Origin of the sequence: Marinobacter nauticus ATCC 49840, from assembly GCF_000284615.1 — a bacterium.
In the GTDB taxonomy this organism is placed as follows: domain Bacteria; phylum Pseudomonadota; class Gammaproteobacteria; order Pseudomonadales; family Oleiphilaceae; genus Marinobacter; species Marinobacter nauticus.
The window spans coordinates 1381014-1842386 of sequence record NC_017067.1; the positions used below are offsets into that span (position 1 = coordinate 1381014).

Below are 461373 nucleotides of genomic sequence, written 5' to 3' on the forward strand. Positions count from 1 at the left end.
GATCTTACCGGTCAGGTTATCCAGAAGGTCACCGCGTTGGTGAAAGAGGTGGAAGACAACCTTCTTGGTCTGGTGGTGATGGCCAGCCACGTTGATCAACTGACCGGCACAGTGCATCAGATTGAAGAAAAAGAAGAATCGGCCGAAAAAGGGGTAGGGCCCCAGATCAAGGCCGATGAGCGGGAAGATGTAGTTTCGGGACAGGACGATGTGGACGATCTGCTGTCCAGTCTCGGATTCTGATAATAAAGAGGGTGACGCATGGCGTTAGATGCTGATGAAGAGATCCTGCAGGACTTCCTGGTAGAAGCCGGCGAGATACTCGAAAAGTTGTCGGAGCAGCTGGTGGATCTGGAGCAGCATCCCGATGACAGCGATCTGCTGAACGCCATTTTCCGTGGCTTCCATACCGTGAAAGGGGGCGCAGGCTTCCTTCAGCTGGAGGCATTGGTTAATTGCTGCCACTCTGCGGAGAACGTGTTTGATATTCTCCGGAATCACAAGCGCAAGGTAACACCGGACCTGATGGACGTGGTGCTGGAGGCGCTGGACAACGTTAATGCCATGTTCGAAGAAGTCCGCAACCGGGAAGAACCGACGCCCGCGCCGGACGAACTGATTGAAGCTCTGGATGCACTCGCCAAACCCGAGTCCGAGGATGCACCGGCGGTGGAAGCACCAACCCCGGCACAGGAGCCGTCGTCTGCGGATGTCGGGCAGCAAGGGGATCAGGGCGATATCACTGACGAAGAGTTCGAGCAGCTGCTGGACGCGTTGGCGGATGAAAAATCCGATGGCCAGAAACCGGTCGGCAACGAGCAGGTGAGCACCCCGGCAGAATCCGCCGGCGGCTCAGACAGTGATGAGATTACCGACGATGAATTTGAGGCCCTGCTGGATCAACTCCACGGCAAGGGCCAGTTTGCCGGCGCACCTGCGGAAGATGAAGCGCCCAAGGCAGATATCGACACCAGCGGTGGCTCGGAGAAATCATCCGGTGACGCCGATCTGATTTCCGACGACGAATTCGAGAACCTGCTGGACGAACTGCATGGCAAGGGTGCAGGCCCAAGCGCGGGGGCTGCCGCAGGTGAGCCCAAGCCTGCGCCGGCTCCATCAAGCAAGGCCGAACCAGCCCAGGAACCAAAGAAAGCGGAAGCCAAAGCCGAGAGCAAGGCCGCTGCCAAGCCGGCCCCTGCGCCTGCACCTGCCCGTGAGGCCGCACCAGCGGGCGAAACCACGGTTCGGGTTGATACCAAGCGCCTGGACGACATCATGAACATGGTGGGCGAACTGGTGCTGGTGCGTAACCGCCTGCAGCGTCTGGGTTCCGAAAGCGAAGACGAACACATGCACAAGGCAGTGGCCAATCTCGATGTGGTGACCACGGATCTGCAGGCTGCCGTCATGCAAACACGGATGCAGCCGATCAAGAAAGTTTTCGGCCGTTTCCCCAGAGTGGTGCGCGACCTGGCCCGCAGTCTGAAGAAAGAAGTGAATCTGGTCATGCACGGTGAGGAAACCGACCTGGATAAAAACCTGGTTGAAGCTCTGGCCGATCCCCTAGTGCACCTGGTGAGAAATTCCGTGGATCATGGTGTCGAGGCACCGGACGTACGGGAAAAGGCCGGCAAACCTCGCGCTGGAACCGTGACTCTGTCGGCGGAGCAGGAAGGCGACCATATTCTGCTGTCCATTGTCGACGACGGCGCCGGTATGAATCCTGATGTCTTGCGCCGCAAGGCGGTCGAGAAGGGCCTGTACGATCAGGATGCGGCAGACCGCCTTACCGATAACGAATGCTTCAATCTGATTTTTGCGGCCGGTTTCTCCACCAAGGACCAGATTTCCGATGTATCTGGTCGGGGTGTCGGCATGGACGTGGTGAAAACCAAGATCGGCCAGCTCAATGGGCAGATCAATATCATGTCCGAACAGGGCAAGGGCACCAGCATTATCATCAAGGTGCCGCTGACTCTGGCCATTATGCCAACGTTGATGATCATGCTCGGTGACCAGTCTTTCGCGCTGCCGCTGGTGAATGTGGTGGAGATTTTCCACCTGGATCTGACCAAGACCAACATTGTCGACGGCAAAGAGTGTATTGTCGTGCGGGACAAAGTGTTCCCACTGTTCCACATCAAGCGCTGGCTGGTGCACGGTGCGGCAGGTCAGGCCGAGCCGGAGAATGCGCACGTGGTGATTGTGGCCATGGGCACCAAACAGGTCGGCTTTGTCGTTGATCAGCTGATTGGCCAGGAAGAGGTGGTGATCAAACCTCTGGGCCGGGCCCTGCAGGGGACGCCAGGAATGGCCGGCGCCACCATCACCGGTGATGGCCGTATCGCCCTGATTATTGATGTGCCGAGCCTCCTGCAGCACTACGGCTGAACAGGAATTTCCGGGATTGTGTAGGAGAAATGGATGACAGTTTCTGTCCTGGTCGTGGATGATTCGGGCTTTTTTCGCAAACGGCTGACGGAAATCCTGACGGCCTCGGGCCAGATTAAAGTGGTAGGCGCCGCCACCAACGGGCGGGAAGGTGTCGAGCTGGCAGAAAAACTGCGCCCCGATGTGATCACCATGGATTACGAGATGCCGGTGATGGACGGCATCTCTGCCGTGCGCGAGATCATGCGCAAACATCCCACCCCGGTTTTGATGTTCTCGTCCCTGACCTATGAAGGTGCCCGCGTTACCCTGGATGCCCTGGAAGCCGGGGCAGTGGATTTCCTGCCCAAGAACTTCGAGGAAATTGCCAGGGACACCAGTCAACTTCAGAAAATCCTTATCCAGCGTATTCTGGATGTGGCCGGTAGCCGCCCGGGTGCCCGATCGGCGCCTGTGGCCCCGAGGCCGGCGGCACCGGCTGCGGAACCTCGCCGTGAACCTGTCGAGCGCGCCGGTTCGCGCCTGCACCGCCCGGTAACGACGGAACCCCGTAAAGACCCTGCGACCTCCGAGCCGGTTCGTAAACCCACCAGAAAAACGGCCGCCAGGCACTACAGTGTGGTAGCCATCGGCACTTCCACCGGTGGCCCCGTTGCGCTGCAAAAGGTGCTCACGGCGTTACCGGCTTCGTTTCCCGCGCCCATCGTATTGGTTCAGCACATGCCCGCCAGCTTCACTCCGGCCTTTGCCGAGCGGCTCAACAAGTTGTGTCGCATTGAGGTGCGCCAGGCCGAGGACGGCGACGTGCTTCGTCCGGGACTGGCCCTGCTGGCGCCCGGTGGCAAGCAGATGATGATTGAAAGTCGCGGCGGGCAGGCAAAAGTGCGGATTCTTCCGGGCGATGACCGCTTGAATTACAAACCCTGTGTGGATGTTACCTTCGGTTCTCTGGCCAGGAGCTTCCCAGGCAAAACCCTGGGTCTGATCCTTACTGGTATGGGTTCCGACGGAAAGGAAGGCTGCAGGATGATGAAGCAGTCCGGTTCCGTGATCTGGTCCCAGGATGAGAAATCCTCCGTCATCTATGGCATGCCGATGGCTGTGGCCAAAGCCGGACTGAGCGACGAGATTCTGGCGCTGGAGGATATTGGCGCGCGGCTGGTTGAAGGTGTGAGCTGATGGATATTCTGAGCCTGCTCGGAATCATCCTGGCGTTCGTGGCCATCCTGGGTGGCAATCTGCTGGAAGGAGGCGCTGTCAGTTCGCTGTTCAACGGCCCGGCCGGGTTGATCGTGGTGGGCGGAACTCTGGCGGCGACCATCCTGCAAACCTCCTGGCCGATGCTCAAGCGTGCCTTCGGTCAGGTTCGCTGGGTGTTTATTCCGCCCTACATCTCGCTGGAAGATGGCATTGGCAAGGTCATCGACTGGAGCGTCAAAGCCCGCAAACAGGGCCTGCTGGGCCTGGAAGGGCTTGCGGAGAGAGAGCCCGAGCCGTTTGCCCGGAAAGGGCTGCAGTTGCTGGTTGATGGTGCCGAGCCCGAGTCCATTCGCAGTATCATGGAAGTCGACCTGGAAACCCGGGAGCAGCGCGATCTGGAGTCGGCCAGAGTCTATGAGGCCATGGGTGGGTATTCCCCCACTATCGGTATTATTGGCGCGGTGATGGGCCTGATTCAGGTCATGACCAATCTGGAAGATCCCCAATCACTGGGTGGCGGCATCGCCACGGCCTTTGTGGCGACCATCTACGGCGTTGCCCTGGCCAACCTGTTGTTCTTTCCGGTGGCCAATAAATTGCGGGGCATCATCAAGGAACGCACCCGTTATGAGGACATGATGATCGATGGCATTATCGCCATTGCCGAGGGCGAAAACCCGAAATCCATCGAATTGAGACTGCGGGGCTTCCTGCAGTAATTCCGGGCCAGGGCTTCCTATGCGCCGTCGCAGACCACCCCAGGATGATCTCCACAACAAGGAACGCTGGCTGATTTCCTACGCGGATTTCATCACGCTTCTGTTTGCCTTTTTCGTGGTGATGTACTCGGTATCGTCCGTGAATGAGGGCAAGTACAAGGTGCTGTCGGAAACCTTCACCGGTGTCTTTAACGCCCCCCAGCGCTCATTGCAACCGGTCACCGTAGGCGGCCAGCCGGTCCGGGCGCCGCAACAACAGCATGAAGATGTTATTCCGCCGCCGGTTACCGAGGCGCCCCGTAATCCGGAACTGGATGCCGAGGGTCGCACCGAGGCTTTGCGAACCATGGCCAACCAGCTTGCCATGGAATTCGACGAACTGATCAATCAGGGGGTAGTGAGTCTGGAAACCAGCAGCGAGTGGATTGAACTCAATCTGCCGAACAGCATGCTCTTTGGCAGTGGTGATGCTGAGCCCCATTACGACTCTTTTGAAGTCATTGAAAAGATCGCCAGTGTACTGCGCAACCGCGACAATGCGGTCAAGGTGGAAGGCTTTACCGATAACCAACCCATTCGTACCAGCCGCTTTCCGTCCAACTGGGAACTTTCGACCGCCCGTGCAGCGGCTGTCGCCCGGATGTTGATGATGGAGGGCATCGAGCCAGAGCGCCTGGCAGCGGTGGGTTATGGTCAATACCAGCCTGTGGCCCGCAACGATACCGAGGAGGGCCGGCGGCGTAACCGCCGGGTGGTTCTGCTGATCTCCCGGGATGCAAGCATCCGGGGGGCGGTGCGCTGATCACCTGCCGGTGGCAGATGCGTATGGCTGAGCTGGCACACTTCCTGTATTACCTGTTGTTCATCGTCCGAATCGGCAAGGGGTTGCCGCAAAACCATCGATTCGGCTTTCAAGTTACCCGTATCCTTGCCGATAAGTTGAACAGAGGCCGGCGCATGACGCCAGGCTGAGCCGTTACCGGAGAACAAAACGTGCGTATCTGGGCTGTAGCCAATCAAAAAGGTGGAGTGGGGAAGACAACCTCTGTGGTCGCCCTGGGCGGACTGCTGGCCCAGCGCGGCAAGCGTGTGCTGGTGGTTGATCTGGATCCGCACGGATCGCTGACCAGCTGGTTTGGTTATGACCCGGATACCATCGCCCACAGCGTATTTGACCTGTTTCAGCATCAGGGCAAGGTTCCTGAAGGCCTGCCGGCGCAACTGATCACCGATACCGGTTGCCCCGGGCTGTCGCTGCTGCCTGCCAGTACTGCACTGGCCACCCTGGAGCGTCGGATGATTGGCGTTGAGGGTATGGGGCTGATTGTCTCCCGTGCCCTGGCCCAGTTGTGGGATGATTTTGACTACGTGATTCTCGACAACACGCCGTCACTGGGTGTGCTCATGGTGAATGCACTGGCCGCTGCCCAGTACCTGGTGATTCCGGTACAGACCGAGTTTCTGGCCATCAAGGGCCTGGAACGAATGCTGCACACCCTGCAAATGATCATGCGCTCCCAGAAGAACGAATTACCGTACATGATCGTTCCCACACTCTATGATCGCCGGACGCAGGCTTCGGTCAAGAGCCTTAATCTGTTACGCAAGACCTATCAGGATACCCTCTGGCGTTTCGCCGTACCGGTTGATACCAAATTCCGGGATGCCAGCCAGGCCGGGGTTATTCCCTCGCAACTGGATGCGGAAACCCACGGTGTCCGGGCCTATGATCATCTGTTGGACGACCTCCTGAAGCGAACCGGTTCGGTGAAGGAGCGTCAGCATGGCTGACAGAAAAATGACGCAACTGGCAGCGCCGGAAGCGGCCATTGCCAGTTATCTGGATGAATTGCTGCACACCGCCACCAGCACTGCGTTGCAGGAAGAACAGATACAGCCTGAGCCGGAGCCGTTAGTGGCGCAACCGGAGCCGGAGCCGCCGAAACCGGTAAAAACCGAAGCAAAGCCTGTCACCAGAGCCCGTCCTCGCCCAATCGTTCAGGCACCTGTGGTGGAACAGAAAGCGCCGGAGCCGGTTCAGACGGAGGCGCCGGTCACGGCCCCGGGCAACGATGGCGAGGTGCCACCGGCGCGCCCGGACTGGTCGGAAGAGCCGTTCGAGTGCCTGATTTTTACGGTGGCCGGGCTGCAGTTGGCGGTGCCGCTGGTTCTGTTGGGCGCCATCCATCGTATTGAAGAAGAGATCCGGCCAATTCCTGGCAGTCCCCGGTGGTACATGGGGATACGGCCTGATCGGGACCACAACCTGCGGGTTGTGGACACCGCCGAGTGGATTATGGCTGGCCGGGTACCGGCTGGTGCCCGGGACAATTATCGGTTTGTGATCCGGCTGGATGACAGTGAGTGGGGGCTGGCCTGTGACGATGTGGCCCAGTCTTTCACGCTGCGGCCGGATGAAGTGCGCTGGCGCACAGCGCGCAGCAAGCGCCCCTGGCTGGCGGGCACCGTGGTTGACCACATGTGTGCGTTGATCGATGTGCGTACCATGGCGCATCTGCTGGTGCGGGCAGAGCGTGAACACCATCTGGATCTGAGTTAAACAGGTCCGTTACTCAATGAAACCGTGTGAGGCTGGCACGGTTTGTGCCCTTAACTATAGTATTGGGCACTGATGATGAATTTTTGACGATCAGGTTGCCCGCCGGGCAGCCGAGAAGGAGAGAGTGCTATGGCATCCCCGAGCGGACAGCAAAATCAGGCCCAGGACGATCAGGTACTGCAGTACGTGACTTTCCGCCTGGATGACGAAACCTATGGCATCAACGTGATGCAGATCCAGGAAGTGCTGCGTTACACGGAAATCGCGCCGGTTCCCGGAGCCCCGGATTATGTGCTGGGGATCATCAACCTGCGGGGTAACGTGGTTACGGTCATCGATACCCGTCGCCGGTTCGGGTTGGCGGACGCGGAAGTGACCGATGCCACCCGGATTGTGGTCATGGAGTCGTCCAGCCAGGTGATGGGCATTCTGGTGGATTCTGTGGCAGAAGTGGTCTATCTCAAGGCCAGTGAAATTGAAACTGCACCGAACGTGGGGAACGAGGAAAGTGCCAAGTTCATCCAGGGCGTGTGCAACAAGAACGGCGAGCTGATCATTCTCGTCGAATTCGACAAGATGCTGTCAGACCACGAGTGGGCTGAAATCGCGTCGCTGTAACCGGCTTTTCACAGCGCAGTGATGGACGTCTCCCGGGGTCACCAACAACGGAGACGTCCATTATGAGTTTCACCATTCCCTCCTGGCTCCCCTGGGGCCTGACCGCTGCAGCCATCACTCTGGTTCTGGTTCAGGGTGTTATCCATGGCCGGCGTATCCGGGCCTTACAGGCTTCTGTCAAGCAGCGTTGCGATACCCTTGGCCGTGAACTGCATGCCACTACCAGTGGCAGCCTCGGCGTGGGGCAGCGCCTGGTAGCCTGTGAGCGGCAGATTCATGAGCTCAAGAACACTCTGGAAGAAATGCGGCAGAATGATCCGTTGCGAATTTCCTACGACGAAGCCGCGCGACTGGTTGATCTTGGCGCGGATATCGACGATCTTATGAATACTTGCGGAATTTCCCGTCCGGAGGCCGAACTGGTATCTGCCCTGAAGCGGCGACAGGCGGCCTGATCCGGCGTTTTATCGGATGCTGCTGAATGAAGAAGCTCTATCAGAGGGCCGTTGAGGCCCTCGCTGTTGTTTCCCGCCCTGATTTTGTTTCTGGTGCCGATCTCGTCCCCTCCATCACCGGCCACTCAATACCCAGAGAAGAAACGGTTCGCCACCTGCTGAGCCTGATGCCAGAGATCGAGCCTGACCAGGTCGTCATGCACGTTGGGGGCGGCTCAGGTTATGTGACCGCCGTGCTGGCGGATCTGGCTCACCGGGTGGTTTATGTTGACCGCAACCCGGCACTGGTGGAAAAAGCCCGCGAGCGCTTTTTCAAGCACGGCGTCCATAATGTGGATGTTGTTCAGGCCTCGGCAGATACCGGGCTGGAACTGGACGCGCCCTGTGACCTGATTCTGTGTACGACCTTCATCCAGGATCCCAAGGCGCTTCTGCCGAACCTGCGCGAGGGCGGGAACCTGGTGTGCCTGGAGGGTCGGGCGGGGCCGGTGCCCAGTGTCGCCATGTTCCAGCGCAGGGGCGACAAGCTGGAGCGGGTCAGAACCCTGGGCTGGGTGGATTTCAACCGTAACTCTGAACAGATTCTGATTGATCTTGGCGTGGTCTCCGAAGCGGCACTGGCGGATGCCCGCACCGAGGCGGCGACCAAAAACGAACGGGTACTGGATGTCCTGCGTCGCCGGTTGAATCTGGAAGAGATTGATCTCTACCGGTCTCTTGCCCAGCAGCGGGGCATGACGTTTACCGATGGTGATGACGTACTCAGTCATCTGAATACGGACCTGTTCCGGCGTTTTTCCCGAACCTTTCTGGATCTCTCCCGCGTGATCCCGGTGTCGGAAGAGGACAGCACGTTGACCGTGGTCACCGACGACCCGGATGCACGTACCGATCAGATGGAACGGCTGACACCCAAGCATCGAATTGTCTGTCTGCTGGTGACACCGACGGACTTCCGGCGGATCTGGTCGGCGCTGGATCTGACTGTCAAAGGCAGCCGCTTTGTGGCGGAGCATGGCGTGTCGGTGGGCAGCACCGAAAAACCGGATACATCGGGCAAGGATCTGCTCGGCAAGGACAGCAACAAACACATCAGCCCGTATCTGGTGTCTGTGTATGAGGCTATTCTGCTGGATGCCGTCAGCGAGAAGGCCAGCGATATTCATATCGAACAGTATGAGAACCGGGTGCGTATTCGCTTGCGGGTGGATGGCGATCTGCACGATTTACCGCAATACCAGTTGTCTGCCCGGGAAATTCGTGGCGTTATCAACGTCATCAAGCTCCGGGCGGAGTTGAATATCGCTGAGCACCGGTTGCCTCAGGGTGGGCGTTCCAGGCTGCAGCTCGGAGACACCTCCTACGATTTGCGGATCCAGACCCAGCCCTCACTGCACGGTGAGAATGCGATTATCCGCCTGTTGCCGCAAACCGGTCGGGCAATGACCATCGCTGAGTTGGGGATGTCATCGGCCATTGGTTCCCGTTATCAGCGCCTGCTGGATAACCCGGCTGGACTGGTGCTGGTGGTCGGGCCGACCGGATCTGGTAAATCCACCACACTCTACGCGGGCCTGCAGACCCTGGCTGATGATGGCCGCCGTAAGGTGATTACCGTGGAGGATCCCATTGAGTACTCCATTGACAACATCCAGCAAACCCGCGTACGTTCTGAAATCGGATTCAGTTTTGCCGATGCCATGCGGGCGTTTGTTCGGGAAGACCCGGATGTCATCCTTGTCGGTGAAATCCGGGATCAGGAGACCGCACTGGAAGCCATTCGCGCCTCTCAGACCGGTCACGTGGTGCTCTCCACGCTGCACTGTAATGACGCCGTGGATTCCCTGCAGAGACTTTACGACCTGGGCGTTCATCCCAACTCCATCGCCGGCGAATTGCTGGCAGTGATTGCGCAACGGTTGGCGAAGCGAATCTGCAAGCATTGCCGCAAGCCGGCCAGGCCCGATCCTGCCATTATGGCGGAGGTTTTCCCGGACGGTGCGCCAGCGGATTTCCGGTGTTTTGAAGGAGAGGGTTGCGACAAGTGTAACGGCCGGGGTACCCAGGGCCGGGTTGCGATTGTGGAGTACATGGAGGTGGACTCGGATATCCGTAATGCCATCTCCAGTCAGCCTCCCATTGGTGAGCTGCGTTGGCGAGCGCTGGATGCCGGCCTCGTGACCATGCGGGATAGTGCCCTGGATCATGTCATCGAGGGCATCATTCCGCTGTCTGAGTTGCCCCGCATTCTGCCCAGGGAGCGCATGGCTCCGGAAGTTCGTGGTGGCCGCAGGAGTATCGGATGAAAAATACCAGATCCAAGAACAAGGCAGCCCAGCGCGAGCCGGCAGAAGTAACCTATCGCGAGGAACTGGACAAACTGATGTCCATGGATCCGGGCCCGATGCCTCCTGGCTGGCTGATGTCGCCCCGGGGCGTCGAGAAGTTTCTGTTGGGCGATGAAAAACTGGGTATAGAGCGTAAGTTTGTCGCCGACCGGGCTATGGTGGTCCGGATCATCATTTCCCTGTGTACGTCCCGGGGATGCTTGCTGGTGGGGGAGCCGGGTACGGCCAAATCCTGGCTGTCGGAGCTGCTCGCTGCGGCCATATCGGGTAATTCCACGCTGACCTTGCAGGGCGGCGCCATCAGCCAGGTCAGCCAGTTGCTCTACAGCTGGAACGAAGCTCTGCTTCGCACCGAGGGCCCCAGCCGAAAGGCGCTGGTGCCAACCCCGCTGTTGCGGGGCATGATGGAGGGGCAGCTGGTCCGGTTTGAAGAAATCGCCCGCTGCCCGCAGGCGCTGCAGGATGCCATGCTGTCTGTGCTGTCCGACAGGGTCGTGGTGATCCCGGAATTGCCGGGGAAAGATGGCGTTATTCTGGCGCGGGAAGGCTTTAACCTGGTGGCCACCTCAAACAGTGTTGATGAGGGCGTACACAGCATGAGTGCGGCCCTGAAACGACGGATGGACTTTGAGGAAATCCGGCCGATACGGCACCTGAACGATGAGATCGATGTGGTTCTGCGGGAAGTGGCCAGAGCCAACCGGCGTGCCGGAATCGATGTGGCGCTGGAGCAGTCGGTGGTGGAAGTGCTGGTGACCATCTTCCACGAATTGCGTAACGGGCAGACTCTGGACGGGCGAAGCACCGACCGGCTGGCAGGGGCGGCCCTGTCCACCGCCGAGGCCGTATCCGTGGCCCACGCCGCCAGCCTGAATGCGTGGTATTACGGTGGCGGCGCCATGACCGTTGAACACATGATGCACCACGTTATAGGCTCGGCCCTGAAGGATCAGCCGGAGGACCGCCGACGCCTGAAGCATTACTTCGATACCACTGTGGCGCCACGCAAAGGGGAGCATTGGCAACAGGCCTGGGCGTTACGTTCCCTGATCCACTGACGGGTTATCTTCTTCTGGCCGGGCATCTCCGGGTGTCCGGCCCCGGATGTGGAAAGCAAACGCCAGAATCTCCGCGATCACCCGGTACAACTCTTCCGGAATCTCTTCATTCAGCGACAGACGCGCCAGAATGCCGGCAAGCTCGGCATTCTCGTACAGCGGAACATTGTTGTCGCGGGCAATCCGGATGATTTCCTCGGCCAGTTCCCACGTGCCGGTTGCCGAGATAACCGGTGCCCGTTCACCGTCGTACTTGAGGGCGACAGCGGCCGGGATATTGTTCTGTGCGTTTTCGGTCATGCCTTGGTATCCACCAATCGGTGCTCCAGCCGGGTTTGCATCTGCTGAGGGCTGCCCCTGCGACAATCGAGGTCAGCAACTTCCAGCCCGAGGTCGTTCAGGCTCTGGCGCAGCAGCGGCAGCTCGCGATGCACGGTTCTCAGCGTGGCCTGATTTTCAGCCCAGACCATAGCGCTCACGGACGGCGGCCGGAAGGTGACATCGAAATGCAGCGGGCCCGCATCGTCCAGATCCATAGACAGAGACAGTCGCCACTCACTGGCACTGGTCCGTTCCGGTCGTTTGTTGCCGTCTTTCTCCTGTGAGTACTGTTCCAGTCGCAATTGTGCCGTTCGGGGTTCCTGTTGCGGCGTTAACCATGGCAGTTCAATCAGCAGAGTGTTCACGGGCACGCCAGGTTCGCCGCCGGCCCTGGCATTCAAGGTCTGGCTGTGCAACTGGTTTACCGTAATCCGGTTCAACATGCCTGCAAGCAGTCGCAGGGTCTGCCCGACCGTGGCAGGTTCCCCGGTGTTCTGAGAGGCCGCGGGCGTTGGTGCCCTGGGAAACTGTAATGGGGCCTGTAGCAAATCCTGGCTGGCCAGGGGGGTCAGCCGGTTGAATTGCTCCGGCCCCTGGTTCTGGCTGGTGAGCAAAGCCGACACCACCTTTGCGAGTACCAGTTTAAGATCCGGTTGGCTGGCGGCGGAAGGGCCGGCCTGTAGCAATCGAGCCTCGGAAAACAGGCCGCTTTCAGACAACCACTGCCGTACCTGAGTGGCCATGGATTCGGTCTTGCCGGCGCCAGGCGCCAGGGCGTCAGCCTTGGGTAACTGGTTGATCAGCTGTTGCAGGGCCTGCTGTGCGGGCGCTGGCAGAGGCTGTGCGCTGGTAGTAGATGGCAACTGCCCGGTTGGGGGCGGCAGTTTCAGGCCCTGGCTCAGGGCACTGAACAGTTGTGGCAGGCCAGCCTGCAGGCTCTGTTGCCAGGGCAGTCGCTGGGCCAGGGCCCGGGCAACAGCACTGTCCTGGCCCGGCGCCAGCTTGCCTATCAGCTGCAATTCGTTACCGGCCCGCATGACCTTGATCAGATCGCCCACGGACAGATCCGGTGGCTGGTTGCCGGCAGCGACTTTCAGGGATTGTCCGCGCAGTTCCAGCAACAGCTCATGGCCGCCGCCTTTCTGCCTCAGGATCTCGGCCACTTTGGCCAACGCTGTTTCCCGATCAGCCAGCTGTAACTGGGCCAGTTGTTGTCTGGCCGAAAGCGCAGCCCCGGGCGCCGTGCTGTTGCCGGGAGTAACCGTGGCCGGACTCCGGGTGGTCTGGTCCGGCGCGGGCTGTTTCGGGGGTAAGGGTGGTGGTCCGCCGTTCAGTTTCATTGGTGTCGATTTGATGTCGGGCAAGAGTAATATGCTGGCGCTTTCGTTATAATACGCCGCGCTGGCAGTGAATGCCCTGATTTCATGTTGGCACCTGTGTGTCCTTCATTACATGCACCTGATGCCTGCTGCGCATCCATCGCTCTGAAACGGAGCCCTGATGTCCGAGCCGTTACTACAGGCGATAGATCTTGAGTGTGAACGGGACGAGCGCCTGTTGTTCCAGAATCTGTCCTTTTCCATACTGCCCGGTACGGTTACCCGTGTCGAGGGCCCCAACGGAACCGGTAAGACAACATTGTTGCGAATCCTTGCTGGCCTGAACGACGCCTGGTCGGGTCAATTGCTGTGGTGCGGCGAGCCCAGGGCCCGGCAACGTGAGTCTTTTCTTCGTAACACCCTTTACATTGGCCATCGGCCCGGCATCAAACCATTGCTTACACCGGTCGAGAACCTGAAAGCGCTGATGGCCGGTCGTCGGGAGGTGAGCGAAGAGGTGCTGGTTCAGGCACTGGCAGGTACCGGGCTGGCAGGATTTGAAAACGTACCATGCCGGAACCTGTCTGCCGGGCAGCAACGCCGTGTGGCATTGGCCAGGTTACTCATTGCCGATGAGCCACTCTGGCTGCTGGACGAAGTCTTTACCGCGATTGATGCAGACGGTGTCCGAGCGATTGAGTCGCTGCTACAGCAACGTGCCGCGGAAGGGGGGGCGGTGCTGGTGACGACCCACCATGAACTCCAGTTGCCAGGTATGAACCGCATCACCCTGGGTGCCGGAGGTGTGCATGAATGCTGATCGGCGGCCGGCACTGAAGCCGGTGTCTGAATCGGTTGGCCCGATAGCCGCCATGGCGGCAGTTTTTGCCCGGGATGTCCGGGTGGCTTTCCGGCAGCGGCAGGATCTGCTGAACCCGTTACTGTTTTTCATCATGGTAGTAACCCTTTTTCCCCTGGGAGTCAGCCCGGAAGTGGCATTTCTGAAACAGTCCGGAGCCGGTATCCTTTGGGTAGCGGCTTTGCTGTCGGTGTTGCTGTCGCTGGACCATCTGTTTCGTCACGATTTTGACGATGGGACCCTGGAGCAGCTGGTACTGCAGCCTCAGCCTCTGTTCCTGCTGGTGCTGGCCAAAACAGCCGCACACTGGGTGTTGACAGGTCTGCCACTGGTGCTGTTAGCGCCGGTTTTAGGCGTTATGGTGCACCTGGACGGGAACTCTATTGCAATTCTGTGTCTAACGCTCCTGATTGGCACCCCGGTACTGAGCATGATCGGAGCTATTGGCGCCGCTTTGACCCTGGGATTGCGCTCGGCAGGCGTGCTCTTGTCACTGCTGATCATTCCGCTGTACATTCCCGTGCTGATTTTTGGTACTGGCACGGTAGCGGCGGCAGCTGAAGGCGCGCCGGTTGGCGGATACCTGGCTCTGATGGGCGCGTTTCTGGTTCTGGCGGTAACACTGTCGCCTTTCGCCTCGGCAGCGGCCCTGAGAATCAGTCTTTCGAACAGCTGATCGGTTCTTTGGGGCCGGCAACCAACCAAACGATAACAGTGAAGATGGTGACCAACTGATGTGGCAATTCTTTCACAAACTGGGTTCTCCCAAATGGTTCTTCGGGATTGCAACCCGGTTTATGCCGTGGTTGCTGGCGATCGGTATCATTCTGCTCCTTGCCGGCCTGGTCTGGGGCCTGGCGTTTGCTCCCAAGGACTATCTGCAGGGCAACAGCTATCGCATCATTTTTATCCACGTTCCCACTGCCTTTCTCGCCCAATCCATTTACATCATGATGGCGTCCGCCGCCGTCGTTACGTTGGTCTGGCGCATGAAACTGGCGGATGTCTTCGTGAAAGCCGTGGCGCCGGTTGGCCTGGTGTTTACCTTCCTATCGTTATTCACCGGCGCTGTCTGGGGTAAGCCTACCTGGGGGACTTGGTGGGTGTGGGATGCCCGGCTGACTTCCATGCTTATTCTGCTGTTCCTCTATGGCGGTGCTATCGCCCTCGATCGGGCCATCAATGATGAAAAATCTGCTGCCAGGGCGGTAGCGGTGCTGGTGCTGGTGGGGGTGGTAAATATCCCGATTATCAAATACTCCGTGGAGTGGTGGAATACACTGCACCAGCCGGCCACGTTCAAACTCACCGAAAAGCCCTCTATGCCCGTTGAGATGTGGGTTCCGCTGCTGCTTTCGGTGCTCGGGTTATACCTGTTGTTTGGCTGGCTGGCGTGTCTGCGCATGAAAACCGAAATTGTCGTGCGGGAGCAAAAAACCCGCTGGGTGAGAGAGCTGGTGATGGCGGGGAGAGGCTGACCGATGGCGTTTGATTCTTTTTCAGCATTTATCGCAATGGAAGGCCATGGTCCCTATGTCTGGGCCTGTTATGCCGTTTTCGCCGTTCTTCTGGTGGGCCTGATGATCTGGTCGTCCCGGCATCATCAGGCGGTTATGGCCAGCTGCAAACGCCGATACCAGCAGCAGGAAAGCAGCACCAGTGCCCGGCCCAAACAGGCCGCTACGTTCGCCCGTGTCGAAGTTTCCCAGGAATAAACAGCAGGTAATCCATGCATCCGATCCGAAAAAAACGACTGACCATTGTGCTCTTTCTGGTGGCCGGTATTGCCATTGCGGTAGGCCTGACCACCTATGCACTCCGACAGAATATCAACCTGTTTTACGATCCTACGGAAATTGCAGCGGGTAACGCGCCGGTTGATGTCCGGATCCGGGCCGGTGGCATGGTTGAAGAGGGCAGTGTGGCAAGGGATACCGACAGCCTGAAGGTGAACTTCCGGGTGACCGACTATGCCGCGTCGGTGCCGGTACAGTACGAGGGCATACTGCCTGATCTGTTCGCCGAAGGGCAGGGCGTGGTCGCCATGGGGCGGCTGAATGAACAGGGCGTGTTCGTGGCCGATCAGGTTCTGGCCAAGCACGATGAGAACTATATGCCACCGGAAGTGGCCGAGGCGCTGGAGCGCTCTTCCAAGGGGCAGCACAAGTCTGCTGATGTGGAAAAAGCCGCGGAAACCACGGCGTACTGAGCGCTCAATTCATTTCTGACGTTGGAGAAACCCGATGTATCCGGAACTCGGACAGCTTGCACTGATTCTCTCGTTGCTGCTGGCAGTACTTCTCTCCGTGGTGCCGCTTGCGGGCGCTCTGACCGGGCGTGACAGCCTGCAGGCATTTGCCCGGCCACTGGCGTCCGGCATGTTTGTGTTCACCGCCCTGGCGTTTGCGATCCTGACCCACGCCTTTCTGGTGGATGACTTCTCGGTGGCCTATGTGGCCAATAACAGCAACAGCATGTTGCCCTGGTACTACAAGTTCAGCGCGGTCTGGGGCGGCCATGAGGGCTCTTTGCTCTTGTGGATACTGATGCTCATAGGCTGGACGCTGGCCGTTGCCATCTTCAGCCGTAAACTGCCTTCGGTGATGGTCTCACAGGTGTTGTCGGTTCTGGGCATGGTCTCCGTTGGCTTCCTTCTGTTTATCATTCTGACCTCCAACCCGTTTGACCGTCTGCTGCCGAACGTACCGGCAGATGGGCAGGATCTGAATCCGCTGTTGCAGGACATCGGCCTGATCATGCACCCGCCCATGCTCTATATGGGTTATGTTGGTTTTTCGGTGGCCTTTGCGTTTGCCATTGCGGCATTGATCAACGGCCGACTGGATGCGGCCTGGGCTCGCTGGTCGCGCCCCTGGACCACGGTTGCCTGGTCCTTCCTGACGGTGGGCATCGCCCTGGGCAGCTGGTGGGCCTATTACGAGCTTGGCTGGGGCGGCTGGTGGTTCTGGGACCCGGTTGAAAATGCCTCCCTATTGCCCTGGCTCTCGGGTACCGCCTTGATGCACTCGCTGGCAGTCACGGAAAAGCGCGGGGTCTTCAAAAGCTGGACCGTGTTGCTGGCTATTGTCACTTTCGCACTGAGCCTGCTGGGTACCTTCCTGGTTCGTTCCGGTGTGCTCACCTCCGTTCACGCCTTCGCGTCGGATCCGGAGCGAGGCAGTTTCCTGCTGGCGCTGCTGGGCATTACCATTCTGGCCAGCCTGACACTCTATGCCTTCCGGGCGCCGGTAGTGCATGTCCGCTCCCGTTATGGCTCTCTGTCCCGGGAAATCTTCCTGCTCCTGAACAATGTCTTGCTGGTATCTGCCACGATGCTTGTGGCCATCGGCACACTTTACCCGCTGGTGCTGGATTATCTGGACCTTGGCAAGCTGTCTATTGGTGAGCCGTTCTTCAATACCACCTTCAGTCCCCTGGCGGTGGCAACCGGCCTGCTGCTGGGCGCGGGGATTTTCTCGCGCTGGAAGAAGACGGACGGCGGCTGGCTGGCCCGCAAGCTGCTGTGGCCGCTGGCCGTCAGTCTGATTGGCAGCGCGGGGGTGATGATCGGCTACGGAGGGTTTGCACCCTGGGCCTTCCTGGGTGTGTTTGCGGCCATGTGGGTAGCGGTGGCCACCGCCTGGGACCTTTGGGATAAATCCGCCTCCCGCAAAGGGCGCTGGCATGGCCTGAAGCGCCAGTCCCGCAGTTACTGGGGCATGGTTCTCGGGCATTTGGGGCTTGCCATGGTGATGGCCGGTGCGACGGTGGTTTCCAACTACGGGATTGAGCGTGATGTGCGCATGCAGCCGGGTGACCGCGCTTTGGTGGGGGATTATGAGATTGTATTCACCGACATTGGTGAGCGTCGTGGCCCCAACTTTACCGCCCAGTACGGCAGCTTCAATGTTTACCTGGATGGGGAGCTCGTGACTGACCTGCATCCGGAAAAGCGGCAGTATCCGGTTGGCATGAGTGTGATGACCGAAGCGGACATTGATGCCGGCCTGTTCCGGGATGTATTTGTAGCCATTGGTGAGCGTATCAGTGACGACGCCTGGGCTATCCGGCTGCAGTACAAACCGTTAGTGAGATGGCTGTGGCTTGGATCCCTGGTGATGGCCATTGGCGGATTCCTGGCGATTGCCGACAAGCGTTACCGTATTCGTGTGCGCGATGAGGAAGCCGTGAAAAGCGGCGAGCCGGCAGCGCCAGGTAAAGTGGCGGAGGCGTCCTCATGAAGCGGGTATTGCTGTTCCTGCCGCTGGTGATTGCCGTCGGCGTGGGGATATTCCTGTTTGCCGGCCTGGGCAAGGACCCCACCAAACTGGAATCCGTGCTGATCGGCAAGCCCGTTCCCGAATTCAGCCTGGAGTCTCTGGACAATCCGGAGGTTCAGTTGGATCCCTCAGTTTTTCAGGGCGAAGTATCCTTGTTGAATGTATGGGCCGAGTGGTGCCCCTCATGCTGGGATGAGCATGAATACCTGATGTATCTGGCCCGGGAACAGGGAGTTCGAATTGTGGGCTTGAACTACAAGGATCAGCGGGAAAGTGCCTTCCGGTTCCTGAACCGGCTGGGCAATCCCTACGAGACCATTATCTTCGATCCGAAGGGAACGCTGGGTTTTGACCTGGGCGTGTATGGCGCGCCGGAAACCTTTGTTATCGACGCTGAGGGAGTGGTGCGCTATCGCCACGTAGGTGTTGTGAACCAGAAAGTCTGGGATGAAGTGCTCTTGCCGGTTATCGCTCAGGCTCGGGGGAACAGCTGATGCGTTTGTTGCCTGCTTTCTTTGCCGTATTGATGATGCTCTCGGGGCCGGCAATTGCCGAGGTGTCTGAAGTCTATGACTTCGATACCCGGGCTGAAGAACAGCGTTATCAGCAATTGATCTCAGAATTGCGCTGTCCCAAGTGTCAGAACCAGAACATCGCCGATTCCAATGCGCCGATCTCCAAGGATATGCGAGACGAGGTCTACCGCATGATGCAGGATGGGGCCTCCAATGAACAGATCGTGGGTGCTCTGGTCGACCGTTTCGGCGAGTTCGTTCAGTACAAACCGCCGGTGGATAACCGCACCATTCTACTCTGGGCCTTTCCGGCGATTGCCACCATTGGCGGTTTTCTGATTGTGGCCGGTGTGGTGTGGCGTGCCCGCAGGCGTGAAGACGAACCGCCCCTGAGTGCGGAAGACCGGGCCCGGGCAGAGCAGATTCTGGCCAGTCAAAGTGACAAGGCTGACCGCCGATAACTCCCATTCATTTCGAGACGTGACGATATTTCCATGACCGATACCTTCTGGATTGCCGGGACCGTACTCATTCTGGTGGCCCTGGCCTTTGTGCTTTATCCAGTCTTTTTTCATAAACCCCGGGCCCGCCTTGAGGCGGATCTGCGAAATCAGAACCTGCTGGCCTATCGCACCCGGCTCAAAGAGCTGGAGGACGAGCACGAGGCCGGCATACTGGATGACGAGAGCTACAAGCAGCTAAAGGAAGAGCTGGCGGGCGCCATGCTCGATGATGTACCGGAAGAACCCGTTACCCAGCGGCGTGTGCCCGGGCGGCGTAGCGCCATGGTTGTCGCCTTGCTGGCGATCCTGGTGTTACCGGTGGGCACCTATTTCGGGTATCAGGAATGGGGTTCCATGGATCAGGTGGAGCAGTTCCTTGCGATGCAGGAAATGAATGCCACGCAAGGCGACCAGACGGCCCGCATGGCGGCATTGGCCGACCAACTGCGCAAGCGACTTGAAGAAAGCCCGGACAATGCCGATGGGTGGGCGATGTTGGGGCAGACCTACATGCGTCTTGAGCGCTATGAGCAAGCGGCCGAGGCCTATCGCCGTCTTGCCGATGTGGTATCCGAGGACCGAAACGCCAGCGCGGTGGCCTTGGGGCTGGCTGCACAGGCTAACTATTTTGCCAGCGAAGGCGAGATGACCCCGGCGGTTACCGATGCTATTGCGGCTGCCCGGGCCCTGAACCCGGATGAGGTCAATGCACTTGGGCTTATGGGCATCAATGCCTTCGGTCAGCAAAACTACCGGGAAGCCATTGAATACTGGCAGCGTATTACCGAGGTAGCGCCGGACCATCCACAGCTCGGGGCCATCCGTGGCGGTATCGAGGAGGCCTACCGACGCCTGGGCGAGACCCCGCCTGAGGGAGTTGCCTCCGAGCCTCAGCAGGCTGCTGGACCGGGCGTGTCCTTACGGGTATCGCTGGACGAAGGTTTGCGCCAGCAAGTGGCTGACAATACCGTGCTGTTCATCTTTGCGCGGCCAGCGGCTGCGGCGGGCGGTGCGCCGGTTGCTGTTGCCAGGATGACAGCCGGCGATTTGCCCGCCGAGATCCGGCTGGATGATCGTTATGCCATGTCCCCTGAATCTGCGATTTCTGCACAGCAAGATGTGGTGGTGGTCGCCCGTTTGAGCCGCTCAGGCAGTGTTAATCCGCAGCCGGGAGACTGGGAAGGCCGGGTTGAGGCAGAGGTGCTGCCCCCGGCGGAAGCGGAACCACCTGTCGAGTTGGTGATTAACCAGGAACTGACCAACTGAAATTGAAAAGCCCGTCACTTCGACGGGCTTTTTTCTGGGCCGGAATCAGCGCGAGAGAGACGCGGGATACAGCGGCGGTAGGTCTGGCGATGACGCTTCGTTGTCCCGGGCGGTGTTCCGGCGCAGGCTATCCAGTGCCTGTTGCAGTTGTTGCCTCGCATTCTCTTCGTGGGTATGGTGCTGGCCCGAATACAGTCCGGCCTGAAAGCGGTCAAAGGCGGTTTTCAGTGCGCGGTCTTCTGTCAGTTTGAACAGATCCGAAACGGAATCAAATGAGAGCCTTGGGAAGCGCAGTCGGGCCCAGCGCAGCAGCAGCGTAGACGTTTCCCCGGAGCCTCGTTTGACCGCAGCCTGAAGTGCTTCAAACGCTTCACGTTCGTTGTCGATGCCGCCATCGACGGGTTCTTTGGAGCCCGGTGCTGAGGTTTGACGAGCCCGCCACCAGAGCGCCAGGGTCAGCAACCAAAGGGCCGCAAACACAACCGTAGCCCAAAGCCAGAGGCGGTATCCGTATGGTTCTGAGCCCTCGGTTGTCTCCGGGGTTACCGGTGAACCTGTGGGCCCCGCTGAATCGTCCGTTATCTGTGCGGGCGGCGCGGAGGTGGCGTTATCGCCGGTAATCCGGAAACGGCGCTCCGGCAACACGGCGTGCTCCAACTGGTCGGTGTCGGTGTTCCACCAGGGTACACGAAGCGCGGGCAGGGTGGTTTCGCCCGCCTGGACGGGCACCAGGGCGGTCACCTGCTGCAGTGTGGCGCGAAGCCCCTCCGGAGTGGTTTCGGTATTGCGCAGGGGCTGTTCCGGGTAGCTGCGGATGGCGTCCGGTAGCTCCCGGGATATAGGCGGCAGGGCTTCTGCGGGCAATCCTAGCGCCTGCAGAGTTACTTTCCGGCTGAGATTGCTGCCGATGGCGAGTTCCTGGGTAGAGGGCAGGCCTTCGTCGCTCAGGGTCAGACTTCGTGCTGGTAACCAGGGCTGATTGTCCGGATACCCGGCAGGTACGGGTTTGACCGGAACGTCATAGAGTTGCTGCCGGTCACGCAGGAAGCGCAGCTGGCCAGAGGCATCCCTGGCCTGGCCCTCGAACCGGATGGGCTCCAGGCTGAGAGTGCCGGGTGTTTGGGGAAAGATCGCGTAACGCCGCTCAACCACCCGATACCGGATTCCGTCGCGATAGCGGGTAAACTCACGCTGTTTGCCCAGTGACTCGATGATAGCGTCCGGGTGCTCAGGCTCCGACAGCTCTCCCCGGATCAGGTTGCCGGAGAAGAACAACTGTATGGTCAGTACCAGCTGTTCCTGAACGTACACTTCCGCCTTGTCTGCGGACAGCTCGATAAAGCTGTCACGGGTGGCCGCCGGTTGATCCGGCGGGGTGCCGGAAATAACCTCGATGTCGACCGGGTCGGAAACGGAATCTTTGAACGTCAGTTCGGGAATTGTCAGTGTGCCGGTGCTGGTCGGGGCGAGCTGATAGGTCCAGGTTATTTCGCCCACCATTTCGTTGTTGACGGTTTGCACGCTGTAGCGCTGGTTGCGGGCCAGAATTTCGAAATCCGGCTCCACCTTTTCGATATCTGGCGAAGGCAACTGTGACAGATCGAAGCTGAACAGATTGCTCAGATTAATGTCGATTTTCATGGAGCCCTTGACGGTCAGGGTCAGTACCTCACCTTCGTAGAGCTGGGTTCGATCCGGTTCCACCACCAGTCTGTCGGCAGCCTGACTGGCGGCTGACAGGAACAAAAAAAGAAGTGTCGCGGCAAGGGAGATAACGCGCGTTACCATGGTGTGTCGCCCTCATCGGGTGTTGTCTGTCGTTGTTGGTACTGTTGCAGGAACTTGCGTTGCAGTAACCCGCCGGGGTTATCCGGTATGCGCCGCAGCCACTGCTCCTGGCCCTGGCTCAGGGGTTGTTCTGATATTTCGGCGGGCGCACTGGCACCACTCTGCCCCTCTCCGGAAGGCCCGTCCGGGCCTGCCTGGGCATTCCGCTGCTCCTGTGTGCCATCTTCCGGTTGTGGCTCTCCGGCGGCATCCTGTGAATTCTCGCCGTTTTCGGAGGGCTGCAGTTGCTCGCCAGGCCGGGGATCCTGATTTTCGCCATTGTTGTTTGCAGAATCCTGCCCGGCGCTGTCCTGGCTGTCATTTTCCTGGCCTCCGGAGCCATTCTGCTGTCCGGAATTCTGATCGTTGCTTTCCTGGTTGTTGTCACTTTCTCCCTCGCCCTGAGACTTCTGTTTCTGGTTCAGGAGTTGCTCAACCAGTTGCTGGTTAAAGCGCGCATCTTCGAAATCCGGCTGCTGCTTCAGTGCCTGTTGATAGGCGTCAATGGCCTCTTTCAGTTGGCCGGCCCGGGCCAGGGCGTTGCCCCGGTTGTAGTCGCCGGCGGCCCCCGGTTGATTGGCAAAGGCTTCCGCGGCGGCACTGTACTGGCCATCGCGATAGAGCGCTGAACCGCGCCAGCCCGGCTGTTCCAGAACGGTGGCGGCCCTGGCCGGATCCTGCTGGATAAGATCTGGCCCACGCTGGTCTTCTCGCAGCCACAGGCTGCCCCAGTCCAGAGCCTGAACCGGGCGCGGAGCGCCTGCCAGCGGAATCAGCGCGAAAGCCAGAATGGCAAAGGCTCCCCGACGCCAGCCCAGAATGAGTAACGGCAGCACCAGCCACAGCAGCCAGTAGCCGTCGTCCTGCCAGCGATTAACGGTCATGCCGTCCTGTTCGTTCTGCCATTCGTCGGTCTGTGATGGCTCCAGGGCCAGGGCGCGAATATCCTGGTCATCCAGGGTCAGTTCGTGGCTGGTTCCGCCGTTGATGCTCGCCAGTTGGGCCAGGGAGTCTGGTTCGGCCTGGCTGATGACAATCCTGCCGTTGTCCCGAATGAATCCGCGCTTTGCCAGGGGGATGGGGCCGCCTTCGCGGGTGCCCACCACCAAAGTATTCAGGGGATAGGGAGTCTCTGCCAGTTGCTGACGGATTGCACTGTATTGCTGTTCCGGTACCGCCTCGGAGATCAGCAGTATGCGACCCTGGCCCGGTGCGCCCTGGTCCAGCAGGTCGACCGCCTGCCGCACGGCCAGATCGGCGCGGTTGCCCTGGGCAGGCATGATGGTGGGGTCCAGCACGCTAAGCATGGCCTCAATGGTGCGGGTGTCGCCGGTAAGTGGCGTTACCGTGTGGGCGTCGCCGGAGTAGACCACCAGCGCCGTCAAACCGCCTTTTCGCTGCTCGAGAATGTCGCGGACCTTGCGTTTGGCCAAGGTCAGCCTGTCCGGTTCTACGTCGGTGGCCAGCATCGAAAGTGACAGATCCAGAAGAATGACCAGGCTGTCGTGGGTTTGTTTCAGGGGAGTCGGTGCCTGTCGCCAGCTTGGCCCGGCGAGGGCAATTGCGAGCAGAACCAGAGCTAGACTCAGGGGCAACAGGGGCGATCGGGTGGTGCCAGTAGTTTCGTTGGCCCGGGAACGAATCAGGGGCTGTAACAGGTGAGCGGGGATGTATCGGGCCCATCCGGTCTCACCCTGACGAAGTTGATGTCGGGCCAGAAACAGGGCTGGAACCGCCAGTAACAGAATTAACCACAAGGGGCGCAGAAAATGGAAGTCAGCCATGGCCAGCCTCCGTAGCGGTGTTTTGCTGATAACGGTTGGATGCCAGTCGCAGGGCAATTAACAGAAGCCAAAGCCCGGCGGCCATGCCGGCGGGCCAGGCGTAGAGTTCTGTCACCGGCCGGTAGAACTGGCCATCCTGTTCTATCGGTTCGAGCTGATTGATGCTGTCGTAGATCATTTCCAGCTCTGGCAGGCTTCGGGCCCGGAAATACCGGCCACCGGTCTGTTCTGCCATGCGCGTGAGCAGTTCCTCATCAAGGTCCCTTGAGGGATTGACCCGCCTTGAACCCAGCAGCCCGCGCTGGATCATGGTATCGGCGCCGATGCCGATGGTGTAAAGCCGCACACCGGCAGCCTGGGCAATTTCCGTGGCCTTGTCCGGGCTGACCTGGCCGGCGGTATTTGCCCCGTCTGTCAGCAGGATCACCACTCGCTGTTCCTGGGGGCGTTCGCGCAGACGTTTCACCGATAACCCGATGGCATCCCCGATGGCGGTAGCCCGGCCCGCCATGCCCAGGCCTGCCTCGAACAGCAGGGTCCGTACCGTTTCCCGGTCGAAGGTCAGTGGCGCCTGAACGTAAGGTTCGGTGCCGAACAGAATGAGCCCCAGCCGATCGCCCTCACGCTGGTCTATGAAATCATCCAGCACCCGTTTCACCGCCTGCAAGCGGTTGATGCTGCGGCCCTGAAGCACCATGTCCTGTTCGTCCATGCTGGGAGAAATGTCGACCACTAACATCAGATCGCGGCCGGTTACGGGCATCTGGATTTCTTCGCCAACATGCTGAGGGCGGGCCAGGGCGACCACCAGGCATAGCCAGGCCAGCAATAGCAGAAGCTGGCGCCAGAGCGGCGTTGATCTTCCCCGGGAGCTCACGCCCGGCATTCCGGACAACCAGTGCCCGACGGGAATGACCGGAGCATCCACCGGTTCGCTCTGGCGCTTGCGGTAACCAAACAGCAGCGGAAGCAATGCCAGTAACAGCACCCACGGGTAAGCCAGACTGATCATGACTGGGCCTCCAGCCAGGTTCTGGCGAACGCCAGCGCCTGTTCAGTCTGTGCGCCGGGACGTGGTTGCCAGGTGCTTGTGACCATGGCCTCAACGACGGGGCGGGAGGCGATGCGGTCTTTCGGCGCGGTTGCCAGGAGGAAGTCGATCCACTGCTGCCCGGTCATGGCCTCTGGATGCTTTTCCGGATGGCTCTGCCGTGCCGCTCGTTTGAGAAGGGCATTGAGCGCCGCGAACCATTCCGGCGCAGGCCGGGCCTTGCTTTCAAGCTGTTGCAGTTCGGACCAGGCCCTGCGTTTCCAGCGAAGCTTTCGGCGCTGACGGCGCCACAGCCACGCAAATGCCAACACAGCGGCAATCGTCAATATTGCCAGCAGCCACCAGCCAGGGGCCGGGGGCCACCAACCACCGGTAGCTGGTAACTGGATATCACGAAGCTGTGCCAGGGGATCCTGAGGGTTCATCCGATGCGACCTCCCGGGCCCAGCATCAGGCGCAGGGCCGTAGCCGGATCCTCTCCGGTCGACAGCGTTGCAGAAGCCACGCCGGATGCCCGAAAACAGTCGGCCAGACGTTGCTCATGGGCGTCGATTTTGCCTTGCCAGGCCTGCTGGAAGCGAGGATTCGAGGCATCGAACCAGATCGGGCCGTCCGGGCCAGCAACGGCAAACCGGCCGGATGAAGGCAGAGCCTTTTCCAGCGGGTCCTGAATGCGGATGGCGCTGACCGAGTTGTGCCGGCTCATGGCCCCCAGAAGGGTGGTGGTCTGCTCGGTGATGTTCATGAAGTCACTGATGATAAAAACGCGGGAACCGGTGTGTGTGACCCGGCGAGCTTCTGCCAGCGCTGTGTCCAGCCCATGGCTGGAGTCCGTTGCGGGGGCTGGTGGTGTTTTGCCCTGGTGCTGGTGATTGGCCAGGTGATCCAGTAGGCGCAAGACGGACTTACGGCGCCGGGCGGGCCGGAGTACGGCCAGGTCCCGGTCATTGAACACCAGGCCCCCCACCTGGTCACCCGCCCAGAGTGCCAGCCAGGCCAGCAGAGCCGCAACCTGAGCACCTCGGACCTGTTTGTAGGCGCCGGCACTGGCAAAGAACAGCGTCGGCCCGAGATCGACAATCAACAGTACAGGTCGTTCCCGCTCTTCCTCGTACAGCTTGGTGTGTGGTGCCTGGCGCCGGGCCGTTACCCGCCAGTCTATGCTGCGAATGTCATCACCGGGTTGGTACTGGCGCACTTCGGAAAACGTCATTCCGCGCCCTTTCTGCCGTGATTGGCGTAGCCCGGCCTGGCGTGACCGGACCGGTTTTACCGATGGCAGCTTCAGAGCTCGTGCATCTGCCTGCAGGCGCACCAGCTCCGGCAGAGTAATGAGAGTGGCTGGGCTGAAATCTGCCATGACGCTGTGATGGTCTCCTGTCAGCAAAACCTCAGGCGGCAACCGGCACCCGGTCGATCAGCCTCTGCAACACGGAATCGGCGGTCATGCCTTCGGCCTCGGCTTCAAAGGTCAACAGAATCCGGTGGCGCAGCACATCGTAAGCCATGGTCTGGACATCGTCCGGTGTCACGTAATCCCGTCCATCGAGCCAGGCCAGTGCCCGGGCGCATCGGTCCAGTGCGATAGTGCCGCGGGGGCTGGCGCCGAAGGCGGTCCATCGAGCCAGTTCAGGGTCCAGGGTCGCGGCATCGCGGGTGGCCAGAATCAACGCCAGCAGGTACTGCTCCACAGGTTCCGCCATGTAGATATCCGAAACCGCCTGCCGGGCGGCCATCACCTGTTCCTGGGTTAGACGAATGTCTACGTTCGGGATTCCCTGACGGTAGTCGCTGCGCGCAAGGTGCAGAATCTCACGCTCGGCATCGGCAGAGGGATAGTCGATCACCACATGCATGAGGAAGCGATCAAGCTGGGCTTCCGGCAGCGGGTAGGTGCCTTCCTGTTCAATCGGGTTCTGGGTCGCCATCACCATGAACAGTTTGGGCAGGGGAAAGGTTCTCATGCCAACACTGATCTGGCGTTCGCCCATGGCTTCGAGCAGGGCCGACTGGACTTTCGCCGGTGCCCGGTTGATTTCATCGGCCAGCACCAGGTTGTGGAAAATGGGGCCGCGCTGGAATTCAAAGGTACCGGTCTCGGCGCGGTAGATTTCGCTGCCGGTGACATCAGAGGGCAGCAGATCCGGAGTGAACTGGATCCGGTGGAAGTCGCCCTCCAGATGGTCGGCCAGTGCTTTCACCGCGGTGGTTTTGGCCAGCCCCGGCGCGCCCTCAACCAGAAGATGGCCATCGGCCAGAAGGGCAATCAGTAGCCGGTCGACCAGTTTGTCCTGGCCAATAATACGCTTGGCCAGTTGTGCTCTGAGATCACCGAACGTTTGCTGTAACGACATGAAATAACTGCTCTTGATGTATGAATGCCTGCGTAAGTGATTGCCGCAGTTTTGGCGTCTGGCCGGCAAAAATCAAGGGTTTGACTATGCTTATGTGACGATACCCTGATTACGTTTCTTTCACACAAACCAGAGGTCGGATATGAATGCGCTGACAATCGCCAGCAAGGATCAGTTTTTCGAACAGTTGGCCGATGCGTTCTCAGAAAAGATTGCAAAAACCGAGGCAAAGAAGATCGCGGATTTTGCCAGACAGCATTACGCTCATATTCCTCTGGAGGAGTTGGCCAGTCGCCGCTTCTCGGATACCTACGGTGCCGTCCTGGCGGCGTGGCAGTTCCTGCAAAAACGCAGTGCCGATGAAACCCCGGTTTCGGTGTTCAACCCGGACCTGGAAAGTGACGGCTGGCAGTCTACCCACAGCGTTGTTTTCATTCTCCACCCCAATATTCCGTTCCTGATTGATTCCCTGCGCATGGCCATCAATCAGCGGGAAATCGGCACCCACTCCATTCAGCATTCCATCCTGCGAGTGGAGCGGGATGACAATGGTAAGCTGAAGAAACTGCACACCACCAAAAAGGCATCGAAGGACGCAAGCTACGAAGCGTTCATCGTGCTTGAAATCGACCGCCACAGTGCCCCGGAAGACCTGCGCGACCTGGAGCAGACTCTGCAGAAAGTGCTGCACGAGGTACGCATCGCGGTGGGTGATTTCCCGATCGTGAAAGAGAAAGTCAGCGAGATCGTCAAGGAGCTGGATGCCACCACGGCGGGAATCAGTGAAGAAGGCAAGGACGAAGCCCGGGCTTTTCTGACCTGGCTGGTGGATGACCACTTCACGTTTCTGGGGTACGACGAATACGACTTTGCCAAGGACAAGCAGGGCATGGTGGTGCGCCGGGTGGAAAACTCGGAGCTGGGTATTCTTAGAGTCAACAACGAACGCCCTGATCGGGTCCGGCTGAATGAGCTGCCGCAGCGTACCCGCCATGAAATGACCCGTTCCGATGACATCTTCATCTTCGCCAAATCGGCGCAGCGGTCCCGGGTGCACCGGCCGGCCTATCCCGATTACATCGCGGTCAAGAAATTCAACAGCAAGGGCGAAGTGGTGGGTGAGCGCCGCTTCCTCGGTCTATACACCGCTCGGGTCTACAACGAGCGTCCCGATGAAATTCCGCTGTTGCGGCGCAAGTTCCAGAGCGTGATGAAGCGATCCGGCTTCCTGACCGACGATTACGCTGGTAAGGAGCTGGAGCAGATCCTGACGCTGTATCCGCGGGACGAGCTGTTCCAGATTGAAACCGACGAACTGCTGCGCGTTGCCAAGAACATTCTGTACATCCAGGAGCGTCGCCGGATTGAGCTGTTCATGCGGGAGGATGTATACGGCCAGTTTGTAACCTGTCTTGCCTTCTTCCCCAGGGATATCTATAACACCGAGTTGCGCCTGAAGGTGGAACAGGTACTGCTGGATCGCCTAGAGGCCGAGGATATTGAGTTTGTCACTCATTTTTCCGAATCGGTGCTGGCCCGGGTACAGTTCACCATCCGGGTGCCACAGGTCGAAAATCGCCAGTTGCCGCTGGCGGAGATCCGCGACAAGGTTATTGAGCTCGCCCAGTCCTGGCGCGACGGCCTTTACGAGGCGCTTAGCGAAGCTTATGGCGAAGAGCAGGGCAATGAGCTGTATCGCGTCTGGGCAGGCGGTTTCCCGGCCAGCTACACTGACATGTTTTCACCTCGCCGGGCGGCCATCGACCTGGAGCACATCACTGCCTCTGCCCGCGACGATGATCTGGCCATGAGCTTCTACCGGGCCCTGGAAGAAGACGAGAACACGCTGCATTTCAAACTGTTTTATCCGGACGAGCCGCTGCCACTGTCGGATGTGATGCCGATTTTCGACAATCTCGGTTTCCGGGTGATTGGCGAGCACCCGTTTGAGGTGATTGATCGAACGGGTAAAACGGTTTGGATTCATGACTTTACCCTGCAATCCCACACCGGCAATATGGTGGATATTCACCGTATTCGCCCGATTTTCGAAGAATTGTTCCGCCGGGTCTGGCACGGTGAAGCCGAAAACGACGCCTTTAACCGCCTGTTGTTGTCCTCCTACATGAGCTGGCGTGAGATCGCGTTGCTGCGTACTTACGCCCGCTACATGCGCCAGATCCGGTTCTCTAACAGTCAGACGTTCATTTCCAACACGTTGGTCAACCACGTCAACCTGACACGGATCCTGCTGGAATACTTTGAGATCCGATTCAACCCTGAGCGTTTCAAGAGTAAGGGTAAAAGCGAGGCGGCCCAGCAGAAACTGGAAATCGAATTCAACGCCGGCCTGGATGAGGTGGAAAACCTCAGTGAGGATCGGGTGCTACGGCTGTATCTGGAGCTGATGCAGGCGACGTTGCGCACCAACTACTACCAGCCGGATGGTGAGGGCCGGCCCAAGCCCTACATCAGTGTGAAATTTGACCCGTCGCAGATTCCGGACATGCCGCTGCCATTGCCCATGTTCGAGATCTTTGTGTATTCCCCTCGAGTGGAGGGGGTTCACCTGCGTGGTGGCAAAGTGGCCCGTGGTGGTTTGCGCTGGTCGGATCGGTTCGAGGACTATCGCACAGAAATCCTGGGCCTGGTAAAAGCGCAGCAAGTGAAGAACGCGGTCATTGTGCCGGTGGGCGCGAAGGGTGGCTTTGTGGCCAAGCGTCTGCCCGATCCGTCCGACCGGGAGGCATTCCAGGCAGAGGGTATTGCGGCCTACAAAACATTCATCCGGGGCTTGCTGGATATTACAGATAACCTGGTGGATTCCGGCATCCAGCCGCCGGAGCGGGTCATCCGCCATGACGAAGACGATCACTACCTCGTGGTGGCGGCTGACAAAGGCACCGCCACTTTCTCCGACATCGCTAATGGCCTGGCCGCGGAATACGGCTTCTGGATGGGAGATGCCTTCGCCTCCGGTGGTAGTAACGGTTATGACCATAAGAAAATGGGCATTACCGCCCGGGGCGCCTGGGTCTCCGTGGAACGGCATTTTCGTGAGATGGGCATCAACCCGGCCGTGGATGAATTTACCGCCATCGGCATCGGTGACATGGGGGGCGATGTGTTTGGTAATGGCCTGCTGTGCTCGGAAAAAACCCGGCTGGTGGCCGCCTTCAACCACATCCACATCTTCATTGACCCGACCCCGGACGCCGAACGCAGCTACAAGGAGCGTAAGCGCCTGTTTGAACTGCCGCGTTCCGCCTGGACCGATTACGACAGCAAGTTGATTTCGAAGGGCGGCGGCGTTTTCAGCCGCAATGCCAAGTCCATTCCGGTTAGCCCGGAAATGAAAAAGCTGCTGGGCATCAAGGCGGACCGCGTTCCGCCCAATATGCTGATCAGTCACATCCTCAAGGCCGAAGTGGACCTGCTCTGGATTGGTGGTATTGGCACTTACGTGAAGGGCAGCGGTGAAAGCCACTCCGACGTGGGCGACAAGGCCAACGATGGCCTGCGGATCAATGGTGCCGAGCTGCGCTGCAAGGTTGTAGGCGAGGGCGGTAACCTCGGCTTCACCCAGATGGGGCGGATTGAATACGCCCTGAAGGGTGGTCGCCTGAATACCGACTTCATCGACAACTCGGGCGGCGTGGACTGCTCTGACCATGAAGTGAACATGAAGATCCTGCTCAACCGGGCGGTAGCCATGGGCGATCTGACTGGTAAGCAGCGCAACATCATGCTGGAGGAAATGACTGATGATGTTGCCTCGCTGGTGTTGAAGAACAACTACCGTCAGACCCAGGCCATCAGTATCGCCAGCGAGGATGCCGCCACCCGGCTGGAAGAGTATCGTCGGCTGATGAATACCTTCGAGAGCGAAGGCAAGCTCAACCGGGCACTGGAGTTCCTGCCGGATGACGAAACCCTGTCAGAGCGCAAGCTGGCCAAGAAAGGGCTGACGCGGCCGGAACTGTCGGTGCTGATTTCCTACGTCAAAGGGGATCTGAAGCAGGTGCTGATCGACAGTAATCTGCCGGACAATCCTCTGCTGGCGGGTGAGATGTACAAGGTCTTCCCGCGGGATCTGACAAAGCGTTTCTCGAAAGAGCTGGGTGAGCACCAGCTGCGACGGGAGATCATCGCAACCCAGATCGCCAACGACATGGTTAACCACATGGGCATTACCTTTGTGGAGCGCCTGAACCAGTCTACCGGGGCGGACGCAGCATCCATTGCCCTGGCCTGGATTATTGCCCGGGATGTGTTCCGCATCGACAGCTGGTGGGACAAGATTGAAGCGCTGGATTTCCACGTTTCCGCGGATCTGCAGATGGAGTTGATGCAGGATCTGATGCGTCTGATGCGTCGGGCTGTGCGCTGGTTGCTTCGTAATCGCCGGGCAGAACTCAATATCCAGAGTCACATGGAGCGGTTTGCCGACAGCGTCTGGGCCATTACCTCGGGACTGCCGGAATACCTTGGCGACCAGGCTCGTGCCAATTGGGAAAAACGCAATGATCAGCTGATGGCTGCGGGTTTGCCGAAGGAACTGGCGTCGGTGCTGGCAGGAACCGGCTATCTGTATTCCTCTCTTGGTATTATCGAGGCACAGGAAGCCACAGGCATGCCGCTGAAAACGGTGGCCAACCTGTACTACGATCTGGGTGACCGTCTCGACCTGACCTGGTTCGCTAATGCCATCGCAGCGTTGACGCCAAGTTCCCATTGGCAGGCCCTGGCGCGGGAAAGCTTCCGGGAGGATCTGGACTGGCAGCAACGGGCTCTGACCACCGGTGTGCTGAAAACCGCTGAAAGCCCGGAGAAAGTCACCGATAGTGTGAACGCCTGGGAGCAGCGCAACCAGCACATGATTGATCGTTGGAACGCGATGCTGGCGGAACTCAAAGGCGTAAGGGAACCAGAATACGCCATGTTCTCGGTCGCACTGCGGGAGCTGCTGGACCTGGCGCAAAGCACCATGCATCAGAGCCCGGAAGACGTAACGACCAACTGACTATTGCGTTATGTCGTTGATTCCCGTTCAATCCCGCAGCGGGAATCAATGGCAGGAGCAACAAGATAATGGCACCACTGAAACATCTACTGGACAAGAACCGGGCCTGGGCCAATGGCATCAAGTCGGTGGACCCGAAGTTCTTTGACCGGCTCTCGAACCAGCAGGCACCGGAGTACCTGTGGATCGGCTGTGCCGACAGTCGGGTACCTGCGAACCAGATTGTGGACTTGCTCCCCGGTGAGCTTTTCGTGCACAGAAACGTGGCCAACGTGGTTGTGCATACAGATTTCAACTGCCTGTCGGTGCTCCAGTTCGCCATTGAAGTGTTGAAAGTTAAACACGTATTGGTAGTGGGGCATTACGGTTGTGGTGGCGTGCGCGCGGCATTGCTGAACGAAGGCTTTGGCCTGATTTCAAATTGGCTGCGCCATGTTCAGGACGTGCGTGACCGTCACCAGTCCGTACTGGACGCCATTCCCAATGTGCAGGACCGGGTAGACCGCCTGTGTGAGCTGAACGTGGTAGAGCAGGTAGGGCATGTATGCCAGAACAACATCGTTCAGGAAGCCTGGCGTCGCGGCCAGCCATTGACCGTGCACGGTTTCGTTTACGACGTGGCCGACGGGCTGTTGAGGGATATGGGGCTGTCGATCGCCAGTGAGGCAGACCGGGAAACGATTCGTCAGTCCAGTCTGGATGAGCTGATCGAACGACCGGTTCGCTCCGGTCGCCAAAAAATATAATACGAAGAATGTCAAAAACTGTCAAAAAATCGTGATGCTCGTCACTTCCTGACCCGTGGCGTCATCACAGTAGTGACCTTCTGCGTCTGTTACAGTAGCAACTGTAAGCAGTAAGGGAGGTAAACCATGAAAGAACTGATGCAGAAAGCCCTGCAGGCACTGGGAACCCGCAGAAACGAAAGTTCTGCCATGGATAGCGCAAGGGCTGAGGCCAAGCGCACCGAAGCACGCACCCCGGAAGATTGGGGAATGTCACCTGAAGACGCCCTGCGTGTGGGTACGGTTGCACGTTACAAATAATATCTGGCTCTTCCCGGGCGGCCCCAGAGGCCGACCCCGATAGCGACAGCCCCGACTGATGCCACAGGGCAGACTCGGGGCTTTTTTCCGGTTAGCATACGCGGCTCATGATTCTGGCAATGGTCCGCTACCCATGTCTGCACTGCCCAATACCCACGAAGTTCTGCTCCGCAATGCGCATCTGTTGAATGGACGCCCAGCGCTGTTAGGCGTCTCGGATGCATCGCTTTTGCCCCGATGCCCGGTTCCCGGTATCGCGATGACCGAGCACGCCGGTCTTTGGCAAATCCTGTTCCATGACACTGACTGGGCTGGCTGTTTTGGTTACGAGCCAGATCGGCAGCAGCAGGGCTCTTGCGATACCGTGGTGGTATTTTTGCCTAAAGCCCGGGCTGAGTGTGAGCTCCGCCTGGCTTTGGCTCGTTACCTCGGCAAACCAGGTGCGGCACTGGTGGTTATTGGCGAGAAGAAGGAAGGCATTGCCGGTGCCATAAAGCAGTTTTCCGTCGTCGCCGGGGAGGTTGTAAAGGTCGACAGCGCCCGCCATTGCCAGGTCTGGTGCGGCAGAAATACCCAACCCCTGACCGAATTCCGGTTGACTGACTGGCTCAGCTGGACGGAGCTTTCCTGCGCTGGCGTGGCGCTCTCTGTTGCCGGCTTGCCAGGCGTTTTCAGTCTGGGTCGACTGGACGATGGCACCCGGATGTTGTTGGAAACCCTGGCTGAGTCACCCCTGGGTGTCGATCGGGTGCTCGATTTCGCTTGCGGTGCAGGTGTTATCGGGTCCTGGCTGCATGGTTTTCATCAGTTGGCGGGGAAGAAGCCAATTCGAGTAGATGGGACCGATGTTCAGGCGCAGGCCGTGTTCTGTGCCCGGGAAAGTTACCGTAAGGCAGGGGTAAACGGTGAGATTTTTGCCGCTGATGGCCTGGCTGCCGTTCAAGGCAACTGGCCGGCCGTGATCAGCAACCCGCCTTTCCACACCGGTGTAAAAACCGATACATCCATGACCGAGCAGTTCCTGGCCCAGGTGGCCGCTCATCTCGCGCACGGCGGCGAGCTGAGGCTGGTGGCCAACAGTTTTCTGCCGTATGAAGCCCTGATTCGACAACACATCGGCCCGGTTGAGAAACTTGCGCAGGATCGGCGGTTTACCGTTTACCGGGCATTTCGGAAAAAGTCGGGCTGAAAAACAGACAGAAAAAAGCCCCTGGGGTAAGGGGCAAAAGATCTTGTCCGGAAAAATGCGGCCGGCCAGCCGGGTCAGGGCTGGGGCATGACCGGAAAGGGTGTTCGGCGTGAACACCCCTAACTTAGGTTTAATTTCTAGAATAAACAGCCTAAAAGTGTTTATTTTCCCGAAAGCTGCCAACGGAAGCCCAAAATGACAACTGCCAGACTCCAGACACCTGCCGGTGAACTCCGCCTGATCCGGCCAGGCGGAACGGCTGGGCTGCGCGCCTGGGACGCTGCCGACGAGTTGTTGTTCTCGGCTGCGGAGCCTTATCTGGCAGACGGTTTGCGCGTGCTGGTGGTGGACGACCAGTTTGGTGCTCTGACCCTCGGGCTTGCCTGCTATCAGCCGCAGACAGTTGCCGACAGCGCGACGCTCGCACACTCCGTGTTGACGAACGCTTCGCTCAATCCGGGGTTACCCGACTGCCCGACGGTTTTGAACTGGCGTCGGCCACCCTCAGGGCCCTTTGATCTGGTGCTGCTCCGTATTCCCCGTCAGGCCGGTTATCTGGCCTGGTTGTTGCGGTGGCTCAACAGCGTGCTGGCGGAAGACGGACAAATACTGGCGGGCGGTATGATCAAGCATCTGCCCGATCGTAGTGTTGATGTGTTCGCCAGTGCGGTGGTCACCGAACAGGTGTTGCCTGCCCGTAAAAAGGCGCGGGTAGTGGTGTGTCGTGGTGGCTCGGCCACATTGACGGAATGGCAGGAGCAATGGCGTGGCTACCCGGTGGCAGGATTGCCCGGGCCGGTCGAGGCGCTGCCCGCAGTATTTGCCAGAGATAAGCTGGATATTGGCACGCGGGAGTTGTTACCGCTGATTCCTCAGGCGGTTAGTCGAGTGCCCCCGGCCGGGCGGATTCTGGATCTGGCGTGTGGGAATGGCGTGCTCGGGTTGTCTGCGCTTGCCGGCAGGCCGGGCGCCGAAGTGCATTTCAGTGACGTATCCAGCCAGGCCATTGCCAGTGTTGAGCATAACCTGAACCGGTATGAGGGCGGCGATTGCGTGCACTTATGGCATCAGGACGGCATCGCAGATGATTTGCCTGACTATCAGCTTATTCTGCTGAACCCACCCTTCCATGAGGGTGGCGTGGTAGGTGATCACATCGCACTGAGACTGTTCAGGGATGCCGCCCGGCATCTGGCGCCGGGCGGCCGCGTATTGATGGTGGGCAATCGCCACCTGGGGTATCACCGTTCCCTGAAACAATACTTCAGCAGCGTTGAACAGAGAGCTGCAAGCCCGAAATTCGTGGTGTTCGAAGCCCGGAATGGCGCGGTGTGAGTCTCAGGCCGTCGCCGGGCGATCGTAGCCGAGGCGCGCGAGGGTATCCACGATGGTCTGGGTTTGACTATCAATCTCGATGTTGACCTTTTGCCCCTTAGTGGCCTTCCCAAACGTGGTGGCACGCAGGGTCTCCGGGATAAGGTGGACGTTGAAGCGGTTACCTTCCACCTCGCCAATGGTCAGGCTGGCGCCATTGATGGCAATGTAGCCTTTGGGGAAGATGTACTTCGCCCAGGTTTCCGGTAGTTCGAACCATAGGGTCACGTTGTTTTCCGGCCGCAGAATATCGACGATGGTTGCGGTAGTGTGGATATGGCCACTGAGCAGATGGCCGCCGATTTCATCGCCGATTCGGGCGGCGCGCTCGAAGTTGATTTCGTCGCCGGGTTTCAGGTCGCCGAGGGTGGTCAAGCGCAGGGTTTCCTGCATGGCGTCGAAGTACAGCCGGTGGCCTTCCTGGCGGGTAACCGTCAGACAGGTGCCGTTGATGGCAACCGAGGCACCGATGGTTACGCCCTGAACCCGGTCTTCCGGGAGCTCGATCACGAAGGTGCTCAGGCCCGGCGCCGCGATCACGTTTTCGACCCGTGCAATGCCCTGAACGATACCGGTAAACATACATGCTCTCCTGAAAGCCGTTGATTGGCGCAAGCATACCGGCGCCTGCCAGTGTTGCCAAGAAGTCTGCAAGCCGTTTATGACGGCAAAGCCGACATTCAAGAATTGTTCGTAAAGGTCGATACTTGCATAAAGAACCTGAAGAACAGTGACCTCAATGGCGGAAAATACAGCAGTAGACAAGACAGATCCGGCCAACGCATCCGGAGCGGTGCTTCGCCCCGGCCGGGCCGCTGATCCGGTGCCGGCGACACCGGAATCCGCCCTCAATGCGGCGCAAAGAACCGCTGCCCTGCAGGCTGATGATGACCAGGGCCAGAATACTGAATCCGGCAGCGAGCGGCCCGAGGCGCAGGAATCGCAGGATCGGACTGCCGAGACCGGGTCGGAGAACCCGGATATCGAGCAGGCGTTGGCGGAGTCGCGACAGCGCAAGCTGCGTCTTATGCTAAGGCAGTGTGACCGGGTTCTGCTGATGGACTTCAACTTGCTGGCTATGTCGGACTGGCCGGATAACTATCAGATGGCAGCTGCGCGGCGTAGCCGAGACCTGTGGATCTTCAGTGCCCTTTTGGCTGCGACGTTTTTCCTCAGTGGTTTGACCGGTTTTGTGCCGGCCTGGGTAGCCGGTGGAGGTTTTGGCGCTTTCGTGATTATTCTGTTGCTGGGAGTGCCGTTTATCCGTCGGATTTACACTTCCAGCCCCTCCTATATGGATTTAATCATTCGCCGACAGCGCATGCTTCGGGATGCCCGCAAACATGCGGCCCACCTGGAGGGAAAGGACGGGCTGATATGGCAGTGTGCGCGTATGGCAGAGTACAACCCGACACTGCGTCATACCCGCTTCAGTGAATTGCTCAGACTGTCTGAGCAACGGGTGTTGCCGCGTTATCTTACCCGGCGGGAACATGTTCGGCTGTATCTTATCTATCTGCTGGAAGCCGAGAAAGCCTATGGCAAAGTCCAGCAAGCGTTTTTCGACGGCAATCAGGACGCGATAGACCGGGGTTGGCAGGCAGTGGCGGCGGTTCCTGAAGACCGAGCTTGACATGACAGACCTTCAAACGTATGTTTCAAACAGACGTTTGCTAGAGGCTCTGACAACAAAATGGCGCAGTCTGATACCGTTGACCGCATTCTTGACGCTGCCGAAGAGCTGTTTGCCGAGCGTGGGTTCTCGGAAACATCGCTTCGTATGATTACCAGCAAGGCTAAGGTAAATCTGGCCGCTGTCAATTATCACTTTGGGTCAAAGAATGCCCTGATCCACGCCGTGTTCGCCCGGTTCCTGACGCCGTTTTCGGCCACCCTGGATACCGCCTTTGATGAACTCGAAGAGCGTTGTGATGGCCAGCCGCCCACGCTGAACCAGACCCTGTGGGCGCTTACGGAAAGTGCCGTGCGCATGCCTCAGCGTAATGAGAAAGGCATATCCATCTTCATGCGCTTGCTCGGTCTTGCCTATACCCAGTCTCAGGGCCACCTGCGTAAATTTCTCGAACAGGAATACAGTGAGCCCTTTGGTCGTTTCATGCGCTTGCTCAAAGAGGCCACGCCTGAGTTGTCCTCGGTTGATCGCTATTGGCGCATCCAGTTCATGCTGGGAGCGACGGCCTTCACCATGTCCAGCAGTGATGCCCTGATTGATATTCTCGAAAACAAGCTGGGCGTTGAAACCACGGTTCAGGAAATTGCCGCACGCCTGGTGCCGTTCCTGGCCGCAGGCATGAAGGCGCCAGACAAAATGCTGGTGCCGCCTACCGCTTCAGGCGTTTCGGTTGCCTGAACTCCCCCGCCTCGGGTAGTCTTCCCTCTGGTTCGCAGCCGGAGGGAAGTCGCTACCAATGCCCGATAACAAGCCCCCCGGGGTTACCCTGTCCATTGATATCGCCAATCAGTTCCTGACACTGGCTACTCAATCGGGTGATATCATTGCCCGCTACCCGGTATCCACTGGCCTGAATGGCCCCGGCCAGGCCGACGGCAGTGGCTGTACCCCTGTTGGCAAGCATTATGTCCGCGCCCGAATCGGGGCAGGGCAGCCATTAAATACGGTGTATCGCGGGCGCCGTCCCACTGGCGAGATCTACAGCCAGAGTCTGGCATCAGCGAATCCGGGGCGCGACTGGATTCTTACCCGTATACTCTGGCTTTGTGGCTGTGAATGGGGGCGAAACCGTGGGCCGGGGGTAGACACCTTTCGTCGTTTTATCTATATCCACGGCACGCCGGACAGTGAACCTATGGGGGTTGCCAGATCCCATGGCTGCATCCGGATGCGCAATGCCGATATTGTTGAGCTTTTTGACCGGGTTCCAGCGGGGACCCCGGTCAGTATCTATTAACCCGCATAATTCAGAGGGACAGGATGATTGGCGAAGTTTTGGGTGTACTGAATGGCTGGATAGAGCAGTTCGGGTTGCTGTCTGAGGGTTGGCGGGCCGGTGTGCTCGTCTTCCTGCTCGTGCTGGGTACGGCGGCGGTTGCCTACATTGCCAGTCATGTGATTTCTGCGCTGGAGCGCAAATTCGCCAGCACTCATAACCTGTGGGACGATGCTATTCTGCACGCGGTCCGTCGGCCTGTCGTGGCTTTCGTATGGCTCCAGGGGGTGTATTGGGCTGCCGAAGTGGCACACCATTTTTCCGAGGCTGAGGTCTTCAAGGCCAACGGAACGTTGCTTCAGATCGGTTTTGTCTGGGTGGTGGTCTGGTTTTTTATCCGGCTGATCAAACAGTTCGAGAACATCCTCACCTCTCCGATCAAGATGCGCAAGCCGATGGATTACACCACGGTCAATGCCATCAGCAAGCTGTCGCGAGCGGTCGTGATTATTACCGCCGCGCTGACCGCCCTGCAAACCCTGGGCTTCAGTATTTCAGGCGTGCTGGCATTTGGTGGTGTCGGGGGCATCGCGGTTGGTTTTGCCGCGAAAGATCTCCTGGCGAACTTTTTCGGTGGGTTCATTATCCATTTGGACCGTCCGTTCAAGGTGGGGGATTGGGTTCGATCCCCGGATCGGAGCATTGAGGGTACGGTTGAGCATATCGGATGGCGACTGACCACCATTCGCACCTTCGACAAGCGCCCGCTTTATGTCCCCAATGCGGCGTTTACCACTATTGCAGTGGAAAACCCATCACGTATGACCAATCGCCGGATCTACGAGACCATCGGCATTCGCTATGCCGATGTGCATTCCATGAAAACCATCGTGGACGAAATCCGGGAGATGCTGAAGAATCATGAAGAGATTGATGCCAACGAGACCTTGATCGTTAATTTTCTGGCATTCAATTCATCGTCACTGGATATCATGGTGTACACCTTTACCAAAACCACCCAGTGGGTGCGTTTCCATGAGGTGAAGGAAGATGTGTTACTGAAAATCAGTGACATCATCGAAAACCATGGTGCCGAGGTGGCCTTCCCGACGCGCACGCTGCATCTGCCGGATGGGGTGCGGGTAGACGGGCGTGATTCCTCAAAACGTGAGGACTCAAACGACAAGTCCTCGGACAAGGATGCTGATTCCGGAAAATCCGGAAAAAATATCGATCATGATGGCGGTTACGGTGAAGCCGATTCAGATTCCGGAGACGGGGAATGACAGTAACGAATGACAATGTACCGGTAGGAATTATCGGTGGTACGGGGCTGACCAGCCTGAGCAATATTCAGATCACCGGAGAAGAGATAGTGACAACTGCGTGGGGTGAGCCCTCCTCCACGCTGGTGCGGGGGCAACTGGGTGATCAGCCTGTTATCTTTCTGGCGCGTCATGGTAACCCGCACCGTATTCCGCCCCATCAGGTCAATTACCGGGCCAACATTCAGGCGTTGCATGATGCCGGCGCTCGGGTGCTGGTGGGTGTAAACGCGGTTGGTGGCATACATGCCAATATGGGGCCGGCCCACATCGTGATCCCGGATCAACTGATCGACTACACCTGGGGCCGGGCCAGCACTTTCTTCGAAGGCGAGCTGGAGGAAGTTACACACATTGATTTTACCTGGCCCTACGATCAGGAAGCGCGTCAGGTGTTGATTGATGCTGCTCGCGCGGCGTCTCTGTCATTTTCCGGGTTTGGTGTCTATGGCGCGACGCAGGGGCCCAGGCTGGAGACGGCGGCGGAAATCCGCAGGATGGAGCGGGATGGCTGTGACATCGTTGGTATGACCGGCATGCCCGAGGCAGTGCTGGCGGCAGAGCTGGGCTTGCGGTACGTCAGCCTCGGGCTGGTGGTGAACTGGGCTGCGGGTAAAACCGACCACATTATTACCATGGCCGAGATTGAAGAAGCGATTGCCCAGGGCATGTCCGGCGTTCGGCAGATTCTGGAGCGTTCAATGGCAAGTCTGGGGCAGCTTGCGCTTACCCCTCAATCTTCTTGAAGAAAACCAGGACGCCGACGGTGGGGGAGTCGATGAAGTGGATTTCCTCACTGCGCATCCGCCGCGTTTCACGAATCCAGGTCACCAGTTCTACTGGTGCCGGACGAAGTTGGTAAGCGGTACCGGTGCCTTTTGATGCTGAACCACCGGTTTCGCTATCAAGTGTATTGCCAGAGTCCTGATCGGAAAACTCCGCAACCGCTTCGGTCTGAGGCGGTGTTTCAGGCTCTGCCGGCACGGCCTCGGGATCGTCGCTGACGGCCCAGTGGTTAAGCTGCACATTAACGTGCAGGTAGCGTTGGCGGTCAATGGTGATCTGGCCTTCCACCGCTCGTTGGCCAGACTCGGCCAGCCAGTCACCGATTGCGACACGCAGAGGTTCGCCCTCGTAGTCGGGCGGAAAAGCTTCATACCAGCCGGCACTCGCCAGTACCCGGTAGTTACCGCTTCGCTCGAGCCGGTTGGCCGCCTCGCCCAGGTGCAGTTGGTTGCGGGGTACCAGGTTGAGTTCGGTTACCCGCTCCCCGGATTCCTGCTCCACCCAAAGGGTTTTGCCGGCCTCTTCGACAGGTTCCACCGACTTGTTCGCCATCTGCTCTTCAATGCCGGCCGGGTCCACCAGACGCTGTAAAATCACCAGCTCTGCCCGGTAGTAGTCGTTCGGGACATTGCCTGAAGCGCCCTGGGCCCAAAGGATAGCCGGTGTGAATGCAACTGAGGCGAACAGCGCCGCACTGGCCAGGGTTTGCCGGGAGCATAAAATGTGAGCTTGCAAGGGCGTTACTCCACCTGAATCCTTTTTTATCACGATGCCTTTGCCGGGGCCTTGTCGGGCGCCAGTTCTTCGAGCATCGCTGCGATGGCGTCGAGTTTACCATCGGTTGAGTCATCATTCAGCCGGAAGCGAAAGCTGTTGGCGCCTTCGAGCCGGTATCGATCTGGAGCGGATTGCACTTTTTTAACCAGTTCGAGAGGGTCGACCGGTGTCGTTGCCCCGAACTCAAGCCGCACCCATTCCTTGCCGGCATCCACTTTCACGATGCCCAGAGTCTCTGCCTGCAAACGTAGCTGTGCCTGGCGCATGAGGTTCTTGGCCGGGGCTGGTAATAATCCGAAGCGGTCAATCATCTCAACCTGAAGTTCTTTTAATGCCTCACGATCCTTCACGCTGGCAATACGCTTGTACAGCATCAGGCGGTTGTGGACATCTGGCAGGTAGTCGTCGGGAATCAGGGCCGGAATGCGCAGGTTCATTTCGGTGCCATGGCTGAGAGGCAGCTCGGCGTTGGGCGTGCGGCCGTCGCGAATCGCTTTTACGGCTTCGTCCAGCAGCTGCATGTAGAGGGTAAAGCCGATGCTTTCGATCTGACCGCTCTGTTCTTCACCCAGCAGCTCGCCAGCGCCCCGGATTTCCAGGTCGTGGGTGGCCAGCATGAAGCCTGCGCCCAGGTCCTGGGATTCGGAAATCGCATCCAGTCGCTTCCTGGCATCGGCGGAAATGGCCTTTGGCGGTGGTGTCAGCAGATAGGCGTACGCCTGGTGATGAGACCTGCCCACGCGACCCCGAAGCTGGTGCAGCTGCGCCAGGCCAAATTTGTCTGCCCGTTCAATAATAATGGTGTTGGCGCTGGGGATGTCGATGCCGGTTTCCACAATAGTGGTGCACACCAGTACGTTGAAACGCTTGTGGTAGAAATCCGACATGATCTGTTCCAGCTGGCGCTCGCGCATCTGGCCGTGTGCCACACCCACCCGCGCCTCGGGGATCAGTTTGCGCAGATCTTCCGCGGTTTTCTCGATGGTGGCGACATCGTTGTGCAGGAAATAGACCTGACCGCCCCGCAGGATTTCCCGCAGAATCGCTTCTTTCACCATGGCGTCGTCGTGCTGGCGCACAAAGGTTTTCACCGACAGTCGGCGGGCTGGTGGGGTGGCGATAATGGACAGGTCGCGCAGGTGGCCCATGGCCATGTTCAGGGTTCTGGGAATCGGTGTGGCGGTGAGGGTCAGCATATCCACCTCGGCCCGCAGGGATTTCAGTTTTTCCTTCTGCTGAACGCCAAACCGGTGTTCTTCGTCGATAATCACCAGCCCCAGATTCTTGAAGTTGATATCGCCTTGCAGAAGCTTGTGGGTGCCAATGACGATATCTGCCTTGCCTTCCTCTATGGCGGTGATGGCCTTGCTGGTCTGGCTGCCGCTGCGGAACCGACTCAGAAGCTCTACAGTTACCGGCGTATCCGAGAACCGGTCACGGAACGACTCGTAATGTTGCTGGGCCAGAAGAGTAGTGGGTACTAGCACGGCCACCTGTTTGCCAGACCATGTGGCCAGAAAAGCTGCGCGCATGGCGACTTCGGTTTTACCGAAGCCGACATCGCCGCATACCAGCCGGTCCATCGGGCGTTCGCTCGTCATATCCTCGAACACCGATTCGATGGCCACCTGTTGGTCCGGCGTCTCCTCAAACGGGAAGCCGGCAGCAAAGGCCCGATAGGCCTCTTTCGGGTCCTCAAACTGGAAGCCTTTCCGGGCTTCCCGGCGGGCGTAAACATCCAGCAGTTCTGCGGCGGTGTCGCGGATTTTTTCCAGCGCTTTTTGCTTGGCGTTGCTCCAGCGTTCTGTTCCGAGCTTGTGGAGCGGTGCGTGTTCCTCATCGGTGCCGGCGTAACGGGAAATCAGGTGCAGGCTGGACACCGGTACATAGAGTTTGGAGCCGCCGGCGTATTCCAGGGTCAGGAATTCGTCGGATTGGCCGCCGGCGGTGAGTGTCTCCAGCCCCTTGTAGCGCCCTACGCCATGGTCGATATGCACGACCGGTGCGCCAATTCTCAGTTCAGACAGGTCCCGGTAGCCGGCATCGTCGGTTTCGGTTGGTTTCTGGCGCCGGCGACGCTGCAGCACCCGCTCGCCAAACAACGCCGTTTCGGTAATCAGTGCCAGATTCTGGCCGGGCAACACCATGCCCTGTTCCAGTGGGGCAATGGTGATGGCCAGAGTGGTGCTCTCGTTTTCGAGGAATTCCGACCAGCTCTGCACGGTTGCCAGCTTGAGCTTGTGATCGGCCAGGTTGTCAATCAGCGCCTCCCGGCGCCCGGACGATTCAGCACAGATCAGGATGCGCCCGTGGAACTCCTGAATGAACCGTTTGAGACGCCCTGCCGGATCAGCGGCGCGCCCGTCCATGGCGACATCCGGGAGAGATTCGGTACCGCAGTTGCTGGCGCCCGCGCCGTCTTCGGCCTGACTGCTGCAGGTAATGCGGGGGTAGTGTTTGAGTTGCCCGAACACTTCATCCGGCTGCAGAAACAGCTCGGAGGGGGGCAGAATAGGGCGCAGGCGATCGTGACGGCGGTCTTCGTAACGGGCCCGGGTTTCCGCATCAAAGGCATTGACGGCATCATTGAGACCGTTGGCGGTGAATACCAGGGTGCTGCCCGGCAGATAATCAAACAGCGTGGCGGTTTCATCGAAAAACAGTGGAAGATAGTACTCAATGCCAGGCGGTGTGATGCCGTGGGTAACATCCTGGTAAACCGGCGCGTCTTTGTCGGCATTGGGGAAATATTCAAACCAGCGATTGCGAAAGCCTGAGCGGGCTTCCTTGTGCCAGGGAAATTCGTTGGCTGGCAGAAGTTCGATGCGTTCGGTTTTATCGATGGATCTCTGGGTTTCCGGGTCAAAGGTCCGGAGGGTTTCGATTTCGTCATCGAACAGATCAATGCGGTAGGGCAGGTTAGAGCCCATGGGGTAAATGTCGAGGATGGCCCCCCGTACCGCATACTCGCCGTGTTCATACACGTTGTCGGTATGATGATAACCGGCTGCCTCCAGTTGCATTCGCCAGCTGTCGATATCCAGGGTCTGGCCCACTTCCAGCAGCAGGGTATTACCCTGCAGATAGCTCGGGGGGGCAAGCCGGTGCATCAGGGTGCGTGCCGGTACTACCAGAATGCCGTGGCGTGTGCCGGGTAACCGGTGCAGGGAGCGAATCCGCCTCGAGGTAATGTCCTGGTGTGGCGAAAACAGATCGTAGGGCAGTGTTTCCCAGTCGGGGAGCGACAAAAGCTCAATGCCATCGGAGGAAACGGTGGCGCCGTCTTCATCCGTGGGCAGCCCCAGGAAAAACCGGATGGATTGCTCCAGCTGGATGGCTTCGCTGGTACTTTGGGTGATGACCAGTGTCAGACCTTTGTGGGCGCGGGCGCTCTCGCAGATGGCCAGGGCGTCGGCACAGCCATTCAGTTGCCCCCATTTTCTGTGGTCGGCGGCCTTTTCAGGGGCAGCGGGGGCGATAAGCGGGGCGTGGGCCTGGCCTTTGGTCATGGGGCAAGCGTTCTCCTGAATAAATGCATCATTTGCCGGGGCGGCGCTATTCTATCGCCCGGTTGTGACAGTGTCATGGTCGGGGCAGACAAACGGCTATTTGCCGTATCGCCTTTTAAGTTGGATAATGTGCGCCCCAAATTATTTCCAGTGCTATACGAGGTTCCAACCGTGAGTCACGAACAGATCAACCAGCACCTGTCCAACTGGACTGACCGGGAGTCTACCGCAGAAGCGATGATCCCGTTGATCGGCCGCCTGTACCGTAAAAACAACGTTGTTACGTCCGTATACGGCCGTGCGATCATCAACCAGTCTGTTATCGATATCATCCGCGCCCATCGTTTTGTGCGTCAGGTTGAGGACAGCGAGCTGTCTGTTCACGATACGCTGCCCATTCTCGAGGCGATGGACAAGCTGGAGCTTGGCCGCGCTCACGTGGATATTGGCAAGCTGGCGGTCAAATTCAAGGCAGAGGGCGGTGACCTCACCGAGTTCCTGAAAAAGGAAATCGGCCCGGTGGTTGGCAAGTACGCCGAAGAGGCGGCCAAGGATGCCAAGGAAGAAACGAAGGATGTGGTGCTTTACGGCTTTGGCCGGATCGGCCGACTGCTGGCGCGTATCCTGGTTGAAAAAGCCGGTGGCGGCAACAACCTGCGCCTGCGTGCGATCGTTGTTCGCCAGGGTGGTGCTGACAACGATCTGGAAAAGCGTGCCAGCCTGCTGCGTCGTGACTCCGTGCATGGTCCTTTCGATGGCACCATCACGGTCGATGCCGAGAACTCTGCGCTGATCGCCAACGGCAACTTTATCAAGGTGATCTACTCCGATGGCCCGGACAAGGTGGACTACACCGAGTACGGCATCAACAACGCCATCGTGGTCGACAATACCGGTAAGTGGCGCGATGAAGCGGGTCTGGGCCTGCATCTGAAGTCCAAGGGTGTCAGTCGAGTGATTCTGACTGCGCCGGGCAAGGGCGATATCAAGAACATCGTTTATGGCATCAACAACGACTGGATCACCGACGAAGACAAGATCCTGTCTGCTGCTTCCTGTACCACCAACGCCATCACTCCGGTACTGAAGGCCATCAATGACGAGTACGGTATTGAGGATGGTCACGTTGAAACCGTTCACTCCTACACCAACGACCAGAACCTGATCGACAACTACCACAAGGGCAGTCGTCGTGGCCGCAGCGCCCCGTTGAACATGGTTATTACCGAAACCGGCGCGGCCAAAGCTGTTGCCAAAGCACTGCCGGAGCTGAAAGGCAAGCTGAGCGGTAATGCGATCCGGGTGCCGACACCGAATGTGTCCATGGCGATCCTGAATCTGAACCTGAAAAGCGATGTGGATGCCGAGCAGGTAAACGAATATCTGCGCGATATGGCGCTTCACTCCGAGCTGCAGAAGCAGATCGACTTCGTGAACTCTCCGGAAGTGGTTTCCACCGATTTCGTGGGCTCCCGCCATGCCGGTATCGTCGATGCCCAGGCTACCATCGCCAATGGCAAGCGTTTGATCCTGTACGTGTGGTACGACAACGAATTCGGCTACAGCGCCCAGGTTGTGCGTTGTGTGAACCAGATGGCCGGCGTAACTTATCCGATCTTCCCGAAGCGCGCCCGCGACTAAAGTCGTAGGCCGGTCTCGGCAGTTGATTGACAGAAAGCCCCGGTAGCGCCAGCTGCCGGGGTTTTTTGTTACTTTGGCCGTACAAAACCATTTTTGTTACCGGTGGAAATAGGTTTCCTTAATCTCTATAATTGGCGCGATTTTGGGTATGTCTGGCACCCCGTTTCTCATCTTTTCCTGCGTCAAATGGCAAACAGCAGCAACTGCTATGGCATTTGAACCTCAAGGTGCAGCCGTTCGGCGCAATCCGGACAGGAAACCAGGGCCGCAGGGGCCGGGCGTTACAAATCCACAGAATAGTTTCTGATGATTGGATGAGGCTAATGATCAAGATCAAAAAAGGCCTGGATCTTCCCATCAGCGGCGCTCCCGAACAGACCATTACTGACGGCAAGCCGGTTCGCCACGTGGCGCTCATCGGTTTTGACTATCACGGCATGAAGCCGACGATGGCTGTGAAAGAGGGAGACCGTGTCAAGCGCGGTACGCTGCTGTTCACGGACAAGAAGACCGAAGGCGTTCGTTATACTTCCCCCGCTGCAGGCGTGGTGAAAGAAATCAATCGCGGTGAGCGTCGCGTTTTCCAGTCTGTCGTGATCGAAATTGATGGCGACGATGCGGAAACCTATGCCCGCTACAGCGATTCCGACCTCGCCGGCCTGGAACGCCAGCAGGTGGTTGATAACCTGGTAGAGTCTGGCCTGTGGACAGCTTTCCGTACGCGCCCCTACAGCAAGGTTCCTGAAATCGATTCTGCGCCGAATTCGATTTTTGTATCCGTTATGGACACCAATCCGCTGGCGGCAGATCCCACCGTTATCATTGGCGAAAATAGCAAGGCTTTTGAAAAGGGCCTGACTATTATCTCTCGCCTGACCAACGGCAAAGTGTTTGTGACTGGCAAGCCCGGCTCTAACGTTGCCGTGCCCAAGGCTGACAATATTGAAGTGCATCAGTTTGATGGCGTGCATCCGGCAGGCAATGTCGGTACCCATATCCATCACCTGGATCCGGTGTCGGCCAGCAAGACTGTCTGGTCTATCAACTACCAGGATGTGATCGATATCGCCAAGCTGTTTGAAACCGGTGAAGTGCCGGTCGAGCGCATTGTTGCTATTGGTGGCCCCAAAGCTGTGAAGCCGCGCCTGGTCCGTACCCGTCTGGGTGCCAGCCTGCCGGAACTTCTGGACGGGGAGGTTGCCACAGACTGTGAAGTCCGTGCCATCTCCGGTTCCGTGTTCGGTGGCCGTCGTGGTGATGGCCCCTGTGCCTACCTGGGGCGGTTCGCCAACCAGATTACTGTTCTGGAAGAACACAGCAAACGCGAGTTCATGGGCTGGTTGTCGCCGGGTCCCAACAAGTTCTCCGTGCTGAACATCTACCTGTCCAAGCTCAATCCCGGCAAGCTGTTCAACTTCACGACCACGACCAACGGTAGTGAGCGTGCGATGGTGCCGGTGGGTGCCTATGAACAGGTGATGCCTCTGGATATTCTGCCAACGCAGCTGCTGCGCTCTCTGATTGTGGGCGACACTGAAATGGCACAGAAACTGGGTGCCCTGGAGCTGGACGAAGAAGATCTGGCGCTGTGCACCTTCGTGTGCCCCGGCAAATATGAATACGGTCCGATTCTCCGTGAGAACCTGACCCGAATCGAGATCGAGGGCTAATACGATGGCAATCCGACAGTTTCTCGATGGAATCGAGCACCACTTTGAAAAAGGCGGCAAGTACGAGCGCTGGTACGCACTGTACGAAGCCGTTGATACCATTTTCTATTCGCCTGCGAGCGTGACCAAAACCACCGCTCATGTGCGTGACGGCATAGACCTCAAGCGCATCATGATCACGGTGTGGCTGTGTACGTTCCCGGCCATGTTCTTCGGCATGTGGAACATTGGCTTCCAGGCCAACAACTTCCTGGCTTCCAACCCGGATGCGATGATTGCCGACGGTGGACTGCGTGAGGCATTCATTACCGCACTGGCGGTAACCGGAGCCGGCGCTGGCTTGTGGGATAACTTCGTGTATGGCATGGCTTATTTCGTGCCCATTTACGCGGTTACCTTTATTGTAGGTGGCTTCTGGGAAGTCCTGTTCGCGACCGTGCGCAAGCACGAAGTGAACGAAGGTTTCTTCGTCACTTCCGTTCTGTTCGCGCTGATCTGCCCGCCGACTATCCCGCTCTGGCAGGTGGCGCTGGGTATCACCTTCGGTGTGGTTATCGGTAAGGAAGTGTTCGGCGGTACCGGCAAGAACTTCCTGAACCCGGCACTGACCGGCCGTGCTTTCCTGTACTTCGCTTATCCGGCACAGATCTCTGGCGATACCGTCTGGACGGCGGTAGACGGCTTCAGTGGCGCTACGGCCCTGAGCTGGGCTGCCTCTGGTGGCCTCGAAGCACTGGAAGCCCAGATTGGCTGGATGAACGCTTTTGTGGGCACCATTCAGGGCTCCATGGGTGAAACTTCCACTATCGCCATTCTGATTGGTGGTCTGATCCTGCTGGCCATGAAGATCGCCTCCTACCGGATTGTCGGTGGTGTGCTGATCGGCATGATCGGTATGTCGCTGCTGCTGAATCTTATCGGTTCAGAAACCAATCCGATGTTCGGCGTACCGGCACACTGGCACCTGGTTATGGGCGGCTTTGCCTTCGGTATGATGTTCATGGCAACGGATCCGGTATCTGCCGCCATGACCAACACCGGTCGCTGGTGCTTCGGCATCCTGGTGGGCGTGATGACGGTGCTGATCCGTGTGATCAACCCGGCCTTCCCGGAAGGCATCATGCTGGCGATCCTGTTCGCTAACCTGTTTGCGCCGCTGATGGACCACTACGTGGTTCAGGCCAACATCAAACGGAGGCTTGCTCGTGGCTAAAGCAAAAGATACCGTCTCCAGAACCCTGATGGTGGCGTTGGTACTGAGTATTGTGTTCTCGGTTGTGGTTTCCACGGCTGCGGTCATGCTCCGTCCCGCGCAGATCCAGAACCAGAATCTGGACATCAAAACCAACATCCTTTCTGCCGCCGGCATGCTTGAGCCAGGCTCAACCGCGCAGGACATTGAAGAGACGTTTGCACGCTTCGATGTCCGCCTGGTCGACCTGGACAAGGGCGATTTTGTAGAGCCGTCTGTTGTGGGTGTTCAGGATCCCATGAAGTACGACATGTACAAGGCTGCTTCCGATCCGGAGATGTCGACCAACATCCCGTCGTCTGAAGACAAAGCTGGCATCAAGCGTCGTCCGAACGTTGCCAAGGTCTACACCCTGAGCGAGAACGGCGAGCTGGTTCGTGTGGTGCTTCCGATTCACGGCTACGGTCTGTGGTCCACCCTGTACGGCTTCGTTTCCCTTGAAGGTGACCTCAACACTATTGAGGGTTTGGGTTTCTACGCCCACGCGGAAACGCCGGGCCTGGGTGGTGAAGTTGATAACCCGCGCTGGAAACAGCAGTGGGTAGGCAAGGAACTCTACAGTGACGATCCGACCGAACCCCAGATCCGTCTGGTGAAAGGTGGGGTCAGCGCCGATGCCAAGGACAAGGAACACAAGATTGACGCGCTCTCTGGTGCCACACTGACCAGTCGTGGTGTCGAGCAGCTCGTGAACTACTGGATGGGTGAGCGCGGCTTCGCCCCGTTCCTGAAAAAACTTCGTGAAGGGGAGGTCTGATCATGGCAGGCTCAACAGCCAAACAGGTTCTCTTCGAACCAATCTTCAGTAACAACCCGATCGCCCTTCAGATCCTTGGTATCTGTTCGGCGCTGGCGGTAACCACCAGCATGAGCGTGAGTATCGTCATGTGTCTGGCGGTTACAGCCGTTACCGCGTTTTCCAACCTGGCGGTCTCTCTGGTAAGAACCCAGATTCCGGGAAGCATCCGGATCATCGTGCAGATGACCATCATTGCTTCCCTGGTCATCGTGGTAGACCAGATCCTCAAGGCCTATGCCTATGAAATCTCCAAACAGCTGTCGGTATTCGTTGGTCTGATCATCACCAACTGTATCGTTATGGGCCGCGCGGAAGGTTTCGCCATGACCAATCCGCCGCTGATGAGCTTCCTGGATGGTATCGGTAACGGTCTGGGTTATTCGGTTATTCTGCTGTTCGTGGCGTTCTTCCGTGAGCTGCTGGGTGCCGGTTCGCTGTTCGGTGTAAGCCTGATGCCTGTCGTTAACGAAGGCGGCTGGTACGTACCGAATGGCCTGCTGCTGCTGCCGCCGAGTGCGTTCTTCATCATCGGCCTGGCAATCTGGGGCCTGCGTACCTGGAAGCCGGAGCAAGTAGAAGAGCCTGACTACAAGCTGTCTCGCCATACCGTCAAGGAGGCCTTCTGATGGAACACTATCTGAGCCTCCTGCTTAAGGCGATCTTTGTTGAAAACATGGCATTGGCGTTCTTCCTGGGGATGTGTACCTTCCTCGCCATCTCCAAGAAGATCGAAGCGGCGACTGGTCTGGGTATCGCCGTTGTGGTGGTACTGACGGTCACCGTACCGGTGAATAACCTGCTTTATAACACCATCCTGCGTGAAGGTGCCCTGGACTGGGCCGGTCTGCCGAATGTGGACCTGAGCTTCCTGGGGCTGCTGACATACATCGGTGTTATCGCCGCGATCGTACAGATCATGGAAATGGTGCTGGATAAATACATTCCGGCCCTGTACGCGGCGCTGGGTGTGTTCCTGCCGCTGATTACGGTTAACTGCGCCATCCTTGGTGCGTCACTGTTCATGGTTGAGCGTGACTACACCTTTGGCGAGAGTCTGGTGTATGGCTTCGGCGCTGGCGTTGGCTGGGCTCTGGCCATCATTGCTCTGGCGGGTATCCGTGAAAAGCTCAAGTACAGCGATGTTCCGAACGGACTGCGTGGCCTTGGCATCACCTTCATTACCGTTGGTCTGATGTCACTGGGTTTCATGTCGTTCTCAGGCATCTCCCTGTAATTCACCCGGTGATTCGGTTTAACGAAAAGGCGAGACCATGAATACAGAAATTATTCTCGGCGTGGTCATGTTCACCGTTATCGTTCTGGCGCTGGTTGCGGTTATCCTCGCAGCCCGCTCCAAGCTGGTAAGCACCGGTGACGTGACCATTGAGATCAACGACGACCCCGAGCACACGCTCAAGACCGCCGCGGGCGGCAAGCTGCTGGGTACTCTGGCCAATAGCGGCATCTACCTGTCCTCTGCTTGTGGCGGTGGCGGTACCTGTGCCCAGTGCAAGTGCAAGGTTCTGGACGGCGGTGGCGCCATGCTGCCCACGGAAAAGACCCACTTCACCAACCGCGAAGAAAAAGAAGGCTGGCGTCTGTCCTGCCAGGTTCCTGTGAAGCAGGACATGAAGATCGAAGTGCCTGAAGAGTTCTTCGGTGTGAAGAAGTGGGAATGTGAGGTTATCTCCAACCACAACGTGGCCACCTTCATCAAGGAACTGGTACTGAAGCTGCCGGAAGGCGAGGAAGTTGACTTCCGCGCCGGCGGTTACGTGCAGCTGGAGTGTCCTCCGTATGAAATTCCGTTCAAGGATTTCAACATCGAGGAAGAGTTCCACGAAGACTGGGACAAGCACGATATCTGGCGCTACAAGGGCGTGAACAAGGAAGAAACCATCCGGGCCTACTCCATGGCGAACTACCCGGAAGAAAAAGGTCTTCTCAAGTTCAACATCCGTATTGCCACGCCACCTCCTGGTACCGACCATCCGCCGGGTATCATGTCCACTTACGTGTTCAACCTGAAGCCGGGCGACAAGGTTACCGTGATGGGACCGTTTGGTGAGTTCTTCGCCAAGGATACCGATGCAGAAATGGTATTCATCGGTGGTGGTGCCGGTATGGCGCCGATGCGTTCTCACATCTTCGACCAGCTCAAACGCCTGAACTCCAAGCGCAAGATCAGCTTCTGGTACGGTGCGCGTAGCGTACGCGAAATGTTCTACGTGGAAGACTTCGACGGTCTGGCTGCAGAGAACGACAACTTCGAGTGGCACGTGGCGCTTTCAGACCCCCTGCCAACCGATGACTGGAACGGCCCTACGGGCTTTATCCACAACGTGTTGTACGAAAACTATCTGAAGGACCATCCGGCTCCGGAAGACTGTGAGTTCTACATGTGTGGACCCCCAATCATGAACGCGTCTGTGATCAAGATGTTGAAAGATCTTGGTGTAGAGGACGAGAACATCATGCTGGATGACTTCGGAGGTTAATCAGACCGCATGACATCCCGCATGTTCCGACCCGCCAGGGTAGCCGTGGTCAGCGTCTTTATGGCGCTGGCTCTGGCCACCCTGGCGGGTTGTTCGTTTCAGGAAGAAGAAAAAGTCTGGGAGATCTCTGGCGGGATTTTCGGGACGACCTATCACATTAACGTCGTATTGCCAGAAGATGAGCAACGGCTTCAGACTCTGGCCAAGGGCATCGAGAGCACGCTGGATCAGGTGGACAATGCCATGTCGACCTGGAAGCCGGATTCCGAGCTGTCTCAGCTGAACAGTCTGCGGGACCAGTCTGAGTGGATTGAGCTTTCGCCGGCATTGTTCGAGGTTATCCGGCGGTCAGTCGAGATTGCTGAACTTACGGGTGGGGCGTTCGACGTGACCATTGGCCCGGTAGTGAATCTCTGGGGGTTTGGGCCCAAGGCGCGGCCTGAACAGATACCCTCCGACGATGAACTGAACACCGTACTTGGTGGCACCGGTTGGGAGCACCTGGAGTTCGATGAATTGGCCAGTGCCATTCGCAGCGAGAAGCCCCAGTACATTGATTTGTCGGGTATTGCCAAGGGCTATGGCGTGGATGCGGTGGCCCGTTACCTCGACAGTGAAGGTGTTGGCGCTTACCTTGTGGAAGTGGGCGGCGAAGTGCGTACCAATGGACGCAAGCCGGACGGTACCGCCTGGCGTCTGGCTATTGAGCAACCGATAGAGCAGGGCCGGGCAGTAAATAGTGTGGTGGCGCTGGATGCTCAGGCCATGGCCACGTCCGGCGATTATCGTAACTATTACGAATCGAACGGCCAGCGGTACTCCCATACAATAGACCCTGAGACGGGAAAGCCGATTGGTCATCGACTGGCATCGGTTACGGTTATTGCAGATGACTGTATGACGGCAGATGCTTTGGCAACCGGCTTTAATGTGATGGGTTTTGACAAGGCCATGGGCCTGGCAACCCGTGAAAACATTCCCGCATTTTTTATTGTGAGGGGAGACAACGGCTTTGAAACCCATCAGACACCGGCGTTCTCGTCTTACCTTGTCCAGTAAAGGAGGGCAGTAATGGGTACCTTTCTTTTGGTGTTGTTTATTGTGGTGCTGCTGATTGCCGGTATGTCGATCGGTGTGATTTTCGGTCGAAAGCCGATCAGCGGAACCTGCGGTGGTATTGGCGCTCTGGGAATCAGTACTTCCTGTGAGATTTGCGGTGGCAATACCCAGAAATGCGAAGAGAGCCGGAGCGGCTCGGATGAGCCAGTAAAAGCGGAAGACCTGGCATACGATGCCACCAAGGCCGAAAAATAACCGCTCCCGGCCAACAATACATTAATAACTATAGCTACGCTCTCAGAGTGTAGATAAGGAGTCAGTGCGCGCATGGCAGAGCATCATTACGACGTGGTGGTTATTGGCGCCGGTCCTTCGGGAGAAGGGGCGGCAATGAATGCGGCGAAGCACAACAGGCGCGTCGCCATCATTGAAGACAAGCCTACGGTTGGCGGTAACTGCACCCACTGGGGCACCATTCCGTCCAAGGCGCTGCGTCACTCGGTCAAGCAGATCATCACCTTCAACACCAACCAGATGTTCCGGGACATTGGTGAACCGCGCTGGTTCTCTTTTCCGCGGGTATTGCAGAACGCCCAGAAGGTGATTGGCAAACAGGTGAAGCTGCGCACTCAGTTCTATTCCCGTAACCGGGTAGACCTTATCAACGGCCGTGCCGCATTTGTCGACAAGCACCGGCTGGAAATCCGTGGCAACAAATCCGTGGAAACCATCCATTTCAAGCAGGCCATCATTGCCACCGGTTCCCGCCCGTACCTGCCGCCCGATGTCGACTTCCGTCATCATCGGATCTACAACTCAGACTCCATTCTGAATCTGTCCCACACCCCGCGTACCCTGATTATATACGGTGCCGGTGTCATTGGGTCGGAATACGCCTCCATCTTTGCTGGACTGGGTGTGAAGGTAGACCTGATCAACCCGGGCAGTCGCTTGCTGTCGTTCCTGGATGATGAAATTTCCGATGCCCTGAGTTACCACCTGCGTAACAACGGTGTATTGGTTCGCCACAATGAGCAGTATGAATCCGTGAAAGGTGACGATCACGGCGTTGTACTGTCACTGCAATCCGGCAAGAAGATTCGGGCCGATGCCTTCCTGTGGTGTAATGGCCGTAGCGGCAATACCGAGAATCTGGGGCTTGAGAACGTGGGCCTGACACCGAACAGCCGGGGCCAGCTGGCGGTAGACGAGCATTACCGCACGGAAGTCGAGCATATCTATGCTGCCGGCGATGTGATTGGCTGGCCAAGCCTGGCCAGTGCCGCTTACGACCAGGGGCGGGCGGCCTCGTCTGACATTACCCAGGACGAGTATTTCCGCTTTGTGGACGACGTGCCTACCGGCATTTATACCATTCCGGAAATCAGCTCTGTTGGTAAAACCGAGCGCGAACTGACCGAAGCCAAAGTGCCATACGATGTCGGCCAGGCGTTCTTCAAGGATCTGGCGAGGGCGCAGATTACCGGCGAAGCCGTGGGTATGCTGAAGATTCTGTTCCACCGGGAGACCCGGGAAATTCTGGGGATACACTGCTTTGGTGACCAGGCTGCCGAGATTGTTCACATCGGCCAGGCCATTATGAATCAGGAAGGGGAAGCCAATTCCCTGAACTACTTCATCAATACCACCTTCAACTATCCGACCATGGCGGAAGCCTATCGGGTAGCTGCCCTCAACGGCCTGAACCGTATCTTCTGATCAGACCGTTGCCCACCAGAGCCTTGCTTCAGGCGGGCTCTGGTGAGGTTTCCCGGATCGGCAGATTCAACACCGCCTTGGCCCGGTTGTCGAAAAACATACGGGTGCTGGTGGGGTAATCGGTGATGATGCTGTCGACCCCCATCTCTTCCAGAAGCAACATGTCGTGGATACGGTTAACCGTCCAGGTAGAGACATGCATGTTCCGCCGGTGTGCCGTCTCGACCATACCTTTGGTCAGAATTTTCCAGTTCACACAGAAATATTCACAGCCCAGCCTGGTGGCCAGGTTCAGCGGCTTGGGAAACTTGCGCTCGGCCACCAGACCGATGCGTATGTTTTTGTCGCGACGCCGGATTTCTCGCAGAAACCAGGGATCGGACGAAGTGATGGCGGCCGTCTGGTACAAATCCCGGCGCTGGATGATCTCGGTCAGGCGATTACACAGGATGTTCAGCCTGTGCCGTGCATCCTTTTTCACTTCCAGTTGAAGGTGCTCAATGTCATCAAACTGATCGAGCAGATTCTCCAGCGAGGGAATGCCGGTTTTCCGGGACCATGAGCTGGTATTGCGGCGCGCATCCATCTCGGCCAGTTCGGCGGCGGTATACTTGCCGACACTGCCTTTCTGGCCGGTGGTGCGGTCCACGGTCAGATCGTGCACCAGCACAGGGATGCCGTCTTTAGACAGCACCAGATCCAGCTCAAAATGCCGGATGCCATGCCGGTGGGCATGGATGAAGCCAGGCATGGTGTTTTCCGGAGCCTCTCCTTTGGCTCCACGGTGACCATAAACGATCATTCTGCTGTAGTTTCCCTGAGGCGTTGGTAGATGGCCTGGCGTTTCTTCCAGGTCTCGTGGCACAGGCGAATATCTTCCAGGTAGGCCGGTAATTCGCTCATCAAAAGCGCCTGCGGGCCGTCTACCAGAGCTTTCTCCGGTTTCGGGTGGAAGTCCACCAATACCATGTTTGCACCGGCAATGACGCCCTGTGCAGTTGCGTGCATTACATCCAGAATACCATCCGGTGACTGGTCCCGGCTGCCCACGGAGTGTGATGGGTCCACACACACTGGCATGCGGGTCAGGCGTTTTACCGCAGGCACATGGGCAAAATCCACCATATTGCGGTGGGGCAGGCCGGCCTCGGTTTTCATACCGCGTAAACAGAAAATGACGTTGGCGTTGCCCTCGCTGGCCAGATACTCGGCTGCGTTCAGGGATTCATTCAGGGTGATACCGAAACCACGCTTGAGGAGCACCGGGTAGGTGCTCTGCCGGCCAATGGCCTTGAGCAGTTCGAAGTTCTGGGTGTTGCGGGTGCCTACCTGCAGCATCACGCCGGTTGGCCGGCCGAGCTTTTCCAGGCAAGTGTCGATTTCCTCGATATGGCTTTCATGGGTGATTTCCATGGCAATCACCTTGATACCATGCTTGCCTGCTTTCTCGAACACCCAGGGTAGACAGCCCTTGCCGTGGCCCTGGAAGGAGTAAGGGTTGGTGCGCGGCTTGTAGGCCCCCATTCGGGTACATACCTCGCCGTTGTCTTCCAGCGCCTGCAGCATCATTTCCACATGCTCGGGCACGTCCACCGCGCAAAGGCCGGCGAAAATGTTCAGGTTGTTCTGGCTGAACTCCACGCCGTTATAAGTAAACCCACTCTGACGTTGGTCATCCTTGTGGCGCCCAAGAATCCGGTAATCCTCGGAAATCCGGATGGCGCGTTCCACCGCCGGCAGGGCTTCAATTTCTGCTTTTTCCAGGGATTTGGTGTCGCCCAGCAGGTAGATTTCGGTCAGTCGCTGGCTGGCACCCTGAATTTCGTGTACCCGGATACTGACGCCCGGAAGGTTTTCCAGGTATTCCATGGTCTGGCGATAGGCTTCACTATCGAGCGCGGTATTGGGGTGAAGAATGGCTAACATGGAATCTCCTTGAATCAGGATGCGGATTCTTCCGCCCGGTGCCGGGCCTGCATGAACTCGCGATGATTAAGATGCAGCAGGTCTGCCATTCGGCGAATAAGGTGTTCCTCGTATTTGTCGATACGGCCGTCGGCAAAGGCAACCCGCCAGATACTCTCCAACAGGGACTGCTTCTGTTGCTGATCCAGATGATCGTTAATCTGCCCGGTAAACTGATACAACGATGTGGCGTCTTCGGCGTGGGCGAGGGCATCGTGCAGGATTTCCTCAGCCTCTTCCCGGGTAATCTGATGAGCCTTCACCGCACAGTCGACAATGGTCTTCAGTTCCCGCTCGTCTTCCTGGTTATCGACCCGTGACAGTTGCACCATCAGGGCGGTGGCTGCCACGGCCAGTTGATGTGCATCCGGCTCGACCGGCTCTGACTCGGCAACGGAAAACAGTTTCTTCAGGCGTTCGATCATGGTCAGTTACTTCTTTTCAACAAATGTCAGGCCGCCTGGGCGAGCTGGCGGACCCGGTGCTCCAGTTCGATCTGGTCTGCCGCAAAACGGCGAATGCCATCAGCCAGCTTTTCGGTGGCCATGGCGTCTTCGTTGGATTCCCAGCGGAACTGCTTCTCGTTAATCTGGCCCGGCTTGTCGGGCGAGGAAGCCGTCTCCGGGTTGAGTTTCCTGGCCAGAGTGCCCTGATCATCCTTCAGCTCCTGCAGCAGTGCCGGACTGATGGTGAGCCGGTCGCACCCGGCCAGCATTTCGATTTCGCCGGTGTTGCGGAAGCTGGCACCCATTACCACTGTGTTGAAGCCATTGGCCTTGTAGTAATTGTAGATGCGTGAAACCGAGAGTACGCCAGGATCTTCCTCGGCCGGATAGCTGTCGCGCCCGGAGCTGGCGAGGTGCCAGTCGAGGATACGGCCCACGAACGGTGAGATCAGATGGGCGCCGGCCTGGGCACACGCCACTGCCTGCACAAAAGAGAAGAGCAGCGTCAGGTTGCAGCGGATGCCTTCTTTCTCAAGCTGCTCTGCTGCACGGATACCCTCCCAGGTGGAGGCAATCTTGATCAAAACACGGTTAGTGTCCACGCCCTGGCGGTCGTAAAAGTCCACCAGGCGGCGGGCACGTTCCAGAGTGGCGGAGGTGTCGAAGGACAAACGGGCATCTACCTCGGTGGAGACCACGCCCGGAATCAGCCCGAGAATTTCCTTGCCGGCCAGCACCGCCAACATGTCTGTTGCGACCGTAAGTTGTTCGGCATCTGCCCCGCCGTGGTTGGCAGCGTAGGCCACGGCCTTTTCCAGCATGGGCCGATACGCCTCAGAGGCCGCGGCCTTCAGCAACAGAGAAGGGTTGGTGGTGGCGTCTTCCGGGCGCCAATGCCGGATGGCATCGATATCGCCGGTGTCTGCCACAACCGTGGTCATGGTTTTAAGCTGTTCGAGTTTGCTGTTCATTCGTCCTGTCATCCCGATGGTTCGGTGTTATTCGGGCACTCATCCACAATGCCCTTTTAACTCCTACAATAACGGCAGCTTACGACAGTAACAAGACAACAAAAGGTATGGTGGCGCTCAGGTTTCCAAACTGGGTTCCGGTTCTCTGACTTTCGCCAGCGCCTGTTCGACCACTTCCAGCCCCGAGCCGGGTTTGTTGGCATTCTCACTCAGATGACGGCGGAACTGCCGTCCTCCCGGCTGCCCGAGGAACAGGCCCATGATATGGCGGGTAATGTGGGTGAGGTACACGCCCCGGTCCAGTTCCTGCTGAATGAACGGGAACATGGCCCGGAGCGCCTCATGGCGACTGGTAACGGCCGGTGGCTCGCCGAAAAGCTCAGCGTCGACCTCGGCCAGCAGCCAGGGATTGTGGTAGGCCTCTCGCCCCAGCATCACGCCATCGGTGTGGGCCAGGTGCTCGTGGCACTCCCCGAAGGTTTTTATGCCACCGTTGATGATGATTTCCAGGTGCGGATAGGCCTGTTTCAGACGATACACCCAGTCGTATTTGAGCGGTGGAATATCCCGGTTCTCCTTTGGGCTCAAGCCTTCAAGAACGGCGATGCGGGCATGCACAATGAACGTTTTGCAGCCGGCTGCCGCCACGGTTTCAATAAACTCGCACAGCTCCTCCCAGGATTCCCGGCCGTTAATGCCGATGCGGTGCTTTACCGTAACCGGAAGGTCGGTGGCCTCAATCATTGCGGACACGCCCTCTGCTACCTTGTCTGGATGGCCCATCAGGCAGGCACCGATCATGTTGTTCTGCACCCGGTCGCTGGGGCAGCCCACGTTCAGGTTAACTTCGCTGAATCCGAACTGTTGCGCCAGCCGCGCGCAATGGGCCAACTCGTTAGCGTCGCTGCCGCCGAGCTGAAGCGCCAGCGGATACTCTGAAACATCGTGGCGCAGAAAGCGCTCGGTATCGCCATGGATGAGCGCACCTGTGGTGACCATTTCCGTATAAAGCAGCGCCCGCTTGCTGAGGATGCGGGCCAGGTAACGAAAGTGCGGGGTGGTCCAGTCCATCATGGGGGCGACGCAGAAGCGACGGGACAGGGCCTTTGTGGTGGCTTGCTCAGAAGTCATCGTATTCCGGATACAGAAAAATTCGGAGTGGAGTCTAACACGAAATATGATCAGCCCTGCCTCCGTAGTATCCTAAGTCCGGTTCTCTATACCTGCATGGAGCAATCCAATTTATCGGAACGACTGGATGATGCCGCGCTCGCCAAGATCCCCAGCCAGCTTCTTTCGGGCCCTCTGGTTCTGTTTGGTTGCTGTGGTGGCGGGTGCCCTGACACTCTCTCAGGCAAACGCCACGCCATGGACGTTCTCGCTCCAGCAAGGTCGGATGGACCTGGCACTGCCTGACTATGAAATCGCCGGCTGGAAAGCGACGGGCATTCACGCAGATATCGTCAATTCCGTTGAAGCAAGTAACAAGCAGGTCGGCGTTACCTTCCGCCCGGGGTCCCGGCTGACGATAGCCCGCATTGCCCGGCAATCCGGAAGCACCCCCGCAGAGTTAATTGATGTCCAGCTGAATCTCGCGGATACCGAGGTAACCGTTGATCTTGGTGCCCCGGGTGCTATGCCGGAACGCACCCGCATCTCCGGAAATGTGCGCATCGACGTAGCGGAAGTCCGCCACCCGAGCCTGAAGCCCCAACGCTGGTGGTTTCAGGGCAAGGCGAGCGGAACGCTGGCAGATCTGGAACTTGAAGGGACGCTGAATGCCAGCTCCGGCCTGACAGCCAATCTCGTCTTGCGTAGCGGGTCGGAGAGCAACTTTACAGCCGACATCCGCACGACCATGGCTGCGCAGAAAGCCGGAGAGGCGCTTGCGGCCACGCTCCTGAACTGGCCGGAATTGCTCTCGCTGGACAATGGTGAACTGACACTTCAGGCAAATCTCAGGGTGGAGTCCAATGAACCACTGGCGGCGGATGCCTGGTTGGATTTTAAGGATGTGTCCGGGGTAATGGACCGTACGGCGCTCACCAACCTGAGTGGGCGCCTGTTGTTTGCCCTGGAAGCGGACATATTAACCGCCGCCCTGCGAGACATCCGGATAGGCGAAGTCGATTCCGGAATCGGCATCGGGCCGATTCAGCTCCTGGCGGATTACGAAGCCAACCTGGCTGCGCCGCTCAGGGGGCAGCTTGCCGTTCAGCAGGCGACAGCCGAGTTTCTGGGTGGCCGGCTTCGCGTAGCGCCGCGCACTGTGGACCTCTCGAATCGTCCCTGGCATGTTCCCATTGATGTCTACGATCTTTCGCTGGAGCGACTGCTGCAGGCGTATCCGGCAGAGGGCTTCTCAGGCACCGGCACCTTGACAGGCCGCATCCCGGTAGCGGTGACCGACGCTGGTGTGCGAGTAGACGAGGGCGCACTAAGGGCGGTATCGCCCGGTGGCAAACTCATCATGCCGGCCGAGCGACTGCAGGCCATGTTGGGCAGCAGCGATGCCATGGATCTGGTGGTGCAAGCTTTGCAAAACTTTCACTATTCGGTGCTGGAGAGCACGATAGACTACGATGAAGAGGGCAAGCTGGCACTCGGCCTGAGGCTGGAAGGTGAGAATCCGGATCTTCGTGGCGGGCAGCCGGTTGTGCTCAACATCAATCTCGAAGAGGATATCCCCGCCCTGTTAACCAGCCTTCAGCTGAGTGGCAGAGTGAACGAAGCCGTGACCGAAAGGGTTCGGGAGCGGTTACAACAATCCGGGCAGGAGGCAGTGCCATGACAAACCTATGGCGTTGGTGCCGGCCACTGGCGGCCAGAACATTCCTGGTTTTAATGTTGCCGCTGGCGCTATTCGCATGCACACCCACTGTGCAGATGGCGGCACCGAAAGAACCGATTACCGTCAACCTGAACGTAAAGATTCAGCATGAAATCTACGTGAAGGTGGACAAAGAAGTGGACGAGCTGTTCAGCGAACAGGGGCTGTTCTGAGCGACACCGGACAATGCCAAAGGCTGATCAAGGGGTTGAATATGAAACGACTGATACAACTGGGCGCCTTTGTACTGGCGCTGGCTATCGCGATACCGGCGCTGGCCATGGGGCTGGAAGAAGCGAAACAGAGACTGGACACTGCTAAACAGCAGGGCCTGGTGGGGGAAACCCCAACCGGCTACCTGGACGTAGTGCGCGCAGAAGGCGATGCCCAGGCCGTGGTGAAAGCCATTAACCAGGCCCGCCGGGACGAATATACCCGCATTGCTGAAAAACACGACATTCCGGTGACTCAGGTTGAGACGGTGGCCGGTCAGAAAGCTATTGAAAGAACGCCTGCAGGCCAGTTTGTATTGATCAACGGCAAATGGGTGAAGAAGTAAGTCTCAATCGGCCGCTGATGCCTGCTGCCGAATGGGAGCGGAACTCGTGCTGGCCGACCAGAGCGGATAGGGAATACCTGCCAGCCGGTTCATCACAAAAGCATGGATCAATAGCAACGCCACCCCCGCCATGAGCACGGGCAGCTGCGCCGGATTGGGCATCAGGCCCAGGGAAACGATCAGTGCCGTGGCACCGGCCGGAGGGTGAGCAACCCGCAACACCACCATCAGACAGCTGGTAAGCCCCAGCGACAATGCCGCCGCGCCCACCCGGGGCAGATCAACACCCGTCATGAATGCCGATGCTTGCCCCTGCAGTCCGAAAACATACAGAGCAAGTAAGCCCATGAGGGCGCCGATCAGGTGACCGCAGAGTGTGTTTCTGGGGGACGCCGGTTGCGCCATGGGTACATAGAATAGAATAAAGGCCGTGGCACCGAGGGAGGGGAAAATGAAGGCTTCCTGCGTGACCAGCGCCACAAAGGACACCAAAGCAATACTGAACCCGCCATTAACCAGGTTGAACACCGCCATCACCGTGGTACGGCTGTACTTGCTCGCCATGCGCTCCAGGTGCAGTGCCTGAACCAGGCCTTTGGCCAGTTGCCAGCGGAGTTGCTCGTTCCTGCGTCCCATACTGCCTGTTCATGCCCTTATTTGGTGCGTTCAAGGGGGCGGGATGATAGGCACTGACGAATATCAAGGCAAACAGGGATTTTCGATAAAGGTTAAGAGCTTGATGAATAACCTGTGCTTTTCTCAGAAAGGTAACGCTTAAGCCTACCGGGTTTCCTTTCTGCGAATAACACCGTATTTTCTGGGAAACCGTTGAACAAAGAGTGCGGCATGGGAAGCAACTGGCTGATAGGCATTGATCTGGGAGGCACCAAAACCGAAGTCATCCTGATGGACCGGCAAAGCCAGGAGCATTATCGCCAACGCGTACCGACCAGTGTTGGCAACTATCAAGCCACCCTGCAAACCATCCTCGCCCTGGTAACACTGGCCGAAGCCCACGCTGGTGCCGCCGGAATACCCGTGGGCATAGGCATACCCGGCAGCGTTTCGGGTAAAACCGGGTGCATTAAAAACGCGAACTCCACCTGGCTGAACGGCCAGCCCATGCAGCAACACCTGCAAGAATTACTGCAACGGCCCGTAACCCTGACCAACGATGCTAACTGCCTGGCGCTTTCCGAAGCCACAGACGGAGCAGGGCGCAACCACCAAACGGTATTCGCGGCCATACTGGGCACTGGCTGTGGCGCTGGCATCAGCGTGAACGGCCAGCTGCTTACCGGACCCAATGGTGTAGCCGGCGAATGGGGCCATAACCCGTTACCCTGTACACCGGAAGCCGATCTGCAACAGCGCTCCTGCTTTTGTGGCCGGTACGGCTGCAACGAAACCTTTCTTTCCGGAACCGGGTTGTCACTCACTCACAAACTCCGCACCGGACAGCAACTGCCCGCTCACACCATCGCTGGAAACGCACGAAATGGCGACCCGCGGGCCACCGACACCCTGAAGCAATACCTGGAGCACCTGGCCCGGGGCCTGGCCGCCGTTATCAACGTGCTGGACCCGGACATCATCGTGCTGGGTGGCGGCATGAGTAATGCGGAACAGATCTATCGGGAACTGCCGGGAAGGCTTTCGAGCTATGTGTTTGGGGGTGAGTGTGATACGTCGATTGTGAAAGCCGCCCATGGAGATTCCAGTGGGGTGAGGGGGGCGGCTTGGTTGACCTCTCCCTTCTAGTTTATCGTAACCGGAAGATCAAACCGGCGATATCAATGCTTGATGGGGTACGGTGGTTTACCTGGCTGCAGACAAACCTTCCAGTTAAAGCATAAGCTGTTTCACCAACTCCCCCGCCGGAACCTCCCTGCACCCACTCACATTCTGCCCACTCCACAACGGTGAAAAATCGCCGGAGCCCGCCGCTTCAGCCGCTGCCCTGAGCGGCGCGATGGCGTTGGTTGCCAGTGGAAATGCCGGTGCGAGATCTGATATTGGCCCGAGTTCTCGCATTATCCGGTTCACAATGCCCCGGGCGGGGCCGCCGGAAAACAGGTTTGTCAGGGCGGTGTGCCTGGCCTGCGGGCTTTTGAGTGCCTGCCGGTGCAGGGGGCGGGTGGTTGCCTCGGGACACAGCATAAACGCCGTGCCAATCTGCGCTGCCGCTGCGCCAAGCTTCAACGCGGCCTGTACTCCCTCTGCAGTTGCAATGCCACCGGCCGCGATAACGGGAATGTTCACGGCGTCCACAATCTGAGGCAACAGGGCGAAGGTGCCCATTTGTGTGGTCATGTCCCTCGTAAGAAAAATCCCTCGATGACCGCCCGCTTCCAACCCTTGGGCGATAATTGCGTCTGCGCCGTGTTGTTCCAGCCAGATGGCTTCCTCCACAGTCGTGGCGGTAGAGAATATCTTCGCCCCGGCTTGCCGGACTCTATCCAGCAATGCCCGTTCTGGTAGCCCGAAATGGAAGCTCACCACTGCCGGGCGGAAGTCTTCAACAATAGCTGCGGATTCTTCGTTGAAAGGCATGCGGCCGGGGCCGTTGCTGATGGTGGCTGGATCTATCTCGAATTCTTGGTAATAGGGCGCCAGTGCCTGCCTCCATCCGGCCTCCTGCGAGTCATTCGGGGCGGGCGGTGTATGGGCGAAAAAATTGAGGTTATAGGGGCCACCCTGGGTGGCTTCATTCAGTGCCTGAAGTTCTGTTTTCAGTGCATCGGGGCCGAGCATGGCGCAGGGCAGAGAGCCGAGGCCGCCGGCGTTGGTAACTGCGGCTGCCAGGCGGTAATCCTGAACGCCAGCCATGGGGGCCTGGATGATGGGTTTTTCTACGTGCAATATGTCCAACAGTGGATGCGGCCAAGATCGGGGCATAATGTGGGATCCTTAAAGGCGGTTTTCCGATGCTGAGTCAGCTTTTGCTGTGTTGATGTCGACGGAGGGACTCCAGTACTTCGGCTTTGATTCCTTCGCGTTCAAGTTGTTCGAGAACCTTGGCGAGTTGATCAGCGAGCACAGCATGTCGCTGGTTAAGGTAGTGGTAGAACGTAAAAGTCGTCACGGGCTTTCGGATCGGCTTTAGCCGATGCCAATGTTCGTTTGACAGCGGTGATATGCCCTCAACATCCGAGACGAAAGCCACGTCAACTCTCCCTAGCTCCAGTAGGGAGCGGACCTGATCGTAATCGTCTGCAAGAATAGGCTCCATGCCGAGCTCTCTGGCTTTGTCCTCGGCGATGATGGCCCCCCGGAGTACAGATACCCGAAGAGGTTGATTCTTGGGAGAGTGTGGCAGGTCGTGGGTTTCTGTCTCCCGGACAACGGCCAGAAGCTTGCCCTGGAGAAGAGGGAACTCAACCCTCACGAGGTTTGGGTAATTCGATGCGACGGCATCAACCCGGTAGAGGTCGCCATCCAGGCCGCCATTGTCGGCCAGCAGAAGAGCGCGTTTGGTGGGCACCTCCATCACGGAGACACCGACACCCAAACGTTGGTAGGCGATTTCCAGGATTTGCCTTGCGGCTGTTGCACTGGGCACCCCCTCAATGGCCGCCAGTCTGACTTCTGCCGGCAACCCGTTGGCCATCGTATGGGGCGCAACGAATGCCAGAGAGGCAAGCACTGCGATCAGTAATCGGCGTATTGCTTCCATAGTCTTTCCCCTCGGCTCCTTTCAAGGGTGTCCCTACATGTTAGTTCCGATCTGGACGTCTGGCTGTTTTTTTCGGTTACTGAACTTTGCGACCAGTGTATTCCGAGAAGTCCGGCTTCTGTGGCTGGTGCTGGTCGTCGGTCATGTAGGCAGAGGTCAGCACGAACTCTGCGGTGGCCCGGTTGCAGGCAACGGGGATGTTCCAGAGGGCGGCTATGCGCAGCAGGGCCTTGATGTCCGGGTCGTGGGGCTGGGGTTCAAGAGGGTCCCAGAAAAACACCAGCAGGTCGATTTCACCTTCAGCAATCTTGGCGCCGATCTGTTGGTCGCCCCCCAAAGGCCCGCTCAGCAGACAGTTGAGATCGGTTCGTCCGAGGCTTTCACTCAGTAGCCGGCCAGTGGTGCCGGTGGCGTACAAACGCAACGGGGCAAGGCGGGTGCGGTTCTCGTTCGCCCAGTCCACCAGTTCCTTCTTCTTGTTGTCGTGTGCCACCAGGGCAACGGATTTTACGGCCATGTTGCGTCCTTAATCTGTGAGGTTCCGTCAAAAGGGGCAGAGTGTTTCATAAACGCGTGGCCCGGGAAATAGGACGATGGCGGCATCACACCGGCACCGGCTACGTCAATAGCCAAACACGGGGCATTGGCCGGCATTGAAGGCATGGAGGATTATGCTGGCCGGGGGTACGCTGGCGGGATAACAAGGATTTGCGGAGCGTGTGGTATGGCGGGTGGTAATGTACAGAAGAAGTCTGCGAGCAAGGTATACATCACCGGTGGTGCCAGCGGAATTGGCCTTGAACTGGCGCGGTCTTATCTGCGTTCAGGGGCAGAGGTTACCCTGTTTGATATCCAGCCCATGGAATCCGCTGTGGAGGTGTTGGCAGCCCTAGCGGGGCCGGCATCCATTCGAACATTCGCCATGGATGTGACCAAACCGGGCGGAGTGAGAGAGGCCTTTGCCTCCGCGGCGGAGTCTTCACCGCCAGATCTGGTCATTCACTGCGCGGGAATCGCCATTGCGGCCGATTTCGAGGCCATAGACGACGATGCCTATGCTCGGGTAATTAACATCAATCTGGTCGGCACGCGCAATGTGGTGGCCGGTGTCCTGCCCCATTTGAAAGCAGGTTCGCAGCTGGTTCTGGTTGCATCCATGGCCGGATTGGTGGGGTGTTATGGCTACGCGGCTTATTGTGCTTCCAAATACGGAGTGGTGGGGTTAGCTGAGGTGTTGCGCATCGAGCTGGCAACGCGGGGCATTGATGTCTCTGTGGTGTGCCCTCCGGAAGTGGAAACGCCGATGGTAGAGGCGGAGCGCTTGAATCGCCCCAGGCAAACCGAAGCGCTGAAGTTGATGGCCGGCACCTTGCCTTTGAATGTTGCCGTGGCGCAGATCCGCAAAGGTATCGATCGCCGTCGGTTTATGATTATTCCGGGTTGGCGGGCCAGGGGGCTTTGGTTTACCAACAAGCTGCTCCCCGGGTACTGGACGCGAACGCTGGCTGATTATCTTGTCAGCAGGTCGTCGCAGTCGTAGGTTGTTGATGCGGGTGATCATTTTTTGGCCGTTTAATGTATGACCTTTGTCAAGCCCATGGTACCCTAGGCATCTTCTTTCTTTGCTGCCTGTTTGGCTTGTTGGTTGCGCTGCCTCCATGACGTTTTTCAGAGTTCTGACGGTTCTTTCACTCCTTTTCCATGTGCCGGTTTTATCCGCCGAGAGCCCCAGAAATGTTGGCTTTTATTATGGCCATGAGTCACCTATAGGGCCACTGTTTGTCTACGACTGGCTGGTGTTGCAACCGGATCAGGCCACAGATGCCCGGCTGTCTTTGCTTTCCCGGGGAGGCACTGCGCCCCTGGCGTACGTTGCGGTTGACGAGATTGCCAAATCTCACGCGCTTTTCCCGCAAGTAGATCCGGCCTGGATCGTTGGTCGCAACAAGGCCTGGGGGAGCGTGATTCTGGATATCCGCAAACCCGAAGTCCGGCGGTTTCTCGTGGACAAACGCGTTGTGCCGGCGTTGATGCGAGGCTTTGAAGGGGTTTTTCTCGACACGCTCGATAGTCACCTGATGGTGGAGGCCGGCAAGGTAGACGCATTGAGCTTCGCGCAAGCGCAGGCTGATCTGATCGCCGATATCCGTGATAGGTACCCTGAAGCTGTCATGATTATTAACCGCGGCTTTCATCTGCCAGTCCGGGCGCTTGATCAGGTGGATGCGCTGGCGTTCGAGTCCTACTTCGAGGGCTTTGATCCAGAGTCGGGTCGCTATCGCCCGGTTCCTGAGGAACATCGGGAATGGCTGGATGCTCGTATTGCCGAGTGGTCGGCTCGATATCCCGAAAAGCCCGTTATTGCCATTGATTACACAGCGACGCCACAGTTGGCTCAAGAAACGGCCGATCGTCTCCGCGATCGGGGCCTTTTGCCGGTGGTCAGCAACCAGGCGCTGGATCGATTAGGCCCGACGTCGCCAGAGACGATACGCCGACAAGTGCTGGTGTTGCATGACCTGCCGCCGCAGCAAGCGGATCAGAGTCAGGCCCACAGCCGTTTGGGCGTTGTTCTGGAATACCTCGGGTTTGTACCGGTATACCGCTCTGCTCTGGAACCTCCTTTATCCGAACCCGTGCTCGACCGGTATCACGGCGTGGTTGTCTGGTGGGAAGCGGGCACGGCTCATAGCCGCCTGTGCCAGTGGCTGGGAAATAGTGTTCAAGACCAGTTGCCATTGGTTTTAATGGGGTTAATGCCCGCAGCTCCTGCCTGTCAGCGACTCGTTTCTGGCCAGCGCATGCGGGTCCCGGAGGGGATGCTGCAGGTTTCTGCACTTCAGGAGACGGTTGGCAGGTTTGAAGGTAATCGTCTGCCGGCGCGGGTTCCTCTGGCAATGCCGTCCGCCCTGGATACTTATGAACCATGGATTCTGATTGAGGACAAGAACGCGCGATCCTACTCCCCGGTATTTATTCGCCCGGAGGGGGGCGTTGCGCTAAGCCCGTTTTTGTTTGAGCCAGGGCCAGACAATGCGGCGTATTGGCTGTTTGACCCGGTACGGTTTATGGCCGATGCATTGAAGCCGGAGATTCACCCTGGCGTGGATGCAACGACGGAAGCCGGTCGACGCATCGTCACGGCCCACATCGACGGCGATGGAGCGGTTTCCCGGGCTAACCTGCCTGGAACCCCGCAAGCCATCAAGGTGATCCTGGACAAGATCATCCGTCACTATCCCATTCCCCATACGGTTTCCGTCATCGAAGCGGAAGTCTCGGAGCGCGGGGTCTATCCGGCAGAGAGTCGGGAGGCGTTGGAGACTACGCGGCAGATCTTCCGGGAGCCGAATGTCGAGGTGGCTTCTCATACGTTCAGTCACCCGTTTTTCTGGCGCATGATGGAAGGTGGGGAAGCGCCGACGGCCGAACAGGCCGCCTACGGATATGCCATGGAAGTGCCGGGCTACGAACCGGATCTGAAAAGGGAAATCCCGGGTTCGGTGGCCTTTGTTAACGAGCTGACGCCTGACGATAAAGCGGTTCGTGTCTTTCTGTGGAGTGGTGATGCCCGGCCCGGTAAAACGGCGTTGCGAATGGTGAGGGAGTTGGGGCTGGTCAACGTCAACGGTGGTAATACCCGGCCGTTGAAATATGATTCTACCCTCGCGGCGGTCTGGCCGGATGCCCGCCTGGTGGGGGATGAGCTACAGGTTCATGCGCCCGTGCTGAACGAAAATGTCTACACCGATCTATGGACAGGCCCGTTCTATGGTTATCGTAACGCCCGGGAGAGCTTCGACCTGCTGGACGCCCCATACCGGTTGAAACCCAGCGGGATCTATTATCACTTTTACTCCGGCACCTACCCGGAATCGATCAAGGCGCTTCATGAGGTCTATCAGCATGCGCTGGACAAGCCAAATTCGCCGCTATACCTGAGCGAATACGCCACGCGGGTCCAGGCCCGCTATTACAGCGTTACGACCAGGGATGACGATGGCGTATACCGCTGGAAAGGGGTGTACACGCCAACGACCGTAACACTGCCCGATTCTCTGTATCCGGATATGAAAAAAAGCACCGGTGTTGCCGGCTTCATCAGGCATGGTCAGAGACATTACGTTCACCTCACAGGCCCCGGCGCAGCGCTGGCGGTGAGTGAGGTCGCCCCTCAGGGCGTATATCTGGAGTCTGCCAATGCCAGGTTGACCCGTTGGGAGCGCGAGCAGGTTTCCGGGGCGACATCGCGCGTTACTGTCTCGGCAAATGGCCATGTGCCTGTGGAGTTCCGTTTTGGTGGCGCTGAATCCTGTCGAGTGGTAAGTGAGCACCCGGCCACCCGCCTGAGCCCGGTGGCTTTCAGGTTGTCCGGTAAAGCGGTGTCGAACGTTGTGGTGGAGTGTAGCTGAGTGAGGCGAAGCTCTTCCCGTCCCAATCTGTTTGGGGTTCAGGCGTTGGCGGTGATGGGCTTGCTGGCCATTGCGTTGCTGTACGTAGTACACCCGAGGGAGGCGTTTTTTGACCAGATCGGCAGCCTTGAGAAGCCGGATGCGCTCTCCCTGGCTTACCTCACCGTGTTGCTGAATTCTGATTCTGATAATAAAGAGTTGCGCTATCGGCTTGCCCAGATGCAATCGGATGTTGGTGAATCCGAACAGGCCATGGCAACGTTGAGCCCCTTGCTCCATGAGCCGACAGTGTCGCCGAAAGCCGTGGAGCTGGCCTTGACGTTGGCCATTCAGAAACTGGCGGCTGCGACTGATGAGCCTACCCGCGCTGAGCGAAAGGCTGACCTGCTGGTTCTGGTTGAGCGGCTGCTTGGGGGCGCAGGGGCCCATCCCCGCGTACACAGGAGCGTCGAGACGGTGCTAGGCTGGCTCACGCCGGATGAGCAACTGAGTTTGCTGCCGACGTTGATTTCATCAGCGGAGGGGCAAGACCGGTTGTGGTTAGTGATGTCGCTAGGACATGCTCAGGTCGCAGCCGGGAACCCGGCAGGCGCTGCGGAAACCCTTGCCGGTATAGTCGACCAGTTACCCGCTGGGGAGCAGGACAAAGCGGCCAGGGAGCTGGTGCGACTATACCTTGCCTCCGGTCAACCCGTCCGCGCGCTGGATACCTTTCAGGCCCGGAATCTGATGTCTCCCGGAGCCGCGGGGCTGCAAGAGGCCATTCAGTTGGCCCGATTGGCGGGCAAAGACGGTCTGGAACGACAATGGCTAGAGTCGTTGGTGCGACAGTATACGGCCGATATCACCGAACTCCGTCGTTTGCGAGCCCTGCAGTTGGGGCAAGGAGATCTGGCCCAGGCGGCAATGACGGCTGAGCGCGTTGCCGGGATGCCGGCGGCCGTGGCTGAGGATCGAATCTGGGCCGCCAGGGTATTGGAGTGGCGAGGGCAGCCGGAGAAAGCCCTGGCCCGCTGGCAGTCGCTTTATCTTTCTGCCGGTCACCCCGAGGCAATGCAGCGCGCAACAGCGCTTGCTCAGGAACTGTTTCGTTGGCCTGAACTGGTGAAAATTCTCGAGACGGCGAGGGCAAGAGGTGAGCTTGGGGCCGATGGTTACCTTGTGCTTGGTGATGCCTATACCAGAGCGGTGGAGCTGGACAAGGCAGTTGCGGTGCTTGAGGAAGCACAGCGAAAGTATCCCTCCGTCGCCGGGTTCAAGGACCGCCTGTATCAGTTGTACGTCAACAACAATCGTTATCTAGACGCCATTGCCCTGTTCGAACGGCAGGATGTGCTCAGTGAGGGAGACCGATTGGTTCTGGCCAATCTGTATTGGCGAACCCGGCGCGTAGAGCGAGCGTTCGAAACCCTGTCGGTATCGTTCCAGAATCCGGAGTTCGCTGCAGAGGCAGAGCTGATGCGGCTGGACCTTCTGACCATGCTGGGGGATGTCGACAAGATCCGCGCTGAGTATTCGCAATTGATGGCTGGTTCCTGGCGGCAGCATGGACCTGGTGTGGCGGATCGGCTAATCGGCCTGGCCGCGCAGTTCGGGGATTATGAGCGTGTTGCGGAGCTCGCCAGGTACCGGTTTCAACGTACCGGGAATGCCCGTTACATCCCTATTCTTGCCGATGCACAGGCGAATACGGGGCAGTGGGAGGCGTTGGAGCGTACGCTGGCGCAGTGGCAGTCAGACCCGGCCCACCGTCAGGATGGCCTTTACTGGACATTCCGGGGGCGACTGTTTGAGCAGCGGGGCAAGGCTGATGACGCAGAGAAGGCCTATCGACAGGCGCTGCGTCTGAATCCTGGAAGCGAGGACATCCTCAGCGCGTGGGGCTGGCTGCTGGTGGCAGAACCTCAGCGCGAGAGCGATAAGCTGAATGCCATTCTGACAGAACTGTCATCGCAATCCGGGCAGAGACAGTATGCGTTGCTTGGGTATGGATACTCGGCACTTGGTCAGGATAAGCGGTCCAGGTACTGGTTACAGAAGTGGCGAACGGAGAATGCCGTTGAGCCCCGCGCCCTTGAGGAGCAGGCGGGTCTCGCCCAGAGTCTTGGCGATCAGGCGAGTGCTTTTCATCTCAGACGTCTTGCCGCTCGACAGGTTCCTCGACGCGTCGAGCCAAGAACCCCGTCACGGCAAAGAAGCCCTGATGAGCTTTCCTCCGGATACAGGGTGCAACCGGTGTTTGGTTCCGAGAACCGGGCTGCCCAGTTGGGCTGGCAGCAGGAGCGCATCAGCGACATGGCTGTGAATCATTGGTTCGGCGCTTGGGACTACAGTTCGGAACGCTATCGGCTGACCGGGCGAGCGGCCCGCGTTGATGCCAGCGACGACACGAGATTCAGGAAGGCTCCCGAACCGTCCAGGGAGGCCATGATCGAACTTCAGAATAACGCCACAGATTGGTTGTTTACGGCTGGACTCGGGCACGTGGGGCGTCTTGACGGCGATGAATTGCGTACAAAGTTTGAGGCCCGGTTCCAACCACTGGGCCGGTGGCAGATGGCAATGGGGTATCATTCGGGGGAGCGTTCGACCGATTCGGCAGAAGCCTGGTGGCTGGTTTCCAGGGATCGCGCTTCGTTTGAGGGCCTTTACCAGCCAGACAGTCGAACGACCGTTGGGGCGCGGTTAGAATCACTGTCATTTGATGTCGGTTCGCAAAGTAGCGTGGCGGAGGGGCAGCGACTTGAGGTATTCGGTAGTCATCTCTTGGCTCGCCGTTATCCGGATTGGAGTGTGCGCGCGGAATATGTGCTGCAGGATCTGAATCGACTAGAACGCCTGGAAGGCTCAGTGCAATCGCTGTTTGAACGACCGCTCCAGACCGGTGAATTGCTCACCGAACACTACGAGCGCCTGTCTGTCGGTATGCGGTGGCAAGAGCATTCACCTCACTCGTTGCTCGAGCAACAGGCTCAGCCAGGCTGGTTCCTGGATGTGAACACCGGCTATGTTCTTTCCACCGATACCGTCGAGTACGGGCTTGGCGGCGGTGTAAGCTGGTCGCTATTCGGGGATGACGAGATCGCGCTATCTGCCGGTTATGCGTCGGATAGTCTGAGTGGAGACAGCTCGCTGGACGCACGTGTTACCTATACCTTGTTTTTCAAAACTGCGGGAGAAAACCGATGATTCTTTTTCGACCTTTGCTGCTGGGGCTACTGTTTGTCGCCCTGAGCGGTTGTTCTACCCTGATCACGGAATCGGGTGACACGCCTGTCAGCCTGGCGGAGCAAGTGGCGGTTGTGCCTTTTGTTAATCTCTCGGAGACCCCTCAGGCTGGTGATCGGGCCGCCAGTATCGCGGTTGCCATTCTGCGAGCGGAGGGGGCTGGCCGGGTAGAGCTGTACTTGCCCGAAGACCAGAATCCACTGATGTATGAGAGTCAGGCTCGTCAGGCTGAAGCGATGGACATGGCGGATCGGGACGGGGCTGATCTTATCGTCACGGGAACGGTGGAAGAATGGCGTTATAAGGCGGGTTTCGACAGCGAACCCGCGGTTGGCGTGACAATGATTGTCAGACGCTCTGGCAGTAACACCATCGTCTGGTCCGGAACAGCAGCTCGCACGGGATGGGGGCGGGAGAGTCTCGGAACGGTTGGGCGTGAGGTGCTTCAGGATCTCATTGATGCCATGCCTTTGGTTCGCGGCGAAGACTGATACTGATGCAGGACACCCGGGCAACTACGACAGTGGCACAATCGGGGCCCGCCACCGAGGTGCATGGCTGGCTGAAATGGCTGGAAGTCGTTCTGGTCACAGGCCTGTTTCTCGCGGCAGGCTTCTGGCTGCGACCTGACGATCCGCTCCACGTTGGCAATACGTTTGCGTGGCCGGTTCTGGCGCCCTTGTTGATTGGCCTGCGCTACGGCTTTTTCCCGGCTCTGATGTCGAGTCTGTTGGTGCTGCTTGTGGCTGGGTGGCACTATGACAAGGCCGCTGCCACGGCTTATCCGTGGGGATGGGCCGCCGGCATGCTGGCGTGTGGGCTGCTGGCCGGGGAGTTCCGGGACTACTGGGAACGTCAGTTGCGCCGGGCCAACGCAGTTAACGAATACAGTCTCCAGCGCCTGGAAGAATTTACCCGCAACTTCTACCTGATGAAGGTGTCCCATGATCGTCTTGAGCAACAGTTAGCCGGGAGCTCCGGCAGCCTGCGGGAAGCGCTGAGACGACTGTATGGCGAACTGTCCCAGACCCGCTCCGAGGGTTTGAATGAAGAAAGCGCGGCCCTGATGTTGCGGGTTCTGGCTCGATACGGCCAGCTCCAGACGGCCGCCATACTGGCGGTGGAAGGAAACCGAAACATTCAACCGAAAGCGTTGGCCACGGTTGGCGACTATGAGGCGGTTTCGGAGTCCGATCCGCTGATTCGATATGCCATGCAGGAAAGAACTCTGGTGTCGGTGCAGACAGAGTTCCGCAAACACCTGAAAAAACTGGATACCGATTTGCCGGTTGTGATCCCCCTGATCAGTTCTACCGATGACCTGGTGGCGCTCTGTGTGGTGGAGTCCATTCCATTCTTCAGTTTCCAGAACCGGACGCTTCGTTTGATGGCGATTCTTGCCGGGCATATGGCGGATATGCTGTGCCAACGGGATCAGACGATGGCAGGTTCTCATGAGTGGCAGAGCCTGTGTTCCCAGGCGCGTCGCGCAGCCAGAGATGCAGAGGCCTTTGGCTTGCCTTCCGTGCTGCTTAAGCTACAAGTGAACGAGCAGGATCTGGCAACCCTCGCGGACAGGATGACCGGCTTGCTGCGGGGGCTTGATGTGATTGCCGTTAACCGAGCGAACGAGAGCCCCAGCGTGGTCCTGTTGATGCCACTGACCGATGAATTGGGGCTTGCCGGGTATCTGCATCGACTGGAACTGGATATCCGGGAAAATGCGGGCCGTTCACTGTGGGATTTTGCCAGTCAGCAGTCACTGGTGGTAAAGACGGAAGCCCAGGTCGCAGAGTGGCTGGCTCGTGAGGGTGGCGCGATTGACTAGCTACTGGTTGTTACCGTTTGGACTGGTCTCAGAACTGGGTGGTGCGGTTGCACTGTTTACCGGTGAGGATTCGGTTCGGGCAGTGGGTGGTTATGTCGTTGCCCATGCTTTGTCTTGCGTGGTGTTTACGCTTGCTCTGCTGGTCCTCATGCCTCAACGTTACCGAAAACAGCGCTGGCGGCCCGCAGTCTTTCTGTTTTCGCTGCAGTTTGCGATTCCCCTGGTGGGCAGTCTTGGCGTGTTTGTCGGTATTCTGCTCGCGCTGTATCTCCCGCGCTCGAACCGGGAACTCCCGTGGCAGCAGGTGCCCATCCCTGAGTTGCCTTTCCGGCCTACCGATATGGGCAGTCAGGTTGTCTATACCGAGGGTGGTTTGCGCCAGGTTCTGAGAGAGGCGAGTGATCCGGGTAAACGCCTGAAAGCTTTGTTGGCCAGCCGACAGATGGAAGGCCGGGAGGGAGTTGATATTCTCCGGGAGGCACTCAAGGATCCGGTTGATGATGTCCGGCTGCTGGCGTATTCCATGCTGGAGCAGAAGGAAAAGGCACTGGTGCAGGAGGCTGAGCGCCTGCAGAGCCAGGTGACGGAAGCCGCTGACCCGAAAGCGCTCGAGCGCATGAATCGCCGTCTGGCACAAACCTGGTGGGAAACCGCCTATCTTGGATTGGCTCAGGGCAGTCTCAGGCAGTACTACCTGGAAAAGTCGCGGGACCTCCTGGTGAAACTGGTTGCCACCTATGACGAGCCCTCGGACTGGCAGCTCCTGGGGCGGGTGGAACTGGCGTTGGGGCGGCCCGAAGAAGCACGTGATGCCTTCGAAGTCGCTATTGATAATGGCGCCCGTCAGGAACACATCCTGCCTTATCTTGCTGAAATCGCGTTTCTGGCCAAGGACTACCAGCGGGTCAGGTTCTATCTGGCCCGGTGCGCCCATGGTCACAATCATCCGGCGATCACTCCTCTTCTCGAAGCCTGGTTATGAGTTTGTTCAAACGAAAGCAGCCGTATATCGCGGACATCGCATTGCTGTTAGAAGGCACCTATCCGTTTATACGGGGAGGCGTGTCTTCCTGGGTACACCAGATGATCTCGGGACTTCCGGAATACCGGTTTGCCCTGGTTTTTCTGGGGGGCGATCCCAGCCATTACGGAAAGCAGCAATACACCCTGCCGGATAATGTCACCCATCTGGAGTGCCACTACCTGATGGACACCCAGGTTCGGGAAAAGCCGAGGCCGAGGGACGGAAACAAGCGGGCCTTCCAGAGTCAGCGGCGGCTGCACGAGAGTTTCAAGGCCAATGAGGCGGTGCCCGAGGAGGTGCTCACGCAGGTATTCAGAGACCTGGGTGAGCCCGGGGGGATTACCCGCAAGGATTTTTTGTACAGCCGGGAGAGCTGGCAGGTCATTGAAGACAGTTTCCGTGCCTACTGCACCGAACCCTCTTTTGTTGACTATTTCTGGACGATCCGAACGATGCACGCGCCGCTGTTTACGCTGGCAGAGATTGCGAAGAACATGCCCAGGGTAAAGATGGTGCACTCTATCTCAACCGGGTATGCCGGTCTGCTCGGTGCAATGGTGAGCGACCGATACCGTATACCTTACCTGATCAGTGAGCATGGCATTTACACCAAAGAACGAAAGATCGATCTATCCCAGGCACAATGGATTGACGATCCGGAGGACCAGGTGAGTGCGGCACTTAACGACCAGTTGGGCTATATCCGGCGTCTCTGGATACGCTTCTTCGAGGTGGTGGGAAGGCTGGCTTACCAGAAGGCCGACAGCATTGTCTCGCTGTATTCCGGTAACCAGGCTCGCCAGCACCAGGACGGGGCTTCGCCGGAAAAAACCTGCATTATCCCGAACGGGATCGATCCTGAGCGTTTCAGGGAACCACGGGAGCAGCGGTCGGAGGCCATTCCCAAGGTGCTTGGGCTGGTTGGCCGCGTCGTCCCGATCAAGGACATTAAAACCTTCATCCGGGCGATGAGAAGTGTCTCGGAGCAAGTGCCCGAGGCTGAAGGATGGATCGTCGGGCCGGAGGATGAAGACCCCGCCTATGTGGCTGAGTGTCGTAACCTTGTGACCAGCCTGGGATTGGAAGGCCGCGTTAAATTCCTGGGTTTTCAGAATGTCAGCGAGATTTTGCCCCAACTGGGTTTGATGGTGCTTACCTCGATCTCCGAGGCGTTGCCGTTGGTCATACTTGAGGCCAATGCCGCGGGGCTGCCGTGCCTTGCCACGGATGTCGGCGCCTGCCGTGAACTCATTGAGGGAATGAGTGATGAGGATCGGGCTTTGGGTGCCTCGGGCGCTGTCGTTCCGATCGCCGACCCTGAAGCGACAGCCAGGGAAGCGATTCATCTGCTGACGGATAGTGAGGCCTGGCGGGCAGCCCAGGCCGCGGGGTTGGAGCGGGTATCACGCTATTACACTTTGGACAGTATGTTCGATCAATACCGCCGCCTCTATGAGGCGTCGTTGAATCCGGCGAGTGGGGGAGAGCGTTAGTGGCGGGTATCGGTTTTGAGCTGAGGCGAATACTCCGGCGGGAAAGCTTTGTGAACCTCCTGGGCGCCTATGGTCTTGCGGGCATCATCAGCTCGGGGCCCTGGGTGCTGTCGGTGCTCGGGGTTATGATCATCGGGGTCCTGAGTTTTGCGCTCGAGGCAAATCAGGGATTCGTGGTCCAGTTTCTGGTGTCGGTCACCTATCTGATGGCGTTCTCGCTGATTCTCTCCGGGGTGTTTCAGCACGTTTTCACGCGCTGGGTCGCAGACAGGCTCTACGAGTCCAAGCGTAACCTGATACTGCCCAACCTCATGGGGGTTATCTGGGTTTCAACCGCCGCGTCTTTCATGCTCGGCGTTGTTGCTGCTATCTGGTTTATGCCGGGCACCAGTTATCTATACCGGCTCCTGATGCTGGCGAATTTTGTGGTGCTGTGTAACCTTTGGCCGGTTACCATTTTTCTCTCCAGCATGAAGTCCTATCGTCGTATTGTTGTTGTCTTCGCGCTTGGGTATCTGGTTGCTATCGTTGCCTCGGTGCAGTTGCGTGATTTCGGCATTGAAGGGTTTTTGCTGGGGTTGCTGCTGGGCCACAGCCTTTTGTTTTTCAGTTTCTTTTACACCATCATCCGCCAGTATCCGGGTACCACGCTCATCCGGTTTGACTTCACCAGGCGTGCCCAGATCTTTCCCACCCTGATCTTTACCGGGCTGCTCTTCAATGCTGCGGTATGGGCCGACAAGCTGATCTTCTGGTTTGTGCCGGAAACCTCAGAGCCGATTATCGGGCTTTTGAGAGCGTCGATTATCTATGACATTCCCATTTTTCTTGCCTACCTTTCGATCATCCCCGGTATGGCGGTTTTTCTGGTGCGAATGGAAACCGATTTTTCCGAAGCATACGACCGGTTTTATAACGCCGTTCGTGAGGGCGATACCCTGGAGCGAATCAACCGGTTTCGGGATGACATGGTTCTGGTCGCCAGAAACGGCATTTATGAGATCATCAAAGTGCAGGGAATGACGGTGATCATTCTGTTCCTGTGGGGGGAGGAAATTCTCTCTGCCCTGGGTATCTCCACACTGTACCTTCCACTGTTCCACATTTTCCTGATTGCGGTGGCCATGCAGTTGATTCTTCTTGCGATACAGAATGTACTGTTTTATCTCGATGCCCGGGGGATAAACCTGATTCTTTGCGCCCTGTTCCTCGGTACCAATATCGTATTCACACTGATCACCATTGAGTTGGGCGCCGCCTTTTACGGATACGGCTATGCGGCGGCTACCCTGGTCTCAGCTCTGGTTGGACTGGCGCTGCTGTCCCGCAAGTTCGATGAACTTGAGTACGAAACCTTCATGCTACAGGGGCGTTAACACCCTTGTGTAAGGGCATCATTCAGGTCCTGTATCAGATCGGCTGCATCCTCGAGCCCGACTGACAGACGCAGCATGCCATCGCCAATGCCCCGTTTGAGGCGCTCTTCCCGGCTCAGGCCGTGATGGCTGGTGGCGCTCGGTTGGCTCACCAGGCTTTCTACGCCGCCCAGGCTGGTGGCGAGCAGGAAGACTTTCAGGGAGTCCGCCACTTTTTCGGCTGCCTGCTGGCCACCGTCCACTTCAATACTGAGCATGCCGCCGAAGCCGGTCATCTGCTGTTTGGCCAGGTCGTAGCCTTCGAAGGAAGGCAGGCCCGGGTAGTGTACTTTGGTGATTCTCGGATGTTGTTCCATCGCTTGAGCGATTGCCATGGCGTTCTCGTTGTGTTGGCGCACTCGTAATGGCAGCGTGCGCAAGCTGCGGGAGAGCAGGGCGGCGGTTTCCGGGGCAATCAGCTGGCCCAGGTTCTTGCGCCAGGCGACCACGGGTTTTGCCAGGCTTGCAGAGGTCATCAGGGCACCGGCGGTCAGGTCGCTGTGGCCACCCAGGTATTTTGTGGCGCTGTGCAAGACGAGGTCTGCGCCCAGTTCCAGCGGTTTCTGGTTGATGGGGCTGGCGAACGTATTGTCCACCGCCACCAGCGCGCCGTGCTGGTGGGCCGTTTCAGCGATGGTACGAATGTCCAGGATCGCCATGTTCGGGTTGGCCGGGGTTTCGAAATAGACCAGCTTGCCCGGTTCGTTCAGTGTTTCCGCCAGTTGGTCCTGCTCTTCACGGAACAGGAAGGTCACTGGAATGCCCAGCGCCTGGCAGTGATTCTTCAGTAGTTCCTGTGTGCCCCCATACAGATCGCCTACACACACAATTCCATTACGGCCATGGGCCAGCAGGGTTGCCGAAATTGCCGCCATGCCGGAGGCAAACCCCAGTGCTGCTTCAGCATTTTCGAGCCCGGCCAGTCCCTGTTCCAGTTCCTGGATGCTCGGGTTGGTGCCCCAGCGAGTGTACAGGTTACCGTCGCTTCGCCCCTCAATCACATCCAGCAAGTCTGCCGTGTTTTCAAACCGGTAGGTGGTGGTGTTGTAAACCGGCGAGTAGGGGCTGCCGAAGGCATCCTTATGGCGGCGATTGTGTATGATGCGAGTCGCGGGGCCTTGGTTGTTCGGGGTGGTCATGGTGGTTCCTACGCATTTGGTGGCCGGAGAGTGAGCTGCATTGTAGACTGTTGCGTATCCTGACGATAACCGAGTTGCTCAACCGAAAGAAGGAAGACGCTTTGTCGATCAAATTGACCCAGTTCAGCCACGGTGCCGGATGTGGCTGCAAGATTGCTCCGGACGTTCTGGACCGCATCCTTCACACTGATGCTCCCGAATTTCACGATCCGCGACTGCTGGTGGGCAACAGCAGCCGAGACGATGCTGCGGTTGCCGATGTGGGTAACGGCCTTGGCATTATCAGCACCACCGATTTCTTTATGCCGGTGGTGGACGACCCGTTCGATTTCGGCCGTATTGCTGCCACCAATGCCATTAGCGATGTCTATGCCATGGGCGGAAAGCCCGTGATGGCTATTGCCATTCTGGGCTGGCCGGTCAATGAGCTGGAACCGGAAATTGCCGCCAAGGTAATCGATGGTGGGCGTGCCGTGTGTGCCGAGGCAGGTATCGCCCTGGCCGGTGGCCACAGCATCGATTCACCGGAGCCGATATTCGGGCTGGCGGTGACTGGCCAGGTGGCTGTTGACCGTATTATCCGAAACGATACCGCTCAAGCGGGCGATTTGCTGTATCTCACCAAGCCACTGGGCGTCGGCATTCTCACCAGTGCTTCCAAGAAAGGTAAGGTTACTCCTGAAGACCTGGCCGTGGCGGTGGAGAACATGGCGACCCTCAATAAGGTTGGCGAAGTGTTTGCTGAGGTGGATGGTGTCAATGCCATGACCGATGTAACCGGCTTTGGTCTTGCCGGGCACTTGCTGGAAATCTGCCGGGGCAGCGGCCTGAAGGCCACGGTTAGCCGCAAGGCTGTGCCTGTGCTGCCAAATCTGAAGCCCTATATTGATGCCGATTGCATCCCTGGTGGCACCCACCGCAACGCGGCGGCGTTCGGCAAGGCGATTTCCGGTATGACCGACGCCGACAAACTGTTGTTCTGTGATCCGCAAACCAGCGGTGGCTTGATGGTTAGCGTGGCCGAAAAGAGCCGGGAAGCCTTTGAGGCCCTCGCCCGAAAGCATGGTCTGGATCTGCAGCCTCTCGGGCGTCTTGAAGCCGCGGGGTCCGACGAAAGCCTGGTGTTTATCGAAGACTGATCCCGTCGCAATATAAAGCCGCACCGGAGGTTCTCCGCTGCGGCTTTTGTTTTTTCTGGAGAAAGCTATCAGCGGAACACCAGTGGCAGATAGTTAAATCCACCCGTGGGAAACATCGCCCGCTCAGGCTGTTCGCCATCAGCCTGCTCGATAGCTTCGATCTGCTTCAGCAACTCCTCCATGAAGATCCTGAGTTCCATTCGTGCAAGGGGGGCGCCGGGACAGACATGGATGCCGGCGCCATAGAGCAGGTTCCTGGCTGCGTTCTGACGTGGGCAGAACTGGTCCGGGTTACCGAAAACATCTTCGTCCCGGTTGGCGGATGCCCAAAGAAGGGTGATTTTTTCGCTGGCGGGAATGGTTCTGCCGCCTATCTCGACCTCTCGGGTGGTTACTCGGCGGTTGGAAATGAGTGGGGCGTCCATTCGCAGGATTTCGTCAATGGCTTCGGGGAGCTGCTCTGGCGCGGCCTTAAGGTTGTTCAGCAACTCGTGGTGGTGGGCCAGATAGTTGGTCAGTATCGAGATGCTCGCAGAAATGGTCGCGAGTTCGCCGACTGTCCAGTTGCGCAGGAGGCTGACCAGCTCTTCGTCGGTCATGGGTTGGCCATTGATTTGCTCACGCATTAACCGGGTGGTGACATCATCTGGCGCAGGCTTATTGGGCTGGCGCCGGGAATCCAGCAGGTCGCGGATGTACCCGTCAAACTCTTCAGCAACGTCGGCCATGGCGGCACGGTCGCGGGCGAGGGTTGCCCGGTGATTCTTCATCACCCACTCGGCCAGCGGTTGATGCAGGCTATCCGGCCAGCCCATAAACGCGCACTGAATGTGTAGTGCAAAGGGGCGGCTTAGAGCATTGACCACATCCAGCGGCTTGTTTTTGTCCAGGGTCTGTACCAGCGCCCGGGCCACATCCCGGCATACCGGTTCAAAGCGTGCCATGGGCTCGGGGGCAAAATAGGGTTCGATGGCCTTGCGGTAAGGGGTGTGTTCGGGCGGGTCCATGCCATTCGGTACGGACAGGTGCGCGGAGACGGCGTTACTGAAGGTGTGATGATCCTCCAGTGCCCGCATGACATCGGCATGGCGAAACAACGTCCACTGCTGGTAATCACTCCAGGCTACCGGGCATTCCTTGCGCATGGCATCGTAGGCGCGGATCTGGTCCGTCTGAACCTCGGCTGATCTGGGGTCCCAGTCTTCGTGGTGCTGCTCTGCCATACGGCCTCCTGATCTGTCGGTTAGCATTGATGAAATGCTACCACCGGAGGCCGTTCTGCCTTTGGAGAAATATCAAGTCCTGATATTTGTAAAGGAAAGTGCTTATGGGTTTCGGGTAACACCGATCACTTTCAGGTGGATGGGCTTGCGGCCTTTCATGGGCCATTCGATGCTGCTGCCAATGCTCAGCCCCAGCATGGCGGCACCGGCCGGTGCCAGTATCGAGACTTTGTGATCGGCGTCGCCTACTTCATGGGGGTACACCAACGCCACTTCGTGCTCCTCGCCGGTGTCTTCGTTCAGGAAGCGCACTCGTGAGTTCATGGTCACCACGCCCTCTGGCATGTCGGCCAGTGGCTTCATGTCGGCACGGCTGAGTTCGTCTTCCAGCCCATCGGCCACATCAGACTGGCCGGCGACCCGCTCAAGCAAGGTGCTGAGACGGTTATAATCTTCTTCTGCAACAGTGATAGGTGGCAATTCAGCCATAGCAATCTCCAGGTAAACAATCGATTGTTGGTTAGGCGCTGAATCCGGACGGGGAAGAGAGTGGATTCAGCGAAATCAGAGGCGGATGGCAGCCCTGCCGGTGTTCCCGAAGGAGGACCGCAGTGCCAGAGATATCGTGTAATTGCCTGAACGCAGAATGTTCACGGGAATTGCACTTCGCCTTTAGAGTTGAAGAAGCTCTGAATCTACCCCCGGGTGAGCAAAATGGCAACTGCGAACTTGCCGAAGATCTGTGCTAGTGTCTTGCACCTGTGAACGGGCTGGTGTCTGGTAGTCGGGAGGTGGTGATGCCAATGGTGGTTCAGGCTTTGATTCCTGTCTTCGTGCTGATCATGTTGGGCCATGGCTTGCGCCGCGTGGACTTTCCCGGAGGTGATTTCTGGCCCCGTGCGGAGCGCTTCACCTATTACGTACTGTTTCCTGCCATGCTGGTGTTCAAGCTTGGGCAGGCCCGGCTGCCTCCTTCCGCCTACGGTGATACGGCGATGCTGATTATCGCCATGCTGCTGGCGATGACGCTGGTGCTGGTGGCTGCGCAGTGGCTCTGGGGCTGGTCTGGTCCGGTGTTTTCTTCGGTATACCAGGGTGCGATTCGTTTCAATTCCTACGTGGGTCTGGCCGCGGGTGGCATGCTCCTGGGGGATGATGGGCTCTCGCTCACGGCTATCGCCGTGGCCATTATGGTGCCGTTGTTGAACCTGCTGTGTATTCTGATGTTCGCTCTGGTAGCAGGGCGAGAGCAAATCAATCTGGCGGCGGTGATTCGGGCGATTGTCACCAACCCGTTGATCGTCGGTTCGGTCATTGGCGTGCTCTGGAGCTATTTTCAGGTAGGGTTTCATCCCTTGCTGGCGGGCATACTGGAGCCGTTGAGTAATCTGGCGCTGCCGATGGGGCTGATGTGCGTGGGGGCTGGTTTGCAGCTCAGTGCCCTGCGTGGCGGTTCGGTTCCGTTTATTGTCTCCTCGGCTCTTAAACTGATGGCGTTTCCACTGATGACCGCGGGCCTGGCCTGGATGCTCGGGCTGGAGGGGCTGCTGGTGCAAGTGGCGGTGCTGTTGGCGGCCTTGCCTACTGCCACGTCGGCCTACATTCTGGCGCGCCAGCTTGGCGGGGATGCGCCGCTGATGGCAGGGATCATCAGCGGGCAAACCCTGTTGGCGATGGTCTCTATTCCGGTGCTACTGAGCCTGCTCTGGTAAGCACTTGAGAACCGCATCGGCCACAGATTGCTGAAACTCGATGTAGCCTGCCGGTGTCGATTCAATGTCGGTTGCCAGCGGGTCCCAGGTGCTGAAGGTGACGTTCAGTCCTTCGGTAATGGAACGCCACCACTGGCGGTTGAATTGCGGCTCGGTCAGCAGGCACGGGTGATTGGCAGCTTCGAGCTTGGCCTGAACATCGGCGATGTGTCGGGCGCCAGGGGAAAGTTCCGGGTTCAGGGTCAGAACGCCTTCCAGCGTCAGCCCATAGTGCTCGGCGTAGCGGGTAAAGGCATCGTGATAGGCGAACAGGCTGATGTCATCCAGGCCGGCAAAGCTCGCTCGAATACTCTGCTCTTTGTTGAGCAGTTCGGCTTGAAAACGCTCCAGGTTGGCATTCAGTTCCTCGGGGTTTACGCCCTCGAGTTCGCTCAGTACATTCCGGATGCCTTTCGCCATGTCCAGCGCCAGCATCGGGTCTACCCATATATGTGGGTCTTCGCCGCCGCCGTGATCGTGGTGATGGACATCGGGTTCGTCATGATGCCCGTGATCATCGTGCTCTTCATGCTCAGGCTCATGGTTGTGCTCATCATGATGCTCGTCGTGCTCAGATTCAGCGCCTTCGCTTTCCAGGAAAGCCACCGACCGGCCAGCGAATTCCTTGCCACCGAGCAGACGGTTGAGGAAGGTTTCCATATCCGGGCCGACCCAGAAGATGACATCCGCCTGTTCCAGGGCACGCCGCTGAGAGGGCTTCATGCTGTAGTTATGGGGGCTGGAGCCGGGTGGTACCAGCGTTGATACCTCCACGCTGTCACCCGCGACAGCTTTGACCAGAAGTTCGACAGGTTTAATGGACGCAACCACATTGGTTGCGGCGGCGGGTGTTGCTATAGCCAGGGCTGAGAGTGCAAGGGCCAGGCGGGTGACATTCTGTGGCATGGTGTATCGAATCCTGCGTGTACGTGAAACGTTATAATATAACAGTTTGTGTCGGGGATGCAAAAGCCGCCCATGCGAAACCTCAGGATGGCCGCTATAATGCGCCCTTTATAAATCGGCCACTTATTTTCAGGATGGTTTCATGACAGTACGCACCCGAATTGCCCCGTCGCCCACCGGCGATCCACACGTTGGTACCGCCTACGTGGCCCTGTTTAACCTTTGCTTTGCCCGTCAGCACGGCGGCCAGTTCATTTTGCGCATCGAAGACACCGATCAGGCCCGCAGTACCGCTGAATCCGAGCAGGATATTCTGACAGCGTTGCGGTGGCTGGGTCTGAATTGGGACGAGGGTCCCGACGTTGGCGGCCCCCACGGCCCGTATCGCCAGTCTGAGCGCAAGCACATGTACGGTCAGTATGCCGAGGACCTGGTCACCGCTGGTCATGCGTTCTATTGCTTCCGTACACCGGAAGAGCTGGATGCTATCCGCGAAGAGCGCAAGGCTCAGGGCCTGAATCCCGGCATCAAGGGCGATCTGGAGTTGCCGGAAGAAGAGGTAAAGCGCCGTCTGGATGCGGGTGATCCGTATGTTATCCGCATGAAAGTGCCCGACGAAGGCGTGTGTGAAATTCAGGATATGCTCCGGGGTACCATTGAGATCGATTGGGCTCAGGTGGACTGCCAGATCCTCTTGAAGTCTGATGGGATGCCGACCTATCACCTGGCCAATGTTGTTGATGACCATTTGATGGGCATTACCCACGTGCTGAGAGGTGAGGAATGGATCAATTCTGCGCCCAAGCACAAGCTGCTGTATCAGTACTTTGGCTGGGATATGCCAGAGTTGTGTCACCTGCCGCTGCTGCGTAACCCTGACAAGAGCAAGCTGTCTAAGCGCAAGAACCCGACCAGTATCAACTTTTACGAGCGTATGGGCTTCTTGCCAGAGGCTGTGACCAACTACCTGGGTCGTATGGGCTGGTCCATGCCGGACGAGCGTGAGAAATTCACTCTGGATGAGATGATCGAGAACTTTGATATCCAGCGCGTGTCCCTGGGTGGCCCCGTGTTTGACGTGGAAAAACTGCGTTGGCTCAACGGCCAGTGGATTCGTGAGGAGCTGAGCGACGAGCAGTTCATGGCGCGGATGCAACAGTGGTGGTTTAACCAGGACGACTTGAAAGCCCTGGTGCCCCATATCAAGGGTAGGGCAGAAGTGTTTTCCGATGTGGCGCCAATGGCCCAGTTCATGTTCAGCGGCATGCTGAATCTGAAACCGGAGGACTTTGCCCATAACAAGCTGGATGAGAGCCAGATCAAACGGGTGCTGCAGTTTGCCCTTTGGAAACTGGAAGCCCAGCGCCACTGGAGCAAGGACACCATCTTTGCCGACATCAAGGCGTTGGCGAAAGCCATGGACCTGAAGATGGGCGATTTCATGTTCTCGATCTTTGTGGCCATTGCCGGAACGCCCAATTCCTGGTCAGTGATGGACTCCATGGCGTTGCTGGGCCCGGACATGACTCGCTCCCGTTTGCGTCATGCCCTTGAGGTTATGGGTGGTTTTTCCAAGAAAGAAACCAAAAAAGTAGAGAAGGAATACGCCGCTCTGGGTGTTTGATGAGCGGTTTGTTGGTTAATTGAACGATGAGAACAGGGATGTTCAAAAAACTTTAAAAAAAGCGGAATCGGGTGTTGACGCCCCAAGGGCGGATCCTTAATATACGCATCCGTTGAGGGGCCATAGCTCAGCTGGGAGAGCGCAACACTGGCAGTGTTGAGGTCAGCGGTTCGATCCCGCTTGGCTCCACCAATTTCTAGTCCCCTTCGTCTAGTGGCCTAGGACTCCGCCCTTTCACGGCGGCAACAGGGGTTCGAACCCCCTAGGGGACGCCAATTAGGCTTGACGGTTTAGTCCACCGGATAGCCATCAAAAAAACCGCCTTCGGGCGGTTTTTTTGTGTCTCAACGAATGGTCGGCGGGATTCGCGCCGTTTAGGGCGCCAATCCCGGATGGCCGGTTCAGGCCCGTATGGCAATAGCGCCTTTGCCCACTCCCTCGTAGGCTTTTACCTGAATTTCCTCCCCGGAGAACTCCGCTTTCAGTTTGTCCGCAATGTGGGCGGCAATCAGCTCTACGGTTGTGTCCGTTTCCAGCATGTATACGCGGTGCTCAGGCAGTGTCAGGGCAAACTCACCCTGGTTGGCTTCATACTCGAAGGTGATATAGCCAATGCCATCCTCGCCCACGAATCGGCGAGCCACGTCTTCTTCTGTGCCTACATAGATATCCTGCCAGAGCTTCGCCCAGCGTTCTTCGAGGTCGTAGGCCCGGTGTCCGTTGCGGTCAATGCGGATCGGGGAGCGATGCCCATGGGCAATGCGCTGGCAGTTGCCCAGGTGCTTTTTCAGGCCGTGAACATAGTGGTAGTAGGCGCCTTCGATGACTTCTTCGCGCAGGTTGATGTCGACGGAGATGACATTGCCGGGCAGAACGGCTTTAAGCTCCTTTTCCAGCAGGGCGGCCACGGCAGACGGGACGACCCGGTCCGAGGACAGCCAGACAACGGCTTCGTCCGGCGAGCTATGCTCGATGTGACCGCCGCCAGAGAGTGCCCAGCGGAAAGTGTTGGGCGCGTCCTCGCTCCATTGCAGGCCTTGATATCCGCGGGGAATCACCAACCGGTGGTCCACGCGTTCGTCAATCACCCTTTTGATGGTGCGCTTGACGTTGCTGAAGTCAAATACCATGCCCTGTTCGTCCAGTTCTCCTCCCAGCACCACATCGGCAATCCAGCTTTCGCCAACCAGGCCTCGAGCGGGATCCAGATAGGCGAAATCAATCACAGTGAGGTTGTCGACAAAGAGATGGTTCATGGAGGGTCCGGCGTGGTCAGGTTGCATGATGGCGGAATTCTAGCAAAAATCGCTGCATTCAGCAGTTTCAGGGGGCGCATCATAAACGCGAATCATAGCATCAAGGATCCGCAGTTTCCGGCATTGGTGCTGGCAGCCGGCCAGGCGAGACGAATGGGGTGTTACAAGCAGGCTTTGAAGCTGCCAGGTGGCGGTTCATTGCTAGGGCACGCTATTGGTCAGGCGCGGCAGCTATCGGCGCAGACGTGGGTGGTTGCGGGCGCAGGCTTCCCTCTGGTGCGCTTTCGCTGCAATCGGCAACCGGCGCGCTGGGTGGTTAACGAGCGTTGGCGGGAGGGCTTGTCGACGTCGTTGATTGCCGGCCTGCAGGCACTTTCTCCCGCTGCTTTGGGTGTTTTTGTGCTGTTGGCAGACCAGCCCTTACTGGATACCGAAGGGCTCAGACGACTGTCCGCAAAGGCCCGGCGGACGCCAGAGGTGCCCTGGGCAGCCAGTTATGGCAAGCGGGTAGGCGTGCCAGCCTGGATTCCGAAATCGCTCTGGGGAGATCTGTTTTTGCTTAAGGGCGATGCGGGGGCGGGGGTGGTTCTGAACCGGGCCGGAGCCCGTCCGGTTGAAATAGCCGGGGTGCAACAGGACGTTGACACCCCTCAGGACTGGCAGCAGGTTCGTGGGCAGTTAGCCGAACAGGCCAGATAACCAGGCGATGCCTACACTGAAAATACCCAGACTGATGGCCAGGCCAACGGTATAGATACGCGAGTTGGCCGAGCGTTGCTGAGACACGTACAGATCGATGGTGCGCTGGGCAATGTCCTCGGCGGTCTCCCGGGATATCTCGTGGGCCTGCTGAATGGCTTCCGACTGCAGGGTTTGCCAGAACTCGGTGTCGATGGTTTGTACGCTGGTGATGTGATCCTTCAACTCAGCCATGTGCTCGGAGGTGAATCCTGCGTTTTTGGAGAGTTCTTTTTTCAGGGAGGAGAGTTCGCGGCCCAGATTCAGGTTCACTTCGGCCGCCACTTCGTCTCGCAGGTTGCGGGTGCGTTCATCCAGCATCTTGCTGAGTGAGTCAAGGCGCTCCTCGATGGTGGCTTCCTGCTTGCTGCGGGTTTCGTCCAGCGCACGCTTGAGGTGATCGAACTGCTCGTCGAAAAGAGAGCTGAGCAGTTCATGCAGCCGGTTGTTGATATGAGTCTTGACCGCCGAGCGGGCAATCTGCTCAATCAGGTCGCTGGTCAGAGGCACCACATTCGGGGCGCTGTGACCGTTCAGGCTGCTTTCAGCTTTTGGCGACAGTTGCACAGAGGCATCCTCCGGAAAGTCCATGGGTTCTTCATCTGACTCGCGCAGGTCATGGCCGTTCATTTCAGCAGGTGCTTCCGGCACGTTCCCCTGCTCGACGTCACTGGCCAGTTGCTCCAGCATCAGGTTGAGACCTTCGTTGTGAGGCGGCTTGGTAAGGATGTTGTACACACCAAAGTTGCGCGCCTCTTCCATAAAGGACGAGGATTTCTTGGAGGTACACATGATGATCGGAATACCGGCCGTTTCCGGGTTGTTCTTGATGGCCTTGGTGGCTTCCACGCCATTCATGCCGGGCATCAGGTGATCCATAAAGATTACGTCTGGCCGGTCGTGGCTCTTCAGGAAATCCAGCGCTTCTTCTGCTGATCCCGCCATGTTCACTTCCATGTCCCGACTCTCTAGCAGTTTGCTTAGCGCAAACCTGGCAACTTTGGAGTCGTCCACCAGCAGAGCATTTTTGATTGCCATGTCACTACCTCAACCTGTTACTGCAAACGCGTGGGTGCTGCGACCGGGTGATTACCAGCCTTCCAGTTGCGGGCACTGGGTTGCCCGATAACTCTTCTCCCGATAACAGACACCGGGTTCCGTGGTGCGGGCGGTAAACACTTCGCCGGCCGCGGTTGTCAGGCGAACCTGTCCATAGGGTTCACCATGGCGGAAAGTAGCCTCGATGGAGCTGCCGTTAGGGTTGCGCAGCAGGCCTTTGCCGTGGAACTTGCCTTCCATGTACTGGCCATCGTATTTCTTTCCGTCAGCAAAGACTTCAGAGCCCTTGCCATGAAATTCGCCGTTGGAGAATTCGCCCTCGTAGGAGCGTCCGTCCGGGTAGGTGAGGGCGCCCTGGCCGTGGAATTCATCATTCCGAAAGCCACCAACGTACAGCATGCCATCGGCGGTGGTCAGGGAACCATGGCCATTCATGCGGCCCTGCTCCCAGTTTCCGGTCAATATGTCGCCGTTGGCCAGGGTAAGCGTGCCCTTGCCGTGGAACTGATCGTTCTTGAACTGGCCGGTATAAGTCGTGCCGTCTGCGGAGCGCCAGCGCCCCTCACCGTGCCGTTCGCCTTGCTTCCAGTCGCCCTCGTAGCGGCTTCCATCGGCGTACCAGGCGGTACCGGAACCATCAAACTCGGCGTCCACGAAGTGGCCTTCATAACGCAGGCCGGTGCTATCTTCCCAGGTGCCATCACCAGTGGTGACGCCGCCGCGCCATTCACCATTCCTGTAGCTTACGGTGGTGAAGGCTTCCAGTTTGCCGACCAGCGTGAGTTCGTCGCCGGCTTCCAGTGCCACTGAATTGCTCCAGGATTGGTATCCTGGCTTTTCGATGGTGATGTCATAGCGGCCGGGGTCCAGCTCCAGGTCCAGGCGGGTGGCGCCATAGGATTTACCGTTGATCGTAACCTGATCGCCTACCACGTTGGAGCGTAACACCAGGGTGCCGGTTTTCGGAGGCTCGGGCGCCGGTTTTGTCTCCGGCACGTCGCGTTGGGAACGCATAGCCGAAACCGGTTCGGCCATGGCCAGCATTTCCGGGTTTTCGGGCATTGGTTCAACGGTGAACGGTTCGCTGTTTGCTGCTGTTTTGGTCTGTTCGCCGGTGGCCTGAAGCGCGTTGTCGACGGGCTTCGGCGTCTCCGGAGTGTCTGCCAATGGTGTCTCGCGGGTATCAGCAAACAGCGGCTCTTCAGCCTCAGGTGCCGGTGTTTCGGCTTCAATCCGGGTTGTGGGTGCTGTCGCGGCTGAGGTTTCCGGCGCGGTGGCATGCTCCACGGTTTGCGCCAGAGCCGGAGCTGTGGTGTCGGTGGTATCCAGATCCTTGCGAACCGATGCGAATCCGGCAGTAACCAGAAGCATGAGCGCAAGTGCATTGATAAACAGCAGCGGCCTGAAATCGACCATGACAAAACCTCTTGATCCAAGTGTTCCGGATGCTTTGTTATGGATTCATCTTAACCACTGTCTGCAACGTTATGTAACAGAAAGTGTCTGAACTTGATCAGAATGCCGGTCGTATCACATTTTGTCCGGAAGCCGATCATGGTTAAGTTGCTCCCAGGACTTCATGTAAACATCGGCTTCATATTGATAGGGAGACCGGAACGGGGTCAGAACAAAATCGAATATCAGGAAAAAGGAGCCGATCGACAGCCAGGCGATCGTCAGGGTGCTGATGGTCGTGGCCTGTTCCTCCGGATTGGAGTTGAGGAACTCCTGCAGCAGCGGGATCAGGTCACCGGCCATGACTACCGGGTTGAAGCTGGCCAGGACAAAGGGCAGCCAGAAGGCAATGAAAATGGGGAAGAAGCCGTAAGACCACAGCACACGTCGTAACAGGTAGATAGCAACTTCCCGCCAGAATCGCTGTCGAATCTCGGGAACTTTGCGGATTCGCTCGAGATACTGGCGCCGTTCGGCCCACCAGGCGGCAACTTCAGGGGCGTCGATGTGGGATTTGTCTGGGCTGCGGTCTGTCATGGATTGGCAGGCTACCTTGTTGAGTCCGTTCCGTGCATGATATCCGATACTACGTGTTACCCTGTAATTCTCCAATTGTTCTATACACAGGATTTTTTAATGGCTGCAGTGACTGACAACGCAATCCATCCGGCTTTTGAGAAACTTCGCAGTCACCGGATCGGCACCCTGAACCTTGAGGTTGAGGAGTATCGCCACAAAAAGACCGGTGCACGCCATCTACACCTGGCAGCGGACAACGACGAGAACGTATTCTTCGTTGCCTTGCGAACGTTCCCGATGGATTCGACCGGTGTCGCCCACATCCTGGAGCATACCGCCCTGTGCGGCAGTGAGCGTTATCCGGTGCGTGATCCGTTCTTCATGATGATTCGCCGCTCCCTGAACACTTTCATGAATGCGTTCACCAGCAGCGACTGGACCGCTTATCCCTTTGCCAGCATGAACCGAAAGGACTTCGACAATCTGCTGTCGGTATACCTGGATTCCGTGTTCTTCTCCAAGCTGGACCCGCTGGATTTTGCACAGGAAGGTCATCGCCTGGAATTTGACAAGCCGGATGACCCATCCAGCGACCTGGTCTACCGGGGTGTGGTCTACAACGAGATGAAAGGGGCGATGAGTGCACCTACCTCCCAGCTCTGGCAGAACCTGACCAGCCATCTGTTCCCGACCACCACTTATCACTACAACAGCGGCGGCGAGCCGGATCATATTGTCGATCTGAGTTATGACGACCTGGTGAAGTTCTATCGCCACCACTACCACCCGAGTAACGCGATTTTTGCGACCTACGGCAATATCCCGGCCCGGGAGCACCACGAGAAGTTTGAAGAGCTGGCGCTGAAACGGTTCGATCGGCTGGATATTGAACTGCCGGTGAAAGACGAGAAGCGCATGTTCGCGCCGGTCCGGGTAGAGCAGGGCTATGCGGTAAATGAAGGTGAGGGCACCGACAACAAGACCCACATTGTGATGGGGTGGTTGCTGGGCCACAGCTTCGACCTGCAGGAAAATCTTGAAGGCCAGTTATTGTCTGCCGTCTTGCTGGAAAACAGCGCATCGCCGTTGATGCGGGCGCTGGAAACCACAGACCTGGGCCATGCGCCGTCTCCCATGTGCGGGCTGGAGGATTCCAACCGGGAAATGACCTTCGTTTGCGGTATTGAGGGCAGCGAGCCGGAGCGCCGGGCGGATCTGGAACAGCTGATTGAGTCTACGCTGCAGAAGGTGGTAGATGACGGTGTCAGCCAGGAGCGCCTCGAGGCCATCCTGCATCAGCTGGAACTGCACCAGCGGGAGATTGCCGGAGACCAGTTCCCCTACGGCTTGCAACTGATCATGAGCGCGATTGCCCCCATGGTTCATGGTGGTGATCCGGTGGAGCTGCTGGATCTCGAGCCGGTATTGGCCTCATTGAGGGAAAAGATCAAGGATCCCGAGTATGTGCCCGGGCTGATCCGGCGCAAGTTGCTGGAGAACCCGCACCGGGTAACCCTGACCCTGCGCCCGGATGAAAAACTGGAAGGCCGTCGTCAGCAGGCCATCAAGGAAACCCTCGCCCGGCGCAAGGCGGAGCTGTCCGACGATGACATCAGCCATATTGTGCAGCGTGCCCAGGCACTGGAAGAGCGCCAGATGCGCAAGGATGACGATTCCATACTGCCCAAGGTTGGGCTGGAAGATGTACCGCTGCAGATGCCGGAGCCGGAGGGGCGGTACGATGCCGAAACCGGTGCGACCGTTTATTCCCGTGGCACTAATGGCCTGGTGTATCAGCAGGTGGTGCTACCGCTGCCGGCTCTGAGCAAAGACGAACTGTTGCTGTTGCCTTATTACACCACTCTGATTTCCGAAGTGGGGTGTGGAGAGCTGGATTACCTGCAAATGCAGGATCGTATTTCTGCGGAATCTGGCGGCATCGGCGCTTCTTTTACTGCCAAGGGGCAGATTGATGATGTTCAGGCCATGGCCGGCTATCTGATTTTCAGTGGCAAGGCGCTGAGCCGCAACAGCAAAGCGCTGACCCGCCTGCTGAAGGATGTCTACACCGGGGCCCGTTTTGACGAAAAAGAGCGTGTTCGTGAGATCATTGCCCAGATCCGGGCTCGCCGTGAGCAGGCGGTGACGGGCAGCGGGCATGCCCTGGCCATGGGCGCAGCGGCTCAGGGCGTCAGTTCCGGTGCCTGGTTGTCGTACCGTCTGGGTGGTCTGGCTGGAATTCGTGGTACCAAGGAGCTTGATCAGCAGCTCAAAGATGAAGCCGGCCTGGCCGATTTCTGTGGCAAGCTGGCCGCGCTGCACAACCGTATTCGCAGCCAGAACCGACAGTTCCTTCTGATTGGTGAGGACGACCAGTTGTCGCCCATGCTGGATGAATTGGGCACCTGCTGGAGCGGAGTGTCTGCAGAGGGTGAGGGCAACTGGTCCATGGAGCCGGTCAGCTACAACACCCGGGAGGCCTGGCTGACATCTACCCAGGTCAATTTCTGTGCCAAAGCCTATCCGACGGTTGCGGTGGATCATCCCGATGCGGCTGCGCTGACGGTACTGGGAGGCTTTCTCCGGAACGGTTATCTGCACCGGGCCATCCGTGAAAAAGGCGGGGCCTACGGTGGTGGCGCCGGCCAGGACAGCGTGAATGGTGTTTTCCGGTTCTTCTCCTATCGCGATCCCCGCCTTGCGGAAACCCTGGATGACTTCGATGCAGCGCTGAACTGGTTGTACAGCGAAGCGCATGAGCACCAGGCTCTGGAAGAGGCGATCCTGGGTGTGATCGGTCAACTCGACCGGCCCCGCTCGCCAGCCGGAGCGGCTCGCCATGCTTACCACAACAAGCTGTTCGGGCGCACGCCGGAGCAGCGAGCACGTTTCCGAGAGAGGGTTCTTGGTGTCACTCTGGACGAGCTTAAGCGCGTGGCCAAGACCTGGCTTGCGCCTGAAAAGGCCAATGTGGCCGTGGTGACAAGCCCCGACAACCGTGCGGTTGTGGAAGGGCTTGGCATGGACATTCAGGAACTTTGATCTGACTGGCAGAGGGCCATTGGCTCTCTGCCGGGTTTCCTGCCTCAGCGGTGCCGCTTCAGGCCCGTTGTCACCATGATTCTGGTCGAGATTTCCTCAACGGAATACGCCGTAGTATTCAGATAGGGAATCCGCTCCCGCTTGTACATTAATTCGATTTCTTCAATCTCATGCATGCATTGTTGCAGCGACGAGTAGCGGGAGTTTGGCCGGCGCTCGTTACGAATGGTGGCAAGGCGTTCCGGTTCGATGGTCAGGCCAAACAGTTTTTCCTTATGGGGCCGGAGCGCGGCGGGCATCTTCTGGTCGTCCAGATCTTCTTCGGTAATCGGATAGTTGGCGGCCTTGATGCCATACTGCAGGGCTAGGTACAGGCAAGTGGGCGTTTTACCGCTGCGGGATGCTCCGATCAGAATCAGGTCGGCCTCGTCGTAATGCCGGGTGCGGGCACCGTCGTCATTGTCCAGCGCAAAGTTGACTGCGTGGATCCGACGCTCGTAGCTGCCCGCGTTATTGATGGAGTGGGATTTGCCTACGGAGTAGGAGGACGACGAGTTGAGTTCCTGCTCCAGAGGGTTCAGGAAGGTTCCGAAGATATCTACCATAAAGCCGTCGGCCCGGCTGATGATTTCCCTGATGCCGCCATTAACGATGGTGTCGAATACCAGCGGCCGTTCCCCATCGATTTCCGACGCTTTGTTGATGCGGCTGACAAGATCCCGGGCCTTCTCCTCATCGTCGATATAGGGCACGGTAACCCGCTCAAACTCGATTTTTTCAAACTGCGCCAAAAGGGCATGGCCGAGCGCTTCTGCCGTAAGGCCAGTGCCATCAGAGATAAAAAACGCCGTTCTTTTCATGGTCGTATCCGGTCTGGTTTGAACTTGTTCCCGGGAGTCTTTGGTTGCCTCCCTAGGTAATTTCCGCAGCTTACAGTATCATACACGCCAGATTCGAGACTCCGCGCTACACAGACTCAAGGGAGACACGCTTTGGAAGATTACATTATCTGGTTTGACCACCTGGGAATGTCCGACGTAGACCGGGTTGGAGGCAAGAATGCTTCCCTCGGTGAAATGATCAGTAATCTCGCCAATGCTGGTGTTACCGTCCCTGGCGGTTTCGCTACCACTGCTCATGCTTACCGTGAATTCCTGGCCACCGACGGCCTGAAAGACCGCATTGACGAAGCCCTGGATGCCCTGGATGTCAACGACGTTAACGAACTGGCGCGGGTTGGCTCCCAGATTCGCCAGTGGGTAATCGACACCGCGTTTCCGGAAGTGCTGGATAACGCCTTGAAAGAAGCCTATGCCAAGCTTCAGGCCGGTAATGACCAGATGGCTGTCGCGGTGCGTTCTTCCGCCACCGCGGAGGACCTTCCTGATGCCTCTTTCGCCGGCCAGCAGGAAACCTTCCTGAACGTGGTGGGCCTGGAGCAGGTTCGTACCTCGGTGAAAGAGGTGTTTGCCTCGCTGTTCAATGACCGGGCGATCTCCTATCGCGTGCACCATGGTTTTGATCACAAGCTGGTAGCGTTGTCTGCCGGTATCCAGAAGATGGTTCGCAGTGAAACCGCTTCCAGCGGTGTTATGTTCACCCTGGATACCGAGTCCGGTTTCCGCGATGTCGTGTTTATTACCTCTTCATACGGCCTCGGTGAAACCGTGGTGCAGGGTGCCGTGAACCCTGACGAATTCTACGTACACAAGCCGACCCTGGAAGCCGGACGTCCGTCGGTATTGCGCCGTAACCTCGGCAGCAAGGCCATCAAGATGGTTTACCATTCCGAACCGGGTGAAGGTAAGTTTGTTGAAACCGTGAAGGTAGAGCAGGAAGACCGTAATCGTTTTTCCATCACCGATGCGGAAGTGGAAGAACTGGCCAAGCAGGCCATGATTATTGAAAAGCATTACCAGCGCCCGATGGACATTGAGTGGGCCAAAGATGGTGATGACGGCAAGATCTACATCGTTCAGGCCCGGCCGGAAACGGTCAAGAGTCGTGCAGCTGCCAATGTGATGGAACGTTACCTGCTGAAGGAAACCGGCAAAGTACTGGTGGAAGGTCGCAGTATCGGCCACAAGATCGGCAGTGGCCCGGTGAAGATCATCACCAGCATTAACGAAATGGACCGGGTACAGGCCGGCGACGTGCTCGTCACCGATATGACCGACCCGGACTGGGAGCCGGTGATGAAGCGGGCTTCGGCCATTGTTACCGACCGTGGCGGCCGTACCTGCCACGCCGCCATTATTGCCCGGGAGTTGGGTATTCCGGCGGTTGTGGGCTGTGGCGATGCCACCGAGGTGCTCAAGGACGGTCAGGACGTGACCGTCTCCTGCGCCGAAGGTGACACCGGTATGATCTACGAGGGTGCTCTGGACTTCGAGCTGCGTGAGAATACCGTGGACTCCATGCCCAACATTCCGTTCAAGATCATGATGAACGTGGGTAACCCGGACCGCGCCTTTGACTTCCAGGCGCTGCCCAATGAAGGTGTGGGTCTGGCTCGCCTTGAGTTCATCATTAACCGGATGATCGGCGTGCACCCGAAAGCGCTGTTGAACTTCGATGGCCTGCCCCGTGACATCAAACAGACCGTGGAAAAGCGCATTTCCGGCTATGCCTCACCGGTGGATTTCTACGTGGACAAGCTGGTGGAAGGTATTTCCACCCTGGCAGCGGCGTTCGCTCCCAAGAAAGTGATTGTGCGTTTGTCCGACTTCAAATCCAATGAGTACGCCAATCTGATTGGCGGCACTCTGTACGAGCCGGACGAAGAGAACCCGATGCTGGGCTTCCGTGGTGCGTCGCGCTATATCTCCGATACCTTCCGCGACTGTTTCGAGCTTGAGTGTCGGGCCCTGAAGAAGGTCCGCAATGAAATGGGCCTGACCAACGTTGAAGTGATGGTGCCGTTCGTACGGACTGTCGGCGAAGCCGAGCAGGTGGTGAATCTGCTGGCTGAAAACGGCCTGAAGCGCGGTGAGAACGGCCTGCGGGTCATCATGATGTGTGAACTGCCGGCCAATGCCATTTTGGCGGAGCAGTTCCTGGAGCACTTTGATGGCTTCTCCATCGGTTCCAACGATCTGACTCAGCTGACGCTCGGTCTTGACCGGGATTCAGGCATCATTGCGCATCTGTTCGATGAGCGTAACGATGCAGTGAAGGCGCTCTTGTCCAACGCGATTCAGGCCTGCAAGAAAACCGGTAAGTACATCGGTATCTGTGGTCAGGGCCCGTCAGATCATCCGGATCTGGCCAAGTGGCTGATGGATGAGGGCATTGATACTGTGTCTCTGAACCCGGATTCGGTACTCGATACCTGGTTCTTCCTGGCCGACGAGAAGATCGACTGATCACCAACACTTGGGAAAAGGAGAGCGACAACGTGAGCAAGATTATTACTCCGGATCTGTGTGACGAATTTCCGGAAGTGCAGGTGGTCGAACCTGGCTTCAATAATTACGGTGGCGTGCGCCAGTTCGGCGGCGAAATCGTGACCGTGAAGTGCTTTGAGGACAACTCAGTGGTGAAAGAGCAGGTTGGGCTGCCCGGTAACGGCCGCGTGATGGTGGTTGACGGTGGCGCGTCCAGGCGCAATGCACTGCTGGGGGATATGCTGGCCGAGAAAGCTGCGGAAAACGGCTGGGCTGGCCTGATCATCTATGGCTGCATCCGTGATGTAGATGAGATTGGACAGACTAATCTGGGCGTTCAGGCCCTGGGTACCGTACCGCGCAAGACTGAAAAGCGTGGTATCGGTGATCTGAATATCCCGGTGACATTCCACGGTGTGACGTTCAAGCCCGGGCAGTATGTGTATGCCGATAACAACGGCATCATCGTCTCCGAGAAGCCGCTGGTTTAAGCCGCGGCCTCGGCACAGACAAAAACGGCGGCCTTTGGGCCGCCGTTTTTTATTGGGTCACTTCTATGATGTTGATTCCGAGCAGATAACCATCACCATCCGGCTCGCAACGCACCACCTCACCGAGCGTCTCCAGGGGCGGGAACTGATCCCCAGCGGACTCCATTCGGGTTCTCAGCTCTTCGCCAATCCTGAACGGTCGTTCCACTGCTACTTGCATACCGGCGGCACTGAGATCCCGGCAGATACCGGTGTGGGTTTCACCATCGTTGCCGATAATCGTGATGGTGCTGTTCACCTGCATACGATGGAAGTCGCGCTTCTCAGAGTAATCTTTCATCACCTTTACGCCCAGTTGTCGGTTTTTCTTGTCGGTTTGAGCATGGGAATGATCAGGGCCAGCAGTACCCCGCCAAACACGAGGCCCGCGCCCAGAAGCATGAAATCAGATTCCTTGCTGGCCTCAAGACGCTCGTTTTCTGCTGTCAGTACTTCCAGATCATTCCGCAGTTTCTGGTTTTCTTCGCGCAATTCACGGTTACGACGCTCAAGATTGATGGAGTCAGCGGCAATATTCTTGATGCGTTGTAGTTCAGTTTGCAGGTCTTCCGCTCGATTGGAAAGATTATTCTCGGCATTCTGCAGAGAATTTCGCTCTTCGGTAACGGCAGCCAGTTGCTGACGAGCTTCAGTCAGCTCAGATTGGGTTTCGTCCAGTTGACGACTGACCCGACGAAGCTGATCAGCTGCGATCGGTTCGTTGCTCAGGTATTGGCTCGCAACCCAGCCTTCCGTCCCTTTCGGCGTGCGTACGCGGGTGTAATTGTCACCGGTTTCCAGCACCTCCAGTGGCGTCCCACTGGGGAGGGCATTTTCGATGATACGGTACTGCGTGCCGGCGCCCGAGCGCACAGGCAGGTAGAGTTGATCATCGACCCAGACGGTGCGCGCCTGCGCAACGGAAACGGAGCTGACAATAAGCACAAGGCTGAAAAGGAGACGGAGCGGTGTCACGGAGTACGTTCCCTGATAGTGATATTACTGATGTTTTAAACCCGCAATTCTGTCACAAGGTGGCCGCTATTCAAGCACCACAGCGTTACAATCCGCTCATGCTGGCGGCCGCTTTGTTCAGGGCAGCACTACCTTGTAGGGTTTGACGATTACTCTTTCATACACGCCGGCATCGACATAGGGATCGGCATCGGCCCAGGCCTGAGCTTTCTCCAGCGATTCGAACTCAGCGATGACCAGGCTGCCAATGAAGCCTGCTTCGCCCGGATCGGGCGAATCAATGGCCGGATGGGGGCCAGCTACCAGTAACCGGCCTTCGGCCTTGAGCTGTTCCAGTCGGGCCAGGTGGGCAGGCCGGGCTTCTTTGCGCAGGGGCAAGCTGTTGGCAATGTCTTCGCTGATGATGGCGTAATACATGGGTTCTCCGATCGGTGATCAGCTGAGGTTAGGGGCACTGCCTGAAGGCTGATACACTGGTGCCCGTTTCGTTATTCAGGATTGTTCGTGACTATACCCCAAGACTCCAGAACGTGCATTGATCTGCATTGCCATAGCACAGCATCCGATGGCGCGCTGTCTCCAGAGGCCCTGATTGCCAGAGCCGTTGAGCAGGGGGTTAGCCATCTGGCATTGACAGATCATGACACCATTGCAGGTCTCGAGGTGGCGAGAGGTGCGGCGTCAGGTTCCGGTTTGTCACTGATTAACGGCGTGGAGCTTTCCTGTGTCTGGCGCAGTCATACCATTCACGTGGTCGGGCTCGATTTTGACGAACGTGATCCTGCGTTTCTCGCCGCACTTGAGCGCCAGAACGAAAACCGCTGGCAGCGAGCTCGGATGATAGTCGACAGGCTCAGCCGCCTGAATGTGGACCAGCTTCTTGAGCGGGCGACGAAAGTGGCCGGAGGGGACGTGCCCGGGCGCCCGCATTTTGCCGAAGTTCTGGTGGAAGACGGTGTTGTACCCAAGGTGGCGCACGCGTTTAAACGGTATCTGGGAACTGGCAAGCCAGGAGATGTAAAGGCGTGTTGGCCGGAGTTGCCGGAGGTGGTGCAATGGATCGTGGCGGCCGGCGGGATTGCTGTGCTGGCGCATCCCAGGAAATATCGTCTCACAGCAACCCGTTTACGGGCATTAACTGCGGATTTCGGCCGTGCCGGAGGGCAGGGCATTGAGGTGTCAGTGTCGGGCCAGTCCAGTGGCGATCTGGGTTTTGTGGCCGAGTTGGCGCGGCGGGAAAAACTCTGGGCCTCTCAGGGCAGTGATTTTCACTTCCCGGGAGCTCCCTGGTGTGAGCTGGGGCGCATAATGAAAATGCCAGAGGGGCTGGAGCCCGTCTGGCATCATTTTCGGCAACCGATTGAAGCCTGAGGCTTCAATCCGGCGCGTGGAACAACAGGTAGAGGTCGGTCAGCGAGTCCGGGATGGCCTCTGCCATCTTGGCTGATAGCTTCTCGTCATTCCGGACTTTCTGGAAGTCCTCGTCCTCAAACAGGCCAGACAGTGTCAGCATCGGCACCATGAGGTCAGCGACTTCATCCTCATCCGCAGCTTGCAGCCAGGCCTCCTCATGCTCGAGGAAGGTATCGACGAAGCCCGCACACCAGTTTTCCAGAGCATTCATCGGGTCGCCGTCTTCTGGCTCCGGCAGCTCCAGTGGCTGGCCCATATCCAGGGCGTGGGCCATATCCCGTGCAAGCTCATTTACACAATGGGTAAACGTGTCGGGAATGCCGGTATCCGGCAACTGATCTGTGCCTGTGGCAAGGCGGAATAGGTCTTCCGCCTTCAGGCTGACCGGCCCGATCACGCTGGCACACACCACGCCATGGAACCCGAAAAAGTCCAGGGCATGATCTCCCCAGGGTTCTGCGAACAGAATGTCTTCCAGCGCTTCGATGTCCGAGTTGCTCAGCATGATCAGTTGCTCCCGGCCTGCTTGGCCTCTTCTGCCTTTTTGGCTTCTTCGGCCGCGCGTTGGCGCTTGCGGACCTCTCTTGGGTCATTATAGGCCCGGCCCGGAGTCACCGGGATAGCTTCCGATGCACTGGCTTCCTGAGTCTCTTCTTTCTGCTCCGCTGGCTTTTCGCTGGCCGGAGCTGGCTCGGCTTTTGCGGGCTCTGCAGGCTGCTCCGGTTTGTCAGCGGGTTTTTCGCTGCTGGATCCGGCCTGCTTCTCGGGCGCCGTATCTACTTCCGGCTCGGTTTTAGCGGCCTCGGCTTTCTGTTCCGGCGCCTTGTCGGCTTTATCCTCGGCAGCCTTCTGATCAGAAGCCGCGCCGGTTTCCGGCTCAGACGCCTTCGGTGAGTCAGCCTTGGCTTGCCGGGGTGCCTTGGCCTCTGCCTTGACCGGTTCTTTGTCTTCGGCTTTGGCAGGCTCGGCGCTGGCCTTTTCTGCAGGCTGCTCGGCTTCTGTTGCGGTGACCTGCTCGGTACGTTGAGGCTTGGCGGCCTGTTTCTGCTCGGCTTCTGCCGGCAAGCTCTCCTTGTCACCCTTGTCTTCGGCAGCACCGGATTTTTCAGCGCTATCCGCAGAGCGAGGCTTGCGCTGGCGGCCGGAGCTGCGGCCTCTGCGGCCGTCAGACTTCTCTTTGCGGCTGCTCTCATCCTTTGCTTCAGGCTTGTCTTCTGCTGAGGGAGCCTCTTTCTGCTCGGCCTGTTCGGTTTTGGTCTCCGGCTTCTCGGCCATTTCCTGTTGTTCAGGCTTGCGGCTCTCTGGCGCAGTTTTGGTTTCCGGCGTTGTTGCGGCCGCTTGCTCGGCTTTATCTACGTGCGGCTCACTGGCTTTAGCGTCCACAGCAGCAGTCTTGTCAGCCGCTTTTTCCGGCTGGGTATCTTTCTGGTGCTTCTCGCTGCGTTCCGCTTTGCGTGCTGCTGGCGTAGATGCCGGAGTCTCGGCGGGGGAGCCGTCCCGGTTACGTTGCCGGCGTGGTTTGCGTTGCTTGTCGTCACCGCCCTGCTTGTCGTTGGAAGATCCCTTCTGGGACTCCTGCTGTTCCCGGTTGTCCTGCGGGCCTTTCTGGTCACGCTGGGGGCGGTTCCGGTTCTGGCCGCGACCCTGTGAGTCCTTGCGGTTGTCCCGGCGGTTGTCATTTCCCTTGCTGTCGCCAGAGCGGTCGTCCCGGTTGGAACGGTTCTGGCCACCGCGTTCACCACGATTCTGATCGTCACCACGGCCACCACGATTGCGGCCCCGGTTGTCGTCGCCACGGTTCTGCTGGCTACCCTGGCGGCGATCGTTGCCGCTGCGGTTGCCGCCGGAGCGTTGGTCATCGCGGGCAACGCGGGATTTGCGGCGATCCTGGCGGGCCTGGTTCCGACGCTCTTCACTCCGGTTGCGGTTGGTGTCGCGGCTGGCTTCCTGCTCCGGTTCTTCGCCCCGGAAGAAGCACGCGATCTTCTTGCCCAGTTTGCGGAACAGGCCTTCTTCCTGCTCAGCAGCAGCCGTTGGCGCAGCGGCTGTCGGTGCTGGGGCTGGCGCAGAGGGGCGGATAGCTTTCACGGCGGCCTGTTCGCGCACCGGTTTCTCGGCACTTGCAACTTCTACGGCTGCCTCTTCCTCGCGCTCGCTGTACTGTTGAGCTACCTGATGGCTGGAGACATGCTCTGGAGAGGTTTCGTCCTGACGCAGGCGCAGAATCTCGAAGTGCGGCGTTTCCATGTTGGGCACAGGTGCGACCACAACCGCTACGCCTTGACGGGCTTCAATGTCGGCCAGCTGCTTGCGTTTTTCGTTCAGCAGGAAGGTGGCCACAGAAACCGGCACCATGGCTCGTACTTCTGCGGTCTTCTCCTTGGAGGATTCTTCGTAGATCAGGCGCATGATGCTCAGCGCCAGAGATTCGATACCCCGGATGGTGCCCTGGCCTTCACAGCGTGGGCAAACCTCGCTGCGGGTCTCGCCCAGTGAGGGACGCAGACGCTGGCGTGACATTTCCAGCAGGCCGAAACGCGAGATCTTGCCAACCTGAACGCGGGCCCTGTCGAGTTCCAGCGCTTCACGCATCTTCTGCTCGACTTCCCGCTGGTGTTTGGCTGGCGTCATGTCGATGAAGTCGATAACGATCAGGCCGCCCATATCCCGCAGGCGTAGTTGCCGCGCGATTTCTTCGGCCGCTTCAAGGTTGGTCTGCAGGGCCGTTTCTTCAATATCCTGACCCTTGGTGGCCCGGGATGAGTTGATGTCAATGGACACCAGGGCTTCGGTCGGGTCGATGACAATCGAGCCGCCGGAGGGCAGTTTCACTTCGCGCTGGAACGCCGTTTCGATCTGGCCTTCGATCTGGTAACGACTGAACAGAGGGATTTCGTCCTTGTACAGCTTGATCTTGTTCTCGAAGGTGGGCATGACCGCCCGAACGAAGCTCAACACGTCTTCGTAAACGTTATCGGCATCGATCAGGACTTCGCCGATATCCTGGCGGAGGTAATCGCGCACAGCGCGGATGATGACATTGCTTTCCTGGTGGATCAGGAAAGGCGCTTTGCGCTCGCCAGCTGCCTGGGTAATGGCTTCCCAGAACTGTACCAGGTAGTCGAGGTCCCACTGGAGCTCTTCGGTGGTGCGGCCAATACCGGCAGTACGCACAATAATGCCCATGGACTTCGGCACCTGGACACCGTTCATGGCCTCTTTCAACTGGGCTCGGTCATCGCCTTCAATCCGGCGTGAGATACCGCCTGCACGGGGATTATTCGGCATCAGCACCAGATAACGGCCAGCCAGGGAGATGAAGGTGGTCAGGGCGGCGCCTTTGTTGCCACGCTCTTCCTTGTCGACCTGAACGATTACTTCCTGACCTTCAGAGACAACATCCTTGATGTTGATTTTGCCCTCAATCTGCCCGGGCGATTTCTTGAAATACTCTTTGGAGATTTCCTTCAGGGGCAGGAAGCCGTGGCGCTCTGCGCCAAAGTCAACGAAAGCCGCTTCAAGGCTGGGTTCTACCCGGGTAATGCGGCCCTTGTAGATGTTGGCCTTTTTCTGTTCGCGGGTACTGGATTCGATATCAAGGTCGAACAGCCGTTGGCCGTCAACCAGCGCGACGCGCAACTCTTCGGGATGAGTTGCATTGATCAGCATTCTTTTCATGGAAAGAAAGGGTTCCTGTCGTTTGTTGGTGACAGAAAACCGGGGGGATTCGCATCAGCGAAGCAGGATGTGCGTGCCGCGGGCCCTTTACAGCAGGCAGGCCGGCGGCCAGACGGATCATACCCTTATGGGGTGCAATCCTGGGTGTCTGAGACCACCGCCGACATCCCGCCTGCCGGTGGGCAGGTCGAGGTCGAATAGGGTGAGAGTCTGTTGACGCATAATATCCGTTTCAGGTTCACACAAACCCCTGGGTCTCACGTCGTATTGGTTTGCTGGACGGCCCGGGTTTGCGTGGCAATGATTCTTCGCGATGTCGCCCGACGGTTTTCCAGTCGGTTTTCCTCTCCCGGAGCAGGTAACAGCCTTTCTCGGTCTGGCCTGTGATTCCGGGAGTCTGTTTCCCGCTGCATCCGTTAATGATTGGTTTTGCAGCGTTCAAACTCTTAATCAGTATCGGTATACTGCTGCCGCTCCGGCTTCTGACCAGAGTTCGTCAGGCCGTAGACAAACGGCAGAGCACGCCGGAATATAACAGGTACGGCGTGGGCAGGCAACTCCTCAGTTGCGTCCGTCCCGGTATGCTGGGGCGGCCATACGATGCCGCAATTCATCAACGCAAGGGTTTACATGTCGCGCTCCCCCGATTCCCGTAAGACAAAGGGTCGTCGCCCTGCCACGGACAAAGCCCGTGGTGTCGGAAAATCTGCTGTCAAAGCGGGGTCTGAGCGTGCTCCGGGGAAGGTGGCGACAGAGGTTCAGTGGATTACCGTTGATGAGGATATGGCAGGGCAGCGGGTGGATAATTTCCTGCTTGCACGATTGCGGGGGGTGCCCAAAAGCATTGTCTACCGCATTGTCAGAAAGGGTGAGGTGCGGGTAAACAAGGGGCGTGTAAAGCCTGATACCCGTCTTAATCCGGGGGATGTGGTCAGAATTCCGCCGCTGGTGCAGCAGGCCAGGGCGGAGCAGCCCAAGCCCGGCAGTCGGGTGCAGGGGGTTATGGAGGCTGCGGTCGTTTTCGAAAACGATGAAATGCTGGTGGTGAACAAGCCCTCCGGTATAGCGGTTCATGGCGGAAGCGGACTGAGTTTCGGTTTGATTGAAGTGTTGCGGTCGGCCCGGCCGGAAGCCAGGTTCCTGGAGTTGGTTCATCGTCTGGATCGCGATACGTCTGGTCTGGTAATGGTGGCTAAAAAGCGTTCTGCTTTGCGGTTTTTGCAGGATGAGCTGCGGCAGAAGCGGATTCGCAAGTATTACCACGCTCTGGTGGTCGGCAGTTGGCCGGAAAATGTTGATCGTGTTACTGAGCCACTGTTGCGTTTTGAGATGCCTAATGGCGAGCGTCGGGTTCGGGTCAGTGAGGAGGGCAAAAGTTCCCTGACTTTGTTTACCTGTTTGCAGCGATTTCAGGGGTATAGTCTTGTTGAGGCATCGCCGGTGACCGGCAGGACTCACCAGATTCGGGTACACAGTGCCTGGGCGGGTCATCCGATTGCGGGCGATGACAAGTATATGGATGATGCGAGCCTGAAAGCTTTCCGGGCCATTGGTGGGCAGCGCTTGATGTTGCACGCCAGGGCTCTTGAGTTTTCGCTTCCGGGTTCGGGCGAGCCCATGCGGCTGGAAGCAGTATACGACGGGCCCTTTTCCGGGGTGCTCGAAGAATTGACCAAGCGAAGCGGGAAGCGGTCTTAATGAAGGTAAAAGTCGTTATTTTTGACTGGGACGGAACGCTGATTGATTCAGTGGACCATATCGCTGACAGCCTGCACCAGGCAGCAACGGAGCTGGGGTATCCGGAGCTGGAGCGGGAGGCCTATCGCGATATTATTGGTCTGGGCATGATTGAGGCGCTGGAGAAGTTGTATCCTGGTCTGAGCCGTGAAGAGATGGTTCGTATTCGTGAAGGTTATGCCGGTTACTTCTTCAAGAAGGTGACCACGCCCCAGAATGTGTTCGACGGCATGGCAGATGTGGTTGCCGATCTCCGGGGGGCCGGGCGCGGGTGTTCGGTGGCGACGGGCAAGAGTCGGCGGGGCCTTGAATTGGCGTTGACCTCCAGTGGTCTGGGAGCCCGTTTTGATACCACCCGCTGTGCGGATGAAACCCGGTCCAAGCCGCATCCGTTGATGCTGGAGGAAATTCTGGCGTTCTACGGCTATGAACCGGAAGAGGCTGTGATGATTGGCGATACCCGTTACGATCTGGAGATGGCTCAGCGTATTGGTATGCCCTCCATCGGTGTGGAATGGGGGGTGCACAAACGGGATGTACTTGAGACCTATGATCCCCATGCAGTGGTGAATTCAGTGGCGGACCTCCGGAAGGTGTTGGGTCTGCGCTAACAGTAGGACGTTGCAAGTAAGGAATACGGATGAGCGAGTGGGATTCGGATAAGCAGTCGGAGTGGGGTGACAAGCCCGTTGAGCCAGAAGCCCGGGGCGCCCGAGGTGGCTTGTTTGGCGGCAGGAAGCCGTCGATGCCGCCGGAGACGGGGCGTGATTGGCGTCTGATCGAAAAGCTGGTGATGTCCTTGCAGGCGGAGCAGCGGCGCAGCCGTCGTTGGGGTATTTTCTTCAAGCTGCTCACGTTCGGATATCTGTTTGCGCTGCTGTTCATGATTCGTGCTCCCTTCGGAGAAGGCGTCGGGGCCACAGTGGGGAGCCATACCGCGCTGGTAGAGGTGAATGGCCCAATTGCTGCTGATGAGCTGGCCAGCGCAGATAACCTGGTCGGGGCATTGCGTGCCGCGTTTGAGGCCGAGAGCTCGAAGGCGGTTGTGCTGCGGATTAATAGCCCGGGTGGCAGTCCGGTGCAGTCCGGCTATGTCTATGATGAGATCAAGCGGTTGAGGGAGGAGTATCCCGACAAGAAGATCTACGCGGTGATTTCTGATATTGGCGCATCGGGCGCTTATTACATTGCCGCAGCAGCCGATGAGATATACGCCAACCGGGCCAGTCTGGTCGGATCGATTGGTGTAGTGGCCGGTGGTTTTGGCTTCACTGAGGCGATGGAAAAGATTGGCGTGGATCGTCGTCTTTATACCGCAGGCGACAACAAGGCTTTCCTGGACCCGTTCTCGCCGGAGCAGGAGGAAGAGGTTGCGTTCTGGCAAGGCGTGCTTGAAAACACCCATAAGCAGTTCATTGAAGCGGTCAGACAGGGGCGGGGCGATCGCCTTGCGGATGATCCCCGGCTGTTCAGTGGTCTGGTCTGGAGTGGTGAGCAGGCGGTAGAGCTGGGACTTGTAGATGGTCTGGGCAGTTCATCCTGGGTCGCGCGCCAGTTGGTGGGCGAAGAGGAGCTTGTCGATTACAGTCGCAGCCGCTCTCCTTTTCAGGAGTTTGTGGATCAGCTGGGGGTGGCCGTTGGTGAAGGTGTCGCAACCCGGTTGATGGAGTCACGACTGGAGCTCCGATAAGTTGCCTCGGGCATCAGTCCAGCAATGGATTGATGCCCAGTTCTCTCAGTATACGGGTGAGCGCAATCAGCGGCAGGCCGATCAGGCTGTTGGGGTCGTCGCCCTGAAGGCGGCTGAACAGGGCGATGCCAAGACCTTCCATCTTGAAGCTGCCCGCGCAGTCGTAAGGCTGCTCTTTCTGCAGGTAACCTTCAATTTCCTCTTCCTGTAAGTCCCTGAAATGCACCTCAAACGGTTCGCAGTGCGTTTGAAGGTTGCCGCTTCGGGTATCCAGAACGGCCAGGCCGGTGAGAAAGCGAACCCGGTTGCCACTGCTTCGCATCAATTGCTGTTTTGCTGTGTCGTAGTGGCCGGGTTTGCTCAGCAGGCTGCCATCCGGTAATGCCGCCACCTGGTCGGAGCCGATGATGATATGGTCCGGAAAGCGCGGGGCGAGAGCTTTTGCTTTGCTTTCTGCAAGCCGGACGGCCAGGGCTTCGGCTGCTTCTCCTGGAATGGGGGTTTCGTCAATGTCGGGGCTGGCAGTGTCGAACGCGAGGTCGAGCCGGGCCAGCAATTGCTTGCGGTAGGGTGAGGAAGAGGCCAGTAGCAGCTTGGGAGGAAGCATGGGGTTTCAGGTCCGGTCGGTTGGATATGGGAGTTCTTTGGGGCTCATATCGTAAAATACCCCTATTCCGGGCGAAAGGCCCGGCAGAAAGTCGATTAAGTCTTTGACAGAGGCTGGTCTCGCCCCTAAAATTGCGCGCCTATGTCCAAAGCGCCGATCGTCGAACTGCCCAGATCTGTCGACCCAAACAAGTTGGCAGAGCAGAACACAACGCTTGAAGGGGTAATTCCTTTCAAGGGGCTTTCTCGTTTTCGTGAAGCTGTGCCGGGACTGCCGGAAGATGGTGAGTGCAGCGTAAAGCTGTCTTTCTATCGGGATGGGGAGCGTCGCCGGATAGTGTCGGGCGAGTTGTCTGCGCCGGTCATTCTGGAATGCCAGCGCTGCATGGGTGACATGCAGGTGACTCTGGAATCCCGTTTTGATCTCGGTCTGGTCATCAGTGATGAGCAGGCGCAGCGGTTGCCGAAAGCGTTGGAACCATTTCTGGTAGAAGATTTCAACGCCGATCTCTGGGCAATGGTGGAAGACGAGTTGCTTCTGGTGCTGCCGCCATTTCCGCTCCACGAGCGGGAAGAGTGTCCGGCAAAAGAAGATCTTGAAGCGCTCGAAGTGCCCGAGGCTACCGAAGAGCCCGAGACAGAGCAAAGAAAAGAGAACCCGTTCAGTGTACTGGCGGGACTTAAGACGACAAAGCATTAACGTATTCGAAAATAGGTCAGGAGCATAACCATGGCTGTACAGCAAAATCGCAAAACTCGTTCAAAGCGTGGCATGCGCCGTTCACACGACGCACTGAGTGCTGCTGCTCTGTCTACCGACGCAACAACTGGTGAAGTTCATCGTCGCCATCACGTATCTCCAGACGGTTTCTACCGTGGCAAACAGGTAGTTGAGGCTCGCGACGAGTAATTCGTCGGGGATTTCTTCTGACCTGTGCCGCATGGACGAGTGGTGAACACGCCGGTCACCATTGCCATTGATGCTATGAGCGGTGATCGCGGTGCCGCGGTTGTCGTCCATGCTGCGCTGGAAGCAGTACGTGAAAACGAGGCCTTGAGTCTTGTTCTGGTGGGAATCCGGAGCGAGCTCGAGGCTTTGTTGCATGAGGGGCATGCTCGTATTCGAATTGTTGAGGCTGCCGACGTCGTTCGTATGAACGAGCGGCCTTCCCATGCCCTCCGCCACAAGAAAAACTCCTCTATGGCCATTGCGCTCAGTCTCGTGCGGGACGGAGAAGCGCAGGGCTGTGTCAGTGCCGGAAATACCGGTGCGCTGATGGCATTCGGTCGCTCGATCATTCGAATGTATCCCGGGATTGAACGTCCTGCCATCGCAAAGCTGATCCCCTCTCTGCGTGGCCGTTGTCATGTCCTGGATCTTGGGGCCAACGTCGATTCCACAGCGGAGAATCTTTACCAGTACGCCCTGATGGGGTCCCTGATGGCATCCGCTATCTGCCGCCAGTCTGAGCCACGGGTGGCGCTGCTGAATGTCGGTGAGGAAGAGATCAAGGGTAATGAACAGGTCCGGCTCGCATCACACATGTTGGCCCAGTGCGACACTATCAACTACATCGGTTATGTCGAGGGAAGTGACCTTTTTCGCGATGTCGCCGATGTTGTAGTGTGCGATGGTTTCGTGGGCAATATAGCCCTCAAGACCGGAGAGGGGGTTGCCGGCCTGCTGATCGAATTACTGGAACAGGCATTCACACGCTCCATGTACGGTCGTTTTGTAGGCTTGCTGGCCCGGCCGATTATCGGGCGACTTCTGCAATTGATGGACCCTTCCCGGCACAATGGCGCCAGTCTGCTCGGATTGCAGGGTGTGGTCATCAAGAGCCACGGCAATGCCAATGAGCGGGCGATGCTGGCGGCGATCCGGCAGGCAGTTCGTGAAGTTCAGCTGGAAGTGCCACGAAGGATCAACGAAAGACTCGATGATCTGATGTTATGATCCCTCCTCGTTATCGGGAGCGCGACTAAAGTCGTCCCGCATCCCGGCTCTTATTCGCGGATAATTGGCCCTGATTGTACTATTGGCTAATCTTCAGTAACCCTTCAATGACGATAAGATTCCGCTTATGAAATCAGCGTTTGTTTTTCCCGGACAAGGCTCCCAGTCACTCGGCATGTTATCTGCTGCCGCTGAAGCGTGGCCGATGATCACCGAAACGTTTGACGAGGCGTCCAACGTTCTCGGCTATGACCTGTGGCATCTTTGCCAGCATGGCCCCGCCGAAGAGCTCAATAAAACCATGGTTACTCAGCCTGCTCTGCTGACCGCAAGTGTTGCGCTGTGGCGGCAGTGGTGTGTATCTGACGGCCCCCGGCCGGATTTTGTTGCTGGCCACAGCCTGGGTGAATACAGCGCCCTGGTGGCGGCGGAAAGCCTGGATTTTATTGAAGCTGTAAAGCTGGTTCAGCTGCGCGGTGAACTGATGCAGGATGCCGTGCCTGAAGGGCAGGGGCGTATGGCGGCCATTCTGGGTCTTGAGGACTCGGATGTGGTGTCGGCCTGTGAGGAGTCTGCTGAGGGTGATGTGGTTGCCGCAGTGAACTTTAACGCGCCGGGCCAGGTGGTTATTGCCGGTAGCGCAGCGGCCGTTGAAAGGGCCATTGAAGCCTGCAAAGCAAAAGGCGCTCGTAAGGCCATGCCGTTGCCGGTTTCAGTTCCCTCCCACTGTGCACTCATGAAGGGAGCGGCGGAACAGTTGGCTGAAGCCCTTGAGGATATTCGGTTTAACGATGCTGTCATTCCCGTTGTCCAGAATGTCAATGCTGAGCCGGCAAGGGATGCAGAGGTGCTGAAAGCTAATCTGCTCAAGCAGCTATACTCACCGGTGCTGTGGACAAACTCGGTACAGCGGCTGTCTACCGAAGGGGTGGGTGTGGCTGTTGAGTGTGGCGCCGGCAAGGTGCTGGCCGGTTTGATCAAACGTATCGATCGTTCTCTGCCGGTCCACGGCATCGAGAGTCCTGATTCTCTGGCTGAAGCCCTCAAGGCCTTTGGTCAGTCCTGATTACACGGAGTGAATTATGTCTTTGGAAGGCAAAGTTGCATTGGTAACCGGCGCCAGTCGAGGCATTGGCAAAGCCATTGCTCATGAACTTGCCCGGCAGGGAGCCGAAGTAGTGGGTACCGCGACCAGTGCCGAGGGGGCCCAGGCCATTACCGATGGCCTGAAAGAAGCGGGTTTCAGTGGCTATGGCATTGTTATGAATGTGGCAGAGCCCGAGAGCATCGAGACTGGCCTCAAGCAGCTTGCCGAGCAATCGGGTGCGCCGCTGATTCTGGTCAATAATGCCGGCATCACCCGTGATAACCTTCTGATGCGCTTGAAAGACGATGACTGGGCTGAGGTTCTGGAAACCAACCTGTCCAGCGTCTATCGCACCAGCAAGGCGGTATTGCGTGGTATGGCGAAAGCCCGTTGGGGCAGAATCATCAATATCAGCTCAGTGGTTGCTGGTATGGGAAATCCCGGGCAGGGCAATTACTGTGCGGCGAAGGCCGGTGTTGAGGGTTTTACCCGTAGCCTGGCCAAGGAAATGTCTAACCGCGGTATCACGGCGAACTGCGTGGCACCGGGTTTTATTGACACAGACATGACCAAAAAACTGGACGATAAGCAGCGTGAGGCTATGCTGGAAATCATACCGGCTGGTCGCCTGGGGTCGCCGGAGGAGGTTGCCGCTGTGGTGGCTTTCCTGGCATCGGACGGCGCCGCTTACGTAACCGGAGAAACCATTCATGTGAATGGCGGCATGTACATGGGTTAAGTCCGTTCCGGGCTGGTGTGCAACCCCTTGTCGCACAACATGTTTGACAGAATCCCTGCTTGTTTGCAGGTGGGGTTTAAACTAAACTGGCAGCCATAGAGTTGCTTGGTTGACACATAAAGTGAGGACATTATGAGTACAGTTGAAGAGCGCGTTAAGAAGATTGTTTGTGAGCAGTTGGGCGTGAAAGAGTCCGAAGTTCAGAACACATCTTCTTTTGTAGAGGATCTTGGCGCTGACTCACTGGACACTGTTGAGCTGGTTATGGCCCTGGAAGAGGAATTCGAGACCGAGATTCCTGACGAAGAGGCCGAAAAGCTGGGCACCGTTCAGGACGCGATCGACTACATTGTCGCGCACACCTGATACCCTGCGAATCAGATAGCCAGGCAAAAGCCGTCCTTTGGGCTTATTGAAGGACGGCTTTTTTATTGGCCGGACATTGGCCAGCAGTGAACCATCAGACACGGAACAATCGGGTGATTGGGGATATGAGCAAGCGACGGGTTGTCATCACGGGAATGGGGATGCTTTCTCCGGTGGGGAATGATGTGACGTCTTCCTGGGAGGCCATTCGTGCCGGGCGCAGTGGCATCGGACTGATTGATCGCTTTGACGCATCCGAGTACACCACTCGCATTGGTGGTGCCGTCAAGGATCTTGATATCGAGCCCTGGTTGTCCAGCAAGGAAGCACGAAAGCTGGATGCCTTTATTCACTATGGTCTGATTGCAGCGCAGCAGGCGGTAGATGACAGCGGCCTTGAGCAATACAGCAAGCTCGACAAGGAGCGGGTAGGGATTGCCATAGGTTCAGGTATCGGTGGCCTGGAATACATCGAAAAGAACGTTCTTCAGATGGATAAGGCCGGCCCGCGCAAGGTTTCGCCGTTTTTTGTGCCGGCATCCGTCATCAATATGATTTCCGGAAATGCGGCGATCCGTTTCGGCTACAAGGGGCCGAATATTGCGATCGTGACCGCCTGTACCACCGGAACACACAATATCGGCTATGCCGCCAGAACTATCGCCTACGGCGATGCCGATGTCATGCTGGCCGGCGGCTCTGAAATGGCGACCACACGCAGCGGCGTGGCGGCGTTTTCCTCCGCCCGTGCCCTGTCGACCCGCAATGATGAGCCGGAAAAGGCCAGTCGCCCCTGGGATCGTGACCGTGACGGCTTTGTACTCAGTGATGGCGCCGGCGTTGTGGTTCTGGAAGAGCTGGAACACGCCAGGGCGCGAGGAGCAACCATTTACGGCGAAGTCATCGGCTTTGGCATGAGCGATGACGCCCATCACATCACGGCCCCCCCGGCCGATGGTGAGGGCGCGGCGCGCTCCATGCGAAATGCCATCCGCGATGCCGGCATCAGCCCGGATCTGGTCGGATACATCAATGCCCATGGAACCTCTACTCAGGTTGGCGATGTGGCTGAGGTGGCTGCAGTCAAATCGGTGTTTGGCCGCCATGCGGAAAGATTGGCCATGAGCAGCACCAAATCCATGACCGGACATCTGCTGGGCGCCGCGGGTGCCGTTGAGGCTATATTCTCGGTGTTGGCAGTCCGGGACGGGGTGTTGCCGCCCACCATCAACCTTGATCATCCGGATGAAGGTTGTGATCTGGACTTTGTGGCGCACAAATCCAGAGATGCCGATGTGAAGGTCGCGCTGTCGAATTCGTTCGGCTTTGGCGGCACCAACGGGACCCTGATCGTCAGCCGCTACGAGGGTTGAGCCCGGGTGTTGAAGCTCTACTGGGCAGACGACGACTGCCTGCTCCCTGGTGACCGGGGGCTGGCATATGGAGATGGCCTGTTCGAAACCATCAGGGTGAACGTGGATTCCGCGCCTTTGCTGGTCTATCACCTTGACCGGTTGGTGCGGGATGCCGGGCGCCTGGGTATTTCTCTGAGTCGGCCCGAACTTGAGTCTGCGGTTGCCGGCGCAATGCAGCGCTATGGGGCCATTCATGGCGGCAGCCACTGGGTGCTCAAGCTGGTGGTAACCCGTGGCAGCGGTGGCCGCGGGTATCGGCCGGCAGCTGATGTCAGCCCTCATCTGTATCTGTTCCATTCCGTTCTTCCTCCGCTGCCGCCCGAAACCGGGGTCATGGTGGACTTCTCCCGGGTACCGTTGACGGTCAATCCACTCCTGTCTGGCATCAAGAGCCTCAATCGGCTGGAGCAGGTTATGGCGGCCCGGGAAATGAAGGATCCAACATTTGAGTTGCTGATGACCAACGCGGCAGGGCATGTGGTTGAAGGTACCCGGACCAATTTATTTCTGCATGGCCCAGATGGTTGGAGAACGCCTCCGGCGGCCTCGTTGGCGGTTTCCGGTGTGATGCGCCGAAAAGTGATCGAATGCCTGCATGCCGCGGGTGAGCCTTTCCGGGAATGTGAGCTGCAGGTGGATGACCTGCTGGGCCGCGAATGCCAGGGTCTGTACCTGACCAACAGCGTGCTTGGAGTTGTTCCGGTTCGCAATCTGGCGGGCCTTGATTTGCCTGTGGGCAACCGGCTTGCGACAATTTGTGATCCTCATAAGCGACCGGATTGATGCGCGTGTTCAAAAAGCTACTCGTAGGTATTGTTGCTCTTGCTGTTCTGGCGGTTACTGGCAGTGGTCTCTGGCTTTGGCAGGGTTTGAAAACACTTGAGACCCCGGTTGTCCTTGACGAGCCGACTCTGTTTTCTGTCGAGCCCGGCACGGCGTTTGGTCGCGTTGCGCGGGAGCTGGCTGCGCAAGGATTTGTGGATGATCCGCTCTGGCTGCGGATTCACGGGCGCCTGAACCCGGAGCAGACCCTGATCAAGGCTGGGGACTACGAGTTCACCTCCGGTATGACCCCGGTCCACATGATCAACATGATGGTAGAAGGCAAGGTCAAGCTCTGGTCCGTGCAGTTTATCGAGGGCTGGACCTTTGCCGAGATGCGGGCAGCGCTGGCGCGCACCGACAGGCTCACCAGGCAGACCACCGATTGGACGGATGAGGAGATCATGACGGCTCTGGGAGCCGAAGGGCAGCATCCCGAGGGCTGGTTTTTCCCGGATACCTACCTGTTTCACGGTGGTGAAACCGATCTCGATATTCTCAGAAGAGCCTACAACATCATGACCGAGGTTCTTGAGGAGGAATGGCAGAACCGTGAGGAAGGGCTTCCGTACGACAACGCCTATGAGGCACTGATCATGGCGTCGATTGTGGAGCGTGAAACCGGAGTGGCCGGCGAGCGACAACAGGTGGCGGGTGTTTTCGTCCGGCGCCTGCAGAAGGGTATGCGCCTGCAGACGGACCCAACGGTTATTTACGGTATGGGTGACAAATATCGGGGCCGGATTGGTCGCAGCGATCTTCGTACATGGACGCCCTATAACACGTATCGAATTGATGGCCTGCCGCCAACGCCTATTGCGTTACCGGGACGAGAATCCATTCATGCCGCGTTGCATCCGGAAGACGGCGATGCCTTGTACTTTGTCGCCCGGGGGGATGGCAGCCACAAGTTTTCCCGTACGCTTGCCGAACACCAGAAAGCCGTGCGTGAGTTCCAGCTGAACCGCCGGGAAGATTACCGTTCATTCCCGGCCCCGGGTTCTGAAACCAGCAGTAACGGAGAGCAATGATTTTGGCCAGAGGGCGATTCATTACATTCGAGGGTACCGAAGGGGTTGGCAAGTCGACACAGCTGGATAACGCTGCGAAAACCCTGGAACGGCTTGGTATTGATTACATTGTGACCCGTGAGCCAGGTGGCACCCCTATGGCAGAAAGCATCCGTGAGCTGTTGCTGGCCCCCAGAGAGGAGTCAGTACACGAAACCACCGAGCTGCTGCTGATGTTTGCCGCCAGGGCTCAGCATCTCCATAACAGAATCCTCCCGGCACTTTCCGCCGGTAAGTGGGTTCTCTGTGACCGGTTTACCGATGCCACCTTCGCCTATCAGGGTGGTGGTCGTGGCGTTGCCCGAGAACGGATTGCGTTGCTTGAGGCTCTGGTTCAGGGTGAGGTGCGTCCGGACCACGTTATTCTGCTGGATGCGCCTGTGGAAACCGGTATGGCTCGTGCTCGAAAGCGCGGTGAGCTTGACCGGTTTGAGCAGGAGGCGCAGGCATTTTTTCAGCGGATACGGGAAACCTATCTGGAGCGCGCGACGGAAATGCCCGGGCGCTACCATGTGGTAAACGCCGCCTTACCCCTCGAGCAGGTATCCGAGAGTGTATCAGCCCTCCTGACCGCATTGGCTAAACTGCCGGTTTCAGACTGACAGCAGACAGATCGCTGGCGAATCCCGGTGTTTTCGTGCACTTTTTGTAATGTTCTGCTTTAATTGAGGAACATTCTCGATAACGGCTTTCAGTAGTAATGCTCAACGCGAAACTTTTGAAGCTACCCACGGCTGCCCAACAGCATCACCATGAACACCACCAGATCGTGGTCGGTGTGCGCGGGCAGGCGGAGCTGAGCATTGATGGATCCGGTGCCTGCCTCGACACCTGGAAAGCCTGTCTGGTACCTACAGAGGCGCGCCACGATTATTGTGGTGATCAGCAAAACCACGTGCTGGTCATCAATGTTGATCCCTTCTGCGCAGCACTGTCGACACCACTGCACTCGGACTATGACAAGCTGATGCGGCTGTTTGAGAAGCCGCGTACGGTACAGATGGATAACCGTATTCAGGGGTTGGTCCAGTTTGCCGCCGGTGAATTCGACCGTTCACCGGATAACCGGGCGCTGCATCAGCACCTCGCCGCCAGTATTCTTCATTGCATGGCTGAGCGCATCGTCGACCGGCCCCCCGTTTCCAGTAACAGAAACAGTCTCAACCCCGAGGACATCCGCCGCTATATCGTCGGCAATCTTCACCGCAAGATTACCGTTCAGGATCTGGCCGGTGTCGCATGCCTGAGTGTGAGCCGGTTTCACGAAATTTTTCGTCAGGTTACCGGGACCACGCCGCATCAGTTTCTGCTGCAGACCCGCCTCGATCAGGCCGTTGGGCTGCTTTCCTCGACCTCGCTTTCGGTTTCTGAAATCAGTTATCGCACGGGCTTTTCATCGCAAAGTGCGCTGACCAACGCGCTCAGAAAACACCGGGGTATTACACCCTCGAGGCTACAGCTAAATGAACATGTGGCCTGATTCAGGCACGGATTCGTAGGTTTTGACGTCAGTCCCGTAGGATTCTGCAAAATAATCGTAGGATTTTGTAAGCCTCGAATCCGTAGTAATACTAATTTATATCGCCCGAGGACCGAGGCTCCGGAGCTGAGCTGGCTGGTCGCAAAGATCTGGCGATCAGCTATATTCAATGAGGAATCCCGGCAAGTTGATTCTTGCTACAGGTCTGACGAATCCGAGACATACAAAAAAACGGCACACAGTGCCGATCTTTGATCTGGTGTTGTGCCAATCGAGCGGATCTTATCCGACTCATAAAACCGGAGGAGCCATATGGCTATTGGAGTTTGGATCAGTCTATTTGCGTATTTCGCCCTGATGATCGTAATTGGCCTCTGGGCCATGCGCACATCATCAGCCACTGCTGAGGATTACATGCTGGGGGGCCGTGCCCTCAGTCCTAAAGTTGCGGCTTTGTCAGCCGGCGCATCAGACATGAGTGGCTGGTTGTTGCTGGGTTTGCCCGGCGCCCTCTATGTTACCGGTCTGGCCTCGGCCTGGATTGGTATCGGCCTGTTTGTTGGTGCTTTCATCAACTGGGTTGTAGTTGCACCCCGGCTGCGGGAGCAGACCGTGCATTATGGCAATGCACTCACCATCCCGGCGTTTCTGGCCAACCGTTTCCCAACCAAGGCTCTGCCGCTGCGCACAGTATCCGCCATCGTTATCGTGCTGTTCTTCGCGGTTTATACCGCCTCTGGCCTGGTTGCCGGCGGCAAGCTGTTTGAAAGCGCCTTCGCTGGTATCTTTAACTTCGGTGGCATGAGCGACTACGCCGCCGGTATTGTGATCACCCTGGGTGTGGTGCTGGCGTATACCGTTGTTGGCGGCTTCCTCGCGGTGAGCATGACGGACTTCGTGCAGGGCTGCATCATGATGCTCGCTCTGGTCATCATGCCTGCAGTAGTGCTGTTCGGCGAAGGCGGTGGTGGTTTCGCCCAGGCTTCCGAGACCTTGAACAGTGTGGATCCAACGCTCCTGTCGTGGACGGAAGGGCTCACGGTGATTGGCTGGTTGTCGGCGGTTACCTGGGGGCTCGGCTATTTCGGCCAGCCGCACATCATCGTACGTTTCATGGCTATCCGTACCGTGGGTGAGGTAGGGACTGCCCGTAATATCGGTATGTCCTGGATGGGCATCTCCCTGATTGGCGCGATCGCGCTGGGTGTGTTTGGCCGTGCCTACGCTGTACGTAATGGCCTTGACGTTGCTGATCCGGAAACCATTTTCATTGTTCTGTCAGATCTGCTGTTCCACCCGCTGATTACCGGTTTCCTGTACGCCGCGCTGCTGGCGGCAGTCATGAGTACCATCTCCAGTCAGTTGCTGGTTTCCTCCGCCTCGCTGACCGAAGACTTCTACCGTCTGTTCCTGCGTAAGGAAGCCACGGATAAAGAGTGTGTCAATGTTGGCCGGGCCTGTGTTGTGGCGGTTGGCCTGGTGGCAGCGTTTATCGCGTCTGATCCGGATTCCCAGGTTCTGGGGCTGGTCAGTAACGCCTGGGCGGGCTTCGGTGCTGCCTTTGGTCCGCTGATCATTCTGGCTCTGACCTGGCCGCGTACCAACGGTGCAGGCGCACTGGCTGGCCTGATTGTGGGTGCAGCCACCGTGATGATCTGGATCTCTCTGGGCTGGAACGGTGAGTTCATGGGTGGCCCCGGTGTGTACGAAATTATCCCGGGCTTCATTGCAGCGTTTGTCGCTATCGTTGTGGTGACTCTGGCCACTTCTGATGCCGGTGAGTACCAGCACATCGAACGGTGATAATTCACCTGCACTGAATAAGGGGCTCCTTCGGGAGCCCTTTTTTTGTCCTTGAATAATGGGGCGTCGCTGGTCATGGGTTTGTGTGTCAGGACCAAAAAAAACGCCAGCCCGAAGGCTGGCGTTTTCAGATCAGAGGTAGGCTACCTCAGAAGATCTCAGGCTACGGAAGCCTCAGACGCCTTCTGGGTGTACTCTTCCATCTGGTCGAAGTTGAGATACTTGTAGATCTCTTTGGACATGCTGTTCAGGTCCTTGGCGTACTCCATGTACTCCGCCGGAGTCGGGAGTTTGCCCAGTACCGCGCCCACAGCTGCCAGTTCCGCGGAGGTCAGGTACACGTTGGCACCATCACCCAGACGGTTCGGGAAGTTACGGGTAGAGGTAGACAGAACCGTTGACTTCGGTGCTACACGTGCCTGGTTACCCATGCACAGGGAGCAGCCCGGCATCTCGGTGCGAACACCGGCGGTGCCGTAGGTGTTGAAGTAGCCTTCTTCCATCAGTTGCTGCTGATCCATCTTGGTGGGCGGAGACATCCACAGACGGGTGCTCAGGGCGCCCTTGTGTTGCTCCAGCAGCTTGCCAGCGGCACGGAAATGACCAATGTTGGTCATGCAGGAACCGATGAACACTTCGTCTACCTTGTCACCAGCCACTTCTGACAGGAACTTGGCATCGTCCGGATCGTTCGGGCAGCACACGATCGGCTCTTTGATGTCAGCCAGATCGATTTCGATCACGTGGGCGTATTCCGCGTCTTTATCAGCACGCATCAGCTTCGGATCTTTCAGCCACTCTTCCATTTGCTGGGCGCGACGCTCCAGGGTACGAGGATCGCCGTAACCTTCAGCAATCATCCAGCGCAGCATAACGATGTTGGAACGCAGGTACTCAGCCACGGAGTCTTCCGACAGGTTGATGGTACAACCGGCAGCGGAACGCTCGGCAGAGGCGTCAGACAGTTCGAATGCCTGCTCAACAGTCAGGTGCTCCAGACCTTCGATCTCCAGGATGCGGCCGGAGAATTCGTTGATCTTGCCTTTCTTCTCAACAGTCAGCATGCCTTGCTTGATGCCGTACAGCGGGATGGCGTGTACCAGGTCACGCAGGGTGATGCCAGGCTGCATTTCGCCTTTGAAGCGAACCAGAACGGATTCCGGCATATCCAGCGGCATAACGCCGGTAGCAGCGGCAAAGGCCACCAGGCCAGAACCGGCCGGGAAGGAGATGCCCATCGGGAAACGGGTGTGGGAGTCACCACCGGTACCTACGGTGTCCGGCAGCAGCATGCGGTTCAGCCAGGAGTGGATGATGCCGTCGCCCGGACGCAGGGAAACACCGCCACGGGTGCGGATGAAGTCCGGCAGGGTGTGCTGCATTTCAACGTCAACCGGCTTCGGATAAGCGGCGGTGTGACAGAAGGACTGCATCACCAGGTCTGCCTGGAAGCCCAGACACGCCAGGTCTTTCAGCTCGTCACGGGTCATTGGGCCAGTGGTGTCCTGGGAGCCTACGGTCGTCATGTGCGGCTCACAGTAGGTGTTCGGACGAACGCCTTTGCCTTCCGGCAGACCACAAGCCTTGCCAACCATCTTCTGGGCCAGGGTGAAACCCTTGTCGCCAGCTTCAGGATCTTTCGGCAGACGGAAAATGTCGGTAGCGCCCATGCCCAGAGCCTGGCGGGCCTTGTTGGTCAGACCACGGCCGATGATCAGCGGAATACGGCCGCCGGCCTGAACTTCGTCCAGGATCACATCAGATTTGAACTTGAACTCGGAGATGGTTTCGCCGGCTTCGTTCAGGATCTTGCCTTCGTACGGGCGGATTTCGATGACGTCGCCCATGTTCATGTTGTCAACCGGGGCCTCGAATACCAGGGCGCCAGCATCTTCCATGGTGTTGAAGAAGATCGGGGCAACCTTGTTACCGATACAGACACCGCCGGCACGCTTGTTCGGCACGCCCGGGATATCTTCACCGAAGAACCACAGAACAGAGTTGGTGGCAGACTTACGGGAAGAACCGGTACCCACTACGTCACCAACGAAGGCAACGGGCAGGCCTTTGGATTTGATTTCGTCGATCTGGCTCATCGGGCCAGTTACGCCGGGCTCTTCCGGCTTCAGGCCGTCACGTTCCATTTTATAGGCAGCGCGGGCGTGCAGCGGGATGTCCGGGCGGGACCAGGCATCCGGGGCCGGAGACAGGTCGTCGGTGTTGGTTTCGCCGGTCACCTTGAACACCACCATTTTGGTGCTCTCGGGAACCTTCTTCTTGTTGGTGAACCACTCGGCGTTGGCCCAGGACTCAACCACGGACTTGGCAACGGCGTTGCCTGCGTCCATCTTTTCCTTCACATCGTTGAAGGCGTCGAACATGAGCAGGGTTTTCTTCAGCTGCTCACCGGCCAGCTCGGCCAGGTCGCTGTCGTCCAGCAGCTCAACCAGGGTCTCGATATTGTAACCGCCCTGCATCATGCCCAGCAGCTTTACGGCGTATTCTTTGCTGACCAGCGGGGAAGTGGCCTCGCCCTTGGCGATGGCAGACAGGAATGCAGCCTTAACGTAGGCAGCTTCGTCTACGCCCGGCGGAATGCGGTTTTCCAGCAGGTAAACCAGGGTTTCTTCTTCACCGGCCGGCGGGTTCTTCAGCAGCTCAACCAGGGCGGCGGTCTGCTCGGCGTTCAGGGGCTTGGGAGGAATACCCAGGGCTTCACGTTCGGCAACGTGTTCACGATAGGCTTCTAACACGATATGGACCCTCATCAGTTGGAATGTTCCGCGCTGTGGGCGTGATGCCCGGCGGGAGTTTTTTGGCGAAAAGGCCGCAGGAGCCTCTGAATAACGCCTCAAATCACTGATGGGGTTTCAGGATTTATTCAGAGACTCCTTGATCTGGCGCTGCATTCTATAGGAAACCCCTTATAAAGTTAAGTTGGACAGAGGTCGGAGGAATCTGTTAAGTGCGCTATACTCCGGCCTCCCGAATTTTCAGCCTGAACCGCGATATGAACGACGCCCTGCAAGAAATTCACGATTTCCTACCGTGCCGTACCCCGCAAACCTGGATTGACAGCGCCCTGGCAAACCAGGACCTGCTGCTGATCGACCATGCGCACTGTGAAAAAAAGGCCGCGTCCACGGCGCTGAGTCTGATGTACCGTTACGTGGACAACACCGAGTTGCTCAACAAGATGTCGCGTCTGGCACGTGAGGAACTCAGGCACTTCGAGCAGGTACTGGCGATCATGAATAAGCGGGGGGTTACCTATGCCCATCTGTCACCGGCACGGTATGCCGCCGGCCTGCGGGAAGCGGTACGAACAGAGGATCCCGGGCGGCTGGTCGATGTCTTGATCGTCGGCGCCATTATTGAGGCCAGATCCTGTGAGCGTTTTGCCGCCCTGGCTCCCTCGCTGGATGAAAAGCTGGCTGAGTTCTACAACAGCCTGCTTAAATCCGAGGCACGTCATTACCAGGATTACCTGACGCTGGCCGAGCAGGCCAATGGTGGCCCGGTGGATGAACGCGTTGTGCAGTTCCTGGCCATCGAGCAAAAGCTGATTGAATCTCCGGATTCCGAGTTCCGCTTTCACAGCGGCCCGGTTCTGGCAGGTTGAAGCTCCTGGCAAAGTGACATCCAGCGGGCGATTCCGGCGCTGCGGTATTTCTGTTTGTGCAGAATGAAGTAGAACTGACGGTCGAATTTCCGATAGTCGGGGACGCTCAGGGGGACCAGGCTACCGCGTTTGAAAGCGTCGGCCAGGACTACTTTGGACAGGCATCCGATGCCCAGATCGGCCTCTACGGCCCGTTTGATGGCCTCGGTATGTTCGAGTTCCAGCAGGATGTTGAGGTCTGGCAACAGGCCGTGCATTCCCCGTTCAAAGCTCTGCCGCGTGCCAGATCCCGGTTCCCTCATAATCCAGACCGCCTGACGAAGGTCCTCGTCGGTCAGAGCCTGTTTTCGGGCCAGGGGGTGTGACGGAGAGCAGAATACCGTCAGTTCGTCTTCCCGCCAGGGAATTACCTCCAGCTCCGGGGACTGTAGCTCGCCTTCAATCAGACCGATATCCAGTTCGAAGTCCCGAACCCGGCGGGCTATGGAGCTGGTGTTGGCCACCTCCAGTGAAACCTTCGGGCGGGTAGGGGTATTCATGTATTTGGCCATCACGCCCACGGCCAGATAGTTCCCTATAGTCAGGGTAGCGCCGACTTTCAGGGCGCCGACTTCTGAATGTTTACTGAAGGCCTGTTCCAGTTCCGTGGCCTGCGCCAGCAGGGACTCTGCCTTGGGCCGGTAGAGTCGGCCGAGTTCGTTCAATTGCAGCCGCTTGCCCACGCGGTCGAAGAGCTGGATATCGAACTGACTCTCCAGTTCTTTCAGGGCGCTGCTGGCGGCGGACTGGGACATGGCCAAGGATTCGGCAGCCCGGGTGATGTTCTGGAAATGGGCGGCGGCCAGGAAAACTTCGAGCTGACGAAAGCTGTATTTCATAGGGCATCTTCCGGTGGAAGCTGTTTATCGGAAAAATCGAATAGCCTTATGAAAACAGCCCGTTTTGTCGATTTCAAGCAAAAGGTTAAACTATTCCCAATTCCTGATGGACTGACGTTAATAGGCGAGGGCTCCCATGAGCAACCTGATGAAAGAAACCGTAACCAGTGTGCACCACTGGAACGATACGCTGTTCAGCTTCAAGACCAGTCGGGATCCCGGCTTCCGCTTCAAGAACGGCCATTTTGTAATGATCGGTCTGGAGACAGATGGCAAACCGTTGATGCGCGCCTACAGTATTGCCAGTGCGAACTATGAAGAAGAGCTGGAGTTTTTCTCTATCAAAGTTCCTGATGGCCCGCTGACCTCGCGCCTGCAACAGATCAAAGTGGGTGACGAGATTCTGGTCAGCCGCAAGCCAACGGGTACGCTGGTATTGGACAATCTTCTGCCGGGCCGAAATCTCTGGCTGATCAGCACCGGCACCGGGCTGGCACCGTTCATGAGCATCATCAAGGATCCGGAAGTTTACGAAGCCTATGACAAGGTGATCCTGACCCACGGCGTACGTTACATCTCGGAGCTGGCGTACCAGCAAGAGATTGAAGAACTGCCAGAAAACGAGTTCTTTGGTGAAATGGTCAGTGGCAAACTGGTGTATTACCCCACCGTTACCCGCGAGCTCTTCCGAAATCAGGGCCGGCTGACCGATGCCATGGAAACCGGCAAGATCACCCGGGATCTGGGGCTGCCGGACTTCGACGTGGAACAGGACCGCTTCATGATATGTGGCAGCCCGAGCATGCTTAAGGACACCTGCGCCATTCTCGATAACATGGGCTTTCGCGAAGCCCGTGGTGGCGACATGGGCCACTATGTGATTGAGCGGGCTTTTGTGGAGCAGTAACTGCGACTAAAGTACTAGCGGAAAATCCTGTGGTTAACGCCACAGGATTTTTTTTGCGACAAAATTTGTGTGTATAGTTTGCGCTCTTTCATAGCAGGACATGCCCATGTTTACCCTCGACATTCAGCCTCGATTCAGTGATACAGACGCGCTTGGTCATATCAGCAATACCTCCCTGCCGGTTTGGTTCGAGCAGGGACGTACTCCGATATTTCGGATTTTCCACCCGTCGCTGGACGTAAAAACCTGGCCGCTGATCATTGCCCGGCTGGAGATCGACCTGTTGGCCCAGAGTTACTGGCACATGCCCGTTGAGATCAGAACCGGCGTGGGCAACATTGGTAACAGCTCGTTCCAGGTGGTTCAGGAGGCCTGGCAGAATGGCAAGCAGATCGCCCGTGGTGTCGCGACACTGATTCACTTCGATTACGAAAATGAAAAGTCTGTTCCCATCCCTGAGGCCATCAAGGCAGAATTGGCCGAACACAAGGTCAAGGATACCGCGTAACTTCGTCGTGGATGGAAGGCAGCGATCTCAAGGGTCTCTTGCCTGGTGATGGTGCTTGCACGGTCCTGGTCTATAACTGCCTGAATTGCCCAGCCTCGCCCATGGCAGCCTGGATATCTTCCTCGAGATAGGTCGGGTCGAACCTTGCAATTTCCTTGAGACGCTTCAGGTCTTGTAGCTGAACCCCAGAGCTGGGCGAGCTAACCAATCCCTCGTCCTTGAGCTCCTGAAACACCCTGTTTACGTGGACGGCACTAAGGCCAAGAGCGTCGGCAATCAGTGACTGCGTGAGGGGTAGGTGTAGTGGCTGGTTTGGCTGGGTAACGGTCCTGTCCACACGATAGACGGTTTCAACCAGGAAATGAGCAACCTTTTCCCGCGCGGACCGGCGTCCCAGGTTAACCAGGCGCTCAATCAGGATGGCCTGATCTCGTGATCCGATCGTGAAAAAAATGTTGCAAAGCAACAAGGATTCCGCGAAGACTTCTGTCAGACGAGACCGGGGAAAAGCACACAGGACTCCGTCTGTGAGCATCCTCAATCCGGATACACGGCTCCGGAACGCATAGTCCCTCAGGCCGATCACATTACCGGGCACGTAGATGTCCAGCACCTGACGGGTGCCGTCTTCCAGGTCTCTGAAAGAGTAAGCCCAGCCCCGCTTCAGCGAGTAGAAATCTCCAGGGGTATCTCCCTGGCACCAGACATTGCTGTTCTTGCCGTACTCTTTTGGGTTCTTCTCGAGGGATGCCAGCAGGTCTGCCTCCGAACGGGAGATAGGGGCGTAGCTCTCGAAGTGTTTGATGATGCAGCCGCTTTCCATGTGATTATCTTTCCTTACCGCCAGCCAGTGAACAACCTATTGATAGCAAAGGAAGGGGGGACGGGCAAGGTAGGTCAGTGGAAGGGCCGAATGCGCGAGTCGCGGACCAGGCCTTTCATTGAGTTCGAAGAATGGTCCTGGTTTAACCTATGTTAACGACGGTTACAGAACACGTTGTTACGTTGGCGGCACACATCGAGTGAATTTAAGGAAAAGATAATCAGATTCCCATTCAGAGATCAGAGCGCATCGGGTGCGCTGGTGCAGCGGCCTTGCTCTGCCTCCCTCATCACGATTGCCGGAGTAGCAGCGTTGATTGCCCTGGAGTGGACGCTGTTTTCGAACTTCGAAATACGATTTATTAATTATTGGCTCCCATACCATGCTCCCCTGACGAGTCTTCTGGCGCTGGCACTGATGTTTCTGGCTCTGAGGAGTTGGGTCAGGTTAATGCTTGGTGGGGAACGCATTTCTACCATTCTGGAAGAGAACCCGGCACCGCGTTCGCCGTCCAGACCGGAGCCCCTGGCGAGTCGACTTGGGTTTTCACTGCCTGTCCGGGTGCTTGTGGTGGATGACGATGCGGGAGTACGGATGGTGATGTGCAAGAAGCTCTCCAACCTGGGCGTTCAGGTGACCGGAGTCTGTGATGGTGTGGAGGCACTCCTGGCCGTTGCGGATGATCGCTGGGACCTGGTCTTGATGGACGGCGAAATGCCTTTTATGGATGGAATCGAAGCCATCAGAGCCATTCGCCATCAGAATCTCCTCCCGGTATACACACCAATAGTGACCATCTCTGCGAACCGCAGCCAGGACTATCGTCAGGCCTGTGTCGATGCCGGAACAACGGCCTGTCGGGCCAAGCCCCGCGATACCCGGGATCTGGAAGCGCTTATGGATGAGTTCTTGTGAAGCTTTTGGGTGGCAAGGGATTTGCGGTGATGCCAGTGAGTGGTGTATATCCGGTGAGGGCAGGTTCAAAGTAACGACTGACTGAAAAGGTCTGAGCCATTCGGTGGCGCATTTGCGGTGATCGTTCAGCCTGCTCTTTCACGCTGATTCACCGATAGGTGCTGGTTTTGTTGCTGAGAGAGAGTAACGTGCACAAGTGGATTGTGGTCGGTCTTATCGTAGCCATTCTCACCGTAGTGTTGGCGGATCAGTTGACTCGGAAGCCAGCCGTGCCAGCGCTTGCGCTCTCCGAGCGGCAACTGGAATGGGTTGGTGAGCAGATATTCCGCAATGAGTGTGCCGGGCGCTATGACTGCCTGGTGCACTGGAATCAGGGAGAGGCTTTTCCCTCGCTGGGCATCGGGCATTTTATCTGGTACCCCGAGGGCGTGAACGAGCGTTTTGTGGAGAGTTTCCCTGATCTGGTTGGCTTTATGAAAGCCCGCGCAGTAGCGATGCCTGACTGGTTGGCGGACGATCCGGTACCGGATGCCCCATGGCCGGACCAGGACGCGTTTATTGAAGCAGCAGGCAGTCAACGACTGGCGGAATTGCGTGCCTTTCTGGACCGAACCAAAGCCGTTCAGGTGGCCTTTATTTTCAAGCGAGCAGAGCAATCTCTGCACCGAGTTATCGAAGCCGTGCCGGACGATCAGCGGGACATGGTGGCCGCACACATTACTGAACTTTCAAAGAGACCTGGCGGCGTCTATGCCCTGATGGATTATGTGAATTTCAAAGGTGAGGGCTTATCGTCACAAGAGGTCTACAGGGGGCAAGGGTGGGGGCTGCGTCAGGTGCTGCTGGAAATGGAACCCGGCAAGGCCGATACGGCCTTGGAGCGCTTTCGCGAAGCGGCCGGACGGGTGCTTACCCGGCGGGCCGAGAATGCAGAGATGCCCATTGAGCGAGAGCGGTGGCTTCCAGGCTGGCTGAAACGCCTTGAAAGCTATCGGGAACCTACCGAAAGCGATGCGTTATAGCTTTACTTTTCAGTAACTTCTAGCGGTTTCCCTGTATAACCTATGTTGTAGTTGGGGCATGTTGCGATTGTTACGTTGAAACCTCATTTTCAGAGTAATGAGGTTTAATCACCATGTTACAACGAGCTGACTTTTACCGAAGCAGAGAGGAAAACGCAGGAAACATGTTTCCCCGGCATGAGCCGATCGTTCACAGCGCGGGGCAGCAGCGCGAGCAAGGGCCACTGGCCCAGCAACAGCTGGCACAATTCGAACGGGATGGGTTCTTGTGGCTCGAGAACTTCTTTACCCCGGAGATGGTCGAGGGTTTCTTCGATGAGCTGCGAGACATGGCTCAGGACAAGGCCTTCTGTGAGCGGGATGAAGTGATCATGGATGCAAACCGCGAGAAAATCCGGTCGGTGTTTGCAATGCATGAGACTTCCGAGGCGTTTCACCGGTTGACCCGTGATCCCGAATTGCTCGGTATCGCGCAGCAGTTGCTGGGCGGAGACGTCTACATCCACCAGTCCCGGATTAACAGCAAGGCGGGATTTTGCGGCAATGGTTTTGAATGGCACTCGGATTTTGAAACCTGGCACACAGAAGACGGGATGCCCGCCATGCGGGCCGTAAGCGCCTCGATCATGTTGACGGATAATAATGCTTTCAACGGCCCGTTGATGCTGATTCCTGGTTCGCACGAGTATTTTGTGCCCTGTGCCGGTGCCACACCCGAGAACAACTGGACACAGTCACTGCAGAAGCAGACAGCAGGGGTGCCGTCCCGTGATGCTGTAGGTCAGTTGGCAAATCGGCATGGTATTGAGGCGCCCACCGGTCCGGCAGGGTCTCTGCTACTGTTTGAGTGCAATACTCTGCATGCCTCTAACCGGAACATGTCGCCCTGGCCTCGAGCCAATCTGTTCTTTGTTTACAACAGCGTGGACAACCGCCTTGTGGAGCCATTCTGCGGAAGTAAACGGCGTCCTGAGTATCTGGCGGCTCGTGCCAATACCCGGCCATTAAAGCCCTGGCGGTAACGCTGCTAACTATGGGGATCATCTCTTGGCAAAAGGAGGTAAACGATGCCTTACGATCGCAAATCCGATCTGCCAGACGGGGTTCGAAACAATCTGCCTGCGCACGCCCAGGAGATTTATCGCAAAGCGTTCAATTCGGCTTGGGAAGAGTACCGCAACCCTGAAGACCGCCGTGGCGACGCCGATCGTGAAGAAACCGCCCATCGCGTCGCGTGGGCGGCGGTAAAACAGGAATACCACAAAGCCGACGGTAAGTGGGTGAAAGACCACTCTTGATTTCTGGCAGCAGTACCGCTGCCGTCCAGAACCTAGAAGTCAGCGAGTGGCTGGTGCCTCAGGGCAACGGGCTGGTTCTTGCTGGCTTCAAGCCACCAGACATTCTCGTCCCAGTCCCCCAGCACAATCCTGCGGGCAGGCCTGCCATTGGCTTCCAGTTCATGAATGGCGGGGCGATGGGTGTGGCCGTGAATCATCAGTTGAACGTTATGGGCTTCCAGTTCTTTCACCACTTCCTCGGGGGTCACATCCATGATGGTCTCAGCCTTGCCCTGATTCTTCGCCATGGAGATTTCCCGCAGTTGCCGTGCCATCAGCTGACGGTCTTTGAGTGGGCGGGCGAGCAGCATTTTCACGGTTTGCGGGTTACGCATGTTGGCCCGGAACTTCTGATATTCCACATCGGCCGTGCACAGGCTGTCACCGTGCATCAGTAGGGCCGGTGTGCCATACAGATCCACTACCGTTGGATCATCCAGCAGAGTGGCGCCGGCGCGCGCGCAGAAGTCTTCGCCAATGAGGAAGTCCCGGTTGCCGTGCATCAGGTAAATGTCGGTGCCTGTGTCCCGCACCTCCCGCAAGGCCGCCGCCACCTGTTCCTGCAGCGGTGTGCGCTCGTCATCTCCAATCCAGGCTTCAAAAAAGTCGCCGAGAATGTAAAGACGCTCAACGCCCAGAGCCTTGTCTTTGAGGAAGGACAGAAACGCGCCCGTAATATCCGGGCGCGATTCCTCCAGGTGCAGATCCGAGATAAACAGCGTGGTCACGCGTCCTCCAGAACCTCGGCTTTTTCGATCACTACGTCCTCAAACGGGACGTCCTGGTGGCCGGCGCGCATGGTGGTGCGAACGGCGCGGATCTTGTTGACGGTATCCATGCCCTCGGCCACCTTGCCGAATACGCAGTAGCCCCAGCCCTCTGCGTTCTTGGCGGTGTGGTCCAGAAAACCGTTGTTCTCAACGTTGATGAAGAACTGGGCGGTGGCGGAGTGGGGGTCCATGGTGCGGGCCATGGCAATGGTACCGACCATGTTGCTCAGGCCGTTGTCAGCCTCGTTCTGGATAGGTTCGCGGGTTTTGCGCGGCGTCATGCCAGGCTCAAAGCCGCCGCCCTGAATCATGAAGTTGCTGATAACGCGGTGAAAAATCAGGCCATCGTAGAAGCCGTCGCGAACGTACTGTTCGAAGTTTTTGGCGGTTTCCGGGGCTTTTTCGTAGTCCAGTTCCAGTTTGATATCACCGAAGTTTGTCTGCAGCAGAATCATCAGGGTTTCCTGTATTTTGGGATCGGAATGTTGAAAGTGGCTATTGTACTCAAGAGTTTCGTCCGGTGCATGAGTCCGGCATGGATTTGTGAGTATAATAGGCGGTTTAAACGGAGCATCCGGACAGCTCCCATGATTCATTCCCTGTTAACAGAGATTGTATGAGCGCCGAGTCGAAGAAAGCCCACAATTTTATCCAGAGCCTGATTGAAGACGCCATTGCCAAAGGGGAGCACACCGGCAAGGTGGTCACCCGCTTCCCCCCGGAGCCTAATGGCTATCTGCACATTGGCCATGCCAAATCCATCTGTTTGAACTTTGGCATTGCCGAAACCTTTAACGGTGAGTGCAACCTGCGCTTTGACGACACCAACCCGGAAAAGGAAAACCAGGAGTATATCGACGCTATCAAGCAGGACGTGGAGTGGCTGGGCTATGAGTGGGCCGGCGAGGTGTGTTACGCGTCGGATTACTTTGATCAGCTCTATGCCTTTGCCGAAGAGCTTATTCAGAACGATAAGGCTTATGTCTGTGCTCTTAACGCTGAACAGATGGCCGAGTACCGGGGTTCCCTGAAAGAGCCCGGCAAGAACAGTCCATACCGGGATCGCCCGGTAGAGGAAAGCCTGCAGCTGTTCCGGGACATGCGCGACGGCAAGTTCCAGAACGGTGAGCTGGTGTTGCGGGCCAAGATTGATATGGCATCCCCGAATATCAACCTGCGGGACCCGATTCTGTACCGGATTCGCTACGCGGATCATCACCAGACCGGCAGCAAGTGGTGCATCTATCCGATGTATGACTTTACCCATCCGATCTCCGATGCTCTGGAAGGGATTACCCATTCCCTGTGTACCCTGGAATTCGAGGATCACCGGCCGCTGTACGACTGGGTGCTGGACAATATCACCATCCCCTGTCATCCGCGCCAGATCGAATTTGCCCGGCTGAATCTGAACTACACCATTACCAGCAAGCGCAAACTGAAGCGGCTGGTGGATGAAAACGTGGTGGACGGCTGGAACGATCCCCGGATGCCGACGATTTCCGGCATGCGCCGTCGTGGTTACACACCGGAGTCCATTCGCAACTTCTGCGACATGATCGGCGTGAACAAGGCCGGTGGCACCGTGGATGTCGGTATGCTGGAGCACGCTATCCGAGAAGATCTGAATAACCGTGCGCCCCGCGCCATGTGCGTGATGCGTCCGCTCAAGATCACCCTGACCAACTATCCGGCTGACCAGACGGAAACCCTCACTCTGCCAGTGCATCCGCAGAATCCGGATATGGGCGAGCGGGAAGTGACCTGGAGTCAGACCCTGTTTATTGACCGGGAAGATTTCGAGGTAGAGCCGCCGCGTAAGTGGAAGCGGCTGGCCCCGGACCAGGCGGTGCGGCTGCGCGGTGGTTACGTGATGACCTGCAAAGAGGTTGTGCGTGACGGCAGCGGCGAGATTGTCGAGCTCAAGTGCGAATACGATCCGAATACCCTGGGCGTGAACCCGGAGGGCTACAAACCCAATGGCGTGATTCACTGGGTGTCGGCCAGCGACAGCGTGGAGACGGATATCAATCTTTACGACCGCCTGTTCAACCACGAATCTCCGGACAGCGACAAGGAAGGCGATTTTCTGGATCATCTGAACCCGGAATCTCTGGTCGTTCTCAAAGGTGCCCGCGTTGAGAAAAGTCTGGCTCAGCCCCGTACCGATCTGCCGTACCAGTTCGAGCGCGAGGGATACTTTTTCTGCGACCTGGAACTGACTGAAAAGTCTGGCAAGCCGGTGTTCAATCGTACCGTAACGCTGCGGGATTCCTGGGGTAAGGGAGGCAAGTAATGCGTATCTACAATACGCTGACACAGCAAAAGGAAGCGTTCAAAACCCTGGAGCCTGGCAAGGTTCGTATGTACGTGTGCGGCATGACTGTCTACGACTATTGCCATCTGGGGCATGCCCGGGTGCTGGTGGCGTTTGACGTGGTGACTCGGTATCTGCGGCATCGCGGGTACGACGTACACTACGTGCGCAACATTACCGATATCGACGACAAGATCCTGCGCCGGGCTGATGAAAATGGTGAGGTGTATACCGACCTGACCGACCGGATGATCCGGGCCATGCACGAGGACGAGGCGAAGCTCGGCGTGCTGTCACCCAACGATGAGCCTCGGGCGACTGCCTTTATCGACGACATCATTGCCATGATCCAGAAGCTGATCGCCGGTGGCCACGCCTACGCTGCCGATAATGGCGACGTGTACTTTGCCGTGGAGTCTTTCCCGGATTACGGCAAGCTGAGCAAGAAAAAGCTGGAAGATCTGGTAGCCGGTGCTCGAGTGGATGTGCAGGAGGCCAAGCGCAGCCCTGCAGACTTTGCGCTCTGGAAGGCCGCCAAGCCAGGCGAGGTGAGCTGGCAGTCGCCGTGGGGCGAAGGTCGCCCCGGATGGCATATTGAGTGTTCCGCCATGTCTACCAAGTGCCTGGGTGATACCTTCGATATTCACGGTGGTGGTCCGGATCTGCTGTTCCCCCATCATGAAAACGAAATCGCCCAGTCGGAATGTGCCACCGGCCACACCTTTGTGCACACCTGGATGCATGCCGGCGCCATTCGAGTGAATAAGGAAAAGATGTCCAAGTCGCTGGGCAACTTTTTTACCATTCGCGAGATTCTGGAAAAGTACCCGGCGGAAGTGGTTCGCTATTTCCTGGTGTCCAGCCACTACCGGAGCCAGGTGGACTATTCCGAGGATAACCTGGCGGAGGCCGGGCGAACCTTGACCAAGCTCTATCATGCCCTGCGGGGTATCGTGCCAGCGAAAGGAGCGGATGTAGCGGAAACGGACCACGACCGTCGTTTTGCTGAGGTAATGGATGATGATTTCAATACTGCTGGCGCCATTGCCGTGCTGCATGCAGTGGCGAATGACATCAATCATTACCGCCGGGAAGGTGATGAAGAAGCCGCCAAGCGTAGCGCGGCCGTTCTGGTGCGGCTGGGTGCTGTGCTCGGTCTGCTGCAGCAGAACCCGGAAGCCTTCTTCCAGGCGGATACCGGCAGTGAGCTGACCGCCGAGGACATCGAGGCCATGATTCAGGCCCGTGCCGATGCCCGCAAAGCCAAAGACTTTGCGGAGGCTGATCGCATTCGCGATGATCTGCTGGAGAAGGGCATTATCCTGGATGACAGCCGCGAAGGAACCACCTGGCGCCGGAGCCAGGACTGAGTTGATTCGCGCAATGTCGCATTGTACCGGTGGGAATGACCTTGTAGGGAATTTCACGTACAATGCGGCGCTCTAATCAGAACGTCCCCGCGCTATCAGCGCCATCAGGGGAGTCGGGAACTACAAACCCATTGAGGCAAGCAACGATGACAGAACGCGTTCAAGTTGGCGGCATCCAGATCGCCAAGAATCTGTACGATTTTGTAAATAACGAAGCGATTCCGGGTACCGGTATTGACGCTGACAAGTTCTGGGCCGAGTTCGACAAGATCGTGAACGAGCTCGCTCCGCGCAATCGCGAGCTGCTGCTCAAGCGTGACGAAATCCAGGAAAAAATGGATACCTGGAACCGCGAGCACAAGGGCCAGAAACTGGACATGGCCGAGTACAAGGCGTTTCTGAAAGACATCGGCTACCTGGTAGATGAGCCGGCGGATTTCAAAATCTCCACCTCCAATGTGGATCCGGAAATCGCCACCATGGCCGGCCCGCAGCTGGTTGTGCCGGTCATGAATGCCCGTTTCGCCCTGAACGCGGCTAACGCTCGCTGGGGTAGCCTGTACGATGCCCTGTACGGTACCGACGCTATTTCTGAGGAAAACGGTGCTGAGAAGGGCCGTGGCTACAACCCGGTTCGTGGCGCCAAGGTGATTGAGTGGGCCCGCAACCTGCTGGATGGCTCTGCGCCTCTGGCTTCCGGTAGCCATAAAGACGCCGCAAAATACTATATCGACGGCGGCAAGCTGGCGGTTAAACTTCAGAACGGTGACGTGACCGGTCTGAAAGACGAGTCCGGTTTTGTGGGTTACACCGGCGCTGCCGATGCCCCCACTGGCGTTTTGCTGGTGAAGAATGGCATGCATTTCGAAATCCAGATTGATGCCAGCCATCCGATCGGCAAGGATGACGGTGCCCACGTTAAAGACGTTCTGATGGAATCGGCCCTGACCACCATCATGGACTGCGAAGACTCAGTTGCCGCGGTAGATGCTGATGACAAGGTTGTCGCCTACAAGAATTGGCTTGGCCTGATGAAGGGCGATCTGGAAGAGTCCTTCGAGAAGGGCGGCCAGATGATGACTCGTCGCATGAATGGCGACCGCACCTACACTGGCGCCGATGGCAGCGAGCTGACCCTCAAGGGCCGCAGCCTGCTGTTCGTTCGTAACGTTGGTCACCTGATGACTAACCCGGCCATTCTGCTGAAGGATGGTAGCGAAATCCCCGAGGGTCTGATGGACGGCCTGGTAACATCCCTGATCGCCATCCACGACCTGAAGGGCGACGGCAAATTCCAGAACAGCACCAAGGGTTCTGTGTACATTGTTAAGCCCAAGCAGCACGGCCCGGAAGAAGTGGCGTTCACCAATGAATTCTTCGGTCGTGTTGAAGACGCTCTTGGTCTGCCGCGCTTCACCCTGAAAGTGGGCATCATGGACGAAGAGCGTCGCACCACCGTGAACCTGAAGGCCTGCATCCACGCTGCCAAAGAGCGCACCGTGTTTATCAATACCGGCTTCCTGGATCGCACCGGTGATGAGATTCATACATCCATGGAGTTGGGTCCCTTCATCCGTAAGGGGCCGATGAAGCAGGCTGCTTGGATCAACGCTTACGAGCAGTGGAACGTTGACATCGGCCTGGAAGCCGGTCTGTCTGGCGTTGCCCAGATTGGTAAGGGTATGTGGGCCATGCCGGATCTGATGGCAGGCATGCTGGAGGCCAAGATCGGTCATCCGAAGGCTGGTGCCAACACCGCCTGGGTTCCGTCTCCGACAGCCGCTACCTTGCATGCCACTCACTACCACCAGGTGAACGTGTTTGATGTGCAGAAAGAGCTGGCTAACCGTCAGCGCGCGTCTCTGGACGACATCCTGACTGTGCCGGTGATGGAGGATCCGTCGTCCTTGAGCGCCGAGGACATTCAGCAGGAACTGGACAACAACGCCCAGGGTATCCTTGGCTACGTTGTACGTTGGATCGACCAGGGTGTGGGCTGCTCCAAGGTGCCTGACATCAACGATGTGGGCCTGATGGAAGACCGTGCGACACTGCGTATTTCTTCGCAGCTGCTGACCAACTGGCTGTACCACGGCATCTGCTCTGAAGAGCAGATCATGGAAACCATGAAGCGCATGGCTGCGGTTGTTGATAAGCAGAACGCTGGTGATGCGGCGTATCGCAACATGGCTCCGAACTTTGACGACAGCATTGCCTTCCAGGCCGCTGTGGATCTGGTTCTGAAGGGGCGCGAACAGCCGGCCGGCTACACAGAGCCGCTGCTGCACGCATACCGTCAGAAGGCCAAGGCTAAATACGGGCAGTAAAACGCCCGTCCATAAAAAACCCCGCTTCGGCGGGGTTTTTTATTGGGGTTGCCCCCGCTGACGAAGAATTCGCGGGATGGCGCGTCAGGTGTCGGCGTGCAGCACGTTGGCAGCGTAAAGGGTGTTTTCCAGCAGGGTGGCAATGGTCATGGGGCCGACACCGCCCGGTACCGGGGTGATGTAAGCCGCACGCTCTGCTGCAGCGTCAAAATCGACATCGCCACAGAGTTTGCCATCATCCATCCGGTTAATGCCCACATCAATGACGGTGGCGCCCGGTTTGACCCACTCGCCCTTGATGATGCCCGGTTTGCCCACTGCCGCCACCAGGATGTCTGCTTCCCCGACAAATTTCTCGAGATTGTCGGTAAATCGATGGCATACCGTTGTCGTGGCTCCTTTTAGTAGCAGTTCCATGCTCATGGGGCGACCGACAATGTTGGAGGCCCCGACAATAACTGCGTGCTGGCCTTTGTAGGGGGTGCCAATGGAGTCCAGCAGGGTGATGACGCCTGCCGGTGTGCAGGGCCGCAGGGTAGGCTTGCGCTGCATCAGGCGGCCGATGTTGTAGGGGTGAAAGCCATCTACGTCCTTGTCGGGCCGTATCTTTACCAGAATCGGATCAGCATCCAGGTGCGAGGGCAGGGGAAGTTGAACCAGTATGCCGTCAACGGCGGGGTTCTCGTTCAGCTCGTCAACCAGCGCTTCCAGTGCCGCCTGGGAGGTATCTTCCGGCAAATCATAGGACAGCGACAGGATGCCTGCCTGCTCGCAGGCCTTGCGTTTGTTGCCAACGTATACCTGGGATGCCGGATCGTGACCGACCAGTACCACGGCCAGCCCGGGCGCTCTCAGGCCCTTCTGTTTTCTGGCTTCGACACCGGCGGCCACCTGTTGCCGGACCTGTGCAGCAATTTCTTTTCCGTTAATCAGTTTGGCGCTCATGTTTCCGTCTTGTCGGTTTGGGCGTAAGAAAGTGAAGGCCGGGCATTGTCTCATGCTTCAGGGTTAACGCCAATGTAGAGGGGGTGGTCGGGAACTCCAGCGGTTACAGGTGGTCACTTATAGGACTGTCTCGGCAAGGAATTTTCAATTCCGTGTTGACGGACGCGATCGGCGCCGGTAATATGCGCGCCAACTTTGCTGAGGCACTTGTTGTTCAGTTAACGGGGTATAGCGCAGTCTGGTAGCGCGCCTGCTTTGGGAGCAGGATGTCGGGAGTTCGAATCTCTCTACCCCGACCACTTTCTGGATATTCAGGTGGGCGAACGGTCAAGCGCCCGTAGCTCAGCTGGATAGAGCATCCGCCTTCTAAGCGGATGGTCGCAGGTTCGAGTCCTGCCGGGCGCGCCATCTCGTTAATCGCAGATTGGTACCGGGCTCGCCGAACCAGCAAAGTTGAAGTGAGCAGTAGTGTGCCGGCAGGCACCTCCCTGATGTGGTGGACGTAGCTCAGTTGGTAGAGCTCAGGATTGTGACTCCTGCGGTCGAGGGTTCGAACCCCTTCGTCCACCCCACTTTTCCCCTTGTTTGTTTCCGAGCACCCTGATTCCCTGTTATGGTTCAGAGCTGCGCCGGATATGCGAGAGTGGCGGAATTGGTAGACGCACTGGATTTAGGTTCCAGCGGGTAATACCGTGAGAGTTCGAGTCTCTCCTCTCGCACCACCCTTTCTTTTTTCTGATTTGTCCCCATTGTGTTCCCGTACCGCGTTGTCAGGCGCGTCTCAAACCCATATTCAGGGTGGCCGGGTGATTCTCTCGGCGGGGCAAACCGTGATAAACTACCGGCTTTTAATTTTGCGTCCCTTTGGGGTGAGCTGCTCCTGCCGGGATTTTGGTTTAATTTTCATTCACCTACAGAATCTGTAATTTGAGGAACTTCCATGCAAGTGTCTGTTGAAACGACCTCCAACATCGAGCGTCGCATGACGATTGGTGTGCCCGCCCAGGAAATCGACCAGGCGGTTCAGAAACGCCTGCAGGAAACTGCTCGCACCGTGCGCCTGAACGGTTTCCGCCCTGGCAAGGTTCCCATGAGCGTGGTCAAGCGTCGTTTTGGTGACAGCATCCGCCAGGAAGTGGTTGGCGAGGCTATGCGCGACAACTACATCAAGGCGCTGCAGGAGCAGGATATCAATCCGGCTGGCTGGCCCAAGTTGGAGCCGAAGACCATGGAAGAAGGCAAGGACCTCGAGTTCGTTGCGACTTTTGAGGTTCTGCCGGAAATTGAGCTGGGCGATCTGAGCAAGATCAATGTTGAGAAGCCGGTGTCTGAAGTTGCCGACAAGGATATCGACAACATGATCGATAATCTGCGTCGCCAGCAGGCCACCATGAAAGAGGTCAAGCGCAAGTCCAAGAACAAGGACATCGTGACTATCGACTTCAAGGGCTCCATTGACGGTGAAGAATTCGAAGGTGGCTCCGCTGAAGGTCATCGTCTGACCCTGGGTTCAGGTCAGATGATCCCTGGCTTTGAAAAGGGCATTGTGGGTGGTAAAGCCGGCGAAGAGCTGGAAATCGATGTCACTTTCCCTGAGGACTACCATAACGAAGACCTGGCGGGTAAAGATGCCAAGTTCGCTATCACTATCCACAAGGTAGAAGAGCCGCAGCTGCCGGAGCTGGATCAGGAATTCTTCAAGCGTTTCGGCATCGAAGCTGAAGACGAAGCCGCTTTCCGCGAGGAAGTGAAGAAGAACATGGAGCGCGAGCTCAAGCAGGCAGTATCCAACAAGGTCAAGAACGACGTTGTAGATGGTCTGCTGGAGACCACCGAGCTGGAAGTACCTGCGGCTCTGGTTGACCAGGAAATTGATCGCCTGCGTCAGGACGCCGTTCAGCGCTTTGGCGGGCAGGTGGATTTCCAGCAATTGCCGAAGGAAATCTTCGAAGAGCAGGCGAAGCGTCGTGTGAAGACCGGTCTGCTGTTCCAGGAAGTGGTCAAGAAAAATGACCTGAAGGCTGACGAAGCGAAAGTGGAAGAAAAGATCCAGGAGATCGCTTCTACGTATGAACAGCCGGACGAGGTTGTTGCACACTTCAACAGCAACCCGGATCAGAAGGCTCAGGTTGAGTCTTCTGTACTGGAAGATGCCGTGGTTGAATTTGTGCTTGGCGCGGCCAAGGTAAAAGAGAAGAAGATGAAGTACGAGGAAGCGGTGCAGGCCGGTCAGCCCCAGCGCTGATGGCCGCCGGGCTCTGGCCCGGTGCCGTGTTCTGGAAGCAGCCGGCGTGTCCGGCTGTTTTCATCTGGGCGATCTGCTGGCAGAGTATATGGGGTACCGGAATACAACGGGCTCCCGTTGAAGCAGGAGTCCAAACCATTGTCCATAAGGAGTTCAGGCGCACATGACGCAGAAACCGTTTGATGGCCCTACAATGATAACCAGCTCAGGCCTGGTGCCGATTGTTATTGAACAGACGGCACGCGGCGAACGTTCGTTCGACATTTATTCCCGTCTGCTCAAGGAGCGGGTGATCTTTCTGGTTGGCCCGGTTGAAGATCACATGGCAAACCTCGTGGTTGCCCAGTTGCTGTTCCTGGAATCCGAAAATCCGGACAAGGATATCCATCTTTATATCAACAGTCCGGGTGGCTCCGTTTCCGCCGGCATGTCCATTTACGACACCATGCAGTTCGTGAAGCCGGACGTAGCAACGCTTTGCATCGGTCAGGCAGCCAGCATGGGTGCTTTCCTGTTGTCGGGTGGCGCGAAGGGCAAGCGTGCCTGCCTGCCGCACTCCCGTGTAATGATTCATCAGCCGCTGGGCGGCTATCAGGGGCAGGCGACGGACATCGAGATCCATACCCGTGAGATCCTGAAAATCCGCAACACGCTCAACGAGCTGCTTGCGGAGCACACTGGTCAGGACATCGAGACCATCGCCCGGGATACCGACCGTGATAATTTCATGGATCCTGCCCAGGCCAAAGAGTACGGGTTGATCGATACAATACTTGATAAGCGCGTATCGAATAAATAATACTGAAAGTCATCGCATCACTACCGGCCGGCGTACACACTGATGACACCGGCCAACGAAGAACAGAGGTATTTCAATGGCAGATGAAAGAAACGGCAGAGGCGACGATAACGGCAAGTTGCTCTACTGCTCGTTTTGTGGAAAGAGCCAGCATGAAGTCCGTAAGCTCATTGCAGGGCCCTCGGTGTTCATCTGCGACGAGTGCGTTGATCTGTGCAATGACATTATCCGGGAAGAGATTCAGGAGAACGCCCCGGAGGAGGCCAGCGACCGCCTGCCCACGCCGGCAGAGATCCGTGAGACTCTGAATGAATATGTTATTGGCCAGGATCGCGCCAAGGTCGTTCTGTCTGTAGCGGTGTATAACCACTACAAGCGTCTTCGCTACGGCGAGGGCAAGAGTGATGTCGAGCTGGGCAAAAGCAACATTCTGCTGATCGGTCCCACCGGTAGCGGTAAGACCCTGTTGGCGGAAACCCTTGCGCGCATGCTGAATGTACCGTTTACCATCGCGGATGCGACCACGCTGACCGAAGCAGGCTATGTGGGTGAGGATGTTGAAAACATCATCCAGAAACTGCTGCAGAAGTGCGACTACGATGTCGAAAAGGCCCAGCGCGGTATTGTCTACATCGACGAGATCGACAAGATTTCCCGCAAGTCCGATAACCCGTCCATTACCAGGGATGTATCGGGTGAGGGTGTTCAGCAGGCTTTGCTGAAGCTGATCGAGGGTACTGTCGCTTCGGTTCCTCCTCAGGGTGGGCGTAAACACCCCCAGCAGGAATTCCTGCAGGTGGATACCGGTAACATCCTGTTTATCTGTGGCGGTGCCTTCGCCGGCCTCGACAAGGTTATCCAGGAACGCTCTGAGCGCAGTTCCATTGGCTTCTCGGCTACAGTCAAGAGCCAGGACGACAGCAAGAGCACTGGCGATATCATTCGCGAAGTCGAGACCGAGGATCTGGTGAAGTTTGGCCTGATTCCGGAATTCGTCGGCCGTCTGCCTGTGGTGGCCACGTTGACCGAACTGGATGAAGAAGCACTGGTGCAGATTCTGACCGAGCCCAAAAACGCCCTGACCAAGCAGTATCAGAAGCTGTTTGATATGGAAGGGGTGGAGCTGGACTTCCGGGAAGACGCCCTGCGCGCAGTGGCCAGAAAAGCCATGGAGCGCAAGACCGGTGCCCGTGGTCTGCGGTCGATAATGGAAGCGACCCTGCTGGATACCATGTATCAGATTCCCTCTGAGCATGATGTCTCCAAGGTGGTGATCGACGAGAGTGTGATCAAGGGGGATTCAGAGCCCTTCAAGATCTACGCCAGCAGCGATCACGCCAAGGCGGTGCCCGAAGACTGAGCGGGCACAGGGCGTAGAATACCGGGTGATATAAAAGGGGCGTTCAACGCCCCTTTTTCATCTCAGGCCCTTATCGTTTGCTCCCTGATATTTCCCATCGTAAAAAGATTGCAATTTTTGTCAGCGCCCCAATGTTGGGTGATATGCTGAAAGAAATACTGTCAGAGGATTCCCCATGACCCGTATACCTGATGAAACTGTGCACGAATACCCGCTGCTTCCTTTGCGTGATGTGGTGGTGTTCCCGCACATGGTGGTTCCGCTGTTTGTGGGCCGCGAAAAATCCATTCAGGCGCTGGAAGCGGCAATGGAGGGCAGCAAGGAAATCCTGCTGGTAGCCCAGAAAGATGCCTCCACCGACGAGCCGGGCCCGAAGGATGTATTTGCCATGGGCACCCTGGCGACGGTGCTGCAGATGCTTCGGCTGCCGGATGGCACCGTCAAGGTTCTGGTAGAGGGTAATTCCCGAGCCAGCATTTCTGACATCGAGGAAGGCGATTACCTGTCCGGCCAGGCCATTCTGATGGATGAGGAATCCTTGCCGGAGCGCGAGGAAGACGTCCTCACCAAGACCCTGATGGACGAATTCGAGAAGTACGTGAAGCTGTCCAAAAAGGTGCCATCTGAGGTTTCCAATGCTTTGACCGGTATCCACGAACTTGAGCGTCTGGTCGATACCATGGCCGCGCATCTGGAGATGCGGATTCCCGAGAAACAGGAGTTGCTGGAAGCTCTGGACGTTCGTAAGCGGGTTGATCTTTTGCTGGGCAAGCTGGACGGTGAGATTGATCTGATCGAAGTGGAGAAGCGCATCCGTGGCCGTGTGAAAAAGCAGATGGAGCGCAGTCAGCGCGAGTATTACCTGAACGAGCAGATGAAAGCGATCCAGAAGGAAATGGGCCAGCTCGGCGAGGGTAACAACGATTTCGAGGAACTCGAGCAGAAGCTTGAGGAAGCCGGTCTGCCGGAAGAGGCCCGGAAGAAAACCGAAACAGAGCTGAACAAGCTCAAGATGATGTCGCCAATGTCCGCGGAAGCTACCGTGGTGCGCGGCTACATTGACTGGATGCTGGCGGTCCCCTGGAAGAAGCGCAGTCGGGTTCGTCACGACCTTGAAAAGGCCCGCGAAATCCTGGACCGGGATCACTACGGCCTGGACGAGGTGAAGAAGCGTATTCTGGAGTATCTGGCGGTTCAGAGTCGGGTCAAGAAGGTGAAAGGGCCTGTGCTTTGCCTGGTAGGGCCTCCCGGGGTTGGCAAGACCTCACTTGGGCAGTCCATCGCCAAGGCCACCAATCGCAAATACACCCGCATGGCGCTGGGTGGTGTGCGTGACGAAGCCGAGATACGGGGACACCGCAAGACTTACATCGGCGCGCTGCCGGGCAAGTTGTTGCAGAAGCTTTCCAAGGTGGGTGTGAAGAACCCGCTTTTCCTGTTCGACGAAATCGACAAGATGGGCATGGACCATCGTGGCGATCCGGCCTCGGCTCTGCTTGAGGTGTTGGACCCGGAACAGAACCATACGTTCAATGACCACTACCTGGAGGTCGATTACGACCTCTCTGATGTGATGTTCGTGTGTACCTCCAACTCCATGGATATTCCACCGGCACTGCTGGACCGCATGGAGATCATCCGGATTCCCGGATACACCGAAGATGAGAAGGTCAATATTGCGTTGCGTTACCTTCTGCCCAAGCAGCTCAAGGCCAATGGTCTGCGCAAGGACGAACTGAAACTGCCGGAAGAGACCATTCGGGACCTGATCCGCTACTACACTCGGGAAGCCGGTGTACGGGGTCTTGAGCGCGAAATCGCCAAGATCTGCCGTAAGGTGGTGCGTGAGCACGTAGAGAGCAGCACCAAGGCCTCGGTGACCCTGACGCCGGATCTTCTGGAGGATTACTCAGGCGTCAAAAAGTTCAAATACGGACTGGCAGAAGAAACCAACCAGATCGGACAGGTGACCGGTCTGGCATGGACCCAGGTCGGGGGCGAGCTGTTGACCATCGAGTGCGCTTTGACGCCAGGTAAGGGTCGTGTCGTTAAAACCGGCTCGCTGGGTGACGTTATGCAGGAATCCATTCAGACGGCACTTACAGTGGTCCGGAGCAGGGCGGCCGGCCTGGGTGTGGCGGATGATTTCCACGAAAAACACGATCTTCACGTGCACGTACCAGAGGGGGCAACCCCGAAAGATGGCCCGAGTGCCGGTATTGGCATGTGTACAGCACTGGTTTCTGCACTGACCCGAATTCCCGTTCGGGCGGATGTGGCGATGACCGGTGAAATCACCTTGCGAGGTCGCGTTCTGGCGATCGGCGGCTTGAAGGAAAAGCTGCTGGCAGCCCATCGCGGCGGCATCAAGACTGTCATTATCCCGGATGAAAATGTCAGGGATCTCAAAGAGATACCGGCCAACATCAAAGAATCGCTGGAGATTCGTCCGGTCAAGTGGATTGATGAGGTTCTGGATATTGCGCTGGCTTACCAGCCGGATCCCCGGGCTGAAAATGCTGACAAGGAAACCGGCAAATCGGCCACTTCTGATGATTCCGGCGACGCTGCAGAGCGCATAAATACACATTAAACACCGGATGAGTTGTTGACACGCCTGAGAGCCCGTTGGTATAACTGTTTCGCCGTGAAGCAGCCAATACCAAGGGCTCCCGCGCAGTAAGTGCCTATTCCGAACACCGGTTTAATGCCGCAAGGAATAAAAAAACTGAAGAATGGAATTCTCCCATCGCTTATGCGATAGTCGAGAACGTCCGCGAAAAAACAAACCGACCTATAACATCTTCAACCTGAAATCGAAGGGGTTTAGTGTGAACAAGTCCGAACTGATCGATGCAATTGCAGAGTCCGCAGACATCTCCAAAGCCGCAGCTGGCCGTGCGCTGGATGCCATGACCAACTCAATCACCGGTGCACTGAAGAAAGGCGACCAGGTTACCCTGATCGGCTTTGGCACCTTCTCTGTGAAAGAGCGTGCTGCCCGTACTGGTCGCAACCCGCAGACTGGTGCAGAAATCAAGATTCCGGCCTCTAAAGTGCCTGGATTCAAGGCAGGCAAGGCCCTGAAAGACGCCGTTAAGTAACGGTTCTTTCTCTGGCAGTTCCCGGTTTCGGGAGCTGCCATCAGAATTCAAGGCGCATTCCGGTAAGGGTGCGCCTTTTTGCGTGTTAACGGTGGCTCACTCAGCTTTCGCCTCACCACTACCAACAGCAGAACCTTGAACAGGGATTCGAGAACAACATGCTTCAAGATATTCGGGATAACGCCCAGAGTACGATCGCCAAGGTTATCGTTGGCCTATTGATTATTTCCCTCTCGATCTGGGGAATGGATGCCATCATTGGCGGCTTCACTGGCGAGCCAGAAGTGGCAACGGTTAACGGCCAGGACATCACCGAGCGGGAGTTTCTGCGTACCGTACAGATGGAAAGTCAGCAGCGCCTGATGCAGATGGAGAATCCGGATCAATCCCTGTTGGACGAGGATCAGATTCGCCGCGACGTGCTGGATGCGTTGATCCGGGAGGCCGTGCTCACTCAGGACGCTCAGAGCCAGGGGCTAGAGCTGACCGATGCCGACATCGATTCCCTGATTACCCAGATGCCCCAGTTCCAGGTGGATGGCCAGTTCAATCGTGATCGGTTTGTAGCCACAGTGCGCAATTTGGGCATGGGCGTTGCCGAGTTCCGCGAAAGCATGCGCAAGAACTATGTGGTAAACCAGATTCGCGCGGCGATCGCCCAGACCGGTGTCGTGGCACCTGAGAATGCAGCCCATTTGCTGGCCATTCAGAACCAGACCCGTGACTTCCGCGTGCTGACTCTCGATGGCAGTAGTGTTCAGGACCAGGTGGATGTGACCGAGGCGGACGTACAGGCGTACTACGACGAGAACCGTGACCAGTTTCGTCAGCCAGAGCAGGTGGATGCTGCCTACATTACCTTGTCCCAGGGAGCGTTGGCGGAGTCCATCGAGGTCGCCGAAGATGAATTGCGGACCTATTACGAAGAGCGTGCTGAAGAATACGCACGGGAAGAGCGCCGTGCCGCTCACATTCTTGTAGAGGCCGGTGATGAAGGGCAGGCGACTCTCGCAACCATCCAGCAGCGCCTTGAAGAGGGTGAGTCGTTTGCCGTCCTGGCCGAGGAATACTCAGTCGATACCGTGTCTGCGCAGGAAGGTGGTGATCTCGGTTTTGCCGGCCGTGGTGTCTACGATGAAGCCTTTGAAGACGCTCTGTTTGGGCTGGAAGAAGGCGAAGTTTCTGGCCCGGTTGAGACCAGCTTTGGTCTTCATCTGATCAAGCTGGAAGAGGTGCGCCGCTCCGATGTGCCTGCCTTTGACGAGTTGCGTGAAGATCTGCGACTCGAATTGGCCAGAACCAAGGCCAGTGAGCGTTTTGCGGAAGTTCGCTCGCAACTGGCTGATGCGGCCTACGCCGCCGACGATCTTGCCGGCCCGGCCGAAGAGCTGGGTCTGGAAATTCGGGTGGTCGAGGGTGTCAGCAGGGATGGCGGTGCAGCACCCTTTGATCATGCGGGTCTGGTACGTCAACTGTTCTCTGAAGATGTACTTGAGGGTGGCTACAATACCGAGCTGATCGACGTGGGTGATAACGTGTCGGTCGTTGCCCGGGTGCGCGAGTATCACGAACCGCGCCAATTGGAGTTGGCCGATGTGGAGCCGGAGATTCGTCGGATTCTGGAGAGAACCGAAACCCGGGAAGCGCTGGCAGCCCGTGTTGATGAGCTCGTGGCGCAGCTTGAATCCGGTACCAGTGCTGACGAGCTTGGTGCCGGTGAATGGCAGCAGTTTGAAGATCAGGGGCGGAGTGTGTCTGGCCTGAGCCCGCGCGTGGTGCAGGAAGTGTTTTCTATGGCCCGCCCGGATGGTGACTCGCCAACCGTTGGCCGCTCCGTTACGGCCGATCAGGCTGCTGTCATTGTCCTGACCGGGGTCAACGAAGGTGAGGTTGATCAGGAAGGTGCGGAATACCAACAGCTGATGCGTTTCCTGGCGCAGCTGGAGGGGCAGCGTGAGTATACCGCCTACCAGCAGTACCTTCGCAACACAGCTGAGGTTGAGCGGAACTGATTTGCTATAGACCTCACAAAAAAGCCCCCTTTCGGGGGCTTTTTTGTGAGCGGTTCATTCTTTCGGATATCGGGTAGCTTTCAGGCTTTCCTTGATTTTCTTGAGATGGCCCAGAAAATCCGATCCACGTTTCAGCGTTACACCGGTTGCGAGGATGTCGATGACCGTCAAATGAATAATTCTGGAAGACATGGGCATGTACACTTCTGTGTCTTCCGGGGTTGTGACGCCAACCACCACCGTACAGAACTCCGCAAGTGGGGATTCCGGGTTTGTTATACCAATAACCGTTGCGCCGTTCTCTCGTGCCACTCTGGCGATATCAACGCTTTCCTTGGTTCGGCCGGTGTACGAGATCATCACGATCACATCTCCGACCTGCGCCCCTGCCGCCACCATTCTCTGCATGAGAGCGTCGTCGTATGAGGTTACGGGAATGTTGAATCGAAAAAACTTGTGCTGGGCATCGAGTGCGACCGACGCTGAGCCGCCCATTCCAAAAAAGTGGATCTGTTTTGCCTGGATAAGATAGTCGATGGCCGAAGCTAGCGCTTTGTGATCGAGTGACTGGCGAGACTTATCCAGGTTGGCAATGGTGCTGAGCATGATTTTGTCAGCGAATTCAGCCACGGTGTCGTCTGGCTCTATATTCTGGCCGACATAGGGTGTTCCTGTCGCAATGCTCTGTGCTAATCGGATCTTGAAGTCCGGGAAGCCCGTCGCTGAAAAACTCCGACAGAATCGGTTTACAGTAGGTTCGCTGACATTGGCCGCCCGGGCCAGGGCTGCAATGCTGTACCGCGTTGCAGCGCTGGGGTCCTTAAGAATCGCTTCTGCCACTTTGCGCTCGGACTTGTTCAGATTATCCAGGCGTTCCTGAATGTCTTCCAGCAGATTCTCTTCCCGGTGCGCGTGACTGGTTGTCATGAATGGATGCTCCGTTGATCTCTTGGGGGCCGAATCATCTAAGAACTCGGGAGTATACCGTTTTATTGGTGTGTTTGCGGTAGTCAACGTGTCATAACGTGGTTTTCTGAGGGGTGGGAGTCAGCAATTTGACTGTTTTTTTTCTAAAACTACTACTTCCTGTTAATGTGAATGAAGTGGAGCGGCAAATCATGGAGGGCGCGACTCATGGTAAAGAACGCGAATGCCCCGTGTGACCTGATGCTTTTTGGCGCCTTGGGTGACCTGGCTCAGCGTAAACTCTTCCCAGCGCTGTATCAGCTGGAGCGCGCGGGCTTGCTCGCGCAGGGCAGTCGCATTCTGGCGATTGCCCGCACGAAGGCAACAACAGCGGACGTCCGGGAGCAACTGTTTGAAAAGCTTCGCTATCATGTGAAAGACAGTGAGTTTGATGCTGGTGTGGCGAATGCATTTCTGCAGCGGGTGGATTACCTGTTGCTGGATTTTACCGATCCCGACGGCTATGGGGCCCTGCGGGAGTGGCGGGATGAACCCAACAACGAACTCATCGTCTATATGGCCACGCCGCCTTCGATGTATGGCGTGATTGCCCGCAATATGAAGGCGACCAGTTGTTGTAATGAGAAAACCCGGGTGGTGGTGGAAAAGCCTATTGGCCACGACCTTGAGTCTTCCCGGGTCATCAACGATGAGCTTGGAGAGGTCTACCACGAAAACCAGTTGTTCCGGATTGATCACTATCTGGGTAAGGAGACCGTGCAGAACCTGATTGCCCTGAGATTCGCCAACAACCTGTTTGCTTCCCAGTGGGATCAGAATCATATCTCTCACGTTGAAATCACCGTCGCGGAGAGCGTCGGTATAGAAGGGCGCTGGGGCTATTTTGATCAGGCCGGTCAGATTCGCGACATGATTCAGAATCACCTGCTGCAGTTGCTGTGCCTGATGGCGATGGATCCGCCTGCCGACCTGTCAGCGGATAGTATCCGGGACGAGAAGGTAAAGGTACTCAAGGCGCTGAAGCGGATTACCCCGGACATGATGGATCGGTACGTCGTGCGTGGTCAGTACACTGCAGGCACCAGCAATGGCAAGCCGGTTCCGGGTTATCTGGAGGAGGAAGATGCCAACAAGGGCAGTGCCACCGAAACCTTCGTGGCCCTGAAGGCTGAGATCGACAACTGGCGCTGGTCTGGCGTGCCATTTTACATCCGCACAGGCAAACGACTACCGGAGAAGCTTTCCCAGATCATCATCCATTTCAAGCCCGCGCCTCACTATATTTTTGACCCGGACCAGAAGCATTTGGCCAACAACAAACTGATTATCCGGTTGCAGCCAGATGAGGGAATGGCACTGAAAATCCTCACCAAGGATCAGGGTCTGGATAAGGGGATGCGATTGCGGCAGGGACCGTTGGAGCTGACCTTCTCCGAAACCTTTGAAGCGGAGCGCATTCCGGATGCCTATGAGCGTCTGCTGTGGGAGGTGATGAAAGGTAATCAATACCTTTTTGTTCGCAGGGATGAGGTGGAATACGCCTGGCGCTGGGTCGACGAGATTATCGCGAACTGGCGAGACAGTGGCGAACCGCCCAAGCGATATGCCGCCGGCACCTGGGGCCCGGTTGCCTCCATTGCCATGATCACGCGGGATGGGAGGAGCTGGTATGAGGATGCCTGACATTCGCTTGCCAGAGGGGGTCGGGTTCCACGCCGACGATAATGCCGGGGGCGTGGCCCGGGCCTTGGCCTCGATGGTCGCCGATGTGCTCGCCAGTCGTCTTGAGCAGGCGCCCAGGGCCAGCCTGGTGGTGTCCGGAGGCGCTACGCCTTTGCCCTTCTTCAAGGCGTTGTCCGAGGCCGATCTGGACTGGTCCAGAGTGGATATTGTGCTGGCGGACGAGCGCTGGGTGCCGGAGGGCGATCCTGCCAGTAACACAACCCTGGTCAAAAACAATCTGTTAGTGGGCAGGGCTGGGAAAGCCCGTTACCTGGCACTGAAGCAGCCGGGGGAAATCCCGGATAAAGGATTGGAGGCAGTTCGGCAGGCACTTTCGGTGCTGGTTCTGCCGTTGGATGTGGTGATACTGGGAATGGGCAATGACGGTCATACCGCTTCGCTGTTTCCGGATGCGCCTGAATTGCCTGAAGCCATGGATGAGTTCAATACTGGCCTGGTAGCGGCGATGACACCCGAATCCCAGCCTCAGCCCAGGGTGACTCTGACCCGGGCAGTACTGGCGCAAGCGCGCTTTATCGCGCTGCACCTGAAAGGGGAGGACAAGCTGGAGACGCTCAGAAGGGCGTGTTCGGCTCTGGATGATGTATTTGCCATGCCGGTGCGGGCCTTCCTGAAACCCGGCCTGGAAGTGTTCTGGAGCCCGTGACGCCGCGCTGCTTGTCTGGTCACCGCCGCTAACTGCTTTAGGAGATCATCATGAATCAATTGTCGGACTATCATCGCGAGCGGGTACAGGCCGTTCTGGCCGCCTCACCTCTGGTGCCTGTGATTGCGATCAAAGACCCGGACGATGCCATCCCGCTGTGCCGTGCGCTGGTAGATGGAGGTATCCGGGTACTTGAAATCACCTTGCGCACCGAGCATGGAGTGCGGGCCATTGAAAAGGTCAGGAAAGCCATTCCCGAAGCCTGGGTTGGTGCAGGAACGGTTACCAGTATTGCCCAGTATCGACAGGTGGAGTCTGCTGGTGCGCAGTTTGTGATTACCCCCGGGGTTACTGAGGCCATTCTGGAGTTCGGTGTTACCTCCGAGGCACCGCTGTTGCCTGGGATTTCGACGGTGTCCGAGCTGATGATGGGGTATGCGCTGGGCTATCGGGAGTTCAAGTTTTTCCCGGCGGAAGTGGCGGGGGGTATCCCTGCGCTTAAGGCCTTCAGCGGGCCATTTCCCGACGTCGTCTTTTGTCCGACGGGTGGCATTAGCCGGCAGACAGCCAGAGACTATCTGGCGTTGCCGAATGTCCGTGCTGTGGGTGGGTCCTGGCTCACGCCGGCAGAGGCCATTGCCGGTAAAGACTGGTCGGCAGTGTCGGATATTGCCAGGGGAAGCCTGGGCGACCTTTAAACCGGTAAACACAAAACCCACCGCCGTGGTGGGTTTTGTGTGTCTGGCCGAAGGCTGTGCCAGGCGCTGCTTGGCGGCTAGCGGATATCGCTGCCAACGCGCACGATTTTCATAGTGTTGGTGCCGCCCTGAGCGTTGACGTAATCCCCTTTGGTAATCACCACCAGATCGCCTTCGCCGACTACGCCGCGTCTGCGCAGTTGTTCCACGGCCTCAGCATTGGTCTGCTCATTGGCAATCCGGGCCGAATCGAAGGGTATGGTCTGTACGCCGCGGAAAAGAACCACCCGGTGCTGGGTGGAGTGATGGCGCGACAGAGCAAAGATCGGCAGGCTGGATTTGATGCGGGACATCAGTCTGGGAGTGGCGCCCGTTTCAGTCATGCAGATGATGGCACGCACACCCTGCAGGTGGTTGGCGGCGTACATGGCAGACAAAGCGATGGCTTCGTCGACCCGTTCCATGCTCTCGTGAATCCGGTGTTTGGACTGGTGCATGGAGGGATGCCGTTCGGCCCCCAGGCAGATGCGTACCATGGCCTCTACCGCTTCTTTCGGATAGTCACCTACTGCGGTTTCGGCCGACAGCATGACCGCGTCGGTGTAGTCCATTACGGCATTCGCGACGTCGGACACCTCGGCCCGGGTGGGCATCGGGTTGGTGATCATCGATTCCATCATCTGGGTTGCGGTGATGACCGCCCGGTTCAGAACCCGGGCGCGGGCAATGATGTGCTTCTGAACTGCTACCAGTTCGGCATCGCCAATCTCGACCGCCAGGTCGCCCCGGGCGACCATGACGGCGTCTGAGGCAAGGATGACTTCATCCAGGGCCTGGTCGTCGTGCGCCAGTTCCGCCCGCTCAATTTTGGCGACCAGGCCCGCCTCAGAGCCGGCCTCGCTCAGCAGTCTGCGTGCGACGTGCATATCTTCGGCTGTGCGCACGAATGAGACGGCGACATAATCCGCGCCAAGTTTGGCGGCGGTAACAATGTCCTGCTTGTCTTTCTCCGTCAGAGCTTCGGCAGACAGTCCTCCGCCTCGTTTGTTCAGGCCCTTGTTGTTGGATAATGGGCCGCCAATAAGTACCTTGGAGGTAATGCTGTGCTCGTCTACCGACATCACTTCCATTTCGATGCGGCCGTCGTCGAGCACCAGAATGTCGCCGGGGGTAACGTCTTCAATCAGTTGCTCGTAGTCGATGCCCACCCGCTCTGCTGTGCCGGCGTTCTTGTCCATGCTGGCGTCGAGAACGAAGGTTTGCCCGGCTTCCAGAAAGACCTTGTTATCGGTGAATCGCGCGATGCGCAGCTTGGGGCCCTGAAGGTCGGCGAGAAGGGCAACAAAGCGGCTCTGTGCTGCAGCGGCTTCACGAACCTGGCGGGCCCGGGCCATGTGCTCTTCGGCGCTGCCATGGGAAAAATTCAGGCGAGTCACGTCAACGCCAGCCTTGATGATGGCGGCAAGTGACTCCGGTGTGTCTGTGGCGGGGCCGAGCGTGGCGACAATTTTCGTGCGCCTGAGCATATGTGGGTGTCCTTATTCCGGGTTCGCCGGTATGGTCGAAGAGTCGACAGTGCCGGCGGTCAATGAAAACGGGTGCCAGTATATGAACTACTGATGACCCTTCTGTGACACGGTTTCACCTCGCTAGATGTTCGAGGGCTCCCGGTGCCTGCTTTCGTGATATGTAGTAAAGTTACCAAAATAATGGCGATAATTTTTTGCTGTGTCTATGTTTTGAAGCGTTTTTTACTATTCTTTGTTCTATGTTCGAGTGAATCCGTAGAGGAGGCTGCAGGATGCATCCAACCATAGTGAAGGTTACTCAGAGAATTGTGGCCCGAAGTCAAGCCACGCGGCAAGAGTACCTCTGTCGTATGGCGGCGCTGAAAAAGAACTCCCCCCAACGGGGCACGCTGTCCTGTGGCAACCTTGCCCACGGCTTTGCCGCCTGTAATCAGGCGGATAAGAACACGCTCAAGTTGATGAACAAGGCCAACGTGGCAATCGTAACGGCCTACAACGATATGCTTTCGGCCCATCAACCCTACAAACAGTTCCCCGATATCATCCGCGAGGCGGCCCATGGTATGGGGTCGGTGGCTCAGGTTGCCGGGGGCACACCCGCCATGTGTGATGGCGTGACCCAGGGGCAGCCTGGTATGGAGCTCAGCCTGTTCTCCCGGGACACGATCGCCATGAGCACGGCGGTTGCCCTCAGCCACAACATGTTTGATGCCACGCTGTTGTTGGGGATCTGCGACAAGATTGTTCCGGGGCTGCTCATCGGATCGCTGAGTTTTGGCTATCTGCCGACCATACTGGTACCCGCCGGCCCCATGCCGTCCGGATTGCCCAACAAAGAGAAGCAGCGCATCCGTCAGCTCTATGCTGAAGGCAGGATTGGCAAAGAGGAGTTGCTGGAAGCCGAGAGCAAGTCATACCACAGTCCCGGTACCTGTACCTTTTATGGCACCGCCAACAGCAACCAGCTGTTGGTTGAGGTGATGGGGCTGCACTTGCCGGGTGCCGCCTTTGTGAATCCAGGCACACCGCTGCGTGATGCGCTGACCAGGGCAGCGACGGAACAGGTTATCCGGTTATCGAAACCTAACGGTGGAGATCTGGGGCTGGGCGATATGGTAGACGAAAAGAGCATCGTCAATGCTCTGGTCGCCCTGCTGGTAACGGGCGGCTCAACCAACCACACCATTCACTGGATAGCCATCGCCCGCGCTGCCGGCATCATCATTGACTGGAATGACTATGCCGAGCTTTCTGCGGTTGTGCCCTCGTTGACCCGTATCTATCCCAATGGCCAGGAGGATGTGAATGCCTTCCACGAGGCGGGTGGTACGCCGTTCCTGATCCGCGAACTGCTTGCTGGCGGATACCTGCATAACGACGTGCACACAGTGATGGGCCCAGGCCTGGAGCAGTACGCCCGCATGCCGGAACTCGACGATGATAGGCCCGCCTGGAAGCCTGCAGCAGAGCAAAGTGCCATGCCGGAGGTACTCCGTGGTGTGGCCGAGCCTTTTGCGCCGGATGGTGGGCTCAGGGTGCTGGAGGGCAATCTGGGCAGGGGCGTGATCAAGGTCTCGGCAGTCTCGCCGGAGCACCATGCCATTGAGGCCCCGGCCGTGGTATTCAACGATCAGAACGAGCTCAAGGCGGCCTTCGAGGCCGGAGAGCTGAATAGGGATTGCGTGGTGGTTGTGCGATTTCAAGGTCCCCGTGCCAATGGTATGCCGGAGCTACACAAGCTCACCCCTTATCTGGGGGTGTTGCAGGACAGGGGCTACAAAGTGGGCCTGGTGACGGATGGCCGGATGTCTGGCGCTTCCGGGAAAGTGCCTGCCGCCATCCACGTATACCCAGAAGCGTTAGATGGCGGACCTTTGGCCCGAGTTGAAGACGGGGATACCGTTGTCCTGGACGCCCGCAACGGAACCCTCAGCATCAGGGTAGACGATGACGTGCTGGCCGCCCGCTGGCCTGCAACGACGGATTTGTCCGGCTATCATACGGGCTACGGGCGGGAGCTGTTTGGTTGGTTCCGTCGTTCGGCAAGCAACCCTGAACAAGGTGCCAGTTTTTTCTGGAACCACGAGGCATGACAGCAGAACACTATTCTCTGGTGGGGGACATTGGGGGAACCAATGCACGCTTTGCTCTGGTGAAGCAGGGCAGTATAGAACCAGAAGCTATTGAAGTTTTGCCCTGCCGTGATTACGAGAACCTGGATCAGGCGGTGGTCACCTATCTGGAACGTGTAGGTGTGGCGTCGGTCAGGCAGGCCTGTCTGGCCGTGGCCTCCCCCTTGCGCGGTACCCGGGTGACAATGACCAACAACCACTGGCGCTTTGACATTGAGGCGGTGCGACAGGTCTTTGGCTGGTCGGCCTTCAAGGTCATCAATGATTTTACCGCCATGGCGCTGGGCGTGCCCCATGTATCGGACGCTAATCTGGTGCACGTTTGTGGCGGCCCGGGAGACCCTGGCCGGCCGAAACTGGTGATGGGTCCGGGAACGGGCCTGGGCGTTTCCGGTCTGGTTCCGATTCGAAATGGCTGGGTGCCTTTGGTGACTGAAGGGGGCCATGTGGATTTTGCCCCCACCGATGACACGGAAATGGACGTGTTGCGCCTTCTCCGGGCCAGGTTTGGGCGGGTGTCGGTCGAGCGGATTCTGTGCGGCCAGGGTTTGCTGAACCTGTATCAGGCCCATGCCGAAATCCGTGGCGTGGCGGCCCCACTCGATGCTCCGGAGAAGATCACAGCCGCCGCTGTGGACGCTTCCGATGCCTTGGCCGGGGAAGTCCTTCAGCATTTCTGCGAAATGCTTGGGCGAACCGCAGGCAATTCGGCGCTGACGCTGGGGAGCCTGGGCGGCGTGTACCTGTGTGGCGGTATGCTGCCAGGGTTTCTCGACTTTTTTCTTGAGAGCCCGTTCCGTGAAGCCTTTGTAGCCAAGGGGCGGATGCGTCCGCTAATGGAATTTACACCGGTTTACGTGGTGACAGAGCCCTATACTGGTTTACTGGGAGCTGCCGAAGCGTTAGGAAATTCCGAGGTATGACCGATTCTTTGATAAACCTGTCCTTTGATGAGCTGGTTCGGCGTGTTCGTGCCTGTCAGATTTGTGCAGGCGATCTGCCCCACGAGCCGAGGCCGGTCATTCAGCTTAGTGAATCCTCCCGCATTCTCGTGGTCGGGCAGGCGCCGGGTCGACGGGTACACGAAACCGGTCTGCCGTTTAACGACCCCAGTGGCGACCGGCTGCGCCAATGGATGGGCATTACCCGCGACACCTTTTACGATGAACAGAAACTCGCCATTCTGCCCATGGGATTCTGTTATCCGGGCACCGGTAAATCCGGAGACCTTCCTCCTCGCCCCGAGTGCGCTCCGGCCTGGCGCCAGGCGTTGCTCGACCGCTTGCCGGAGATTCGCCTGACCTTGCTGATCGGTCAATATGCTCATGCCTGGCATATTCCCGGCGCAAGGCGTGCGGTTACCGAGAATGTGCGGCAGTGGCAACAATTCTGGCCTGATGTCATTCCGATGCCCCATCCCAGCCCCCGCAATAACCTCTGGTTGCGAAAGAATCCCTGGTTCGAAGCGGAAGTGGTGCCGGCCATTCAGGCCAGAGTTGCTAGCATTCTGGACTGACCTGGCCACTCCGGGCCATATACTCAGATAGCTCGCTGTATTGTTCCGGGTTAATGTACAGGCCCTGTTTGGTTCGCCGCCAGAGCAGGTCCTCTGGTGTGATCGCCCATTCGTGGGTCATCAGATAATCCACCTCGCGACGAGACAGGGTATCGGTAAACCAGTGGCCGAGATCGGCCATGTTCTGACAGCCTTCCAGAATGTTGTAGCTGCTGGTGCCATAGCTTCGCACAAACCGATGGATTACAGCATCGTCCAGCCAGGGGAAATCGGCTGCGAGTTCGGTGGCCAGTTGCTCCTGAGTGTTGAAGTCGCCGCCGGGCAACACGGCCGTTCGGGTCCAGGATCGGCCGGAGCCGGGAAAATAGCGACTGACCTGATCGGTCACAGCTTCGGCGAGCTTCCGGTAGGTAGTGATCTTGCCCCCGAATACCGAGATCAAAGGGGGCAGCGAGTCCTCATCATCAACCTCGAATGAGTAGTCGCGAGAGGCAGACTGTGCGGTGCCACCCTCGTCGTCCATCAGCGGCCGAACACCGGAGTAACTCCAGACTACATCGTTGGCGGACAGTTGCCGGCGGAAATACTGGTTGACGATCGACAGCAGATAGTCGGTTTCCTCTGGGGAAATCCGTGCCTGCGACGGATCGCCCACGTAATCGACATCGGTGGTGCCGATCAGGGAGAAGCGGTCCTCGTAGGGGATCACGAAAACAATGCGCTCGTCCTGATTCTGAAGAATATAGGCTTCGGTATCCTGATTGAGCCTGGGTACCACGATGTGGCTGCCCTTGACCATGCGGATCTGCTTGGGAGCTGGCATAGACAGGCTTTCACCGAACAGGCTGCTGACCCAGGGGCCGGTGGCGTTAACGACCACCTTGGCGCGGATGTTGTACTGCTTGTCCCGGTGGTGATCGTCCAGGGTGGCGTGCCATTGCCCGTTACGGCGCTCGGCGCGGCTACAGCGGGTGCGGGTCAATACGGTTGCGCCTTTTTCAGCGGCCTTGCGAGCAGACAGTACCACCAGCCGGGCATCATCAACCCAGCCATCCGAATACTCGAATCCACGGCTGATGTCTGGTTTCAGGGGCGAGTCCGGGCCAAAGGTAATAGACCGGGAGCCGGGCAGCAGTTCGCGCTTGGCCAGATGATCGTAGAGGAAAAGGCCGGTACGGATCATCCACGCTGGTCGCAGGTGGGGCTGATGGGGCAGGCGAAAACGCATCGGCCACATGATGTGGGGGGCGTTTCGTAGCAGGGCCTCCCGTTCACCGAGTGCTTCCCTGACCAGCCGGAATTCGTAATGCTCAAGATAGCGCAGACCGCCGTGGATAAGTTTGCTGCTGCTGGACGAAGTGGCAGAGGCAAGATCGTTCATCTCACACAGAACAACCCGAAGCCCCCGGCCTGCGGCGTCCATGGCAATTCCGGTGCCGTTTACGCCGCCCCCGACCACCAGAACATCGCATTGCGTGGGGGGAGTGTGAGAGTTGCCTGAAACCAGTCCTTTGTTATTTGCCACTGCCTGAGTGCTCCTGATAATCGCACATAACGCCTGTCATGGAACGATTATCAGGAAACTGCCTGGTCCGGTAAAGCGACCCTGTCACAGGCGGGTGGGCTTACCTGCCTCTTTGCGGCGTTGCTCCCACTCTTCGCGGGTTTGTGCGGCTTCATCACCGGGCAGGAAGTCGATGATCTCGAAGTAATCAGAGCTGAACTGGTCTGCCACCACGGTTTCACGAGGTTTGATCCGGACCACGTAGACGGTCTGGACATTCTGGTGGTCGAACTCGCGCCAGTACTGTTCATCTTTCAGGAAGCTGTAGCGATGCCCCTCAAGGGCCCGGATAACGGCGTCTGTGTTGGTGCTGCCGGCCCGTTCGACAGCATCCTTGTACTGGTAAACAATGCTGTAGGCCGAGGCCGCGGATGATGAAGGGCGCATTTCATAGCGGTCTGAGAAGGCCTCAACAAAGTCTTTACCGCGCTGGTAGTTGTTCTCGTAGGGCAGGTTCCAGACCCAGGGGGCGGCACCAACAACACCTTCCATGATGGTCGGGCCAACCTGTCTGACCATCCCCAGTGTCAGGTTGGGCACAACGATCTGCATTTTTTCCGTCAAACCCATTTCATAGGCCAGGTTCAGAGCCCGGACCATGTCATCGCCGAACAATACCATCATCAATACCTTGGCATCGCTCTCCTGGGCCTGTTCCAGCGCTGCGCGGAAATCATTGATCAGCGCCCGGGGGAAGGGGGTTTTTACACCCTGGTGCACGTCGGTGTTTTCGGTGTTGGAAAACTTTCGTACCGATTCTTCCACGGACCATCCCCAGGTGTAGTCTGAGGTGATGTAGAAAAACTTCTGGTCGGCGTGGTTACGATTGAGATACTGGCTCAGTGCCTTGGCCGTCATCCAGGCGTTGTAGGGCTCCCGGAACATATATCGATGCCCCTCGGCGCCGGTGGTGGCATTGGAGTACGTCAGGGTGCCGAAGTAGATTCGGTTACGATCCCTGGCGGCTTTGCCGGAAGCAATAGCGACGGCGCTGGAGACGCCACCGAAAACCATCTGCGCGCCCTCGCGGTCAATCAGTTCGGCGGTATTTCTGGCGCCCTGGTCTGGTTCTCCACGGGTATTGCGAATCACCAGTTCGAGGGGCTGGCCCATAACACCGCCTGCCTGGTTGATTTCATCTACCGCCAGATAGGCGCCAAGCCGTTGTTGAAGGCCCTGGTCCTTGTATCTTCCGGTCTGGGGGTAATTCAAACCTATCTTGAGGGTATCGGCGAGGACGGTCGTGCTGGATAATAGCAGGACAGTCGCAAAGATCAGCGCGTTCCTTGGTCTCATTTACGTTGGCCTCCGTAACGGCAGCACAGCTGGTATGGCTGCGTTGCAAACAGTTATTTTGATTGTTTATTGGGCAACTCAAGTGTCAGCCGATACTGTCCGGCCAACAATGGGACTAAAGTTGAAGTTCCGGTAACAATTTGTAGGACGAGCGTTCGATCACACAACCGTTGCTATAAGGCAGGGAAACATTGAGAAGAATGACCTATTCGCGCTCGACTGAAAGCCTGTCGGTGGTGCTCATGGCATTGCTCGCATTGCTGGTGGCGCTTCCGGCCAGTGCCGAGTGGCACCGATACTCCGACACGGCAATGACAACGCCCGTTGAGCTTGAGTTCTGGGCTGATGAAAGCGTGACCGCCGATGTGGTGGCCCGTGAGGTATTCGATGTATTTCACCATGTCGATACCCAAATGAGCCGGTACCGGGCAGATTCTGAATTATCAGCGCTGAACCAGGAGGCTGGAAAAGGCCCGGTTAACGTCAGTGATGGTCTGTTTAAGGTGCTTCAGAAAGCCCGTGAGGTGTCCGAGCTGAGTGAGGGGGCATTCGATGTCACCTTTGGCTCGGTGGGTTACCTCTATGACTTTCGGGCCGGCAAGCAGCCAACGGATGAACAGGTAGCGACCGGGCTCACGCGGGTAAACTTCCGCGATGTCGTACTGGATGTATCCGGGCAAACGGTGGCGTTTCGCCAGCCGGGAATGCTGGTGGACCTGGGCGGCATTGCTAAAGGTTACGCTGTCGATCTGGGTATTGAAGTGCTTGAAGCCCACGGCATACGCCACGCCCGGTTGAGTGCTGGCGGTGATATGCGTCTGCTGGGGGACAAGCGGGGGCGCCCGTGGTATGTGGGTATCCGGGATCCCCGGTCTGGCAATGACAACGCGGTGGTGTTGCCTTTGGCGGATGTTGCGGTATCCACATCCGGCGACTACGAGCGCTTTTTTGTTGATGACGCCGGTGAGCGCGTGCACCACATACTGTCACCGAGCACTGGCCGCTCGGTGAAGGGAGTACAGAGCGTTACGATTATTGGTGACGATGCATTGACCACCGATGGCTTGTCCACCGCGGTTTTTGTTCTGGGCCCGGAGAAAGGCCTCAAGATGGTGGAGCGCTTGCCGGCGATCGAAGTGGTTGTGATCGACGACAAACGCATGATGCATGTGTCAGAAGGGCTCGCTCCCCCAGAGCAGTAGTAGAGGCAACGTCCCTGCCGTCAGCCGTTGATGGTGCCGTTGACCACATTGGAGAACGCAATCAGGCTGTCCTGCATGGTGCTGTTGCCCAGGCCGTGGCCGGTAAAGCGAGCGCCAAAATCACCCTGTTCGCCATGCAGTGCCATGTAGTTCAAAAGCACCGTTTGAACCAACTGGTTGACGTTATTGGCGGCCGGGCTGGAGGCGGTTTCCACAGAGGCATCTGAGCGCATGAAGCCAATCTGGTTACGGATGGCTCCGGGGCGACCGGCAGGGTTGTATACAAGGAAAAACGACGCAGCAGTCTGCTGATTGTCGCCGGTCCACTCGCCCTTGCCCCGGCCTTCCAGAGAGTCGTCAATGCGGCCGTTGCTGGATACAGAACCGTCACTGAATACGTAGAGCATTAACGGGATCTGCTTCCTCGCCGCATATTCCAGGCAGGCGCCCATGCAACGCCCAGCCTGTTCATCACGCCGCTCGCCCGTGCCCCGCTCGCCGGTGTGATAGTCGTACCCGCCCATGGTGATGGTGCCAGCCCCGGCATAGCCTTCCAGGACCAGCTTCATGACCGAGGCGGTTTTCTGAAACTCCCGGTTACCACTGAATTCGCTACTGGAGAAAATGCCCGCCGGACCGACAATGTCAGGATCCGCCACCGGATCCAGGGATGCCGGATTGCCAAAACGGTCCGCCAGGTCCGCACTCTTGATATAGCCACAGCGAACGAGTTGTTTAACCACGTCATCGGTGGAGATGTTGGTATTCACCCGGCCCATTTTGGCATCGCTGATGCGATGGATTGATTCCATTACGGCAACGGCGTCTTTCTGATCCAGGATGCCGATCAGGTCACCCACGTCTACCAGGCCAGTCACGTCGGAAGGGCGATCAATTTTGGTAGGGCGTACCTTGGGGTCGATAAGGTTCATCGGTGCGAGGGAGTTGCCGCCAGACTCCGAGCTCTGTGAGCCGACCAGTGACAAAAGCGAGCCATCCGCTCCGGCCATGTGAATACCGTACATCGGGTTGTGGGGATTATTCCCGGTATCGTTTTCAGAGCGCGCGGCGATGATGGCCCCGTTGGTGTTGGCGCGGGTGCCAGCGCTGGTGCTTTGCATAATACCCCGAAGGAAGCCGCTGTCCGAATGAAACGCCAGCCCCAGATCCGTGTTCACGAACGCGGGATTATTCGGGAGCATGTCGCCTGGCAGGCCAAGCTTGTTGTAGCCGGCAGTGCTCAGGAAATCCATCTGCCCCCCGGACTTTCCCATCAAGACATTGGAGCCGGCGATATTGGCGCCACCAGCCAGGTCAAAGCAGATGAAGGGAATTTTGCCGGCGCCATTCAGCGCAATACCGCAGCTTTCTTTCAGGTTCTCCAGATCCGGGGAGAGCGCGGCTGCAGCTTCGCGGGGATTGGCGAACAGGCTGAAAATGGAGGCCCCGAAGACTGTGGCGGTGCCCGCCATCAACCCTTGAGAAATGAACTCTCGGCGGGTGCGGGGTTTGCCATGATCATCGTGTAGTAGTGGACTACCGTTGGCCAGGGGCTTGTTTCTGTTTTTACGAATAAACATGATTGGCGTCCTCTACTGAACCAGGGTAGTCGCGCTGCCCAGGACAGCGGCACACGTTGCCTTGACCACCGTCTCGGTGCGATCTGCGGAGCAACCGGCGTCGCAAACCGTCAGGTTGTCGATTAGCTGGCCCAGCTCCGTTTCGATGTCGGTGGTGCTTGGCTGGGAAGCCAGATTGGTGCCAACGAACCGGGAGATCAGCGGGTTGATAATCAGGCTCTTGCCTCCGTGCTCAAAGGCACTGTCGGCCGGAGCCGAGAAGTTGAATCCCGGGAACATGTCACTTCGGAGCTGGCTGCTGGATACCAGCGCATCACAGTACTGAATGGCCATCTGGGTTACCGCCATCTGGTGCGACGACAGGAAACCCTGAATGTTCTCCACCGTGGGCAGTTGTTGCTTCACGGTATTGTAGGTGGCACTTACATCCGGATGCGTGGTGGCAACGCCGGTCATTCGGGCCATGGAGGCATTGATTTCATCAAAGGTTTTCAGACCGATTTCCGGTGACGCCGGAAGGTCTGCCGGCTCGGGCTGCGGCAGGGGCGCGGGCTCGATCCGGGCAAACTGGTTGCTGCCAATCTGATCAAAGGTCAGGAAGAACTCGTCAATTCCGGGGCCGCCTTCAAGCGCAATAATGGTGCCCAGAGGGGACAGTGGCTGGCCGACGCCTGGCTGGTAGAGGTCTGCATCCAGCAGGACATCGAGGTTGGCCCAGGCTTGCCCGACAGTGGCTTCTTTGCCGTTGATACCCAAACGCATTCCCCTGAGCGGGATATTCGAGGGCTCGACGCTGTCATCCAGGCTGATGAAAAACGGACTGGTGAATCGGTAGGCGTAGCTGTCGAACTGGCTGACTTCAAATACGATAAAGCTCTGTGGCAGGTCAATCAGGTGGGAGACCCCGAACAGCAGATAGAACTTCTGGCCCACACCCACTTCAAAGTTGGCCTGAATCTGCTGGGGTGTTAATGCACGGTTGTGAATGGCCACCATACGGATGGCCCCCTGCCACGGGGAATTACCGTCGGTTTCATTACCCAGCACCAGGGCAAAGCTGTCGTCCCACTCGGTTAGCAGTCCGCCCTCATCGGGATCAAGGTCGCCCGAAAACTCACCGTTGACAAAGATCTGTCGACCGGTCGCCGGGCTGTAGTTAACCACCACATGCTGCAAAGTCGCTTGCAACAGCATATCGGCATCCTGAGTTGCAAAGGCGCTGTTCTCGTCGCTGGTGGTGGAGCGATGCAGTACTTCGTAACGCTGGAGCGACTGGCTCAGGGTTACATTGCGTGTGGTCGCGGAGCCGGAATAGGTGACGATGCGGGCGTCTTCCTGGGTGATATTCCCGGGAGCTACCCAGGCTTCGATGCTGTATTCACCGGAGGTGGTCAGTTGGGTGTGGAGTTTTCGGCTTGCCGAGGTGCTGCCCTGGGCCTTGCCGGCAGGCACCATGAATCCTTCGCTGTTTTCTCCTGCGGGGCCAAGGTCAATGCCCCAGCCGCCAACCCAGTCAACGTTGCCGCTGAGCGTTAGATTGAGCGGTGGCTCAATACCGCTGGTGTCAAATGCAGTTTGCCCTTCACCCGCTTTGAATTCGTACAGGGCAATGACATTGTCTTCATAGCGACCGCCGGAGTTGGCCAGCAGGCCGTCGGCACTGAGCTCAACCGCCTTGCTGACCACCAGAGCAGGGTCGACAGGCGTTGCGCTCAGATCCTCGACCATTTCCAGAATCTTCATTTCCATCAGGTTGGCTGAGGCTACGCAGTCGTTATCCCAGCAATTATGGAAGTCAAAGCGCAGCCGCTGTACCAGGCGAGAGTCGGCGGGCACCGTGGCATCAATGCGGCTTCGGGCTTGGTCGTAGGCGGTGTTTACATCGGCACTGGCAATGTAGGGTGTCTGACCACCATCGCTATGGCACTCGCTGCAGTACTGTTCGAGCACCGGATACACTGTGGTGGCGAACAGGCCGGGCTCGGCCGGCAGAGAAATGGTGGCCCCCGGATCTTTCAGGGCCGGTGCACGTAACTCGACGGTTTTGGCCGAACCTCCACCGCCTGCCCAGTTTGTGATGTAGGTTGTCAGGATGTCTGCGCAGGCAGAGTTGCTGGATAACCAGCAGTTATGGCCACCTGCCACTTTGGTTACCATCAGGGAGTCAGACGGATCCGAGAGATTTACAATCTTCTTTGCCTGGGAATAGGCGCTGTTGACGTCCTGCTCATTAACAAAGGTGGGCGACTGACCATCGGCCCCGTGGCAGGACCCGCATTTATCCTGGGTAACCAGATTGTCCCAAACGCTGCGTTTGAAATTGGACACATCCTCGGTTGCCGGAGCCGGACCACTGTAGACAATGCCGCCTGAGTTGCCGGAGGTGTTGGGAAGAGATTCTGTAGACTCTCCGCCACAGGCCGCCAGCAGCAGGGTGGCTCCCACAACAACGAGTACCGATTTCAGGGCTTGCGCCGGTGTGTGTGCTCGCAGTGTCATCATCTGTTACTCCCCCATGCAGTAAACAGCGGATTCAGCGAACACCTGCTTCAGGTTGTAGCCCTGGTTCGCGAAGCTGACAACCATACTGTTGACCTTGGCCCGGTCGTCACTGTCCGAGGGTGGGCGCAGGCAAACGTTCTCGAAGACTTTCTTCACCTGACACTGGGCGAAGGCCTGGGAGTGGGCGAATTCCCGACCCAGGCTTTTGGCGCCGTTGCCGGAGTCGGGCAAGGTCGGATCCCAACCAAGGCGTCGATTGGCACCCTGGCGCCAGTAATTGTCCCAGCGGTCGTCAGGTGTGACATAACCCTGCTCAAACGTCGCCGAATTGATGTGATATTTGCTCTGAACCCGGGTTCCGGTTACCGGATCTGTCGTGCCGACGGCGTTGTAGACCAACCGCCCCAATTCACCGTCGGGGTCGTTGTTCTGGTCATACCGGTAGTCGTAATAGGCAAAGGCCTGGGTCATCGGATCCATGCCGGTGTGGCAGCCTACGCAGTTATTGAGAAAAACCCGGCTGTCTCCGCCGGGGCTGCGAGAGACATCCTGCCGAATACGGTCGGTGGACAGGGTAACGTCAGCGACCTGCTCCAGGTCGTTGCACATGTGGTTGATCAGGGTAAACCGGAACATGGCGCGGTTGGTGCCCGCGCTGAAGAATGCTCGGGCAGAGGCACGGGAGGTGATCACGCCGGCCGTGGCCGAAGATGGCAGTCCGTTGTAGCTGGACTGGCTGACCCGAATCAGGTTATCGCGCAGGCTGATGCCCCGGGATTCCAGTTCTGAGTAATGGTTGTTGTTGCTCACAGAGTAGGGCGGTAAACCGAGAGACGGATCGCCAATGTAGAGCACGTCTTCAAAAAGGATCTTCCGAAAATCCTGGTCGTCACGAACCATGCCGACAACGGTGGCAATGTAATCGTTGAGAGGCACGAACTTGGACATGGCCTCGTTGGTCCAGGGCGCAGCAAAGTTCTTGAGCGTGACATCGTAAAAGGCGGGATCTTCCATGGCGATGAACGCAGCGCCTTCGGGATTGGAAGGTATCAGGTCGGCCATCGACTGCAGGACGCTCTCGGATGGTGGAACGCCCGCAATACGGTCGTGTATCTGTTTGGCCTGTTCCCTGGCGCCTGCCTCAGCCAGGCTGGACCCCATTCCTGAAAGAACGATGATACTGCAAGCCATGGTCATCAGGCTTGTCATCCTGTTCCGGGCGGTCATGTCCGTATCCCTCAATGATGGTTAGCATCCGCACATTAATGCTTTTTGACAATTGTTAAAAGTTTACGACTTGCTATATCTTAAAAATTGAGTCCCAGGCCACGTTATTACATTGCGTTACGTAAAAGCTTTGGAGTGACAGGTTCGAACCGACTTAATTTATGTCATGGAATGTCATCCACCACAGGGTTTGTCACATTGGAAGTCACGTCATCGGTTCTCTCTGCTCGCTATCACCGTGGTCGGTTGCTGGCCTGTATCGGTGCACTGTCGCTGACAGGATGCCTGTCTGGCGGTGACAGCCAGAAGGCTGATCCGGTTGTGGTCGAGGAGCCGGTTGCCTACATAGAACGGCAGCTTGTATTCAATGAAAACACCGGATCGCTGGTTGAGGATGACCTTGCGAACCCCGCAGAGTTCAGGCCAGGCGCCCGCCTTTTGCTTAAGTCCAGCGCCGCAGCACGTTCTTCGGCAAAGGATATATCCTCCGCTGCATTTTCTGGTGGCACTCCTGGACAGGGGGGCTACGACGTCAAAGATCTTCACGTGTCCCAGGATGGAAACCGGTTACTCTTTGCCCTGCGTGCCCCAGAGATAGAGGGTGCCGACGATGACGAACAGCCCACCTGGAATATCTGGGAATACGATCGAACCGCGGCATCGCTTCGCCGTATTATTGATTCGGACGTGACCGCCCGCGCGGGTCAGGATGTGGCGCCGGCTTATCTGCCTGACGGCCGGATTGTTTTCTCATCCACACGTCAGCGCGTATCCAAGGCGATTCTGCTGGATGAGGGCAAGCCTCAGTATTCCGGCCTGGACGAGGAACTGGACAGTCCGGCGTTTCTGCTTCATGTCATGGATGACGATGGCCGCAATATCGAGCAGATCACCTTTAACCAGAGCCATGACCTGGACCCCGTGGTTATGGGCGATGGCACCATCATTTTCAGTCGTTGGGATAATGCCGGTCAGACTCGAAACAATGGTGTGAACCTTTATCGCGTCAATCCTGACGGTACCGGGTTGAGCTACCTTTACGGCCGGCATTCCCATGAGTCCATTCCGGAAGCCGGCGACATCCAGTTCCTGCGGCCTCAGGCACTGGATTCAGGCAACCTGCTGGTTCAGTTGCGCCCCTTTGAAAGCGACGACTATGCGTCGGTGCTGGCAGAAATTGATGTTGAACGCTTTGTTGAGGCCAATCTTCGCGTCGATGGCACTGAGGCTGTGGGACAACGCTCATTGATTCCGGGCATTCGCCTGAATGGAGAGTTGTCTCTTGGCGGGCGCTACGGGTTTGCATCGCCGCTACTGGATGGCACCGGCCGTTACCTTGTCAGCTGGACTCCTTGCCGGTTGCGGGAAGTTGCGACCGATCGCATTGTAAATTGTACGGAAGACCGACTGGCTTCTGACCAATATCGTCCGGCCCCTCCGGTCTATGGGCTCTGGCTTCTGGATGCGGCTGAAAGCACCCGCCGTCCGATTGTGACTGCGGTAGAAGGCGTCCAGTTTGACGAGGCCTTGCTGATGCGAAGTCGCCCACTGGAACGTTTTATTCCAGAGGCCCAGTTCCCCGGCGAAGCTGGCGCGTTGGCGGATGACGGTTACGGAATTCTGCACATTCGCAGTGTTTACGATCTGGACGGCTCGGACACCACGTCAGCCGGCATCCCCGCCATGGCCAATCCGGTGCAAACGCCCCCGGAGCAGCGGCCAGCAAGATTCCTGCGCCTTGAGAAGCCCGTGGCGATACCCGATGACGACGTACGGGATTTCGACAACAGCGCTTACGGGCGAAGCCGTGGCCAGCTAATGCGTGAGATCCTCGGTTATGTGCCGGTTGAGCCGGATGGCTCGGTGAAAGTGGCGGTCCCTGCCAATGTTTCCTTTGCGATCAGCGTGCTGGACGGGCAGGGACGAAGACTCGGGCCAAGGCATGAGAACTGGCTGTCCGTGCGCCCTGGCGAGACTCGGGAGTGTTCAGGTTGCCATGATCCGGATAGCTCCGCTCCTCATGGCCGCACCGATGCCGGCCCCGCGCCCGCCTGGGCCGGGGCGCCAACCACTGGCCGGCCATTTCCGAACACCGATCCTGCACTGTTTGCCGACATGGGCGAAACCATGGCCGAGGTCTATGGCCGAATCAACGGCATTCGCCGACCGTTACCGGATCTTGTGTACGAAGATGAATGGACCGACCCGAATGTGGCGCCATTGGGCGCGAGTTTCGCGTACGCTTACGGTGACCTGGACACGGCTCCGCCCATTTCCGGTGTCTGTGCTGGGGAGTGGTCGCCGAACTGCCGTATTGTGATTAACTACGAACAGCATATCCATCCACTCTGGGGTAAGCTCCGGCAGGAAGTGGACCCTGTCACCATGGACGTCATTTCTGATTCCACCTGCACCGGCTGCCACACTACCGCCGATGCAGCAGGCGCTGCTCAGGTGCCCGCCGGGCAGCTGGATCTGGGCGATGGCCCGTCACCTGCAGAGCCGCTGCACTTCAATTCTTATCGCGAACTCCTCTATCCGGACAACGAGCAGGAGTTGATGAACGGCGCCCTCGTGGATGTGCTGGTGGATTCCGGGGAGGTGCTAAGGGATGAAGAGGGCAATCCGATTCTTGATGCTGATGGGAACGAGCAACCGATCATGGTCACCGTGCTGGTTCGGCCATCCATGTCTGTCAATGGCGCTCGGTTCAGTCGATTCTTTGATGTGTTCGCAGCCGGTGGCAGCCATGAAGGTTTTCTGAAGCCTTCCGAACTGAGGCTGATTTCAGAATGGCTGGATATTGGTGGCCAGTATTACAACAACCCCTTCGATGCCCCGGAAGACTGATCCAAGGACTCAAGCTCGCGCCATGCCCATCGCCATTCTCATGATTTTACTCTTGCTCCCTGCCCAGAGTTGGGCCGGTGGGTTATGGGGCTCGGAGGGCCAGGATGTGGCCCGGGTGCAGGTAACCGAAGCCTATCTGTCCTGGAGGACGGGCCCGGCATCCGGATACCCGGTGTTCCATACAAGTGAGAAAGGCGAGTGGCTGACCATCCTTCAGCGCAAGACCAGCTGGATCAAGGTGATGGACTCCCGAGGCAGGGAGGGCTGGGTGTCGGTGGCGGACCTGGCTCAAACCGTGGATGTCACCGGAGAGACCGTGAGCCTCCAGGTTCCTGACCTGGATTCGTTCGGGAAGCGACGGGCAGAAGCCGGTTTGATGATGGGCGAGTTTGACGGTGCTGCCGTGATGGCTGGCTATGGAGGTCTTTGGCTGACCCGGAATCTGTCTGCAGAGCTGTGGGGGGCTCAGATTCTTGGCAGTGCCTCCGAGATTCGGATGGTTAATGGCAATCTGGTGCATCAGCCATTTCCGGACTGGCGGATATCGCCTTTTTTCACCCTGGGGATTGGCCATATCTGGGTTGAGCCGAAAGCGTCTCTCGCCCAGCCGGAGGAACGTGATAACAGCATCGGCCATGCCGGCCTTGGAATCAGGGCCTACATCACTGATCGATATTTCATCCGTGCCGAGGTGAAGGACTACAAAGTCTTCACGACCCGGTCCACCAACGAAGAAGCGACAGAATGGAAAATCGGACTAAGCATCTTTTTCTGAAACCGCTGTGCCTTGCGGCAGGCCTTTGCACCGCAGCGGCAGGACAGGCGCAGGAAGACCGCCCGCTGATCGAGCCCGACGTGACGCCGGTGCCGGTTACCGAAGCCCTGATCGATACCGAGAACTTCGAGATCGGGGCATTTGTGGGTGTGCTGAACATTGAGGATTTTGAATCGTCCCTGTTGTACGGCGGCAAGCTGACATACCACCTGAGCGAATCGTTCTTTTTCGAAGCAGGTGTGGGCTTTGCGGAAGGCGGCGAGACCAGTTTCGAGAAGCTGGCCGGAGATGTGGAGGTGCTGACCGACAGTGAGCGGGACTATAGCTACTACAACATCAACCTGGGGTACAACGTGCTGCCGGGTGAGGCGTTCCTCACAGAGAATTACGCCTTCAACACCAACTTCTATCTGATTGCCGGGGCAGGGGCCACGGAGTTTGCCGGCGATACCCGTTTCACCCTGAATGCGGGTGCCGGCTATCAGGTTCTATTGACCGACAGCGTGTCGGTGCATTTTGGGGTACGGCAACACTTTTACGACATTGATGTGCTTGGGGAAGAGAAGACCTCCGTCAATACCGAGGTCAGTACCGGGTTGTCTGTGTTTTTCTGAAATTAAGGAGGAATGGCTGTGAGAGCATCCATAGCAAGACTGGCATTGGCGGGTGTACTGGCCTGTGCGAGCCCCTTGGCCGCGGCTGAGGCCATTAACGTACCGGCGCCAGACTTTACCCTGGAAAGCCGCTCCGGGGAGAACCTGCGGCTGGAGGATCATCGGGGCGAGGTCGTTATGCTCAACTTCTGGGCTTCCTGGTGTGGGCCCTGCCGTCAGGAAATGCCCCTGATGGACGAGCTATACAGCCAGTACAAGGATCTCGGTTTCACCATTCTGGCAGTGAACGTGGATGAGAATCGGGACGAAGCCCTCCGTTTCCTCGACAAGGTGCCGGTCAACTATCCGATTCTTTACGATCCGGAGAGCTCGGTTAGTGAACTGTATGAGGTTCAGGCCATGCCAACGACGGTGATGATTGACCGGAACGGCAATGCCCGATATCTGCACTACGGCTACCAGCCAGGTTACGAGGATGAATACGAGCAACAGATTCGCGAACTGGTGCGCGAGTAACTTCTGGACGGTGCCCGCTATGCGAATTTTGTCGATCCTGTCGTCCCTGTCTCTGGTTGCACTGCTGCTGATGGCGACCGGCTGCAGCTCGGTAAAACCCTGGGTGAAACCCTACGAGCGTGACAATCTGGCGGATCCGGTCATGAGTCTGAGCAGGCATGGCACGGCTGACGCCTACATGCATCACGTCTATCAGGCCAGAGAATCCGCTCGCGGCGCTGAAGGCGGTTCAGGGGGTGGCTGTGGCTGTAACTGACAGATTTCGGGTTGCTGCACTCAGTTTGATGGCCCTGATGGCGTTACTCACGGTTCAGTCCGCCACAGCGGCGACCTTACCCGTGGACAAAGTAGACGTGCTCTATCATCGTTACGATGGTGGCGGCATGGTGATTGATGGCCCATCGGTGCTGGTCCGCAAAGGCATTGGCCCCCAGGTCTCATTTTCCGGTCAGTATTACGTGGATTCTGTGTCTGCTGCCTCGGTGGATGTATTGGCGACAGCCAGTGCCTACGAGGAGGAGCGCACAGAATACACCGTGGGTGTGGATTACCTGTACGACAAGGCCATTCTGAGTCTGGGTTATACCAACAGTACGGAAAATGATTACGAAGCCAATACCCTCTATTTTTCGGTGAGCCAGGAATTCTTCGGTGGCATGTCCACGGTCACCATGGGTTATGCCAGTGGCTGGGACGAAGTGGGCAAGGTTGGCAACGAGACCTTCAGCGAGGAAGCCGATCGTCGTAACTACCAGCTGGGCCTTAGCCAGGTCGTTACCCGTAACAGTCTGGTAGGCCTGGACCTCGAAGTGGTCACAGACGAGGGTTATCTGCAAAACCCGTATCGTGTGAACCGCTACATTAATCCCGACAAACCAGCGGAGTTCCTGACTCAACCGGAACGGTATCCGGAAACCCGAACCAGTACCTCCGTGGCTGTGCGAGCGCTTTACTATCTGCCGTATCGCGCCTCAATACGCGGTGAATACCGCTATTTTTCAGATACCTGGGGTATTAACGCCCATACCATGGAACTGGGTTACGTGCACGGGTTGAACCAGCGCTGGACCCTTGAAGGTTCCGTCCGCTATTACACCCAGAACGAGGCGGATTTTTACAGCGATCTTTTCCCGTTCGCGAACTCCCAGACCCATCTTGCCCGGGACAAGGAGCTCAGCTCCCTTTCAGGAACAACCCTGGCATTCGGCGCGGTGTACGAGTGGAAGCAGACATCCCTTCCCGGCATAGACCGCCTGCAGTTCAGTCTTTTGGTGGACTGGCTGAATTTTGAATATGACAACTTTCGGGATGTCACCGCACCCGGAGTGTATCTCCCCGGCGAAGAACCCCTTTATTCCTTCGATGCCTATGTCACCCGGGCGTCGTTGATTCTTGAATACTGAGCATGCAGGAAGAACGATCATGGCCACTTGCTTGAACTCCCGATTTACGGCGCTTTTAGCGGCATTGACCCTTGCCCTGACAGCCCCTGCCTTCGCCCAGACCAATCCCGAGGAGGAGAAGGATGGCACAGCGGTCGCCGAGCAGGTCGAGGCCCTCAAGAAGAAGGTCATCCGGCTTAACCGGGACCTGTTTATCCTCGAGGAGGATCTGCTGTTCCCGGCCAACACCCAGGTTGCGGTGTTTCTCAGCGTGGATACAGGGAAGTTTCTGAAGCTGGATGCGGTCAAGCTGAAGGTTGACGACGAGATCGTTGCCTCCCACCTATATACCGAGCGTCAGGTGACTGCACTCGAACGCGGCGGCATGCAACGGCTATACGTGGGCAACCTGAAAACCGGAGCCCATCAGGTGACGGCGTTCGTTGAGGGAATCGGACCGGATCAGCGGCCCTACAAACAGGCTGCATCCCTGGAATTCGAGAAGGGCACTGGCACAGCTGCGCTGGAGATCCGTGTTGAGGATCGCTCTTCCGATTACCAGCCCTCAGTTTCCATCGTGGAGTGGGAGTAAACCGCGTCGTGGGATTGACAGTAATCAAGCCGTTTCGAACGCTTTCGGTATTGTTTACCGGCGCTTTGTTATGGCTGACTATGGTTGCTCCGGCCCAGGCCGATGAGCCCCGACCTGAGCGGGCGAAGGACCTTCGGTACGGTTGGGCTCTGTATGAGTATCATCAGGGCAATGTCTTTGAGGCTCTGACCCAGCTGGCGGTTGCCCGTGAGCAAGGCGGTATCGAAGGACATGGTGATCACCCGGCTTTGGTAGAGGGTGGGCTGATGTTGTCCTGGGGCATGACCCGTGAGGCCAGCAAATTGTTCACGGAACTGCTCGGTAGTGACGGCACGGGTAGCACACTTTCGCCGGATGTTCGCAATCAGGCCTGGTTCTATCTGGGCAAGGTGTTTTTCCTGGAAGGTAATCGTGAGCTGGCCGGTGAGAATCTCGAGCGCGTGGATGCCGAGGCACTCGCTGAGGCCAACCATGACCTCTATCGGGAGTGGGTTTATCTGCGAGCACGAGTGGCCATGATGTCTTCGAGGATCGAAGACGAATCGAAGCTGACGTCGCTGAAGGAACAACTGGAAGACACGGACATCTGGTCCCTTTACCTGCAATACAATTCAGCCGTCGCCGCTCTGGACGCGGGAGACGTCGCGACAGCCGAGGCTGAACTGCAGACACTCATCGCCATCATTCAACAATCTGCCGATTCCGCCAAACCAGAGGCCGAACGCGAAGGCCTGTTGGACAGGGCCCGACTGTCACTTGCCCGGCTTTACCTCAGGGATGACCGGTTCGACGCGGCGCTTGAGATCCTTGGCGACATGCCGCTGAATGGCGTATTCGCTGACCAGGCCCTTTTCGACTATGCCGTAGCGGCGGCCGGGCAGGGCAGGCCGGATCGGGCACTTGATGCGCTTGATACGCTGTCAAACAGGAATCTGTTTTTGCCCTGGCGACAGCAGGTTCCGTTTGCCCGGGCCTATGTTCTTGAGCAGATGAGCAGACCGCAGCGAGCACTGTCAGCCTTCAAACAGGCAGCGGACCTCTACCAGGCCCGTATAAAGGAGCTGGACAATATCCGCAATGAGCTCAGTGAACAGAGCCTGATGGCGCAGCTCGACTTTACTCGTGACAGCGACGGGATTCTCACGGATTCCTACGGCCGTTTGCGGGTCCAGCCTTCCGATTTCGGCATGGCCGAAGTGCTGGCTTCGGAGACTTTTCAGCAGGCGCTTGCAGAATTGAACGAGCTCTACCAAATGCAATCCTTTATCGCCGAGCGGCAGTCCCGGTTTGAATCCTTCCGGATCATGCTGGAAACCCGCGAACAACAGCGCCAGGTTCGGATTGCAGAAACCCGTCGGGCGCTCGAAAACCAGCAGGCGGACCAGTGGCAGACGTTGCATGAGGAATTCAGGGAAACGATCGCCACTGCGTTGGCTGAAGACGACGCTCAATTCTTCATGACCGCAGAACAGAAAGCACTGAGAGACAAGCTCAACGAGGTTGAAGAAACTCTGGCGGGCTTGCCTGACGACGCCACCACGGCCAGACAGCGTGAGACTTACCGGAGGATGCGTGCCTACTTCGACTGGTCGATTGCGGATGACTATGGCTTGAATCGCTGGGCGGCGCAAAAGCAGTTGCGGGAGCTGGATCGTGAAATGCAGCACTTCCAGGCCCAGCGGCAGAAGGTTGAAGCCCTGATGTCCGACGGCGACCGCCATGCCGAACTGGCTCGGCGCATTTCTGCCAGCGAGCGCGAACTCGCCACCCTTGGCCAAGAGGTGGCCGTTGCATTGAGCAGCGCCCGGCGAATCCTCCTGAGCCAGGTAGACAGCATGCTTGTTGACCAGCAGGAAGAGCTCAATGGGTATCTGGTGGCTTCCCGCCATGCCCAGGCCAGGTTGGCGGACCAACTGTTCCGCACATCGCAAAACCCGGGAGCCGGTGATGAGTAACGGGATCCCAGGAAAGATGGTGAAAGGCCTTGTCGTGGCAGGTACGCTGCTCATGGCCAGTGGCTGTCAGATGTTACAGTCGATGATCCCCGCCGGCGATGAGGAAATGCCCAGGGTCCGTGAGGGCACCCTGGCCGCGCTTCCGGCGACTGAGACCCGTCAGGTTCAGGGTGTCGAGACTGGCAGCGGCCCCTCGGATGATGTCTCCATTGAAATAGTGATGGAAAGCTACAAGGCGCTTTTGCCGCTGGTGGACGATCCCCGCAAGCAGGTTACCATCCGACACCGGCTGGCCGATCTGGAATTTCAGCGGGCGGAGCGGAAAATGGCCGATACCGCTGTCGATGAGCTCGCCGGTGCTATCGAGGCCTACCAGCGTCTTCTGTCCGAATACCCGGAGCGCGAGGGCAATGACAAGATCTATTATCAGCTTGCCAGGGCCTGGGAGCTTCGGGGAGCGACGCCCCAGCAACTCGATACTCTGGATACTCTGGTCCGGCGGTACCCCGATTCTGACTACTGGATAGAAGCTCAGTTTCGCCGCGGCGATCTGCTGTTTATCGATGGCCGATACCGGGAAGCCGAGCAGGCATTCGACGAGGTTACCCTCGCCAGCCAGGAGCGGATGGCCGATGCCTCGTTTCTGGTAAACGCGCATTACATGAAAGGCTGGAGTCTATTCAAGCAGGCGCAATACCAGGAAGCCCTGTTCAGCTATGTAGAAGTGCTTGATCTGGTGATGCCCGAGGGGCAACCGGTGGAAGATGTGGATCGGCGGAGCCAGACCTTGATCGAGGATCTGTTCCGGGTCGTAGGGCTGTCCTTGTCTTACCTTGATGGCGCGGAAACCTTGCAGGCGTTGTTTCGCCAGACTGGTGGGCGCCCCTATGAAATCCTGGTCTATGACCGCTACAGCGAGCTCTTGCTGGAGCGGGAGCAATACGGTGATGCGATCGACGTCTTTGAGGCCTACATAGAAGACCACCCGGCGAGTCCCTGGGCGCCACGCTACCACATCCGGATTATCGATACCCTGGAATTGGCCGGTTTCACCCGTACCGTCCCCGAAAGAAAGGCCGACTTTGTCAGCCTTTACGGTATTTACAGCGACTACTGGCAGTCAGCGGGCCCGGATGCGATGGGTTTCATTGAGCAACAGCTGGAGCGGCTCCTGCCTGAGCTGGCAGACCGCCAGTACCTGTTGGCAGGGGAGGCCTCCGATCAGCGGCAGGCCGATGATCACTACCGCAAAGCCGCCAGTTATTACGCCGAGTTTGCCGCCACCTTCCCGGATCATCCCCGCACCCCGGAGCGTCTGTTCCTTCTGGGTGAAACCTATCTGGAGCTGGAAGACTGGGCGGAAGCCATCGCCGCTTTCGAGCGTGTGGCCTATGACTATCCGCAGGACACCGTATCCGGGCGGGCAGCCGAAGCCGGCTACGCGTCGGTTCTGGCATTCCGTGAGTATTCAATAACCTGGAACAGTCTATCCGTATCAGAACAGGCGGCTTATCAGGAACTGCAGCAGTTGAATCGGCTGAGGTTTGCAAATGCGTTTCCCGAAGACCCCAGGGCCCCGGCGGTGTATTACATTGCACTACAGCGGGAGTTTGACCGGAAAAACTGGGAAGAGACCGTCAATATGGCGGCCCGGCTTGTGACCTGGCAGCCCACGCCTTCCGCTGAGTTAACGACAGAAGCCTTCCTGTTCTCTGGCCACAGCCTCTCTGAACTGGCTCGGTACGCTGAGGCGGAGCAGGCTTACCGTGATGCCCTGGCAACCATGGCCGAGGATGATGAGCGAAGAAGCGGGGTACGTGAAAACCTGGCCGCTGCGGTCTATCGGCAGGCCGAGCAGTTGGCCGATGCCGGTAATGTGGAAGCTGCCGTCAGCGAGTTCCTGCGAGTCGGTGCTGTGGTTCCGGAATCCGCACTAAGGGCAAACGCTGAATACGATGCCGCCTCACTTCTGATAACCGCCAAGCTCTGGGAACCGGCCATTGGTGTGCTGACCAGTTTCCGAAGGGCTTTCCCGGACCACGAATTGATTGATACGGTCCCGGCAAAACTGGCGTTGGCCTATCGTGAAACGGCGCAGTGGGAGCGAGCAGCCGACGAATTGCAACAAATGGTGGCTCTGGCGACAACGCCGGAAGAGCGAAGAGAAAACCTGTTGATTGCAGCAGAGCTGTACGATCAGGCCGGAAACCGTGACAAGGCCATTGATACCTGGCGGAATTACGCCAACAGCCATCCCGAGCCGGCCGATGTCTACATGGAAGCGGCCAATCGGCTGGCTGAGCTCTATCAGCAAGCTGATGACACCGTAAAAAGAGATTACTGGTTGCGCAAGCAAATGGAAACGGTGGACCGGAATCCGGACGCGGCGGACGACCGCATGCGCTACCTTGCCGCGTCAGCCTCGGCCATTCTCGCCCGCGAAGCGCTTGCCCGGTATGACAGCATTCGCCTGACGTTGCCACTGAATGAGAGCATGGCTGCAAAGACCGATGCGCTTGAACGGGCAGTTAATGCCTACAAGAAAACCGCCAGTTACGGCCTTTCGACGTTCGCAACCGAGGCCGGATACCAGATTGCCCATATCTATGGACGCCTCGGTGCCGATCTGATGGATTCGGAGCGGCCCACCGGGTTGAGTGAGCTTGAGCTGGCCCAGTACGAGCTTTTGTTGGAAGAGCAGGCCTATCCATTCGAAGACAACGCCATCGATATCCACGAGCAGAACATCCGGCGGGCCCGGGAGGGCATTTTCGATGAGTGGGTCAAGCGCAGCTACGAGGCCCTGGGAGTCCTGCTGCCAGGACGCTACCGGAAGGAAGAAGTGACCTCGGGGGTTGTCTATGAACTTGATTAAGTCCGGTGGTCTCTGTCTTTGGTTGTTAGTTGGGTTGTCTGGATGTGTCACGGCCCCGACGCCGCCAGAATCTGATCCTCGGGCCGAGCCGGCTGTCCTCGAGGCGTCATTCCGGGAAGCGGTCCGGGCCATGGAGCAGGACAACCTTGCCGAAGCCCGGACTCGTCTGGAGCAACTGACTACTGACTACCCGGACAAGGCCGGTCCCATGGCGAACCTTGGCATTATCGCTTTCCGGGAAGGGGATTCCGATAGCGCGAGACAATGGTTTGAGCGCGCGCTGGCAGTCAATCCTGAGCATGTCCAGGCGTTGAATCATCTGGGCGTGATTGCCCGGAATGCTGGAGAATTCGATGAGGCGGAACGGTATTACCGAGCTGCGTTGGCGGCGGATCCGGACTACGCGCCTGCAATCCTCAATCTGGCCTTCCTGCTCGATATCTATCTGGGTAACCCCGCCGATGCGGTTGAACTCTATGAGCGTTATCAATCGGCTGCCAGCGAACCGCACCCGAGACTGGAAGACTGGATATTTGATGCGAAAAACAGAATCTGATTTGGATAGGTTGATATGAAACATCTTGCGCCGATTATTCTGGCCGCTTCCGCTCTGATAGCTGCGGCGCCCATGCTTTACGCCCAGGACACCCCGGGTGTGGTAACCATCGAAGGTACCCGCATTCGTGGCGACCAGGAAGTGCCCACGGTCATGTATCTGGTGCCCTGGCAACCACCGGAAAATGAACAACTTCGGGCGCCAGACGAGCGGCTCATGGTTAATCAGGGGATTGCGCCGCTGGAACGATATGAATTCCAGAGGCTGGTGCAATACCACAACGAATTCCTGAAACAGACACAACCGGCAGATGAATCGTCGGAGTGAGACATTCCTCACATCTGCTCTGTGTTCTTGCGCAAAAATAAACAAACCCTCACACAGACTTGCGCGAACTTACCCTGTCCGGGCGAGCTCGCGAATAGACTGATCTGAAAACGGACCATGGAGTGCCCAGAAAATGATCGATACCGCCGTTCGCTTCTTCCAGGAAGGTGGCTTTTTTATGTTTCCGATCGCCGTTGTGCTGATCATCGGACTCATTGTTGCCATTGAACGTTACGTCTACCTTTCCGCCCAGAAACTGACCAACCGTCGGGATTTCAACCGCCTGCACCAGATGATTGCAAAGCGCGATCTGAGGGGCGCCCTGAATTACACTCAGGAGTCCGGTAGTGCCATGTCCACCATGATCGGTTTCGGCCTTCAGCGCCTGGCCCGCCGCCAGGGTCGCGAAGAGATCGAATACGCCATGGAAGAGGGGTTGCTGGATGTTATGCCTCGGCTGGAAAAGCGCACACAGTACCTGGCAACACTGGCGAACATCGCCACGCTGCTGGGCCTGCTTGGTACCATTATCGGTCTGATTGCCGCCTTTACCGCAGTAGCCGCAGCGGATCCGGCCCAGAAAGCGAGCCTGTTGTCCCAGAGTATCTCGGTTGCCATGAACACCACCGCCTTCGGCCTGATGTCCGCCATTCCGATGCTGCTGATCCATTCGCTGCTTCAGACCAAGACCAACGAGATTGTTGACAGCTTCGAGATGGCCGGCATCAAGGTGCTGAACCTTCTCAGCGATGGCTCAGGCAGCAAAGCCGCGGTTCAACCACAGGGTCAGAATGCCGCCGCGCCGGCACAGGTAGCGACTCCGGCCGGTAGCCCGGCCTGATAACCAGCCAGAAGGATGTCAGGCCATGAGACGGAAACATCGTCGCCTACAGAGTGAGGCCGATCTCGACATCACGCCCTTCATGAACCTCATGATTGTGCTGGTGCCGGTACTGCTGCTGAACATGGTGTTCGCCCACACCAGCGTTCTGGAACTCAACTTTCCGACCGGCGAGAGCCTGTCGGCAGAGCAGGCTGAAGAACTGCAGATCCAGGTTGTGATCTATGAAGATCGGCTGGTTGTTGCAGATAACCAGGGCGGCGTCATCAAGGACATACCCCGGCGTGAGGGCGAGTATGATTTTGCTCTGCTCAAGGATGTCATGAAAGAGATCAAGAGTCGGGTGCCGGACAAAAAGGATGTGATCATCATGCCGTCCCGGCAGACCTCTTATCAGTCTCTGGTTTCCGTGATGGATACGGTGCGCTCCTATGAAGCCGTAGTGGCTGGCAGTGTTGTCGAGGCCGAATTGTTCCCCGAAATCTCCCTCGGAGATGCACCTGCCCAGACCTCGGGCACCGCGGAGGTAAGTTCATGAAAGAATCCGCGAAAGCCCGTCGTCTGAAACGGCATTACCGGCGCAACAAAAGCCAGGGAAAAATGAACCTGGTGTCGCTGATGGATATTTTTACCATCCTCGTGTTCTTCCTGATGGTGAACTCTTCGTCTGACGTACAGGTACTCAACCAGAACAACACCATCAAATTGCCCGATTCGACTGCCCAACAACCCCCGGGTGATGTACTGGCACTAACCGTGACCGACCGGGATATCCTGGTGAACGGCCGGCTGGTGGTGAAACGCGACGCGTTCCAGACCTTCGAGGGGCAGGTTGAGCCATCGCTGAAGCAGGAGCTCGACTACCAGGCCAGTCGTTCGTCGGCGCCAGCACCGGAGGCAGGTCGCCCCATTACCATTCTTGCGGACCGGGAACTTCCTTACGAGCTGCTCAAGAAAATCATGTCCACCTGTGTGGACGCCGGTTATGCCAGCATTTCCCTGGCGGTTAATCAGCGCACGGAACAGGGGGCCTGAAGCTAATGGATTATCGCTACGGATTGCCCTGGAATCAGGAGAGGGGAGAGCGCAAGAGACTGTTTGCAGCCGCGGTTGTCGTGGTGCCCCTGTTTCTGATTTTCGCGGGCTATGTGAGTTGGGTTGAGTTGCCGGAACAGGATCGGCAGGAACAGGAAGCCTTGCCGCCTCAGTTGGCGAAGCTGATTGTTGAGAAAAAGGAGCCACCCAAGCCGATATTGCCAGAGCCCGAGCCGCCAAAGCCTGAGGAAAAGCCGGTGGAGCAGGCGAAGCCTGAGCCAAAACCCGAACCCGCTCCAGCGCCGGTTGTTCCAGAACCGGAAGTGGCTGAAAAACCGGAACCAGAGCCCAAACCGGAAGAAGTGGCCAAGGCTCGGGAAAAGGCGAAAAACACCGGGATTCTTGCCATGGGCAAGGAGCTGTCGAAGATCAGTTCGCTGGCAGAATCGGTCAAACTGGATAGTCCGGTTACCAATACGGCCGAGCCGATCGCCAGGAAGACCGGTGATACCCTGGCTTCCCGTGCTACCGAAAACACCCGCAGTAGTGGTGTGAATGAAACCGCTTTGAGCCGGGAAACCCGTGAGCTTGCCCTGGCAGAACGGGAGCGCGCGGAGGTGGCCGAGGCGGAACGTGTGGCTGCGGTAAAAGAGACGGTGCGCAGGGAGCAGCAGGAAACTGCCTCGAAATCGCGTAGCCGGGAGGAGTTGCGCCGTACCATGGATGCCAACAAGTCCGCCATTTACAGCATCTACAATCGCGAGCTGCGCCGAAAACCCTCGCTGCAGGGCAGTATCACGCCCGAACTGGTTATCGAGCCGAATGGTGCGGTGTCCAGTTGCTCGGTTGTGGAGTCAACACTCAACGAACCGGCACTTGAGAACAAGATCTGCAACCGGTTGCGGTTGGTAGACTTTGGAGCACGACCAGGAGTCGACAAGACCACCATTCGTTATCCGATCGAGCTGTTGTCGAGCTGACGGTTGGCTCCGGTTCAGGGGTGGTGAAGGATCGCTCCTGATCAGGCGCTTTCGACAGTGTGGGGCGCAAACAGCTTGTAGCGGTTTCGCCCCTCCCGCTTGGCACGATACATGGCGATGTCGGCGCCGTTGATCAGTTCCTGAACGGTGGTACCGTCTTCCGGATACAGGCTGATGCCAATGCTTGAACCCACGTTTATCTGGTTGCCGTTGATCTGATAGGGCCGTTTGTTTGCTTCAATCAGCCTGTCGGCCACGGCAAACACGTCGGATAGCCGTTCCATCTCCGGTAGCAGCACAATAAACTCGTCGCCTCCAAGTCGGGCGAGTGTGTCGTCTTCCCGCAGGCAGTCTTTTACCCTGGTAGTGAACTTAAGCAACAGGTCATCCCCCACCGCATGGCCCAGGGTGTCGTTCACTTCCTTGAAACGGTCCAGATCCATAAACATCACTGCAAGCAGCATTTCCTTGCGATGGGCATGGCGAATGGCGTGCTCCAGCCGGTCTTCCAGCAATCGTCGGTTCGGCACACCGGTGAGGGCATCGTAGTAGGCTAGCTGTCGGATCTGTTCCTCGTTCCTGCGATTTTGCGTGATATCCGTGAACAGGCCCGCGTAATGTGTGGTATTGCCGTCATCGTCGGTGATTGCGGTGATGGTCAGAAGTTCCAGATAAAGCTCACCGGTTTTTCGGCGATTCCAGATTTCTCCGCGCCAGTAGCCGTGGGTTTCCAGGGAATTCCACATGCGCCGGTAGAACTCGCTGTCGTGGCGCCCGGATGAGAGCAGATCCGGTGACCGACCGATGACCTCTTCGGCGGTATAACCGGTCAGTTGGGTGAATGCCGGGTTGACGAATTCAATGCAGACGTCTTTGTCGGTCACCATTATGCCTTCAAAAGACGATTCAATGACCCGCTCCGCCAGTTGCAGGGTTCGCCTCGATTTGGCCAGGGCCTGATCCCTTTGTTCGAGGGCTTCGCGAAGATCGTCCAGATACATTTGCTCAGCGCCGGTCAGCATGTCGTGATAACCGATCAGGCCGGTAACCTCTCCAAGCTGATTGACCACGGCAAGATGGCGGATGCGATGATCTATCAGCAGATCGCGGGCGTGAATCAGCGGGTCTTCTTCGTTTACGGTGAGCAGAGGCCGGGTCGCCAATTCATTGACCAGGGTGTTGCTGGTGTGGCGTGCAATAAACCGGACCATATCCCGCTCGGTCAGAATCCCCAAACCTTCTTCGTCGCAATCGACCACCACCGCATCGGCATGATGGCGATGCATGTAACTGGCCACTTCCGCCAGAGACTGGTCGCCCCGAACCACCAGTGGCGGGCGCGGTACGGCCGCCCTCACTTCCCGCAGTCGCAAGTAGGGTTCCAGGCCCTGGTTGAGGGCCAGGTCGGTCTGGGAAAGGATCCCGACCGGTTTGCCGCTACTGTTAGTCACCAGAAAATGGCGTTTTCCGGTATCGCGTAAACGAACCGCGGCTTCACCGGCATCGAGTGTCTCGGGTAAGGACAGCACAGGTGAGCTCATCACTGTACTTACCGGCTGTTGGAATGTTTCGGGATCTGTAAAGTCGATCGCCAGGGCGTCATGTTCTGTCCAGATACCAACAACCGTTCCGCCATCGGTAATCAAAATGGAACTGACCGAGGTTTCGGACATCCGGGCAGCCGCATCGGCAATGGTTGTGTCCAGCTCACACTGAAGCAGGACGCCCGTGTGCATAATGCGTGATATCGGAAGCGGCTGCCCCATGGGCACTCCTGTTATTCTTGGTCGGTCTGTTGCGAAGAATTCGGTAAAAGTGAACCCTCGCTCATTTATATTGAAGTCTATCAACCCCCGGCTTCCGATGCCTTAACTTTTACGTAGCTTCCAGGCGCGTCCTCAATCGCCTCAAGCGGGCCTTCCCCGGGCTGACGGGGCTGAACTTGCTCTCCCTCGAATGTCACCAGCCATTCACGCCAGTGTGGCCACCAGGATCCAGGGTGATGTTCTGCGCTATCAAACCAGTCATCCGGCGAGCCTGGCAATTGGTTATTGGTCCAGTACCCGTATTTTTCCTTGTAAGGGGGATTAATGACCCCGGCAATATGGCCGGAACCGGACAGAACGAATCGCACATCGCCGCCGTAAACCCCGGCGCCCCGATAAGTCGTTTTCCATTTAGCGATATGGTCCTGGCGGGCGGAAAGGAAGAAGGAAGGTACCCTGATGGCGGAAAGATCAATGCTTTCACCCGCAATCGTGAGGGCATCCGGCTGCACCAGTCGGTTATGCAGGTACATTTCCCGAAGGTAGTAGCTGTGCATTCTGGCGGGGAGGTTGGTGCCGTCGGTATTCCAGTACAGCAGGTCGAAGGCTTTGGGTTTCAGGCCTTTGAGGTAGTTGTTGGTCCAGTAGGACCAGAACAGATCGTTTTCCCGCAGCAGATTGAAGGTAAAGGCCATGGCCCGGCCATCCAGGTAGCCTTTGCGCTCCATGGTTCGTTCGATACCGCGGATTGAGTGATCGTTAATGAAGACGCCGATGCCGCCGGGGTCTGAAAAATCCAGCAGGGTTGTCAGATAGGTGGTGCTGACGATCGGGTTACGTTGTTTTTTTGCCAACCAGGCCATCGTGGTTCCGAGCAGGGTGCCGCCAATGCAGTAGCCGATGGCATTCATCTGTTGCTCGCCGGTCGCTTCAGTTACAGCATCAATGGCAGCCAGCGGGCCCAACGTCATGTAGTCGTCCCAGCCCCGGTTTTTCTGGGCTGGCCCGGGATTCCGCCAGGAAACCATAAACACCGTCTGGCCCTGGTCTACCAGCCAGCGAATGAAGGAATTGCGTTCGGTGAGGTCGAGAATATAGAACTTGTTGATCCAGGGGGGGACGATCAGAAGCGGGCGCCGGGCCACGGTTTCAGTTGTTGGCGAGTACTGGATCAATTGCATCAGTTCATTCTGGTACACCACTTTGCCGGGCGTTGTTGCCAGGTTGCCGCCCACCTCGAAGGCCGAACGGTCGGTCATGGCGACGTTGAACAGATTCGGGTTCTGCCGGATATCGTCTACCAGGTTGCGGGCCCCATCCACCAGATTCATGCCCTTTCGCTCCCAGGTTATCCTGAGGACTTCCGGATTGGTCAGCGGGTAGTTGGAAGGTGAAAGCGCGCTCGTCAACTGGCGGGCGTAGAACAGCATCTGGTCGCGACTCGGGCCGGGGAGCCCCTCCATACCTTCAACCCAGTTCAGGAAGGCGCGGGAGTTGATCAGATAGGCCTGCTGGAGCACATCAAACGACAGATGCCGGTGCCAGTCCTCCGCTAGGAAGCGCCGGTCGTCCGGGTCCGGTTCGGCGACCGGTTCCATCGGTTTGCCGGTGAGTCTGGTCAGGGTGTAGCGAGCCAGCCCCAGATGTTTGCGGGCAAGATCGATTTCTGCACTGGCGAACCGGAGCGGGTGCAGCAGCAGATCTTCGGCCATGGTTCGATAGGCGTCCGAGATTTCGCTCAGCGTCGAGAGTTTGGTGTCCTCCATCATCCCGGTGTCGCCGAGCCATTTTTCCAGCTGTTGCTGGCCCTGGCGGACGTTGTCCTCGAAGGTTTTCACCAGATTAGTGGCGGTTTTGCTCACGAAATCCAGACCGAACATAGGGCTCTCCTGCCGCTGAATAAAAAACGGCCGGAATGGATACCATTCCGACCGGTTTTGGTCCTGCCTTTCAGGCTGCAGATTTGGAACCGCTGGCCTTGGCGGTTGGTGCCTTCTCTTTGGCAGGTTCGCTCGAATCCTGTTCAAAGGCTTTCTGTATCTGGTCACGGGTTTCGCTGAAGTAATCCTGCCAGGCTTTCCAGTCCTGGGTGAACTGGTCACTGAGGGATTTGAGGGTCTCTGCCTGGTCGGTGGTCAGTTGCTTCAACCCATCCAGATCGCGAACTTCGGCGACTTTTCGAGCCTGGTCCATGGCGACATCGGCATAACGACGAAACGCATTCATCTGCATTTCGGCGGCCTTGCTGAACTGGGTGAAAAGGGTTTCGTTGAGGCGGTTGGCCTTGTTGATCATATCCTGATTCATTCGTTACAACTCCTTTGTAGTGATTGTCGGAACAGGTAGTTTAGCTCAGCTTCGATGACATGATTTTGACAGGCGTCAAACCGGCTTTCACCCTATCTCCTAGTCTATAGTTAATTCGATAACAGATAGATCCGGGAGACATCCGATGGCAAACCGAAAATCCGAGCTGGAAACCCTGAAAGCAGACCTTGAAGCCAGGCTGTCCCGCTACCAGGCGCATCAGCGCAGGGAAGCGGGGGCACTGGAAAAGGATTTCGAAGAGCAGGCGAGCCAGACCCAGAACGATGAGGTAGTGGATTCCCTGGAAGCGGAAACGCGATCGGAACTCCAGCAGATTGATCACGCCCTGGAGCGGATAGACCAGGGCGTCGGCAACGAATGCGAGCAGTGTGGTAACGACATCGATCCCAGGCGGCTTCAGGTATTGCCGTATACCACGGTTTGTGTAGATTGCGCGTCAGACTGACAACCTGGATGCAAAAGAACAGGATGAACAATGGCTGAAGTGCAACGCAACGACGGAACCCGTTCCGGGCTGCCGAAGAGTCAGGTAACTGGTCTGATCCTGGGGGTGGCGTTCCTCCTGGCAACGCTGGCCCTGCCTGCGCCAGGCTCCATGGGGGCGGAGGCCTGGGCGGCGCTGGGGCTCATGCTGCTGATGGCCACCTGGTGGTCCACCGAAGCGATACCGATTCCGGCCACAGCCCTTTTACCGATCGTGCTGGTACCCGCGCTTGGGCTTGGCACTATCGGGCAGGCAACGGCGCCCTATGCCAATCCGATCATCTTCCTGTTTCTCGGTGGGTTTACCCTGGGCCTGGCGATGCAGCGATGGAATCTTCATCGGCGTATTGCCTTGCTGACGCTCAAAGCCATGGGCGATCAGCCCAAGCGACAGATTGCCGGCTTCATGCTGGCGACGGCTTTTTTGAGCATGTGGGTGAGTAATACCGCAACCGCTATCATGATGCTGCCCATTGGCTTGTCCGTGGTAGCGATGATGGACAACTCGAACCCGGAGGGTGTTCGGAAATATGCAACAGCGCTGCTTTTGGCCATCGCCTACTCCGCAAGCATTGGTGGTATTGCGACGCTGATCGGGACCCCGCCCAATGCTTTGCTGGCGGCCTATCTGAGTGAAAACCAGGGCATCTCGGTGGGCTTTGCCCAGTGGATGGTGCTGGGGGTTCCGGTCACTCTGGTAATGCTGGTGCTGACCTGGTGGTGGCTGACCCGGAGGGATTTCGGGATTGGTCAGGCATCGGACAGCGGCCAGATGATTCGGGATGAACTGGCCAAACTCGGAGTCATGAGCCGGGGAGAGCGTTTGGTGGCCGTGGTATTTGTCATCACGGCAACGGCGTGGATTTTTCGCCCGCTGTTGTCTGCCAGTCTGATGCCCTGGTTGAGTGATACCGGCATCGCAATCGCGGCAGCGATCGCCATGTTCCTTATCCCGGTAGATACCCGTCAAGGCACGTTTGTGCTGGATTGGGATTCCGCCAACAAATTGCCCTGGGGAGTACTGTTGCTCTTCGGCGGTGGCCTGGCGATGGCGGGGGTAATCAGCAGCTCCGGTCTTGCGGAATGGATCGCCGGCAGTCTGGGCGTGGCTGGTGTATTGCCAACCATCGTCATGATGGTGATAGTGGCCTCAGTGATTATTTTCCTGACCGAAGTGACCAGCAATACCGCCACTGCCGCCGCCTTCCTGCCATTGCTGGGAGCTCTGGCCATGGCGCAGGACGTGTCTCCGTTGCTCCTGACGGTTCCTGCCGCGATTGCAGCCAGCTGCGCCTTCATGATGCCGGTGGCCACGCCGCCTAACGCGATTGTCTTCTCCAGCGGTCATATGCAGATTTCGGACATGATCAAAGCGGGTTTTGCCCTGAATCTGATGGGCATTGTGGTCGTCACTCTCATCACTTACGGGTTGCTGGGGCTGGTGTTCTCGCTCTGATGCTCCCCGCCACTTCATGGCTTTGCCTCCGGTCTTGAACCAGTTCTCATACCGGTTCCCGGAGGCCCCTTCTGCAGCGACAGATTTGAGGCACAGTTATCTTTAAGCCAGTTGCGATTTCGGTATCGTACGGTAACAACATGTAACCCGATAAGTTGCACGTCTAATAAAAACAGGGACTTTCCAAAATGCTGCTGGTGCTGGCCGGATCCATTCTCACGTTCACCATGGTGCAGGAAGCCACCGAGGTCGAGCCATTCGATCGTGGCACGATTGTTCTGGAGCAGAAGGTTGATGCCAGCCCTGTCGAGCTTCGATGGGACACCCGGGTCGAACCCCTGGTGGAGCAGAAATTCCGCAATATCGTTCGTCAGGCGTACGACTACAGTTGCGGCAGCGCAGCCCTGACCACGGTGCTCAACTTCTATGTTGGCCGTTCTCTGACCGAACGCCAGGTGATGGAAGGTTTGCTGCACTACGGTGAGAGCGAGCGCATCGTTGAGCGCCGCGCTTTCTCCATGCTTGATATGAAGCGGCTGGTCACAGCCCTTGGCTATCCCTCTGGCGGTTTCAAGGCAGAAATCGAGGACCTGATGGAGTTGGACCATCCGGCAATCGTTCCCATTGATCACGCCGGATTCAAGCACTTTGTGGTGCTGAGAACCATCCGGGACGGGCGTGTTTACCTTGCAGACCCGGCGGTTGGCAATATTTCCTTCACCGTGGCGCAGTTTCAGGAGAAGTGGGACGACAACGTACTGTTCATTGTCTTCCCGGGCAGCGACAAACCCCTGGATAACCTTGAGTTGAAAGAGGAAGACCTGCGCTTTGTGGATGACCAGACAATGACTCTGCTGGCCATGCAGCAGATTCCAGCGTTCCACGAGTCAACGGAGAGACGCATTCAGAACTTGCTGGAACGCCAGAAGAATAATCCGGACGGTAGCGTGGAAAATACCCGCAAACAGCTCCATTACCGTCGTCATTAATTTTCCCGGTTGTTTGATCGGGCAGGAATAAAACAAATAAAAGTAGGGAGTCAGGATGAATCGTTGGTTTGTGCGAGGTTTTATCCTTGTTTCCGCGGCTGGGCTGCTTCCGGGCATGGCCATGGCTCAGGAAGGGAATGTGGATCAGGCGCGGGAGGCACTGGCGCGTCAGGAAGGGGATGAGGATTCTACCAAACAGCTGGAGGAAGTGTTCCAGGCTGCCGAAAAGAACTACTCACTGCAGAAGAAGGGCACCCACTCCCTGAACTATTCGTTCGATTATTCCTATACCGGCGACCAACGGCTGGATCTGGCGATATCGAACGGCTCGGTGCGTAATCTGGACGTTGTTCCATCGGCCACCCATAACTTCACAAATGCCTTTTCCTACGATTACGGGTTACTGGATAACCTGACGATCGGCACCCGTGTTCCACTGGTGGTGAAGTACGACACCCAGGACGAGCTGAACGTTTACGACTTCGGCGACATCTCCTTCACCGGACGTTGGCAGCCGTTTGCCTATGTGCCTGGCAAGATGTCGACCACCTTCTTTGGCACCCTGAACAGTAAAACCGGCGTCAGTCCCTACGAAATTGACATCAACGAGCAGTTGTCCACCGGCAGTGGCTATTACTCCGTGGGCGGTGGCCTGAGTATGTCGAAGGTACTGGATCCGGTGGTGGTCTTTGGCTCGGTCAGCGCAACCTACAACCTCACTGTCGACGGTCTGGAACAGGTTCGGGGCGCCCGGCTGCTACAGGAGGTGGAACCAGGGTTCGGCTTGTCCGGTTCTCTGGGTTTTGCCTACTCCCTTTCCTATGACATCTCTCTCAGTGTGTCTGGCCAGCTCAGCTACAGCGACGAGACGGTGCTGACCTTCTCCAACGGTGACCAGGCCGTGGCCCAGGACCAGATGACTGGCTTCCTCAGTATGTCGCTGGGCACGCGTCTCAGCGATATGACCATTGTGAATACCAGCCTCGGGATCGGTTTGACGGAGGACGCGCCGGACTTCTCCCTGGGTGTATCCCTGCCCATCAATTTCTCTGGCCTCAAAGAGTGATTGAAGTCGAGGACGTTTCAAGGGAAGGGGAAGGATTTCATGGGACAAGCTAGTCACAAGCGACATCTTCTGGCCGCCGCTATGGTCGCGGGCGTATCCTGCGGGGCCCAGGCACAGATGACGCAGAACCTGACGATACACCCGAAGGCGCTGGCACTGGGTAACGCCGTTACAGCAGATCCCCCGGGACTGATGGCCATTCACTACAATCCAGCGGGCCTGACCAAACTCGACGGGCGCCAGCTTGAGGTGAACCTCCTCAGCATCTATCTGGATATTGACGCCGACTTCTACGCAGATGAAGACTACGAGATATTCGGAATCAGCGGGCTCGAAACTGACCCTTTAACCGGAAAGCAACGCGACCCGATTGCGAACAGCAGTAGTCATACCAACAACGTAGCTCTCTATGTGCCGGGTTACGGCATTCTTCGTATGCCCCCTGGCCCTGCCGTTGCACCATCAGCGGGTATCAGTATCAAGCCGCCGGGTTCGAAGCTGACGTTCGCCAACGCTTTTTATCTGCCGATGGCCGCAGGCTTCTACCGGGATAAAAACGACCCCGGTCGCTACCAGCCCCAGGCGGCCACCCTCCAGCGGACCACCTACCTGTCTCCCACCGTCGGGTATGAGATCAATGATGAATGGTCTGTGGGCGCGGGCATTCATCTCTCGCATTTCGGCTTCGCAGCGGACCAGTACATGCGGGCGCCAAACCTGCTGATGGGGGTGGCAGAGGTTCTGCAGGATGCCTTTAACTGTGAAAGCGGTGACGAGCCCCTGCAGCCCTGGCTTGCGTTGTGCGGCGGTAATGTCGGCCCCTGGGACGATATCGGGGCCATGAGCCTGAATCTGCAGGAAACCATCTCACCCACCTACGCCCTGGGCGTTATGTGGGAGCCGACGGACTGGTTCCGCTGGGGGGCCAGTTATACCTCAGAAGCCGACATGAACCTCAAGGGGCAGTTCGAGATACAGTACACCGATGACTGGTCCGGATTCTGGCAGAGTGTGAATGGCTCTATTCTGGGCGCCATATCATCGGCCATTCTGAGCCTGCCCTCAGGTGCACCGCGGGAGGCGGGCAATGTCAGCATGGATCTGGTTTACCCACAACATTTTCAGACCGGTATAAGCGTGGATGTTCATCCCAAGCTGACCGTGAACGCGGATGTGGGCTGGACGGATTTTGCCCAGTGGGATGCCTTCAATTTCCAGTTTGATCGTAACCTCGAGTTCCTGAACGCGGCACGCATTCTGTCGCCGGACAATGCCACCTCGGATACCCTGCGCCTGCCGTTGGGTTTCAAGAGCCAGTGGAACTGGGCTTTTGGTGTGGAGTTCCATGCATCATCTCGTCTGGATCTGCGGGCTGGGGTGGAAATCCGGGACTCGGTTATTCCGGACGACCAGCGCTCGATTATGGCGCCATTCGGGGGCGCGAACCTGTACAGTATTGGCATGGGGTACAAGTGGGATAAGGACACGGAAATTGATATGAACCTGTCGTATCTGCAATCGATTGAGACCATTCCGGCCGACACCAGTTGCAACGTGAACTGCGACAACATCACCAACATCATCTATAACCCCTATGCCGACCTCACCATCAAGACTTCCCTGCGGGTGGTGATGGCAGGCTTGAGCTTCCGAACCAAATTCTGATCCTGACAGGGGGGCTGTGATGGGACTTGGTCGATACAGCGGACTGGCGGTCGGTGTGTTTGCGCTCGCGTTGCTGGCAGGTTGCCAGACCGGAAGCAGCGGCGTTGCCGAGCGGGAAGGCTACTTTTCCTGGGTGGATGAGCAGGGCAGGGTGCGTTATTCCCGGATTCCCGACGCCCAGCGCGAAGACGTTACCCCAGGTGAGCCGGATGCCAAGTCCGTCGCCATCTCAGGCGAAGCCACCGGGTCTGAGGCTTATCGGTCGGCCTCTGGCAGCGACCGGGGCGCCGCCGCAAAGCTGGAAGAAAACCTCGAATACACCACCGAGAATTATCCGGATGGTGAGGAGCTGGCGAAAAAAGGGTTTATCCGGCCTGGCCAGCGGCAACCCTATTTCACATGGCGTGATGCCGACGGCATTGTCCGTGTCAGCTATTACACCCCGGATATGCGAACCGAAGAGCAGAAACAGGCGGATCAGGCGCCGGTCATGCTCAGCGATGCCAGCGTATACCTGCCGGTCACTGTAGATGACCATACGCCGGTTGAGGGCCATGATCCCGACGCCTTTGCCATACTGGGGATTGAGGAAACGGATTCGTTTTTCCGGGTATTTGCCGAAAGCTGTTGCCAGACCCTGCCTGCCCGGGATTTCCTGCAGTGGCAGGAAGGCCGTGAGTTTGGTGTTGATTTTGAGGAAGACACGCCCCGCCACCGTTTCAGCACGGGTGATTCGCCCTATCGGCTGATTGCCCTACCATCCAGTACCTTTGTCCCCGGGTTTGTGATGCGGCTGCGTTCCTACGCCCACAATGGCGTGCTGGTACCAAGCCTGGCATTTCTCGACAAGGACTTTCAGCCCGTGCGGGTAGTGACGGACCTGGTTATGAACTACGAACCGGAAAACTGGCGTCGTCGCGGGTATCTGGAAAGCTGGGTGCCGGCGTTTCCCGGCCAGGGCGAGCGCTGGCTGGTGGTATTCACCCGCCCGGAAGACCTGGCTGGGCAAACGGTGACGGAAGCGGGCGACACGCCCAAAGCGATTCCACACGTTGAAACCGGAGAAATTGGCATCACGACATTTGAGGAGTGATGGCGACCATCAGTCTTCCGGTGCGTCCAGATTCAACCACTGCTGGGACAGCCAGTAGAAGCTGCCGTTACCCGCCGGATGGGTACAGTTGTATCGGAACCGACGGCTGTTGATGGCTTTGGGTGCCTGCACCTCTATGCTATCTCCCACCACTTCAAAATTGATTCGACCGAGTCCGGACGCGAAACAGGTAAGCCGGGAGGGGCTGATGGCATCGGTGGGCGTAAACCTCAAACGCGGCGGATTCTGCTCGAACACCCCGTCGGGCAGGTCTTTGGCCGGTACCGGAAAAGCCTTGCTCATCAGTTTGTCTTTCAGACTGCCCAATTGGCCGTAGGCATTGGCCATGGGGAAACGGGGCAGACGGGTTTTACCTGAGTATTGTCCGATAGCTCCCGATTGTTGCCCGTATCCAAGCCAGCCTCTCTCGCTGAGCTTCTGTTCCAGGGCTTGATCGAATTCGCCGTAGGGATAGGCGAACAGAGGTTCCTCCACGCCAAGACGGTTCTTCAGCTCTTGCTGAGCCTCGTCCAGGCTGCTGGTAATCCGGTTTTCCCATGCCTCTTCGGGTTCACCCCGTCTGCGTGCCAGGTGAGCGTGATCCGTACTGTGATTGGCGATGGTTGCCAGCTCGTTGTCTGCCATTGTGCGGAGTTGCTTCCAGGTCATGTAACCCTTGGCGCCCACTGCGTCAGTATTGACGAAGACAGTGTATGGAAGCCCGAGCCTGTCCAGTAACGGCGCAGCAAAGGTATGGACGGATTCATAGGCATCATCGAAAGTAATGGCCACTTCATTGGTGTCAGGGTGTTCGCCGGCCAGTGCCGCCCTGGTGCCGGCTTCCAGCGGCACCACGTCAAGGTCAAGATCCCGGATCATGTTCATTTGCGCCTCAAACAATGATCGGGACGTGCTGGTCGCCGGAGGTGTACTGTCATCCACGTGGTGATACTGCAGAACCACCAGGTCGGCCTGAGCCTGTGTTCCGGCCAGCAACAGGGCACTGATCAGGGGATACGCAATCAGTTTGTTTATTCGAAGCATGGTCTTGTTTCCTGACACACGGGATCTCGTAGGATGATTTAGGCGTAATGGGCTTTCAGAACCGAGAAGGCCTGATTCAGTTGTTGGATTTCTCCGGTATCACCGCCCCGGTCCGGGTGCGCACGCATCACGAGTTTTCGGAAGCGCTTCTTGACGGTAGCGAACTGCCCCGGTAATTCATCGAAACCCAGCGTCCTGGCCGCCTCGGCGGCTTCCGAGTGCTCGGGCCGGGACAGGGTGTTGCCGGCCCAGAAGTTGTCCATCATTTCCTGAATGGCGGCTTCGGAGAGAAAGTACTGTGACAGATCCAGATAGAACTCACGCAGGGCATCGGTAGAATCCGGCAGTGCCGTTGATTCGGTGCGCGTCACCATTTGCCCGATACTGAGCCGAAGCGGAGAGATATTCAGGCTCTCGCCCTCCAGGGCAATCTGATCGCGCAGACGGTAGAGTACGTGGAACAGCAGGAAGTGCACCGGGTACAGCCGATCGGGCTCGTGAAAGTCGACGGTGCCAATCAGGCTCCAGCGCTCGCCCTGCAAGGCCCGAATTAGCTCCAGCTCGGATAGCCCGGCCGGGCCTGCGGCCCGCAGCTCGTGCTCCACGGCAACCAACAGGTGCTGCACCTGTTGCTGTAGCCAGCTGCGCTCTTCACCACGGGCTTCGGGTGAGTCATCGAGTATCTGGTTATCTGCGGAGATGGTCATGGCCATCATGGTATGCCAGTCAGCCTTCGCTTGAAAGCCTGGTCAGGGCCGGGAAGCCGCCCAGAAACAGCTGGGTGGAAAACTCAGCCGCTGTTCTGGCTTCGTCCTGGGCGAGTTCCGGCTTCTGGTGTGCCCGCCTGGCCACCAGCATGCTGGTGTCGTAGGCCACGCCAAAAAACGCGGCGCAAAGATAGTCCGCATCGACTGCCGGCAGCAGCCCACGGGTCATGGCGTTGCGAACGTCTTCCTCAAGGGACAGCATGGTCAGGCCCAGAATATCTGAGCCGAACAGGTTTCTCAGGGCGCGCTGATTCTGATGGGCCAGTTCATACACCACCGGATCTTTCGCGGTGGCACTGTAGAGCGCCAGATAGGCACGGTAGACAAATTCCTGGGTTGAGGATGCAGATTGTCGCTGCTTGCTCATGTCGTTGTTGAGCGAGGTCAGGAAATCGCTGAGCAGGGCCGCGAAGATATCCTGTTTGCTGGAAAAGTAGTTGTAGAAGGTGCCGGCGGCGAGACCGGTTCTGCGGACAATGTCCCGAATGGTGGTGTTGTCGTAACCGTGTTCCTGAAAACAGTCTCTGGCCGCCCTAAGAATGGCGTGACGATTTCGGATACGGTTGAGCGCGCGCTTGCCCGTGGCTTGTGGTGAAGTCAATTTCAACATATCCATGTTGCTATCCTGTCCCTGATGGTTTGTGGCGCGTATAATTGCCCGCTCACTTACCTTGTGAGCGTGAAAACGAATGCCCGAAGCAATGACTGCCAGCCCTGAGAAGACACCGGCTTCTGATTACGAACGTCGCCAGAAACTGGAGCTTAACAAATTGCAGAAACGTCTGCGCCGTGAAGTTGGGCAGGCGATTGCTGATTTCTCGATGATTGAAGCCGGAGACAAGGTGATGTGCTGTCTGTCCGGCGGCAAAGACTCCTACGCCATGCTCGATATTCTGCTCAATCTGCAGAAGAGTGCGCCAGTGCGTTTCGAACTGATTGCCGTGAACCTGGACCAGAAACAACCGGGTTTCCCCGAGCATGTCCTGCCGGACTATCTTGAGTCGATGGGTATCGAGTATCACATCATCGAGAAAGACACCTACAGTATTGTTAAGGAAAAAGTGCCTGAAGGGAAGACCACTTGCGGACTGTGTTCACGCCTGAGGCGGGGCATTCTCTACAATTTCGCCGAGGAGCATGGTGTAACCAAGATTGCCCTGGGCCATCACCGGGATGATTTGCTGGAAACCCTGTTCCTCAACATGTTCTACGGCGGCAAACTCAAATCCATGCCACCGGTGCTCCACAGCGACGATGGCCGCAATACGGTTATTCGTCCTCTGGCCTATGCCAGGGAGAAGGATATTGCCCGCTACGCGTCACTTCGGGAATTTCCGATCATTCCCTGCAATCTCTGCGGCTCCCAGGAAAACCTTCAGCGACAGGTCATCAAGGAAATGTTCCAGACCTGGGACAAACAGCATCCTGGCCGTCTGGAAACCATGTTCCGGGCCCTTTGCAATGTCGAGCCGTCGCACCTGGCCGATCCGGAATTATATGACTTCAGGGAGGGGCGGCGTCTTGGCGGCAAGCGTCAGGCCGTTCAAACCGCGGAGCCCCAGCAGGATTTTGGCCGGCTGGATGTACTGAATCTCTGATCGTCAGTGATTCAGCAGGGCCTGGAAAGGCAGCGTCCAGAGGCCAAACAGGATTAACAGCAGGCCACTGAGCTTGCGGAAGCTCTGGTTGCTTTTCAGGCCTCTTATCCAGTTGGCGGCGAAGCCCGTCGCCAACATCGACGGCAGGGTTCCCAGTCCGAAGAACATCATCGTGAGAGCGGCGCTGCTGACGGTTGGTTGGAGCGCCGCCCATCCCAGTGTGCTGTAAACAAGGCCGCAGGGCAGCCATCCCCACAAGGCACCGAGAGCAAGGGCCTGGCCGCCATTGTGAACCGGCAGGAACTTGCGGGTAAGCGGCGACAGGAAGCGCCATGCCGGCGCCCCGACCCGTTCGATGTAGCGAATACCCTGCCACCATTGCCCCATGGATAACCCCATCATGATCAGCAGCAATCCCGCCAGGGTCATCAGAGCCAATCCGGCACCATGCCACTGGCTGGCGGCACTGGTGCTGAGCAGGGCAATCAGGGTTGCGATCAGGGCGTAGCTGGCAATCCTGCCAAAATTGAATGCCAGCAAGAGCAGGGTCTGCCGAAAGCGGAAGCCCCGGCCTACCGGCAATGCCATGGACAGCGAGGCGCTGATGCCGCCACACATGCCCAGACAATGGGTACTACCGAGCAGTCCTATCAGGAAGGCACTGGGGTAGCTCAGATAGAGTTCAGGCTGCATCCGCTATCCTGTCAGCCCTTGTCGGTATCGGTATCGGTTTGCTCTGCGTCGTCTTTCTGGTCGTCAGGTTTCGACTCGTTACGGCGGGCTTCTCTGGGAATCATATCCTTGTCATCGTCGTAGAGAATGCGATGAGCGGGGCCGTCCATGTCATCGTACTGCCCGTTCTTGACGGCCCAGGAAAACAGAAGGACGCCCAGCGCCACCAGGATGAGCATAAGCGGAACCAGTATCATGACAATCTGCACGATAACCTCCTGTTCATAAGTGTATGGCCCAAGGTATCAGGCTGCTTCTGGTGCGCCAAGGGTGGCCTCCGGGGGCGGTGTGCCCTTGTTGGACCGGCTGAGTCGTAAGGCGTTCAGCACAACGATCAGTGAGCTCAGGGACATGCCGATGGCAGCAAGCCAGGGGGGCACCAGGCCGGCTGCGGCCAGGGGCAGGGCGCAGACATTGTAGCCGAACGCCCAGATCATATTCTGGCGGATGATTTTCCGGGTTTGCTTGCTGGTTTCAATCGCGGCGACCAGGGAATTCAACTGGCCGTTAAGTAGCACCGCGTCGGCTTTCAGTTGAGTCAGGTCTGCCGCTGTACCCATAGCCACTGAAATACCGGCTCCGGCCATGGAGGGCAGGTCATTCAGTCCGTCACCCACCATCATCACCCGGTGCCCGTCCGCGCGAAGCTGTTCCAGTACTTCCAGTTTCTGCTCCGGTGAGGCTTCACCAATGGCTCGGTCAATGCCCAGTGCATGAGCCACCTGCTGCACGTGGCCGGAGCGATCCCCACTAAGCAGCAAGGTCTCGATTCCGGATTTCCGTAACGCCTGCAAGGCTTGTGACGCGTCTTCCCGTATCTTGTCATCCAGCCGGAAGCGTGCCAGCCATTCCTTGTCTGTCGCGAGCCAGATTTCCATGCCTTGGGCGTCTTCACCTTCTGGCGCAATTGCCGACGTGTGCTCGGCGACAAAGGCTTTGTGCCCGATGTAGACCGCCCGGCCATGGTAAAGCCCGGACAAGCCACCGCCCAGGTGGTTACTCACCTGGCTGACGGTTAGCGAGGGCTGCTCGTGGAATACCCTGGCAATCGGATGTTCTGAATGCTTCTCCAGCCCTGCGGCGATCCGGATGCAGGTGTCCTGATCCAGACTGCCGAACACCGATTGATCGGTCAGGCTGAGTTCTCCCCGGGTCAGAGTCCCGGTTTTATCAAACACCACGGTATCGATGGTGTTCATGGATTCCAGGGTGTGACCGCGAGTAGGCAGGAAACCAAGCTTTCTCAGGCGCACCGTGGCAGATGTGATCGCCGTTGGCGTAGCCAGCGACAGGGCGCAGGGGCAGGTAACCACCAGTACGGAAAGCGTGATATCGAAGGCGTTGTCGGCGCCGGCCAGCCACCAGCCTGCCCAGACCACTGGTGCCAGTATCAGAACGCGGCCAACGAACTTGCCCGCAATGCGATCGGCCATTCGGGCCACCGGCGGCTTTTCGGACTGTACGCGATCCAGAACTCGCAAGATGCCGGACAGCCGGGTCTGGGCCCCGGCATGGGTGACGCGGATGTCGAGCGGATTTTCCCCATTTACGCTGCCGGCATGAACGGTGTCGCCCGGCTTGCGGGTTTCTGGAAGGTATTCACCGGTGAGAGCGGCTTCGTTCAGGGTAGACTCCCCCGAGACGATTTCGCCATCCACAGGTAGCGTTTCCCCTGGTCGAACCCGGATCACATCACCCGGTTGTACCTGGTGAATGGCGATGATTTCTGCCTCACCGTTCAGGACCCGCGCCGCGACAGAAGGCTGGAAGCCCGCAAGGGCATTGCCGCTCAGCCCGGCGCGATAGCGAGCCTGAACTTCAATGTATCTGCCCAGCAGCAGGAAGAAGGTGAACATACATACGGATTCAAAATACACTTCCTCGCCGCCGATCAACGTGATCCAGGCGCTTGCGCCATAGGCAAGCCCGATGGCGATGGCCACCGGTACGTCCATGGTCAGATGACGGGAGAGCAGGTCCCGGCGGGCATTGGTAAAGAATGGGCGAGCACTGTAGAACACCACCGGCGTGGCAACCAGCAGACTGAACCAGCGGAAAAAATCCACAAAATCTGTGGAAAGATCACTGACCAGCTCAAAGTACAGGGGAAAGGCCAGCATCATGCTCTGGAAGGAACCGATCCCGGCCACCGCCAGACGAATGAGCATCGAGCGGTGCTCTGCCTTGAGCGCCTGTTCGGCTTCGTCTGCCTGATAGGGGCGGGCGGTGTAGCCAAGTTCGTGGATGGCAATCAGAAGGTCGCTGAGACGTGCCTTGTCCGATGCCCAGACCAGGCGAGCCCGCTGTGTGGTGTGGTTTACGGTAAAGCTCTGCACGCCTGGCTGCTGCTTCATGTGATTCTCAAGCAGCCAGATGCAGGCGGCGCAGGTAATACCGCCGATCAGCAGCTGTGCCTCCTGGCCAGCCTTGACTGGTGCCACAAAGGCTTGCTGAACCAGGGGGTGATCCAGTTCCCGGATACGATCGAGTTCTGACCGGGTCAGCTCTCTTGGCGTAACGGCGGGTTCAGTGCGAAACTCATAGAAACCGGTCAGACCCTCCTGGTGGATGGTCTGACACACAGCCTTGCAACCCTGGCAACAAAAATGCCTTTGCTGTCCCTGCAGTTCCAGGGTGATCGGGGGGTCGCCATCCGCTGGTTCTCCGCAATGGAAGCAGTTCAGGGTGGTCACCCTTGGGCGTCGCCTTCTGCGTTAATGCGTATAGGGGTGGAGGAAGGGAGCCTTACCTCACCCTTTACCCGCCAGTCATTGTCTGGACCCTGAAGGTCGTAGTACCAGCGACCACTGACATCCTCAAGGAGCTGGCCCCGGTACTGACCAGGAGCAACCTGGGTAAACTGGATGGTTTTATCCTGACCAGACAATGTCGGGTGATACAGGTTGAACACCAGATACGGGTAATCGGCGGCACCATTCACGGTGCTCAGATCCAGTGTTGCAGAACGACCATTCAGGCTCAGCGTACCCGCCATCTTCAGATCGGCCGCCTTTTCATCACGGGCAATGGACATATTGATGCCACGGCCCTGTTTGGAGTAGTCGTCGGTTACCAGCGAGTTGTCCATGCTGGACGATACTGTCAGGGCAGTGATTCCCCACATGATCGACGCCAGCGGGAAAATGGTCAGGAACCAGAACCACGGCTGGCGATACCAGGGGGCAGGTGTTGCGTTATCAGTCATTACGGTCTTGTCTCGGTTTATGGCTTCAGAGCCGGTTGTCGGGCCCTCTTGTTAGCGGGGCCTTGGACCAACAAACCGGCTTTCAGTTTCAAGTTTAATCAATGAATCCGGTTGGGACTCGGCGTAGAAACGAATGTCGTTATTGGTATCCACCAGCGCTTCCGGTGGCACATCAACAACCGTGGGCAAGGAGAGGTTCTCGCCACTACTCACCGTTACCATGGTGTCTGTCAGAATACGCATGTCTTCAAGGCCGTCCACAGACAGGCTGAAGGTTTGCGGTACTTCTGACATGTTCTGGATCTTGACGGTATACGAGTTTTCCACCCGCCCTTCGCCGTTAAAACTGAACAGGGCGCCGCGATCCCGCAGTACATCCATCTTGGCCGGAACCCGGGTGGCAATGGTAAAGATCACCGCGCTGATCATCAGTATGAGCACGGCGCCGTAGCCAAAGGTACGCGGCCGTAGCAGTTTGGAAGTTTTACCCTCCAGTTCGTTCTCAGTGGTGTAGCGAATCAGTCCCTTGGGATAGTTCATTTTCTCCATAACTTCATCGCAGGCGTCGATACACAGGGCGCAGCCGATACACTCGTACTGGAGGCCGTCACGGATATCGATGCCGGTGGGGCAGACCTGAACACACTGGCCGCAATCAATACAGTCACCCAGGCCAACTTCGGCGGGTTCGACGCCTTTCTTGCGGCTGCCGCGTGGCTCGCCCCGGTTGGGGTCGTAGGAAACAACCCGGGTGTTGGGGTCAAACATCACGGATTGGAATCGGGCGTACGGGCACATATACAGGCACACCTGCTCCCGCATCCAGCCGGCGTTCAGATAGGTGGCGACGGTAAAGAAGGCTACCCAGAAATAGGCCCAGCCGTTGGCCTGTAAAGTGAAGAGGTCAACGATCAGTTCGCGGATAGGGTAGAAATAGCCAACGAAGGTGACGCCAGTCGCCAGCGCAACAAACAGCCAGAGCGCGTGTTTGATCGATTTTTTGGCAAGTTTCTCCCTGGAGTTCGGAGATTTATCCAGTTTCATCCGCTTGTTGCGGCTGCCCTCAACCTTTTCCTCGATCCACATGAAAATAAAGGTCCAGACAGTCTGGGGGCAGGTATAGCCACACCAGACCCGACCGAACAGAGTGGTGATGAAAAAGAGTCCAAACGCTGAAATGATCAGCATGCCCGATAGCAGGAAGAAATCTTTCGGGAAGAAGGTCACGCCGTACAGGTGAAATTCTCGTGCAGGCAAGTCGAAGTGGATCAGGGGCTGCCCGTCCAGGGTAAGCCAAACGAAGAGAAAGTACATGCCCATCAGCAGAGTCAAGCTGACATTCCGGATTCGCTGGAAAAAGCCTTTGACTTCCTTGACGTAGATTTTCTGTCGACTGGCGTACAGGTCGACGGTTTCTGGCTTTTTCTTGTTATTGGAGGAATCGCCTTTCGGGTCAACCTGTTTGACCGGAATCTCGTTGCTCATGGGTACCTCCCGGTGAGTGGTAAAGCTGGGAGCGGGCCTCGGAGGGTCAGCTGATCTTCTCAAGCCTGTACCCGCGGGCGCAGATACAGGGTTGAGAAGACCAGGCCAGGGCGAGCCTGGCCGGGTCGGATTCAGTTAGACAGGCTGTAAACGTATGCCGCCAGGATCTGAATCTGGTCGTCGGTCAGGCGACCGCCTTGTGCAGGCATCTGGTTCTGGCGACCGTTCATCACGGTCTCCTTGATCCACTCATAGGTGGAACCGTAGAGCCAGACATTGTCGGTCAGGTTGGGCGCACCCATGGCTTCCATACCTTTGCCTTCCGGACCGTGACAGGCAACGCAGGCCTGTGCGAACACCTGGGCGCCAGCTTTGGCCGCCTCGGCATCTTCTTCGCGTCCACTGAAGCTCAGCACGTAGTTAACCACCTGATCGACCTGCTCATTGGTCATATTCGGCATGACGCCCTTTGCAGGCATATTGCCGTTACGACCCTGGGCAATGCTGTGCAGGATCTGGTCTGGTTGACCACCCCACAGCCAGTCGTCGTCGGTCAGGTTGGGGAAGCCCACCTGGCCGCGAGCGGCGGTGCCGTGACAGACCGAACAGTTGTTGGCAAACAGGCGCTGGCCGATCTTCATGGCGTCATCGTTCTGCGCCAGTTCAGGAATGGCAGTGTCGCCGAACTGGGCATAGATTTCGCCATATTTCTCTTCGGCAGCTGCCACTTCCGCTTCCCACTGGTTGGTGGATGTCCATCCCAGCAGACCCTTGAAGTTGCCCAGGCCCGGGTACAGAGCCAGGTAGCCAAGGGCGAAGATGCAGGTTGCTACGAACAGGTAGAACCACCATTTCGGCAGAGGGTTATCGTATTCCTCAATGCCATCAAAGGAATGGCCCATTGTCCGGTCGGTTTCAGTATCGGTTGTCTGGCTCTTGCGGGTGGCCCAGAGGAGCCACCAGCAGCCGAAAACGGTACCGAGCACGATCACACTGACCCAGATGCTCCAGAAGGTACTCATTGTTTCTTCTCCGTTTTTTCCTGTTCGAGAGTACGCTTTTCGACTTCGTCGTCATCGAAGGGGAGGTGTGCTGCCTCGTCGTTGGCCTTCTTGCGGTGGGCGCTGTACGCCCACCAGACGATTCCGAAGAACGCTGCCATTACCAGCAGCGTGTGAATGCCGCGTAACTCATTAATATCCATGGGATCACCGCTTCTCTGAAATCACAGTACCCAGCTGCTGCAGGTATGCGACCAGCGCTTCGATTTCAAATTTGCCTTCGATCTCATTTGCTGCGTTGGCAATCTGCTCGTCGCTGTATGGCACGCCAAGCGTTTGCAGCGTCTTCATCCGGGACTCAATGGAACCGTGATCAACACGATTCTCGAACAGCCACGGGAAGGCAGGCATGTTGGATTCGGGTACCACGCTGCGTGGATCGTACAGATGCTGGCGCTGCCAGGCATCCGAGTAGCGACCACCTACACGAGCCAGGTCCGGCCCGGTACGCTTGGAACCCCACAGGAACGGACGGTCATAAACGAACTCGCCCGCAACGGAGTAGTGACCATAACGCTCAGTCTCAGCCCGGAACGGACGGATCTGCTGGGTATGGCACACGTGGCAGCCCTCACGGATGTAAATGTCCCGGCCTTCCAGTTCCAGAGCGGACAAAGGCTCCAGGCCTTCGACCGGCTCGTTCACCTCTTTATGGAAGAACAGGGGCACTACTTCTGCAAGGAAACCACCACTAATGGTCAGCACGATCAGCACGATCATCAGACCAAGGTTCTTTTCGACTATTTCGTGTCTCATCTGGTCTCTCTCCCTTACGCCGCCTGAACCGCAGCATTATCTTCTGCAACGGCGTCTTTCTGGCGTACGGTCATGTACACGTTGTAGGCCATGATCAGCATGCCGGTCAGGAAGATCGCGCCACCGATGAAGCGTACAAAGTAGCCCGGGTAGGAGGCTTCAAGCGCTTCTACGAAGCTGTAGGTCAGGGTGCCGTCTTCGTTCACTGCACGCCACATCAGACCTTGCATGATGCCATTCACCCACATGGCGGCGATGTAAAGCACGGTGCCTACGGTAGCCAGCCAGAAGTGAGCGTTGATCAGGGCAGTGCTGTACATGGCCTGGATGCCCCACAGTTTCGGAATCAGGTGGTAAACCGCGCCGATACTGATCATGGCAACCCAGCCCAGGGCGCCGGAGTGCACGTGGCCGATGGTCCAGTCAGTGTTGTGGGACAAAGCGTTGACGGTCTTGATAGACATCATCGGGCCTTCGAAGGTAGACATACCGTAGAAGGACAGAGAAACCACCAGGAAACGCAGGATAGGGTCAGTGCGCAGTTTGTGCCAGGCACCGGACAGGGTCATCATGCCGTTGATCATACCGCCCCAGGACGGCGCCAGCAGAATCAGGGACATGACCATGCCTGCGGTCTGTGCCCAGTCAGGCAGAGCGGAGTAATGCAGGTGGTGACCACCGGCCCATACGTAGGTGGCGATCAGTGCCCAGAAGTGCACGATAGACAGGCGATAGGAGTAAACCGGACGGTTGGCCTGCTTGGGAACGAAGTAGTACATCATGCCCAGGAAGCCAGCAGTCAGGAAGAAGCCCACCGCGTTGTGACCGTACCACCACTGCATCATCGCATCGGTAACACCCGCATAGGCGGAGTACGACTTGAAGGCGGTGGCCGGCAGCGCCATGTTGTTACCGATATGCAGTACAGCAACGGTAATGATGAACGCGCCGTAGAACCAGTTGGCAACGTAGATGTGCGGAGTGCTACGCTTCATCACGGTTCCGAAGAACACCAGGGCGTAGCTGACCCAGACAACCGCAATCGCGATGTCAATCGGCCATTCCAGCTCGGCGTATTCCTTGGACGTTGTCAGGCCCATCGGAAGGGTGATGGCAGCAGCCACGATGATCGCTTGCCAGCCCCAGAAGGTGAACGCCGCCAACCCGTCAGACATCAGGCGAGCCTGGCAGGTTCGCTGAACGACGTAGTAGGACGTTGCAAAAAGGGCACTTCCGCCAAAGCCGAAGATTACGGCGTTGGTATGCAGCGGCCGCAAGCGACCGAAGTGAGTAAAGGGCAGGTCGAGGTTGAGGGATGGCCAAACCAGCTGTGCTGCAATCAGCACACCCAGAGCCATACCTACAATACCCCATACCACTGTCATGATGGCGAATTGTCTCACCACCTTATAGTTGTATGTCAGGTTTGCATTTACTGTGCTCATAGCCTTACCAATGGGTTCAGGATGGGGAATTATGCGGGGGCAAGTATGGAGAAACGATTATTCCTTTGCAATGATCAAGATCAAGTTATGACATCCGTCAAATCCGCCGGAATCAGTAGGCTGGCCAGTAAGTTGCAAGTCTATTCAATATGTTTTTATTGACGCTTTAATGGCTTGCCAGATCCATTCTGTCACCGGGTTTGATCCGCAACAGGAGCGAGAGAGAGAAAATTGGTGAAAAGAATTAAGACCAAAGGCTACGGAAAAGATGCCAAAGCGGTAATGATATTGGCCCACGGCGCAGGCGCGCCCATGGACTCAATGTTCATGGAGTTGTTAGCTGAGGCTCTCGCAGGGCAAGGCATCGAAAGTGTGCGGTTCGAGTTTCCCTATATGGTGAAGCGTCGGGAGGATGGCAGAAAACGACCTCCCGATCGGCAGCCGGCTTTGCTGGCGGCATTTGAAGATCAGGTGTCCCTGGCCAGAGAGGAGCTTGGAAGTCAGGTACCACTGTTGGTGGGGGGGAAATCAATGGGAGGGCGGATGGCCACGCTTCTGGCTGCCGGGAAGTTCAGAGATATTGATGGCGTTGCCTGTTATGGCTATCCGTTTCACCCGCCGGGGAAGCTGGATCGTTGGCGGACTGACCATCTGGATAAGGTCGCGGTTCCTCTACTGGTGGTGCAGGGTACCCGGGACCCATTCGGCAAGCCGGATGAGCTGAAGGCACAGGGGCAGATCCCGGGCCTCACCCGCCTGTGCTGGCTGGACGGCGGAAATCACGATTTTCAGCCTCTGGCGCGGCAGCCAGAGCAACAGTCCGACCTGATTGCGCAGGCTGCTCTTCTGACGCGTCAGTTTGCCGAAGATGCCGTACTTTGATCAGGCGTTGAAACACGATTGGCGAGTACGATCTGATTCCGCCCTGCGCCTTTGGCCTGATAGAGTGCTTCATCGGCTTTCCGGAAGAGGTCGGACGGCTCCTGTCCCGTAGCCAGTTCGGCGATCCCGGCGCTGAGTGTCAGATGAAAAGTCTCATTGCCCGGAGCGATAAGCGGGGTTTTCCGCATGGCTTTGAGTATGGCGAGACAGAGCGTGCGTGCCCCGTCCAGGTCCGTGCCCGGGAGCAGCAGGGCAAATTCCTCACCGCCAAACCGGATGGCCACATCCCTGGGGCGTTTGACATGCTCATCCAGAATATCCGCGATCTGTTTCAGGCACTGATCGCCAAAGTCATGGCCCCAGGTGTCGTTAATTCGCTTGAAGTGATCTGCATCAATCAGGGCCAGGGATAATGGATTTCCGGTTCGACGGGCCTCCCTGCAGAGTTCGGGTAAAAGGTTATCCATGTGACGCCGGTTGTACAGGCCGGTGAGCGCATCATTGAGGCTTATAGAGGCCAGTTTCCGGTTTGCCTGCTCCAGTTCCCGCATGGTGTTGCGGAGCTGGGCCGTGCGCTCATGAACCTTTAGTTCCAGTTCCGTCCGGGCCTGGTGTTCGACATCCAGCAATTTCTGGTTAAGCAGGCGCCAGCGTTGCACCAGGGCATAGTTCAGAAGGATCACCTGGCCGCCGACGACCGCCTGCATCATCACTTCCCGCGCCGGGTAATCGCCCAGATAGCCAAACGCGGCCATGGCATAGATCAGTGCGCCGATAACCATCACCATCCAGGCTGCCAGGTACCAGAAGGCGGGTTTGTAGCCCTGTCGCCAGCGGACGTAGGCGATGACCTGCAGAGCCACAATTACCACAAGCGCCAACGCGGTGTTGATCAGAATGGATTTTGTATAGGGAATGATGAGTGTCACTGTCACAGCGCCCGCGGCGATTGTGGCCAGTGATTTCAGCGCTTTGGCCGAAAGAGTTCCCGGGCCGACCTCCAGAAAGGAACTGCCAAAAAGGGCCATTGCCAGTGCACAGACCGCGAGCGTCAGTGGAATGGAGAGATTTGCCAGCGCCGTACTGTTGGGCCAGAAGTACTGGTTGGCAAAGCCGCCCATGGCGAACAGGAACATACCCAGAGAGGCAATGTAGAAGGCGTTGTAAAAGTAGTAACGGGTGCCGGAACTGAAGAACAGCAGAAGGTTGAATGCCGCCAGTACCAGCATCGCGCCATAAAACAGGCCGTGCACGAGAGTGAGATGATTGCTTTCGGCAACAACCTCACCCGGTGTCATCAGGCCCAGGGGCACATTCAGTGCGCCACTGCTATGCACCCGGATGAGGATGGCGCGGCTTTCCCCGGCATTCAGTGTGACGGGGAGCAGGTAATAACGGTAATCTATGCCTCTTGTGGCGAACGGGAACAAGTCGCCGGTCGCCAGTGGCGGTCGGACGTCTTCAGGGCTGTAGCCGCTTTGGTAGCGGCTTTTTTGCCAGAACGTCACCTCATCCAGCAGTGGGTAATGAAGCTTCAGGTACCAGAGACCGGATTCTGTGCTGCTGTTGCGGACATTGAGCTGAATCCAGTACACGGAATCCGTGTGACTGAATACCAGATCATGGCCCCGGGCTGATTTCCAGGCCAGTTCAGCCGGCAGGTCCTCCGGTGCGGTTGCTGAATGGGCGGGTTCACCCGGGCGGGCCGAGTAGAAACAGATGTGGTGGTTGATCGCACTTCGGGCGTCCGGGCTGGCGGCATCAAGAGCGGGACACGGTTCCATAGCCGCAAGCTGGCCGCTGAACAGCAGGCAAGCCGTGGCCAGAAAACAGGCCGTAAGCAGGTTCCAGAGTCGGAGCATCTTCCACCAAGCGGTACGTTGGGAGGCAGAAAGTGTAGCCAGCGTGAACAAGTGCTGCCGTTAAACACGTTCAAGTTTTATCGCTGTCAGTGCGTCAGAATCCTGACAGTGGTCACCAACAAGGTTATGGAATGCAACAGATAATGCTGATGTGTCGCCCGGGGTTTGAAACCGAGGCGGGCCAGGAGTTGATGGATTCGGCGGCCGCTTGTGGTCTGTTCGGTTACTTTCAGCCGATCAGGAACGCAGGGCTCGTGCGGTTTACCCTTGGCGGGCCCGAATCTGCCTTTGAATTGATGCAGAGAATACCGCTGGACGAGCTGGTCTTTGTGCGGGACTGGTTTCTGGTGATTGGCGATTGCCCGCTGCCGGCCAGGGACCGGGTTGGAGCCGTTATCGAGTTCCTCCGGGGCGCCGATTGGCAGGGCAGCCTGGCATCACGACTGGAAACCCGGCTTACGGAAACCAATGAAGACCGCGATCTGGGTAACTTTGCCCGAAAATGGGTGGCACCCCTGTCCCGCGGACTCAGGGAGGCGGACATGCTGGCGCAGGACTCGGCCAGTGCCAAAGGTGACCGTCTGGAGTTGCTGTTGCTGGATTTCGAAACGGCTGTTGTCGGGTTAAGCCTGGCCGATAATCGATCCCCTTTTCCGCAGGGCATACCCCGTTTGCGTTTGCCTGCCTCAGCGCCCAGCCGGTCTGCGCTCAAACTCGAAGAGGCGTGGAAAGTCTTCATTCCTGAAGATCGTTACCTGGACTATCTGGGTGGGGGGCGGAAAGCGGTGGATCTGGGCGCCGCTCCCGGCGGATGGACCTGGCAACTGGTTCAGCAAGGCATGATGGTGACGGCGGTCGATAATGGCCCCATGAATCCAGAGTTGATGGCCACAGGGCATGTTGAGCATGTCCGGGCTGATGGCTACGCCTGGCGCCCGAAGCGGGCCGTGGACTGGATGGTCTGCGATATCGTCGACAAGCCCCGAAAAACAGCGCGCCTGGCGCTGGACTGGGTAGGCGGCAAGCTGTGTCGCTACACCGTGTTCAATCTCAAGCTACCCATGAAGAAACGTTATGAGGAGTGGCTGATCTGCCGGGACATACTGCTGCAGGGGCTGGCAGAGGCCGAGCTCAATTGCCGGCTCCGGGCCCGGCACCTCTACCACGACAGGGAAGAAATAACCTGCTTCATCGAGCGCCTGGACTGATCGCCGGGCTCACGGCATATCGCTGTGCTGGAGCACGGTAATGGCTTCATCCCGGTCCATCATGGGGGTGAGTTCCGCCATTAATTCCCGGCGTTCAGGAGAGCGGTACCAGCGATCCCAGTCTGCCTCTGAGCGCCAGTTTGCCAGTGTCATGCGATGGTTGGGGTCGCGGCAGTCGACCAGGGTCTCACCGGAGATAAAGCCCGGGGCACTGACGGCCTGCTGTAACACTTTTCTGGCCCGGTCTTCGTATGCCGACTCCAGAGTTTCGGCAATATGGCGTTCAATAAGTACCCGAATCATGACAATCTCCCTTTATTTTCGCTGCTATAAACAATAATTTAGCACTGGATTCAGAAAAATCACGCTACTTGCAGGAGGTCGCGCGTGTCCGATCATGATTATCACGCAGAACTGGATGCACGGGGACTATTCTGTCCCGAGCCGGTCATGATGCTGCACAATCGCATCCACGATGTTGAGATTGGGCAGGTGCTGCGGGTGGTGGCCACCGATCCTTCAACCACTCGGGATATCCCGAGGTTCTGCCAGTTCCTCGGGCACGAACTTCTCAGTCAGCAGGAAGCGGGCGGCGAATTCCTGTTTCTGATCCGCCGCTGTCAGGACGCCTGACTCAGAGTTTCTGACCAATGTTGGCCACGTGCTCCAGAAACTGATCCCGATCCATCTCGCCCAGTACGCGGGCGTTGCTGAGCTCTGACCCGCTCGCCTGATAGAACAGTATTGCCGGGGGGCCAAACAGGCCGAGTTCATCCAGCAGGGCCTGCTGGGCGGGCGTGTTGTCCGTCATGTCGATCTGCAGCAGGGTGTAGGGTGACAGTGCCTGGATGACCTGGGGATCGCTGAACACATTGCGTTCCATGACTTTGCAGGAAATACACCAGTCCGCATAGAAGTCCAGCATGACGGGCTGCCCCCGGTCACTGGCATTGGCCAGCAATGTGCGGATCTGGTTCGGATCCTCAACACGCTGGAAGCTGGCATGTGATAGCTCGCCCGCCACTGGTCCCGGCGCCGCGGAGGCGACAAAGGGCGCCAGCGGCTTGAGCGGGTCGTTGGCGCCGCTGACGGCACCGGCCAGCAAGGCCAGGCCATAGGCAAACATAACTAGCCCCAGCCCCTTACGGGTGCGCTGCCAGCCAGCCTTGGCGGCATCGAATGCGCCCAGCTGTACGCCAGTAATAGCAATCAGCAGCCCCCACATGGTCAGGCTGAACCAGACCGGTACCAGGCGCTCAACCAGCCAGATAGCCACGGCCAGCAGCATGACACCGTAGAAGTGCTTCACCGTGGTCATCCAGTGCCCTGAGCTTGGCAGCAGTTTCCGGCCGCCAACGGCAACCAGAATCAGGGGAACTCCCATGCCCAGGCCCAGTGCCAGCAGCGCCACACCGCCGATCACGGCATCCTGAGTGGTGGAAATGTACAGCAAGCTGCCGGCCAGTGGCGCAGACACGCAGGGCGAGACAATAAGTGCTGAAAGGGCACCAATGCCGAAGATGCTGGCGACACGGCTACCAGTCAGGCGATGGCTGGCATCGTTGAGGGGTTCCCGAATAAAACGTGGTAGCTGGATTTCGAACAAGTCGAACATCGACAGCGCAAAGACCACGAACAGGCCAGCGAAAACACTCAGCACCCAGGGCGACTGTAGCTGCGCCTGGAGATTGAAGCTGGCGCCCAGCAGGCCGGTAATGACACCCGCCGCGGCGTAGGTTAATGCCATGCCCAGCACATAGCTGCCAGACAGCAATAATGCGTGGCTGGTGGTTCTTGTATTACGCCCGGAGACCATGGAGGAGATGATGGGTACCATGGGCAGAACGCAGGGCGTAAAGGTCAGCCCCAGACCGAGCAAAAAGAATACGCCGGCGATCATCCAGATCGACTGGCTGGACAGAAAGCCGGCGAGGCCGGTCGCGGTGGAGGTATCTGCGGGCGCCGCATTTCCGGTATCGGAGGTCACTCTGTTGGCAGCGGTCTCGGCAGCGTCGCCACCAGGGTAATAGAGGATGTCCCGGGTCTGCGGGGGATAACAAAGCCCGGCCTCTGCACAGCCCTGGTACGTCACCTGAAGCTCCGCTTCCCGGACACCGTCGGGCAGGGTGATGGGGACCCTGGCCTGGACCGGATCAAAAAAAACGGTGATCTCACCAAAGAATTCGTCTTCAGTCAGCGTGCCCGGCAAAGAAAAGCCGGGTTCGCCAACCTGTACACCATCAGTTACGGCATTGATCTGTATGCGGCTTTTATAGAGGTAATGGCCGGGGGTGATATTCCAGGCCAGCACCACAGCCCCGTTATCAGTGGTGTAATCAAAGGGCAGTGCTTCATCTACCGGCAGAAATTCGCTGTTACCAAACAGGCTGCCATTGCCGGACCCCAGAGCCTTGGCTCCGGGAGACGCCAGCGACAGACCCACTGCCAACACAAGCAGGAGATGGTAGGACAGATTTCGCAAAGAAGCACTGAAGGCCTGGACTGCTGACATGGATACGGTCATTTCCTGATTCTGGTATGCATGAAGTCGGTTCGAAGCCAGTGGACACCATGCTGTGGCGAAAGTTCCCACTGGTATTGGCCGCGTTAAAGTCGCACAATAGCCAACCGATGAATCACAATCCAGACGATCTTATCATGCTGTTCAATGACCTGTTCCGGGAATCATACCGGACGATTCTGGTCAGGGGCAGCGACGAACCGGAATATCTCCCTGTGAGCGAGCCCGAGGGCCTTGCCAGGGTAGTCTTTGCCCATGGTTTTTTTGCCAGTGCCCTGCACGAGATTGCCCACTGGTGCATTGCCGGTGAGCATCGGCGCACAATGTACGATTACGGATACTGGTACTGTCCGGATGGACGAACACCTGAACAGCAGCAAGCGTTTGAGCAGGTGGAGGTGAAACCTCAGGCCATAGAGTGTCTGTTTTCCCTGGCGGCCGGCTTCCGCTTTCACATCAGTGTCGACAACCTCGCCGGCGGAGGCGCTGCCGATGGAGATGCATTCCGCCTGAATGTGCTCAACCAGGCGAGCGAGTACCTTGCCTGTGGATTACCCCGCCGTGCACAGCAGTTCTACGATTCGCTCTTGCAGTTTTACAGCACTGGTGCCCGGATAGATGAAACCTGGGCTCGAGTGAAGACCCGTCTGTTAACTGCAGAGCAGGAATACGATCAATCAAGGATACCTGAACCCCTATGACATCAGAACCAAAGCATACCGGCGATTTACGCTTCAGCGACCTCAATCTGGACAAGCGACTGCTGGATGCCATTTCCAAAATTGGCTTCGAGTACTGCACGCCCATTCAGGCAGAAACACTGCCCTGGACCCTGGCCTGTGAAGACCTCATTGGCCAGGCTCAGACGGGCACCGGCAAGACTGCAGCCTTTCTGATTACCGCGATTCAGTCTTTGCTGGAAACTCCGATCGACGAGAAAGAGCGTTTTGCCTCCGAGCCCCGTGTTCTGGCGTTGGCGCCCACCCGCGAACTGGCCATGCAGATTGCCAAGGACGCCGAACAGCTGTGTCATTACACTGGCCACAATGTGGTTACTGTGGTTGGCGGGATGAACTACGACAAGCAGCGGGAGCAGTTGCAGAACGAAATTGTCGACATCCTGGTGGCTACCCCGGGCCGATTGATCGATTTCCTGGGCTCACAGGATGTTTTTCTGGATCAGCTCGACATCCTCATTCTGGATGAGGCGGATCGAATGCTCGATATGGGCTTTATCCCGGACGTCAAGCGCATCATCCGCAAGTGTACCCCCAAGGATGAGCGTCAGACCCTGCTGTTCAGTGCCACCTTCAACCAGGATGTCCTCAACCTGGCATCCATGTGGACCCGCAATGCCGAGTTTGTCGAAATCGAGCCGGAACAGAAGACTGCAGAACGAGTTGAACAGACTGTTTTCCTGGTGTCCGATAACGAAAAGCTGCCGGTACTGGTGAATTACCTGAAGCGGCCGGAAGTAGAGAAAGCGATTGTTTTTGCCAACCGTCGTGACCAGTGCCGTGATCTTGAAGAGGACCTTAAAAACCAGGGTGTGAAAGTGGCGTTGATGTCTGGCGAGATCGCCCAGAACAAGCGGCTGAAAACGCTAGACCAGTTCAAGAAGGGGCAGATCCAGGTGCTGGTTGCTACCGATGTGGCGGGCCGTGGCATCCACGTAAACGGCGTGACCCATGTATTCAACTACAATTTGCCAGACAATGCCGAAGATTACGTTCACCGCATTGGTCGTACTGGCCGTGCCGGTAAAACCGGCGTATCGGTGAGCTTCGCTGGTGAAGAGGACGCGTTTGCCCTGCCGGAGATTGAAAAATACATCAGCCAGAAGCTGAAGACGGCGGTGCCAGATGAGAATCTGACAGCCGCCATGGATAACCCGCCGATTACCCGCAAGCGGGGTGGTCGCCGGCCGCAGGGCAACAGCGGTCGCGGGCCCAGACCACGTCGTCATTGAGAGTCACTGGTGAGACCACTGTTATGCTGATCGTTGCGGACGAGAATATTCCCTTACTGGATTCCTTTTTTGGCGACATCGGAGAGATTCGCCGGGTGAATGGCCGGACGCTGGCTCCGGACCAGGTAAGGGATGCCGATATACTTCTGGTCCGTTCGGTAACCCGGGTAGACCGGCAGTTGCTGGAGGGTGCCCGGGTGCGGTTCGTTGGTACGGCCACGATTGGAACGGACCACATAGACCAGGCCTGGCTCCAGGAACAGGGCATCGGTTTCGCCGCTGCGCCAGGCTGCAATGCCGTCAGTGTGGCAGAGTATGTGCTCTCGGTATTGTCCCTGTACGCCGAAAAGCGGGGTATTGAAGACTGGTCATCCCTGACGGTAGGGATTGTCGGGGTGGGTAATGTCGGTGGTGAGTTGGCCCGAATGCTGGAGCGGCTGGATTTCACGGTAAAGCTCTGTGATCCGCCCAGGCAGGAAGCTGAAGAAGAGCACGCAGAGGAGTTTGTGCCGCTGGCCGAGGCTCTGGAGTGTGACGTTGTAACCTTGCACACGCCGTTGACGCGAACTGGAGACCATCCCACCAACCGGATGATCGCGGGCAGCGAGCTCGCGGCGCTTGGGCAGGATCAGTTGTTGATCAACGCCGGCCGGGGCGAGGTGATAGACGGAGAGGCATTGCTTGCCCGGCTTCAGCAGGCGGACTCGCCCACGGTGGTGCTGGATGTCTGGGAGCATGAGCCCAGAATCAACCCGGATCTGCTAGACCGGGTGTGGCTGGCGACGCCACACATTGCCGGCTACAGCCTGGAAGGCAAGATGCAGGGCACGGAGATGATCTACCAGGCCCTGTGCCGTTACCTGGGGCTGCCTGTGCGCAAGAAAGCCGGACAGTTTCTGCCGGAGCCGGCCCTCAGTAAAGTGTCCTTTACCAGCAGTGCTGATGAAGATGAGGCCGTTCAGGTTGCTTTGCGCGCCTGTTACGATCCCCGCCGGGACGATGCCCGCCTGCGGCTGACCATGCGCGGTAATCCTGAAGAGCGGGCGCAGGCCTTTGACAGGCTACGCAGGGACTACCCGGTGCGCAGGGAATGCTCGAGTCTGAAAGTGCAGTTGAAGGGTAGCAGCAAGTCGATTCAGGACAGCTTCAGGGCCATCGGGTTCAAACTGAAGATCTGACACCCTGAATGTCTTACTCGTCAAAAGAGAAGGGCGCCTGTGTGGCGCCCTTTTTCATGTGATTACAGTTTGGCGTTCTGTAGCGCTGCAATTCGGTCCTCCAGCGGCGGGTGGGTCATGAACATTGCTGCCAGACCTTCGCGGGCGCCCCGGTTGATACCGAATGCCTGCAGGGTGTCCGGCATCTGATCCGGAACTTCGCTTTCCTTTTTAAGGTGCGCCAGGGCGCTGATCATGGCGCCTCGCCCTGCCAGTTGGGCCCCGGCAATGTCGGCGCGGTATTCCCGGCGGCGGGAGAACCAGAACACGATGGTGCTGGCCAGGATGCCGAGCACGATTTCTGCCACGATGCTCACGACAAAAAAGCCGATTCCATGGCCGTTCTCATTCTTGAAGATGACCCGGTCCACGAACGAGCCGATCACCCGCGATGCGAAGATAACAAAGGTGTTTACCACGCCCTGGATCAGCGTCAGAGTCACCATGTCGCCATTGGCCACATGGCCAATCTCATGGCCCAGTACGGCCCGGATTTCGTCCTTGTCAAAGCGGCTTAACAACCCCTCACTGACCGCCACCAGAGAATCGTTTTTATTCCATCCAGTGGCAAAGGCATTGGATTGCTGAGCAGGGAAGATCGCCACTTCGGGCATGCCGATGCCGGCTTTCTTTGCCAGCTCCGCGACGGTTTCAACCAGCCAGCGCTCCGCCGGCGTGCGAGGTGAGTCGATCACCCGGGCTTTGGTGCTCCACTTCGCCATGGGCTTGGATAGGAACAGCGAGATAAACGCACCAGCGAAGCCGAACACCGCCGCAAACGCCAGTAGCGAGCCGTAGTCGATGCCTTGTTGTGCCAGATAACTATCGACCCCCAGCAGTCGCAGGGTAAAACTCGCAACCAGAATAACGGCCAGGTTGGTGGCCAGAAACAACAGAATACGCATGGTTTTTTCCTGTATCAGCTTACCGGGAAACGTATTGCCTTTCTGACCGATATATGTGGATCCGGTTCAGCGGTTCAAGAACCTTAACGCCATTTAATGAACGGGTTGCAGGCCGGAATCGTTAAAGAAGGTTGATTGCACCGCCAGACTGATGCGGCTGGAACTGCCGCTTTTCAGGGCGGAGCGCAGCAGATGAATATAGGTGGACAAGTCCTTCTGAACGGAAGGCGGCAATTCGGGTTCGTTTGAAGCCGCCGACAGTTCCCTCAGAAGCGCCTGCGGGGCCGGGGCGCTGAGCCGAACAAATGCCTCCCGGGTCAGCACCGCCTGATCCAGAGCTTCCTGGCGAATGGTATCCACGTATCGGAGCAGGCCTTCTTCGGACAGCCAGAGCAGGGCGCCGAAACAGGCCATGTGGCGCTTGCTGTGCAGGCCGAATTCGTCGGGCTCGTCTGGCCCGGCGATATCCTCCACGAACAGGTTTACCCGCCGGGGAAACGACATGTAGAGCTGAACCAGGGCGATTGCCACGTCCTTGTAGAATTCCTCGACATGAATGTCGGCCATACTGACTCCGGTTTACTGGCGATAGTGTTCAAGGAAATTGCCCAGACGGCCCATGGCATCCGACAGCGTGTCCGCTCTGGGCAGGAAAACAACCCGGAGATGCTGCTTGTCATCAATGTTGAAGGCCGAGCCCTGAACCAGAAGTATTTTCTCCTGGAGCAGCAGATCCAGAACCAGCTTCTCGTCATTCACCACGGGGAAGTGCTTTGGGTCCAGTCTTGGAAACAGGTACAGCGCCCCTTTGGGCTTGACGCAGCTCACCCCGGGAATGTCATTCAGCATGCGCCAGGCGGTCTCACGCTGCTCGTACAGACGACCTCCCGGTGCCACCAGGTCGTTGATGGACTGATAGCCGCCCAGAGAGGTCTGGATCGCCAACTGGGCCGGTACGTTGGCGCAAAGGCGCATGTTCGACAGCATGTCGATGCCTTCGATCAGATCCCGGGCCTTGTGTTTGGCTCCGCTGATGATCATCCAACCAGAACGATAACCAGCCGCCCGGTAGTTCTTCGACAGGCCGTTGTAAGTGAAAAACAGCACATCGTCCGCCATCGAGGCAATGGATGTGTGCTCGGTACCGTCGTAGAGGATCTTGTCGTAGATCTCGTCCGACAGGATGATCAGATTGTGTTCCCTGGCCAGTTCCAGAACCTGCTGTAGCAGTTCCTCTGAATACACGGCACCGGTCGGGTTATTCGGGTTGATCAGCACAATAGCCCGGGTCCGGCGGGTAATCTTTTTGCGAATATCGTCAATGTCCGGGAACCAGTCCTGTTGTTCGTCGCAGCGGTAATGCACCGGCTTGCCGCTGGACAGCGTGACGGCGGCGGTCCAGAGCGGATAGTCGGGGGCCGGAATGAGCACTTCATCGCCGGTGTTCAGCAATGCCTGCATGGACATCACGATCAGCTCGCTGACGCCATTGCCGAGGTAGATGTCATCAATATCGACTTTGGCAATGCCCCGCTGCTGGCAATAGTGCATCACGGCCTTTCGGGCCGAAAACAGGCCTTTGGATTCCACGTAGCCCTGGGCCTGATGCATGTTGTAGATGACGTCTTGCTGGATTTCTTCCGGCACGTCGAGCTCGAAGGCTGCCGGATTGCCGATATTCAGCTTCAGAACGCGGTGCCCTTCTTCTTCGAGCCTGCGGGCCTCACGCAGAACCACGCCACGAATTTCATAACAGACATTGTCGAGCTTGGCGGATTTGAAAAAGTTCTGCATGGGAGCCTGGGTCCTTCGCTAAGGTTCTGAACGAAAGCCTTATTCTAGCGGAGGGACGCCTCGGGGTAACAGGGGCAATTGTGTGGAATTGTGGCCAAATCAGGATAGTTTACGGACCGTCTTTGAAGTGATGTGTCATCAGGCTGACCCGAACTGACAATTCGCAGTATTGTTGCGGGAAATTAAATTGTGCACAATACAATTCGGTCGTTCATACAAATCGGCCCGAGCCGGCCACTACAGGAGAGACATTTCATGGCGAGCGAAACCATCTACAGCTTCAGTGCCAAAGATATTAAAGGGCAGGAAGTTTCATTGGACGATTATCGGGGCAAGGTTCTGCTTATCGTAAATACGGCCTCAAAATGTGGTTTTACACCTCAGTTTGAGGGGCTGCAGTCGCTCCATGAGGAATTGGGGGAGCGTGGGTTTGAGGTTCTGGGTTTCCCTTGTAACCAGTTCATGAATCAGGATCCTGGTAACGACGATGCCATCAGCCAGTTCTGCTCCCTGAACTACGGTGTCAGTTTCCCCATGTTCGCCAAGATTGAGGTGAATGGTGACGGCACACATCCGCTGTTTCGGTTCCTGAAACGTGAGGCCAAAGGCCTGATGGGTTCTGAGAAAGTGAAGTGGAATTTCACCAAGTTTCTGGTCAACCGGGAAGGTCAGGTTGTGCGGCGCTATGCGCCAACGGCCAAGCCGGCCGACATCCGCGCCGATATCGAGAAATTGCTCTGACCATGACAGATAACGATCAGATACTGGCGCTTGATAACCAGATCTGTTTTGCACTGTATGCAGCGAACCGGGCGGTGACTGCCAGATACCGGCCGATACTTGAGGAGCTGGGGCTGACCTATCCCCAGTACCTGGTCATGCTGGTGATGTGGGAAGCGGACCGTGAGGGAATCAAGCCGCGGGTCAGCGACCTGGGGGCCAGATTAAGACTGGATTCGGGCACTTTGACGCCGCTGCTTAAACGCCTGGAGCAGCGGGATCTGTTGCAACGGGCTCGGCTCGCCGAGGATGAGCGGGTGGTTCGGCTGAGGCTGACCAATGCCGGACGGGCGCTGCGGGCCAAGGCGGCGAACGTGCCTGGCCGACTTATGTGTGGTCTGGATATTGATCCGGAGCGATTGCTGTCACTGCGACAGGAGCTCAGGAGTCTGTTGGAGATTCTGGAGGCAGTGGAGCCCAGCGAGCGATAACCGCCCTGAGTTCGTCACGATTGTAGGGCTTGGTGATGTAGTCATTCATGCCCGATGCCAGGCAATCCTCCCGGTCGCCCTGCATCACATTGGCGGTTACCGCAATGACGGGTAGCGTCTGCCATTGGGGGTTCTGGCGGATAGCACGGGTTGCTTCGTAACCATCCATAACCGGCATCTGGCAGTCCATCAGCACCAGGTCGTAAGTTTTGTTTTGGAGTGCCTCAAGGGCTCTGCGCCCGTTCTCCGCGTGATCTACCCGGTGCCCCAGTTTCTTCAACAGGCTGCTGGCCACCAACTGGTTGACCTGATTGTCTTCCACCAACAGGATGTTGAGAGCCGGTATCGGTGGCTGGCCTGTGCCAAGCGACCGATCCGGGCGTGTTGATTGCCCACCCGAATCCAGTCCGCCGGCTGCGCAGAGGCATCGGAACAGGTCGTCCCTGCGCAGCGGCAGTGCCACGACGCAGTGTCTGGGGTGATTGCTGGTTGCGGTTCCGGACTGATCGGCCAGAATCACCCCTTCTCCGCGCCAGTCATTGGCAAAGGCAAGGCTTTCCCGGGGCGAATTTGCAGCATCAATCAGCAGGATTCCTTCCGGATGCCGACTGGCACTGCGCACCGGTATGTTCCAGGAGCGCAACTGGGACTCAATGGCCAGTCTGTGAGGGTTGCTCTGGGGCAGGGCCATGGCAATACCAATATCGCTCAGGCGTCGTAGCATGCCTGCTTCGATCGCCGGCTCATCGCCCTGGTGTACCGGAAGCGGCAGGGTCACGGTAAAGTGGGTTCCGGCGCCTTCCTTGGAATCCACCAGAATCTGGCCATGCATTCGCTCCACCAGTTGTCTGCAGAGTGTCAGCCCAAGCCCGGTTCCGCCATAGAGGCGGGTGGTGTCAGTATCGGCCTGGGAAAACGGTGAGAAGATCCGGTGAAGCCCTTCTCTCGACATACCGATCCCGGTGTCGATGACTTCCAGTCGCAAGCTGCCCCCGGACCAGCTGGTGCGAATCTTTACTGTGCCTGCATCGGTGAATTTGATGGCATTGCTGAGCAGATTGTTCAGAATCTGACGGGTACGGGTGGGGTCCCCCAGAAAATGTTCTGGCAAATCCGGCGCGGTCTCGTTAACCAGGTTAATGCCTTTGCGCCGGGCTTGTTGAGCGTGCAGGGTTGCGCATTCTTCAATCAGTTTTCTCATGCTGAAAGGAATGCTTTCCAGGGAGAGTTTGCCAGCCTCTACCTTGGAGATGTCGAGAATGTCGTTGAGCAGGCCAAGTAAGCTCTCACCGGCATTCAGAGCGATTTCCAGGCGATTGCGTTGACCTGCGTCTTTCTCGCTTTCCAGTGCCAGACCCAGCATGCCCAGAACACCGTTGAGTGGAGTGCGAATTTCGTGGCTCATGCTTGCCAGAAAGTTGGCCCGGGCGCGAGCTCTGCGAACAGCGTCTTCCTTGGCGCGGACCAGCGCCCGGTTACCGCGCAGCAAAGCTTCATTCTTTTCAGATATCTCCCGGGTGCGGTCCTCCACTTCCCGTTCCAGCTGGCTGGAATAGTTTTTCATGGCGCTTTCGGCGGATCGCAGCTTGGCCACGCTCACTTCCATGTTTTCCAGGTGCTGGTTGATGATGCCCACCATGGTGCCGATTTCATCACCTTTGTGGTTTTCCGGAATAGGAAGCCGGACTTTCTCCGGAGAACTTGCACGCACCTGACTGAGGGCGTTGATGACGTTCATCATGGGTCGGGTCAACACAAAATAGAAAATGGCGAGCAGTACACCGGAGAGCGCAAGGCTTTTCAGCAGCCCGATAATCAGGGTATTGGTCGCCCGGGTGAGAAACTGTATGCCGTAATGATAGGTGTCGATGGTTACAACAAGCTGGCCCAGAGGCAGATCCGCCAATTGTGGCACCTGCAGTTCCTCATTGAACACGCGGCTGGCGCCAAACAGCAGATCGCTGATCCAGCGATAGCGGGAAACCGGGCTGCTCTGGCTGGCCGCAGCCATGGTCTGGCCATCGCTGTCAATAATTCGAGCGTCTATGGTGGCAGGGTGTTGCAGCAGGCCGTCGAGCAGCTCCTCCGCGAGCCGGACATCAATGTTATAGGCTATCTGGGATGCCGGGCTCTGGCTGATTTCAATCAGGGCGCGAACTTCGCGGTCCATCGATTCCCGGGCGGTGAAGTAGTCCAGGGTAATCTGGATCAGGTTCAGTACCAGGCCCAGCACCATGGCGACCAGGACCGTGTCCCGGGTGAGGCGATAGGAGAGCCGTTGCCTGATTCTGTTAAACACGATGTTGCGTCATCCTTGAGATATGGGCGTTTACGAAGCCGCGTTCAGTCGTCGTAATCCGCTTTTTTCTTCCAGGTGTCGTCGTCCTGCAGAAAGTTGTCCCATTCCTTGTCCAGCTTGGAATGGTTTTCCTCATTCATCTTGCCTTCTGTGCTCATTTCCTCAAGTTCCTTGATGCGGGTACGGAAGCTCTTCACCGCTTTCATGGCAAGAGGGTTGTCCCGGGATTTGCCCATCTCAGTACTGGCAAGGTGATAAGCGTGAATGGCCTTGCGGATCTGGTTCTGGCGAATGAAATCGCGGGCCTGGAAAACGTGCAGGTCGGCGTGGGTTTTGTGCACCAGAAACAGAACATACTTCAGATTCTTCTTGGCGGTGGCAGAGTCTATCCGGCCGGCTTTATGCATAGCCTCAATCAGCTTGAACAAAGCCTGTAACAGCTCTTTGATATAGCTGGATTTTTCTGGCGTGTCGATTTTTACCGGTGGGCGCTGGTCGTTCTTTTCCAGAATCTGCTTCTTGGTTTGCGCAATGTTCTCCAGCCACTGTTTTACCGGCTGATCACTCTTCAGAGCGGTCAGTTCCTGGCAGGCGTCTTCCATGCGCTTGAGCAGCAGCAGTTTAAGGTCTGGCGTGAGGTATTGGCCGGGAATCTCGGTAAGCAGGCGGTAGGCCTTGTTGTAGGCATCTTCCTGAGCCGTCATTTTGCGAACGCGTTCGATCCTCGCTTTTTCCCGCATCTGGCTGAAAACGATAATAACCAGGGAAACGGTGACGATCGCGGCGAGCAGCAGCACAATGGTAGTGGTATCCATGGTGTGGGGTTAGGCTCCGGATTGAATGAACGTCTGGCCCGAGGGCTTGTTTTATTGGTTTTGATATTATTCGGTAACGCCCTGAAAGCCTAGCAGAAATATGCTATCCCGTCCTTTTCTGGTTGTAATCAGGGCGGAAGGTTCATTTATTACGTGAATTTCCAGATTCCTGTATATTACGGAAATGAATAATACACCCTGCTGCTGACGGTGAGGTCTGGCTGCCTATGGACATTTCCCGCGTTGATCTGAACCTGCTTGTGTACCTGGATGTGCTGTTGCGGGAGCGCAATGTAACCAAGGCGGCCAATCACCTTGGCATCACTCAGCCGGCCATGAGTAACGGTTTGCGGAGGCTGCGGGACCTGTTTGGCGATCCTCTGCTGGTGCGAACCAGTGAAGGCATGACGGCCACAGAGCGGGCCAGGGAATTGCAGCCACTGGTTCGCGGGATTCTATCGGATATCGAGCAGGCGGTGCAGGAAAAAACACCATTTGCGGCCGGTGAAAGCCAGCGGGTGTTCCGGATTATGGCCAGTGATTACGCGGAATCCTGCCTGATGCCAAGGGTTTTGCGCCGTATCCGGCAGGAAGCACCGCATGTCACGCTGGATGTTCTGACGCCCAGTGACGTCAGTTTTCTGGATGTGGAGCAGGGTCGTCTGGACATGGCGATTAACCGTTTCGACAAGATTCCCCAGTCGTTTCACCAGAAAACCCTCTGGACGGAATACTTTGCGTGCCTGATGAACGCCCGGAACCCGATCCTGAAAGAGCCGTTTACACTGGATACCTATCTGGACGCCAGCCATATCTGGGTCAGCAAGACCGGGTTTGGCGTCGGAGTGGGGGTAAACCCGAAGGATGTTCAACGTCTGGGCTGGGTGGATGAGGCGTTGGGCCGAATGGGGCGCAAGCGCCAGATTTCCGTGTTTACGCGCCATTACCAGGTGGCGATGCTGCTGGCGGAACAACACGATCTGATTGCCACGCTGCCCTCCAGAGCAGCCTGGCTGCAAAAAGATAATCCAAATCTGGTGGTCAAGGTGCCGCCTTTTGAGATTCCGCCCTTTGAACTCAAGATGGCCTGGAGTCCGCTGCTGCAGCACAACTCGGACCATCAGTGGCTACGGAAACTGATTGTTGAAGTGGCCGAAGAGGTGGATGAGGAATTTGCGCCATTCGGGGCCAGTTTCGAGTCACCTCAGGCGGTTCAGGTGTCCCACTCAGAGCGGTAGTTCGCGTAACTCCAGAGAGGGGCGCGCGGCGTCCCACATTTTCTGGAACGCCTCTTCCATCAGCCGGACCCGCCGGCTGGCGGAAAAATCGGCAAAGCCCTCGGTCTTGTCAAAGCTGTGTCGGTACAACACGCCCTGGCGGTCGACCAGCAGGAAGGGCTGATCCTCCATTGGGTAGTCCTCGTTTACCAGTCGGAGCTCAATGCGGCTGGTGAGCCGGCGCATCAGTTCCACCAGTTGGTGTCGTCGTTGCACTAATGGCTTGTCGTCGTGAATCAACAAACGGACCTCGCTCAGTCGATGCCGACGGGCGAGGGCAGAGACCAATTCCCGCAGGCGATGCCTGTCGTAGAATTCATGGTCCAGAATCCGGTCGTAAAGCCATAGGCGCTGGCCAGCCTGGCCAACCAGGGAATCCATCAGGTTCATGAAGGATGAGGGCTGGTCGAACAGCCAGGATTCCTCATCGGCCCCCAGGATTAATGGGTTGCTGCGACCTGCACCGGCCCGGTGGGCTAGATCCGGTGCCAGACAGCGCATGTCGAGGTGCGGAATGCCGGCATCGTCATAGGGGGTAAGAGAGCAGATGTGGAAACCACATCGTTGGTAAAAACCGGTGGCATGTTCCTGGGCTGAGAGCCGGAGCTCATGGTAGCGACCGGCAGATTCGGCGATGAGGTGCCTGAGCAGGGCTTCTCCAACACCTTTGCCCCGGGCTTCCGGTAATACGGCCATGCGGCCGATGTAACCGGTTTCTTCCAGGGCGGAAAACAGACGGGCAGTGGCCACGGGTTGGTTGGACGCATCGACGGCAAGATAGTGATCCGCAATCTCGTCGGTGTCATCCCACTCAAGCTCTGGCGGCACCTTCTGCTCATCGATAAACACCCGTTGGCGAATCTCGCGAACCGACCCGGGTGCCAGTTGCCAGCTGTATTTGCGAAATCTCAGATCCATGGCTTACTCGAAATAGATCGAGCCCTGGTTGTAGAGGTTGGTCAACAGCCCCAGCAACGCTTCGTCGCCGGCAAATTCTGCCAGTGTCGCCATGTCAATACGGGAGCGGGCACAGAGCAGGGGAGCCAGCGGACGGGCGTCGCCCTTGAGCAGGAATTGTTCGCCATCAACAAACAGAGCGGTCTCGTTGTCCAGCTCATGGTAGGCGAAACGGGAGCCTTCATTCCAGCGCAGTTGTTCACCGGCCCGAATGGCTTCGGCCAGATCTTCGGCCTCCGCCGGCTCCTCGGCTGGAACGACGATGTCCATGCTTTTGGGGGCGGTAGCGAACTGCCCGAACCAAAGGGCCAGATTACGCCGATCACCGAGTTGCTCCCGAATTACCGCGTCGAGACGTTCAACCACGTCGGCGCCGATAGTCCCGGGGTTCTCCTGAACCTGAAGGTCAGGGTCATCCAGATGTTCAGCCGCTTTTTCCTTCTGGCTCAGGTAGTCGGTAAAGCTGGTCAGTACGTCGTCGACCGTAGGTGCCCGAAAACCCACAGACAGGGTAATGCAGTCGTCTTCCGCCACCCCATGATGGCCAACGCCTGGTGGCAGGTAAAGCATGTCACCCGGCGCCAGGGTCACAGTTTCTTCGCCGTCCCAACTGCTCAGAATCCGTAAGGGTGTACCTTCTACCCGTGGCGATCTGTGGTCACAGTGTCCGCCGAAGGTCCAGCGGCGGTGGCCCTGGGCCTGCAGCAGAAACACGTCATACATATCGTAGTGGGGCCCAACGCTACCGCCTGTCGGTGCGTAGCTGGCCATAATGTCGTCCAGCCGCCAGTTAGGGATGAACCGGAAGTTGTCGAGCAGATCAGCAATTTCCGGTACCCAGTGGTCCAGGCCCTGGACCAGCAAGGTCCAGTCCTGCTCCGGCAGCTCGCTGAAACGATCCGGAGTGAACGGGCCATTGTGAAGCTGCCAGGGTTTTCCGGCATCGTTCTCGATGACGATGCGGGATTCAACGGCTTCTTCGCAGGCCAGTCCGGCCAGCTCATCCTGGCTGACCGGGCACTGAAAACCGGGAAACGCCTGGCGGATAACCAGAGGCTTTTTCTGCCAGTAGTCGCGCAGAAATTCATTGGCCGTCAGCCCGCCAAGCATATCCATGGTGTTGCTCCTGCCTAGATGTCTTTGGCCTGGTCGATCGCGTTACCGATGTAGTTGTCCGGGGTCAGGGCGCGCAGTTCGGCCTTCGCCTGTTCCGGGATCTCCAGGGTTTCCACGAAATTCTTGATGACTTCGGGCGTCATGGCCTTGCCACGGGTCAAGTCCTTGAGCTTTTCGTAGGGTTTCTCGATGTTGTAACGGCGCATCACGGTCTGAATCGGCTCCGCCAGTACTTCCCAGGCGTTGTTCAGGTCTTCGTTCAGACGGGCCGGGTTGATTTCCAGCTTGCCCAGACCTTTGAGGGTGGCTTCGTAGGCAATCAGGCTGTGGGCAAAGCCAACGCCCAGGTTGCGCAAAACGGTGGAGTCGGTCAGGTCACGCTGCCAGCGCGAAATCGGCAGCTTGGCTGACAAATGGCCGAAGAGGGCATTGGCGATGCCGAGATTACCTTCGGAATTCTCGAAGTCGATCGGATTCACCTTGTGGGGCATGGTAGAAGATCCAATTTCACCGGCCACCGTTTTCTGTTTGAAATAGCCCAGGGAGATGTAGCCCCAGATGTCCCGATCCAGGTCGATCAGGATGGTATTGAAGCGAGCAATGGCATCATAGAGTTCGGCGATGTAGTCGTGGGGTTCGATCTGGGTCGTGTACGGGTTCCAGTCGAGGCCCAGGCTCTCAATGAATTCTTCGGCGTTGGCAGCCCAGTCCACGTCCGGGTAGGCAGACAGGTGGGCGTTGTAGTTACCCACTGCACCGTTGATCTTGCCCATGATTTCCACTTCGCGGATCTGCATCAGCTGGCGGCGCAGGCGATAGACCACGTTGGCCAGTTCCTTGCCGACCGTGGTCGGGGAGGCGGTCTGACCGTGGGTGCGGGACAGCATGGGCTGTTCAGCGTGCTCCCGGGCCAGCTCGGCCAGCTTTTCGACAAGGTTGTCCATGGCCGGCAGCAGGCCGTGATCCAGGCCTTCGCGCAGCATCAGACCATGGGACAGGTTGTTGATGTCCTCTGAGGTGCAGGCAAAGTGAACAAATTCGGTCACCGCGTGCAGCTCAGGCACGTCGGCAATTTTTTCTTTGATCAGGTACTCAACCGCTTTGACGTCGTGGTTGGTGGTGCGTTCGATTTCCTTGATTCGCTCAGCATCGGCCAGACTGAACTCGTTGACCATCTTGTCCAGAAACGCATTGGCTTCGGCGGAAAACGCGGGCACTTCGGTAATCGCCGGATGGGCAGCCAGTTTCTGCAACCAGCGGATTTCGACGGTTACCCGGTTACGGATCAGGCCGTATTCACTGAAAATACTGCGAAATACACTGACTTTGCTGCCGTAGCGGCCATCGACCGGAGAAATAGCGGTCAGGGCGGTGAGTTCCATCGAAAACCTCTCAGTTCATCAAAGAAAAAGCGGGACAGGAAAATGAAGCTGCTAATGATACACCAGCCGGCTCGCTGAATCAGCGCAGCAACTCCCGGGCATGGCTGATGACCTTCTTGCGGGTGAAAATGAGTTGCCAGCGGTGGCCGCCACTTTGCCTCCACAGCACGGCAGATCGGATGCCGGCCAGCAACAGGGCCCGTACCTTGTCTGCATTTTCATTACGCTGGAGTATCTGCGGGTTGCCGGTTACCTGAATGCGCAAACGGAAGGTGCTGATGGTATCGGCATAGATCGAGGCGAGATTGCCCAGAAGGTTGCTGTGACTGTAACCGAAATGGCTGGCGGTATGCCGGGCCTGCTCGATCCTGTTCCCGATAACGTCCAGCATGTCCGGGGAGCGTTTGAGTTTGGCTTCAAGCTGGATCAGGTTGAACACGTACCGCAGGATTTCTACGTCCTGAGGTTGGCCGTGCTGGGCCAGTACCGTTGAAAGTACCGTCAATCCTTCCTGTATGTCAGACAATTCGCCGCCGTAGACATCCAGCGTTGAGGCCGGGTTGGTGGCAAACAATGAGCGAATACAGGTTTCCAGGCTGTCTTCATTGCAGTTGCCGTTATGGGCAATCTGCTGCACCAGGGTCGCAGCCTGACACAGGCCGGCCAGCGCCAGGGTCTGGTCATGCAGGGAGCGGCTCATGTGTCAGATCCTTCACTTGCCAGGCGCTCAAGTCTTGCGGGTAAAGCTTCGTTATCGCGCCAGGTTTGCTCAATAACACCGCCGCCCAGGCACACCTCACCTTGATAGAAAACCACGGATTGACCGGGAGTTACGGCACGCTGGGCGTCGTCGAAGATGACCTTCACGCCACCGTCTATGACGGTAACCTCGCAATCCTGATCCGGTTGGCGATATCGGGTTTTCGCCTTGCAGCGGAACTTCTGTGCCGGAGGTTCGCCGGCAACCCAGTCAACAGGGCCCGAGACCAGTCCTCGCGAAAACAACAGTGGGTGATGCTTGCCCTGGACGGCAATCAATACGTTCCGGTTGAGATCCTTTTCTGCCACATACCAGGGGTCGTCGCCAAACTCCGCAAGACCGCCAATGCCAAGGCCCTGACGTTGCCCTATGGTGTGATACATCAGGCCTTGATGTTTGCCAATCACCGTGCCGTCGGGCGTTTCAATGTTGCCGGGCTGAGCGGGCAGGTACTGTTTCAGAAAATCGGTAAACTTCCGTTCCCCGATAAAACAGATTCCTGTCGAATCTTTTTTATCGTGAGTAACGAACCCTTGCTCTTCAGCAATCCGGCGAACCTCCGGCTTTTCCAGTTCGCCCACCGGAAACAGGGTGCGGGCGATGCGCTGGCCGGAGACGGCATGGAGGAAGTAACTCTGGTCTTTGTTGGGGTCCAGCCCCTTGAGCAACTGGGCCTTGCCGCTACCATCGTTGAGCGGGCGCTGGCGTGTGTAATGGCCGGTCGCGATATAGTCGGCGCCCAGAGTAACGGCGTAATCCAGAAATGCCCGGAATTTTACTTCCTTGTTGCAGAGGATGTCCGGATTGGGGGTTCGGCCGGCACTGTATTCCGACAGAAAATGCTCGAATACCCGGTCCCAGTACTCCGCGGCGAAGCTGGCGGTGTGCAGTTTGATGCCGATGGCGTCTGCAACAGCCTGGGCATCTGCCAGATCAGTCATTGCAGTACAGTATTCGGTCCCGTCGTCCTCGTCCCAGTTTTTCATAAACAGGCCTTCCACCTGGTACCCCTGATCTTTCAGGAGCCAGGCCGCAACGGAGGAATCCACGCCGCCGGACATGCCGACGATCACGCGGGTGTGCTCGGGGGATTGGGGCTCAGTATTATGGGTCATTTCGTCTGGGAACCGGTCAAAAGCGCGAATTTTAACATCATCCGGTGATTACGTCTGTCCATCCACAACCACATCAAGGGGGAATTTGCGTCCGTTTCGGTAATCCTCGATGCACTGGAGCACCAGGGGGCTTCGAAGCTGGTCACCGAGTTTCCGGATTTCCTCCGGCGTCAGCCAGTGAGGGCCGATGATGCCGGTATCAAGCTTGTCGGTGGCGTGCCGGAGGGCTTTGGCGGCATAACAGAACCGGTAGTAGGTGACACCATTGGCGGGGGCCTTGTAGGTGTAGATGCCGAGGAAATAAACCGGTTCTATCTCCCACCCGGTCTCTTCGAGGGTTTCCCGGCGTACGGCATCCAGAATGGCCTCGTTCTCCTCGATATGGCCTGCGGGTTGATTGAAAACCACCTTCCCGCCACTGACTTCCTCAACCAGAAGAAACCGGCCCTGATCGTCTTCAACAACCACCGCCACGGTGGCATGGGGTTTCCAGGTCATGATCGGTGACGCCTCCTTTTGGGCCTGGTTGATAGTTTCGGGGGAGTGTCGGGCAGATTGACCGTAACACTTCGGTATTCGCCGGGCTTCAGGTTATCCAGGGTCCAGTCCCCGATGCGGACCCGGATCAGTCTCAAGGTAGGGTAGCCCACCGCCGCCGTCATTCGGCGAACCTGCCGGTTTTTGCCTTCGGTAATAGTCAGCGCCAGCCAAGTGGTAGGCACATTCTGTCGAAATCTCACCGGCGGATTGCGGGGCCACAGGTCGGGTGTTTCAAGTCGCTCCGCTCTGGCCGGCCGCGTGATTCCGTCTTTCAACACGACACCTTTGCGAAGCTTGTGCAGGGCCTCGTCTGTGAGCTCACCTTCGACCTGAACCCAGTAAGTCTTGGGCATTTTGTTGGTGGGCGATGCGATACGATGCTGTAATGCGCCCTGGTCGGTGAGCAGTAAAAGCCCTTCGGAATCGTAATCGAGTCGACCGGCCGGATAAACGCCGGGTTGGTCAATCCAGTCGGCTAGGGTAGCTCTGGGATGGCTGGCGCGCTCGTCGGTAAACTGACTCAATACGTGAAACGGCTTGTTGAAGAGAATCAGCTTAGCCATAGGTGAAGTCCTGTGCCGGAAATGCGCGAAAGCGCCAAGACTACTGCAATCACCGTTGATTAAAAAGCACGAAGCCTCCCCACCGGCAGAACCGGCGGGAAAAGGAAAGAAATGGCAGGCTGCCGGCGTTGGCTGAGGGCTTCAGGCAACGCCTGGCATCAGCCGTTTACAGCACGGGGCGTGTAGCTCTCGTTGCTGTTGCTGGATTGAGCCGCCTGATCCGACGAATTCGATGCCGTTTTTGCCCCGGTCTCTCTGGACGGAACCTCGTCCGGGACAATGTTGATGGCGTGAACGCCCTTGTCGCTGGGCTTCTTGTCGAACGTTACCGTCTGACCGGCCTTGAGGGTTTTGTAGCCATCCATCTGGACTGAGGAGAAATGGGCAAACAGGTCATCGCTGCAGCCATCTTCAATGATGAAGCCGTATCCCTTGGCATTATTGAACCATTTGACTTTGCCTCTTGGCATGATGAACTCCCCTGTTCCTTTGCTGTCACTTTGGGAGGCGCTGACTGCTCCTCTGTTTTGGTGCCCGTGTATGGCGGGCGAGTTCCAGAGGCTTGGCAGGTGCTCCCTTATTATTGGTTTTGTGTGTTGAATTCACAGCGCCCTGGTGGCGCCGGAACTGTTGCCAACAACGTGAAACCGGTATTGGATGTGGCTTTGGGTTACACGCTGAAGCATGAGTTTACATTCTTTAACAATGCACATTAACTGTCGGCCAAACCGGCGCCCGAGTCAAGTGCCGGATACTGCGGAACAGGTGGTTCTGGCAGGTCTGGAAGCGGTATCATGTTCGTATTGATAAACAACGCACGCTTGTGGGCAGTGTTGGCTTGAAAACACGCTGCCACGCATCCACATTTAAGTCAGGAACCGAATAACCGGTATATGGAACCATGCGGACAATTGAGAATTCTCTACTAGTATTCAATCAGGGGGAGGATGAACAACCCGGTCGCCATGAGGGGGTCAGTGTTGCGCCGGAGAAGCCTGCCCTGAAGCGCCCGGCGCGTTACCGGGTTGTGCTCCTGAATGATGATTACACGCCCATGGATTTTGTGGTGGACGTACTGATGAAGTTCTTCGCCATGAACGAAGAAAAGGCGACGCAGGTGATGCTGCTCGTCCATACGCAGGGAAAAGCCGTATGTGGGGTATATACCCGAGACATCGCGGAAACAAAGGCAGCACAGGTGAACCAGTATTCCTCGGAATGCGAACATCCGCTCCTTTGCGAGATTGAACGTGCGGACTGACAGACGTTGGGGTGGCCCATGCTGAGTAAAGATCTGGAAATTACGCTGAATACGGCCTTCAAAAATGCGAGGGACAAGCGTCATGAATTCATGACGGTAGAGCATTTGTTGCTGGCCCTTCTCGACAACGAATCGGCAGTGGGTGTCCTGAAAGCCTGTGGTGCAGACCTGAAGCGCCTTGAGGAAGAGTTGGTAGAGTTTGTGGACTCCACCACCCCCCTGATCCCTAGCTCCGACAGTGAGCGCGAAACCCAACCCACTTTGGGGTTCCAGCGGGTACTGCAGAGAGCGGTATTCCATGTGCAGTCGTCTGGCAAGAAGGAGGTAACCGGAGCAAACGTACTGGTAGCCATCTTCAGTGAGCAGGAAAGCCAGGCGGTTTATGTGCTGAAAAAACAGAATATTGCCCGGATTGACGTGGTTAATTTCGTATCCCATGGTATCTCCCGGGTTCAGGGAGCAGAGGACCAGGAAGGCGCGGATCACGCTGCCCAGGACGAAGCAGCGGAAGAGGGCGGTCATTCCCGTCCGCTGGAGAGCTACGCCACTAACCTCAACGAACAGGCACGGCAGGGTCGTATTGATCCGCTGATTGGCCGTGAGCATGAGGTTGAGCGGGTGGTACAGATTCTGGTTCGCCGCCGCAAGAACAACCCCTTGCTGGTGGGCGAGGCCGGCGTTGGCAAGACAGCCATTGCCGAGGGTCTGGCCAAGAGGATTGTGGACGGGCAGGTGCCGGAGATTATTTCGGATGCCGTCGTCTACTCACTGGATATGGGCGCGTTACTGGCCGGTACCAAGTATCGTGGCGATTTTGAAAAACGCCTCAAGGGCCTTTTGAGTGACCTGAAGAAGCAGAATCATGCCATTCTGTTCATCGATGAGATCCACACCATCATCGGTGCCGGATCTGCGTCGGGCGGCGTGATGGATGCCTCCAACCTGCTTAAACCTATGCTCAGTTCAGGCGAACTCCGTTGCATTGGTTCGACCACGTTTCAGGAGTTCCGCGGTATTTTCGAGAAAGACAGCGCCCTGGCGCGTCGCTTCCAGAAAATTGATGTCAACGAGCCGAGCGTTGAGGACACTTACCAGATCCTCAAGGGTCTCAAGCCGAACTTCGAGAAACATCACGATCTCAAGTACACCGACAAGGCGTTGCGGGTAGCCGCAGAGCTGGCAGACCGGTACATCACCGACCGGCACCTGCCGGACAAGGCCATCGACGTGATCGACGAAGCCGGTGCACGGCAGCGGCTGCAGCCGGAAGACAAGCGCAAGAAGACCATTGACGTGACCGACATCGAAGACGTGGTCGCCAATATTGCGCGAATTCCGCCGAAGAATGTTTCCACCAGCGACAAGGATCTGCTGCGCAATCTTGAGCGCGATCTGAAAATGGTGGTGTTCGGTCAGGATCCGGCGATCGAATCCCTGTCAACCGCCATCAAGCTGGCTCGGGCAGGCCTGAAAGCGCCTGAGAAGCCGGAAGGTGCCTTCCTGTTTGCCGGGCCGACCGGTGTCGGTAAAACGGAAGTCACCAAGCAGCTGGCGAAGGTGCTGGGCATCGAGCTTGTTCGCTTCGATATGTCAGAGTATATGGAGCGTCATACCGTCTCACGCCTGATTGGTGCGCCTCCGGGCTATGTCGGCTATGACCAGGGCGGTCTGCTGACCGAAGCGGTCAACAAGCATCCGCACTGCGTGTTGCTGCTGGATGAGATCGAGAAGGCGCATCCTGAAGTCTTCAATCTGCTGCTGCAGGTGATGGACCACGGCACCCTGACGGATAACAATGGCCGTAAGGCGGATTTCCGCCACGTGATTCTGGTGATGACCACCAACGCGGGCGCTGAAAGCATGGCCCGTCGCTCGATCGGGTTCAATGAGCAGGATCACAGCACCGACGGCATGGAGGTGATCAGCAAAACCTTCACGCCGGAGTTCCGCAATCGACTGGATGGCATTATCCAGTTCGCCGATCTGCAGAAGGACACCATCACTCACGTGGTGGACAAGTTCCTTACCGAGCTTCAGGCGCAGCTGGACGAAAAGCATGTTGTGCTTCACGTTGATGATGCGGCCAAGCTCTGGCTGGCGGAGAAAGGTTATGACGTAACCATGGGTGCCCGACCGATGGCGCGGCTGATCCAGGACAAGATCAAGCGCCCGCTGGCGGAGCAGATCCTGTTCGGTCGGTTATCGGAGCACGGCGGTGATGTATTCATTCAGCTCAAGGACGACGAGCTGACCTTTGATTATGAGGACGAGCCGGCCGAGGCGGTCTGACCTCACCGAGCCTCATGAAACCGCTGGCCGGGCTACCCGTCCAGCGGTTTTTTTTGTCTGATCATTTCTGGCCCTGAATGCCCGTTGGCCAGATTCTGCATAAAACGCTGGCGGAACCGTCAATTCATTGGTCGTGAACATCTGTCATTTTTATAGGTGTCCGCGGCCCGACTCGCGGTATGCAAACAACAATAAGGATGCAGCCGTTGATGACTAAGAATATCCCTTCAATTTTTGCGTTATTGGCATTTGTTTCTTTTGCTATGGCGAGTCCTGCAAAAGCGTCAACTGACTCCAAATCGTTCTGCGTGTTTGATGTTGCCGGGGCCAGCGGATTTGTCTACCAGTTGCTTCGGGAGTATCAGCGAAGTGCACTTCAGAACAGGGTGCTTCTGAACATGCAGCCCTATACCGATGAGGATGCGGCGGTCAGGGATTTTCGGGAAGGCCGATGTGATCTCGTTGCGGTAACAGATATGGGAGCCCGGAACTTTAACGATTTTACGGGCTCGATCAGCGCAATCGGTGCCATACCATACTACGAAGATCTCCGGGTTCTGTTGTACGGCCTGTCGCGACCAAGGCTCGAACCTTATTTAACGCAGAATGGCTATCAAATGCTCGGAGTGGCGCCAATGGGCGCTGCTTATCTATTCGTGAAAGACAGGGCGATTGACCATGTCGATGCTCTCAAGGGCAAGCGCTTCAGTGTTTTCCAGGGACATCACGATGCCCGCCATATGGTGAGTTACGTTGGTGCTGAGCCGGTTGAGGCCAGAATTTCCAATTTTGCCAATCTGTTCAATTCCGGCGCGGTGGATATCAGTTATGCACCTGCGGCGGCGTGGGAGGTGTTGGAGATGTTTCGCGGCGCGGGTGAAAACGGGGGAATAGTTCGTTACCCGGTTGGTCAGGTGACAGTGCAGCTCTTTGCCAGGGAAGGGACCTTTACGGACGACTTTGTTCGTGATTCCCGAAAGACGATGGCCCGCTTGTATCCCGAAGCCATCCGGATCATCCGGCAGTTCGAAGAGCGGGTCCCCGAGGACAGATGGATCGATATAGCTGCCAAAGATAAGCGGGATTATCAGGAAATGCTCAGGCAGGTCCGGCTCGATCTGTTGTCTTCATCGGACCCGGAATCCCGGTTAGCGGCTGCGGTGTATCACGAGGACATGATGACCATACTGAGAAAAATCCGCTGCTACACGAACCCTGGGGGTCGTGAGTGCTCGGATCAGAACCGGGAATAACGGATGGTATAAATCAAAAAAGCCCCGCATTTGCGGGGCTTTTCAGATGTCAGCCTGGCCGATTAACGGGCGCGGTATACGATGCGGCCCTTGCTGAGGTCGTAGGGAGTCAGCTCAACCTTGACCTTGTCACCAGTCAGAATGCGGATGTAATTCTTGCGCATTTTTCCGGAGATGTGTGCAGTCACAACGTGGCCGTTGGACAGCTCAACGCGGAACATGGTGTTGGGAAGGGTGTCGATAATAACGCCTTCCATTTCAATGACATCTGATTTCGCCATTCAGTAGAAACCTCGTTCGGAATACTTTTCGGTGATTTTAAATTGCGCAATTCTGCCTGAATTCTCCACGTTTGGCAAAACTCAGTCGGTCGACATCTCGCGCCAGTGGCCATCCCGCAAGGCCTCAATGGGCTTAAAGCGGGTTTTATAGTTCATTTTCCGGCATTCTTTTATCCAGTACCCCAGATACAGATGCGGCAATTCCCGCCGTTTGGCTTCCTCAATCTGCCAGAGCACGGCAAACGTGCCCAGGCTCCGGTGCTCCAGTTCCGGGGCGAAGACGGTGTAGATGGCCGAGAGGCCATCATCCAGCAGGTCAACGGCTGCCAATCCCACCAGGTCACCATCAAGAGACATTTCGAGGAACCAGGAGTCGGTAGCCCCCTCCACGAGAAACGAGGTAAATTGTTCTCTCGAAGGTGGATACATGTCACCGTCGCGGTGACGCTCCTCTATATAGTGGGCATACAGCCGGTAATAGCGTTCACTGAATGCTGCTGGCACCAGCTTGCAGTCGAGGTCAGCATTTTTGCGAAGCACCCGGCGTTGATTCCGGTCTGGCTCGAATTGGCCTACCTGCAGGCGTACCGGAACACAGGCGTTGCAGCTTTCGCAGTGCGGACGGTAGTAATGTGAGCCGCTGCGACGGAAGCCCAGTGCGGTTAACTGGCTGTAGAGCTTTCTGTCGATGTGGGCGCGAGGGTCCACAAACATGGTGGTCGCTTCACGGTCTGGCAGGTAACTGCAATCGTGAGGAGGGGTGGCAAAGAAAACGAGCGTTCTGAGATTACTCATTTCACCTCCGGGCAGGGCCATTGCCAGCTGAAGTTCCAGTCTGGCTGGTCCGGTTTCCGATCGACACATGCCCTGAGTATAGATAAAAACTCCGCCCTCGGAATACTGCGCGCGCCCATCGTCAGCAAGTGGTCGCTCTCTACCTGGCAATCCATGAGCTGGTAACCCCATTCGCCGAGCTGGTGGGCCAGATGCACCATCAGTACCTTGGAGGCGTTGGTTTCCAGTGAAAACATGGATTCGCCGAAGAAACAGCGGCCGATAGCCAGACCGTACATGCCGCCTGCGAGCTCATTGTTGCGATTCCAGACTTCAATGGAGTGGGCGATACCACGTTTATGCAGCTCGGTATACGCTGCCATCATGTCGTCAGTAATCCAGGTGCCCTCAGCGCGGGTGTTTGCGCAGAGCCGAATGATGCGGCCGAAGCATTGATCGGTGGTGATATGGAAGCGACGCTGGTTCAGCGTCCGGCGCAGGCTCCGGGAGATGTGGATGTCAGAGGGAAACAGCACGCAGCGGGGGTTCGGTGACCACCAGAGAATGGGCTGGTCGTCACTGAACCAGGGGAAAATGCCATTTCGATAGGCCAGAATCAGGCGTTCCGGAGACAGGTCGCCACCCAGGGCAAGCAGGCCATCTGGATCCTCCAGCGCTTCTTCTGCCGGAGGAAACCAGAGTTGATCAGGGTCCAGCCAGGGTAGCGACGTCATTCTGCTCCTGAGCAGTTAGCCTTGTTGATCAAGAAACTTTTCGGCGTCGAGCGCAGCCATGCAACCAAACCCGGCGGACGTCACAGCCTGCCGATAGACGTGATCGGCTACGTCGCCAGCCGCGAACACCCCCGGAATGCTGGTCTGGGTGGCCATGCCCTCCAGGCCGGAACGAATCCGGATGTAGCCGTTTGCCATATCCAGTTGCCCTTCAAACAGGCTGGTATTCGGCTTGTGGCCGATCGCAATGAATACGCCGGCCAGCTCGAGATCCTGGGTGCTGCCATCTTTGGTGTTCTTAATGCGCATGCCGGTAACGCCGGTGCCATCGCCGAGCACTTCGTCCAGGGTGTGGTCCCAGATGATGTTGACGTTGCCGTTTTCCGCTTTCTCGAAGAGTTTGTCCTGAAGGATCTTCTCGGCCCGAAGCTTGTCACGGCGATGAACCAGGGTCACTTCATCAGCGATGTTCGAGAGATACAGAGCCTCTTCCACAGCGGTATTCCCGCCGCCGATAACCGCGACTTTCTGCTTGCGGTAGAAGAAGCCGTCACAGGTGGCGCAGGCCGACACGCCCTGACCCTTGAACTTCTCTTCCGACTCAAGCCCCAGATACATGGCAGAGGCGCCAGTGGCAATGATCAGAGCGTCACAGGTGTATTCGCCGTTGTCGCCTTTGAGCCGGAACGGGCGGTTGTTCAGATCAGCTTCGTTGATGGTGTCGTACACGATGCTGGTTTCAAAACGCTCGGCGTGCTTCTGCATGCGCTGCATGAGCTCGGGGCCCTGAACGCCGTCATTGTCGCCCGGCCAGTTGTCTACGTCAGTGGTGGTGGTCAGCTGGCCGCCAACTTCGATACCGGTGATCAGGGTCGGGTTCAGGTTGGCGCGCGCGGCATAGACTGCAGCGGTGTAGCCGGCCGGGCCGGAGCCAAGAATGATCAGTCGGGAATGTCGGGTTTCGCTCATCTGTGTCTCACTGAAATGAAGTATGCGTATTCGACGGCTCTCCTCTGTCCCTTCGGAGGGCAGAACGGGAGCCGCTCATCTGAAATCTGGCAAAAGGCTAACATGAAATGACCGGGCTGCCATTTGTTTACGCCAATGCGGCTTATAAAACCTTGCTATGTGGTCAGACCCGGATTATTCAAGCACCGATACGGTCGTTAACAGCTGGCGCACCCGCTCCCGGGCTTTACCGGATTCTCCCTGTTCCAGCCGGTGCTCGGCTACGGCGGGGAAGACGGCCTGCACGTCGTCGGGCAGTACGTGATTACGACCTTCCATCAGTGCCCATGCTTTGGCGGCTCTCAGCAGGCCGAGGCCCGCCCTCGGGGACAAGCCGTAAAGCAGCCCGGGCATGCGCCGGCTCTGCTCAAGAAGGCGTTGCAGGTAATCCAGCAAAGCCGGGCTGGCGGATACCTTTTCCACGGCCTGCTGCAATGCCACCAGCTCATCGTGCGGGAGTATGGCCTGCAAACGATCGGTAAGGTGTTTGCGGTCTTCGCCCTCCAGCAGCTCCCGTTCCGCTTTCGGGTCGGGGTAGCCCAACCGAAGCCGCATCAGAAACCGGTCAAGCTGGGATTCAGGCAGAGGAAAGGTGCCGCCTTGCTCTATGGGGTTCTGGGTTGCGATCACAAAGAACGGGGTAGGCAGTGGTCGGGTTTCCCCCTCAATGGAAACCTGTCTTTCTTCCATGGCTTCCAGCAGGGCGCTTTGGGTGCGCGGTGACGCGCGGTTGATTTCGTCTGCCAGAACCACCTGGGCGAAGATGGGGCCGGGGTGAAACACGAGCCCGCCGGCCTGCTTGTCATACATGGAGTAGCCGAGGACGTCTGCAGGCAGCAGGTCATTGGTGAACTGGATTCGCTGATAGCTTAACCCCATGATTTTTGCCAGCGCATGGGAGAGGGTGGTCTTGCCCATGCCCGGAATATCTTCAATCAACAGGTGGCCGCGGGCAAGCAGGCCGCAGAGCGCCAGACGAACCTGAGTCTCCTTGCCCAGCAGTACCTTGTTAAGAGCGCTGACGACTGTGTCCATTTTCTGTTTCATGCCGGTTTCAGTCCCTTACCCGTTTCAGAATGTCGCCGTACGCATCGATACGCCTGTCCCTGAGGTACGGCCAGATTCTCCGGATGGATTCGGTGCGCTGGCGGTCCAGGGTTACCGACAGGATACACTCGTCAGTCTCGTTGCCGCGGGCCAGAAACTCGCCCTGAGGGCCACAGATGAAACTGTTCCCCCAGAACCGGATGCCATCGCTTTGGCCGGAAGGATCTGGCTCGGTCCCAACGCGATTCGGGGCGATAACCGGAAGGTTATTGGCTATCGCATGGCCACGCTGAACGGTCACCCAGGCTTCCAGTTGCCGGGCCTGTTCGTCAGCATCGTCGGTCACGTCCCAGCCAATGGCCGTGGGGTAGATCAGTATTTCTGCACCGGCCAGGGCCATCAGCCGGGCCGCTTCCGGGTACCACTGGTCCCAGCATACAAGGACACCGAGCTTACCAACGGAAGTCTGGATGGGGGTAAACCCGCTGCTGCCATCATTGAAGGTGGCATCACCGGGGGTAAAGTAGAATTTCTCATAAAAGCCCGGGTCGTCCGGGATATGCATTTTCCGGTACAGCCCGGCCAGGCTGCCATCGGTGTCGAACACCACAGATGTGTTGTGGTAAACGCCATTCATGCGCCTTTCAAAAATGGAACCCACAAGCACAACGCCTAATTCTTTTGCGAGACCAGACAGATGGTTGCTGGTGGGCCCGGGGATGGGCTCAGCCAACTCAAAAATGGCGGTGTCTTCAGTCTGGCAGAAGTACAGGGTGGCGTGCAGCTCCTGCAGGACAACCAGTTGAGCTCCGTCCCTGACCGCCTGCCGTATCAGGCGTTCTGATGTCGCGAGACTCTGGTTCTTGTCGGGGCTGCAGGTTTGCTGAATGGCGGCGACCTTCAGGTTGGAGCCGGTGTTCGTGCTGGTCATACCGTTACCACCCCCGCAGGAATTTGCATGGTTACGCAGTGCAGACTGCCGTGTTGGTATATGAGCGGGCGGCAGTCAATTGGAATAATCTCCCGGTCTGGGAAGATGCCCGCCATGATGCGAACTGCTTCTTCGTCTTGCGGCACATCGTAGACTGGCAACAAAACTGCGCCGTTGATGATCAGGAAGTTGGCGTAGGTCGCTGGCAACCTATCGCCGTCCTCATCGTAAATCGGGTCGGGCCAGGGCAGGGTGGTCAGGCGATAGGGGCTGCCGTCCGCCTGACGGAATTCCTGCAGTTCTTCTTCCATGGCCGCCAGTGCACTGTAGTGCTCGTCCGCAACATCCGGGCAAGTCACATAGCAGATATGATCAGGCGCGCAGAACCGTGCCAGGGTATCGATGTGGCTGTCGGTATCGTCGCCCGCCAGATATCCGTGGTTGAGCCAGAGAATACGATCGACCCCGAGGACCTCCTCCAGCAATTGCTCGATAGCCGTCCGATCCATGGATGGGTTTCTTGACGGAGTCAGCAGGCACTCGCTGGTAGTGAGCAAGGTGCCGGCGCCATCGGATTCTATAGAGCCGCCTTCCAGGACAAAATCCACTGGCTGCAGTGGGTGTTTGCCGAAAACGCCCGCGTTCGCCAGGTGCCGGTTGAGTGCATCGTCTTTTTCCCAGGGAAATTTGTCTCCCCAGGCATTGAACCGGAAGTCCAGCAGAGCGGGGCCGTCAGCGGTATCCACGGTGATGGGGCCGTGGTCCCTGGCCCAAGTGTCGTTGGCCGGGGCAGGCACAGTGATTACGCGACCTGGTAACCCGTTGCCTTCGGCATAAGCGTTCAGCTGCTGGCCAAGTTGCTGGAGACGTGCCACGAACTCGCAGCTGATCACCAAGTGTTCAAAACGGAGGACCGCTTTGGCAATGGCCTCGAACACGGGCTCCACGTCGGCCATGCGCTTTGCCCAGTCGGTTCCGGGATGAGGCCAGGTCAACATGACTGCGCTTTGGGAAGCCCACTCCGCAGGCAACGTACGTCTGGAAGTCACTGTATAAGTCACCTTGGTTTGCAAAAGCCGCCATTCTATCTGAGCAATGCAGCCCGTGCATTGTCATTCCTTGGCCGGTGTTTGATGAAGCGGGTGTTTATCAGTCTTTGTGTTGCTTTGCCACTGCATGTATTACGCGGTTACCTTCGAAATAGACGACAAAATCCTGATAATGCCACTGACTGATGGGGGGTTCTCCGACCGGGCCTTTGATGTTCTGGGGGGCGCCCCAGCGATTTCGGACGGAGTCTTCACTCATGCCGTTCGCGGGCAGGCTGATCTGGCTTCTGTCGGCCTGGCTGCCGACCGGTACCCTCAGTTCCTCAGCAAGGGCCAGTGGCGCTGAGCCGGCGAATACAGCCGTAGCCAAAACGGCGGCAGCCATCACATTGCGGTAGTTTGTCATAGAGGAGTCTCCAATAATGCATGATTACTGCGCACTGTCTGCGGCAGATGAATAAAACGTAATATCCCGAAAAGCTTAGCAAAAGTCAGCACTTTTTCAGTATCTTACTCTTTTTGGCGTTGCCGAATCTGCCAACGCATCACATGCCGGGCAATTTGCTGACGGTCGCTGTCATCCAGTTCAACAAACAGCGTGTGAACCCGTGTGCCGCCTTGGTTGTCGTGCTCGGTATCCAGTACTTCAGCAATGGCTCTTGGCTGGTATAGCTCTGGTGGTAGAGTCATCCGAATGGCCAGTCGGTCACCCGCGCCAAAGGTTGCTGTCGGCCAGCGGAATGAGAGCCCGCCCTCACTCAGGGTTACATCCTGCCAGTCCTCCGGTTGCAACGGATTTTGCTCAAAGGCGATAATGCGCGCCAGCGTATCGACCTTGCTGTTCAGGGATTTGACCAGCCCGGCCAGCAGGCGGTCGCGCTCAGCCAGGCTTGCCAGGTGTGCACGTACGTCCTGGTCCAGCCTCCGGAACTCGGCTTTCAGGGCTTCCAGTGGAGAGTTATTGAACGGATCGTCGCCGGGATGGGCGTCGTCCAGGCGGCGTACCTCAAGCCCGATACGGTCGTCTATCCGGAAGAACTCCCGGCGCTCCCGCTGGCTGTCTCCGCTCGGTGGCGTTTTATTCTGGCTTGGCATCCTGTCTCCGGACGGGTTTTTATTGATTATAGAACAGTTTAGCAGTTTCCCAACGGCTGGTAAGAGGCCTGGCAAATCTCCGGGCCAGGTAATGATCGAGGCCAGCGGGGATTCAATAATCGACGGACCGCAAGGTAGCGACAGGCACCCCTACATGTTCAGACCCTTATCGTTTTATATTGGCCTGCGATATACCGCCGCCAAACGACGTAATCACTTCATCTCCTTTATCTCCCTGACCTCAATGATTGGCCTGATGCTGGGCGTTGCGGTACTGATCATCGTGCTCTCGGTCATGAACGGGTTCGATCGCGAACTCAAGCAGCGCATTCTTGGGATGGTGCCTCATGCCACGATTCAGGGGGCTTCCGGTCCCCTGGAGAACTGGCAGGAGATTGACCAGAAGGTTGAAGCCTACCCGCGAGTGCTGGCGGCGGCTCCCTTTATCCAGGGCCAGGGCATGGTAACCGGTGGTGGTAACGTCCGGGGCGTGATGCTCAACGGTGTCCTGCCGGAGCAGGAGGCCAGCGTTTCGATTATCGAGAACCATTTCATCGAAGGCAGCCTTGAGGAGCTTCGGTCCGGGGAATTCGGAATCATCATTGGCCGGTTGATGGCAAACAGCCTTCGACTGGGGGTAGGCGATAAACTCACGGTGGTATTGCCCGAAGCTTCGGTAACGCCGGCCGGCGTGTTGCCCAGACTCAAGCGCTTTACCGTCAAGGGCATTTTCAGCGTTGGTGCCGAGCTTGATGGGAACTACGCGCTGATTCATATGGATGATGCGGCGCGTTTGATGCGTACCGGTGGCCGCGCGGAGGGTATCCGGCTTTTAATGGATGACCTGTTTGCGGCGCCCAAAGTTGTCAATGATGTTGCCCGGACCCTGGGAGGCCGCTATTACGTATCGGACTGGACCCGCACCCACGGCAACCTGTTTCAGGCAATTCGCATGGAAAAAACCATGATCGGGTTGCTGTTGATGTTCATTGTGGCTGTGGCGGCCTTCAATATTGTGTCAACGCTGGTCATGGTGGTGACCGACAAGACCGCTGATATCGCCATCCTGCGAACCATGGGCGCCACGCCCGGGCGCATTATGAGGATCTTTATTATCCAGGGTGCCGTGATTGGCGTGTTTGGCACGCTCACAGGTACTGCATTGGGGATCTTCGGTGCCCTGAACATCAGTGGCTTTATTTCGTGGCTTGAATCGGCACTGGGGCATCAGTTTCTCAGCGCTGATGTCTATTTTATCAGCTACCTGCCGTCGCAGCTCCAGTTGCAGGATGTACTGATTATCAGCGGTGCGGGCCTTGCCATGAGCCTGCTGGCAACTATTTATCCGGCCTGGCGTGCGTCGCGGGTCGAACCGGCGGAGGCATTGCGTTATGAGTGACGGGCAGACGACATCTCTGGTGATTGATTGTCAGAAGGTTACCCGCACCTACAGTGAAGGGCCGGAAACACTGACGATTTTCTCGGACATCTCACTTCAGGTTAAGGCCGGCGAGACGGTTGCCATTGTGGGCAGTAGCGGGGCAGGGAAAACCACCTTGCTGAACCTGCTGGGCGGTTTGGATCGCCCTTCGTCAGGGCATATCCGGATCTGTGGCAAGGATATTCATCAGCTATCGGAAGCAGGCCGGGCGCGGTTCCGGAATCAGCATCTGGGGTTTGTGTATCAGTTCCATCATCTGCTGCCGGAATTTACCGCACTTGAGAACGTCATGTTGCCCTGCGCGCTGGGTGGCATGCCACCCAGGCAGGCCCGCCCGAAGGCGGAGCAACTGCTGCAACGGGTGGGTCTGGGTGAGCGGCTCAGGCACAAACCCGGCGAGTTGTCCGGTGGTGAGCGTCAGCGGGTAGCGATAGCCAGAGCGCTGGTTAACAGCCCGGAGTGTGTGTTGATGGATGAGCCTACCGGCAATCTGGATGAACACACAGGGGAGGGTATCCGTGCCCTGATCGGCGACCTGCGTGATAATTCCGGGACGTCATTCATCATGGTTACCCACGACATGACCATGGCCCGGAGCCTGGGAAGGGTGCTGCGACTGGAGCAGGGGCGATTGGTTCAGGAGGCCTGATTGCTCGCGGGCGTTCGCTTGTTGCGCTGGCGACGCCGTAATTGCCATTCAGTGCGGATCTTGCGGCGCCATAGATACTGGATGATCAGGTAAGCGACGCAGGCGGTCACCGTGGCCAGAACCAGAGAACCCAGGTACAACGGCACGCCGATATCGATCAACCTGTGGCTGATCCAGTCCCAGGAAAGCTCGAATTCGAACGCCAGAACCGGCCGATTGAGTATCCAAGCCCCCACCTTGTAATTAAAGTAGAACATCGGGGGCATGGTCAGCGGATTGCTGATCCAGACCAGAACCACGGATAAAGGCAGGTTGGCGTTAAACCAGATGGCGCAGAATGCGGCTGCCAGCATCTGGAAAGGCATCGGAATAAAACAGAACCAGACGCCCACCAGGAAGGCCCTGGCAACACAGTGCCGGTTGATGTGCCACAGGTTGGGTTCATGGAGGATATCGCCCAGAAAACGCAGCGATTGCATCGACTGCACCTTTTCAGGGGTGGGCAAATACCGTTTCATGAACTTCTTCGGCATAGGAAGTTCGGCCTGTTTCCTGGCTTTGAGTAATCACTGGAGCCCAGAGGCTGCCAGCGCTATCGAAAATCGGAGGACAAGGATTGTCCGAAAACCCAGTTTCTAACCGGGTCAGCAGGCTCGGTGTTGGACTCGCCAGCATTCTCGCCTTCTCTTGCGGCGTTATCTTACTGTATCGGCTCGCAACCTTGCCACCATATCCATGGCTGTTTGTGCTGGTTGGGTTAATGTTGCTGGCTATGGCCTGTCGATACCAGCGCATACAGAGGCTCGGGCCCGTGGTGGTTGCTGCGACGCTGGGGCTGGTCTGGGCCGGCTGGAATGCCGATATGAGACTGGCCGAGCGCCTGCCTTCGGAGTGGGAAACCAAGCGCATTGTGGTTTCCGGCTATCTCTGTGATTTGCCGACGCCGGGAAGCTTTGACAGTCTGAGATTTGGATTCTGTGTCCTGCACTGGCAGGCACCTGACGTGTCGGTAGATGACGCCTTGCCCCGCGTCCTGCGACTATCCTGGTACGGCAGGGAGGGGCGCAGGCTACCCGACCATCGCCTGACATTGGAGGTCTCTCTCAAGCGTCCTCACGGCAACCTGAACCCAGTGGGGTTTCGCTACGAAGACTGGTTGTTCCGTCACGGCTATCGGGCGACCGGTTCCGTCAAACAGGTCTCTGCGGCACCGGAGCTGGCATGCGCACTGCAATGTCAGTACCACGCCTGGCACTGGCGAGCGTCAAAGAAGTTGCAGCATTGGTTTGGTGAAGCGGAATACTACCCCCTGATTGCGTCTCTGCTAATGGGCAACCGGGGTTCTCTGGAAGATCATCACTGGCAGGTACTCAAGTCGACCGGCACCATTCATCTGGTGGCTATTTCCGGTTTGCATCTCGGTCTGGTGGCGGTCGGAGTTGGTCTGTTGGCGCGCTGGGGCTTGCTGTTGCTGCCAGTTGGTTGTCTGAGTGAGCAGGGCCGGCGTTCTCTGGTTTTTCTGGTGGTTGTGCTCAGCTGCCTTGTCTATTCGTTATTGGCCGGTTTTACCGTACCAACCCGGCGGGCCCTGGTGATGGTGGTTGCCGGCGGCTGGTATTTGCTCAAGGCAAGACAACAGAGCGGCTGGCGACCCTTTGTGCTGGCTCTGGCAGTGGTGCTTCTGATGGATCCGTTTGCGCCTCTGGACCAGGGTTTCTGGTTGTCTTTTGGCGCTGTAGGGGTGCTGCTGGCGGTATTTTCAGGGCGTCTGGGTTCGTCGGGTTGGTTATCGGCTTTGTTGATAGCCCAGTTGGCGGTCTTTGTCGGGTTGTGGCCAATGTTGATGCTGGTGCATCAGGGCCAGCCCCTTGCAGGCTTCGCGGCCAACCTGTTGGCGGTGCCCTGGGTGTCGTTTGCCGTCATGCCGGTACTGTTCCTGGGGGCCATCATCGCCCTTCTTTCCGGGGGGTGGCTCCTGCCCTGGGTGTCGGCCGGGTTTGACCTTGTCCTGGGGGCACTATGGTGGTGGCTGGAGCTGGTGGCCCGGTTCCCGGCAGGACAGATGCAGCCTCTGCCGCTGCCATTGGCAGCGGGTTTGGCGTTGCTGGCGCTTTGGGGGATTCGCTGGAGGGACTGGCGATGGCGGGCATTGCTGGGCGTTACCTTCCTGTTGCTCAGTGTTCCCTGGTCAGGTCCAGGAATAGGCAATTCCGTGGCACAGGCACCTGAAGTCCGCGTGTTGGATGTGGGGCAGGGGCTGTCGGTTGTGGTTCGCGCCGGTGGCCGGGTGATGGTGTATGACACCGGGCCGGAAGTTGCGGGCGTCTATTCCGCCGCCGATTCGGTGCTGGTGCCGAATCTCCGGACAATGGGCGTCGAGGTTATTGATCTGCTGGTCTTGAGCCATTCTGATAATGACCACGCCGGCGGTCTTGAGACGTTGTCTGAGCACTTCGCGATCAAAAGGGTGATTTCCGGAGAGCCTGCTCTTATTGCCGGGCGCGTGCCGGTGAGGGTGGAAGGTTGTCGCCCGGGGAATATCCGGTGGCCGGGTCTGGTGATGTCGCTGTGGCAAAATCCGTTGCCTGCGGACGGGAATGACGCTTCGTGCGTGATACGCGTGTACCACCCGTCCAGCAACAGCGATTTCGTATTGACCGGGGACATCAGCCGGAAGGTTGAGCAACTGATGCTCGGTGGCGCCGGCCCAGAGTGGCTTGAGAACCGCGTTGCGCAGCGGGTGGTGCTGGCGCCACACCATGGCAGCAAAACTTCATCTTCAACACGCTGGGTACAGGCGGTGGCGCCGGATCAGGTGATCTATACGGCGGGCTACCGGCACCATTTCGGGCATCCGCATGCGGAAGTAACCGGTCGGTACCGCGCCAGTGGTGCCGTGCCATTGAACACGGCCTGCTCCGGCCAGATCACACTCAGGTTCGCAGATTCAGGCCTGCTTATAAGTGAGCTCTGGCAGACACAGCCTTTCTGGATAGCGTCTCCGGGGCTTGCCAGGAGTGAATGTAAAATACCGTGACAATCCGGGTGTGGCCTGCACCGACAGCTATGCTAAAGTAGCGCGGCTTGTAACTAATCAGGGAGATCAAGCGTGTTCGAGCTGTTGAAAGCCGGTGGCATCCTGATGGTGCCCATTGTTGCCTGTTCCATCCTGGCACTTGCCATCATTCTGGAACGAATCTGGACCTTGCGGGCCTCTCGGGTCGCGCCCCCGCAGTCTATTAACGAACTCTGGCGCTGGATCAAGAAAAAAGAGCTTAACGGTCGCAAGCTGAAAGCCTTGCAGGCATCTTCGCCACTTGGCCGGATTCTCGCCGGCGGCCTGATCAACGCCAAACATGGTCGCGAGATCATGAAAGAAAGTATCGAACACGAGGCCAGCCAGGTTATCCACGAGCTGGAGCGTTTTCTGAATCCCCTGGGCACTATCGCCACAATCACGCCACTGTTGGGCCTTTTGGGTACCGTTATCGGCATGATCAAAGTGTTTGCCGAAATCCAGTTGGCCGGCGTCGGCAATGCCGGCAACCTGGCCGGAGGCATTTCCGAGGCATTGATCACCACTGCGGCTGGCCTGAGTGTCGCCATTCCTGCTCTGATCTGTCACCGCTATTTCATCCGTCGCGTAGACGAATTGGTGGTCAACATGGAGCAGGAAGCCATCAAACTGGTGGAAGTGGTCCACGGAGACCGCGAAATCGACGTTGAAGGAGCCTGAACGCCGTGAAGTTCAAGCGCCAACGAAGCCAGGAAGTCGGGGTAGATCTGACGCCACTGATTGATGTGGTGTTCCTGCTGCTGATTTTCTTCATGGTGTCGACCACATTTACCCGGGAGAGTCATCTGCAGGTGGAGCTTCCGGAAGCCAGTGCAGAGCCGGCAGCTCCGTCTGAGGTCCGGCAGATTGATGTGGTGATCAATGCCGAGGGCCAGTACTTTCTGAACGACCGACCACTGGTTAACAATCGCCGGGAAACCCTCGAGCGTGGCGTCAGTGAGCTGGCCGAAGGCGACAACAGCCTGCCGTTCATCATCACTGCAGACGCCCAAACCCCCCATGAATTTGTGGTGCGGGCCATGGATGTTGCCGGTCGCCTGGGGTTTGCCAAGCTGAGCATAACCACAGAGCGGGAGGCTGAAAGCCAGTGATGCAGACAAGGCCGGAGCCGCTCAAGACGCCACCTGCCGGTAGCTGGACCACCTACAAACGCCTGCTCAAGTACGTCAAGCCTTTCTGGTTTGCGTTCTCCCTCGCCGTGTTCGGAAACATCATTTACGCCGCTGCATCCACCGGGATGGCCGCGGCGATGGAATATGTGATCACGGCGATCGAGAATCCGTCCGACCAGAACCGGATGTTGCTGACCGGGCTGATCGTGGGTGTTTTTGCCTTCAGAGGCGTTGGTACGTTTTTTAGCCAGTATTTTATCAGCTACGTCGGGCGCAACGTGATCAACGCCTTACGCAACGATGTGTTTGATCGCCTGATGTCTTTACCGTCACGATACTATGATGAAAACGCATCCGGGCGTCTGGTCTCGAAGCTCACCTTTAACGTTGAGCAGGTCGCGGATGCTGCCACCAATGCGGTGACTATCACCCTTCGCGAAGGGCTGACCATAGTGGGTCTGCTCGGCTTCATGCTGTACACCAACTGGAAGTTGACCCTGATTTTTCTTACGGCCGGTCCGGTCATTGGTCTGGTCGTGAACTATGCCAGCAAACGGTTTCGTCGAATCAGTAAGCGTATTCAGGGTTCCATGGGCGATATCACCCATGTGGCCTCCGAGTCGATCACCGGATACCGGGTGGTGCGCACCTTCGGAGGCGAAGATTATGAACGGGAGCGGTTTCGTGAGGTCAGTGCCCGTAACCTGAAACAGAGCCTGAAAATGGCTTCTACTCAGGCGATCAGTGTCCCGGTCATTCAGGTGCTGGTGGCTTTTGCTATCGCCGCGCTGGTGTGGACCATGCTTGCGCCGGAGATTCGGGGTGAGATGTCGACTGGTCAGCTGATTGCGTTCATCACCGCGGCGACGACGATGGCCAAGCCCATTCGCCAGGTCACTTCCGTGCACGCCAAGATTCAGAAGGGTGTGGCGGCTGCGTTTGATGTGTTCGAGACCATGGATGAAAAGCCGGAAGAGGACCAGGGCTCCTACAACCCGCAGCGGGTCAAAGGCGACATCACATTTGACCAGGTGTCTTTCCGATACCGGGATCAGCTCGACAATGTGCTTGAAGGGATAACCATCGATATTCCAGCCGGCCAGAGTGTCGCACTGGTGGGCCGGTCAGGCAGTGGTAAGTCGACCATGGTCAGCCTGTTACCCCGTTTCTACGAGTACACCGGGGGAGCTATCCGCATTGATGACCATGAACTGAAGGAGTTTTCGCTTCAGTCCCTGCGTGCCCAGATTGCTTTGGTGAACCAGAACGTGGTGCTGTTCAACGATACCATCGCCGCCAACATTGCCTACGGTTCCCTGCGCGACTGCAGCCGGGAAGAAATTATGGAAGCGGCTGAAAAGGCCCACGCGCTAGAGTTTATCAACCGCATGCCGGAAGGGCTCGACACCATGATTGGCGACAATGGTGTGATGCTTTCCGGTGGCCAGCGCCAACGTCTTGCGATTGCGCGGGCCATCCTCAAGGACGCCCCAATTCTCATTCTGGATGAGGCGACATCGGCGCTGGATACGGAATCCGAACGCCATATTCAGGAAGCGCTGGAAACGGTTATGCAGGGCCGTACCACTCTGGTGATCGCACACAGGCTATCCACCATTGAGAAGGCCGACCGGATTCTGGTCATGGACAATGGCCGCATTGTTGAATCCGGAAGTCATGGTGAACTGTTGGCTGCGGGGGGGGCATACGCCCAGCTGCATCAGATTCAGTTCAGCGAGCACGCATGAGCACCAGCCTGGTTGACCGGCTTTGGTACGGGCAGGGCAGGCCTCTTGCACTGCTCACACCAGTGGCCTGGTTATATCGGGCGGTGTCTGAGTCCAGGCGCCGAAAGGCCTGGCATGCGCGAAACGAATTGCTGCCGGTCCCGGTTGTGGTGGTGGGCAATATCACCGCTGGCGGCACCGGCAAGTCACCTCTTACTGCCAGCCTGGTTCAGTGCATGAACCAACATGGCTGGAAACCGGTGATTCTCAGCCGTGGCTACGGTGGTAAAAGCTCTCAGTACCCCTTACTGGTCGCTGACGGGACCCCGGCGGGTATCTGTGGTGACGAACCCCTGATGCTGGCACGGTCCACCGGATGCCCGGTGGTGGTTGACCCGGATCGCTGTCGTGGGGCTCGCTGGGCGTTGGAGAATGGCCTGGGCGATGTACTGATCTGTGACGATGGCCTGCAGCACTACCGTCTGCCCAGAGACATTGAACTGGCAGTATTTGATGCCCGGCGTGGCACTGGAAACGGTGCCATCATTCCTGTCGGTCCGCTGCGGGAGCCGGTTGAACGGTTGAACGGTGTCGACTTTGTCGTTCTTAACGGAGCGGAGTTTCCGGAGGCTGGCGAGACCATCGAGAGCTTTGCCGGCGTTGATCATCCGGAGATTCATGCCATGGAGCTGGTGCCCTCGGCTCTGGTGAATCTGAATTCCGGTGAGACCCTGTCGCCGGGGCAGCTTGACGGTAAACCGGTACGGGCGGTGGCGGGTATCGGTAATCCCGGTCGATTTTTCGATACCCTCCGGACTCTTGGCGCTCACGTCAATGAAGTTCCCTTTCCTGACCATCATCATTTTCGCCCCGAAGACCTGGCGTCGGGCGCTCTCGAATGGTTGGTAATGACGGCCAAAGATGCAGTGAAGTGCCAAGGCTTTGCTCCGGATAACGCCTGGGTCTTGACGGTTCAGGCCCGGTTGTCGGAACCTTTTGAACAGCATTTTCTGGAACGGCTCAGAGCCTGCTCTGGCCAGTTGCAACCTGATATCAGCGAGGAATCGAACCATGGATAAAAAACTGCTGGCCATGTTGGCCTGCCCGGTGTGCAAGGGTGAGCTCAAGCTCAACGATGCCCGCACCGAGTTGATTTGCTACCAGGATGCCATGGCGTTCCCTATTCGTGAGGGGATTCCGGTTATGCTGGCGGTTGAAGCCCGCACCCTCAGCACAGACGAGCGCCTCGACAAACACTGAGTCACCCGCAGGACGCAACCATGTCATTTACCGTTGTCATTCCCGCTCGATACGCTTCCAGCCGTTTGCCCGGCAAACCTCTGGCCATGATTGCCGGCAAGCCGATGATCCAGCATGTCTGCGAGCGGGCGAATGAGAGCCGCGCCAGCCGCGTGGTGGTCGCGACCGACGATGCCCGTATCGAGGAGGCGTGTCTTGGTTTTGGTGCAGAAGTCATCATGACCTCGCCCCATCATGCCAGTGGCACAGACCGCCTTGAAGAAGTGGCGAGGAAGCTGCAGCTGGATCCGGATCATCGCGTGGTCAACGTTCAGGGGGACGAGCCTCTGATACCGCCTGAACTGATCAATCAGGTTGCCGATAACCTTGAACAGTACCAGGAGGCCGCCATCGCAACACTGTGCGAGCGGATTCACGATGCCCGCCAGGTGTTCAACCCCAATGTTGTGAAAGTGGTGTTCGATGCCCGGGGCATGGCTCATTATTTCAGTCGGGCACCGATTCCCTGGGCCAGGGACTTCTGGCCAGCGGGGGCTGCTACCCAGGACGTGGACCTTCCGGATGGCATCGGCTATTTCAGGCACATTGGCATCTATGGTTATCGTGCCAGTGTGCTCAGTGAGTTTGTTACCTGGCTGCCGGCCCCCACCGAACGGGTGGAATCCCTGGAACAGTTGCGGGCACTCTATAACGGCGCTCTTATTCATGTGGATGTGGCGGACCGGCCTCCTGCTCCGGGGGTAGATACCGAAGAGGATCTGGCCCGTCTGCGGGCGCTGATGGAAAAAGGGGGTGCCCGTGGCTGATCGTGTAAGCGTGCTGTTTGTCTGCCTGGGCAATATCTGTCGTTCTCCCAGTGCTGAGGGCGTTTTTCGCCACCTCGCCCGGGAACAAGGCCTGTTCGGCAGACTGCATATTGATTCCTGCGGCACCGGCAACTGGCATATCGGTAAATCTCCGGACGAGCGGGCAACTGCCGCCGCGGCGCGCCGTGGTATCGACATCAGCGACCTTCGTGCCCGCCAGTTCCGTGCAGAAGATCTGGATCAATTTGACTATGTGCTGGTGATGGATCGGTCTAATCTCGCGGATGTTCGAGAGGTCTGGCACCAGAATGGGGGCACGGAGCCGCGCTTGTTTCTGGATTACGGTGACTCCCGGTTGGCCGAGGTGCCCGATCCTTACTACGGCGGAGAGGATGGATTTGAGCACGTGCTTGATCTGATTCATGACGCCAGTTCCGGCCTCCTGGACGAAATTCGGGGGCGGCTGGCTTGAGTCAGGATCTGCAGATTCAGGAGTGGGCCAGCCTTCAGGGATTGAATACCCTGGCTGTGCCGGTAACGGCCCGATACCTGGTGGAAGTCGAAAATCCGGATCAGCTCAAACAGGCGCTTTCCTGGGCCTGTAACCACGAACAGTCCATTCTGGTACTGGGCGGTGGCAGTAATCTGGTGTTTGCCGGCGATTATCCCGGCCTGGTCATCCGGATGGCACTGCGTGGCCGAAGCTGGGAGCAGGTAGACGATCACGGCGCGGTACTGGTGTTGAAAGCCGGTGAGAACTGGCACGAGGCTGTGCTTTACGCCGCTCGTTCCGGTTATCGCGGGATCGAGAACCTGGCGTTGATCCCGGGCACCGCCGGTGCCGCCCCGGTACAGAACATCGGGGCTTATGGCACCGAATTGGGTGACTGTCTTGACAGTGTCACGGTACTGAACCGCCAGACTCTGAAGGTTGAAACCCTGCCTGCAAGCGCCTGCGAATTCGGTTATCGCGACAGCCTGTTCAAGCACCGGCCGGGCCTCTACATCATCCTTGAAATCCGGCTCCGGTTGTCCCGTAATGCGCCTTTGAAGATTGGTTATCGGGATCTTCAGGATTACTTTGGCGACGTTAACGAGGCTGAGTTAACACCCCTGGCGGTGGCCGAGGGCGTGATGGCTGTCCGTCATCGCAAACTGCCGGACCCTGCGGTATTGCCGAATGTAGGCAGTTTTTTCAAAAACCCGGTTATAGGATTGGCTCAGTTTCGGGAGCTTCAGGCCCGGTTTCCGGATGTTGTGTCCTATCCCGCGGATAGTCAGGTCAAACTGGCGGCTGCATGGCTTATTGACCAGGCGGGATGGAAGGGGTTTCGTAACAGCCGGGTCGGGGTTCACAACCGCCAGGCGCTGGTGCTGATCAATCATTCCGGTGGAACTGGCCAGGATGTACTGTCCCTGGCTGATGACGTGCGCCAGTCTGTGCTTGAGAAATTCGGCGTTGAGCTGGAGATGGAGCCGGGGATTGTGGGCAACGCCTGATCTGCGGAGACGTCGTTAACACACCGGAAGGCTGGGGGCAGCCTTCCGGTGTGTATGGTTCAGGGTTACAAGCCGCCTTTGGGCGATGCCTTCACCAGGAACGACAGAGCCTCATCCACAGGAATGTCCTGTTTTTCCTCGTCCCGCCGACCCTTGTATTCCAGGGTTCCGGCGCTCAGGCCGCGTTCTGAGACCACGAAGCGGTGGGGGATGCCAATCAGCTCCATATCTGCGAATTTCACACCCGGGCGTTCGTTGCGGTCATCCAGCAGAACATCGTAGCCAGCTAGGCGAAGCTGTTCGTAAAGCTTGTCGCCAGCCTCGGCCACCACCGGAGATTTGTGACCATTCAGGGTAACAATGGCCACCTCGAACGGTGCGATGGCATCCGGCCAGATGATGCCCTTCTCGTCGTGGTTCTGCTCGATGGATGCCGCGACGATGCGGGAAACGCCAATACCATAACAGCCCATTTCCATAATCGAAGTCTTGCCGTGTTCATCCAGAACCGAGGCGTTCATGGCCTTGCTGTACTTATTGCCCAGCTTGAAAATGTGGCCAACTTCAATACCGCGACGGATCTCCAGTGTGCCGTTCCCATCCGGGCTGGCATCGCCCTCGACCACATTGCGAAGATCTTCCACACGGCTGATTTCGGCATCGCGTTCCCAGTTTACGCCAGTCAGGTGATAATCATCCTTGTTGGCGCCGCAGACAAAATCTGCCAGGTGTGCTGCGCTGCGATCCACGATAACCGGCACCGGCAGCTTGACCGGGCCGATGGAGCCTGGCTTGCAGCCGATTGCTTTTTCGATTTCCTCGTCGGTTGCCATGGTCAGCGGCTCGGCAATGCCGGGGAGGTTCTCAGCCTTGATCTCATTCAGGGTGTGATCGCCGCGCAGAATCAGGGCCACCAGGCCGGATTCACCATTCTCATCCGCCTCTGCCTTTACCAGCAGTGTTTTCACACTGCGCTCAGCCGGCATGCCCAGGAACTGGGAAACTGCGTCGATGGTGCGTTGACCCGGTGTGTGAACCTCTTTCAGTTCCTCGCCGGGGGCAGGGCGCTCGCCGGCAGGTGCTACCGCTTCGGCTTTTTCGATGTTGGCGGCGTAGTCACCGCTGGTGCTGAATACGATGGCATCTTCGCCAGAGGAGGCTAGCACGTGGAATTCATGGGAGGAGCTGCCACCAATGGAACCGGAGTCCGCCTGTACCGGACGGTAGTCGAGCCCCAGCCGGTCGAAAATGTTGCAGTAGGTCTGGTGCATCACCTTATAGGTTTCATCCAGGGATTCCGCGTTCAGATGGAATGAGTAAGCATCCTTCATGATGAACTCGCGGGCGCGCATCACGCCAAACCGCGGGCGGCGCTCATCGCGGAACTTGGTCTGGATCTGGTAGAAGTTGGCCGGCAGCTCTTTGTAGCTTTTCAGTTCGTTCCGGATCAGATCGGTGATAACTTCTTCATGAGTGGGGCCAAAGCAGAAATCGCGGCCATGGCGGTCGTTCAGGCGCAGCAGTTCTCCACCGTACTGTTCCCAGCGGCCGGATTCCTGCCACAGCTCGGCGGGTTGTACCGCCGGCATGAGAACTTCCTGGGCGCCGCTCTTGTCCATTTCTTCACGGACGATTCGCTCCACCTTACGCAGGGTGCGCAACCCTAACGGCAACCAGGTGTAAAGGCCGGCGGCCAGTTTACGGATCATGCCCGCCCGCAGCATCAGCTGATGGCTGATAATCTCGGCGTCGGAAGGGGTCTCTTTCTGGGTAGCTATCAGGTAACGGCTCGCTCGCATCGTGTCTTCCGCTGTCATCAGAAAAGTGGGAGTCAGACTAATTGGCAAGGCGGGATGCCCGCCACAGCCTTTCATTGTCGTAGAGTGGGCGTTATTGTACGGAGCCTGCATCACAAGGTACAGATAATGACTGACGAATCCATCGATGTGTCACCCCGCCGGCGCCCGGTTCAGGCCCGCAGCCGGGAACGGGTGAACACCATACTGCAGCATGCTGCCGGGATCTTTCACGAGCAGGGCGTCGACAGCACCAGTATGTCGGCCATCGCCCGGCAGTCCGGCATGTCTCTGGCATCGCTTTACCGCTATTTCCCGAATAAAGCGGCGATTGTCAACGCTATTGCGGAGCGACATGTTGAGAAGATGGAGCAGGCGCTGAGGGTCAAGCTCCCGCAGCTGAGCCTGAGCGACGCGGTGGATGTCCTGATTGATCTGTTTTACGACTTCTACCGCACCGAGCCCGCCTATTCCGCGATCTGGAGCGGTGTGGAAGCCATGCCGGAACTGAGGCAGCTGGATCTTCGCGAACTCTACAGCAACGCCCGGGACCTGGATGCCCGTCTGCAGGAGGAGTATCCCGATTTGCCGGCAGATCGCCGCTGGACAGCCAGTTTGCTGTTACCCCGTTCTGCCGGCACGATTCTTCGGCTGGCGGCCACCCTGCCGGATGAGCAGGGCGTATTGTTGGTTCAGGAAATGAAAACCATGGCCCGCGCCTATCTGGACCACCTGGTGGCTCAGGACAAATAGCCCAGCGGCAGTGCGGTGCTGTCGATGACGCGCCGGAGAACAAAGCTGGAGTGAACACCGCTAACACCGGGAATACGGGTTATCCTGTTCAACAGGAAGTGGTGGTAGTGGTCCATATCCGGCACGACCACTTTGAGCATGTAGTCCGCACTCTGACCAGTGATCAGATAACACTCCTGAACCTCCGGGTATTCCCCCACCTGTTCCTCAAACGCGGCAAAGCGCTCTGGTGTATGCCGGTCCATGCCAATGAGAATAATGGCGGTCAGCGACAGCCCCAGTTTTTTGTGATCCAGAATGGTGACCGTCCGCACGATAATGCCCGCCTCTTCGAGGGCGCGAACTCGCCGAAGGCAGGGGGACGGGGATAGCCCGACTTTCTCGGCCAGTTGCTGATTGGTCAGTGAGCCGTCTTTTTGCAATTGTTCGAGGATTTTTCGGTCGAGCTTGTCAATTTTGACAAGCGTTTTCTCGGTATCGGGCATTTTCTGTCTCTTATTTAAGAATTTATGAAATTATATGGCATTATCTGGTTGTGCGGCCAGAAAATGGCAACCAAATAGCTCGCTCCAGCCTTTACACTGTGTGTGTTCCAATCACTGTTTGATATCGGAAGGAATTTTCATCATGGCTTTTGACCATCGCAAATACGTTGCATTCCAGCCGGTCGCCAAGAAAGACCGTCGCTGGCCCGATCAGGTTATCCAGAAAGCCCCGGCCTGGTGCGCTGTGGATCTTCGGGACGGCAACCAGGCCCTGGTCAAACCCATGTCTGTTGCCCAGAAGCAGCGTTTGTTCGATTTGCTGGTCAAGCTGGGTTTCAAAGAGATCGAAATCGGTTTCCCGGCAGCCAGCCAGCCGGACTTTGATTTCTGTCGCAAGCTGATCGAAGAAAACAGGATTCCGGATGATGTAAAGATCCAGGTGCTGACCCAGGCTCGCCCTGAATTGATCGAGCGGACGTATCAGGCCCTTGAGGGCGCCAAACGGGCGATTGTGCACGTTTACAATTCCACCTCGACCGTGCAGAGGGAGCAGGTGTTCGGTCTGGACCGGGACGGTATCCGCGATATCGCGGTCCACGGCGCTACCGTCGTGCGGGACATCGCCGCCCGCTATCCGGACACGGAGTGGACCTTCCAGTATTCGCCAGAGAGTTTTACCGGTACGGAGCTGGACTTTGCGGCCAGTGTGATTGATGCCGTCAACGATGTCTGGCGCCCGGATCAGGGGCAAGCGGTTATCATTAACCTCCCGGCGACTGTTGAAATGGCAACGCCCAATGTCTTCGCAGACCAGGTGGAGTGGATCTGTGACAACATTCGCTATCGGGAGCATATCAGCATCAGCCTGCATACCCACAATGACCGGGGCTGCGCGGTGGCCGCCGCCGAACTCGGCGTGATGGCCGGGGCAGACCGGGTGGAAGGTACCCTGATGGGTAACGGCGAGCGCACCGGTAACATGGACCTGGTCACCATGGCCATGAACCTGTATTCCCAGGGGATTGACCCTACCCTGGATCTGTCCGGCATGGCCGAAATCACCGAAGTGGTGGAGGCGTGCACCGAAATTTCCACTCATCCGCGTCATCCCTATGCCGGTGAGCTGGTCTTTACCGCTTTCTCCGGCAGCCATCAGGACGCCATTCGCAAGTGTCTCTCCCGTCGGAAAGAGGGCGATGCCTGGAACGTGGCTTACCTGCCCATCGATCCGTTCGATGTCGGTCGCCGATACGAGGAAGTGGTTCGTATCAACAGTCAGTCCGGCAAAGGCGGCGTCGCTTACGTACTCGAGCGCGACTACGACATTACCTTGCCGCGGTGGCTGCAGATCGAGTTCAGCAAGGTGGTTCAGCGCGAGGCTGAAACCAATGGGGGCGAGATCGACTCACACACCATTCACCGTTTGTTTGAAGAGCGATATCTGAAGGTGCACAGCGATTGGGCTCTTCGCTCCTATGACCTGCATCGGGATGACAATGGGGTGCGGGCCGAGGTGGTTGTTGGGGGTGATGCCGCGCCGGTTACCCTTGAAGGTCGTGGGTTGGGAGCCGTTGAGGCCGTTTCCGATGCACTGTCCCGGCAGTTTGGGGTCTCGGTGGCGGTTGAAGCCTATGATGAGTTTGCGCTGGGCGAGGGTACCAATGCCAATGCTCTGGCATGCATACGGCTCACAGCCAATGGCAAGCACTGCAGTGCGGCAGCCCTGGCAGAGGATACCACCTCGGCAACGTTGCAAGCTCTGTTCTCGGCTGTAGCCCAGGTGCTCGATGATAGTCGGTCCGAGTCTATTTCTGCAGAAGCAGCCGAGACTGCCTGAACGGATAATCCCTTAAACAAACAGAAAGGCCGGTAATCCCAGGATTACCGGCCTTTCTTGTTTCTGCCCGTGAGGGGCATCAGGACGTTAACATAACGGCTTAGAGCGGCGTTACGTTTTCGGCCTGCGGGCCTTTCGGGCCCTGGGTTACGGTGAACTGTACCTGCTGACCTTCGGCCAGAGTACGGAAACCGTTTGCGTTGATTGCACTGTAGTGAACGAAAACGTCACTGCCGCCTTCCTGGGCGATGAAGCCAAAGCCCTTGGATTCGTTGAACCACTTTACGTGGCCGGTTTTGGTATCGGACATCGATCTTTCCTGTCTTACTGATAATTTTCCCTCACGGGACCTTCTTTCGAGCTGGGACATCCGGAGCGCACTGAGGAAGGGGCAACGAAAAGCCAAGGGCAGGACGTTGTAACGCATTCGCCAAATAACGCTGCAGAAGTACACAGCAATTTTCAGTATAGACCGACTTTGAAAGGCGTCAATTGTTTTTTTTATGATCAGCAAGTGTTTTTTAATTGATAAAAAACAATAAGTTGTAATCAAAGTGAAACCCGGGGCTGCTCTCGACCAAGAGCGCCCCGGGTGTTCTGTGGCTCAGCGGATGGAGGTTTGATCAGCGACCGAATTTCTCGCTGATTTCTTCCAGAATGGCAGGGTCGTCGATGGTGCTGGGTACCGTGTACTCCTCGCCATCGGCAATCTGGCGAATAATACGTCGCAGGATCTTGCCGGAGCGGGTTTTGGGTAAACGGTCAACAACGATAGCCCGGCGGAAACAGGCAATAGCCCCGATCTTCTCGCGAACCATCTCTACCAGCTCCTCCTCCAGTTCATCCTGGTCAATGGTGGCGCCATCTTTGATCAGCACCAGGCCAACCGGAATCTGACCCTTCATATCGTCATGAGCGCCCACTACGCAGCATTCCGCGATCGCCGGATGGGATGCAACGACTTCTTCCATCTCGCCGGTAGAGAGCCGGTGCCCGGCGACGTTAATTACATCATCCGTCCGTCCCATGATGAAGACATAGCCGTCATCATCGATAAAACCACCGTCGCCGGAGCTGTAGAAGCCAGGGATTGGCTTGAGGTAGCTGTTCTGGAAGCGCTGGTCGTCGCCCCATACGGTCATCAGGCAGCCCGGCGGTAATGGCAGTTTGACTGCAACCTGGCCCTGTTCGCCCGCGGGTACCTGGCTGCCTTCCATGTCCACTACCTGAACGTTGAAGCCGGGTGAGGGCACGGTTGCAGAGCCGGGTTTCGTAGTCATCATTTCAATGCCGACCGGGTTGCAGCAAATGGCCCAGCCCGTTTCGGTCTGCCACCAGTGATCGAGGATGGGCAGCCCGGTATGCTCCTTCAGCCATTCATAGGTGGGTGGATCCAGGCGCTCGCCGGCCAGGAAAATCCGTTTGAGGGAGGAAACATCGTAGCGGCTCAACTGATCTGCTTCCGGGTCTTCCTTGCGCACTGCACGGAATGCGGTGGGCGCGGTAAACAGCATATTGACCTTGTGGTCCTGAACCACGCGCCAGAATGCGCCGGCATCCGGGGTTTTTACCGGTTTGCCCTCGTAAAAAATGGTGGTGCAGCCGGTAAAGAGCGGTGCATAAACAATGTAACTATGGCCTACCACCCAGCCAACATCTGAGGCCGCCCAGTAAACGTCTCCGGGTTTGGCGTCGTAGACCAGCTTCATGCTGTAAGTGAGGGCAACGGCGTGGCCCCCGTTGTCACGGACGACGCCTTTGGGTTTCCCGGTGGTACCGGAGGTGTAGAGAATATAAAGCGGGTCGTTGGCTTTGACGGGTACCGGTTCGGCCGGGGTGGCGTTGGCCACGATCTCGTTCCAGTCAAAGTCTCGGCCTTCCTGCATGGTTGCTTTGACCTGTGGCCGCTGGAATACCACGCACGCGTCCGGTTTGTGGCTGGATTGCTCTATAGCCTTGTCTACCAGCGGTTTGTATTCGATCACCTTGGTAACTTCGATGCCGCAGGAGGCGGTAATCAGTGCCTTGGGTTTGGCATCTTCAATGCGAACGGCCAGTTCGTGTGCTGCAAAACCGCCGAAGACCACCGAATGGACTGCGCCCAGCCTGGCGCAGGCCAGCATGGCGATGGCTGCCTGAGGAATCATCGGCATATAGATGATTACGCGGTCACCTTTTTCTACTCCGCGGGCACGCAGGGCGCCGGCGAACAGGGCAACTTCATCACGCAGTTCGTTGTAGGTGAATGACTGTTTGGTGTTGGTGACCGGGGAGTCATAAATCAGGGCTTTCTGGTCGCCGCGGCCGGCACGGATATTGGCATCCAGGGCTACGTCGCTGGTGTTCAGCTCACCGTCCGGAAACCACTCGCCATGGCCGTTATCGAGGGCGCGCCAGATCGTATTCGGGGCTTTGATCCAGTCGATGTGCTGCGCCTGCTCACGCCAGAAATCATCCCGCTGGTCAATGGACCGGCGAAATTCGGAGTTGTAGCTCATTGTGCTCCACCTCGGTTGTCCGTGTTGTTGTTTTTTCGTTGTTATCGACAACTTTAGGAGCTTTGAAATCCGGGGCTAGTAGACCATAGGCGTAGTTGCCAGGCTCTGCGGCTCTATTCGCTCGAAGAATTGATCTCTGTCACCCGGGCGGACACCGAGCCATGACCAAGTCTTGCGGTAATCTGACTGCCAGTTTCCAGATCACCAGCCTTGCGAACGATCCGGTCATTGTCGTCTTTGACGATGGCGTAGCCTCTTCCGAGGGTGGCCAGGGGGCTGACAACATGAAGGGTTTGTGCAATGTGCTGTAATCGCTCGTCTTTTTGGCGCAGCTGGTGACGGGTCGCGAGTGTCAGGCGTTCCTCGAGACGTTGGGTCTGTTCTCTTACCGTTTTTAGGGTTCGGCGTGGGGATTGTGCGCTCATCCTTTGAAGCAGGTAATCGGTTTTCTGCTTCTGCTGGTCCAGTCTGTCACGGATCGCCTTGTTCAGCCGCAGCTCAAGCTCATCCATGCGTTGCGCCTTTTCCAGTAGTTCCCGTCGAGGATCCCGGAGCCGGGCAGACAGGTGCCCCAACTGGTTATCCAGCCTTTGCAATAAGCGGCGTGCAGACTGGCCAAGACGCCCCTGCTGCTCGGTCAGTCGACGGAGCCAGTCCTGCTGGTCGGGCGAGATCTTCTCAGCGGCGGCCGACGGCGTGGGGGCTCTCAAGTCCGCGACAAAATCAGCAATGGTGACGTCGACCTCATGGCCAACGGCGCTGACGGTCGGGATGGGGCAGGCGGCAATGGCCCGCGCGACGGCTTCTTCGTTGAAGCACCACAAGTCTTCCAGGGAGCCGCCACCCCGGCCGATGATCAGGACATCGGCCAGACCATGCTGCTGCGCCCGGTCAATGGCCTGGACAATATCTGCGGTGGCCGGCTGGCCCTGGACGGCGGTGGGATAGAGCGTGACCGGAATAGCCGGGCAGCGCCGCTTGAGTACCGTCAGAATATCGTGGATGGCGGCGCCAGTTGGCGAGGTAACCACGCCAATATGTCTGGGCGTGGCGGGAATCGGTTTCTTTCGGGCCGGGTCAAACAGGCCTTCGCCCTGGAGTCTCGCTTTGAGGGCCTCGAAAGCCTGCTGGAGGGCGCCCAACCCAGCGGGCTCGAGGTGTTCCACGATGATCTGGAAATCCCCGCGGTTCTCGTACAGGGTCACCTTGCCGCGAATCCGGATCTGGTCACCTTCCCGGGGCAGGGTGCGGATGCGCTGGTTGGCGCCACGGAACATGGCGCAGCGGATCTGGCATTTCTGATCCTTGAGTGAGAAATACCAGTGCCCTGACGAGGGTCTGGAAAAGCCCGAGAGTTCTCCCTCCACCCAGACCTGCATAAAGCTTGATTCCAGCAGGTGGCGCGCCTGGTGGTTGAGCTCACTGACTGTGAGTGCTCGTGGGCGGGTGTCCGGATAAGGGGTGCTCACAGGGCGGGCTCCAGGATTATTCATAAGCAATAGCCGAAAGAGATGGCCAAAAATAACGGAAATTCAAAAAGATGCAACCAAATGGCAAAAACCGCGCGGTTTACTGTCCTTACGCACCACTTTATAATAGATCGATTAAGGATTTTGCTTTGTCGCACCGCCGCGGGTGCGGCACGGAAATTCCCAACTTAGCATGTTCAAAAGGCGGATCCCAATGCTGCGTATTGCCGAAGAAGCCCTCACGTTTGACGACGTTCTGCTCGTGCCCGGATATTCTGAAGTTCTCCCTCACCAGGTCGACCTGAAAACCCAGCTGACCAAGGGTATTACCCTGAATATTCCGCTGGTCTCGGCGGCCATGGATACGGTAACCGAGGCGGAGCTGGCCATCGCCATGGCCCAGGAAGGCGGTATCGGTATCATGCACAAGAACATGACGGTGGAGCAGCAGGCGGCTGCGGTCCGCAAGGTCAAGAAGTTCGAAAGTGGTGTGGTCAAGGATCCGATCACCGTATCTCCGGGTACCACCGTGCGTGAGCTGGTCGATATCACCATGGCCAACAATATCTCCGGCCTCCCGGTTGTCGATGGCAATGACCTTGTCGGTATCGTGACTGGCCGTGATATCCGTTTTGAAAGCCGCATGGATACCCCCGTCCGGGACATTATGACGCCCAAGGACAAGCTTGTTACCGTCAAGGAAGGCGCCGATCTGGAAGAAGTAAAAGAGCTTCTGCATCGTCACCGCATTGAAAAAGTTCTGGTGGTAAACGATGAGTTCCAGCTTCGTGGCCTGATCACGGTAAAAGACATTCAGAAAGCCAAGGACTATCCGCTGGCGTGCAAGGACGAGCAGGGGCGCCTGCGAGTTGGCGCCGCGGTCAGCACCGGTGGCGACACCGAAGCTCGCGTAGCCGCACTGGCAGAAGCCGGGGTGGATGTGATCGTGGTGGATACCGCCCATGGCCATTCCAGGGGCGTGATCGATCGGGTTCGCTGGGTGAAACAAAACTACCCGGATGTTCAGGTCATTGGCGGCAATATCGCCACCAGTGATGCTGCCATCGCCCTGGCCGAAGCTGGCGCAGACGCCGTGAAGGTAGGTATTGGCCCCGGTTCCATCTGTACCACCCGGATCGTTGCCGGCATTGGTGTGCCCCAGATTTCTGCCGTTTCCAATGTCGCCGCTGCCCTGAAGGACCGCGGTGTGCCACTGATTGCAGACGGCGGTATCCGCTTTTCCGGAGACATCGCCAAGGCTATTGCTGCTGGCGCTCACTGCGTCATGATCGGCAGCCTGCTGGCAGGCACCGATGAGGCTCCGGGTGAAGTCGAACTGTTCCAGGGCCGCAGCTACAAAGCGTATCGCGGCATGGGCTCTATCGGCGCCATGGGGCAGGGTTCCAGCGACCGTTATTTCCAGGATGCCAGCAAAGGCATCGAGAAACTGGTGCCGGAGGGCATTGAAGGCCGTGTGGCCTGCAAAGGCCCGATGCGTAATATCGTGCATCAACTGGTTGGCGGTATTCGGGCCTCCATGGGCTACACCGGTAGCGCCACCATGGACGAAATGCGTACCAAGCCCGAGTTTGTTCGCATTACCAATGCCGGTATGCGTGAGAGTCACGTTCACGATGTGACCATCACCAAAGAAGCGCCCAACTACCGAATCGGTTAATCTTTGCCTGATCAGACGCGGCCCGGTTTCCGGGCCGCGTTGTTTCTTTACAGCCCGAGGACTCCATGGCCCAGAACATTCACGACCACCGTATCCTGATTCTCGATTTCGGTTCCCAGTACACCCAGTTGATCGCTCGTCGCGTTCGTGAAATCGGGGTTTACTGCGAGATCAAGGCATTCGATATCACCGATGACGAACTTAACGAGTTCAATCCCAAGGGTATTATTCTGGCGGGCGGCCCGGAATCGGTCACCCAGCTCGGTGGCCCGCGTGCCCCGGAAGGTCTGTTCGATCGTGGTATTCCGGTGCTGGGTATCTGCTACGGCATGCAGACCATGGCAGAGCAGCTTGGCGGTCGGGTAGCCAGTTCCGAGAAGCGGGAGTTTGGTTACGCCCAGGTGAAAGTGCGGGCCAAGGGACCATTGCTGGCGGATATCACAGACCACCTGACACCGGCCGGTGAGTCCCTGCTGGATGTGTGGATGAGCCACGGTGATAAAGTAGTGGCCATGCCGGAAGGTTTTGAACTGCTGGCTTCCACTGAAAGTGCGCCGATTGCAGCTATGCAGGATCTGAGCCGCGGCCTGTTCGGTGTTCAGTTTCACCCGGAAGTGACGCATACGCTGCAAGGCAAGCGTATTCTGGAACACTTCGTGATGACCATCTGTGGCTGCGAAGCCCTCTGGACGCCGGCGAAAATCGTGGATGACGCGGTTCGTCAGATCCGCGAGCAGGTCGGCAGCGACAAGGTGTTGCTGGGCTTGTCCGGTGGTGTGGATTCTTCGGTTACGGCGGCGTTGTTGCATAAAGCCATCGGTGACCAGCTTACCTGCGTGTTCGTGGACAACGGCCTGCTGCGCCTGCACGAAGGCGATCAGGTGATGGACATGTTTGCCAGTAACATGGGCGTTAAGGTTATCCGTGTAGACGCTGAAGACCTGTTCCTGTCCAAGCTCAAGGGCGTGAACGATCCGGAGCAGAAGCGCAAGATCATCGGTAATACCTTCATTGACGTGTTCGACGACGAAGCGGCCAATATCAAAGACGTGAACTGGCTTGCCCAGGGCACAATTTACCCGGACGTGATTGAATCTGCGGCGTCCAAGACCGGTAAAGCTCACGTCATCAAGTCCCATCATAATGTGGGTGGCCTGCCGGAAACCATGAAAATGAAGCTGGTCGAGCCCCTGCGCGAGCTGTTTAAAGACGAAGTGCGCAGGATCGGCCTTGAGCTGGGCCTGCCATATGACATGGTGTATCGCCATCCATTCCCGGGGCCTGGGCTGGGCGTTCGTATCCTCGGCGAGGTCAAGAAAGAGTATGCGGACATTCTGCGTCGTGCCGACGCGATCTTCCTGGAAGAACTGCATCGTGCTGACCTGTACCACAAGACCAGTCAGGCGTTTGCCGTCTTCCTGCCGGTGAAATCGGTGGGTGTAGTTGGTGATGCCCGTCGCTATGAATATGTCATTGCGATTCGCGCGGTTGAAACCGTCGACTTCATGACGGCTCGCTGGGCGCGCCTGCCATATGAATTGCTTGAAACGGTGTCAAACCGGATTATCAACGAAATCTCCGGTGTTTCGCGGGTAACCTACGACATCTCCTCCAAGCCGCCTGCAACCATTGAGTGGGAATAATCGGCTGGGAGCTGTTTGACGGTGACGACAGCCGCTAAGGATGAATTGTGGATGGCCCGGGCGCTGGCTCTGGCCAGCCAGGCGGATGCTGTCGGTGAAGTGCCGGTAGGGGCCGTGGTTGTGCTTGACGGCAAGGAAGTGGGTGCGGGCTTCAATGCACCGATTTCCGGCTGTGACCCTACGGCCCATGCGGAAATCCGGGCGTTACGGGATGCGGCGGCCCGGGTTGGCAATTATCGATTGGCCGGTGCCACCTTGTACGTGACACTGGAGCCCTGCACCATGTGTGTCGGCGCGATCGTTCACAGCCGCGTCAGCCGGTTGGTATTTGGCGCTCTGGAGCCCAAGGCCGGCGCTGTGGAATCAGCCAGGCGAACCCTGGAAGAGCCGCACCTGAACTGGCGGGTAGAGGTTTCCGCCGGGGTGATGGCAGAGCAGTGTGGTCAGGTGATATCTGAATTTTTCAGCCGGCGTCGCCGTGAAATCCGGCAACGTCGCAAACAACACTCAGGGAAGGGAAGCGAAGCTCCATGAAAGTATTGGTAACGGGTGGCGCCGGGTATATTGGCAGTCACGTTGTGCGTCAACTGGCGGCGGCAGGTCACGACATTGTCGTTTTTGATAACTTGTCTACCGGATATCGCTGGGCCGTGACCGCCGGCGAGTTGGTGGTGGGTGATCTCGCCGATGAGCAGGCGCTTGAAGCGGTGTTCTCCGAACACGGATTCGAGGCGGTGCTGCATTTTGCCGCCAATATTGTGGTGCCGGAGTCGGTTGCCAACCCCCTCAAGTATTACAGCAATAACACCCGTAACACCCTGAATCTTCTCAAGATGGTTGAGCTCTATCAGGTTCCCTACATGGTGTTTTCCTCCACCGCAGCGGTTTACGGTATGCCCGAACAAACCGTACTGACGGAAGACCTTCCGCTGGCGCCCATCAACCCCTACGGTGCCTCGAAAATGATGAGCGAGCGCATGATGATGGACCTCGCCGCCGCCAGCAATCTGAATTACGTGATCCTGCGCTATTTCAACGTGGCCGGTGCTAATCCGGACGGCTTGTTGGGGCAGGCAACGCCGGAGGCAACGCACCTGATCAAGGTTGCCTGCGAGTGCGTGACCGGGCAGAGAGATGGCATGAGCGTGTTTGGCACCGACTACGAGACCCGTGACGGCACCTGTGTCCGCGACTACATCCATGTGGAAGATCTGGCCAAGGCCCATGTTATGGCGCTGGATTATATGGCCAAAGGCGGCGAGTCTCAGGTGCTTAATTGCGGCTATGGCCGTGGCTTCACCGTGCGTGAAGTGATTGATGTGGTGAAAGCCGAGTCCGGTGTTGACTTCCCGGTACAGGAAACCGGACGCCGAGCCGGTGACCCGGCGGCGCTGATGGCTGACAATACACGGATCAAGGGCGTGCTGGGCTGGCAGCCGGATTTTGATGATCTGAATACCATTGTGCGGACGGCGCTGGCCTGGGAAAAGATCTGGCAGCAAAAGAAAGCAGGCCACTGACAGTTTTCATTCTAAATTTTCAGGAAAAGTTGCATGAAGATTACGATTTTCGGAACCGGTTATGTCGGCCTTGTGACCGGCGCCTGTCTGGCGGATGTCGGACACCAGGTGCTCTGCATGGATGTGGATCAAGGCAAGATCGAAAAGCTGAAGAACGGCCAGATTCCTATTTACGAGCCAGGCCTGGACAACATCGTCAGGCACACCGTAGAGGCTGGTCGCCTTTCGTTTACCACGGACACTGAGGAAGCGGTCAAACACGGCACCCTTCAGTTTATCGCCGTTGGCACGCCGCCAGATGAAGATGGTTCTGCGGACCTGCAGTACGTTCTGGCAGTCGCAAAATCAATCGGCCAGCACATGGAGGATTACAAGGTGGTGGTGGATAAGTCCACCGTACCGGTCGGGACTGGTGACAAGGTCAAGGCGGCGGTTCGTGCCCAGTTGGACAAGCGGGGGCTGGAACTGGATTTTGATGTTGTGTCCAATCCGGAATTCCTGAAGGAAGGCGCTGCCATCAACGATTTCATGAAGCCGGACCGGATTGTGGTGGGTACCGAGAGCGAAAAGGCGGCGGATTTGTTGCGGGAAGTGTATTACCCGTTCAACCGTAACCACGATCGCATGATCTTCATGGACATCCGTTCTGCTGAGCTGACCAAGTACGCGGCCAATGCCATGCTGGCTACCAAGATCAGCTTCATGAACGAAGTGGCAAACCTGGCCGAGCGGCTGGGCGCGGATATTGAAGAAGTGCGCCGGGGTATCGGTTCTGATCCGCGTATCGGTTACCACTTTATCTACCCGGGGTGCGGTTACGGCGGTTCCTGCTTCCCGAAAGATGTGCAGGCCCTGGCCCGCACCGCCCGCGACTGCGACTACGAGTCCAAGCTGCTGAACGCGGTGGAAGCAGTGAACTATGCCCAGAAGCATGTGCTGTTCGACAAGGTCTCGCACTACTTTCAGGGTGATCTGAAGGGCAAGACCGTGGCGCTCTGGGGTCTGGCGTTCAAGCCCAACACAGATGACATGCGCGAAGCATCTTCCCGCACCCTGATGGAAGATCTCTGGAAAGCCGGTGCGAAGGTGCAGGCTTTCGATCCGGAAGCCATGGAGGAAACCCAGCGCATCTACGGGGATCATGAGGGACTGACTTTGTGCGGTACCAAGGAACAGGCGTTGAAGGGTGCTGACGTATTGGTGATCTGCACCGAGTGGAAAGAGTTCCGCTCACCGGACTTTGATGTGATTGCCTCAACCCTGAGTGAGCCGGTGGTGTTTGATGGTCGCAACCTGTACGAGCCGGAAATGCTGGATCGTCATGGCCTGATCTACTACGCCATTGGACGCGGCCGTAACCAGTTCCATTCAGCGGTCTGACGGCCCGGGAGGGGTGTTGATGTTCCAGCTTCACGAGCGTTTGGCGGCAGATACCCACAAGCTGGGGGAAAGCCGTCTGTGTGATGTCTTGCTGATGAACGACAACACCTGGCCCTGGGTTATCCTGGTACCCCGCGTATCAGGCATTCGGGAAATCTATGAGTTGCCGAACGAGCAGCAGCAACGTCTGCTGTTCGAGTCCTCTGCATTTAGTGAGGGGATGATGGAACTGTTCGGTGGCGACAAAATGAATGTGGCAGCGCTGGGCAATATGGTGCCCCAGTTGCACTTGCATCATATTGTCCGCTATCAGGGCGACCCGGCCTGGCCGGGTCCGGTGTGGGGCAAGCGGCCTCCTGTACCTTACACAGAAGAGCAGCTAGCCAGTGTGAAAGCAAAGCTGCAGCCGCTACTTGAGCAACTTGCCTAAGATTTAGTAGCTCAATCCAGACCCTGCTGCCACTGGGCCAAGGTCTGGGAACCCACCAGAATCATTCTCAGCTCGGTTTTCAATTTCTGCTTGAGTTCTTCTCGCTCTTTCGGGGTTGCATCCAGCGCCTCGGCGCCTTGATTGAAGACCAGTGTGACCATGGCTTCGGCGACAATCCTGGCTTCCGCCAGGGGTTTGTTCTGTTCGTCGGCAAACCGGCCAAGATCGTCGGCCAGCTCCGTTACGAAATGGTCGATTTCTGCTTTCACCGCCGTCCGGAAAGGCTTGGATACGCCGGTGCGCTCCCTCAGCATCAGGCGGAACAGGTTGGCGTTGTTCCCCAGGTACTCCATGAAGGTGTCCACCGAAGTGGAAATCGCACTGCCGTCCCGGGCAATACGTTTACGGGCCTGGCGCATCAGCTGCCGCAGGGCCACGCCGCCTTCGTCCACCAGGGCCAGGCCAAGCTCGTCCAGCTCGGCGAAGTGCCGATAAAAGGATGTGGGGGCAATGCCGGCCTCCCGGGCGACTTCCCGCAAACTCAGGCTGCCAAAGCCCCGGTCTGCGCTCAGTTGGGCGAGGGCAGCGTCCATCAGTGCTCGACGGGTTTTCAGTTTCTGTTCCGCTCGGGTGGCCAACGTCTTACTCCATGGTCCGGTCAAACCATGCATTCTAGCCCCCGGTTTTTTGATAGTCATCCCGCTGCCGGATATCCGGTGTCAATTCTGTTTCCGGACGCCTGATTTTCAAAGCCATTGTGTTTATAATGGGCGGCTTTTCGGCTATAGCCGCCCAAATTCTTTGATTCAACGCGAACACATTCAGAACGAACGGGAACCGATATGCGCAGTCATTATTGCGGTGGGATTAACGAATCTCACATCGATCAGGAAGTCACACTCTGCGGATGGGTACACCGCCGCCGTGACCACGGTGGGGTCATCTTTCTGGATCTGCGAGATCGGGATGGCATGTCTCAGGTTGTGGTCGATCCGGACACCCCTGAAAGTTTTGCTCTGGCGGAGAAAGTCCGCAGCGAATTTGTTATCAAGGTGACCGGCCGCGTTCGTCGTCGCCCCGCGGGTACCGAGAACAACAACATGCCCACTGGCCAGGTCGAGCTGTTGGGCAAAGAGCTGGTCATTCTGAACGCAGCCGCCACCCCGCCGTTCCCGCTGGATGAGCACGTCGACGTGGGCGAGGATGTTCGCCTGCGGTACCGTTTCGTAGATCTGCGTCGCCCGGAGATGATCAACCGTCTGCGGTTCCGTTCCCGTGTGACCAGTTACATCCGGAACTTCCTGGACAGCCGCGGATTCATGGATGTGGAAACCCCGATCCTGACCCGTGCCACCCCGGAAGGTGCCCGTGACTACCTGGTACCGAGCCGTACCCACGAAGGTTCCTTCTTCGCTCTGCCACAGTCGCCGCAGCTGTTCAAACAGTTGCTGATGGTGTCTGGTGTAGATCGCTACTACCAGATTGCCAAGTGTTTCCGCGATGAAGATCTGCGTGCCGATCGTCAGCCCGAGTTTACCCAGGTGGACATCGAGGCTTCTTTCATCGATGAAGAAACCCTGATGGGCCTGAACGAGGAAATGATTCGTTCCCTGTTCAAGGATGTGCTGGATGTTGAGCTGCCGGAGTTTCCGCGCATGCCGTATTCTGAAGCCATGCAGCGTTACGGCAGCGACAAGCCGGACCTGCGTATCCCTCTGGAACTTCAGGATGTGGGTGATCTGGTGGAAAGCGTGGACTTCAAGGTGTTCGCAGGTCCCGCCAAAGATCCGAAGGGCCGTGTCGCCGCACTGCGGGTGCCCAAGGGTGCCGAGCTTACCCGTAAACAGATTGATGACTACACCAAGTTTGTTGGTATCTACGGTGCCAAGGGCCTGGCCTACATCAAGGTAAACGAACTGACCAAGGGTGCCGAAGGCCTGCAGTCGCCAATCGTGAAGTTCCTGGGTGACGACGTTGCGCTGGCCATCATGGAACGCGTAGGTGCAGAAGACGGCGATATTGTCTTCTTCGGCGCCGATAAGGCTACCGTCGTGAATGAAGCCCTGGGCGCCCTGCGCATCAAGGTAGGTCACGACCTCAACATGCTTACCTGCGAGTGGGCACCAATGTGGGTTGTTGACTTCCCGATGTTCGAGGAACTGCCGGATGGCAATCTGACCGCTATCCACCACCCGTTCACGGCGCCGTCCTGCAGCCCGGAAGAGCTGGCAGCAGACCCGGCGAACGCCTTGTCCCGCGCCTATGACATGGTGCTCAATGGTACCGAGCTGGGCGGTGGTTCTATCCGTATCCACGACGAGAAAATGCAGGAAGCGGTGTTCCGTATCCTGGGTATCGGAGAGGAAGAGGCTCGTGCCAAGTTTGGCTTCCTGCTGGATGCCCTGAAATTTGGTTGCCCGCCTCACGGTGGTCTGGCCTTTGGTCTGGATCGTCTGGTGATGCTGATGACCGGTTCTTCGTCAATCCGCGACGTCATCGCTTTCCCGAAAACCCAGAGCGCCACCTGTCTGATGACTCAGGCGCCGGGCGAGGTAGACGAGAAGCAGCTGAAGGAGCTGCATATTCGTCTGCGCCGTTCTGCTAAAGCCGTTGAAGGCAACAAGGCAGAAAATAAAGAGTAAAGGCACGATGCCGGAGGTGGCGCGCCATCTCCGGCACGGCCAGACTCTCTCACTTCCGAGGGTAGGCGGATGGCAATCATCCTGGGGGTAGACCCCGGCTCCCGCATCACCGGTTACGGTCTTATTCGTTCTGAAGGCCGGCTTCTTGAGTACCTCGACAGTGGCTGCATCCGAGTAGGTGAAAAGCCAATGGCGGAGAGGCTGCAGACTATTTTCCACAGTCTCGCCGTGCTGATTGGCGAATATCGCCCGGAGGAGTTCGCTATTGAGCAGGTGTTCATGGCGCGCAACCCGGACTCGGCCCTGAAGCTCGGTCAGGCAAGGGGAGCTGCAATCGTCAGTGCCGCCAACAGCGGCCTGGCGGTCCATGAGTATTCTGCCCGGCAGGTGAAGCAGGCGGTGGTGGGTACTGGTGGAGCGGATAAATCCCAGGTGCAGCACATGGTGCAGGCGCTTCTGGGGCTGTCCCGAAAACCACAGGCGGATGCCGCCGATGCCCTGGCCATAGCCCTGTGCCATGCCCATATGAACCAGAGTGTATTACGTATGGCCAGGACCGGAGGTAAGGTCAGAAGCGGCCGCGTACGCCAACCATAAGCGGCGGTTTGCCGCGACAGGAGAGCCGGTTTGATTGGTCGAATCCGAGGAATGCTGATTGAAAAGTCTCCCGGGCAGGCGCTGGTGGAATGTTCCGGCCTGGGTTACGAAATTGACATTCCCTACACCACGTTTTTTCATCTGCCCGAGACCGGGCAGGAAGTAACCCTTCATACCCATTTCGCCGTTCGTGAAGACGCCCAGAGCCTTTATGGTTTTGCCTCCCGTCTGGATCGAAATCTGTTCCGGCTGCTGATCAAGGTTAACGGTGTTGGCCCCAAACTTGCTGTGGGCATTCTGTCGGGCCTGGATGCTCAGCAATTCATCCGCTGTGTCGAGGCTCGGGACGCGAATTCGCTGGTGAAACTGCCCGGTGTCGGCAAAAAAACGGCCGAGAGGCTGTTGATTGAAATGGCCGACAGGATAGGGCAGCTGGAAGGGCAGTTCGTCCCGTCTCAGCCCGATGTGCCGACTGGAGCCGGGGCGGCTATGGCGAGTCAGGCTGGACCTGACCCACGTGAGGAGGCGGAGGCCGCATTGATTGCGCTTGGCTACAAGCCCCAGGAGGCGGCCAAGGCGATCAGCAAGGTGGCCGGCCCGGATATGAACAGCGAAACGCTGATACGTCTGGCCCTGAAGAATATGATTCCCGCCGGGTAACAACCCGGCGTTTTTGTGTCGGCTATGGCCACAGAACCATGACACCAATGTGTATAGAGCGTAACGTGACTCATAAGCGCCCCTTTGTACAATTGGTGCAACCTGACTTACAGGGTGAGCCAGCGGGCATGTTGTTTATTCCCAGCAAGCGGATAATGCGATGATTGAATCGGACCGATTGATATCGGCCAAGGCCGGAGAATATGAGGAAGTGCATGATCGGGCCATCCGTCCGACGTTGCTTTCCGAGTATGTGGGCCAGCCTACGGTACGCGAACAGATGGAGATTTTTATCTCCGCTGCCCGGGGCCGCCAGGAAGCGCTGGATCATGTGCTGATTTTCGGCCCTCCCGGGCTTGGTAAAACCACTCTGGCCAACATCATTGCCAATGAGATGGGTGTCTCGATCAAGACGACGTCCGGCCCGGTACTGGAAAAGGCCGGAGACCTGGCTGCCATGCTCACCAACCTCGAGGAAGGTGACGTCCTGTTTATCGACGAGATCCATCGCCTGAGTGCGGCGGTGGAGGAAGTGCTCTATCCGGCCATGGAAGACTATCAGCTGGATATCATGATTGGTGAAGGGCCAGCTGCACGGTCTATCAAGCTGGATCTGCCGCCGTTTACGCTGGTGGGGGCAACCACACGTGCTGGTCTGCTGACGTCTCCGCTGCGAGACCGGTTCGGCATTGTCCAGCGCCTGGAGTTCTACAATCACCAGGACCTCACCCATATCATTACCCGTTCGGCCCGGCTGTCGTCGGTGGAAATCGACGAGGCAGGGGCGTTCGAGATTGCCCGTCGGTCCCGGGGAACGCCAAGGATTGCCAACCGGTTGTTGCGGCGAGTCAGGGATTTTGCCGAAGTGCGCTCCAACGGCCATATCACTGCGGATATCGCCGACCAGGCACTCAACATGTTGAAAGTGGACAGCCAAGGGTTCGACCACATGGACCGTCGCTTGTTGCTCGCCATGATCGAGAAATTTGATGGTGGCCCGGTGGGTGTGGAGAGTCTGGCGGCCGCAATCAGTGAGGAGCGGGGTACCATTGAGGACGTACTGGAGCCATTCCTGATTCAGCAGGGATACATGGTGCGTACACCGAGAGGGCGTATGGTGACGTCGAATGCCTACCAGCATTTCGGAGTAGTGCCGCCCAGATCCGGCCGGGAGGACGACCTTTTTGAGTGATCCCTCTGCCAGCTTTGAACTGCCGGTTCGGGTCTACATAGAAGATACGGATGCCGGTGGCATTGTTTTTCATGCCAAATACCTGCACTACATGGAGCGTGCCAGAACGGAGTGGGTCCGTAGCCAGGGCGTTGGGCTTCGTGCGGGGCTGGAGCACAACATCAGTTACGTGGTGCAAAAGATGAATCTGCACTTCCGGATGCCCGCGAAGCTGGATGATCAGTTGCTGGTTACAGCTGAACTGAAAGCCGCATCCCGGGTCTGGATGGGCTTTCGGCAATGCGTGTATCGGGCGGATGATCGGCAGTTACTGTGTGATGCAGACGTCCGTGTGGCCTGTGTTGCACTGGATACCGGCAAGCCCCGACGTCTTCCGGAAAATATGCAGGAAATTCTTAAGAATTTCGTATAATTTGTTGAAAGATTTACAAAACTACTTGGGAGTGAACAGTGGAAACGGAACTGTCAGTCTGGCATCTGATTGCGAATGCAGGGATATTGGTGCAGTTGGTCATGCTGTTGCTGATGCTGGCATCGGTCGTCTCCTGGGCTCTGATTTTCCAGCGCCTGCAGGTCTTCCGGAAAGCCCGTCAGGCTCAGTTGGAATTTGAGGACCGGTTCTGGTCCGGCATGGATCTGGGCCAGCTATACAAAGAAGTGAGTGCGGAGCCAACGCCGTTTTCCGGTATGGAGTCTGTGTTCCGGGCAGGGTTCAAAGAGTTCTCCCGCCTTCGTCAGCAGAGCCGGGATGCCGACGCGGTGATGGAAGGTACCCAAAGGGCCATGCGCGTGGCTTTTTCCCGGGAGCAGGAGCGCCTGGAAACCCATCTGCCGTTCCTGGCCACGGTCGGTTCCACCAGTCCCTACGTTGGCCTGTTCGGTACCGTGTGGGGCATCATGAACTCCTTCCGCGGTCTGGCGCAGGTGCAACAGGCCACGCTGGCTACGGTGGCGCCGGGTATCTCTGAGGCGTTGATTGCCACGGCCATGGGCCTGTTCGCGGCCATCCCTGCGGTCATTGCCTATAACCGGTTCTCGGCCATGTCCGACGCCTTGCTGAAGAACTATGAAACCTTTGCGGAAGAGTTTTCCAGCATTCTGCATCGCCGGGTCCACAACAGTGATCAGGCCGCAGCATAAGTTGCCATCTGGCGGTAACAGGAGTGTAGCGAGATGAAAGGTATGGGAATGATGCCTCAGCAACGGCGCAAGCCGATGTCTGAGATCAACGTAGTCCCCTACATCGATGTGATGCTGGTGCTTCTGGTGATCTTCATGGTGACGGCACCGATGCTCACCCAGGGCGTTAAGGTGGATCTACCGGAGACAACCTCCGATCCGATTCAACAGGACAAAGACGTGGAGTCCATCACCGTGTCTGTCGATAGCAATGGCGCCTACTACCTGGAAGTGGGTGACGACGCCAGCGAGCCGATGGCGCTGGACGAGGTGCGCAACCAGGTGGCAAAGATTCTGTCCCAACGGAGCAACGGTGAAGTACTTGTCCGGGGCGATGAGTACGTGGACTACGGTGTGGTGGTGCGCCTGATGGCTGAGCTTCAGGCTGCCGGGGCCACCGGGATTGGCCTGATTACCGACGCGCCCAATGATAATCAGTAATTGGATGATGGTGACATTTTGAAGGGCCACAAGCGGGACATCGTCAGTACCGGAAAAGCACCTCTGAAATCGCCGGTGGCGGTCTCGGTAGGGCTGCACCTGCTGTTGTTCGGTATTGCTCTGGCCGGGTGGTCGTGGAATACGCCACCAGAACCGGAGCCCAGAAGTATTTCGGCCCGGCTGATCAGTCCTGAACCAAGACCGACACCGGTGGTGGAAGAGCAGGACGAGGCGGATAAAGAGCAGGAGCGCAAGCAGGCACAGGCGCGCGAGCAGGAAGAAGCTGAACGCCAGCGCCAGGCTGAAGAAAAAGCCCGGCAGGAGGCGGAACGGAAGGCTCAGGAAGAAGCTCGCAGGCGTGAAGAAGAGCGTCGCCAGCAAGAGGCGCAGGCTAAGGAGCTGGCAGAGAAGCAAGCCAGAGAGCGTGAAGCAGCGCGCCAGAAAGCGGAAGCCGAAGCCAAAGAGCGGGAACGGCAGAAAGCTGAGCAAGAGCGCAAGCGGCAAGAAGAAGCTAAACGCCGCGCCGAGGAAGAAAAGCGCCGCCAGGAAGAGCAGCGAAAGAAAGAAGAGGCTGAACGCCAGCGCCGCGAAGAGGAAGCTCGCAAAGAGGCGGAGCGGAAACGTCTTGAGGCTGAGAGGCGCCTGCGTGAACAGCAACTGGAAGCGCTGGCGGATCAGGCCAGGCAGGAGCGTGAAGCGGAAGCCCGCCGCCAGCAGGAAGCCGCGGCAGCGCGTGCAAGAGAAGCACAGATGCAGAGCGAGAGTGATAAATACCAGGCGTTGATTCGCGAGCGGTTAAAGCAGGCGTGGTATCCGCCGTCCTCAGCGAATGAAAACATGACGGCGAGGTTGCAGATCACACTGTTGCCCACCGGTGAACTGGCCAGTGTGAAGTTGGTCGGTAGCAGTGGCAACACTGCGTTTGATAACTCGGCCCTGAGTGCGGTCCGATCATTGAACCGCTATCCCATTCCGGATAATCGTGACACGTTTGAGCGTTATTTCCGCCAGTTCATGATTGAATTCAACCCGCAAAGACTGCGGTGAGGTTGATAATGTTTATGAAAAGCAGATCCCGTTGCTCTGGTAACTTTCTGAAGACACCGGTTATTGCCTGCCTGGTGCTGTTTTTGACGGCATCCCTGGGCGCCCGGGCGGAACTGTTGATCCGCATTACCGAAGGTGCGGGGTCGGCCATTCCGATTGCCGTTGTGCCGTTCGCAGAGAGTGGCAGTATGCCCGCCGGGGACAAGGTGGGCAGTATCGTGCAGGCAGATCTGACCATGAGTGGTGAGTTTCGCCCGCTAGAACCATCGAAAATGCTGAGCCTTCCCTCTGAACGCTCCGAGGTGTATTTCCGGGACTGGCGCATGCTGGGACAGCGCTATGTGCTGGTAGGTCAGTTGACCCGCAATGGCGATCGGATTCAGGCCCGCTACGAGTTGTTTGATGTTAACCAGGAGAAGCGGATTCTTGGTGAAACGGCGGCAGTTCCTGCCTCTAACCTGCGATCGCTGGGCCACCACATCAGTGACCGGGTGTATGAGGCTATTACCGGAGCTCCCGGTGTATTCTCCACCAAGCTGGCTTACATCACCGTGTCTGGTGAGGGCGAGCAGACCCGTTACCGGCTTCAGGTCAGCGATGTGGATGGTAAGCGCTCCAAAGTCCGGTTGGAAAGCCGGGAGCCGATTCTGTCACCGGCCTGGTCGCCGGATGGAAAGAAACTGGCCTATGTTTCCTTTGAGACGGGCAAGCCGGTTATTTTTGTCCACGAACTGGCTACCGGTGAGCGCCAGAAGGTCGCAGACTTCCCGGGGCTGAACTCGGCACCGGCCTGGTCGGCCGATGGCCGTTCCCTGTTGATGACGCTTTCCCGTGACGGTAACGCCGAGATTTACCGAATGGACCTTGCCAGCCGCAATCTGACGCGTTTGACCGACCATTGGGCGATTGATACCGAAGCCGCATGGGACCATGCCGACCGGGGTATCTACTTTACCTCTGATCGCTCCGGTGGTCCGCAGCTCTATCACATGGAACGCCCGGGGGCTGAGCCGCGTCGAATTACCTTTGGCAGTCGCTACAACGCAAGGCCGCGACCGAGCCCCACGGGTGACTATGTCTATTACGTTCATCAGCGCGACAGTGCCTTCCATATTGCCAGAACGAACCTGGAGACCGGCGAAGAGACGGTTATTACCCGCACCGGCTCCGATGAATCACCCAGTGTGGCTCCCAATGGCAGGTTGCTGATCTACGCAACCCGTCAGAACGGGGAAGGCGTACTGACCGTGGTATCCGCAGACGGAGGTGCGGCGTATAGCCTGCCGGCCTCCGAGGGCGAAGTGCGGGAGCCGGCCTGGGGGCCGGTTACCCGCTGAAAATGTACTGAACTGAATTAATTCAACGAAGACCTGAAAAGAGGAAATAACGTGATGAAGATGTCTTTCTCTACAAAAGCGTTTGCCATGCTCCTGTCCGCCGGCCTGGTTGCTGGTTGTAGCTCCACCGGTGAGAACATGGAAGAGGGTGCTTACGGTTCTGACGTGGCCGCGATTGATCAGGATGGCGGTTCTACCGTTTACGGTGGTGCGGATGGCTCCGGCGTTTCCGCCTCCGAGCTGACTGATGACGAGCGCCGGGCCGCTCAGGAGCAAGCCGAGCAGGAAGCCCTGCGTGACATCACCACCTTCTACTTCGATTTCGATACGTCCGAAATCAAGCCGGACGCCCGTGACGTGCTGGTTGCCCACGCTCGCTACCTGGCGGACAACCCGCGTCAGCAGGTACGCCTGGAAGGTCATGCGGATGAGCGTGGCACCAAGGAATACAACCTGGCTCTGGGTGAGCGCCGCGCGAATGCCGTACAGCGCTTCCTGATCGTAAACGGCGCTTCCCGTGGCCAGATTGAAACCGTAAGCTATGGTGAAGAAAAGCCGGCCGTGCGTGGTTCCACTGAAAGTGCCTGGGCACAGAACCGTCGCGTAGAGCTGGTATTCCAGTAAAACCGACCTAGACGGACGTATCCATGAGAAAACAGCTCATGGCGGCCGTGCTGATCCCGCTGGGCCTTGGCCTGGCGGGAGTCGCCCATGCACAGTCGTCCACACCCGCATTCCAGAACAACAGCTCCGAGGCCCAGCGTAAGGCTGGCAACAACCAGGCCACGGCAGAGCTGTTCTACATGATTCAGCAACTGCAGCGCGAAGTGCGAGACCTGCGTGGCCAGGTTGAAGAACAGCAGCACCAGATTGGTCGCCTGCAACAGCAGGGCAGGGACCGCTATGTGGATCTGGATCAGCGGATACTGGAGCTGTCCAAGGCCGTCGAGTCCGGGGCCAGTGCTGCACAGCAGTCGGCTGCAGCGGGAGCTTCAGCAGACAGTGGAAGACTGAAGCCGACCCGGGTGTATCGTTCGCCGGAACCGGAAGAGCAGAAAACCTATAACGACATTATCGACCTTATCCGCAACAAGAAAGACTACGACACGGCGATAACCCGCCTGTACGAGTTTGTGGATACCTATCCCGAGGGCGACCTCACCGTTAATGCCTATTACTGGCTTGGTGAAGTCTATCTGGCGAAACCCCAGTTGGAGCAGGCCCGTCAGGCTTTTACCATCGTTGCGACGCGCTATAGTGATCATCGCAAGGCGCCGGACGCTGTGTACAAGCTGGGGGTGACTCTGGATCGCCTTGGCGAAAAAGACGAGGCACGGCGTCGGATGACCTCCGTTGTCGAGCAGTACCCCGATTCAGGGGCGGCAGAGTTGGCGAAGAAGTATCTTGATTCCGCCCAGGGTTGATCGGTATCTGGTCAACTTGCACGGATCTTGATCGGTCATTGAAAAAAGTTGGTCGACCATGAAAAAAAGGGGTTGATCACCAAAAAAATATCAGTAATATGTGCGCCTCGTTTGGGTCGTTAGCTCAGTTGGTAGAGCAGTTGGCTTTTAACCAATTGGTCGAAGGTTCGAATCCTTCACGACCCACCAAATTCAGAGTGCGAGGTTTTGGCCGCGCGTTCGCTGGATGAAAAGCCAGCACAGCCAGTCAGGGGTCGTTAGCTCAGTTGGTAGAGCAGTTGGCTTTTAACCAATTGGTCGAAGGTTCGAATCCTTCACGACCCACCAACAAGGCAAGCCGTCACCACGGGGTTTGCGGAAAAAAGAGCCGAAAGGCTCTTTTTTTTTGCCCGCAAGAACCCACCTATACCCACAGGACGGACGCTATCCTGCAACCTGGCATACCCACATTGCAGGATCATGAAACCAAAGGCAGAAGTGATATACTCTGGCCGTTAACGTCAATCAGAGAATAAGTGATGACTAAAGCGCAAGACCGCATTCTGGTTCAGGAACATCTCGCCCATCAGGCGGAGCCCAAGCCCCTGAGCGCCTCAGAGAAAGCTGATCTCGAGGCCAGGATCAAGGTGGCTCTGAAGGAGAAGGATGCCGTTCTGGTAGCGCATTATTACACCGACCCGGACATCCAGCGGCTGGCAGAAGAGACCGGTGGTTGTGTGGCGGATTCCCTGGAAATGGCGCGCTTCGGTAACCAACACCCGGCCTCCACCGTTGTCGTTGCCGGCGTTCGTTTCATGGGAGAGACGGCAAAGATTCTGAATCCGGAGAAAAAGGTTCTGATGCCGACTTTGGAGGCAACTTGCTCGCTTGATGTTGGTTGCCCGGCAGACGAGTTCTCCGAGTTCTGTGATCAGCACCCGGATCGCACCGTCGTGGTTTATGCCAACACCTCGGCTGCGGTGAAAGCCCGGGCCGATTGGGTGGTCACCTCCAGTTGCGCCCAGGCCATTGTTGAGCATCTGGACGCCAAAGGTGAAAAAATCCTGTGGGCGCCAGACAAACACCTGGGCGGCTATGTACAGAAAACCACAGGCGCAGACGTTCTGCTGTGGGACGGCTCCTGCATCGTGCACGAGGAATTCAAGTACCGTGGCCTGGAAGACCTCAAGGCTCTGTACCCGGATGCAGCAATCCTGGTGCACCCGGAGTCACCCGATGCGGTGGTACAGATGGCGGATGTGGTCGGTTCAACCTCGCAACTGATTAATGCGGTGCAAACGCTTCCGAATGAAGAGTTTATCGTTGCAACCGACAACGGCATTTTCTACAAGATGCAACAGCTGGCGCCCAACAAAACGTTGATTGAAGCGCCCACCGCGGGCAACGGCGCAACCTGCCGAAGCTGTGCCCATTGTCCCTGGATGGCCATGAACGGTCTGGAGAATCTGCTGCACGTGCTTGAGCATGGCGACCAGGAAGTGCATGTGGATGACGAGCTGCGAGAAGACGCGCTGCGCCCGCTGCGCCAGATGCTGGACTTCACCGCCAACATGAACCTCAAGGCTGCCGGCAACGCCTGAAGGCTTCGGGGTTATTCCTAACCGGCTTCGCGCGCCTGAAGCCGGTTAGTCAGCTCACCAAGGCGCTCACTCACCACCTGGCGTTCGGCGGAGCCGGCCGGCAGTTTCTCCTGGGCCTGGCGCAATTGCCGCTGTGCTGATTTCAGATCGCCCATCAGTACATCGTATTCCGCTCTCGCCCGGTGTACGCCGACAATATTTCGCGCCATACCTTCGGCTTCGGCCAGTCTCAGCCACAGTTGCTCCTGGCTGGGCAGGCGGCGAGTCAGCTCCCTCAGGTAGTCGGCAGCGGCGGCGCCGTTACCATCGGCAATCTCGATGGCCGCCAGTGTGGATGTTATTGGATAGTTGCCGGGATTGCGCGCCAGGGCCTCCTGCATAAGCGCTCTGGCGTCGGCATACCGTTTCTGGCTGAGCAGAACTTCCGCCAGTGATACCTGGAACGTGATGCGCCCGGGGTTGGCTTTCAATAATTCCCGCATTAGCTGCTCCGCCTTCTCATAGCGCCGGCTTTCCTGATAAGCCACCGCCAGGCCGTAGCGAATGGCATCGTTGCGCTGGGCGTCTTCCCGGGCCAGGTAAGCCTCGAACGTTTCTATCGCCGTTTCCGGGGATTCGCTGTAATGCACCTGCAGGCGGCTGCGAACCAGGTGATATTCCTGTCCGTCCTGCACCCGGGTATCAGGGTATTGTTCGGCCCGATTGCGGGTGTCGGCAACCCGGTTCTGGGTCAGCGGGTGAGTGGAAAGGTATTCCGGCAGGCGATTTCCCTGCAGGCGGTTCTGTCTCATCATGATTTCGAACATCTCGGGCATACCTCTCGGGTCCATGCCGGCACTGGCCAGGATGTCCATGCCAACCCGGTCGGCTTCCTGTTCGTGGGAGCGGCTGTAGGCCAGCATGTTCTGCACAGCCATGGCCTGGGTGCCGGCAATGGCGGCAATGCCAATGTCTGACTGGGTAACCGCAGAAAGCACGATACCGGCGATCATGCCGGCCAGGGTTAACGGAGCGCTGGTTTCCTGTTGCTGCATTCGGCGAGCAAAATGGCGCTGGCTGAGGTGGGCCAGTTCGTGGGCCAGGACCGAGGCAAATTGTTGTTCGGTGGCGGCGTTCAGAAACAGGCCCCCATTTACGCCTACTACGCCGCCGGGCACGGCGAAAGCGTTGATGGCCGGGCTGTCAATCAGCACCAGTTTCAGGTTGCGATTATCCAGCGGTGCGGACGGCACCAGACGATAAATGATCGCGCTCAGGTAGTCGTAGACCAGTGGGTCCTGAAGTTGCGGGGCTGAACGGCGAATGGAGGCCATAACCTGTTGGCCAATATCAGCTTCCATCTGTCCGGAGATCAGGCCGCCGCTACCGCCGATGCTTGGCAGGTCTGACGACTGCGCGCGTGTGGCCGGGCTGGTGACCGCCATGCTGAGCGCCAGAAAAACGATCAGGGCCCAGGGGGAGCGGTGTTGGCCTTCGTTCTGGTACTTCATATGTCTGAGGATGCCTCGAATTCGTGTTGCCCGTTTGACAAGGCGGCAGCCGGCAAGTTCTCCGGAGTATTACCAACTCTTGTGATGCAATAGAGTAACACCAGCGGCATAATGCCTGCCTGATTACTGTATGAAACGTAATGGTAAATGCTGATTATGGCTGACAGAACCCTGGATGCCAGCGGCCTGCGTTGTCCCATGCCGCTGCTGAAAACCAAGCTGGAACTCAATTCCATGACGCCCGGGGAGGAATTGGTGGTTGTCGCCACGGATACCGGCTCACTGAGGGACATACCTGCCTGGCTGGCGTTGTCGGCCCATACGCTTGTCAGCCAATCGGAGAGTAATGGGGAATACCGTTTCGTGATAAAGTGCGGCGGTTAATTTCCGGAGTCATTCATGGTCAGAATTCTGCGCGGTCTAGCCCACAAGTATTTTTCAGACGAAGAAGCCGTCATCCTGTTTTTGCTACTGGTGACAGGCACCGTCTTTATCATCTGGTTCGGGGCCATGCTGGCGCCGGCCATCGCTTCCCTGATTGTCGCGTTCATTCTGCAGGGCCTGGTGTCAAAACTGAACCGGATGGGTGTGCCTGAGCTGATCGCCGTGATTGGCGTGTTTGTGGTGTTCCTGGGCGTGCTGGTGGGTTTTATCTTCGGCTTGTTGCCGTTGATCTGGACCCAGCTGAGTACCCTTGCCGGCGAAGCGCCACGGATCATCCGCGAGCTGCAGTCCTATCTTGAGGTTCTGCCGCAACAATATCCGCATCTGGTTTCTGCTGAATCTGTGAATACCATGTATCAGCAGATCTCGGCCGAAGTAGGGCACCTGACTCAATGGCTGGTGTCTTTCTCGCTCTCCAGCATTCCGGACCTTGTGGCCTTGCTGATCTACATGGTTCTGGTGCCTATCCTGGTCTTCTTCTTTCTGAAAGACCGTCGGGTCCTGGTGAACTCATTTGCCCGCCTGCTACCTCCGCAGCGACCAATGATGGTTCGCATCTGGCACGAGGTTAACCTGCAGTGTGCCAACTATGTCCGTGGCAAGGCGGTGGAGATCCTGATAGTGGGTGGCGTCACCTATGTCGCCTTCAAGTTTCTCGGCATGCCTTATGCGGCATTGCTTTCCCTGTTGGTGGGGCTGAGCGTGGTGATTCCCTACATTGGCGCTGCGGTGGTCACCATTCCGGTGGCAGTGATCGGCCTGTTTGCGTTCGGCTGGGGCAGCCATTTTATCTGGGTCATGGTCATCTACGGCATTATTCAGGCGCTTGATGGCAATGTCCTGGTACCGATTCTGTTCTCGGAAGTGAACAACTTGCACCCGGTGGCGATTATTGTTGCCGTGTTGTTCTTTGGCGGAATCTGGGGCTTGTGGGGCGTGTTTTTTGCGATTCCACTGGCGACGATGTTGAAAGCGGTTTTCGCGGCCTGGCCGGTGAAGGAGTCGCCTCCGCCACCAGCCATTGCGGAATAGGGCGTTAAAGGGCCTTGACGGCTTCCAGCACATCGTCGGCGTGCCCTTTGACCTTGACGCCGCGCCATTCCCTGCGCAGCACGCCTTCCTTGTCGATCAGGAAGGTGCTGCGTTCAATGCCAAGGTGCTCCTTGCCATAAAGCTTCTTGAGCTTGATGACGTCGAACAGCTTGCACAGGGATTCGTCCTTGTCGGAAATCAGGTGGAACGGAAAGCTGTATTTCGCCCGGAAGTTATCATGGGCTTTCAGGCCATCCCGCGAGACGCCGAATATCTCGGTGTCCTCGGCAGTGAAGGCTTCCATTCTGTCCCGGAAGTCCTGGCCCTCGGTGGTGCAGCCCGGTGTATTGTCTTTCGGGTAGAAATAAATAACGATGTTCCGGCCTTTCAGGTCGCTCAGGCGAACGGTCTGGTCGCCAGTGGCCTCACCCTGAAATTCTGGCACGGGTTGATTCAATGCTACGGATGACATGACATCTCCTTTAATTCCCTTGTGTCAGTTCGAGCCCAACATTACCATATCGGTTTTATTCGGACGGAGCTTTTATGATTACGGGTAGCCTTGTCGCACTGGTCACGCCCATGTATCCAAACGGTGATATTCACTGGGAGGATCTGGACAAGCTGGTGGACTTTCATATCGAAAACGGCACCCATGGCATTGTTGCTGTGGGCACCACTGGCGAATCCGCAACCCTGGATCCGGAGGAACACATCCGGACGATCGGGCACATCATAAAACGTGTAAACGGCCGGATTCCCGTTATTGCCGGTACCGGTGGTAACAGTACGCGCGAAGCCATTGAATTGACCACCGAAGCCCACAAACTCGGTGCCGATGCCTGTCTGCTCGTGGTGCCTTACTACAATAAGCCGACCCAGGAAGGCCTGTATCAGCACTTCAAGGCCATCGCGGAAGCGGTACCGGGCATGAACCAGATTCTCTACAACGTACCGGGCCGCACTGCCTGCGATATGTTGAACGAGACGGTGGTTCGCCTGGCCGATATCCCCAATATCGTTGGTATCAAGGACGCGACCGGGAACATTCCCCGTGGCGCCGAGCTGATCGAAGCCCTGGGTGGCCGCCTTGCGGTGTATTCCGGTGACGACGCCACAGCGGCGGATCTGATGCTGGCGGGCGCGAAAGGTAATGTTTCGGTAACGGCCAACGTTGCTCCGAAAGCCATGGCTGAGCTCTGTGGAGCGGCCATTGCGGGCAACGAAGACGAAACCCGCCGCTTGAATGAGCTTTTGATGCCGCTTAATCGCAAGCTGTTCCTGGAAGCCAACCCGATTCCGGTAAAATGGGCGCTGTACCGCATGGGCATGATCGGTGAGGGCATCCGTCTGCCACTGACGCCGCTCAGTGAAAAGTTCCACGGCGAGGTGGAAGACGCGCTCAAGGCCTCAGGTGTTCTCTGAGGCCACCGTTACCGTTAACCGGAGTAACCCGATGCAGGTTCCTGCAAGAGCCCGTAAGAAAACCGTTTTGTTCGTTAGACCTGTTTCGGCGCTGGTACTTGCCAGTGCCCTGGCCGGTTGCAGTTTCATAAATGATCGTTCCGAAGGCTATGTCAACGCGCCGGAAGGCGAGCCGATTCAGGTGCCTGAAGGTCTCGACAGCTCCCGACTGAGCGAGACCATGCCGATACGGTCGATCAACACGGCCGATTCCCGCAATCTTTACCCGTCGTCGATTCCCCGTCCGCCAGATATGACATCCGAGATTCTGGATGAAAACTATGTGATTGAAGAGCTGGACGGCCGTATCTGGTTGCTGGTCAATGAGGTGCCGGGCCGACTCTGGCCCGTGGTTAGTGCCTGGATGAATGAAAGCGGCCTGGGCATTGCCCATGACAGCCCGCAACTGGGGATTCTCCAGAGTGAACTGGCAAACTTCAGCAAGCGCAGCCGAACGCTGCTGGGGCTCGCTGACAGTCCGACCGCAACAGAACCCAAGGTGGTGATGCAGGCCCGCCTGGCCCCTGGCATCCGGCGTAAAACCACCGAAATCCGCGTCCGTATTCTGGAGCTGGAGCAAGCTCCGGAAGAGCTTCTGCCCTGGGACAGTGGCACTGTTTCGGATGCACCCTCCGAGCAACAACAACGGGCGCTGTTGGCCGAGCTGGGGGATTTCCTCAAGCAGCGTGAGGACAACAAATCCTTCTCGCGGGCGGCCTCAGGCATGGTATCCGAGCCGCTGGTGCGCTTGCAGTCGGAGCAGGATGAAGCGGTTGCCATTCGAGTGGAACTGGATTTCGGCCGCACCTGGGCAGAGGTCAATCGTTCGCTGGAGGAAATGGGGCTGCCGGTACTGGATCTGAACCGGAGCGAAGGCTGGTTGCAGGTGGATTTCCGCACGGAAGACGAACGCAGCCCGGGCTGGTTCTCGTGGTTCAGCGATGCCGAAAAGCCGGTTCACACCCACACAGTTCGAATTCAGCAGAGCGCGGACGCTATGAGCGTTACCGCCGAGCAGCAGGACAGCTACGGGGGTGAGCGCAGTTCAGCAGATCTGCTCACCCAACTCTTTGAACATCTGTATTGATTAACGGGGTGGCCGAGGCCACCGGCCGTTTGGAGAAAGTAATGGAAAAGCGCGAAGAGCTTTATGCCGGCAAGGCAAAATCGGTTTACCGCACGGATGATCCCGAGCGGTTTGTTCTGGTATTCCGTGACGATACCTCTGCCTTTGACGGAGAGAAAAAAGAACAGCTGAACCGCAAGGGCATGGTGAACAACAAGTTCAATGCCTTCATCATGGAAAAGCTGGAAGCGGCCGGCGTACCTACCCATTTCGAAGGGCTACTCTCTGATACCGAGTCCCTGGTCAAGAAGCTCGAGATGATCCCGGTTGAGTGTGTGGTGCGCAACGTGTCTGCGGGCAGCCTGTGCCGTCGCCTTGGCGTGGAAGAGGGTCTGGAGCTGAACCCGCCCACCTTTGAGCTCTTTCTGAAAAACGACGCGCTGCACGATCCGATGGTGAACGAATCCCTGGCGGTCAGCTTCGGCTGGGCCAAGGCCGATGAGCTGGCCCGGATGAAAGAGCTGACCTATAAGGTCAACGACGTACTGAAAAAACTGTTTGACGACGCCGGCATGCTGCTGGTGGACTATAAGCTGGAATTCGGCCGCAGTGGTGGCCAGATCGTTCTGGGTGACGAATTCAGCCCCGATGGCTGTCGTATCTGGGACAAGGAGACCCGCAAGAAAATGGACAAGGATCGCTTCCGCCAAGGCCTTGGCGAAGTGATTGAAACCTATGAAGAAGTCGGTCGTCGTCTCGGCATAAAGTTTGACTGACCGGCTAATACAACCACAAAAACGGGTGCGTTATGCGTAAACTGATGATTGTTGTAGGTGGCTCACTGGCTTTGGCCGCGCCGCTGGCCAATGCTGATGTACTGGGCGTTGGCGCCAACGTTAGCTATTGGGATTCCGATTTCTCCGGCGAAGTGGTCAACAAGGATTCGGCCGTTGATATTGAAAAGGATCTCAACCTCGACAGCGACAGCAACGCAAACTTCACGGCGTTTTTCGAGCATCCGATTCCGGTGCTGCCGAACGTACGGTTGAATTACACCAGCATTTCCCAGAGTGGGCGTGGTGAGATCGGGCTGGAAGCATTTGATGGAATTCTGCCAGGGGCTCCTGTTCGTTCGGATCTGGATATCGACCAACTGGACGTCACCCTGTACTACGAAGTGCTTGATAACTGGGTGAACCTCGATCTGGGCCTGACCGCCAGAAATTTTGATGGTGAGCTGGTTTTACGGGACGTGAATGACATTGCCAATGTCAGTGAAACCTCCGTCGACGCCGTCGTCCCTATGGGCTACCTCGCCGCCCGTTTTGACCTGCCGTTAACCGGCGTGTCCGTAGGTGCAGAGGGCAATTTCATCAGCTACAGCGGCGACTCCCTGCACGACTTCAACGCTTATGGCCAGTATGAATTCGCCATGCTGCAGCTGCGGGCGGGCTATCGTCAGATGGCCATCGACTATGAAGATGATGATGACAAACTGGATGTCGAAATGTCCGGACCCTTCGCCAGTGTGGGTGTGGCGTTCTGACCAGGACCGCTAAAAGGCGCCTTCGGGCGCCATTTTTCATGGAGAACAGATCTTGAAAATCCTCGTTACGGGAACCGCCGGCTTTATCGGCTCGCATCTTGCTCACCGTTTGCTCGATCGTGGCGATGAAGTGATTGGCGTGGACAACGTCAACGACTATTACGACGTCAATCTCAAGGAAGCACGCCTGGCCCGGCTGCTGAACAAGCCCGGTTTCACCGAAGTACGCCAGGACGTGGCCGACCGCGAGGCCATGGAAGCGGTTTTTCGTGAACACAAGCCCGAGCGGGTAGTTCACCTGGCAGCCCAGGCCGGAGTCCGGTATTCTCTGGAAAACCCTCATGCCTATGTGGATGCCAATCTGGTCGGTTTCATGAACATCCTTGAGGGTTGCCGTCATAACGAGGTCAAGCACCTGGTTTATGCCTCCAGCAGCTCCGTGTACGGGGCCAATGAGTCCATGCCATTCTCTGTGCACGATAACGTGGATCACCCGCTGAGCCTGTACGCGGCGTCCAAGAAAGCCAACGAGCTGATGGCCCATACATACAGCCATCTGTACAACCTGCCCACCACCGGGCTGCGGTTCTTTACTGTTTACGGCCCCTGGGGCCGGCCGGATATGGCGCTGTTTATCTTTACCAAAAAGATCCTGGCCGGTGAGCCCATCGACGTGTTTAACCACGGGCATCACAAGCGGGACTTCACCTACATCGACGACATCGTCGAAGGCGTTATCCGCACTCTGGACAACGTAGCCCAGCCGAACCAGGACTGGAGCGGTGCCCAGCCGGATCCGGGCACCAGCAAGGGGCCTTACCGAATCTACAATATCGGCAGTAATAACCCGGTGGAGTTGTCCCGTTTTATCGAGATTATTGAGGAGCGGGTGGGCAAGAAAGCTGAGAAGAATCTGCTGCCGTTGCAACCGGGTGACGTGCCGGCCACCTACGCCAATGTCGATGACCTGATCAACGATGTGGGGTACAAGCCGTCTACCACGGTGGAAGAGGGCATTGCCAACTTCGTGGACTGGTATCGGGATTTTTACAACGCCTGAGCGTCCATCATCGCTTATGAATAAGGCCAGCCGAGACGCTGGCCTTATTTGTTTATGGTCGCTGTTCCGGAAGCCTGAATACCTGTGCTTTCCGGGTAACAGGACATTGGAAAGCCAATTCAACGGCGGTGAGTTGCAGGCCACCCGCAGATGCCGCGCCATACAGCCGGTCTCCCACAATCGGGTGGCCAATGCCGGCCAGGTGTCGACGGATCTGGTGTTTACGGCCGGTTTCGATTCGTACCTGCACGTCCGTTGTGTCTGATTCCTCATCCCGGCTCAGTGTCGTCACGCGGCTGATTGAGTCCTTGCCATCCAGTGGTGTGTCGAGGCGAAGATCATCCGCCATCAGGTTGCCGGCGACCCGCGCCCGGTAGATCTTGGTCATGGCTCGCCCGGCAAACAATTCTGAAAGGGCCGCCGCAGCCTTGCCGTCATGGGCAATCAGCATCAGACCTGCAGCGTCGGCGTCCAGGCGGTGTACCAGAAAGCAGGGTGTGTTCAGTTCAATTTCCGCCAGGCGCAGCAGGCTGCAGTGGTCGCCCCATTGAGACCCTTGTGATAAAAGCCCGTGGGGCTTGAACCAGACACTGTAACGTCCTTTGTTCTCCAGCAGCGTCGGTGTTTCCGGCTTGCGCGCCAACACCTGATCATCGTAGAACAGCTGAATACGGGTGCCGGGTTTCAGTTCCCGCTTGGCCTTGCGTAAACGCACCTGCTTTCCCTTCTGTGTCCACCAGCACGCGCCTTTGGCCATGGCATCCTTGATGCGCTGCTTGGGCAGGCCCGAGGCGCCTGCAAGCGCATCCACAGCCGTCGTGCTCTGGTCTACGGTGACATCAAACTGTTTGCGCATCGGCGTTTTTATCCGGAAGGAGAGGATCCAAGATGGTTGCCGGCAATGATACGGAGCGGGGAAAGTATCGACAAGACGCTTGTACCTCAAGGCACATTGATGACAGTGAGCGCTGAGGGTGTACACTGATGAAAAGCCACCTCAAGGAGATATCAACATGCCAATGATTGGCTGGCTGTTTATACTCGCCGCATTCGCGATGATTGTGGGAAGCCTGCTGCTACTCAGAGATGGGGCCAATATGAAAATCCCCAAAGAAAAGCTTGAGAAGATTCGTCAGCGCAAAGCAGAACAGGACGCGAAAGATAAAAAAGAGGGGGATAGCTGGTAACGCCAGAACCATGAACCAGTCCACGACTTTTGAGTCTGCCCCCGCCTGAACCTTTCGCGACCTAACGATATGTCGCATGATTAGACATCACTGCCCGGATATGGACTAGACGACACCGGATGTCGCCGCTACGAGTGCGCAATTCCTGCAAGAGTTATCCCGTCTTTTTCATCAATGCCGCAACCAGAAGCGCACAGACTGTATCGCCTCGGGAATGGCAGTGATCGCGCCTGAAGAATAAGCCTGAAATCATAAGAAAAAAGGAAAGAACATGATCCAGTTGAGCCGTATTGGATGGGGGCCCTTGTTGCCCATGGTGCTTGTATTATCTGCCTGCGGTGGCGGAAGCGGGGGTGGAGGTAATGATCAGCCTGAAGAGCAGACTGGGCCTCAGTTGAGCTACGACAACAAGAACTTTGCCCAAAAATCAGTATCGATAACCAGAGATAGCGGTGCTGAAGGCTTGATACGCCTCCGCGACGATCTTGCGTTGGGGTGGTCAATTATTGATGAGTACACGTCGGCTATTCAAGATATGTCGGTCCTGGAGCAGGGCACTTACCCATGTGCGGGTGGTGGTAACCTGGAAATCCGCTGGACAGAGACTGAGAACTCCCTGGAGGAGACCACCCGATTCAGCAGATGCGTGCTGGATACCCCGACCCATGGCCCTATTATGATCAGTGGCAGCACCATCTACGAAAGCGTCCTGATCGCCGAATCGGAAACCGCTGCCAGTTGGAAGAGTTCTTACATGGACGATCTGTCCGGAACAATCCAGCGCACGGGTGAGTCGCTTCGTTTCAGTGGCGCACTTCGTATGAGCGATTATCTGAATGAGAATGGTGGAGTCACGAGCTGGCGCTACGTTCGGGATATCAAACGATACGAGATGATGCTGGGTAAGCGCTACGTCGCCATTGCCGACGCTCAGAACCGGGATTCGGGAACGGATGCAGACTCGGAGTATTCGGTTCGCGCCACCATTGTCGGCTCGGCGATTGGTGGTTACATGAAGCTGGAGACCCCGGATCCGGTGGAGTTTTCCTCCAACCTGGAGTGCCCGGTGTCCGGAATCGTAAAACTGTCCAGCAACGGTGAGGCCGAGGTTCGCTTTGGTAGCAGCGCAGGCGGTACCGCCAAGGCAGTTGCGGTCTGGGTTGATGGTGCCGTTGTCGAGAGTTATGACGATTGCAGTGAAATAGGTGTGGTTCTGTACTTCTGACCGGAGGAGGGCAGGCTTCTCTGGTCTGCCCTCTACGACTGCTAACAGCAAATGCGAGACACAAAAAAAGCCGCCCAGCAAAGCTGTAAGCAACTTCTTCTGCAGGATTGGTAGGACCACGCGGATTCGAACCGCGGACCTCTACCATGTCAAGGTAGCGCTCTAACCAACTGAGCTATGGTCCTGTCCTGCAACGGGGTGGAAATATACGGATTTCGGGTGCCCTGGTCAACCTCTTTGCGGGGGATTTTTCGCTTTCATCAGGGCCTTGATGGCGCGGCTGAGGGCGTTCCAGCGATTGACCAGAAGCGCGGCAAAAATCAGCGCGCAGCCGGCTATTTGCAGCAGGGTCATGGTTTCGCCGAACCAGGCAACCGCGAAGACAGCAACCCACACCGGTTCCAGTACCAGTATCACTACACCGTGGCTGTTAACCGACAGGCTCTGGGCATAGGTCTGCAACAGGAAACGTCCCGCTGTGGCAATCAAGGCACTGGCCAGTACCCAGACATAGAGCATGGGTTCGGGGTTGGTCAGTGTGTGAGTCCAACGCTCGCTGATGGCGGACTCCGCCAAGGTCACGGTCCCAACGGTAAGCAGGGCAATGGCCGTCAGCGGCAGTGCCGGTACTTTCTTTTTCTCCACCGTTTTGCCTTGCTTGTCGACCACGATGCGTTGGTTGGCGGCGCGCGTATTGAGCGTGAAGTACAGGGCAAAGATGGTTGCCGCCAGAACGAAATAGAGCTGCCCCGGGTCTGGCCTGAAGCCGTTTTCCAGGGACAAAAGCGCCAGACCTGCCACCGCAATCGGTATCGCCAGCCAGGTGCTCAAAGGCTGCTGTTCGCCAAATACTGTACGGGCAATAATCGGGACAATCACCACGCCCAGGCTGGTCAGAAACGCGCCTTCGCCCATGCTGTCGGTGTGATACAGCCCCATGATCCAGCAAGTCATGGCAATGCCGAACACAAAGCCCACGCCCAGGCTTCGGAGTATCTGGTCCCGGGTAAGCCTTAACAGCGAGGGTAAGGCCAGCAGGGCGAGAAAGGCGCCGGCAATCAGAAAGCGAGCCGCCATGAACATCAGGGGCGGCATCATTAAAACTGCCTCTTTAGACAGCATCCAGCCAATCGCCGCCAGCAGGGTAACGAGTACCAGGTAAAGATCAGATTTGTGGGCGTCAGACATGATTGAACCGGCATCAATAAAAATCAGAGGGCTCAATCTATAGTTTGCGAATTAAAAAAGATAGCAGCGAAAACCGAGGGAGTGGCTCATCCCTGAGCCTTTGCAACAACGATCGATCAGTTGTTGAGTGTGGTGTATACAAGATTGGGCAGGCTGGTCTGGCTGGAGTTTGGCACTTCAATGTACTGGTCGCCAGAGCCCCAGAACTGCCACCACGCACGCTGATTGTAGGTGCGGCTGGCAAAGTCCACACGCAGGCCGTTCAGGGTGGTGTTGTTCACCACGGGGACAGCGGTGTTGCCGGTCTGGGTATTGATCACGTCGCCATGGTTGGCGCCCTCGCTCATCAGCACCGGGTAGTGGTTGTAATACAACCCGGACGGGCCGTTCTGTCCGCTGACTTTACCGGCCAGGCTGATGCTGTTGGAGCAGGAATCAATGCCGCTGGCACTGGTTGCTCCGCAGGCTGAATGGGTGGGAACCACGCCATCGTCGGTGCCATCAATAAAGGGTTTGGTGATGCCGCCGTAGGATGAGCCACCGCCAACGAACCGCAGGCGCGGAATGCTGTTGGGGCTGACGGCCAGGTTGCGGGCAACGTTGGTCTGCAGGTCGTTGACCACACCCAGATTATCCGGCTCCGGGTCAATGCCGGTAAAGGCTTTGACTGCCTGTTTCACCGGCCAGTTGTACCAGCTGTCGTTGTAGGCAATGCTCACGGCCAGGTCGGCCAGTTCCGTGCCACCACCGGCACCGGCCATGTCCAGTACTGCCAGGATTTTCAGCGGTTGCAGGCCTTCCGATTGCAGCCAGCGCGCCTGGTTTTCCAGCAGATGGCGGGTTACCAGATCGCCGGTGGAGTGGGTAACAACAACGCAGTAGTCATTACACAGCCCTTGCTGACTGATCTGCCGCAGTTGCTGAAAAGCCTGCTGGGCGATCTGACCTTCTACCCGGCCATTGCTGGCCCAGTCGATACGGGCTTCGGCCCGGTTCAGCCAGTATTCCCGCCAGTTATCTTCGCCGGCCTGCTGGACTTCCTGGAAGTTGGCCGGTGGGTTGGACAGATCATCCATCATGAAGCCGTGAACCAGGATCACATTGTGGCCGGCCAACTGCGCACTTGCGCCAGTGGCAAACAGGCCGCCAGCCAGCGCAGTCGCGAGGGCGGTTTTCGTCAGGCATCCTCTTCTTTTCATTGTCATTGGTTGCTCCGTTTCTTTCCGATTTATTGTTGTGGTGTTATCAGAACTTGTCCGCCAGTTGCCGCAGCAGGGCAGCACGTTGTTCTGATTCGGGATTCATCGCCGGCTGGTCTCGGAGGCCGTCCAGATCCGGCGGTGAAAATTCATAGCCTTCCTCGGGACCGAAGGCGTAGTCGGTGCGGTCGCCCGGGGCGGCGGGTAACCGGCGTATCTGCAAATGCCTAAGTTGCAGGGTGCCCTGAATGTCGCGATTGGCTAAGACGCTGCCATGGGCTTTCAGGCGAATGACGGCCGAGCTGCTGCCCAGAGACGTTTCTTGTTGCAATTGGGCCAGCGGGGTTTCGCCGCTGTAGAGCTGTGCAGAGAGAGCGTAATAGCCGGACTGTTCCGGGTCGAAGCGCACAGGGATGACGAGGTCGTTCCCAGACACATAGACGGTTTCCAGGCCCTCGAAGCTGCCCAGATCGGGTTCGATGGTCAGTGAAGACACATGTCGAACGGGCTTGCCGTCTACCCGGGCCTCCACAATCAACCGGTACTCGCCGGGGGGATGATCGGAACTGACGGTGCCCTGGTAATAACCGGGGTCTGCATTCTCCAGCTCGGCAGAGGCTACCCGGTCCCGCTCTCCGGCCCTCTCCAGGGTGGCGGACAGAGACTGGCCGAACACCTGACGACCATTCAGGGACGCCACCACCAGAATCGGCTCACCCTGGCTGAAGCGGAATTTGTCCAGTGTCACCACAAAGCGGCCATCACCCTCGAGCGGGAGCACCACCGGGTGGTAGCGGTTGCCTTGGTAAGCCTCTGCTTGAGCTTTTGTCAGCGGCACCGAATAATCCGGGTACCGAATGGTCTGTTGGTATTCCTCTGCAACACTTGCCAGCATGAAGCCCAGCGCATTTTCAGAGGGTGGCTCGGGAACAGGCCCGGCAGGTGTGGCCGGAGCCACGGTATCCTGGCTAGCAACCATTTGGGGCGCGGAAGAGTTGGTGTCTTGCAGCAGGCCCCGGAAGCTGCCCTCGTTCTCGGCAGAGAGCAGCCACACGGTGCCGGCCACACCGGCGGTGATGGCCAGGGTTAGGCTTAATGCCCGGTACGGCATTGTCAGACCCCGTTATTGTTGTTGATGGTTGGGTTAACTTTTAACCATAGGGTCGGATTGTCCTAAACGGCAAAAATTTTGGCCGGAATTGCGGAGGTTTTGTGTCGTTTTGAGAGGCGGTTCTCAAAGTCAGAACCAGCCACTGTCTTTGATGGCCTCAAAGCCGAAGCGCAGCTGTACCTCATCTCCCACCAGCCCATTTTCCAGGCCGTAGGTCATGCCCCAATCGCTGCGGTTGATGACAGCCTCCGCGCTTATGCCCAGGGTGTAGTCCTCATGGCCGATGGGATACTCCGCCGCTTTGTTCAGGGTGACATTCACATCGACCGGCCGGGTCTGCCCCAGCAAGGTCAGGTCGCCGGTCACTACGCCAGTATTGTCACCGGTTTTTTCAAAGTCACTCACCACAAAGGTAATCTCCGGGTATTTGCTGGCGTCCAGAAAATCGGGCTTGCGGAGGTGGTCGTCCCGTTTATCGTGGTTGGTAAAGACACTGTTGGCTTTGAAAACCAGCTTTCCGGAATTCAGTTCTCCGGTTTCTTCGTTGTATTCAAACTGGCCTTCAATATCCCGGAACATGCCCATCACCGGGGCATAACCGATATGCATGATTTCGAAGCTCATGGAAAAGTGCTCTTCGTCCACTTCGAACTTAGCCGGCTCTGCAGACACACTGGTAGCGGTGGCCAGCAGGATTGAGGTTGTCAGAGCTTCAGGAAATGAAAGCTTCATGATTTTGTCTCCTTTGGTAGAGCCAGCGCACGTCCAGATAAAAGGACCAGGCAAGCAATGCCAGAGCGAGCCCGAGCGTCAGGCTGGCGAACAATGCAGGGGTAATGGGCACAACGGCGACCATCAGTGTGACCACCTGCCAGACACAGATGGTCTTCCGTCGGAAGCTGTCTGACAGCGGGTTATTCAGCCAGGGCAACGGCCAACTGGCCAATACGAACAGATAACGCATCAGGCCCAGGGCAAGCACCCAGCTGCCGGCTTTCTCCAGAGCCAGTGTGGCAACGCACAGCCCGAGGATAAAGAGCGCGTCCAGCTCCATATCGAAACGGGCACCGAAGGCGCTATGGCTTCCTGTTGCCCGGGCGATTTTGCCGTCGACACCGTCCAGCAACAGGGCTATCAGGCTGATAACCGCATAACTCCAGAGCGCGGGTGAGGCTGCTGAAGAGGAGTGGTCACCGAGGAACGGAGCCCAGCCAACCAGTGCCAGCACCAGAACCGAGCGCAGCAGCGTGGCGCGGTTGGCCCAGCCGAAGTCGGCTCTCCAACGCCAGTGCCGGAGGACAAGGACACTTTGCCCGAGATAGAACGCAAAGGTGATTAACCAGAAGCCGGTTGGCAGATCAAAGGCTTTGGCCAGAAAAAACGAAACGCCAGCCAGGCCCAGCATTCCCAGGATCAGATCACTGATGGGGCTGAAACTTCCTTTCATTGAGGTGCTGGTGGAATCCATACGCCATTGCGTCCGTATAGCCTGTGAGTGGCGTTAGCAAGCTCCCATTCTATGACTATAGTTTGGAGAGACTGCTTTTGCGTACGCGGCCATTCATCAAATGGACTATTCATGGACGTTGAGAACAACACTGCCTTTTGGATTACCGGGTATCAGGAGGCCAGGTTAGGGCCAGTGCCCGAGCCGACATTTCCCGCTTCTGAAACACCGTATGTGATCGTTCGTTCCCGCTATTCCGGCATCAGCCGGGGGACGGAATCCCTCGTCTACAACAACCAGGTTCCTGAAAACGAATACCAGAGAATGCGGGCACCGTTTCAGGAAGGCGAATTTCCGTTTCCGGTGAAATACGGCTATGCCAGTGTAGGAGAGGTTGTGGACGGGCCGGAAGCCCTGCTGGGGCAGAACGTATTCTGCCTCTATCCTCACCAGCAGCGATACGCGGTGCCCGCATCCGCGGTTCTGCCTTTGCCAGCCAAGGTTCCAGCCGAGCGAGCAGTGCTGGCGGCCAACATGGAGACCGCCGTTAATGGAGTCTGGGATGGGCAGCCTGCGGTTGGTGACCGGGTCGCGGTGATTGGTCTTGGCGTGGTGGGCTTGTTGGTGGCCTGGCTGGTCAATCGCATTCCCGGCGTGGAATTGATTGCGGTTGATACCAATGAAGGGCGAAGATCGGTGGCTCAAGCCCTTGGCGTACGGTTCACTACCGAGCCGGACATCCAGAACTGTGACCTGGTATTTCATGCTTCCGGGCACCCCTCTGGGTTGGCCAAAGCCTTGTCGCTGGCGGGGCCGGATGCCCGGGTGATTGAACTGAGCTGGTATGGAGACATGCCTGTTTCCGTGCCGCTTGGCCACGCGTTTCACCCGAACCGGCTGACTCTGAAATCAAGCCAGGTGGGCCAGCTATCGCCGGAGCGCAGGCCGCGCTGGAACCATCGCCGCCGTCTGGAACTGGCGCTTTCCATGCTGTCAGAGCCGGCTCTGGATGCGTTGATCAGCGGAGAGTCACGCTTTGAACAGCTTCCGCAAGTCGCCGGAAATATTCTGATGCCGGGCGCCGATGCGCTTTGCCACCGAATTGTTTACTAACCCAGGGAGAGACTATGTTCAGCCTGACCGTTCGTGATCACATGATGATCGCCCACAGCTTTAACGGTGAGATTTTCGGGCCTGCCCAGGGCGTTCACGGGGCAACCTATGTGGTGGATGTTACTTTCGAGCGCCACGTACTCGACAACAACGACCTGATTGTCGACATCGGGCAGGCTTCGGCGTTGCTCAAGGACGTGTTGTCGGAATTCAACATGAAGAACCTGGATGATATTCCCCAGCTTGCGGGACGAAACACCACCACAGAGTTCATGGCCAAGGTGGTGTTCGACCGCATGGCGGCGGCCATTCACGCCGGGCGTCTGGGTGAGGACGGTAAAGGCGTGGTCAGCTTGAAAGTGACCCTCAGCGAGTCGCACATCGCGTGGGCCAGCTACCATGCCGGCATCTGAACTCTGGTTCGTGGTGCCGGGAGACCCCGGCCAGAACACCGGTGGTTACCGTTATGTGCGGCGCCTGGTTGCGGCGTTGTCCAAGGCGGGCATTCCGGTACAGTTAACCGGCCTGGAAGGGACGTTTCCCAAACCGGATGATATTGCCCGGCAGTCGCTGAATCGGTTCCTTGCGGACTTGCCGGACGGAACCCGGGTCGTGCTGGATGGCCTGGCGATGGGCGGCCTGCCTGAGGTTTTACAGCGACACCAGAGCCGGTTGAACCTGATGGCGCTGGTGCATCACCCGCTGGCGGATGAGAACGGCCTGAGTGAGCAGGAGCAAGCCTGGTTCAAGCACTCGGAATCGACGGCATTGACCTGTGTCGGCGCCGTTTTTACCACCAGTCACTACACTGCGGAACGGCTGCAGGCATTCGGGGTGACGCCGGCGCGGGTGACCACTGCCTTGCCCTCTGTCGACGACGCTTTTTTTCAGCAGTCGCCCCGGATTAACCGGCATGATGCCACCAGGCCGATTCACCTGTTGTGTGTCGGTCATCTGTCGCCACGAAAAGCGCAGCATCAGTTGATTCAGGCGCTTGCTCAACTCACACACCTGAACTGGCGCTTGAGGCTGGTTGGCAGTGCCGGGCGAGCCACGGATTATGCCTCGGGGGTTCGTGCCCTGGTCCGTGAATCCGGGCTGGAAAGCCGCGTTGAGTTTGCTGGCGAGTTGGGAGAAGCAGATGTGCTGAAGGCTTATCAGCAAGCCGATCTGTTTGTGTTTCCCTCGCTTTACGAGGGCTATGGCATGGTCATCGATGAGGCCCTCGCAGCCGGTCTGCCGGTGTTGAGTTCCGACGGTGGCGCGCTGGCTTTGACTGGCGCCAAACCAGGGGTTGAGTTGTATGAAGCGGGCAATGTAGCGGCTCTGGCCACCAGATTGACCCGGCTGATTGCGGAACCGGATGCCGTTGAAGCACTGGTCGCCGGCGTCATGCAGGCCCGGTGCGAGATCCGTCGCTGGTCTGAAACCGCGCAAGATTTCATTGCCGGGCTGGAAAAGGGCAGGCCGCGTAATCCGGTTCAATTTGCCGCGGATTGGCTGGAAGCAAGGGAGCCCGCCGATCACCAGGCCCGTGATGATGGGCTGACGGCCCGACTCGCCGAATGGCTTACCGAACGATATGACTGTCGGGCGTCGGGTAGTAAACCGGGGGCGCCCCTTCACCTTGTGGATCTCGGTACCGGTCGGGGCTCCAATCCCGTCTACCTTAGCCCGAAACTACCGGTACCCCAGCGTTGGACTCTGGTTGAGCCGGACCAAACCCTGGCCGGGATCGCCCTTCAGCGGGTTGAAAAGCTGGATGCACCGGCTGTGCTGGAAACAATGGTCTTGACGAAAGATAACCTCAGTACGGCGTTGCCCGCAGACGCCGACCTGGTGACGTCTTCGGCCTTGATCGACCTGGTTTCCGAACCCTGGTTGAGCGCCTTGTCTGCAGCGGTGGCCAAACGTCAGGCGGCATTGTTGGTCGTCATCACTTACAGCGGCTTTTTTGCTCTGGAACCTGCTCATCCCTTCGATGACACACTGCGCGCTCTGGTCAATGCCCATCAACACCGGGAGAAGGGCAGTGGCGCTGCGCTCGGCCCGGACGCCACGGCCTGTTTGAGCCGTTTCATGTCCGGCAAGGGCTATGACATCCAAACGGCAGATAGTCCCTGGGTATTGACGGGTGAGCAGGCCGGCCTCGCCGCTATGCTGCTTGAGGGCTGGGCGGAGGCTGCCACAGAACAGCAGCCGGAACAGGCGAATGATATCCACTCTTGGCTTGAAACCCGTCGGCAACAGCTGGATACCGGCACCCTCGCCATTACCGTGAGCCATACGGATCTGCTGGCATGGCCGAAGCAGGTCTGAACTCGGAGAGGCCGGTCCCCGGCTTTGGGCGAGGGGTGTTTCGCTGGTGCGTCACCTTGCTGCTCCTGGGGATTGTTTTTGTATTCGTCGACATCGATAGGCTAGCCCAGAGGCTGGCGATGGTTCCGCCAACGATCGTCCTTGCGGTATTGGTGGTCTCGCTGATTCAGATCGCACTGTCGGCCTGGCGCTGGCGGTATACCGCGAACCGGCTCGGTGTAGCCATGGGTTTTGGCTTTGCCTTTCGGGAGTATTACCTGGCCGGGTTCCTGAATCAGGTGCTTCCCGGGGGCGTGATGGGGGACGTAAATCGAGCCTGGCGCCACAGCCGTTCGGCGAAGCGTTTGCAGCAACTGGCGATTGTCCATGCGGTTGTGCTGGAGCGCCTGTCAGGCCAGTTGGTGCTGGTACCGGTTGTACTGATTGCGGTGTCCGGGCTTTGGTGGACCGGGCAGTTAAATAGCCAGTTCGGTGACGCAGGCGTATCCCTGAAGCTGGGCTATTGGCTGATTCTGCCCGCGTTGGCCGTACTCGGGGTTTTGCTGGTCTCTATGACGGGGTTCGGGGCCCGGTTCAGGCGTTATGTCCGACGATTACGCGGGGATGTGCGTCGGGCTTTTCTGGGTTGGCGGAATGCCCTGGTGCAGGTTGGTACCTCGGTTCTGGTTTTCCTGACCTATATGGCGGTGTTCATGTTGATGGCCACGGGCATGGACTTGTTTGCCGACGGCACACCCTGGCTGTTGGTCGTGGCCCTGTGCCCGCTACTGTTACTGGCCATGGTGGTGCCGGTAACGGTGTCTGGTTGGGGCGTCAGAGAGGGCGTGGCGGCTATTCTGTGGCCATTGGTGGGGCTGCCGGCAGAGCAGGGCGTGGCGCTGAGTGTTGGCTATGGTGCGGCGGTGTTTCTGGTGAGTCTGCCGGGTGCCCTGGCGCTGCTGTTCCGCCGGTAATCAGGGTTTGGCGGTGTCGAATGCCAGATCAAAAAGCATATCGCTACCAAGATTCACCAACTGGGCTTTTGGGCGAAGCGCCTCATCCAGCTGGTCAATCTCCGGCAGGGAGAACGCAGGCCGGCCGCTGCCGATGATCATGGGGGCAACCATCACGTGTAAGCGGTCCAGTAATCCCGCCTTCAGGAAGGACGAGACGGTAACGCCTCCGCCCTCGATAAAAATCTTGCGAAGTCCAAAATCCTGTAACACCTGCAGGATACGTTCGGGAGAAGCAGGGGCTTCGTTTTCTGCGGAGCCCAGGCAAGGCACTGTTGTAACCCCGGTCGGATCCAGCGTTTTCGGGCCTGGCTGATAATCGCCGGCAATCAGATGCAGCGTAGGCGCATCGCCGTCGGTGAACAGGTGGTGGCTGGCAGGCACCCGCTGCCGGCGGTCGATCACGACGCGCACCGGGTTGCGGCCAGAGGTTCGGCGCACGGTCAGGCGCGGATTGTCGGTGCTGGCCGTTCCAGCGCCGACCACCACGGCGTCACACAGGGCGCGGATTCGGTGCAGGTGGGTAATGCCGTCGTCACCATTGATAAACCGGGAGCAGCCGGTGACCGTGGCGATCCGTCCATCCAGGCTCTGGCCAAGTTGGCCGATCACCCGGCTGTTAGTGGTGACGGGCTGGCACAGGGGCAGGAACAACGACAACAGGTTTCTCGCCTGTTCGGATGCCGGCTGAACGAGTTCCCAGCTTTTGCCGTTGATCTTCACCGCGGGTTGATCAGAACCGGGCACGGGCAGGGTGATATTGCTCCGGTTGATCGCGCTGAGTACCAGATCCCAGGCGTTATCGGTGTCCAGTGCGTCATTTGCCATGTGGTACCTGCTCGTTCGTTGTTCGTTTCAGTATAGGCAGATTGTGTCCAAAGCTATATGTACGATACATTTCCGGTTTGATTCACTTTTTCGGCCAACTTTTCAGGGGCACGGAGCCATGCGGTACCTGCAATCTTTTAACCGTCGTCTGCGTCGTATTCGGGAGCAGGGCCAGTTGTCCCTGGGGGATGTGGCCGAAATGTGTGGCGTGGACGAGGCCCGTGTCCGCAGCTGGGAGGCGACGGACGCACGCCAGAGAGGGTACCCCGGGGTTAGTGAATTGCTGGATTTTTGCCTGAAAACCGAAACACCGCTGGAACGTCTGCTGGATATGGACGATGACGGTGAGGATGGGCAACTGGAACTGCCGGGGCTGGCGTTCAGCAACAGTGATGATCTGTCAGTGGCGCTGAAAGAGCTTGAGCAGGAGATCAATCGAATCCAGCTCAGTGATGACGAAACCGAGCTGTTGCGCCGGTTCCGCAAGGCAAGTGCAGATAACCGGCGCATGGTGTTGCAGCTATTGGGGCGCTAAAGGCCCCGGGTGGCCTCTATTTTCCCTTCTTGTAGATGTTTTCGTAAACGAAGTTGGTGGCCTCCACGAAACCGTCAATGCTGCCGCAGTCAAAACGCTGACCTTTGAACTGGTAGGCCAGCACGCAACCATTCTTCGCCTGCTCCAGCAGGGCATCGGTAATCTGAACCTCACCATTCTTACCCGGCGGTGTACGCTCGATAATGTCGAAAATGTCCGGGGTCAGAATGTAGCGCCCGATAATCGCCAGGTTGCTGGGCGCGTCTTCCGGTGCCGGTTTCTCCACCATGTCGGTAATACGGTAAAGGCCATCCTTCATGGATTCACCCGCAATCACACCGTACTTGTGGGTTTCGTCTTCCGGTACTTCTTCGATGGCCACAATGGAGCAGCGGAACTGGTTATACAGTTTGACCATCTGGGTCAGAACGCCGTCACCATCTTCCGGGCCCACGCAGAAGTCATCCGCGAGCACAACCGCGAACGGGTTGTCGCCCACCAGGTTGCGGCCAGTCAGGATGGCGTGGCCCAGTCCCTTCATTTCATTCTGACGGGTGAAGGCAAAAGAGTTGTTGTTGATCAGATCCCGGATAGAGGTAAGCAGGCCTTCCTTGCCGGTACCGGCAATCTGGTGCTCGAGCTCGTAACTGATATCAAAATGATCTTCGATGGCGCGTTTGCCGCGGCCGGTGACAAAGCCGAATTCATGAATGCCGGCATCTGCGGCTTCCTCCACCCCGTACTGCACCAGTGGCTTGTTAACGATCGGCAGAATTTCCTTGGGCATGGCCTTGGTGGCCGGAAGGAAACGGGTGCCGTATCCGGCAACCGGGAAGAGGCACTTTTTGATCATGATTGTTCGTCCTTAATCAGGTGGTTTACCGCTTTGTTTACCCACAAAGCGTGCCAAGTGTAACCAAGTTGTATGCCGAGTTGGAGGGTTTCATTTCCGAGTGTTGATTTCTGGTAATTCTGTCGACTGGTTCCGATCTGTCCGGGGTGACTGAAATGCCTAGAAAATTGTTTCACTCCCGCTTTTAACTACATGATTTTACGTAACATTAAATTTGTAAATTTATGATGATAATGGTGGCCTGAGAGCGGCCTATCTTTTAAAGTTGCACCGAATTAATGGGTTTACATGAAATTGACATTGCTTCGGGTTTTCCAGAGTGCCGCCATTGATCTTCAAACTGCCTGTTCGTCACTTCTCATTGTCTGCACTGTTTTTGTGCGCGACAGCGAGCTGGTGTCTGCCAGCCTACGGTTCAGAGACGGCGCTCGATGGTGATACCCCGGAAACCAGCCGGCAGGCGTTGCTTCCCGAGAACAGTCTGAAGCTGACCCGTGAACACTGGCTGCGCTCCAAGATGAAGTTTTCCGGGCGCACCAACCGGGACACCGATCATCGGGATGGGGCGCTGAACGTGGGCCTGAATGGTCTTTTCTGGGCGAATCATCGTGCCGGCGTCCGCTACAGTGACGCCAAGACCTATCGGGTGGGCAATGAGCGCCGAGTACTCGGCTTCAGTTATGGCCTTCCGGTAGGGCGTAACCATCTGGATATTGAACTCCGGAATACCGCATATGAAGAGGTGTCCAGGGCAGACGGTTCCCGTTTTCAGAAAGAAGGGCGCACCCGGGATCTGACTATCACCGGCAGGCGGGCCCTGTTCTCTACGTTCGGCTATCAGTTCCTCGGCCGTGCCGGATACTCTTCCGTAAACCAGTACTGGACCCGAAGAACGGATGAAGTGCATCGTTCCAGTTACCAGTTATCGACTGTGGGGTTTGAGGCGAACGGACATCACAATCTGTACGGTGGTTTTGACCTGAGCAGCGGACTGCGCGCGGTCACGGGTATTGAGGCCGAGATAGAGCGTGTGACCGATTCGGAACAGGGGCGGCGTGAAGAGCAGTTTGGGCGCATGGTTCTCAGTGCATCGCTTGACCGAGAGTTACTGGCCTGGCACTGGGGACTGGACGGGGAATACCAGTTGGCGTCTGCCGATATTCCGGGTTCTCAGCACCTGAGGGTCGCCGGGTCTGGACTGGTGGCGGGTTTCAATGGCCAGTCACTTAGCGTAGCCGAAGGTGGGTGGCTGCGCCTGGGTAGCCGTAGCCCGGAATTCGATATTCCGTTCTTTCCCAGGCTGTCGTCCAGTGTCCGCCTTTCTGTTCTGCGCGGCTGGATTCCCGATGAGTCATTTCAGCAGCATCAGGCGGGGCATGTTACGTCGGGAGAGCTCTCATGGGGGCTATCAGCGCGGCAGTTCAGCGCCGATGTCAGCCTGGGGCGGGTGCTGAACACAACCACAGATGCCATAACCGTACCTGATCAACCGGATGTCCGCTTTACCATGAGCTTGCAGATCTGAAGCTGCTCTGGCTCACGTCGTTTCATTTGATTTCGATTCGCTTACGAACTTGTCACTTGTAGCAGCCCTCGGGCGCGGTGCTACATTGAATGGACAAACCGTGAACCGAGGAAGGAAACGATGCACGCAGGGAAAGTAGGTCTGGTGGTTCTGGGATTGTTCTTGTTTGCTCCCCTTTATGCCCAGGCGTTCCAGTTTCAGGATGTTGTGGAAAAAGCGAAATCGAAGGCGAGTGCGGCGTACGAGCCGGTCCCTGGAATTCCCGACTTCATGGCAGGCCTGAGCTACGACGAATACCAGTCTATCCGCTTTGATCCTTCAAAAAGCCTCTGGCGAGAAGGGAATTCCCGTTTCCAGGTAATGCTCATTCCCGCTGGTAAATTTTACACCCGTCCAGTAAGCATCCACGTAGTGGACAGCGAGGGCGTCCATCCACTGTCGTTCGATAAGAGTCTGTTCAATGTCGACGACGAGGCGCTCAGAAAACGGGTGCCGGCCGATCTCGGGTACGCCGGGCTCAAGTTGACGTTCCCTTTTGATGGTCCCGACGTAGCCAATCAGTTCCTGGTGTTCGCGGGCGCAAGCTATTTTCGCGGCGTCAGTAAGGAAACCTCTTTCGGGCTGTCTGCGCGGGGTATCGCTGTAGACACGGGTTTGCCGACCGGTGAGGAGTTTCCTGATTTCACGGAGTTCTGGTTGGAGCGCCCCGCTCCCGACAGCGATCATGTTCGTGTCTACGCATTGTTGGATGGTCCAAGCCTGACCGGGGCCTATGAGTTCACGGTGTACCCCGGGGAGCAGACCCGGGTAGATGTGAAAGCCCGCCTGTATATGCGGGAAGACATCGAGTTGCTGGGGCTCGCACCACTCACTTCGATGTTCTATTACGGGGAACATACTCCCAGGCCGCTTGGTGAGTGGCGCCCCCAGGTGCACGATTCGGACGGATTGTTAATCCATGATGATGCTACCGGCGAGTGGCTATGGCGCCCGCTGATGAACCCGGATCGACTTGCCGCAAGTTTCCATAGTGTCCGTCGTGTCGGCGGCTTTGGTCTGATTCAGCGTGATCGGGAGTTTCGTCACTACCAAGACCTGGAGGCTCGCTATGAGCGCAGGCCCAGCGCCTGGGTGAGCGCCGATGGGGACTGGGGGAAAGGAAATGTGGTTCTGGTGGAGATTCCTACCGACGACGAGACCAATGACAACATAGTCGCTTTCTGGAGTCCGGGAGGTGAAGTGTCCGCAGGCACGTCGCGGGATCTGAACTACTCGATTCAGTTCGGCGGTCCCGGCGTGGCGCCACATCCTGGCGGAAAAGTGGTAAACACCTTCGTCGGCGCAGGGGATCGTATAGGCGGCGGTGATCAGGCCGGTGCCTATCGGATCTTGGTGGATTTTGCCGGCGGTCCCTTGTCGGAGCTCAACGCGGAGTCTCCCGTAGTCAGCAAAGTGACCGGGGGCGAGGGTGTTGAGGTGCTTGAACACTTTGTAGAGTGGGTAGAGCCGGAGAATCATTGGCGATTGTCGATCCTGGCCAAGCCCGCGCAGGATCAGATACTTCAGCTGCGGGGTTTTCTGATGGTGGATGATGAGGTCGCCACGGAGACGTGGAGCTACTCTTTGCCGCCGGGGACAGGCCTGCGGGCAGAACCCTGATCCTGGAGGATCGTATGGACGCGCAAACCTCTTACCAGTTGCTGGGAAAGCTGTTGGTGTACCTTGAATTGAGTGGCGCCAGTAACGACCGTAAAACGTTCAATGGCGCACTGGCCCTACTCGCGGACGGCGTCGCCGGAAACGAACACAGCGTTCGGTTTGAGGACCTTTTGGCCCGCATTCCTGACTACTTCGAGTTGGATGAGCCAAGTCTTCCGCCGGTAGCACCGCCGATTCGCCGCAGCAGTATCGGGTATTTCACCGATGACTGAGTCAGCGACTGCGTCCCGCCCCTGGCACCTGCAGGCGACGATCCGACGCCTGGTGCTGACTGCGTTTGTGGCTGGCCAGACGGGGCTGGCATCCTGGTTTCTGCTCCAGGTGCTGCCTTATCACGGCGGCAACGTGGTGGAGTGGCTGATTGTTGCTGTTTTCGCGGTACTTTACCTCTGGATTGCCTTTGGCTTCTGGATCGCAGTATACGGCTTCCTGCTGCGTTTGCTGGGCGGAGATCGGGTATCGTTACTGAAGCGCCATACGCCGAATGAGCTGGCGGCAACGCCGCTATCGAAAACCGCAATTGTCATGCCTTTGTATCACGAGCCGGTAAGCTGGACGCTGAAGGGGCTCAAAGCCATTTACCTCGATCTGGCGCGATCAGGCCGCCTGGATGATTTTGATTTTTATATTCTCTCAGACAGTCAGGATCCTGATGTCTGGCTGCAAGAGCAGCAGGTCTGGTTGAAACTGGTGGAAGAGCTCGGCGCTCACGGTCGGCTCTTCTATCGCCGGCGTCGGGTTAATCTCAACTACAAAAGCGGCAACGTGGCTGATTTCTTGAGGCGCTGGGGAAGTCAGTATCAGTATATGGTCGTTCTGGATGCCGATAGCCTCCTCGCAGGTGACACTATTCGGACCATGGTGCAGGTGATGAATCGGGAACCGCAAGTTGGTATCCTTCAGACTGCACCTACCATTATTAACGCTCGCTCTGCGTTTGCTCGTATCCAACAGTTTGCCAATCGGCTTTACTCGCCGCTTTTCGCCACAGGCCTGGCTGCCATCCAGATGGGGGATGCTGCATTCTGGGGCCACAACGCTGTGATACGCGTTGCTCCATTTATGGCGCATTGTGGTTTGCCAAAGCTCAAAGGCGCTGGTATCTGGCAAGGGCCGATCATGAGCCATGATTTCGTAGAGGCGGCGTTTCTGGGGAGAGCAGGGTATGAAGTCTGGCTGGAACCGGCTTTGGGGGCCAGTTATGAAGAATCTCCGCCCACGCTTGATGACGAACTTGCCCGAGATCAGCGCTGGTCGAAAGGGAATCTGCAGCACGCAGCGCTGATGCTATTCTCGCCTCGATTGCGCCTGGCACATCGTTTTGCTTTTTTGAATGGCATCATGGCGTACGCGTCGTCACCGTTGTGGTTGTTGTTCTTGGTCCTGACAACGATTGCTGCTGTGCAACTGACCATCGCGCCTATCGATTATTTTCCAGACGGGCGTGAGAGCCCCTTTCCTTTATGGCCAGAATGGCGGCCGACATGGGCCATCACCCTGGTCGTCAGCACCATGGCGCTATTGTTTTTGCCGAAGTTTCTGGCCATTGTTGACGTCGTCGTCCATCGGGCTCTGAGTGGATTTGGCGGCTTTTTCAGGTTGTTGTCCAGCGTGTTGCTCGAAATCGTCGTCTCAGTGTTGCTTGCCCCCATCCGGATGCTTGCCCACAGTCATTCCGTCGTTTCGGCCCTGTTAAACGTTCGGCTGAGTTGGGCAGGCCAGAATCGTACCGAGGAGACTGGTTGGCGGGAGGCTGCTATGCGACATCTGCCCGGACTTATCATCGGTAGCGCCTGGTCGGCCTTTGCCTGGACCCTGGACCCGATGTTCTTTTTATGGTCATTACCCGTGTCTGTCCCTCTGGCACTGGCAGCGCCAACAACGGTTTGGCTGAGCCGGTCAAGCAGCGGTGAGTCCCTGAGTCGCAGGGGCTTATTGTTAACACCTGAGGAGCGAACCCGTATGCCGTTGCTTGATGATGCAAGGGGTTTTCGAGAGGAAGCAGAGAGTGAGGTTGCTCTCACGCCGGTTGAGCAGGCGGTACTGATCCCTGCGGTCAATCGGCTGCACCGTCACCTTGCCGGGCGTGGCGCCAAGGGCCTGAAGAAAGAAGTCATTGAGGGAGAGCTCGATGCCTGCGTCAGCCGAGGCTACCGGGGAATCGAAAAGGGCCGGCTTTCGCTTTTGCTGGAAGACCCGCAGGCACTGACAGCCCTGCATCGGCGAGCCTGGAGTGCGCCTTCGGACTCATTCTGGGGGCAACGCGTTCGCAATCTCGTGCTGCACGCGCAAGGTTTGCAGGATCTGTAAACAATCATACTTAAGCCTAACTCACAATTGTTGACAATCAGGGAATGCAGGCGTAGTTTCACGCTAAATAACCTCTGGATTGTTAACAAAGCATGATTCAGGCACAGCTGCAAACCCAAACCCGCGCCGATGAGGCCTTTGATTGTCTGCAAACGGCGATTGTGAAGGGCGATCTGGCGCCGGGCGAAAAGATCGGCGAAGTCGAGCTCTGTTCCCGCTTTAACCTTACCCGAGGCCCGCTGCGTGAAGCGTTGGGCCGCCTTGAATCCCGTGGATTACTGGTCAGGCGCCCTCACGCTGGTGTGAAGGTGGTGTCCGTTAGTGCCGCAGAGCTTCTTGAGTTGTACCGAATTCGCGAAGTCATGGAGGGGCTGGCAGCCCGTCAGGCGGCCGAACGCATGCCCGATGAAGAAATCCGTGATCTCCTGGCCACGCTCGATGGTCATGAAAAAATGATTGAGGAAGCTCAGGGCCAGGCCTACTACCAGGCCGAGGGTGACTACGATTTCCACCACCGGATTGCCACCGGCAGTCGCAATACCAAGCTGGCCCAGATGCTTCTGGGTGATCTTTACTACATGGTGCGGATGTACCGTTACCGGTTAAGCACCTCGGCCGGGCGCCCCCATCTGGCGCTGGGTGAACACCGCCGTATCGTCGAGGCTATCGCCCAGCGCGATGGCGAACTCGCCGAATTCCTGATGAAACGACACATTAATGCCGCACGCCAGAACATCGAGAAGAAAATCGAAGAAGGCGTTCTCACCATCTGATAAGAGAGGAAAAACCCATGGCTAACAAACTCTCCCCGGGCGCCCGTTTTCGTAAAGCCCTGAAAGAAAACCAGCCACTGCAGATTGTTGGTACCATCAACGCCTACGCGGCCATGATGGCCGAGCGGGTAGGGCACCAGGCCATTTATCTGTCTGGTGGTGGTGTAGCGAACGCCTCCTATGGTTTGCCGGATCTGGGCATGACCACCATGAATGACGTGGTGGAAGACGTGCGCCGGATTACCGCCGCGGTTGATGTTCCGCTGCTGGTCGATATCGATACTGGCTGGGGCGGGGCGTTTAACATTGCCCGTACCATTCGGGAGATGGAGCGTGCCGGCGCCGCTGCCGTGCACATTGAAGACCAGGTCGCCCAGAAGCGCTGCGGCCACCGCCCGAACAAGGAAATCGTTTCCAAAGAGGAAATGGTAGACCGCATTAAAGCCGCAGCTGACGCTCGTGAAGACAAAGACTTCTTCATCATGGCCCGTACCGATGCGTTCCAGAAAGAAGGTCTGGACGCGGCCATCGATCGTGCCAAGGCCTGTATCGAAGCCGGTGCCGATGGCATTTTTGCGGAAGCCGTGCACGAACTGAGTGATTACAAGGCATTCGCCGAGGCGATCGACGCACCGATTCTGGCCAACATCACTGAATTTGGCGCCACGCCGCTGTACAACCGGAAAGAACTGGCGGATGCCGGCGCGGCGATGGTCCTGTACCCGCTGAGCGCCTTCCGTGCCATGAACAAGGCAGCGTTGACGGTATACCAGAACATTCTGGAAAAAGGTGACCAGAAAGACGTTGTTGACCTGATGCAGACCCGTATGGAGCTGTACGATTTTCTCAACTACCACGATTTCGAGCAGAAGCTGGATCAGCTGTTCGCTCAGAAAAAAGACTGATTGCGTTAAACTGAACAAAATATAAACAGAAAATCTGGGAGACCAACATGGCTGAAGCAAAGAAACTCGGTGGCGCTGGCCTGCGTGGCCAGGTAGCTGGTGAAACCGCCCTGTGCACCGTTGGCAAAACCGGTACCGGCCTGACCTACCGCGGATACGATATTACCGATCTGGCGGATAACGCCCAGTTCGAAGAAGTGGCTTACCTTCTGCTGCGAGGCAAACTGCCGAACCAGGCCGAGCTGGATGCCTACAAAACCAAGCTCAAGAGCCTACGTAACCTGCCGGAAGCGCTGAAGCTGGTGCTGGAGCAGATCCCCAAGGACGCGCATCCGATGGATGTGATGCGTACCGGTTGCTCCATGCTCGGTAACCTGGAAACCGAACAGGATTTCAGCGAGCAGGACGACAAGATCGACCGCATGCTGGCGGTGTTCCCGGCCATCATCACCTACTGGTACCGCTTTGCCCACGAAGGCATTCGCATTGATACCGCCAATACCGAATGCGATTCCATTGGTGGCGTGTTCCTGGAGCTCCTGCATGGCAAGAAGCCCAGCGAGCTGCATGAGCGGGTGATGAACGTCTCCCTGATTCTGTACGCGGAGCACGAGTTCAACGCCTCCACCTTCACGGCACGTGTATGCGCCTCCACGTTGTCTGACATCCACAGCTGCGTGACCGGTGCTATCGGCTCCCTGCGCGGCCCGCTGCACGGCGGCGCCAACGAAGCGGCGATGGAACTGATTCAGAAGTTCAAGACCCCGGAAGAGGCCGAAGCCGGCCTGATGGGCATGCTGGAACGCAAAGAAAAAATCATGGGCTTCGGACACGCCATCTACAGCGAATCCGACCCGCGCAATGCCATTATCAAAAAGTGGTCTGAAAAGCTGGCCAAGGAAGTGGGCGATACCGTGCTGTACCCGGTTTCCGTTCGCTGTGAAGAAGTCATGTGGCGCGAGAAGAAGCTGTTCTGTAACGCCGACTTCTTCCACGCCTCGGCCTATCACTTCATGGGCATTCCGACCGAGTTGTTCACGCCCATCTTCGTGATGTCCCGGGTATCCGGCTGGACCGCCCACGTGAAAGAGCAACGGGCCAACAACCGAATTATCCGCCCGAGCGCTGAGTACACAGGCCCTGAACACCAGGACTGGTTGCCCATCGACAAGCGGAGCTGAGAGAGACTATGAATACCCAATACCGTAAAGCCCTGCCGGGCACGGAACTGAAATACTACGATACGCGCCAGGCGGTAGAAGACATCCAGCCGGGCGCCTATGCCAAGCTGCCTTATACCTCCAAGATTCTGGCGGAGCAGCTGGTGCGCCGTTGCGATGCGGAGTCTCTGACGGATTCCCTCAAGCAGCTGATTGAGCGTCGCCGCGACCTGGATTTCCCCTGGTACCCGGCGCGGGTGGTGTGTCATGACATCCTGGGCCAGACCGCCCTGGTGGACCTGGCCGGCCTGCGTGATGCCATCGCCGAGAAGGGCGGTGATCCCGCCAAGGTCAACCCGGTGGTTCAGACCCAGCTGATTGTTGACCATTCCCTGGCCGTTGAAGCCCCGGGTTTTGACCCGGATGCCTTCGAGAAGAACCGCGCCATCGAAGACCGCCGTAACGAAGATCGTTTTCACTTCATCAACTGGACCCGCACCGCATTCAAGAATGTGGACGTGATTCCGGCCGGTAACGGCATCATGCACCAGATCAATCTGGAGAAGATGTCGCCGGTGATTCAGAATCGCCCGGACGAAGACGGTCACCCGATTGCCTTCCCGGATACCTGCGTGGGCACCGACAGCCATACGCCTCACATTGATGCGTTGGGTGTTATCGCCGTAGGCGTGGGCGGTCTGGAAGCGGAAACTGTGATGCTGGGGCGTCCGTCCATGATGCGTCTGCCTGATATCGTGGGTGTGAAGCTGACTGGCAAGCGCCAGCCAGGCATTACGGCCACCGATATTGTTCTGGCGATTACCGAGTTCCTGCGTAAGGAGCGCGTGGTCGGCGCCTACCTGGAATTCTTCGGCGAAGGAGCGTCCAGTCTGACTATTGGCGACCGCGCCACCATTTCCAACATGACGCCGGAATACGGCGCTACGGCCGCGATGTTCTACATCGACGAGCAGACCGTTGACTACCTGAAGCTGACCGGCCGTGAGCCAGAGCAGGTAGACCTGGTTGAGAAGTACGCCAAAGAAACCGGCCTGTGGGCCAGCGAGATGACCGGGGCTCAGTACGAGCGCGTGCTGGAGTTTGATCTGTCTACCGTGGTCCGTAACGTGGCCGGCCCGTCCAACCCGCACCGCCGTGTCGCCACGTCTGATCTGCACGATCGCGGCATTGCCGTGAATCTGGATAAGGCACTGGAAGAAGAGAAGAAGGGCCTGATGCCGGATGGCGCGGTCATCATCGCTGCCATTACCTCCTGCACCAACACCTCCAACCCCCGCAACGTGGTGGCGGCTGGCCTGCTGGCCAAGAAAGCCAACGAGCTGGGGCTGGTGCGCAAGCCGTGGGTGAAATCCTCCTTCGCACCGGGATCCAAAGTGGCCCGCCTGTACCTGGAAGAAGCTGGTTTGTTACCAGAACTGGAGAAACTGGGTTTCGGTATCGTGGCCTATGCCTGCACCACCTGTAACGGCATGTCTGGCGCTCTGGACCCGAAAATCCAGCAGGAGATCATCGACCGGGATCTTTATTCCACCGCGGTTCTCTCCGGTAACCGGAACTTCGATGGCCGGATTCATCCGTACGCGAAACAGGCCTTCCTGGCGTCACCTCCGCTGGTTGTCGCCTACGCCATCGCCGGTACCGTTCGGTTCGATATCGAACAGGACGCCCTGGGCTACGACAAGGATGGCAACCCAGTCACGCTGAAAGACCTGTGGCCGTCTGATGAAGAAATCGACCGCATTGTCGGCGAATACGTGAAGCCGGAGCAGTTCAAGCAGGTGTACATCCCGATGTTCAACCTGGATGAAGCCGAGCAGGCCAAGAGCCCGCTGTACGAGTGGCGCCCGCAGTCCACCTACATTCGTCGGCCGCCATACTGGGAAGGTACCATGGCCGCCGAGCGCGCGCTCAAGGGCATGCGCCCGCTGGCGATCCTGCCGGACAACATCACCACAGACCACCTGTCACCATCCAACGCCATCATGATGGACTCGGCTGCCGGTGAGTACCTGCACAAAATGGGGCTGCCGGAGGAAGACTTCAACTCCTACGCCACCCACCGGGGTGACCACCTGACTGCCCAGCGAGCGACCCTGGCCAACCCGAAACTGTTCAACGAAATGGTCCGGGACGAAAACGGGGAAGTGGTGCAGGGTTCCCTGGCCCGTGTGGAGCCGGAAGGCAAGACCATGCGCATGTGGGAAGCCATTGAAACCTACATGGAACGCAAGCAGCCGCTGATCATCATTGCCGGTGCAGACTACGGGCAGGGTTCTTCCCGTGACTGGGCGGCCAAGGGTGTTGCCCTTGCAGGTGTAGAGACCATCGTCGCCGAAGGCTTCGAGCGGATTCACCGCACCAACCTGATCGGTATGGGTGTGATGCCGCTGCAGTTCGAAGAAGGCACCACGCGCCACACGCTTCAGCTGGATGGTACCGAGACCTACGACGTGGAAGGCAAGCCCGCCCCCGGCGCCAAGCTGGAACTGGTCATTCACCGCAAGAGTGGTGAAGTGGACCGGGTGCCGGTGATCTGTCGTCTGGATACCGCGGAAGAAGTCACCGTGTACTCTGCCGGTGGCGTACTGCAGCGCTTTGCCCAGGATTTCCTGGCGTCTGAAAGCGCAGCCTGATCGCCATGGCAAGGTCAGGCGGGAGTTGTTTCTGGCTCCCGCCTGAAACATTCATTCAAGTGAGGCTCGCTCAATGAGTTTTGCTCCCCAAGTTCGTATTCCTGCCACCTACATGCGTGGCGGTACCAGTAAAGGCGTATTCTTCCGCCTGCAGGATCTGCCCGAAGCCTGCCAGGTACCCGGTGAAGCGCGAGACAAGCTTTTGCTACGTGTAATTGGTAGCCCCGATCCCTACGAAAAGCAGATCGACGGCCTGGGTAATGCCACCTCCAGCACCAGTAAATCGGTAATCCTGGCAGCGCCCACGCAACCGGACCACGACGTCGATTATCTGTTTGGCCAGGTGTCCATCGATAAACCCTTTGTCGACTGGAGTGGTAACTGCGGCAATCTCACCGCCGCCGTAGGCGCATTCGCCATTAACGGCGGCTTTGTCGCCAAAGAGCGTATTCCCGAAAACGGCATCTGTACCGTTCGTATCTGGCAGGCCAACATCCGCAAAACCATCGTGGCCCACGTGCCCATCACCAACGGTGAAGTGCAGGAGACCGGTGACTTTGAACTGGATGGCGTAACCTTCCCGGCGGCGGAAGTGCAGATCGAGTTTATGGACCCGGCCGATGGCGAAGGGGCCATGTTCCCCACGGGTAATCTGGTGGATGAGCTGGAAGTGCCGGGTGTCGGCACCCTGAATGCCACCATGATCAATGCCGGTATCCCGACCATTTTCATCAATGCCGAAGACATTGGCTACAAGGGCACCGAGCTGCAGAACGACATCAACAGCGACCCCAAGGCCCTGGCCATGTTCGAAACCATTCGCGCCCATGGCGCGGTGAAAATGGGGCTGATCTCGGATATCGCGGAAGCTGCCAGTCGCCAGCACACTCCGAAAGTGGCGTTTGTGGCCAAACCTTCGGATTACGTGTCTTCCAGCGGTAAACAGATCAATGCCGCCGATATCGATGTACTGGTTCGGGCGCTGTCCATGGGCAAGCTGCACCACGCCATGATGGGTACGGCTGCGGTGGCTATTGCAACGGCCTCTGCAATTCCCGGCACGCTAGTTAATCTGGCAGCTGGCGGCGGAGACCGTACCCATGTGACTTTCGGGCATCCGTCCGGAACCCTTCGGGTGGGGGCGGAAGCGAAGGAAGTAAATGGTCAGTGGACTGCCACCAAGGCGATCATGAGCCGCAGTGCGCGGATTATCATGGAAGGTTGGGTGAGGGTACCTGGCGACAGCTTCTGATGGCTCCTATAGTTGGGACAGGAGGGCCGTAATATGTCTGCCACTTACGATCTCAACGAACGCCCGGACTACGACGACGTACTGCAACAAATCGCCGACTATGCCCTTGATTACCGCATAGAAAGCGAAGAAGCCTGGGAAACGGCCCGTTATTGCCTGATGGACACCCTGGGCTGCGGCTTGCTGGCGTTGCGTTTTCCGGAATGCACCAAACACCTGGGCCCGCTGGTGGAAGGCACGAACGTTCCCCACGGCGCCCGGGTGCCTGGCACTCCATACCGCCTGGACCCGGTGAAAGCCGCCTGGGACATTGGCTGTATCGTCCGCTGGCTGGATTACAACGATACCTGGCTGGCGGCCGAATGGGGCCACCCCTCCGATAATCTCGGCGCCATTCTTGCAGTTGCCGATCACCTCTCGCAGAAGCGCGTTGCCAATGGCCAGGCGCCACTGGCCATGAAGGCCGTTCTTGAGGCCATGATTCTGGCCCATGAAATTCAGGGTGTACTTGCCCTTGAGAACTCGTTTAACCGGGTCGGGCTGGATCATGTTGTGTTGGTGAAGGTGGCGTCTACCGCCGTCAGTGCCAAACTGATGGGCGCCAACCGGGAACAGATGCTCTCCGCGCTGTCTCATGCCTGGGTCGATGGCCAGGCCCTGCGCACCTATCGCCACGCGCCCAACGCGGGTTCCCGCAAATCCTGGGCGGCCGGCGATGCCAGCTCCCGGGGTGTTCGCCTGGCAGATATTGCCATGCGAGGGGAGATGGGCATTCCCGGGGTGCTGACGGCGCCACAATGGGGCTTCTACGACGTCCTCTTCAGCAAGACCAATCGAGATCAGGCCCTGAAACCCGAATCATCACGTAGCTTCGCATTACCACAGTCTTTCGGCTCCTACGTGATGGAAAACATCCTGTTCAAGATCTCTTTCCCGGCAGAGTTTCATGCCCAGACCGCCGCCGAGGCAGCGGTATCACTGCACCCGCAAGTGAGGGGCCGACTGGACGACATTGATCGCGTAGAGATCACTACCCACGAGTCGGCTATTCGCATCATTTCCAAGCAGGGCAAGCTCGCCAACCCCGCAGACCGGGATCACTGCCTGCAGTACATGACGGCGGTGCCACTGATCTTTGGCAGCCTGACAGCTGAGCATTACGAAGACAGCTTTCACCAGGCCCATCCAGAAATCGACCGCCTGAGAGAAAAAATGCAGGTCATCGAGGATGAACGATATACCCGCGAATACCTCGAGGCCGATAAACGATCAATCGCCAATGCGATACAGGTTTTCTTCAAGGATGGCTCCAGTACCGACAAGGTTGCCGTGGAATACCCGATAGGGCACCGACGCCGGCGCAAGGAAGGTATGCCTCTGCTGGTAGAGAAATTCCGGGCCAATCTTCAGACACGCTTTCCTGCCCAACAATGCGACGCCATTATGGACAGTTGTGCTAGTCTGGGGCGGCTTGAGGTGATGCCGGTGCACGAGTTTGTGTCGCAACTATAAAATATTTGTAAAATTGAACGAAATGGGCGAGTGGCCCACATTGCAGTTTCAATGAATTGCCGTACAATCCCGTAACGGTTTGTTACAGTGTGTAGCAAAGGATGCTTGCAGTACAGGCAGTGTGAACCGCACAAGGAGTCGACGTGGCCCACGTCAGGTTGTTCAGACACTATATACACTTACCTTTTGTCATTCTCGGCCTGATCGATCTGATCGTCATGGGCCTTGCGTTCGCACTGGCGGTGTTTTTCCGCTTCTTCGGCGAGCTCGAATTCTTCCTCGATAATCTTGTTTTTGTCCTCCCTTCCATCACGATCTTTGCGTTGTTCAATCTGATCGTCATGATCGCCCTGGGCGTGCACCAGTCCCGTGTGGAAGAAGGCATGTCCGGCATGATGCTACGCACCATCATGGCCATGATTCTCGCCATACCGCTGCACGGCTTTGCCTATTTCGTGGCTGATGACTGGCTCTGGTATCTGGGCAGCTTCGGGTTACTGACATCGGCGACTGTGCTGGCGATATTTTCGCTGGGCATTGCCAGAGTGGTGTTCTTTGCTGTGGTCGGCAAGGACCGCTTCAAGCGCCGGGTTCTGGTGCTGGGTGCCGGCCGCCGGGCAAAACAGATGTTCGAGGACTTGACCACTCCCTTCAACCGCAAAGGTTTTTCACTGGACGGCTTCGTTCCCATGCCGGATGACACGGTGGAAGTGGATGAGCAGTACCTCATTAATCTTCCAACCTCCTTGCATGACTACGTTCTTCGACACCCGGTGAGGGAGATTGTGGTGGCGGTGGACGACCGCCGTCGGGGCTTGCCGATGGAAGACCTTCTGGAATGCAAAATGGAAGGTGTGCACATTATCGACGGTGCCAACTTCTACGAGCGTGAATCCCGTAAGGTTGCTCTGGAAATGATCACCCGGGGCTGGCTGGTGTTCTCTGACGGATTCACGGTTTCTTCGGTGTATGGCGTTGGCAAGCGGGCGCTGGACGTTCTGGCCTCCGGTACGCTCCTGCTGGCGACGTTCCCGATCATGATTCTCACCGCCATCGCCATCAAACTGGAAGACGGATTGAAAGCACCGGTGATTTACAGCCAGGAACGGGTAGGTCTGAACAACCAGGTGTTCAAGGTGCACAAGTTTCGGTCCATGATTACCGACGCGGAAAAGAACGGCGCGGTCTGGGCCAGGAAGAACGATACCCGGGTGACACGCGTTGGCGAATTTATCCGTAAGGTGCGGATTGATGAGCTGCCACAGATCTTTAATGTACTGAATGGCACCATGGCCTTTGTCGGGCCGAGGCCAGAACGGCCGGTGTTCGTTGAACAGCTGTCTGAAAAGATTCCGTTTTATGCAGAAAGGCACCGGGTAAAGCCCGGGCTGACCGGTTGGGCCCAATTGTGTTTCGCCTATGCGGACAACGAAGAGGACACCCGGGAAAAGCTGCGCTACGACCTCTACTACATCAAGAACCAGAGTTTACTTCTTGATCTGTTGATTATAATTCAGACAGTAGAAGTGGTATTGTTCAAAAAAGGATCAAGGTAGTTTCGGGAGTCAGCTGTTCCCGGAACATGGAATAAAGCACGGACCTCACAAGAGAGGAATAAAGATGTCACGGAAGTATCTCATCCAAGGGCTTATTGTGTCCCTCATGGCGGTAGCTTTGGCAACGGGTTGTGCCGGCCCTTCCGCTTCCTCTTCAGAACAGATCCAGCGTGCATTGGCCGTTGATACCCGGGATAGCGTGGACCAGTACATACTGGGCGCAACCGATGTCGTACGGGTTTCTGTGTGGCGCAACGAAGATCTCAGCATCTCCGTTCCGGTTCGGCCTGACGGCAAGATTTCCGTGCCGCTGGTAGGGGATGTTCAGGCCAGTGGCCGCACGCCCGAAGAGTTGGCCAGCTCCATTCGTACTTCCCTGACTGAGTACATTCGTGAGCCACAGGTGAGTGTGGTTGTGACCTCCATGGGCAGCCATGAATTCACAGACCGGGTGCGGGTAACTGGTGCGGTTCGCCAGCCCATTTCAGTGCCTCACCAGAGCGGCATGACGGTTCTGGATATCTTCCTGAATGCCGGTGGTGCGAACGAGTTTGCCGCGCTGAACAACGCCATGCTGTATCGGAAGCTTGAGAGCGAGGTGGTTGCCATTCCCGTAAAACTGGACGACATCCTTAACAAAGGCCGGGTTGAAACCAACTACGGCATGCGGCCGGGTGACATTCTTACCATTCCAGAGCGCAGTTTCTGAGTGGTTGCAGAGCTAAAAGGTCTGAAGGCGGGTTAGGTTATGGCATTACCGTTATCCCAGTTACCGCAGGAGATCATTCGCGAGGTCCGGGGCCGGAAGGGCCTCGCGTTTCTTGCGTTTGTGATTGTCAGTTTTGCTGTGCTTGGAGCAGGCTTTGTATGGCCCTATAAGTATCAGTCTGAGACCATCATCTTCGTAGACGACCGCAACATCATTGCGCCGTTGATGGAAGGGCGCGCCGTGGCCACGGAGATTAACGACCGTACCTCGGCTGCAAAAGAATTGCTGATGAGCCGGAGCCTGATCGAGAAAGTGGCTTTGGATCCTGAAATTTATCCGGATGCGCCCTCTGACCCGGCGGCACTTGAGTACCGGATTGCGAACATTCGCTCGGGTTTGTCGGTTAGGCCCCGGGGCGACAGTTATTTCAGTATTGGCTTTTCTTCCACTTCCCAGATGGAAGCATTCCGCGTTGCCCAGAAACTGGGGCAGGTCTTTATAGAAGAAACCAAAGACCGTAAGCGGGCCGAAAGCCGCAACGCCTACGATTTCATCGACAAACAGGTCAAAAGCTACGAGCAGCAACTGGCCCAGGCTGAGAACCGGCTCAAGGAGTTCCTCTCTGAAAACACCGATGGAACGGAGCAGGAGGCTAATGCCCGCATGGCGCAGCTTCGTAATCAGCTGGAGCTGGCCGAACTCGAGAAAAAAGAACTTGAAACCCGTGCGGCTTCCCTTCAGAGCCAGCTCGGAGGCATCCGGCCCACGATCACGCAAGGCCGAACTGAGGATGCCTACAGAGAGCGGATCCGGATCCTGGAAGAGCGCCTGGATAGTCTGCGGCTGCAATACCACGATACCTACCCGGATATCGTGATACTCCGGGAACAGCTGGCGGAACTGCGCAAACAACGAGATCAGGCGGCAGAACGGCCGACAGACGTGAGTTCACTTGAGGGCGAAGAAGCCGTTAACCCGCTCTACCAGGAACTGCGGGCAAACCTCTCTACCACGCGGGCGGATATGGCCACCGTGGATACACGAATTACTTCGCTTTCCCGCCTGCTGGAACAGCAAGCAAAGCGTATGGAGCGCATCCAGGCCAACAAGGCCCAGTACTCTGAGCTCACCCGCGACATGGAAGTGAACCGTGAGATTTACGATGACCTGCTCAAACGTCGGGAAAAAGCTCGGGTCTCCATGCATCTCGACATTGAAGGGCAGGGGCTCAACTACCGCATTAATGAAACCGCTCAGTTCCCGCGTACGCCCTCTGGTCCCCAGTTCTCCATGTTTGCTGCGGCTGGATTGTTCCTGGGGCTGGCGGCACCCTTTGGAGCGGTTGCGGGTCTGTTACAGGTAGATCCCCGAATTCGTGCCAGGAAGCAGTTGGAAGAAGACATTGGTTTGCCGGTTCTTGTTGAGATTCCGGAGGTACGAACACCCTACGAAAAGCGACGGGATCGAAAGGTTACGTTACTGATCGGGATTTTCGCGGTGCTCACGGTAACAGTGTATGTGACCATCGTTGTGCTAGCTCAAATGGGAGTGATCTGATGCCAGAACAACGAAATGATCGGTCCGGATTTGATCCCGAGGAATCCCAGGATTCTGGCAATGAGACAACCGGCAGCAGCCCGGCGGGCAGTGAAGAGCATTCCTTTTGGCTGAAGCGCAAGGAGCGTTTGAAACAAGAGCTGGATTTCCGGGATGACGAAGACTCCCGTATGCTGGTGCCAAGCTCTCTGGAACTGGGGCCCGGCGCGGTTGATAAATACGTTATCAGTAAGCAGATCGTGCGTATGCAGGAGCCCAGAAGGCTCACGCACGACGACCTCGACGAGCGTCGGATTATCTATCCCGAGTCCCGCAACCGCGCGCTGGTCAACCGTTTCCGGGATCTGAGAACCAAGCTGCTGGAGGTTTCCGGAGGCAATAACTTCACTCTGGTCGTGAGCGGTGCCAGCTCTGGCGCCGGTTCCTCGTTTGTAGCCCTGAATCTTGCTGCAGCCTTTGCCTTTGATCAGGCCAAGACGGCTTTGATCATCGACTGCAACCTGCGCGAACCGTCTTTGCACTCCACACTGGATGTGATGCCCGAGACAGGCCTGACCGACTTTCTGGATGACCCGGACTACGACATTTCCAGGATTCTCTATCCGACCGGTATTCCCAGGCTGAGGCTGATTCCGGCGGGCAGTCGCCGTGAAACACCGGCCGAGTTTTTTACCTCCTTCCGGATGAAGCAATTCCTGCAGGCAATCCGTCGTCGCTATCCAGACCGTTTCATCGTGCTGGACACGGCGCCGATATCCGTATCTCCGGATGCCCGCATTCTGACCGAACTCTGCGATTACGCCATGCTGGTGGTACCTCACGGCAAGATCACTGCGGCGACGGCCGAACAAGCTGCGACGGCTTTCAATCCGGACAAGTTTGTAGGAGCGGTGATCAATGGCTGATCGGCAGAGGGTAGGGACACCCGTTGCAATAACGGCAATACCAGTAATGTTACTGGCTGGTGCCTGCTCGTTCCCCGTGTTTGCGCAAAGTGAGGTCACGTTCGGGCTGGACAGCCGCTTCACCGACAATGCCCGCAAAGCAGATACGAATGAAGACAGCGATTTCGAGACCCGTGCCTACCTGACCGCCGGTTACCAGACAGATCCCGGACGCTGCAACGCTGATTTCCTGGGCACTCTGGGGTATTCCTGGTGGCAGGACGATAGCTTTGACAGCGAGAGCTTCGCGGAAATGGACTTCCAGGGCGATTGCGAGCTCGCCAACCAGCTTTACTGGGAAGTGGACAACAACCTTAGGGAAGTGAACCAGGACACTCGCCAGAGTGACACACCGGACAACCGAACCCGAAAAAACGTGTTCAGCACTGGCCCCAGATACCTCTGGCGTCTGAATGACACCAACTGGCTCAATCTTTCTGCCCGCTACGCCAACACCGAGTACGACGAACCGGAGGAAACGGACAGCGAACGCTATACCGGTTCTATCGCCTGGAACCACCTGTTCAGTTCCACATTCACCGGGGGCCTGAGTATTTCCCACAGTCAAACCGAGTTCGACTATGGCGCAGAAGTGGATGTGAATAGTGCCCAGGTTACCTTCGAGAACCGTTGGGCGACCACGTCTCTTTCCGGTTCTGTTGGCGTGAGTGAAATCGAAACGGATTACGCCAATACCAACCAGTCGAGCGATGGGCTGGTAGGCCAGATAAACCTTACCCGGCAAATCAATCCGAGTACCGAATGGTACCTGAATGCCTCAAGGGAGCTGACAGACCGCACGTCCACGCTTGACCTTCGTTTCGGAGAGTTCGAGTTCAACCTCCGCGAAAGCATCACCGTTGAAAACAGCGTTTTGTCGACCGGCATCAACAAGCAGTTTTCCGACGCCTCCTCACTGAATCTTGACCTCTATGCTTATCGCTCGGATTACCTGGAAAGCGACGAGAAAGAAGACAAAGCCGGCATTAATGCCCGCTATTCTCGCCAGTTTTCGGAACTGACCACCGGATACCTGGCGCTGGGCTTCGACCACCTGAGTTATGAACGCGACGACACCCAGGACGAAGTTGCCCGGCTTGTGATCGGCGCTGAGCACCAGGCAATCAGGGATTTGAGTTTGTTGGCCAGGGTAGGGCACGACACCAAGTCCAGCGATATTTCCAGCCGGGAATACGATGAGAACTGGGTGTTGGTTGGTCTGGAATACCGACTGCGCTGATCAACACAGGAAGTGTGAGGCTATGGCCATGAAAGAACCGATACAGAACGCCCTGACAATTGATGTGGAAGACTACTTTCAGGTAGCTGCGTTGGCAGAGGCCGTTCGCTACGACGACTGGTCCTCCATGGAGTATCGGGTTGAAGCGAATACAGATCGCATTCTCGCGTTATTCGAGAGGGCAGGTGTAAAAGCGACCTTTTTTACCCTTGGGTGGGTCGCTGAGCGTTCTCCAGAGCTGGTGAAACGGATTGCGGCTCAAGGCCATGAAGTTGCCAGCCATGGTTACAGTCATCAGTTGATCTATAACCAGACGCCGGACGTTTTCAAAGAAGAAACCCAGCGATCGAAGGTTATTCTTGAGGACATTCTCGGTGCGCCGGTAACAGGGTATCGTGCGGCCAGCTATTCCATCACCAATCAATCGCGTTGGGCGCTGGATATCCTTGCCGAGCAGGGGTTTACCTGGGATTCGTCCATCTTTCCAGTGCATCACGACCGCTATGGCATGCCCGGCACGCCACGCTGGCCCCATCGGCTGACCACCGATAAAGGATATGAGCTGGCGGAGTTTCCGCTAAGCACGTTCAAGTTGCCGGGCTACACCCTTCCAATTGCTGGTGGTGGATATTTCCGGCTTTTCCCGTACTGGTTCAGTCGATACGGACTGGGCTCCATCAACCGGCAGGGACGGCCTTTTGTGTTCTACCTTCACCCCTGGGAAGTAGATCCGGACCAGCCGCGCCTGGATGTAAAGTGGTTCTCCCGCTTCCGTCATTACAACAATCTGGATGTGTGTGAACAGAGATTGGCCAGATTGTTGTCTGATTTCCGGTTTACCACCATGAGCCAGGTTCTGGAAAGCGAAGGGGTTCTTGAGCCCTCATCGAACACCCTAGGTTCCAGCTCTGTGGCAGGGATGGCATGATGGTCGCAGTATTCTGGATATCTTTCCTGTTGTTGGCTTACATCTACTTCGGCTATCCCGTCTGTATCAGACTGCTGGCATCCGCACGACCCTTGCCCGTAAACAAAAGCGGCGCTTACCAGCCGAAAGTCTCGATTCTTATCGCCGCCTACAACGAGGCCAAAGACATTGAGGCTACACTCAGGAATAAGCTGGCGTTGGACTATCCCAGGGAGCAATTGGAAATCCTGGTGGTTTCCGATGAGTCGGAGGACGGAACCGACGAGATTGTCCAGGCTGTTGCTGCTGATGCGCCTTTCCCGGTCAAACTGTTTCGTCAGGTACCCCGTCAGGGCAAAACCGCGGGGCTCAACATGCTCAAACAGCATGCGGAAGGGGAGATCCTGGCGTTCTCGGATGCCAACTCCGAATGGGATCAACAAGCCCTGAAAGCACTGGTGAGTAACTTCAACGACCCAGCGGTGGGATACGTAACCGGAAAAATGGTCTATGTGAACCCGGAGGGCGCCCTGATTGGCGACGGCTGCAGCGCTTACATGAAGTATGAGAACTGGCTCAGGGCACAGGAGACTCTGGTAGGCTCTGTGGTAGGCGTAGACGGTGGCATTGACGCCATGCGTAAAGAACTGCACTCCGAGCTGAATGCCGATCAGTTGCCGGATTTTGTTCAGCCACTCAAAGTGGTTGAACAGGGGTACCGCGTTGTTTATGAACCTGGGGCGCTGCTCAAGGAAGAAGCGTTAAGTGATGGGGGCAGTGAATTCAGCATGCGGGTGCGGGTAAGCCTCCGTGCACTGTGGGCGCTCAAAGACATGAAACAGCTCATGAGCCCGGCCAACGATCCAGTGTTTGCCTGGCAGCTTATCTCCCACAAGCTGCTGCGCTACGCGGCCTTTGCACCCATGATAACCCTTGCGATTGCTGCACTCTACCTGGCGCCGGTGAAAGGGTTGTATGCGTTAGCCGCGATAGGGTACGGCCTGTTTCTTTACTTCGCGTGGGCGGGCTATCAAAAAGAGAGCCGGGGGCAATCGCTTTCTACCATGTATGCCCTGCCTTACTACTTCGTATTGTTAAACCTTGCGTCCTTTAAGGCATTTGTCGCCTTCGCCAAGGGCGAGAAGAAGGTTGTCTGGAACCCAAGGAAGGGATAATGGCATTGCCCAACCTGGAAGCCTTGCTGGAGGAGAAAAAACTCCCCGGGCTTGATGGATTTCGAATGGTTGCCGTCATGGCCGTGGTGCTGGCTCACTCAGGGGTAGGCACGCTGTTCTTTTCGGCACGCCATGGCGTGGCTGGCTTCTTCGTTCTGAGTGGGTTTTTGATTACCTGGCTCCTGCTAAAGGAACATGCAAAAACAGGAACCGTTTCCTTCAGAAAGTTTTACATGCGACGGTCTCTTCGCATCTTCCCGGCTTACTACGCCTTCTTGCTGGTATCGATTTCGTGGGATTTGTTCCGCGGTAATGACGACATCAAAGAAGCCATAGTCCCCGGCCTGTTCTATTTTATGAACTACCACAACGCGCTGGAGGGACATTCGTCGTCGTCCATTGCGCACGTTTGGTCTCTGGCCATTGAAGAGCAGTTCTATCTGATCTGGCCGATGCTTTTTGTATTTCTGATGAGGCGCGGCCGGGAGTACGCGGTTGCCTTCCTGATTATTGCCAGTTTGGTTGTATTGGCCTGGCGCTCCTATTCCTACACCTACCTCGACTACGGACCATCCTACGCCTACAACGCGTTCGATACGCGTTTTGATAATCTGGCTCTGGGATGCCTTTTGGCGTTTCTGGCGCAAAAGCCGCGTTGGCTGTCTGTGTTCAATAGCATCAGCAGCCGGTTCTGGATGCCTTTTATCCCCTTGGGCCTGTTGTTCCTGTCAAAAGAGTACGGCAGCGGCGATTATGCCTACGGCCCGGCTTTTACGGTTGATGCGTTGTTGCTCGCGATTCTATTGTTGCAATTGATCAGGCTCAGCTCAGGGGCTTTCTGGGGCTGGTTGAACCACCCTGTGTCGGTCTATCTCGGAGTTATATCCTACCCGATCTATCTTTGGCATGTATGGGGCCTTCAGGCCGGCGACAAACTGAATTTTCTCCCCGAGTGGTTACAGCTCCTGGCTGGCGTGATTCTCAGTGGTGTGCTTGCCTCAGCGTCTTACCATTTTCTCGAAAAACGATTCCTGCGATTAAAGCACCGCTATGAGGTAGTGGGAGCAAAGACTGGACGCTCACCGAAGGCGGGTAATCCATCCGGAATGGAGAGCCTCGCGGCCAGGGAGCGTTCCAGTTGAAGGTATTGCACCTGATTGATAGTGGCGGCCTGTATGGCGCAGAGCGAATGCTGTTGGCTCTGGTAGCAGAGCAAATCCAGCAGGGGCTGGAGCCCATGATTCTCAGTGCGGGTGAGCAAGGGATTCACCAAAAGCCGCTTGAGATCGAGGCTGAGAAACTGGGATTGCCGCTTGTAGTTTGGCGAATGACTCCGGGCTTGAACTACCCGGAAACTCGGAAAATCTGTGAGTGGGCCGAGCATTGGGGCGTCGACCTGGTGCATTCTCACGGGTACAAGTTCAATATTCTGATGTCTCTCTTTAGTCGGTTTAGTCGGAAGGTTCCCGTTGTGAGTACCTTGCACGGGTACGTTCACGCGCCTCGCTTCTCCAGGATGTGGGTATATGAATTGCTTGATCGACTGGCGATCAGTCGGTTGGATGGAGTGATCATGGTTGGCGCGGCGATGAAGAAGGAACTATCAACGGGCCTGATTCGCCCCCGTCGCCTTACGACAATAAGAAACGGACTGGCGGTAGACGACACTCAGCGCAAGGCAACTGAACCCTTGCCAGAGGCGCTGGAAGAGTTTTTTAGCACCCATGAGCCGGTGATTCTGGGGGTTGGTCGTCTATCCAAGGAAAAGGGCTTCAGTCATCTTGTTGATAGCTTCCGTGAGATCAAAAAATCTGCTCCTAAAGCTGGATTGCTGATTGTTGGCGATGGAATGCTGCGTAAGGATCTGGAAGACCAGGTTGCACGTCTCGGTCTTGGCAGCGATGTCTGCTTGCCCGGGTATTGCGACAATGTGCCTGCTTTGATGGCGCGCTCGTCTGCTTTGGTTATTTCCTCGTCTACCGAGGGCTTGCCGATCACCTTGCTAGAAGCGATGGCTGTCCGCCTGCCCGTTGTATCTACCGACGTTGGCGAGATCTCGTTTGTGCTGGATGAAGGGGATAGCGGCGTTCTGGTAAAGGATCCTGCTTCAGAGTTGGTTGATGCCATAGAACTCGTGCTCAACGAGACAGAGGCCACTCATCGGAAAACTGAGCAAGCTTTTCATAAAGTCTCCGGAGAGTTGTCTGCAAGATCAATGGCCGAACAGTATCTGCGCGTATATAACGGGGTGGTGGCATCTTGAAGGCTTTGTTCTTTTTTCGGTATGTCTTGGCGCGCTTAACCTACCTGGTTCTGCGGCTTCCTGTTGCCAGTTTTCAGGCTGAAGTAGAGGACCTTTGGGGATTAGAGCCAAACGAAAGACTGCAGCGGCTGTCTTGTATACTCAACAAGAATCAGCCTAAAGATGCCCAGGGTGTGGCAGTGCATTCTCTGTCGGAATTGCCGGATAGACCGCCAATGAGCAAGGCTGATCTCAGAGCAATGTCCGCTGCCAGCAGCACTGTGGCATCTAGTTTTTCCCGGCACACGGCGGGCACTACCGGAGAGCCAACACATATTTCTCTGTCCAGAACTGAGCTGGCGCAGATGCTTGCCGTCAGGGCGTATTGCTATAACAAGCACGGTCTGAAACTGGGCCAGAGAGAAGCGCGAGTATGGGGTAGGGCAGCCAATTCCCTAACGGCAAAGATCCGCGATTTTTTGTTGAACCGTAAGGTGTTCTACCCGGCGGAGGATGGTGCTGAAGAAACGGTTGAAAAACTGGTCAAGTGGAGCCCTGAGTATCTGTATGGATATACGTCGCTCATCCTTGAGGCCGCGCAGATTGCGCAAAAGAAGGGACTTAAGCCAAGGGGCGTAAAAGCCGTGATCTGCACGGCGGAGTCGATCCTGCCCGCGCAGAAGAAGTTTATCGCAGAGGTGTTTGGAGCTCCGGTTTTTGAGGAATATGGGTCCACCGAGTTCGATGTCATCGCCTTTGAATGTTCAAGAGGGCATTTGCACTTGGTGAATCCCTGGCTTTGGGTTGAGGAAGAAGAAGACACGGTGTTGATCACGGATGTCTCTCGCAAATCTCAAAGTATCGTTCGTTATCAGCTGGGAGATTCAGTTAGCCTTGCCAAGGGTGATTGCAGTGAGTTGGGTTCGATGTGCTCGATCGAAGAGCTGCGTGGACGTACAGCTCAGCAGTTTGCCTATATCAATCCGGAGCAAAAGTTTCACGCTGTCGTATTTGGGCGAGCACTCAATACCTACATGGAGCAGACCGGTGATTGCTTCAAGTTTACGATTGTTCAGGTTGGCTATAGTGAGTTTGATCTCTACGTCTCCGAGCCCCCCATGCGGGGTCTTGAAGACTTGAGGTTGTTTTTGAAGTCTAACTTAAAAACTGGTCTACCATTGACTGAGCATTTGGAAATCCAAGTCCTAGTTAACGACGATGGATTCAGTGAAGGCAAGCACACCTATTTTATCCAGAAGCTATAATGTTAGCTGGAAACATTAATCCTAACCATTTTTATATTATGAAAGATTCTGTTGATGTCCCTTATGTTTCTATTGTTGTTCCTGTCTTTAATGAGTCTAAGTATATTTCTGACTGCCTTCGTTCTTTATTGCGCCAAGACTATCCAAAGAATCGTTATGAAGTGATAGTTGTTGATAATGGTTCTACGGACGATAGTGTAAGTATCGCTAAAGAGTTTACGGACAAGGTTTTCATTAAAGAAAACGTCAAAGTTGGCGGCGTGAGAAACTATGGTGTTAAGCAGGCTAAAGGCGAAATCTTAGCGTTTATCGACGGCGATTGCGTTGCGGGAGAGCATTGGTTGTCGAAAGCGGTAGAGGTCCTCGCCGATGAAAATGTTGGCGGTGTCGGTGGCGGATGTCTGCTGCGAGACCGGCCATCCTGGGTTGAGCGTGGGTGGAAGCTAAACTCGGTCAAAGAAACCCGTAAGGTCAAGGCTCTCGCCGGAGGCAGTTTTATCGTAGGAAGGTCGTTATTTGAAAAACTTGGTGGCTTTAATGAGTTAATTAATGCTGGCGAGGATACTAGGTTATCGGTGGACATTTCCGATCTGGGTTTTGAACTCTGGTTTACAGAAGAATGCTATGTGGTGCATCTTGGTTATCCTTCTACTCTGCGAGGTTTTTTCCAGCGTGAATTCTGGCACGCATCAAGTTACTTGAAGTCGAATTACGGTTTTAAAGATAAGATGTTTCTGACTGTGATTCTTTTTTTGGCGTCTTCGGTATCATTTTTTACATACTTGTTTACTGGATTTTCATTGGCGCTCATTGGCTCGGTATTCATTGTTTTATGCCCGTTGGCTTTCTTTATAAATCAGGTGAGGTCGCAAGGTCTAAAAGGTGTGCCTTTACAATCTCTTTTTTTCTCACTAGTTCTTTCGTTTGTCTATTACTTGGGCAGAGGAGGAGGGTTCTTGAGTAGCGTTTTTCGAGGTAGGTACTGACAGGCTCGGAGCAAGGTCGTCCGAGCCCTTCCGGTCAGTAATCAATTAATACCGAGATTAATTTTACTCGGAGGACTCATGTCCACATCGCAGTTAGCGACACAAAAGCCAGTTTTATTAACAACATTGCTTTCATCAAAGACATAGACGAAGAGGGGGCCATTTGGGGCTAGTGCTCCGTGTCTTATATCAACCAGGATTTTTTGATCAGTCCATTCAGTTATGTATTGAAACTCTTGGTTCCCCCGAACATCAGAAAACAGGCCCTGGTCACTCAAAACTACTCTTTGTGGAGTAGTATCGAAATAAATTTCTCCAAAATTTAAGCCAACGTTCACCGACTCTGCTCCACCTGCCGGTTCCCAACCTATATTGGAAATGGTGGGGCCCGCATCTTGCGGTTTCGAGTCGCCAATGTAGAGGTTTTTAAACCATTTTTGATCTTTGCTATCCATAGAAATATAGCCTGAGCCATATTCCCCAGAGAGATCTATGAAAGCTTCTAGCAATTTCCAGTTGGTTGTTTTCGATATGTTGGGTACGCCGTAACCGCTATCAGATTGTGTTTCGAATCCTCGGCGCAACTCGCTACCACTGCTATTGAACTGGACAGCAATCCACCTATTAGTCGAAAAAACAGAGTTAGTGCCACCCTGGTTGAGGGTTTCGTAGGATCGTAAATATTTTCCGGAGATCGATGACTGGAAGAATTCGTCGCCTTTCAGTAAACCGTAGGCGCCACTATTCAGACCGACAATTTTGGCCCCAACACTATCGGTTGATTGGAGAGTTCCTGCCTCAAGGTGGACCAGGGACTTGGCGGCGTCATAGTGTACAATTCTTCCGCTTATTTCACTTCCGGTAGAGGTTAGGATCCGAACCGGTTCCCCCGGCGAATAGCGGTCTTTCCCGGAGTCAAAAACGCCACCAACATCTGAGATGCGAACAGTTCTGTAACTGTTAATGTCGCCAGCTGGTTTAATCCTCCAAGAAATGTAGGCTTTGTCTGAGTATGGAGTGTTCTCTCCACCAAATGCATGTGGCCAGCCAAGCCACCCTTCGTTGGTAGCTCGGTAGGTATGTGTTACGCCTGTTGTTCTGGTGATATCACTGAAAGTTGCACCCGTGCCCCGCGACCAAATACTCAAGCTGGGATCTTTTGCAACGGGCACGGGCCGACCTAAACCGATTTCTCTCTCTTTGGCAACCTGAACGCCGTTCTCTCTGACGTCCTGACCAAATGCCCAAAGAACAGGAGCAGGTTGATCCTTTTTGCCAAATCCGGTGCCATAGATGGTGATCGTACTGTCAGAGAGGTCTGCTTGGGTGATTTGCGGTGCAGCAACAGCGCCATTTCCGTATGTAATCGTTGCAGCCAGGACAAAAGGCATTGCTATTGAGATGGTGTTTGTGTGCTTCATAATGCCACCCGTAGGCTTAAGCGTTTTAACAGTGTTCATTTGGCACGTGGCTCTTTAATAATGTTAGCTGATTCTCTGAAAAATACATGGCGTCTGTTCACGGTTTTCCTTGTCCGATGCTATGGGGTTGGATAAGCGAGAAGCTGATGGTCTGTCGATAAATGAGCCTCTCTAACAGGTGGTTATTCTCTGTAATTTTGTGTAAATTGATGTTTCGAAAAGGTATCGGCGGTTGGGCCTTCAGGGCTAGCCAATAAATCATGCTCACCACGGATAAGCCAGTTAGATAGTGGAGAAAGCACCTATAAACACGATATTCATTCCAAAAGATCATTACGATCGGAATGTTGCTTTTAGGTGGTTTGCAGTCGTTTAACTGTTAGCAGGTGAATTTTTGAACCCTTTAGTAACCGTAATCACTCCAGCTTTTAATCGTGCTGAGTATATCACCGAAGCAGTAGAGTCTGTCCTCAGTCAGTCCTATCCCCATGTCCAGTTAGTCGTGGTTGATGATGGGTCAAGCGATGGTACGTTCGAAATTCTGCAAAAATTTGAGGCCGAACAAAAGCTTGAATTGCTGTCACATGCCAATCGTCAGAATAAAGGGCAATCATCTGCCTTGAATCTCGGATTGAGGGCTGCGAAAGGTGAATACATCGTCATTCTGGATAGTGACGACTATCTTCACAAAGACAAGATCCGTGATCAGGTAGCATATCTCGAGGCGCACCCGGAGTTTGGGATGGTGTACGGTCAAGCAATGGCTGTGTCGGAGAATGGGCAACATCTTTTTCCGCTGCCACCCGATGATCACCAGGAAACGGGCGACCCTAATGACCTTCTTTTGGATTGCTATATGGCATTGCCCGGTGGTGCGATGGTGAGGTCGAAGGTTTTTCAGCAGGCCGGTTTTTTTGAGGAGAGATTCAGGGCAGGTCAAGACCACGATATGGTTTTGCGTATCGCCGAGATAGCACCGTATAAGTTTTTGAAGGGGATCGTCTTCTTCTATCGAAAGCATGAAGAATCAATCAGCAAAACTGGTCTGGAGAGACGTTGGAAAGCGGGGTTTGAGATTTTGAACCGCGCTAAGGCCCGCTATCCGTATAGAAGATCTGTCCTCAGGAAGCGATTGGCGCTTTTGCACTTTCGGATGGCGCAAGTTCGTTGGAAGCAAGGTCGTTTTCTTCTTGCTATCGCGCATCTCTTGAGAGCTGGCATTGGGGATCCCAAAAGATCCCTCGACGTAATTCGGGGTCGTGAAGCGATCACCTAAGCCCGGGAAGTTGTTTTGATGGAAAACGGAATTCCAAAGAAGATCCTCTATGTGATTGATTGCTTTGAGAGCCCTTATGCCGGTACCGAAGGGCAGCTTATGCAGCTGATAAAGAACCTGCCGCCAGACCGTTTTGAACCAGAAGTTCTGGTTTTGCGGAACTCGAAGTTTGTGAGCGAGGGTGGGTTGCCGTGTTCATTTACTGTTCTCGGCCGGTCAAAAGTATTGAGTCCGGTTACATGGGTTTCGTTATTCCGATATGCGTTACGAAAAAGAGCGGAAGGCTATCGCCTATGCCACGTTTTCTTTAACGATTCTTCAATTCTATTGCCGCCGATTATGGCGTTTGTGGGTATTCCGACTCTGATCTCACGTCGTGACATGGGCTTTTGGTACACACCGGGATACCTGAGACTGCTCCGAAAGACTCGGCATTTTGTGAGCCATGTGATCGCCAATAGCGAAGCAGTGAAAGGCATTACTATTGAGAAAGAGCATTTTAGCCAAGACGAAGTTTCTGTTATCTACAATGGCTATCCCGCTGGCAAATCCCCAAGTTACCCCTTGTCAGAGGCGGAAAAGAAGCCTCGTAGAGAACAGTTAGGGCTCCCTGCCGAAGGACGTTTCGCGATACTGGTTGCCAACCTGCGCGAAATAAAAAGGATAGGGGATGCGATCATAGCGCTAAGCGCTCTATCAGATTCTGTGTCCAATGCTCATTTGGTACTTGTCGGTGCCGGAGAGCAGTCTACATATAGGGAGCTAGCTCAACGGATGGGCGTGAGTGAGTGCGTCCACTTTCTTGGAGCTCGCTCCGATGTCAAAGAAATTTTGCCTGCGATGGATGTTGGTTTGTCTTGCTCGGAGTCCGAAGGCTATTCCAATGCCATCGTAGAATACATGCAGGCACGATTGCCGGTTGTTGCATCAAATGTCGGTGGCAATGCCGAGGCGGTTGTTCATGGCAAAACTGGGTATGTCTATCCTTCTGGAGACGTGGACAGCCTCGTTTCGTATCTTGGCAAATTATTCTCTGACGAAGGGGGTATTTCTGCAGAAATGGGGCAGGCCGGTTTTCATTTGGCCTGCAAAAGGCATGCTCTAAACACCATGATCGAAGCTCATGTTCGTTTGTATGACTCGTATATCGGGTGCTATGACGGGGCGTTTTCATCCCGGGAGGCGAAGTGAATATATCTCCTCTTGTCCGTTTTGCCGGCAGCTTCGGAGGTTATCAGCTTTCCAGGCTGATAACAGCCAAGCACCCCAGGATACTGATGTATCACCGGTTCTCGCGGAATGTGGAACCCGGACATTTGGACGCGGCAATGTTTGAATGGCAAGTCCAACACATAGCAAAGAACTACATCCCGGTAACCGTCTCTGAGTTGGCTGAGGACTTGTACGTCAAGCAGCGTAGGCCAAGGAACCGAATTGCTATCACAATTGACGACGGTTACGAAGACTTCTACGAAATCGCTTGGCCAATTCTAAAGAAGTATTCGGTGCCTGCCACCTTTTATGTCACCACGGGTTTCGTTTCGGGTGACATCTGGTTGTGGCCCGATCAACTCAGATTTCTTTTGGAGCATTCACCAGATTCCGTTGGTCGGCACGACTTCAATATTGCACGAATTGAAACGCCCATTCCGAACGAAAAGTTTGAATCCGAGTACTGGAGACTCAATCAGTTAATGCTTCAGGCCGATAACGCAGACAAAATACTTTGTTTGAATGAGATGGCTGCAGCGTGGGATATTGATCTCCCTGACATTCCACCTAAGGAGTATCGTGCCGTATCCTGGGAGCAGTTACAGGAAATGCAGAGCGAAGGTTTGGAAGTTGGCGGTCACACGGTTTCGCATCCTTCTTTGGCAAGGGTATCTATGGAAGAGGCGAAGAGCGAGATCTTTGGTTGCGCCGAGATTCTGAGGCAGAAGCTGGGAGAATCGCCCCGATCTTTTTGTTACCCGAATGGTACCGTTGATGATTTCGTTGGGGGTCAGGTTAGTTTTATAAAAGACGCTGGCTTTTCCTGTGCAGCGGTAGCATTTGCTGATTGCCAAGGCCATGCTCAGCGTTATGCCATGCGAAGACATACGGGCTCTCAAGATCGGTTTCAATTCTTGAAATCGATATCCGGTGTTGAGCTTTTAGGTATGCGGCTTCGGCATCACTTGGTAGAGACCTGTTATGATTAGTGGAACCGGCGCTTCAGCTTTAGGAGTTAGTAACCATAAAATTGCAGGCAGATCTCGGTCAATAAATACTATTACTTTTGTTATATTTTTATATTTTTTGATTGACTTTTTTTTACATCTTTCTGCTCGCATACCCGGCTATGGCGTAATTCGGCCTACTTTACTTCTTGTTTTAATTATCTCTTTGTCGATTTTTCTTCAGCGGGAAAAGGTTTCTGGGTGGAGCAAAGACCCGATATCATCATCGGTTTTGGTGTTAATTTTTTATATATTTATTTCATTGCCTTTGGTGGAGTGGCCCGGAAGCGTTATCAGAAACAATCTTTCTGAATTCGTGAAAGCTGTCGTCTTTTTTTTCTTCGCCGCTTTACTAATTGACAGCGAGCGTAGGCTTAAGTTGTTTCTTGTGGTTTTTTTGGGCTGTCAAGTGATTCGAGTTTTTGAGCCGCTATTTCTAAATATTACGGAAGGATATTGGGGAAGTAGAACGCATCTCGGACATGGCGAGTTTTCGCAGAGACTCGCCGGTGCGCCTTCAGATGTTATTAATCCAAACGAACTCGGTTTTGTTATTGTTACTTTGATTCCTTTTCTTCACTATTTGTTGTGGTCTAATGGCTTCAAGTATAAATTGATTTACCTGGTGATAATGCCACCGATCCTTTATGCGCTTATTTTAACGCAGTCCAGAGGGGCTTTTCTTGCACTTTTGGTCATTGCTTTCTTTATTTTTAAAGAATCAAATCAGAAGTTTAGGCTGATTTTGGTCGCGGTTGTTGTTTCAATTCTCGGGTGGAGCAGTATGAGTAGCGATCAAAAGGATCGGTATCTCTCTCTAATTGGAAAGTCTGAGACATCTAATGCTGCAACTGTTGATGGCCGATTGGACGGGATTATTCGTGAGTTCTCGCTGGGACTGGAGCGCCCGATTGTAGGGCATGGCCTGGGAACGACGCCAGAGGCGAAGACGCACATTCTGGGTCGTCGGCAAGCATCTCATAACCTATATGCCGAATTATTAATTGAGCTTGGTATAGTAGGTACTGTCATATTCTTGCTATTTCTTACAAGAGTTTACAAGAAGTTGTCTTTTAATAGGTTAAATATTGAATCGCTAAGTAGTGATGAGTTTCAGTTTTATCGAATGTTAAATAAGTCTATGATTGCTGTTTTTTGGATGTATGTAGTTTATAGCCTAAATTATTGGGGTTTGTCTCAGTATTACTGGTATTTGTTCGGAGGGCTCGCTTTGGCTTTCCATAATATTATAAGCAAAAATATCGTTAATGAGGGACCTGTGGCGTCTGTTGAGCCAAAGTATCCACTGGCGCAAAGATTTTCTCGACAAGTTGGCAAGTAGTATTGTCAGATCTGGATTGATAGATGAAAGTATTAATGACTGCAATGCAGCCAAGTGGCGGCATAAAAACTTTTTTTAGGTACATTTACCAGCAGCCTGCGTTCAAGGAAGATAGCTTCGTGCTTATCGCTCCGGATCCCGATGGTTCACTTCAGCGTTTTCTTGACACGACTGTAGCATCCGGAAAGATTTCTGTGATTCACACCGGCTGTGCACCGTTTGAGTTTATAAGATCTGTCAGAAATGAACTGAAATCTGACAATTATGATTTAATACATTCGCACGGATTTGGTGCCGGTTTACTCACCGAGATAGCCTCGACGTTCGTCATTGGTCCCAAGCATTTAATGACAGCCCACGATGTGTTTTTGCCTTCCCAGTTCGAGAATGCAAAATCCCGGATAAAAAAACGTATCATGGGCTTCGTCTTCGGTAGGATAGATGCGATCCACACCGTGACCGAGGATGCTACCCGCAATTTTCAAGAGTTTTTTCCAGGTGTTTCTCAGTCAGCTTTCTATCCTATCCTTCATGGAGTTGATACTCATTACTTTCAGAATGGTATCGCGTGGAATTTAAGAACGGAGCTTTCGATTCCAGCGTCTGTTCCTCTGATCGGTTTCTTCGGCCGATTTATGGGCCAGAAAGGGTTTCGTACGCTTGTTGATGCAATTGCTCTAATGAAGGAGCGTAACGAGGAGAATCTCCAGCTTCCGGTAGTAGTAACTTTCGGATGGGGCGGGTTTATTAGGGAAGATTATGCCTATCTGGAGAGTATAGGGCTTGGTGATCGTTTTATCCAAATGCCAGGGACAGATGACATGCCGGCTATGATCAAGGCTATGGATATGGTTGTCATGCCATCCCGTTGGGAGGCATGTGGTCTTCTGGGTATGGAAGTCCTGGCGGCGGGTGTTCCTCTTATTTCGACAGACTGTATCGGGCTTCGAGAGGTCGTTGCGGGATCACCTGCTCGTATCTTTTCTCCCGGGGATGTCGGGGGACTCGCTGAGCTGATCACAGAGGAAATACACAAACCGACGAAAGAGGCGTTCATTCGCTACCAGCCTGAGGCAGTTGATCGTTTTGCAATTACACGGCCAGCAGATTCACTCCGAACTCTCTATTGCAGACTGTCGGGTGGCCACTGAATGATTCGTACCCTATTCGTCAACACCGGCTCAAATGTCCTGGTGATGCTCGTTAAACTGGTCATCACCTTCATTATGACCCCCGTTTTCGTTCACAACCTTGGGAAGTACGACTACGGTCTGTGGGAGATGATTGGCGCTGTAATCGGCTACATGGGGATATTGGACCTGGGCCTGCGGCCGGCCATCAGTCGGTATGCCGCGAAACACCACGCCGAGCAGGATTCACAGGCACTTGAGTCTGTGTACATGTCCGCCTTTGCGTTCATGATGATGGTCGGGCTGCTCCTCTTCGCCTTTTTCTTATGCTGGGGAATCTGGTTTTCCGGTGCGATCGCCCCGGAGGGTGAGCCATATCAGAAATACACGCTGTTTCTGATCATCATCGGCGCCCACCTGTTAATCTCGTTTCCAGGATATGTTGCAGAGAGCTACCTGGAAGGTTTCCAGAAGTACTACCTGAAAAACAACATTACGATTATCAACTCAATCGTGGGCTCTACGCTTCTTTACCTGTTGATCACTCCTGAAAACGGTCTGGTGCTCTTGGCTGGCATCAACGCCATTGGTATTTCCATAAAGTACATCCTCTTCATGTGGTTGCTGTCCCGCCCTGCCTTTGGTGCGATCAGGGCCCGTTGGCGATCCTACTCCTGGGCGCGTTTGAAAGAGCTGATTGTTTTCGGTTTTAAATCATTCGTTCAAGGTATTGCCACACGTGTTGAAAATGCTACGGACGTTTTGGTGATTGGTTTGATTATGGGGCCTGCTATGGTTCCGTTCTACAGTATTCCCGCGAACCTGACTCAGCACATCCGAAACCTCGGGTGGACACTAACTCATGCCTTTATGCCACTGTTCAGCGGCTTGAGTGCGAGGGCTGAGAACGACACCATCCGGCGGGTTTTTCTGATTTCGTCTCGTTACGTTGTCAGCATTCTTTTGGCCATGGGCACGGGGGCTCTGTTGTTGGGAGTGCCTTTTATCTCAGTATGGCTGGGGCCAGAGTTTGGTGAGAAGGCGGAATGGCTTATCGTGTTTCTGGTGTTCTTTACGGTGCTGCCTTTTATCAATCCGTTCGCCAGCCGTTATCTGACGGCGATTGACAAACACGGGATTTTTGCACGCCTCACTCCTTTGGCCGCCGCACTGAATATTGGCCTGAGCCTTGTTCTTGTTCACCCGTTTGGCCTTGAGGGCGTAGCTTTTGCTTCCGTCGTTCCCGGGTTGATCTTTGTCCCTTTATATCTCCGATATACCTGCCGCCATCTCGAACTTCCCGTCAGAGAGTATTTGCGCTCGTCTGTGCTGCCTGGGTTCGTGCCGGCTGGGTTAATGGCAGTTATTATTCTGGGTGTTGGTCAATATCTGATGTACGACAGTTACCGCCATATTCTGTTGGGTGCGGTTCTGGGGAGTATTGGCTGGCTGGCAGCCTTCTGGCTGCTGGTGTTGAACCGAGAAGAACGAGATTACGTGGGCGCTCGACTGGCTCGCATCGCAGGAAGGAAATAGTCCATGTGCGGCTTTGCAGGATTCGTAAACAGGGATGTGGGTAGAACCCCGGAGGCCACCCTGGAGTGTATGGGGGCTGCCATAGCTCACCGGGGGCCGGACGATTCAGGTATCTGGCTCAAGGCAGACCTTGGCTTGGGTCTGGTGCATCGCAGGTTGGCCATTCAGGATCTGTCACCGGCGGGTGCGCAGCCGATGGCGTCAGCGAGCGGGCGCTTTGTTATTGCCTTCAATGGGGAAATCTATAACTTTCGGCAGCTGCGAGCAGAGCTTGAAAAGGAGGGATGCACCTTTCGGGGCCACTCAGACACGGAAGTGATGCTCCACGCAATTGAGCGTTGGGGGTTGGAAGAGAGCCTACCGAAGTTTTCGGGAATGTTTGCTTTTGCCCTGGTGGATCTGAAAAGCCGGGATCTGATTCTGGCCCGAGACCGAATGGGTGAAAAGCCACTGTATTATGGATGGCAAGGCAACACTCTGTTGTTTGGTTCGGAGCTCAAGGCGCTTCGGGCACATCCTGCATGGCAAGGCGGTGTAGAGCCTGGGGCGCTGGCGCTGTTGCTCCGGCACAACGTGATACCAGCACCGATCAGTATTCACAAAGGGATTTTAAAACTACCGCCTGCCTCACTGGTTCGTTTTCCTCTTGATGGATCCTCACCGGGTATGTTACCGGAACCGCAACGCTACTGGTGCCTTGAGGATTGCTTTACAGAGAGCCGGGCGCCGGAAAGCTTTGAGGCTGCCAGTGACCAGTTGGAGGCTTTACTCGGGAACGTGATCGAAGACCAGATGGTATCGGACGTTCCTTTAGGTGCTTTTCTCTCCGGCGGTATCGACTCTTCCACCGTGGTTGCACTTATGCAAGCCCGTGCAAGCCAGAACGTGAGAACGTTCAGTATTGGCTTTGATGAGCCGGGCTTTAATGAGGCAGAGCATGCTGCAGAGGTTGCCCGTCATCTGGGAACCGAACACACGGAGTTGTACGTAACTCCCGACGATGCGCTTAACCTCGTGCCGCGTTTGCCAGATCTATACGACGAGCCTTTCGCGGATTCCTCGCAGTTGCCTACTTTTCTTGTCAGCCAGATGACACGGAAGCATGTCACGGTTGCATTGTCAGGTGATGGCGGAGATGAGTTGTTCTGTGGCTACACTCGGTATCCCTCGGTTTATAACCGTTGGCGGAGCCGAAGCAAGCCGGCTGGTGTCGCCCGGCGCTGGTTATCCCGCTTACCAGAGGGTGCGACGGCTCAGGCGATCCGGGCTCTGGTGCCTTCCCAGCGAGGTCGGTCGACGTTGGCGATTCGTCATCGCCTCAAAGCCGAACGTGCGCTGGCCTCGGCCGCGGATCTGTCAGATTTCTATCGGCAGTCTGTCTCTTTCTGGAATGAGCCCGAGTGTTTTCGTAGGGACGTTCAGGAACCCACATATGGTCTGACCCAGGCAATCCCGCACGCTGTTCCCCCCGACGGATTGAAAGCGTTGATGTGGCGCGATCTGAATTGGTATCTGCCCGATGACATTCTGGTGAAGGTCGACCGGGCAGCGATGGCCTGTAGCCTGGAAACCAGAATACCGATGTTAGACCCGAAGGTGGTTTCCTTCGCGCTGTCGTTGCCGTTGAGCTATAACCTTAATGGCGGCGTGGGCAAGCAGGTACTGCGTAGCGTTTTGTACCGCCACGTGCCAAAGTCCTTGGTGGACAGGCCCAAGCAGGGGTTTGCGGTGCCCGTGGGGCAATGGTTACGGGGCCCACTGCGCCCCTGGGCGGAGGCGCTGCTGCAACCGTCTGTCTTTGACAAGCAGGACTATCTCGACCGCTCAGTTGTGAATGCCTATTGGCATGAGCACCTAAAAGGGCGCGAGGACTACTCTGCAGAGCTATGGGGCATTCTTATGTTTCTGGCATGGCTGGAGCGCACGGGTGGCTGAAATCAAACCCTATGATGATCAACGCCATCGGGAGCAGGTGCTGAACCTGTTTGCTGATGTGGCGTTCAAACGTGATATCTGGAGTTATCAGTTCCAGGAGAATCCTGGTGCGCGCGATCGTGGCTTTGCTCCGGTGGTAGCGGAAGAGAATGGTTCGGTTGTCGGCTTCAACGGGGTGGTGCCGGTAAGTATTCTATGGAATGGCCGGCCAACACAGGCCATGTGGAGCTGCGACTTCAAGGTGTCTGAGCGCCAGCGCGGAAAGGGCGTAGGCCGGCTGATCAAAGTAGAGTTGGCACAACGCTCTCCCATTCTTATGTCGTTTGGCATCAGCCCGGTCGCCGCCATCGTATTGCAGCGGATGGGTTGGCGTGCCAGCGACCAGGTGCATTTTCTTCGTAAAATCCGTCAGCCTCGTAGCGCTCGTGACTGGGCTTTGATGCTTCTGCAATTTTGCACTCGACTGGTTAACCGCCCAGTGCAGAGCGGACACATGCGTGCGTCTCTCCTGCAGCAATTGCCACCCAGAGAACAGATTGATGAGTTGTGGGAGGCAGTTGCGCAAGGCTACGACAAGGTTGTTGTGAGAGACTGGGCTTACCTTGACTGGCGCTATCAGCGGCATCCGTTTGCACAGTATTCATTTCTGGAAGTACGGGACGAGAATGATTCCCTCAAAGCTCTGGGGGTTGTCCGTGCGGATGACCGACAGGTTCGGCTGGTCGATTACATCGGGCCAGCAGCTTCAGCAGCGCTGAAGTCGGCGGTTGTAGAGGCAATGCTGCGGCAATGGCCGAATGCAGCCTCTTATTCTGCCATGACGTCCGATTTGGAGCTGAAGCAGGTCATGAAAGCGCACGGGTTCTATCAAGGCCGTGAGCAACCCCGATTTTTTGTGTGGGAATCACCAAAGCGAGTTTCGTCAAGCGGAGATTGCACCAGCGGCTGGTTCATTATGGGGGGGGATTCTGATGGCGAACTGCTGCAGTCTGCCCGGGAAGCGTGGAATGAAGAACGTATTAACAAGGACGATGACGGATGTCGGCTAAAGACCCTTTGATCACTATTATCACTCCTACCTATAACCGTGCGGAGTTTATTCTCCAGGCGGTTGAGAGTGTGATGGGGCAGACGTACGGAAACTTTGAATTTCTGATCGTCGATGACGGTTCAACGGATAACACGGTGGAACTGCTTGAACCCTACCTGCAGGATGAACGCGTCCGTCTGTTCCAGCAGGAAAACCAGGGGCAGAGTGTGGCCCGAAATGTGGCTCTGGCGGAGGCGTCCGGCGACTTCATATGCTTCCTGGATTCGGATAACTATTGGCCGCTTGATAAGCTGGAGAAACAAGTCAGGGTTTTTGAACAGCATCCGGAAGTGGATGTGCTATATGGCGATAATGTGATTATCAACGAACAGGGTGCTGAGATCAGCCGCAAGAATATGTCGCGTTATTCGGGACGCATTGCCGCGAGGATGATTCGGGACAACTGTGTTGCCATGAACACCACAATGGCAAGGCGCCGCTGCTTTGATGAGATGGGCGGCATGAGCGGAAAACGACGTGTGGCTGACGACTATGATTTGTGGCTACGGTTTTCCGCCCGGTATCAGTTTCGCTATGAGCCGGAATACTGGGCCTGGTATCGAGTGATGGAAGATCAGATTTCGTCGGATAAAACACAGCGGTTCCGGGTCAATGAAGCCATCATTCGCGACTTTCGCCGAGAGTATCCTGAGGCCCTCAGTGCGAGTGAATTCGATAAGGGATTTGCCCATTTCTACATCAGGAAGGGGCGTTACCTGGGCGCCGTGGGTAAAAAGCTTGCGGGCATCAAAGAAATCATGAAAGCGCTGAAGTATGCGCCGGCAGAAACTAACGTCTGGCGAGCGCTGCTTGCGGTAGCGCTGAAATAAAAACAACGATGAATAAGACAGGGAAGTAAGCAGTCATGTCTTCTAATCCTCTGGTGTCGGTCATTACGCCAACATTTAATCGGGCTGACTACCTGCCGTTTGCGGTTGAGAGTGTTCTGTCTCAATCGGTTCCTGATTTCGAATTGATCGTTATTGACGATGGTTCCACGGACGGCACCGCCGAGCTGATGGAGCGGTATCTGGCGGACTCGCGCATTCGATATCTTAAGCAGGAGAACCAGGGGCAGAGTGTGGCCCGGAATCGCGGAATTGCCGAGGCGCGTGGCCAGTTCATCTGCTTTCTCGACTCTGATAATGCCTGGGTGAGTACAAAGCTGGAAACCAGTCTGAAGGCCTTTGAGGAACATCCCGAGGCGGATATCGTCTATGGTGATTTCATAACCATAGACGGGGAAGGGCACGAACATGGTGTGAATCGTATGGCTCGCTATTCCGGCCGTATCACGCCACAGTTGCTCCGGGATAATTTCGTGAGCATGAACACAACTATGACCCGCAAGCGCTGCTTTGACGAAATGGGGGGCTTTGACAGCGCTGATCGGTTGGCGGAGGACTACGGGCTCTGGTTGCGTTTTTCTACCCGCTATCAGTTTCTATATGTTCCAGCGGTGCTTGGGTATTACCGGGTTATGGAAAACCAGATTTCCTCTGACAAAGAGAGCCGGTTTCGAGCGAACGAGCAGTTGGTCCAGAGCTTTCTGAAAGCCTATCCTTCAGCGGTTACCCGGGGTGAGGCCCGCCGGGGGTTAAGTTATTTTTTTATTCGGAAAGGGCGATATGAGTACTCGTCTGGTCAGCGTCGCCAGGCCTTTCGTTCTTTGCTTCGGTCATTGTCGAAGGACCCGTTCTGGATGGGCCCCTGGCGGTTCGCTGTAAAAATGCTGCTAACTTCCAGCCGAGGGAGGCGAATGTGACTTATACCGTTCGTCGCTTGTCTGAGAAAGAGTTTTTCGGGCTGCAGGAAAGCTGGGACCATCTGCTGGAGCAGAGTAATGCCGACCCGCTGTTCATGAGCTGGGCCTGGCAGGCGTCCTGGTGGGAAACCTGGGGCGATAGACTGAACCTTGATCTGTTGCTGCTGGGCGTATACGCCCCGGGCGATACGCTGGTTGGCCTGGCTCCGCTCTACCTGAGTGCCGTCAGCACGCCGCTGGGATGGAAAGTTCGAAGGCTGCATGTGGTAGGCAATGCCTGGAAGCTGGGGCCTACGGTGCGCACGGAATATGTGGGCGTCATTGTGGATCGGCGTGAGCAACTGGCCATCCTGCAGGCGCTCGGGAGTTATCTCGCTGAGGTCCGGTGGGATGAGATGATTATTGCGGATGCCTCCGCGAGATCAATGAGTATGATCGAATCTGGCCTGAGCCAAACGCTGGCTCTCTCCCGGGTAGTTCGGAGCGAGTCGGAAGGTGTGGTGATTCCAACTCAGGGGCAGTTTACGGACTGGTTATCAAGGCTTGGAAAGAATACCCGTCTGAAAGCCTATAATCGGCGAGAGTTGTTTGAAGGTACTTTGAACGGTTCCTTCGAGGAATGGCAGACCCCGGAGACGTTTCTGGCATTACTCAATCGTTTTCATTGCGAGCGTTGGGGAAAGCCCTGCTTTGACGATAATGCTGTTCGCTTCCATGAGGCACTTCTGAACCGGCTCTCCGGAAGCCAATCCGCGAGAATGTCGGTACTGAGAGCCGATAATCAGATTGTGTCTGTACTTTATGATGTCCGCGCCGGGAATCGGGTATACAACCTGCAGGCGGGGTTCATGCAGGATTTCCACAACAAATTGTCCTTGGGCACGCTCCATTTGGGATATGCCATTGAGCGATCCTTTCAGGATTCGAGCATTGTCAGTTACGACTTGCTGGCCGGGTCCGGGAAAAATACGTTCTACAAACAGCACTTCAGAGGGGAGCAGGTGTTGTTTACCACCGTTGAGTATGTTCGTTCTCCCATTCTTAAAATGGCTTATGGGGCAAGGGGGTGTATGCCGCCCCGTTTAGTGTCCTCAATTAATCGTTTCTTTCGTCTCTGAGCGGGTGTTGTCATGAATATGGAAAGGATGCCGTCTATCAGCCTGATGAGTCGCCTGTGGCCGTTCCTGCTTGTCTTATGTGTGCTGGCATTCGTTACTTTTCCTACTCTGGAAGGAATCGTGACGCGATGGGTAAAGTGGGACGAATCATACTCCCATGGTCTTTTGTTAGCCGGCGTGTCGCTGTATCTGATCTGGCGAAAGGCGAAGGCCAATCCGGTGGCCCCGGGCTTCGCCCCGGTTTGGGTTCTTCCCTTGATAGCGTGTCTGCTTGCCTATTGGGTAGGCGGGTTGATTCGTCTTCAGGCGCTTCAGCAATTGGCGTTGGTGCCTCTTTTGTTTGCTGCCTGCGCGACGTCAATGGGGTGGCGCCAGGCGCGCTGGTTCATTGTGCCGCTGGGTTTGCTGTTTCTGACCATTCCTGTGTGGGATTTCCTGGCCTGGACGCTACAGGTAATTACCGTTTCCGTTAATAAGTTCCTGTTGGGTTTTTTCGATATTGATTTTGAGGTGGAGGGCGTTTTCGTTTACCTCATCGGTGTCGGAACCTTTGAAGTTGCTCATGGATGCTCTGGACTCCGGTATCTGCTGGTGGGGCAGGCGCTGGTTCTGATTTATGGCGAGTTATACCTGTCGAGGTTACGATCCCGCATCACGTTATTCTGTTTGGGGGTGGCATTCGCTCTACTTGCCAACTGGATCCGGGTGTTCGTCATCATCTACATGGGGTATGAAACGAACATGCAGTCCGGCCTGATCGAGGATCATGAAAACTTTGGCTGGTGGGTGTTTGCGGGCACGCTTGTTCCCCTTTATTTTCTGGCTCGTCAGCTTGAGAAACGGGACGACCAGGTTGTTGCCAGCCAGGATAATGACGAGAAGCAAGATCACGCTAAACCCGCAGGTAAAGCTACCGTTGCTGTAACGGTTGTCGCGCTGTTGGGGCTGGTTACCTGGGTTGCTTTGCCGGACAAGCGAGGCAACATTGCTTCTGAACCCGAGGGGTACGCCATTGATTTAAGTGAAAGGTATTCCCCGGTCTTCGGATCTGCACTGGAGGGGTGGCGCCCCAACGTTCTCAATCCAGACAGAGTGTATGCGCAGACCCTGTTTGACCGTTTGCAGGCCCGCGCAGGGCAAGGTTTGGGCACAACCTACTATCTCGGCGCGTTTACCTATGACTATCAGAGGCATCGTGCGGAACTCATCCAGTACAGTAACCGCCTTTATGACCGTGAATTCTGGATTCCGGAAGGCTTCTTTGATGTTGAAAACAGCCTGAATATCCCGGTGCAGGGAGTCACCCTGAAACATCGTGTTTCCGGACAACGTGTGCATCTGGGATATAGCTACTTTGTTCAGGGGCAGTGGGAAACCGATCAGTGGCGCGCGAAGCTTGCTCAGGTGGGCGGGTTCTTCAGTGGCCGTGATGATGCCTCTTTACTCATCTCCGCAGTGGCGTGTGATGGCTGTGAGGTGACTGCAACGCTCGCTGAGTTTATCGAGTCTACTTTTCCGGTGATTCTTGAGCAGATTGATCAAGAGGTGGTGCGATCAGATCGTTGAGTTGGCTCTCTAATCGGGACAGAAACTGTTCGTGATTGGTTGAATACCATTCGATTGCCAGCCTGGACATGTGGGCCAGCGTGGCCGGTGGCTGGTCTATCGCAGCTTGAATGCTCCGCTCCAGAGCGTGTTCTGAGACAAGGTAACGGGTGCCCAGGCGAAACGTCAGGTTTCTTTCCACGTGTGCCAGAAAGCCTCTGTCCTTCCCAACCAGCTCGTTCATGGGCGGTGCATCAGTTGTTATTGTAATACAGCCGTAAGCCATGGCCTCTGCCAGTACCTGGCCATAACCCTCCACTTCTGAAGGTAGTACCGCGAAACCGGCCTGGGCCCAGAGTGTGTTCAGTTCATTGTTCGTGAGGTTCTTCTCTACCCTGATATTGGCGGCGGGGGTGGTGTCCAGATGCTGGGAGACAACGACCAGTTCTGGCCATTCTGGATGCCTCTGCCAACATGCCATAACACGTTGCGTGCCCTTGAACCGACTGTTGCCAGCTACATGCAAAGCCAAACCGTAGTTTTTCCTTTCTGAATCGTTTTGAGCGCTAACTTCACCGCCGGTAAAACCCAGGTAGTGGGTGTCTGCATGTAAGGCGGAAAAAATCGATACCGCGTGGTGTGTTTTGCAGAGTATACGGTTGGTAAAGCTGAGGTAGGGACCTCTCGATTCAATGAACCATTCCTGGTTAGGGATGAGCCAGTGGTGTCGGCCAGCAGCCAATTGAGATATCCAGACATTCTCGAGGTGAATGACGAGATCCGCCTGTTGAACCGGACGTAGCAGCCTGAGTAAGCCGATCTGACTGCGATAGAAGAGTTTGCTGAGAAATCCGGGGCAAAATCGTTTTAATGCCTTGAATCGATAAGCTGAAAGGCGGGAACGCCATACGGGAGTAGGGGGCAGTTGAACCTGCCTGGTCTGGTGCCCAAGCCGCTGCAGGGCTGCTTCCAGTATCCTGGCATCTTTTTGCAGCCCTCTGCCGCTATTGGCATAAATAATCAGTACATCCATGAACCTGACCTGAAATGAAAAAGCCCTGCAAGTGCAGGGCTTTTAAAGCGTAGCATAGAACTCGATGTCAGGCTTTTTTACGGCCTTTCATCCGGACTGCAATGCCAGCGAGACCAAGGCCAAGCAGAGCCAGCGTGCCAGGCTCGGGAACCTTGGTGGCACGAACCGCGATCACCATATCGTCATGGTTATCATCGCCAACATAGCCATCGTCCAGGCTGATTACGAAGTAATCTTCTTCAACATAGAAGAGGTTGAAGTTGGTGCTGGAGTTCGGTTTGGCAATGTTGTTGAACTGACTGCCGTTGGTGCCGTCATTGTTGATGGTAACACCACTGCCGTTGATGAACTTGAAGTTCAGCAGGGCGTCAAGACCACCGTAAAATACGGCGCTGAACTGGTCATCAGGGTTGCTGTTGGTATCGAATACCAGCGTGTTACCCCAGTAAAACTGGTTGTTATCGTTCGCTTCTTTACCCAGATAGGTGAAGGTCAGCTTGAACGGATCGGAGCTGGTGGATTTCAGATTGTGGCCGAACAGTACGGTATCACCCACGTTGTACAGAGGTGCATCCGCTGTCCAGGTACCACCTATGCGAGTGGCGTAATCGTTGTCTCCCGGAACACTTTGCTCAGCTACAGCGCCAGGTGCGTTTGCATTGGCAACAGAATCGATATAGGCAGCCTGAGCTACTCCCGCAAAACCGACGGCTGCAGCCATTGCCAAGCCTTGAGTCAATTTTTTCATTTGAGTCACTCCTCCAGTGAGTGGTCTTTGCGTTACGTCATCCTCTAATAAGCAGGCTTCGTGCCAGATTTTAAGTCATTGAATATTAATGAAATTTTCTGGCCACTGCTGTTTGGTTGTAAAATAACTCGACAACCAGAATGCTCACTTAGTTAACCTGATGCTCTACCGGATCAGACGGTTCACTACTCAATCCATTGATATCGATTACCTGAATCGTAAAGTACCAGGTGCCGGGCGCCAGGCCGGTAACCGTGGTTGAGGTTGTGCCTGCCGGCACCTCCAGGGTTTGAGTCAGGTTTGCAGCATCCTGTCCGTAGTTGATCCGGTAACGGTCAATTTCGCTCAGCGAAATGCTGCTGCCGTCTACCCTGGTGCCCGGAGGCGTCCACGACAGTGTCACACTGCCGCTGGCATCGCCGGTACCACCGGGCTGGCTGGTGACCGGTGATTCTGGCTCCGATACGGTTTCGAGCGTGTACGGGTGCAGGCCCGATTGATAAGCCTCAAGAACCGTCACGCCGCTATCGTTAAGCACCCGGCTGGCTGATGGTTGCATCAGGGGGAGTCCGTAGCGAAGTTTGTAAAGATCGTCGATGCCGTCGTTCAAGGTGCTTTCGGCGAACTCGCTGTCCAATGCCAGATGCTGGACGGTGTTGGTCGTGGATATGGCATCTCCAGTGGCGGCGTCGGTAATCGCCAGTTGTGCAGTGGCGCCCCAGCCGAACTCAAAGTACTCCATGGTGATGGCAACGGGGGTCCCCGCTTCGAGACCCGCTGTGGCGTTGTAGCTGGTGGGGGATTGGTTCTTCCACTGATCAATGACGGTAGAGCCGTTGAGGAAAAGCCGAACACCATCATCCGTAGTGGTGGTGAAGGTGTAGTCCCGGGTTCCTTCATTGTGAGGTGGTGTGAACCATCCCTGCCAACGCACGCTGAACCGGTCCCTTGGAAGCTCCGCTGACGGGCTTCCACTATTCCAGTTGAAGTTGACCGTCGCATCCCGCTGACTGTAAACGAAGCTGTCAAACTCGGTGCCTGTGAAGTACTGGCCGACGAATCCGGTTGCATACACTTCCTGGGGGGCAGGGAAGTCGCTGGCATCGGTGGGATTGGTGCCGGCCTGGTACTCTTGCAGGATGGTGTAGCCATCACCGTCAAGATCTACATTGGCATCGCCCGGGTTGGTGGGGTCCGTGCCATAGGCGTATTCGTACCCATCCGGAATCCCGTCGTTATCAGTATCTTCGGTTCCGGGATTGGTCCTGGCCCAGAACTCATCCATGGCGGTAAGCAGATCATTGTCGGTATCGGATTTTGCATCGGCCGCATTGGATGGATCCAGCCCGTACACAATCTCCCAGTTGTCGTACAGATCATCACTGTCCGCATCAAGTGGGGGGTACTGGCTGTTGAATGAGAGTCCCTGTTCAGCGTCAAAGTAACCGATTCGATAACCCAGATGGTAAGCATCTTCGGTTGTTATCTCGGGGGCCGAGTCAGGGGCTTTCTGGGCGTAGCTATGGAGCGCGCTGCCGCTGATCACTTGCTGAGAGATGCCGGGGCCGGACCAGGCGACGGTAAAGTGGTCGTCCCATCCACCTTCCTTGTGCCTGAATTCAAAGTAATATTTTTTGCCGGCCTCCAGATATTGTACGCCGGAGGTTTGTGAGGCGTAGCGGGTGAAATTATCGAGGGGCGTGGACATGGTGGAGGCGATCTGAACCGCACCGTCCGGGTTCTGGGAGTCAGATAACCACAGTTGTGTCTGATCGTCGCCACTGATGTAAAAGGTGTATTCGCCCGTTTCGGGGGGCTCGATAAAGCCCCGGATCAGCGTGCCGTAATTATTGGCTCGGCTGGTGGCTTGGCGCAGTTGGGTGAGTTCAGTGATTTCATCGGGCGAATCCGGATATTTCTCTGCGTCCAGCATGCCCTGAACGTAGTTCCCGGAGATACCGTCAAAATACCAGACATCGACCTTTCCCGGTTCGCTCGTCTCTGGTATCGCGGCTGTCGGTGGCAAATCCTCAATATCCCTGAACTGCCAGTTCTGACAGCCGCTGAGCAGAACCACCACGGTGCCTACGCTCAACACTTTGATAGCAGCCATAACCCACCTTCCTTGCTATTGGAAACAATATGTAAAGTATTGTTGCAGTGGGTCAGGGCTGCCACCGGCGGCTAGGAACGTTTCGTTATGTCCTCTCTTTGGTTATAGCGTGAGTAATGATTAGCCGTTGTTGCCTGCGCTGAACTTGTCCATGATCTGCTGGGCCGCATCCGTGCGGCCGGTGGCTCGATAAGCTTCGGCCAGATGCATGGCAATTTCCTGGGAATCCGGTGCCAGGGAATGGGCTCTTTCCAGTACCGCCAGGCTTTGCTCGTGTTCACCAGCCTCGAACAGGATCCAGCCGTAGGTATCTGCAATCGCAGCATTTTCGGGCACTAGTTCGTAGGCGCGTTTGGCCAGTGATGCCGCTTCGCTGTTGCCGGCCTCGTAATACAGCCAGGCGAGATTGTTCAGCGCCAGGGCGTTGTCCGGGGCCAGTTGCAGAACCTGCTGGTAGTGCTCAATGGCCGCATCCGTCTGGCCTGCTTGCTGGGTTTGAAGCGCCAGTGTAAGCAGAATTGACGAATTGTTCGGGAATTGTTTGTTGGCTTCCTGCAGTGCTTCTATCGAATTCTGAGATCGGCCGGCGTTAGAGAGTGCGCGAGCATGGGCGATGGCCAGTTCCGCCGTTTGTCGCTTGGCCAGCGCCAGTTGATAAAGCTCAGCAGCTTGCTGATGTTCGCCCTGGTTTTCGTAATAGCTGGCTTCTACCTGGTAGGGCGCGGGGGAGTCCGGATGATGCTGCTTGGCATCCTGCAGCGCACTTCGCGCGGCGGTTGCGTTGCCATTGCTGAATTCGATGGCAGCCACTTTTAGGGCGATGGCCTCGTTCTCTGGGAAGAGCGCTCGTCCGCGGCTCAGGATCTCCAGAGCGCGCTCGCTGTTGTCGCGCTGTGCCATTTGAGTGGCAATGCCTTCATACACCGCAGCGACCAGCGGTTCAGACGGTGAGGGCTGGTCTTCGCGCTCTCTTTCCATCAACCGGGCGGTCAGTTCATCGGCTCGCAACGTATCGTTGTTGATCAGCGCGGATTCCAGAAGGATCAGCCGCGGTCCGTTTGCCTCAGGATGTTGCGTGCTGATTTCCTGCATCAGCGCGGTCAGTTGATCGCGCTTCATCACACCGGCAAGGGCCTGAATGGCGGGCAGGTTGTTCGGGTTGGTTTCGACCGCCTGGCGGTACCAGGCAATCGCCTGCTCCGTGTTCTGCTGTTCGCGGGCAAGGTTGCCCAGAGCTACCAGAGGAGCTGCTTCTTCCGGGTGTTGCTTGTGCGCCCGCTCAAAGTAGCTGGCCGCCTGTTGGGTGTTGTTCAGGCTGCTGGCCAGGTTTCCGCGGGCAATCAGGGTAGCCATGCTGTCCGGATTGGCTTTAAGCCAGGTGTCCAGGGTGTCTGTTGCCGCCTGCGAATTGCCAGACAACGCCTGGGCCTGGGATGTCAGGATTGTGGCCTGCAGGGCCTCCGTGGCATCCGACGGAATCTGACTGGCCTGTTTGATGGCATTGGCGAAATCTCGGGTTTGAGTGAGATAAGCCGCATAGCGCAAACGCAGGTTGTGGTTCTCCGGTGCCAGTTCCAGCGACTTCTCCAGGAGCTGGCGGCCACTCTGGTCATCGCCAGAAGCCAGGCTTGCAATGCCTACCAGTGCCAGTGTTTGTGGATCGGCGTCACTGCCCTCCAGGTCTTCCAGCAGTGATTTTGCGCCAGCCGGGTCGCGCATGGATATGCGGGTGGCGGCCAGGAGTTTGCGTACTTCATCGGCGTTTTCCATATCGGCCAGCGGTGCAAGCAGTTTCTCCGCCTCCTCTGGGCGGCCTTGCCGATAACGTATTACGCCCAGCATCAATGCGCTTTGTTGATGGTTGGGAACCTGGTTAAGGACTTCCTGCAGATACCTGGCGGCGGTATTCAGGTCGCCATCATTATAGGCTGAGGCCGCGGCTTCCAGGTTGCTTTTGATCGTACCCGGACCGGACTTGGCAAGGATTTCCTCATAGACAAATGCCTCCGCCGATTTGCCCTGCTCACGCAGAACGGTGATCAGGGCCGAAATGGTCTGGTATTTCCGGAAGGTCATAACGTCGAACTGGCCAATGGTCTCCAGTGCGCGTATGTACGCCTGTTCTGCTTCGGCCCATTGTTGCTGGGCATGGGCGAATTGGGCTTTCCAGAGCCAGACGTCCTCGTGTTCAGCGTCAATTTCTATGGCTTTCTCAAGGCGTTCCTTTGCAGTGTCGAAGTCGCCCTTGGCCGTGGCAACCCGGGACAGGCCGACCATGGCAACAACGTTATTGCTGTGTTTGTCGAACGCGCTCTGGTAGGCCTCTTCGGCCTTGTCAAAGTCGCCGCTGGTCAACCAGGCGCGACCTTTCAGGTTGTCTGCCTGCAACTGTTGATCCGGAGAGGGCGATGAAATCTGGTCCAGAGATTCCAGGGCTTCCTGGTGTTTACCCTGGAGAATACGGGCTTCAGCCCGGATCAACGCAGCCTGGTTGCGTTCCGATTGGCCCAGCTCCTCGATGTTGGTGTTTTCAAGGAGTTTGTCCAGTTGCCGTTCAGCGTTCGCGGCATCACCGGCAGTTAGCAGGTTGTGGATGATGACAAAGTAGGGGGCGGTGCGATTCGGCTGGAGATCGATGGCGCTTCTGGCCTCGATGGTGCTTGCCTTCAGCTCACCCTGGCGCTGGAAAAACCGTGCCTGGTCTACATGGCTGATGTACTGAATGTCTTCCTGAGACATGTCCGGTTCGCTGTTGCACCCCGTCACGGCCAAAGCGATGGCAGCGGATAGCAGTGATGCACGCGCAATAGTTCTGATCTTCATGCCCTGGTCCTTCCTTCGTCGGGTCTTGTTCTGTTCCAGCATTGGGTGTCTCAGGCCTCGTTTGGGGCGGTGTTGGTCTCAATCCGGTACTTGTCGGTCAGGTTGTACAGCGTCGGGCGGGTAACGCCCAGAAGGCGCGATGCCTGAGCCATGTTGAAGTTACTGGTGGTGAGGGCCTGAATAATCGCCTTTCGTTCTGCCGCTTCACGTACCTGGCGCAGGTTAAGCTGAAAGTCGGTGTCGCAACCTTCGAGGGGCAGAACCAGATCCTCGGCGGTGATGCGCTTGCCGTCGGCCATGATGATCGCCCGCTTCACCTTGTTGATCATTTCACGCACATTGCCTGGCCAGCTGTAGGCATTGATGGCCTGAACGGCATCGTCCGAGAACGTGAGGTTAGGGCGGTCCATCTGTTTGCCCAGGGTTTTCAACAGGGACTGCGCGATCACCAGTGGGTCACCATCCCGTTCACGCAGGGCAGGTACATCCAGTGTGATTTCACTGATCCGGTAATACAGGTCTTCCCGGAAATCCCCCTGGGCAATCAGGTCCTGAACATTCCGGTGTGTGGCGCACACCACCCGGACATCAACGGGAATCGGTTTTACCGAACCTACCCGGTCGACCACTCGTTCCTGCAGGAAGCGAAGCAGTTTGGCCTGCAGTGCCATCGGCATATCGCCAATCTCGTCGAGAAACAGGGTGCCGCCGTTGGCGCTCTCAATCTTGCCTTTCTTGGATTGGGTCGCGCCGGTAAAGGAGCCTTTCTCGAACCCGAACAGTTCGCTCTCCAGCAGGTTTTCCGGAATGGCGGCGCAGTTGATGGCCGCAAAGGGTTTGTCGGCGCGATGGCTCAGGTCGTGCAGGGCCCGGGCCAGGAGTTCCTTGCCGGTACCGGTTTCGCCGGTAATCAGGGTGGTGACATCGGTAGGCGCAACCTTTTCAACCGTGCGGCAAATCACCAGCATTTCGGGGCTGGCGGCAACAATGCCTTTGATGTTGGTGCCATTGCCTTGCGAGGACAGTTCGCGGTTTTCTTTTTCCAGTTCCGCGAGGCGGAATGCCCGATTTACCACAAAGGTGAGGATGTCGGCATCCAGCGGCTTCTGGTAGAAGTCGCAGGCTCCCATGCCTATGGCCTTGACGGCGTTTTCCTTGTCTTCCCGCCCAGTCACCACGATCACTTTGGTCATGGGCGCCAGGCGAAGGATATCTTCCAGCAGGGCGAAACCCTCAGTGGCGCCGCCGGGGTCGGGTGGCAAGCCAAGATCCAGCGTCACCACTTCAGGCTCGAGACGCCGAAGTGCCGTTAGCGCTGCCTCCCGGTCAGCGGCCACCGAGACTTCAATGTCTTCACTGAAGCACCATCGCATCTGGCTCTGGAGGCCAGGATCATCCTCGACTATCAATAACTGCTTCACAACAACAACCAGTCCTTTGTTCCGTGTTCATATCGGATAGACGCCCATGAGGCGAACGCGATTCCATGACTCTGATTCTTAACTGAACATTGACACTTTGCAATGCTCGCTTAATAAAATAGTCTTCTCCGTCGGTTAATTGACGGCTTGCCTGCCTTCCTGCAAGCCGGAATCTGTCGGTTCCGGCTTGTTCCCGGCTGATTCGCCGGTTGCTGCATTGGCCAGCGGAATACGTACCGAAAAGCAGGAGCCCAGGCCGGGCTCGCTGGTTACGTCAATCGAACCGCCCAGTTCCTGTATGTATTCCCGGGCCTGATAGGCTCCAATCCCCATACCGGTAAGCCCTTTGGTGCTTTCGAAGGGTTTGAAAAGCCGGGTGCGGATAAACTCTTCCGTCATGCCGCTGCCGGTATCCTGGATAAACAGCACCACGCTGCCTTTGGCCGTTTTCAGGTTCAGTGTGATTTCCCCTGTTGGAGCCGTGGCGTCCTGGGCGTTGCTAATCAGGTGGCCCAGCACGCTGCGCAGCTGTTCTTTGTCGGCGCATACCTGGATGGCGGGTGGAGCACCCAGTAGCATCGGTGCCGGGCTGCGGCGGCTGTTGTCTTCAATCAGCTCGCGGACCAGTTGGGTCAGGTCTATGGGAGCACGTTGCTCGTCCGCCCCGGAGGATGGTTTGCGGATATGATCCACGAGGTTCGACATTTTACGGACCGCATGATCGGTGGTGGCAATCATGTCGTCGATAAAGGCTGGGTTGTTGCGATGTTTGGGCGCATTCTTGACCAGTAGAGACAATTGGGCGATCAGTGTTTTCAGGTCATGCACCATGAACGCGCTGGCCTTGCTGACGGCTTCAAACTGCATGGCCCGTGAGAGCCGGTTCTGGGCATCGTTCTGGGCGATGAGGTTGCAGGTCTGGCGGGCTACCACCTTGATCAGGTCGAAGTTCTCCCAGTTAAGCTCCACCCTGGCGTAGGGCGCGCCGACCATGGCAATGCCGTAGAGTTCGTTATCGAGATACAGAGGGATGACCAGCCAGGCTTCCGGGGTCTTGGTGATGGAGTCCGGTATCTCCAGCAGGTTGTAGCTCACCGGGTCTTCCCGGTATTCACTCAGATCAATGATCCACTCACGATCTTTAAAGAACTTCACCATATCCGAGTCTTCGTCAATGATGGTGTACTTCGGAGTCGCGATATTGACGCTTGCTTTCAGGTGGAAATCTTTCTGCTCGCCCTTTATCCAGAGCGCGCCGGCATTGCTTTCCACCAGTCCGGCCAGAATGCGCACTACTCGTTCGGGCAGGGGTGGTTCGTTGCTCAGGTTGGCAAGTTCCTTGGTGAGCTTGAGCCATTCATCGCGATAATCGTACTTGTAGTCGAAGAAGTTCTGGCTGATGAAGACCATCAGGCGGCCGCGAATACGCCGCGACAGCAGAAGTGTGACCAGAAACGCCAGGGAAACGGTGATGAACAGAACCTGCAGGGCTTCGCCCCACTCACCACCCAGGGCGCGTACGTAGTAACCGCCGATGGCCAGCAGTAACAGGTATCCGCCCGCGAAGATGAGTGTGCCAGCGTGAAATACGGCCGAACGGGACAACTGGAAGTCCACAGGTTGTTTGCGTGTGTTCACCACATTGATGGCAAAAAGGGGCATGAGTGCGGCGTTCACAAAACCGCGCGCATTCCAGAACGAATCCGCGACTTGCCCGAACAGCAGCGCATCAGCATACATGAAGAAATCAAAGGCGAAGATGGTGGCAACGCCAATGCACAGGTATTTCATGCTGGAGCGGCCGAAGACAGTAGAGTTTCGCCAGATTTGCTCGACCAGCGACAGGCCCAGGAGTGACAGGGCGATCTGGCCGATCACCTTGGTTTTACCGCTGACAAGATCGATGTGGAGGGCGAACTCAAGTGTACCAAGGGCCAGCAAGGTGATGATCAGTATCGCCGTCGCGGCACCCAATACCTTCTTTATTTGACTGGTGAACCGGCCTTGCCGAAAGCCGTCGCGAAGCATGGCGAACAGCAGGAGTAACCAGGCTGTGTCTCTGAGCAGTTCCAGGAGGTAGCGGGTGAAGAATCCGGGCGATCCCCAGAGGCTTTGGGTAACCAGGACGGAGGCCCACAGGGCGGTAACAATGGCGGCAAGGAACAGAGCACGATCAATGTCGCGGCGAAGATAACGGGTTGCCACAAGAACGGCCAGAACCGCAAAGACAGCGGCTGCCGCACCGTGACTGATCACGCTGAGATCCCTGAACATTAGCTCTTTCCTTGAACACCGGGAATCCCGGGCCTGCCGGTGCCCGGGTACTGTATTTAATATGTACAGGGTAGCGCCGAAAAGGGCCGTTCGTCTATTTGAATACTCAAATTACCGATGAGTTTCACACCGGTTTTTTGTTATCGCGATAATACCGGAAAATCTCTTTCAATGGCCGTTTGGGCTCAAAACCGAATTCCCGGGCGAAGGCGCGACCGTCAATCACCACCGGATATTTGAAGAATGCCATCAGGTACGGAGGGAAGCTGCGCAGGTTCAGAACCCGGGCAATGGCCTTCGGCACGCTCGGTGGAATGGAGGGAATGGGTATGGTTTTGCAACCGCAGAGCTTCAGGGCGTGCTGGTAGGCGACCCAGTCTTGCGGCGCGACATTGAACACACCTTTTACGGGCTTTGCCCAGGCGGCGACAATGGCGTCTGCCATATCGTCGATATGGATGAACTGCATCATCGGCGAAAAGCCAGCCAATACGGGTGCCCGCGCACTGCTGAGCAGGGTGCTCATGGTATTGCGAACACCGGGGCCCACGATGTTGCAGGGCCGAAGAATAGTGATGTTGAGTTCCGGGTAGCGCCAAAGATAGATGTTGGCGAGGTTCTCAAGCTCCACTGAATCCACCAGGTCGGCACTCAGGCCTGCGCTTTTGAGCGGGGCGGACTCGTCAATCAGCGCCGGGTTATAGGCCACGGCACCATAGACGTGGTAGGTGGATAGCACAATCACCCGGCGTATGCCGTATTTGTGGGATAGGTCCAGTAGCTTCTGGGTGCCCAGTACATTGGCGTTATAGCGGCGCATGCGGGTCAGTTGGCTGGAGAGGATGCGGCCGAGATGTATCACGCCATCAAACTCGTAGCGTCGGAACAGGTCTTCAAAGACCCGCTTGTTGAAGTCAATGCAGTAGCTGGGAATGTCGTCGCCCAGATAAACCTGTTCCCGGAAATCGACGGCCACCAGGTCGCAGCTTTCTCGCAGGCGGCGGATCACCTGCTGGGCCAGCGCACCGGCAGCACCGGTGATCAGAATGCGGGGTCTTTGGTGCTTGCTCATCAGAACAGCCTTTTCCTTTCGCTCAGTCCCTTGTCAATCAGTCGGCTGATCTCGGCTTTCACAGCCTCTACCCGTTCGGTGACCTGTTCTTCAGGGATTTCGGTATCATCAAAATACATGGGTTCCCCGAAATTCAGGTGTACCTTGGCGGGGAGCACCACGGGCAGGGCGACAGGAACGTAGGGTACGCCCAGGGCATTGGCCAGGGGTTTGATGTTGGCAATGGCCGGGATGGTCTCTTCGCAGCCCACTACGCCCACAGGCACAATGGGCGCCTTGTACTTCATGGCCAGATGCATAAAACCGTTGCCGAAACGCTTCAGTTGATACCTGTCCCGGTAGAGCTTGCCGGAGCCTCTTACGCCCTCCGGAAACACAATCACTGCTTCGTTGTTGGCGAGCATCTTCGCGCAGTTAACCGGGTCTCCGAGCACGGCGCCGATTTCGTTCAGGAGGTTGCCAAGCCACGGCACCGTCGGAAAGAAACGCTCGATCATGGCGCGGGGAATTCGAGGATTTTTTTCCCGTGAGGCGAGGGCATAACCAATGAGCAGGCCGTCGATGGGTAACTGGCCGGAGTGGTTGGCAATAATCAGCACCGGGCCCTCTGCCGGCACATTGTCAACGCCGGAGGCGCTGACCCGAAAGTATTTCTCGTAGATTTGTCGGGCAACGGAAAAACCGTACTTCACCGCTTCGTTGTTATAACCCCATGGATCGTAGCCCAGTGTGCCGATGGGTTTGCGAATGCGGTTTACCTGTTCGTCCAGTTCCGCTGGTATCAGTTTCGATCTCAGATACGATGCCAGGCCCATGCCCGCTCCCTGTGTCAAAGAAGTTGCCGCTCAGGCGCGGCCGATGAATACGCCCAGTGTGTGGCTCTGGCCTTCATTTAATACCCGATAATCCGATGCTGCATTGGCTGTTTCGACGCACAGCATTTTCTGCCAGGCAGAGTCTGGAAAATCAGAAAGACGCTGCGCTTTTCCCGGGCCCGGGTTCCAGACCACGGTTGAATCGCTACCCACAGACGTAAGCTTTCGCTTGCCGGAAGGTGTTACTACGGTCAGTGCTTCGCCGGTTTCGTATATCCGGTCCACTTCACCTTCGAAATACACTGGCCCTTCCTGTGAGACGTAGTCCCAGTCTTTCAGCGTGTCGATGTACTGGCTGTTTCCCAGGCCCAGCACGCGGGTTCGCTGAATGTCGTCAGTGGGCAGGTAAGTGTGAAGGGCCTGGCTGAACGCCAGCGGCGCTTTCGAAAGATTGGTGGTTGTCAGGGCGATCTGGCAACCCCGAATGGAAAAACTGAAGGTGATCAGGGCCAGGGCGTGGCCGTCCCAGTGTTCCTGGAAATCGTCGTTGGCGCTGAGGGACAGGCTGACTTCTACCTCGTGGGCGCTTTCCCGAACATCTTCCAGCCGCCATAAAGCGGTGCGGGCAAAGCCATGGGCTGAGGATGACGCTATGCGCTTGCGGATTTCCGGCGGGTTCCGGAGTGGGTCTCCAAACCAGGGCCAGCACACGGGAATGCCACCGCGAATTGCTCGGCCAGGTTGAAAACGGGCGAGTTCACTGAGCCAGAGCCAGTTGCGTTCATCCTTTGGCGCGAAATGGGTGAGGTGTGCCCCCTGTAGAAACAACGTGGCCTGGAACAATGGGTGATGAACTTCAAGTGCCTCCAGTTGCCCGATGGTACTCCAGCGGGTAAATGACCAGTTGCCCGGGCCTCCGGTTGCTGGCGGCTTGCTACTGCTGTCCGACATATTCAGAAACGGCTTCCTTTAGGTAAAACTCCGTAGCTTCAGAGTAATTTAAAACCGTGCGCGCGGCGAGTTTCTGAATACAATACGTCAAAATTGTGAGGGTCTGAACATGGAATCAGAAAATCCGGTAGCGTCGGTCTTGCCGATGCCGGAGCCGCTTCTCGAGCAGTCCGCGGGCCAGTTGGACAAGGTGGCTGGAGACATTATCGGGGCAGCTGGCCGCTGTGATTCTTTGTTGGTCTCCGATGGATGGTTGGATGAACTCGCCGATAGCCTGAGCGAGAAAGCCTGGATTGAGCTAGATCTGCTCGGTCATTTGCCCGTTGGCCTGATCGCTGCGCTTCGTAACGAGGTAGAGATACTGGACCGTACCGAAGCCATGGGGCGAGCAGGGATTGGGCGCGGTGCCGATCTGACCCGTGATCGTAGCGTCCGCCGGGATAAAATCGCCTGGCTTAATGGCTATACCGCAGCCCAGTCGGAGCTGTTCCGGTTCTTTGATGCCCTGCGGGTTGGTCTGAACCAGCGCCTGTTTCTTGGGCTGAAGCGCTATGAAGCGCATTATGCCACCTACCAGCCTGGCGATTTCTACAAGCGCCACCTGGACAGTTTCCGGGGCAGGGCATCCCGTGTGGTCAGCCTGGTGCTGTATCTGAATGAAGGATGGCAGCTGCAAGACGGGGGAGAGTTGCGGGTGTTCAGCCCCGACAACGAAGATCAGATGGTTGGTCTGGTGCGGCCGGAAGCAGGGCGTGCGGCACTGTTTCTGAGTGAGGATGTGCCCCACGAGGTATTACCCGCCAATCGCACCCGGTACAGCATTGCCTGTTGGTTCCGGCAGGACGAAGTCCCTTTGCCGTTGTAGTCCTTATACCCTTCTGTTAATATGCGCGCCGCTTTCGAGGGAAATGCCCCGAAACGCCGTTATGGTGGCCCCATTGGTGCCTCCGCAACATGAAACCGTGAACCCGGTCAGGCCCGGAAGGGAGCAGCCGAAGCGGTGGATGTGTGTGCCGGGGGATCGCTGGTGGGGTCACCCCCATATCCTGCCTCTTGTTTTGCCTGTTTCCTCTCCCGTTTGTTGCGCAAGCGCATGCTTCTTCTCATTGCCTGTCCATGCTAGAGTTGTTCCCATTTTTCAGAGCAGTTGATGGATCATGAGCTATCAGGTTTTAGCCCGGAAATGGCGCCCCCGTACCTTTGAAGACATGGTGGGGCAGGAACATGTGTTACAGGCGCTTATTCACGCCCTGGAACACCAGCGCCTGCACCATGCCTATCTGTTTACCGGCACCCGGGGCGTGGGCAAAACCACCATTGGCCGCCTGCTGGCCCGCTGTCTGAACTGTGAGACCGGCATAACGCCGAATCCCTGCGGTGAATGCGACAGCTGCAAGGAGATCCTGGAGAACCGTTTTGTTGATCTGATCGAAATCGATGCTGCCTCCCGCACCGGTGTAGATGACATGCGGGAACTGACCGACAACGTGCAGTACGCTCCCACGCGCGGCCGCTACAAGGTGTACCTCATCGATGAGGTGCACATGCTCACCAACCAGTCCTTCAACGCCTTTCTGAAAACCCTGGAAGAGCCTCCTGAACACGTCAAGTTCCTGTTGGCCACCACCGATCCCCAGAAGCTGCCGGTGACGGTGCTTTCCCGGTGTCTGCAGTTCAATCTCAAGCGGATGACGCCGGAGCACATTGTTGGCCACCTGAAGCACGTTCTGACCGAAGAACAGATCCCGTTTGAAGACCCGGCTCTGTGGCTGTTGGCGAGGGCGGCCGATGGCAGTATGAGGGATGCCCTCAGCCTGACCGACCAGGCGATTGCATTCGGCAACGAGAACCTGGCGGCCAGTGATGTCAGCAATATGCTGGGCACCATCGATCAGCGCGATATCCAGCGCATTGTTAACGCATTGGTTGAGCGTGATGGCCCCGGTCTGCTGTCTGAAATTAACCGGATCTCGGATTTTGCCCCGGATTATGGAGTCATCCTGTCCGATATGCTGTCTCTGTTTCATCGCGTCACCATGGAGCAGGTGGTGCCGGGCAGTGCCGACAACGCCATGGGCGATGCTGCCCAGGTGCAGGAACTGGCCCGTCGTCTGAGTGCCGAAGATGCCCAGTTGTTTTACCAGACCGCGTTGATTGGCCGGAAAGATCTGTCGGTGACACCGGATGCCCGTATGGGCTTTGAAATGACCTTGCTGCGCATGCTGGCGTTTCGACCGGGTACCGATCGCCGGGAACCGCCGGCGCTGGCCTCTGGCAACAGCAACAATGGCCCGGCGGATTCAGAACCTGAGCCTGGCCCGGTTTCGCAAACCGCACCCACCCAGGCTGTCGCCGCGGCACCGCAACCCGAGCCCGCGCCTCAGCCGGCTCCCAGTCCGGAGCCGGTAGCTGAACTTGAACCACAGCCACCCATGGTGGATGACCCGCCACCCTGGGAGCCAGAGGACTACGGCGTTCAGGCTGAATCACCCGAGTGGCAAGAGCCGGTCCCGCAATCGGATTCCAGTATTGAGCCTGACGCAAGCGCGACATCCGCGCCAGAGTCAGCGCCGGAACCAGTTTTGGCCCCTGATCCGGTGCAGTCAGAGCAAAATGCTGACCAGACCATGGTGAACGAACCTGAGCCGGCACCTGCCGAGCCCGAGCAACCGGTCACCGCCGACGGGTTTGTCTGGGAACGTGATTTCCGCTCGCTGGGTATTACCGGCATGCCTGGAAACCTGGCCAGCTATTCGTCCATGAGAATGGAAGGGCAGGCGGTTGTGCTGACTCTGGATGAGGGGCATGCGCGGCTGCTCAATGCTCGCCACGAAGAAAAAATACTGGCGGCCTTGAGATCACGCTTCGGCGACGCCACACAGTTGAAGATAGAGCAGGGTGTGCCGGGGTTGCATACGCCCGCCGCTTTTGAGGAGCGCCAGCGAGCGGCGCGCCAGAAAGCCGCGGAAGAGTCCATCCGGCAGGATCCTCTGGTCAAGAGTATTGTGGAACGATTTGAAGGGCGGGTCGTCGAAGAAAGTATCCGCCCCGCAGAAACAGCCAGGAGATAAGCAGATGATGAATAATATGGGCGACCTGATGAAAAAGGCCCAGCAGATGCAGGAGCAGATGCAGAAGGCTCAGGAAGAGATCGCCAAAGCTGAAGTCACCGGTGAATCCGGCGCAGGGTTGGTGAAAGTCACCATGAACGGCCGGCACGATGTCCGCAAGGTGGATATCGATCCGTCTCTGCTGTCTGAAGACAAGGAAATTCTGGAAGACCTGCTGGCTGCCGCCGTGAACGATGCGGTTCGCCGGGTAGAAGCAAACCAGAAAGACAAAATGTCCGGCATGATGTCTGGCATGGGGATGCCGCCCGGTTTCAAGATGCCGTTCTGAGCCGGCCTGCCATCGATTTTTTGAGGAGTAGTCATGGCATTCAGCCCCCTGGTTGATGAATTGGTGGAATCCCTGAGATGCCTGCCGGGTGTTGGCCAGAAAACGGCCCAGCGCATGGCCTTTCATCTGCTGGAGCGGGGCCGCTCTGGCGGAACCCGGCTGGCAGCGGCGTTGAATCATGCGATGGACGGCGTGCGCCGTTGCGACAGCTGCCAGAATTTTTCGGATACCGAAATCTGCCAGATCTGCGAAAAACCCGAGCGCCGCAATGGCACCCTGTGTGTTGTTGAAAGCCCTTCAGACCTGCTTGCCATTGAGCAGGCCGGCGATTACAAAGGCAGTTACTTCGTGTTGATGGGGCACCTGTCTCCCATCGATGGCGTGGGCCCGGAGGAGATCGGGATCGAGCGTCTGCTTGATAGAGTGCGCCGTGAAGGCGTAACCGAATTGATCCTGGCCACCAACCCCACGGTGGAAGGTGAAGCTACCGCCCACTACATTGCTGACCGCCTTGATGGCCAGAATATCCTGATCACACGCCTGGCCCATGGCATTCCCGTTGGCGGTGAGCTGGGCTATGTTGACGGCTTTACACTCACCCATGCATTCCGGGGTCGCAAACCCCTGTCTGAATAAGTCCTCAGGTTCTGTCTATGACCCATACCGACCCGGCCGTAACCATTCCAGCGGCCCCGGATACCGTTCGCTGGCTGGAGGCACCCGAGCAACTGGATCAGTGGCTCGGCTGTCTTGACCCCGGCATTCCGGTTGCACTTGATACCGAGTTTGAACGGGTTTCCACCTTCTACCCGATTCCAGGCCTCGTGCAGTTAGGCGCTGACGGACAGTTCTGGCTGGTGGATCCGGAGGTAGCCGAGGCCGCTGGGTCGTTCCGGGCCATGCTGGCCGATGAAAGCCGGCCAAAACTGCTGTATGCCATGAGCGAGGATCTGGAGTTATTTCGCCATTGGCTGAATGTGGAGCCAGCGGGTGTGCTGGATTTGCAGATCGGTGCCGCACTGGCCGGTGCCGGATTTTCCGTTGGTTATGCCCGCCTGGTTGAGACCCTGTTCGGAGAGGCGCTCGATAAATCCGCCACCCGTTCGGACTGGGTGTCACGGCCACTGACGCCGGCCCAGGAACGCTACGCTCTGGACGACATCCGTTTTCTTGAGCCACTTTACGGATGGGTGTTGGCTAACCTCAGGCAGCGTAACCTGGAACATGCCCTGGCGGATGAGTCCCGGCGATTTGCCAACGAGGCCGCTACCCAGGAAGACCCGGAGCAGCATTACCTGAAACTCCGGGGCGGCTGGACCCTGAACCGGGAACAGCAAGCGGTTCTCCGGGCACTGGTCGCCTGGCGCGAGCAGGAGTGTCGACGCCAGGACCGGCCACGCAACAGGGTCCTGAACGATGGCTTGCTGATTGCCATTGCTGAGCGTTTGCCGTCATCTGCTGCGGTGATCAGGGATGTTCAGGGCGTACCCGGGGGGTTCGTTAAACGTTATGGCGAGCAGTTGGTTGAACTTGTGCAGGCCGCCCGTGCTACCGATAATTCCGGGCTTGAGCTCATCCCCAGACCGCTGAGTCGGGATCAGCAAGCGCTTTACAAGAAGGTTAAGCGTTACTTTAGTAATGCAGCCGAACGCTTTGATATTCCAATGGAAATATTGGCGCCACGTAAACGTATTGAGAAACTGATCCAGGATGGCACCCTGGCGGGCCAGACGTTTTTTGAGGGATGGCGCGAGGATATTATCGCGCCGGTAAAGCAAGATATTGAGGAACTGCTCAACCAATGACTGAACGCGAATTTGTATCGGTGTTTCGCAGCAGCAAGAAAGGCGACACCTATCTCTTTGTCCGCCGAGGGCAAAAGTGGGACGATTTACCGGAGGCGCTGAGAGGTATCTTTGGCTCGCCCATCCACTCGATGGATCTGCTGCTGACGCCAGACAAGAAACTCGCGCGCACAACCGGAAAGGAAGTGTTGGCGGCAATTGAGGAAAAGGACTTTTTTCTGCAGATGCCGGAAGAGCAGGACACCTACATCGTCGACTTCAAGCGCAAGATTGAGCAGCACAGGAAATGATTGCGCAGATTCCTTTCTGGCAGCGCAAACGACTGGCGGATATGACGCAGCCGGAATGGGAGTCCCTGTGTGATGGCTGCGGTAAGTGCTGCTTACAAAAGCTGGAGGATGAGGATACGGGGGAGGTGTATTACACCGACCTTGTATGCCGTTACATGGACCTGGATACCTGTGGCTGTACGGTCTATGAGCAACGATTGAAAAAGGTACCGGGGTGTACGGTACTGACCGCCGATACGGTTCTCAGCTACCACTGGTTACCATACACCTGTGCGTACCGGACCCTCGCCGAGGGAAGGCCTCTGCCGGACTGGCACCCGCTTCGCAGCGGAGATCCTGATACCGTTCATCAAGCCCGTGTTTCGGTGCGGGGAAACGTGGTGTCGGAAGATTCTGTGCCGGAAGAGGATTGGGAAGAACACATTATTCACTGGATTCTGTAATGATGGATACAGACGCTTCACTCGCTTATGGAGTTTTCTGGGCGGCCTATGCAGTCGCTTTCGTTGTGTTTTTCTACATGATGAAATCACTGTTCCGGGTATTGCCCTTTTACGGTCTGCGGACACTGCTTTTGTCTGCGCTTGTGGTGCTGGTGCTGACCCCCGTGGAATCGCCAGACGTGGCCGGCTGGTGGATACCGGCCTGGCTGTTTGCGGGCTATGAGCTGATTCTTGGCGACACTGATGCCGCCGGTCGCGCGCTGTTCAATTTCAGCATCGCCGCGATTGTTATGCTACTGGTATGGATACTTGATCTGGTTCGGTACCGACTGGTTCGCAAATAGACGATTTCTGAGAACTACAAAAGATAAGGGCGCAGTTCAATGAAGGGGTTCAAACGCATTTGGGTGGCTGCAGCTTTGCTGCTGATTTCTTGGCAAGTATGTGCGCAGGACCCGGCACTGTCTCTGCCCGGCAATGCAGATGTGCGTATTGTGGTGGATATTTCCGGCTCCATGAAGGAAACCGATCCACAGAATCTCCGCCGCCCAGCGGTTCGTCTGCTGGCCCGGACATTGCCGGAAGGTGCCAGTGCCGGTCTCTGGACTTTCGGGCAGTACGTTAACATGCTGGTGCCCTACGGTGTGGTTGACCAGTCCTGGCGCGACACTGCTATTGAGCGTTCCGAGCAGATCAATTCGGTAGCTCTGCATACGAACCTCGGTTTGGCGATGGAGAAAGCCGCCAACGACTGGTTGTCTGGCGGTACCCTCGAGAACACCCATCTTATTGTCCTCAGCGATGGCAAGGTCGACGTGCCAGGCGGTGACGACGCAAGTCAGGCTGAGGAAAAACGCATAGTCGATTCCTTGTTGCCAGCGCTGAAAGACAAGGGCGCCACGATTCATACGGTTGGTCTGTCTGAGAAAGCGGACATCCGGTTTCTTCGTAACCTGGCCCGGGAAACCGGTGGCAGTTTCCAGCTGGCGCAATCTGCCGAGGCGTTGAATCTGGCGTTTGCCAATGCGCTGAATACCGCAGTGCCGCAGGAACAGGTTCCCATTGAGGGCGATGGCTTTGCCGTTGATGATGGCATCAGCGAGTTTACGGCACTGATCTTCTCAGGACAGGATGCTTCTGGGGAAGAGCCGTTGGCACTTGCACAGCCTGGTGGTGAGCCGTTCACCTGGGAGAGCGCTCCGGATAATGTCCGTTGGGCATCTGAGCCGGGCTATGATCTGATCACCGTTACTGAACCGGTCTCGGGCCGCTGGCGTATCATTGGCGATCTTGGCCAGGGGAGCCGCGTGACGGTGGTCAGTGATCTGCGCATGGCCGTGAATCCGATTCCCGCTGAGTTTACCGAAGAGCAGCCTCTGGCCATTGAAGTGGCTTTTTTTGAGGAAGCCGAAAAGATTACCGGGTCCGATTTTCTCTCGGTCATGGACGTTAGCCTGTCGATAACCGCGAGTGATGGTCGGCAAGGTACCAAGGTTTTGTCTCCCGATACCCCGCCGGAAGACGGCGTATATCGGGACACCGTACCCAGATTGCCTGCACCTGGCCGCTATCAGGTTGATGTGGTGGCGGATGGCGGAACTTTCTCCCGCAAATTCAGTGCCATGACGATGTTTACCGTGCCAGGGGAAGAGCCACCTCTGGAGGTGGTGACCGAACCCATGGTGCCAGACCTGTCTGAACAGGCGGAGCCGCTGCCGGATTTTGATGGCGGAGCCAACTCTTCAGAACCGGAGCCGCCAGTGGAAGCTGAGCCTCCGGTCGAAGCCCCGGTTCAGGAATCTGAGCCGGAACCAGAGCCAGAGCCAGCACCGGTCGTTGAGCCGGAGCCCGAAGCGCCGGTCGAACAGCCGATCGCTGACACGGAGCCGGAGAAGGGTACCCTTCTGGGTATCCCGGTTTGGGCCTGGGGTGCTGGCGCAGCTTTGCTGGTTGCTATCGTGGGCCTTGGTTTGTTTGCATGGCGCCAGAAAAAAGCGAGGGCAGAACAGGAGCAGGCGGCAGCGGCTGAGCGTGAAACCCTGGAAGACCTGGCTGAAGAATCTGAGGAGCCACCAGTGGTTGAGCCGGAGCCTCCGGCAGCGTCAGAGTCGGTGGAAGCGGAGGCTGAACCTGAACCTGTCCCGGAAAAAGAGCCAGAGCTGGCGTCTGCCGAAGAGCCGGAACCTGAAGACATTCCGGAACTCTCGCAAGCTGACAGCGAACCGGACGAGATTCCGGATGAGGCCGTACCCGAAGTAACGGAAGAGCTGCCATCGGCTGAACTGGAACCGGAAGAGGATGACATCCCCTTGGCAGACGATACGGTTGGCGCCGAGGCGGAGCCAGATCCTTCTGAAGCTGATGAGATCAGCGAGTCGGAGTTCGACATTGATGAGGACGAGTTTGGTCTGGAAGACTTCGACCTCTCCGAATTCGACGATTTGCCCGATTATGATGAAGAGTCTCCGGAGGACGAAAAATCCAAACCGGCGGACAAGAAAGAGAATCCGAAAAAGTAACCAACAGGAATCAGACACATGAAGTTTACCGGCACCGATAAATACGTAGCCACCGATGACCTGCAAATGGCAGTCAATGCAGCGATCGCGCTGCAGCGTCCGTTGTTGATCAAGGGTGAACCCGGCACCGGTAAAACCCTGCTGGCGGAGGAAATGGCCGCGGCGCTGGGAATGACTCTGATTCCCTGGCACATCAAGTCGACCACCAAGGCCCAGCAAGGCCTGTACGAATATGATGCGGTGTCCCGCCTTCGGGATTCCCAACTCGGGGACGAGAAGGTCAAAGACATTCGCAACTACATTGTGAAGGGCAAGCTCTGGGAAGCCTTTGAGGCGGACGAGCAGGTGGTGCTGCTGATCGACGAAATTGACAAGGCGGATATCGAGTTCCCGAACGACCTGTTGCTGGAACTGGATCGAATGGAGTTTTTCGTTTACGAAACCCAGGAGTTTGTGAAAGCGAAGAAACGCCCGATTGTGGTCATCACCAGTAACAACGAGAAAGAGCTGCCAGATGCCTTCCTGCGCCGCTGCTTCTTCCACTACATCAGCTTCCCGGATCACGACACCATGAAGAACATCGTGGATGTGCACTTCCCGGGAATTCAGCAGCAGGTGGTGCGGGATGCGCTGGAAGTGTTTTTTGACGTTCGCAAGGTGCCGGGGCTCAAGAAGAAACCGTCGACATCCGAGCTGATCGACTGGCTCAAGTTGCTGATGGCGGATGAGCTCTCTGCCAAAGCCCTGCAGGAGAAAGACTCCAGCTCGGCTCTGCCACCGCTCTATGGTGCCCTGGTGAAGAATGAGCAGGACGTTCATTTGCTGCAGAAGCTGGCTTTCATGGCGCGTCGCCGAAACTGATCACCGACAAGAGCCTTGCTTTATGTTGATTGATTTTTTCCTCGAAGTACGGCGGGCCAAGGTGCCGGCCAGTCTGCGGGAATTCCTGGACCTGCTGGAGGCCATTCAGCAGCGCCTGGCATTCGCAGACATGGAGGAGTTCTATTACCTGGCCAGGGTGTGCCTGGTTAAGGATGAGCGGCACTTTGACAAGTTTGATCGCGCCTTCCAGGCCTATTTTGAAGGCATCGAGAATCTCGATGATCTGCTCGAGGCGCTGATTCCGGACGATTGGCTGCGCGCCGAATTCGAGAAACACCTGACCGATGAAGAGAAAGCCAAGATCGAGTCTCTCGGCGGGCTGGAAGAGTTGATCGAAACCTTCAAAAAGCGCATGGAAGAGCAGAAGGAGCGTCACGCCGGCGGTAACAAATGGATTGGTACCGGCGGAACCTCACCGTTTGGTGCCAACGGTTACAACCCGGAAGGTTTCCGCATCGGCCAGAACAAGGGTCGCCACGGCCGGGCGGTTAAAGTCTGGGAAAAGCGTGAGTTCCGTGATCTGGACGACAGCATCACCCTCGGCATCCGCAACATCAAGGTCGCCTTGCGCCGGCTGCGTAAATTTGCCCGACAGGGCGCGGCAGACCAGCTCGACATGGATGACACCATCCGCTCAACGGCCCGCAATGCAGGATACCTGGACCTGAAAATGGTTCCGGAGCGGCACAACGCCGTGAAGGTTCTGATCTTTTTTGATGTGGGCGGTTCAATGGATCCTCACGTTCGCGTGTGTGAAGAGCTGTTCTCCGCGGCACGTCTTGAGTTCAAGCACATGGAGTATTTCTACTTCCACAATTTCATTTATGAAAGCGTGTGGAAGAATAACATCCGGCGCATGAACGAGACGCTCAGCACCTGGGACATCCTGCATAAATATACGCCGGACTATAAGGTGATTTTTGTCGGGGATGCCACCATGGCGCCTTATGAGATCACGCATCCCGGTGGCTCGATCGAACACTGGAATGAGGAAGCAGGCGCCACCTGGTTCCAGCGTGTGACCGAGCATTTCCGAAAGGTGGTGTGGCTCAACCCGTTACCAGAAAGCTACTGGGGATCGGGTGGTTCACTGGGCATTACCCAGCAATTGGTCAATAATCATATGTACCCTTTGACCATTGAGGGGCTCGAATCGGCCATGAGGCAGTTGAGTAAATAAAAAAAAGCCGATGCGGTTGAGGGCATCGGCAAAGCTCGGCATATTCAAGCGGGGGTTGCCCGAAAGGCGCTCCCGCCATCTCTGGTAGAGCAATTCCGGGGCCATGCCCCTGTGTCTGCTTTTAATATCAATAAGTTGCCTCGTCATAGGGCTGTCCAGTCCTCTGTGATCCGCCTCCCTTTTCTTTGTTTCTGTCAAATTAGTCGACGCTTTTCGTTGCCAATACCCGGCCAAATGCTCATTTGGTGAAATGGATACCGTTCTTGGTTGTTAGCGGGTGTTACTCTTTATTTCGAAATGTTACCTGAGCCGCGCACCAGCGCGGCCCGGCAAGGCAGGAAAGTGATGTTCGGCAGACAAAAACCACAAAAGTGCCGGATTGCCCCAGGGATCAGGGGGTTTTGTATATCCGGAATGATCATTGCCGCGATGGCGGCAACCTCCCACGCATCGTCGCTCGATGAGCAGATCGAGCGTCTGAACGCTGACATTACCCGGCATACCGCAAGTGTGCATGCCCTCGAGCAGAAACTGCTGCACCCGGTGAATACCCGGGTGGCGGTCTTTCTGTCGTTGGCGAACAGGCAAGCCCTTGAGCTGGATTCGGTAGAACTGTTCGTCAATGAGCAGCCGGTTACCGCTCATCTGTACACAGAAAAGGAACGGAGCTCACTGGGCCAGGGCGGTGTACATCAACTGTTTATCGGCAACCTCGCGGACGGAAGACATACTCTCAAGGCAGTGATCAACGCCCGGGCGGCCAACAATCGTTTCGTGCGCCGGGAGATTGTCCACGATTTCCGGAAACAGCCCGGCACTTTGCGCCTGCAGATGACGCTGAACGCCAAGGCACCGGACTATGAACCGGAAGTCTCATTTGTTGAGTGGAAATAACCGGCCATGAATGGGCGCATGTCTCTGTTCCTCCGAAACAGTATTGGTGTCATGGCAGCGATGCTGGCAGGTGTGGCAACGCCGGTAGCAAATGCCATGGATAACTCGTTGGCATCTGGTGTGGTTCGCTTTGCGCTGGATACCGGTGAGGCTTCCTCGGTTGTCGGGTTGGCAATGAAGCTTGAAGGCGAATCGGCCGATTACCTTCAGGCCCGGCTTATGCTGGCCTCGGGGCAGCATGACGAGGCCAGGGCTGGGTTTGAGGGTGTATTTAACGGTGCGTCTCACCGTGGCGAAGCGGCATTGGCTCTGGCTGAAATGGCACAGGAAGATGGCGATCTCACCGGTGCGGAAAACTGGTACCAACAGGCGCGCCGAACCGGCTATGGCGAAGTGGCTCAAAAAGCGCTTCTTGGTCTGGCGGAGCTGGCCAGAATACAAGGGAAGACCGACGCGGCCGGTCAATACCTTGCGCGTATGGAAGATGGCTACTGGGCGGCCGTGGGCTATATGAACCTGGCGGCGGATTTCGCCCGCGATGATCTCGATTCGTCACGGGCCCTGGTTTCGCTCCGGGTTGCCATGGCCATGGCTGCCAAGGATACCGACACCAGCCGGAGCCGGGCACTGCTAGATCAGCTCAATCTCCGGGCCGGCTATCTTGCATTGGGTAGCGAAGATTACGATAAAGCGATTGATTTCCTGGAGAAGGTCTCTCTGGAAAGCTATCACACACCTCAGGCTCTCTACCTTCATGGACTGGCGCTGTCGCGCAAAGGTAACCACCGTGCCGCCATGCAGAGCTGGCACCGTGCCAAGAAATTTCCGCTGGCGTTTCCCGGTGTTTCAGATGCGTGGATTGGTATGGGCCGTGGTTACGATCTTTCCGGGTACCCGGGCCAGGCGGGAGAATCCTGGTTGGCAGCCAACGCGGCCTATGAGGGAGAACGGGTTACCCTTGGCAAGTTGTCCGAAAGGATCACGGCTGAAGGAGCCTACAAAGCTCTGGTTCAGGATGCCCGTAGTGACGACATTCAATGGTTTTTGGCCGATAACCGAACGTTAACCCAGCCACGAATGGCGTATCTTCTGCGCTTCATGGAAGAACCCGGGGCCCAGGTGGCGGTGCGGAGGGTGGCGCGCCTTGATGAGATGGAAGCAACACTGGATGCGAGCAAGTATAACCTGGAGGTTTTCATCCAGGCCCTTGAAGGCTATATGGCCTCGGCCGGTTCAGGGGGGGCGGCGTCACAAACCCTGGTACTTGAGCAACAGCAGAGTGATCTGGAATCCAGATTGAATGGGTTGGTGGAGCAGGCGGCTACGCCTGCCCAGGTCGCAGAGTTGCGTCAGCTAAAACAGTCCCTGGCAGGAGCCGGCCGCCGCATGGGCGCGTTGAATGAGCAGATCCTCCAAAGACCTGAGCGCCTGGAAAAGGTTCTGGACGAAGCTCGTGCAATGAGAGACGCCACCAAGGATTTACGTTACAAGGCCCTCAGTCTCCGGGAGCAGGCTGCGCGAAAACTGGATGCACTGGCACTGGCGTTTGTTAAAAAGCAGACCCAGCACATGACTCACGCGCTGGACAAAACCGAGCAGCAAATCGCCCATCTCTACGAGTATCTGGCTCTGGAAAATCTCGGGGAGGGTGCACAGTGAATCTGCCTTTTGCTCCCAAGTCCTTTGCGGCATCCCTTGTCATGATTATGGCGTTGGCCCAAGCGCCGGTTTCTGCGCAGGAATCGTTCCGCGTGGAGTTGGGGCGGGATGGTGAAACCCTGGGGGATATGCGCCCGGTGTTTCTGAAATTTGAGAGCCGGCCGCTGCCGGCGATTTCGCCTCTTGAAGTGGCTCGCCGTTATCAGAAGCTGTTTGAGTCCTCGGATGAGCCTGAAGTGCGGATAGACGCCCTGAACCGGCTCAACAACATCCGTGATAGGTCGGGAGAGGACGTCGGGTTCTCCGAAGAGCGGGAAGCGGCCATCTATGAGGAAGTGCTCGAGAGCTACGAAAGCATTCTGGCCAAAGGGTCCTTTTCCGGGCGTCTCGACGAGTTGCTGTACCAGATGGCCAAGGCCCACGCGCTGACCGGGCAACCGGAGCAGTCCATCGCAAGACTGAAACAGCTTGTTGGGCTTTACCCGAACTCGGAACTGGTACCTGAGGCCCGTTTTCGCATAGCGGAAGCGGCCTTCTCCGCCGGCCGTTACGCAGAGGCTGAGGCCGGTTACCGGCAGTTGCTGGAGCATGACAGCCATCAGGAGCTCGCCGCTAAAGCCCGCTACATGCTCGGCTGGAGTCAGTTTAAACAGGGTGAGCCCGCCTGGACCCGCGCGGCAGATACGTTCATGGCGGTACTGGATCAGCAATTGCCAGACCAATCCACGCTGGCCAACCCGCCGGCGCAGTCCATGGATATGCTGGAGGACACCTTCCGGGTGCTGGCTTTGATGGCGTCCCGCCAGAGTGATGCCCGGACCCTTGCTGGCTGGCTGGATGGTCGTGAGTCATCAGCATGGCAGCATCTGTTATACGACCGGCTTGCGGATCTGCATGCGGTGGAACGTCGTTATGAACGGGCGGTGTCAGTCAACAACGCTTTTGTGTCCGAGTTTCCGGGCCACACAGCGAGCCCGGATTTCCTGGCCCAGAGTGTGTCCTACTGGCAACTGGCCGGTAAAACCTCAAAAGCTCTGGCGGCGCGGGATGATTACGTCCAGCGTTTGGGGGCAGAGGCCCGATTCCAGACGATGACTCCTGAGCAGAAGGGGCTTTGGGCGCAATACACCCGCTTCCTCGCTGATCACTACTACGCCACCGGTACAGACCTCAGTAGCCGGAACCAAACGGCTGCCGCCAGTGAAGCCTGGGCCAAAGCCGCCCATTATTACGAGCGGCTTGCACCTCGCTCGGATCAAGCCGGGGAACTGCTCCATCTCGCAGGCGATGCCCGGTTACTGGCTGGCGATCGGGCTGAAGCCGTCAGGAATTTCCGGGCCGCAGCCTACGACCATCGCCACGGGGATTCCCGGGATTCGGCCTGGGCCGCTATCCGAATTGTTCGTGAGGATCTTGAGCGGGCATCAGGAGAGAGCAGAACTGCGACGCTGCTCGTCCTGAGCAACGAAGAGCAGCAATATGCAGAGGCGTTTGGCCCGGATGAACGTCTGTCGGGGCTCCGTGCCGACCTTGCCAACCGTTGGTACGACCTGGGCGAATTCGAGCGTGCCCTGCAATACGCCAGCTCTACACTGACCTGGGAGCGGGCGGGGGTTACCGAGCGTTACGCCGCGTGGTTGGTGACCGCGCGTATTCGACAGAAAAACAACGAGTTTGGGCTCGCTGAACGTGCGTGGCGCCAAGCTTTGCCATTGGCTGACGAAGCCAGCCCGGATGCAGAAAGCCAAAGGCGCAGTCTTCTGGAACAACTCGCGTCCGCTATCTATCAGCAGGGTGAAAAGGCTGCTCGTGCCGGCGACGCAACTTTGGCCGTGGCGCATTTCCAGAGGGTTGAGGGCGTAATGCCGGGCTCTGAAATTGCGATCAAGGCTCGCTATGATGCCGCGAATACCCTGCTTCGGGCATCCGACTGGCTGGCTGCCATCAATGAACTCCAACGCTTCCGGATGGATTATCCGAGTCATGAGCTTACGCCTGAAACCAGTGAGAAGCTGGTTCTTGCCTATCAGGAATCTGGCCAGGGATTAAAAGCCGCTGAAGAGCTGCTGAGTCGCTCAGAAACGCTTGCGGACCCGTGGCCCACCAGGCTGCGTGCTGCGGCCATTTTCCACGCAGAGGGTGACAGCGCTTCCAGAAACCAGCTTTACAAAAACTGGCTGGCGGTTGCACCCACGCCCGATTCTGCCGAGGAGCATGTTCAACAGCAGACCATGCGCCAACGGCTGATCGAATCGGGAGACTCGGTGATTGCCGTACGTGAACAACTGCTGGCTCGGGAACGAGCCAGCCATTGGCATTCCGAGGATACCCTGAAATGGGCTGCCGATGCTGCACTGTTCTTTGGTGCCCAGACGGCAGAGCGTTTTGCCGGCATTGCACTGGTTCACCCGCTGGAGCAGTCACTTGCACGAAAGCAGGCGGCCATGCAGCAGGCTCAGGAGTATCTCCAGGAGGCAGAGTCCTTTGCCGGCGATGGAGTACGTTCGGAGGTTTTATATCGCCGTGCTGAACTCTATCGAACACTGGCGTCTGACCTCATGTCCTCTGAAGTACCTGCGGAACTGAACGAAATGGAAGCCATGCAGTATCAGATGCTCCTGGAAGAGGAAGCGTTTCCGCTTGAGGAAGAGGCCATGGCGCTGCACGCCCGCAACCACGAACGTATCCCCACGGAGGGTTTCGATGAGTGGATTCAGCGCAGCCTGGAGGCCCTGGCCACCATGCACCCCGGGCGCTACGACCGACAGCTTCGCTGGATGAGTTGGACGACGGACACCAATCAGGGAGGCTCATGATGAGGTTGAGAGGGATACCCCAGGTTTTCCGGTTTTTACTTCTTCTGGTTCTCGCGGGGTTGGCTGGCTGCGCTTCCAAAGCGCCGGCACCTGAAAAAGTGGCGCCGGTGTATCAGCCGGAACAGTCAAAAGAGTGGGAGCGGCAGGGCCGGCAGGCCTACGAAGCCGGTGACCGGAAGATGGCGCTGGAGGCCTGGCACCAGGCGGTTGCGGCGGATCCTGCCAACGTGAGGGTCCGCAACAATCTGGCACTGCTTCTTAAAGAGCAGGAGCGCTTCCAGGAAGCCGCTGAGATGCTGGAAGCGGGATTGAAGGTGACGCCGAAGGTGGCGGAACTGCATTACAACCTGGCGGTGATATCGGAGCTCTACCTGCTGGACCTCGACAAGGCGCTGGAACATTACCAGCAATATCAGTCCCTGGTGGGGGAGGAAGGCTCGCAGGTTGCCGGCTGGATCACAGATCTTGAACGGAGGCTGGAATGATGCTGTCCAGGTTAACGTGCTGCGGTTTCCCCCTGTCTGTTCTGTTGCTTTGGCCGGCCATCGGCTATTCCGCAGAAGGCAACAGTGAGGCGGGGCAGAGCCAACAGAACGTTCTGCAGGTACGGGGGCTCTCCGCTGGCACCGGCGAAGACGATCCGAGAATTCTGTACATATTGCCCTGGCAAACGCCGAGCCTGCCCCGGCGCCCGAGAACCGAACTCAATCAACAGGCACCGGAACTTTTGCATCCGGTACCTCAACCGGTTCTGGAGAACCACCGCCAGTTCCGCGAAACCCTGAACCCCCTTGTGCTGACACCAACGCTTTCTGCAGGGCAGGGCGCCGCACCAGTTGAGTCGCAACCGTAACGTCGCAGTAGATGGAGAACTACACCATGCTTGATACCGTTATCCGCTTTTTCCAGGAGGGTGGTCCCTTCATGTACCCGATTGCCATTGTGCTTGCACTGGGGCTGGCGATCACTCTGGAACGTTTCCTGTATCTCGGAGCGGTTCGCCGTCGAAACCGGGTGGCATTTGAGCGCGGCATTCTGCCCGCCCTGCAAAAACGTGATTACCAGCGCGCCATGAAGGCGGCGTCCAGCTCAGACAGCGCAATTGCCTCAGTGCTTGGCGCTGGCATTGCCCGGTTGATCAATAACTGCCGGCGTGAAGACATCGAATACGCGATGGAAGAGGGGCTGATGGAAGTGCTGCCCCGATTGGAAAAGCGCACGCAGTATCTCGCCACCCTGGCCAACATTGCGACGCTGCTGGGCTTGCTTGGCACCATCATTGGCTTGATTGCGGCATTCACCGCGGTTGCTGCCGCAGACCCCGCGCAGAAGGCATCGCTGTTATCGGAAAGTATTTCCGTGGCCATGAATACCACTGCTTTTGGCCTGATGTCGGCCATTCCGCTGCTCCTGTTCCATGCGGTACTGCAGACCCGCACCAACGAGATTGTCGACAGTTTTGAAATGGCGGGGGTCAAGCTCCTTAACATGGTGTCTGAGTCCGCAAACCGGCCGGCGGCGGCCGCCTGATGGTGCCGGCAATCCAGGATCTGATCAGGAGTAGCCGAACATGAGACGTCGACATCGCAGACTGACGGCCTCGGCAGACCTCGACATTACCGCCTTTCTCAATCTGATGATTGTGCTGGTGCCGGTGTTGCTTCTGGGCATGGTGTTCAGCCAGATCCGGATGATCGAGCTTAACTTTCCGGGTATGGAAGCGGGGCAGGCGCCGGATGCCGAATCGTTCCGGCTGGTGGTGACGGTCCTCCCGGAGGGTATTGAGGTGGCGGACAGCGACCGCGGCCTCATTGATGTGTTGCCTGTTACCGGGCAGGGCCAGGCCTATTCACGGCTGAGTGAACTGTTGCAGCAGATTAAATCCCGGATGCCCGACAAGACGGACGTGATCCTGGAAGTCGGACCAGACGTTGACTACCAGACTCTGGTGTCGGTTATGGATACGGTGCGCTCTTACCAGGCGGTGGTGGCAGCGAGCGTTGTGGAAGCAGAGCTCTTTCCGGATGTGTCTTTGATGGATGCTGGTGAGGATCGCAATCTGGCCGCGCGACCGATGGAAGGCAAAGGAGATGGCGCGTGAAGTTGTCGAGACGAGCCCGACTGCGCCAGCGACACTATGGCCGGATGCACAAGGCGGGTGGCCTGAACCTGGTGTCACTGATGGATATCTTTACCATCCTGGTGTTCTTCCTGATGGTGAATTCCTCGGATGTTAAGGTCATGCAGAACACTGCGGATGTTCCTCTGCCCAGTTCGACCGCCCAACAGGAAGCCGTGGAAAATCTGACGGTACAGGTGGTCGGCCAGTCCATTCTGGTCCAGGGCCGGGAAGTGGCGCGCCTGGACGGCATAGAAGCCACGGATACTCGCATTGCCGGCTTGTCCGAAGAGTTGGCGTACCGAAGGAACCGTTGGGCTGAGGTACCGGAAAACGGTCTTGAAGTTACGATTATGGCAGCGAAAGATACCGATTATCGGTTGCTGAGAAAGATCATGCAGACCTGTGTCGATGAGCAGTTCCGGCAGGTACGACTGGCGGTGGAGTCGGAGGTTCGTAATGGTTGATCACAGGGAGCTGTCGCAACCTTCCCGGCTGCCCTGGTCCAGGGACAGAGCAGAGTCAGGCCGCTTCGGCCTGATAACCGGGCTGATGCTGGCGCTGTTTCTGATTCCTGCCCTCATTATTCCGGGCCTGCAGGTACCGGAACCTGAGCGTGAACAGGCGGAGCAATTGCCGCCTCGGCTGGCGAAGCTGGTACAGCCACCCAAGCCGGTTGAGCCACCCGAGCCGGTTGTGGAGCCAGAACCTGAGCAACCCAAGCCAGAGCCAGAGCCGGAACCGACGCAGGTTGAGGAGCCGCCACAGACCCGTCCTGAGCCGACTGTCGCAAAAACGGAGCCGAAGCCTGCGCCGCAGACGACCGAGCAGGCTCGTGAAACCGCCTCACGTTCCGGCCTGTTTGCCATGAAAGACCGGCTCAGTGCTCTGACGTCTGTGGACACTCCGGCACCTGAGGTGCAGCGTGTCGCGAATGTTAATAACAGTCAGGCGGTTGGCCTGGCACCGGAAACGCCGAATGATTCGGTACTGCAAGGCAGCGGCGGTGTTGAAACCCGCGAAGGGCCAGTTCGGGAAGTCGAACTGGCAAAGCATGAAACCAGTGACGTAGCCGCTCCCCGGGAAACCGCGCCTCAGGTGGCAAGCCAGCCGGAACCCGCCCGGCCGTCAGTGGGCGAGCGTGCCATGAGCAATATCCGGCAGGTATTTGATGCCCAGAAGAGCGTGCTCTATTCCCTGTACCAGCGGGAGTTAAGGCAGGATCCAACCCTTGAGGGTAAGGTTACCCTGGAACTGGTGATTGAGCCGGATGGCAGTGTCTCAGCCTGTGACGTGGTGGGTTCTGAACTGGATCACCCGATGCTGGAGAAGCGCATTGCTTTGCGCGTACAGATGTTCAATTTCGGGGCAGCCAATGTGGAAACCCGGAAGGTACGATTCCCCATCGATTTCCTTCCGGGGTAATGCCAGCCGAAACTCAGTTTTCGATGGTGATTTTCGGCAAGCGGGGTTTTTGCAACGAAATCTTTTCGGTGGGGGCAATCACCTTGGCCTCGCCGGTAACCACCTGATCACCGTTCTGATTGCACACATCGCAGCCAAAAGAGACACGGTTTTTAGGTTCCTTGCGAAGCACCGACAAGGTGACGGTCAGTGTGTCGTCCAGCTTGACCGGTCGTTTGAACGACAGGCTCTGTTCCAGGTAGATGGTGCCGGGGCCGGGCATGACTGTGGCCAGGGCGGCAGAAATCAGTGAGCCACTCCACATACCATGAGCGATGCGCTCCCGGAACATGGATTCTGCGGCAAACTCGGAATCCAGGTGTACCGGGTTTACGTCTCCGGATACCGCAGCAAACAGCACCAGCTCATCTTCGGTGAGGGTGCGTGTGAAGGTGGCTGAATCGCCCTCGTTCAGTTCGTCGTAGGTAATGTTTTCCAGCGTATCCAGGGTGTCGCTCATCACAGGCTCCGGTGATTCAGTGTTCAAGTACGGTTGTACCGTTTGCTGATCTGAAAACTACCTCATCGTTAACAAAACTGCTATTCTCTCCCCACTTTTTTGAGGCTGATACTTTAGTCGGGTTGATTTTCCCGAGCGATCGGTCTTGGCAAAACATTACAATCAGGGGGCTTCTGAACCCATCCGGTAGTACCCCACAGCGCCAATCAGACAGGAGATGGTGATGGATTTTGAGCAGTTCTATCAAGACAAATACCCAGCTGGCATCCCCCGGGAAATCGATCTCAATAAATACAAGAACATGGTGGATGTTTTTGAGCAGGCGGTACAGAAGTTTGCAGACAAGCCTGCGTTTACAGCAGTTGGCGTTACCCTGACTTATCGGGATCTTGATACTCAGAGCCGCAACTTCGCGGCCTGGCTGCAGAACAAAACCGACCTGAAACCGGGCGACCGCATTGCGGTGCAGATGCCGAACGTTACCCAGTATCCGGTGGTTGTGTTCGGAGCCATGCGCGCTGGTCTGATTGTGGTGAACACCAACCCCCTGTACACCACTCGCGAGATGGAGCACCAGTTTAACGATTCTGGCGCAAAGGCTCTGGTTGTTCTGGCCAATATGGCCGACAACGCGGAGAAGGTGTTGCCTCATACCGGCATCGAGCACGTGATCGTGACCGAGATTGCCGATATGCATTCCCCCATCAAGCGTACCCTGATGAATGCCGCGGTGAAGCACCTCAAGAAGATGGTTCCGGCGTTCAACATTCCGGGTGCTCATAAGCTGCCGGCGGTACTCAGTGCCGGTGCCCGTGAAAAGTTTACCCCGGTCGACATCAAGCTGGATGACCTGGCCGTGCTGCAGTACACCGGTGGTACCACTGGTGTTGCCAAGGGTGCCATGCTGACTCACGCCAACCTGGTGGCCAACCTGACACAAGTCCGGCCAATGCTGGAAGATCAGGTGGAAGAGGGCAAGGAAGTGGTGATTGCACCGCTGCCGCTGTACCACATTTACTCCTTCACCCTGAACTGCGGCATTATGCTGGAAGCAGGTGCCCATAACGTTCTGATTCCGAACCCGCGTGATATCCCCGGCTTTGTTAAAGAGCTGCAGAAGCAGAAGTTCTCTGCCTTTATTGGCCTGAATACCTTGTTTGTGGCCCTGTGCAACAACGAGGACTTCCAGGATCTGGACTTCTCTGGCCTCAAGCTGACTGCCTCTGGTGGTATGGCTCTGACCAGTGATACCGCGAAAATGTGGCAGCGTGTGACCGGTTGCGAAATCAGCGAAGGCTACGGTATGACCGAGACTTCTCCGGTGGTTACCTTCAATCCCCGCAGCGCCATCCAGATCGGCACCATCGGTCTGCCGATTCCGTCCACTGTGGTCAAAACCATTGACGACGACGGCAACGAAACGCCGGTCGGCGAGCCGGGCGAACTGTGCGTGAAAGGCCCGCAGGTGATGCGCGGTTACTGGCAGCGTCCCGATGATACCCAGAAGTCGTTCACCGATGACGGTTTCCTGAAGACCGGCGATGTGGCCCTGATCCAGGAAGATGGCTATATCCGCATTGTGGATCGTAAAAAGGACATGATCATTGTGTCCGGTTTTAACGTGTTCCCGAACGAAATCGAAGATGTTGTGACCACACACCCGAAAGTGGTGGAGTGTGCCGCCGTGGGGATCCCCGATGCCAAGAGCGGCGAAGCGGTGAAGGTTTATGTAGTGCCCACCAAAGAAGGTGTAACCGCCAACGAACTCAAGGAGTTCTGTCGGGAGCGTCTGACCGCCTACAAGGTACCCAAGCACTTTGAGTTCCGTGATGAACTGCCAAAGAGCAACGTGGGCAAGATCCTGCGCCGTGAGCTGCGGGACGAGGCCAACGCCAAGTAACAGGCGAGGCCCGCATACCAACCAAAGACCCTGCTTCGGCGGGGTCTTTGTGTTTCTTGGCTCCGGTTTTCGTTAGACTGTTTCGCCCTGACGTTCCACCTACCCATTGATGAGCCTGCAGCTGTTAATGACTGACAACACTCGTTCCGAAACTCCCGTTGATTCCCGGGCCGCTGTCAAAGCGATGATGAGCCAGCTGGACGCCTGCAACCAGCAGGAGGCCGCCCGCATCATTCGTCGTGTAAGCCGTTGCAAGGGTAACCCTGGTAACAAGGACCTGGAAAAGATGGCGCAATGGCTGGATCAGGGGCTCGACAAGGTGCGTAAGCGTCAGGCATTGCACAAGCCTGCGACCTTTCCCGCAGGGTTGCCGGTCAGCGATCGCGTCGAGGACATCAGTGATGCCATCAAAAACCATCAGGTGGTGATCATTGCTGGTGAGACCGGGTCCGGTAAAACCACTCAGATTCCGAAGATTTGCCTGAACCTGGGGCGCGGCATCCGCGGGCTTATTGGTCATACCCAGCCCCGGCGGATAGCCGCGCGCAGTGTTTCCAGCCGGATTGCCGAAGAACTGGGTGAGACGGTAGGCCAGCAGGTCGGGTACCAGGTGCGGTTTACCGACAACACCTCGGAATCGTCCCGGGTCAAGGTAATGACCGACGGCATCCTGCTGGCAGAAGTGCAGCATGACCGTTTTCTGGATCGCTATGACACGCTGATTATCGATGAGGCCCACGAGCGCAGCCTTAATATTGATTTTCTGCTCGGCTATCTCAAGCAACTGTTGCCGAAGCGTCCGGATCTGAAAGTCATCATTACATCGGCCACCATCGAGGTGGAGCGTTTCAGCGAGTTTTTCAACGAAGCGCCGGTGATTGAAGTCAGCGGTCGTACCTTTCCGGTAGATATTCGATATCGCCCCCTGGTTGGAGACGAGGACGACAGGGATCAGGGCTGGACCGACGGTGTTCTCTCGGCATTGGACGAGATTGAACAGCATGAACGGCAGGAAAAGCAGCCTCCGGGCGATGTACTGGTTTTTCTGCCAGGCGAGCGCGAGATCCGGGCCCTGAGCAAGGTGCTGCGCCACGCCGACCTGCGTCATACCGAAGTGTTGCCGTTGTATTCCCGCCTGAGCAACCAGGAACAGAACCGGGTGTTTCAGGGCCACAAGGGACGACGGATTGTGTTGTCCACCAACGTGGCTGAGACCTCGCTGACCGTGCCCGGTATTCGCTACGTGATTGATACTGGCGTTGCGCGCATCAGCCGGTACAGTGTGCGCTCGAAAATACAGCGGCTGCCAATTGAACCGATTTCCCAGGCCAGTGCCAATCAGCGGGCAGGTCGGTGTGGCCGTGTGGCGCCGGGTATCTGTTTCCGTCTGTACGACGAAACGGACTTTTTTAACCGCCCGGAATACACCGATCCCGAAATCCTGAGAACCAACCTGGCCTCCGTTATCCTGCAAATGGCGACATCCGGACTGGGTGAGATCCGGCATTTTCCGTTTCTTGAGGCGCCGGATCGTCGTCAGGTCAACGATGGTTACAAGCTGCTGGAAGAGCTTAGCGCCGTCGATGACAAACGGCGTGTCACCAGGCTTGGGCGCACCATGGCCCGATTGCCGCTGGATCCCCGGTTAGCCCGGATGCTGGTGACCTCAGCAGAGCAGGGCAGTCTGGCGGAAGTGTTGATTGTGATTGCCGGCCTGAGCGTTCAGGACCCCAGGGAACGCCCACAGGACAAGCAGCAGGCGGCCGACCAGGCTCACGCACCGTTCAACGACAAGGAATCGGATTTCGCCACCCTGCTGAATATCTGGAACTGGTTCGAAGAGCAGCGCCAGGAATTGTCCCAGAACCAGCTCAAGAAACTGTGCCAGAAAACTTTCCTGAGCTGGATGCGAATGCGTGAGTGGCGGGACATTCACCGCCAGCTCACCCTGATCTGCCGGGAACAGAAGCTGACATTGAATAACCAGCCGGCCAACTACGACGCAGTGCATAAAGCCATTCTGGCCGGCTTGCTTGGCCAGGTGGCGGTGAAAGTGGAAAAGCGGGAGTATCTGGCCACCCGAAACCGCAAGGTAATGATTTTCCCGGGTTCCAAAGTTGGCAAGACGGCACCCAAGTGGATTGTGGCGGCCGAGATCGTCGAAACCAGCAAGGTGTTTGCCCGAATGGTGGCGGCCATTCAGCCCGAATGGGTGGAGCCGCTGGCAGGCCACGTGGTAAAGCACCACTATTTTGAACCCCACTGGGAGCAGAAGCGTGCCCAGGTGATGGGGTACGAGAAGGTCACACTTTATGGCCTGGATGTGGTCCCCAAGCGCCGTATTCCCTACGCCAAGGTAGACCCCGCCGAGTGCCGGAATCTGTTTATTCGCCGTGCCCTGGTTGAGGGGGATTTCCAGTCCAGGGCGCCGTTCATTGCCCGTAACCGCGAAATGCTGGATACGGTCGAGAATCTGGAGAAGAAGACCCGGCGGCGGGATCTTTTGGTGGATGATGAAGTTTTGGTGGCTTTCTACGACCAGAGACTGCCATCGGATATCGTTAGTGGCCGACATTTTGAATCCTGGTGGAAAGGATTATCTGCCGAAGAATTGAAGAAGCTGGAGCTGACAGAGGCCGACGTACTGCAAAGGCCTCTGGATGAGACCTCGGCCCAGCAGTACCCCGACTACCTGGAATGGGAGGGGGTGAAATACCCTCTGAGTTATGAATTTGAACCCACCAGTGAGCGCGACGGTGTCACCCTCAACGTGCCCTTGATGGCTTTGCGACAGATCCCCGCCCGGCGTCTGGAGTGGCTGGTGCCGGGGCTGCTTCGGGAAAAATGCATTGCCCTGGTCAAGGGGCTGCCGAAAGCGTTGCGCCGGAATTTTGTGCCGGTACCGGACTTTGTCGACGCGGCTCTGGCCAACCTGCAGCCAGGCAACGAGCCTCTGGCGATCAAACTGGGTGAACAGCTGCGACGAATGACCGGGGTCCAGATTGATCCGGATGCCTGGCCGGAGGAGGAGCTGCCCCGCCACCTGAGGATGAACCTGAGGGTGACCGGCGATAAAGGCAAGGTCATCGCCGAAAGCCGAGACACCGATGAGCTCCAGGCCAGACTGGAGGGCCGGGCCGAAGAAGCGCTGGCCTCGGCGACGAGAGATGAACCCGGGAAAAAACAGGCGGGTGAATACACCGACTGGCAATTCGGCAACTTCCCGGAGCAGGTTCAAACAGAAAAAGGCGGTATGCAGGTCACGGTGTACCCGGCTCTGGAAGATCTGGGTAATAAGGTGCGGGCTTCTCGTTGTCTGGACAAGCTCACCGCAGAGGATGCCCATCGTCGCGGCGTTGCGCGGCTGATTGTGAACCGGTTCGGCAATACCCTGGCGGATCTTGAACGAAAGCTGCCTCGGTTCAAGCAGTCTGCGTTGATGTTTGCACCGATCGGCCAGGCAAAGGGACTGCTGGATGATCTGGTGTTGTCGACGGTTATGCAGCATTTTCTGGCGGACCAACTGCCCAGAACCGAACAGGCGTTCGCAGAGCTGTTCGACCTCCACCGGGGTGACTTCATTCCTGCTCTGGAAGCTGCTGATGAGCGCCTGTTTCAGGCCATGAACGGCTACCAGAAAGTCGCGAAACAGCTCAAGGGCAAGATTAATCTGGCGCTGGCAGCAAGCATGGCCGACCTCAAGTTCCAGTTGCAACATCTGGTATATCCGGGTTTCCTGGTCAATACCCCGGTTCAGTGGCTGGAACGGTTCGGAACCTATTTTGAAGCGGCGGACATCCGGTTGGAAAAAATGGCGCGGGAAATGGGCCGTGAGCGGGAATTTCTTCACACCATCGAACCATTATGGGCCCGGTACGCCGCCAAACTGGAGCAGCAGAAGCGTCAGGGTGTACGCGACCCGGAGCTTGAAACCTACCGCTGGATGATGGAGGAGTTCCGGGTGTCGTTTTTTGCCCAACAACTGGGCACGGTCATGACCGTTTCGGCGAAGCGGCTGGATAAACAATGGGAAAAGACCCGTATATAAGGTTTTTGGATGCACTATAACGGGGCCACTGGACGATAGTCCCACGGGCAATTCTGCCGGACTGTGTTAGTATTTCTGACATCGTGATGTCAGAAACCGTTTTTATAATTGTGACGTGGGGTTATTGTGATTAAAGCCGTCATCAGCGGAACCGGCCTGTATACGCCGCCCGCCATTATCGAGAATGATGAACTGGTTGAAGCGTTCAATCAGTACGTGGAGCTGTTCAACAACGAGCATGCAGACGAAATTGCCCGTGGTGAGGTCGCTGCCCTGCAACCCTCGTCTTCTGCCTTTATCGAAAAAGCCTCCGGTATCAAGCGCCGGCATGTTATTGATCGGGATGGTATTCTTGATCCCCACCGGATGACCCCCTACATTCCGGAGCGTAGCAACGATGAACCGTCGGTACAGTGCGATATGGCTGTAGCTGCGAGCAAGGAAGCCCTGGCCCAGGCGGGTAAAACGGCGGCCGATGTTGATGCCGTTATTGTTGCCTGTTCAAACCTGCAAAGGCCGTATCCGGCCATCGCCATTGAAGTGCAGGAAGCCCTGGGTATTGAAGGCTTTGCCTATGACATGAACGTGGCGTGCAGTTCTGCCACTTTCGGCCTGCAGGCGGCAGTCAACTCGGTCGAAAATGGTGCAGCACGTTCGGTGCTGGTGGTCAGCCCGGAAATCTGCTCCGGCCACTTGAATTTCAGGGATCGGGACAGCCACTTTATCTTCGGTGATGCCTGCACGGCGATACTGGTTGAGCGTGAGGAAGACACTAAAGCCGGCCAGGGTTTTGAAATTCTGGGTACTCGTCTGAAAACCAAGTTTTCCAACAACATCCGGAATAACTTCGGCTTCCTCAATCGTGCCGATGAATCCGGCATTGGCAAGGCGGACAAACTGTTTATCCAGCAAGGGCGGAAGGTGTTCAAGGAAGTTTCGCCCCTGGTGGCCGAGACCATTCAGGGCCACCTGGCATCCCTTTCCCTCAGCCCGGATAATCTCACCCGGATGTGGCTGCATCAGGCCAACCTGAACATGAACCAGTTAATTGCGCGCAAGGTTCTGGGTCGCGATGCCAGTGTGGAAGAGGCTCCGGTGATTCTGGACGAATACGCTAACACCAGTTCCGCAGGTTCCATTATCGCGTTTCACAAATACAAGGACGATCTGAAAGCCGGCGATCTGGGCGTGATCTGCTCATTCGGCGCCGGCTATTCCATTGGCAGCGTCGTGGTTCGCCACCGCTGAGCCTGTTTATCTCGCTGCCAGCGCCCGCAAGGTGTCTGGCAGCGGGGTGGATTTGCGTGTCGCCCGGTCCGTCCAGACGATTTTCGCATAGCCTTCCGCGTAGATATCTCCGGTATCCTTGTCTTTCAACAGGTGGTAAGTGTCCAGGCTGGTATTTCCGGCTTTGTCCGCGTAAGTTTCCACCACCACATTGGCGGGGTGAGTCAGCTCCTTCAGGAATGTGGCGCTGGTCTTTATAATGACCGGCCCGGTGGCATCTTCGGCACCACCGAGTTCCAGTGAGGCAAGCCAGACAATCCGGGCTTCTTCAAAGAAACGAAAGTAAACTGTGTTATTGGCGTGGCCGTATGCATCCATATCACCCCATCGCAGTGCCATGGTGAGGGAGCTGACGGGATTTCCCGGTACTGACATCGGATTTCCTCCGGAAGGTTGAAAAATAATAATAAAGCGCCGGTATTGTTGACGAAACTGAACAGGTTAAACAACCCAAGAGAGCGACATGAAAGAGCGTAAGTCCCGGCGCTGGTCATCCTGGATGGTCATCGCAGTTTTCCCGGCCCTGGCGGTCTTTAATCCGGCCATGGCCCAGAATCTCCAGGAGCCCCCGGGTGAACAGACTATGCCGGTTGAAACCGGCGATCCCTATGAAAACTGGAACCGAAAGGTCTTCGCCTTTAATGATGCTATTGACCGGTGGTTTCTCCGGCCGGTAGCCAAGGGCTATCGCACTGTCACTCCAGATCTGGTGGACCGGGGGATTACCAATTTTTTCAATAACCTGACCGAAATCCGTAACTTCACCAACAGCCTTCTGCAGCTGAAGGGTGAGTCTGCGGTTGTGGCGGTTGGCCGTTTTACCTACAACACGGTTTTCGGTCTTGGTGGTTTCTTTGATGTTGCCAACGCCTTCGAGCTGCCCGAGCGGCCAGAGGATTTCGGCCAGACCCTGGCAACCTGGGGAGTGGATTCCGGTCCTTACCTGATGCTGCCGTTGCTTGGGCCGTCCACGCCCCGGTATTTCACGGGTATGGCGGCGGACGGGTTCATGCTGCCTTCGGCGTGGGACTCGGTCGAGAACCCCGAATGGTATTACCTGCGAATGCTCCAGATTGTGGACAAGCGGGCAGATCTGATCCCGGCGGAGAATTTCATTTCCGGGGATCGGTACACGTTTATGCGCAATGCCTTCCTGCAGCGTCGTGAATTCCTGATTAACGATGGTAAGATCACCGAAGATCCTTTCGCGAGTGATGATGACGATCTGATGCTCGACGATTTCTGAGTGTACAAGCCGGGAGGCGACAGGTGATCAAGGACCCGAGAATAACCCGTTTCCGAAAAATGCTGGCGCAGGCCACGAATTATGAACAGTGGAAAGCGGCCGCACTGGAGCTGGATTTTCTTGAGGGCAATGCGGAGTGGAAAGAAGATTTTGCCTCCGATCTTTACCATTACGAGCTGATCTATGATCGCCTGTCCAATCTCAAGCAGTATCGCCAACAGAATGATTTCGAGCGCCTGAAGCGCGCGCTGAGGGAAGGGTTGCATCACGACCTTGGCAACATGGGGAATCCGGCGCTGTACACCCGCTCCCGCGTCGGTACCAAACACCTGATTGAAGAATACATCACTCAGGTCTGTGAGTCGCTGGATTACCTGTGTGACCACCCGGTTCCTGGCTTCCCGGTGTATGACAAACTGCAGTTTTTCCGCGACACCCTGACGAGCTACGGGCGGCCCACCTTACTGTTGAGTGGTGGCGCCAGTCTGGGCATGTTCCATTTTGGGGTTATCAAGGCGCTCTGGGAGAAAGGCCTTTTGCCGCAGGTGATTGCCGGCTCCAGCATCGGCGCCATTATCGCCGGCATTCTGGGGGTTCATACCGATGCTGAAATTCCTGAAATGCTGGTGCCTGAAAGCCATAACCTGAAAGCATGGAAATGGCGGGGGTTGTTAAGCGCCATGCGCGGAACCGGTCTGATGGACCAGGACACATTGCGCCGATGCCTGGGGGAGAATATTGGCGACTATACCTTTGAGGAAGCCTACCAGCGCACGGGGCGCAGTATTAATATCAGTGTGTCTCCGGTGCAGGCGCATCAGAAAGCCCGCTTGCTGTGCGGTTACACGTCACCGTACCTGTTGGTGTGGAGTGCCGCCCTGGCCAGTGCGGCTGTACCGGGTATTTTCCCGCCAGTAACGCTGATGAAAAAAGATCTTAACGGTAATTCGCTGCCCTACATGCCGCGGCTCAAGTTTGTGGACGGCTCTGTTGTGAGCGATCTGCCTATCGAACGACTGATGCACCTTTATGATGTAAATTTCACCATTGTCAGCCAGACCAACCCTCACGTGGTGCCGTTTCTGACGGATCGTGGCCAGGATGAAAAACTGTCGCTGACCAATCTGCCGTCCCACTTGCTGAAATCCGAGGTACAGTTCCACGGGCAAGGCGTATTCGATTACCTTCGAAAACGTGTTCGGCCAGAGATCCTGCGGCAGCTTTCCGGCCAGATGTATACCATTATGGCTCAGCGATACTCCGGCGATGTGACCATCGCACCAAACTATTCCCTGCGGCATTTTCGGCGTATGCTTGCCAACCCGAGCCCTGAGTATGTTCGTGAGATGATTCTGGAAGGTGAGCGGGCGACCTGGCCCAAGATATCCATGATCCGCTCCCACGCACGGATCTCGAAAACCCTGGAGCGTTGCGTTCGCCGCCTGAAACAGCAAAACCGGCGCGCAGCGGAACTCAAACTGGTAAGCGGTGATACCCCGGCCAGGCCCTGAGGAACCATGTACTACGATTTCTTCGGCTTTCGTGAGCCGCCATTTTCAATCGCTCCCGACCCCCGATATCTCTACCTCAGCGATCGCCACAAGGAAGCACTGGCGCACCTGATGTACGGTGTGCAGGGGCAGGGCGGTTTCATTGTGATCACTGGCGAGGTGGGCACCGGTAAAACCACGGTTTGTCGCTGCTTCATAGAAAACGCGCCGGCACATGTGGATATTGCGTTGGTCCTGAATCCGCGCCTGTCCGCCAGGGAACTGTTGTCGTCCGTTTGTGATGAACTGGAAATAGCGCATCAACCTGATGCCAGTATCAAAACCCTGGTCGACAGCATCAACCAGGATTTGTTGAAAGCCCACGCTGCGGGCCGGCACAAGGTGTTGATTATTGATGAGGCCCAGAACCTCTCCGCTGAGGTGCTCGAACAGCTGCGCCTGCTGACCAACCTGGAAACCTCGGAAAAGAAACTGCTGCAGATTGTTCTGCTTGGCCAGCCGGAATTGCAGGAGATCCTGGCTCTGCCGGAACTTCGCCAGCTTAATCAAAGGGTCACGGCACGCTACCACCTGGATGCAATAGACCGGCAGGAATTGCCTGCCTATCTGCAGTACCGGCTTAATGTTGCCGGTATGCGGGGTGATATTTTTACCCCCGGGGCGGTCCGTAGACTGTATCGGGAAAGTCAGGGCGTACCCCGGCTTATCAATCTGATCAGCGACCGGGCACTGCTCGGCGCCTATGCGGAGGGAGATCATCTGATCTCCGTCACCCACATTCGCAAAGCGGCAAAAGAGGTCAATGGCGGGCTGGCGATGGCCCCGGCCGGCCGGACGTTCCGAAGCCGGGGCAGTCATGTATGGTTGGTTGTCGCCTCGGTCATACTGGCCATCATTGGCACCTTGTGGCTGCTTGAACTTCCTGGTTCACCCACCCCGGCACTCGCCGAGCCCAAGGCCGAACGGTCCGTTGCAGGTGTGATTGAACGGGAGGCAGAGCCTGAGCCGCAAACGGTATCAGATTCTGACCAGCCGGAAATCGTGGCGCCGGAGCCAACATCGCAGGGGTTCGTGTTCAACCAGCACACCCAGTCGTTGGCTGAGGCCTTCGGCGCTTTGTTTGATCTGTGGGGCAAGAATTATGAACCGTCGGCCAACCCGATCGCCTGTGATTACGCCGCAACGGTAGGGCTGGCCTGCCTTGAACGCCAGGGCAGTCGGAGAAGCCTGGAGTTTATCAATCGGCCGGCCATCCTTCAGTTAAGGGATGAACGCGGTCGTACCCGCCAGGTAGTTGTGGAACAGCTGGATGGTGAGCTGGCCATGATTGCGACGCCGGTGGGCAGCCAACAAGTGCCGTTTCGCGAGATTGAGGAATACTGGTACGGTGATTTCAGGGTACTTTGGCGAATTCCTGAATTCATGACCGGCGATGGTTTCTACGGCGATGACTCCGGCCAGCAACTATGGATCGGTGCCCGGATGATGGAGCTTGCAGAGCGTCTGAGCAGCGGTGGGCAGGAAGCGGCCCGGGTGAAGCGTATGGAGATGACCGACCAGGTGCGCTGGTATCAGGAAAAACGTGGGCTCACTGTGGATGGTATTGCAGGCGCCATGACCATTATCCAGATGAACAACGATCTGGCCGAGAATATTCCACGTCTGGTTTCGTCGGTGATGGTCAGGAGCGGTTAGCGTATGTCGTATATTCTCGATGCGCTCCGAAAATCCGAAGCGGAGCGCCGACAGGGCAAAGCGCCTGATCTCGGACAACCGGTACAGATGGTATACCGCCCCAGACGTAAGCCGGTATCGGCCGTGGTGTGGGTTGCACTGGCCTTGTTAGTGAACGCGGGTGTGCTTGCCTGGTTGTTCTGGCCGGAGCGAGACGCAAAGATCGTGACGGTGCAGGGGGCTCCTGCTGTAGCCCAGGAACAGTCCGAACCGGTACCCGATGTGCCGGCGGCTGAGCCTGAGCCTGATCCTGAGCCACTTGCAGAGACTGAAATAGCGGATCCGGTCCGGGTTTCCGGAGGGCAGGACCTGTCTCAGGAAAAAGGTACAGGCGTGGTCACTGAGGCAGGTGATGATGCCATGTCAGATGAGTCCGGCGTCAACCAGCAGTCCTGGGACGAACCTGTCGTCATTGTTCCAAGTCGGTCCGAAAGTGAGCCGTTGCAACAATCTGCCTTGACGGAACGGGTGCCGCAGGGCAGGGTGCCTCACCTTGTGGAACTACCCCTTTCTTTTCAGAAGAGTGTCCCTGATTTGACCTTTAACAGTCACATATTTGCATCTGACCCCTCCGCCAGTCGTGTCATGATCAATGGCCATTACCTGAAGCCGGGAGACGGCTTTGGGTCGCTGTTGGTAGAACGTATTACCGAAGACGGCGTGGTGCTCAGCAAGAACGGCCAGTTTTTCCGTGTAGGTACCGTACGTGACTGGGTGAGCCCGAGATAATGGCGCTGACAGAGGACGTTAAACAGCAGATTCAGCAAGCCTATCGGGATGTGTTGGCGGGCAAGGATATCCGCGCCCGTTACGGCCAGCGCTTGATGATTGCGGAGATTGCCCGGTACATGGGGGAAATCACCGACAACGATGGCCAGCGCACTTCCCCGCCAGCTACCTGCGTGGTGGAGGCTGGTACCGGTACAGGTAAAACGCTGGCCTACCTCATCGCCGCCATTCCGGTGGAGAAAGCCCTTGGCAAGACTCTGGTGATTTCCACCGCCACGGTGGCGCTTCAGGATCAAATCGTTCTGAAAGATCTGCCGGACCTGCGTAAACACAGCAAGCTGGATTTCAGCTGGACTCTTGCCAAAGGCCGTGGTCGTTACCTGTGTATGTCGCGACTGGAAGCGAGGCTACACGATGAGGGCCATGGTGACAGCGATACCATGCCGTTGTTCCTGTTGGATCAGCCGGTAGACGACGAAGCCCGTAGCCGGGCCACCTTTGAAAACATGCTTGCCAGTTATGGTTCCCGGGACTGGGACGGCGACCGGGATCACTGGCCGGAACAGATTCCCGATGAAATCTGGCGTCAGGTGACGACTGATCATCGCCAGTGCACCAACCGGCACTGCGCCTACTTTGACAGTTGTGCGTTCTTTGATGCCCGCAAGGATCTGGACGATGCCGATGTGGTGGTGGCCAATCACGACCTGGTGCTGGCGGATCTGGCCCTGGGCGGTGGCGCCATTCTTCCGGAGCCGGAGAACGCGCTGTTCATCTTCGATGAAGCCCATCACCTGCCAGACAAGGCCCTGAACCATTTCGCCGCGTCGGTGCCGTTGAACTCCACCCGGCAATGGCTGAAACAGCTTTCCCAGGCGCTGGTCAAGATGCAGCCCTGGCTTCCAGCGGGCTCCCAGGCCGCCAAAGCGGTTGAAAAGATCAGTACCGCGGGCCGGGACCTGGACCTGGCTCTCACTCGCGTGTACGAAGAGGTTGAGCAGAATACCGGCTGGGAATTCAACGAAGAGCGCCGCAGTGCCCAGTGGCGGTATCCGGATGGTGCCTTGCCCGAGAAGCTGGCCGAACTGGCAGGGGAAACACGAATCGCCACGGCAGGGTTGTGTCGGCACCTCGGAACATTGGTCGATGAACTCCAGAGCGCATTCGATGAGCGCAAGGATCCGGAGCTGGACCGGGACACAGCAGATTCCTGGTATCCGGTAGTAGGTTCCTTTCATGCAAGGGCGGAAGATCAGCTGCGGTTGTGGATTGCCTGGAGCGAAGGTGTCGCCATCGTCAGTGATGAAGAGGAGCCGGTGGTCGAAGCTCCTGCCCGTAAAGGCCCACCGGCGGCAAGGTGGGCAGTGCGCCAGCGCTGGGACCATGCTGAAGACATTACCTTGTTCAGCTCGCCGGTACTGGCCGATAACCTGCTTTATTCGAGATTGTGGTCGAGGGCTTACGGAGCGGTACTTACCAGCGCCACGCTGACGGCGCTCGGGCGCTTTGATCGCCTTCGTTCACGGGCCGGATTGCCTGAGGCCAGCCGTTATCTGGTAGTGCCCAGTTCTTTCCGGTACGCCGAAATGGCGACGGTGGAAGTGCCGGCCATGGTCGCGATGCCTACCGACGATGGTTTCGCCGATGCCCTGGTCAAGCGTTTACCGGAGCTCTGGGCCGGAGAAAAGGCAACACTGGTACTGTTCACGTCGCGCCGTCAGATGCAGCAGGTTCGTGATGCGCTGGCGCCTGAATACCCGGAACTGATCCTGACCCAGGACGATATGGCCAAGAATGAGGTGCTCAGGGTGCATTGCAGCCGGGTTGACGAAGGTAAGCCCAGTGTACTGTTTGGTGTGGCCAGTTTTGCAGAGGGCATTGACCTGCCGGGGCGCTATCTGCACCACGTGGTGATCACCCGGTTGCCCTTTTCGGTACCGGATGACCCCATTGAAGCCAGTCTGGCCGAGTGGGTGACCCAGCGCGGAGGCAATCCCTTTATGGAAATCACGGTGCCGGATGCTTCTGTCAAACTGGTACAGGCCGTTGGCCGCCTGCTGCGAACGGAACAGGACACGGGGCGGGTGACCATTCTGGACCGCAGGATTGTGGCGCGACGCTACGGCCAGTTGCTGTTGGATGCACTCCCGCCGTTTCGCCGCATCATTGAACATTAGGTTTCTCGAAAGCCTGTAAATAAACCCATAAATAGCCATAAAAAAAGAGCCAGCCCGCAAGGGGTGGCTCTCATGGAAGGGGTTCTTAACGAACCCGGGCGTCGAAACAACGCGGAACAAGAAGTCTGAAGGCCTGAATTTCAGATTTCGAGGTAAGGCGTTAACCTCACCATGGTTAAATGATAGGGCTTAAAGGGGCGTAAACGGATCGTCCAAAGGGCGTAGTGGCCAGGCTTAATTGGTGTCAAATGTGATGGTCGTCACGTTTTTGCGACATCCTCCAGCAACCCTACCTCCCGTGCTTTCGCCAGCGCCTCGGTGCGCCGGCTCACGCCGAGCTTGCCGTACAGGTTCCTGATGTGCGCTTTCACGGTAGCCGGGGCAACGGACATGCGCTCAGCAATTTCTTTGTTGGCCAGCCCCTGGTGGATCAGCACGAGAACTTCCTGCTCACGCTGGCTCAACGGTTCTGTCAGGGCATTTACATGCTCGCGGGCAGTATCGATGGGGTGATTGGCTTCCTGGGAGCCATTAAAAGACGCCTCGCCAGGCTGTCCGGCGGCCAGATCCCTGAGCATCCCGAGCAGTTCCCGGTTCCACCGCCCCGGGGTTCGTAGTCTGGGAAAATCCAGTAGCATGTCCCGTAGTGCAGTGCTCTCTTCCGCAAACAGGCGCAGAAAGCCTGCGTTTTCGGCCCGGTCCAATGCCTTCTCCAGCATTGCATCGGACTCGTCGGCACGGCCCTCGTTGGCGAGCGCCTCGGCGTACACCAGAAGAATCTCCACCAAATGCCGGTTGTGGGCGTTGCGTTCCGCCGTTGGTATCAGAGCGGACAGGGTGTCCTGGGCTTGCTGATATTCGCCCAGTGCATTCTGCACCCGGGCCAGGGCAATCTGGTTCTGCTCCCGGTTAAGCGGATTTGTCGCTGGTTGGTCCAGAGCGGGTTGCAAACAGGCGCGGGCCTTGTCGGCGTGGCCGGAGGCCAGGTAGCAGCGTGCCAGCAACGCGGAAGCGGCCGGGGGCTCGAATACAATGTGTTCCCTCCGGCGCCGGCCGGTGGTCACGGCATCTTCCAGTGCCTCAACCGCCGTTTCCAGGTCACCCCGGGTAAAGGCGAGGTGTCCCCGTACATACTGGATCACCACATGCTGGCCCGGTTCGGTACCCTTTCGTACATGATCGAGCAGGGGGGCCAGGTATCCGTCGGCGGTGCTGATCTGGTTTCGCTCGCGATAGATTTCTGTCAATGCACTGTTTTGCCAGCAGGAAATCAGTCTCGGCTGGCTGGGGTCCGAATAGTGTTCGTCCACCCATTGTCGGACTCGCCCCGTCGTCTCAAGAGCAAGATCGGTATCGCCACGGTGGTATTGAATCCAGGCGAGCAGGCCGCCGGATGACAGAACGGTACTTGCTTTGCGCTCTACCTGGCCATAATGAACGGCAGACTCCAGAGCCTCCTCGGCGTCATTCAGTTCGCCCTTCCCGAAATAATCCAGGCCCAGGCCGTAATAGGTGACGGACTTCAGGGGAATGCTGATCTGATCAATGTCCTTCAGCACCTGCCGGGTAAGATCCGAGGCGTTTTTCTCATCGTTGCGGGTGCGGGCCAGGTAGGATCTCACCAGCGAAATCTCGCTGTGCAACGCCAGGGCGCCTTCCGCGTCAGGGTGTGAATCGGCGACACGGCGGTCCAGCAGGTCCTCAACTTCCAGCAGAAGCGGGTCCAGGCTTTCCACCCGGTTTGCGAAAAACAGGCCCCAGATTCTGAGCATCTGCAGTTGCGGGCTGTCCTGAATCTTGTGGGCAGGGATAGCATCCAGCCATTCAAGTACCGGAAGGTGATAGCCGCCATGAATCAGGTTGTTGCCGTGTTCCGCCAGAACCGCCGCCAGATGGTCTGTATCGTTGCGCCGGACGATCTGGACAATCCCTTCCTGGACATGGCCATGGCGCAGTAGCCAGTCAATGGCTCGGGATTGCAGTTCCGAGGCATGGGAGGGGGCGGCACTCTGGATTCGCTGTAACAGGGCTTCCCGAAACAGGTCGTGGTAACGGAACCACTCGTTGCTGTTGTCCAGCGGGATCAGAAAGAGATTCTGGGACAAAAGGCTGGACAGCTTTTCCTGACTGTCCTGGCGTTGCCTGACGGCATTGCACAAAGGGGCGCATAAGCGCGGACAACAAGCCGTTTCCAGCAGGAAGTCCGTCAGATCTTCGGGAAGCTGCTCAAGCACTTCTGTAAGTACATAATCGGAAATCAGTCGGCTGTCCGGTGAGCCCAGGGCCTGACCGGGCAGGACGGCTTCTTTCTTGCCGGCCAATGCTGAAAGCTGCATGGCGGCGACCCAGCCTTCGGTTTTACGGCATATCGACCGAATGTCGTCCTCGGACAGTTCCATGGCCATCGTACTGCGGAAGAATTCCTGACATTCCTCTTCGGAAAACGCCAGCAGACCGGGGTGGATGTCCTGAACCTGGCGGCGGACGCGCCAGCGGGCCAGGGGCAGCGGTGGCTCTGTTCGTGACGCCAGGGTCACCAGAATTCCAGGTGGCAGATAGTCCAGAAACCAAGCGAGCTGGCGATGGAGGGTGTCGTTACTGATAACGTGGTAGTCATCCACCACCAGAGACCAGGCATTGCCATCGGCCGCGAGAACATTCAAAAGGCCGGTAATGGCGGGTGTAAGTTCGTCGGCGTCCTGCCTGGCCAACAGTTTCTTGCAGTCCTCCAGTCCGATTAGCCCGGCATGCTCGAAGGCGCCAATCACGTACTGCCAGAACTGCCTTGGCTTGTCGTCCTGCTCGTCCAGTGAGAGCCAGGCGGTGGGCATGCTGTTGCCGGCGCACCACTGGCTGACCAGTGTGGTCTTGCCATAACCCGCCGGAGCAATAACCAGATTCAGTCGTTTGCCGGATTCCGGTTGCAGCAGGGTGTCCAGCCGTTGACGTTGAACGGCTCTGGAATCGGGTGTTGGCCGGAGGAATTTGGTTGTCAGCAGCATGGCTTCCCGGGATCTGGGCACGTTTGATTAGCGATTGTGTGCTTTGTCACACACAAGTCAAGGGCTGTGTTGACGCAAGGTGTTGTCGGGCCAGCGAAACCAGAGATTTGGTCTACACTGAATACAGATTGCCTTGTATACCAAAAAAGAATGAAAAATTGATCCTTTATGCGTATTATCCGGTTATGAATCCACCAGCGTTCACGAGTTGAGCCTGAGGCACTGACTCAGGGCCGGAAATCCAGGGAGCGACAGAATTAATGAAATTACAACAGCTGCGTTATATCTGGGAAGTTGCGCACCACGACCTGAATGTGTCCGCCACCGCCCAGAGCCTGTTCACCTCACAACCGGGCATTTCCAAACAGATTCGTTTGCTCGAGGACGAGCTGGGGCTTGAGGTGTTTGCCCGCAGCGGCAAGCACCTGACTCGCATTACTCCCGGCGGAGAGATCATCATCCGGGAGGCAGGGGAGATCCTGCGTCGGGTCGAGGGCATCAAGAAAATTGCCCAGGAGTTCAGTAACCAGCGTAAAGGCGACCTGAGCATCGCGACCACCCACACCCAGGCGCGTTATGCGCTGCCGCCGGTGATCCGGGGTTTTATCGAGGAATACCCGGATGTGTCCCTGCATATGCATCAGGGCACGCCGATGCAGATCTCAGAGATGGCCGCCAACGGTGCGGTGGACTTTGCCATCGCCACGGAAGGCATGGACCTGTTCAACGACCTGATCATGATGCCCTGCTATAAGTGGAATCGTTGCGTGATCGTTCCCAAGGATCATCCTCTGGCCAAGGGCCAGGAACTCACTCTGGAGGAACTGGCGGAGTACTCGCTGGTTACCTACGTATTCGGGTTCACCGGTCGGTCCAAGCTGGATGAGGCATTCCAGTCACGGGGACTGACCCCGAAAGTGGTGTTCACTGCAGCTGATGCCGATGTCATTAAGACCTACGTGCGGTTGGGGCTGGGTGTCGGCATTATTGCCAGTATGGCGTTCGATCCCAAGGTGGATACCGATCTCGTGGCGCTGGATGCCAGCAAGCTGTTCAGGCCCTCGGTCACCCGTATTGGCTTCCGTAAAGGCACCTTCCTGCGGGGCTATATGTACGACTTCATGGAACGGTTCGCGCCCCATCTCACCAAGGAAAAGGTGGATGAAGCCGTGGCCCACCAGGGTAGCCGTTCCGAGATTCAGGAGCTGTTCAAGGATATCGAGCTGCCTACCTACTGAGGTTGGGGCCAATGAAAAGCCCGCGGGCCGTTAAGGCGACGCGGGCTTTTTTGTGGGCGCAGCTTCGGGCCGTTCAGCCAGACTTGCCGATCAGGTTGCCGGCATGCAGACCGCATTCCTTGTGTGTGGCTTCTTCCCACCACCAGCGTCCTTCGCGCTCGTGCTGGCCAGGGAGCACCGGGCGTGTGCAAGGCTGGCAACCAATACTGACGAAGCCCTGCTCGTGTAGCCGGTTATAGGGCGCCTCAGACATGCGGATGTAATCCCAGACTTCTTTGGAACTCCAGTTTGCCAGCGGGTTAAATTTTATCAGTGGCTTTGCATCAGTTGAGAAGGCGGTGTCCAGCTGGACCACCGGCACTTCATTCCGGGTACCGGGGCTCTGGTCCCGACGCTGGCCTGTAACCCAGGCATCCAGCGTGGCAAGCTTGCGGCGCAGCGGGTTAACCTTGCGGATACCACAGCATTCCGAATGACCCTCTTCGTAAAAACTGAACAGGCCTTTGCGGTTGACCATGTCCTGAACTTCTTTGGCATCCGGGAACAGGACTTCAATATCGATGCCGTAGTGTTTGCGCACCCGATCGACAAACTCGTAGGTTTCCGGGTGCAGTCGGCCGGTATCCAGGGTAAACACCCTGAGATTGTCGGTCAGTTTGTGAGCCATTTCGATCAGCACGACGTCCTCGGCGCCACTGAACGAAATGGCAATGTTGCCATAGTGGGCGAGGGCGGCTTTCAGGATCGCCCTGGGGCTTTGACCATCCAGTTCGGCCCGGAGAGAGTCGATATCAGTCATAATCATCCAGTCTGTACCAATAACTTGTGTGGCTAGCTTAGCAGTAAACCTTTAATGCCCTGAAGGAATGAGGATCTATATCTTTATGCCATCAAAGATGGGCAACACCGGATACACGATGCATTTGGCCGCGCTTTTTCATATCATACGCCCACCAACCGGGGCGCAGGTGCCTCATCTTTTTATTTATCGTTCAGGAGACCGTTGTGGAACTCGCATGTCTTGACCTTGAGGGCGTACTCATCCCGGAAATCTGGATCGCCTTTGCAGAAAAAACCGGCATTGAAGAACTCAAGGCAACCACCCGGGATATCCCTGATTACGATGTCTTGATGAAGCAGCGCCTGCGTATTCTGGACCAGCACGGCTATGGGCTGCCGGAAATCCAGGAAGTCATCGGTACTCTGGACCCGCTGCCGGGCGCCCGGGAATTCCTCGACTGGCTGCGTGAGCGTTTCCAGGTGGTGATTCTGTCGGATACCTTTTACGAGTTCGCCATGCCGCTGATGAAGAAGCTCGGCTATCCGGCGTTGTTGTGCCACAAACTGGAAGTGGCGGAGAGTGGTCAGATCACCAATTACCTGCTGCGTCAGCGGGATCCGAAACGCCAGTCTGTGCGTGCATTCCAGTTGTTGAACTACCGGGTAATTGCCGCTGGTGACTCCTACAACGATACCACCATGCTCGGCCAGGCAGAGGCGGGCATTCTGTTCCACGCGCCCCAGAACGTTATTGATGAGTTCCCGCAGTTCCCGGCGGTGCACAATTTTGACGATCTGAAACAGGAATTTTTGAAGGCGAGCGCGATTCACAGCGCCTGATCCTTCGAATCGCTGATCTGTGCCGCGGCTGTGCGGCTGTGGTGCAGATCAGAGCTTCAGCTTTTCCAGAAAGTCCATCAGTGGTTTGACCTTGGTGAGTGTTTCCTGATACTCGGCCTCCGGGTCAGAATCCGCCACAATGCCTCCGCCCCCCCAACAACGAATCGTACCGTTGGACTCGCACAGCAGGGTTCGTATTGCGATGTTGCTGTCCAGCCGGCCATCAAGTCCGTAATAGAAGACAGAACCACAATAGGGCCCTCGCCAGTGAGGTTCCAGTTCGCGAATAATTTCCATCGCCCGAATTTTCGGAGCGCCGGTGATGGAGCCGCCAGGAAAGGCATCTAACAACGCCTGAAGTGGGCTGATTCCCGGTTTTAAACTGGCCTTGATATGGCTGACCAGGTGGTGGACATTGGCGTAGGATTCAAGGGCAAACAGCTGCTCAACCTGCACGCTTCCGGCCTCAGCATGGAGGCTGAGATCATTCCGCAACAGGTCCACAATCATCAGGTTCTCGGCGCGGTCTTTCTCGGATGCCTGAAGTTCATTTGCCAATTTGATATCGGATTCCGGCGAGGAGCCCCGGGGGCGTGTACCTTTGATGGGGCTGGTCTCGACTACACCCTGATCTATTTTCAGAAACCGCTCTGGCGATATGGAAAGAATCGAGTCGTCTCCGACTCTCAGGAAGGCGCTGTAGGGCGTCGGATTGGCTTCCGTGAGCTTCTCGAAGGCGCGCCATGGATAGCCGCAGAATTTGCCAGAGAATGCCTGGGACAGGTTGGCCTGATAACAATCGCCAGCTTCTATGTAGCGCTTGACGGCTTCGACACCCGATTTGAATTCTTCTGGTGTTTGTACTGGAGCAAACGGGGCTTTCATGTGCCAGCGCATCTGGCGGTTTGCCGGGGCCGACAGCCATTGTTCAATCTGATCCTGAATCGAAGCAGGGCATGCCGGGTGAATCCAGAGCCAGTAGCGACCGCTATTCCGGTCAAAACTTGCGGTCCAGAGATAGAGCCCGGCGTGCATTAACGGAACGGTGGAGGCCTCGTGCAATTGCGCCAGCCGCCGTTCCCGGGCGTAGCCCAGTTCGTACCCCAGATAGCCAATCCAGCCGCCAGTGAGATGATACGGGTCGGTACCGCGCTCTACCTGAAATGGTGCGGCAAGCTCTTCCATTTCCCGGGCGAGACTGGCGGTATCAACGGCGGCCGAACTGGCACCAGGCAGTTCCTGCGAGCATACGGCCATGGCCGAGAAACCACATAAGGTGCCGCGACCGGAGCCATAGCCTGCGCTACCCAGAAAGGCGAAATCAGACGCCCGGCAGGCATGCATCATAAGCTGGTGGTAGGTCGCCCGGGTAAGTTCCCGTGTTGTTGCCCGGCCCAAGGGTCCTCCGGAATCTTGCTGAAATGATAAACAGGCCACAAAAACAGCGTTGTAGCGTTTGCGGCGGCACTGATCTAATGAAATAGCGTCCTGTTCGGACGGGGAGAAAAAGCCGGTGGCTATTCTAACCGAGATAGCAGGGCACCCCCAGCATAAAAACAATGTAAAAGCCGTGCGCTCCTGTTGCGCGAGCTTTCAGAGGAAAGTGGAGTAGGTATGACACAGCTAAAATCCCGTTTGATGACCTTCCTGATGTTTCTGGTTCCCCTGCTGATGGCACCCGGATACGCCAATGCCCAGCAGCCGTCTGAAACTGAAATCAAGGAGATGATTCAGGAGCAGTTTGAGCGGATGTACCAGAAGGGGGTCGATGACCTTGAAAACCGGATCGTGGTGACTGGCGGGGTAAAACCGTTTGCCGTGGTAACCGACACTGGAGACAAGACCAAAACGATTCGGATCAAGCAGATTGAGGAAATGCCGGCGGATGTTGCCCTTGAGGTACTCCGGCGTTCGCTCGTTGCACTGGTAAAGAAAGGCAAGATCGGCGCGACCGCAGTGTTCTACACAACGGCCAATCCCAATAAAGAGTCGGAGGCGGACCGGGTACTGGTGGTCGAGATGGAGCATATCTTCGGACCAACGCTGGCCCAACTGGTGCCTTTCACCATTGATGAGGGCAAAGCGCTTTTTGGCGAGCAGGTTGTTGTGGAGATGGAGAACAAGATCTTCAACATCAATGTGGATGAGGAGCCGGCTGAATAGTGTTTTTGTGTCCGACAATCCAAGTATCGATTACGTGAAGGTGGTCACGGAACATTCAGTTACCTCTGCAGTACTCTGTAGCCGTGCAGATACAAAAGTACACCAAACAGTCTGCATGAGATGGAAATAACAACAAACTGTTCCAATTAGGAGAACGTTATGAAAGGCCTGAAAAAAATCGCACTGGCAACGGCCGTTGCTGCAGCTCCTTTTGCCGCTCAAGCTGATCTGAAAGCGCTTGACGACACCACCATGGGTAACGTGACCGGTCAGGCCGGTGTGACCATCGAACTGGAAACCGAAGTTTCCATCGGTGAGTTCCGCTACACTGACGAAGGTTACCTGGCAGTTAACGACATCTCCATCGGTGGCGGCTCCGTTGAGCGTGATGCCAACGGCGCGGTAACTGGCGTATCCGGCATGCTGGATGACCTGGTTATCGACATCGACGTAGAAGCCGACGGTGACGCGTTCATCGACGTTCACAGCATCTCTGGCGCTCCGATCGATTTCGCCATGGCTGTTGGTTCTGCCTCTCTGAACGCCACTGACGGCAGCGGTGACTCCACTCTGCTGGCCAGCAACATCGGTATCGAGGGTAACCTCGGCCTGCTGAACATCCGTGTGGATACCGCCACTGACAACCTGATCATGAACGTTGGCTTCAACGTGACTGATATGGATATGGACGTGGACTTCCTGGGTGTTAACGTACGTGACCTGACCGTTTACGGTGCTACCTATTATGAGAACGGCGGCGCTGTTGACGCAGCGAGCATGTTCGCTCAGGCTCAGATCACTGTTGGCAAGGGCACCTCTGCTGCCACCGGTGGCGACGCTCTGGAAATCAGCATTCCTCAGTTCGTAGCTGACATCGGTGTTGGCGCGGTTGAGATCGGCGGTGAGTCTATCGGTTCTTTCCGTGTAGACAACCTGGCTGTAACCAACACCACTATGAAGGTTTATGGTCACCAGTAAGTTGACCTGACACCTTAACGTGGTGATAGCGCCCCGCACTGCGGGGCGTTTTTTTGTCTGACCGAATCAGCAGAAAAAAAACGGCGACCGTTCTGGTCGCCGCTTTTCGTTTCAGGGGTTGGGTAATTATTGGTCGGGCACCTGAATGGAAAGGTCAAACCCTCCGCCCGGACGGGGAGTCAATGTAATGGGGCCTTCGTTGATCGCTTCGGGGATCTGGATCTGATCGATGCCCGGGGGATTACCGATACTGAAATTCAGATTCTGGCCATCGAAGCCAATGCCCAACTGATCATTCAGGAACGTCTGGGTGAAGGGTTCATCCGGAATTTCCGGTTGCTGACCAAAGATAATGGGCAGTGTCCTCGGGGTAAAGTCCGCCGGAGGCTGTGCTCTGGCCAGTTCGTCGACCGGAAGCAGCAGGGCTCTTCGCAGGAATTCCTCTTCGGCATCGGAGAGCGCATCTTTCTTGCCCTCATCAAGATAACGCCGAAGAGCTTCCCGATACGCTTCCTCTTCAGCTTCGCTCAGAACGGGCTCACCTGGCGAGATGGTAAGGGCACGGATAATCTTTTCACGATCCGCTTCGGACTTCTGTTGCTGGCGTGGGACAATAATAACGGCGGAATCCTCCACGTAGGTTTCTACCATCTCGTCGGAGGTCATGGTTTGTACACCGGCCCAGGCCGGTGTAAATGTGGTGGCCGTGATCGCGGCTGCAAGCAGTGTGCGACGCATTTGTGAATGCCTCATGCTGAATCGGTTCAAAAGAGGCGCTGCTGAGTGTACTGCTTCAGTCAATACGCTTCATACTATCACTTTTCAGTATTCGGTTTGTCCGACAGTTTTTCAACCGTAAAGTGCCTGGTGTGTGATCAGAATCCGGTGCTCGAGGGTAAATAGTTAAGGAACCATTATTTTTATGGTTTTATGTCCGGATTACTGGCAACCACATTCCATGAACTTTTGGGCCTGAACCCAGTCGCAGGAGCATGATGCGAAACTCTTTAAACGCCCGTTGGCGACGATGGATCAATCGCCGAATCCCGAGAGCAGACAGCCAGACCCTCAGCCAGAAGAACATCTTCATTCTGCCCACCGCGGCCGGCGTGGTGTACGGCTTGTTGCTGTTGGTTATGCTGATTACCGGAATCAATTACCAGAACAGCCTTATCTATCTGCTTACGTTTATTCTCGGAGCCTTGTTTGTGGGAGCCATGCACCAGACCCACAGAAATCTGTCCGGTCTTTCTGTTGCCCTGGTCCGTCCCGGTGAAGGTCGGGCGGGTGATGACATTCCGTTTGTGCTGCGGGTAACTGCAGGCAAGGACCCAGGCCTTGGCCTGAGCCTGTCGGTTGAGGATTCATCGGTTGAGAGCGTGCATGTATCGCCGGGTGAATCCCGGGACGTGGTGCTGCCAGTGCCGTCTGCCCATCGCGGCTATCTTCGTCCGGATCGGATCCGTATCGAAACCCGTTTTCCGTTCGGGCTGTTAAAGGCCTGGTCATGGTTGCGTCCTTCGTCTGCCGGAGTGGCCTTTCCCAGGCCCCTACCGGCACCCGATGCTGCCGGGACCGTGCAGGATGGTAGCGAAGCCGCGTCGTCTGCGCCTGTGGCCGGCCAGGACAAGGCCGACCTTCGTCCCTGGCGTGAAGGCGATATGAGTCAGCGGGTCATGTGGAAACGCTTTGCCCGCACAGGCCAGATGATTGTGGCCGACTGGCAGGGCGAGCAAGGCAGTCCGCACTGGCTGGATTTCCAGGCGTTTCCTGGCGTTGATGCCGAGTTGCGGCTGAGTTATCTGGCCTGGATGGTGGCGGACCGGGTACAGAAGAATGCAAGGTTTGGTCTCAGTTTGCCCGGCGATACCATAGAGCCGGATAGTGGTTCACTGCATGGAGAGCGTTGTCTGCGTGCGCTAGCGGTGTGGGGCGAGCAACCGCCGAGGGATCCAGATGGTCAGCCTTTTGGTACCCGTCAGGCCGAGAATGCGAAAGCGGGAGTATCTGGATGATATTGACCATAGCCAGAGTTTTCTCCGCAAAACCGGCAGAACAGGCGCCCATCGAAGCCATCCCCGGTAACGCGCTTTTGTGGTTGATTGCCAGTTTTGCACTGCTCCTGGTTCCCCAATGGGATCGCCTGCCCTGGTGGCTCATCGCGGCCTGCGCTGTGCTGGCAAGCTGGCGCTGGTTGGCACAAAAGGGCCGGGTGAAACTGCCAGGGCGGCTGCTGCGCACAGGAATCATGGTGACTTTGATTGGTGTTTATGCGGCCACCGTGCAGGGGCGATTCACCGTGGATACCGCCGCGTCGTTCTTTGTGTTGGCCGTTGGGTTGAAATGGCTCGAAACCCGGTCCGCCAGGGATTTCTATGTGCTGTTTTTTATTCAGGTTTATCTTGCGGCCGTGAACTTCCTGTTCAAACAGGACATTGCCTGGGCATTGCTGACGTTCGCCGCCATTGGGTGCCTGATGGTGGGCCTTCAGATTCTCAATGCACCTGATCTACCCGGCAGCCTGAGGGCTGGCTGGAAGCGCCTGGGTTTGCTGCTACTGAAAACCCTGCCAGTGGTTGTCCTGCTGTTTGTCTTTTTCCCACGTATGGCGCCACTCTGGAGTGTTCCGTTGGTGTCCGGCCAGGCCCGCAGCGGGATTTCGGATACCATGCGACCAGGCGATATTTCCAATCTGGCCCAGAGTAGTGAAAGGGCGTTCCGGGTGACCTTCGGGGGCGAGTCGCCACCATATCGGGAGCGTTACTGGCGGGGTTTGATTCTCGACTATCTGGATGATGAAACCTGGCGCCAGAGCGACCCCGACGGTTTCCGGCGGCCAGCCAGGGTAGACAACGACGGTGGTGTCGGGCCGTTGCGAAGTAATGAATACGATATCCTGCTGGAGCCAACAGACCAGCGGTGGGCGTTTGCTCTTGATAACTCGGTAGCAGTCTCGGGCAACGTGGTAAGTACGCCGGAGGATTTGTTCCGCTTTCAGCGCCCCGCCGACAGCCCGGTGCGTTATCGCCTGGCCCGGGTTTCCGCTGTGCCAGCGCCGGCTGAAGCCCTTTCCCCGGCAGAAACTCGGCGCTATCTCCAGCTTCCTCCATCCGGGAACCCCCGGGCCCGGGAGCTGGCACGAGAACTGTCTCAAGATCTGTCCCATTGGGAAGTCGTCAACACCTTGCTCCGCCGTTTTCGGGAGCAAGCCTATTTCTATACGTTGCGCCCGCCCACCATGCCAGACGACGGTGTTGATGCGCTGTTGTTTGATGAAAAACGGGGCTTTTGTGCTCACTATGCCGGTGCGGCGACCTTTGTCTTCCGGGCAGCCGGGATTCCTGCCCGAATTGTGGTCGGCTATCAGGGCGGCGACGCCGGGGCGGGCGGAGATTACCTCATTGTCCGTCAGTACGATGCCCACGCCTGGGTGGAGGTGTGGCTGGAAGGCCAGGGCTGGGTGAGGGTGGACCCGACAGCTGCCATTGCGCCAAGCAGGATTGAATCCGGATTGCGTGATGCGGTGGCCGATGAGGGCTCGTTCCTGGAAAATGATTTGACCTCGCCGCAGCGCTACGGTGATGTCGCGATCCTGCAATGGGCGTCGCTCCAGCTCGATCGAATCAATTATCACTGGCAGCGATGGGTGGTAGGTTACCAGGGGCAGAGTCAGATGGATCTGATGTCCCGGTTGCCGGGCAATTTCGGGCTCAAGGAACTTGGCTACCTGACGGCCGGAGTGGTTGGCTTCACCCTGCTGATCGCAGGGGTTGTCTCGGCTCTTTCGATTCGCCGCGGCGCCCGCAAGGATGCATTTGGTCGGGTGGTGTTGGCCTGGCATCGGCTGTGCGAACAGGTTGGCGTGCCGGTCCGTACCGGTGAAACCCCTGCGACGCTGGCAGAACGCCTGGCGGATGCGCGCCCGGAGGTTGAATCTTCGGCCCGTCTCTTTGCCCGGGCGGTAAACAGCCATTACTATACGGCCTCAACACAGGAAGCTTCCGCGCACGAAGCGCGCAGGCTTACCCGGCTATTGAAAACGATGAAACGACAACTCCGTCGTAAACCTGAACCCGCTTCACGGACGTTCCGACATGACTGATATCGCGAAGGACATGCCCTGGCTCGGCCGCGCCTGGAGCACGGTGCAGCAACGCCTTGCCCAGGATCGGTTGCCTCACGCGCTGCTGGTCGTTGGTGAGCAGGGCGTCGGGAAAAGGGCGTGGGCAGAAGCCGTCGCTGGGCTGCTGTTGTGCGACCAGCAGGTCGGGCTAGACAACGGAGCACCGATAGCGTGTGGTCAGTGTCGTCAGTGTCAGTTGATCGCGGCGAACAGCCATCCCGATGTCCGGGTGTATTCACCGGAAAAGTCCCGGATGGTGAAGGTGGACCAGATCCGCGCGCTGTCGACGTTTGCCGTGGCCTCGCCACAGGTTGCACACCGCAAGGTGGCCATAGTCGACCGGGCGGATCAGCTCAACATCAACGCCGCCAACGCATTGCTGAAAACCCTGGAAGAGCCTTTGCCGGATGTGACCCTGTTGCTGCTCCAGGAATCCGGGCGGCCGGTACTTCCCACCATACGATCCCGCTGCCAGGCCCTGACAATACCGTTACCTGATGCCGAGGATGCCGGGCGATGGCTGTCTGCCCGGGTATCCGAGTTGGAGGAATCCATCCGTCCGTCGCCGGACACTCTGGCCAAAAGCCTGATGCTGGCGGGTAATGCTCCCAGGCTGGCGCTGGTGTATGCCACTGGCGAGTTTCTTGCACAGAGGGATGAGGCCTTCGAGGCATTTCGACAGTTCATGAAAGGCCAGATGACGGTAGGGGACGCCGCCCGCCGCTTCAAAACTCTGGGACTGGACGATACATTATGGCTGTTTGAAAGCTGGGCCGCGGACCTGGCCCGGTGCAGTGCCGGGGGCGAAGTTCAGGACCCGGAGGCAGCAGACATGTTGGGCTATCTGGCCAGATCCAACCCGCCGTGGCGCGCTCATCAATTGCTGGAGCGGGTTCGGGAAAGCCGGAGTGCGGGCATATATAACGCAAGCCCGGAGCTTGAGGCCACTCAGCTTCTACTGGCCTGGCGGGAGTTGATGCCCCGGAAGCGGCAGACAACGTGAGCGTTGTTCAGGATCAACTGCTATCATTGCGAAATATCAGTAAATTTGCGTAAAAGGTATTTGATATGGGGCCCGGATTCGGAGCACGCAGCGGTATTCTAACCCTGACGATCAAGGACAAGGCGGTTCTCTATGCGGCGTACATGCCCTATATCCGCCAGGGAGGCCTGTTTATTCCTACCCAGAAGCAATATCAGCTGGGTGATGAGGTGTTTCTGCTGCTCAACCTGATGGATGAGCCGGAGAAAATTCCGGTGGCTGGCAAGGTGATCTGGATTACCCCCAAGGGTGCTCAGGGAAACCGGGCCGCAGGCATTGGCGTGCAGTTCAATGGCGATGACGAAACTGCCCGCACCAAGATTGAATCCTACCTGGCCGGCTCGCTGAGTTCCGATCGTCCCACCCACACCATGTAAGGCCGCTACCGAATGACGGAGACCTCGTTACCCGGTAGCGTTCCAGAACCACAGGCCGGTTGCCATGAAATGCACTGGCCCCTGGATAACATAACTCTTTCGGGTCTGACCTGGCCGAACTCCAGCGAGGAAAGCTCTCGACCACCGGCTATCCTTCTGCACGGCTGGCTCGACAACGCCATGTCCTTTGCCCGACTGGCGCCGTTGTTGGCCGAGAACACCACGGTACATGCGGTGGATATGGCAGGGCACGGACACTCGGGCCACCGGCCGCCGGGTTACAGCTATTGGCTAATGGACTACGTCGGCGATCTTTCCGAACTCGTGGAACGGCATTTTCCTGAAAGCAAACGTTACCCTCTGGATCTTGTGGGGCATTCTCTCGGCGGGATTGTCTGCGCACTTTACGCCGCCGCATTCCCGGAACGGGTGCGCAGACTGGTGATGATTGACAGTTTGGGCGCGCTCAGTCGGCCAGCAAGTGAGACGATCCCTCAGTTGCGGCGGGCATTACAGAAACGCAGGGCTGGTTCGGCTGCTCCGGCGGTCTATCCGGATATTCAGAGCGCGGCCCGAATCCGTGAGGGCGGGCTGAGCCCCCTGAGCCCCGAGGCGGCAAGAACGCTGGTGCCCAGGAACATGCGTACGGAAACTGGCGGGTTTATATGGCGCACGGATGCCCGTTTACGCCACCCTACACCGTTGATGATGACCGAAGAACAGGTGAGGGCGTCTTTGTCTTCCATCCAGACGCCCACTTTATTCGTAAGGGCAGAAGAAGGGTTGCTGGTTTCCCGCGGCGGGCTCGATAGTCGTGCCGATCTGGTCCCCAACCTTGAAACAGTCGATGTGCCCGGTGGGCATCATTGTCATCTTGACGGGGAGGTGACTCCCGTTGCCGAAGCGATTAACAGGTTTCTCTTACATGATTGATCGTGGTAATTCCTCGATGGTCGGTGCGCTGGCCGGCCTTATGTTGTTATGTTTGTCCATTCCTGCACTGGCGGCGTGGCCTGAAGACGCGCCAGCCCCTTTTCCGCAATCAACGCTTGAATCCACGGTCGAGATACAGTCTGCTGGCCACCTGGTGCTTTTTAGTCCGGTTCGGGAAATTCGTGATGAAATCCGGTCCGAGTCCATGGCTCGCTTGCCGGTGCAGGGTCAGGGTCAGCTGTTTCAAATCTCTCGTGACGCCACACGTCAGGCTGCGAGGGCTCATTACTACCAGCAGTTATCTGAAGGTGGCGCGAAAATCCTGTTTGAGTGTGCAGGCATCGCCTGTGGCCGGAGTAATGTCTGGGCCAACCAGATCTTCCAGCAGTCTCGTCTTCTGGGACGGGATGCCACTCAGGATTACCTGGTTGCCGCCACAACGGCAGACGACGGGCAGCAGTGGTTGACCCTTGTTTACACGGTGACAAGAGGCAACCTGCGGGAGTATGTCTGGGTTGAGCATCTGAATGTTGGTTTCGGTACGGCCATTCCCGGGTATACCATTGGTACGGGCCCGATAAAGGGGCCTTTGGTGGTGCCGTGGTCGGGTGGAGTGACATTTCGATTTGAGTGGTCGGCAGATGACCGGCGAACCCTGAATGACTGGGCTGCGGATGGTGCCGAAGTGGTGCTTGCCTCGTTCACCGATCTGGAGCAGGATGAGTCGCTCGAAGGTGCCTTGACGCGGTCCCGCGCTGCGGCCGAAAGCCTGGCGGCCCTGCTGGGCAAATCGGGCATTTCTCAGAGTCAGATACGCATTGTCCCGGTTGGGCCGGTCGTCCAGATGAATGACCCGATTCGGCAGGGTAACCGGGTTGAGGTGCTGGTTATCAAGAGGTAAGGAAATGGCAGAAAAGGATAGCCCGGAAAAGGAAGCGTCCGGCAGAACCGCAGCCGCGCAGGACGGCGTCACGTCGGTAGTGACCAGTTCTGGTATTTCTGCGGCATCAGCGCCGGCCAGTACCGAGCGCATGGAGTCATTGCCTGGCAAGGGCAAAACCGTTGCACTCACCCTTGGTAGCGGCGGCGCCCGTGGCTATGCCCACATCGGTGCGATTGAAGTCCTTCAGGAACGTGGTTACGAGATCGTTGCCATCTCCGGCTGCTCCATGGGCGCCCTGATCGGTGGCATGTACGGCGCCGGCAAGATGAAAGACTACAAGGACTGGGTGACCGGGCTCGGCCAGTTCGATGTCTTGCGGTTGCTGGATGTGACCTTCACTTCTGTCGGCGCTATTCGTGGAGAGAAAGTCTTTTCGGTGGTACGGGATATTCTGGGCGATACGCGTATTGAGGATCTGCCCATTGCTTACACCGCCGTAGCAACAGATCTTCTGGCCCATAAGGAAATCTGGTTTCAGGAAGGCCCGCTGGACCAGGCTATCCGCGCCTCCATTGCCATACCCAGCGTGGTGACGCCTCTGGTGCTCAACGGCCGGGTACTGGTGGATGGCGCACTGCTCAATCCATTGCCTATTATTCCCACCATCTCAGCCCATGCAGATCTGGTGATGGCCGTTAACCTGAGCGGTGAGGATGATCAACAAAGGCGCATTCCAGACGCCGCGTTTGCTCCGGAAGAAACCAGTAGCGATATGGATGAATGGGTCGATGCCATTCGCGAAAAGGCGTCCCGCTGGTTTGATTGGGATACGCTGAAAACCTTGGGTTCACGAAAATCCGAGAGCGGCGAGTCGCCGGAACAGAAAATAAGCCGGGAAATGGCAAAAAAGACGGCACCCGATAAAAAGCGTGAAGACGAATCGGGGCGGTCCAGACATCGTGACGAGCACGAGACCATCGACTGGGACAAACTGGGCATTGGCAAGTTCGATGTAATGAACCTGACCATCGAGACCATGCAAAGCGCGTTAGTGCAGTACAAGATTGCCGGCTACCCACCGGATCTGTTGGTTAATATTCCCAAGAATGCCTGCAGAAGCTACGACTATCACAAGGCCCCGGAGCTGATACAGCTGGGCCGGGAGCGGATGTTGGCCGCCCTGGACCGGTTTGAACAAAGCCGCAGCAGCTCCGGCCCGCTGGCTCTCTGAGCCACAAGAGCTGCAGCCCGCGCCGCAATGCGCGTATAATGCCGCGCACCATTAGCCAGACCAGGAAGCTAAGTTTTGACCAGTCCCGTTGACGATCTGCACTCCATCCGTGACCTGCTTCGGTTCACGGTTTCCCGTTTTGCGGCTTCGCCAATCTACTTTGGCCATGGCACTGATAACGTCTGGGATGAGGCCGTTCAGCTTGTATTGCGCAGCCTGCATCTACCGCTGGAAAACAACAATCTGTTTCTGGATGCGCGACTGACCCGTTCAGAGCGGGAACTGATTCTCGAGCGCGTAGAGCGTCGGGTCAACGAGCGTATTCCGATTGCTTACCTGCTTGGCGAAGCCTGGTTTATGGGGATGCCGTTCAACGTTGATGAGCGTGTTCTGGTTCCCCGTTCGCCGATTGGCGAACTGCTGGAGAACGGTCTTCAGCCCTGGTTAGGCGCTACGCAGGTTCAACGAATTCTGGATTTGTGTACTGGCAGCGGCTGTATCGGTATTGGCGCAGCGACGGTTTTTGACGAGGCGGAAGTGGATCTGTCTGATATTTCGGCGGATGCCCTCGCCGTAGCTGAGTCCAATATTGAACTTCATGGACTGGAGGGTCGCGTACGCGCGATTCAGTCGGATGTTTTCGACAACATCGAAGGTCGCTACGACGTGATCGTCAGTAACCCGCCTTATGTGGACGCGGAAGACCTTGCAGACATGCCGGCCGAGTATCACCATGAGCCCGAACTGGGCCTGGCTGCCGGAGACGATGGGCTGGACATTGCCCACCGTATAGTTGCCCAGGCTACCGATTACCTCACCGACGACGGACTCCTGATTGTGGAGGTTGGCAACTCCTGGGGTGCCATGGATGATGCCTACCCGGATTTGCCGTTAACCTGGCTGGAATTCGAGAACGGCGGCGATGGCGTATTCCTGGTCACTGCCCGGGATCTGCGTGAATGGCAGGCCCGAAAAAGCTAAGATCGTAAATTACAAAACCTGTATAAAGTGCTGAATTATGTCGGGAAATACATTCGGAAAGCTGTTCACCGTCACCACCTTTGGTGAAAGTCACGGCGCGGCCCTGGGCTGCATTATCGACGGTTGTCCTCCAGGCCTGGAGCTGTCAGAAGAGGATATGCAGCGGGACCTGGATCGCCGCAAACCCGGTACTTCCCGGCATACGACCCAGCGTCGTGAGGCGGATGAGGTTCGGATTCTGTCTGGTGTCTTTGAAGGCAAAACCACCGGTACACCGATCGGTCTGATTATCGAGAACACGGATCAGCGCTCCAAGGACTATTCCAAGATTGCTGCTCAGTTCCGCCCGGCCCACGCAGACTACACCTACCACCACAAGTACGGTGCCCGGGATTATCGTGGTGGTGGTCGCTCTTCTGCCAGAGAAACCGCCATGCGGGTTGCCGCCGGCGCCGTCGCCCGGAAGTTTCTTGAGCAGCGTCTCGGGATCAAAGTGCGGGGTTATCTTTCCCAGTTAGGGCCGATCAAGGCAGACAAGCTGGATTGGGAGCAGGTTCACCAGAATCCGTTCTTTTGTCCGGATGCAGACAAGGTCTCCGAGATGGAAGCCTACATGGATGCTTTGCGTAAAGAAGGGGATTCGATTGGCGCCCGCATCAATGTGGTTGCGGAGGGGGTCCCTCCAGGTCTTGGTGAGCCGATTTTTGATCGTCTGGATGCCGATCTTGCTCACGCCCTGATGAGCATCAACGCGGTCAAGGGTGTGGAGATCGGTGCCGGTTTTGATTGCATCGAGCAGAAAGGGACAGAGCACCGGGATGAGATGACGCCAGAAGGCTTCCTTTCCAACAATGCCGGTGGTGTTTTGGGCGGCATTGCCTCCGGTCAGCCGATTGTTGCCAGCATTGCACTAAAGCCAACATCAAGCTTGCGCCTGCCCGGCAAGGGCATTGATGTAGACGGCAATCCGGTGGAGGTGATCACCACTGGTCGGCACGACCCGTGTGTAGGTATCCGCGCGACGCCCATCGCCGAGGCCATGATGGCGATCGTCCTGATGGACCATTACCTGCGTCATCGCGGCCAGAACGGCGATGTAGAAGTCACCACGCCGGTCCTCGGCCAGCTCTGATTCAGGGGAGGCGCTACCATCTACTGGCGGCTGTCGAACCTCTATTTCTGGTTTTTCGCCCTCCTTGGAGGGCTTTTGCCCTATTGGTCCCTCTATCTTGAGGGGCAGGGCTACTCCTATCTCCAGATCGCCACATTGATGGCGACCATCCAGCTAACCAAGATCGTTGCACCCAGCGTTTGGGGTTACATCGGTGACCGGACCGGCCAGCGGGTCCGCCTGGTGCGATTTGGTGCTATTTTCGGCTCGATGTTTTTCGCCGGCGTATTTCTGGAACCCGGATTCTACGGTCTGTTGCTGGTCATGCTGGTGTTCACCTTTTTCTGGAACGCCATTTTGCCGCTGTATGAAGTCATTACCTTGCGGGTACTCGGCAAGCACCGGGACAAGTACGGCAAGGTTCGTCTTTGGGGCTCTGTAGGATTTATCGGAGCAGTGGCTCTGATCGGCGGGCTACTGGAACTGGTGGAGATTCAGTACTTGCCGTGGCTGTTATTGCCGGTATTCGCAGGGATTGCCGTCTCGGCATTTCTGGTACCTTCCGAGCGTGGTGAGCGCAAGCAGCAATCCGCACCTGTCGGTAGCCTGAAAGCAATTGTCACTCATCCGGCTGTGATTGCTTTTTTCGCGATGAATTTTCTGCTTCAGGTATCACATGGTGCCTACTACACCTTCTTCAGTATCCACCTGGAACAGCATGGATACGGCAAGCTGGCTATCGGGTTGCTGTGGTCACTCGGAGTCATCGCAGAGATAGGCTTGTTTCTGATTATGCACAGGCTATCCCGGCGTTTTAGTGTACGGCAGGTGGTGCTGGGGGCGCTGGTGCTGACGATGATCCGCTGGGGCCTGATTGCCGAGCTTACGTCGGTATTGCCGGTACTGATCTTTGCCCAACTGCTGCATGCGGCTTCTTACGGCGCGTTGCATGCAGTATCCGTCCAATACATTCAGGGCTTTTTCGGTAAACACCATCATGGCCAGGGTCAGGCTCTATACAGTGGCCTGACCTTCGGCGCCGGCGGGGCGCTCGGTGCATGGTTATCCGGTTTCCTGGTGGATGGTTTCAGTACCTCCGCGGCGTTCTGGGGTGGTGCCGCCGCAATGGCCCTTGCGATTATCGTGACCTGGCGGGGCTTGCAGCCGCCGGAACCCCAGCTAGCTCATTGACCGGACTCTGGTCGCGTTTCTTCCTGTTCCACTATCTGCAGCATTGCCTGTGCGGCACTGCCCAGTTGTCGTCGGGACAGTGCCACGGCACCCAGAACCCGGGTAACAGGGTGGGGCACTTCAAGCACTTTCAGGCTGTTATCGAGCATGCTGACCGGCAAAATGCTCCACCCAAGGCCAACGCTTACCATCATTTTGATGGTTTCCAGATAGTTGGTTGGCATGAGGGGTTTCAGGGTGAGGTTGGCTTCCAGGAACAGACGGCTGACCACCCGGTAGGTGGCGGTACTGGTATCCGGTAGCAGCGCCGGGTGTGGAGCGAGGTCAGAAAGTGAAGGGCTCGCCAGTGTTGCGAGAGGGTGTTCTTTCCCAACCACGAAGGCCATTGGGTCTGGCCACTGGGCAAGGATGGAGAATTCCGGATTCATGCTGTCGCTGAGGGTCACAAAGGCCAGTTCTGCGTTGCGTTTGTTCATCTGGTCGTAGGCGGCATCGGATTCCATGAATTGCAGATGCAGATCCACTTGAGGGTATTCCCGACGGTAGCGGCGCAGCCAGTTGGGCAGGTGGTGCAGGCCGATGTGGTGGCTGGCGATGGCGTGGAGTTCGCCTCCGATGCTGGCGGCGCTGGTGGTCAGGGCCATGCGGGCGTTGTGGATTTCGTCGAGGATTTTGCGGGCATGGGGGAGGAGCCTTGTGCCGGCTTCGGTCAGGCGGATTTCGCGGTTGCTGCGGTCGATCAGTCGGGTGTCCAGTTGGGTTTCCAGGGCGGCCAGGCGTTTGCTGATGGCTGGCTGTGTCAGGTGCAGGGTTTCAGCGGCTTCTGAGAAGGAACCCTGGTCGACGATTGTCAGGAATGCTTTCAGGGAGTTTGCGTCCATTGGGCAGAACCTTTGACGTTGGTGTGAGCGCGGCTTTGGGTGGCCTCTCCCGAAAACCGCTACAAGCACATCCATGTGCGCTTCTCTCCGGCCATCCATGGCCTCCGACATTTTCGGGAGAGGCCACCCAAACCCGCTATCGGTAATCACAGTATGCCGTCTGGTGACAAATGCCAGCAGGCGCGCAGAGCGTATGGGGCCTTACCCGCCCGTTCGTGACCTGCGCCGAAGTATGGCTCTACTATTATTGATTCCTATTTGGAATGCAAAGCATAAAAAACATGAATTGAGGTTATTCGTGACGCAGGGGTATGATGTCACCATTCGAAGCAGAAACAGAAACCCCCAGAGAGTGAGAGAGAATCATGGCGGGCAAGACTTTATACGACAAATTGTGGGACGACCATTTGGTCAAGCAGCGGGACGATGGTTCCGCGTTGATTTACATTGATCGTCAATTGTTGCACGAAGTGACATCACCTCAGGCCTTTGAAGGCCTTCGTCTGGCCGGCCGTAAGCCTTGGCGGATTGATGCCAATATCGCCACACCGGATCATAACGTTCCCACCACGGATCGTGATAAAGGTATCGACGGCATTGTGGATCCGGTCTCCCGAACCCAGGTGGAGACGCTGGACAAGAACTGTGACGAGTTCGGGATTCTCGAATTCAAGATCAAGGATCAGCGCCAGGGCATCGTGCATGTGATTGGGCCGGAGCAGGGCGCGACTTTGCCGGGCATGAGCATTGTCTGCGGTGATTCTCATACTTCTACTCACGGCGCTTTTGGCTGTCTGGCTCATGGTATCGGCACGTCTGAAGTGGAGCATGTTCTGGCGACCCAGTGCCTGGTCCAGAAGAAGATGAAGAACATGCTGGTAAAGGTGAACGGCAAGCTGGGCGCGGGTGTTACCGGCAAGGATGTGGTTCTGGCGATCATCGGCAAGATTGGTACCGCCGGTGGTACCGGTTACGCCATTGAATTTGGTGGCGAGGCGATCCGTGGTTTGAGCATGGAAGGCCGGATGACCATTTGTAATATGTCCATCGAAGCCGGTGCCCGGGTGGGTATGGTGGCAGTGGATGACACCACCATCGAGTATGTCAAAGGTCGTCCGTTTTCGCCCAGGGGTGAGACCTGGGACAAGGCGGTTGAATATTGGCGCACGCTCCACAGCGACGATGATGCGGTGTTCGACAAAGTGGTTGAGCTTGATGGTTCCGCCATTCAGCCTCAGGTGAGCTGGGGCACGTCGCCGGAGATGGTGGTTGGTGTAGAGGGCGCGGTGCCGGATCCTGCGAAGGAAGAGGATCCCATCAAGCGCGAGGGGATCGTCCGCGCGTTGAAGTACATGGGCCTTCAGCCGAATCAGAAGATTACCGATATCAAGCTGGATCGCGTGTTTATCGGTTCCTGCACCAACAGCCGAATTGAGGATCTGCGGGAAGCGGCGGCGGTGGTAAAAGGTCGCAAGGTCGCGGCCAGCCTCAAGCAGGCGATGGTGGTTCCGGGTTCCGGTCTGGTCAAAACCCAGGCGGAGCAGGAAGGTCTCGACAAAATCTTTATCGAGGCGGGTCTGGAATGGCGTGATCCGGGTTGTTCCATGTGTCTGGCCATGAACGCCGACAAGCTGGGGCAGGGTGAGCATTGTGCGTCTACCTCAAACCGGAACTTCGAAGGTCGTCAGGGCTTTGGTGGGCGGACTCACCTTGTGAGCCCGGCCATGGCCGCCGCGGCAGCGGTGACTGGCCACTTCGTTGATGTCCGTGAATTGATGAACTGAGCCACAGGAGAGAGACCATGCGAGCATTTACGCAACACCAGGGCATTGTTGCCCCCATGGACCGTTCCAATGTGGACACGGACATGATCATTCCCAAGCAGTTTTTGAAGTCCATCAAGCGCACGGGCTTTGGCCCGAACCTGTTCGATGAGCTGCGTTATCTGGATGAAGGCAAGCCGGATCAGGATTGCTCCAACCGCCCCCTGAATCCGGACTTTGTGCTGAACCAGGATCGCTACAAAAACGCCAGCGTGTTGCTGGCGCGGACCAATTTTGGCTGTGGTTCGAGTCGTGAGCACGCGCCATGGGCGCTGGATGATTTCGGCTTCCGGGTGATTATTGCTCCGAGTTTCGCTGATATTTTCTACAACAACTGCTTTAAGAATGGACTTTTACCCATTGTTTTAGATGAGAAAGTGGTTGATAAGCTGTTCCGGGAAACCGAAGAGAATGAAGGCTATCAGCTGACGATCGATCTCGAAGCGAAAACGGTGACGACGCCCGGTGGCGAGTCGTTCAGTTTTGAGGTGGACGATTTCCGTCGTCATTGCCTGCTGAACGGTCTGGACGACATTGGCGTGACCCTGGAAGATGCGGATACCATTCGCGCTTATGAAGAATCCCGGCGCAAGACCGCTCCCTGGTTGTTTAATACTGGAAACTGATTAACAAGGAATTGGATTATGTCCCGTAATGTATTGCTCCTGCCGGGCGACGGCATCGGTCCGGAGATTGTGGCAGAAGCGGAGAAGGTTCTGCATAAGGTGAATGACCAGTTCGGTCTGGGTCTTGGTTTTGAGTCTGCTCTCGTTGGTGGTGCGGCGATTGATGAGACAGACACACCGCTGCCTGAAAAAACCCTGGAGAAGGCCCGTAAGGCTGACGCGATTCTGCTGGGGGCCGTAGGCGGCCCTAAGTGGGACAGCCTCCCGATGGCGAAGCGCCCGGAAAAGGGACTGTTGGGGCTGCGTTCCAACCTTGAGCTGTTTGCCAACCTGCGTCCGGCCATTCTGTATCCGCAGCTGGCGTCTGCTTCGTCCCTGAAGCCGGAGGTGGTTTCCGGGCTGGACATTCTGATCGTCCGCGAACTCACCGGTGGTATTTATTTTGGACAGCCTCGTGGTGTGCGTGAGCTGGAAAGCGGTGAGCGCCAGGGCTACAACACCTACCAGTACACCGAGTCCGAGATTCGGCGTATTGGCCGGGTTGCCTTCGAGGCGGCCCAGCAACGAGGCAAGAAGCTGTGCTCGGTTGACAAGGCCAACGTGCTGGAAGTGACCGTGCTGTGGCGGGAAATCATGGAAGACCTGAAGCGGGAATATCCGGATGTGGAGCTTTCCCATATGTACGTGGATAACGCAGCCATGCAGTTGGTCCGTGCGCCCAAGCAGTTCGACGTGATTGTGACTGGCAACATGTTTGGTGATATTCTTTCTGACGAAGCGGCAATGCTCACCGGTTCTATCGGCATGCTTCCCTCTGCGTCACTGAATTCCGAAAAGCAGGGTATGTATGAGCCGTGTCACGGCTCGGCGCCGGATATTGCCGGGCAGGGCATTGCCAACCCGCTGGCTACCATCCTCAGTGCTGCAATGATGTTGCGTTACAGCCTGAATGAGGAAAAAGCCGCCCAGGCCATCGAGGCGGCGGTCAGCAAGGTGCTGGACCAGGGGCTGCGTACCGCCGACATTATGTCGGAAGGCGGTCAGAAGGTATCCACTCGCGACATGGGTGAGGCGGTTCTGAACGCGCTTTAAAGCACCACTGGTTTGCTCAATCGAGACCCGACAACGGCAGGATGCAGCCGTTGCGGGATCATCCATCCTGTCCCTGCCAGCGATAACGGTAGCGGGCGGGCATAAAACGAGGTTCAAAGGTCGCACATGAAGCGAGTTGGACTTGTAGGTTGGCGCGGCATGGTGGGCTCGGTCCTCATGCAGCGCATGCGTGAAGAAAATGATTTTGCCGACATCGATCCGGTGTTTTTCACCACTTCCCAGGCAGGGAAGCCGGCCCCGGACGTAGGCAAAGACGGCGTTCCTCCATTGCAGGACGCGTTCGATATCGACATCCTCAAGGGGATGGATGTGATCGTTACCTGTCAGGGCGGCGATTACACCACCGAGGTTTACCAGAAGCTGCGTGATGCAGGCTGGGACGGTTACTGGATTGATGCGGCATCCACTCTGCGTATGGTCGATCACTCTGTGATCGTGCTGGATCCGGTTAACCGTAACGTGATCGATGCGGCCCTGGATAAGGGCGTAAAGGATTATATCGGCGGTAACTGCACCGTGAGCCTGATGATGCTGGCCCTGGGCGGCCTGCTGGAGCAGGATCTGATCGAGTGGGTGTCTCCGATGACGTACCAGGCAGCGTCCGGCTCTGGTGCCCAGAATATGCGGGAGCTGTTGAACCAGATGGGCGCGTTGAATGAGAGCGTCAAATCTGAGCTGGCTGACCCGTCTTCCGCCATCCTCGACATCGATCGCAAGGTGACTGATACCATGCGTTCCGGCGATTTCCCCACTGAGCATTTCGGTGTGCCGCTGGCGGGCAGTCTGATTCCGTTTATCGACAAGCAGCTCGATAACGGCATGAGCAAGGAAGAGTGGAAAGCGGGCGTCGAGACCAACAAGATTCTTGGTCGGAGTGACAACCCGATCCCTATCGATGGTATCTGCGTGCGCATTGGCGCCATGCGTTCCCATAGTCAGGCGCTGACCATCAAGCTGAAGAAAGACCTGTCAGTTTCCGAAATTGAAGGCATTCTGGCCAAGGCCAACGACTGGGTGAAAGTTATTCCCAACGATCGCGATGCCACCATGCAGGAACTCACTCCGGCCAAGGTCACTGGCACACTGAGTATTCCGATTGGTCGAGTTCGCAAGTTGTCCATGGGGCCGGAATACATTTCCGCTTTCACGGTGGGTGACCAGTTGCTGTGGGGTGCTGCAGAACCGCTGCGTCGGATGCTGCGAATCCTTCAGGAACGTTAAAAAGTGTTACACAGCGGTAATTAATGCCAACTGTGTCCGGTTTTTTGCAAGCCGGTCAGGGGCGGAGGCTGATTTCAGCGTCCGCCCCTGTTATTTTCAAGGGCGCTAAGGAGTTCCGCCCGATAGATAAAAAAACGGTGCAAGGATTGCAGCTGATTGATTGATAAAACGGGTTTTATCAACAATACTTGCCAAACCGAACGGTATAATTGCGATATAAAAACGAGAAATAACAAGGCGAAAGTCATCCAACCTCGTCCGATTCTGTTGAGATACGGCAGTAAAGAATAACGGAGACTGGAAAGGAATAAGCATGAAGGTACGCAAGCTTGCGGTTGCCCTGGCGCTGGCGGGAGGGCTCGGCTCTGGAATGGCTCAGGCGCTTGGACTTGGAGAAATTGAGCTCCAGTCCTGGCTGAATGAGCCACTGGATGCAGAAATATCACTGAATCAGAGTCGCGGTGTTGATCCCGGTGAAGTGTTCGTCAATGTGGCACCGGAGGCCGCCTATGAGCGCGTCGGCCTGGACCGCCACCAGTTTCTGAGTCAATTAAGGTTTGAAGTGGTTACCGGGACGGATGGCAACCTGGCCATCAATGTTTCCTCCCGGGCGCCAGTACGCGAGCCGTATCTGAATTTCCTCCTCGAGCTGACCTGGCCCAATGGTCGCCTGATGCGGGAATATGCCGTGCTGGTCGATCCTCCGGTCTACGCCGAGGAATCTGGTATTGAGGAGCAAGTCAGTGCTCCGGCCACGACAGCCACCCGACAGCAGCCGGCGCGCAGCCAGGAATCTGTCCGCCGCCAGGCGGCAGCAGAAGGCTCCGTGTCGCGTGGCTATCAGGCAGATACGTTTGGTCCGACAGGGCCATCCGACACACTCTGGACCATTGCCCAGCAGGTACGTCCGGATGGTTCGGTTTCCATGCAGCAGGTTATGCTCGCGATTCAGGATCAGAATCCTAATGCGTTCATTGGCGGGAATATTAACCGCCTGAAGCGTGGTGAGGTGTTGCGGATTCCCTCTCTGGATCAGATTCGGAGCCGTAGCCGCGCTGAAGCCAACCGGGTAGTTGCACAGCAGAACCAGGAATTCCAGTCTCCGAGAACCGTTGATGCAACGGATACCGCCCGGGCCGCAGCAGTCCAGGGTGCTACCCAGGCGGCAGCGGGTGATGAGTTGCGCCTGCTGGTTGCCGATGAATCGGAATCCCGGTCTACCGAAGACGGTGGTTCTGCCGGTGGTGACGGTGATCTGCCTGGCGGTGTTGATGCCGGTTCCGCAGTTGCGATGGAAGAGCTGGAAGCCGCAAAACGCGAAAATGACGAGCTCAATACCCGTGTCCAGGATCTGCAGGATCAGGTTGAGACCCTGCAGCGGTTGCTGGAGCTGAAGAACAGCCAACTGGCGGACATGCAGGGTATGGTGTCGGAGGAAGAGTCTCCGGCCCCGACCGACACTGGCGTGACCGAGTCTGACGCTGAACCGGCGACCACACCTGTAGAAGGTGATCTGGGTGCCGGCACCGGCGAAGAACCGGTATCAGACGGCCAGTCTGATGAAGCCGCTGATGGTGAATCGGCCGACACAGCGATGGCGGAAGAAGATAGCGCCATGGCCCCGGACGAAGCTGATATTGCAGGTGAAGAGCCGTTTGGTGGTGATGTCGACGCGGGCGCTGCGGATGAGGTGGTGGCAGAGCAGCCTGCGGTTACCGAGCAGGAATCATCATCTGAACCTGAGCCAGCGGCCGTCCCCCAGGCCCAGCAGCCAAAACCGCAGCAGCCAGTAACGGCGCCTGAAAAGGCATTTCCGGGTAACATTATTGACGGTATTCTGAACAATCCGATGTATCAGATTGCCCTCGGTGGTGGCCTTATCCTTCTGCTTCTGTTGTTGCTGCTCGTGGCACGACGCAATGCCAATCGAGAGAAAGAGTTCTACGACCAGTTGAACAGTGATGAGGGCGAAGGCGGTGATTCGTTCGACCTCAGTCTCGAAGATGAGGGTGAGGCAGAAGCGGAAGCCGGTGATGCCATTGCCGAAGCAGAAACCTATGTTGCCTACGGTCGTCACGATCAGGCAGCCCAGGTGCTCGAAAGCGCCATTTCACGTGAGCCCAGCCGCACTGATCTGCGCCTGAAGCTGTTGTCGGTGTATGCGGACAATCAGGATCGTGACGCGTTTGAAAAGCAGTACCGTGAAGTTGAAGCGCTGGATGATGAGGCCGCTATCCAGGAAGCTGAATCCCTCCGGGAGCGCCTTGCTGAAGCTGAAGCGATGCCCAGCATCGACGACCTTGAATCTCAACTGCGTTCGGATTCGTTCGGCAGTCAGCCAGAGCAAGAGCCGGCCACCGAGCAGGCTTCGGATGACTGGGATATCTCCGACGAGCTGAAAGCGGACGAATTTGAAGCCACTTCAGGGCCCGCTGACGAAAATGAGTTCGGTGAGCTGGAATCTGATGTCAGCAAAGAATCCGATGGCCGGGATGACATGATTGAGTACGATCTGTCCGGCATTGGTGAAGAACCGGAGTCTGAAGACGAGTCCGCCACCGAAACCGATTACGCTTCCCTGGATCTGGATTCCGGTCTGGATGAGGCAACCGGGACTTCCGAATCCAAAGAAGAGGACTTCAGTCTGGATTTCGAGTCGGCCTTTGAAGACGACGCGCTCGCCGGTTCAGATGAGCCCTCCTTCGAAGCCGATGAAGCGGCGCCGGTTGAGGCGGATCTGTCTGGTACCGGTTCGGATCAGGAAGACGATCTTGAGCTGGGCTTCGATCTTGATGACGACCTTGAGTCGACGGAAGAAGAGTCAGTTAAGCAGGAAGACACCGAGGTATCGGATCTGGACCTGGAGTCTGATTCGCTTGACGAGTCCTTCCTGGACGAGCTTGATGCGGAGCTGGATAAGGTTGCCGGCGAGGACGATGAGCCTTCTGAACTGGAGCTTGGAGAATCCGATCTGGATGACCTGGAACTGGATGTATCTGATGAAGATCTCGCGCTGATGGAAGAGTTCTCTGATAACGGAGAACCTGCAGGTCCTCAGGAAGACGAACCATCCCTGGAAGATGAGCTTGGGCTGGAAGATGCACTCAGCGAATCCGAGGCTGATGAGCCGGGCGTTGACCAGCAGAATCCGGAAGAGCTGGCGGAGCAGACAGAAGAGGTTGCTGAGGCCGAACCGGCTCCTGAAGAGCTGGAGGACGAAGTCGTGCCGGTGGCGTCAGACTCTCTGGATGAAAGCTCCACTCGTAGTGATAGCGGGTTGGACATTGATGAGAGCGCTCTGGACGACGAGGATGACTTTGACTTCCTCGCCGGTACTGACGAAGCTGCCACCAAACTTGATCTGGCACGAGCCTACATCGAAATGGGTGACAGTGACGGTGCCAGGGATATTCTGGAGGAAGTTGCTCTTGAGGGTAACGAAGAACAGAAGGCAGAAGCACAAGAGCTTCTTAAAAATCTCTCCTGATTCGTTATAATCAACTAACCGCGGCAAGCGCCGGCCATTGAGCCGGCGTTTTGCTTTTTCAGTGGACAGCAATCGGGTCAGCACTTGTTCCTCACGCCTCAGCCTCTCACCACAGATAACGCCATTGGTAATGGACGTGTTGCCATCATCTTTGAGTACGACGGTCAGGCCTTTCATGGCTGGCAATTGCAGAAGAGTGGCGTGCGTTCGGTGGAGGCAGAACTTTCCCGGGCCGCGGCCCGCGTTGCCGACCATCCGGTCGACCTGGTGTGTGCAGGTCGCACCGACGCCGGCGTGCATGCCAGTTTTCAGGTAGCCCATTTTGACACGCCATCGGTTCGAAACCTTCGTTCCTGGGTCATGGGAATGAACACGGCATTACCTGATGACATTTCTGTGCACTGGGCAGGGAACGGCCAGGGCGATTTTCACGCCAGGTTTTCCGCGATTTACCGACGTTACCGGTATGTGATCTACAATCATCCGGTGCGCCCGGGGATCCAGCGTGGACAGGTGTCCTGGACCTTTCGTCCGTTGGATGCCGAAAGAATGCATCGTGCAGCCCAGGCACTGGTCGGCGAGCATGACTTCTCCTCATTTCGCGCTGCCGGTTGCCAGTCCCGGACCCCGGTTCGGTTTCTGGAGCAGATTTCGGTAACCCGATGCGGAGAGTTTGTCGTAATAGATGTGCAGGCCAACGCCTTTCTTCATCATATGGTACGCAATATTGCCGGTGCCTTGATGGCGGTTGGTAATGGTCAGCAGTCTGAAGACTGGATTGGTGATATTCTGGAGCGCCGTGATCGCAAACTTGCCGGTGTGACCGCCCCTCCTTACGGGCTCTACCTGGTGGATGTCGGTTATCCTGAGTCCTTCGGGATTCCCAAGGCATTGTGTGGACCGGCGTTCGTTACTCCCTGGTTTGACCCGGCCAGCAACGCGCCGATCACACCAACTCACATACACCCGAAACAGGGAAAGGCTCCGGCATGACAGCCCGCGTAAAAATATGTGGCCTGACGCGCCCGCAGGATGTGGAAGCAGCGGTAGCCTGTGGCGCCGATGCCATAGGTCTGGTGTTTTATGCGCCCAGCCCGAGAGCGGTCGATCTCGAGCAGGCCCGAATCCTGGCCGCCAAGGTTCCTGCGTTCGTGGCGGTTACCGGACTGTTCGTGAATCCTGAGCGGGATTATGTCAAAGCAGTTCTGGATGCTGTGCCACTGGATCTCCTGCAGTTCCATGGCGATGAGAGTCCTGAGTTCTGCCAGTCTTTTGGCCGGCGCTGGATCAAGGCCGTCAGGGTGCGTGAGCCCGGGCAGATCGAACAGGCGTTTGCCGACTATCATCAGGCTTCCGGTTTGTTGGTGGACGCCTGGGATCCAAACCGCTATGGCGGTACCGGCCAGTCGTTCAACTGGTCACTGATTCCTGAAAGCAGGCCCTTGCCCCTGATATTGGCCGGTGGGTTGTCATCTGATAACGTAGCCCGCGCGATTGAGCAGGTACGCCCCTGGGCTGTTGACGTCAGCGGTGGGGTGGAAGAGAGCAAGGGTAAGAAAGACGCCACCAAATTGTCTCAATTTTTCAAAGAGGTTCACCGTGTCTGTAAAACTGACTGAAGAAATGTTGAAGGCGCTTCCTGATGCGAGAGGTCACTTCGGTGCCTTTGGTGGACGGTTTGTTTCAGAAACCCTGATGGATTCTCTGATGACCCTGGAAAAGGAGTACCTTCGGTTGAAGGAGGATCCGGAATTCCAGGCGACTTTTGATAATGACCTCGCCGATTATGTTGGCCGTCCCAGCCCGCTGTATTTCGCAGAGCGCCTGACCCGGGAAGCCGGTGGCGCACAAATCTGGCTCAAGCGCGAAGACCTCAACCACACCGGTGCCCATAAGGTGAATAACACCATTGGCCAGGCCCTGCTGGCCAGTTTTCTGGGCAAGAAGCGCATCATTGCCGAAACTGGCGCCGGTCAACATGGTGTAGCCACCGCCACGGTTTGTGCTCGTCTGGGCCTTGAATGTCACGTATTCATGGGGGCAGAAGACGTCAAGCGTCAGTCCCTGAACGTGTACCGCATGAAACTGTTGGGCGCGACCGTCCATGCCGTTCAGAGCGGTACGAAAACCCTTAAGGATGCCATGAATGATGCCATGCGCGACTGGGTCGCGAATGTGGATGATACTTTCTACATCATCGGCACAGTGGCAGGGCCGCATCCCTATCCCTTACTGGTGCGTGATTTCCAGTCGGTGATTGGGCGTGAAATCCGTAAACAGGCGATGGAAAAAGTGGGTAAACTGCCGGACGCACTGGTGGCCTGCGTCGGTGGCGGTTCTAACGCCATTGGTATGTTCTATCCGTTCCTGGCGGATGAGTCCGTGGAGCTTTATGGTGTTGAAGCTGGTGGTCTGGGTATTGAAACCGGACAACATGCGGCGCCGCTTTGTGCCGGTCGCCCCGGCGTGCTGCATGGTAACCGGACCTACCTGATGGAAGATGAGAATGGCCAGATCGCCGGAACACATTCCGTTAGTGCTGGTCTGGACTATCCCGGAGTGGGGCCCGAACATGCCTGGTTGAAAGACATTGGCCGAGCCAATTATGTGTCGGTGACTGATGACGAGGCCCTGGATGGCTTCCGTAAACTGACACGCGTGGAAGGGATTATGCCGGCGCTGGAAACCGCGCACGCCGTGGCTTATGGCGTGAAGCTGGCCGCAACCATGGACAAGGACCAAATGCTGGTGATCAACATCTCCGGTCGCGGCGACAAGGATATTCACACCATTGCCCAGCTTGATGGCATTGAGATCTGAAGGTATCAGGAGCAGGCATGAGCCGAATTGAAGGCGTATTGAAAGCATTGAAAGAGCAGGGCCGCAAGGCGCTGATTCCCTATATTACAGCGGGCGATCCACATCCGGATCAGACGGTCAGCCTGATGCATACCCTGGTCTCTGCCGGTGCTGATATTATCGAGCTGGGCGTGCCGTTCTCGGACCCGATGGCTGATGGTCCGGTGATTCAGCTGGCCTGTGAAAGGGCGCTCAAGCACGGTACGTCGCTGCGTCAGGTAATGGCGATGGTCAAGGAGTTCCGCAAGACCGATCCGGATACCCCGGTGGTGCTGATGGGTTATCTGAACCCGATGGAGGCCATGGGCTATGAAGCGTTTGCAGATGCGGCAGCGGACGCAGGTGTCGATGGCGTTCTGACGGTTGACCTGCCTCCCGAAGAGGCTGATCAGGTAGCACCGCTGTTTGCCGACCGCCATCTCGATCCGGTTTTCCTTTTGGCGCCGACAACCACGGATGACCGGATCAAGGCGATCAGCGAGCACTCATCCGGCTATGTGTACTATGTTTCTATCAAGGGCGTGACCGGGTCCGCAACCATTGATGTTGATGAAGTCGCGAAGAAAGTGGCCCACGTGCACGAGCTCACGGCGTTACCGGTGGGTGTGGGCTTTGGTATCAGGGATGCGGAAACTGCCGCTGCAGTAGGCAGAGTATCCGATGGTGTAATTGTTGGCAGTGTTCTGGTCGATACAATAGCCCGACATCAGACAGATCCTGACGCTTTGCGTAACGCACTGACGGATCTGCTGCACCCGATGCGCGAAGCGCTGGACAGCCTCGCTCACTGAGCGGGCATTATCCAGGCATCAAAGGACAGGACGAGAGCATGAGTAACTGGCTGGACAAAATCATGCCGAGCAAGATTCGCTCGGAATCACGGCAACGTACCGGAGTGCCGGAAGGGTTATGGAAGAAATGCCCCAAATGCGGCGCATTCCTGTACAAGCCGGAGCTCGAGAAGAACCTGGACGTTTGCCCCAAGTGTAATCACCATCTGCGGGTGTCTGCACGTCGTCGACTGGATATCTTTCTGGACAAAGACGGGCGTGAGGAGCTGGCAGCTCACCTCGAACCGTCAGATCGGCTGAAGTTCAAAGACAGCAAGCGCTACAAGGACCGACTCGCGGCGGCGCAGAAAGCGACCGGCGAAAAAGATGCGCTGATTGCCATGCGTGGCACAACCATGGGTGTCCCTTTGGTTGCCTGCGCGTTCGAGTTCAACTTCCTGGGCGGTTCGATGGGTCAGGTGGTTGGCGAGAAGTTTGTCCAGGCAGCGAATGTGGCTCTTGAGCACCGGATTCCGCTGGTCTGCTTTTCCGCCAGTGGCGGTGCCCGCATGCAGGAAGCCATCCTGTCATTGATGCAGATGGCCAAGACCGCGGCGGTGTTGGAGAAGCTCAAGCAGGAAGGCATACCATACATTTCAGTGATGACCGATCCGGTCTTTGGTGGTGTATCGGCCAGCCTCGCTATGCTGGGTGACCTCAATATTGCTGAACCTTACGCTCTGATCGGTTTCGCGGGCCCACGGGTTATCGAGCAAACCGTGCGCGAGAAACTGCCGGAAGGTTTCCAGCGCAGCGAATTTCTGCTGGAACATGGTGCGATTGATATGATTCTGCATCGTCATCAGATGCGTGAGCGCATCGCCCATCTGTTGGCCAAGTTTACTGCCCAGGAAAAGCCCGGCACCGAAGCCCCCATCGAATTTGAAGTTACTGAAAAGCCGGACGTTGATGAACCAGAAGGGCACTGAATCCTCCTCAGCCCCCGTTGGGCCTCCGGCCCTCGGGGCGTCTGTTCAAGAATGGCTGCACTGGCTCGAAGCCATTCATCCCACAGAAATAGATCTCGGCCTGGACCGGGTACTGGTGGTTCTGCGGCGGTTGTTCCCGCGCAAGCCTCAGGCTCGCATCATTACCGTGGCAGGGACCAATGGCAAAGGCACCACGGTTACGGCACTTGAGTCGATTTTGCTGGCAGCCGGCAGGAGCACCGGGGCTTATATGTCCCCCCATCTGTTCCGCTATAACGAGCGGGTTCGGATTGTTGGCCAGGAGATTTCCGATGCGGCCCTGGTGACCGCCTTCGAGCGGGTGGAGGCGGCTCGCCGCGGGGTGACTCTGACCTATTTTGAATTCGGAACGCTGGCCGCTTTTGTCGCATTTGCAGACGCCGGCGTTGAGAATTGGGTGCTGGAAGTCGGGTTGGGAGGTCGCCTGGATGCAGTCAACGTGCTGGACCCGGACTACGCGGTGATCACGTCAGTAGATATCGATCATATTGGTTTTCTGGGGGATAACCGGGAAGTCATTGGTTTTGAAAAAGCGGGGATCCTCAGACCGGGTATACCCGCCGTTTGTGCGGATCCAAATCCTCCATCCTCGGTCCTTCAACAGGCCGCGGCGCAGAAGGTGGCGCTGAAGCTCACCGGTCGTGATTATACGCTTGCGCCCGGTGCTCCCGGACAGGTTTTGCTCACTATTGGCGACGAGAAGATAGAGTTGCCAGCCGGCCCCTTGCCTGTCCAGAGTGTGGCGGCTGCGGCGGTGCTCTCCCGGCAACTCGTACCGGAGCTTTCACTGGAAAGCCTTCAGCATGCGATACATAGCGTGCGGGTTCCAGGCCGGTTTGAAACCATTCATCACGATCCGGATGTCATTATAGACGTTGGTCACAACCCCCATGCTGCTGCCTGGCTCGCTGACAACCTCCGTAGCCTTCGATGTGATGGTGATGGCCACGGGCGTATCCTGGCTGTGTACGGCGCGTTGGGAGACAAGGACGTGGAGGGTGTGGTCGGTGCCATGTCGTCCGTCGTTGATCAGTGGTACCTGGCGGGCCTGAATGTTGCCAGAGGGCTTGATTCCGACAGCCTGATGAAGCGTATCGCAAGCGTGCCATTTCAGGGAACGCCCGGCGTTTTTGATTCTGTGTCTGAGGCTCTCGCAGCGGCCATGGGCGAGGCAGTGTCCGGTGATCGGGTCGTGGTGTTCGGTTCGTTCTTCACGGTTGCTCTGGCCAGGGAAGAGCTTCTGCCGGCTTCGGAAGCGTCTTAAAGTTTGTCCATAGGTCCCTGGGAAGCTTTGAGTTCTGGCGAGTGGCCGGTTAGTATCGTGATCAAACAGGTTGTTAACGGGAGCCCTCTCAGGTGGATGGACTGAAGCAGCGGATCATTGGCGCACTGGTGCTGGTTTCACTCGCGGTTATTTTCGTGCCGATGATTTTTGACGAGCCCCATTCCCAAAGACAGTCAACCCCCATCACCATTCCCGAGGAACCTCCGTTCCCCGAAGTTGAGATGCCTGAATCTCAGTATCCGGATAACAAGACCGTCGGCGCAGAGGCACCCAGGAGTTCCGCGCCGCCCGTTAACGACGAGCCGGCGGCCGGTTTCCGGATCATCGAGGAAAACGCTGTTGCCGAGGAGGAGCCCGCCCCGGAGCCAAATTCCCAACAGGTGGAACCAGTACCGGCAGAATCCTCCGCTGAGCCGGAGCCTGCGGCGCCAGCCGAAAAACAAGATGCTGCCTCCACAGGCGCTGCAGAACCTGGCGATAAGGCCGAGTTTACGGGTTCACTTGAAGGTGCGTGGGTGGTGCAGCTTGGCAGTTTTGGTAACCAGGACAACGCCCGGCGTTTGCGGGACAAGGTTCTCGACATGGGGTACGGCGCCCACCTGCAACAGGTTGATCGCGGCGATAGCACCCTGACCCGGGTATTCAGCGGCCCGTTCGTCAACAAAGACGATGCCCAGAAAGCCAAGGCGGCCCTTGATAAAGCCTTCGGCTTGAACAGCCTGGTCACCACCGGCGACAAATAACTGGCCGTTGCCGGATTTAATCTGGCTTCGGCAGTTTGGTGTCACCCGGTTTCCTGTTAGAATCCGCCTTTCGTTTTCTCCACCGGGTTTTCCATGGAAGCGCTGATCTGGATAGACTGGGTCATCATTGCCCTCATTGCCGTCTCCACGCTTATCAGTCTGAAGCGGGGCTTCGTCCGTGAAGCGCTGTCGCTGGTTACCTGGGTTGGTGCATTTATCATCGCCCGGACGTTTCACCCCCAGATGCAATCTCTTCTGGAGTCCACGGTGGAAACACCGCTGGTGCGGTTGATTGCAGCGTTTGCCATCCTTTTCTTTGGCACCCTGATCGTTGGCGCGATCATCAACAATATGATCGGCCACCTGGTGCGTGCGACCGGCCTGTCAGCAACGGACAGGGTGCTCGGCATGGGGTTTGGTCTTCTCAGAGGGGTTGTGGTTGTGATTGTCGCCATTGCCTTCACGCGCTACACGCCGCTGGCCGAGGATACCTGGTGGAGAACTTCGGTCATGATTGAACGCCTTGCGGTAGTTGAGGATTGGTCCAGGCGCACGCTCGGCGACGAGTTTGCCCGCTTCCTCGGTCCGGAGCAGGGCGCTCAGACAGCCCCGGAGGCGTCCGCAGAACCTGAAGGCGTGGAACCCGCGTCTGCATCCCGTTAACATTCAGTTTTAACACTCGGAGATATATCCAGCCATGTGCGGCATTGTCGGTATCGTCAGTACTTCCAACGTCAATCAGCTTCTTTATGATGCACTGACTGTTCTTCAGCACCGTGGCCAGGATGCGGCGGGTATTGTTACCTTCCAGGACAACCGATTCTTTTTGCGTAAAGACAATGGACTGGTGCGGGATGTTTTCCATACTCGCCATATGCGCCGGTTGGTGGGTAACGTGGGCATCGGGCATGTGCGTTATCCTACGGCGGGTAGCTCCAGTTCAGCGGAGGCCCAGCCTTTCTATGTGAACAGCCCCTACGGCATTACTCTGGCGCACAACGGCAACCTGACCAATGCCGATGAGCTGAGCAGCGATCTGTTCCGAACCGATCTGCGCCACATCAACACCAACTCGGATTCTGAAGTTCTGCTGAACGTGTTCGCCCACGAACTGCAGAAACTGGGTAAGCTGAACCCCACCAAGGACGAGATTTTTTCCGCTGTACGCGCAGTGCACAAGCGTTGCAAAGGCGCCTATGCTGTTATCGCCATGATCACCGGTTATGGCATCGTCGGTTTCCGGGATCCGAACGGTATCCGGCCCGCCTGCTACGGTGTCCGGGAAAATGAAGAGGGCCAGAAGGAATACATGATCGCGTCGGAAAGCGTCGCCCTCAATGCTGCCGGTTTCAGCATCGTTCGTGACATTGCTCCGGGCGAGGCTGTCTATATTGAAACCGATGGCACCTTGTATTCAGAACAGTGCGCCGAATCACCCAAGCTCTATCCGTGTATTTTTGAACATGTCTATTTTGCCCGTCCGGACTCGATCATGGACGGCGTTTCCTGTTACAAGGCCAGGCTCCGGATGGGCGAGGTGCTGGCAGACAAGGTCCTGCGCGAGCGGCCCGACCACGATATCGACGTAGTCATTCCCATTCCGGACACCAGTCGTACGTCCGCCATGCAAATGGCCCATCAGTTGGGCGTGAAGTATCGCGAAGGCTTTATCAAGAATCGGTACATTGGCCGTACTTTTATCATGCCCGGCCAGAAAATGCGTAAGAAATCGGTACGCCAGAAGCTCAACCCGATTGACCTGGAATTCCGTGGCAAGAACGTCATGCTGGTGGACGATTCCATCGTACGGGGCACTACCTGTAAGGAAATTGTGCAGATGGCCCGGGATGCCGGAGCACGTAATGTCTATTTCGCATCGGCTGCGCCCCCCGTGCGCTATCCCAACGTTTACGGCATCGACATGCCTTCTGCCAGCGAACTGATTGCCCATGACCGCACGGTGGAAGAGGTTCGGGATCTGATCGGCGCCGACTGGTTGGTGTATCAGGACCTGGATGACCTGATTTCCTGTGTCAACGATGTCAACGAAGATATTAATGGGTGGGAATGCTCCGTATTCACCGGGGATTACATTACCGGCGACGTGGATGAAGCTTACCTGACCAGGCTGGAGGATCTTCGCAAAGACGAGAAGCGCTCGACCAGCCAGGTGGCCAATGCCGACAATGCCATTATTGACCTGCACAACGATGAAGACTGACATCCGCAACTGCGCCAGGAGACTGCCATGACGTTCGGCCGAGATGAGCAAGTTTGGATTCCCGAATCGGACCTGGAAGGCATGTCGGTTGATACCCTGGCCGTGCGGGCAGGGCAGATCCGTACCGGGCAGCTCGAACACAGCGATGCAATCTTCCCGACCTCCAGCTTCGTCTATGGCAGCGCGGCCCAGGCGGCTGCCCGCTTTGGCGGCGAAGAGCCCGGTAATATCTACTCCCGGTTTACCAACCCGACGGTGCAGGCATTCGAAGCCAGAATAGCGGCCATGGAGGGAGGGGAGCGTGGTGTTGCGACTGCCTCGGGTATGGCTGCCATCCTGAGTACCTGTATGTCGCTACTGAAATCGGGTGACCATGTCATCTGCTCCCGAGGTGTGTTCGGGACGACCAATGTCCTGTTTCAGAAGTACATGGCCCGATTTGGCGTAGAAACCAGCTTTGTCAGCCTGACAAATACCGATGAGTGGAAGGCTGAGGTTCGTCCCGCCACCCGAATGCTGTTTCTGGAAACTCCGTCCAATCCGCTGTGTGAAGTGGCGGATCTTGCAGCCTTGTCTGCGATCGCCCGCGAAAACGATGCCTTGCTGGTGGTCGACAACTGCTTCTGCACACCCGTGCTGCAGCGGCCACTGGAGCAGGGCGCCGACATCGTTATTCATTCAGCCACCAAGTATCTCGACGGCCAGGGCCGTTGTGTCGGTGGCGTGGTGGTTGGGCCGGCGAGATACCTGGACGAGATTTATGGTTTCCTCCGTTCCGCCGGCCCGACGATGAGTCCGTTCAACGCCTGGGTCTTCCAGAAGGGCCTGGAAACCTTACCGATTCGTATGCGCGCCCATTGTGACAATGCGTTAGAGTTGGCGTTGTGGCTGGAACAGCAGGACTGTGTGGAGAAAGTTTACTATGCAGGCTTGCGGAGCCATCCGCAGCACGAGCTGGCGAAAAAACAGCAGGACGGCTTTGGTGGCGTGCTCTCCTTCCTGGTAAGGGGTGGCCGGGAACAGGCGTGGAAGTTTATTGACGCGACCCGGATGATTTCCATCACCGCCAATCTGGGAGATGTGAAAACCACCATCACTCATCCGGCGACAACCACTCATGGACGCCTCTCTCCCGAGGACAAGGCGAGGGCAGGCATTACCGAGAACCTGATTCGTCTGTCCGTCGGTATCGAATCCATCAAGGATCTGAAAACCGATCTGGACAGAGGTTTCCAGGCGTTGAAAGACTAACAACCGGACGGTTTGAGTATTCATGGCGGAATCCGCGAAAGCGAAGAAAGCAGTAGCCACAGAACTGACCGACAAGCAGAAGCGATTTCGTCGCCTGATGGCCCAGGGAGCCAGAGAAGGCGCAGTTATTGCGCTGATTGTGCTGTGCATCTATCTCGCCATGGCCCTGTTTACCTTCAATCCGGCTGACCCAGGCTGGGCCAGTATTGGCCATGATATCCGTGTGCAGAATTACGCAGGCCGCACCGGTGCCTGGCTGGCGAGCCTGTTCATGGACTTCTTCGGCCATGTGTCCTGGCTGTTTCCGGTGATGGTTGCCGGTTACGCCATCATGCTTATTCGTCGTCGGCACCAACCGCTCGATATGCACTGGCCACTGTTCATGGTTCGCTTTGGTGGCTTCGTTCTTATTCTGCTGTCTGCGACCAGTCTGCTTTCTCTCTACTCCGTATTTGGCCTGGGCGCCTCCTCAGGTGGCGTTTTGGGCACTGCCGTGTCTGAAGCCATGGTTCGGTTTTTTAATCTTCCGGCGACCACGCTACTGCTGATTGCCATCTTTCTGTTTGCCCTGACGGTGACGATCGGCTTGTCCTGGTTCCGACTGATGGATCAGGTGGGAGGCTTGACCCTGAAGTTTGGCCTGGCCGCCAAAGCTCTATTCGCCGGGGCAGGAAAGAAGGCTGAAAAAAACACCGGCCAGGGAACTCCAGCAGCCAGGGCGGAAGCACCAAAGCCCGAACCGGAACCCCCGGTTGTGCGTGACAAAGTCCGGGCTCTCGAGAAGGATAAAAATGACCGAAAGTCAGGCCAGCAGAGCTGGTGGCAGCGGATATTTGCTCGTCGTGCAAAACCCGCAGAGGATACCAGGACCCGGGAGCCCCAGCGCGAGCGGAAAGAACCGGCTATCGAAGGGCTGCCTGCATCCATAGCGGAACCAGAGCACCTGGAGAGTTTCAGCTCTCGGGATGTAAAGTCAGAGCCATCGCCTCCCCCGGCTGAAAAGGCCAAGGCCCGTTCCCTGAAGATTTCGCCGTTCAAGAAAGAAGAGCAGGGCGGTGCGCCGAAAAAGGGTGATGATCGCCAGGGCTCGCTGCTGGAAGACATTGAAAGCCCGATCCCGCCGATTTCATTGCTGGATCCTCCCGAGGAGCACAAGGAAAGAGGCTATTCGGAAGAGTCTCTGGAGCACATGTCCCGTTTGCTCGAAGAGAAGCTCAGCGATTTCGGGGTGTCGGTTGAGGTAGTCGAGGTTAATCCCGGCCCCGTGATTACCCGCTTTGAGATCAAACCGGCGCCCGGGGTCAAGGTCAGCAAGATCTCCAATCTGGCAAAAGACCTGGCCCGATCCCTGGCCGTGCTCAGTGTGCGGGTGGTCGAGGTGATTCCGGGCAAATCCGTGGTCGGCATCGAGATTCCCAATGAGGAGCGTGAAATTGTACGCTTGAGCGAAGTGCTGGGTGCCAAAGTGTTCACCGAATCTTCCTCTCCACTGACGTTGGCTCTGGGGAATGATATCGGGGGCAACCCCATGGTTGCCAATCTGGCCAAGATGCCCCACCTGCTGGTCGCCGGCACCACCGGTTCCGGTAAGTCGGTGGGGGTGAACGCCATGTTATTGAGCATGTTGCTGAAGGCCACTCCGGACGAGGTCCGGTTCATCATGGTTGACCCGAAGATGCTTGAACTGAGCATTTACGACGGGATCCCGCATCTGTTGGCGCCAGTAGTCACCGACATGAAAGAGGCCGCCAATGCCCTGCGTTGGTGTGTGGCCGAGATGGAGCGCCGCTACCGGCTGATGGCCAGCCTGGGGGTTCGCAATATTGCCGGCTACAATAAGAAGGTGAAAGATGCCCGGGCGGAGGGAGAACCGCTGCTGGACCCACTCTGGAAGCCGGATGAATACCTGGCCAATGATGAGCAGGAACGCCCTGAGCTGGATACACTGCCGTTCATTGTGGTGGTGATCGATGAATTTGCCGACATGATGATGATTGTCGGCAAGAAAGTGGAAGAACTGATTGCCCGGATTGCCCAGAAGGCAAGGGCGGCCGGCATTCACCTGGTTCTGGCAACCCAACGGCCCTCCGTTGATGTGATTACCGGCCTGATCAAGGCCAACATTCCCACCCGGATGTCGTTCCAGGTGTCCTCCAAGATCGACTCCCGTACCGTTCTCGACCAGGGCGGTGCAGAGCAGTTGCTGGGCCATGGCGACATGCTTTATCTACCACCTGGGTCAGGTTTACCGGTGCGGGTGCACGGTGCCTTTGTCGATGATGACGAAGTTCACCGCGTCGTCAGTGCCTGGAAGGCCCGGGGTGAGCCGGAGTACGTGGATGATGTACTGAATGGCGCCGAGGGCGAGCACCTTCCTGGCTTGCCCACGCTTAGCGAGGGCGGCGCCGGTGGTGGCGAAGAGGGCGACGCCCTGTTTGACGAAGCTGTCGCCTTTGTTACCGAAAACCGGCGGGTGTCGATTTCGTCGGTCCAGCGTAAATTCAAGATCGGCTACAACCGTGCCGCCAATCTGGTGGATGCCATGGAAGCTTCGGGGGTAGTCAGCCCGGCGGGCCACAACGGTGCCAGAGAAGTTCTCGCACCGCCGCCTCCCAGAGACTAGGAGTTATCAGATGATCAGAATGTTTTCAGGAATCCTGTTGATGCTGGCAGCAACGTGGTCTGGCCTGTCCCAGGCTGAGAGCGTACAGGCATCCCGGGGCGCGGCTGAGCAGTTGACCTCGATTCTGAAAGGCTACGAGACCTATCAGGCGGATTTCATACAGATTGTGGTCAACGAGAATGGCAGTCAGGTTCAGGAAACCCGTGGATCGCTCAAAGCCAAACGGCCTGGTTTGTTCTACTGGGAGACCGGTGCACCCTTGTCCCAGTTTATTGTCAGCGATGGCGACAAAGTCGAAGTCTACGATCCGGATCTGGAGCAGGTAACCGTTCATTCCCTTGATGAACGGGTTCAGACCACGCCGGCACTGCTGTTAAGCGGCGAAGTAGAGAACCTGGATGAGAGTTACGAAGTGAGCGTTCGGGATCTTGGCGAAAGCACCCGTGAGTTCACTCTGGTACCCCGTAGCCAGGATTCTCTGTTTACCTCTCTGCGACTGAGCTTCTATGACGGAGAGCTACAGGAAATGCGCATGCGGGATTCATTGTCCCAGATGAGCATTCTCAGCTTCGACCATATTGAACTGAATCAGGCACTCGACTCCAGTGTCTTCCGCCTCGATTATCCGGAGGGGGTTGACGTGATTCGGGATGGTGCCTGATGCAGGACAGCCTGTTTCAGACTGAGACCGGCTTTCAGCCCCTGGCCGCTCGTATGCGGCCGACCTCTCTCGAAGGCTATGTCGGCCAGGCTCACCTGGTCGGCCCTGGAAAACCCCTGCGCCGGGCTGTGGAACAGGGGCAGCTGCATTCCATGATTCTCTGGGGTCCGCCCGGAGTCGGAAAAACCACCTTTGCTCGCCTGCTGGCCAATGTCGGCGACCTTTCCTTCGAAACCATCTCTGCAGTCCTCAGTGGCGTTAAGGAAATTCGCGAGGTGGTGGAGCGCGCTCGCAACCGTAAACAGTCCCAGGGCAGGGATACGCTTTTGTTCGTGGATGAAGTGCATCGCTTCAACAAAAGCCAGCAGGATGCATTCCTTCCCCACATCGAAGATGGCACCTTTATTTTCGTGGGCGCAACCACCGAAAACCCATCCTTCGAACTGAACAGCGCCCTGCTGTCCCGTACCCGTGTTTATGTCCTGAAAAACCTGGAGGCAGCGGATATACGACGGTTGCTGGACAGTGCCCTTGAGAGCGAACAGGGCTTTGCTGGCCAGCTTCGGGTAGAGGAGTCGGTGCTGGCGACCATGGCGGAAGCGTCAGGTGGCGATGCCCGGCGAGCGCTGAACATTCTGGAAGTGGCCGCCGACCTCGCTGAGCCGGACGATGACGGGAATAATCGGGTTACCGCTCAAACTCTCGAACAGGTACTGCAGACCAGTCTCCGCCGTTTCGATAAAGGTGGGGATGTCTTCTACGACCAGATTTCGGCGCTGCACAAATCGGTGCGGGGCTCCAACCCGGACGGTTCACTTTACTGGTTGTGCCGGATGCTCGACGGAGGTTGCGACCCGCTGTATGTCGCCCGGCGCCTGGTTCGTATTGCCAGTGAAGACATCGGTAATGCCGACCCGAGGGCGCTCCAGATTACCCTGCAGGCCTGGGATGCTCAGGAACGTCTGGGCTCCCCGGAGGGTGAGCTGGCACTGGCGCAGGCCGTTACGTACCTGGCCCTTGCCCCCAAAAGCAATGCCGTTTACAAAGCTTACAATCAATGCATCGCGGATATCCGCAGCGATCCGGACTATGAAGTTCCGGTACATCTGCGCAATGCGCCCACCAAACTGCTGAAAAGCATGGGGCACGGAGAAGAGTACCGGTACGCCCACGATGAGCCGGATGCCTATGCGGCAGGAGAAGCCTACCTGCCGGAGGCGATCCATCAGCGCCGCTATTACCAACCGGTCCAGCGGGGACTGGAAATCAAGCTGGCTGAGAAGCGCGAACGGCTGGACTCGCTGGATGCCAACAGCCCGAAAAAGCGATACTAAGCCCCATCCCTTGCCAATTTTCCTGCCTGTGCCCGGCCGGTGGTGGTCAGCGCATTCACGGCAGGTATAATGCCCGCATAACCATTCATTCGTTAACCGGAAATCAGGAACAACATGCTCGATCCGAAACGTGTCCGTACACAGACTGAAGAGATCGCCCGTCGGCTGGCTATCAAGAATTTCGAGTTTGATATTGCCACCTTCGAGCAGCTTGAGGAACGCCGCCGGGCCATTCAGGTTCGTACGGAAAACTTGCAGAGCGAGCAGAACAAACGGTCGAAATCCATCGGCAAAGCCAAGGCGGCCGGTGAGGATATCAAACCGTTGCTGGAAGAAGTCGAAAGCCTGAAGCAGCAACGTGGTGACGCCGAGGACGAACTGCGTTCCGTGCAGGAATCCCTGAATGCCTTCTTTGCCGGTATTCCCAACCTTCCCGACGACGACGTGCCACCGGGCGCCAGTGAAGACGACAACGTCGAGACGCGTGTCTGGGGTACGCCCCGTGAATTCGATTTTGAGCCTAAGGATCACGTGGCCCTGGGTGAGCAGCTGAAAGGCCTGGACTTTGAGAAGGCCACTCAGCTGGCCCATTCCCGTTTTGCTGTTATGCGCGGACAGCTGGCGCGCCTGCACCGTGCACTGGCTCAGTTCATGCTCGATCAGCATACTCTGCAGCATGGTTACACCGAGGCCTATGTGCCTTATCTGGTGAATGCCAACACTCTGTTTGGTACGGGCCAGCTGCCGAAATTTGAAGAAGATCTTTTCCGCACAGCCGGCGACAATCCCCTGTACCTGATTCCTACCGCGGAAGTGCCGGCCACGAACCTGGTTGCGGATACCATTCTGGATGATGCTGAATTGCCGTTGCGCCTGGTTTGCCATACGCCGTGTTTCCGGAGTGAGGCAGGGTCTTATGGCCGGGATGTGCGGGGCATGATTCGTCAGCATCAGTTCGACAAAGTGGAGCTGGTGCACATCGTTCGGCCGGATGAATCCACGCAGGCGCTGGAGGAACTGACCGGACACGCCGAGAAGATCCTGCAACTGCTCGAACTGCCTTACCGCGTCGTCACCCTCTGTGGCGGAGACATGGGCTTTTCCGCCGCGAAAACCTACGACCTGGAAGTCTGGCTGCCAGGGCAGGGTAAATACCGTGAGATTTCTTCCTGTTCCAACACCCGTGATTTTCAGGCACGGCGTATGCAAGCCCGCTGGCGTAATCCGGACACTGGAAAGCCCGAACCGGTCCATACCCTCAATGGTTCCGGCCTGGCCGTAGGTCGCGCCATGATTGCGGTGATGGAGAACTATCAGCAGGCGGACGGCAGTATTCTGGTGCCCGAGGTACTCAAACCCTATATGGGAGGCGTCGAGCGTATTCAATGAATGATCAATCCAGGGATGCACCAGTAAAGGGCGTACCCGTCGGCTCTGCACCGGCAAGGTACCGGACCAACCCGGTTACGGATAACCCCAACAACTCGGCCGGGGAAGTTGCCCTGGTCGGTGCCGGCCCTGGTGATCCGGAACTGCTTACCCTGAAAGCCTGGCGTTTGATCCAGTCGGCGGAGGTGGTGTTGTACGACCGCCTGGTTTCCCCGGAAATCATGGCTCTTATTCCTGAAAACGCCCAGAAGATCCACGTTGGCAAACAACGTTCGAACCACACGTTGCCACAGGATCAGATCAATCAACAGTTGGTGGATCTGGCCCGGGAAGGCTATCGGGTGGTACGCCTTAAGGGCGGCGATCCGTTCATCTTTGGCCGTGGCGGCGAGGAGATTGAAACCCTGGCCTCGGCCGGCGTCCGTTTCCAGGTTGTGCCGGGTATCACTGCCGCCTCAGGTTGTGCTGCTTACGCCGGCATTCCGCTGACCCATCGGGATCACGCCCAGTCGGTGCGGTTTATTACCGGGCACCTGAAGAATGACACCTGTGATCTGCCGTGGAAGGATTTTGTTCAGAATAACCAGACGCTGGTGTTTTACATGGGCCTGGTCGGTTTACCGATCATTAGCCGGGAACTGATGGCACACGGCATGCCGGCGGATATGCCTGTGGCACTGGTATCCCGCGGCACCACGCCGGAACAGGAAGTGATTACCGGCACTCTGGAAACGATTGTGGATCGGGTTCAGGAGAAGGGGGCTCAGGCGCCGACGTTGGTGATTATCGGCAATGTGGTTTCTCTTCGAAACCGTCTGGACTGGCTTGGAGCAGAAGCCGGGCGCTGAGGCCCGGCTTCAGACTTCAGGCAGAGGCGGTCCGCTTGGGCAGAACGTCTTTCAGCTTCTCACGCATGTCGCGAATGGCTTTTTCGGTGGTTTCCCAGTCGATACAGGCGTCGGTAATGGATACGCCGTATTTCAGGTCAGCCAGGTTTTCCGGAATAGACTGACTACCCCAGTTGATGTGGCTTTCCACCATCAGGCTCTGGATAGACTGATTGCCTTCCAGAATCTGGTGAGTCACATCCTGCATTACCAAAGGCTGAATAGCCGGATCCTTGCTGGAGTTGGCGTGACTGCAATCCACCATGATGGATTTGCGCAGCTTGGCCTTATCCAGTGCCTGTTCACACAAGGCTACGCTGACGGAGTCGTAGTTTGGCTTGCCGCCACCACCACGAAGCACGACGTGGCCGTAGTTGTTGCCCTTGGTGCGAATAATGGCAACTTTGCCCTGCTGGTCGATGCCCAGGAAGCTGTGGGGATGAGAGACCGACTTCATGGCGTTAACCGCAACGTCGAGGCTGCCATCGGTGCCGTTCTTGAAGCCGATGGCCATGGACAGGCCGCTGCTCATTTCCCGGTGGGTCTGGGACTCGGTGGTACGGGCACCGATAGCAGACCAGGCTATGGTGTCCTGAAGGTATTGGGGAGATATTGGGTCCAGGGCTTCAGTGGCGGCCGGAAGGCCCATCTCATTGATGTCCAGCAGCAGCCGGCGACCAATGTGCAGTCCCTGCTCGATATCAAAGGTATCATTCAGGTGCGGATCGTTGATCAGGCCTTTCCAGCCTACGGTGGTGCGTGGCTTCTCGAAGTACACGCGCATGACGATCAACAGTGTATCGCTGACTTCATCGGCGAGCTTTTTCAGTCGGGCGGCATAATCGCGGGCAGCTTCTACATCGTGAATCGAGCAGGGGCCTACGACAATGAACAAACGATGATCCTTGCCATCCATAATGTCGTAGATGGCTTGCCGACCATTGGCAACGGTTTCGGCTGCCTTGTCTGACAGTGGCATCTCTTGCTTCAGTGCTTCAGGAGTGATCAGTGTTTCCTGGCTGGCCACGTTCAGGTTTTCCAGTTTCTTACCCGACATCTTGTTGTGCTTCCCCGAATCTTGTCGTTACCTCACCCGGTATATTCATTCTTTTGTCCGGATGATTGAATAATAAGTGCGAGTGGGATACTAGGTTGCAGTAAACCCCGGCGAGTTGGTTATACTGCGTTATTTGCAGGCCCTTTTCAACGCTTCTCAACGCTTCAGGACAACAGGTAACGGATGTCGCCCTCATCAACGAAACCACAGGCTGTCGCTCCCTCCCGAAAGGTGGTTTCAGAAAGGATTACCCAGGTTCTGTCCGGGATCCGGGTGCCCGATCTGCCATACCCCGCCAGTAAGTCTTCTCCGGAGCAGGAACCGGACTGGCGTCCCTTATTGATGTCCTGCTGGACGGAACAGCGGGATGAGCGGGTAACCAAAGTGCTGCGTTCGGTTCAGATTGAGTGGACCGTCCGACAGGTGAATGCGGCCTACCTCTCCGACCGGATCATGGATGTCTTCCTGAAAACCTCAGGCCTGCATGCCGCCCTGGTGGGGCGCATAGCGCGCTTGCGGTTCTGGCTGGCATGGCAACTGGATTTGTGTGGTGCGGAGGTGTTCAGCGGGGTGCTTCTGGACTGGCTTGATAACCTTCAGGAATGGCGTGGCTGGAGTGATACCGGTGGTCGATCATCCCGCGTATTGCTGGATCAGCTTGATAGCCTGGTTATTACTGTATCCGGCAGCTTTGAGGCCGGCAGCCGCGATCCGCTGGAGCACTACTGCAGCCAATGGCTTGCCGATACCCGAAAGCGGGATGATCAGGTGGCGCGGCTCCGGGAACGGTTGTTGGAAACCGAGCAGGGGGCTTCACGCCAGCGTTTGTCAGATCAGGTGGCCAGGGCTCTGATTGGCCGCGCCTTGACGGGCCGTCAGCTACCACCGCCCATTACCCGCTTTATCCTGACCGACTGGCACAAGGTGTTGAAACAGAGTGTCTGGGCCGAAGGCGCGGACAGTGAAGTGCATCGGCACGCCAACAAATTACTGGAATGGCTGGTCTGGGTGGGAGACCCCCAGCTTTCTGATCGGGATCGTAACCGGTTGTACCACGTTGGGGAACAACTCGGCGACCGTGTGCGCGAAGTCTGGACTCGCGCTCTGGGTGAGGATGCTCCTGAACAGGCATTACACGAGATCCAGGCGGTAATTGTGGCTCGAATTCGAGGAGAGACACCAGAACTGGAGCCCGCGCTCGCCACCGGTTCAGATTTTGCCTGGGACAGCACCTGGCTGGCAAATGAGCCGGTCTCGGCCGACCACGCCAAACCTCTGGTCGGTCAGTGGTTTGTAGAGGGTGAAGGGGCAAGGGAACAGCGACGTTTTTTCTTTGCTTTGTTGTCTGATAGCGGGGAAGTGCTCTGGACCAATGGTGCCGGCGTTAAACTCGGGCTGCAGCCGTGGGTCGAGTTCCAGGCCGAGCTTGGCCGCGGCGCGCTCAGGCCGCTTCCGGAACCAACGGCCTTCGGTCAGGTACTTGCGGAAACCCTCGAAGTGCTATCGAAAGTCTGTGCCAGACAGCTGGAACAACGGGAAAAGGCGGCCAAGGAAGCCCGTGCCCGGGCCGAAGCGCTTCGGAAGGAACGGGAAGCGGCCGAGCAGCGCCGTCGGGAAGAAGAGCTCGCACGCCAGCAGGAACTTGAACGGGAGCGTGAAGAGGCGGAGCGCCAACGGGTGGCGGATGAGAAGGCGGAGCAGGAGCGTTTGCGAAAAGAGGCCGCGCTGGTGGCCACCAAACAGGTTGAGGGTATCGCTCTCGGTGGCTGGATTGTGCTTACTCAGGAAACCCGGGATGACGATCCTGTCCGGCTCAAGCTTGCCGTTAAGATTTCTGCCTCACGTAAATATGTGTTTGTGGATCGCCTGGGGCTCAATCGCCGGGAGTTTCTCCAGGACGAACTGGTTAACGGGATCGTGGAAGGCCGAATTCGTGTGCTCGGCAGTTCAGCCGAATTTGATGACACCCTTAGTCGTGTTGTCGGGCGTATCCGTGTTGGTCGGAACTGAGGTGAACGATGATCGATGATGATTATGGCTTCGGATTAGAGGACGAGTTGCCGTCAGGGAAAGACCTTCGTGAGGATTACCGTCTAACGGCGCGGGCGCGAGCCTGGATACTCCTGGAATCTCCCGAACCGGAGTCGGAGCCGTCGACACTGGATGGTGTATCCGGCAGGTTGGAATGTCAGGTGCGCGACATATCGGCCCGTGGAATCAGTCTGTTGTGCGAGGCATCGCTTAGTATCGGGTCGATTTTGGTTGCGGAAGTAAGTCTTGGGGAACACGCAGAGCACTTCCGGCTGAGTGTCGAGGTCATGTGGTGTCGCGAGGCTGAGTGGGGGTATCTGATTGGCGTCCGGGTACTTGAGTCAGATGAAACCGACTATCTGGACTGGATCGAGGCGGTTGCCAGAGCGCTCTCGGAAAGCTGAACGAAAAGAGCCGGCATCGCGCCGGCTCTTTTGCTATGGCTGACGTAAGGAACCTATCAGGCGTCCATCTCCGCCATGCCGGTGATGTTGAAACCACCGTCCACATACAGGATTTCACCGGTGATACCAGAGGCCAGGTCGGACGACATGAAGGCGGCGGCGTTGCCAACTTCTTCTGTGGTCACGTTACGACGCAAGGGGGCCTGCTTGGCGTTCTCGGCCAGCATGCGGCGGAAGCTCTTGATGCCCGAAGCGGCCAGAGTCTTGATCGGGCCCGCAGAAATACCGTTCACCCGGATGCCTTCCTTGCCCAGGCTGGCGGCCATATAACGTACGTTGGCTTCCAGGGATGCCTTCGCCAGTCCCATCACGTTGTAGTTCTGGAGCACCCGCTCGGCGCCCAGGTAGCTCAGGGTCAGCAGACTGCTGCCTTCGTGCATCATCTTGCGCGCGCCCTTGGCGAGGGCCACGAAACTGTATGAGCTGATATCGTGGGCAATCCGGAATCCGTCACGGGTGGTGACGTCCACGTAGTTTCCATCCAGCTCATGGGCCGGCGCATAACCAACCGCATGGATGATGATGTCGATGTTGTCCCAGTGTTTGCCCAGTTGCTCGAATACCTGGTCAATCTGCTCGTCGCTGGCGACGTCACAGGGGAAGGTCAGTTTGCTGCCCCACTGTTCCGCAAACTTCTCAACGCGGGACTGCAGTTTCTCGTTCTGATAGGTGAAGGCCATTTCGGCGCCTTCACGAGCGAAGGCCTCGGCAATGCCGTAGGCAATGGAATGTTTGCTGGCGACGCCAACAATCAGTGCTTTTTTGCCACTGAGGATTCCCATGGGTTTCTGCTCCCTGTGTTCCGTGGTTTCGGCGCATTATCCCCGACCTGTCAGGGCCGGGTAACGCTCAATTGGTCGTAGACTGATAGAAAAAAGCGGCATTCAGCAGTTCCCGGGTATACGGCTGTTGTGGTTCCCGGAAAATGGCCTCTGCATCGCCGTATTCCACAATCCGGCCTTGCCTGAGTACCAGCAGTTTGTGGCTGAGTGCGCGAACAACGGCCAGATCATGACTGATAAAGATGTAGCTTAGCCTATATCGGGCCTGAATTTCCCGTAAAAGCTCGATCACCTGCTTCTGTACCGTTCTGTCGAGGGCGGAGGTGGGTTCATCCAGAATCATCAGGTCTGGCTGGAGAACCAGCGCGCGTGCTATGGCAATACGCTGGCGCTGGCCGCCGGAGAATTCGTGTGGATACCGATGCCGTGCGTCCGGATCCAGCCCCACATCCTGAAGGGCCTGGATAACTCTGGCTTCGTGCTGCCCGGAACTCCCGGGCTCGTGGATTTCCAGTCCTTCACGGATGATTTCTTCAACGGACATCCGCGGGCTGAGGCTGCCAAACGGATCCTGGAAGACAATCTGAACGCGCCGGCGCCATGGCCGGAAAGCCTTCTGGGAAAGGGCGGACAGCTCGGTACCGCAGAGGCTGAACTTGCCTGTGCTCGGAGTGAGTTTCAACAAGGCGTGGCCCAGTGTGGTTTTGCCACTGCCACTTTCGCCGACAATACCGAGGGTTTCACCGGCACGCAGCTCGAAGCTGGCATCCTGTACCGCGTGGAAGCTTTCTTTTACCTTGCCCAGCAGGGTCTTGCGAATGGGGAAATGCACATTCACGTTGTCTACGGTCATCAGGGTTTCGGTGCCGTTGGCGGCAGGCAGAGGGTGCTCCGGTGGTTCCGCGTCAATGAGTTTACGGGTGTAGGTATGAGAGGGCGACCTGAACAGCGCTTCTGTCGCGCCTTGTTCGACCATTTTTCCCCGTTCCATCACCACCACGTAATCGGCATACCGGCGGACGATGCTCAGATCGTGGGTAATTAATAGCACTGCCATGCCCAGCTTCTGCTGCAATGATTTCAGCAACTCCAGCACCTGTTTCTGAACCGTCACATCCAGTGCCGTGGTGGGCTCATCCGCAATCAGCAGATCAGGTTCATTGGCCAGAGCCATGGCAATCATTACCCGCTGTTTTTGCCCACCCGATAATTGGTGTGGGTAGCTCGTCAGGCGGGTCTCCGGGGCCGGAATCCCGACCAGTTCCAGTAATTCCAGGCAGCGTTTCCGGGCCTGGGGGCCGCGCATGCCTTTGTGGAGTTCCAGGGTCTCACTGATCTGCTTTTCAACGGTATGCAACGGATTGAGCGAGGTCATCGGCTCCTGGAAGATCATGCTGATGTGCCGGCCACGAATCTGACGGAGGCGCTTTTCCTGAGCCTGCAGCAAGTCTTCGCCCTTGTAGAGGATCTGTCCGGCGGGATAAGCCGCATGGCGTTCATCCAGCAGCCGAAGTATTGACAGGGCAGATACCGACTTGCCGGAGCCGCTTTCGCCAACCAGCGCGAGAGTCTGGCCTTTGTCGATGCTGAACGACAGCCCGTCAACCACCCGTGGGCCGTTGTCGAAGGTGATGGACAGGTCCGAGATGGAAAGCAGGTTACTCATATCAGTTCTTTCTCGGGTCAAAGGCATCGCGCACCGCTTCACCCACAAACACCAGCAGCGTGAGCATGACGGCCAGTGACACAAACGCGGAAATGCCCAGCCAGGGTGCATGGAGGTTGGCTTTGCCCTGGGCAATCAGCTCGCCCAGCGACGGTGAACCCGAGGGCAGGCCGAACCCCAGGAAATCCAGAGACGTGAGCCCGGTTATGGCGCCGGTGAGAATAAATGGCATGAACGTGAGGGTTGCCACCATGGCGTTGGGCAAAATGTGCCGGAACATGATTCTGCGATTGTCCAGGCCGAGTGCTCTGGCGGCTTTCACATACTCGAAGTTACGGGCGCGGAGAAACTCAGCCCGCACGACATCCACCAACCCCATCCAGCTGAACAGTAGCATGATGCCCAGCAACCACCAGAAATTGGGCTGAACAATCGAAGACAGAATGATGAGCAGGTACAACATGGGCAAACCGGACCAGATCTCGATAAAGCGCTGGCCAAACAGATCGATCTTGCCACCGTAGTAGCCCTGCAGTGCGCCAACGGCAACGCCAACGATGGAGCTGGCGATGGTGAGCGTCAGGCCGAACAACACCGAAATGCGAAAACCATAGATCACCCGGGCGGCCACATCCCGACCCTGATCGTCGGTTCCCAGCCAGTTCTCGGCACTGGGCGGCGCAGGCGAGGGAACAGTCAGGTCGTAGTTGATGGTGTTATAGCTGAAGCGAATCGGAGGCCAGAGCATCCAGCCATTGCTTTCGATTTCGCCCGCTATGAAGTCATCGCGATAATCGGCTTCCGTGGGCAGAAACCCACCAAAGGTTTCTTCGGGCACCTGCTGAATGACGGGAAAGTACCAGTCGCCGTGATAGGAAACCACCAGGGGTTTATCGTTGGCGATCAGTTCGGCACATAGCGAAAGGCCAAACAGCACCAGGAAAATCCAGAGACTCCAGAAACCGCGCCGGTTGGCGGTAAAGTTATTGAGTCGTCTGCGCTGAATCGGAGAGAGGGTTGCCATGATTACGCACCCTCCCGGCTTTCAAAATCGATGCGCGGATCAACAGCGACATACGTGAGGTCGCTGATCAGCTTCATCACCAGCCCCATCAGCGTCAGGATGTAGAGAGTGCCGAAAATGACCGGATAATCCCGGTTGAGGGCGGCCTCAAAACCAAGCAGGCCGAGGCCGTCCAGCGAGAAGATTACCTCAATCAGCAACGAGCCGGTAAAGAACAGCGCCACCAGAACGCCGGGCATACTGGCAATGACAATCAGCATGGCATTACGGAACACATGGCCGTAAAGCACCTGCTTTTCTTCCAGGCCCTTGGCCCTGGCGGTGACCACATACTGCTTGCTGATTTCGTCCAGAAACGAGTTCTTGGTCAGCAGCGTGAGGGTAGCGAACCCGCCGATCACGTTTGCGGTTACTGGCAGGGCGAGATGCCAGAAATAATCAGCAACCTTCTGGTACCAGGTCATCTCGTCAAAACCCGGCGAGGTCATGCCCCGGAGCGGGAACAGATCGAAATAGCTACCGCCGGCAAACAGTACGATCAGCAGGATGGCAAACAGGAATCCGGGAATGGCGTAGCCGACCACGATCGCGGAACTGGTCCAGACATCGAACCGGGAGCCATCAGTGACCGCCTTACGGATGCCCAGTGGAATGGAGACGAGGTAGATAATCAGCGTGGACCAGAGGCCGAGGGAAATGGAGACCGGCATCTTGTCCAGAATCAGTTCGACGACGCTTCTGTCCCGGAAAAAGGAATCGCCGAAATCGAAGGTGGCGTAATCGCCCAGCATTTTGAAAAAGCGTTCGTGCGCAGGCTTGTCGAAGCCGTACATGGCCTCAAGTTCTTCAAGAAGTTCGGGCGGCAGGCCCCGGGAGGCCCGGCTGTCTCCGGAACTGCTCGCCACTTCACTGCCGACATCGCCACCACCGGCTCGAGCCAGAGCGCTGCTGCCGTGGCCTTCCATCTCCGCGAGAATCTGTTCAATGGGGCCACCGGGAGCGGCCTGAACAATGACAAAATTCAACAGCATGATCCCCACCAGGGTGGGGATGATCAGGGCGAGGCGGCGGAGTATGTAAATGCCCATTCAGGGAGCAGTCCTTACTACAGCGTCGTGATAGCGAACGGTATCAGCGTTCACTCCACCAGTTGTTAAGGTCGATGCCGTTCTTGGGCGTGTTGGCCGGGCGTTTCAGGTGGTTCCAGTAGGCCACCCGATCCTTGCGCAAATGCCAGTGCGGGATCACGTAATGGCCATTCAGCAGCACACGATCCAGTGCGTGCACCCGGTGTACAAGCTCTTCCCGGTCCGGCGCCTGAATGACCATGTTGACCAGCTCATCGATGACAGGATCGCTAACGCCCATGAAATTGCGGGAGCCGGGTACATCGGCATTACTCGAGTGCCAGTAGTCCCGTTGTTCGTTGCCCGGAGAATCAGATTGAGGCAGCACCTGGGTGATCATGTCGAAATCAAAACTCCGAACCCGCTGAACATACTGGTTACTGTCGACCAGCCGCACCGACACATCGATACCCAACTTTCCAAGATTCTGTTTGAAGGGCAGAACCACTCGTTCAAAGCTTTTCTGGAACAGAAGGATCTCGAATGCCAGTGGTTTGCCAGTCTCCTGATGGACCATTTTGCCATTCTTGATCTGATACCCGGCTTCGGTCAGAAGTTTTAGTGCGGTACGCAGATTGTCCCGCAGGCTGACGCCTTTACCGGTATCCGGTGGGACATAGGCCTCTGTGAAAACGTCGGGGCTTAGTTGATCCCGATAGGCTTCAAGAATTTCAAGCTCTCGCCCTTCAGGCAAGCCCGACGAGGCAAGATCGCTGTTCTCAAAATAGCTGCTGGTGCGAGTGTACTGGCCAAAGAACAGGTTCTGGTTGGCCCACTGGAAATCAAAACCGTAGGCCAGCGCCTCCCGAACCAGGGGATCCTGAAACACCGGCTTGCGGGTATTGAAGATAAAGCCCTGCATGCCGGTGGGGCGGTGGTGCTCAATGGCTTCTTTCTCAATATCGCCGCTCTCGAACTGACGACCGGTATAGGCAGTGGCCCAGTTCTTGGCGGAGGTTTCCTGGCGGAAATGGAAATTACCGGCTTTGAAAGCCTCCAGGGCGACGGTGTCGTCGTTGTAGTACTCGTAGGAAATGGTGTCGAAGTTGAACCGGCCTTTGCGTACACCCAGATCTTGGGCCCAGTAGTCGTCGACTCTTTGATAGGTAACCGAACGGCCGGCATCAAAAGAGGCAATCCGGTAAGGGCCACTGCCCACCGGGATGGTCAGGCCGCTGCTTTCAAACTCCCGATCCTGCCAGAAATGTTCTGGCAGGACGGGCATCTGACCAAGAATCAGGGGTAGTTCCCGATTGTTGGTTTGCGCAAAGTCAAAGCGAATCCGGTGACTGTTTTCAATGGTCACCTTGTCTACATCCGCGTAGTAGTTGCGGTAAAACGGGTGACCTTCGGTGGTCAGAATCCGGTAGGAAAATTTCACGTCTTCAGCGGTGATTGGCTCGCCGTCCTGAAAGCGGGCATCTTTCTTGAGGTTAAAGATGACGAAGCTGCGGTCTTCCGGCACTTCAACGGATTCGGCAATCAGCCCGTACTCGGAAAACGGCTCGTCGGCAGAGGACTCCAGAAGGGTATCGTACACGTAGGCGTTAATACCCGCCGCAGAGATACCGCGGATGACAAAGGGGTTAAAGCTGTCGAAGCCGTTGGCAACCACGGATAACTTCAGTTCGCCGCCTTTCGGGGCCTCCGGGTTGACGTAGTCGAAGTGACTGAAATCCGCAGGGTACTTCAGTTCACCGTGCATGGCGATGCCATGCACAGGAGTGGGGTTTTCGGTGACGCCTTCATCGGCTGAGGCGAAACAGGCAGACGCTGCCAGAGCCAGCGTCGCGGTAATTCTGGTCAGCAAGGGTGCTTCTGGTTTTTTTGTCATGGTTCTCGCACGTTACGGACTGTTTCTTATGTCCACGTAGAGTACCAGACTTTGGCCGGGTTGGAGATAACGGTCCGTATTAAGATCGTTCCATGATGCGATGTCACGCACATTCACCGAAAACCGGCTGGCGATGGCGGACAGGGAGTCGCCGCTGCGAACCCGGTATCCCACCTTGCGCACCATGGCCTTGCCACGGGTATTCGAAGCTACCATGGTCGGCTTTGAAGTTTTCGACCAGATCACCAGTTCCTTGCCTGGAATCAGGGGGTCTCCCGGTGCCATGCCATTCCAGGCAGCCACTTCCCGAACCGAAACCCGGTGCTCCCTGGCGATATCCCAGAAGGTATCGCCCCGGCGCACGGTGTACCGCACCTTGTTGCCGCTGCGCTTGCGATCCTGCGTTCGCTCCAGTCGCTGGGCCTGGCTTAGGGCATAGGCGTCGGAGCCCTTGGTGGAGGACGGAATCAGCAGTTGCTGGCCGATCCGGATCAGGTCACTGTTGAGCTTGTTGACCTGCTGAATGACCGATGGGGTAGTGGAGAACTTGCGGGCAATGGTGTTCAGGCTGTCACCCTTGCGGACTTTATAATTCTGCCAGGATACACGCTGTTCGCTTGGGAACTCTGCCAGTGCGGTTTGGAATGCCTCGGCCTGTTGCTTGGGTACCAGCAAGCGATGGGGGCCATCCGGATTGGTTGCCCAGCGATTGTAGGACGGGTTCAGCAGATAGATTTCATCAATATCCACGCCGGCTAATTCTGCGGCCTGGGCCAGATCCAGCTGGGAGCCGGTATCCACCACTTCGAAATACGGTTCGTCTTTTAATGGTGGCAGGTCGATACCGTAGGCTTTCGGATCGTCGAAAATTTTTGCCAGGGCAATCAGTTTGGGCACATAGTGGCGGGTCTCCGTCGGTAATGTCAGAGACCAGTAATCTGTGGATTTTCCGGCGTTGCGGTTACGACGCATGGCGCTGGATACGGTCCCGCCCCCGGAATTATAAGCGGCCAGGGCCAGGGTGTAATCGCCATCGAACCGGTTGGCCAGGCGCTCCAGGTAAGTCAGGGCAGCATCGGTAGCCGCAATCACGTCCCGTCGGTCATCATGCCACCAGCTTTGGGTCAGCCCGAAGTATTTGCCGGTAGACGGGATGAACTGCCAAAGCCCGGCAGCGCGACCGTGGGAGTAGGCAAAAGGATCAAAGGCGCTTTCTACCACTGGCAACAGAGCCAGTTCGCTGGGCAGGCCGCGTTTTTCGGTTTCATTGATAATGTAATGCAGGTACCGGGAGCCTCTTTCCACCACGCGATCGATGTAACGGGGGTGGCGCACGTACCAGTCCAATTGAGCCTGTACCCTGGCATTGTCGACGGAGTGATCCATGGTGAAACCGGCGCGAAGTCGTGACCACAGATCGTCTGTTCTGGTGGATGCGTCGGATTGCCGGGCGGGATTGTCCAGTTTTTCCCGAGCTTGCTGGGCCTTGGCCTGAAGTTCCGGGGAGATGGCGTCATCTAATGGTGCCCCGCTGGCACTGTCCTCTCCATTGCCGGCAGCGACGTCAGCCTTGAGGTCCTCATCGCCCTTGGCAACAACCACTTGCTGTGAGTCCAGGGGGTCTTTTTGCTGATTCTCTTCCTCGGTCCCGAACCAGGCTGAGGGTGTATGCCAGTTTTCGGCGATCTGGCTGGTACTGCAGCCGCTGAAAAGGGTCGTGGCGAGAAGGATGAAGGGCAGTCGTTTTACCGGCATAAACACAGGGTTCCGGGTGAAGCCGGCGGGTATCTGTAAAAATAGCCGGCATATTTAACAGGTTACGTTCGATAATTGCTCGAAATTCTATGGGAGCGTTTTCCGGGCGGTCAAGCTGAGCCATGTTACGGCTGTGAGATAAATTGTTAAGCAGTGACCGCCCGCACGCTCAGAAGTTATCCTTGCCGTGCCGCACGGCCGCAAAAACCGCACAATCCGAGCCGGTGGCAAGGCGGTGTGTGGTGCTGTAATTCTCGGCGGCCTCTATGACCATGGCATCATCCCACCGAAGGAATGGATTCAGCTGTTTCTCCTGGCCAATCGTGGTCGGCACGGTTGGCTTACCCCGTTCCCGAAGGTCTTTGCAGGCGTTCTCAAACTCGGCCAGCGCCTTGTCTTCGGGTAGCCAGTGACGGGCGAAGCGAAGGTTTGCCAAGGTGTATTCATGAGCACAGTATACTGCAGTGTCATCCGGAAGGTCCCGCAGGGTCTGGAGCGAGGTGTGCATCTGCTCCGGCGTGCCTTCGAACAGTCGTCCGCAGCCGCAGACAAACAGGGTGTCGCCGCAGAACAGAACGGGTTTGTCATTTACCTGGGTGTCGCTGTAATAGGCAATATGATCGAGTGTATGGCCGGGAACTGCCAGGACATCGAACGTGATGCCTTCCCAGACGACTTCATCGCCGGCATGGACCGTGTTTGTGGCACCCTTGAAGGGCGAATCCGTCGGGCCAACAATACGGATGTCCGGATACTGTTGCTGAAGCTCTTCCACGCCGCCGGTGTGATCCGGGTGGTGATGGGTGATCAGGATGGTGTCTGCTGAGAAACCGCTGTCACTGAGATAGTCCAGTACAGGCTTCGCCTGGCCGGGATCGACTATCAGGGTCTTGCCGGACTCAAGGTTGGTAAGGCACCAGATATAGTTGTCTGAGAATGCCGGAACCGGATGAATGCGCAAGGTGGCCACCCCATGTGTTCAATGAATGTGCCTGTTATGATAATGCAACAACGAGTACAGCCCAAGGAGCGGCAGGTTACGCGAGCAATCAAGCCTTTAGTGGATCGGGTAGGGGAGCCAGCGTGACAGCCAGCGGCGTGATTGACTATTCAGCACGACATGAGAGTTTTGAACGTTGGGTGCAGACCCCCCTTGGCCGCTCTCTGCTGGCCAGCCAGAGAGCAGTACTTGATAAGGAACTGCAAGGCCTTACCGGGGCAAGACAACTTCAGGTTGGCCTGAGTCACCGATTGCCTTTGGCGAGCGGTACCGATTTTGCCCAGAAGATTATTACCTGCCCGGCCTGGCATGCCCATATGCCGGAGGGCGTGGCGGTTTGTGACGCCGACGAGTTGCCGTTTCCCGGTGATTCCATGGATCTTGTGATCCTTCATCATACGGCCGACTTTTCCCCGGATCCGCACCAGGTGCTTCGCGAGTCCGCCCGTGTATTGCGAGGTGAGGGGCGCATCGCTCTGGTTGGGTTCAACCCGCTCAGTCTCTGGGGCGCACGCAGACTGGTTTCCCGCCATCGGTTTGGCCCCTGGGGTGGTCGGTTCCTGATGCGATCACGAATGGAGGACTGGCTCAGATTGCTGGGGTTCGAGCTGGAAAACAGTGGCACCTATTTCTGTACGCTTCCGTTGCAGCGAAAACACGGGGCATCCGGAAGACGGCAGCGTTTGGCCGCCAGTAGCCGCCCTCATTTACTGCCCACTGGCGCCTATTACTGTATCCTTGCCCGCAAACGCGAATACGCCCGGATCCGGACCAGAGCATCCTGGCGCAAGAGCAAGGTAATTGCTTTGCCCGGAACGGTGGGGGTATCCAGTGGCTGTGCCAGCCATAGCTCAGGCAGGGTGGACAGGCGTAGAACAGAACAGGAGCAGTAATGGCTGGTAAGGTAGTGATGTATACCGACGGAGCCTGTAAAGGTAACCCGGGCCCCGGGGGGTGGGGTGTCGTATTGCGCTATGGCGATGCGTGCAAGACCATGCACGGTGGTGAGTTGCAGACCACGAATAACCGGATGGAACTGATGGCGGCCATTCGAGGCTTGAGGGAGCTTAAGCGCGCTTGCCAGGTGGAGTTGTATACGGACTCACAATACGTGCGCAAGGGCATTACCGAATGGATGAGCGGCTGGAAGCGCAATGGCTGGAAAACCTCGGCAAAGAAACCGGTCAAGAATGCGGATCTGTGGCAGGAGCTCGATGCTGAAACTGCCAGGCACACCGTTAACTGGCATTGGGTGAAGGGTCATTCAGGGCATCCTGATAACGAGTTGGCGGATGAGTTGGCCAACCGCGGAGTCCGCGAACTGAACGGGGCCTGAACCCTGGCCCCTGGAAAACCGATTAATGAGCAGTGAGTGAGAGCGCAGTTGCATGAGACAGATCGTACTGGATACCGAAACCACGGGTATTGATCCGAACGAAGGTCACCGCATTATCGAAATTGGTTGCGTGGAAGTGATCGAGCGCGAGCTGACCGGTCGCAACTATCACGTATACATTAACCCTGAGCGGGAGGTAGAAGCGGAGGCTATCACCGTTCACGGTATCACCAATGAATTTCTGGCCGACAAGCCAAAATTTGCGGAGGTTGCCGACGAGTTCTTTGAGTTCATCAAGGGCGCAGAGCTGGTCATCCATAACGCCGCGTTCGACGTGGGCTTCATGGACTCCGAATTCGCCCGCCTGAAACCGGTTCGGAAAACAGCAGACCACTGCGGCATTGTCGATTCACTGGCCATTGCCAGGAAAAAGCACCCGGGCCAGAAAAACAATCTCGACGCCCTGTGCAAGCGCTATGGAGTGGATAACTCCAACCGTGACCTTCACGGGGCATTGCTGGACGCCGAGATACTGGCAGACGTCTATCTGTTGATGACCGGCGGTCAGACCGCGCTGTCCCTGGATGCCGGCTCCGGCGATGAAGGTGGCGATGGCGGTATTCGCCGGATCTCCGGTGAGCGCGCGCCGTTGGCGGTGGTTCGGGCCACGAATGATGAAGCCTCTGCCCATGATGAGTTCATGGCGATGATGGAGAAGCAGGCCGGCGAAACGGTGTGGTCCCGGTTGCAGGCAACAGAATGAGAACCACGTTCAGCTGTACCATTTGTTACATTCCGGCTTTCTTGAGCTACTTGAGTTTTGTGTTATAAGTAATGATAAGTTCGCCAGTTTTTTGCGAACCGTTCAGGTATGGGCAAGGGCTGCCTCGCTGAACAGGAAGGACCTGCCCGTATGCAGGCTGCAGTTCATGAACAGGATGCGGTAGTCTCCGCAAATTAACAGGAAGCGTTTATGGTTCAATCGTCTCTGGCGACGAAATCGCAGTCGTTTGATCTGGTCAAAAGTGAAATCGAACAGACCATCAAGCAGGCAGAATCCAGCCTTGAGCGCTTTCAGGAAAACCGCGAGAGCGGGGAAGATCTGCAGAACTGTGTTGATTACCTGAACCAGCTTCGGGGAATCTTCATTCTGGTGGAGTTCCGGGGCGGAACCCTGCTTTGCCAGGAAGCGGTTAATCTCGCCAATGATGTGCCGGTTGGTGCCAACGATGACAAGAATATACTGCTGACAGCACTTAACAGCGCGCTGTTCATTCTCCGCCGTTACGTCGAGTACTACCATCAGCAACGTGAAGATCATCCCGAGCTGCTGCTGCCCGTGATCAATGATCTGCGTGAAGCCCGTCGTGAGAAACCTTATCCCGAATCCTGCTTCTTCGATATCGACATCAAGGAGCGCCCGGACTTTTGCAGCGATCTGGGGCTGAGGCCCATGGATGATGCGGAGTCTGAATACGAAATCCTGGCCCGTCGCATGCGCCTGACCTTCCAGGTGGCACTGCTCGGCATTCTCCGCGAGCGCAACGAAGCGGTTAGCAAAAAACTCATTGCCAGGGCTGCCCGTGGTCTCGCACGACTGTGTCAGGGAGCGCCTATGGGGCAGATGTGGTGCCTGCTGGCGTTGGTCTCCGATACCATGCTGGATCGCGCCATGGGCTTTAACAAGGCCCGCAAACGTCTGCTGATGCGGATCGAGAAATACGCGCGGGAAGTGGTGTATGTCGGCAAGGTAGCTACCGCCAAGGACGCCCCCGAATCGCTGATCAAAGACCTCGTCTATCTGCTTTACCGCAGTGGCTCAGCCAACCCTGAGGTGACGCGGGTACTCTCTGCTTATCAGCTCGGTCCTGCCGAATTCCCGGATGCACTTCTTGAGGCTCATTCCCGGCGCCTCTATGGCCCTGGCACGGACGTGCTCAAATCCCTGTCTGAAGCCTTGCAGGAAGAACTTAATCAGCTGAAAGACAAGCTGGACATCATCGAGCGCGGAATAGAACCGGATCTGGCCGAACTTGCCTCGATTGCCGATACTCTGGAGCGTCTGGCCAATACCCTGGTGATGCTCGATCTGAACCGCCTGGCCGGTATTTCCCGTGAAGAAGCTGCCAAACTGCGTCAATGGGAAGAGGAAAACCGCTTGCCGGCGGAGGAAGAGCTCTATCGTCTGGCGGATTCCGTGCTGGGGGTAGAGGATGCCGTCATGCAGATTGTGACCCGTGGCATTACCTCAGAGACCGATGCCCTTGCTGGTGCAGACCGGAGCCGGGACGAATCCGTGTACCTGCAGGAAGCCATCTGGGTTGTGGCGGATGAGGCCCGTAGTGCGTTGACCCTTGCCAAGCGAGCGATCACAGCATTTATCGAATCCGATTACGACAAGCTTCATCTGGCCAATCTGCCGGGGACACTGCGCAGTATCTGGGGTGGCTTGCGAATGGTGGACGACCCGATCGCAGCGGACGTCATTGCCAGGGTCGCGACGTCTATTCAGGAGCGCCTGCTGGATGCGCGCGAAGCCCCTGCGTCACAGGTTCTGGAAGCGCTGGCGGATGCTCTCACCTCGCTCGAGTACTACATTGAAGGCGTCGGTCGGCGGGAAGACCGGAATGTAGACCTGCTCAAGCTGGCCCAGAGTTCTCTGGATGACGTCGGTCTGTAGACGCCAGGGTGGCCTGAATTTTTGAATGGCATAAAAAAACCTGCGGTTTGCGCAGGTTTTTTTTGTCGCTGGTGTTTAACCGGGCTTAGCCCATGTTGAACAGCTCGCCCAGCTTGGTTGCCAGCATCATGTCGCCTTCGGCGCGCAGCTGGCCAGCCATGAACGCCTGCATGCCGTCGGTCTCGCCAGAGACGATACCCTGCAGGGTTTCAGAGTTCATGATCAGGGTAACAGAAGGATCGTCGTGTGCGCCTTCGTGCAGCTTGCAGGTGCCGTCATTGATCACGAGGTGGTAAGTCTTGTCGTCTTCGATGTCGAACTGGAATACCAGGTCCAGGCCCTGTGCTGCGTCTGCGTTGAAGTTCTGTTCGAGTTTTTCAAATACCTGAGCTACAGACATTGTTTTACCCTTTTTGATGGTTGTCTTGTCATGGTGGTGACGACTAGTGATCCCCGGCAACGGCAGCCTGTAAAGCAACCGGGGTAGCGCCAACCTCGCAATCCGACTTTATGGTTAGAGCCGGTTCGTGTCAAGCTTGATCGAACGCTTGTTTTAATTTTATCGCGGGCTTATCAGGCCAGTGCCGAGGCGGTACACTTCAAGGTTTGCAAATACGTGTGGAGACTGCATTTTGGAATTTCTGACCGAATACGGCCTGTTCCTCGCCAAGGTGGCGACTTTCGTGGTGGCGGCGATTGTGCTCGTGTCCATCATTGTCTCGGCAACCCAGAAAGACCGGGACGATCACGAAGGTGAGGGTGAGCTGAAAATACGCAAGCTGAACGATCAGTATCGCCGGCTCAGAGAGTCAATCCAGGCCAGGTTGATGACAGACCAGGAACGAAAGGCCTGGCAGAAGAAAAAGAAAAAAGAGGACAAGGCTGAAAAGAAAGCCGCGAAGAAGCAGCCAGAACCTGACGCCACCGAAGAGAAAACGGCGCGGGTTTACGTGCTCGATTTCGACGGTGACATTAAAGCCAGCGATACCGATACCCTGCGGCGTTCAGTGTCGGCGGTTCTGAGTGTTGCCAATCCGGAAACGGACGAAGTGGTTATCCGCCTGGAGAGCGGCGGTGGTCTGGTTCACGCCTATGGCCTGGCGGCAGCCCAGCTGGACCGGATTCGCAGCAAGGGCATCAAATTGACTGCTTGTGTGGACAAAGTTGCGGCCAGCGGCGGCTATATGATGGCCTGCGTGGCTGATCGCATTATTGCTTCGCCGTTTGCCGTGCTCGGTTCCATCGGGGTGGTGGCGCAACTCCCGAACTTCCACCGGTTCCTGAAAAAGAACGACGTTGACTTTGAGGTGCTCACCGCGGGTGAACACAAGCGAACGCTGACAATCTTTGGTGAGAATACCGATAAGGGACGCCAGAAATTCCTCGAAGACCTGGAGGATACCCATGTCCTGTTCAAGGAGTATGTGAGTGAGCGGCGTCCGGATCTGGATATTCAGGCGGTGGCCAATGGAGATATCTGGTTCGGCAAGCGCGCGCTGGACGTGAAGCTGATCGATGAGATCAAAACGTCTGACGAATACCTGATTGAGGCTTGTGAGCGGGGAGACGTGATCTCAGTGTCTTTCCAGCGCAAACGTACACTGCCGGAAAAGCTCGGATTGGCTACCAGCGCGGCGCTCGAACATACCGTCTGGAAAGTGTTGAGTGCGTTTCGGAATCAAAAAATGCAGTAAGCCAGAACTGAACACCAGCGCATGAAGACTCATGCGCTGGTGATTGGTCTCAGGAGGCCCGGCGGCGGAACAGGGGCTGATCCGTGTCGGTCGCAGCCTGGTAGGTCTGGGTGAAAAAGCTCAGGCACTTTGGTGCCTTCGCAATGTCCTTGTCAGCGCGCAGCACGTAGCTGTCAAAGCCACAACGCTTCATGAACTGAAGCTGGTCGAGCAGCACATCGCCAATGGCTCGCAGTTCGCCGCGGTAACCGAACCGTTCACGCAGCAAGCGGCCAATGCTGTAACCGCGACCATCGACAAAGCGCGGGAAATTCACCGCAATTAGCGGCAGCTCATTGACTCTCTCACCCAACAGTTCCGGCTCGTCGTGGCTATCAAACCAGACACCTACGGAGGGGTTTCCGGCAAAGTGCTCATGGCCGGCCAGCCACAGATCCGCAGGAATCAATGCGGGGTTATCCTCGGGAATATCCATGGATTCACCCGCCGCAGGACGGGGTACCACGACCCAGTCGTCATTACGAATCGTGCCGTCAGCGGCAACTACATCAGGCATATACCCGCTCCTTGAAAGGTTCCAGACCGACCCGGCGATAGGTGTCCAGGAAGGTTTCTTCTTCTGTCCGGTTTTCCACGTAAACATTGATCAGCTTGCTGATCACTTCAGGCATCTCCTCGCGCGCGAAGGAGGGCCCCAGGATCTTGCCGATGGTGGCATCATGGTGTGAAGACCCGCCCAGACTGATCTGGTAGAACTCCTCGCCTTTCTTGTCGACGCCCAGAACACCAATATTGCCCACATGGTGGTGGCCACAGGCGTTCATGCAGCCTGAAATGTTCAGGTCGATGGGGCCGAGGTCGTACAGGAAGTCCAGGTCATCAAAACGACGCTGGATTGCTTCAGCCACAGGAATCGACTTGGCGTTGGCCAGGGCGCAGAAATCGCCGCCGGGGCAGCAGATAACGTCGTTCAGTGTGTTCAGGTTCGCCGTTGCGAAGCCCAAAGGTACAAGCTTTTGCCAGAGCTCAAACAGTCGATCCTGGCGGACGTCTGCCAACACCACATTCTGTTCGTGGGTGGCCCGGGCTTCACCGTAGCTGTAATCATCCGCAAGGTCGGCAATCTGCTCCAACTGGAAGTCGGTGACATCCCCCGGGGGCGTACCGGTCTTCTTGAGCGTCAGGGTTACAATAGCGTAGCCCGGCTTTTTGTGACTGTTGACGTTGTGGGTCAACCACTTGTCAAACTCACGGTTCTCGAAGCGCTGTGTCGCCAGCAGGTCGGTAGCATTGTCCAGTGCTTCGTATGCCGGCTCGGTAAAGTAGCCCTGGAATTTGCTCACTACCTCCGGCGTCAGTTGGGAAGGTGAGTCCTTGATGTGGGCCCACTCTGCTTCAACTTTTTCGGCAAAGCCCTCAGGGCTCAGCGCCTTGACCAGAATTTTGATGCGCGCCTTGAACTTGTTGTCCCGGCGGCCGTAACGGTTGTAAACCCGGACAATGGCTTCCAGGTAAGTCAGCAGATCCAGCTCCGGCAGGAAGTCGCGGATGACCGGGCCAACCATGGGGGTACGACCAAGTCCGCCACCAACGTGAACCCGGAAGCCAAGTTCCCCCTGGTCGTTGCGCACCAGCTGCAAGCCGATGTCATGAACCCGGATAGCTGCCCGATCCGTATGCTCGGAGGCATTCACGGCAATCTTGAATTTACGTGGCAAAAACGCAAACTCCGGGTGGAACGTCGACCACTGGCGAATAATCTCGCAATAGGGGCGTGGGTCAGCGATTTCGTCCACCTGGACACCGGAGAACGGGTCCGTGGTGGTGTTCCGGATGCAGTTACCGCTGGTCTGATTTGCGTGCATTTCCACTTCCGCCAGCTCAGCCAGAATATCGGGCACGTCTTCCAGGTTCGGCCAGTTCAGCTGGATGTTGGTGCGGGTGGTGAAATGAGCGTAGCCTTTATCATAGTCCCGGGTTACGCGTGCCAAGCGGCGGAGCTGCTCGGAGCGAAGCATGCCGTAAGGGATACAGATACGGAGCATGGGTGCGAGACGCTGAACATACAGCCCGTTCTGCAGTCGAAGTGGAAGGAATTCCTCTTCAGACAGCTCACCAGCAAGGGCGCGCTCGGTCTGGTCACGGAATTGGGCAACACGCTCTGCGGCTATCTGCCGGTCGTGCTCATCATAAACGTACATAGTGGAACGTCCTGCCTGCTACATCAGAAGAGCTAAAATTTACGGCCGGGTTTCATGGACCGGGCCTTATTCCTGCGAGGCAGGATACCATCGTGTTTTTATTCTCAAAATGATTATTTCAACATAACATTATCGATTCAGGTGATAAGTGATCGACGCCGGAACTGGACGAATGTCAATTTGCTGCTTTACTTGATCGGGAAAGCCAGAAAAACAACAACTTCGGGTAGGAAGGAGGAAGTGCCATGAAAAAATCCGTGCAATCAGACAGCCAGGCCGATGCAGTGGCGGCGGTATTGCTCGTGCTGCTGGCAGTTGCTTTTGCGGTGGTCTGGGTATCCGGGCAGTAGGTTACTGCCCGGCCAACACCAGTTTCACCACGATGATCAGCCCGCCCACAAACGCAACGGTAAACAGAACGCCTGCAACGATATAGGGCAGCGGGCTGTGGTGTGAAAAGTCTTCCTGGCGACGCTTGTCAGACTGCACACCGAAAGCGCCGGCAAGGATGCTTTGCATGATCTTCAGAACCCCCGGACTGCGGGGGCGTTCGTTGTTATTGTTGTTTTCGGTCACGTCATTCATGGAATACGCCTCAGGTTATTCCGCCGGATCGTACGCCAGGCTTGGCATCAACCAGCGTTCAGCCTCAGCCTTGGTCAGGCCTTTGCGTTCAGCATAGTCCTCAACCTGATCAACGCCAATTTTGCCAACGGCAAAGTATTTGGCGTCCGGGTGGGCGAAGTACCAACCGGAGACCGCTGCGGTTGGATACATGGCGAAATGCTCCGTTAGCTGGAGGCTGGTATTTGCGGTGGCATCCAGCAGTTTGAACAGGGTGGCCTTTTCGGTATGGTCCGGACAGGCAGGGTAGCCGGGGGCAGGGCGGATACCACGGTAGCGTTCCTTGATCAGGTCCTCGTTGGCCATCTGTTCATCGGTGGCATAACCCCAGAATTCCTTGCGCACCCGTTCGTGCATGCGCTCGGCAAAGGCTTCGGCCAAGCGGTCTGCCAGGGCCTGCACCATAATGGCGCTGTAGTCGTCGTGGGCGTTTTTGAACTCAGCGGTCAGTTCGTCCACGCCGATGCCTGTGGTCACCGCAAAGCCTCCGACATAATCGCCCAGGTGCAGACTCTCCGGCGCCACGAAATCTGACAGCGCCATCATTGGCTTGC

General features: G+C 57.1%; 414 protein-coding genes, 9 tRNA genes, 1 other RNA gene and 1 pseudogene (2 of these 425 running past the window's edge). 289 read left to right on the forward strand and 136 right to left on the reverse strand.

Annotated features, from left to right (window positions below; all coding sequences use genetic code 11):
- The 12 genes from MARHY_RS06355 to MARHY_RS06405 form a co-directional block, all read left to right on the forward strand.
- A protein-coding gene (locus tag MARHY_RS06355; RefSeq protein ID WP_014421047.1) for a protein phosphatase CheZ crosses the window boundary here: on the forward strand, positions 1-243 show its 3' end. The gene continues 543 nt to the left of window position 1, outside the view; only the last 243 of its 786 coding nucleotides appear in the window; its start codon lies beyond the left edge, outside the window; it ends in the stop codon at positions 241-243.
- Positions 244-261: 18 nt separating this feature from the next.
- Positions 262-2391 carry a chemotaxis protein CheA gene (locus MARHY_RS06360; RefSeq protein ID WP_014421048.1) on the forward strand — a complete coding sequence of 710 codons (2130 nt, stop codon included), beginning with the start codon at positions 262-264 and terminating at the stop codon, positions 2389-2391.
- A 33-nt stretch (positions 2392-2424) separates the two neighbouring features.
- The gene (locus tag MARHY_RS06365) at positions 2425-3570 is read left to right on the forward strand and encodes a protein-glutamate methylesterase/protein-glutamine glutaminase (RefSeq protein WP_014421049.1); all 1146 of its coding nucleotides are present in this window, start codon (positions 2425-2427) and stop codon (positions 3568-3570) included.
- Positions 3570-4310, forward strand: a complete 741-nt coding sequence (locus MARHY_RS06370; RefSeq protein WP_011785444.1) for a flagellar motor protein — start codon at positions 3570-3572, stop codon at positions 4308-4310. The genes MARHY_RS06365 and MARHY_RS06370 overlap by 1 nt, the downstream gene beginning before the upstream one ends.
- A gap of 19 nt (positions 4311-4329) precedes the next feature.
- Positions 4330-5112, forward strand: a complete 783-nt coding sequence (gene motD, locus MARHY_RS06375) for a flagellar motor protein MotD (RefSeq protein ID WP_011785443.1) — start codon at positions 4330-4332, stop codon at positions 5110-5112.
- A 23-nt stretch (positions 5113-5135) separates the two neighbouring features.
- Positions 5136-5282, forward strand: a complete 147-nt coding sequence (locus tag MARHY_RS18705; protein ID WP_157680627.1) for a hypothetical protein — start codon at positions 5136-5138, stop codon at positions 5280-5282.
- Between the two features lie 21 nt (positions 5283-5303).
- Positions 5304-6101: a ParA family protein gene (locus tag MARHY_RS06380; protein ID WP_011785442.1), complete on the forward strand. Its 798-nt coding sequence runs from the start codon at positions 5304-5306 to the stop codon at positions 6099-6101.
- Positions 6094-6870 carry a chemotaxis protein CheW gene (locus MARHY_RS06385; RefSeq protein ID WP_023010589.1) on the forward strand — a complete coding sequence of 259 codons (777 nt, stop codon included), beginning with the start codon at positions 6094-6096 and terminating at the stop codon, positions 6868-6870. The genes MARHY_RS06380 and MARHY_RS06385 overlap by 8 nt, the downstream gene beginning before the upstream one ends.
- Positions 6871-6999: 129 nt before the next feature.
- Positions 7000-7488 (forward strand): chemotaxis protein CheW, encoded by a 489-nt coding sequence (locus MARHY_RS06390; protein ID WP_011785440.1) that lies wholly within the window; start codon positions 7000-7002, stop codon positions 7486-7488.
- Between the two features lie 62 nt (positions 7489-7550).
- Positions 7551-7943, forward strand: coding sequence for a DUF2802 domain-containing protein (locus tag MARHY_RS06395; protein ID WP_011785439.1), 393 nt, complete (start codon positions 7551-7553; stop codon positions 7941-7943).
- A 26-nt stretch (positions 7944-7969) separates the two neighbouring features.
- The gene (locus MARHY_RS06400; RefSeq protein ID WP_014421052.1) at positions 7970-10249 is read left to right on the forward strand and encodes an ATPase, T2SS/T4P/T4SS family; all 2280 of its coding nucleotides are present in this window, start codon (positions 7970-7972) and stop codon (positions 10247-10249) included.
- A complete protein-coding gene (locus tag MARHY_RS06405) occupies positions 10246-11349 on the forward strand; it encodes an ATP-binding protein (protein ID WP_014421053.1) in 1104 nt (367 codons plus the stop codon). The genes MARHY_RS06400 and MARHY_RS06405 overlap by 4 nt, the downstream gene beginning before the upstream one ends.
- Here MARHY_RS06405 and MARHY_RS06410 read toward each other — a convergent pair.
- Positions 11329-11649 (reverse strand): EscU/YscU/HrcU family type III secretion system export apparatus switch protein, encoded by a 321-nt coding sequence (locus MARHY_RS06410; protein WP_011785436.1) that lies wholly within the window; start codon positions 11647-11649, stop codon positions 11329-11331. The two genes, MARHY_RS06405 and MARHY_RS06410, sit on opposite strands and share 21 nt — an antisense overlap.
- Positions 11646-13010 (reverse strand): flagellar hook-length control protein FliK, encoded by a 1365-nt coding sequence (gene fliK, locus MARHY_RS06415; protein WP_014421055.1) that lies wholly within the window; start codon positions 13008-13010, stop codon positions 11646-11648. The genes MARHY_RS06410 and fliK overlap by 4 nt, the downstream gene beginning before the upstream one ends.
- A 160-nt stretch (positions 13011-13170) precedes the next feature.
- Here fliK and ccmA point away from each other — a divergent pair, with 160 nt between their 5' ends.
- Genes ccmA through ccmI form a run of 9 tightly spaced genes read left to right on the forward strand, consistent with a single transcriptional unit; the run spans position 13171 to position 20412 of the window.
- Positions 13171-13809 (forward strand): cytochrome c biogenesis heme-transporting ATPase CcmA, encoded by a 639-nt coding sequence (gene ccmA / locus MARHY_RS06420; protein ID WP_014421057.1) that lies wholly within the window; start codon positions 13171-13173, stop codon positions 13807-13809.
- Entirely contained in the window at positions 13799-14524 is a 726-nt protein-coding gene (gene ccmB / locus MARHY_RS06425) for a heme exporter protein CcmB (RefSeq protein ID WP_011785433.1), read from the forward strand. The genes ccmA and ccmB overlap by 11 nt, the downstream gene beginning before the upstream one ends.
- Before the next feature lie 58 nt (positions 14525-14582).
- Positions 14583-15326 carry a heme ABC transporter permease gene (locus MARHY_RS06430; protein WP_014421058.1) on the forward strand — a complete coding sequence of 248 codons (744 nt, stop codon included), beginning with the start codon at positions 14583-14585 and terminating at the stop codon, positions 15324-15326.
- Positions 15327-15329: 3 nt separating this feature from the next.
- On the forward strand, positions 15330-15563 hold the full coding sequence (gene ccmD / locus MARHY_RS06435) for a heme exporter protein CcmD (RefSeq protein ID WP_011785431.1): 234 nt from the start codon (positions 15330-15332) through the stop codon (positions 15561-15563).
- A gap of 14 nt (positions 15564-15577) precedes the next feature.
- On the forward strand, positions 15578-16057 hold the full coding sequence (ccmE, locus tag MARHY_RS06440; protein ID WP_014421059.1) for a cytochrome c maturation protein CcmE: 480 nt from the start codon (positions 15578-15580) through the stop codon (positions 16055-16057).
- A gap of 34 nt (positions 16058-16091) precedes the next feature.
- Positions 16092-18089 carry a heme lyase CcmF/NrfE family subunit gene (locus MARHY_RS06445; protein WP_014421060.1) on the forward strand — a complete coding sequence of 666 codons (1998 nt, stop codon included), beginning with the start codon at positions 16092-16094 and terminating at the stop codon, positions 18087-18089.
- Positions 18086-18622: a DsbE family thiol:disulfide interchange protein gene (locus MARHY_RS06450; RefSeq protein WP_014421061.1), complete on the forward strand. Its 537-nt coding sequence runs from the start codon at positions 18086-18088 to the stop codon at positions 18620-18622. Before MARHY_RS06445 ends, MARHY_RS06450 begins: the two co-directional genes overlap by 4 nt.
- Positions 18622-19104 (forward strand): cytochrome c-type biogenesis protein, encoded by a 483-nt coding sequence (locus MARHY_RS06455; protein ID WP_014421062.1) that lies wholly within the window; start codon positions 18622-18624, stop codon positions 19102-19104. The genes MARHY_RS06450 and MARHY_RS06455 overlap by 1 nt, the downstream gene beginning before the upstream one ends.
- 33 nt (positions 19105-19137) lie before the next feature.
- Positions 19138-20412, forward strand: a complete 1275-nt coding sequence (gene ccmI / locus MARHY_RS06460) for a c-type cytochrome biogenesis protein CcmI (protein WP_014421063.1) — start codon at positions 19138-19140, stop codon at positions 20410-20412.
- Positions 20413-20457: 45 nt separating this feature from the next.
- Here ccmI and MARHY_RS06465 read toward each other — a convergent pair whose 3' ends face one another.
- The 6 genes from MARHY_RS06465 to MARHY_RS06490 are packed head-to-tail and all read right to left on the reverse strand — an operon-like array spanning position 20458 to position 27428.
- A complete protein-coding gene (locus MARHY_RS06465) occupies positions 20458-22200 on the reverse strand; it encodes a BatD family protein (protein ID WP_014421064.1) in 1743 nt (580 codons plus the stop codon).
- A complete protein-coding gene (locus MARHY_RS06470; protein WP_014421065.1) occupies positions 22194-24023 on the reverse strand; it encodes a VWA domain-containing protein in 1830 nt (609 codons plus the stop codon). The genes MARHY_RS06465 and MARHY_RS06470 overlap by 7 nt, the downstream gene beginning before the upstream one ends.
- Positions 24016-25035 (reverse strand): vWA domain-containing protein, encoded by a 1020-nt coding sequence (locus MARHY_RS06475; protein WP_014421066.1) that lies wholly within the window; start codon positions 25033-25035, stop codon positions 24016-24018. The genes MARHY_RS06470 and MARHY_RS06475 overlap by 8 nt, the downstream gene beginning before the upstream one ends.
- Positions 25032-25499 (reverse strand): DUF4381 domain-containing protein, encoded by a 468-nt coding sequence (locus MARHY_RS06480; RefSeq protein ID WP_014421067.1) that lies wholly within the window; start codon positions 25497-25499, stop codon positions 25032-25034. Before MARHY_RS06480 ends, MARHY_RS06475 begins: the two co-directional genes overlap by 4 nt.
- Positions 25496-26434 carry a DUF58 domain-containing protein gene (locus MARHY_RS06485; protein ID WP_014421068.1) on the reverse strand — a complete coding sequence of 313 codons (939 nt, stop codon included), beginning with the start codon at positions 26432-26434 and terminating at the stop codon, positions 25496-25498. The genes MARHY_RS06480 and MARHY_RS06485 overlap by 4 nt, the downstream gene beginning before the upstream one ends.
- A 31-nt stretch (positions 26435-26465) precedes the next feature.
- Positions 26466-27428, reverse strand: a complete 963-nt coding sequence (locus MARHY_RS06490; protein ID WP_011785419.1) for an AAA family ATPase — start codon at positions 27426-27428, stop codon at positions 26466-26468.
- Positions 27429-27570: 142 nt separating this feature from the next.
- Here MARHY_RS06490 and MARHY_RS06495 point away from each other — a divergent pair, with 142 nt between their 5' ends.
- The 5 genes from MARHY_RS06495 (at position 27571) to MARHY_RS06510 (ending at position 36021) form a co-directional block, all read left to right on the forward strand.
- Entirely contained in the window at positions 27571-32451 is a 4881-nt protein-coding gene (locus tag MARHY_RS06495; protein ID WP_014421069.1) for an NAD-glutamate dehydrogenase, read from the forward strand.
- A 68-nt stretch (positions 32452-32519) separates the two neighbouring features.
- Positions 32520-33197 (forward strand): carbonate dehydratase, encoded by a 678-nt coding sequence (gene can / locus MARHY_RS06500; RefSeq protein WP_011785417.1) that lies wholly within the window; start codon positions 32520-32522, stop codon positions 33195-33197.
- A 126-nt stretch (positions 33198-33323) separates the two neighbouring features.
- A complete protein-coding gene (locus MARHY_RS18825) occupies positions 33324-33497 on the forward strand; it encodes a hypothetical protein (protein WP_014421070.1) in 174 nt (57 codons plus the stop codon).
- A 133-nt stretch (positions 33498-33630) separates the two neighbouring features.
- Positions 33631-34686, forward strand: a complete 1056-nt coding sequence (locus MARHY_RS06505) for a methyltransferase (protein ID WP_014421071.1) — start codon at positions 33631-33633, stop codon at positions 34684-34686.
- Positions 34687-34881: 195 nt separating this feature from the next.
- Positions 34882-36021 carry a class I SAM-dependent methyltransferase gene (locus tag MARHY_RS06510; RefSeq protein ID WP_014421072.1) on the forward strand — a complete coding sequence of 380 codons (1140 nt, stop codon included), beginning with the start codon at positions 34882-34884 and terminating at the stop codon, positions 36019-36021.
- Between the two features lie 3 nt (positions 36022-36024).
- Here MARHY_RS06510 and MARHY_RS06515 read toward each other — a convergent pair whose 3' ends face one another.
- Entirely contained in the window at positions 36025-36642 is a 618-nt protein-coding gene (locus MARHY_RS06515) for a riboflavin synthase (protein ID WP_014421073.1), read from the reverse strand.
- A 157-nt stretch (positions 36643-36799) separates the two neighbouring features.
- On the opposite strand from MARHY_RS06515, the gene MARHY_RS06520 reads away from it, so the two are divergent.
- From MARHY_RS06520 to MARHY_RS06540, 5 genes are read left to right on the forward strand one after another with little or no spacing between them, the layout of a single operon-like run.
- Positions 36800-37693: a hypothetical protein gene (locus MARHY_RS06520; RefSeq protein WP_014421074.1), complete on the forward strand. Its 894-nt coding sequence runs from the start codon at positions 36800-36802 to the stop codon at positions 37691-37693.
- 60 nt (positions 37694-37753) lie between these two features.
- Positions 37754-38431 carry a TetR/AcrR family transcriptional regulator gene (locus MARHY_RS06525; protein WP_011785412.1) on the forward strand — a complete coding sequence of 226 codons (678 nt, stop codon included), beginning with the start codon at positions 37754-37756 and terminating at the stop codon, positions 38429-38431.
- Positions 38432-38489: 58 nt separating this feature from the next.
- Complete coding sequence (locus MARHY_RS06530; protein WP_014421075.1) at positions 38490-38990, forward strand: L,D-transpeptidase; 501 nt, start codon at positions 38490-38492, stop codon at positions 38988-38990.
- 23 nt (positions 38991-39013) lie between these two features.
- Positions 39014-40255 carry a mechanosensitive ion channel family protein gene (locus tag MARHY_RS06535; protein ID WP_014421076.1) on the forward strand — a complete coding sequence of 414 codons (1242 nt, stop codon included), beginning with the start codon at positions 39014-39016 and terminating at the stop codon, positions 40253-40255.
- Positions 40252-41040, forward strand: a complete 789-nt coding sequence (locus MARHY_RS06540) for an S-methyl-5'-thioinosine phosphorylase (protein WP_014421077.1) — start codon at positions 40252-40254, stop codon at positions 41038-41040. Before MARHY_RS06535 ends, MARHY_RS06540 begins: the two co-directional genes overlap by 4 nt.
- Here the strand turns inward: MARHY_RS06540 and MARHY_RS06545 are convergent.
- A complete protein-coding gene (locus MARHY_RS06545; RefSeq protein ID WP_014421078.1) occupies positions 41021-41815 on the reverse strand; it encodes a CsiV family protein in 795 nt (264 codons plus the stop codon). The genes MARHY_RS06540 and MARHY_RS06545 overlap by 20 nt on opposite strands.
- Positions 41816-41844: 29 nt before the next feature.
- Positions 41845-45366 (reverse strand): transcription-repair coupling factor, encoded by a 3522-nt coding sequence (gene mfd, locus MARHY_RS06550; RefSeq protein WP_014421079.1) that lies wholly within the window; start codon positions 45364-45366, stop codon positions 41845-41847.
- Positions 45367-45603: 237 nt separating this feature from the next.
- On the opposite strand from mfd, the gene MARHY_RS06555 reads away from it, so the two are divergent.
- The 10 genes from MARHY_RS06555 (at position 45604) to sthA (ending at position 56004) form a co-directional block, all read left to right on the forward strand.
- On the forward strand, positions 45604-47007 hold the full coding sequence (locus MARHY_RS06555) for a glyceraldehyde-3-phosphate dehydrogenase (RefSeq protein ID WP_370258753.1): 1404 nt from the start codon (positions 45604-45606) through the stop codon (positions 47005-47007).
- Between the two features lie 323 nt (positions 47008-47330).
- Entirely contained in the window at positions 47331-48677 is a 1347-nt protein-coding gene (locus MARHY_RS06560; RefSeq protein WP_014421081.1) for a Na(+)-translocating NADH-quinone reductase subunit A, read from the forward strand.
- A gap of 4 nt (positions 48678-48681) precedes the next feature.
- Positions 48682-49890: an NADH:ubiquinone reductase (Na(+)-transporting) subunit B gene (locus MARHY_RS06565; protein ID WP_011785404.1), complete on the forward strand. Its 1209-nt coding sequence runs from the start codon at positions 48682-48684 to the stop codon at positions 49888-49890.
- Entirely contained in the window at positions 49883-50686 is an 804-nt protein-coding gene (locus MARHY_RS06570; RefSeq protein WP_014421082.1) for a Na(+)-translocating NADH-quinone reductase subunit C, read from the forward strand. Before MARHY_RS06565 ends, MARHY_RS06570 begins: the two co-directional genes overlap by 8 nt.
- Positions 50687-50688: 2 nt before the next feature.
- Positions 50689-51354: an NADH:ubiquinone reductase (Na(+)-transporting) subunit D gene (locus MARHY_RS06575; RefSeq protein ID WP_014421083.1), complete on the forward strand. Its 666-nt coding sequence runs from the start codon at positions 50689-50691 to the stop codon at positions 51352-51354.
- A complete protein-coding gene (nqrE, locus tag MARHY_RS06580) occupies positions 51354-51962 on the forward strand; it encodes an NADH:ubiquinone reductase (Na(+)-transporting) subunit E (protein ID WP_011785401.1) in 609 nt (202 codons plus the stop codon). The genes MARHY_RS06575 and nqrE overlap by 1 nt, the downstream gene beginning before the upstream one ends.
- A gap of 37 nt (positions 51963-51999) precedes the next feature.
- Positions 52000-53226, forward strand: coding sequence for an NADH:ubiquinone reductase (Na(+)-transporting) subunit F (gene nqrF / locus MARHY_RS06585; RefSeq protein ID WP_014421084.1), 1227 nt, complete (start codon positions 52000-52002; stop codon positions 53224-53226).
- Positions 53227-53235: 9 nt separating this feature from the next.
- Positions 53236-54285, forward strand: coding sequence for an FAD:protein FMN transferase (locus tag MARHY_RS06590; RefSeq protein WP_014421085.1), 1050 nt, complete (start codon positions 53236-53238; stop codon positions 54283-54285).
- Positions 54286-54297: 12 nt separating this feature from the next.
- The gene (gene nqrM, locus MARHY_RS06595; protein ID WP_014421086.1) at positions 54298-54540 is read left to right on the forward strand and encodes a (Na+)-NQR maturation NqrM; all 243 of its coding nucleotides are present in this window, start codon (positions 54298-54300) and stop codon (positions 54538-54540) included.
- A gap of 72 nt (positions 54541-54612) precedes the next feature.
- Complete coding sequence (sthA, locus tag MARHY_RS06600; RefSeq protein ID WP_011785397.1) at positions 54613-56004, forward strand: Si-specific NAD(P)(+) transhydrogenase; 1392 nt, start codon at positions 54613-54615, stop codon at positions 56002-56004.
- Positions 56005-56032: 28 nt separating this feature from the next.
- On the opposite strand, the gene MARHY_RS06605 is transcribed toward sthA, so the two are convergent.
- The 5 genes from MARHY_RS06605 to dusA form a co-directional block, all read right to left on the reverse strand.
- Positions 56033-56806, reverse strand: a complete 774-nt coding sequence (locus MARHY_RS06605) for a glycerophosphodiester phosphodiesterase (RefSeq protein ID WP_011785396.1) — start codon at positions 56804-56806, stop codon at positions 56033-56035.
- Positions 56803-57930, reverse strand: coding sequence for a 3-deoxy-7-phosphoheptulonate synthase (locus MARHY_RS06610; protein ID WP_014421087.1), 1128 nt, complete (start codon positions 57928-57930; stop codon positions 56803-56805). Before MARHY_RS06610 ends, MARHY_RS06605 begins: the two co-directional genes overlap by 4 nt.
- A gap of 14 nt (positions 57931-57944) precedes the next feature.
- On the reverse strand, positions 57945-58394 hold the full coding sequence (locus tag MARHY_RS06615) for a tellurite resistance TerB family protein (RefSeq protein ID WP_014421088.1): 450 nt from the start codon (positions 58392-58394) through the stop codon (positions 57945-57947).
- Positions 58395-58420: 26 nt separating this feature from the next.
- Positions 58421-59386: a transaldolase gene (gene tal, locus MARHY_RS06620; RefSeq protein ID WP_014421089.1), complete on the reverse strand. Its 966-nt coding sequence runs from the start codon at positions 59384-59386 to the stop codon at positions 58421-58423.
- Between the two features lie 117 nt (positions 59387-59503).
- Entirely contained in the window at positions 59504-60517 is a 1014-nt protein-coding gene (dusA, locus tag MARHY_RS06625; RefSeq protein ID WP_014421090.1) for a tRNA dihydrouridine(20/20a) synthase DusA, read from the reverse strand.
- A 127-nt stretch (positions 60518-60644) separates the two neighbouring features.
- Here dusA and MARHY_RS06630 point away from each other — a divergent pair, with 127 nt between their 5' ends.
- Genes MARHY_RS06630 through MARHY_RS06640 form a run of 3 tightly spaced genes read left to right on the forward strand, consistent with a single transcriptional unit; the run spans position 60645 to position 62775 of the window.
- A complete protein-coding gene (locus MARHY_RS06630; RefSeq protein WP_014421091.1) occupies positions 60645-62177 on the forward strand; it encodes an intermembrane phospholipid transport YdbH family protein in 1533 nt (510 codons plus the stop codon).
- Positions 62174-62389: a YnbE family lipoprotein gene (locus MARHY_RS06635; RefSeq protein WP_011785390.1), complete on the forward strand. Its 216-nt coding sequence runs from the start codon at positions 62174-62176 to the stop codon at positions 62387-62389. Before MARHY_RS06630 ends, MARHY_RS06635 begins: the two co-directional genes overlap by 4 nt.
- Positions 62390-62430: 41 nt before the next feature.
- Positions 62431-62775, forward strand: coding sequence for a YdbL family probable chaperone protein (locus MARHY_RS06640; RefSeq protein ID WP_014421093.1), 345 nt, complete (start codon positions 62431-62433; stop codon positions 62773-62775).
- Positions 62776-62778: 3 nt separating this feature from the next.
- On the opposite strand, the gene MARHY_RS06645 is transcribed toward MARHY_RS06640, so the two are convergent.
- Positions 62779-63411 carry an HPP family protein gene (locus tag MARHY_RS06645; RefSeq protein ID WP_014421094.1) on the reverse strand — a complete coding sequence of 211 codons (633 nt, stop codon included), beginning with the start codon at positions 63409-63411 and terminating at the stop codon, positions 62779-62781.
- Positions 63412-63621: 210 nt separating this feature from the next.
- Between MARHY_RS06645 and MARHY_RS06650 the strand changes: the two genes are divergently transcribed.
- On the forward strand, positions 63622-64536 hold the full coding sequence (locus MARHY_RS06650) for an ROK family protein (RefSeq protein WP_014421095.1): 915 nt from the start codon (positions 63622-63624) through the stop codon (positions 64534-64536).
- A gap of 84 nt (positions 64537-64620) precedes the next feature.
- On the opposite strand, the gene MARHY_RS06655 is transcribed toward MARHY_RS06650, so the two are convergent.
- From MARHY_RS06655 to MARHY_RS06665, 3 genes are all read right to left on the reverse strand, one after another.
- Positions 64621-65673 carry an NAD(P)H-dependent flavin oxidoreductase gene (locus tag MARHY_RS06655; RefSeq protein ID WP_014421096.1) on the reverse strand — a complete coding sequence of 351 codons (1053 nt, stop codon included), beginning with the start codon at positions 65671-65673 and terminating at the stop codon, positions 64621-64623.
- 37 nt (positions 65674-65710) lie between these two features.
- Positions 65711-66451: a transporter substrate-binding domain-containing protein gene (locus tag MARHY_RS06660; RefSeq protein ID WP_014421097.1), complete on the reverse strand. Its 741-nt coding sequence runs from the start codon at positions 66449-66451 to the stop codon at positions 65711-65713.
- Between the two features lie 76 nt (positions 66452-66527).
- Entirely contained in the window at positions 66528-66968 is a 441-nt protein-coding gene (locus MARHY_RS06665; RefSeq protein ID WP_014421098.1) for a methylglyoxal synthase, read from the reverse strand.
- A gap of 207 nt (positions 66969-67175) precedes the next feature.
- Between MARHY_RS06665 and MARHY_RS06670 the strand changes: the two genes are divergently transcribed.
- The 8 genes from MARHY_RS06670 (at position 67176) to pelG (ending at position 79812) form a co-directional block, all read left to right on the forward strand.
- Positions 67176-67991: an SDR family oxidoreductase gene (locus MARHY_RS06670; protein ID WP_014421099.1), complete on the forward strand. Its 816-nt coding sequence runs from the start codon at positions 67176-67178 to the stop codon at positions 67989-67991.
- Between the two features lie 118 nt (positions 67992-68109).
- Positions 68110-70863: a bifunctional glycoside hydrolase/polysaccharide deacetylase family protein gene (locus tag MARHY_RS06675; RefSeq protein ID WP_014421100.1), complete on the forward strand. Its 2754-nt coding sequence runs from the start codon at positions 68110-68112 to the stop codon at positions 70861-70863.
- Positions 70864-74052 carry a tetratricopeptide repeat protein gene (locus MARHY_RS06680; protein WP_014421101.1) on the forward strand — a complete coding sequence of 1063 codons (3189 nt, stop codon included), beginning with the start codon at positions 70864-70866 and terminating at the stop codon, positions 74050-74052.
- Positions 74049-74582, forward strand: a complete 534-nt coding sequence (locus MARHY_RS06685) for a hypothetical protein (RefSeq protein ID WP_014421102.1) — start codon at positions 74049-74051, stop codon at positions 74580-74582. The genes MARHY_RS06680 and MARHY_RS06685 overlap by 4 nt, the downstream gene beginning before the upstream one ends.
- Before the next feature lie 5 nt (positions 74583-74587).
- Positions 74588-75919, forward strand: a complete 1332-nt coding sequence (locus MARHY_RS06690) for a PelD GGDEF domain-containing protein (RefSeq protein WP_014421103.1) — start codon at positions 74588-74590, stop codon at positions 75917-75919.
- Positions 75903-76901, forward strand: coding sequence for a tetratricopeptide repeat protein (locus MARHY_RS06695; protein WP_226374412.1), 999 nt, complete (start codon positions 75903-75905; stop codon positions 76899-76901). The genes MARHY_RS06690 and MARHY_RS06695 overlap by 17 nt, the downstream gene beginning before the upstream one ends.
- Positions 76898-78436: a GT4 family glycosyltransferase PelF gene (pelF, locus tag MARHY_RS06700; protein WP_014421105.1), complete on the forward strand. Its 1539-nt coding sequence runs from the start codon at positions 76898-76900 to the stop codon at positions 78434-78436. The genes MARHY_RS06695 and pelF overlap by 4 nt, the downstream gene beginning before the upstream one ends.
- Positions 78436-79812 carry an exopolysaccharide Pel transporter PelG gene (gene pelG, locus MARHY_RS06705; RefSeq protein WP_011785372.1) on the forward strand — a complete coding sequence of 459 codons (1377 nt, stop codon included), beginning with the start codon at positions 78436-78438 and terminating at the stop codon, positions 79810-79812. Before pelF ends, pelG begins: the two co-directional genes overlap by 1 nt.
- On the opposite strand, the gene MARHY_RS06710 is transcribed toward pelG, so the two are convergent.
- Positions 79809-80990: a trans-sulfuration enzyme family protein gene (locus tag MARHY_RS06710; protein ID WP_014421106.1), complete on the reverse strand. Its 1182-nt coding sequence runs from the start codon at positions 80988-80990 to the stop codon at positions 79809-79811. The two genes, pelG and MARHY_RS06710, sit on opposite strands and share 4 nt — an antisense overlap.
- Before the next feature lie 101 nt (positions 80991-81091).
- Between MARHY_RS06710 and selD the strand changes: the two genes are divergently transcribed.
- Positions 81092-82129, forward strand: coding sequence for a selenide, water dikinase SelD (gene selD / locus MARHY_RS06715; RefSeq protein ID WP_014421107.1), 1038 nt, complete (start codon positions 81092-81094; stop codon positions 82127-82129).
- Positions 82130-82197: 68 nt separating this feature from the next.
- On the opposite strand, the gene MARHY_RS06720 is transcribed toward selD, so the two are convergent.
- A complete protein-coding gene (locus MARHY_RS06720) occupies positions 82198-83352 on the reverse strand; it encodes a cytochrome P450 (RefSeq protein ID WP_014421108.1) in 1155 nt (384 codons plus the stop codon).
- A 102-nt stretch (positions 83353-83454) separates the two neighbouring features.
- On the reverse strand, positions 83455-83841 hold the full coding sequence (gene rnk / locus MARHY_RS06725) for a nucleoside diphosphate kinase regulator (RefSeq protein ID WP_014421109.1): 387 nt from the start codon (positions 83839-83841) through the stop codon (positions 83455-83457).
- 308 nt (positions 83842-84149) lie between these two features.
- On the opposite strand from rnk, the gene MARHY_RS06730 reads away from it, so the two are divergent.
- Positions 84150-85064: an AEC family transporter gene (locus MARHY_RS06730; RefSeq protein ID WP_014421111.1), complete on the forward strand. Its 915-nt coding sequence runs from the start codon at positions 84150-84152 to the stop codon at positions 85062-85064.
- Here MARHY_RS06730 and MARHY_RS06735 read toward each other — a convergent pair.
- On the reverse strand, positions 85044-86009 hold the full coding sequence (locus tag MARHY_RS06735; RefSeq protein ID WP_014421112.1) for a zinc ABC transporter substrate-binding protein: 966 nt from the start codon (positions 86007-86009) through the stop codon (positions 85044-85046). The two genes, MARHY_RS06730 and MARHY_RS06735, sit on opposite strands and share 21 nt — an antisense overlap.
- Before the next feature lie 142 nt (positions 86010-86151).
- Between MARHY_RS06735 and gltX the strand changes: the two genes are divergently transcribed.
- The 3 genes from gltX (at position 86152) to MARHY_RS06750 (ending at position 87908) form a co-directional block, all read left to right on the forward strand.
- Positions 86152-87633 carry a glutamate--tRNA ligase gene (gltX, locus tag MARHY_RS06740; protein WP_014421113.1) on the forward strand — a complete coding sequence of 494 codons (1482 nt, stop codon included), beginning with the start codon at positions 86152-86154 and terminating at the stop codon, positions 87631-87633.
- Positions 87634-87749: 116 nt separating this feature from the next.
- Positions 87750-87825, forward strand: a tRNA-Ala gene (locus MARHY_RS06745).
- 7 nt (positions 87826-87832) lie between these two features.
- A tRNA-Glu gene (locus tag MARHY_RS06750) sits at positions 87833-87908 on the forward strand.
- A gap of 126 nt (positions 87909-88034) precedes the next feature.
- On the opposite strand, the gene MARHY_RS06755 is transcribed toward MARHY_RS06750, so the two are convergent.
- Complete coding sequence (locus tag MARHY_RS06755) at positions 88035-88889, reverse strand: 6-carboxytetrahydropterin synthase (RefSeq protein ID WP_014421114.1); 855 nt, start codon at positions 88887-88889, stop codon at positions 88035-88037.
- Here MARHY_RS06755 and MARHY_RS06760 point away from each other — a divergent pair.
- Positions 88881-89588 (forward strand): nucleotidyltransferase family protein, encoded by a 708-nt coding sequence (locus MARHY_RS06760; protein WP_081496556.1) that lies wholly within the window; start codon positions 88881-88883, stop codon positions 89586-89588. The genes MARHY_RS06755 and MARHY_RS06760 overlap by 9 nt on opposite strands.
- On the opposite strand, the gene MARHY_RS06765 is transcribed toward MARHY_RS06760, so the two are convergent.
- The 3 genes from MARHY_RS06765 to MARHY_RS06775 form a co-directional block, all read right to left on the reverse strand.
- Positions 89568-90665: a response regulator gene (locus tag MARHY_RS06765; protein WP_014421116.1), complete on the reverse strand. Its 1098-nt coding sequence runs from the start codon at positions 90663-90665 to the stop codon at positions 89568-89570. The genes MARHY_RS06760 and MARHY_RS06765 overlap by 21 nt on opposite strands.
- Before the next feature lie 51 nt (positions 90666-90716).
- Positions 90717-92102, reverse strand: coding sequence for an MORN repeat-containing protein (locus MARHY_RS06770; protein WP_014421117.1), 1386 nt, complete (start codon positions 92100-92102; stop codon positions 90717-90719).
- A 114-nt stretch (positions 92103-92216) separates the two neighbouring features.
- Positions 92217-92678, reverse strand: coding sequence for a hypothetical protein (locus tag MARHY_RS06775; protein WP_014421118.1), 462 nt, complete (start codon positions 92676-92678; stop codon positions 92217-92219).
- A gap of 99 nt (positions 92679-92777) precedes the next feature.
- On the opposite strand from MARHY_RS06775, the gene MARHY_RS06780 reads away from it, so the two are divergent.
- The gene (locus MARHY_RS06780; RefSeq protein WP_014421119.1) at positions 92778-95702 is read left to right on the forward strand and encodes an insulinase family protein; all 2925 of its coding nucleotides are present in this window, start codon (positions 92778-92780) and stop codon (positions 95700-95702) included.
- Between the two features lie 44 nt (positions 95703-95746).
- On the opposite strand, the gene ppsR is transcribed toward MARHY_RS06780, so the two are convergent.
- Positions 95747-96562, reverse strand: coding sequence for a posphoenolpyruvate synthetase regulatory kinase/phosphorylase PpsR (gene ppsR, locus MARHY_RS06785; protein WP_011785359.1), 816 nt, complete (start codon positions 96560-96562; stop codon positions 95747-95749).
- A gap of 132 nt (positions 96563-96694) precedes the next feature.
- Between ppsR and ppsA the strand changes: the two genes are divergently transcribed.
- Both ppsA and rraA read left to right on the forward strand, forming a co-directional pair.
- Positions 96695-99067, forward strand: a complete 2373-nt coding sequence (gene ppsA / locus MARHY_RS06790; RefSeq protein ID WP_014421120.1) for a phosphoenolpyruvate synthase — start codon at positions 96695-96697, stop codon at positions 99065-99067.
- A gap of 32 nt (positions 99068-99099) precedes the next feature.
- Positions 99100-99579: a ribonuclease E activity regulator RraA gene (gene rraA / locus MARHY_RS06795; RefSeq protein ID WP_014421121.1), complete on the forward strand. Its 480-nt coding sequence runs from the start codon at positions 99100-99102 to the stop codon at positions 99577-99579.
- Positions 99580-99628: 49 nt separating this feature from the next.
- On the opposite strand, the gene MARHY_RS06800 is transcribed toward rraA, so the two are convergent.
- From MARHY_RS06800 to MARHY_RS06810, 3 genes are all read right to left on the reverse strand, one after another.
- A complete protein-coding gene (locus tag MARHY_RS06800; protein ID WP_014421122.1) occupies positions 99629-99919 on the reverse strand; it encodes a PilZ domain-containing protein in 291 nt (96 codons plus the stop codon).
- Between the two features lie 5 nt (positions 99920-99924).
- The gene (locus MARHY_RS06805) at positions 99925-100593 is read right to left on the reverse strand and encodes a TIGR04211 family SH3 domain-containing protein (RefSeq protein WP_014421123.1); all 669 of its coding nucleotides are present in this window, start codon (positions 100591-100593) and stop codon (positions 99925-99927) included.
- Positions 100594-100710: 117 nt separating this feature from the next.
- On the reverse strand, positions 100711-101010 hold the full coding sequence (locus MARHY_RS06810) for a YciI family protein (protein WP_014421124.1): 300 nt from the start codon (positions 101008-101010) through the stop codon (positions 100711-100713).
- An 87-nt stretch (positions 101011-101097) separates the two neighbouring features.
- Between MARHY_RS06810 and MARHY_RS06815 the strand changes: the two genes are divergently transcribed.
- Complete coding sequence (locus MARHY_RS06815) at positions 101098-101964, forward strand: PHP domain-containing protein (RefSeq protein ID WP_014421125.1); 867 nt, start codon at positions 101098-101100, stop codon at positions 101962-101964.
- Positions 101965-101968: 4 nt separating this feature from the next.
- On the opposite strand, the gene MARHY_RS06820 is transcribed toward MARHY_RS06815, so the two are convergent.
- On the reverse strand, positions 101969-102511 hold the full coding sequence (locus MARHY_RS06820; RefSeq protein ID WP_014421126.1) for a YecA/YgfB family protein: 543 nt from the start codon (positions 102509-102511) through the stop codon (positions 101969-101971).
- 2 nt (positions 102512-102513) lie between these two features.
- Positions 102514-105684, reverse strand: coding sequence for a ribonuclease E (gene rne / locus MARHY_RS06825; protein ID WP_014421127.1), 3171 nt, complete (start codon positions 105682-105684; stop codon positions 102514-102516).
- Positions 105685-106314: 630 nt separating this feature from the next.
- On the opposite strand from rne, the gene rluC reads away from it, so the two are divergent.
- From rluC to MARHY_RS06840, 3 genes are read left to right on the forward strand one after another with little or no spacing between them, the layout of a single operon-like run.
- Positions 106315-107382, forward strand: coding sequence for a 23S rRNA pseudouridine(955/2504/2580) synthase RluC (gene rluC / locus MARHY_RS06830; RefSeq protein WP_014421129.1), 1068 nt, complete (start codon positions 106315-106317; stop codon positions 107380-107382).
- Complete coding sequence (locus tag MARHY_RS06835; RefSeq protein ID WP_014421130.1) at positions 107382-108032, forward strand: HAD family hydrolase; 651 nt, start codon at positions 107382-107384, stop codon at positions 108030-108032. The genes rluC and MARHY_RS06835 overlap by 1 nt, the downstream gene beginning before the upstream one ends.
- Positions 108033-108061: 29 nt before the next feature.
- Positions 108062-109111 carry a S49 family peptidase gene (locus MARHY_RS06840; RefSeq protein WP_014421131.1) on the forward strand — a complete coding sequence of 350 codons (1050 nt, stop codon included), beginning with the start codon at positions 108062-108064 and terminating at the stop codon, positions 109109-109111.
- Positions 109112-109124: 13 nt separating this feature from the next.
- Here the strand turns inward: MARHY_RS06840 and MARHY_RS06845 are convergent, their stop codons facing one another.
- The gene (locus MARHY_RS06845; protein WP_014421132.1) at positions 109125-109718 is read right to left on the reverse strand and encodes a Maf family protein; all 594 of its coding nucleotides are present in this window, start codon (positions 109716-109718) and stop codon (positions 109125-109127) included.
- Between the two features lie 141 nt (positions 109719-109859).
- On the opposite strand from MARHY_RS06845, the gene MARHY_RS06850 reads away from it, so the two are divergent.
- The 12 genes from MARHY_RS06850 to putP all read left to right on the forward strand — a co-directional run bounded on the left by MARHY_RS06850 (position 109860) and on the right by putP (position 120456).
- Entirely contained in the window at positions 109860-110417 is a 558-nt protein-coding gene (locus MARHY_RS06850) for a YceD family protein (RefSeq protein ID WP_014421133.1), read from the forward strand.
- A gap of 30 nt (positions 110418-110447) precedes the next feature.
- Positions 110448-110627, forward strand: coding sequence for a 50S ribosomal protein L32 (gene rpmF, locus MARHY_RS06855; protein WP_011785345.1), 180 nt, complete (start codon positions 110448-110450; stop codon positions 110625-110627).
- Between the two features lie 42 nt (positions 110628-110669).
- Positions 110670-111674, forward strand: coding sequence for a phosphate acyltransferase PlsX (gene plsX / locus MARHY_RS06860; protein WP_014421134.1), 1005 nt, complete (start codon positions 110670-110672; stop codon positions 111672-111674).
- A gap of 127 nt (positions 111675-111801) precedes the next feature.
- Positions 111802-112740, forward strand: coding sequence for an ACP S-malonyltransferase (gene fabD / locus MARHY_RS06865; RefSeq protein ID WP_014421135.1), 939 nt, complete (start codon positions 111802-111804; stop codon positions 112738-112740).
- 16 nt (positions 112741-112756) lie between these two features.
- Complete coding sequence (fabG, locus tag MARHY_RS06870) at positions 112757-113500, forward strand: 3-oxoacyl-ACP reductase FabG (protein WP_014421136.1); 744 nt, start codon at positions 112757-112759, stop codon at positions 113498-113500.
- Positions 113501-113632: 132 nt separating this feature from the next.
- Positions 113633-113866 carry an acyl carrier protein gene (gene acpP / locus MARHY_RS06875; RefSeq protein ID WP_008938713.1) on the forward strand — a complete coding sequence of 78 codons (234 nt, stop codon included), beginning with the start codon at positions 113633-113635 and terminating at the stop codon, positions 113864-113866.
- Between the two features lie 125 nt (positions 113867-113991).
- Positions 113992-115239, forward strand: coding sequence for a beta-ketoacyl-ACP synthase II (fabF, locus tag MARHY_RS06880; protein WP_041655471.1), 1248 nt, complete (start codon positions 113992-113994; stop codon positions 115237-115239).
- 6 nt (positions 115240-115245) lie between these two features.
- Entirely contained in the window at positions 115246-116064 is an 819-nt protein-coding gene (gene pabC, locus MARHY_RS06885; RefSeq protein ID WP_014421138.1) for an aminodeoxychorismate lyase, read from the forward strand.
- Positions 116064-117134 carry an endolytic transglycosylase MltG gene (gene mltG, locus MARHY_RS06890; RefSeq protein WP_014421139.1) on the forward strand — a complete coding sequence of 357 codons (1071 nt, stop codon included), beginning with the start codon at positions 116064-116066 and terminating at the stop codon, positions 117132-117134. Before pabC ends, mltG begins: the two co-directional genes overlap by 1 nt.
- Positions 117131-117775: a dTMP kinase gene (gene tmk / locus MARHY_RS06895; protein ID WP_014421140.1), complete on the forward strand. Its 645-nt coding sequence runs from the start codon at positions 117131-117133 to the stop codon at positions 117773-117775. The genes mltG and tmk overlap by 4 nt, the downstream gene beginning before the upstream one ends.
- 98 nt (positions 117776-117873) lie before the next feature.
- Positions 117874-118653 carry an AraC family transcriptional regulator gene (locus MARHY_RS06900; RefSeq protein ID WP_011785337.1) on the forward strand — a complete coding sequence of 260 codons (780 nt, stop codon included), beginning with the start codon at positions 117874-117876 and terminating at the stop codon, positions 118651-118653.
- Between the two features lie 312 nt (positions 118654-118965).
- Positions 118966-120456, forward strand: coding sequence for a sodium/proline symporter PutP (putP, locus tag MARHY_RS06905; RefSeq protein WP_011785336.1), 1491 nt, complete (start codon positions 118966-118968; stop codon positions 120454-120456).
- A 158-nt stretch (positions 120457-120614) separates the two neighbouring features.
- On the opposite strand, the gene acnB is transcribed toward putP, so the two are convergent.
- On the reverse strand, positions 120615-123209 hold the full coding sequence (gene acnB, locus MARHY_RS06910) for a bifunctional aconitate hydratase 2/2-methylisocitrate dehydratase (RefSeq protein ID WP_041655473.1): 2595 nt from the start codon (positions 123207-123209) through the stop codon (positions 120615-120617).
- Between the two features lie 257 nt (positions 123210-123466).
- Here acnB and MARHY_RS06915 point away from each other — a divergent pair, with 257 nt between their 5' ends.
- A complete protein-coding gene (locus tag MARHY_RS06915; protein ID WP_041655475.1) occupies positions 123467-124078 on the forward strand; it encodes a MiaE family protein in 612 nt (203 codons plus the stop codon).
- Here the strand turns inward: MARHY_RS06915 and MARHY_RS06920 are convergent.
- Entirely contained in the window at positions 124051-124956 is a 906-nt protein-coding gene (locus tag MARHY_RS06920) for a LysR family transcriptional regulator (RefSeq protein WP_014421143.1), read from the reverse strand. The two genes, MARHY_RS06915 and MARHY_RS06920, sit on opposite strands and share 28 nt — an antisense overlap.
- A gap of 136 nt (positions 124957-125092) precedes the next feature.
- Here MARHY_RS06920 and MARHY_RS06925 point away from each other — a divergent pair, with 136 nt between their 5' ends.
- Together MARHY_RS06925 and MARHY_RS06930 are read left to right on the forward strand one after the other, a co-directional pair.
- Positions 125093-125863: a ferredoxin--NADP reductase gene (locus MARHY_RS06925; RefSeq protein WP_014421144.1), complete on the forward strand. Its 771-nt coding sequence runs from the start codon at positions 125093-125095 to the stop codon at positions 125861-125863.
- A gap of 106 nt (positions 125864-125969) precedes the next feature.
- Complete coding sequence (locus tag MARHY_RS06930) at positions 125970-126371, forward strand: acyl-CoA thioesterase (protein ID WP_014421145.1); 402 nt, start codon at positions 125970-125972, stop codon at positions 126369-126371.
- 70 nt (positions 126372-126441) lie between these two features.
- On the opposite strand, the gene MARHY_RS06935 is transcribed toward MARHY_RS06930, so the two are convergent.
- Positions 126442-127194, reverse strand: a complete 753-nt coding sequence (locus MARHY_RS06935) for a Crp/Fnr family transcriptional regulator (protein ID WP_014421146.1) — start codon at positions 127192-127194, stop codon at positions 126442-126444.
- A gap of 450 nt (positions 127195-127644) precedes the next feature.
- Between MARHY_RS06935 and MARHY_RS06940 the strand changes: the two genes are divergently transcribed.
- From MARHY_RS06940 to chaB, 4 genes are all read left to right on the forward strand, one after another.
- Positions 127645-128109, forward strand: a complete 465-nt coding sequence (locus MARHY_RS06940) for a response regulator (protein ID WP_226374414.1) — start codon at positions 127645-127647, stop codon at positions 128107-128109.
- A gap of 188 nt (positions 128110-128297) precedes the next feature.
- On the forward strand, positions 128298-129131 hold the full coding sequence (locus MARHY_RS06945) for a hypothetical protein (protein WP_014421148.1): 834 nt from the start codon (positions 128298-128300) through the stop codon (positions 129129-129131).
- A gap of 164 nt (positions 129132-129295) precedes the next feature.
- Positions 129296-130153 (forward strand): ectoine hydroxylase, encoded by an 858-nt coding sequence (gene thpD / locus MARHY_RS06950; protein ID WP_014421149.1) that lies wholly within the window; start codon positions 129296-129298, stop codon positions 130151-130153.
- A 45-nt stretch (positions 130154-130198) separates the two neighbouring features.
- Entirely contained in the window at positions 130199-130429 is a 231-nt protein-coding gene (gene chaB, locus MARHY_RS06955; protein ID WP_011785326.1) for a putative cation transport regulator ChaB, read from the forward strand.
- A 32-nt stretch (positions 130430-130461) separates the two neighbouring features.
- On the opposite strand, the gene lpxH is transcribed toward chaB, so the two are convergent.
- Both lpxH and MARHY_RS06965 read right to left on the reverse strand, forming a co-directional pair.
- Complete coding sequence (lpxH, locus tag MARHY_RS06960; RefSeq protein ID WP_014421150.1) at positions 130462-131196, reverse strand: UDP-2,3-diacylglucosamine diphosphatase; 735 nt, start codon at positions 131194-131196, stop codon at positions 130462-130464.
- Entirely contained in the window at positions 131193-131693 is a 501-nt protein-coding gene (locus tag MARHY_RS06965; RefSeq protein WP_011785324.1) for a peptidylprolyl isomerase, read from the reverse strand. The genes lpxH and MARHY_RS06965 overlap by 4 nt, the downstream gene beginning before the upstream one ends.
- 161 nt (positions 131694-131854) lie before the next feature.
- Between MARHY_RS06965 and MARHY_RS06970 the strand changes: the two genes are divergently transcribed.
- The 3 genes from MARHY_RS06970 to MARHY_RS06980 all read left to right on the forward strand — a co-directional run bounded on the left by MARHY_RS06970 (position 131855) and on the right by MARHY_RS06980 (position 137252).
- Positions 131855-133534 (forward strand): glutamine--tRNA ligase/YqeY domain fusion protein, encoded by a 1680-nt coding sequence (locus MARHY_RS06970; protein WP_014421151.1) that lies wholly within the window; start codon positions 131855-131857, stop codon positions 133532-133534.
- Positions 133534-134925: a cysteine--tRNA ligase gene (gene cysS, locus MARHY_RS06975; protein ID WP_014421152.1), complete on the forward strand. Its 1392-nt coding sequence runs from the start codon at positions 133534-133536 to the stop codon at positions 134923-134925. Before MARHY_RS06970 ends, cysS begins: the two co-directional genes overlap by 1 nt.
- Before the next feature lie 146 nt (positions 134926-135071).
- Entirely contained in the window at positions 135072-137252 is a 2181-nt protein-coding gene (locus MARHY_RS06980; RefSeq protein WP_014421153.1) for a malate synthase G, read from the forward strand.
- Between the two features lie 84 nt (positions 137253-137336).
- On the opposite strand, the gene folD is transcribed toward MARHY_RS06980, so the two are convergent.
- On the reverse strand, positions 137337-138197 hold the full coding sequence (gene folD / locus MARHY_RS06985) for a bifunctional methylenetetrahydrofolate dehydrogenase/methenyltetrahydrofolate cyclohydrolase FolD (protein WP_014421154.1): 861 nt from the start codon (positions 138195-138197) through the stop codon (positions 137337-137339).
- Between the two features lie 222 nt (positions 138198-138419).
- On the opposite strand from folD, the gene MARHY_RS06990 reads away from it, so the two are divergent.
- From MARHY_RS06990 to MARHY_RS07035, 10 genes are all read left to right on the forward strand, one after another.
- Positions 138420-138496 (forward strand) — tRNA-Pro (locus MARHY_RS06990).
- A 32-nt stretch (positions 138497-138528) separates the two neighbouring features.
- Positions 138529-138605, forward strand: a tRNA-Arg gene (locus tag MARHY_RS06995).
- An 88-nt stretch (positions 138606-138693) separates the two neighbouring features.
- Positions 138694-138769 (forward strand) — tRNA-His (locus MARHY_RS07000).
- Positions 138770-138834: 65 nt separating this feature from the next.
- A tRNA-Leu gene (locus MARHY_RS07005) sits at positions 138835-138919 on the forward strand.
- 218 nt (positions 138920-139137) lie between these two features.
- Positions 139138-140442 (forward strand): trigger factor, encoded by a 1305-nt coding sequence (gene tig / locus MARHY_RS07010; protein ID WP_014421155.1) that lies wholly within the window; start codon positions 139138-139140, stop codon positions 140440-140442.
- Between the two features lie 163 nt (positions 140443-140605).
- On the forward strand, positions 140606-141241 hold the full coding sequence (gene clpP, locus MARHY_RS07015) for an ATP-dependent Clp endopeptidase proteolytic subunit ClpP (protein ID WP_011785318.1): 636 nt from the start codon (positions 140606-140608) through the stop codon (positions 141239-141241).
- Positions 141242-141317: 76 nt separating this feature from the next.
- Positions 141318-142601, forward strand: coding sequence for an ATP-dependent Clp protease ATP-binding subunit ClpX (gene clpX / locus MARHY_RS07020; RefSeq protein WP_011785317.1), 1284 nt, complete (start codon positions 141318-141320; stop codon positions 142599-142601).
- A 175-nt stretch (positions 142602-142776) separates the two neighbouring features.
- Complete coding sequence (gene lon, locus MARHY_RS07025) at positions 142777-145194, forward strand: endopeptidase La (RefSeq protein WP_014421157.1); 2418 nt, start codon at positions 142777-142779, stop codon at positions 145192-145194.
- Between the two features lie 238 nt (positions 145195-145432).
- On the forward strand, positions 145433-145705 hold the full coding sequence (hbs, locus tag MARHY_RS07030) for a non-specific DNA-binding protein Hbs (RefSeq protein WP_008174603.1): 273 nt from the start codon (positions 145433-145435) through the stop codon (positions 145703-145705).
- Between the two features lie 158 nt (positions 145706-145863).
- A complete protein-coding gene (locus MARHY_RS07035; protein WP_014421159.1) occupies positions 145864-147717 on the forward strand; it encodes a SurA N-terminal domain-containing protein in 1854 nt (617 codons plus the stop codon).
- A gap of 54 nt (positions 147718-147771) precedes the next feature.
- Here the strand turns inward: MARHY_RS07035 and MARHY_RS07040 are convergent, their stop codons facing one another.
- Positions 147772-148644 (reverse strand): MurR/RpiR family transcriptional regulator, encoded by an 873-nt coding sequence (locus tag MARHY_RS07040; protein WP_011785314.1) that lies wholly within the window; start codon positions 148642-148644, stop codon positions 147772-147774.
- 207 nt (positions 148645-148851) lie between these two features.
- On the opposite strand from MARHY_RS07040, the gene zwf reads away from it, so the two are divergent.
- From zwf to MARHY_RS07055, 3 genes are read left to right on the forward strand one after another with little or no spacing between them, the layout of a single operon-like run.
- Positions 148852-150327 carry a glucose-6-phosphate dehydrogenase gene (zwf, locus tag MARHY_RS07045; RefSeq protein WP_014421160.1) on the forward strand — a complete coding sequence of 492 codons (1476 nt, stop codon included), beginning with the start codon at positions 148852-148854 and terminating at the stop codon, positions 150325-150327.
- Entirely contained in the window at positions 150320-151033 is a 714-nt protein-coding gene (pgl, locus tag MARHY_RS07050; protein ID WP_014421161.1) for a 6-phosphogluconolactonase, read from the forward strand. The genes zwf and pgl overlap by 8 nt, the downstream gene beginning before the upstream one ends.
- A 50-nt stretch (positions 151034-151083) precedes the next feature.
- Positions 151084-151731 carry a bifunctional 4-hydroxy-2-oxoglutarate aldolase/2-dehydro-3-deoxy-phosphogluconate aldolase gene (locus MARHY_RS07055; RefSeq protein ID WP_014421162.1) on the forward strand — a complete coding sequence of 216 codons (648 nt, stop codon included), beginning with the start codon at positions 151084-151086 and terminating at the stop codon, positions 151729-151731.
- A 77-nt stretch (positions 151732-151808) separates the two neighbouring features.
- On the opposite strand, the gene pyk is transcribed toward MARHY_RS07055, so the two are convergent.
- A complete protein-coding gene (gene pyk / locus MARHY_RS07060; protein ID WP_014421163.1) occupies positions 151809-153257 on the reverse strand; it encodes a pyruvate kinase in 1449 nt (482 codons plus the stop codon).
- A 275-nt stretch (positions 153258-153532) separates the two neighbouring features.
- Between pyk and edd the strand changes: the two genes are divergently transcribed.
- Genes edd through MARHY_RS07075 form a run of 3 tightly spaced genes read left to right on the forward strand, consistent with a single transcriptional unit; the run spans position 153533 to position 156908 of the window.
- Positions 153533-155353, forward strand: coding sequence for a phosphogluconate dehydratase (edd, locus tag MARHY_RS07065; RefSeq protein WP_014421164.1), 1821 nt, complete (start codon positions 153533-153535; stop codon positions 155351-155353).
- Positions 155350-156315, forward strand: a complete 966-nt coding sequence (gene glk / locus MARHY_RS07070; protein ID WP_014421165.1) for a glucokinase — start codon at positions 155350-155352, stop codon at positions 156313-156315. The genes edd and glk overlap by 4 nt, the downstream gene beginning before the upstream one ends.
- Positions 156312-156908 carry a uracil-DNA glycosylase family protein gene (locus MARHY_RS07075; protein ID WP_011785307.1) on the forward strand — a complete coding sequence of 199 codons (597 nt, stop codon included), beginning with the start codon at positions 156312-156314 and terminating at the stop codon, positions 156906-156908. Before glk ends, MARHY_RS07075 begins: the two co-directional genes overlap by 4 nt.
- On the opposite strand, the gene glpD is transcribed toward MARHY_RS07075, so the two are convergent.
- A complete protein-coding gene (glpD, locus tag MARHY_RS07080) occupies positions 156892-158433 on the reverse strand; it encodes a glycerol-3-phosphate dehydrogenase (protein WP_011785306.1) in 1542 nt (513 codons plus the stop codon). The genes MARHY_RS07075 and glpD overlap by 17 nt on opposite strands.
- An 84-nt stretch (positions 158434-158517) precedes the next feature.
- Positions 158518-159768 carry a substrate-binding protein gene (locus MARHY_RS07085; protein WP_011785305.1) on the reverse strand — a complete coding sequence of 417 codons (1251 nt, stop codon included), beginning with the start codon at positions 159766-159768 and terminating at the stop codon, positions 158518-158520.
- 200 nt (positions 159769-159968) lie between these two features.
- Here MARHY_RS07085 and MARHY_RS07090 point away from each other — a divergent pair, with 200 nt between their 5' ends.
- Positions 159969-160970: an FAD:protein FMN transferase gene (locus tag MARHY_RS07090; protein ID WP_014421167.1), complete on the forward strand. Its 1002-nt coding sequence runs from the start codon at positions 159969-159971 to the stop codon at positions 160968-160970.
- Between the two features lie 20 nt (positions 160971-160990).
- On the opposite strand, the gene MARHY_RS07095 is transcribed toward MARHY_RS07090, so the two are convergent.
- Genes MARHY_RS07095 through MARHY_RS07105 form a run of 3 tightly spaced genes read right to left on the reverse strand, consistent with a single transcriptional unit; the run spans position 160991 to position 166261 of the window.
- Complete coding sequence (locus tag MARHY_RS07095; RefSeq protein WP_011785303.1) at positions 160991-162550, reverse strand: hypothetical protein; 1560 nt, start codon at positions 162548-162550, stop codon at positions 160991-160993.
- A gap of 12 nt (positions 162551-162562) precedes the next feature.
- The gene (locus MARHY_RS07100) at positions 162563-165052 is read right to left on the reverse strand and encodes a LamG domain-containing protein (protein WP_014421168.1); all 2490 of its coding nucleotides are present in this window, start codon (positions 165050-165052) and stop codon (positions 162563-162565) included.
- A 3-nt stretch (positions 165053-165055) separates the two neighbouring features.
- Complete coding sequence (locus MARHY_RS07105; protein WP_226374416.1) at positions 165056-166261, reverse strand: hypothetical protein; 1206 nt, start codon at positions 166259-166261, stop codon at positions 165056-165058.
- A gap of 189 nt (positions 166262-166450) precedes the next feature.
- Here MARHY_RS07105 and MARHY_RS07110 point away from each other — a divergent pair, with 189 nt between their 5' ends.
- From MARHY_RS07110 to MARHY_RS07180, 15 genes are all read left to right on the forward strand, one after another.
- Positions 166451-169129, forward strand: a complete 2679-nt coding sequence (locus MARHY_RS07110) for an HzsA-related protein (protein WP_050999001.1) — start codon at positions 166451-166453, stop codon at positions 169127-169129.
- 22 nt (positions 169130-169151) lie between these two features.
- Positions 169152-169904, forward strand: coding sequence for an SH3 domain-containing protein (locus MARHY_RS07115; RefSeq protein ID WP_014421171.1), 753 nt, complete (start codon positions 169152-169154; stop codon positions 169902-169904).
- The gene (locus MARHY_RS07120; RefSeq protein WP_014421172.1) at positions 169874-170518 is read left to right on the forward strand and encodes an outer membrane beta-barrel domain-containing protein; all 645 of its coding nucleotides are present in this window, start codon (positions 169874-169876) and stop codon (positions 170516-170518) included. Before MARHY_RS07115 ends, MARHY_RS07120 begins: the two co-directional genes overlap by 31 nt.
- Positions 170519-170530: 12 nt before the next feature.
- Entirely contained in the window at positions 170531-171034 is a 504-nt protein-coding gene (locus tag MARHY_RS07125; RefSeq protein ID WP_014421174.1) for a TlpA family protein disulfide reductase, read from the forward strand.
- Positions 171035-171053: 19 nt separating this feature from the next.
- On the forward strand, positions 171054-171290 hold the full coding sequence (locus MARHY_RS07130; protein ID WP_014421175.1) for a DUF4266 domain-containing protein: 237 nt from the start codon (positions 171054-171056) through the stop codon (positions 171288-171290).
- Positions 171277-172437 carry a DUF3570 domain-containing protein gene (locus MARHY_RS07135; protein WP_228703058.1) on the forward strand — a complete coding sequence of 387 codons (1161 nt, stop codon included), beginning with the start codon at positions 171277-171279 and terminating at the stop codon, positions 172435-172437. Before MARHY_RS07130 ends, MARHY_RS07135 begins: the two co-directional genes overlap by 14 nt.
- Before the next feature lie 19 nt (positions 172438-172456).
- On the forward strand, positions 172457-173008 hold the full coding sequence (locus MARHY_RS07140; protein ID WP_011785294.1) for a hypothetical protein: 552 nt from the start codon (positions 172457-172459) through the stop codon (positions 173006-173008).
- Between the two features lie 8 nt (positions 173009-173016).
- On the forward strand, positions 173017-174963 hold the full coding sequence (locus MARHY_RS07145; protein WP_158011877.1) for a hypothetical protein: 1947 nt from the start codon (positions 173017-173019) through the stop codon (positions 174961-174963).
- A complete protein-coding gene (locus MARHY_RS07150; RefSeq protein ID WP_226374418.1) occupies positions 174956-177838 on the forward strand; it encodes a tetratricopeptide repeat protein in 2883 nt (960 codons plus the stop codon). The genes MARHY_RS07145 and MARHY_RS07150 overlap by 8 nt, the downstream gene beginning before the upstream one ends.
- Positions 177825-178394: a tetratricopeptide repeat protein gene (locus MARHY_RS07155; RefSeq protein ID WP_014421179.1), complete on the forward strand. Its 570-nt coding sequence runs from the start codon at positions 177825-177827 to the stop codon at positions 178392-178394. The genes MARHY_RS07150 and MARHY_RS07155 overlap by 14 nt, the downstream gene beginning before the upstream one ends.
- Before the next feature lie 15 nt (positions 178395-178409).
- The gene (locus MARHY_RS07160; protein ID WP_014421180.1) at positions 178410-178721 is read left to right on the forward strand and encodes a hypothetical protein; all 312 of its coding nucleotides are present in this window, start codon (positions 178410-178412) and stop codon (positions 178719-178721) included.
- Positions 178722-178854: 133 nt separating this feature from the next.
- Positions 178855-179562 carry a MotA/TolQ/ExbB proton channel family protein gene (locus MARHY_RS07165; protein WP_014421181.1) on the forward strand — a complete coding sequence of 236 codons (708 nt, stop codon included), beginning with the start codon at positions 178855-178857 and terminating at the stop codon, positions 179560-179562.
- A gap of 25 nt (positions 179563-179587) precedes the next feature.
- Complete coding sequence (locus MARHY_RS07170; protein WP_014421182.1) at positions 179588-180100, forward strand: ExbD/TolR family protein; 513 nt, start codon at positions 179588-179590, stop codon at positions 180098-180100.
- Positions 180097-180597, forward strand: coding sequence for an ExbD/TolR family protein (locus MARHY_RS07175; protein WP_014421183.1), 501 nt, complete (start codon positions 180097-180099; stop codon positions 180595-180597). The genes MARHY_RS07170 and MARHY_RS07175 overlap by 4 nt, the downstream gene beginning before the upstream one ends.
- A 5-nt stretch (positions 180598-180602) precedes the next feature.
- The gene (locus MARHY_RS07180; protein WP_014421184.1) at positions 180603-181577 is read left to right on the forward strand and encodes an AgmX/PglI C-terminal domain-containing protein; all 975 of its coding nucleotides are present in this window, start codon (positions 180603-180605) and stop codon (positions 181575-181577) included.
- A 41-nt stretch (positions 181578-181618) separates the two neighbouring features.
- Here the strand turns inward: MARHY_RS07180 and MARHY_RS07185 are convergent, their stop codons facing one another.
- From MARHY_RS07185 to MARHY_RS07195, 3 genes are all read right to left on the reverse strand, one after another.
- A complete protein-coding gene (locus tag MARHY_RS07185; protein WP_014421185.1) occupies positions 181619-183343 on the reverse strand; it encodes a diguanylate cyclase domain-containing protein in 1725 nt (574 codons plus the stop codon).
- Between the two features lie 80 nt (positions 183344-183423).
- Positions 183424-185223, reverse strand: a complete 1800-nt coding sequence (locus MARHY_RS07190; RefSeq protein WP_014421186.1) for a PHA/PHB synthase family protein — start codon at positions 185221-185223, stop codon at positions 183424-183426.
- 70 nt (positions 185224-185293) lie between these two features.
- Positions 185294-185650, reverse strand: coding sequence for a phasin family protein (locus MARHY_RS07195; RefSeq protein WP_014421187.1), 357 nt, complete (start codon positions 185648-185650; stop codon positions 185294-185296).
- A 145-nt stretch (positions 185651-185795) separates the two neighbouring features.
- Between MARHY_RS07195 and MARHY_RS07200 the strand changes: the two genes are divergently transcribed.
- The 6 genes from MARHY_RS07200 to MARHY_RS07225 all read left to right on the forward strand — a co-directional run bounded on the left by MARHY_RS07200 (position 185796) and on the right by MARHY_RS07225 (position 192423).
- Positions 185796-186116, forward strand: coding sequence for a TraR/DksA family transcriptional regulator (locus MARHY_RS07200; protein ID WP_014421188.1), 321 nt, complete (start codon positions 185796-185798; stop codon positions 186114-186116).
- Positions 186117-186146: 30 nt separating this feature from the next.
- Positions 186147-187610, forward strand: coding sequence for an SLC13 family permease (locus MARHY_RS07205; protein ID WP_014421189.1), 1464 nt, complete (start codon positions 186147-186149; stop codon positions 187608-187610).
- A 188-nt stretch (positions 187611-187798) separates the two neighbouring features.
- Positions 187799-188599 (forward strand): C39 family peptidase, encoded by an 801-nt coding sequence (locus MARHY_RS07210; protein WP_011785280.1) that lies wholly within the window; start codon positions 187799-187801, stop codon positions 188597-188599.
- 55 nt (positions 188600-188654) lie between these two features.
- Entirely contained in the window at positions 188655-189665 is a 1011-nt protein-coding gene (locus tag MARHY_RS07215; RefSeq protein WP_011785279.1) for a hypothetical protein, read from the forward strand.
- Between the two features lie 39 nt (positions 189666-189704).
- Positions 189705-191330: an OmpP1/FadL family transporter gene (locus MARHY_RS07220; RefSeq protein ID WP_014421190.1), complete on the forward strand. Its 1626-nt coding sequence runs from the start codon at positions 189705-189707 to the stop codon at positions 191328-191330.
- 19 nt (positions 191331-191349) lie between these two features.
- The gene (locus MARHY_RS07225) at positions 191350-192423 is read left to right on the forward strand and encodes a MalM family protein (RefSeq protein ID WP_014421191.1); all 1074 of its coding nucleotides are present in this window, start codon (positions 191350-191352) and stop codon (positions 192421-192423) included.
- A 9-nt stretch (positions 192424-192432) separates the two neighbouring features.
- Here MARHY_RS07225 and MARHY_RS07230 read toward each other — a convergent pair whose 3' ends face one another.
- From MARHY_RS07230 to MARHY_RS07240, 3 genes are read right to left on the reverse strand one after another with little or no spacing between them, the layout of a single operon-like run.
- A complete protein-coding gene (locus tag MARHY_RS07230; protein WP_014421192.1) occupies positions 192433-193467 on the reverse strand; it encodes a polysaccharide deacetylase family protein in 1035 nt (344 codons plus the stop codon).
- A 38-nt stretch (positions 193468-193505) separates the two neighbouring features.
- A complete protein-coding gene (locus tag MARHY_RS07235; RefSeq protein WP_227499484.1) occupies positions 193506-194174 on the reverse strand; it encodes a DNA-J related domain-containing protein in 669 nt (222 codons plus the stop codon).
- Positions 194175-194193: 19 nt separating this feature from the next.
- Complete coding sequence (locus tag MARHY_RS07240) at positions 194194-194850, reverse strand: TetR/AcrR family transcriptional regulator (RefSeq protein ID WP_014421194.1); 657 nt, start codon at positions 194848-194850, stop codon at positions 194194-194196.
- 73 nt (positions 194851-194923) lie between these two features.
- On the opposite strand from MARHY_RS07240, the gene ttcA reads away from it, so the two are divergent.
- Complete coding sequence (gene ttcA / locus MARHY_RS07245; protein ID WP_011785273.1) at positions 194924-195832, forward strand: tRNA 2-thiocytidine(32) synthetase TtcA; 909 nt, start codon at positions 194924-194926, stop codon at positions 195830-195832.
- Positions 195833-195835: 3 nt separating this feature from the next.
- Here ttcA and MARHY_RS07250 read toward each other — a convergent pair whose 3' ends face one another.
- The 9 genes from MARHY_RS07250 to ccoN all read right to left on the reverse strand — a co-directional run bounded on the left by MARHY_RS07250 (position 195836) and on the right by ccoN (position 204516).
- Positions 195836-196525: a sulfite exporter TauE/SafE family protein gene (locus MARHY_RS07250; RefSeq protein WP_011785272.1), complete on the reverse strand. Its 690-nt coding sequence runs from the start codon at positions 196523-196525 to the stop codon at positions 195836-195838.
- An 11-nt stretch (positions 196526-196536) separates the two neighbouring features.
- Positions 196537-196773 carry a cbb3-type cytochrome oxidase assembly protein CcoS gene (gene ccoS / locus MARHY_RS07255; RefSeq protein WP_014421195.1) on the reverse strand — a complete coding sequence of 79 codons (237 nt, stop codon included), beginning with the start codon at positions 196771-196773 and terminating at the stop codon, positions 196537-196539.
- A 36-nt stretch (positions 196774-196809) separates the two neighbouring features.
- On the reverse strand, positions 196810-199257 hold the full coding sequence (locus MARHY_RS07260; RefSeq protein ID WP_014421196.1) for a heavy metal translocating P-type ATPase: 2448 nt from the start codon (positions 199255-199257) through the stop codon (positions 196810-196812).
- A complete protein-coding gene (locus tag MARHY_RS07265; RefSeq protein WP_014421197.1) occupies positions 199254-199769 on the reverse strand; it encodes a FixH family protein in 516 nt (171 codons plus the stop codon). Before MARHY_RS07265 ends, MARHY_RS07260 begins: the two co-directional genes overlap by 4 nt.
- 51 nt (positions 199770-199820) lie before the next feature.
- Positions 199821-201254: a cytochrome c oxidase accessory protein CcoG gene (gene ccoG / locus MARHY_RS07270; protein ID WP_014421199.1), complete on the reverse strand. Its 1434-nt coding sequence runs from the start codon at positions 201252-201254 to the stop codon at positions 199821-199823.
- Positions 201255-201385: 131 nt separating this feature from the next.
- On the reverse strand, positions 201386-202276 hold the full coding sequence (gene ccoP, locus MARHY_RS07275) for a cytochrome-c oxidase, cbb3-type subunit III (RefSeq protein WP_011785267.1): 891 nt from the start codon (positions 202274-202276) through the stop codon (positions 201386-201388).
- Positions 202273-202458 (reverse strand): CcoQ/FixQ family Cbb3-type cytochrome c oxidase assembly chaperone, encoded by a 186-nt coding sequence (locus MARHY_RS07280; RefSeq protein WP_011785266.1) that lies wholly within the window; start codon positions 202456-202458, stop codon positions 202273-202275. The genes ccoP and MARHY_RS07280 overlap by 4 nt, the downstream gene beginning before the upstream one ends.
- 4 nt (positions 202459-202462) lie before the next feature.
- Entirely contained in the window at positions 202463-203071 is a 609-nt protein-coding gene (gene ccoO / locus MARHY_RS07285; protein ID WP_011785265.1) for a cytochrome-c oxidase, cbb3-type subunit II, read from the reverse strand.
- Positions 203072-203085: 14 nt separating this feature from the next.
- Positions 203086-204516, reverse strand: a complete 1431-nt coding sequence (gene ccoN / locus MARHY_RS07290; RefSeq protein ID WP_011785264.1) for a cytochrome-c oxidase, cbb3-type subunit I — start codon at positions 204514-204516, stop codon at positions 203086-203088.
- Between the two features lie 234 nt (positions 204517-204750).
- Between ccoN and MARHY_RS07295 the strand changes: the two genes are divergently transcribed.
- On the forward strand, positions 204751-205398 hold the full coding sequence (locus MARHY_RS07295) for an alpha/beta family hydrolase (protein ID WP_041655484.1): 648 nt from the start codon (positions 204751-204753) through the stop codon (positions 205396-205398).
- Here the strand turns inward: MARHY_RS07295 and MARHY_RS07300 are convergent.
- Complete coding sequence (locus MARHY_RS07300; protein WP_014421202.1) at positions 205371-207260, reverse strand: sensor domain-containing diguanylate cyclase; 1890 nt, start codon at positions 207258-207260, stop codon at positions 205371-205373. The genes MARHY_RS07295 and MARHY_RS07300 overlap by 28 nt on opposite strands.
- 131 nt (positions 207261-207391) lie before the next feature.
- Between MARHY_RS07300 and rlmM the strand changes: the two genes are divergently transcribed.
- Positions 207392-208468 carry a 23S rRNA (cytidine(2498)-2'-O)-methyltransferase RlmM gene (gene rlmM, locus MARHY_RS07305; protein WP_011785261.1) on the forward strand — a complete coding sequence of 359 codons (1077 nt, stop codon included), beginning with the start codon at positions 207392-207394 and terminating at the stop codon, positions 208466-208468.
- A 9-nt stretch (positions 208469-208477) separates the two neighbouring features.
- Here rlmM and MARHY_RS07310 read toward each other — a convergent pair whose 3' ends face one another.
- The gene (locus tag MARHY_RS07310; protein WP_011785260.1) at positions 208478-208771 is read right to left on the reverse strand and encodes an antibiotic biosynthesis monooxygenase family protein; all 294 of its coding nucleotides are present in this window, start codon (positions 208769-208771) and stop codon (positions 208478-208480) included.
- A gap of 84 nt (positions 208772-208855) precedes the next feature.
- Between MARHY_RS07310 and tusA the strand changes: the two genes are divergently transcribed.
- Positions 208856-209101, forward strand: a complete 246-nt coding sequence (tusA, locus tag MARHY_RS07315; protein ID WP_014421203.1) for a sulfurtransferase TusA — start codon at positions 208856-208858, stop codon at positions 209099-209101.
- Between the two features lies 1 nt (position 209102).
- Here tusA and dsbD read toward each other — a convergent pair whose 3' ends face one another.
- Positions 209103-210980 carry a protein-disulfide reductase DsbD gene (dsbD, locus tag MARHY_RS07320; protein WP_014421205.1) on the reverse strand — a complete coding sequence of 626 codons (1878 nt, stop codon included), beginning with the start codon at positions 210978-210980 and terminating at the stop codon, positions 209103-209105.
- 146 nt (positions 210981-211126) lie between these two features.
- On the opposite strand from dsbD, the gene MARHY_RS07325 reads away from it, so the two are divergent.
- Genes MARHY_RS07325 through pdxB form a run of 3 tightly spaced genes read left to right on the forward strand, consistent with a single transcriptional unit; the run spans position 211127 to position 214136 of the window.
- Complete coding sequence (locus MARHY_RS07325) at positions 211127-211690, forward strand: elongation factor P hydroxylase (RefSeq protein WP_226374420.1); 564 nt, start codon at positions 211127-211129, stop codon at positions 211688-211690.
- Positions 211687-212958, forward strand: coding sequence for a DEAD/DEAH box helicase (locus tag MARHY_RS07330; protein WP_014421207.1), 1272 nt, complete (start codon positions 211687-211689; stop codon positions 212956-212958). The genes MARHY_RS07325 and MARHY_RS07330 overlap by 4 nt, the downstream gene beginning before the upstream one ends.
- Positions 212959-212981: 23 nt before the next feature.
- A complete protein-coding gene (pdxB, locus tag MARHY_RS07335) occupies positions 212982-214136 on the forward strand; it encodes a 4-phosphoerythronate dehydrogenase PdxB (RefSeq protein WP_014421208.1) in 1155 nt (384 codons plus the stop codon).
- 62 nt (positions 214137-214198) lie between these two features.
- On the opposite strand, the gene htpX is transcribed toward pdxB, so the two are convergent.
- The 3 genes from htpX to MARHY_RS07350 all read right to left on the reverse strand — a co-directional run bounded on the left by htpX (position 214199) and on the right by MARHY_RS07350 (position 216874).
- Entirely contained in the window at positions 214199-215080 is an 882-nt protein-coding gene (htpX, locus tag MARHY_RS07340; RefSeq protein WP_014421209.1) for a protease HtpX, read from the reverse strand.
- Positions 215081-215173: 93 nt separating this feature from the next.
- Positions 215174-215647 (reverse strand): hypothetical protein, encoded by a 474-nt coding sequence (locus tag MARHY_RS07345; RefSeq protein WP_014421210.1) that lies wholly within the window; start codon positions 215645-215647, stop codon positions 215174-215176.
- Between the two features lie 12 nt (positions 215648-215659).
- Complete coding sequence (locus MARHY_RS07350; RefSeq protein WP_014421211.1) at positions 215660-216874, reverse strand: pyridoxal phosphate-dependent aminotransferase; 1215 nt, start codon at positions 216872-216874, stop codon at positions 215660-215662.
- Positions 216875-217129: 255 nt separating this feature from the next.
- On the opposite strand from MARHY_RS07350, the gene MARHY_RS07355 reads away from it, so the two are divergent.
- Positions 217130-217615, forward strand: coding sequence for a glutathione peroxidase (locus MARHY_RS07355; protein ID WP_014421212.1), 486 nt, complete (start codon positions 217130-217132; stop codon positions 217613-217615).
- Positions 217616-217617: 2 nt separating this feature from the next.
- On the forward strand, positions 217618-218085 hold the full coding sequence (locus MARHY_RS07360) for a MarR family winged helix-turn-helix transcriptional regulator (RefSeq protein WP_014421213.1): 468 nt from the start codon (positions 217618-217620) through the stop codon (positions 218083-218085).
- On the opposite strand, the gene MARHY_RS07365 is transcribed toward MARHY_RS07360, so the two are convergent.
- Together MARHY_RS07365 and MARHY_RS07370 are read right to left on the reverse strand one after the other, a co-directional pair.
- Positions 218036-220384: a hybrid sensor histidine kinase/response regulator gene (locus tag MARHY_RS07365; RefSeq protein WP_014421214.1), complete on the reverse strand. Its 2349-nt coding sequence runs from the start codon at positions 220382-220384 to the stop codon at positions 218036-218038. The genes MARHY_RS07360 and MARHY_RS07365 overlap by 50 nt on opposite strands.
- Positions 220385-220428: 44 nt before the next feature.
- Entirely contained in the window at positions 220429-221199 is a 771-nt protein-coding gene (locus MARHY_RS07370) for a hypothetical protein (RefSeq protein ID WP_014421215.1), read from the reverse strand.
- Between the two features lie 227 nt (positions 221200-221426).
- On the opposite strand from MARHY_RS07370, the gene MARHY_RS07375 reads away from it, so the two are divergent.
- Positions 221427-222437 (forward strand): LysR family transcriptional regulator, encoded by a 1011-nt coding sequence (locus MARHY_RS07375; RefSeq protein ID WP_011785247.1) that lies wholly within the window; start codon positions 221427-221429, stop codon positions 222435-222437.
- Here MARHY_RS07375 and MARHY_RS07380 read toward each other — a convergent pair.
- The 8 genes from MARHY_RS07380 to MARHY_RS19035 form a co-directional block, all read right to left on the reverse strand.
- Positions 222426-223394 (reverse strand): GNAT family N-acetyltransferase, encoded by a 969-nt coding sequence (locus tag MARHY_RS07380; RefSeq protein WP_014421216.1) that lies wholly within the window; start codon positions 223392-223394, stop codon positions 222426-222428. The genes MARHY_RS07375 and MARHY_RS07380 overlap by 12 nt on opposite strands.
- Positions 223395-223397: 3 nt before the next feature.
- On the reverse strand, positions 223398-224549 hold the full coding sequence (locus MARHY_RS07385) for a ribosomal protein uL16 3-hydroxylase (RefSeq protein WP_014421217.1): 1152 nt from the start codon (positions 224547-224549) through the stop codon (positions 223398-223400).
- A 14-nt stretch (positions 224550-224563) separates the two neighbouring features.
- On the reverse strand, positions 224564-225931 hold the full coding sequence (gene purB, locus MARHY_RS07390) for an adenylosuccinate lyase (RefSeq protein ID WP_014421218.1): 1368 nt from the start codon (positions 225929-225931) through the stop codon (positions 224564-224566).
- A gap of 79 nt (positions 225932-226010) precedes the next feature.
- The gene (gene hflD / locus MARHY_RS07395; protein ID WP_014421219.1) at positions 226011-226631 is read right to left on the reverse strand and encodes a high frequency lysogenization protein HflD; all 621 of its coding nucleotides are present in this window, start codon (positions 226629-226631) and stop codon (positions 226011-226013) included.
- Complete coding sequence (mnmA, locus tag MARHY_RS07400) at positions 226628-227806, reverse strand: tRNA 2-thiouridine(34) synthase MnmA (RefSeq protein WP_041654634.1); 1179 nt, start codon at positions 227804-227806, stop codon at positions 226628-226630. The genes hflD and mnmA overlap by 4 nt, the downstream gene beginning before the upstream one ends.
- A gap of 48 nt (positions 227807-227854) precedes the next feature.
- The gene (locus MARHY_RS07405; protein ID WP_014421221.1) at positions 227855-228304 is read right to left on the reverse strand and encodes an NUDIX hydrolase; all 450 of its coding nucleotides are present in this window, start codon (positions 228302-228304) and stop codon (positions 227855-227857) included.
- On the reverse strand, positions 228301-228909 hold the full coding sequence (locus MARHY_RS07410; protein ID WP_011785240.1) for a pseudouridine synthase: 609 nt from the start codon (positions 228907-228909) through the stop codon (positions 228301-228303). Before MARHY_RS07410 ends, MARHY_RS07405 begins: the two co-directional genes overlap by 4 nt.
- A gap of 158 nt (positions 228910-229067) precedes the next feature.
- Positions 229068-229379, reverse strand: coding sequence for a cold shock domain-containing protein (locus MARHY_RS19035; protein ID WP_014421222.1), 312 nt, complete (start codon positions 229377-229379; stop codon positions 229068-229070).
- Positions 229380-229810: 431 nt separating this feature from the next.
- On the opposite strand from MARHY_RS19035, the gene clpS reads away from it, so the two are divergent.
- From clpS to MARHY_RS07430, 3 genes are all read left to right on the forward strand, one after another.
- Positions 229811-230170 carry an ATP-dependent Clp protease adapter ClpS gene (gene clpS / locus MARHY_RS07420; RefSeq protein WP_011785238.1) on the forward strand — a complete coding sequence of 120 codons (360 nt, stop codon included), beginning with the start codon at positions 229811-229813 and terminating at the stop codon, positions 230168-230170.
- A gap of 18 nt (positions 230171-230188) precedes the next feature.
- Complete coding sequence (gene clpA, locus MARHY_RS07425; protein ID WP_022991058.1) at positions 230189-232459, forward strand: ATP-dependent Clp protease ATP-binding subunit ClpA; 2271 nt, start codon at positions 230189-230191, stop codon at positions 232457-232459.
- A 179-nt stretch (positions 232460-232638) separates the two neighbouring features.
- Positions 232639-233712, forward strand: a complete 1074-nt coding sequence (locus MARHY_RS07430) for a putative solute-binding protein (RefSeq protein ID WP_158011878.1) — start codon at positions 232639-232641, stop codon at positions 233710-233712.
- A 62-nt stretch (positions 233713-233774) separates the two neighbouring features.
- Here MARHY_RS07430 and infA read toward each other — a convergent pair whose 3' ends face one another.
- The 9 genes from infA to MARHY_RS07475 all read right to left on the reverse strand — a co-directional run bounded on the left by infA (position 233775) and on the right by MARHY_RS07475 (position 240631).
- Positions 233775-233993, reverse strand: coding sequence for a translation initiation factor IF-1 (infA, locus tag MARHY_RS07435; protein WP_014421226.1), 219 nt, complete (start codon positions 233991-233993; stop codon positions 233775-233777).
- Between the two features lie 81 nt (positions 233994-234074).
- A complete protein-coding gene (locus MARHY_RS07440) occupies positions 234075-234788 on the reverse strand; it encodes an arginyltransferase (protein ID WP_014421227.1) in 714 nt (237 codons plus the stop codon).
- Positions 234785-235501 carry a leucyl/phenylalanyl-tRNA--protein transferase gene (aat, locus tag MARHY_RS07445; protein WP_014421228.1) on the reverse strand — a complete coding sequence of 239 codons (717 nt, stop codon included), beginning with the start codon at positions 235499-235501 and terminating at the stop codon, positions 234785-234787. Before aat ends, MARHY_RS07440 begins: the two co-directional genes overlap by 4 nt.
- Before the next feature lie 15 nt (positions 235502-235516).
- On the reverse strand, positions 235517-236470 hold the full coding sequence (trxB, locus tag MARHY_RS07450; protein ID WP_014421229.1) for a thioredoxin-disulfide reductase: 954 nt from the start codon (positions 236468-236470) through the stop codon (positions 235517-235519).
- A gap of 174 nt (positions 236471-236644) precedes the next feature.
- Positions 236645-237556: an AAA family ATPase gene (locus MARHY_RS07455; RefSeq protein ID WP_014421230.1), complete on the reverse strand. Its 912-nt coding sequence runs from the start codon at positions 237554-237556 to the stop codon at positions 236645-236647.
- A gap of 7 nt (positions 237557-237563) precedes the next feature.
- Positions 237564-238487, reverse strand: a complete 924-nt coding sequence (locus MARHY_RS07460) for a carbon-nitrogen hydrolase (protein ID WP_014421231.1) — start codon at positions 238485-238487, stop codon at positions 237564-237566.
- Positions 238484-239536: an agmatine deiminase family protein gene (locus tag MARHY_RS07465; protein ID WP_081496557.1), complete on the reverse strand. Its 1053-nt coding sequence runs from the start codon at positions 239534-239536 to the stop codon at positions 238484-238486. Before MARHY_RS07465 ends, MARHY_RS07460 begins: the two co-directional genes overlap by 4 nt.
- Positions 239537-239636: 100 nt before the next feature.
- The gene (locus tag MARHY_RS07470; protein ID WP_023010003.1) at positions 239637-239942 is read right to left on the reverse strand and encodes a hypothetical protein; all 306 of its coding nucleotides are present in this window, start codon (positions 239940-239942) and stop codon (positions 239637-239639) included.
- A 104-nt stretch (positions 239943-240046) separates the two neighbouring features.
- The gene (locus tag MARHY_RS07475; RefSeq protein WP_014421234.1) at positions 240047-240631 is read right to left on the reverse strand and encodes a PilZ domain-containing protein; all 585 of its coding nucleotides are present in this window, start codon (positions 240629-240631) and stop codon (positions 240047-240049) included.
- 154 nt (positions 240632-240785) lie between these two features.
- Here MARHY_RS07475 and MARHY_RS07480 point away from each other — a divergent pair, with 154 nt between their 5' ends.
- Both MARHY_RS07480 and MARHY_RS07485 read left to right on the forward strand, forming a co-directional pair.
- On the forward strand, positions 240786-242030 hold the full coding sequence (locus MARHY_RS07480; RefSeq protein ID WP_014421235.1) for a lipoprotein-releasing ABC transporter permease subunit: 1245 nt from the start codon (positions 240786-240788) through the stop codon (positions 242028-242030).
- Positions 242023-242721, forward strand: coding sequence for an ABC transporter ATP-binding protein (locus MARHY_RS07485; RefSeq protein WP_022991068.1), 699 nt, complete (start codon positions 242023-242025; stop codon positions 242719-242721). Before MARHY_RS07480 ends, MARHY_RS07485 begins: the two co-directional genes overlap by 8 nt.
- On the opposite strand, the gene MARHY_RS07490 is transcribed toward MARHY_RS07485, so the two are convergent.
- Positions 242709-243254: a DUF2062 domain-containing protein gene (locus tag MARHY_RS07490; protein ID WP_022991069.1), complete on the reverse strand. Its 546-nt coding sequence runs from the start codon at positions 243252-243254 to the stop codon at positions 242709-242711. The two genes, MARHY_RS07485 and MARHY_RS07490, sit on opposite strands and share 13 nt — an antisense overlap.
- Positions 243255-243442: 188 nt before the next feature.
- Between MARHY_RS07490 and MARHY_RS07495 the strand changes: the two genes are divergently transcribed.
- The 9 genes from MARHY_RS07495 (at position 243443) to murB (ending at position 252202) form a co-directional block, all read left to right on the forward strand.
- Positions 243443-245758, forward strand: coding sequence for a DNA internalization-related competence protein ComEC/Rec2 (locus MARHY_RS07495; protein ID WP_226374422.1), 2316 nt, complete (start codon positions 243443-243445; stop codon positions 245756-245758).
- A 72-nt stretch (positions 245759-245830) separates the two neighbouring features.
- Positions 245831-246457 (forward strand): flagellar polar localization protein PocA, encoded by a 627-nt coding sequence (gene pocA / locus MARHY_RS07500; RefSeq protein WP_014421239.1) that lies wholly within the window; start codon positions 245831-245833, stop codon positions 246455-246457.
- A 5-nt stretch (positions 246458-246462) separates the two neighbouring features.
- The gene (locus tag MARHY_RS07505) at positions 246463-246888 is read left to right on the forward strand and encodes an ExbD/TolR family protein (RefSeq protein ID WP_014421240.1); all 426 of its coding nucleotides are present in this window, start codon (positions 246463-246465) and stop codon (positions 246886-246888) included.
- Positions 246888-248657, forward strand: a complete 1770-nt coding sequence (msbA, locus tag MARHY_RS07510) for a lipid A export permease/ATP-binding protein MsbA (RefSeq protein ID WP_023010440.1) — start codon at positions 246888-246890, stop codon at positions 248655-248657. The genes MARHY_RS07505 and msbA overlap by 1 nt, the downstream gene beginning before the upstream one ends.
- Complete coding sequence (gene lpxK / locus MARHY_RS07515; protein ID WP_014421242.1) at positions 248654-249715, forward strand: tetraacyldisaccharide 4'-kinase; 1062 nt, start codon at positions 248654-248656, stop codon at positions 249713-249715. Before msbA ends, lpxK begins: the two co-directional genes overlap by 4 nt.
- A complete protein-coding gene (locus tag MARHY_RS07520) occupies positions 249708-249896 on the forward strand; it encodes a Trm112 family protein (RefSeq protein WP_011785222.1) in 189 nt (62 codons plus the stop codon). The genes lpxK and MARHY_RS07520 overlap by 8 nt, the downstream gene beginning before the upstream one ends.
- Before the next feature lie 20 nt (positions 249897-249916).
- Positions 249917-250702 (forward strand): 3-deoxy-manno-octulosonate cytidylyltransferase, encoded by a 786-nt coding sequence (kdsB, locus tag MARHY_RS07525; protein ID WP_014421244.1) that lies wholly within the window; start codon positions 249917-249919, stop codon positions 250700-250702.
- On the forward strand, positions 250695-251174 hold the full coding sequence (locus MARHY_RS07530; RefSeq protein ID WP_031210507.1) for a low molecular weight protein-tyrosine-phosphatase: 480 nt from the start codon (positions 250695-250697) through the stop codon (positions 251172-251174). Before kdsB ends, MARHY_RS07530 begins: the two co-directional genes overlap by 8 nt.
- Positions 251171-252202, forward strand: coding sequence for a UDP-N-acetylmuramate dehydrogenase (gene murB / locus MARHY_RS07535; RefSeq protein WP_014421246.1), 1032 nt, complete (start codon positions 251171-251173; stop codon positions 252200-252202). Before MARHY_RS07530 ends, murB begins: the two co-directional genes overlap by 4 nt.
- A 65-nt stretch (positions 252203-252267) precedes the next feature.
- Here murB and MARHY_RS07540 read toward each other — a convergent pair whose 3' ends face one another.
- Positions 252268-254001: a proline--tRNA ligase gene (locus MARHY_RS07540; RefSeq protein ID WP_041654640.1), complete on the reverse strand. Its 1734-nt coding sequence runs from the start codon at positions 253999-254001 to the stop codon at positions 252268-252270.
- Between the two features lie 126 nt (positions 254002-254127).
- On the opposite strand from MARHY_RS07540, the gene MARHY_RS07545 reads away from it, so the two are divergent.
- Entirely contained in the window at positions 254128-254751 is a 624-nt protein-coding gene (locus MARHY_RS07545; protein ID WP_011785217.1) for a TetR/AcrR family transcriptional regulator, read from the forward strand.
- Here MARHY_RS07545 and MARHY_RS07550 read toward each other — a convergent pair.
- Positions 254739-255236 carry an Lrp/AsnC family transcriptional regulator gene (locus MARHY_RS07550; RefSeq protein ID WP_011785216.1) on the reverse strand — a complete coding sequence of 166 codons (498 nt, stop codon included), beginning with the start codon at positions 255234-255236 and terminating at the stop codon, positions 254739-254741. The genes MARHY_RS07545 and MARHY_RS07550 overlap by 13 nt on opposite strands.
- Before the next feature lie 142 nt (positions 255237-255378).
- On the opposite strand from MARHY_RS07550, the gene leuA reads away from it, so the two are divergent.
- Positions 255379-257073, forward strand: a complete 1695-nt coding sequence (gene leuA, locus MARHY_RS07555) for a 2-isopropylmalate synthase (protein WP_014421249.1) — start codon at positions 255379-255381, stop codon at positions 257071-257073.
- A gap of 100 nt (positions 257074-257173) precedes the next feature.
- Here leuA and MARHY_RS07560 read toward each other — a convergent pair whose 3' ends face one another.
- The 3 genes from MARHY_RS07560 to xseA form a co-directional block, all read right to left on the reverse strand.
- Positions 257174-257383 (reverse strand): cold-shock protein, encoded by a 210-nt coding sequence (locus tag MARHY_RS07560; RefSeq protein WP_011785214.1) that lies wholly within the window; start codon positions 257381-257383, stop codon positions 257174-257176.
- 313 nt (positions 257384-257696) lie between these two features.
- On the reverse strand, positions 257697-259622 hold the full coding sequence (locus tag MARHY_RS07565) for a propionyl-CoA synthetase (RefSeq protein WP_014421250.1): 1926 nt from the start codon (positions 259620-259622) through the stop codon (positions 257697-257699).
- Positions 259623-259684: 62 nt separating this feature from the next.
- Positions 259685-261064, reverse strand: coding sequence for an exodeoxyribonuclease VII large subunit (gene xseA, locus MARHY_RS07570; protein ID WP_041654647.1), 1380 nt, complete (start codon positions 261062-261064; stop codon positions 259685-259687).
- Positions 261065-261254: 190 nt separating this feature from the next.
- Between xseA and guaB the strand changes: the two genes are divergently transcribed.
- The 6 genes from guaB to MARHY_RS07600 all read left to right on the forward strand — a co-directional run bounded on the left by guaB (position 261255) and on the right by MARHY_RS07600 (position 267691).
- Complete coding sequence (guaB, locus tag MARHY_RS07575; protein WP_022991076.1) at positions 261255-262718, forward strand: IMP dehydrogenase; 1464 nt, start codon at positions 261255-261257, stop codon at positions 262716-262718.
- Positions 262719-262783: 65 nt separating this feature from the next.
- Entirely contained in the window at positions 262784-264361 is a 1578-nt protein-coding gene (gene guaA / locus MARHY_RS07580) for a glutamine-hydrolyzing GMP synthase (RefSeq protein ID WP_014421253.1), read from the forward strand.
- Positions 264362-264382: 21 nt separating this feature from the next.
- Positions 264383-264895, forward strand: a complete 513-nt coding sequence (tadA, locus tag MARHY_RS07585) for a tRNA adenosine(34) deaminase TadA (protein WP_081496591.1) — start codon at positions 264383-264385, stop codon at positions 264893-264895.
- Positions 264892-265881 (forward strand): UDP-glucose 4-epimerase GalE, encoded by a 990-nt coding sequence (galE, locus tag MARHY_RS07590; protein ID WP_014421255.1) that lies wholly within the window; start codon positions 264892-264894, stop codon positions 265879-265881. The genes tadA and galE overlap by 4 nt, the downstream gene beginning before the upstream one ends.
- A 33-nt stretch (positions 265882-265914) precedes the next feature.
- Positions 265915-267261 carry a UDP-glucose dehydrogenase family protein gene (locus MARHY_RS07595; RefSeq protein ID WP_014421256.1) on the forward strand — a complete coding sequence of 449 codons (1347 nt, stop codon included), beginning with the start codon at positions 265915-265917 and terminating at the stop codon, positions 267259-267261.
- A gap of 19 nt (positions 267262-267280) precedes the next feature.
- Positions 267281-267691, forward strand: a complete 411-nt coding sequence (locus MARHY_RS07600) for an HIT domain-containing protein (protein WP_014421257.1) — start codon at positions 267281-267283, stop codon at positions 267689-267691.
- Between the two features lie 11 nt (positions 267692-267702).
- On the opposite strand, the gene fabR is transcribed toward MARHY_RS07600, so the two are convergent.
- Positions 267703-268329, reverse strand: coding sequence for an HTH-type transcriptional repressor FabR (gene fabR / locus MARHY_RS07605; protein ID WP_014421258.1), 627 nt, complete (start codon positions 268327-268329; stop codon positions 267703-267705).
- 204 nt (positions 268330-268533) lie between these two features.
- Here fabR and aspS point away from each other — a divergent pair, with 204 nt between their 5' ends.
- The 14 genes from aspS (at position 268534) to nadA (ending at position 279790) form a co-directional block, all read left to right on the forward strand.
- Positions 268534-270333 carry an aspartate--tRNA ligase gene (aspS, locus tag MARHY_RS07610; protein ID WP_014421259.1) on the forward strand — a complete coding sequence of 600 codons (1800 nt, stop codon included), beginning with the start codon at positions 268534-268536 and terminating at the stop codon, positions 270331-270333.
- A 69-nt stretch (positions 270334-270402) separates the two neighbouring features.
- Complete coding sequence (ruvC, locus tag MARHY_RS07615) at positions 270403-270930, forward strand: crossover junction endodeoxyribonuclease RuvC (RefSeq protein WP_011785189.1); 528 nt, start codon at positions 270403-270405, stop codon at positions 270928-270930.
- A gap of 30 nt (positions 270931-270960) precedes the next feature.
- Positions 270961-271590: a Holliday junction branch migration protein RuvA gene (ruvA, locus tag MARHY_RS07620; RefSeq protein ID WP_014421260.1), complete on the forward strand. Its 630-nt coding sequence runs from the start codon at positions 270961-270963 to the stop codon at positions 271588-271590.
- 160 nt (positions 271591-271750) lie between these two features.
- Positions 271751-272782, forward strand: a complete 1032-nt coding sequence (ruvB, locus tag MARHY_RS07625) for a Holliday junction branch migration DNA helicase RuvB (RefSeq protein ID WP_011785187.1) — start codon at positions 271751-271753, stop codon at positions 272780-272782.
- A complete protein-coding gene (gene ybgC, locus MARHY_RS07630) occupies positions 272775-273194 on the forward strand; it encodes a tol-pal system-associated acyl-CoA thioesterase (RefSeq protein ID WP_011785186.1) in 420 nt (139 codons plus the stop codon). The genes ruvB and ybgC overlap by 8 nt, the downstream gene beginning before the upstream one ends.
- A gap of 38 nt (positions 273195-273232) precedes the next feature.
- A complete protein-coding gene (tolQ, locus tag MARHY_RS07635) occupies positions 273233-273922 on the forward strand; it encodes a protein TolQ (RefSeq protein ID WP_011785185.1) in 690 nt (229 codons plus the stop codon).
- A 33-nt stretch (positions 273923-273955) separates the two neighbouring features.
- A complete protein-coding gene (gene tolR, locus MARHY_RS07640; RefSeq protein WP_011785184.1) occupies positions 273956-274402 on the forward strand; it encodes a protein TolR in 447 nt (148 codons plus the stop codon).
- Between the two features lie 18 nt (positions 274403-274420).
- Positions 274421-275449, forward strand: coding sequence for a cell envelope integrity protein TolA (tolA, locus tag MARHY_RS07645; protein WP_266100679.1), 1029 nt, complete (start codon positions 274421-274423; stop codon positions 275447-275449).
- Between the two features lie 14 nt (positions 275450-275463).
- Positions 275464-276786 carry a Tol-Pal system beta propeller repeat protein TolB gene (gene tolB / locus MARHY_RS07650; RefSeq protein ID WP_049756932.1) on the forward strand — a complete coding sequence of 441 codons (1323 nt, stop codon included), beginning with the start codon at positions 275464-275466 and terminating at the stop codon, positions 276784-276786.
- A 54-nt stretch (positions 276787-276840) separates the two neighbouring features.
- Positions 276841-277410, forward strand: coding sequence for a peptidoglycan-associated lipoprotein Pal (gene pal / locus MARHY_RS07655; protein ID WP_011785181.1), 570 nt, complete (start codon positions 276841-276843; stop codon positions 277408-277410).
- 23 nt (positions 277411-277433) lie between these two features.
- A complete protein-coding gene (gene ybgF, locus MARHY_RS07660) occupies positions 277434-278210 on the forward strand; it encodes a tol-pal system protein YbgF (RefSeq protein ID WP_014421265.1) in 777 nt (258 codons plus the stop codon).
- A gap of 113 nt (positions 278211-278323) precedes the next feature.
- Positions 278324-278399: transfer RNA gene (locus MARHY_RS07665), tRNA-Lys, on the forward strand.
- Between the two features lie 62 nt (positions 278400-278461).
- Positions 278462-278537: transfer RNA gene (locus MARHY_RS07670), tRNA-Lys, on the forward strand.
- A 191-nt stretch (positions 278538-278728) separates the two neighbouring features.
- A complete protein-coding gene (nadA, locus tag MARHY_RS07675) occupies positions 278729-279790 on the forward strand; it encodes a quinolinate synthase NadA (protein WP_014421266.1) in 1062 nt (353 codons plus the stop codon).
- Between the two features lie 17 nt (positions 279791-279807).
- Here the strand turns inward: nadA and MARHY_RS07680 are convergent, their stop codons facing one another.
- Complete coding sequence (locus tag MARHY_RS07680) at positions 279808-281280, reverse strand: M48 family metalloprotease (RefSeq protein WP_014421267.1); 1473 nt, start codon at positions 281278-281280, stop codon at positions 279808-279810.
- A gap of 156 nt (positions 281281-281436) precedes the next feature.
- Here MARHY_RS07680 and MARHY_RS07685 point away from each other — a divergent pair, with 156 nt between their 5' ends.
- Both MARHY_RS07685 and MARHY_RS07690 read left to right on the forward strand, forming a co-directional pair.
- A complete protein-coding gene (locus tag MARHY_RS07685; RefSeq protein ID WP_011785177.1) occupies positions 281437-281664 on the forward strand; it encodes a sulfurtransferase TusA family protein in 228 nt (75 codons plus the stop codon).
- A 15-nt stretch (positions 281665-281679) separates the two neighbouring features.
- Positions 281680-282756, forward strand: coding sequence for an AI-2E family transporter (locus tag MARHY_RS07690; protein WP_011785176.1), 1077 nt, complete (start codon positions 281680-281682; stop codon positions 282754-282756).
- A gap of 4 nt (positions 282757-282760) precedes the next feature.
- Here the strand turns inward: MARHY_RS07690 and MARHY_RS07695 are convergent, their stop codons facing one another.
- Positions 282761-283228, reverse strand: coding sequence for a peroxiredoxin (locus MARHY_RS07695; RefSeq protein WP_014421269.1), 468 nt, complete (start codon positions 283226-283228; stop codon positions 282761-282763).
- A gap of 74 nt (positions 283229-283302) precedes the next feature.
- On the opposite strand from MARHY_RS07695, the gene dapA reads away from it, so the two are divergent.
- The 5 genes from dapA (at position 283303) to MARHY_RS07720 (ending at position 287892) form a co-directional block, all read left to right on the forward strand.
- Positions 283303-284181 (forward strand): 4-hydroxy-tetrahydrodipicolinate synthase, encoded by an 879-nt coding sequence (gene dapA, locus MARHY_RS07700; protein WP_014421270.1) that lies wholly within the window; start codon positions 283303-283305, stop codon positions 284179-284181.
- 67 nt (positions 284182-284248) lie between these two features.
- On the forward strand, positions 284249-285307 hold the full coding sequence (gene bamC, locus MARHY_RS07705) for an NlpB/DapX family lipoprotein (protein WP_226374424.1): 1059 nt from the start codon (positions 284249-284251) through the stop codon (positions 285305-285307).
- A gap of 41 nt (positions 285308-285348) precedes the next feature.
- Positions 285349-286062 (forward strand): phosphoribosylaminoimidazolesuccinocarboxamide synthase, encoded by a 714-nt coding sequence (purC, locus tag MARHY_RS07710; RefSeq protein WP_011785172.1) that lies wholly within the window; start codon positions 285349-285351, stop codon positions 286060-286062.
- A 32-nt stretch (positions 286063-286094) separates the two neighbouring features.
- Positions 286095-286832 carry a TIGR04219 family outer membrane beta-barrel protein gene (locus MARHY_RS07715; RefSeq protein ID WP_014421273.1) on the forward strand — a complete coding sequence of 246 codons (738 nt, stop codon included), beginning with the start codon at positions 286095-286097 and terminating at the stop codon, positions 286830-286832.
- A 52-nt stretch (positions 286833-286884) separates the two neighbouring features.
- Complete coding sequence (locus MARHY_RS07720; protein WP_041654650.1) at positions 286885-287892, forward strand: NAD-dependent epimerase; 1008 nt, start codon at positions 286885-286887, stop codon at positions 287890-287892.
- 52 nt (positions 287893-287944) lie between these two features.
- Here the strand turns inward: MARHY_RS07720 and MARHY_RS07725 are convergent, their stop codons facing one another.
- Positions 287945-288748 (reverse strand): RluA family pseudouridine synthase, encoded by an 804-nt coding sequence (locus MARHY_RS07725; RefSeq protein WP_014421275.1) that lies wholly within the window; start codon positions 288746-288748, stop codon positions 287945-287947.
- Between the two features lie 157 nt (positions 288749-288905).
- Between MARHY_RS07725 and MARHY_RS18500 the strand changes: the two genes are divergently transcribed.
- A complete protein-coding gene (locus tag MARHY_RS18500) occupies positions 288906-289079 on the forward strand; it encodes a DUF2897 family protein (protein ID WP_011785168.1) in 174 nt (57 codons plus the stop codon).
- Between the two features lie 271 nt (positions 289080-289350).
- Positions 289351-290304: a hypothetical protein gene (locus MARHY_RS07730; protein WP_226374425.1), complete on the forward strand. Its 954-nt coding sequence runs from the start codon at positions 289351-289353 to the stop codon at positions 290302-290304.
- A 108-nt stretch (positions 290305-290412) separates the two neighbouring features.
- Here the strand turns inward: MARHY_RS07730 and MARHY_RS07735 are convergent.
- The 6 genes from MARHY_RS07735 to MARHY_RS07760 all read right to left on the reverse strand — a co-directional run bounded on the left by MARHY_RS07735 (position 290413) and on the right by MARHY_RS07760 (position 295270).
- Positions 290413-290489: transfer RNA gene (locus tag MARHY_RS07735), tRNA-Val, on the reverse strand.
- 43 nt (positions 290490-290532) lie between these two features.
- On the reverse strand, positions 290533-291492 hold the full coding sequence (locus MARHY_RS07740) for a DMT family transporter (protein ID WP_041654656.1): 960 nt from the start codon (positions 291490-291492) through the stop codon (positions 290533-290535).
- A 116-nt stretch (positions 291493-291608) separates the two neighbouring features.
- The gene (locus tag MARHY_RS07745) at positions 291609-292697 is read right to left on the reverse strand and encodes a hypothetical protein (protein WP_041654657.1); all 1089 of its coding nucleotides are present in this window, start codon (positions 292695-292697) and stop codon (positions 291609-291611) included.
- Between the two features lie 40 nt (positions 292698-292737).
- Positions 292738-293802, reverse strand: a complete 1065-nt coding sequence (locus MARHY_RS07750; protein WP_014421279.1) for a hypothetical protein — start codon at positions 293800-293802, stop codon at positions 292738-292740.
- A gap of 129 nt (positions 293803-293931) precedes the next feature.
- Entirely contained in the window at positions 293932-294534 is a 603-nt protein-coding gene (locus tag MARHY_RS07755; protein WP_014421280.1) for a YceI family protein, read from the reverse strand.
- Entirely contained in the window at positions 294515-295270 is a 756-nt protein-coding gene (locus MARHY_RS07760) for a CDP-alcohol phosphatidyltransferase family protein (protein WP_014421281.1), read from the reverse strand. The genes MARHY_RS07755 and MARHY_RS07760 overlap by 20 nt, the downstream gene beginning before the upstream one ends.
- A gap of 111 nt (positions 295271-295381) precedes the next feature.
- Between MARHY_RS07760 and MARHY_RS07765 the strand changes: the two genes are divergently transcribed.
- Genes MARHY_RS07765 through MARHY_RS07780 form a run of 4 tightly spaced genes read left to right on the forward strand, consistent with a single transcriptional unit; the run spans position 295382 to position 299634 of the window.
- Positions 295382-296362 (forward strand): zinc-dependent alcohol dehydrogenase, encoded by a 981-nt coding sequence (locus tag MARHY_RS07765; RefSeq protein WP_041654659.1) that lies wholly within the window; start codon positions 295382-295384, stop codon positions 296360-296362.
- Between the two features lie 14 nt (positions 296363-296376).
- Positions 296377-296775, forward strand: a complete 399-nt coding sequence (locus MARHY_RS07770; RefSeq protein ID WP_011785160.1) for a 6-pyruvoyl trahydropterin synthase family protein — start codon at positions 296377-296379, stop codon at positions 296773-296775.
- Positions 296762-298681: a glycosyltransferase family 4 protein gene (locus tag MARHY_RS07775; RefSeq protein WP_014421284.1), complete on the forward strand. Its 1920-nt coding sequence runs from the start codon at positions 296762-296764 to the stop codon at positions 298679-298681. The genes MARHY_RS07770 and MARHY_RS07775 overlap by 14 nt, the downstream gene beginning before the upstream one ends.
- Positions 298663-299634, forward strand: coding sequence for a lysylphosphatidylglycerol synthase transmembrane domain-containing protein (locus MARHY_RS07780; protein WP_226374427.1), 972 nt, complete (start codon positions 298663-298665; stop codon positions 299632-299634). Before MARHY_RS07775 ends, MARHY_RS07780 begins: the two co-directional genes overlap by 19 nt.
- Here MARHY_RS07780 and MARHY_RS07785 read toward each other — a convergent pair whose 3' ends face one another.
- Positions 299635-300501: a RibD family protein gene (locus tag MARHY_RS07785; protein ID WP_011785157.1), complete on the reverse strand. Its 867-nt coding sequence runs from the start codon at positions 300499-300501 to the stop codon at positions 299635-299637.
- A 118-nt stretch (positions 300502-300619) separates the two neighbouring features.
- On the opposite strand from MARHY_RS07785, the gene MARHY_RS07790 reads away from it, so the two are divergent.
- Positions 300620-301036, forward strand: coding sequence for a helix-turn-helix domain-containing protein (locus MARHY_RS07790; protein WP_011785156.1), 417 nt, complete (start codon positions 300620-300622; stop codon positions 301034-301036).
- Positions 301037-301052: 16 nt separating this feature from the next.
- On the opposite strand, the gene galU is transcribed toward MARHY_RS07790, so the two are convergent.
- Positions 301053-301889, reverse strand: a complete 837-nt coding sequence (galU, locus tag MARHY_RS07795; RefSeq protein ID WP_011785155.1) for a UTP--glucose-1-phosphate uridylyltransferase GalU — start codon at positions 301887-301889, stop codon at positions 301053-301055.
- Positions 301890-302208: 319 nt separating this feature from the next.
- Between galU and MARHY_RS07800 the strand changes: the two genes are divergently transcribed.
- The 21 genes from MARHY_RS07800 (at position 302209) to MARHY_RS07900 (ending at position 328280) form a co-directional block, all read left to right on the forward strand.
- Complete coding sequence (locus tag MARHY_RS07800; RefSeq protein ID WP_014421287.1) at positions 302209-303414, forward strand: ShlB/FhaC/HecB family hemolysin secretion/activation protein; 1206 nt, start codon at positions 302209-302211, stop codon at positions 303412-303414.
- A 120-nt stretch (positions 303415-303534) separates the two neighbouring features.
- Positions 303535-305073, forward strand: a complete 1539-nt coding sequence (locus tag MARHY_RS07805; RefSeq protein WP_014421288.1) for a glucan biosynthesis protein G — start codon at positions 303535-303537, stop codon at positions 305071-305073.
- Positions 305074-305087: 14 nt separating this feature from the next.
- Positions 305088-305345, forward strand: coding sequence for a hypothetical protein (locus tag MARHY_RS07810; RefSeq protein ID WP_022991112.1), 258 nt, complete (start codon positions 305088-305090; stop codon positions 305343-305345).
- Entirely contained in the window at positions 305338-307443 is a 2106-nt protein-coding gene (gene mdoH / locus MARHY_RS07815; RefSeq protein WP_014421290.1) for a glucans biosynthesis glucosyltransferase MdoH, read from the forward strand. Before MARHY_RS07810 ends, mdoH begins: the two co-directional genes overlap by 8 nt.
- 92 nt (positions 307444-307535) lie before the next feature.
- Positions 307536-308216 (forward strand): GntR family transcriptional regulator, encoded by a 681-nt coding sequence (locus tag MARHY_RS07820; RefSeq protein WP_014421291.1) that lies wholly within the window; start codon positions 307536-307538, stop codon positions 308214-308216.
- Between the two features lie 17 nt (positions 308217-308233).
- Positions 308234-309121 carry a methylisocitrate lyase gene (gene prpB / locus MARHY_RS07825; RefSeq protein WP_011785149.1) on the forward strand — a complete coding sequence of 296 codons (888 nt, stop codon included), beginning with the start codon at positions 308234-308236 and terminating at the stop codon, positions 309119-309121.
- Positions 309122-309168: 47 nt separating this feature from the next.
- A complete protein-coding gene (gene prpC / locus MARHY_RS07830) occupies positions 309169-310302 on the forward strand; it encodes a bifunctional 2-methylcitrate synthase/citrate synthase (RefSeq protein ID WP_014421292.1) in 1134 nt (377 codons plus the stop codon).
- An 8-nt stretch (positions 310303-310310) separates the two neighbouring features.
- On the forward strand, positions 310311-312935 hold the full coding sequence (acnD, locus tag MARHY_RS07835) for a Fe/S-dependent 2-methylisocitrate dehydratase AcnD (protein WP_014421293.1): 2625 nt from the start codon (positions 310311-310313) through the stop codon (positions 312933-312935).
- Positions 312936-313008: 73 nt separating this feature from the next.
- Positions 313009-314187: a 2-methylaconitate cis-trans isomerase PrpF gene (gene prpF, locus MARHY_RS07840; RefSeq protein WP_014421294.1), complete on the forward strand. Its 1179-nt coding sequence runs from the start codon at positions 313009-313011 to the stop codon at positions 314185-314187.
- Between the two features lie 33 nt (positions 314188-314220).
- Positions 314221-315699, forward strand: a complete 1479-nt coding sequence (prpD, locus tag MARHY_RS07845; RefSeq protein ID WP_041654663.1) for a 2-methylcitrate dehydratase — start codon at positions 314221-314223, stop codon at positions 315697-315699.
- Between the two features lie 143 nt (positions 315700-315842).
- A complete protein-coding gene (locus MARHY_RS07850) occupies positions 315843-317255 on the forward strand; it encodes a TIGR03013 family XrtA/PEP-CTERM system glycosyltransferase (RefSeq protein WP_014421296.1) in 1413 nt (470 codons plus the stop codon).
- Between the two features lie 106 nt (positions 317256-317361).
- The gene (locus MARHY_RS07855) at positions 317362-317964 is read left to right on the forward strand and encodes an XrtA/PEP-CTERM system exopolysaccharide export protein (protein ID WP_023010046.1); all 603 of its coding nucleotides are present in this window, start codon (positions 317362-317364) and stop codon (positions 317962-317964) included.
- A 39-nt stretch (positions 317965-318003) separates the two neighbouring features.
- A complete protein-coding gene (locus MARHY_RS07860; RefSeq protein ID WP_011785142.1) occupies positions 318004-319521 on the forward strand; it encodes an XrtA system polysaccharide chain length determinant in 1518 nt (505 codons plus the stop codon).
- On the forward strand, positions 319521-320426 hold the full coding sequence (locus tag MARHY_RS07865; protein WP_014421297.1) for a P-loop NTPase family protein: 906 nt from the start codon (positions 319521-319523) through the stop codon (positions 320424-320426). The genes MARHY_RS07860 and MARHY_RS07865 overlap by 1 nt, the downstream gene beginning before the upstream one ends.
- Complete coding sequence (locus MARHY_RS07870) at positions 320419-321705, forward strand: porin family protein (protein WP_050999002.1); 1287 nt, start codon at positions 320419-320421, stop codon at positions 321703-321705. The genes MARHY_RS07865 and MARHY_RS07870 overlap by 8 nt, the downstream gene beginning before the upstream one ends.
- A 28-nt stretch (positions 321706-321733) precedes the next feature.
- Positions 321734-322633 carry an XrtA system polysaccharide deacetylase gene (locus MARHY_RS07875; protein ID WP_014421299.1) on the forward strand — a complete coding sequence of 300 codons (900 nt, stop codon included), beginning with the start codon at positions 321734-321736 and terminating at the stop codon, positions 322631-322633.
- Positions 322630-323787 carry a glycosyltransferase family 2 protein gene (locus MARHY_RS07880; RefSeq protein ID WP_011785138.1) on the forward strand — a complete coding sequence of 386 codons (1158 nt, stop codon included), beginning with the start codon at positions 322630-322632 and terminating at the stop codon, positions 323785-323787. Before MARHY_RS07875 ends, MARHY_RS07880 begins: the two co-directional genes overlap by 4 nt.
- Entirely contained in the window at positions 323787-324929 is a 1143-nt protein-coding gene (locus MARHY_RS07885) for an acyltransferase family protein (protein ID WP_014421300.1), read from the forward strand. The genes MARHY_RS07880 and MARHY_RS07885 overlap by 1 nt, the downstream gene beginning before the upstream one ends.
- Positions 324926-326050 carry a glycosyltransferase gene (locus MARHY_RS07890; RefSeq protein ID WP_014421301.1) on the forward strand — a complete coding sequence of 375 codons (1125 nt, stop codon included), beginning with the start codon at positions 324926-324928 and terminating at the stop codon, positions 326048-326050. Before MARHY_RS07885 ends, MARHY_RS07890 begins: the two co-directional genes overlap by 4 nt.
- Positions 326047-327294 (forward strand): phenylacetate--CoA ligase family protein, encoded by a 1248-nt coding sequence (locus MARHY_RS07895; RefSeq protein WP_014421302.1) that lies wholly within the window; start codon positions 326047-326049, stop codon positions 327292-327294. The genes MARHY_RS07890 and MARHY_RS07895 overlap by 4 nt, the downstream gene beginning before the upstream one ends.
- The gene (locus MARHY_RS07900; protein WP_014421303.1) at positions 327294-328280 is read left to right on the forward strand and encodes a glycosyltransferase family 2 protein; all 987 of its coding nucleotides are present in this window, start codon (positions 327294-327296) and stop codon (positions 328278-328280) included. The genes MARHY_RS07895 and MARHY_RS07900 overlap by 1 nt, the downstream gene beginning before the upstream one ends.
- A 41-nt stretch (positions 328281-328321) precedes the next feature.
- On the opposite strand, the gene MARHY_RS07905 is transcribed toward MARHY_RS07900, so the two are convergent.
- Positions 328322-329740: a hypothetical protein gene (locus tag MARHY_RS07905; protein WP_014421304.1), complete on the reverse strand. Its 1419-nt coding sequence runs from the start codon at positions 329738-329740 to the stop codon at positions 328322-328324.
- 355 nt (positions 329741-330095) lie between these two features.
- Here MARHY_RS07905 and MARHY_RS07910 point away from each other — a divergent pair, with 355 nt between their 5' ends.
- Genes MARHY_RS07910 through xrt form a run of 12 tightly spaced genes read left to right on the forward strand, consistent with a single transcriptional unit; the run spans position 330096 to position 344678 of the window.
- Positions 330096-330977 carry a glycosyltransferase gene (locus MARHY_RS07910; protein ID WP_014421306.1) on the forward strand — a complete coding sequence of 294 codons (882 nt, stop codon included), beginning with the start codon at positions 330096-330098 and terminating at the stop codon, positions 330975-330977.
- Positions 330978-330995: 18 nt separating this feature from the next.
- Positions 330996-332168 (forward strand): glycosyltransferase, encoded by a 1173-nt coding sequence (locus MARHY_RS07915; protein ID WP_041654666.1) that lies wholly within the window; start codon positions 330996-330998, stop codon positions 332166-332168.
- Entirely contained in the window at positions 332165-333178 is a 1014-nt protein-coding gene (locus tag MARHY_RS07920; protein WP_014421308.1) for a polysaccharide deacetylase family protein, read from the forward strand. The genes MARHY_RS07915 and MARHY_RS07920 overlap by 4 nt, the downstream gene beginning before the upstream one ends.
- Positions 333171-334538, forward strand: a complete 1368-nt coding sequence (locus MARHY_RS07925; RefSeq protein ID WP_081496558.1) for an O-antigen ligase family protein — start codon at positions 333171-333173, stop codon at positions 334536-334538. The genes MARHY_RS07920 and MARHY_RS07925 overlap by 8 nt, the downstream gene beginning before the upstream one ends.
- Positions 334539-334561: 23 nt before the next feature.
- The gene (locus MARHY_RS07930; protein ID WP_014421311.1) at positions 334562-335689 is read left to right on the forward strand and encodes a glycosyltransferase family 4 protein; all 1128 of its coding nucleotides are present in this window, start codon (positions 334562-334564) and stop codon (positions 335687-335689) included.
- Positions 335690-337204 carry an oligosaccharide flippase family protein gene (locus tag MARHY_RS07935; protein ID WP_014421312.1) on the forward strand — a complete coding sequence of 505 codons (1515 nt, stop codon included), beginning with the start codon at positions 335690-335692 and terminating at the stop codon, positions 337202-337204.
- A gap of 3 nt (positions 337205-337207) precedes the next feature.
- Positions 337208-339139, forward strand: a complete 1932-nt coding sequence (asnB, locus tag MARHY_RS07940; RefSeq protein ID WP_014421313.1) for an asparagine synthase (glutamine-hydrolyzing) — start codon at positions 337208-337210, stop codon at positions 339137-339139.
- A complete protein-coding gene (locus MARHY_RS18710; RefSeq protein WP_014421314.1) occupies positions 339132-340199 on the forward strand; it encodes a GNAT family N-acetyltransferase in 1068 nt (355 codons plus the stop codon). Before asnB ends, MARHY_RS18710 begins: the two co-directional genes overlap by 8 nt.
- Positions 340178-341059: a glycosyltransferase gene (locus MARHY_RS07950; RefSeq protein ID WP_014421315.1), complete on the forward strand. Its 882-nt coding sequence runs from the start codon at positions 340178-340180 to the stop codon at positions 341057-341059. The genes MARHY_RS18710 and MARHY_RS07950 overlap by 22 nt, the downstream gene beginning before the upstream one ends.
- 35 nt (positions 341060-341094) lie before the next feature.
- Positions 341095-341994 carry a glycosyltransferase family 2 protein gene (locus tag MARHY_RS07955; RefSeq protein ID WP_014421316.1) on the forward strand — a complete coding sequence of 300 codons (900 nt, stop codon included), beginning with the start codon at positions 341095-341097 and terminating at the stop codon, positions 341992-341994.
- Positions 341991-343112, forward strand: coding sequence for a GNAT family N-acetyltransferase (locus MARHY_RS07960; RefSeq protein ID WP_014421317.1), 1122 nt, complete (start codon positions 341991-341993; stop codon positions 343110-343112). Before MARHY_RS07955 ends, MARHY_RS07960 begins: the two co-directional genes overlap by 4 nt.
- 12 nt (positions 343113-343124) lie before the next feature.
- Positions 343125-344678: an exosortase gene (xrt, locus tag MARHY_RS07965; RefSeq protein ID WP_014421318.1), complete on the forward strand. Its 1554-nt coding sequence runs from the start codon at positions 343125-343127 to the stop codon at positions 344676-344678.
- On the opposite strand, the gene MARHY_RS07970 is transcribed toward xrt, so the two are convergent.
- The 9 genes from MARHY_RS07970 to MARHY_RS08010 all read right to left on the reverse strand — a co-directional run bounded on the left by MARHY_RS07970 (position 344620) and on the right by MARHY_RS08010 (position 357907).
- Positions 344620-345690, reverse strand: a complete 1071-nt coding sequence (locus MARHY_RS07970) for a glycosyltransferase (protein WP_014421319.1) — start codon at positions 345688-345690, stop codon at positions 344620-344622. The genes xrt and MARHY_RS07970 overlap by 59 nt on opposite strands.
- A 67-nt stretch (positions 345691-345757) precedes the next feature.
- Entirely contained in the window at positions 345758-346438 is a 681-nt protein-coding gene (locus tag MARHY_RS18920; protein WP_041654671.1) for a PEP-CTERM sorting domain-containing protein, read from the reverse strand.
- Positions 346439-346586: 148 nt separating this feature from the next.
- Positions 346587-348551 carry a PA14 domain-containing protein gene (locus MARHY_RS07980; protein ID WP_014421321.1) on the reverse strand — a complete coding sequence of 655 codons (1965 nt, stop codon included), beginning with the start codon at positions 348549-348551 and terminating at the stop codon, positions 346587-346589.
- Positions 348552-348671: 120 nt separating this feature from the next.
- Positions 348672-351374: a tetratricopeptide repeat protein gene (locus tag MARHY_RS07985; RefSeq protein WP_041655492.1), complete on the reverse strand. Its 2703-nt coding sequence runs from the start codon at positions 351372-351374 to the stop codon at positions 348672-348674.
- 50 nt (positions 351375-351424) lie between these two features.
- Entirely contained in the window at positions 351425-352795 is a 1371-nt protein-coding gene (prsR, locus tag MARHY_RS07990; RefSeq protein ID WP_014421323.1) for a PEP-CTERM-box response regulator transcription factor, read from the reverse strand.
- Positions 352796-352930: 135 nt separating this feature from the next.
- A complete protein-coding gene (gene prsK, locus MARHY_RS07995; protein WP_014421324.1) occupies positions 352931-355069 on the reverse strand; it encodes an XrtA/PEP-CTERM system histidine kinase PrsK in 2139 nt (712 codons plus the stop codon).
- A gap of 124 nt (positions 355070-355193) precedes the next feature.
- Positions 355194-356141 carry an SDR family oxidoreductase gene (locus tag MARHY_RS08000; RefSeq protein WP_014421325.1) on the reverse strand — a complete coding sequence of 316 codons (948 nt, stop codon included), beginning with the start codon at positions 356139-356141 and terminating at the stop codon, positions 355194-355196.
- Positions 356141-356956: a lysophospholipid acyltransferase family protein gene (locus tag MARHY_RS08005; protein WP_022991126.1), complete on the reverse strand. Its 816-nt coding sequence runs from the start codon at positions 356954-356956 to the stop codon at positions 356141-356143. Before MARHY_RS08005 ends, MARHY_RS08000 begins: the two co-directional genes overlap by 1 nt.
- Before the next feature lie 30 nt (positions 356957-356986).
- The gene (locus MARHY_RS08010; protein WP_014421327.1) at positions 356987-357907 is read right to left on the reverse strand and encodes a D-hexose-6-phosphate mutarotase; all 921 of its coding nucleotides are present in this window, start codon (positions 357905-357907) and stop codon (positions 356987-356989) included.
- Between the two features lie 109 nt (positions 357908-358016).
- Between MARHY_RS08010 and MARHY_RS08015 the strand changes: the two genes are divergently transcribed.
- From MARHY_RS08015 to MARHY_RS08110, 21 genes are all read left to right on the forward strand, one after another.
- On the forward strand, positions 358017-358772 hold the full coding sequence (locus MARHY_RS08015) for a 2OG-Fe(II) oxygenase (protein WP_041654683.1): 756 nt from the start codon (positions 358017-358019) through the stop codon (positions 358770-358772).
- 71 nt (positions 358773-358843) lie between these two features.
- Positions 358844-358940, forward strand: an RNA gene (ffs, locus tag MARHY_RS18505) — signal recognition particle sRNA small type.
- A 124-nt stretch (positions 358941-359064) separates the two neighbouring features.
- Positions 359065-360978 (forward strand): DNA polymerase III subunit gamma/tau, encoded by a 1914-nt coding sequence (gene dnaX / locus MARHY_RS08020; protein ID WP_014421329.1) that lies wholly within the window; start codon positions 359065-359067, stop codon positions 360976-360978.
- Between the two features lie 4 nt (positions 360979-360982).
- Positions 360983-361306, forward strand: a complete 324-nt coding sequence (locus MARHY_RS08025) for a YbaB/EbfC family nucleoid-associated protein (RefSeq protein ID WP_011785097.1) — start codon at positions 360983-360985, stop codon at positions 361304-361306.
- Positions 361307-361339: 33 nt separating this feature from the next.
- On the forward strand, positions 361340-361942 hold the full coding sequence (gene recR / locus MARHY_RS08030) for a recombination mediator RecR (protein WP_011785096.1): 603 nt from the start codon (positions 361340-361342) through the stop codon (positions 361940-361942).
- A gap of 17 nt (positions 361943-361959) precedes the next feature.
- Positions 361960-363111 carry a ribonuclease D gene (locus tag MARHY_RS08035; protein ID WP_014421331.1) on the forward strand — a complete coding sequence of 384 codons (1152 nt, stop codon included), beginning with the start codon at positions 361960-361962 and terminating at the stop codon, positions 363109-363111.
- Entirely contained in the window at positions 363108-363401 is a 294-nt protein-coding gene (locus MARHY_RS08040) for a YcgL domain-containing protein (RefSeq protein ID WP_011785094.1), read from the forward strand. The genes MARHY_RS08035 and MARHY_RS08040 overlap by 4 nt, the downstream gene beginning before the upstream one ends.
- Complete coding sequence (locus tag MARHY_RS08045; RefSeq protein WP_014421332.1) at positions 363398-363844, forward strand: YcgN family cysteine cluster protein; 447 nt, start codon at positions 363398-363400, stop codon at positions 363842-363844. Before MARHY_RS08040 ends, MARHY_RS08045 begins: the two co-directional genes overlap by 4 nt.
- A complete protein-coding gene (locus MARHY_RS08050) occupies positions 363844-364188 on the forward strand; it encodes a hypothetical protein (RefSeq protein WP_011785092.1) in 345 nt (114 codons plus the stop codon). Before MARHY_RS08045 ends, MARHY_RS08050 begins: the two co-directional genes overlap by 1 nt.
- A 75-nt stretch (positions 364189-364263) precedes the next feature.
- Positions 364264-366363: a vWA domain-containing protein gene (locus MARHY_RS08055; RefSeq protein WP_226374429.1), complete on the forward strand. Its 2100-nt coding sequence runs from the start codon at positions 364264-364266 to the stop codon at positions 366361-366363.
- An 18-nt stretch (positions 366364-366381) separates the two neighbouring features.
- Positions 366382-367224 carry an AAA family ATPase gene (locus MARHY_RS08060; protein ID WP_011785090.1) on the forward strand — a complete coding sequence of 281 codons (843 nt, stop codon included), beginning with the start codon at positions 366382-366384 and terminating at the stop codon, positions 367222-367224.
- A gap of 22 nt (positions 367225-367246) precedes the next feature.
- Positions 367247-368425 (forward strand): vWA domain-containing protein, encoded by a 1179-nt coding sequence (locus MARHY_RS08065; protein ID WP_011785089.1) that lies wholly within the window; start codon positions 367247-367249, stop codon positions 368423-368425.
- A 414-nt stretch (positions 368426-368839) separates the two neighbouring features.
- Positions 368840-369319, forward strand: coding sequence for a hypothetical protein (locus tag MARHY_RS08070; RefSeq protein ID WP_014421334.1), 480 nt, complete (start codon positions 368840-368842; stop codon positions 369317-369319).
- 18 nt (positions 369320-369337) lie between these two features.
- Positions 369338-370978 (forward strand): tetratricopeptide repeat protein, encoded by a 1641-nt coding sequence (locus MARHY_RS08075; protein ID WP_223268767.1) that lies wholly within the window; start codon positions 369338-369340, stop codon positions 370976-370978.
- Positions 370975-373794 carry an outer membrane protein assembly factor BamD gene (gene bamD, locus MARHY_RS08080; protein ID WP_014421336.1) on the forward strand — a complete coding sequence of 940 codons (2820 nt, stop codon included), beginning with the start codon at positions 370975-370977 and terminating at the stop codon, positions 373792-373794. The genes MARHY_RS08075 and bamD overlap by 4 nt, the downstream gene beginning before the upstream one ends.
- Positions 373791-374279 carry a tetratricopeptide repeat protein gene (locus MARHY_RS08085; protein ID WP_014421337.1) on the forward strand — a complete coding sequence of 163 codons (489 nt, stop codon included), beginning with the start codon at positions 373791-373793 and terminating at the stop codon, positions 374277-374279. The genes bamD and MARHY_RS08085 overlap by 4 nt, the downstream gene beginning before the upstream one ends.
- On the forward strand, positions 374276-374647 hold the full coding sequence (locus MARHY_RS08090; protein ID WP_223268768.1) for a hypothetical protein: 372 nt from the start codon (positions 374276-374278) through the stop codon (positions 374645-374647). Before MARHY_RS08085 ends, MARHY_RS08090 begins: the two co-directional genes overlap by 4 nt.
- A 26-nt stretch (positions 374648-374673) precedes the next feature.
- Positions 374674-375324: a MotA/TolQ/ExbB proton channel family protein gene (locus MARHY_RS08095; protein ID WP_014421339.1), complete on the forward strand. Its 651-nt coding sequence runs from the start codon at positions 374674-374676 to the stop codon at positions 375322-375324.
- Positions 375325-375364: 40 nt separating this feature from the next.
- Entirely contained in the window at positions 375365-375895 is a 531-nt protein-coding gene (locus tag MARHY_RS08100; protein ID WP_014421340.1) for an ExbD/TolR family protein, read from the forward strand.
- Complete coding sequence (locus MARHY_RS08105; RefSeq protein ID WP_011785081.1) at positions 375892-376380, forward strand: ExbD/TolR family protein; 489 nt, start codon at positions 375892-375894, stop codon at positions 376378-376380. The genes MARHY_RS08100 and MARHY_RS08105 overlap by 4 nt, the downstream gene beginning before the upstream one ends.
- The gene (locus MARHY_RS08110; protein ID WP_014421342.1) at positions 376373-377338 is read left to right on the forward strand and encodes an AgmX/PglI C-terminal domain-containing protein; all 966 of its coding nucleotides are present in this window, start codon (positions 376373-376375) and stop codon (positions 377336-377338) included. Before MARHY_RS08105 ends, MARHY_RS08110 begins: the two co-directional genes overlap by 8 nt.
- Before the next feature lie 13 nt (positions 377339-377351).
- On the opposite strand, the gene MARHY_RS08115 is transcribed toward MARHY_RS08110, so the two are convergent.
- Positions 377352-377837 (reverse strand): MaoC/PaaZ C-terminal domain-containing protein, encoded by a 486-nt coding sequence (locus MARHY_RS08115; protein WP_014421343.1) that lies wholly within the window; start codon positions 377835-377837, stop codon positions 377352-377354.
- Positions 377838-378060: 223 nt separating this feature from the next.
- Here MARHY_RS08115 and MARHY_RS08120 point away from each other — a divergent pair, with 223 nt between their 5' ends.
- The 3 genes from MARHY_RS08120 to MARHY_RS08130 all read left to right on the forward strand — a co-directional run bounded on the left by MARHY_RS08120 (position 378061) and on the right by MARHY_RS08130 (position 385033).
- A complete protein-coding gene (locus MARHY_RS08120; RefSeq protein WP_014421344.1) occupies positions 378061-379737 on the forward strand; it encodes a long-chain fatty acid--CoA ligase in 1677 nt (558 codons plus the stop codon).
- A gap of 127 nt (positions 379738-379864) precedes the next feature.
- Positions 379865-383785, forward strand: coding sequence for an ATP-dependent RNA helicase HrpA (gene hrpA, locus MARHY_RS08125; RefSeq protein WP_014421345.1), 3921 nt, complete (start codon positions 379865-379867; stop codon positions 383783-383785).
- Positions 383786-383911: 126 nt separating this feature from the next.
- Positions 383912-385033, forward strand: a complete 1122-nt coding sequence (locus MARHY_RS08130) for a beta-ketoacyl-ACP synthase III (RefSeq protein WP_014421346.1) — start codon at positions 383912-383914, stop codon at positions 385031-385033.
- Between the two features lie 6 nt (positions 385034-385039).
- On the opposite strand, the gene MARHY_RS08135 is transcribed toward MARHY_RS08130, so the two are convergent.
- Positions 385040-385447 carry an acyl-CoA thioesterase gene (locus MARHY_RS08135; protein WP_014421347.1) on the reverse strand — a complete coding sequence of 136 codons (408 nt, stop codon included), beginning with the start codon at positions 385445-385447 and terminating at the stop codon, positions 385040-385042.
- Positions 385448-385535: 88 nt separating this feature from the next.
- Here MARHY_RS08135 and MARHY_RS08140 point away from each other — a divergent pair, with 88 nt between their 5' ends.
- Genes MARHY_RS08140 through dinG form a run of 5 tightly spaced genes read left to right on the forward strand, consistent with a single transcriptional unit; the run spans position 385536 to position 392469 of the window.
- Entirely contained in the window at positions 385536-386318 is a 783-nt protein-coding gene (locus MARHY_RS08140; protein ID WP_014421348.1) for an MlaA family lipoprotein, read from the forward strand.
- A gap of 23 nt (positions 386319-386341) precedes the next feature.
- The gene (locus MARHY_RS08145; RefSeq protein WP_041654686.1) at positions 386342-387829 is read left to right on the forward strand and encodes a DUF3336 domain-containing protein; all 1488 of its coding nucleotides are present in this window, start codon (positions 386342-386344) and stop codon (positions 387827-387829) included.
- Positions 387830-387835: 6 nt separating this feature from the next.
- The gene (locus MARHY_RS08150; RefSeq protein ID WP_014421350.1) at positions 387836-389524 is read left to right on the forward strand and encodes an ExeA family protein; all 1689 of its coding nucleotides are present in this window, start codon (positions 387836-387838) and stop codon (positions 389522-389524) included.
- A gap of 3 nt (positions 389525-389527) precedes the next feature.
- Complete coding sequence (locus MARHY_RS08155; RefSeq protein WP_014421351.1) at positions 389528-390292, forward strand: general secretion pathway protein GspB; 765 nt, start codon at positions 389528-389530, stop codon at positions 390290-390292.
- Positions 390292-392469: an ATP-dependent DNA helicase DinG gene (gene dinG / locus MARHY_RS08160; RefSeq protein ID WP_014421352.1), complete on the forward strand. Its 2178-nt coding sequence runs from the start codon at positions 390292-390294 to the stop codon at positions 392467-392469. Before MARHY_RS08155 ends, dinG begins: the two co-directional genes overlap by 1 nt.
- A 260-nt stretch (positions 392470-392729) precedes the next feature.
- Here the strand turns inward: dinG and MARHY_RS08165 are convergent, their stop codons facing one another.
- Entirely contained in the window at positions 392730-395471 is a 2742-nt protein-coding gene (locus MARHY_RS08165) for a winged helix-turn-helix domain-containing protein (protein ID WP_014421353.1), read from the reverse strand.
- Between the two features lie 260 nt (positions 395472-395731).
- Between MARHY_RS08165 and cysB the strand changes: the two genes are divergently transcribed.
- The gene (cysB, locus tag MARHY_RS08170) at positions 395732-396709 is read left to right on the forward strand and encodes an HTH-type transcriptional regulator CysB (protein WP_014421354.1); all 978 of its coding nucleotides are present in this window, start codon (positions 395732-395734) and stop codon (positions 396707-396709) included.
- A gap of 73 nt (positions 396710-396782) precedes the next feature.
- On the opposite strand, the gene MARHY_RS08175 is transcribed toward cysB, so the two are convergent.
- Positions 396783-397508 (reverse strand): phosphoadenylyl-sulfate reductase, encoded by a 726-nt coding sequence (locus tag MARHY_RS08175; protein ID WP_081496559.1) that lies wholly within the window; start codon positions 397506-397508, stop codon positions 396783-396785.
- Between the two features lie 206 nt (positions 397509-397714).
- On the opposite strand from MARHY_RS08175, the gene thrH reads away from it, so the two are divergent.
- A complete protein-coding gene (gene thrH, locus MARHY_RS08180) occupies positions 397715-398329 on the forward strand; it encodes a bifunctional phosphoserine phosphatase/homoserine phosphotransferase ThrH (protein ID WP_011785066.1) in 615 nt (204 codons plus the stop codon).
- A 48-nt stretch (positions 398330-398377) separates the two neighbouring features.
- Here the strand turns inward: thrH and pabB are convergent, their stop codons facing one another.
- Complete coding sequence (gene pabB, locus MARHY_RS08185; protein ID WP_014421356.1) at positions 398378-399727, reverse strand: aminodeoxychorismate synthase component I; 1350 nt, start codon at positions 399725-399727, stop codon at positions 398378-398380.
- A 216-nt stretch (positions 399728-399943) separates the two neighbouring features.
- Here pabB and MARHY_RS08190 point away from each other — a divergent pair, with 216 nt between their 5' ends.
- Together MARHY_RS08190 and MARHY_RS08195 are read left to right on the forward strand one after the other, a co-directional pair.
- The gene (locus tag MARHY_RS08190; RefSeq protein ID WP_014421357.1) at positions 399944-400492 is read left to right on the forward strand and encodes a hypothetical protein; all 549 of its coding nucleotides are present in this window, start codon (positions 399944-399946) and stop codon (positions 400490-400492) included.
- 159 nt (positions 400493-400651) lie between these two features.
- Positions 400652-401470: a DUF6160 family protein gene (locus MARHY_RS08195; protein WP_014421358.1), complete on the forward strand. Its 819-nt coding sequence runs from the start codon at positions 400652-400654 to the stop codon at positions 401468-401470.
- A gap of 126 nt (positions 401471-401596) precedes the next feature.
- On the opposite strand, the gene MARHY_RS08200 is transcribed toward MARHY_RS08195, so the two are convergent.
- A complete protein-coding gene (locus MARHY_RS08200) occupies positions 401597-402208 on the reverse strand; it encodes a hypothetical protein (RefSeq protein WP_014421359.1) in 612 nt (203 codons plus the stop codon).
- 254 nt (positions 402209-402462) lie between these two features.
- Here MARHY_RS08200 and MARHY_RS08205 point away from each other — a divergent pair, with 254 nt between their 5' ends.
- From MARHY_RS08205 to MARHY_RS08250, 10 genes are all read left to right on the forward strand, one after another.
- Positions 402463-403485, forward strand: a complete 1023-nt coding sequence (locus MARHY_RS08205; RefSeq protein WP_014421360.1) for a DUF58 domain-containing protein — start codon at positions 402463-402465, stop codon at positions 403483-403485.
- The gene (locus MARHY_RS08210) at positions 403482-405572 is read left to right on the forward strand and encodes a transglutaminase TgpA family protein (protein ID WP_014421361.1); all 2091 of its coding nucleotides are present in this window, start codon (positions 403482-403484) and stop codon (positions 405570-405572) included. Before MARHY_RS08205 ends, MARHY_RS08210 begins: the two co-directional genes overlap by 4 nt.
- Positions 405565-406596: a DNA polymerase III subunit delta' gene (gene holB / locus MARHY_RS08215; RefSeq protein WP_014421362.1), complete on the forward strand. Its 1032-nt coding sequence runs from the start codon at positions 405565-405567 to the stop codon at positions 406594-406596. Before MARHY_RS08210 ends, holB begins: the two co-directional genes overlap by 8 nt.
- Before the next feature lie 65 nt (positions 406597-406661).
- Complete coding sequence (locus MARHY_RS08220; RefSeq protein ID WP_008171779.1) at positions 406662-407012, forward strand: PilZ domain-containing protein; 351 nt, start codon at positions 406662-406664, stop codon at positions 407010-407012.
- A gap of 12 nt (positions 407013-407024) precedes the next feature.
- A complete protein-coding gene (locus MARHY_RS08225; RefSeq protein ID WP_014421363.1) occupies positions 407025-407945 on the forward strand; it encodes an alpha/beta fold hydrolase in 921 nt (306 codons plus the stop codon).
- On the forward strand, positions 407938-408846 hold the full coding sequence (locus MARHY_RS08230) for a DUF4892 domain-containing protein (RefSeq protein WP_014421364.1): 909 nt from the start codon (positions 407938-407940) through the stop codon (positions 408844-408846). The genes MARHY_RS08225 and MARHY_RS08230 overlap by 8 nt, the downstream gene beginning before the upstream one ends.
- Before the next feature lie 4 nt (positions 408847-408850).
- Entirely contained in the window at positions 408851-410059 is a 1209-nt protein-coding gene (locus MARHY_RS08235) for a patatin-like phospholipase family protein (protein ID WP_014421365.1), read from the forward strand.
- A gap of 75 nt (positions 410060-410134) precedes the next feature.
- Positions 410135-411040, forward strand: coding sequence for a 50S ribosomal protein L3 N(5)-glutamine methyltransferase (prmB, locus tag MARHY_RS08240; protein WP_014421366.1), 906 nt, complete (start codon positions 410135-410137; stop codon positions 411038-411040).
- Positions 411041-411077: 37 nt separating this feature from the next.
- Positions 411078-412172, forward strand: coding sequence for a chorismate synthase (aroC, locus tag MARHY_RS08245; RefSeq protein WP_014421367.1), 1095 nt, complete (start codon positions 411078-411080; stop codon positions 412170-412172).
- Positions 412173-412190: 18 nt separating this feature from the next.
- On the forward strand, positions 412191-413342 hold the full coding sequence (locus MARHY_RS08250) for an MFS transporter (RefSeq protein ID WP_041654689.1): 1152 nt from the start codon (positions 412191-412193) through the stop codon (positions 413340-413342).
- Here MARHY_RS08250 and MARHY_RS08255 read toward each other — a convergent pair.
- The gene (locus tag MARHY_RS08255) at positions 413336-414223 is read right to left on the reverse strand and encodes a LysR family transcriptional regulator (protein ID WP_014421369.1); all 888 of its coding nucleotides are present in this window, start codon (positions 414221-414223) and stop codon (positions 413336-413338) included. The two genes, MARHY_RS08250 and MARHY_RS08255, sit on opposite strands and share 7 nt — an antisense overlap.
- 365 nt (positions 414224-414588) lie before the next feature.
- Between MARHY_RS08255 and leuC the strand changes: the two genes are divergently transcribed.
- The 20 genes and pseudogenes from leuC to cobA all read left to right on the forward strand — a co-directional run.
- Positions 414589-416007, forward strand: coding sequence for a 3-isopropylmalate dehydratase large subunit (gene leuC / locus MARHY_RS08260; RefSeq protein WP_014421371.1), 1419 nt, complete (start codon positions 414589-414591; stop codon positions 416005-416007).
- A gap of 17 nt (positions 416008-416024) precedes the next feature.
- On the forward strand, positions 416025-416672 hold the full coding sequence (gene leuD, locus MARHY_RS08265) for a 3-isopropylmalate dehydratase small subunit (RefSeq protein WP_014421372.1): 648 nt from the start codon (positions 416025-416027) through the stop codon (positions 416670-416672).
- A gap of 18 nt (positions 416673-416690) precedes the next feature.
- On the forward strand, positions 416691-417764 hold the full coding sequence (gene leuB, locus MARHY_RS08270) for a 3-isopropylmalate dehydrogenase (protein WP_014421373.1): 1074 nt from the start codon (positions 416691-416693) through the stop codon (positions 417762-417764).
- A 126-nt stretch (positions 417765-417890) separates the two neighbouring features.
- Positions 417891-419006, forward strand: a complete 1116-nt coding sequence (gene asd, locus MARHY_RS08275) for an aspartate-semialdehyde dehydrogenase (RefSeq protein ID WP_041654691.1) — start codon at positions 417891-417893, stop codon at positions 419004-419006.
- 313 nt (positions 419007-419319) lie between these two features.
- Positions 419320-422493, forward strand: a complete 3174-nt coding sequence (locus MARHY_RS08280) for a FimV/HubP family polar landmark protein (protein WP_014421376.1) — start codon at positions 419320-419322, stop codon at positions 422491-422493.
- A gap of 84 nt (positions 422494-422577) precedes the next feature.
- Positions 422578-423486 carry a tRNA pseudouridine(38-40) synthase TruA gene (gene truA / locus MARHY_RS08285; RefSeq protein WP_014421377.1) on the forward strand — a complete coding sequence of 303 codons (909 nt, stop codon included), beginning with the start codon at positions 422578-422580 and terminating at the stop codon, positions 423484-423486.
- The gene (locus MARHY_RS08290; RefSeq protein ID WP_014421378.1) at positions 423483-424112 is read left to right on the forward strand and encodes a phosphoribosylanthranilate isomerase; all 630 of its coding nucleotides are present in this window, start codon (positions 423483-423485) and stop codon (positions 424110-424112) included. The genes truA and MARHY_RS08290 overlap by 4 nt, the downstream gene beginning before the upstream one ends.
- A complete protein-coding gene (trpB, locus tag MARHY_RS08295) occupies positions 424105-425313 on the forward strand; it encodes a tryptophan synthase subunit beta (protein WP_197536003.1) in 1209 nt (402 codons plus the stop codon). Before MARHY_RS08290 ends, trpB begins: the two co-directional genes overlap by 8 nt.
- Before the next feature lie 17 nt (positions 425314-425330).
- Positions 425331-426143 (forward strand): tryptophan synthase subunit alpha, encoded by an 813-nt coding sequence (trpA, locus tag MARHY_RS08300; protein ID WP_014421380.1) that lies wholly within the window; start codon positions 425331-425333, stop codon positions 426141-426143.
- Between the two features lie 38 nt (positions 426144-426181).
- A complete protein-coding gene (accD, locus tag MARHY_RS08305; protein WP_014421381.1) occupies positions 426182-427111 on the forward strand; it encodes an acetyl-CoA carboxylase, carboxyltransferase subunit beta in 930 nt (309 codons plus the stop codon).
- A complete protein-coding gene (gene folC / locus MARHY_RS08310; RefSeq protein ID WP_014421382.1) occupies positions 427092-428414 on the forward strand; it encodes a bifunctional tetrahydrofolate synthase/dihydrofolate synthase in 1323 nt (440 codons plus the stop codon). The genes accD and folC overlap by 20 nt, the downstream gene beginning before the upstream one ends.
- A gap of 92 nt (positions 428415-428506) precedes the next feature.
- Complete coding sequence (locus tag MARHY_RS08315; RefSeq protein ID WP_014421383.1) at positions 428507-429178, forward strand: SPOR domain-containing protein; 672 nt, start codon at positions 428507-428509, stop codon at positions 429176-429178.
- 93 nt (positions 429179-429271) lie between these two features.
- Entirely contained in the window at positions 429272-429841 is a 570-nt protein-coding gene (locus MARHY_RS08320) for a CvpA family protein (protein ID WP_014421384.1), read from the forward strand.
- Positions 429842-429875: 34 nt separating this feature from the next.
- A complete protein-coding gene (gene purF / locus MARHY_RS08325) occupies positions 429876-431399 on the forward strand; it encodes an amidophosphoribosyltransferase (protein ID WP_014421385.1) in 1524 nt (507 codons plus the stop codon).
- Positions 431400-431426: 27 nt separating this feature from the next.
- A complete protein-coding gene (locus MARHY_RS08330; protein WP_014421386.1) occupies positions 431427-432650 on the forward strand; it encodes an O-succinylhomoserine sulfhydrylase in 1224 nt (407 codons plus the stop codon).
- Positions 432651-432672: 22 nt separating this feature from the next.
- Complete coding sequence (locus MARHY_RS08335) at positions 432673-435273, forward strand: DNA translocase FtsK (protein WP_014421387.1); 2601 nt, start codon at positions 432673-432675, stop codon at positions 435271-435273.
- A gap of 10 nt (positions 435274-435283) precedes the next feature.
- Entirely contained in the window at positions 435284-435934 is a 651-nt protein-coding gene (lolA, locus tag MARHY_RS08340) for an outer membrane lipoprotein periplasmic chaperone LolA (RefSeq protein WP_011785035.1), read from the forward strand.
- Positions 435934-437268, forward strand: coding sequence for a replication-associated recombination protein A (locus tag MARHY_RS08345; RefSeq protein ID WP_014421389.1), 1335 nt, complete (start codon positions 435934-435936; stop codon positions 437266-437268). The genes lolA and MARHY_RS08345 overlap by 1 nt, the downstream gene beginning before the upstream one ends.
- A gap of 114 nt (positions 437269-437382) precedes the next feature.
- The gene (gene serS / locus MARHY_RS08350) at positions 437383-438657 is read left to right on the forward strand and encodes a serine--tRNA ligase (RefSeq protein WP_011785033.1); all 1275 of its coding nucleotides are present in this window, start codon (positions 437383-437385) and stop codon (positions 438655-438657) included.
- Between the two features lie 41 nt (positions 438658-438698).
- A pseudogene (gene cobA / locus MARHY_RS08355) lies at positions 438699-439505 on the forward strand (uroporphyrinogen-III C-methyltransferase); the annotation flags it as partial.
- Between the two features lie 16 nt (positions 439506-439521).
- Here cobA and MARHY_RS08360 read toward each other — a convergent pair.
- The gene (locus MARHY_RS08360) at positions 439522-440601 is read right to left on the reverse strand and encodes a 3-deoxy-7-phosphoheptulonate synthase (protein WP_011785031.1); all 1080 of its coding nucleotides are present in this window, start codon (positions 440599-440601) and stop codon (positions 439522-439524) included.
- Positions 440602-440784: 183 nt separating this feature from the next.
- On the opposite strand from MARHY_RS08360, the gene MARHY_RS08365 reads away from it, so the two are divergent.
- Both MARHY_RS08365 and MARHY_RS08370 read left to right on the forward strand, forming a co-directional pair.
- Positions 440785-442611 (forward strand): DUF1631 family protein, encoded by a 1827-nt coding sequence (locus tag MARHY_RS08365; RefSeq protein ID WP_014421391.1) that lies wholly within the window; start codon positions 440785-440787, stop codon positions 442609-442611.
- Positions 442612-442619: 8 nt separating this feature from the next.
- Positions 442620-443036: a PilZ domain-containing protein gene (locus MARHY_RS08370; protein ID WP_014421392.1), complete on the forward strand. Its 417-nt coding sequence runs from the start codon at positions 442620-442622 to the stop codon at positions 443034-443036.
- Between the two features lie 56 nt (positions 443037-443092).
- Here the strand turns inward: MARHY_RS08370 and MARHY_RS08375 are convergent, their stop codons facing one another.
- The 7 genes from MARHY_RS08375 to gloB form a co-directional block, all read right to left on the reverse strand.
- A complete protein-coding gene (locus MARHY_RS08375) occupies positions 443093-443878 on the reverse strand; it encodes an enoyl-ACP reductase FabI (protein WP_014421393.1) in 786 nt (261 codons plus the stop codon).
- Between the two features lie 67 nt (positions 443879-443945).
- A complete protein-coding gene (locus MARHY_RS08380; protein ID WP_014421394.1) occupies positions 443946-445544 on the reverse strand; it encodes an ABC transporter ATP-binding protein in 1599 nt (532 codons plus the stop codon).
- A 1-nt stretch (position 445545) separates the two neighbouring features.
- Positions 445546-446568: an ABC transporter permease gene (locus MARHY_RS08385; RefSeq protein WP_011785026.1), complete on the reverse strand. Its 1023-nt coding sequence runs from the start codon at positions 446566-446568 to the stop codon at positions 445546-445548.
- Positions 446569-446570: 2 nt separating this feature from the next.
- Positions 446571-447656, reverse strand: a complete 1086-nt coding sequence (locus tag MARHY_RS08390) for a microcin C ABC transporter permease YejB (RefSeq protein ID WP_014421395.1) — start codon at positions 447654-447656, stop codon at positions 446571-446573.
- Positions 447657-447699: 43 nt separating this feature from the next.
- On the reverse strand, positions 447700-449529 hold the full coding sequence (locus MARHY_RS08395) for an extracellular solute-binding protein (RefSeq protein WP_041654694.1): 1830 nt from the start codon (positions 449527-449529) through the stop codon (positions 447700-447702).
- Between the two features lie 12 nt (positions 449530-449541).
- Entirely contained in the window at positions 449542-451284 is a 1743-nt protein-coding gene (locus tag MARHY_RS08400) for a LysM peptidoglycan-binding domain-containing protein (RefSeq protein ID WP_014421397.1), read from the reverse strand.
- Between the two features lie 169 nt (positions 451285-451453).
- Positions 451454-452245, reverse strand: coding sequence for a hydroxyacylglutathione hydrolase (gene gloB / locus MARHY_RS08405; RefSeq protein WP_014421399.1), 792 nt, complete (start codon positions 452243-452245; stop codon positions 451454-451456).
- A 122-nt stretch (positions 452246-452367) separates the two neighbouring features.
- Between gloB and MARHY_RS08410 the strand changes: the two genes are divergently transcribed.
- The 4 genes from MARHY_RS08410 to MARHY_RS08425 all read left to right on the forward strand — a co-directional run bounded on the left by MARHY_RS08410 (position 452368) and on the right by MARHY_RS08425 (position 456300).
- Positions 452368-453177, forward strand: a complete 810-nt coding sequence (locus MARHY_RS08410) for a class I SAM-dependent methyltransferase (RefSeq protein ID WP_014421400.1) — start codon at positions 452368-452370, stop codon at positions 453175-453177.
- Positions 453177-453620 carry a ribonuclease HI gene (gene rnhA / locus MARHY_RS08415; protein WP_011785020.1) on the forward strand — a complete coding sequence of 148 codons (444 nt, stop codon included), beginning with the start codon at positions 453177-453179 and terminating at the stop codon, positions 453618-453620. The genes MARHY_RS08410 and rnhA overlap by 1 nt, the downstream gene beginning before the upstream one ends.
- Before the next feature lie 52 nt (positions 453621-453672).
- Positions 453673-454383: a DNA polymerase III subunit epsilon gene (gene dnaQ, locus MARHY_RS08420; protein WP_014421401.1), complete on the forward strand. Its 711-nt coding sequence runs from the start codon at positions 453673-453675 to the stop codon at positions 454381-454383.
- 210 nt (positions 454384-454593) lie between these two features.
- Complete coding sequence (locus MARHY_RS08425) at positions 454594-456300, forward strand: FimL-related protein (protein WP_014421402.1); 1707 nt, start codon at positions 454594-454596, stop codon at positions 456298-456300.
- A gap of 85 nt (positions 456301-456385) precedes the next feature.
- Here MARHY_RS08425 and MARHY_RS08430 read toward each other — a convergent pair whose 3' ends face one another.
- The gene (locus MARHY_RS08430; protein ID WP_011785017.1) at positions 456386-456700 is read right to left on the reverse strand and encodes an SCP2 sterol-binding domain-containing protein; all 315 of its coding nucleotides are present in this window, start codon (positions 456698-456700) and stop codon (positions 456386-456388) included.
- Positions 456701-456932: 232 nt separating this feature from the next.
- Between MARHY_RS08430 and sohB the strand changes: the two genes are divergently transcribed.
- A complete protein-coding gene (gene sohB, locus MARHY_RS08435; protein WP_014421403.1) occupies positions 456933-457994 on the forward strand; it encodes a protease SohB in 1062 nt (353 codons plus the stop codon).
- Between the two features lie 49 nt (positions 457995-458043).
- Here sohB and MARHY_RS08440 read toward each other — a convergent pair whose 3' ends face one another.
- From MARHY_RS08440 to metH, 4 genes are all read right to left on the reverse strand, one after another.
- Positions 458044-458550, reverse strand: a complete 507-nt coding sequence (locus tag MARHY_RS08440; RefSeq protein WP_014421404.1) for a DUF934 domain-containing protein — start codon at positions 458548-458550, stop codon at positions 458044-458046.
- Positions 458543-460195, reverse strand: a complete 1653-nt coding sequence (locus MARHY_RS08445; RefSeq protein WP_014421405.1) for a nitrite/sulfite reductase — start codon at positions 460193-460195, stop codon at positions 458543-458545. Before MARHY_RS08445 ends, MARHY_RS08440 begins: the two co-directional genes overlap by 8 nt.
- A gap of 351 nt (positions 460196-460546) precedes the next feature.
- A complete protein-coding gene (locus tag MARHY_RS08450; RefSeq protein WP_014421407.1) occupies positions 460547-460780 on the reverse strand; it encodes a DUF2970 domain-containing protein in 234 nt (77 codons plus the stop codon).
- Between the two features lie 15 nt (positions 460781-460795).
- On the reverse strand, positions 460796-461373 hold the 3' portion of the coding sequence (gene metH / locus MARHY_RS08455; protein WP_014421408.1) for a methionine synthase. 3121 nt of this gene lie beyond the right edge of the window; only the last 578 of its 3699 coding nucleotides appear in the window; its start codon lies off the right edge, out of view; the stop codon is at positions 460796-460798.

What these genes read in the sequence shown, in the direction of transcription:
- MARHY_RS06360 (WP_014421048.1), top strand. Translation starts at nt 262, where the DNA reads ATGGCGTTAGATGCTGATGAAGAGATCCTGCAGGACTTCCTGGTAGAA.
- MARHY_RS06365 (WP_014421049.1), top strand. Translation starts at nt 2,425, where the DNA reads ATGACAGTTTCTGTCCTGGTCGTGGATGATTCGGGCTTTTTTCGCAAA.
- MARHY_RS06370 (WP_011785444.1), top strand. Translation starts at nt 3,570, where the DNA reads ATGGATATTCTGAGCCTGCTCGGAATCATCCTGGCGTTCGTGGCCATC.
- motD (WP_011785443.1), top strand. Translation starts at nt 4,330, where the DNA reads ATGCGCCGTCGCAGACCACCCCAGGATGATCTCCACAACAAGGAACGC.
- MARHY_RS18705 (WP_157680627.1), top strand. Translation starts at nt 5,136, where the DNA reads ATGGCTGAGCTGGCACACTTCCTGTATTACCTGTTGTTCATCGTCCGA.
- MARHY_RS06385 (WP_023010589.1), top strand. Translation starts at nt 6,094, where the DNA reads ATGGCTGACAGAAAAATGACGCAACTGGCAGCGCCGGAAGCGGCCATT.
- MARHY_RS06390 (WP_011785440.1), top strand. Translation starts at nt 7,000, where the DNA reads ATGGCATCCCCGAGCGGACAGCAAAATCAGGCCCAGGACGATCAGGTA.
- MARHY_RS06395 (WP_011785439.1), top strand. Translation starts at nt 7,551, where the DNA reads ATGAGTTTCACCATTCCCTCCTGGCTCCCCTGGGGCCTGACCGCTGCA.
- MARHY_RS06400 (WP_014421052.1), top strand. Translation starts at nt 7,970, where the DNA reads ATGAAGAAGCTCTATCAGAGGGCCGTTGAGGCCCTCGCTGTTGTTTCC.
- MARHY_RS06405 (WP_014421053.1), top strand. Translation starts at nt 10,246, where the DNA reads ATGAAAAATACCAGATCCAAGAACAAGGCAGCCCAGCGCGAGCCGGCA.
- MARHY_RS06410 (WP_011785436.1), bottom strand. Translation starts at nt 11,649, where the DNA reads ATGACCGAAAACGCACAGAACAATATCCCGGCCGCTGTCGCCCTCAAG.
- fliK (WP_014421055.1), bottom strand. Translation starts at nt 13,010, where the DNA reads ATGAAACTGAACGGCGGACCACCACCCTTACCCCCGAAACAGCCCGCG.
- ccmA (WP_014421057.1), top strand. Translation starts at nt 13,171, where the DNA reads ATGTCCGAGCCGTTACTACAGGCGATAGATCTTGAGTGTGAACGGGAC.
- ccmB (WP_011785433.1), top strand. Translation starts at nt 13,799, where the DNA reads ATGAATGCTGATCGGCGGCCGGCACTGAAGCCGGTGTCTGAATCGGTT.
- MARHY_RS06430 (WP_014421058.1), top strand. Translation starts at nt 14,583, where the DNA reads ATGTGGCAATTCTTTCACAAACTGGGTTCTCCCAAATGGTTCTTCGGG.
- ccmD (WP_011785431.1), top strand. Translation starts at nt 15,330, where the DNA reads ATGGCGTTTGATTCTTTTTCAGCATTTATCGCAATGGAAGGCCATGGT.
- ccmE (WP_014421059.1), top strand. Translation starts at nt 15,578, where the DNA reads ATGCATCCGATCCGAAAAAAACGACTGACCATTGTGCTCTTTCTGGTG.
- MARHY_RS06445 (WP_014421060.1), top strand. Translation starts at nt 16,092, where the DNA reads ATGTATCCGGAACTCGGACAGCTTGCACTGATTCTCTCGTTGCTGCTG.
- MARHY_RS06450 (WP_014421061.1), top strand. Translation starts at nt 18,086, where the DNA reads ATGAAGCGGGTATTGCTGTTCCTGCCGCTGGTGATTGCCGTCGGCGTG.
- MARHY_RS06455 (WP_014421062.1), top strand. Translation starts at nt 18,622, where the DNA reads ATGCGTTTGTTGCCTGCTTTCTTTGCCGTATTGATGATGCTCTCGGGG.
- ccmI (WP_014421063.1), top strand. Translation starts at nt 19,138, where the DNA reads ATGACCGATACCTTCTGGATTGCCGGGACCGTACTCATTCTGGTGGCC.
- MARHY_RS06465 (WP_014421064.1), bottom strand. Translation starts at nt 22,200, where the DNA reads ATGGTAACGCGCGTTATCTCCCTTGCCGCGACACTTCTTTTTTTGTTC.
- MARHY_RS06470 (WP_014421065.1), bottom strand. Translation starts at nt 24,023, where the DNA reads ATGGCTGACTTCCATTTTCTGCGCCCCTTGTGGTTAATTCTGTTACTG.
- MARHY_RS06475 (WP_014421066.1), bottom strand. Translation starts at nt 25,035, where the DNA reads ATGATCAGTCTGGCTTACCCGTGGGTGCTGTTACTGGCATTGCTTCCG.
- MARHY_RS06480 (WP_014421067.1), bottom strand. Translation starts at nt 25,499, where the DNA reads ATGAACCCTCAGGATCCCCTGGCACAGCTTCGTGATATCCAGTTACCA.
- MARHY_RS06485 (WP_014421068.1), bottom strand. Translation starts at nt 26,434, where the DNA reads ATGGCAGATTTCAGCCCAGCCACTCTCATTACTCTGCCGGAGCTGGTG.
- MARHY_RS06490 (WP_011785419.1), bottom strand. Translation starts at nt 27,428, where the DNA reads ATGTCGTTACAGCAAACGTTCGGTGATCTCAGAGCACAACTGGCCAAG.
- MARHY_RS06495 (WP_014421069.1), top strand. Translation starts at nt 27,571, where the DNA reads ATGAATGCGCTGACAATCGCCAGCAAGGATCAGTTTTTCGAACAGTTG.
- can (WP_011785417.1), top strand. Translation starts at nt 32,520, where the DNA reads ATGGCACCACTGAAACATCTACTGGACAAGAACCGGGCCTGGGCCAAT.
- MARHY_RS18825 (WP_014421070.1), top strand. Translation starts at nt 33,324, where the DNA reads ATGAAAGAACTGATGCAGAAAGCCCTGCAGGCACTGGGAACCCGCAGA.
- MARHY_RS06505 (WP_014421071.1), top strand. Translation starts at nt 33,631, where the DNA reads ATGTCTGCACTGCCCAATACCCACGAAGTTCTGCTCCGCAATGCGCAT.
- MARHY_RS06510 (WP_014421072.1), top strand. Translation starts at nt 34,882, where the DNA reads ATGACAACTGCCAGACTCCAGACACCTGCCGGTGAACTCCGCCTGATC.
- MARHY_RS06515 (WP_014421073.1), bottom strand. Translation starts at nt 36,642, where the DNA reads ATGTTTACCGGTATCGTTCAGGGCATTGCACGGGTCGAAAACGTGATC.
- MARHY_RS06520 (WP_014421074.1), top strand. Translation starts at nt 36,800, where the DNA reads ATGGCGGAAAATACAGCAGTAGACAAGACAGATCCGGCCAACGCATCC.
- MARHY_RS06525 (WP_011785412.1), top strand. Translation starts at nt 37,754, where the DNA reads ATGGCGCAGTCTGATACCGTTGACCGCATTCTTGACGCTGCCGAAGAG.
- MARHY_RS06530 (WP_014421075.1), top strand. Translation starts at nt 38,490, where the DNA reads ATGCCCGATAACAAGCCCCCCGGGGTTACCCTGTCCATTGATATCGCC.
- MARHY_RS06535 (WP_014421076.1), top strand. Translation starts at nt 39,014, where the DNA reads ATGATTGGCGAAGTTTTGGGTGTACTGAATGGCTGGATAGAGCAGTTC.
- MARHY_RS06540 (WP_014421077.1), top strand. Translation starts at nt 40,252, where the DNA reads ATGACAGTAACGAATGACAATGTACCGGTAGGAATTATCGGTGGTACG.
- mfd (WP_014421079.1), bottom strand. Translation starts at nt 45,366, where the DNA reads ATGACCAAAGGCCAGGCCCACGCCCCGCTTATCGCCCCCGCTGCCCCT.
- MARHY_RS06555 (WP_370258753.1), top strand. Translation starts at nt 45,604, where the DNA reads ATGATCCCGTTGATCGGCCGCCTGTACCGTAAAAACAACGTTGTTACG.
- MARHY_RS06560 (WP_014421081.1), top strand. Translation starts at nt 47,331, where the DNA reads ATGATCAAGATCAAAAAAGGCCTGGATCTTCCCATCAGCGGCGCTCCC.
- MARHY_RS06565 (WP_011785404.1), top strand. Translation starts at nt 48,682, where the DNA reads ATGGCAATCCGACAGTTTCTCGATGGAATCGAGCACCACTTTGAAAAA.
- MARHY_RS06575 (WP_014421083.1), top strand. Translation starts at nt 50,689, where the DNA reads ATGGCAGGCTCAACAGCCAAACAGGTTCTCTTCGAACCAATCTTCAGT.
- nqrE (WP_011785401.1), top strand. Translation starts at nt 51,354, where the DNA reads ATGGAACACTATCTGAGCCTCCTGCTTAAGGCGATCTTTGTTGAAAAC.
- nqrF (WP_014421084.1), top strand. Translation starts at nt 52,000, where the DNA reads ATGAATACAGAAATTATTCTCGGCGTGGTCATGTTCACCGTTATCGTT.
- MARHY_RS06590 (WP_014421085.1), top strand. Translation starts at nt 53,236, where the DNA reads ATGACATCCCGCATGTTCCGACCCGCCAGGGTAGCCGTGGTCAGCGTC.
- nqrM (WP_014421086.1), top strand. Translation starts at nt 54,298, where the DNA reads ATGGGTACCTTTCTTTTGGTGTTGTTTATTGTGGTGCTGCTGATTGCC.
- sthA (WP_011785397.1), top strand. Translation starts at nt 54,613, where the DNA reads ATGGCAGAGCATCATTACGACGTGGTGGTTATTGGCGCCGGTCCTTCG.
- MARHY_RS06605 (WP_011785396.1), bottom strand. Translation starts at nt 56,806, where the DNA reads ATGATCGTTTATGGTCACCGTGGAGCCAAAGGAGAGGCTCCGGAAAAC.
- MARHY_RS06610 (WP_014421087.1), bottom strand. Translation starts at nt 57,930, where the DNA reads ATGTTAGCCATTCTTCACCCCAATACCGCGCTCGATAGTGAAGCCTAT.
- MARHY_RS06615 (WP_014421088.1), bottom strand. Translation starts at nt 58,394, where the DNA reads ATGATCGAACGCCTGAAGAAACTGTTTTCCGTTGCCGAGTCAGAGCCG.
- tal (WP_014421089.1), bottom strand. Translation starts at nt 59,386, where the DNA reads ATGAACAGCAAACTCGAACAGCTTAAAACCATGACCACGGTTGTGGCA.
- dusA (WP_014421090.1), bottom strand. Translation starts at nt 60,517, where the DNA reads ATGACTTCTGAGCAAGCCACCACAAAGGCCCTGTCCCGTCGCTTCTGC.
- MARHY_RS06630 (WP_014421091.1), top strand. Translation starts at nt 60,645, where the DNA reads ATGATGCCGCGCTCGCCAAGATCCCCAGCCAGCTTCTTTCGGGCCCTC.
- MARHY_RS06635 (WP_011785390.1), top strand. Translation starts at nt 62,174, where the DNA reads ATGACAAACCTATGGCGTTGGTGCCGGCCACTGGCGGCCAGAACATTC.
- MARHY_RS06640 (WP_014421093.1), top strand. Translation starts at nt 62,431, where the DNA reads ATGAAACGACTGATACAACTGGGCGCCTTTGTACTGGCGCTGGCTATC.
- MARHY_RS06645 (WP_014421094.1), bottom strand. Translation starts at nt 63,411, where the DNA reads ATGGGACGCAGGAACGAGCAACTCCGCTGGCAACTGGCCAAAGGCCTG.
- MARHY_RS06650 (WP_014421095.1), top strand. Translation starts at nt 63,622, where the DNA reads ATGGGAAGCAACTGGCTGATAGGCATTGATCTGGGAGGCACCAAAACC.
- MARHY_RS06655 (WP_014421096.1), bottom strand. Translation starts at nt 65,673, where the DNA reads ATGCCCCGATCTTGGCCGCATCCACTGTTGGACATATTGCACGTAGAA.
- MARHY_RS06660 (WP_014421097.1), bottom strand. Translation starts at nt 66,451, where the DNA reads ATGGAAGCAATACGCCGATTACTGATCGCAGTGCTTGCCTCTCTGGCA.
- MARHY_RS06665 (WP_014421098.1), bottom strand. Translation starts at nt 66,968, where the DNA reads ATGGCCGTAAAATCCGTTGCCCTGGTGGCACACGACAACAAGAAGAAG.
- MARHY_RS06670 (WP_014421099.1), top strand. Translation starts at nt 67,176, where the DNA reads ATGGCGGGTGGTAATGTACAGAAGAAGTCTGCGAGCAAGGTATACATC.
- MARHY_RS06675 (WP_014421100.1), top strand. Translation starts at nt 68,110, where the DNA reads ATGACGTTTTTCAGAGTTCTGACGGTTCTTTCACTCCTTTTCCATGTG.
- MARHY_RS06685 (WP_014421102.1), top strand. Translation starts at nt 74,049, where the DNA reads ATGATTCTTTTTCGACCTTTGCTGCTGGGGCTACTGTTTGTCGCCCTG.
- MARHY_RS06690 (WP_014421103.1), top strand. Translation starts at nt 74,588, where the DNA reads ATGCAGGACACCCGGGCAACTACGACAGTGGCACAATCGGGGCCCGCC.
- pelF (WP_014421105.1), top strand. Translation starts at nt 76,898, where the DNA reads ATGAGTTTGTTCAAACGAAAGCAGCCGTATATCGCGGACATCGCATTG.
- MARHY_RS06710 (WP_014421106.1), bottom strand. Translation starts at nt 80,990, where the DNA reads ATGACCACCCCGAACAACCAAGGCCCCGCGACTCGCATCATACACAAT.
- MARHY_RS06720 (WP_014421108.1), bottom strand. Translation starts at nt 83,352, where the DNA reads ATGGCAGAGCAGCACCACGAAGACTGGGACCCCAGATCAGCCGAGGTT.
- rnk (WP_014421109.1), bottom strand. Translation starts at nt 83,841, where the DNA reads ATGGCTGAATTGCCACCTATCACTGTTGCAGAAGAAGATTATAACCGT.
- MARHY_RS06730 (WP_014421111.1), top strand. Translation starts at nt 84,150, where the DNA reads ATGCCAATGGTGGTTCAGGCTTTGATTCCTGTCTTCGTGCTGATCATG.
- MARHY_RS06735 (WP_014421112.1), bottom strand. Translation starts at nt 86,009, where the DNA reads ATGCCACAGAATGTCACCCGCCTGGCCCTTGCACTCTCAGCCCTGGCT.
- gltX (WP_014421113.1), top strand. Translation starts at nt 86,152, where the DNA reads ATGACAGTACGCACCCGAATTGCCCCGTCGCCCACCGGCGATCCACAC.
- MARHY_RS06760 (WP_081496556.1), top strand. Translation starts at nt 88,881, where the DNA reads ATGGTTCATGGAGGGTCCGGCGTGGTCAGGTTGCATGATGGCGGAATT.
- MARHY_RS06755 (WP_014421114.1), bottom strand. Translation starts at nt 88,889, where the DNA reads ATGAACCATCTCTTTGTCGACAACCTCACTGTGATTGATTTCGCCTAT.
- MARHY_RS06765 (WP_014421116.1), bottom strand. Translation starts at nt 90,665, where the DNA reads ATGGCAATCAAAAATGCTCTGCTGGTGGACGACTCCAAAGTTGCCAGG.
- MARHY_RS06770 (WP_014421117.1), bottom strand. Translation starts at nt 92,102, where the DNA reads ATGGTCGATTTCAGGCCGCTGCTGTTTATCAATGCACTTGCGCTCATG.
- MARHY_RS06775 (WP_014421118.1), bottom strand. Translation starts at nt 92,678, where the DNA reads ATGACAGACCGCAGCCCAGACAAATCCCACATCGACGCCCCTGAAGTT.
- MARHY_RS06780 (WP_014421119.1), top strand. Translation starts at nt 92,778, where the DNA reads ATGGCTGCAGTGACTGACAACGCAATCCATCCGGCTTTTGAGAAACTT.
- ppsR (WP_011785359.1), bottom strand. Translation starts at nt 96,562, where the DNA reads ATGAAAAGAACGGCGTTTTTTATCTCTGATGGCACTGGCCTTACGGCA.
- MARHY_RS06800 (WP_014421122.1), bottom strand. Translation starts at nt 99,919, where the DNA reads ATGAAAGATTACTCTGAGAAGCGCGACTTCCATCGTATGCAGGTGAAC.
- MARHY_RS06810 (WP_014421124.1), bottom strand. Translation starts at nt 101,010, where the DNA reads ATGTATTACGCCATCATCAGCGAAGACATTGCCAACAGCTTGCCCCTG.
- MARHY_RS06820 (WP_014421126.1), bottom strand. Translation starts at nt 102,511, where the DNA reads ATGCTGAGCAACTCGGACATCGAAGCGCTGGAAGACATTCTGTTCGCA.
- rne (WP_014421127.1), bottom strand. Translation starts at nt 105,684, where the DNA reads ATGAAAAGAATGCTGATCAATGCAACTCATCCCGAAGAGTTGCGCGTC.
- rluC (WP_014421129.1), top strand. Translation starts at nt 106,315, where the DNA reads ATGTCGCGCTCCCCCGATTCCCGTAAGACAAAGGGTCGTCGCCCTGCC.
- MARHY_RS06835 (WP_014421130.1), top strand. Translation starts at nt 107,382, where the DNA reads ATGAAGGTAAAAGTCGTTATTTTTGACTGGGACGGAACGCTGATTGAT.
- MARHY_RS06840 (WP_014421131.1), top strand. Translation starts at nt 108,062, where the DNA reads ATGAGCGAGTGGGATTCGGATAAGCAGTCGGAGTGGGGTGACAAGCCC.
- MARHY_RS06845 (WP_014421132.1), bottom strand. Translation starts at nt 109,718, where the DNA reads ATGCTTCCTCCCAAGCTGCTACTGGCCTCTTCCTCACCCTACCGCAAG.
- MARHY_RS06850 (WP_014421133.1), top strand. Translation starts at nt 109,860, where the DNA reads ATGTCCAAAGCGCCGATCGTCGAACTGCCCAGATCTGTCGACCCAAAC.
- rpmF (WP_011785345.1), top strand. Translation starts at nt 110,448, where the DNA reads ATGGCTGTACAGCAAAATCGCAAAACTCGTTCAAAGCGTGGCATGCGC.
- fabD (WP_014421135.1), top strand. Translation starts at nt 111,802, where the DNA reads ATGAAATCAGCGTTTGTTTTTCCCGGACAAGGCTCCCAGTCACTCGGC.
- fabG (WP_014421136.1), top strand. Translation starts at nt 112,757, where the DNA reads ATGTCTTTGGAAGGCAAAGTTGCATTGGTAACCGGCGCCAGTCGAGGC.
- acpP (WP_008938713.1), top strand. Translation starts at nt 113,633, where the DNA reads ATGAGTACAGTTGAAGAGCGCGTTAAGAAGATTGTTTGTGAGCAGTTG.
- fabF (WP_041655471.1), top strand. Translation starts at nt 113,992, where the DNA reads ATGAGCAAGCGACGGGTTGTCATCACGGGAATGGGGATGCTTTCTCCG.
- mltG (WP_014421139.1), top strand. Translation starts at nt 116,064, where the DNA reads ATGCGCGTGTTCAAAAAGCTACTCGTAGGTATTGTTGCTCTTGCTGTT.
- tmk (WP_014421140.1), top strand. Translation starts at nt 117,131, where the DNA reads ATGATTTTGGCCAGAGGGCGATTCATTACATTCGAGGGTACCGAAGGG.
- MARHY_RS06900 (WP_011785337.1), top strand. Translation starts at nt 117,874, where the DNA reads ATGCTCAACGCGAAACTTTTGAAGCTACCCACGGCTGCCCAACAGCAT.
- putP (WP_011785336.1), top strand. Translation starts at nt 118,966, where the DNA reads ATGGCTATTGGAGTTTGGATCAGTCTATTTGCGTATTTCGCCCTGATG.
- MARHY_RS06915 (WP_041655475.1), top strand. Translation starts at nt 123,467, where the DNA reads ATGAACGACGCCCTGCAAGAAATTCACGATTTCCTACCGTGCCGTACC.
- MARHY_RS06920 (WP_014421143.1), bottom strand. Translation starts at nt 124,956, where the DNA reads ATGAAATACAGCTTTCGTCAGCTCGAAGTTTTCCTGGCCGCCGCCCAT.
- MARHY_RS06925 (WP_014421144.1), top strand. Translation starts at nt 125,093, where the DNA reads ATGAGCAACCTGATGAAAGAAACCGTAACCAGTGTGCACCACTGGAAC.
- MARHY_RS06930 (WP_014421145.1), top strand. Translation starts at nt 125,970, where the DNA reads ATGTTTACCCTCGACATTCAGCCTCGATTCAGTGATACAGACGCGCTT.
- MARHY_RS06935 (WP_014421146.1), bottom strand. Translation starts at nt 127,194, where the DNA reads ATGGAAAGCGGCTGCATCATCAAACACTTCGAGAGCTACGCCCCTATC.
- MARHY_RS06940 (WP_226374414.1), top strand. Translation starts at nt 127,645, where the DNA reads ATGCTTGGTGGGGAACGCATTTCTACCATTCTGGAAGAGAACCCGGCA.
- thpD (WP_014421149.1), top strand. Translation starts at nt 129,296, where the DNA reads ATGTTTCCCCGGCATGAGCCGATCGTTCACAGCGCGGGGCAGCAGCGC.
- chaB (WP_011785326.1), top strand. Translation starts at nt 130,199, where the DNA reads ATGCCTTACGATCGCAAATCCGATCTGCCAGACGGGGTTCGAAACAAT.
- MARHY_RS06965 (WP_011785324.1), bottom strand. Translation starts at nt 131,693, where the DNA reads ATGATTCTGCTGCAGACAAACTTCGGTGATATCAAACTGGAACTGGAC.
- MARHY_RS06970 (WP_014421151.1), top strand. Translation starts at nt 131,855, where the DNA reads ATGAGCGCCGAGTCGAAGAAAGCCCACAATTTTATCCAGAGCCTGATT.
- cysS (WP_014421152.1), top strand. Translation starts at nt 133,534, where the DNA reads ATGCGTATCTACAATACGCTGACACAGCAAAAGGAAGCGTTCAAAACC.
- MARHY_RS06980 (WP_014421153.1), top strand. Translation starts at nt 135,072, where the DNA reads ATGACAGAACGCGTTCAAGTTGGCGGCATCCAGATCGCCAAGAATCTG.
- folD (WP_014421154.1), bottom strand. Translation starts at nt 138,197, where the DNA reads ATGAGCGCCAAACTGATTAACGGAAAAGAAATTGCTGCACAGGTCCGG.
- tig (WP_014421155.1), top strand. Translation starts at nt 139,138, where the DNA reads ATGCAAGTGTCTGTTGAAACGACCTCCAACATCGAGCGTCGCATGACG.
- clpP (WP_011785318.1), top strand. Translation starts at nt 140,606, where the DNA reads ATGACGCAGAAACCGTTTGATGGCCCTACAATGATAACCAGCTCAGGC.
- clpX (WP_011785317.1), top strand. Translation starts at nt 141,318, where the DNA reads ATGGCAGATGAAAGAAACGGCAGAGGCGACGATAACGGCAAGTTGCTC.
- lon (WP_014421157.1), top strand. Translation starts at nt 142,777, where the DNA reads ATGACCCGTATACCTGATGAAACTGTGCACGAATACCCGCTGCTTCCT.
- MARHY_RS07035 (WP_014421159.1), top strand. Translation starts at nt 145,864, where the DNA reads ATGCTTCAAGATATTCGGGATAACGCCCAGAGTACGATCGCCAAGGTT.
- MARHY_RS07040 (WP_011785314.1), bottom strand. Translation starts at nt 148,644, where the DNA reads ATGACAACCAGTCACGCGCACCGGGAAGAGAATCTGCTGGAAGACATT.
- zwf (WP_014421160.1), top strand. Translation starts at nt 148,852, where the DNA reads ATGGTAAAGAACGCGAATGCCCCGTGTGACCTGATGCTTTTTGGCGCC.
- pgl (WP_014421161.1), top strand. Translation starts at nt 150,320, where the DNA reads ATGCCTGACATTCGCTTGCCAGAGGGGGTCGGGTTCCACGCCGACGAT.
- MARHY_RS07055 (WP_014421162.1), top strand. Translation starts at nt 151,084, where the DNA reads ATGAATCAATTGTCGGACTATCATCGCGAGCGGGTACAGGCCGTTCTG.
- pyk (WP_014421163.1), bottom strand. Translation starts at nt 153,257, where the DNA reads ATGCTCAGGCGCACGAAAATTGTCGCCACGCTCGGCCCCGCCACAGAC.
- edd (WP_014421164.1), top strand. Translation starts at nt 153,533, where the DNA reads ATGCATCCAACCATAGTGAAGGTTACTCAGAGAATTGTGGCCCGAAGT.
- glk (WP_014421165.1), top strand. Translation starts at nt 155,350, where the DNA reads ATGACAGCAGAACACTATTCTCTGGTGGGGGACATTGGGGGAACCAAT.
- MARHY_RS07075 (WP_011785307.1), top strand. Translation starts at nt 156,312, where the DNA reads ATGACCGATTCTTTGATAAACCTGTCCTTTGATGAGCTGGTTCGGCGT.
- MARHY_RS07085 (WP_011785305.1), bottom strand. Translation starts at nt 159,768, where the DNA reads ATGAGACCAAGGAACGCGCTGATCTTTGCGACTGTCCTGCTATTATCC.
- MARHY_RS07090 (WP_014421167.1), top strand. Translation starts at nt 159,969, where the DNA reads ATGACCTATTCGCGCTCGACTGAAAGCCTGTCGGTGGTGCTCATGGCA.
- MARHY_RS07095 (WP_011785303.1), bottom strand. Translation starts at nt 162,550, where the DNA reads ATGTTTATTCGTAAAAACAGAAACAAGCCCCTGGCCAACGGTAGTCCA.
- MARHY_RS07100 (WP_014421168.1), bottom strand. Translation starts at nt 165,052, where the DNA reads ATGATGACACTGCGAGCACACACACCGGCGCAAGCCCTGAAATCGGTA.
- MARHY_RS07105 (WP_226374416.1), bottom strand. Translation starts at nt 166,261, where the DNA reads ATGACAAGCCTGATGACCATGGCTTGCAGTATCATCGTTCTTTCAGGA.
- MARHY_RS07110 (WP_050999001.1), top strand. Translation starts at nt 166,451, where the DNA reads ATGTCATCCACCACAGGGTTTGTCACATTGGAAGTCACGTCATCGGTT.
- MARHY_RS07115 (WP_014421171.1), top strand. Translation starts at nt 169,152, where the DNA reads ATGCCCATCGCCATTCTCATGATTTTACTCTTGCTCCCTGCCCAGAGT.
- MARHY_RS07120 (WP_014421172.1), top strand. Translation starts at nt 169,874, where the DNA reads ATGGAAAATCGGACTAAGCATCTTTTTCTGAAACCGCTGTGCCTTGCG.
- MARHY_RS07125 (WP_014421174.1), top strand. Translation starts at nt 170,531, where the DNA reads ATGGCTGTGAGAGCATCCATAGCAAGACTGGCATTGGCGGGTGTACTG.
- MARHY_RS07130 (WP_014421175.1), top strand. Translation starts at nt 171,054, where the DNA reads ATGCGAATTTTGTCGATCCTGTCGTCCCTGTCTCTGGTTGCACTGCTG.
- MARHY_RS07140 (WP_011785294.1), top strand. Translation starts at nt 172,457, where the DNA reads ATGGCCACTTGCTTGAACTCCCGATTTACGGCGCTTTTAGCGGCATTG.
- MARHY_RS07150 (WP_226374418.1), top strand. Translation starts at nt 174,956, where the DNA reads ATGAGTAACGGGATCCCAGGAAAGATGGTGAAAGGCCTTGTCGTGGCA.
- MARHY_RS07155 (WP_014421179.1), top strand. Translation starts at nt 177,825, where the DNA reads ATGAACTTGATTAAGTCCGGTGGTCTCTGTCTTTGGTTGTTAGTTGGG.
- MARHY_RS07160 (WP_014421180.1), top strand. Translation starts at nt 178,410, where the DNA reads ATGAAACATCTTGCGCCGATTATTCTGGCCGCTTCCGCTCTGATAGCT.
- MARHY_RS07165 (WP_014421181.1), top strand. Translation starts at nt 178,855, where the DNA reads ATGATCGATACCGCCGTTCGCTTCTTCCAGGAAGGTGGCTTTTTTATG.
- MARHY_RS07170 (WP_014421182.1), top strand. Translation starts at nt 179,588, where the DNA reads ATGAGACGGAAACATCGTCGCCTACAGAGTGAGGCCGATCTCGACATC.
- MARHY_RS07175 (WP_014421183.1), top strand. Translation starts at nt 180,097, where the DNA reads ATGAAAGAATCCGCGAAAGCCCGTCGTCTGAAACGGCATTACCGGCGC.
- MARHY_RS07180 (WP_014421184.1), top strand. Translation starts at nt 180,603, where the DNA reads ATGGATTATCGCTACGGATTGCCCTGGAATCAGGAGAGGGGAGAGCGC.
- MARHY_RS07185 (WP_014421185.1), bottom strand. Translation starts at nt 183,343, where the DNA reads ATGGGGCAGCCGCTTCCGATATCACGCATTATGCACACGGGCGTCCTG.
- MARHY_RS07190 (WP_014421186.1), bottom strand. Translation starts at nt 185,223, where the DNA reads ATGTTCGGTCTGGATTTCGTGAGCAAAACCGCCACTAATCTGGTGAAA.
- MARHY_RS07195 (WP_014421187.1), bottom strand. Translation starts at nt 185,650, where the DNA reads ATGAATCAGGATATGATCAACAAGGCCAACCGCCTCAACGAAACCCTT.
- MARHY_RS07200 (WP_014421188.1), top strand. Translation starts at nt 185,796, where the DNA reads ATGGCAAACCGAAAATCCGAGCTGGAAACCCTGAAAGCAGACCTTGAA.
- MARHY_RS07205 (WP_014421189.1), top strand. Translation starts at nt 186,147, where the DNA reads ATGGCTGAAGTGCAACGCAACGACGGAACCCGTTCCGGGCTGCCGAAG.
- MARHY_RS07210 (WP_011785280.1), top strand. Translation starts at nt 187,799, where the DNA reads ATGCTGCTGGTGCTGGCCGGATCCATTCTCACGTTCACCATGGTGCAG.
- MARHY_RS07215 (WP_011785279.1), top strand. Translation starts at nt 188,655, where the DNA reads ATGAATCGTTGGTTTGTGCGAGGTTTTATCCTTGTTTCCGCGGCTGGG.
- MARHY_RS07220 (WP_014421190.1), top strand. Translation starts at nt 189,705, where the DNA reads ATGGGACAAGCTAGTCACAAGCGACATCTTCTGGCCGCCGCTATGGTC.
- MARHY_RS07225 (WP_014421191.1), top strand. Translation starts at nt 191,350, where the DNA reads ATGGGACTTGGTCGATACAGCGGACTGGCGGTCGGTGTGTTTGCGCTC.
- MARHY_RS07230 (WP_014421192.1), bottom strand. Translation starts at nt 193,467, where the DNA reads ATGCTTCGAATAAACAAACTGATTGCGTATCCCCTGATCAGTGCCCTG.
- MARHY_RS07235 (WP_227499484.1), bottom strand. Translation starts at nt 194,174, where the DNA reads ATGACCATCTCCGCAGATAACCAGATACTCGATGACTCACCCGAAGCC.
- MARHY_RS07240 (WP_014421194.1), bottom strand. Translation starts at nt 194,850, where the DNA reads ATGGATATGTTGAAATTGACTTCACCACAAGCCACGGGCAAGCGCGCG.
- ttcA (WP_011785273.1), top strand. Translation starts at nt 194,924, where the DNA reads ATGCCCGAAGCAATGACTGCCAGCCCTGAGAAGACACCGGCTTCTGAT.
- MARHY_RS07250 (WP_011785272.1), bottom strand. Translation starts at nt 196,525, where the DNA reads ATGCAGCCTGAACTCTATCTGAGCTACCCCAGTGCCTTCCTGATAGGA.
- MARHY_RS07265 (WP_014421197.1), bottom strand. Translation starts at nt 199,769, where the DNA reads ATGACTGATAACGCAACACCTGCCCCCTGGTATCGCCAGCCGTGGTTC.
- ccoG (WP_014421199.1), bottom strand. Translation starts at nt 201,254, where the DNA reads ATGAGCAACGAGATTCCGGTCAAACAGGTTGACCCGAAAGGCGATTCC.
- ccoP (WP_011785267.1), bottom strand. Translation starts at nt 202,276, where the DNA reads ATGAGTACCTTCTGGAGCATCTGGGTCAGTGTGATCGTGCTCGGTACC.
- MARHY_RS07280 (WP_011785266.1), bottom strand. Translation starts at nt 202,458, where the DNA reads ATGGATATTAATGAGTTACGCGGCATTCACACGCTGCTGGTAATGGCA.
- ccoO (WP_011785265.1), bottom strand. Translation starts at nt 203,071, where the DNA reads ATGAGACACGAAATAGTCGAAAAGAACCTTGGTCTGATGATCGTGCTG.
- ccoN (WP_011785264.1), bottom strand. Translation starts at nt 204,516, where the DNA reads ATGAGCACAGTAAATGCAAACCTGACATACAACTATAAGGTGGTGAGA.
- MARHY_RS07300 (WP_014421202.1), bottom strand. Translation starts at nt 207,260, where the DNA reads ATGCTCCGACTCTGGAACCTGCTTACGGCCTGTTTTCTGGCCACGGCT.
- rlmM (WP_011785261.1), top strand. Translation starts at nt 207,392, where the DNA reads ATGCAACAGATAATGCTGATGTGTCGCCCGGGGTTTGAAACCGAGGCG.
- MARHY_RS07310 (WP_011785260.1), bottom strand. Translation starts at nt 208,771, where the DNA reads ATGATTCGGGTACTTATTGAACGCCATATTGCCGAAACTCTGGAGTCG.
- dsbD (WP_014421205.1), bottom strand. Translation starts at nt 210,980, where the DNA reads ATGTCAGCAGTCCAGGCCTTCAGTGCTTCTTTGCGAAATCTGTCCTAC.
- MARHY_RS07325 (WP_226374420.1), top strand. Translation starts at nt 211,127, where the DNA reads ATGCTGTTCAATGACCTGTTCCGGGAATCATACCGGACGATTCTGGTC.
- MARHY_RS07330 (WP_014421207.1), top strand. Translation starts at nt 211,687, where the DNA reads ATGACATCAGAACCAAAGCATACCGGCGATTTACGCTTCAGCGACCTC.
- pdxB (WP_014421208.1), top strand. Translation starts at nt 212,982, where the DNA reads ATGCTGATCGTTGCGGACGAGAATATTCCCTTACTGGATTCCTTTTTT.
- htpX (WP_014421209.1), bottom strand. Translation starts at nt 215,080, where the DNA reads ATGCGTATTCTGTTGTTTCTGGCCACCAACCTGGCCGTTATTCTGGTT.
- MARHY_RS07345 (WP_014421210.1), bottom strand. Translation starts at nt 215,647, where the DNA reads ATGGCCGACATTCATGTCGAGGAATTCTACAAGGACGTGGCAATCGCC.
- MARHY_RS07350 (WP_014421211.1), bottom strand. Translation starts at nt 216,874, where the DNA reads ATGCAGAACTTTTTCAAATCCGCCAAGCTCGACAATGTCTGTTATGAA.
- MARHY_RS07355 (WP_014421212.1), top strand. Translation starts at nt 217,130, where the DNA reads ATGGCGAGCGAAACCATCTACAGCTTCAGTGCCAAAGATATTAAAGGG.
- MARHY_RS07360 (WP_014421213.1), top strand. Translation starts at nt 217,618, where the DNA reads ATGACAGATAACGATCAGATACTGGCGCTTGATAACCAGATCTGTTTT.
- MARHY_RS07370 (WP_014421215.1), bottom strand. Translation starts at nt 221,199, where the DNA reads ATGGATACCACTACCATTGTGCTGCTGCTCGCCGCGATCGTCACCGTT.
- MARHY_RS07375 (WP_011785247.1), top strand. Translation starts at nt 221,427, where the DNA reads ATGGACATTTCCCGCGTTGATCTGAACCTGCTTGTGTACCTGGATGTG.
- MARHY_RS07380 (WP_014421216.1), bottom strand. Translation starts at nt 223,394, where the DNA reads ATGGATCTGAGATTTCGCAAATACAGCTGGCAACTGGCACCCGGGTCG.
- MARHY_RS07385 (WP_014421217.1), bottom strand. Translation starts at nt 224,549, where the DNA reads ATGGATATGCTTGGCGGGCTGACGGCCAATGAATTTCTGCGCGACTAC.
- purB (WP_014421218.1), bottom strand. Translation starts at nt 225,931, where the DNA reads ATGGAACTCACCGCCCTGACCGCTATTTCTCCGGTCGATGGCCGCTAC.
- hflD (WP_014421219.1), bottom strand. Translation starts at nt 226,631, where the DNA reads ATGAGCCGCTCCCTGCATGACCAGACCCTGGCGCTGGCCGGCCTGTGT.
- mnmA (WP_041654634.1), bottom strand. Translation starts at nt 227,806, where the DNA reads ATGACCCATAATACTGAGCCCCAATCCCCCGAGCACACCCGCGTGATC.
- MARHY_RS07405 (WP_014421221.1), bottom strand. Translation starts at nt 228,304, where the DNA reads ATGACCTGGAAACCCCATGCCACCGTGGCGGTGGTTGTTGAAGACGAT.
- MARHY_RS07410 (WP_011785240.1), bottom strand. Translation starts at nt 228,909, where the DNA reads ATGGCTAAGCTGATTCTCTTCAACAAGCCGTTTCACGTATTGAGTCAG.
- MARHY_RS19035 (WP_014421222.1), bottom strand. Translation starts at nt 229,379, where the DNA reads ATGCCAAGAGGCAAAGTCAAATGGTTCAATAATGCCAAGGGATACGGC.
- clpS (WP_011785238.1), top strand. Translation starts at nt 229,811, where the DNA reads ATGCGGACAATTGAGAATTCTCTACTAGTATTCAATCAGGGGGAGGAT.
- clpA (WP_022991058.1), top strand. Translation starts at nt 230,189, where the DNA reads ATGCTGAGTAAAGATCTGGAAATTACGCTGAATACGGCCTTCAAAAAT.
- MARHY_RS07430 (WP_158011878.1), top strand. Translation starts at nt 232,639, where the DNA reads ATGCAAACAACAATAAGGATGCAGCCGTTGATGACTAAGAATATCCCT.
- infA (WP_014421226.1), bottom strand. Translation starts at nt 233,993, where the DNA reads ATGGCGAAATCAGATGTCATTGAAATGGAAGGCGTTATTATCGACACC.
- MARHY_RS07440 (WP_014421227.1), bottom strand. Translation starts at nt 234,788, where the DNA reads ATGAGTAATCTCAGAACGCTCGTTTTCTTTGCCACCCCTCCTCACGAT.
- aat (WP_014421228.1), bottom strand. Translation starts at nt 235,501, where the DNA reads ATGACGTCGCTACCCTGGCTGGACCCTGATCAACTCTGGTTTCCTCCG.
- trxB (WP_014421229.1), bottom strand. Translation starts at nt 236,470, where the DNA reads ATGAGCGAAACCCGACATTCCCGACTGATCATTCTTGGCTCCGGCCCG.
- MARHY_RS07455 (WP_014421230.1), bottom strand. Translation starts at nt 237,556, where the DNA reads ATGAAACAGAAAATGGACACAGTCGTCAGCGCTCTTAACAAGGTACTG.
- MARHY_RS07460 (WP_014421231.1), bottom strand. Translation starts at nt 238,487, where the DNA reads ATGACCAGCACGAACACCGGCTCCAACCTGAAGGTCGCCGCCATTCAG.
- MARHY_RS07470 (WP_023010003.1), bottom strand. Translation starts at nt 239,942, where the DNA reads ATGACAAACTACCGCAATGTGATGGCTGCCGCCGTTTTGGCTACGGCT.
- MARHY_RS07475 (WP_014421234.1), bottom strand. Translation starts at nt 240,631, where the DNA reads ATGCCAAGCCAGAATAAAACGCCACCGAGCGGAGACAGCCAGCGGGAG.
- MARHY_RS07480 (WP_014421235.1), top strand. Translation starts at nt 240,786, where the DNA reads ATGTTCAGACCCTTATCGTTTTATATTGGCCTGCGATATACCGCCGCC.
- MARHY_RS07485 (WP_022991068.1), top strand. Translation starts at nt 242,023, where the DNA reads ATGAGTGACGGGCAGACGACATCTCTGGTGATTGATTGTCAGAAGGTT.
- MARHY_RS07490 (WP_022991069.1), bottom strand. Translation starts at nt 243,254, where the DNA reads ATGCCGAAGAAGTTCATGAAACGGTATTTGCCCACCCCTGAAAAGGTG.
- msbA (WP_023010440.1), top strand. Translation starts at nt 246,888, where the DNA reads ATGCAGACAAGGCCGGAGCCGCTCAAGACGCCACCTGCCGGTAGCTGG.
- lpxK (WP_014421242.1), top strand. Translation starts at nt 248,654, where the DNA reads ATGAGCACCAGCCTGGTTGACCGGCTTTGGTACGGGCAGGGCAGGCCT.
- MARHY_RS07520 (WP_011785222.1), top strand. Translation starts at nt 249,708, where the DNA reads ATGGATAAAAAACTGCTGGCCATGTTGGCCTGCCCGGTGTGCAAGGGT.
- kdsB (WP_014421244.1), top strand. Translation starts at nt 249,917, where the DNA reads ATGTCATTTACCGTTGTCATTCCCGCTCGATACGCTTCCAGCCGTTTG.
- MARHY_RS07540 (WP_041654640.1), bottom strand. Translation starts at nt 254,001, where the DNA reads ATGCGAGCGAGCCGTTACCTGATAGCTACCCAGAAAGAGACCCCTTCC.
- MARHY_RS07545 (WP_011785217.1), top strand. Translation starts at nt 254,128, where the DNA reads ATGACTGACGAATCCATCGATGTGTCACCCCGCCGGCGCCCGGTTCAG.
- MARHY_RS07550 (WP_011785216.1), bottom strand. Translation starts at nt 255,236, where the DNA reads ATGCCCGATACCGAGAAAACGCTTGTCAAAATTGACAAGCTCGACCGA.
- leuA (WP_014421249.1), top strand. Translation starts at nt 255,379, where the DNA reads ATGGCTTTTGACCATCGCAAATACGTTGCATTCCAGCCGGTCGCCAAG.
- MARHY_RS07560 (WP_011785214.1), bottom strand. Translation starts at nt 257,383, where the DNA reads ATGTCCGATACCAAAACCGGCCACGTAAAGTGGTTCAACGAATCCAAG.
- xseA (WP_041654647.1), bottom strand. Translation starts at nt 261,064, where the DNA reads ATGAATAATCCTGGAGCCCGCCCTGTGAGCACCCCTTATCCGGACACC.
- guaB (WP_022991076.1), top strand. Translation starts at nt 261,255, where the DNA reads ATGCTGCGTATTGCCGAAGAAGCCCTCACGTTTGACGACGTTCTGCTC.
- guaA (WP_014421253.1), top strand. Translation starts at nt 262,784, where the DNA reads ATGGCCCAGAACATTCACGACCACCGTATCCTGATTCTCGATTTCGGT.
- galE (WP_014421255.1), top strand. Translation starts at nt 264,892, where the DNA reads ATGAAAGTATTGGTAACGGGTGGCGCCGGGTATATTGGCAGTCACGTT.
- MARHY_RS07595 (WP_014421256.1), top strand. Translation starts at nt 265,915, where the DNA reads ATGAAGATTACGATTTTCGGAACCGGTTATGTCGGCCTTGTGACCGGC.
- MARHY_RS07600 (WP_014421257.1), top strand. Translation starts at nt 267,281, where the DNA reads ATGTTCCAGCTTCACGAGCGTTTGGCGGCAGATACCCACAAGCTGGGG.
- aspS (WP_014421259.1), top strand. Translation starts at nt 268,534, where the DNA reads ATGCGCAGTCATTATTGCGGTGGGATTAACGAATCTCACATCGATCAG.
- ruvC (WP_011785189.1), top strand. Translation starts at nt 270,403, where the DNA reads ATGGCAATCATCCTGGGGGTAGACCCCGGCTCCCGCATCACCGGTTAC.
- ruvB (WP_011785187.1), top strand. Translation starts at nt 271,751, where the DNA reads ATGATTGAATCGGACCGATTGATATCGGCCAAGGCCGGAGAATATGAG.
- tolR (WP_011785184.1), top strand. Translation starts at nt 273,956, where the DNA reads ATGAAAGGTATGGGAATGATGCCTCAGCAACGGCGCAAGCCGATGTCT.
- tolB (WP_049756932.1), top strand. Translation starts at nt 275,464, where the DNA reads ATGAAAAGCAGATCCCGTTGCTCTGGTAACTTTCTGAAGACACCGGTT.
- pal (WP_011785181.1), top strand. Translation starts at nt 276,841, where the DNA reads ATGAAGATGTCTTTCTCTACAAAAGCGTTTGCCATGCTCCTGTCCGCC.
- ybgF (WP_014421265.1), top strand. Translation starts at nt 277,434, where the DNA reads ATGAGAAAACAGCTCATGGCGGCCGTGCTGATCCCGCTGGGCCTTGGC.
- nadA (WP_014421266.1), top strand. Translation starts at nt 278,729, where the DNA reads ATGACTAAAGCGCAAGACCGCATTCTGGTTCAGGAACATCTCGCCCAT.
- MARHY_RS07680 (WP_014421267.1), bottom strand. Translation starts at nt 281,280, where the DNA reads ATGAAGTACCAGAACGAAGGCCAACACCGCTCCCCCTGGGCCCTGATC.
- MARHY_RS07685 (WP_011785177.1), top strand. Translation starts at nt 281,437, where the DNA reads ATGGCTGACAGAACCCTGGATGCCAGCGGCCTGCGTTGTCCCATGCCG.
- MARHY_RS07690 (WP_011785176.1), top strand. Translation starts at nt 281,680, where the DNA reads ATGGTCAGAATTCTGCGCGGTCTAGCCCACAAGTATTTTTCAGACGAA.
- MARHY_RS07695 (WP_014421269.1), bottom strand. Translation starts at nt 283,228, where the DNA reads ATGTCATCCGTAGCATTGAATCAACCCGTGCCAGAATTTCAGGGTGAG.
- dapA (WP_014421270.1), top strand. Translation starts at nt 283,303, where the DNA reads ATGATTACGGGTAGCCTTGTCGCACTGGTCACGCCCATGTATCCAAAC.
- purC (WP_011785172.1), top strand. Translation starts at nt 285,349, where the DNA reads ATGGAAAAGCGCGAAGAGCTTTATGCCGGCAAGGCAAAATCGGTTTAC.
- MARHY_RS07715 (WP_014421273.1), top strand. Translation starts at nt 286,095, where the DNA reads ATGCGTAAACTGATGATTGTTGTAGGTGGCTCACTGGCTTTGGCCGCG.
- MARHY_RS07725 (WP_014421275.1), bottom strand. Translation starts at nt 288,748, where the DNA reads ATGCGCAAACAGTTTGATGTCACCGTAGACCAGAGCACGACGGCTGTG.
- MARHY_RS18500 (WP_011785168.1), top strand. Translation starts at nt 288,906, where the DNA reads ATGCCAATGATTGGCTGGCTGTTTATACTCGCCGCATTCGCGATGATT.
- MARHY_RS07730 (WP_226374425.1), top strand. Translation starts at nt 289,351, where the DNA reads ATGATCCAGTTGAGCCGTATTGGATGGGGGCCCTTGTTGCCCATGGTG.
- MARHY_RS07740 (WP_041654656.1), bottom strand. Translation starts at nt 291,492, where the DNA reads ATGTCTGACGCCCACAAATCTGATCTTTACCTGGTACTCGTTACCCTG.
- MARHY_RS07745 (WP_041654657.1), bottom strand. Translation starts at nt 292,697, where the DNA reads ATGACAATGAAAAGAAGAGGATGCCTGACGAAAACCGCCCTCGCGACT.
- MARHY_RS07750 (WP_014421279.1), bottom strand. Translation starts at nt 293,802, where the DNA reads ATGCCGTACCGGGCATTAAGCCTAACCCTGGCCATCACCGCCGGTGTG.
- MARHY_RS07755 (WP_014421280.1), bottom strand. Translation starts at nt 294,534, where the DNA reads ATGAAGCTTTCATTTCCTGAAGCTCTGACAACCTCAATCCTGCTGGCC.
- MARHY_RS07760 (WP_014421281.1), bottom strand. Translation starts at nt 295,270, where the DNA reads ATGGATTCCACCAGCACCTCAATGAAAGGAAGTTTCAGCCCCATCAGT.
- MARHY_RS07765 (WP_041654659.1), top strand. Translation starts at nt 295,382, where the DNA reads ATGGACGTTGAGAACAACACTGCCTTTTGGATTACCGGGTATCAGGAG.
- MARHY_RS07770 (WP_011785160.1), top strand. Translation starts at nt 296,377, where the DNA reads ATGTTCAGCCTGACCGTTCGTGATCACATGATGATCGCCCACAGCTTT.
- MARHY_RS07775 (WP_014421284.1), top strand. Translation starts at nt 296,762, where the DNA reads ATGCCGGCATCTGAACTCTGGTTCGTGGTGCCGGGAGACCCCGGCCAG.
- MARHY_RS07780 (WP_226374427.1), top strand. Translation starts at nt 298,663, where the DNA reads ATGGCCGAAGCAGGTCTGAACTCGGAGAGGCCGGTCCCCGGCTTTGGG.
- MARHY_RS07785 (WP_011785157.1), bottom strand. Translation starts at nt 300,501, where the DNA reads ATGGCAAATGACGCACTGGACACCGATAACGCCTGGGATCTGGTACTC.
- MARHY_RS07790 (WP_011785156.1), top strand. Translation starts at nt 300,620, where the DNA reads ATGCGGTACCTGCAATCTTTTAACCGTCGTCTGCGTCGTATTCGGGAG.
- galU (WP_011785155.1), bottom strand. Translation starts at nt 301,889, where the DNA reads ATGATCAAAAAGTGCCTCTTCCCGGTTGCCGGATACGGCACCCGTTTC.
- MARHY_RS07805 (WP_014421288.1), top strand. Translation starts at nt 303,535, where the DNA reads ATGCACGCAGGGAAAGTAGGTCTGGTGGTTCTGGGATTGTTCTTGTTT.
- MARHY_RS07810 (WP_022991112.1), top strand. Translation starts at nt 305,088, where the DNA reads ATGGACGCGCAAACCTCTTACCAGTTGCTGGGAAAGCTGTTGGTGTAC.
- mdoH (WP_014421290.1), top strand. Translation starts at nt 305,338, where the DNA reads ATGACTGAGTCAGCGACTGCGTCCCGCCCCTGGCACCTGCAGGCGACG.
- MARHY_RS07820 (WP_014421291.1), top strand. Translation starts at nt 307,536, where the DNA reads ATGATTCAGGCACAGCTGCAAACCCAAACCCGCGCCGATGAGGCCTTT.
- prpB (WP_011785149.1), top strand. Translation starts at nt 308,234, where the DNA reads ATGGCTAACAAACTCTCCCCGGGCGCCCGTTTTCGTAAAGCCCTGAAA.
- prpC (WP_014421292.1), top strand. Translation starts at nt 309,169, where the DNA reads ATGGCTGAAGCAAAGAAACTCGGTGGCGCTGGCCTGCGTGGCCAGGTA.
- acnD (WP_014421293.1), top strand. Translation starts at nt 310,311, where the DNA reads ATGAATACCCAATACCGTAAAGCCCTGCCGGGCACGGAACTGAAATAC.
- prpF (WP_014421294.1), top strand. Translation starts at nt 313,009, where the DNA reads ATGAGTTTTGCTCCCCAAGTTCGTATTCCTGCCACCTACATGCGTGGC.
- prpD (WP_041654663.1), top strand. Translation starts at nt 314,221, where the DNA reads ATGTCTGCCACTTACGATCTCAACGAACGCCCGGACTACGACGACGTA.
- MARHY_RS07855 (WP_023010046.1), top strand. Translation starts at nt 317,362, where the DNA reads ATGGCGGTAGCTTTGGCAACGGGTTGTGCCGGCCCTTCCGCTTCCTCT.
- MARHY_RS07860 (WP_011785142.1), top strand. Translation starts at nt 318,004, where the DNA reads ATGGCATTACCGTTATCCCAGTTACCGCAGGAGATCATTCGCGAGGTC.
- MARHY_RS07865 (WP_014421297.1), top strand. Translation starts at nt 319,521, where the DNA reads ATGCCAGAACAACGAAATGATCGGTCCGGATTTGATCCCGAGGAATCC.
- MARHY_RS07870 (WP_050999002.1), top strand. Translation starts at nt 320,419, where the DNA reads ATGGCTGATCGGCAGAGGGTAGGGACACCCGTTGCAATAACGGCAATA.
- MARHY_RS07875 (WP_014421299.1), top strand. Translation starts at nt 321,734, where the DNA reads ATGAAAGAACCGATACAGAACGCCCTGACAATTGATGTGGAAGACTAC.
- MARHY_RS07880 (WP_011785138.1), top strand. Translation starts at nt 322,630, where the DNA reads ATGATGGTCGCAGTATTCTGGATATCTTTCCTGTTGTTGGCTTACATC.
- MARHY_RS07885 (WP_014421300.1), top strand. Translation starts at nt 323,787, where the DNA reads ATGGCATTGCCCAACCTGGAAGCCTTGCTGGAGGAGAAAAAACTCCCC.
- MARHY_RS07900 (WP_014421303.1), top strand. Translation starts at nt 327,294, where the DNA reads ATGTTAGCTGGAAACATTAATCCTAACCATTTTTATATTATGAAAGAT.
- MARHY_RS07905 (WP_014421304.1), bottom strand. Translation starts at nt 329,740, where the DNA reads ATGAACACTGTTAAAACGCTTAAGCCTACGGGTGGCATTATGAAGCAC.
- MARHY_RS07915 (WP_041654666.1), top strand. Translation starts at nt 330,996, where the DNA reads ATGGAAAACGGAATTCCAAAGAAGATCCTCTATGTGATTGATTGCTTT.
- MARHY_RS07925 (WP_081496558.1), top strand. Translation starts at nt 333,171, where the DNA reads ATGATTAGTGGAACCGGCGCTTCAGCTTTAGGAGTTAGTAACCATAAA.
- MARHY_RS07930 (WP_014421311.1), top strand. Translation starts at nt 334,562, where the DNA reads ATGAAAGTATTAATGACTGCAATGCAGCCAAGTGGCGGCATAAAAACT.
- MARHY_RS07935 (WP_014421312.1), top strand. Translation starts at nt 335,690, where the DNA reads ATGATTCGTACCCTATTCGTCAACACCGGCTCAAATGTCCTGGTGATG.
- asnB (WP_014421313.1), top strand. Translation starts at nt 337,208, where the DNA reads ATGTGCGGCTTTGCAGGATTCGTAAACAGGGATGTGGGTAGAACCCCG.
- MARHY_RS07950 (WP_014421315.1), top strand. Translation starts at nt 340,178, where the DNA reads ATGTCGGCTAAAGACCCTTTGATCACTATTATCACTCCTACCTATAAC.
- MARHY_RS07955 (WP_014421316.1), top strand. Translation starts at nt 341,095, where the DNA reads ATGTCTTCTAATCCTCTGGTGTCGGTCATTACGCCAACATTTAATCGG.
- xrt (WP_014421318.1), top strand. Translation starts at nt 343,125, where the DNA reads ATGAATATGGAAAGGATGCCGTCTATCAGCCTGATGAGTCGCCTGTGG.
- MARHY_RS07970 (WP_014421319.1), bottom strand. Translation starts at nt 345,690, where the DNA reads ATGGATGTACTGATTATTTATGCCAATAGCGGCAGAGGGCTGCAAAAA.
- MARHY_RS18920 (WP_041654671.1), bottom strand. Translation starts at nt 346,438, where the DNA reads ATGAAAAAATTGACTCAAGGCTTGGCAATGGCTGCAGCCGTCGGTTTT.
- MARHY_RS07980 (WP_014421321.1), bottom strand. Translation starts at nt 348,551, where the DNA reads ATGGCTGCTATCAAAGTGTTGAGCGTAGGCACCGTGGTGGTTCTGCTC.
- MARHY_RS07985 (WP_041655492.1), bottom strand. Translation starts at nt 351,374, where the DNA reads ATGAAGATCAGAACTATTGCGCGTGCATCACTGCTATCCGCTGCCATC.
- prsK (WP_014421324.1), bottom strand. Translation starts at nt 355,069, where the DNA reads ATGTTCAGGGATCTCAGCGTGATCAGTCACGGTGCGGCAGCCGCTGTC.
- MARHY_RS08000 (WP_014421325.1), bottom strand. Translation starts at nt 356,141, where the DNA reads ATGAGCAAGCACCAAAGACCCCGCATTCTGATCACCGGTGCTGCCGGT.
- MARHY_RS08005 (WP_022991126.1), bottom strand. Translation starts at nt 356,956, where the DNA reads ATGGGCCTGGCATCGTATCTGAGATCGAAACTGATACCAGCGGAACTG.
- MARHY_RS08010 (WP_014421327.1), bottom strand. Translation starts at nt 357,907, where the DNA reads ATGTCGGACAGCAGTAGCAAGCCGCCAGCAACCGGAGGCCCGGGCAAC.
- MARHY_RS08015 (WP_041654683.1), top strand. Translation starts at nt 358,017, where the DNA reads ATGGAATCAGAAAATCCGGTAGCGTCGGTCTTGCCGATGCCGGAGCCG.
- dnaX (WP_014421329.1), top strand. Translation starts at nt 359,065, where the DNA reads ATGAGCTATCAGGTTTTAGCCCGGAAATGGCGCCCCCGTACCTTTGAA.
- MARHY_RS08025 (WP_011785097.1), top strand. Translation starts at nt 360,983, where the DNA reads ATGATGAATAATATGGGCGACCTGATGAAAAAGGCCCAGCAGATGCAG.
- recR (WP_011785096.1), top strand. Translation starts at nt 361,340, where the DNA reads ATGGCATTCAGCCCCCTGGTTGATGAATTGGTGGAATCCCTGAGATGC.
- MARHY_RS08035 (WP_014421331.1), top strand. Translation starts at nt 361,960, where the DNA reads ATGACCCATACCGACCCGGCCGTAACCATTCCAGCGGCCCCGGATACC.
- MARHY_RS08040 (WP_011785094.1), top strand. Translation starts at nt 363,108, where the DNA reads ATGACTGAACGCGAATTTGTATCGGTGTTTCGCAGCAGCAAGAAAGGC.
- MARHY_RS08045 (WP_014421332.1), top strand. Translation starts at nt 363,398, where the DNA reads ATGATTGCGCAGATTCCTTTCTGGCAGCGCAAACGACTGGCGGATATG.
- MARHY_RS08050 (WP_011785092.1), top strand. Translation starts at nt 363,844, where the DNA reads ATGATGGATACAGACGCTTCACTCGCTTATGGAGTTTTCTGGGCGGCC.
- MARHY_RS08060 (WP_011785090.1), top strand. Translation starts at nt 366,382, where the DNA reads ATGAAGTTTACCGGCACCGATAAATACGTAGCCACCGATGACCTGCAA.
- MARHY_RS08065 (WP_011785089.1), top strand. Translation starts at nt 367,247, where the DNA reads ATGTTGATTGATTTTTTCCTCGAAGTACGGCGGGCCAAGGTGCCGGCC.
- MARHY_RS08070 (WP_014421334.1), top strand. Translation starts at nt 368,840, where the DNA reads ATGATCATTGCCGCGATGGCGGCAACCTCCCACGCATCGTCGCTCGAT.
- MARHY_RS08075 (WP_223268767.1), top strand. Translation starts at nt 369,338, where the DNA reads ATGTCTCTGTTCCTCCGAAACAGTATTGGTGTCATGGCAGCGATGCTG.
- MARHY_RS08085 (WP_014421337.1), top strand. Translation starts at nt 373,791, where the DNA reads ATGATGAGGTTGAGAGGGATACCCCAGGTTTTCCGGTTTTTACTTCTT.
- MARHY_RS08090 (WP_223268768.1), top strand. Translation starts at nt 374,276, where the DNA reads ATGATGCTGTCCAGGTTAACGTGCTGCGGTTTCCCCCTGTCTGTTCTG.
- MARHY_RS08095 (WP_014421339.1), top strand. Translation starts at nt 374,674, where the DNA reads ATGCTTGATACCGTTATCCGCTTTTTCCAGGAGGGTGGTCCCTTCATG.
- MARHY_RS08100 (WP_014421340.1), top strand. Translation starts at nt 375,365, where the DNA reads ATGAGACGTCGACATCGCAGACTGACGGCCTCGGCAGACCTCGACATT.
- MARHY_RS08110 (WP_014421342.1), top strand. Translation starts at nt 376,373, where the DNA reads ATGGTTGATCACAGGGAGCTGTCGCAACCTTCCCGGCTGCCCTGGTCC.
- MARHY_RS08115 (WP_014421343.1), bottom strand. Translation starts at nt 377,837, where the DNA reads ATGAGCGACACCCTGGATACGCTGGAAAACATTACCTACGACGAACTG.
- MARHY_RS08120 (WP_014421344.1), top strand. Translation starts at nt 378,061, where the DNA reads ATGGATTTTGAGCAGTTCTATCAAGACAAATACCCAGCTGGCATCCCC.
- hrpA (WP_014421345.1), top strand. Translation starts at nt 379,865, where the DNA reads ATGACTGACAACACTCGTTCCGAAACTCCCGTTGATTCCCGGGCCGCT.
- MARHY_RS08135 (WP_014421347.1), bottom strand. Translation starts at nt 385,447, where the DNA reads ATGTCAGTACCGGGAAATCCCGTCAGCTCCCTCACCATGGCACTGCGA.
- MARHY_RS08140 (WP_014421348.1), top strand. Translation starts at nt 385,536, where the DNA reads ATGAAAGAGCGTAAGTCCCGGCGCTGGTCATCCTGGATGGTCATCGCA.
- MARHY_RS08150 (WP_014421350.1), top strand. Translation starts at nt 387,836, where the DNA reads ATGTACTACGATTTCTTCGGCTTTCGTGAGCCGCCATTTTCAATCGCT.
- MARHY_RS08155 (WP_014421351.1), top strand. Translation starts at nt 389,528, where the DNA reads ATGTCGTATATTCTCGATGCGCTCCGAAAATCCGAAGCGGAGCGCCGA.
- dinG (WP_014421352.1), top strand. Translation starts at nt 390,292, where the DNA reads ATGGCGCTGACAGAGGACGTTAAACAGCAGATTCAGCAAGCCTATCGG.
- MARHY_RS08165 (WP_014421353.1), bottom strand. Translation starts at nt 395,471, where the DNA reads ATGCTGCTGACAACCAAATTCCTCCGGCCAACACCCGATTCCAGAGCC.
- cysB (WP_014421354.1), top strand. Translation starts at nt 395,732, where the DNA reads ATGAAATTACAACAGCTGCGTTATATCTGGGAAGTTGCGCACCACGAC.
- MARHY_RS08175 (WP_081496559.1), bottom strand. Translation starts at nt 397,508, where the DNA reads ATGACTGATATCGACTCTCTCCGGGCCGAACTGGATGGTCAAAGCCCC.
- MARHY_RS08190 (WP_014421357.1), top strand. Translation starts at nt 399,944, where the DNA reads ATGACACAGCTAAAATCCCGTTTGATGACCTTCCTGATGTTTCTGGTT.
- MARHY_RS08195 (WP_014421358.1), top strand. Translation starts at nt 400,652, where the DNA reads ATGAAAGGCCTGAAAAAAATCGCACTGGCAACGGCCGTTGCTGCAGCT.
- MARHY_RS08200 (WP_014421359.1), bottom strand. Translation starts at nt 402,208, where the DNA reads ATGCGTCGCACACTGCTTGCAGCCGCGATCACGGCCACCACATTTACA.
- MARHY_RS08205 (WP_014421360.1), top strand. Translation starts at nt 402,463, where the DNA reads ATGATGCGAAACTCTTTAAACGCCCGTTGGCGACGATGGATCAATCGC.
- MARHY_RS08210 (WP_014421361.1), top strand. Translation starts at nt 403,482, where the DNA reads ATGATATTGACCATAGCCAGAGTTTTCTCCGCAAAACCGGCAGAACAG.
- holB (WP_014421362.1), top strand. Translation starts at nt 405,565, where the DNA reads ATGACTGATATCGCGAAGGACATGCCCTGGCTCGGCCGCGCCTGGAGC.
- MARHY_RS08220 (WP_008171779.1), top strand. Translation starts at nt 406,662, where the DNA reads ATGGGGCCCGGATTCGGAGCACGCAGCGGTATTCTAACCCTGACGATC.
- MARHY_RS08225 (WP_014421363.1), top strand. Translation starts at nt 407,025, where the DNA reads ATGACGGAGACCTCGTTACCCGGTAGCGTTCCAGAACCACAGGCCGGT.
- MARHY_RS08230 (WP_014421364.1), top strand. Translation starts at nt 407,938, where the DNA reads ATGATTGATCGTGGTAATTCCTCGATGGTCGGTGCGCTGGCCGGCCTT.
- MARHY_RS08235 (WP_014421365.1), top strand. Translation starts at nt 408,851, where the DNA reads ATGGCAGAAAAGGATAGCCCGGAAAAGGAAGCGTCCGGCAGAACCGCA.
- aroC (WP_014421367.1), top strand. Translation starts at nt 411,078, where the DNA reads ATGTCGGGAAATACATTCGGAAAGCTGTTCACCGTCACCACCTTTGGT.
- MARHY_RS08255 (WP_014421369.1), bottom strand. Translation starts at nt 414,223, where the DNA reads ATGGACGCAAACTCCCTGAAAGCATTCCTGACAATCGTCGACCAGGGT.
- leuC (WP_014421371.1), top strand. Translation starts at nt 414,589, where the DNA reads ATGGCGGGCAAGACTTTATACGACAAATTGTGGGACGACCATTTGGTC.
- leuD (WP_014421372.1), top strand. Translation starts at nt 416,025, where the DNA reads ATGCGAGCATTTACGCAACACCAGGGCATTGTTGCCCCCATGGACCGT.
- leuB (WP_014421373.1), top strand. Translation starts at nt 416,691, where the DNA reads ATGTCCCGTAATGTATTGCTCCTGCCGGGCGACGGCATCGGTCCGGAG.
- asd (WP_041654691.1), top strand. Translation starts at nt 417,891, where the DNA reads ATGAAGCGAGTTGGACTTGTAGGTTGGCGCGGCATGGTGGGCTCGGTC.
- MARHY_RS08280 (WP_014421376.1), top strand. Translation starts at nt 419,320, where the DNA reads ATGAAGGTACGCAAGCTTGCGGTTGCCCTGGCGCTGGCGGGAGGGCTC.
- MARHY_RS08290 (WP_014421378.1), top strand. Translation starts at nt 423,483, where the DNA reads ATGACAGCCCGCGTAAAAATATGTGGCCTGACGCGCCCGCAGGATGTG.
- trpA (WP_014421380.1), top strand. Translation starts at nt 425,331, where the DNA reads ATGAGCCGAATTGAAGGCGTATTGAAAGCATTGAAAGAGCAGGGCCGC.
- accD (WP_014421381.1), top strand. Translation starts at nt 426,182, where the DNA reads ATGAGTAACTGGCTGGACAAAATCATGCCGAGCAAGATTCGCTCGGAA.
- folC (WP_014421382.1), top strand. Translation starts at nt 427,092, where the DNA reads ATGAACCAGAAGGGCACTGAATCCTCCTCAGCCCCCGTTGGGCCTCCG.
- MARHY_RS08320 (WP_014421384.1), top strand. Translation starts at nt 429,272, where the DNA reads ATGGAAGCGCTGATCTGGATAGACTGGGTCATCATTGCCCTCATTGCC.
- purF (WP_014421385.1), top strand. Translation starts at nt 429,876, where the DNA reads ATGTGCGGCATTGTCGGTATCGTCAGTACTTCCAACGTCAATCAGCTT.
- MARHY_RS08330 (WP_014421386.1), top strand. Translation starts at nt 431,427, where the DNA reads ATGACGTTCGGCCGAGATGAGCAAGTTTGGATTCCCGAATCGGACCTG.
- MARHY_RS08335 (WP_014421387.1), top strand. Translation starts at nt 432,673, where the DNA reads ATGGCGGAATCCGCGAAAGCGAAGAAAGCAGTAGCCACAGAACTGACC.
- lolA (WP_011785035.1), top strand. Translation starts at nt 435,284, where the DNA reads ATGATCAGAATGTTTTCAGGAATCCTGTTGATGCTGGCAGCAACGTGG.
- MARHY_RS08345 (WP_014421389.1), top strand. Translation starts at nt 435,934, where the DNA reads ATGCAGGACAGCCTGTTTCAGACTGAGACCGGCTTTCAGCCCCTGGCC.
- serS (WP_011785033.1), top strand. Translation starts at nt 437,383, where the DNA reads ATGCTCGATCCGAAACGTGTCCGTACACAGACTGAAGAGATCGCCCGT.
- MARHY_RS08360 (WP_011785031.1), bottom strand. Translation starts at nt 440,601, where the DNA reads ATGTCGGGTAAGAAACTGGAAAACCTGAACGTGGCCAGCCAGGAAACA.
- MARHY_RS08365 (WP_014421391.1), top strand. Translation starts at nt 440,785, where the DNA reads ATGTCGCCCTCATCAACGAAACCACAGGCTGTCGCTCCCTCCCGAAAG.
- MARHY_RS08370 (WP_014421392.1), top strand. Translation starts at nt 442,620, where the DNA reads ATGATCGATGATGATTATGGCTTCGGATTAGAGGACGAGTTGCCGTCA.
- MARHY_RS08375 (WP_014421393.1), bottom strand. Translation starts at nt 443,878, where the DNA reads ATGGGAATCCTCAGTGGCAAAAAAGCACTGATTGTTGGCGTCGCCAGC.
- MARHY_RS08380 (WP_014421394.1), bottom strand. Translation starts at nt 445,544, where the DNA reads ATGAGTAACCTGCTTTCCATCTCGGACCTGTCCATCACCTTCGACAAC.
- MARHY_RS08385 (WP_011785026.1), bottom strand. Translation starts at nt 446,568, where the DNA reads ATGGCAACCCTCTCTCCGATTCAGCGCAGACGACTCAATAACTTTACC.
- MARHY_RS08390 (WP_014421395.1), bottom strand. Translation starts at nt 447,656, where the DNA reads ATGGGCATTTACATACTCCGCCGCCTCGCCCTGATCATCCCCACCCTG.
- MARHY_RS08395 (WP_041654694.1), bottom strand. Translation starts at nt 449,529, where the DNA reads ATGACAAAAAAACCAGAAGCACCCTTGCTGACCAGAATTACCGCGACG.
- MARHY_RS08400 (WP_014421397.1), bottom strand. Translation starts at nt 451,284, where the DNA reads ATGCCGGTAAAACGACTGCCCTTCATCCTTCTCGCCACGACCCTTTTC.
- rnhA (WP_011785020.1), top strand. Translation starts at nt 453,177, where the DNA reads ATGGCTGGTAAGGTAGTGATGTATACCGACGGAGCCTGTAAAGGTAAC.
- dnaQ (WP_014421401.1), top strand. Translation starts at nt 453,673, where the DNA reads ATGAGACAGATCGTACTGGATACCGAAACCACGGGTATTGATCCGAAC.
- MARHY_RS08425 (WP_014421402.1), top strand. Translation starts at nt 454,594, where the DNA reads ATGGTTCAATCGTCTCTGGCGACGAAATCGCAGTCGTTTGATCTGGTC.
- MARHY_RS08430 (WP_011785017.1), bottom strand. Translation starts at nt 456,700, where the DNA reads ATGTCTGTAGCTCAGGTATTTGAAAAACTCGAACAGAACTTCAACGCA.
- MARHY_RS08440 (WP_014421404.1), bottom strand. Translation starts at nt 458,550, where the DNA reads ATGCCTGATGTAGTTGCCGCTGACGGCACGATTCGTAATGACGACTGG.
- MARHY_RS08445 (WP_014421405.1), bottom strand. Translation starts at nt 460,195, where the DNA reads ATGTACGTTTATGATGAGCACGACCGGCAGATAGCCGCAGAGCGTGTT.
- MARHY_RS08450 (WP_014421407.1), bottom strand. Translation starts at nt 460,780, where the DNA reads ATGAATGACGTGACCGAAAACAACAATAACAACGAACGCCCCCGCAGT.